At 63.8% G+C, this 451,461-nt stretch carries 430 protein-coding genes, 2 tRNA genes, 9 pseudogenes and 5 riboswitches (1 of these 446 only partly in view); of the genes and pseudogenes, 162 read left to right on the top strand and 279 right to left on the bottom strand.

The window, feature by feature from the left end:
• Positions 1-1,497: the 5' portion of an ABC transporter substrate-binding protein gene (locus tag ACVIW0_RS14585; RefSeq protein ID WP_461352966.1), read on the bottom strand. 123 nt of this gene lie to the left of the window's left edge; 1,497 of the gene's 1,620 nt are visible here — the first part of the coding sequence; the start codon lies at positions 1,495-1,497; the stop codon falls past the left edge of the window.
• 266 nt (positions 1,498-1,763) lie between these two features.
• On the opposite strand from ACVIW0_RS14585, the gene ACVIW0_RS14580 reads away from it, so the two are divergent.
• The 9 genes from ACVIW0_RS14580 (at position 1,764) to ACVIW0_RS14540 (ending at position 13,968) form a co-directional block, all read left to right on the top strand.
• Positions 1,764-2,894 (top strand): M20/M25/M40 family metallo-hydrolase, encoded by a 1,131-nt coding sequence (locus ACVIW0_RS14580; RefSeq protein ID WP_461352965.1) that lies wholly within the window; start codon positions 1,764-1,766, stop codon positions 2,892-2,894.
• 86 nt (positions 2,895-2,980) lie between these two features.
• Positions 2,981-3,087, top strand: a riboswitch (glycine riboswitch).
• Between the two features lie 3 nt (positions 3,088-3,090).
• Positions 3,091-3,206: riboswitch (glycine riboswitch) on the top strand.
• Positions 3,207-3,274: 68 nt separating this feature from the next.
• A complete protein-coding gene (locus tag ACVIW0_RS14575) occupies positions 3,275-4,636 on the top strand; it encodes a D-amino acid dehydrogenase (protein ID WP_461352964.1) in 1,362 nt (453 codons plus the stop codon).
• Between the two features lie 159 nt (positions 4,637-4,795).
• Complete coding sequence (locus tag ACVIW0_RS14570; protein WP_461352963.1) at positions 4,796-5,737, top strand: ABC transporter permease; 942 nt, start codon at positions 4,796-4,798, stop codon at positions 5,735-5,737.
• 3 nt (positions 5,738-5,740) lie between these two features.
• Positions 5,741-6,628 carry an ABC transporter permease gene (locus ACVIW0_RS14565; protein WP_461352962.1) on the top strand — a complete coding sequence of 296 codons (888 nt, stop codon included), beginning with the start codon at positions 5,741-5,743 and terminating at the stop codon, positions 6,626-6,628.
• A 155-nt stretch (positions 6,629-6,783) separates the two neighbouring features.
• Complete coding sequence (locus tag ACVIW0_RS14560; RefSeq protein WP_461352961.1) at positions 6,784-8,433, top strand: ABC transporter ATP-binding protein; 1,650 nt, start codon at positions 6,784-6,786, stop codon at positions 8,431-8,433.
• Positions 8,434-8,759: 326 nt separating this feature from the next.
• Positions 8,760-10,280: a M81 family metallopeptidase gene (locus tag ACVIW0_RS14555; protein ID WP_461357331.1), complete on the top strand. Its 1,521-nt coding sequence runs from the start codon at positions 8,760-8,762 to the stop codon at positions 10,278-10,280.
• A 5-nt stretch (positions 10,281-10,285) separates the two neighbouring features.
• On the top strand, positions 10,286-11,458 hold the full coding sequence (locus ACVIW0_RS14550) for a M20 aminoacylase family protein (RefSeq protein ID WP_461352960.1): 1,173 nt from the start codon (positions 10,286-10,288) through the stop codon (positions 11,456-11,458).
• Positions 11,451-12,869, top strand: a complete 1,419-nt coding sequence (locus tag ACVIW0_RS14545; protein ID WP_461352959.1) for an amidase — start codon at positions 11,451-11,453, stop codon at positions 12,867-12,869. The genes ACVIW0_RS14550 and ACVIW0_RS14545 overlap by 8 nt, the downstream gene beginning before the upstream one ends.
• Positions 12,870-13,077: 208 nt before the next feature.
• On the top strand, positions 13,078-13,968 hold the full coding sequence (locus ACVIW0_RS14540; protein ID WP_461352958.1) for a crotonase/enoyl-CoA hydratase family protein: 891 nt from the start codon (positions 13,078-13,080) through the stop codon (positions 13,966-13,968).
• A gap of 49 nt (positions 13,969-14,017) precedes the next feature.
• Here the strand turns inward: ACVIW0_RS14540 and ACVIW0_RS14535 are convergent, their stop codons facing one another.
• From ACVIW0_RS14535 to ACVIW0_RS14525, 3 genes are all read right to left on the bottom strand, one after another.
• Positions 14,018-14,989 (bottom strand): NADPH:quinone oxidoreductase family protein, encoded by a 972-nt coding sequence (locus ACVIW0_RS14535; RefSeq protein ID WP_461352957.1) that lies wholly within the window; start codon positions 14,987-14,989, stop codon positions 14,018-14,020.
• Positions 14,989-15,600 (bottom strand): DsbA family protein, encoded by a 612-nt coding sequence (locus ACVIW0_RS14530; RefSeq protein ID WP_461357330.1) that lies wholly within the window; start codon positions 15,598-15,600, stop codon positions 14,989-14,991. Before ACVIW0_RS14530 ends, ACVIW0_RS14535 begins: the two co-directional genes overlap by 1 nt.
• Positions 15,601-15,743: 143 nt before the next feature.
• On the bottom strand, positions 15,744-16,448 hold the full coding sequence (locus ACVIW0_RS14525) for a glutathione binding-like protein (RefSeq protein WP_461357329.1): 705 nt from the start codon (positions 16,446-16,448) through the stop codon (positions 15,744-15,746).
• Between the two features lie 99 nt (positions 16,449-16,547).
• On the opposite strand from ACVIW0_RS14525, the gene ACVIW0_RS14520 reads away from it, so the two are divergent.
• Positions 16,548-17,570 carry a methionine synthase gene (locus tag ACVIW0_RS14520; RefSeq protein WP_461352956.1) on the top strand — a complete coding sequence of 341 codons (1,023 nt, stop codon included), beginning with the start codon at positions 16,548-16,550 and terminating at the stop codon, positions 17,568-17,570.
• Positions 17,571-17,585: 15 nt separating this feature from the next.
• On the opposite strand, the gene ACVIW0_RS14515 is transcribed toward ACVIW0_RS14520, so the two are convergent.
• From ACVIW0_RS14515 to ACVIW0_RS14505, 3 genes are all read right to left on the bottom strand, one after another.
• Complete coding sequence (locus tag ACVIW0_RS14515) at positions 17,586-18,209, bottom strand: hypothetical protein (RefSeq protein ID WP_461352955.1); 624 nt, start codon at positions 18,207-18,209, stop codon at positions 17,586-17,588.
• 111 nt (positions 18,210-18,320) lie between these two features.
• Positions 18,321-18,848 carry a xanthine phosphoribosyltransferase gene (gpt, locus tag ACVIW0_RS14510; protein WP_461352954.1) on the bottom strand — a complete coding sequence of 176 codons (528 nt, stop codon included), beginning with the start codon at positions 18,846-18,848 and terminating at the stop codon, positions 18,321-18,323.
• Positions 18,849-18,853: 5 nt separating this feature from the next.
• The gene (locus ACVIW0_RS14505; protein WP_461352953.1) at positions 18,854-19,606 is read right to left on the bottom strand and encodes a competence/damage-inducible protein A; all 753 of its coding nucleotides are present in this window, start codon (positions 19,604-19,606) and stop codon (positions 18,854-18,856) included.
• A gap of 225 nt (positions 19,607-19,831) precedes the next feature.
• Here ACVIW0_RS14505 and ACVIW0_RS14500 point away from each other — a divergent pair, with 225 nt between their 5' ends.
• Positions 19,832-21,250 carry a circularly permuted type 2 ATP-grasp protein gene (locus ACVIW0_RS14500; RefSeq protein WP_461352952.1) on the top strand — a complete coding sequence of 473 codons (1,419 nt, stop codon included), beginning with the start codon at positions 19,832-19,834 and terminating at the stop codon, positions 21,248-21,250.
• 138 nt (positions 21,251-21,388) lie between these two features.
• Here ACVIW0_RS14500 and ACVIW0_RS14495 read toward each other — a convergent pair whose 3' ends face one another.
• Positions 21,389-22,471, bottom strand: coding sequence for an ISAs1 family transposase (locus ACVIW0_RS14495; protein ID WP_461352951.1), 1,083 nt, complete (start codon positions 22,469-22,471; stop codon positions 21,389-21,391).
• A 143-nt stretch (positions 22,472-22,614) separates the two neighbouring features.
• Here ACVIW0_RS14495 and ACVIW0_RS14490 point away from each other — a divergent pair, with 143 nt between their 5' ends.
• The 3 genes from ACVIW0_RS14490 (at position 22,615) to ACVIW0_RS14480 (ending at position 25,106) form a co-directional block, all read left to right on the top strand.
• Positions 22,615-23,562 (top strand): alpha-E domain-containing protein, encoded by a 948-nt coding sequence (locus tag ACVIW0_RS14490; RefSeq protein ID WP_461352950.1) that lies wholly within the window; start codon positions 22,615-22,617, stop codon positions 23,560-23,562.
• Between the two features lie 112 nt (positions 23,563-23,674).
• Positions 23,675-24,517, top strand: a complete 843-nt coding sequence (locus tag ACVIW0_RS14485; protein WP_461352949.1) for a transglutaminase family protein — start codon at positions 23,675-23,677, stop codon at positions 24,515-24,517.
• Between the two features lie 178 nt (positions 24,518-24,695).
• Positions 24,696-25,106 carry a carboxymuconolactone decarboxylase family protein gene (locus ACVIW0_RS14480; RefSeq protein WP_461352948.1) on the top strand — a complete coding sequence of 137 codons (411 nt, stop codon included), beginning with the start codon at positions 24,696-24,698 and terminating at the stop codon, positions 25,104-25,106.
• Positions 25,107-25,248: 142 nt separating this feature from the next.
• Here ACVIW0_RS14480 and ACVIW0_RS14475 read toward each other — a convergent pair whose 3' ends face one another.
• Positions 25,249-25,410 carry a hypothetical protein gene (locus ACVIW0_RS14475; protein WP_461352947.1) on the bottom strand — a complete coding sequence of 54 codons (162 nt, stop codon included), beginning with the start codon at positions 25,408-25,410 and terminating at the stop codon, positions 25,249-25,251.
• Positions 25,362-26,837 (bottom strand): ABC transporter substrate-binding protein, encoded by a 1,476-nt coding sequence (locus ACVIW0_RS14470; RefSeq protein WP_461352946.1) that lies wholly within the window; start codon positions 26,835-26,837, stop codon positions 25,362-25,364. Before ACVIW0_RS14470 ends, ACVIW0_RS14475 begins: the two co-directional genes overlap by 49 nt.
• A gap of 220 nt (positions 26,838-27,057) precedes the next feature.
• Here ACVIW0_RS14470 and ACVIW0_RS14465 point away from each other — a divergent pair, with 220 nt between their 5' ends.
• The 3 genes from ACVIW0_RS14465 to ACVIW0_RS14455 all read left to right on the top strand — a co-directional run bounded on the left by ACVIW0_RS14465 (position 27,058) and on the right by ACVIW0_RS14455 (position 29,269).
• Positions 27,058-27,510, top strand: coding sequence for a hypothetical protein (locus ACVIW0_RS14465; RefSeq protein ID WP_461352945.1), 453 nt, complete (start codon positions 27,058-27,060; stop codon positions 27,508-27,510).
• 221 nt (positions 27,511-27,731) lie between these two features.
• The gene (locus ACVIW0_RS14460) at positions 27,732-28,493 is read left to right on the top strand and encodes a peptidase (protein ID WP_461352944.1); all 762 of its coding nucleotides are present in this window, start codon (positions 27,732-27,734) and stop codon (positions 28,491-28,493) included.
• A 14-nt stretch (positions 28,494-28,507) separates the two neighbouring features.
• Positions 28,508-29,269 (top strand): SDR family oxidoreductase, encoded by a 762-nt coding sequence (locus ACVIW0_RS14455; RefSeq protein WP_461352943.1) that lies wholly within the window; start codon positions 28,508-28,510, stop codon positions 29,267-29,269.
• A gap of 316 nt (positions 29,270-29,585) precedes the next feature.
• Here the strand turns inward: ACVIW0_RS14455 and ACVIW0_RS14450 are convergent, their stop codons facing one another.
• Positions 29,586-30,809: an MFS transporter gene (locus ACVIW0_RS14450; RefSeq protein ID WP_461352942.1), complete on the bottom strand. Its 1,224-nt coding sequence runs from the start codon at positions 30,807-30,809 to the stop codon at positions 29,586-29,588.
• 116 nt (positions 30,810-30,925) lie between these two features.
• Between ACVIW0_RS14450 and ACVIW0_RS14445 the strand changes: the two genes are divergently transcribed.
• Complete coding sequence (locus ACVIW0_RS14445) at positions 30,926-32,176, top strand: NupC/NupG family nucleoside CNT transporter (protein ID WP_461352941.1); 1,251 nt, start codon at positions 30,926-30,928, stop codon at positions 32,174-32,176.
• A 127-nt stretch (positions 32,177-32,303) separates the two neighbouring features.
• On the opposite strand, the gene ACVIW0_RS14440 is transcribed toward ACVIW0_RS14445, so the two are convergent.
• The gene (locus ACVIW0_RS14440; RefSeq protein WP_461357328.1) at positions 32,304-33,434 is read right to left on the bottom strand and encodes an alpha/beta fold hydrolase; all 1,131 of its coding nucleotides are present in this window, start codon (positions 33,432-33,434) and stop codon (positions 32,304-32,306) included.
• A gap of 257 nt (positions 33,435-33,691) precedes the next feature.
• Here ACVIW0_RS14440 and ACVIW0_RS14435 point away from each other — a divergent pair, with 257 nt between their 5' ends.
• A complete protein-coding gene (locus ACVIW0_RS14435; RefSeq protein WP_461357327.1) occupies positions 33,692-34,258 on the top strand; it encodes a TetR/AcrR family transcriptional regulator in 567 nt (188 codons plus the stop codon).
• 201 nt (positions 34,259-34,459) lie between these two features.
• Here ACVIW0_RS14435 and ACVIW0_RS14430 read toward each other — a convergent pair whose 3' ends face one another.
• Together ACVIW0_RS14430 and ACVIW0_RS14425 are read right to left on the bottom strand one after the other, a co-directional pair.
• Complete coding sequence (locus tag ACVIW0_RS14430; protein ID WP_461352940.1) at positions 34,460-35,017, bottom strand: cupin domain-containing protein; 558 nt, start codon at positions 35,015-35,017, stop codon at positions 34,460-34,462.
• Positions 35,018-35,179: 162 nt separating this feature from the next.
• The gene (locus ACVIW0_RS14425) at positions 35,180-35,470 is read right to left on the bottom strand and encodes an usg protein (RefSeq protein ID WP_461352939.1); all 291 of its coding nucleotides are present in this window, start codon (positions 35,468-35,470) and stop codon (positions 35,180-35,182) included.
• A 382-nt stretch (positions 35,471-35,852) separates the two neighbouring features.
• Between ACVIW0_RS14425 and groES the strand changes: the two genes are divergently transcribed.
• From groES to ACVIW0_RS14410, 3 genes and pseudogenes are all read left to right on the top strand, one after another.
• Entirely contained in the window at positions 35,853-36,167 is a 315-nt protein-coding gene (gene groES, locus ACVIW0_RS14420) for a co-chaperone GroES (protein WP_461352938.1), read from the top strand.
• Positions 36,168-36,212: 45 nt separating this feature from the next.
• Positions 36,213-37,853, top strand: a complete 1,641-nt coding sequence (gene groL / locus ACVIW0_RS14415) for a chaperonin GroEL (RefSeq protein ID WP_461352937.1) — start codon at positions 36,213-36,215, stop codon at positions 37,851-37,853.
• A 176-nt stretch (positions 37,854-38,029) separates the two neighbouring features.
• Positions 38,030-38,328 (top strand): annotated as a pseudogene (locus ACVIW0_RS14410) (GIY-YIG nuclease family protein).
• 74 nt (positions 38,329-38,402) lie between these two features.
• Here ACVIW0_RS14410 and ACVIW0_RS14405 read toward each other — a convergent pair.
• From ACVIW0_RS14405 to ACVIW0_RS14390, 4 genes are all read right to left on the bottom strand, one after another.
• A complete protein-coding gene (locus ACVIW0_RS14405; RefSeq protein ID WP_461352936.1) occupies positions 38,403-39,554 on the bottom strand; it encodes a slipin family protein in 1,152 nt (383 codons plus the stop codon).
• A 337-nt stretch (positions 39,555-39,891) separates the two neighbouring features.
• Positions 39,892-39,958, bottom strand: a tRNA-Arg gene (locus ACVIW0_RS14400).
• Positions 39,959-39,961: 3 nt separating this feature from the next.
• A tRNA-Phe gene (locus ACVIW0_RS14395) sits at positions 39,962-40,033 on the bottom strand.
• Positions 40,034-40,351: 318 nt separating this feature from the next.
• On the bottom strand, positions 40,352-41,191 hold the full coding sequence (locus tag ACVIW0_RS14390) for a LysR family transcriptional regulator (RefSeq protein ID WP_461352935.1): 840 nt from the start codon (positions 41,189-41,191) through the stop codon (positions 40,352-40,354).
• A gap of 128 nt (positions 41,192-41,319) precedes the next feature.
• Here ACVIW0_RS14390 and ACVIW0_RS14385 point away from each other — a divergent pair, with 128 nt between their 5' ends.
• Both ACVIW0_RS14385 and ACVIW0_RS14380 read left to right on the top strand, forming a co-directional pair.
• Positions 41,320-41,913, top strand: a complete 594-nt coding sequence (locus tag ACVIW0_RS14385; protein WP_461352934.1) for a cysteine hydrolase family protein — start codon at positions 41,320-41,322, stop codon at positions 41,911-41,913.
• 11 nt (positions 41,914-41,924) lie between these two features.
• Positions 41,925-42,554 carry a glutathione binding-like protein gene (locus ACVIW0_RS14380; RefSeq protein ID WP_461352933.1) on the top strand — a complete coding sequence of 210 codons (630 nt, stop codon included), beginning with the start codon at positions 41,925-41,927 and terminating at the stop codon, positions 42,552-42,554.
• A gap of 22 nt (positions 42,555-42,576) precedes the next feature.
• On the opposite strand, the gene ACVIW0_RS14375 is transcribed toward ACVIW0_RS14380, so the two are convergent.
• The 7 genes from ACVIW0_RS14375 to ACVIW0_RS14345 form a co-directional block, all read right to left on the bottom strand.
• Positions 42,577-44,073, bottom strand: coding sequence for an AMP nucleosidase (locus tag ACVIW0_RS14375; protein ID WP_461352932.1), 1,497 nt, complete (start codon positions 44,071-44,073; stop codon positions 42,577-42,579).
• 119 nt (positions 44,074-44,192) lie between these two features.
• Positions 44,193-45,422 carry a DUF2778 domain-containing protein gene (locus ACVIW0_RS14370; protein WP_461352931.1) on the bottom strand — a complete coding sequence of 410 codons (1,230 nt, stop codon included), beginning with the start codon at positions 45,420-45,422 and terminating at the stop codon, positions 44,193-44,195.
• A 328-nt stretch (positions 45,423-45,750) separates the two neighbouring features.
• Positions 45,751-46,446 carry a DUF899 family protein gene (locus tag ACVIW0_RS14365; protein WP_461352930.1) on the bottom strand — a complete coding sequence of 232 codons (696 nt, stop codon included), beginning with the start codon at positions 46,444-46,446 and terminating at the stop codon, positions 45,751-45,753.
• 78 nt (positions 46,447-46,524) lie between these two features.
• Positions 46,525-48,027: a glycosyltransferase family 39 protein gene (locus ACVIW0_RS14360; RefSeq protein ID WP_461352929.1), complete on the bottom strand. Its 1,503-nt coding sequence runs from the start codon at positions 48,025-48,027 to the stop codon at positions 46,525-46,527.
• Between the two features lie 7 nt (positions 48,028-48,034).
• Complete coding sequence (locus ACVIW0_RS14355; protein WP_461352928.1) at positions 48,035-49,168, bottom strand: glycosyltransferase; 1,134 nt, start codon at positions 49,166-49,168, stop codon at positions 48,035-48,037.
• Positions 49,169-49,423: 255 nt separating this feature from the next.
• The gene (locus ACVIW0_RS14350) at positions 49,424-49,633 is read right to left on the bottom strand and encodes a hypothetical protein (RefSeq protein WP_461352927.1); all 210 of its coding nucleotides are present in this window, start codon (positions 49,631-49,633) and stop codon (positions 49,424-49,426) included.
• A gap of 67 nt (positions 49,634-49,700) precedes the next feature.
• The gene (locus tag ACVIW0_RS14345; protein ID WP_461352926.1) at positions 49,701-50,072 is read right to left on the bottom strand and encodes a hypothetical protein; all 372 of its coding nucleotides are present in this window, start codon (positions 50,070-50,072) and stop codon (positions 49,701-49,703) included.
• Between the two features lie 135 nt (positions 50,073-50,207).
• Between ACVIW0_RS14345 and ACVIW0_RS14340 the strand changes: the two genes are divergently transcribed.
• Together ACVIW0_RS14340 and ACVIW0_RS14335 are read left to right on the top strand one after the other, a co-directional pair.
• The gene (locus ACVIW0_RS14340) at positions 50,208-51,071 is read left to right on the top strand and encodes a DUF72 domain-containing protein (RefSeq protein ID WP_461352925.1); all 864 of its coding nucleotides are present in this window, start codon (positions 50,208-50,210) and stop codon (positions 51,069-51,071) included.
• A gap of 11 nt (positions 51,072-51,082) precedes the next feature.
• Positions 51,083-51,544, top strand: coding sequence for a DUF488 domain-containing protein (locus ACVIW0_RS14335; protein WP_461352924.1), 462 nt, complete (start codon positions 51,083-51,085; stop codon positions 51,542-51,544).
• Positions 51,545-51,625: 81 nt separating this feature from the next.
• On the opposite strand, the gene ACVIW0_RS14330 is transcribed toward ACVIW0_RS14335, so the two are convergent.
• From ACVIW0_RS14330 to ACVIW0_RS14225, 22 genes are all read right to left on the bottom strand, one after another.
• Positions 51,626-52,036, bottom strand: a complete 411-nt coding sequence (locus ACVIW0_RS14330) for a MarR family winged helix-turn-helix transcriptional regulator (RefSeq protein ID WP_461352923.1) — start codon at positions 52,034-52,036, stop codon at positions 51,626-51,628.
• Positions 52,037-52,168: 132 nt separating this feature from the next.
• Positions 52,169-52,882 carry an SDR family oxidoreductase gene (locus ACVIW0_RS14325; RefSeq protein WP_461352922.1) on the bottom strand — a complete coding sequence of 238 codons (714 nt, stop codon included), beginning with the start codon at positions 52,880-52,882 and terminating at the stop codon, positions 52,169-52,171.
• A gap of 65 nt (positions 52,883-52,947) precedes the next feature.
• Complete coding sequence (locus ACVIW0_RS14320; RefSeq protein ID WP_461352921.1) at positions 52,948-53,829, bottom strand: NmrA family NAD(P)-binding protein; 882 nt, start codon at positions 53,827-53,829, stop codon at positions 52,948-52,950.
• A 356-nt stretch (positions 53,830-54,185) separates the two neighbouring features.
• Positions 54,186-55,103 carry a PhzF family phenazine biosynthesis protein gene (locus ACVIW0_RS14315; protein ID WP_461352920.1) on the bottom strand — a complete coding sequence of 306 codons (918 nt, stop codon included), beginning with the start codon at positions 55,101-55,103 and terminating at the stop codon, positions 54,186-54,188.
• A 139-nt stretch (positions 55,104-55,242) separates the two neighbouring features.
• Complete coding sequence (locus tag ACVIW0_RS14310) at positions 55,243-56,142, bottom strand: amidohydrolase family protein (protein WP_461352919.1); 900 nt, start codon at positions 56,140-56,142, stop codon at positions 55,243-55,245.
• A 15-nt stretch (positions 56,143-56,157) separates the two neighbouring features.
• Entirely contained in the window at positions 56,158-57,402 is a 1,245-nt protein-coding gene (locus tag ACVIW0_RS14305; RefSeq protein WP_461352918.1) for an MFS transporter, read from the bottom strand.
• Positions 57,403-57,448: 46 nt separating this feature from the next.
• Entirely contained in the window at positions 57,449-58,177 is a 729-nt protein-coding gene (locus ACVIW0_RS14300) for a GntR family transcriptional regulator (RefSeq protein ID WP_461352917.1), read from the bottom strand.
• Positions 58,178-58,248: 71 nt separating this feature from the next.
• Complete coding sequence (locus ACVIW0_RS14295; RefSeq protein ID WP_461352916.1) at positions 58,249-59,562, bottom strand: adenylate/guanylate cyclase domain-containing protein; 1,314 nt, start codon at positions 59,560-59,562, stop codon at positions 58,249-58,251.
• Between the two features lie 109 nt (positions 59,563-59,671).
• A complete protein-coding gene (locus ACVIW0_RS14290; RefSeq protein WP_461352915.1) occupies positions 59,672-60,835 on the bottom strand; it encodes an ABC transporter permease in 1,164 nt (387 codons plus the stop codon).
• Between the two features lie 6 nt (positions 60,836-60,841).
• Positions 60,842-61,801, bottom strand: coding sequence for an ABC transporter ATP-binding protein (locus ACVIW0_RS14285; RefSeq protein ID WP_461352914.1), 960 nt, complete (start codon positions 61,799-61,801; stop codon positions 60,842-60,844).
• Positions 61,798-62,583 carry an HlyD family secretion protein gene (locus ACVIW0_RS14280; RefSeq protein WP_461352913.1) on the bottom strand — a complete coding sequence of 262 codons (786 nt, stop codon included), beginning with the start codon at positions 62,581-62,583 and terminating at the stop codon, positions 61,798-61,800. The genes ACVIW0_RS14285 and ACVIW0_RS14280 overlap by 4 nt, the downstream gene beginning before the upstream one ends.
• Positions 62,580-63,305 carry a TetR/AcrR family transcriptional regulator gene (locus ACVIW0_RS14275; protein ID WP_461352912.1) on the bottom strand — a complete coding sequence of 242 codons (726 nt, stop codon included), beginning with the start codon at positions 63,303-63,305 and terminating at the stop codon, positions 62,580-62,582. The genes ACVIW0_RS14280 and ACVIW0_RS14275 overlap by 4 nt, the downstream gene beginning before the upstream one ends.
• 336 nt (positions 63,306-63,641) lie before the next feature.
• Positions 63,642-64,052: a DUF2000 family protein gene (locus ACVIW0_RS14270; protein WP_461352911.1), complete on the bottom strand. Its 411-nt coding sequence runs from the start codon at positions 64,050-64,052 to the stop codon at positions 63,642-63,644.
• 203 nt (positions 64,053-64,255) lie between these two features.
• Complete coding sequence (locus tag ACVIW0_RS14265; RefSeq protein ID WP_461357326.1) at positions 64,256-64,624, bottom strand: DUF4189 domain-containing protein; 369 nt, start codon at positions 64,622-64,624, stop codon at positions 64,256-64,258.
• 261 nt (positions 64,625-64,885) lie between these two features.
• A complete protein-coding gene (locus tag ACVIW0_RS14260) occupies positions 64,886-66,490 on the bottom strand; it encodes an NTP transferase domain-containing protein (RefSeq protein WP_461352910.1) in 1,605 nt (534 codons plus the stop codon).
• Positions 66,487-67,188, bottom strand: a complete 702-nt coding sequence (locus tag ACVIW0_RS14255; protein ID WP_461352909.1) for an XdhC family protein — start codon at positions 67,186-67,188, stop codon at positions 66,487-66,489. The genes ACVIW0_RS14260 and ACVIW0_RS14255 overlap by 4 nt, the downstream gene beginning before the upstream one ends.
• A 2-nt stretch (positions 67,189-67,190) precedes the next feature.
• Complete coding sequence (locus tag ACVIW0_RS14250) at positions 67,191-67,514, bottom strand: XdhC family protein (protein WP_018272401.1); 324 nt, start codon at positions 67,512-67,514, stop codon at positions 67,191-67,193.
• 29 nt (positions 67,515-67,543) lie between these two features.
• A complete protein-coding gene (locus tag ACVIW0_RS14245) occupies positions 67,544-68,746 on the bottom strand; it encodes a vWA domain-containing protein (RefSeq protein WP_461352908.1) in 1,203 nt (400 codons plus the stop codon).
• Positions 68,747-68,856: 110 nt separating this feature from the next.
• Positions 68,857-69,765: an AAA family ATPase gene (locus ACVIW0_RS14240; protein ID WP_461352907.1), complete on the bottom strand. Its 909-nt coding sequence runs from the start codon at positions 69,763-69,765 to the stop codon at positions 68,857-68,859.
• 99 nt (positions 69,766-69,864) lie between these two features.
• Entirely contained in the window at positions 69,865-70,671 is an 807-nt protein-coding gene (locus ACVIW0_RS14235) for an FAD binding domain-containing protein (protein WP_461352906.1), read from the bottom strand.
• A 37-nt stretch (positions 70,672-70,708) separates the two neighbouring features.
• Positions 70,709-71,194 carry a (2Fe-2S)-binding protein gene (locus tag ACVIW0_RS14230; protein ID WP_461352905.1) on the bottom strand — a complete coding sequence of 162 codons (486 nt, stop codon included), beginning with the start codon at positions 71,192-71,194 and terminating at the stop codon, positions 70,709-70,711.
• Between the two features lie 168 nt (positions 71,195-71,362).
• Positions 71,363-71,809: an SRPBCC family protein gene (locus ACVIW0_RS14225; protein ID WP_106327163.1), complete on the bottom strand. Its 447-nt coding sequence runs from the start codon at positions 71,807-71,809 to the stop codon at positions 71,363-71,365.
• A 211-nt stretch (positions 71,810-72,020) separates the two neighbouring features.
• Here ACVIW0_RS14225 and ACVIW0_RS14220 point away from each other — a divergent pair, with 211 nt between their 5' ends.
• The 3 genes from ACVIW0_RS14220 (at position 72,021) to ACVIW0_RS14210 (ending at position 74,712) form a co-directional block, all read left to right on the top strand.
• Positions 72,021-73,391 carry a 3-carboxy-cis,cis-muconate cycloisomerase gene (locus tag ACVIW0_RS14220; protein WP_461352904.1) on the top strand — a complete coding sequence of 457 codons (1,371 nt, stop codon included), beginning with the start codon at positions 72,021-72,023 and terminating at the stop codon, positions 73,389-73,391.
• Between the two features lie 24 nt (positions 73,392-73,415).
• On the top strand, positions 73,416-74,198 hold the full coding sequence (gene pcaD / locus ACVIW0_RS14215) for a 3-oxoadipate enol-lactonase (protein ID WP_461352903.1): 783 nt from the start codon (positions 73,416-73,418) through the stop codon (positions 74,196-74,198).
• Positions 74,199-74,319: 121 nt separating this feature from the next.
• On the top strand, positions 74,320-74,712 hold the full coding sequence (locus ACVIW0_RS14210; protein WP_461352902.1) for a carboxymuconolactone decarboxylase family protein: 393 nt from the start codon (positions 74,320-74,322) through the stop codon (positions 74,710-74,712).
• Here ACVIW0_RS14210 and ACVIW0_RS14205 read toward each other — a convergent pair.
• Complete coding sequence (locus ACVIW0_RS14205) at positions 74,692-75,219, bottom strand: hypothetical protein (RefSeq protein ID WP_461352901.1); 528 nt, start codon at positions 75,217-75,219, stop codon at positions 74,692-74,694. The two genes, ACVIW0_RS14210 and ACVIW0_RS14205, sit on opposite strands and share 21 nt — an antisense overlap.
• Positions 75,220-75,468: 249 nt before the next feature.
• Positions 75,469-75,612, bottom strand: a complete 144-nt coding sequence (locus tag ACVIW0_RS14200) for a hypothetical protein (RefSeq protein WP_461352900.1) — start codon at positions 75,610-75,612, stop codon at positions 75,469-75,471.
• A 302-nt stretch (positions 75,613-75,914) separates the two neighbouring features.
• On the opposite strand from ACVIW0_RS14200, the gene ACVIW0_RS14195 reads away from it, so the two are divergent.
• The 9 genes from ACVIW0_RS14195 to ACVIW0_RS14155 all read left to right on the top strand — a co-directional run bounded on the left by ACVIW0_RS14195 (position 75,915) and on the right by ACVIW0_RS14155 (position 86,328).
• A complete protein-coding gene (locus ACVIW0_RS14195; RefSeq protein ID WP_461352899.1) occupies positions 75,915-76,832 on the top strand; it encodes an ABC transporter permease subunit in 918 nt (305 codons plus the stop codon).
• Positions 76,833-76,842: 10 nt separating this feature from the next.
• Positions 76,843-78,168: a high-affinity branched-chain amino acid ABC transporter permease LivM gene (gene livM, locus ACVIW0_RS14190; protein ID WP_461352898.1), complete on the top strand. Its 1,326-nt coding sequence runs from the start codon at positions 76,843-76,845 to the stop codon at positions 78,166-78,168.
• Complete coding sequence (locus ACVIW0_RS14185) at positions 78,165-78,998, top strand: ABC transporter ATP-binding protein (protein ID WP_461352897.1); 834 nt, start codon at positions 78,165-78,167, stop codon at positions 78,996-78,998. Before livM ends, ACVIW0_RS14185 begins: the two co-directional genes overlap by 4 nt.
• Positions 78,995-79,744: an ABC transporter ATP-binding protein gene (locus ACVIW0_RS14180; protein ID WP_461352896.1), complete on the top strand. Its 750-nt coding sequence runs from the start codon at positions 78,995-78,997 to the stop codon at positions 79,742-79,744. Before ACVIW0_RS14185 ends, ACVIW0_RS14180 begins: the two co-directional genes overlap by 4 nt.
• A gap of 170 nt (positions 79,745-79,914) precedes the next feature.
• Positions 79,915-81,033 (top strand): branched-chain amino acid ABC transporter substrate-binding protein, encoded by a 1,119-nt coding sequence (locus ACVIW0_RS14175; protein WP_461352895.1) that lies wholly within the window; start codon positions 79,915-79,917, stop codon positions 81,031-81,033.
• 314 nt (positions 81,034-81,347) lie between these two features.
• Positions 81,348-81,457, top strand: a riboswitch (glycine riboswitch).
• Positions 81,458-81,460: 3 nt separating this feature from the next.
• Positions 81,461-81,576, top strand: a riboswitch (glycine riboswitch).
• A gap of 65 nt (positions 81,577-81,641) precedes the next feature.
• A complete protein-coding gene (locus tag ACVIW0_RS14170; RefSeq protein WP_461352894.1) occupies positions 81,642-81,806 on the top strand; it encodes a hypothetical protein in 165 nt (54 codons plus the stop codon).
• On the top strand, positions 81,806-83,416 hold the full coding sequence (locus ACVIW0_RS14165; protein ID WP_461352893.1) for an ABC transporter substrate-binding protein: 1,611 nt from the start codon (positions 81,806-81,808) through the stop codon (positions 83,414-83,416). The genes ACVIW0_RS14170 and ACVIW0_RS14165 overlap by 1 nt, the downstream gene beginning before the upstream one ends.
• 163 nt (positions 83,417-83,579) lie before the next feature.
• Positions 83,580-85,139 (top strand): GMC family oxidoreductase, encoded by a 1,560-nt coding sequence (locus ACVIW0_RS14160; RefSeq protein WP_461352892.1) that lies wholly within the window; start codon positions 83,580-83,582, stop codon positions 85,137-85,139.
• 193 nt (positions 85,140-85,332) lie between these two features.
• Positions 85,333-86,328: a P1 family peptidase gene (locus ACVIW0_RS14155; protein WP_461352891.1), complete on the top strand. Its 996-nt coding sequence runs from the start codon at positions 85,333-85,335 to the stop codon at positions 86,326-86,328.
• 120 nt (positions 86,329-86,448) lie between these two features.
• On the opposite strand, the gene ACVIW0_RS14150 is transcribed toward ACVIW0_RS14155, so the two are convergent.
• On the bottom strand, positions 86,449-87,255 hold the full coding sequence (locus ACVIW0_RS14150; RefSeq protein ID WP_461352890.1) for an EF-hand domain-containing protein: 807 nt from the start codon (positions 87,253-87,255) through the stop codon (positions 86,449-86,451).
• A 252-nt stretch (positions 87,256-87,507) separates the two neighbouring features.
• Between ACVIW0_RS14150 and rpe the strand changes: the two genes are divergently transcribed.
• Positions 87,508-88,209: a ribulose-phosphate 3-epimerase gene (rpe, locus tag ACVIW0_RS14145; RefSeq protein ID WP_461352889.1), complete on the top strand. Its 702-nt coding sequence runs from the start codon at positions 87,508-87,510 to the stop codon at positions 88,207-88,209.
• Between the two features lie 13 nt (positions 88,210-88,222).
• Here rpe and ACVIW0_RS14140 read toward each other — a convergent pair whose 3' ends face one another.
• The 8 genes and pseudogenes from ACVIW0_RS14140 to ACVIW0_RS14105 all read right to left on the bottom strand — a co-directional run bounded on the left by ACVIW0_RS14140 (position 88,223) and on the right by ACVIW0_RS14105 (position 95,520).
• On the bottom strand, positions 88,223-89,680 hold the full coding sequence (locus ACVIW0_RS14140) for a serine/threonine protein kinase (RefSeq protein ID WP_461357325.1): 1,458 nt from the start codon (positions 89,678-89,680) through the stop codon (positions 88,223-88,225).
• Positions 89,681-89,700: 20 nt separating this feature from the next.
• Positions 89,701-90,441, bottom strand: coding sequence for a metallophosphoesterase family protein (locus ACVIW0_RS14135; RefSeq protein WP_461352888.1), 741 nt, complete (start codon positions 90,439-90,441; stop codon positions 89,701-89,703).
• Positions 90,442-90,874: 433 nt separating this feature from the next.
• A pseudogene (locus ACVIW0_RS14130) lies at positions 90,875-91,989 on the bottom strand (integrase core domain-containing protein); the annotation flags it as partial.
• Positions 91,990-92,161: 172 nt separating this feature from the next.
• A complete protein-coding gene (locus ACVIW0_RS14125) occupies positions 92,162-92,755 on the bottom strand; it encodes a TetR family transcriptional regulator (protein ID WP_461352887.1) in 594 nt (197 codons plus the stop codon).
• Positions 92,752-92,886 carry a hypothetical protein gene (locus ACVIW0_RS14120; protein ID WP_456753950.1) on the bottom strand — a complete coding sequence of 45 codons (135 nt, stop codon included), beginning with the start codon at positions 92,884-92,886 and terminating at the stop codon, positions 92,752-92,754. The genes ACVIW0_RS14125 and ACVIW0_RS14120 overlap by 4 nt, the downstream gene beginning before the upstream one ends.
• A 579-nt stretch (positions 92,887-93,465) precedes the next feature.
• A complete protein-coding gene (locus ACVIW0_RS14115) occupies positions 93,466-94,074 on the bottom strand; it encodes a hypothetical protein (RefSeq protein WP_461352886.1) in 609 nt (202 codons plus the stop codon).
• Positions 94,067-94,756, bottom strand: coding sequence for a hypothetical protein (locus ACVIW0_RS14110; protein WP_461352885.1), 690 nt, complete (start codon positions 94,754-94,756; stop codon positions 94,067-94,069). Before ACVIW0_RS14110 ends, ACVIW0_RS14115 begins: the two co-directional genes overlap by 8 nt.
• Positions 94,753-95,520 (bottom strand): MotA/TolQ/ExbB proton channel family protein, encoded by a 768-nt coding sequence (locus ACVIW0_RS14105; RefSeq protein WP_461352884.1) that lies wholly within the window; start codon positions 95,518-95,520, stop codon positions 94,753-94,755. Before ACVIW0_RS14105 ends, ACVIW0_RS14110 begins: the two co-directional genes overlap by 4 nt.
• A 212-nt stretch (positions 95,521-95,732) precedes the next feature.
• Here ACVIW0_RS14105 and ACVIW0_RS14100 point away from each other — a divergent pair, with 212 nt between their 5' ends.
• The 3 genes from ACVIW0_RS14100 to ACVIW0_RS14090 all read left to right on the top strand — a co-directional run bounded on the left by ACVIW0_RS14100 (position 95,733) and on the right by ACVIW0_RS14090 (position 99,129).
• On the top strand, positions 95,733-97,103 hold the full coding sequence (locus ACVIW0_RS14100) for a histidine kinase (RefSeq protein WP_461352883.1): 1,371 nt from the start codon (positions 95,733-95,735) through the stop codon (positions 97,101-97,103).
• Position 97,104: 1 nt separating this feature from the next.
• On the top strand, positions 97,105-97,773 hold the full coding sequence (locus ACVIW0_RS14095) for a response regulator (RefSeq protein ID WP_461352882.1): 669 nt from the start codon (positions 97,105-97,107) through the stop codon (positions 97,771-97,773).
• A 183-nt stretch (positions 97,774-97,956) separates the two neighbouring features.
• Positions 97,957-99,129: a M20 aminoacylase family protein gene (locus ACVIW0_RS14090; protein WP_461352881.1), complete on the top strand. Its 1,173-nt coding sequence runs from the start codon at positions 97,957-97,959 to the stop codon at positions 99,127-99,129.
• Here ACVIW0_RS14090 and ACVIW0_RS14085 read toward each other — a convergent pair.
• Entirely contained in the window at positions 99,126-99,689 is a 564-nt protein-coding gene (locus ACVIW0_RS14085) for a cytochrome b (RefSeq protein ID WP_461352880.1), read from the bottom strand. The two genes, ACVIW0_RS14090 and ACVIW0_RS14085, sit on opposite strands and share 4 nt — an antisense overlap.
• A gap of 181 nt (positions 99,690-99,870) precedes the next feature.
• On the opposite strand from ACVIW0_RS14085, the gene murI reads away from it, so the two are divergent.
• Together murI and ACVIW0_RS14075 are read left to right on the top strand one after the other, a co-directional pair.
• Positions 99,871-100,668: a glutamate racemase gene (murI, locus tag ACVIW0_RS14080; RefSeq protein WP_461352879.1), complete on the top strand. Its 798-nt coding sequence runs from the start codon at positions 99,871-99,873 to the stop codon at positions 100,666-100,668.
• 60 nt (positions 100,669-100,728) lie between these two features.
• Positions 100,729-101,505, top strand: a complete 777-nt coding sequence (locus ACVIW0_RS14075; protein ID WP_461352878.1) for an HpcH/HpaI aldolase family protein — start codon at positions 100,729-100,731, stop codon at positions 101,503-101,505.
• Between the two features lie 147 nt (positions 101,506-101,652).
• On the opposite strand, the gene ACVIW0_RS14070 is transcribed toward ACVIW0_RS14075, so the two are convergent.
• From ACVIW0_RS14070 to ACVIW0_RS13995, 16 genes are all read right to left on the bottom strand, one after another.
• Positions 101,653-102,678, bottom strand: coding sequence for a SphA family protein (locus ACVIW0_RS14070; protein WP_461352877.1), 1,026 nt, complete (start codon positions 102,676-102,678; stop codon positions 101,653-101,655).
• 86 nt (positions 102,679-102,764) lie between these two features.
• Positions 102,765-103,877 carry a transporter substrate-binding domain-containing protein gene (locus ACVIW0_RS14065; RefSeq protein WP_461352876.1) on the bottom strand — a complete coding sequence of 371 codons (1,113 nt, stop codon included), beginning with the start codon at positions 103,875-103,877 and terminating at the stop codon, positions 102,765-102,767.
• Between the two features lie 11 nt (positions 103,878-103,888).
• The gene (locus tag ACVIW0_RS14060; RefSeq protein WP_461352875.1) at positions 103,889-104,908 is read right to left on the bottom strand and encodes a DUF1254 domain-containing protein; all 1,020 of its coding nucleotides are present in this window, start codon (positions 104,906-104,908) and stop codon (positions 103,889-103,891) included.
• Positions 104,905-106,371, bottom strand: coding sequence for a DUF1254 domain-containing protein (locus tag ACVIW0_RS14055; RefSeq protein ID WP_461352874.1), 1,467 nt, complete (start codon positions 106,369-106,371; stop codon positions 104,905-104,907). Before ACVIW0_RS14055 ends, ACVIW0_RS14060 begins: the two co-directional genes overlap by 4 nt.
• Positions 106,372-106,412: 41 nt before the next feature.
• Positions 106,413-107,840, bottom strand: coding sequence for a DUF1254 domain-containing protein (locus ACVIW0_RS14050; protein ID WP_461352873.1), 1,428 nt, complete (start codon positions 107,838-107,840; stop codon positions 106,413-106,415).
• A 12-nt stretch (positions 107,841-107,852) separates the two neighbouring features.
• On the bottom strand, positions 107,853-108,794 hold the full coding sequence (locus ACVIW0_RS14045; protein ID WP_461352872.1) for an HlyD family secretion protein: 942 nt from the start codon (positions 108,792-108,794) through the stop codon (positions 107,853-107,855).
• Positions 108,794-109,036, bottom strand: coding sequence for a DUF3302 domain-containing protein (locus ACVIW0_RS14040; protein WP_050401988.1), 243 nt, complete (start codon positions 109,034-109,036; stop codon positions 108,794-108,796). Before ACVIW0_RS14040 ends, ACVIW0_RS14045 begins: the two co-directional genes overlap by 1 nt.
• Positions 109,033-110,016, bottom strand: coding sequence for an HAD family hydrolase (locus ACVIW0_RS14035; protein ID WP_461357324.1), 984 nt, complete (start codon positions 110,014-110,016; stop codon positions 109,033-109,035). Before ACVIW0_RS14035 ends, ACVIW0_RS14040 begins: the two co-directional genes overlap by 4 nt.
• A 68-nt stretch (positions 110,017-110,084) precedes the next feature.
• Positions 110,085-111,479, bottom strand: coding sequence for a BatD family protein (locus ACVIW0_RS14030; RefSeq protein ID WP_461352871.1), 1,395 nt, complete (start codon positions 111,477-111,479; stop codon positions 110,085-110,087).
• Positions 111,476-112,999, bottom strand: coding sequence for a vWA domain-containing protein (locus ACVIW0_RS14025; protein WP_461352870.1), 1,524 nt, complete (start codon positions 112,997-112,999; stop codon positions 111,476-111,478). Before ACVIW0_RS14025 ends, ACVIW0_RS14030 begins: the two co-directional genes overlap by 4 nt.
• Positions 112,992-113,990, bottom strand: a complete 999-nt coding sequence (locus ACVIW0_RS14020) for a vWA domain-containing protein (RefSeq protein ID WP_461352869.1) — start codon at positions 113,988-113,990, stop codon at positions 112,992-112,994. Before ACVIW0_RS14020 ends, ACVIW0_RS14025 begins: the two co-directional genes overlap by 8 nt.
• Positions 113,983-114,474 carry a DUF4381 domain-containing protein gene (locus ACVIW0_RS14015; protein ID WP_461352868.1) on the bottom strand — a complete coding sequence of 164 codons (492 nt, stop codon included), beginning with the start codon at positions 114,472-114,474 and terminating at the stop codon, positions 113,983-113,985. Before ACVIW0_RS14015 ends, ACVIW0_RS14020 begins: the two co-directional genes overlap by 8 nt.
• The gene (locus ACVIW0_RS14010) at positions 114,467-115,453 is read right to left on the bottom strand and encodes a DUF58 domain-containing protein (RefSeq protein WP_461352867.1); all 987 of its coding nucleotides are present in this window, start codon (positions 115,451-115,453) and stop codon (positions 114,467-114,469) included. Before ACVIW0_RS14010 ends, ACVIW0_RS14015 begins: the two co-directional genes overlap by 8 nt.
• 7 nt (positions 115,454-115,460) lie before the next feature.
• Positions 115,461-116,456, bottom strand: coding sequence for an AAA family ATPase (locus tag ACVIW0_RS14005; RefSeq protein WP_461352866.1), 996 nt, complete (start codon positions 116,454-116,456; stop codon positions 115,461-115,463).
• Between the two features lie 137 nt (positions 116,457-116,593).
• On the bottom strand, positions 116,594-118,252 hold the full coding sequence (locus ACVIW0_RS14000) for an arylsulfatase (RefSeq protein ID WP_461352865.1): 1,659 nt from the start codon (positions 118,250-118,252) through the stop codon (positions 116,594-116,596).
• On the bottom strand, positions 118,249-119,283 hold the full coding sequence (locus tag ACVIW0_RS13995; protein WP_461352864.1) for a formylglycine-generating enzyme family protein: 1,035 nt from the start codon (positions 119,281-119,283) through the stop codon (positions 118,249-118,251). The genes ACVIW0_RS14000 and ACVIW0_RS13995 overlap by 4 nt, the downstream gene beginning before the upstream one ends.
• 571 nt (positions 119,284-119,854) lie before the next feature.
• Here ACVIW0_RS13995 and ACVIW0_RS13990 point away from each other — a divergent pair.
• From ACVIW0_RS13990 to ACVIW0_RS13975, 4 genes are all read left to right on the top strand, one after another.
• Positions 119,855-120,265: a cupin domain-containing protein gene (locus tag ACVIW0_RS13990; protein ID WP_461352863.1), complete on the top strand. Its 411-nt coding sequence runs from the start codon at positions 119,855-119,857 to the stop codon at positions 120,263-120,265.
• Positions 120,262-120,429 carry a hypothetical protein gene (locus ACVIW0_RS13985; RefSeq protein WP_461352862.1) on the top strand — a complete coding sequence of 56 codons (168 nt, stop codon included), beginning with the start codon at positions 120,262-120,264 and terminating at the stop codon, positions 120,427-120,429. The genes ACVIW0_RS13990 and ACVIW0_RS13985 overlap by 4 nt, the downstream gene beginning before the upstream one ends.
• A gap of 210 nt (positions 120,430-120,639) precedes the next feature.
• Positions 120,640-121,257, top strand: a complete 618-nt coding sequence (rpsD, locus tag ACVIW0_RS13980; RefSeq protein ID WP_461352861.1) for a 30S ribosomal protein S4 — start codon at positions 120,640-120,642, stop codon at positions 121,255-121,257.
• A 92-nt stretch (positions 121,258-121,349) separates the two neighbouring features.
• Positions 121,350-122,417 carry a threonine aldolase family protein gene (locus ACVIW0_RS13975; protein WP_461352860.1) on the top strand — a complete coding sequence of 356 codons (1,068 nt, stop codon included), beginning with the start codon at positions 121,350-121,352 and terminating at the stop codon, positions 122,415-122,417.
• Positions 122,418-122,536: 119 nt separating this feature from the next.
• On the opposite strand, the gene ACVIW0_RS13970 is transcribed toward ACVIW0_RS13975, so the two are convergent.
• The 4 genes from ACVIW0_RS13970 to grxD all read right to left on the bottom strand — a co-directional run bounded on the left by ACVIW0_RS13970 (position 122,537) and on the right by grxD (position 126,104).
• Positions 122,537-123,832, bottom strand: a complete 1,296-nt coding sequence (locus ACVIW0_RS13970; protein WP_461352859.1) for a serine hydrolase domain-containing protein — start codon at positions 123,830-123,832, stop codon at positions 122,537-122,539.
• Positions 123,833-123,890: 58 nt separating this feature from the next.
• Positions 123,891-125,156 carry a serine hydrolase domain-containing protein gene (locus ACVIW0_RS13965; protein WP_461357323.1) on the bottom strand — a complete coding sequence of 422 codons (1,266 nt, stop codon included), beginning with the start codon at positions 125,154-125,156 and terminating at the stop codon, positions 123,891-123,893.
• Positions 125,157-125,223: 67 nt separating this feature from the next.
• On the bottom strand, positions 125,224-125,775 hold the full coding sequence (locus tag ACVIW0_RS13960; RefSeq protein ID WP_461357322.1) for an O-acetyl-ADP-ribose deacetylase: 552 nt from the start codon (positions 125,773-125,775) through the stop codon (positions 125,224-125,226).
• Positions 125,772-126,104, bottom strand: coding sequence for a Grx4 family monothiol glutaredoxin (grxD, locus tag ACVIW0_RS13955; RefSeq protein WP_016843475.1), 333 nt, complete (start codon positions 126,102-126,104; stop codon positions 125,772-125,774). Before grxD ends, ACVIW0_RS13960 begins: the two co-directional genes overlap by 4 nt.
• A 292-nt stretch (positions 126,105-126,396) precedes the next feature.
• Between grxD and egtB the strand changes: the two genes are divergently transcribed.
• The 3 genes from egtB to ACVIW0_RS13940 all read left to right on the top strand — a co-directional run bounded on the left by egtB (position 126,397) and on the right by ACVIW0_RS13940 (position 129,263).
• Entirely contained in the window at positions 126,397-127,650 is a 1,254-nt protein-coding gene (gene egtB / locus ACVIW0_RS13950) for an ergothioneine biosynthesis protein EgtB (protein WP_461352858.1), read from the top strand.
• 53 nt (positions 127,651-127,703) lie between these two features.
• Entirely contained in the window at positions 127,704-128,672 is a 969-nt protein-coding gene (gene egtD, locus ACVIW0_RS13945) for an L-histidine N(alpha)-methyltransferase (protein WP_461352857.1), read from the top strand.
• A 195-nt stretch (positions 128,673-128,867) separates the two neighbouring features.
• Positions 128,868-129,263 (top strand): DUF4345 domain-containing protein, encoded by a 396-nt coding sequence (locus ACVIW0_RS13940; RefSeq protein WP_461352856.1) that lies wholly within the window; start codon positions 128,868-128,870, stop codon positions 129,261-129,263.
• A 9-nt stretch (positions 129,264-129,272) separates the two neighbouring features.
• On the opposite strand, the gene ACVIW0_RS13935 is transcribed toward ACVIW0_RS13940, so the two are convergent.
• Positions 129,273-130,454 carry a low temperature requirement protein A gene (locus ACVIW0_RS13935; protein WP_461352855.1) on the bottom strand — a complete coding sequence of 394 codons (1,182 nt, stop codon included), beginning with the start codon at positions 130,452-130,454 and terminating at the stop codon, positions 129,273-129,275.
• Between the two features lie 33 nt (positions 130,455-130,487).
• Positions 130,488-130,724, bottom strand: coding sequence for a BolA family protein (locus tag ACVIW0_RS13930; protein WP_212015434.1), 237 nt, complete (start codon positions 130,722-130,724; stop codon positions 130,488-130,490).
• Between the two features lie 185 nt (positions 130,725-130,909).
• Here ACVIW0_RS13930 and ACVIW0_RS13925 point away from each other — a divergent pair, with 185 nt between their 5' ends.
• Positions 130,910-131,269 (top strand): DUF427 domain-containing protein, encoded by a 360-nt coding sequence (locus tag ACVIW0_RS13925; RefSeq protein WP_461352854.1) that lies wholly within the window; start codon positions 130,910-130,912, stop codon positions 131,267-131,269.
• A gap of 142 nt (positions 131,270-131,411) precedes the next feature.
• On the opposite strand, the gene ACVIW0_RS13920 is transcribed toward ACVIW0_RS13925, so the two are convergent.
• Positions 131,412-131,585, bottom strand: coding sequence for a DUF1328 domain-containing protein (locus ACVIW0_RS13920; protein WP_029083837.1), 174 nt, complete (start codon positions 131,583-131,585; stop codon positions 131,412-131,414).
• 187 nt (positions 131,586-131,772) lie between these two features.
• On the opposite strand from ACVIW0_RS13920, the gene ACVIW0_RS13915 reads away from it, so the two are divergent.
• Positions 131,773-132,957, top strand: coding sequence for an acyltransferase family protein (locus tag ACVIW0_RS13915; RefSeq protein ID WP_461352853.1), 1,185 nt, complete (start codon positions 131,773-131,775; stop codon positions 132,955-132,957).
• Positions 132,958-133,142: 185 nt separating this feature from the next.
• Positions 133,143-133,403 (top strand): GlsB/YeaQ/YmgE family stress response membrane protein, encoded by a 261-nt coding sequence (locus tag ACVIW0_RS13910; RefSeq protein ID WP_456733929.1) that lies wholly within the window; start codon positions 133,143-133,145, stop codon positions 133,401-133,403.
• A 100-nt stretch (positions 133,404-133,503) separates the two neighbouring features.
• On the opposite strand, the pseudogene purL reads toward ACVIW0_RS13910, so the two are convergent.
• Positions 133,504-135,736 (bottom strand): annotated as a pseudogene (gene purL, locus ACVIW0_RS13905) (phosphoribosylformylglycinamidine synthase subunit PurL).
• A 173-nt stretch (positions 135,737-135,909) separates the two neighbouring features.
• On the opposite strand from purL, the gene ACVIW0_RS13900 reads away from it, so the two are divergent.
• Entirely contained in the window at positions 135,910-136,389 is a 480-nt protein-coding gene (locus tag ACVIW0_RS13900; protein ID WP_461352852.1) for a PaaI family thioesterase, read from the top strand.
• Between the two features lie 671 nt (positions 136,390-137,060).
• Positions 137,061-138,071: a methyltransferase gene (locus tag ACVIW0_RS13895; RefSeq protein WP_461352851.1), complete on the top strand. Its 1,011-nt coding sequence runs from the start codon at positions 137,061-137,063 to the stop codon at positions 138,069-138,071.
• A 23-nt stretch (positions 138,072-138,094) separates the two neighbouring features.
• Here ACVIW0_RS13895 and pstS read toward each other — a convergent pair whose 3' ends face one another.
• Positions 138,095-139,147: a phosphate ABC transporter substrate-binding protein PstS gene (pstS, locus tag ACVIW0_RS13890; RefSeq protein ID WP_461352850.1), complete on the bottom strand. Its 1,053-nt coding sequence runs from the start codon at positions 139,145-139,147 to the stop codon at positions 138,095-138,097.
• Positions 139,148-139,257: 110 nt separating this feature from the next.
• The gene (locus ACVIW0_RS13885; protein WP_461352849.1) at positions 139,258-139,971 is read right to left on the bottom strand and encodes a glutathione S-transferase family protein; all 714 of its coding nucleotides are present in this window, start codon (positions 139,969-139,971) and stop codon (positions 139,258-139,260) included.
• A gap of 107 nt (positions 139,972-140,078) precedes the next feature.
• On the opposite strand from ACVIW0_RS13885, the gene ACVIW0_RS13880 reads away from it, so the two are divergent.
• Both ACVIW0_RS13880 and ACVIW0_RS13875 read left to right on the top strand, forming a co-directional pair.
• Positions 140,079-140,453, top strand: coding sequence for a winged helix-turn-helix transcriptional regulator (locus ACVIW0_RS13880; protein ID WP_461352848.1), 375 nt, complete (start codon positions 140,079-140,081; stop codon positions 140,451-140,453).
• 93 nt (positions 140,454-140,546) lie between these two features.
• Positions 140,547-141,524, top strand: a complete 978-nt coding sequence (locus ACVIW0_RS13875) for a DMT family transporter (RefSeq protein WP_461357321.1) — start codon at positions 140,547-140,549, stop codon at positions 141,522-141,524.
• Between the two features lie 119 nt (positions 141,525-141,643).
• On the opposite strand, the gene ACVIW0_RS13870 is transcribed toward ACVIW0_RS13875, so the two are convergent.
• From ACVIW0_RS13870 to purC, 7 genes are all read right to left on the bottom strand, one after another.
• A complete protein-coding gene (locus ACVIW0_RS13870) occupies positions 141,644-142,381 on the bottom strand; it encodes a tetratricopeptide repeat protein (RefSeq protein ID WP_461352847.1) in 738 nt (245 codons plus the stop codon).
• 217 nt (positions 142,382-142,598) lie between these two features.
• On the bottom strand, positions 142,599-144,203 hold the full coding sequence (locus ACVIW0_RS13865) for an ABC transporter substrate-binding protein (protein ID WP_461352846.1): 1,605 nt from the start codon (positions 144,201-144,203) through the stop codon (positions 142,599-142,601).
• 118 nt (positions 144,204-144,321) lie between these two features.
• Entirely contained in the window at positions 144,322-145,299 is a 978-nt protein-coding gene (locus tag ACVIW0_RS13860; protein ID WP_461352845.1) for a tripartite tricarboxylate transporter substrate-binding protein, read from the bottom strand.
• Positions 145,300-145,304: 5 nt separating this feature from the next.
• Positions 145,305-146,006 carry a phosphoribosylformylglycinamidine synthase subunit PurQ gene (purQ, locus tag ACVIW0_RS13855; protein WP_461352844.1) on the bottom strand — a complete coding sequence of 234 codons (702 nt, stop codon included), beginning with the start codon at positions 146,004-146,006 and terminating at the stop codon, positions 145,305-145,307.
• A 4-nt stretch (positions 146,007-146,010) separates the two neighbouring features.
• Positions 146,011-146,592: a hypothetical protein gene (locus tag ACVIW0_RS13850; protein WP_461352843.1), complete on the bottom strand. Its 582-nt coding sequence runs from the start codon at positions 146,590-146,592 to the stop codon at positions 146,011-146,013.
• A gap of 13 nt (positions 146,593-146,605) precedes the next feature.
• Positions 146,606-146,848 (bottom strand): phosphoribosylformylglycinamidine synthase subunit PurS, encoded by a 243-nt coding sequence (gene purS / locus ACVIW0_RS13845; protein ID WP_461352842.1) that lies wholly within the window; start codon positions 146,846-146,848, stop codon positions 146,606-146,608.
• 15 nt (positions 146,849-146,863) lie between these two features.
• Positions 146,864-147,631, bottom strand: a complete 768-nt coding sequence (gene purC / locus ACVIW0_RS13840; RefSeq protein WP_016843454.1) for a phosphoribosylaminoimidazolesuccinocarboxamide synthase — start codon at positions 147,629-147,631, stop codon at positions 146,864-146,866.
• Positions 147,632-147,977: 346 nt separating this feature from the next.
• Here purC and ACVIW0_RS13835 point away from each other — a divergent pair, with 346 nt between their 5' ends.
• On the top strand, positions 147,978-148,301 hold the full coding sequence (locus ACVIW0_RS13835) for a DUF1476 domain-containing protein (RefSeq protein WP_461352841.1): 324 nt from the start codon (positions 147,978-147,980) through the stop codon (positions 148,299-148,301).
• 46 nt (positions 148,302-148,347) lie between these two features.
• Here ACVIW0_RS13835 and ACVIW0_RS13830 read toward each other — a convergent pair whose 3' ends face one another.
• Positions 148,348-149,268, bottom strand: a complete 921-nt coding sequence (locus ACVIW0_RS13830; protein WP_461352840.1) for a LysR family transcriptional regulator — start codon at positions 149,266-149,268, stop codon at positions 148,348-148,350.
• A 112-nt stretch (positions 149,269-149,380) separates the two neighbouring features.
• Between ACVIW0_RS13830 and ACVIW0_RS13825 the strand changes: the two genes are divergently transcribed.
• Both ACVIW0_RS13825 and purB read left to right on the top strand, forming a co-directional pair.
• Positions 149,381-150,205: an isocitrate lyase/PEP mutase family protein gene (locus ACVIW0_RS13825; RefSeq protein ID WP_461352839.1), complete on the top strand. Its 825-nt coding sequence runs from the start codon at positions 149,381-149,383 to the stop codon at positions 150,203-150,205.
• A 208-nt stretch (positions 150,206-150,413) separates the two neighbouring features.
• Positions 150,414-151,844 carry an adenylosuccinate lyase gene (purB, locus tag ACVIW0_RS13820; RefSeq protein ID WP_461352838.1) on the top strand — a complete coding sequence of 477 codons (1,431 nt, stop codon included), beginning with the start codon at positions 150,414-150,416 and terminating at the stop codon, positions 151,842-151,844.
• 164 nt (positions 151,845-152,008) lie between these two features.
• On the opposite strand, the gene cynS is transcribed toward purB, so the two are convergent.
• The 7 genes from cynS to ACVIW0_RS13785 all read right to left on the bottom strand — a co-directional run bounded on the left by cynS (position 152,009) and on the right by ACVIW0_RS13785 (position 158,737).
• Positions 152,009-152,497, bottom strand: coding sequence for a cyanase (gene cynS, locus ACVIW0_RS13815; RefSeq protein WP_163160216.1), 489 nt, complete (start codon positions 152,495-152,497; stop codon positions 152,009-152,011).
• 20 nt (positions 152,498-152,517) lie between these two features.
• Positions 152,518-153,429, bottom strand: a complete 912-nt coding sequence (locus tag ACVIW0_RS13810; RefSeq protein ID WP_461352837.1) for an ABC transporter ATP-binding protein — start codon at positions 153,427-153,429, stop codon at positions 152,518-152,520.
• A 181-nt stretch (positions 153,430-153,610) separates the two neighbouring features.
• Positions 153,611-154,450, bottom strand: a complete 840-nt coding sequence (gene ntrB / locus ACVIW0_RS13805) for a nitrate ABC transporter permease (RefSeq protein ID WP_461352836.1) — start codon at positions 154,448-154,450, stop codon at positions 153,611-153,613.
• A gap of 160 nt (positions 154,451-154,610) precedes the next feature.
• Positions 154,611-155,996 (bottom strand): CmpA/NrtA family ABC transporter substrate-binding protein, encoded by a 1,386-nt coding sequence (locus ACVIW0_RS13800; RefSeq protein ID WP_461352835.1) that lies wholly within the window; start codon positions 155,994-155,996, stop codon positions 154,611-154,613.
• 105 nt (positions 155,997-156,101) lie between these two features.
• Positions 156,102-156,980, bottom strand: coding sequence for a sulfurtransferase (locus ACVIW0_RS13795; protein WP_461352834.1), 879 nt, complete (start codon positions 156,978-156,980; stop codon positions 156,102-156,104).
• 50 nt (positions 156,981-157,030) lie between these two features.
• Positions 157,031-158,158, bottom strand: a complete 1,128-nt coding sequence (locus ACVIW0_RS13790; protein WP_461352833.1) for an acyl-CoA dehydrogenase family protein — start codon at positions 158,156-158,158, stop codon at positions 157,031-157,033.
• A gap of 36 nt (positions 158,159-158,194) precedes the next feature.
• A complete protein-coding gene (locus ACVIW0_RS13785) occupies positions 158,195-158,737 on the bottom strand; it encodes an OsmC family protein (RefSeq protein WP_461352832.1) in 543 nt (180 codons plus the stop codon).
• Positions 158,738-159,004: 267 nt separating this feature from the next.
• Between ACVIW0_RS13785 and ACVIW0_RS13780 the strand changes: the two genes are divergently transcribed.
• The gene (locus ACVIW0_RS13780; protein ID WP_461352831.1) at positions 159,005-159,667 is read left to right on the top strand and encodes a TetR/AcrR family transcriptional regulator; all 663 of its coding nucleotides are present in this window, start codon (positions 159,005-159,007) and stop codon (positions 159,665-159,667) included.
• A 105-nt stretch (positions 159,668-159,772) separates the two neighbouring features.
• On the opposite strand, the gene ACVIW0_RS13775 is transcribed toward ACVIW0_RS13780, so the two are convergent.
• Together ACVIW0_RS13775 and ACVIW0_RS13770 are read right to left on the bottom strand one after the other, a co-directional pair.
• The gene (locus tag ACVIW0_RS13775) at positions 159,773-160,501 is read right to left on the bottom strand and encodes an SDR family oxidoreductase (RefSeq protein ID WP_461352830.1); all 729 of its coding nucleotides are present in this window, start codon (positions 160,499-160,501) and stop codon (positions 159,773-159,775) included.
• 86 nt (positions 160,502-160,587) lie between these two features.
• The gene (locus ACVIW0_RS13770) at positions 160,588-161,478 is read right to left on the bottom strand and encodes a LysR family transcriptional regulator (protein WP_461352829.1); all 891 of its coding nucleotides are present in this window, start codon (positions 161,476-161,478) and stop codon (positions 160,588-160,590) included.
• An 86-nt stretch (positions 161,479-161,564) separates the two neighbouring features.
• Here ACVIW0_RS13770 and ACVIW0_RS13765 point away from each other — a divergent pair, with 86 nt between their 5' ends.
• Positions 161,565-162,026, top strand: coding sequence for a PACE efflux transporter (locus ACVIW0_RS13765; RefSeq protein ID WP_461352828.1), 462 nt, complete (start codon positions 161,565-161,567; stop codon positions 162,024-162,026).
• A gap of 232 nt (positions 162,027-162,258) precedes the next feature.
• Here ACVIW0_RS13765 and ACVIW0_RS13760 read toward each other — a convergent pair whose 3' ends face one another.
• Entirely contained in the window at positions 162,259-163,458 is a 1,200-nt protein-coding gene (locus ACVIW0_RS13760; RefSeq protein ID WP_461352827.1) for a TrmJ/YjtD family RNA methyltransferase, read from the bottom strand.
• 329 nt (positions 163,459-163,787) lie between these two features.
• Between ACVIW0_RS13760 and ACVIW0_RS13755 the strand changes: the two genes are divergently transcribed.
• The 4 genes from ACVIW0_RS13755 (at position 163,788) to ACVIW0_RS13740 (ending at position 166,752) form a co-directional block, all read left to right on the top strand.
• Positions 163,788-164,027 carry a hypothetical protein gene (locus tag ACVIW0_RS13755; protein ID WP_461352826.1) on the top strand — a complete coding sequence of 80 codons (240 nt, stop codon included), beginning with the start codon at positions 163,788-163,790 and terminating at the stop codon, positions 164,025-164,027.
• Positions 164,028-164,047: 20 nt separating this feature from the next.
• Positions 164,048-164,866: a hypothetical protein gene (locus ACVIW0_RS13750; RefSeq protein ID WP_461352825.1), complete on the top strand. Its 819-nt coding sequence runs from the start codon at positions 164,048-164,050 to the stop codon at positions 164,864-164,866.
• A 126-nt stretch (positions 164,867-164,992) separates the two neighbouring features.
• Complete coding sequence (locus ACVIW0_RS13745) at positions 164,993-166,207, top strand: NADP-dependent isocitrate dehydrogenase (protein ID WP_024580887.1); 1,215 nt, start codon at positions 164,993-164,995, stop codon at positions 166,205-166,207.
• 29 nt (positions 166,208-166,236) lie between these two features.
• Positions 166,237-166,752 carry a DUF3455 domain-containing protein gene (locus tag ACVIW0_RS13740; protein WP_461352824.1) on the top strand — a complete coding sequence of 172 codons (516 nt, stop codon included), beginning with the start codon at positions 166,237-166,239 and terminating at the stop codon, positions 166,750-166,752.
• A gap of 311 nt (positions 166,753-167,063) precedes the next feature.
• Here ACVIW0_RS13740 and ACVIW0_RS13735 read toward each other — a convergent pair whose 3' ends face one another.
• On the bottom strand, positions 167,064-168,314 hold the full coding sequence (locus tag ACVIW0_RS13735) for a cyclic nucleotide-gated ion channel (RefSeq protein WP_461357320.1): 1,251 nt from the start codon (positions 168,312-168,314) through the stop codon (positions 167,064-167,066).
• 11 nt (positions 168,315-168,325) lie between these two features.
• A complete protein-coding gene (gene alaS, locus ACVIW0_RS13730; protein WP_461352823.1) occupies positions 168,326-171,013 on the bottom strand; it encodes an alanine--tRNA ligase in 2,688 nt (895 codons plus the stop codon).
• A 204-nt stretch (positions 171,014-171,217) separates the two neighbouring features.
• Positions 171,218-171,306, top strand: a riboswitch (glycine riboswitch).
• 142 nt (positions 171,307-171,448) lie between these two features.
• Between alaS and gcvT the strand changes: the two genes are divergently transcribed.
• From gcvT to ACVIW0_RS13710, 4 genes are all read left to right on the top strand, one after another.
• Positions 171,449-172,594 carry a glycine cleavage system aminomethyltransferase GcvT gene (gcvT, locus tag ACVIW0_RS13725; RefSeq protein ID WP_461352822.1) on the top strand — a complete coding sequence of 382 codons (1,146 nt, stop codon included), beginning with the start codon at positions 171,449-171,451 and terminating at the stop codon, positions 172,592-172,594.
• Positions 172,595-172,607: 13 nt separating this feature from the next.
• On the top strand, positions 172,608-172,973 hold the full coding sequence (gcvH, locus tag ACVIW0_RS13720; protein ID WP_461352821.1) for a glycine cleavage system protein GcvH: 366 nt from the start codon (positions 172,608-172,610) through the stop codon (positions 172,971-172,973).
• Positions 172,974-173,129: 156 nt separating this feature from the next.
• Positions 173,130-176,003, top strand: a complete 2,874-nt coding sequence (gene gcvP / locus ACVIW0_RS13715; RefSeq protein ID WP_461352820.1) for an aminomethyl-transferring glycine dehydrogenase — start codon at positions 173,130-173,132, stop codon at positions 176,001-176,003.
• A gap of 255 nt (positions 176,004-176,258) precedes the next feature.
• Positions 176,259-176,696 carry an acyl-CoA thioesterase gene (locus tag ACVIW0_RS13710; protein WP_461352819.1) on the top strand — a complete coding sequence of 146 codons (438 nt, stop codon included), beginning with the start codon at positions 176,259-176,261 and terminating at the stop codon, positions 176,694-176,696.
• Between the two features lie 118 nt (positions 176,697-176,814).
• Here ACVIW0_RS13710 and recA read toward each other — a convergent pair whose 3' ends face one another.
• Positions 176,815-177,903 carry a recombinase RecA gene (recA, locus tag ACVIW0_RS13705; protein ID WP_050629140.1) on the bottom strand — a complete coding sequence of 363 codons (1,089 nt, stop codon included), beginning with the start codon at positions 177,901-177,903 and terminating at the stop codon, positions 176,815-176,817.
• A 1,846-nt stretch (positions 177,904-179,749) separates the two neighbouring features.
• On the opposite strand from recA, the gene ACVIW0_RS13700 reads away from it, so the two are divergent.
• On the top strand, positions 179,750-179,956 hold the full coding sequence (locus ACVIW0_RS13700) for a hypothetical protein (RefSeq protein ID WP_461352818.1): 207 nt from the start codon (positions 179,750-179,752) through the stop codon (positions 179,954-179,956).
• Between the two features lie 57 nt (positions 179,957-180,013).
• Here ACVIW0_RS13700 and ACVIW0_RS13695 read toward each other — a convergent pair whose 3' ends face one another.
• Together ACVIW0_RS13695 and ACVIW0_RS13690 are read right to left on the bottom strand one after the other, a co-directional pair.
• Positions 180,014-180,244, bottom strand: coding sequence for a hypothetical protein (locus ACVIW0_RS13695; protein WP_461352817.1), 231 nt, complete (start codon positions 180,242-180,244; stop codon positions 180,014-180,016).
• A 99-nt stretch (positions 180,245-180,343) separates the two neighbouring features.
• Entirely contained in the window at positions 180,344-180,649 is a 306-nt protein-coding gene (locus tag ACVIW0_RS13690) for a hypothetical protein (protein ID WP_461352816.1), read from the bottom strand.
• A 113-nt stretch (positions 180,650-180,762) separates the two neighbouring features.
• Between ACVIW0_RS13690 and ACVIW0_RS13685 the strand changes: the two genes are divergently transcribed.
• From ACVIW0_RS13685 to ACVIW0_RS13675, 3 genes are read left to right on the top strand one after another with little or no spacing between them, the layout of a single operon-like run.
• Complete coding sequence (locus tag ACVIW0_RS13685; protein WP_461352815.1) at positions 180,763-181,095, top strand: hypothetical protein; 333 nt, start codon at positions 180,763-180,765, stop codon at positions 181,093-181,095.
• Positions 181,092-182,567 carry an amidase gene (locus ACVIW0_RS13680; protein WP_461352814.1) on the top strand — a complete coding sequence of 492 codons (1,476 nt, stop codon included), beginning with the start codon at positions 181,092-181,094 and terminating at the stop codon, positions 182,565-182,567. Before ACVIW0_RS13685 ends, ACVIW0_RS13680 begins: the two co-directional genes overlap by 4 nt.
• Positions 182,568-182,611: 44 nt before the next feature.
• On the top strand, positions 182,612-183,073 hold the full coding sequence (locus ACVIW0_RS13675) for a PaaI family thioesterase (protein ID WP_461352813.1): 462 nt from the start codon (positions 182,612-182,614) through the stop codon (positions 183,071-183,073).
• A 478-nt stretch (positions 183,074-183,551) separates the two neighbouring features.
• Here ACVIW0_RS13675 and ACVIW0_RS13670 read toward each other — a convergent pair whose 3' ends face one another.
• Together ACVIW0_RS13670 and ACVIW0_RS13665 are read right to left on the bottom strand one after the other, a co-directional pair.
• On the bottom strand, positions 183,552-184,034 hold the full coding sequence (locus tag ACVIW0_RS13670) for a cupin domain-containing protein (protein ID WP_461352812.1): 483 nt from the start codon (positions 184,032-184,034) through the stop codon (positions 183,552-183,554).
• 94 nt (positions 184,035-184,128) lie between these two features.
• Positions 184,129-185,073, bottom strand: a complete 945-nt coding sequence (locus ACVIW0_RS13665) for a cupin domain-containing protein (protein WP_461352811.1) — start codon at positions 185,071-185,073, stop codon at positions 184,129-184,131.
• Between ACVIW0_RS13665 and ACVIW0_RS13660 the strand changes: the two genes are divergently transcribed.
• The gene (locus ACVIW0_RS13660) at positions 185,017-185,142 is read left to right on the top strand and encodes a hypothetical protein (RefSeq protein ID WP_461357561.1); all 126 of its coding nucleotides are present in this window, start codon (positions 185,017-185,019) and stop codon (positions 185,140-185,142) included. The genes ACVIW0_RS13665 and ACVIW0_RS13660 overlap by 57 nt on opposite strands.
• Before the next feature lie 26 nt (positions 185,143-185,168).
• Here ACVIW0_RS13660 and ACVIW0_RS13655 read toward each other — a convergent pair whose 3' ends face one another.
• Entirely contained in the window at positions 185,169-185,357 is a 189-nt protein-coding gene (locus ACVIW0_RS13655; protein ID WP_461357560.1) for a hypothetical protein, read from the bottom strand.
• Here ACVIW0_RS13655 and ACVIW0_RS13650 point away from each other — a divergent pair.
• Together ACVIW0_RS13650 and ACVIW0_RS13645 are read left to right on the top strand one after the other, a co-directional pair.
• Positions 185,306-186,076 carry an alpha/beta fold hydrolase gene (locus tag ACVIW0_RS13650; RefSeq protein WP_461352810.1) on the top strand — a complete coding sequence of 257 codons (771 nt, stop codon included), beginning with the start codon at positions 185,306-185,308 and terminating at the stop codon, positions 186,074-186,076. The genes ACVIW0_RS13655 and ACVIW0_RS13650 overlap by 52 nt on opposite strands.
• A gap of 360 nt (positions 186,077-186,436) precedes the next feature.
• Entirely contained in the window at positions 186,437-186,964 is a 528-nt protein-coding gene (locus tag ACVIW0_RS13645) for a hypothetical protein (protein WP_461352809.1), read from the top strand.
• Positions 186,965-187,207: 243 nt separating this feature from the next.
• Here the strand turns inward: ACVIW0_RS13645 and ACVIW0_RS13640 are convergent, their stop codons facing one another.
• The 4 genes from ACVIW0_RS13640 to ACVIW0_RS13625 form a co-directional block, all read right to left on the bottom strand.
• Positions 187,208-187,462: a hypothetical protein gene (locus ACVIW0_RS13640; protein WP_461352808.1), complete on the bottom strand. Its 255-nt coding sequence runs from the start codon at positions 187,460-187,462 to the stop codon at positions 187,208-187,210.
• Positions 187,463-187,639: 177 nt separating this feature from the next.
• Entirely contained in the window at positions 187,640-188,284 is a 645-nt protein-coding gene (locus tag ACVIW0_RS13635; protein ID WP_461352807.1) for a histidine phosphatase family protein, read from the bottom strand.
• A gap of 64 nt (positions 188,285-188,348) precedes the next feature.
• The gene (locus ACVIW0_RS13630) at positions 188,349-188,966 is read right to left on the bottom strand and encodes a cytochrome b (protein WP_461352806.1); all 618 of its coding nucleotides are present in this window, start codon (positions 188,964-188,966) and stop codon (positions 188,349-188,351) included.
• A 482-nt stretch (positions 188,967-189,448) separates the two neighbouring features.
• The gene (locus ACVIW0_RS13625; RefSeq protein ID WP_461352805.1) at positions 189,449-190,456 is read right to left on the bottom strand and encodes a VOC family protein; all 1,008 of its coding nucleotides are present in this window, start codon (positions 190,454-190,456) and stop codon (positions 189,449-189,451) included.
• A gap of 755 nt (positions 190,457-191,211) precedes the next feature.
• Between ACVIW0_RS13625 and ACVIW0_RS13620 the strand changes: the two genes are divergently transcribed.
• Positions 191,212-191,748: an HdeA/HdeB family chaperone gene (locus ACVIW0_RS13620; RefSeq protein ID WP_461352804.1), complete on the top strand. Its 537-nt coding sequence runs from the start codon at positions 191,212-191,214 to the stop codon at positions 191,746-191,748.
• An 880-nt stretch (positions 191,749-192,628) separates the two neighbouring features.
• Here the strand turns inward: ACVIW0_RS13620 and ACVIW0_RS13615 are convergent.
• From ACVIW0_RS13615 to ACVIW0_RS13585, 7 genes are all read right to left on the bottom strand, one after another.
• Positions 192,629-193,459, bottom strand: a complete 831-nt coding sequence (locus ACVIW0_RS13615; RefSeq protein WP_461357319.1) for an LssY C-terminal domain-containing protein — start codon at positions 193,457-193,459, stop codon at positions 192,629-192,631.
• A gap of 155 nt (positions 193,460-193,614) precedes the next feature.
• A complete protein-coding gene (locus ACVIW0_RS13610; protein WP_461352803.1) occupies positions 193,615-193,995 on the bottom strand; it encodes a hypothetical protein in 381 nt (126 codons plus the stop codon).
• 314 nt (positions 193,996-194,309) lie between these two features.
• Positions 194,310-194,888, bottom strand: coding sequence for a hypothetical protein (locus ACVIW0_RS13605; protein WP_461352802.1), 579 nt, complete (start codon positions 194,886-194,888; stop codon positions 194,310-194,312).
• Between the two features lie 241 nt (positions 194,889-195,129).
• Positions 195,130-195,387: a hypothetical protein gene (locus ACVIW0_RS13600; RefSeq protein ID WP_461352801.1), complete on the bottom strand. Its 258-nt coding sequence runs from the start codon at positions 195,385-195,387 to the stop codon at positions 195,130-195,132.
• A 291-nt stretch (positions 195,388-195,678) separates the two neighbouring features.
• The gene (locus ACVIW0_RS13595; protein WP_461352800.1) at positions 195,679-197,700 is read right to left on the bottom strand and encodes a pyrroloquinoline quinone-dependent dehydrogenase; all 2,022 of its coding nucleotides are present in this window, start codon (positions 197,698-197,700) and stop codon (positions 195,679-195,681) included.
• 65 nt (positions 197,701-197,765) lie between these two features.
• Entirely contained in the window at positions 197,766-199,208 is a 1,443-nt protein-coding gene (locus tag ACVIW0_RS13590) for a caspase family protein (protein ID WP_461352799.1), read from the bottom strand.
• Positions 199,209-199,345: 137 nt separating this feature from the next.
• Positions 199,346-199,576: a hypothetical protein gene (locus tag ACVIW0_RS13585; protein ID WP_461352798.1), complete on the bottom strand. Its 231-nt coding sequence runs from the start codon at positions 199,574-199,576 to the stop codon at positions 199,346-199,348.
• A gap of 160 nt (positions 199,577-199,736) precedes the next feature.
• Between ACVIW0_RS13585 and ACVIW0_RS13580 the strand changes: the two genes are divergently transcribed.
• Complete coding sequence (locus ACVIW0_RS13580; protein WP_461352797.1) at positions 199,737-200,189, top strand: hypothetical protein; 453 nt, start codon at positions 199,737-199,739, stop codon at positions 200,187-200,189.
• A gap of 261 nt (positions 200,190-200,450) precedes the next feature.
• Entirely contained in the window at positions 200,451-201,629 is a 1,179-nt protein-coding gene (locus ACVIW0_RS13575) for a GNAT family N-acetyltransferase (RefSeq protein WP_461352796.1), read from the top strand.
• A 231-nt stretch (positions 201,630-201,860) separates the two neighbouring features.
• Here the strand turns inward: ACVIW0_RS13575 and ACVIW0_RS13570 are convergent, their stop codons facing one another.
• The 3 genes from ACVIW0_RS13570 to ACVIW0_RS13560 form a co-directional block, all read right to left on the bottom strand.
• Entirely contained in the window at positions 201,861-202,502 is a 642-nt protein-coding gene (locus ACVIW0_RS13570; protein WP_461352795.1) for an NIPSNAP family protein, read from the bottom strand.
• A gap of 84 nt (positions 202,503-202,586) precedes the next feature.
• Positions 202,587-203,252 (bottom strand): DsbA family oxidoreductase, encoded by a 666-nt coding sequence (locus ACVIW0_RS13565; RefSeq protein ID WP_461352794.1) that lies wholly within the window; start codon positions 203,250-203,252, stop codon positions 202,587-202,589.
• A 62-nt stretch (positions 203,253-203,314) separates the two neighbouring features.
• On the bottom strand, positions 203,315-204,139 hold the full coding sequence (locus ACVIW0_RS13560; RefSeq protein WP_461352793.1) for a helix-turn-helix domain-containing protein: 825 nt from the start codon (positions 204,137-204,139) through the stop codon (positions 203,315-203,317).
• A gap of 264 nt (positions 204,140-204,403) precedes the next feature.
• Here ACVIW0_RS13560 and ACVIW0_RS13555 point away from each other — a divergent pair.
• Positions 204,404-204,618 (top strand): annotated as a pseudogene (locus ACVIW0_RS13555) (tyrosine-type recombinase/integrase); the annotation flags it as partial.
• 220 nt (positions 204,619-204,838) lie between these two features.
• Here the strand turns inward: ACVIW0_RS13555 and ACVIW0_RS13550 are convergent.
• On the bottom strand, positions 204,839-206,050 hold the full coding sequence (locus ACVIW0_RS13550) for a CaiB/BaiF CoA transferase family protein (RefSeq protein ID WP_461352792.1): 1,212 nt from the start codon (positions 206,048-206,050) through the stop codon (positions 204,839-204,841).
• Positions 206,051-206,052: 2 nt separating this feature from the next.
• Positions 206,053-206,820, bottom strand: coding sequence for an enoyl-CoA hydratase/isomerase family protein (locus tag ACVIW0_RS13545; protein WP_461352791.1), 768 nt, complete (start codon positions 206,818-206,820; stop codon positions 206,053-206,055).
• 232 nt (positions 206,821-207,052) lie between these two features.
• Between ACVIW0_RS13545 and ACVIW0_RS13540 the strand changes: the two genes are divergently transcribed.
• The gene (locus ACVIW0_RS13540) at positions 207,053-208,129 is read left to right on the top strand and encodes an AraC family transcriptional regulator (RefSeq protein WP_461352790.1); all 1,077 of its coding nucleotides are present in this window, start codon (positions 207,053-207,055) and stop codon (positions 208,127-208,129) included.
• Positions 208,130-208,259: 130 nt separating this feature from the next.
• Here the strand turns inward: ACVIW0_RS13540 and fahA are convergent, their stop codons facing one another.
• From fahA to ACVIW0_RS13485, 11 genes are all read right to left on the bottom strand, one after another.
• Positions 208,260-209,615 carry a fumarylacetoacetase gene (gene fahA, locus ACVIW0_RS13535; RefSeq protein ID WP_461352789.1) on the bottom strand — a complete coding sequence of 452 codons (1,356 nt, stop codon included), beginning with the start codon at positions 209,613-209,615 and terminating at the stop codon, positions 208,260-208,262.
• A gap of 23 nt (positions 209,616-209,638) precedes the next feature.
• Positions 209,639-211,333 carry a cation/acetate symporter ActP gene (gene actP, locus ACVIW0_RS13530; protein ID WP_461352788.1) on the bottom strand — a complete coding sequence of 565 codons (1,695 nt, stop codon included), beginning with the start codon at positions 211,331-211,333 and terminating at the stop codon, positions 209,639-209,641.
• A complete protein-coding gene (locus ACVIW0_RS13525) occupies positions 211,330-211,647 on the bottom strand; it encodes a DUF485 domain-containing protein (protein ID WP_461352787.1) in 318 nt (105 codons plus the stop codon). Before ACVIW0_RS13525 ends, actP begins: the two co-directional genes overlap by 4 nt.
• Before the next feature lie 898 nt (positions 211,648-212,545).
• Complete coding sequence (locus ACVIW0_RS13520; protein WP_461352786.1) at positions 212,546-214,882, bottom strand: N,N-dimethylformamidase beta subunit family domain-containing protein; 2,337 nt, start codon at positions 214,880-214,882, stop codon at positions 212,546-212,548.
• A 59-nt stretch (positions 214,883-214,941) separates the two neighbouring features.
• Positions 214,942-215,307, bottom strand: coding sequence for a hypothetical protein (locus ACVIW0_RS13515; RefSeq protein WP_461352785.1), 366 nt, complete (start codon positions 215,305-215,307; stop codon positions 214,942-214,944).
• Positions 215,308-215,386: 79 nt separating this feature from the next.
• Positions 215,387-217,708 carry a N,N-dimethylformamidase beta subunit family domain-containing protein gene (locus tag ACVIW0_RS13510; RefSeq protein ID WP_461352784.1) on the bottom strand — a complete coding sequence of 774 codons (2,322 nt, stop codon included), beginning with the start codon at positions 217,706-217,708 and terminating at the stop codon, positions 215,387-215,389.
• A gap of 64 nt (positions 217,709-217,772) precedes the next feature.
• Entirely contained in the window at positions 217,773-219,422 is a 1,650-nt protein-coding gene (locus ACVIW0_RS13505) for a branched-chain amino acid ABC transporter permease (RefSeq protein WP_461352783.1), read from the bottom strand.
• 3 nt (positions 219,423-219,425) lie between these two features.
• Positions 219,426-220,307, bottom strand: coding sequence for a branched-chain amino acid ABC transporter permease (locus tag ACVIW0_RS13500; protein ID WP_461352782.1), 882 nt, complete (start codon positions 220,305-220,307; stop codon positions 219,426-219,428).
• A 3-nt stretch (positions 220,308-220,310) separates the two neighbouring features.
• Entirely contained in the window at positions 220,311-221,078 is a 768-nt protein-coding gene (locus tag ACVIW0_RS13495; RefSeq protein ID WP_461352781.1) for an ABC transporter ATP-binding protein, read from the bottom strand.
• Complete coding sequence (locus ACVIW0_RS13490) at positions 221,075-221,863, bottom strand: ABC transporter ATP-binding protein (RefSeq protein ID WP_461352780.1); 789 nt, start codon at positions 221,861-221,863, stop codon at positions 221,075-221,077. The genes ACVIW0_RS13495 and ACVIW0_RS13490 overlap by 4 nt, the downstream gene beginning before the upstream one ends.
• Positions 221,851-223,257: an ABC transporter substrate-binding protein gene (locus ACVIW0_RS13485; RefSeq protein ID WP_461352779.1), complete on the bottom strand. Its 1,407-nt coding sequence runs from the start codon at positions 223,255-223,257 to the stop codon at positions 221,851-221,853. Before ACVIW0_RS13485 ends, ACVIW0_RS13490 begins: the two co-directional genes overlap by 13 nt.
• Before the next feature lie 511 nt (positions 223,258-223,768).
• On the opposite strand from ACVIW0_RS13485, the gene ACVIW0_RS13480 reads away from it, so the two are divergent.
• Positions 223,769-224,806 carry a response regulator transcription factor gene (locus ACVIW0_RS13480; protein ID WP_461352778.1) on the top strand — a complete coding sequence of 346 codons (1,038 nt, stop codon included), beginning with the start codon at positions 223,769-223,771 and terminating at the stop codon, positions 224,804-224,806.
• Between the two features lie 15 nt (positions 224,807-224,821).
• Here ACVIW0_RS13480 and ACVIW0_RS13475 read toward each other — a convergent pair whose 3' ends face one another.
• The 14 genes from ACVIW0_RS13475 to ACVIW0_RS13410 all read right to left on the bottom strand — a co-directional run bounded on the left by ACVIW0_RS13475 (position 224,822) and on the right by ACVIW0_RS13410 (position 240,802).
• Positions 224,822-225,991 carry an MFS transporter gene (locus tag ACVIW0_RS13475; protein WP_461352777.1) on the bottom strand — a complete coding sequence of 390 codons (1,170 nt, stop codon included), beginning with the start codon at positions 225,989-225,991 and terminating at the stop codon, positions 224,822-224,824.
• 100 nt (positions 225,992-226,091) lie between these two features.
• Positions 226,092-228,050, bottom strand: a complete 1,959-nt coding sequence (locus ACVIW0_RS13470) for a primary-amine oxidase (RefSeq protein ID WP_461352776.1) — start codon at positions 228,048-228,050, stop codon at positions 226,092-226,094.
• A 767-nt stretch (positions 228,051-228,817) separates the two neighbouring features.
• Complete coding sequence (locus tag ACVIW0_RS13465; RefSeq protein ID WP_461352775.1) at positions 228,818-229,051, bottom strand: DUF2274 domain-containing protein; 234 nt, start codon at positions 229,049-229,051, stop codon at positions 228,818-228,820.
• Positions 229,052-229,053: 2 nt separating this feature from the next.
• On the bottom strand, positions 229,054-230,337 hold the full coding sequence (locus ACVIW0_RS13460; RefSeq protein WP_461352774.1) for a TraB/TrbI/VirB10 family type IV secretion system protein: 1,284 nt from the start codon (positions 230,335-230,337) through the stop codon (positions 229,054-229,056).
• Positions 230,334-231,359 (bottom strand): P-type conjugative transfer protein TrbG, encoded by a 1,026-nt coding sequence (trbG, locus tag ACVIW0_RS13455; protein ID WP_461352773.1) that lies wholly within the window; start codon positions 231,357-231,359, stop codon positions 230,334-230,336. Before trbG ends, ACVIW0_RS13460 begins: the two co-directional genes overlap by 4 nt.
• Positions 231,356-232,060 carry a conjugal transfer protein TrbF gene (gene trbF / locus ACVIW0_RS13450; protein ID WP_461352772.1) on the bottom strand — a complete coding sequence of 235 codons (705 nt, stop codon included), beginning with the start codon at positions 232,058-232,060 and terminating at the stop codon, positions 231,356-231,358. Before trbF ends, trbG begins: the two co-directional genes overlap by 4 nt.
• A 3-nt stretch (positions 232,061-232,063) precedes the next feature.
• Positions 232,064-233,227 carry a P-type conjugative transfer protein TrbL gene (trbL, locus tag ACVIW0_RS13445; protein ID WP_461352771.1) on the bottom strand — a complete coding sequence of 388 codons (1,164 nt, stop codon included), beginning with the start codon at positions 233,225-233,227 and terminating at the stop codon, positions 232,064-232,066.
• 11 nt (positions 233,228-233,238) lie between these two features.
• Entirely contained in the window at positions 233,239-233,991 is a 753-nt protein-coding gene (trbJ, locus tag ACVIW0_RS13440) for a P-type conjugative transfer protein TrbJ (RefSeq protein ID WP_461352770.1), read from the bottom strand.
• Positions 233,992-234,017: 26 nt separating this feature from the next.
• Complete coding sequence (gene trbE, locus ACVIW0_RS13435) at positions 234,018-236,594, bottom strand: conjugal transfer protein TrbE (RefSeq protein ID WP_461352769.1); 2,577 nt, start codon at positions 236,592-236,594, stop codon at positions 234,018-234,020.
• Positions 236,588-236,845 carry a VirB3 family type IV secretion system protein gene (locus ACVIW0_RS13430; protein WP_461352768.1) on the bottom strand — a complete coding sequence of 86 codons (258 nt, stop codon included), beginning with the start codon at positions 236,843-236,845 and terminating at the stop codon, positions 236,588-236,590. Before ACVIW0_RS13430 ends, trbE begins: the two co-directional genes overlap by 7 nt.
• A complete protein-coding gene (locus ACVIW0_RS13425) occupies positions 236,845-237,153 on the bottom strand; it encodes a TrbC/VirB2 family type IV secretion system protein (RefSeq protein WP_461357318.1) in 309 nt (102 codons plus the stop codon). Before ACVIW0_RS13425 ends, ACVIW0_RS13430 begins: the two co-directional genes overlap by 1 nt.
• 78 nt (positions 237,154-237,231) lie before the next feature.
• Positions 237,232-238,215, bottom strand: a complete 984-nt coding sequence (gene trbB / locus ACVIW0_RS13420; protein WP_461315196.1) for a P-type conjugative transfer ATPase TrbB — start codon at positions 238,213-238,215, stop codon at positions 237,232-237,234.
• On the bottom strand, positions 238,208-238,759 hold the full coding sequence (locus ACVIW0_RS13415) for a CopG family transcriptional regulator (RefSeq protein WP_461352767.1): 552 nt from the start codon (positions 238,757-238,759) through the stop codon (positions 238,208-238,210). Before ACVIW0_RS13415 ends, trbB begins: the two co-directional genes overlap by 8 nt.
• 12 nt (positions 238,760-238,771) lie before the next feature.
• Positions 238,772-240,802, bottom strand: coding sequence for a conjugal transfer protein TraG (locus ACVIW0_RS13410; protein ID WP_461357317.1), 2,031 nt, complete (start codon positions 240,800-240,802; stop codon positions 238,772-238,774).
• Positions 240,803-241,421: 619 nt separating this feature from the next.
• Here ACVIW0_RS13410 and ACVIW0_RS13405 point away from each other — a divergent pair.
• Positions 241,422-242,552 carry a Fic family protein gene (locus ACVIW0_RS13405; RefSeq protein ID WP_461352766.1) on the top strand — a complete coding sequence of 377 codons (1,131 nt, stop codon included), beginning with the start codon at positions 241,422-241,424 and terminating at the stop codon, positions 242,550-242,552.
• A gap of 202 nt (positions 242,553-242,754) precedes the next feature.
• Here the strand turns inward: ACVIW0_RS13405 and rlxS are convergent, their stop codons facing one another.
• The 3 genes from rlxS to ACVIW0_RS13390 all read right to left on the bottom strand — a co-directional run bounded on the left by rlxS (position 242,755) and on the right by ACVIW0_RS13390 (position 246,928).
• Positions 242,755-244,722, bottom strand: coding sequence for a relaxase/mobilization nuclease RlxS (gene rlxS, locus ACVIW0_RS13400; protein ID WP_461352765.1), 1,968 nt, complete (start codon positions 244,720-244,722; stop codon positions 242,755-242,757).
• A 656-nt stretch (positions 244,723-245,378) separates the two neighbouring features.
• Entirely contained in the window at positions 245,379-245,690 is a 312-nt protein-coding gene (locus tag ACVIW0_RS13395; protein ID WP_461352764.1) for a DUF736 domain-containing protein, read from the bottom strand.
• Between the two features lie 986 nt (positions 245,691-246,676).
• On the bottom strand, positions 246,677-246,928 hold the full coding sequence (locus ACVIW0_RS13390; protein ID WP_461352763.1) for a PilZ domain-containing protein: 252 nt from the start codon (positions 246,926-246,928) through the stop codon (positions 246,677-246,679).
• 356 nt (positions 246,929-247,284) lie between these two features.
• Between ACVIW0_RS13390 and ACVIW0_RS13385 the strand changes: the two genes are divergently transcribed.
• The gene (locus tag ACVIW0_RS13385) at positions 247,285-247,533 is read left to right on the top strand and encodes a hypothetical protein (protein ID WP_461352762.1); all 249 of its coding nucleotides are present in this window, start codon (positions 247,285-247,287) and stop codon (positions 247,531-247,533) included.
• 133 nt (positions 247,534-247,666) lie between these two features.
• Here ACVIW0_RS13385 and ACVIW0_RS13380 read toward each other — a convergent pair whose 3' ends face one another.
• From ACVIW0_RS13380 to ACVIW0_RS13310, 15 genes are all read right to left on the bottom strand, one after another.
• The gene (locus ACVIW0_RS13380; RefSeq protein WP_461352761.1) at positions 247,667-248,206 is read right to left on the bottom strand and encodes a S26 family signal peptidase; all 540 of its coding nucleotides are present in this window, start codon (positions 248,204-248,206) and stop codon (positions 247,667-247,669) included.
• Positions 248,196-248,414, bottom strand: a complete 219-nt coding sequence (locus tag ACVIW0_RS13375; protein WP_157113190.1) for a helix-turn-helix domain-containing protein — start codon at positions 248,412-248,414, stop codon at positions 248,196-248,198. The genes ACVIW0_RS13380 and ACVIW0_RS13375 overlap by 11 nt, the downstream gene beginning before the upstream one ends.
• Before the next feature lie 155 nt (positions 248,415-248,569).
• Positions 248,570-249,379 carry a DNA -binding domain-containing protein gene (locus ACVIW0_RS13370; protein WP_461357316.1) on the bottom strand — a complete coding sequence of 270 codons (810 nt, stop codon included), beginning with the start codon at positions 249,377-249,379 and terminating at the stop codon, positions 248,570-248,572.
• 211 nt (positions 249,380-249,590) lie between these two features.
• The gene (locus tag ACVIW0_RS13365) at positions 249,591-249,857 is read right to left on the bottom strand and encodes a hypothetical protein (protein ID WP_461352760.1); all 267 of its coding nucleotides are present in this window, start codon (positions 249,855-249,857) and stop codon (positions 249,591-249,593) included.
• Between the two features lie 179 nt (positions 249,858-250,036).
• Positions 250,037-250,621, bottom strand: coding sequence for a thermonuclease family protein (locus ACVIW0_RS13360; RefSeq protein WP_461352759.1), 585 nt, complete (start codon positions 250,619-250,621; stop codon positions 250,037-250,039).
• Between the two features lie 457 nt (positions 250,622-251,078).
• Complete coding sequence (locus ACVIW0_RS13355) at positions 251,079-252,089, bottom strand: ArdC family protein (protein ID WP_461352758.1); 1,011 nt, start codon at positions 252,087-252,089, stop codon at positions 251,079-251,081.
• Positions 252,090-252,394: 305 nt separating this feature from the next.
• Entirely contained in the window at positions 252,395-252,919 is a 525-nt protein-coding gene (locus ACVIW0_RS13350; RefSeq protein ID WP_461352757.1) for a hypothetical protein, read from the bottom strand.
• 79 nt (positions 252,920-252,998) lie between these two features.
• A complete protein-coding gene (locus tag ACVIW0_RS13345; RefSeq protein ID WP_461352756.1) occupies positions 252,999-253,628 on the bottom strand; it encodes an acyl-homoserine-lactone synthase in 630 nt (209 codons plus the stop codon).
• Positions 253,629-253,818: 190 nt separating this feature from the next.
• Positions 253,819-254,544, bottom strand: coding sequence for a helix-turn-helix transcriptional regulator (locus ACVIW0_RS13340; RefSeq protein ID WP_461352755.1), 726 nt, complete (start codon positions 254,542-254,544; stop codon positions 253,819-253,821).
• A 136-nt stretch (positions 254,545-254,680) separates the two neighbouring features.
• Positions 254,681-257,767, bottom strand: a complete 3,087-nt coding sequence (locus ACVIW0_RS13335) for an alpha-mannosidase (RefSeq protein ID WP_461352754.1) — start codon at positions 257,765-257,767, stop codon at positions 254,681-254,683.
• Between the two features lie 2 nt (positions 257,768-257,769).
• On the bottom strand, positions 257,770-259,020 hold the full coding sequence (locus ACVIW0_RS13330) for an AGE family epimerase/isomerase (RefSeq protein ID WP_461352753.1): 1,251 nt from the start codon (positions 259,018-259,020) through the stop codon (positions 257,770-257,772).
• Positions 259,021-259,167: 147 nt separating this feature from the next.
• Positions 259,168-260,043, bottom strand: coding sequence for an SDR family oxidoreductase (locus ACVIW0_RS13325; protein WP_461352752.1), 876 nt, complete (start codon positions 260,041-260,043; stop codon positions 259,168-259,170).
• Between the two features lie 51 nt (positions 260,044-260,094).
• Positions 260,095-261,333 (bottom strand): serine hydrolase domain-containing protein, encoded by a 1,239-nt coding sequence (locus tag ACVIW0_RS13320; protein WP_461352751.1) that lies wholly within the window; start codon positions 261,331-261,333, stop codon positions 260,095-260,097.
• Positions 261,302-262,921 (bottom strand): MFS transporter, encoded by a 1,620-nt coding sequence (locus tag ACVIW0_RS13315; RefSeq protein ID WP_461352750.1) that lies wholly within the window; start codon positions 262,919-262,921, stop codon positions 261,302-261,304. Before ACVIW0_RS13315 ends, ACVIW0_RS13320 begins: the two co-directional genes overlap by 32 nt.
• A 12-nt stretch (positions 262,922-262,933) precedes the next feature.
• Entirely contained in the window at positions 262,934-264,532 is a 1,599-nt protein-coding gene (locus ACVIW0_RS13310) for a carbohydrate porin (RefSeq protein WP_461352749.1), read from the bottom strand.
• Positions 264,533-264,821: 289 nt separating this feature from the next.
• Here ACVIW0_RS13310 and ACVIW0_RS13305 point away from each other — a divergent pair, with 289 nt between their 5' ends.
• The 3 genes from ACVIW0_RS13305 to ACVIW0_RS13295 all read left to right on the top strand — a co-directional run bounded on the left by ACVIW0_RS13305 (position 264,822) and on the right by ACVIW0_RS13295 (position 268,364).
• Positions 264,822-266,339 (top strand): AMP-binding protein, encoded by a 1,518-nt coding sequence (locus ACVIW0_RS13305; protein ID WP_461352748.1) that lies wholly within the window; start codon positions 264,822-264,824, stop codon positions 266,337-266,339.
• A complete protein-coding gene (locus tag ACVIW0_RS13300; protein ID WP_461352747.1) occupies positions 266,336-267,547 on the top strand; it encodes a TetR/AcrR family transcriptional regulator in 1,212 nt (403 codons plus the stop codon). The genes ACVIW0_RS13305 and ACVIW0_RS13300 overlap by 4 nt, the downstream gene beginning before the upstream one ends.
• Positions 267,548-268,157: 610 nt before the next feature.
• On the top strand, positions 268,158-268,364 hold the full coding sequence (locus tag ACVIW0_RS13295) for a hypothetical protein (RefSeq protein ID WP_461352746.1): 207 nt from the start codon (positions 268,158-268,160) through the stop codon (positions 268,362-268,364).
• Positions 268,365-268,436: 72 nt separating this feature from the next.
• Here the strand turns inward: ACVIW0_RS13295 and ACVIW0_RS13290 are convergent, their stop codons facing one another.
• Positions 268,437-269,912, bottom strand: a complete 1,476-nt coding sequence (locus tag ACVIW0_RS13290) for a recombinase family protein (RefSeq protein ID WP_461352745.1) — start codon at positions 269,910-269,912, stop codon at positions 268,437-268,439.
• 128 nt (positions 269,913-270,040) lie between these two features.
• On the opposite strand from ACVIW0_RS13290, the pseudogene ACVIW0_RS13285 reads away from it, so the two are divergent.
• The 5 genes and pseudogenes from ACVIW0_RS13285 to ACVIW0_RS13265 all read left to right on the top strand — a co-directional run bounded on the left by ACVIW0_RS13285 (position 270,041) and on the right by ACVIW0_RS13265 (position 273,874).
• A pseudogene (locus ACVIW0_RS13285) lies at positions 270,041-270,695 on the top strand (SOS response-associated peptidase).
• A gap of 731 nt (positions 270,696-271,426) precedes the next feature.
• The gene (locus ACVIW0_RS13280; RefSeq protein ID WP_461352744.1) at positions 271,427-271,576 is read left to right on the top strand and encodes a hypothetical protein; all 150 of its coding nucleotides are present in this window, start codon (positions 271,427-271,429) and stop codon (positions 271,574-271,576) included.
• A gap of 88 nt (positions 271,577-271,664) precedes the next feature.
• Complete coding sequence (locus ACVIW0_RS13275) at positions 271,665-271,859, top strand: hypothetical protein (protein ID WP_461352743.1); 195 nt, start codon at positions 271,665-271,667, stop codon at positions 271,857-271,859.
• 32 nt (positions 271,860-271,891) lie between these two features.
• Positions 271,892-272,152: a hypothetical protein gene (locus tag ACVIW0_RS13270; RefSeq protein ID WP_461352742.1), complete on the top strand. Its 261-nt coding sequence runs from the start codon at positions 271,892-271,894 to the stop codon at positions 272,150-272,152.
• A gap of 1,557 nt (positions 272,153-273,709) precedes the next feature.
• Entirely contained in the window at positions 273,710-273,874 is a 165-nt protein-coding gene (locus ACVIW0_RS13265; RefSeq protein ID WP_461352741.1) for a hypothetical protein, read from the top strand.
• Positions 273,875-274,322: 448 nt separating this feature from the next.
• On the opposite strand, the gene ACVIW0_RS13260 is transcribed toward ACVIW0_RS13265, so the two are convergent.
• Positions 274,323-274,553, bottom strand: a complete 231-nt coding sequence (locus ACVIW0_RS13260) for a DUF3606 domain-containing protein (protein WP_461352740.1) — start codon at positions 274,551-274,553, stop codon at positions 274,323-274,325.
• A gap of 248 nt (positions 274,554-274,801) precedes the next feature.
• Here ACVIW0_RS13260 and ACVIW0_RS13255 point away from each other — a divergent pair, with 248 nt between their 5' ends.
• Positions 274,802-274,936: a hypothetical protein gene (locus ACVIW0_RS13255; protein ID WP_461352739.1), complete on the top strand. Its 135-nt coding sequence runs from the start codon at positions 274,802-274,804 to the stop codon at positions 274,934-274,936.
• 603 nt (positions 274,937-275,539) lie between these two features.
• Here ACVIW0_RS13255 and ACVIW0_RS13250 read toward each other — a convergent pair.
• From ACVIW0_RS13250 to nagA, 5 genes are all read right to left on the bottom strand, one after another.
• Positions 275,540-276,184, bottom strand: coding sequence for a hypothetical protein (locus ACVIW0_RS13250; RefSeq protein WP_461352738.1), 645 nt, complete (start codon positions 276,182-276,184; stop codon positions 275,540-275,542).
• A gap of 817 nt (positions 276,185-277,001) precedes the next feature.
• Positions 277,002-277,205, bottom strand: coding sequence for a hypothetical protein (locus tag ACVIW0_RS13245; protein ID WP_229193883.1), 204 nt, complete (start codon positions 277,203-277,205; stop codon positions 277,002-277,004).
• A 209-nt stretch (positions 277,206-277,414) separates the two neighbouring features.
• Positions 277,415-277,663 (bottom strand): hypothetical protein, encoded by a 249-nt coding sequence (locus ACVIW0_RS13240; RefSeq protein WP_461352737.1) that lies wholly within the window; start codon positions 277,661-277,663, stop codon positions 277,415-277,417.
• A 541-nt stretch (positions 277,664-278,204) separates the two neighbouring features.
• On the bottom strand, positions 278,205-278,384 hold the full coding sequence (locus ACVIW0_RS13235; protein ID WP_229193884.1) for a hypothetical protein: 180 nt from the start codon (positions 278,382-278,384) through the stop codon (positions 278,205-278,207).
• Positions 278,385-278,634: 250 nt separating this feature from the next.
• A complete protein-coding gene (nagA, locus tag ACVIW0_RS13230) occupies positions 278,635-279,789 on the bottom strand; it encodes an N-acetylglucosamine-6-phosphate deacetylase (RefSeq protein ID WP_461352736.1) in 1,155 nt (384 codons plus the stop codon).
• 120 nt (positions 279,790-279,909) lie between these two features.
• On the opposite strand from nagA, the gene ACVIW0_RS13225 reads away from it, so the two are divergent.
• Genes ACVIW0_RS13225 through ACVIW0_RS13215 form a run of 3 tightly spaced genes read left to right on the top strand, consistent with a single transcriptional unit; the run spans position 279,910 to position 282,805 of the window.
• Positions 279,910-280,833, top strand: coding sequence for a glucosamine kinase nucleotide-binding domain-containing protein (locus ACVIW0_RS13225; protein WP_461352735.1), 924 nt, complete (start codon positions 279,910-279,912; stop codon positions 280,831-280,833).
• Positions 280,805-281,788, top strand: a complete 984-nt coding sequence (locus ACVIW0_RS13220; protein WP_229194049.1) for an N-acetylmuramic acid 6-phosphate etherase — start codon at positions 280,805-280,807, stop codon at positions 281,786-281,788. Before ACVIW0_RS13225 ends, ACVIW0_RS13220 begins: the two co-directional genes overlap by 29 nt.
• An 18-nt stretch (positions 281,789-281,806) precedes the next feature.
• Positions 281,807-282,805 (top strand): SIS domain-containing protein, encoded by a 999-nt coding sequence (locus tag ACVIW0_RS13215; protein WP_461352734.1) that lies wholly within the window; start codon positions 281,807-281,809, stop codon positions 282,803-282,805.
• Positions 282,806-283,019: 214 nt separating this feature from the next.
• Here the strand turns inward: ACVIW0_RS13215 and ACVIW0_RS13210 are convergent.
• The 7 genes and pseudogenes from ACVIW0_RS13210 to ACVIW0_RS13180 form a co-directional block, all read right to left on the bottom strand.
• A pseudogene (locus ACVIW0_RS13210) lies at positions 283,020-283,498 on the bottom strand (Crp/Fnr family transcriptional regulator).
• Positions 283,499-283,875: 377 nt separating this feature from the next.
• Complete coding sequence (locus ACVIW0_RS13205; RefSeq protein WP_461352733.1) at positions 283,876-284,139, bottom strand: hypothetical protein; 264 nt, start codon at positions 284,137-284,139, stop codon at positions 283,876-283,878.
• 81 nt (positions 284,140-284,220) lie between these two features.
• On the bottom strand, positions 284,221-284,691 hold the full coding sequence (locus tag ACVIW0_RS13200; protein WP_461352732.1) for a hypothetical protein: 471 nt from the start codon (positions 284,689-284,691) through the stop codon (positions 284,221-284,223).
• Between the two features lie 104 nt (positions 284,692-284,795).
• Positions 284,796-285,287 carry a hypothetical protein gene (locus ACVIW0_RS13195; RefSeq protein ID WP_461352731.1) on the bottom strand — a complete coding sequence of 164 codons (492 nt, stop codon included), beginning with the start codon at positions 285,285-285,287 and terminating at the stop codon, positions 284,796-284,798.
• Positions 285,288-286,273: 986 nt separating this feature from the next.
• On the bottom strand, positions 286,274-286,465 hold the full coding sequence (locus ACVIW0_RS13190) for a hypothetical protein (RefSeq protein ID WP_461352730.1): 192 nt from the start codon (positions 286,463-286,465) through the stop codon (positions 286,274-286,276).
• A 120-nt stretch (positions 286,466-286,585) separates the two neighbouring features.
• Complete coding sequence (locus ACVIW0_RS13185) at positions 286,586-286,888, bottom strand: hypothetical protein (RefSeq protein WP_461352729.1); 303 nt, start codon at positions 286,886-286,888, stop codon at positions 286,586-286,588.
• Positions 286,889-287,208: 320 nt separating this feature from the next.
• Positions 287,209-288,012, bottom strand: a complete 804-nt coding sequence (locus tag ACVIW0_RS13180) for a bestrophin-like domain (protein ID WP_461352728.1) — start codon at positions 288,010-288,012, stop codon at positions 287,209-287,211.
• A gap of 833 nt (positions 288,013-288,845) precedes the next feature.
• Between ACVIW0_RS13180 and ACVIW0_RS13175 the strand changes: the two genes are divergently transcribed.
• Entirely contained in the window at positions 288,846-289,523 is a 678-nt protein-coding gene (locus ACVIW0_RS13175) for a hypothetical protein (RefSeq protein ID WP_461352727.1), read from the top strand.
• Between the two features lie 225 nt (positions 289,524-289,748).
• Here ACVIW0_RS13175 and ACVIW0_RS13170 read toward each other — a convergent pair whose 3' ends face one another.
• Positions 289,749-290,465, bottom strand: a complete 717-nt coding sequence (locus tag ACVIW0_RS13170) for a GntR family transcriptional regulator (protein WP_461352726.1) — start codon at positions 290,463-290,465, stop codon at positions 289,749-289,751.
• 139 nt (positions 290,466-290,604) lie between these two features.
• Here ACVIW0_RS13170 and ACVIW0_RS13165 point away from each other — a divergent pair, with 139 nt between their 5' ends.
• From ACVIW0_RS13165 to ACVIW0_RS13135, 7 genes are read left to right on the top strand one after another with little or no spacing between them, the layout of a single operon-like run.
• A complete protein-coding gene (locus tag ACVIW0_RS13165) occupies positions 290,605-291,627 on the top strand; it encodes a TRAP transporter substrate-binding protein (protein WP_461352725.1) in 1,023 nt (340 codons plus the stop codon).
• A gap of 5 nt (positions 291,628-291,632) precedes the next feature.
• Positions 291,633-293,510, top strand: coding sequence for a TRAP transporter large permease (locus ACVIW0_RS13160; RefSeq protein ID WP_461352724.1), 1,878 nt, complete (start codon positions 291,633-291,635; stop codon positions 293,508-293,510).
• 33 nt (positions 293,511-293,543) lie between these two features.
• A complete protein-coding gene (locus tag ACVIW0_RS13155; RefSeq protein ID WP_461352723.1) occupies positions 293,544-295,097 on the top strand; it encodes a class I adenylate-forming enzyme family protein in 1,554 nt (517 codons plus the stop codon).
• Positions 295,098-295,141: 44 nt separating this feature from the next.
• A complete protein-coding gene (locus ACVIW0_RS13150) occupies positions 295,142-296,080 on the top strand; it encodes an AEC family transporter (RefSeq protein ID WP_461352722.1) in 939 nt (312 codons plus the stop codon).
• Between the two features lie 30 nt (positions 296,081-296,110).
• The gene (locus ACVIW0_RS13145; RefSeq protein ID WP_461352721.1) at positions 296,111-297,823 is read left to right on the top strand and encodes a thiamine pyrophosphate-binding protein; all 1,713 of its coding nucleotides are present in this window, start codon (positions 296,111-296,113) and stop codon (positions 297,821-297,823) included.
• A gap of 33 nt (positions 297,824-297,856) precedes the next feature.
• Positions 297,857-298,621: an SDR family NAD(P)-dependent oxidoreductase gene (locus ACVIW0_RS13140; protein ID WP_461352720.1), complete on the top strand. Its 765-nt coding sequence runs from the start codon at positions 297,857-297,859 to the stop codon at positions 298,619-298,621.
• Positions 298,622-298,628: 7 nt separating this feature from the next.
• A complete protein-coding gene (locus ACVIW0_RS13135) occupies positions 298,629-300,068 on the top strand; it encodes an alpha/beta fold hydrolase (protein ID WP_461352719.1) in 1,440 nt (479 codons plus the stop codon).
• Positions 300,069-300,172: 104 nt separating this feature from the next.
• Here the strand turns inward: ACVIW0_RS13135 and ACVIW0_RS13130 are convergent, their stop codons facing one another.
• From ACVIW0_RS13130 to ACVIW0_RS13065, 14 genes and pseudogenes are all read right to left on the bottom strand, one after another.
• Positions 300,173-300,745, bottom strand: a complete 573-nt coding sequence (locus ACVIW0_RS13130; RefSeq protein ID WP_461352718.1) for an adenylate kinase — start codon at positions 300,743-300,745, stop codon at positions 300,173-300,175.
• A 12-nt stretch (positions 300,746-300,757) separates the two neighbouring features.
• The gene (gene ppa / locus ACVIW0_RS13125) at positions 300,758-301,297 is read right to left on the bottom strand and encodes an inorganic diphosphatase (RefSeq protein ID WP_461352717.1); all 540 of its coding nucleotides are present in this window, start codon (positions 301,295-301,297) and stop codon (positions 300,758-300,760) included.
• 17 nt (positions 301,298-301,314) lie between these two features.
• Positions 301,315-303,284: pseudogene (gene acs / locus ACVIW0_RS13120) on the bottom strand (acetate--CoA ligase).
• A gap of 32 nt (positions 303,285-303,316) precedes the next feature.
• The gene (locus ACVIW0_RS13115; protein WP_461352716.1) at positions 303,317-304,288 is read right to left on the bottom strand and encodes an alpha/beta fold hydrolase; all 972 of its coding nucleotides are present in this window, start codon (positions 304,286-304,288) and stop codon (positions 303,317-303,319) included.
• Between the two features lie 11 nt (positions 304,289-304,299).
• Complete coding sequence (locus tag ACVIW0_RS13110) at positions 304,300-304,728, bottom strand: phasin family protein (RefSeq protein WP_461352715.1); 429 nt, start codon at positions 304,726-304,728, stop codon at positions 304,300-304,302.
• 15 nt (positions 304,729-304,743) lie between these two features.
• Complete coding sequence (locus ACVIW0_RS13105) at positions 304,744-306,696, bottom strand: acyl CoA:acetate/3-ketoacid CoA transferase (RefSeq protein WP_461352714.1); 1,953 nt, start codon at positions 306,694-306,696, stop codon at positions 304,744-304,746.
• A gap of 4 nt (positions 306,697-306,700) precedes the next feature.
• The gene (phaC, locus tag ACVIW0_RS13100; RefSeq protein ID WP_461357315.1) at positions 306,701-307,750 is read right to left on the bottom strand and encodes a class III poly(R)-hydroxyalkanoic acid synthase subunit PhaC; all 1,050 of its coding nucleotides are present in this window, start codon (positions 307,748-307,750) and stop codon (positions 306,701-306,703) included.
• Between the two features lie 35 nt (positions 307,751-307,785).
• The gene (locus tag ACVIW0_RS13095; RefSeq protein WP_461352713.1) at positions 307,786-308,436 is read right to left on the bottom strand and encodes a poly(R)-hydroxyalkanoic acid synthase subunit PhaE; all 651 of its coding nucleotides are present in this window, start codon (positions 308,434-308,436) and stop codon (positions 307,786-307,788) included.
• Complete coding sequence (locus ACVIW0_RS13090; RefSeq protein WP_461357314.1) at positions 308,429-309,619, bottom strand: iron-containing alcohol dehydrogenase; 1,191 nt, start codon at positions 309,617-309,619, stop codon at positions 308,429-308,431. The genes ACVIW0_RS13095 and ACVIW0_RS13090 overlap by 8 nt, the downstream gene beginning before the upstream one ends.
• Positions 309,620-309,716: 97 nt before the next feature.
• The gene (locus ACVIW0_RS13085) at positions 309,717-311,369 is read right to left on the bottom strand and encodes an acetolactate synthase large subunit (RefSeq protein ID WP_461352712.1); all 1,653 of its coding nucleotides are present in this window, start codon (positions 311,367-311,369) and stop codon (positions 309,717-309,719) included.
• Between the two features lie 25 nt (positions 311,370-311,394).
• Entirely contained in the window at positions 311,395-312,417 is a 1,023-nt protein-coding gene (locus ACVIW0_RS13080; protein WP_461352711.1) for an isocitrate/isopropylmalate dehydrogenase family protein, read from the bottom strand.
• Positions 312,418-312,449: 32 nt separating this feature from the next.
• A complete protein-coding gene (gene acnA / locus ACVIW0_RS13075; RefSeq protein ID WP_461352710.1) occupies positions 312,450-315,146 on the bottom strand; it encodes an aconitate hydratase AcnA in 2,697 nt (898 codons plus the stop codon).
• A 265-nt stretch (positions 315,147-315,411) separates the two neighbouring features.
• A complete protein-coding gene (locus tag ACVIW0_RS13070) occupies positions 315,412-316,806 on the bottom strand; it encodes a sensor histidine kinase (protein ID WP_461352709.1) in 1,395 nt (464 codons plus the stop codon).
• Positions 316,806-317,471, bottom strand: a complete 666-nt coding sequence (locus ACVIW0_RS13065; protein ID WP_461352708.1) for a response regulator — start codon at positions 317,469-317,471, stop codon at positions 316,806-316,808. The genes ACVIW0_RS13070 and ACVIW0_RS13065 overlap by 1 nt, the downstream gene beginning before the upstream one ends.
• Before the next feature lie 352 nt (positions 317,472-317,823).
• Between ACVIW0_RS13065 and tcuC the strand changes: the two genes are divergently transcribed.
• The 4 genes from tcuC (at position 317,824) to ACVIW0_RS13045 (ending at position 322,375) form a co-directional block, all read left to right on the top strand.
• Positions 317,824-319,128, top strand: coding sequence for a tricarballylate/proton symporter TcuC (gene tcuC, locus ACVIW0_RS13060; protein ID WP_461352707.1), 1,305 nt, complete (start codon positions 317,824-317,826; stop codon positions 319,126-319,128).
• Between the two features lie 14 nt (positions 319,129-319,142).
• Positions 319,143-319,958: a substrate-binding domain-containing protein gene (locus ACVIW0_RS13055; protein WP_461352706.1), complete on the top strand. Its 816-nt coding sequence runs from the start codon at positions 319,143-319,145 to the stop codon at positions 319,956-319,958.
• A 140-nt stretch (positions 319,959-320,098) separates the two neighbouring features.
• On the top strand, positions 320,099-321,187 hold the full coding sequence (locus ACVIW0_RS13050; RefSeq protein ID WP_461352705.1) for an ABC transporter substrate-binding protein: 1,089 nt from the start codon (positions 320,099-320,101) through the stop codon (positions 321,185-321,187).
• Positions 321,188-322,174: 987 nt separating this feature from the next.
• A complete protein-coding gene (locus tag ACVIW0_RS13045) occupies positions 322,175-322,375 on the top strand; it encodes a hypothetical protein (RefSeq protein WP_461352704.1) in 201 nt (66 codons plus the stop codon).
• A 15-nt stretch (positions 322,376-322,390) separates the two neighbouring features.
• Here ACVIW0_RS13045 and ACVIW0_RS13040 read toward each other — a convergent pair whose 3' ends face one another.
• A complete protein-coding gene (locus ACVIW0_RS13040; protein WP_461352703.1) occupies positions 322,391-323,764 on the bottom strand; it encodes a tyrosine-type recombinase/integrase in 1,374 nt (457 codons plus the stop codon).
• Between the two features lie 266 nt (positions 323,765-324,030).
• Between ACVIW0_RS13040 and ACVIW0_RS13035 the strand changes: the two genes are divergently transcribed.
• Positions 324,031-324,255, top strand: coding sequence for a hypothetical protein (locus tag ACVIW0_RS13035; RefSeq protein WP_461352702.1), 225 nt, complete (start codon positions 324,031-324,033; stop codon positions 324,253-324,255).
• A gap of 30 nt (positions 324,256-324,285) precedes the next feature.
• Positions 324,286-324,684, top strand: coding sequence for a hypothetical protein (locus ACVIW0_RS13030; RefSeq protein ID WP_461352701.1), 399 nt, complete (start codon positions 324,286-324,288; stop codon positions 324,682-324,684).
• 283 nt (positions 324,685-324,967) lie between these two features.
• Here ACVIW0_RS13030 and ACVIW0_RS13025 read toward each other — a convergent pair whose 3' ends face one another.
• Positions 324,968-325,660 carry an SET domain-containing protein gene (locus tag ACVIW0_RS13025; RefSeq protein ID WP_461352700.1) on the bottom strand — a complete coding sequence of 231 codons (693 nt, stop codon included), beginning with the start codon at positions 325,658-325,660 and terminating at the stop codon, positions 324,968-324,970.
• A gap of 165 nt (positions 325,661-325,825) precedes the next feature.
• Between ACVIW0_RS13025 and ACVIW0_RS13020 the strand changes: the two genes are divergently transcribed.
• Entirely contained in the window at positions 325,826-326,428 is a 603-nt protein-coding gene (locus ACVIW0_RS13020; protein WP_461352699.1) for a hypothetical protein, read from the top strand.
• A gap of 95 nt (positions 326,429-326,523) precedes the next feature.
• On the opposite strand, the gene ACVIW0_RS13015 is transcribed toward ACVIW0_RS13020, so the two are convergent.
• Positions 326,524-327,249: a TetR/AcrR family transcriptional regulator gene (locus ACVIW0_RS13015; protein ID WP_461352698.1), complete on the bottom strand. Its 726-nt coding sequence runs from the start codon at positions 327,247-327,249 to the stop codon at positions 326,524-326,526.
• A gap of 112 nt (positions 327,250-327,361) precedes the next feature.
• On the opposite strand from ACVIW0_RS13015, the gene ACVIW0_RS13010 reads away from it, so the two are divergent.
• The 4 genes from ACVIW0_RS13010 to ACVIW0_RS12995 all read left to right on the top strand — a co-directional run bounded on the left by ACVIW0_RS13010 (position 327,362) and on the right by ACVIW0_RS12995 (position 330,589).
• The gene (locus tag ACVIW0_RS13010; RefSeq protein WP_461352697.1) at positions 327,362-328,765 is read left to right on the top strand and encodes a carotenoid oxygenase family protein; all 1,404 of its coding nucleotides are present in this window, start codon (positions 327,362-327,364) and stop codon (positions 328,763-328,765) included.
• 259 nt (positions 328,766-329,024) lie between these two features.
• A complete protein-coding gene (locus ACVIW0_RS13005; protein WP_461352696.1) occupies positions 329,025-329,600 on the top strand; it encodes a hypothetical protein in 576 nt (191 codons plus the stop codon).
• Positions 329,601-329,657: 57 nt separating this feature from the next.
• Complete coding sequence (locus ACVIW0_RS13000; RefSeq protein WP_461352695.1) at positions 329,658-330,212, top strand: inner membrane-spanning protein YciB; 555 nt, start codon at positions 329,658-329,660, stop codon at positions 330,210-330,212.
• Positions 330,213-330,292: 80 nt separating this feature from the next.
• Positions 330,293-330,589: a hypothetical protein gene (locus tag ACVIW0_RS12995; protein WP_461352694.1), complete on the top strand. Its 297-nt coding sequence runs from the start codon at positions 330,293-330,295 to the stop codon at positions 330,587-330,589.
• Between the two features lie 33 nt (positions 330,590-330,622).
• On the opposite strand, the gene ACVIW0_RS12990 is transcribed toward ACVIW0_RS12995, so the two are convergent.
• The 3 genes from ACVIW0_RS12990 to ACVIW0_RS12980 all read right to left on the bottom strand — a co-directional run bounded on the left by ACVIW0_RS12990 (position 330,623) and on the right by ACVIW0_RS12980 (position 333,773).
• Positions 330,623-331,204 (bottom strand): hypothetical protein, encoded by a 582-nt coding sequence (locus ACVIW0_RS12990; RefSeq protein WP_461352693.1) that lies wholly within the window; start codon positions 331,202-331,204, stop codon positions 330,623-330,625.
• Between the two features lie 242 nt (positions 331,205-331,446).
• Positions 331,447-332,121 carry a DUF429 domain-containing protein gene (locus tag ACVIW0_RS12985; RefSeq protein ID WP_461352692.1) on the bottom strand — a complete coding sequence of 225 codons (675 nt, stop codon included), beginning with the start codon at positions 332,119-332,121 and terminating at the stop codon, positions 331,447-331,449.
• Positions 332,118-333,773, bottom strand: coding sequence for a fumarate hydratase (locus ACVIW0_RS12980; protein ID WP_461352691.1), 1,656 nt, complete (start codon positions 333,771-333,773; stop codon positions 332,118-332,120). The genes ACVIW0_RS12985 and ACVIW0_RS12980 overlap by 4 nt, the downstream gene beginning before the upstream one ends.
• A 243-nt stretch (positions 333,774-334,016) precedes the next feature.
• Between ACVIW0_RS12980 and ACVIW0_RS12975 the strand changes: the two genes are divergently transcribed.
• Together ACVIW0_RS12975 and ACVIW0_RS12970 are read left to right on the top strand one after the other, a co-directional pair.
• The gene (locus ACVIW0_RS12975) at positions 334,017-334,334 is read left to right on the top strand and encodes a Kazal-type serine protease inhibitor family protein (protein ID WP_461352690.1); all 318 of its coding nucleotides are present in this window, start codon (positions 334,017-334,019) and stop codon (positions 334,332-334,334) included.
• 72 nt (positions 334,335-334,406) lie between these two features.
• Positions 334,407-334,904: a hypothetical protein gene (locus tag ACVIW0_RS12970; protein ID WP_461352689.1), complete on the top strand. Its 498-nt coding sequence runs from the start codon at positions 334,407-334,409 to the stop codon at positions 334,902-334,904.
• On the opposite strand, the gene ACVIW0_RS12965 is transcribed toward ACVIW0_RS12970, so the two are convergent.
• Together ACVIW0_RS12965 and ACVIW0_RS12960 are read right to left on the bottom strand one after the other, a co-directional pair.
• Positions 334,905-335,345, bottom strand: coding sequence for an SRPBCC family protein (locus tag ACVIW0_RS12965; RefSeq protein WP_461352688.1), 441 nt, complete (start codon positions 335,343-335,345; stop codon positions 334,905-334,907).
• Positions 335,345-335,671 carry an ArsR/SmtB family transcription factor gene (locus ACVIW0_RS12960; protein WP_461348775.1) on the bottom strand — a complete coding sequence of 109 codons (327 nt, stop codon included), beginning with the start codon at positions 335,669-335,671 and terminating at the stop codon, positions 335,345-335,347. The genes ACVIW0_RS12965 and ACVIW0_RS12960 overlap by 1 nt, the downstream gene beginning before the upstream one ends.
• 154 nt (positions 335,672-335,825) lie before the next feature.
• Here ACVIW0_RS12960 and ACVIW0_RS12955 point away from each other — a divergent pair, with 154 nt between their 5' ends.
• Together ACVIW0_RS12955 and ACVIW0_RS12950 are read left to right on the top strand one after the other, a co-directional pair.
• Entirely contained in the window at positions 335,826-336,500 is a 675-nt protein-coding gene (locus tag ACVIW0_RS12955) for a methyltransferase family protein (RefSeq protein WP_461352687.1), read from the top strand.
• A 9-nt stretch (positions 336,501-336,509) separates the two neighbouring features.
• A complete protein-coding gene (locus tag ACVIW0_RS12950; RefSeq protein WP_461352686.1) occupies positions 336,510-336,869 on the top strand; it encodes a GFA family protein in 360 nt (119 codons plus the stop codon).
• 88 nt (positions 336,870-336,957) lie between these two features.
• Here ACVIW0_RS12950 and ACVIW0_RS12945 read toward each other — a convergent pair whose 3' ends face one another.
• Positions 336,958-337,665, bottom strand: coding sequence for a glutathione S-transferase (locus ACVIW0_RS12945; protein WP_461352685.1), 708 nt, complete (start codon positions 337,663-337,665; stop codon positions 336,958-336,960).
• A 153-nt stretch (positions 337,666-337,818) separates the two neighbouring features.
• On the opposite strand from ACVIW0_RS12945, the gene ACVIW0_RS12940 reads away from it, so the two are divergent.
• Entirely contained in the window at positions 337,819-338,238 is a 420-nt protein-coding gene (locus ACVIW0_RS12940) for a DUF3606 domain-containing protein (protein WP_461357313.1), read from the top strand.
• 204 nt (positions 338,239-338,442) lie between these two features.
• Here ACVIW0_RS12940 and ACVIW0_RS12935 read toward each other — a convergent pair whose 3' ends face one another.
• Both ACVIW0_RS12935 and ACVIW0_RS12930 read right to left on the bottom strand, forming a co-directional pair.
• A complete protein-coding gene (locus ACVIW0_RS12935) occupies positions 338,443-339,069 on the bottom strand; it encodes a lectin (protein WP_461357312.1) in 627 nt (208 codons plus the stop codon).
• Positions 339,070-339,265: 196 nt separating this feature from the next.
• Positions 339,266-340,225 (bottom strand): Tim44 domain-containing protein, encoded by a 960-nt coding sequence (locus ACVIW0_RS12930; RefSeq protein ID WP_461352684.1) that lies wholly within the window; start codon positions 340,223-340,225, stop codon positions 339,266-339,268.
• Between the two features lie 1,246 nt (positions 340,226-341,471).
• Between ACVIW0_RS12930 and ACVIW0_RS12925 the strand changes: the two genes are divergently transcribed.
• Positions 341,472-343,253, top strand: coding sequence for an adenylate/guanylate cyclase domain-containing protein (locus ACVIW0_RS12925; RefSeq protein WP_461352683.1), 1,782 nt, complete (start codon positions 341,472-341,474; stop codon positions 343,251-343,253).
• Between the two features lie 180 nt (positions 343,254-343,433).
• Here the strand turns inward: ACVIW0_RS12925 and ACVIW0_RS12920 are convergent, their stop codons facing one another.
• From ACVIW0_RS12920 to ACVIW0_RS12880, 9 genes are all read right to left on the bottom strand, one after another.
• Positions 343,434-344,744, bottom strand: a complete 1,311-nt coding sequence (locus ACVIW0_RS12920) for a serine hydrolase domain-containing protein (protein WP_461352682.1) — start codon at positions 344,742-344,744, stop codon at positions 343,434-343,436.
• Positions 344,745-344,899: 155 nt separating this feature from the next.
• Entirely contained in the window at positions 344,900-347,491 is a 2,592-nt protein-coding gene (cckA, locus tag ACVIW0_RS12915; protein WP_461357311.1) for a cell cycle histidine kinase CckA, read from the bottom strand.
• A gap of 142 nt (positions 347,492-347,633) precedes the next feature.
• On the bottom strand, positions 347,634-348,707 hold the full coding sequence (gene flhB / locus ACVIW0_RS12910) for a flagellar biosynthesis protein FlhB (protein ID WP_461352681.1): 1,074 nt from the start codon (positions 348,705-348,707) through the stop codon (positions 347,634-347,636).
• Between the two features lie 12 nt (positions 348,708-348,719).
• Positions 348,720-349,490, bottom strand: a complete 771-nt coding sequence (fliR, locus tag ACVIW0_RS12905) for a flagellar biosynthetic protein FliR (RefSeq protein WP_456753857.1) — start codon at positions 349,488-349,490, stop codon at positions 348,720-348,722.
• A gap of 18 nt (positions 349,491-349,508) precedes the next feature.
• Positions 349,509-349,772: a flagellar biosynthesis protein FliQ gene (gene fliQ, locus ACVIW0_RS12900; protein WP_461352680.1), complete on the bottom strand. Its 264-nt coding sequence runs from the start codon at positions 349,770-349,772 to the stop codon at positions 349,509-349,511.
• 129 nt (positions 349,773-349,901) lie between these two features.
• Positions 349,902-350,222, bottom strand: coding sequence for a flagellar hook-basal body complex protein FliE (gene fliE, locus ACVIW0_RS12895; RefSeq protein ID WP_050631837.1), 321 nt, complete (start codon positions 350,220-350,222; stop codon positions 349,902-349,904).
• Positions 350,223-350,248: 26 nt separating this feature from the next.
• On the bottom strand, positions 350,249-350,674 hold the full coding sequence (gene flgC, locus ACVIW0_RS12890; protein WP_461352679.1) for a flagellar basal body rod protein FlgC: 426 nt from the start codon (positions 350,672-350,674) through the stop codon (positions 350,249-350,251).
• Between the two features lie 24 nt (positions 350,675-350,698).
• Positions 350,699-351,109 (bottom strand): flagellar basal body rod protein FlgB, encoded by a 411-nt coding sequence (gene flgB / locus ACVIW0_RS12885; RefSeq protein ID WP_461352678.1) that lies wholly within the window; start codon positions 351,107-351,109, stop codon positions 350,699-350,701.
• 70 nt (positions 351,110-351,179) lie between these two features.
• Positions 351,180-351,461: a hypothetical protein gene (locus tag ACVIW0_RS12880; protein ID WP_461352677.1), complete on the bottom strand. Its 282-nt coding sequence runs from the start codon at positions 351,459-351,461 to the stop codon at positions 351,180-351,182.
• 19 nt (positions 351,462-351,480) lie between these two features.
• Between ACVIW0_RS12880 and ACVIW0_RS12875 the strand changes: the two genes are divergently transcribed.
• From ACVIW0_RS12875 to ACVIW0_RS12860, 4 genes are all read left to right on the top strand, one after another.
• A complete protein-coding gene (locus ACVIW0_RS12875; protein WP_461352676.1) occupies positions 351,481-352,419 on the top strand; it encodes a flagellar biosynthetic protein FliO in 939 nt (312 codons plus the stop codon).
• Positions 352,416-353,168 carry a flagellar type III secretion system pore protein FliP gene (gene fliP / locus ACVIW0_RS12870; protein WP_461352675.1) on the top strand — a complete coding sequence of 251 codons (753 nt, stop codon included), beginning with the start codon at positions 352,416-352,418 and terminating at the stop codon, positions 353,166-353,168. Before ACVIW0_RS12875 ends, fliP begins: the two co-directional genes overlap by 4 nt.
• Positions 353,169-353,255: 87 nt before the next feature.
• Positions 353,256-354,143, top strand: coding sequence for a hypothetical protein (locus tag ACVIW0_RS12865; RefSeq protein WP_461352674.1), 888 nt, complete (start codon positions 353,256-353,258; stop codon positions 354,141-354,143).
• Between the two features lie 53 nt (positions 354,144-354,196).
• On the top strand, positions 354,197-355,348 hold the full coding sequence (locus ACVIW0_RS12860; RefSeq protein WP_461352673.1) for an aminotransferase class V-fold PLP-dependent enzyme: 1,152 nt from the start codon (positions 354,197-354,199) through the stop codon (positions 355,346-355,348).
• Here the strand turns inward: ACVIW0_RS12860 and ACVIW0_RS12855 are convergent.
• The 4 genes from ACVIW0_RS12855 to ACVIW0_RS12840 form a co-directional block, all read right to left on the bottom strand.
• Positions 355,345-356,586 (bottom strand): YbfB/YjiJ family MFS transporter, encoded by a 1,242-nt coding sequence (locus ACVIW0_RS12855; RefSeq protein WP_461352672.1) that lies wholly within the window; start codon positions 356,584-356,586, stop codon positions 355,345-355,347. The genes ACVIW0_RS12860 and ACVIW0_RS12855 overlap by 4 nt on opposite strands.
• Positions 356,587-356,715: 129 nt before the next feature.
• Complete coding sequence (locus tag ACVIW0_RS12850; RefSeq protein WP_461352671.1) at positions 356,716-357,426, bottom strand: SDR family NAD(P)-dependent oxidoreductase; 711 nt, start codon at positions 357,424-357,426, stop codon at positions 356,716-356,718.
• Between the two features lie 87 nt (positions 357,427-357,513).
• Positions 357,514-358,473, bottom strand: a complete 960-nt coding sequence (locus ACVIW0_RS12845) for a LysR family transcriptional regulator (RefSeq protein WP_461352670.1) — start codon at positions 358,471-358,473, stop codon at positions 357,514-357,516.
• 47 nt (positions 358,474-358,520) lie between these two features.
• Entirely contained in the window at positions 358,521-358,757 is a 237-nt protein-coding gene (locus tag ACVIW0_RS12840; protein ID WP_461352669.1) for a hypothetical protein, read from the bottom strand.
• A 271-nt stretch (positions 358,758-359,028) separates the two neighbouring features.
• Between ACVIW0_RS12840 and ACVIW0_RS12835 the strand changes: the two genes are divergently transcribed.
• Complete coding sequence (locus ACVIW0_RS12835; protein ID WP_461352668.1) at positions 359,029-359,868, top strand: glyoxalase superfamily protein; 840 nt, start codon at positions 359,029-359,031, stop codon at positions 359,866-359,868.
• Between the two features lie 12 nt (positions 359,869-359,880).
• Here ACVIW0_RS12835 and ACVIW0_RS12830 read toward each other — a convergent pair whose 3' ends face one another.
• The 5 genes from ACVIW0_RS12830 to fliL all read right to left on the bottom strand — a co-directional run bounded on the left by ACVIW0_RS12830 (position 359,881) and on the right by fliL (position 366,937).
• A complete protein-coding gene (locus ACVIW0_RS12830) occupies positions 359,881-363,684 on the bottom strand; it encodes a tetratricopeptide repeat protein (RefSeq protein ID WP_461352667.1) in 3,804 nt (1,267 codons plus the stop codon).
• 270 nt (positions 363,685-363,954) lie between these two features.
• Positions 363,955-364,764, bottom strand: a complete 810-nt coding sequence (locus ACVIW0_RS12825; RefSeq protein ID WP_461352666.1) for a MotE family protein — start codon at positions 364,762-364,764, stop codon at positions 363,955-363,957.
• Positions 364,761-365,231, bottom strand: coding sequence for a DUF6468 domain-containing protein (locus ACVIW0_RS12820; RefSeq protein ID WP_461352665.1), 471 nt, complete (start codon positions 365,229-365,231; stop codon positions 364,761-364,763). The genes ACVIW0_RS12825 and ACVIW0_RS12820 overlap by 4 nt, the downstream gene beginning before the upstream one ends.
• On the bottom strand, positions 365,228-366,430 hold the full coding sequence (gene fliM / locus ACVIW0_RS12815) for a flagellar motor switch protein FliM (protein WP_456762076.1): 1,203 nt from the start codon (positions 366,428-366,430) through the stop codon (positions 365,228-365,230). Before fliM ends, ACVIW0_RS12820 begins: the two co-directional genes overlap by 4 nt.
• An 18-nt stretch (positions 366,431-366,448) precedes the next feature.
• Positions 366,449-366,937 carry a flagellar basal body-associated protein FliL gene (fliL, locus tag ACVIW0_RS12810; RefSeq protein WP_461352664.1) on the bottom strand — a complete coding sequence of 163 codons (489 nt, stop codon included), beginning with the start codon at positions 366,935-366,937 and terminating at the stop codon, positions 366,449-366,451.
• A 382-nt stretch (positions 366,938-367,319) separates the two neighbouring features.
• Between fliL and flgF the strand changes: the two genes are divergently transcribed.
• The 6 genes from flgF to ACVIW0_RS12780 all read left to right on the top strand — a co-directional run bounded on the left by flgF (position 367,320) and on the right by ACVIW0_RS12780 (position 371,978).
• Entirely contained in the window at positions 367,320-368,084 is a 765-nt protein-coding gene (gene flgF / locus ACVIW0_RS12805) for a flagellar basal-body rod protein FlgF (RefSeq protein WP_461352663.1), read from the top strand.
• Between the two features lie 16 nt (positions 368,085-368,100).
• Positions 368,101-368,889 (top strand): flagellar basal-body rod protein FlgG, encoded by a 789-nt coding sequence (gene flgG / locus ACVIW0_RS12800; RefSeq protein WP_076858776.1) that lies wholly within the window; start codon positions 368,101-368,103, stop codon positions 368,887-368,889.
• Positions 368,890-368,891: 2 nt separating this feature from the next.
• Positions 368,892-369,947, top strand: a complete 1,056-nt coding sequence (flgA, locus tag ACVIW0_RS12795) for a flagellar basal body P-ring formation chaperone FlgA (RefSeq protein WP_461352662.1) — start codon at positions 368,892-368,894, stop codon at positions 369,945-369,947.
• Positions 369,948-369,952: 5 nt separating this feature from the next.
• Positions 369,953-370,705: a flagellar basal body L-ring protein FlgH gene (gene flgH, locus ACVIW0_RS12790; RefSeq protein ID WP_461352661.1), complete on the top strand. Its 753-nt coding sequence runs from the start codon at positions 369,953-369,955 to the stop codon at positions 370,703-370,705.
• A 448-nt stretch (positions 370,706-371,153) separates the two neighbouring features.
• Positions 371,154-371,588, top strand: coding sequence for a hypothetical protein (locus tag ACVIW0_RS12785; protein WP_461352660.1), 435 nt, complete (start codon positions 371,154-371,156; stop codon positions 371,586-371,588).
• 96 nt (positions 371,589-371,684) lie between these two features.
• Positions 371,685-371,978, top strand: coding sequence for an antibiotic biosynthesis monooxygenase (locus ACVIW0_RS12780; protein ID WP_461352659.1), 294 nt, complete (start codon positions 371,685-371,687; stop codon positions 371,976-371,978).
• A 333-nt stretch (positions 371,979-372,311) separates the two neighbouring features.
• On the opposite strand, the gene ACVIW0_RS12775 is transcribed toward ACVIW0_RS12780, so the two are convergent.
• The 4 genes from ACVIW0_RS12775 to ACVIW0_RS12760 are packed head-to-tail and all read right to left on the bottom strand — an operon-like array spanning position 372,312 to position 373,841.
• A complete protein-coding gene (locus ACVIW0_RS12775) occupies positions 372,312-372,758 on the bottom strand; it encodes a DUF1801 domain-containing protein (RefSeq protein WP_461352658.1) in 447 nt (148 codons plus the stop codon).
• Between the two features lie 55 nt (positions 372,759-372,813).
• Positions 372,814-373,032 carry a hypothetical protein gene (locus ACVIW0_RS12770; RefSeq protein ID WP_461352657.1) on the bottom strand — a complete coding sequence of 73 codons (219 nt, stop codon included), beginning with the start codon at positions 373,030-373,032 and terminating at the stop codon, positions 372,814-372,816.
• Between the two features lie 57 nt (positions 373,033-373,089).
• Positions 373,090-373,521, bottom strand: a complete 432-nt coding sequence (locus ACVIW0_RS12765) for an SRPBCC family protein (RefSeq protein ID WP_461352656.1) — start codon at positions 373,519-373,521, stop codon at positions 373,090-373,092.
• Positions 373,518-373,841 carry an ArsR/SmtB family transcription factor gene (locus tag ACVIW0_RS12760; RefSeq protein ID WP_050403489.1) on the bottom strand — a complete coding sequence of 108 codons (324 nt, stop codon included), beginning with the start codon at positions 373,839-373,841 and terminating at the stop codon, positions 373,518-373,520. Before ACVIW0_RS12760 ends, ACVIW0_RS12765 begins: the two co-directional genes overlap by 4 nt.
• A gap of 962 nt (positions 373,842-374,803) precedes the next feature.
• Between ACVIW0_RS12760 and ACVIW0_RS12755 the strand changes: the two genes are divergently transcribed.
• Both ACVIW0_RS12755 and ACVIW0_RS12750 read left to right on the top strand, forming a co-directional pair.
• Positions 374,804-375,823, top strand: a complete 1,020-nt coding sequence (locus ACVIW0_RS12755; protein ID WP_461352655.1) for an IS30 family transposase — start codon at positions 374,804-374,806, stop codon at positions 375,821-375,823.
• Positions 375,824-375,917: 94 nt separating this feature from the next.
• Positions 375,918-376,670, top strand: coding sequence for a carbonic anhydrase (locus tag ACVIW0_RS12750; protein WP_461352654.1), 753 nt, complete (start codon positions 375,918-375,920; stop codon positions 376,668-376,670).
• 200 nt (positions 376,671-376,870) lie between these two features.
• On the opposite strand, the gene ACVIW0_RS12745 is transcribed toward ACVIW0_RS12750, so the two are convergent.
• Together ACVIW0_RS12745 and ACVIW0_RS12740 are read right to left on the bottom strand one after the other, a co-directional pair.
• Positions 376,871-377,656: a 2-keto-4-pentenoate hydratase gene (locus ACVIW0_RS12745; protein WP_461352653.1), complete on the bottom strand. Its 786-nt coding sequence runs from the start codon at positions 377,654-377,656 to the stop codon at positions 376,871-376,873.
• A gap of 108 nt (positions 377,657-377,764) precedes the next feature.
• Complete coding sequence (locus ACVIW0_RS12740; protein WP_461352652.1) at positions 377,765-378,793, bottom strand: SDR family oxidoreductase; 1,029 nt, start codon at positions 378,791-378,793, stop codon at positions 377,765-377,767.
• 95 nt (positions 378,794-378,888) lie between these two features.
• Here ACVIW0_RS12740 and ACVIW0_RS12735 point away from each other — a divergent pair, with 95 nt between their 5' ends.
• A complete protein-coding gene (locus tag ACVIW0_RS12735) occupies positions 378,889-379,317 on the top strand; it encodes a winged helix-turn-helix transcriptional regulator (RefSeq protein WP_461352651.1) in 429 nt (142 codons plus the stop codon).
• Between the two features lie 30 nt (positions 379,318-379,347).
• Here the strand turns inward: ACVIW0_RS12735 and ACVIW0_RS12730 are convergent, their stop codons facing one another.
• From ACVIW0_RS12730 to ACVIW0_RS12720, 3 genes are all read right to left on the bottom strand, one after another.
• The gene (locus tag ACVIW0_RS12730; protein ID WP_461352650.1) at positions 379,348-380,154 is read right to left on the bottom strand and encodes a phytanoyl-CoA dioxygenase family protein; all 807 of its coding nucleotides are present in this window, start codon (positions 380,152-380,154) and stop codon (positions 379,348-379,350) included.
• A gap of 252 nt (positions 380,155-380,406) precedes the next feature.
• Positions 380,407-380,772: an RNA polymerase-binding protein DksA gene (gene dksA, locus ACVIW0_RS12725; protein ID WP_461352649.1), complete on the bottom strand. Its 366-nt coding sequence runs from the start codon at positions 380,770-380,772 to the stop codon at positions 380,407-380,409.
• Between the two features lie 210 nt (positions 380,773-380,982).
• Positions 380,983-381,594 carry an NAD(P)-dependent oxidoreductase gene (locus tag ACVIW0_RS12720; protein ID WP_461352648.1) on the bottom strand — a complete coding sequence of 204 codons (612 nt, stop codon included), beginning with the start codon at positions 381,592-381,594 and terminating at the stop codon, positions 380,983-380,985.
• Between the two features lie 104 nt (positions 381,595-381,698).
• Between ACVIW0_RS12720 and ACVIW0_RS12715 the strand changes: the two genes are divergently transcribed.
• Complete coding sequence (locus ACVIW0_RS12715) at positions 381,699-382,085, top strand: winged helix-turn-helix transcriptional regulator (RefSeq protein WP_456753824.1); 387 nt, start codon at positions 381,699-381,701, stop codon at positions 382,083-382,085.
• Positions 382,086-382,144: 59 nt separating this feature from the next.
• Here the strand turns inward: ACVIW0_RS12715 and ACVIW0_RS12710 are convergent, their stop codons facing one another.
• Positions 382,145-382,558 (bottom strand): flagellar assembly protein FliX, encoded by a 414-nt coding sequence (locus ACVIW0_RS12710; RefSeq protein WP_461352647.1) that lies wholly within the window; start codon positions 382,556-382,558, stop codon positions 382,145-382,147.
• 267 nt (positions 382,559-382,825) lie between these two features.
• Here ACVIW0_RS12710 and ACVIW0_RS12705 point away from each other — a divergent pair, with 267 nt between their 5' ends.
• From ACVIW0_RS12705 to ACVIW0_RS12690, 4 genes are all read left to right on the top strand, one after another.
• Positions 382,826-383,950 carry a flagellar basal body P-ring protein FlgI gene (locus ACVIW0_RS12705; protein WP_461352646.1) on the top strand — a complete coding sequence of 375 codons (1,125 nt, stop codon included), beginning with the start codon at positions 382,826-382,828 and terminating at the stop codon, positions 383,948-383,950.
• A complete protein-coding gene (flgJ, locus tag ACVIW0_RS12700; RefSeq protein ID WP_212015612.1) occupies positions 383,950-384,306 on the top strand; it encodes a flagellar assembly peptidoglycan hydrolase FlgJ in 357 nt (118 codons plus the stop codon). Before ACVIW0_RS12705 ends, flgJ begins: the two co-directional genes overlap by 1 nt.
• 28 nt (positions 384,307-384,334) lie before the next feature.
• Complete coding sequence (locus tag ACVIW0_RS12695) at positions 384,335-384,832, top strand: hypothetical protein (protein WP_461352645.1); 498 nt, start codon at positions 384,335-384,337, stop codon at positions 384,830-384,832.
• Between the two features lie 163 nt (positions 384,833-384,995).
• Positions 384,996-385,382, top strand: a complete 387-nt coding sequence (locus ACVIW0_RS12690; RefSeq protein WP_461352644.1) for a hypothetical protein — start codon at positions 384,996-384,998, stop codon at positions 385,380-385,382.
• An 18-nt stretch (positions 385,383-385,400) separates the two neighbouring features.
• Here ACVIW0_RS12690 and ACVIW0_RS12685 read toward each other — a convergent pair whose 3' ends face one another.
• The 3 genes from ACVIW0_RS12685 to ACVIW0_RS12675 all read right to left on the bottom strand — a co-directional run bounded on the left by ACVIW0_RS12685 (position 385,401) and on the right by ACVIW0_RS12675 (position 387,592).
• Positions 385,401-385,769, bottom strand: coding sequence for a hypothetical protein (locus tag ACVIW0_RS12685; protein ID WP_461352643.1), 369 nt, complete (start codon positions 385,767-385,769; stop codon positions 385,401-385,403).
• Between the two features lie 27 nt (positions 385,770-385,796).
• Complete coding sequence (gene flaF, locus ACVIW0_RS12680; RefSeq protein ID WP_461352642.1) at positions 385,797-386,162, bottom strand: flagellar biosynthesis regulator FlaF; 366 nt, start codon at positions 386,160-386,162, stop codon at positions 385,797-385,799.
• A gap of 206 nt (positions 386,163-386,368) precedes the next feature.
• On the bottom strand, positions 386,369-387,592 hold the full coding sequence (locus tag ACVIW0_RS12675) for a flagellin N-terminal helical domain-containing protein (RefSeq protein ID WP_461352641.1): 1,224 nt from the start codon (positions 387,590-387,592) through the stop codon (positions 386,369-386,371).
• Here ACVIW0_RS12675 and ACVIW0_RS12670 point away from each other — a divergent pair.
• Positions 387,579-387,731, top strand: a complete 153-nt coding sequence (locus ACVIW0_RS12670; RefSeq protein ID WP_461352640.1) for a hypothetical protein — start codon at positions 387,579-387,581, stop codon at positions 387,729-387,731. The genes ACVIW0_RS12675 and ACVIW0_RS12670 overlap by 14 nt on opposite strands.
• Before the next feature lie 223 nt (positions 387,732-387,954).
• Positions 387,955-388,386 (top strand): flagellar biosynthesis repressor FlbT, encoded by a 432-nt coding sequence (flbT, locus tag ACVIW0_RS12665; RefSeq protein WP_461352639.1) that lies wholly within the window; start codon positions 387,955-387,957, stop codon positions 388,384-388,386.
• Between the two features lie 74 nt (positions 388,387-388,460).
• Here the strand turns inward: flbT and ACVIW0_RS12660 are convergent, their stop codons facing one another.
• From ACVIW0_RS12660 to ACVIW0_RS12640, 5 genes are all read right to left on the bottom strand, one after another.
• Complete coding sequence (locus ACVIW0_RS12660; RefSeq protein WP_461352638.1) at positions 388,461-390,341, bottom strand: flagellar protein; 1,881 nt, start codon at positions 390,339-390,341, stop codon at positions 388,461-388,463.
• 7 nt (positions 390,342-390,348) lie between these two features.
• A complete protein-coding gene (flgK, locus tag ACVIW0_RS12655; RefSeq protein WP_461352637.1) occupies positions 390,349-392,226 on the bottom strand; it encodes a flagellar hook-associated protein FlgK in 1,878 nt (625 codons plus the stop codon).
• 46 nt (positions 392,227-392,272) lie between these two features.
• A complete protein-coding gene (locus ACVIW0_RS12650; protein WP_461352636.1) occupies positions 392,273-394,081 on the bottom strand; it encodes a flagellar hook-basal body complex protein in 1,809 nt (602 codons plus the stop codon).
• Positions 394,082-394,303: 222 nt separating this feature from the next.
• Positions 394,304-394,819, bottom strand: coding sequence for a peptide-methionine (R)-S-oxide reductase MsrB (gene msrB, locus ACVIW0_RS12645; protein WP_461352635.1), 516 nt, complete (start codon positions 394,817-394,819; stop codon positions 394,304-394,306).
• Between the two features lie 87 nt (positions 394,820-394,906).
• Positions 394,907-396,403: an NAD(P)/FAD-dependent oxidoreductase gene (locus ACVIW0_RS12640; RefSeq protein ID WP_461352634.1), complete on the bottom strand. Its 1,497-nt coding sequence runs from the start codon at positions 396,401-396,403 to the stop codon at positions 394,907-394,909.
• A 96-nt stretch (positions 396,404-396,499) separates the two neighbouring features.
• Between ACVIW0_RS12640 and ACVIW0_RS12635 the strand changes: the two genes are divergently transcribed.
• Positions 396,500-397,042: a SixA phosphatase family protein gene (locus ACVIW0_RS12635; protein WP_461352633.1), complete on the top strand. Its 543-nt coding sequence runs from the start codon at positions 396,500-396,502 to the stop codon at positions 397,040-397,042.
• Between the two features lie 144 nt (positions 397,043-397,186).
• Positions 397,187-397,612 carry a universal stress protein gene (locus tag ACVIW0_RS12630; RefSeq protein WP_461352632.1) on the top strand — a complete coding sequence of 142 codons (426 nt, stop codon included), beginning with the start codon at positions 397,187-397,189 and terminating at the stop codon, positions 397,610-397,612.
• A gap of 125 nt (positions 397,613-397,737) precedes the next feature.
• Here the strand turns inward: ACVIW0_RS12630 and ACVIW0_RS12625 are convergent.
• From ACVIW0_RS12625 to ACVIW0_RS12555, 15 genes and pseudogenes are all read right to left on the bottom strand, one after another.
• Positions 397,738-398,243 (bottom strand): annotated as a pseudogene (locus tag ACVIW0_RS12625) (carboxymuconolactone decarboxylase family protein).
• 92 nt (positions 398,244-398,335) lie between these two features.
• A complete protein-coding gene (locus tag ACVIW0_RS12620; protein WP_461352631.1) occupies positions 398,336-399,247 on the bottom strand; it encodes an MBL fold metallo-hydrolase in 912 nt (303 codons plus the stop codon).
• A gap of 93 nt (positions 399,248-399,340) precedes the next feature.
• Positions 399,341-400,558, bottom strand: a complete 1,218-nt coding sequence (locus ACVIW0_RS12615) for an NAD(P)/FAD-dependent oxidoreductase (protein ID WP_461352630.1) — start codon at positions 400,556-400,558, stop codon at positions 399,341-399,343.
• Between the two features lie 112 nt (positions 400,559-400,670).
• Complete coding sequence (locus ACVIW0_RS12610; protein ID WP_461352629.1) at positions 400,671-400,976, bottom strand: hypothetical protein; 306 nt, start codon at positions 400,974-400,976, stop codon at positions 400,671-400,673.
• Between the two features lie 98 nt (positions 400,977-401,074).
• Positions 401,075-401,338, bottom strand: coding sequence for a hypothetical protein (locus tag ACVIW0_RS12605; RefSeq protein ID WP_461352628.1), 264 nt, complete (start codon positions 401,336-401,338; stop codon positions 401,075-401,077).
• Between the two features lie 209 nt (positions 401,339-401,547).
• Entirely contained in the window at positions 401,548-402,222 is a 675-nt protein-coding gene (locus ACVIW0_RS12600; protein WP_461352627.1) for an SDR family NAD(P)-dependent oxidoreductase, read from the bottom strand.
• A 58-nt stretch (positions 402,223-402,280) separates the two neighbouring features.
• The gene (locus tag ACVIW0_RS12595) at positions 402,281-403,162 is read right to left on the bottom strand and encodes a helix-turn-helix domain-containing protein (RefSeq protein ID WP_461357310.1); all 882 of its coding nucleotides are present in this window, start codon (positions 403,160-403,162) and stop codon (positions 402,281-402,283) included.
• Between the two features lie 519 nt (positions 403,163-403,681).
• Positions 403,682-404,191 carry a hypothetical protein gene (locus tag ACVIW0_RS12590; RefSeq protein WP_461357309.1) on the bottom strand — a complete coding sequence of 170 codons (510 nt, stop codon included), beginning with the start codon at positions 404,189-404,191 and terminating at the stop codon, positions 403,682-403,684.
• 447 nt (positions 404,192-404,638) lie between these two features.
• Positions 404,639-405,148, bottom strand: a complete 510-nt coding sequence (locus ACVIW0_RS12585; protein WP_461352626.1) for a hypothetical protein — start codon at positions 405,146-405,148, stop codon at positions 404,639-404,641.
• 17 nt (positions 405,149-405,165) lie between these two features.
• Complete coding sequence (locus ACVIW0_RS12580) at positions 405,166-405,486, bottom strand: hypothetical protein (protein ID WP_461352625.1); 321 nt, start codon at positions 405,484-405,486, stop codon at positions 405,166-405,168.
• Between the two features lie 71 nt (positions 405,487-405,557).
• On the bottom strand, positions 405,558-406,013 hold the full coding sequence (gene hspD / locus ACVIW0_RS12575; RefSeq protein WP_461352624.1) for a small heat shock protein HspD: 456 nt from the start codon (positions 406,011-406,013) through the stop codon (positions 405,558-405,560).
• A gap of 468 nt (positions 406,014-406,481) precedes the next feature.
• Entirely contained in the window at positions 406,482-406,967 is a 486-nt protein-coding gene (locus tag ACVIW0_RS12570) for an Hsp20/alpha crystallin family protein (RefSeq protein WP_461352623.1), read from the bottom strand.
• Positions 406,968-407,103: 136 nt separating this feature from the next.
• A complete protein-coding gene (locus ACVIW0_RS12565) occupies positions 407,104-407,334 on the bottom strand; it encodes a hypothetical protein (RefSeq protein ID WP_461352622.1) in 231 nt (76 codons plus the stop codon).
• A gap of 17 nt (positions 407,335-407,351) precedes the next feature.
• Positions 407,352-407,675: a hypothetical protein gene (locus ACVIW0_RS12560; protein WP_461352621.1), complete on the bottom strand. Its 324-nt coding sequence runs from the start codon at positions 407,673-407,675 to the stop codon at positions 407,352-407,354.
• Positions 407,676-408,194: 519 nt separating this feature from the next.
• Complete coding sequence (locus ACVIW0_RS12555; RefSeq protein WP_461352620.1) at positions 408,195-408,365, bottom strand: DUF1127 domain-containing protein; 171 nt, start codon at positions 408,363-408,365, stop codon at positions 408,195-408,197.
• 249 nt (positions 408,366-408,614) lie between these two features.
• Here ACVIW0_RS12555 and ACVIW0_RS12550 point away from each other — a divergent pair, with 249 nt between their 5' ends.
• A complete protein-coding gene (locus tag ACVIW0_RS12550; RefSeq protein ID WP_461352619.1) occupies positions 408,615-409,958 on the top strand; it encodes an aminotransferase-like domain-containing protein in 1,344 nt (447 codons plus the stop codon).
• A gap of 27 nt (positions 409,959-409,985) precedes the next feature.
• On the opposite strand, the gene ACVIW0_RS12545 is transcribed toward ACVIW0_RS12550, so the two are convergent.
• Positions 409,986-410,603: a hypothetical protein gene (locus ACVIW0_RS12545; protein WP_461352618.1), complete on the bottom strand. Its 618-nt coding sequence runs from the start codon at positions 410,601-410,603 to the stop codon at positions 409,986-409,988.
• A gap of 71 nt (positions 410,604-410,674) precedes the next feature.
• Between ACVIW0_RS12545 and ACVIW0_RS12540 the strand changes: the two genes are divergently transcribed.
• The gene (locus ACVIW0_RS12540) at positions 410,675-411,109 is read left to right on the top strand and encodes a hypothetical protein (RefSeq protein WP_461352617.1); all 435 of its coding nucleotides are present in this window, start codon (positions 410,675-410,677) and stop codon (positions 411,107-411,109) included.
• Positions 411,110-411,135: 26 nt separating this feature from the next.
• Here ACVIW0_RS12540 and ACVIW0_RS12535 read toward each other — a convergent pair whose 3' ends face one another.
• Both ACVIW0_RS12535 and ACVIW0_RS12530 read right to left on the bottom strand, forming a co-directional pair.
• A complete protein-coding gene (locus ACVIW0_RS12535; protein ID WP_461352616.1) occupies positions 411,136-413,142 on the bottom strand; it encodes a S9 family peptidase in 2,007 nt (668 codons plus the stop codon).
• 76 nt (positions 413,143-413,218) lie between these two features.
• Positions 413,219-414,604 carry an MFS transporter gene (locus ACVIW0_RS12530; protein ID WP_461357308.1) on the bottom strand — a complete coding sequence of 462 codons (1,386 nt, stop codon included), beginning with the start codon at positions 414,602-414,604 and terminating at the stop codon, positions 413,219-413,221.
• Between the two features lie 623 nt (positions 414,605-415,227).
• Between ACVIW0_RS12530 and ACVIW0_RS12525 the strand changes: the two genes are divergently transcribed.
• The 7 genes from ACVIW0_RS12525 (at position 415,228) to ACVIW0_RS12495 (ending at position 424,102) form a co-directional block, all read left to right on the top strand.
• Positions 415,228-416,304 (top strand): lysylphosphatidylglycerol synthase transmembrane domain-containing protein, encoded by a 1,077-nt coding sequence (locus ACVIW0_RS12525; protein ID WP_456753796.1) that lies wholly within the window; start codon positions 415,228-415,230, stop codon positions 416,302-416,304.
• Positions 416,305-416,407: 103 nt separating this feature from the next.
• Entirely contained in the window at positions 416,408-418,369 is a 1,962-nt protein-coding gene (locus tag ACVIW0_RS12520) for an SGNH/GDSL hydrolase family protein (RefSeq protein WP_461352615.1), read from the top strand.
• Positions 418,370-418,633: 264 nt separating this feature from the next.
• Positions 418,634-420,220, top strand: a complete 1,587-nt coding sequence (locus ACVIW0_RS12515; protein WP_461352614.1) for an ABC transporter substrate-binding protein — start codon at positions 418,634-418,636, stop codon at positions 420,218-420,220.
• Between the two features lie 59 nt (positions 420,221-420,279).
• Complete coding sequence (locus ACVIW0_RS12510; RefSeq protein ID WP_461352613.1) at positions 420,280-421,215, top strand: ABC transporter permease; 936 nt, start codon at positions 420,280-420,282, stop codon at positions 421,213-421,215.
• A gap of 67 nt (positions 421,216-421,282) precedes the next feature.
• Entirely contained in the window at positions 421,283-422,104 is an 822-nt protein-coding gene (locus tag ACVIW0_RS12505) for an ABC transporter permease (RefSeq protein WP_461352612.1), read from the top strand.
• Positions 422,101-423,081 (top strand): ABC transporter ATP-binding protein, encoded by a 981-nt coding sequence (locus ACVIW0_RS12500; protein ID WP_461352611.1) that lies wholly within the window; start codon positions 422,101-422,103, stop codon positions 423,079-423,081. Before ACVIW0_RS12505 ends, ACVIW0_RS12500 begins: the two co-directional genes overlap by 4 nt.
• Positions 423,074-424,102 carry an ABC transporter ATP-binding protein gene (locus ACVIW0_RS12495; protein ID WP_461352610.1) on the top strand — a complete coding sequence of 343 codons (1,029 nt, stop codon included), beginning with the start codon at positions 423,074-423,076 and terminating at the stop codon, positions 424,100-424,102. Before ACVIW0_RS12500 ends, ACVIW0_RS12495 begins: the two co-directional genes overlap by 8 nt.
• Positions 424,103-424,162: 60 nt before the next feature.
• On the opposite strand, the gene ACVIW0_RS12490 is transcribed toward ACVIW0_RS12495, so the two are convergent.
• Complete coding sequence (locus tag ACVIW0_RS12490) at positions 424,163-424,726, bottom strand: DUF2147 domain-containing protein (protein ID WP_461357307.1); 564 nt, start codon at positions 424,724-424,726, stop codon at positions 424,163-424,165.
• A gap of 127 nt (positions 424,727-424,853) precedes the next feature.
• Positions 424,854-425,882, bottom strand: coding sequence for an NAD(P)/FAD-dependent oxidoreductase (locus tag ACVIW0_RS12485; protein WP_461352609.1), 1,029 nt, complete (start codon positions 425,880-425,882; stop codon positions 424,854-424,856).
• 159 nt (positions 425,883-426,041) lie between these two features.
• Here ACVIW0_RS12485 and ACVIW0_RS12480 point away from each other — a divergent pair, with 159 nt between their 5' ends.
• Positions 426,042-426,503, top strand: a complete 462-nt coding sequence (locus ACVIW0_RS12480) for an acyl-CoA thioesterase (protein ID WP_461352608.1) — start codon at positions 426,042-426,044, stop codon at positions 426,501-426,503.
• Positions 426,504-426,509: 6 nt separating this feature from the next.
• On the opposite strand, the gene ACVIW0_RS12475 is transcribed toward ACVIW0_RS12480, so the two are convergent.
• Positions 426,510-426,830, bottom strand: coding sequence for a 2Fe-2S iron-sulfur cluster-binding protein (locus ACVIW0_RS12475; protein WP_029085343.1), 321 nt, complete (start codon positions 426,828-426,830; stop codon positions 426,510-426,512).
• Positions 426,831-426,981: 151 nt separating this feature from the next.
• A complete protein-coding gene (locus tag ACVIW0_RS12470; protein WP_461352607.1) occupies positions 426,982-427,359 on the bottom strand; it encodes an Hpt domain-containing protein in 378 nt (125 codons plus the stop codon).
• Positions 427,360-427,735: 376 nt separating this feature from the next.
• Here ACVIW0_RS12470 and ACVIW0_RS12465 point away from each other — a divergent pair, with 376 nt between their 5' ends.
• Positions 427,736-433,669: an apolipoprotein A-IV repeat region-like domain-containing protein gene (locus ACVIW0_RS12465; RefSeq protein WP_461352606.1), complete on the top strand. Its 5,934-nt coding sequence runs from the start codon at positions 427,736-427,738 to the stop codon at positions 433,667-433,669.
• 278 nt (positions 433,670-433,947) lie between these two features.
• On the opposite strand, the gene ACVIW0_RS12460 is transcribed toward ACVIW0_RS12465, so the two are convergent.
• The 3 genes from ACVIW0_RS12460 to ACVIW0_RS12450 all read right to left on the bottom strand — a co-directional run bounded on the left by ACVIW0_RS12460 (position 433,948) and on the right by ACVIW0_RS12450 (position 436,846).
• On the bottom strand, positions 433,948-434,820 hold the full coding sequence (locus tag ACVIW0_RS12460; RefSeq protein WP_461352605.1) for an MlaD family protein: 873 nt from the start codon (positions 434,818-434,820) through the stop codon (positions 433,948-433,950).
• Between the two features lie 119 nt (positions 434,821-434,939).
• The gene (locus ACVIW0_RS12455) at positions 434,940-435,710 is read right to left on the bottom strand and encodes an ABC transporter ATP-binding protein (RefSeq protein ID WP_461352604.1); all 771 of its coding nucleotides are present in this window, start codon (positions 435,708-435,710) and stop codon (positions 434,940-434,942) included.
• Positions 435,711-435,712: 2 nt separating this feature from the next.
• Positions 435,713-436,846, bottom strand: a complete 1,134-nt coding sequence (locus ACVIW0_RS12450) for an MlaE family ABC transporter permease (protein ID WP_461352603.1) — start codon at positions 436,844-436,846, stop codon at positions 435,713-435,715.
• 143 nt (positions 436,847-436,989) lie between these two features.
• Here ACVIW0_RS12450 and dgcA point away from each other — a divergent pair, with 143 nt between their 5' ends.
• A complete protein-coding gene (dgcA, locus tag ACVIW0_RS12445; protein WP_461352602.1) occupies positions 436,990-437,991 on the top strand; it encodes an N-acetyl-D-Glu racemase DgcA in 1,002 nt (333 codons plus the stop codon).
• On the opposite strand, the gene ACVIW0_RS12440 is transcribed toward dgcA, so the two are convergent.
• Positions 437,961-439,160 carry an MFS transporter gene (locus ACVIW0_RS12440; protein ID WP_461352601.1) on the bottom strand — a complete coding sequence of 400 codons (1,200 nt, stop codon included), beginning with the start codon at positions 439,158-439,160 and terminating at the stop codon, positions 437,961-437,963. The two genes, dgcA and ACVIW0_RS12440, sit on opposite strands and share 31 nt — an antisense overlap.
• 75 nt (positions 439,161-439,235) lie before the next feature.
• On the opposite strand from ACVIW0_RS12440, the gene ACVIW0_RS12435 reads away from it, so the two are divergent.
• Positions 439,236-440,522 carry a hypothetical protein gene (locus tag ACVIW0_RS12435; protein ID WP_461352600.1) on the top strand — a complete coding sequence of 429 codons (1,287 nt, stop codon included), beginning with the start codon at positions 439,236-439,238 and terminating at the stop codon, positions 440,520-440,522.
• Between the two features lie 111 nt (positions 440,523-440,633).
• Positions 440,634-442,177: pseudogene (locus tag ACVIW0_RS12430) on the top strand (caspase family protein).
• 68 nt (positions 442,178-442,245) lie between these two features.
• Here the strand turns inward: ACVIW0_RS12430 and ACVIW0_RS12425 are convergent.
• From ACVIW0_RS12425 to thiD, 4 genes are all read right to left on the bottom strand, one after another.
• Positions 442,246-443,235 carry a threonine/serine dehydratase gene (locus tag ACVIW0_RS12425; protein ID WP_461352599.1) on the bottom strand — a complete coding sequence of 330 codons (990 nt, stop codon included), beginning with the start codon at positions 443,233-443,235 and terminating at the stop codon, positions 442,246-442,248.
• A 157-nt stretch (positions 443,236-443,392) separates the two neighbouring features.
• Positions 443,393-444,484: a glycosyltransferase family 4 protein gene (locus ACVIW0_RS12420; RefSeq protein ID WP_461352598.1), complete on the bottom strand. Its 1,092-nt coding sequence runs from the start codon at positions 444,482-444,484 to the stop codon at positions 443,393-443,395.
• A complete protein-coding gene (locus ACVIW0_RS12415; protein WP_461352597.1) occupies positions 444,481-445,293 on the bottom strand; it encodes a UDP-2,3-diacylglucosamine diphosphatase in 813 nt (270 codons plus the stop codon). Before ACVIW0_RS12415 ends, ACVIW0_RS12420 begins: the two co-directional genes overlap by 4 nt.
• 308 nt (positions 445,294-445,601) lie before the next feature.
• Entirely contained in the window at positions 445,602-446,399 is a 798-nt protein-coding gene (gene thiD / locus ACVIW0_RS12410) for a bifunctional hydroxymethylpyrimidine kinase/phosphomethylpyrimidine kinase (protein ID WP_461352596.1), read from the bottom strand.
• A 203-nt stretch (positions 446,400-446,602) separates the two neighbouring features.
• Here thiD and ACVIW0_RS12405 point away from each other — a divergent pair, with 203 nt between their 5' ends.
• Entirely contained in the window at positions 446,603-446,848 is a 246-nt protein-coding gene (locus ACVIW0_RS12405) for an Lrp/AsnC ligand binding domain-containing protein (protein WP_461352595.1), read from the top strand.
• Between the two features lie 63 nt (positions 446,849-446,911).
• On the opposite strand, the gene ACVIW0_RS12400 is transcribed toward ACVIW0_RS12405, so the two are convergent.
• Positions 446,912-447,841: a c-type cytochrome gene (locus ACVIW0_RS12400; RefSeq protein WP_461352594.1), complete on the bottom strand. Its 930-nt coding sequence runs from the start codon at positions 447,839-447,841 to the stop codon at positions 446,912-446,914.
• A gap of 156 nt (positions 447,842-447,997) precedes the next feature.
• Between ACVIW0_RS12400 and ACVIW0_RS12395 the strand changes: the two genes are divergently transcribed.
• Entirely contained in the window at positions 447,998-448,420 is a 423-nt protein-coding gene (locus ACVIW0_RS12395) for a CHRD domain-containing protein (protein WP_461352593.1), read from the top strand.
• 90 nt (positions 448,421-448,510) lie between these two features.
• Here the strand turns inward: ACVIW0_RS12395 and ACVIW0_RS12390 are convergent, their stop codons facing one another.
• Entirely contained in the window at positions 448,511-448,957 is a 447-nt protein-coding gene (locus tag ACVIW0_RS12390; protein WP_461352592.1) for a c-type cytochrome, read from the bottom strand.
• Between the two features lie 103 nt (positions 448,958-449,060).
• Entirely contained in the window at positions 449,061-451,370 is a 2,310-nt protein-coding gene (locus ACVIW0_RS12385) for a xanthine dehydrogenase family protein molybdopterin-binding subunit (protein WP_461352591.1), read from the bottom strand.
• Positions 451,371-451,461 lie beyond the last annotated feature (91 nt).

The following is a 451,461-nucleotide window of genomic DNA, read 5'->3' as shown; positions in this document are numbered from 1 at the left end:
GTAGGCTTCCTTCTGGATCTCGGCCGCGATCTTCTTTTGCTCGTCGAGCGAAGACGCGCGAACGAAGGCATCCTTCAGCTTCTCGATCTTGGCGTCCTCGGCCCAACCGAACCAGCCGCCATTCTTGCCCTGCCCGCCGATCGAGAGATTGGCGATCGGGTTGGAGACGTCGGCGCTGACCCAGTTGGTGAAGAACATGTTCCAGCCGCCCTCCTTCGGCGGCTTCTGGCTGGCGCGGCGGGTCACGACAGTCTGCCAGTCGGTCGCCTGCAGGTCGACCTTGAAGCCGGCGTCGCGCAGCTGCTGGGCGACGACAATCGGCTGCGCCTTGAGCGTGGTGACGTCGCCGGGCGCCATGATGACGACGGGCGTGCCGTCATAGCCCGACTCGGCAAGCGCCTTCTTGGCCGCCGCCATGTCGCCCCCCTTCAACAACGTCTCTCCGCCGACCTCGGTCGCGAACGGCGTGTCGCAGATGAAAAAGGCGACGCAGGTCTTGTAATATTTGGGATTGCCGACCAGCGCGTCGAGCACCTGCTTCTGGTTGACCGCCAACAGTGCCGCCTGGCGAACCTTGATGTTGTCAAAGGGCGGGTAGAGGAAGTTCATGCGGCCCAGCGTCTGGAAGCCGGCCTTGTTCAGCGTATCGATCTTGATGTCCTTGTCGGCTTCCAGAACCGATAGCGTGTCAAGCGACGGGTTCTCCAGGAAATCGATATCGCCGGACTGCAGCGCATTCATCGCGGTCTGCGCGTCGGCCATCGTGACCCACTCGACGCGGTCGACCTTCACGACCTTGCCGCCCGCGGTCCAGCTCGCCGGCTCCTTGCGCGGCACGTAATCCTTGTTCTTGACGTAGACCGCCTTCACGCCCGGCTGGAATTCAGCCTGCACGAACTTGAACGGGCCCGAACCGATCTGCTCCGGAACCGGCTTGTCCGGCGGCGTTTCGGCCAGCCGCTTCGGCATCATGAACGCAACGCGCGACGACGGCTTGCCGATCGACTCCAGCACCAGGCCGTAGGGTTCCTTCAGCTTCAGCGTGATCGTCTTTGCGTCGGTGGCTTCGATGCTCGCCGTGAAGTCCATCAGCTTCTGGCCCATGCCGTCGACCTTGGCCCAACGCTTCAGCGAAGCGACGCAGTCTTCGGCCGTCACCGGCGCTCCATCGTGCCACTTCAGGCCGTCGCGCAGCGTGAAGGTGTAGGTCAGCTTGTCATCGGAGACCTTCCAGTCGGCCATCTGCGGCTGGATCTTGAAGTTGGCATCCGTCGCCAGCAGCGTGTCGTAGATCATGTAGCCGTGGTCGCGCGTGATATAGGCTGTGGTCAGAATCGGATCGATGACGCGCAGATCCGAATGCATCACCGCCGTGATGGTCTTGTCGGCGGCCATCGCCCGAGGCGCAAACGACAATTCCTGCGGCGCGAACGACAGCGCGAGCGCCGACAACGCAGCCGCGAGCGTGCGGTGCTTCCAACGCGAGATAGGGAACATGCAAATCTCTCCTGACGTGTAACTGGTCAAAGCCGGCTTATTCGTTATGCATGCGGTCCGTTATTTAGGCGAACTAACATGCTGTATGGCTTGTGAAATCGAGACTTGCACCAAGCGCCAAGCGCGTCAATCGGTTTCGATCCGGATCGGACGTACACAAACGAATGAGGCCGCGGGCCGGATTTTGGCTTTACAAAATCCTCGGCGGAGATTTTCGTGAGCGCCGCGCGACGCCGGCGCCGTCAGAACAACAAGAGAGAACAACGATGAACCCCGCCAATCTCCCCTTTGATTCCGAAGCGATGCTGCAGGGCCTGCGCAGCTGGGTGGAATGCGAGAGCCCGACCTGGGATGCTGCCGCGGTCGAGCGCATGCTCGATCTCGCCGCGCGCGAGATGGCGGTCATGGGTGCGACGATCGAACGCATCGCCGGACGCCAGGGATTTGCCGGCTGCGTCCGCGCCCGCTTTCCGCATCCGAAGCAAGGCCAGCCCGGCATCCTGATTGCCGGCCACCTCGACACCGTGCACCCGGTCGGCACCATCGAGAAGCTCACATGGCGCCGCGAAGGCAACAAATGCTTCGGGCCCGGCATCTTCGACATGAAGGGCGGCAACTATCTGTCGATCGAGGCGATCCGGCAATTGGCCCGCGCTTCCTTCACGACGCCGCTGCCGATCACCGTGCTGTTCACACCCGATGAAGAGGTCGGCACGCCGTCGACGCGCGACATCATCGAGGCGGAAGCCGCTCGCAACAAATATGTGCTGGTGCCGGAGCCCGGCCGGCCGAACAACGGCGTCGTCACCGGCCGCTACGCGATCGCGCGCTTCAATCTGGAAGCCATCGGCAAGCCGAGCCATGCCGGCGCGACGCTGTCCTCCGGCCGCTCCGCGATCCGCGAAATGGCCCGGCAAATCATTGCCATCGACGGCATGACCACCGAGGACTGCACCTTCTCGGTCGGCATCGTGCACGGCGGCCAGTGGGTCAATTGCGTCGCGACGACCTGCACCGGCGAAGCGCTCAGCATGGCCAAACGGCAGGCCGATCTCGATCGCGGCGTCGAACGCATGCTGGCGCTGTCCGGCACCGCCAACGACGTGACCTTCAAGGTGACGCGCGGCGTCACGCGCCCGGTGTGGGAGCCGGATGCAGGCACCATGGCTCTGTACGAAAAGGCGAAAGGCCTCGCGGCCGCGATGGGCCTCGATCTTCCGCACGGCAGCGCCGGCGGCGGGTCGGACGGCAACTTTACTGGTGCGATGGGCATCCCCACGCTCGATGGGCTCGGCGTTCGCGGCGCCGATGCACATACGCTCAACGAACATATCGAGGTCGACAGCCTGGCCGAGCGCGGCCGCCTGATGGCGGCGCTGCTGGCGACGCTGGACTGATTTGCACTGCACAACACGTTGGCACTGCCGGATCGAAATTTAGCCTTGTCCAATTTTAAGGCTTCGCCTACGGTCCGGCCGTCCAACGCGACGATGCGGGAGAGATCGAGGCGACAACATTCGTGTTGTCAGCTTCGGCGCCGACGGAGCAACCGCCCCGGAAACTCTCAGGCAAAAGGACCGTATCGTCAGGACGATCTGGAGAGAGACGGACATGGCCGCAGATCAAGGGCCGTGACGTCCACCGAAGGGGATAGTTCGCGTCCGGGCTGCGGCCCGATGCGGATCAAGCTCTCAGGTACCGTGACAGATGGGGCGCTGAAACAGCCGGTTTCACCGGCGGTTCGGCGACTCTAACCCACGGGAGCCTGAAGACCATCATGCCACATATCGCGATCATTGGCGCCGGCATCACCGGCGTGACGACGGCCTATGCCCTGCTCGAACGGGGCTACAAGGTGACTGTGCTCGACAGGCACCGCTACGCCGCGATGGAAACTTCGTTCGCCAATGGCGGACAGCTTTCCGCCAGCAACGCGGAGGTCTGGAATAGCGCCGCAACCATTCTCAAGGGGCTGCGCTGGATGCTCAGAAGCGACGCGCCGCTGCTGATGAACCCGAAGCCGAGCTGGCACAAATATTCCTGGATCGGCGAGTTCGTAGGCCACATTGCGCGCTATCGCAGCAACACCATCGAGACCACGCGGCTCGCCATCGAAGCGCGCAAGCATCTGTTCTCGATCGCCGAGCGCGAGAACATCGCCTTCGATCTCGAACGCCGCGGCATCCTGCACGTCTATCACGACAAGGCCGGCTTCGAGGCGGGCCTCAAGGTCAACACCTTGCTGCAGCAAGGCGGCCTAGACCGCCGGCCAGTGACGGCGGACGAGATCCGCAGCATCGAGCCCGCGCTGCAGACGGCCTGCTATGGCGGCTTCTTCACGCCGTCGGACGCGACCGGCGATATCCACAAATTCACGCGCGGCCTTGCCGACGCCTGTGCGCGGCGCGGCGCGAGCTTCATCCATGAGGCCGACGTCGATACGATCGCGCGCGACGACGACGGCTTCCGCATCGGCTGGAACGAAATCGCGTCGCACGATGCCGAGCCCGCGACGCGGCACGAGTTGCTGGCGGACGGCATCGTGATTTGCGCCGGCGTGGCAAGCCGACACTTCGCCGGTCTGCTCAACGACCGCGTCAACGTCTATCCGGTGAAGGGCTATTCGATCACGGTGCAGCTCGATGCGCCGCAAAGCCGGGACGCCGCGCCGACCGTCAGCCTGCTCGACGAAGCCGCCAAGATCGTCACCAGCCGGCTCGGCGCCGACCGCTTCCGCGTCGCCGGCACCGCCGAGTTCAACGGCTTCAACCGCGATATCAGGGCCGACCGCATCCAGCCGCTGGTGGATTGGGTGCGGCATCATTTCCCCGGGGTCGATACGTCGAAAGTCGTGCCATGGGCGGGCCTGCGCCCGATGATGCCGAACATGATGCCGGTGGTACGTGCGGGACGGATTCCCGGCGTGTTCTACAACACCGGCCACGGTCATCTCGGCTGGACGCTGTCGGCCGCAACCGCACAGATGGTCGCAGGTGCGATCGACGATTGGCGCGACCTCGATACCCCGCCGATGGCGCCGGCGTTCGGTGGCGGGCTCGACGGCCTAGATTCCAACGCGCGCAAGGCTGAAATCAATCCACCTTCCAGTGGACTGCTTCGAACGTCATCGGAGGAATAATCGCACCAACAGGACTGATTAGCTGCATCGCAAAAACCGCAGCGCCGATGGCACGGGACTTGCTCAACTTCTACCCCGTGTTGGCTACCATCTGTGCTACGGTCCGGTGTGCAACGGTCCCGCTGGGGACTTCATCGACCACAACCCAACGGATCCAATTTGCTCGGATATCTGCTTCGCCGCATCCTCGCCGCCATTCCCGTGATGGGCGTGGTGGCCCTGTTCGTGTTCCTGTTGCTGCGGCTGACGCCGGGTGATCCCGCCGCCATCCTCGCCGGCGACAATGCGACGCCGGAACAGCTCGAACGAATCCGGACCTCGCTCGGTCTCAACGAGCCGATCTACATCCAGTTCTACACCTGGGTCGCGAAGCTCCTGCATGGCGATCTCGGCGTCTCGCTGATCTCGAACAAGCCGATCCTCGAGATGATCGGCCCGCGCCTCGAGCCGTCGATCTCGGTCGCGCTCGCAACCATCGTCCTCTCGATCCTGGTGGCGGTGCCGCTCGGCGTGATCGCGGCGTGGAAGCACGGCACCTGGATCGACCGCGGCGTGATGGGGCTCTCGGTGCTCGGTTTCTCGGTGCCGGTGTTTGTGATCGGCTATGTGCTGATCCAGGTGTTCGCGATCGATCTGCGCTGGGTGCCGGTGCAGGGCTTCAAGAGCATCTCGGCCGGCTTCGGTCCGTTCTTCGAACGCATCATCCTGCCGACCTGCACTCTTTCCTTCATCTACGTCGCGCTGATCGCGCGCATGACGCGGGCCTCGATGCTCGACGTGCTGGGTGAGGATTACGTGCGCACCGCGCGCGCCAAGGGCATCGGCGAGGCCGGCGTGCTGCTGCGCCATGCGCTGCGCAACGCCGCGGTGCCGGTCATCACCGTGATCGGCTCCGGCTTCGCGCTGTTGATCTCGGGCGTCGTCGTCACCGAGAGCGTGTTCAACCTGCCCGGAATCGGCCGCCTCACGGTCGATGCGGTGCTGGCGCGCGACTATCCGGTGATCCAGGCCATGATCCTGTTGACGTCGGGCATCTATGTCGGCGTCAATCTCTTGATCGACGTTGCCTACACCCTGCTCGATCCTCGTATCCGGTACTGAGCAATGGCGATCGAAACCCTTCCCGAAGCCTCGATTCCCGTCACCCGGCCGTTCCGCGTCAAGTTCGGCTTCCTGACCTCGACGCCGATCATCGCGGTTGCGACGATCTGCCTCGCCCTCATCATCCTGATGGCGATCTTCGCGCCGCTCCTTGCGCCGCATGATCCGCTGCTGCTGACGCCGGCGCAGCGGCTGAAGCCGTCGAGCGCGCAATATTTGCTCGGCACCGACGCCTACGGACGCGACCTGTTGTCGCGCGTCATCTACGGCGCACGGATCTCGCTGGTGATCGGGCTCGGCGCCGCGGTCTTCTCGATCGTCGTCGGGCTCCTGATCGGCCTCGTCGCCGGCTTCTTCCGCTGGGTCGATGCGGTGATGATGCGCGTAATGGACGGCCTGATGGCGATCCCCGCCATCCTGCTCGCGATCGCCGTGGTGTCGCTGTCCGGCGCCAGCATCTGGACCGTGATGGTCGCGATCACCATCCCCGAGATCCCGCGTGTGGCGCGGCTGGTGCGCTCGGTGGTGCTGACCGCACGCGAGGAGCCCTATGTCGAGGCCGCGATCTCGCTCGGCTCCAGCCTGCCCAAGATCATGTGGCGACATCTGATGCCGAACACGATCGCGCCGCTGATCGTGCAAGGCACCTATGTCTGCGCGTCCGCGATCCTGACCGAGGCGATCCTGTCGTTCCTCGGCGCCGGCATTTCGCCGGAAACGCCGACCTGGGGCAACATCATGGCCGAGGGCCGCGCCTTCTTCCAGGTCAAGCCGTCGCTGATCTTCTGGCCGGGACTGCTGCTCTCGATCGCAATTCTCAGCATCAATCTGATCGGCGACGCCGCCCGAGACGCGCTCGATCCCCGCATGAAGCAGCGTGAGGGCAAGTGACGACTTCAATGCTTCTGAAGCCGTCATTCCGGGATGGTGCGCTAGCACCAGACCCGGAATCTCGAGATTCCGGGTCTGGTGCTAGCGCACCATCCCGGAATGACCCAAAACGAAATGCCCCGCTATCACTCCTTGCAACGCCGGTGGAACCATCAATGACCAACGTCGTCCTCGACATCAACAACCTCGTCGTCGGCCTCGGCCGCAAGGCGGATGCGCACCGCATCATTGATGACCTCTCGCTGCAAGTGCACGAGGGCGAGACGCTGTGCCTGGTCGGCGAAAGCGGCTCCGGCAAGTCGGTGACCTCGCTGACCACGATGGGCCTGCTGCAGAAGGGCACGCTGGTGCCGTTGGGCGGCAGCGTCAAGCTGGTCGGCGAGGAACTGCTCACCGCCACCGACCGGCGGCTGCGCCAGCTCCGCGCCACGCGGATGGCGATGATCTTCCAGGAGCCGATGACCGCGCTCAATCCGGTGGTGCCGGTCGGCCGCCAGATCGACGAGGTGCTGCGCGCCCATACCGATCTCGACGCCCGCAGCCGGCGCCAGAAGATCCTGGCGATGATGGAGCATGTACGGCTGCCGGACGTGCAGCGCATCTTCTCCTCCTACCCGCACCGCCTCTCCGGCGGTCAGCGCCAGCGGATCATGATCGCAATGGCGCTGGTGCTGGAACCAAAGCTCCTGATCGCCGACGAGCCGACCACGGCACTCGACGTCACCACCCAGAAGCAGATCCTGACCCTGATCCGCGACCTGCAGCGCGATCACGGCACCGCCGTCCTCTTCATCACCCACGACATGGGCGTGGTGGCCGAGATCGCCGACCGCGTCGCGGTGATGCGGCACGGAAGGCTGGTCGAGACCGGCCCGCTGCAGGACGTCCTGCGCAATCCCAAGATGGAGTACACCCGCAACCTCCTGTCCTCGGTGCCGAGCCTCGTACCGCGCGCGCCACGCCCCGAGACGAGAGAGCCGGTGGTGCTGGAAGCCAACGAGCTCAGCAAGGTCTACCGGGAGCGTTCGCTGTACGGCAAAGCCCGCGAGGTCGCCGCCGCCAGCAACGTCACGCTGACGCTGCGCAAGGGCCGCACCCTCGGCATCGTGGGCGAAAGCGGGTCCGGGAAATCCACGGTGGCGCGTTGCATCGTCCGCCTGATCGATCCGACCTCGGGCGGGGTGCGGCTTGCCGGCCGCGAGATCTCCGAGCTGTCGCGGCGGCTGTTGCAGCCGCATCGCCAGAAGATCCAGATCATCTTCCAGGACCCCTACCGCTCGCTCAATCCGCGCGTCACCGTCGGCGAGAGCATCGCGGAGGGCCCGATCAATTACGGCATGCCGCGCAAGGACGCACTGGCGCGGGCCCGCGAGCTGCTCGAGCTGGTCCATTTGCCGCCCGACGCCATCTCGCGCTACCCGCACCAGTTCTCCGGCGGCCAGCGCCAGCGCATCGCTATCGCACGCGCGCTGGCACTCGATCCCGACGTGCTGGTGGCGGACGAAGCGGTGTCTGCGCTCGACGTCTCGGTCCAGGCGCAGGTTCTGGAGCTGCTCGACGAAATCCAGCGGCGGCTGGGCATCGCGCTGCTGTTCATCACGCATGATTTGCGCGTCGCCGCCCAGATCTGCGACGACGTCGCCGTGATGCAGCGCGGCCGCGTCGTGGAACAGGGACCGGCAGCGGAGGTGCTGACCAATCCGCAGCAGGCCTATACCCGCGCGCTGCTCGATGCGGCGCCGGGCCGCGGCTGGGATTTTGCGAACTTCCGTCCGGTTTCGGAAGGCATCGTGGCAACGGCCTAGGTCTTTAATTGTCCCGTAGCCCGGATGGAGCGAAGCGAAATCCGGGGCGATCGATCTGGCGCGCAGGTCCCCGGATTGCGCTTCGCTCCATCCGGGCTACCGGGGCGCTCCGCTCGCAATGACGGACTGCGCTGAGGGCATGCAAATCCGGAGGTGCTCCGCGGCTTGCGCTTGGCGCGACGACACGCTTAACGTCGCGCACGAGAGCATGACCTTGAGGTGGGCACTGGTTTTCCCGAAAGATCACGCTCCAACCAACGAGATCAGATCGTGGTGCAAACCTTTCCAGTCGCACCATGTCGAAGAAACGTATCGAGACCAACTTGATGACCCGCATTGCCGTTGGCGGCTTCCTGCACGAGACCAACACCTTCGCACCGGCGAAGGCAACCTATGACGACTTCGTGCACGGCGGCGGCTGGCCGTCGATGACGCGCGGTGCCGAGGTGCTCAAGGTCATGCGCAACATCAATGCCGGCCTCGCCGGCTTTGTCGAGGCGGCGGAAGCCAATGGCTGGGAGCTGGTGCCGACGATTGCCACCGGCGCGACCCCGTCGGCGCATGTGACGAAGGACGCCTTCGAGCGGATCGTCAAGGACTTGGTCGACGGCATCGCCGCGGCCGGGCCGATCGATGGCGTCTATCTCGACCTGCACGGCGCCATGGTGACCGAGCATTATGATGACGGCGAAGGCGAAATCCTCGCCCGCGTGCGCAGGGCGATCGGCAAGGACGTTCCACTGGTCGCGAGCCTCGATCTGCATGCGAACGTCTCACCCGAGATGATCGAACATGCCGATGCGCTGATCGCCTACCGCACCTATCCGCACGTCGACATGGCCGACACCGGCCGCGCCTGCGCCAGGCATTTGGCCCTGTTGCTCAAATCCAGGCAACGTCTCGCAAAGGCGTTCCGGCAGCTGCCGTTCCTGATCGCGATCAGCTGGCAATGCACCAACGACCAGCCGGCCAAGGGCATCTATCAGAAGCTTGCGGCGCTCGAGAGCGACGCGGTTCCGACACTGTCGTTTGCGTTCGGCTTCCCGGCCGCCGATATCAGGGACTGCGGCCCGAGCGTCTTCGCCTATGGCCGGACCCAGGCCGATGCCGACGCTGCCGCCGACAGCATCGCCGCACTGGTCGAAAGCCACGACAACGATTTCGACGGCCCGATCCATACGCCCGACGAGGGCGTGCGGCTTGCGATGAAGCTCGCGGCATCGGCGTCGAAGCCGATCGTGATCGCCGACACCCAGGACAATCCCGGCGCCGGCGGCAATTCCGACACCACGGGCATGCTGCGTGCGCTGGTGCGCAACGGAGCAAGTGCCGCCACCGGCGTGATCTGCGACCCGCAATCGGCGCGCGCGGCGCACGCGGCCGGCGTCGGTGCGACGGTCACGCTCGATCTCGGCGGCAAGTCCGGTATTCCGGGCGATGCGCCTTACCGCGAGACCTTCCTCGTCGAGAAGCTCTCCGACGGCCGGTTCGTCGCGCCGGGGCCGTTTTACGGCGGCCGCGACATGGATATGGGACCCTCGGCCTGCCTGCGGATCGGTGACGTGCGCGTCGTGGTCGGCTCCTACAAGGCGCAGCTCGCCGACCAGGCGATGTACCGCTATGTCGGCATCGAGCCGACCGCGCAGAAGATCCTGGTCAACAAGAGCTCAGTGCATTTCCGCGCCGATTTCGAGCCGATCGCCGAAAAACTGCTGATCTGCGCCGCGCCCGGGCCGATGCCCGCCGATCCGGCCACGCTGCCGTGGAAACATTTGCGGCCGGGCATTCGTATCAAGCCCAACGGCCCGACTTTCACACCTACCTCCCCATCACGCACAAACGGATAGAGACCATGCCGACCATTGAGCGCATCGACAGTTTTGCCGACGAACTCACCGCCATCAGACGGGATCTGCATGCGCATCCCGAGATCGGCTTCGAGGAGGTGCGGACCTCAGGCATCGTCGCCGACAAGCTGACGAGCTGGGGCATCGAGGTGCATCGCGGCCTCGGCGGCACCGGCGTGGTCGGCGTGCTCAAGGGCAAGGGCAACGGCACCAAGAAGATCGGCCTGCGCGCCGACATGGACGCGCTGCCGATGGAGGAGAACACCAATCTGAAGTGGCGTTCGACCATTCCCGGCCGCTTCCATGGCTGCGGCCATGACGGCCACACCACGATGCTGCTCGGCTCGGCGCGCTATCTCGCCGAAACCCGCAATTTCGACGGCACCGTGCATTTCATCTTCCAGCCGGCCGAGGAAGGCCTCGGCGGCGCGCGCGCCATGATCAAGGACGGCCTGTTCAAGCAGTTCCCCTGCGACGAGGTCTATGGCCTGCACAACGCGCCCGACCTCAACCATGGCGAGATCGCGATCCTGCCGGGCCCGGCAATGGCCGCAGCCGACTTCTTCGACATCAGGATCCAGGGCTATGGCGCCCATGGCGCGATGCCGGAGCGCTCCAAGGACGCGGTGGTGATCGCCATGACGCTCGGACAGGCGCTGCAGTCGATCGTCAGCCGCAACGTCGATCCGCTGCAGGCAGCGGTGCTGTCGATCACCCAGATCCATTCCGGTTCGGCCTACAACGTCATCCCCGGGGACGCCTGGATGTGCGGCACGGTGCGCTGCTTCTCGGAGGAGATCCGCGCGCTGATCCGCAAGCGCATGCGCGAGATCGCCGCCGGCTTTGCCGCCGCGTATGGCGCCGAGATCTCGGTCGAGATCCGCGACGGCTTCAGCGTGCTGGTCAACCAGGAAGAGCAGTCCCGCGTGGTCGAGGACGTCGCGCGAACTGTGGTCGATCCGGCCAAGGTGATCACCCGCTCGACGCCCAAGATGGGCAGCGAGGATTTCGCAGACATGATGCAGGCCGTCCCCGGCGCGTATTTCTGGGTCGGCCACGATGGTTCAGTGCCCGTACACAATCCCGGTTACGTTCTCGACGACAAGATCCTGCCGATCGGCGCCAGCATGTTCGCCCGCATCATCGAGAAACGCATGCCGGTAGGCGCGCATGCATAAGCCGAAAGCGGACGCCATCACATCGCTGCACGATCTCTCCGCCGTCGACCTGCTCGCCGGCTATCGTGCCAAGCAGTTCTCGCCCTCCGAGGTGCTGGAGGAAATCATCTCCCAGGTCGCGACCTGGGAGCCGCACATCAAAGCACTGTATCTGTACGACCCGGACGGCGCGCGCAAGGTCGCCAAGGCCGCGACCGAGCGCTGGCAGCAGAGCGAGCCGACCGGCACGCTCGATGGCGTACCGGTCACCATCAAGGACAACGTCGCGACCAAGGGCCAGCCGACCCCGCTCGGCGCCGCCAGCGTCAAGCTCACGCCTGCGGAAAAGGATGCGCCGCCCGCGGCGCGGTTGCGCGAAGCCGGCTGCGTGATCTTCTCCAAGACCACGATGCCGGATTACGGCATGCTGTCGTCTGGCCTTTCCTCGTTCCATCCCCTCACCCGCAATCCCTGGGATGTCAGCAAGAACCCTGGCGGCTCAAGCTCGGGCGCGGGCGCGGCCGGTGCCGCCGGCTATGGTCCCTTGCATCTCGGCACCGATATCGGCGGCTCGGTGCGGCTGCCGGCCTCCTGGTGCGGCCTCGTCGCGCTGAAGCCGAGCCTTGGCCGCGTGCCGATCGATCCGCCCTATGTCGGCCGCGTCGCCGGCCCGATGACCCGCACCGTCGACGACGCCGCGCTGATGATGAGCGTGCTGTCGCGCCCTGATCGCCGCGACGGCATGAGCCTGCCGGCACTGGAAGTGAACTGGAAGGCGCTGGAAAAGTCGCCACGCAAGCTGCGCATCGGGCTGATGCTCGATGCCGGATCAGGCCAGAAGGTCGAGAAGGAAGTCCGCGAGGTCGTGGTCGAGGCGGCGAAGGCGTTCGAATCCGCCGGCGCCGTGATCACCGAGATCGGCGGCATCCTGACGCCCGAGATGCTCGACGGGCTCGACAATTTCTGGCGTGCGCGAACCTGGGACGAGCTGTCGAAACTGTCCGAGGCCGAGCGCGGCAAGACGCTGCCCTACATCCTCAACTGGGCCGAGGCCGGCGCAAAACTCTCCGGCGTCGATGTGGTGCGCGGCTTCAACCAGACGATGGCAATCCGCGCGGCCGCCGCAAAACTGTTCTGCGAGGTCGACTATGTGATCTCGCCGGTGTCGCCGGTGGTGAATTTCCCGGCGGAGTTCGCCGCACCGCTCAACGACCACGCAAAGCCGTTCGAGCACATCTGCTTTACCGTGCCGTGGAATATGTCGGAGAATCCGGCGCTGTCGATCAACGCGGGCTACGACAAGAAGGGCTTTCCGATCGGTGTCCAGATCATCGGCCGCCGCTTCGACGACATCGGCGTGCTCGGCATGGGCAAGGCGTTCGAAGGCCTGCGGGGCCCGCAGAGGCCGTGGCCGACGCCACCGAAGAAGTAAAATACCTCCACTCGACATTCCCCGGTGCGCAATTGCGCACCTGAGGATGACCCGAAGGGTCAGGCCCGGAATCCATTTGTCCGCGTAACCTGCGGATGAATGGATTCCGGGCTCGCGTTTCGCGCGCCCTCAGGTGCGCAATCGCGCACCGGGGAATGACGTGCTAGAAAAATCTAAGAAGATAACACACAGGAAGGGAATCATCCCCATGGCGTATGAGACGATCAAGTACGAGGTCGCCGAGCAGATCCTGACCATCACGCTGAACCGGCCCGACAAGCTCAACGCCTTCAACGCCACGATGCAGCAGGAGCTGATCGACGCGTTCGACAAGGCCGACAAGGATGACGACGTCAGAGCGATCATCGTGACCGGCGAAGGCCGCGGCTTCTGCGCCGGTGCCGATCTCTCCTCCGGCGCCAACACGTTCGACCGCGATGCACGGCGCGGCCCGGTCAAGCGCAATGCCGACGGCAGCGTCGACTACAGCGATCCGCAGGTCCGCGACGGCGGCGGCCAGGTGACGCTGCGCATCTTCAAGTGCCTGAAGCCTGTCATCGCCGCGGTGAACGGTCCGGCGGTCGGCATCGGCGTCACCATGCAGCTTGCGATGGACATCCGCATTGCCTCCGAAGCCGCGCGCTTCGGCTTCGTGTTCTCCCAGCGCGGCATCGTTCCGGAGGCCGCTTCGAGCTGGTTCCTGCCGCGCATCGTCGGCATCTCGCAGGCGCTGGAGTGGTGCTATTCCGGCCGCGTGTTCCCGGCGCAGGAAGCGCTCGCCGGCCGGCTGGTCAGCAAGGTGGTGCCGCCGGACGAGCTGCTGCCGACCGCGCGCGCGCTCGCCAGGGAATTCGCGGCCAAGACCGCGCCGGTGTCGGTGGCGCTGATCCGCCAGATGATGTGGCGCATGCTCGGCGCCGACGATCCGATGGAAGCGCACAAGGTCGACAGCCGCGGCATCTATGCCCGCGGCCGCTCCGAGGACGTCAAGGAAGGCGTGGTGTCGTTCCTGGAAAAGCGTCCGGCGCAATTCAAGAACAAGGTCTCGTCGGACATGCCCGACTATTTCCCGTGGTGGCAAGAGCGCGACTATAAGTGAGCGAAGTCGCAAAACGGCAGGGCGGATTACTAATCCGCCCTGCGCACCGCTACATGATCAAAGCCACCCGCCCGATCGCCTTGCGCTCGATCAAGAGCCGCATCGCCTTCGCGTAATCCTCCAGCGGCAGCCGGTGTGAGATATTCGGCCGCACCCGGCCCGCCTCGGCCCAATCGCTCAGCGCCTTGAACCTGACCTCGCCGAGCGCGGGGTCCTTGCGCACCGCCTCGCCGGCGCGGACGCCGAGCACGCTCGCACCCTTGATCATCAGCAGATTGGTGCGCGCGAGACCGATGCCGCCGGTGAAACCGACGACGAGAATCCGCGCGCCCCAGTTGATGCAACGCATCGAATTCTCGAACACCTCGCCGCCGACCGGATCGAACACGACGTCGGCGCCGCGGTCGTCGGTGAGACGCTTGACGGCGTCACGGAACGGCTCGGTCGCATAAAGCACGAGATGATCCGCACCTCGTTGTTTCGCGATCGCAAGCTTCTCCTCGGATGACGCCGCCGCGATCACCGTGGCGCCGAGCAGCTTGCCGATCTCGACCGCGGCAAGTCCGACGCCGCCGCCGGCGCCATGCACCAGCAAGACCTCGCCCGGCTTGATCTGCCCGCGGTCGATCAACGCATGATACGCGGTGCCGTGCGCGGCAAGGAAGGTCGCGCCTTCCGCATAGTCGAAGGTCGACGGCACCGGCACGAGCTGCGACGGCACCGCGACCGTTTCGTCGCAATAGGCGCCGAAGCGCATCTTGACGATCACCTTGTCGCCGACCGCGACACCGGATGCGCCATTGACCTCGACGACATCGCCGGCGGCTTCCGAGCCCGGGGTGAACGGCAGCGGCGGCTTGAGCTGGTACTCGCCGGCGGCCATCAGGATATCGGGGAAGTTGATTCCCGCGGCGCGGATCGCAACGCGGACCTGTCCCGGCTGCAACGGCACCGAGGCAAAATTCTCGAGCTGAAGACGCTCGGGCGGGCCGAGCTCACGGCAGACAACGGCTTTCGGCATCAGGCAGCCCGCGCCTTGAGACGGGCGAGCGCCTCGCGGATCAGCGGCAGGCGGTCATTGCCGAAATACATATCGGTCTTGTCGAGATAGATCGTCGGCGAGCCGAATCCACCGCGCGCCATCACCTCCTCCGTGTTGGCCTTAAGCTGGTCCTTGATCGCCTGATCGCTGATGCCGGCGAAGAACTGCGCCGGGTCGATCCCGAGCTTGGTGCAGATCTCGCTCAGCACAGCATCCTGCGAGATGTCCTTGTCATCGCCCCAATAGGCCTCGAACACCGCGCGCGCGAACGGCACCATCTTCTCGTTGCCGAGAAGGATGCAGCCGCGCATCGCCTTGACGCTGTTCACCGGAAACACAGTCGGCGGCATCTTGATCGCAAGCCCGGCCGAGCGCGCCCAGTCGGCAAGATCCTTCTTCATGTAGCGCGCCTTCAGCGGCACCGGCTTCTCGCGCTGCGCGTAGACCGACGGATTGACGGTGTTGAAGATGCCGCCGACCAGGATCGGCCGCCAGGTGATCGGAGTATCGAACTCCTTCGCCAGCGGCTGGATGTTGTGCCAGGCGAGGTAAGTCCACGGGCTGGAACAGTCGAAGAAGAATTCGATCATGGCGTTTCCCTTTGGTTTCATTTTTAATCTCGTCATTCCGGGGCGCGACGAAGTCGCGAGCCCGGAATCCACTTATCCACGGAATGTGTGGTCGAATGGATTCCGGGCTCGCGCCAAAAGGCGCGCCCCGGAATGACACTCAACTATTTCTTCTCGACCAACTCCTTCGCACGCTGGCCGAACATGTTCTTGCGGGATTCCTCGTCGACCGGCTCCTTGACGAATTTTCCGATCGCAAGCCCTGCCTGCACCTGCGGCCGGGCGCGGACGGTGGCGTACCAGCGCTTGATGTTCGGGAAATCGTCGAGGGTGAAGCCCTGCGCCTTGTGGGTCATGGTCCAGGGGAAGCAGGCGATGTCGGCGATCGAATAGTCGGGGCCTGCGATATAGGCGCCGGTCTTGCCGAGCTGGCGGTCGAGCACGCCATAGAGCCGCGCCGTCTCGTCGCGGTAGCGCTCGATCGCATAGGGAATCTTCTCGGCCGCATAGAGCGCGAAATGGCCGTGCTGGCCCAGCATCGGGCCGAGGCCGCCCATCTGCCACATCACCCATTGGATGACGTTCGACCGCGCACGCAGCTCCCTGGACAGGAAACGACCGGTCTTGTCGGCGAGATAGATCAGGATCGCGCCGGTCTCGAACACCGAGAACGGCCCGCCGCCGTCGGCCGGCTGATGGTCGACGATCGCGGGGATGCGGTTGTTCGGGCTGATCGCCAGGAATTCGGGCTGAAACTGCTCGCCGGCGCGGATGTTCACCGGGATCACCGTGTACGGCAGCCCCAGTTCCTCCAGCATGATCGAGATCTTCCAGCCGTTCGGCGTCGGCGCGTAGTGCAGGTCGATCATCGGCGTCCACTTCCCCATCACAAAGACTTTTGTTGTTCTGTACCTCCACCTTAGGACATGGCACACAGACGCTCAATCAGAACCCGTCGGGAGGCACCCATGCTTTTTCCAACCACGATCGCAGGCTCGCTGCCGAAGCCGGAATGGCTCGCCGAGCCGAACATGCTGTGGGCACCGTGGAAGTCGGAGGGCGCTGAGCTCGCCCGCGCCAAGCGCGACGCCACCGTGCTTGCGGTCAAGCTGCAGGAGGATGCCGGCATCGACATCGTCACCGAGGGCGAGCAGGCGCGCCAGCATTTCGTGCACGGCTTTCTGGAGCGGATCGAGGGCATCGATTTCGCCCACAAGGTCGAGATGGGCATCCGCAAGGACCGCTACAAAGCGATGGTGCCGCAAGTGGTCGCACCGCTGCAGCTCAAGGGCCGCGTCCATGTAAGCGAAGCGCGTACAGCGCGCGCCCACACCAGGAACAGGCTGAAGTTCACCCTGCCAGGTCCCATGACAATCATCGATACCATCGCCGACCAATATTACGGCGACCGGGTGAAAATGGCTTTCGCCTTTGCCGAGCTGTTGAACCAAGAGGCAAAAGCGTTGCAGGCTGACGGCGTCGACATGATCCAGTTCGACGAGCCTGCGTTCAACGTCTACATGGACGAGGTGCGCGACTGGGGCATCAAGGCGCTGGAGCGCGCCGCCGAGGGGCTGACCTGCGCCACCGCCGTGCACATCTGCTACGGCTACGGCATCAAGGCCAACACCGACTGGAAGCAGACGCTCGGCGGCGAGTGGCGGCAATATGAAGAGACGTTCCCGGTGATCGACAAGAGCACGATCCAGCAGGTCGCGATCGAATGCCGCAACTCGAAAGTGCCGATCGAACTGCTCGCCGCCCTTCCCGGCAAGATCGTGCAGGCCGGCGTGATCGACGTCGCCAGCGACGAGGTCGAGACGGCGGACGACGTCGTCAAGGTGATCGAGGCGGTCGCCAAGCACGTGCCGAAGGCCAACATCATCGCCACCACCAATTGCGGCATGGCGCCGATGCGGCGGGATATCGCCGAAGCCAAGCTGATTGCGCTCGGCGCGGGCGCGAAGCTGGCGCGGCAGCGGCTGGCGTAAGCACAGCGCCGGCGCTCAGGCAAGCGAAGCCGCCGCGCTCGGATGCAGCACCGGCCGATAGCCGGACTGAAATGCACGGACGGTCGACGGCGGCGTCAGCAGCATCGCCGCGCCTGCGACCTCTGCGCGCTCGTAACCGGCAAAGGACCAGCGCAGCGTGGTGCCGGCCGTAACGAGAAAGCTCTCGCCATCGGCCTGGGCCATCGTGCCATCGGGAAGCTCGGCGAGTGGCAGCGGCAGCGGGTGCAGCCGCTTCCTGCCGCGGTCGAGCCGCTCGGCATGCAGCACCGCATCCATCGCCTTGGCGCTGAGATCGCTGACGTCGTTGCCCTTCTCCCAGGCCGCGCGAAACCGGTTGGCGTCGTCGCGGCGGCAGTAGAAGCAGGGCCGGTGCCCAGCCGCGAACGCGGTGGCTTCATCGAGGAAGAACAGCTCGGTCCAGCTCTGCCGGCTCATTACCTTACGTCGCCGGCCCCTGAACGCGCAGACGCAGGTGAGCCAGGCCGGCGACGACCAACGTTTGTTCAGCAGCGTCCGCGTCGCGGGATTATGGATGATGCCGCGGTTGCCGGTGAAGGTGCCGCGATGCTCTGACGCGACGATGTCGCCTGTCGGAGTGACGCGGTTCTGTAGGGGCATGGCGCGTGTCCGATGTCCATCACCGTCATTCCGGGATGGTCCGAAGGACCAGACCCGGAATCTCGAGATTCCGGGTTCGATGCTTTGCATCGCCCCGGAATGACTCGCGTGTCACGCCGCCCCATCCCTGATCGGCGGCTGAAACGACAGCGCAGTATCCCACGGAAAGTAGATCCAGGTGTCCTGCGACACCTCGGTGATGTAGGTGTCAACCAGCGGCCGCCCCTTCGGCTTGGCGTAGACGGTGGCAAAATGCGCGTCGGGCAGCATCTCGCGCACCATCTTGCCGGTCTTGCCGGTGTCGACCAGGTCGTCGACGATCAGCAACCCCTTGCCGGTGCCGCTGCCGAGCTTGGCGGTCTGCTCCGAAATGCCCTTGAGCACCTTCAGGTCGCCCTGCTTGTCATGGTCATAGCTGGCGATGCAGACGGTATCGATCACCCGCAGGCCGAGCTCGCGCGCCACGATCGCGGCTGGCACCAGCCCGCCGCGGGTGATCGCGATCACCGCATGGAACGGGCCCACTTCGTTCAGACGCCAAGTCAGCGCCCGGCAGTCCCGGTGGAATTGATCCCACGAGACCGGGAAGGGCCTGCCGGCCCGGTCCTGCGCACTTGATTCAGAATTTCGCTCGACCATATCGTTCACCCCGCCGGCTTCTTCTGCGCGGCCTGCACTTGCTTCAGCATCTCCTTCACCGCGGCCATTGCAGTCGCGAGCTTCTCCGGATCGCGCGAGCGGACCACCAGATTGGTGTTCGGCTTCTGGTTCTCGTCCTGGAACGGATAGCTGCCGATGATGGTGTCGGGATTGGCCTCCGCGATCGCCCGCAGCGGGCCGCCGATATCGCCTTCCCGCGCGTCGGCGCGGACCGAATCCGACAGCATCCGCACGCCGGATTTCAGGGTCGGCGCCACGATATCCATCATCGCCTGCATGATGGAGGGGATGCCGGCCATCACGATGACATTGCCGAGCTTGAAGCCCGGCGCCAGGATAGTCGCGCTCTGGATCAGCTCGGCGCCATCGGGCACACGGGCCATCCGCAGCCGCGCCTCGTTGAGGTCCTGTTCGCTCCAGCGCTCCCTGAACCGCGCCACCACCTCGGGGTGATGGTGGATATCGACCCCGAACGCCTTCGCCACGCTGTCGGCGGTGATGTCGTCATGGGTCGGCCCGATGCCGCCGGTCGTGAACACGTAGGTGTACCTATGTCGCAGCGCATCAAGGGCGGAGACGATGTCGGCCTCGTCGTCGGCGACGATGCGGACCTCTTTCAGGTCGATGCCGATATTGGTCAGGTATTCGGCGATGAAGCCAATATTCTTGTCCTTGGTCCGGCCGGACAGGATCTCGTCTCCGATCACCAATATACCCGCCGTGACGATCTCGCTCATGGTCTCATTCCCTAACTTGATCCCCTGACATTGCCGATCCAATGCCTTGATGTCACGAGGTTTTGCCGCCGAATTAAGCAGACCTCAGCCAGTTTTTCGGGCAGGCCTTGCACCTCACCCTTAGCAAATGCCACACGCCAATGCATATCGCGCTGGCCCGCCCCTTGCTACCATCCCATCAAGTCATGCACTGTGTCACATGGCTTGGGAGGGCAGTCAGGATATATGGCAGTCGCGTTCGATGAGATGAATGGCCTTGGCGAGGACCTTCGCCCGGCCTACCAGGAGCTCTCCCGCTGGCTCAAAGAGACGCCGCCGGATGCGCTCGAATATCGACGCCAGGAAGCGGAGCTGCTGTTCCGCCGGATCGGCATCACTTTCGCGGTCTATGGCGATTCAGAGGCCCAGGAGCGGCTGATCCCGTTCGACGTCATCCCGCGCATCATCTCCGCGACCGAGTGGACGCTGCTGGAGAAGGGCCTGAAGCAGCGCGTGCTCGCGCTCAACATGTTCCTCAGGGACATCTATCACGGCCGCGACATCCTGCGCGCCAACGTCATCCCCGAAGACCTGATCTTCCAAAACCCGGTATTCCGACCGGAGATGAACGGGCAGGACGTGCCGCACGACATCTACGTTCATATCGCCGGCATCGACATCATCCGCACCGATCCGGACAATTTCATTGTGCTGGAGGACAATGCGCGCACGCCGTCGGGCGTGTCCTACATGCTGGAAAACCGCGAGATCATGATGCGGCTGTTTCCGGACCTGTTCGCGCGGCACCGCGTAGCTCCAGTCGAGCGCTATCCGGACGAGCTGTTGTCGGCGCTGCGCTCGGTGGCGCCGCACAGCGCCGCGGCCGAACCGACGGTCGCGCTGATGACGCCCGGCGTCTACAACTCGGCCTATTACGAGCACTCGTTCCTGGCCGACAAGCTCGGCATCGAACTGGTCGAGGGGCGCGACCTCATCGTCAAGAACGACGAGGTGTTCATGCGCACCACCGAGGGGCTGAAGCGGGTCGACGTGATCTACCGCCGCGTCGACGACGATTTCCTCGATCCCCTCACCTTCCGTCCGGACTCCGCGCTCGGCGTTCCCGGGCTGATGTCGGCCTATGCGGCCGGCAACATCACGCTCGCCAACGCGGTCGGCACTGGCATCGCCGACGACAAGGCGATCTACTCCTACATGCCCGACATCGTGAAGTTCTACCTCGGCGAGGAACCGATCCTGAAGAACGTGCAGACCTGGCGCTGCCGCGAGGCGCAGGATTTGTCCTACGTGCTCGACAACCTCGCCGACCTTGTCGTCAAGGAGGTGCATGGCTCGGGCGGCTACGGCATGCTGATTGGCCCTGCCGCCACCAAGGCCACCATCGAGGCGTTCCGCGACAAGCTGAAGCGCGAGCCGGAAGGTTTCATCGCCCAGCCGACGCTGGCGCTCTCGACCTGCCCGACCTGCACCGAGAAGGGCCTGGCACCGCGCCATGTCGACCTCCGCCCGTTCGTGCTGACCGGCTCCAGCCAGACCACCATCGTGCCCGGCGGCTTGACCCGCGTCGCCCTGAAGGAAGGCTCGCTGGTGGTCAATTCGAGCCAGGGCGGCGGCACCAAGGACACCTGGATACTGAGTGAGTGATTTTTGTCGCAGCATGACGCGCAAGGCCTCCTTCCCCCTGAAAGGGGGAAGGTCGGGATGGGGGTCGGCCACTTGCGCCGAGCGGAGAGAAGACCCCCACCCGGCGCTGCGCGCCGACCTCCCCCTTTCAGGGTAGGGCTATCGCATATGGCCGAGGGTCGAGAGAAGGAAGTCGTTGTTCCACCTGGCTTGGAGCATTTTGTGGCTGATGCGCGCGGGGCCGGGTGTTGCCTGCAGAGCATTGATGGCCAGCTTGCGGATAAGAGCAAGATTTTCCGCAGCGTGATCCTTGCGGCTGCGGCAGGCATCCTCGTCGAACAGAACGTCGAGGACCCAGTGCAGGTTGTTCTCGATGCTCCAATGAGCGCGCACGGCCTCGAGCAGCTTTTTGGCCGACAGCAGGCGCGATGCCAGGAAGTATCGGACCGTGTGTTTGACAGCCTTGCCAGAGTTGGCGCGCCAACTGTCGATGCGACCGACTGCGGCGATGGCGGGGAAGCCGTATTGTTTCGCCAACCGAGGCGCCGGCGCGACGAGGGCCTGTCGGCGCTCGACGCGGCCGTGGGCGGTGGCTCTTCGTTGACTCGCTCGCGCGGGCTTTCGGGCTGTGTCGACCAGCGTCTTGGCGGCCTTGAACAGCCGGCCACGATTGCTCTTGATGGCCAACACGTAGTGCCCCTTTCGGTCGCGGATGGCCTGCGCGGTGTCAGGCCGGCAATGCAAGGCATCGGCGGTGACAAGAGCCCCATCCAGATCGAGCAGGGCGAGGACTTCGAGAGCCCCGGCAACCTCGTTGCGGTTGGGAGCCTTTCTCTGAGCCAGCGCCATGCGAGTGCCTGCGGCCCAGACATTGACCATATGCAGCGGCGTGGCCTGCCGACCTCGTGTGTAGGCTCCGCGCAGCGCCTTGCCGTCAATGCTGACCACCCCTTTGACGCCGAAGCTCTTGCTGAACTTGCGCAAAACCGCTTCAAGCCCCTTCGGGTCCAGAGCACGGAAGACATTGCTGAACGTATCGTGGCTCGGGATGCCGTGCTCGAGCTTCAGGAAGCGCCGCAACAGCTCCTCGCGGCCTTGGCCAAAGAACTCGAACTCGGTGCAGGTCTTGGCGCCAGCCAGCGTCGCCGCCAAGGCGATGACGAGGATCTCCACCAGATCATGTCGGGTGTTGCTAGCGCGCGGGTCCTTGAGCGGTCGAAACAGGCGCTTGAGCTTGCGCATTCAGGGCTCCCTCGGGAATCGAGAGACACCCAAAGAATCCAGTTCCAATCGCTTGGCAACACCCCGCTAGCGCCATATGCGATTCCCCTACCTTTCAGGGGGAGGTGAACTCGAAATGAGTCGCGTTTTGTGAGGAATTCTGGATGCTGTCGCGCACCGCTGAAAACCTGTTCTGGCTGGCCCGTTACGTCGAACGCGCCGAATATCTCGCGCGCACGATCGACGCCACGCTGCGCGTCACCGCGCTGCCCGCGGCCTATGTCGGCAAGACCAATGAGTGGGATTCCGCGCTGCTCACCGCCGGCGTCGGTCCGAGCTTCTACGATCACTACCAGGAGGCCAACCAGCAGAACGTCGTCGAATATCTGTCCTTCTCGTCGGAGAACCCCTCCTCGATCAAGAACTGCATCGAGGCGGCGCGGCTGAACTCGCGCTCGGTGCGAACCGCGCTGACCTCGGAAATGTGGGACACCATCAACTCGGCGTGGATCGAGTTGCAGGCGGTCTGGAGCAAGGGCGGCACCGGCAGCCGCGAGGAGCTCGCAAAATTCCTGCGCTTCGTGCAGGAGACCTCGCTGCGCTTCGACGGCTCGGCCTACCGCACCATGCTGCGCAACGACGCCTACTGGTTCTCGCGACTCGGGGTGCATCTCGAGCGCGCCGACAACACCGCGCGGATTCTCGACGTGAAGTATCACGTGCTACTGCCCGAGGAGGAGCATGTCGGCGGCCCGCTGGACTACTACCAGTGGACCTCGATCCTGCGCTCGGTGTCGGCCACAACGGCCTATCACTGGGTCTATCGGGAAACCCTGAAGCCCTGGCTGATCGCCGACCTGTTGATCCTCAACGACACGCTGCCGCGCTCGCTCGCCAGCTGCTACAGCAATCTGGTGCGCAATCTGGACCAGATCGGCGTCGCCTATGGCCGCCAGGGCGCTTCCCAGCGCCACGCCCGCGGCATCAGGAACCGGCTCGAGCACAGCCACATGGACGACATCTTCCAGCACGGCGTGCACGAATTCATCCAGGAATTCATCGCCGATAACTCAAGGCTGGGTGAGATCATCACCAAGCAGTACCTGATCTAGAGTAAAAGTCGTGAAACCGGCATCGTCCGCGGGCACTGTCTTCGAGCTCTCCCGATGGGAGAGGTAAAATACCGTTGCCGCCAGCTCCGATCTGACCTACTGGAAACGCGACATGCGCCTGCGGATTGCCCATACCACCACCTATCGCTACGAGCCGGCGGCCTCGGGCGTGATCCAGATTCTGCGGATGACGCCGGGCAGCCATGACGGCCAGTATGTCGCGGATTGGCAGATCGACGTCTCGACCGATTCCCGGCTCGACACCCATGAGGACGCCTTCGGCAACGTCACCCACGTGCTGACGCACGGTTCGATCACCGACCTCACCATCCATTGCGAAGGCCTGGTCGAGACCCAGGACACCGGCGGCGTGCTAAAGGGCAGCGACGAGCGGTTTCCGCCGAGCCTGTTCCTGCGCGCCACGCCGCTGACCGACCTCGACCCGGCGATGACGGCCTTCGTGCGCGAGCTGCGCGCCGAAGCCGGCAACGACGTGCTCGGCTTCCTGCACGCGCTGATGTCGCAGATCTACGAGCACATGACCTTCGACGAGGACCCGACCAACAGCGCCACCTCGGCCTCCGAGGCGTTCACGCTGAAGCGCGGCGTCTGCCAGGACTACGCGCATATCCTGATCGCCTGCGCGCGCGCCGGCGGCGTTCCGGCGCGGTTCGTCTCCGGCCACTTCCTGCGCTCCGACGGCATGGTCAACCAGCAGGCCGGCCATGCCTGGGCGGAGGCCTTCGTGCCCGACCTCGGCTGGGTCGGCTTCGACGCCGCCAACGGCATCTGCACCACCGACGCCCATGCCCGCGTCGCGATCGGCCTCGACTATCTCGGCGCCGCTCCGGTCCGCGGCACCCGCTATGGCGGCGGCAACGAGACGCTGACGGTCGCGGTCAAGGTCGACCAGGCCGGACGTCCCGGGCAGTGGCAGAGCCAGACGCAGTCGTAGTCCGATCTTTCCCCGTCATTCCGGGGCTCGCATAGCGAGAGCCCGGAATCCATTGTGCCGCGGGTTGTGCGGAGAAATGGATTCCGGGCTCGCGCCAAGAGGCGCGCCCCGGAATGACGGCGGTGAATTGCAGCGTGGTATGATTGCTGCCGCTTCAACCGAACCATGGGGACACATCATGGCCACCGTAAGACTGCTTTCCGACGACGAACTCTCGCCCGACGCCCGCGCCGTCTTCGACGACATTCGTGCGGCGCGGAAGTCGGACTTCATCAACAATTTCTGGCGCGCGCTCGCGCATGATCCGAAGACCCTGCGGCGGACCTGGGAAAGCATTAAGGAGGTGATGGCGCCGGGCGCGCTCGACCCGAAGGTCAAGGAGATGCTGTACGTCGCCGTATCGATCGCCCATGGCTGCAGCTACTGCATCCATTCCCACACCGCGGCCGCCCGCGCCAAGGGCATGACCGAGGCCGAGTACCAGGAAATGCTCGCGATCGTCGGCATGGCGGTCGAGACCAACCGGCTGGTCACCGCCCTCGGCGTGCCGGTGGACGAGGCGTTCCTGGTCAATGCGGCGGATACCTAGGACACGCTCTGCCTGCCCCTCTTCCCGTCATTCCGGGGCTCGCGAAGCGAGAGCCCGGAATCCATTGTGCCACCCACTATGCGAAGAATGGATTCCGGGCTCGCGCCAAGAGGCGCGCCCCGGAATGACCGCCATATCGCGGTCACTTGTCCAGCCAGACATCCTCGAAGCGCAGATTGTTGTATTGGCTGTTGTCGTGTGGGTGAAAGTTCTTCACGTAAGGCTGCCAGCAATTGCCGGCCGATGAGTGCAGGATCACCGGCCGCGCGGCGTCGTCGACCAGCAGGCGCTCGATGTCGAACACGATGGTCCGCCGCTTGTCCTTCTCGACCTCGCGCGACTGTGCGGCCAGCAATTTATCGACATCGGCATTGCAATACTGGGTGTAGTTGCGCTCCGAGTTGCAGGAATAGTTCTCGACCAGATTGCCGTCGGGATCGTCGACGCTGACGCCGGTGACGTTGAGGCCGATCGTGTAGTCCTTGCGTTGCAGCCGCGCGTACCAGCGCGGCGTGTCCAGGATTCGAGCTCGGCGACGATGTAGATCTTCTTGAGCTGGTCGGCGAGGATCACGGCCGGATCGCGATAGGTCGGCAGATTGCGGGTCTGGATCTTGATCGACAGCGGCTTGGCGTCGCTGTAGCCGACCTTCTGCATGATCGCCTGCGCGTCCGCAAGGTTCTTCTCGGTATCCGGGCCGTAGCCCATCAGCGTCGACAGGATCTCCGGCGGCATGCCCCATTCGCCTTCGGGCCTGGCCTGCATCGCCCCGCCGAGCCGCCCGCTGCCCTCGAACAGAATGCTATTGAAGGCCTTGCGATCGAGAGCCAGCGACATCGCCTTGCGGATCTCGGGATTGTCGAACGGCGGATTGACGCGATGGACCAGCAGATTGATCTGCAGATTGGTCGACGTCATCTCGCAGATCGCGTTCGGCGCCCGCGCCTTGACGTCCTTCATCAGGGGGATGCTGACGTCGGACGGAAAGGTGATGTCATAGTCGCCGGTCGCGAACGCCAGCATGCGCGTGGCACGGCTGTCGATCGAGCGCACCGTGATCTCGTCGAGATACGGCCGGTCCTTCTTGAAGTAGTCGGGGTTGCGGACGAGACGGATCGAATCGCCGCGCCGGAACTCGACGAATTTGAACGGCCCGGTGCCGACCGGTTTGGTGCGCATGACCTGCTGCGGCACGTGGCAGGGATAGACCACCGAGAAGGCGCTGGCGAGCAATGCAAGCAGCCCGGGCTGCGGCTCGGTCAGTTCGAAGGTCGCTTCATCGTCTCCGTTAACGCTGACATCCTTGAGCTTCGAGTACCAGACCTTGCGCGGATTGCGCTTGAAGTCCTGAGTCTCGCTCTTGCCGATCAGCATCCGCCAAGTGCATTGGACGTCCTTGGCGGTGAACGGCTGGTCGTCATGCCACTTCACGCCGTGATGCAGCTTGAAGGTGAGCTTTGTGTTGCTCGAATCCCATGACCAGCTTTCGGCGAGGTCGGGGATCACGGTGTCGATGCTCTCGTGGACCCTGGCCGGATCGAACACCACAAGGTTGTTGAACACCGCCGCGAACGGCATCACCGAGGCGATGGTGGATTCCTCGAGCAGCGAGGTCGAGGGCGGATTGTCGTTGTGATAGAGCCGCAGCATACCGCCCTTCTTCTGCGCCAATGCCGGGCTCGCGGCCGCGATGCCCAACGCCATGACAAATGCAGACAATTTGAGCGACATTCTCGCCTCCCGGAATTTCTTGTTGTTGTCGGCTCCAAGCAGTCGAGCACAACGCCTTGCGCGCCGCAACGACAGCAATCTCCCCTGATTGCCGGATGCATTCAACGCAGGGCACACACCGACCGCCGCGCCCCCGTAATCGCACGGCCCCGGTCCGCGATGAACCTGCCCGGCGTCCGCCTCCACTAATGGATGGTCAACTCATGGCACGGCTCATCCGATGACTGGCTCTGTTGCACAATCCCGCCGGCTTGGAATGATCGGCAGCATCGTCGGCCTGCTGGCCCTGATCGCGGCGGTGCTGCCGCACTGGGCCCTGCCGTTGCTTGACCCGCCCCCGCCGATCGACCAGGTGGTCGTCGACACCGGGCACCGGATCAAGGATCGCCTGCTCGCCCACAGGAACGGCGTCGAGTACCAGGCGCCGCAGCGCGAGACATCGATCGGAGACCGCCTGCGCAGCGGATCCTCGCTGGCGGCGATCTCGCTCGGCCTGCTCGCGATCGCCCTCTCCGTGTTTGCGCTGATCTTCCGTGAGGAGAAGCTGCTTGCCGCCACGTCGGCCACGCTCGGCGTCGGTGCGATCGCGGTCGAGATTTCCATCGTCCTGATCGGCGTATTGGTCGTTATCGCGATCATCTATGCCGTGATGGATCACATCGACCTGTTCTGAGCCGACGCGCTCGCTGTCCCATTGGAAGCCCTGGCAGCACGGCGGACGCCCTTCGCCGCCGCACCTTGCGGCGACCGGCTCCCCAACCGAAAATTCCTTCGATTTCGACCTATTCTTCGCATCCCCCGTCACGGCCCGTCACGGGGAATTGGGGTTGGATGCATCCTCGAAATTGGCTACTAGTTTCCCGCCGATAAACTCGGATCGTTTGAGGGCTGGAAATGACCTATTGTTGCGGGATTCTGGTGCGCGACGGCCTCGTCATGATCGCCGATACCCGCACCAATGCCGGCCTCGACAACGTCTCGACCTTCCGCAAGCTGCACATCTTCGAAAAGCCCGGCGAACGCATCATGGCGATCGCCAGCGCCGGCAATCTGGCGATCAGCCAGTCGGTGCTGTCGACCCTGACCGAAGGCATGGAAAATCCGGACACCGGCGAACTCGAGACCCTGATGAACGCGCCGACCATGTTCCAGGCGGCGCAACGAATCGGCCGCGCCATCCGCTCGGTGCATGCCACCGAGGGCGACGCGCTGCGCTCGGAGGACATCTCCTTCGACGTCTCGTTCCTGTTCGGCGGTCAGATCCAGGGCTCGCGGATGCGCCTGTTCATGGTCTACACCGCGGGCAACTTCATCGAATGCACCACCGACACGCCCTACTTGCAGATCGGCGAGCACAAATACGGCAAGCCGGTGCTCGACCGCGCCATGCATTACGACGTCGAGCTCTACGAGGCGCTCAAGACGGGACTGATCTCGATGGATTCGACGATGCGGTCGAATCTGGGCGTCGGCCTGCCGATCGATGTGCTGGTGGTGCGCACTGACGCCTGCGTCGCCGACCTCAACCATCGCATCGAGGCCGGCGAGCCCTATTTCCACGATCTGCGCTCGCGCTGGTCGGCAGCGCTGCGCGCCGCGCACCAGAACATTCCACGCCCGCCCTACAAGAACGAAACCGAAGCAAAAACCAAGTAAGAGGAAACTCGGAGATGACTGAGGCAACCCGCAAGATCGCGCTCGTGACAGGCGCCGGCACCGGCGTCGGCCGCGCCGCGTCGCTCGCTCTGATGGACAAGGACTACACGGTGGTGCTGGTCGGGCGCCGCCTGGAGATGCTGGAGGAGACCGCCAAGCTCGGCCCCGCCGGCAAGAGCCTGTGCGTCACCGCCGACATGGCCAATCCGGCCGCGATCGCAGCCCTGTTCGACAAGGTGAAGGCGACCTACGGCCGGCTCGACGTGCTGTTCAACAATGCCGGCATGGGCGCGCCGCCGGTGCATTTCGAAGACCTGCCGCTCGAGCAGTGGCAGGCCGTGGTCAACACCAACCTCACCGCGCCGTTCCTGTGCACCCAGCATGCCTTCCGCATCATGAAGGACCAGACCCCGCGCGGCGGCCGCATCATCAACAACGGCTCGATCTCGGCGCATGCGCCGCGGCCGTTCTCGGCGGCCTACACCTCGACCAAGCACGCCATCACCGGCCTGACCAGGGCCTCCAACCTCGACGGCCGGATGTACGACATCGCGGTCGGCCAGATCGATATCGGCAACGCCGCGACCCCGATGACCGATCGCATGGTCAACGGTCCCGGCGTGCTGCAGCCGGACGGCACCACCAAGCAGGAGCCGCGCATGGACGCGAAGGCGGTCGGCGATGCCGTCGCCTACATGGCCGGCCTGCCGCTCGACGCCAACGTGCTGTTCATGACGGTGATGGCGACCAAGATGCCGTTCGTCGGCCGGGGCTAAGCCACCGCCACTCCGTCATTGCGAGCCAACGGGTCGCGCGTACGCACGCCCGATGACAGGCTCCGCGAAGCAATCCATCGATCCTCTCGGGGATAGATGGATTGCTTCGTCGCTTCGCGCCTCGCAATGACGGGTGGCGAGAGCTCTCCCCTACTCCACCTTCTCCACAGGCGCGCGGTCAAAACATGGAAAACAACCCCATGCAAAGGAGCCGGCGGCTGCCGGCGCCCGACAAGGCCCCTTGACACGTCGGGCAACTCAGCAGTATTTTTCCATTATTCCGAAATCGTGCGTCTGCTGGGCGAGGTAAGGCGCCCTACTCCAGCTTCTCGACATCCCGCAGCGTCGGGAACAGCTTCATCCAGAGCAGCGCCACTGCGACCGTCGCAACGCCGCCGAGCACCGCCGAGGGCACGGCGCCGAGCAAAGCGGCGGTGACGCCGCTCTCGAATTGACCGAGCTGGTTCGAGGCGTTGATGAACAGGAAATTGACCGCGCCGACGCGGCCGCGCATCTCGTCGGGGGTGGCGAGCTGCACCAGCGAGAAGCGGATCACGACGCTGATCGTGTCGGCAGCGCCGAGCACCGCGAGCGCCAGCGCCGACAGCCACATCCAGTGCGACAGCGCGAACACCACGGTGGCGACGCCGAACACGATTACCGCCTGGAACATGCGTAATCCGACGCGGCGGTTGATGGTGTGCCGCGCCAGCACCATCGTCATCAAGAGCGCGCCGACCGCGGGCGCGGCGCGCAGGATGCCGAGCCCGAGTGGGCCAGCCTGCAGGATGTCGCGGGCATAGATCGGCAGCAGCGCGGTGACGCCGCCGAACAGCACGGCGAACAGATCGAGCGAGATGGTGCCGAGGATCGCCGGATTGCTGCGCACGAAGCTGACGCCGGCAAACAGATCGTCCGACGATCCGCCGTTCTTCACCGGTGCCTGCTGCAAGCGGCCGATGCCGCTCGTGAGCAGCGCGCCGAACAGCCAGAACAGCATCATGATGCCGTAGGGCGCGCTCGGCATCAGCGCATAGGCGAAGCCGCCGAGCGCAGGGCCGGTGATGGTCGCGACCTGGGCTGCGCCGCTCGAGATCGCGGTCGCCCGCTGCAACGAGCCCTGCGGCGCGATCAAAGGCAGCAGCGCGGCGGTCGCCGGGCTCTCGAACGCGCCGGCGATGCCGAGCACGAAGGTTGCAACGAAGATCTGGATCTCGGAGATGGTGCCGGCAAATGTGCTTCCGGCGAGAAACAACGCGGTCAGCGCCTCCGCGACCTGGCAGGCCTGCACCACGCGCTTGCGCTCGAAGCGGTCGGCGGCGTGACCGGCGACGAACACCAGCAGCGCCGTCGGCAGGAACTGCACCAGGCCGACCATGCCGAGGTCGAACGCGCTGCCGGTCAGATCATAGATCTGCCAGCCGATCGCCACCGCGCCGATCTGGCTGGAGAAGCGTGACAGGCTGCGCGACGACAGGAAGAACAGGAAAGCTCTGTGGCCGAGCAGATCGCGGGCGCCGGCCGGCGTGGCGGAGGACATGGATGATTGCGTGGCCGAGCGCCTGCAACTTGTCAATGGCGGGAACGAGAACGCGCAACAGCATTGCGCTGCGCGAAGCCCCTGCCCATAATCGCGCGCGGGTTCTTGGGGGCGTGATGCTGCAGTTGCAATCGGCGTTCGGCGTAGTGGCGTTGCTCGTGATCGCCTGGGCGTTGAGCGAGAATCGCGGGATGGTATCGCTGCGGCAGGCGGCGATCGGGCTTCTCGTCACCATCGTCACCGCACTGGTGCTGATCAAGGTGCCGCTGGTGACGCAGGCGTTCGGCGCGATCAACGATGCGGTCGGCACCATTGCCGCGGCGACGCGCGCCGGCACCGCCTTCGTGTTCGGCTATGTCGGCGGCGGCCCGGCGCCGTTCGACCCCAAGGAGCCCGGCTCGGATTTCATCCTCGCCTTCCAGGCGCTGCCGATCGTGCTGGTCATGAGCGTGCTGACCACGCTGCTGTTCTATTGGCGGGTGCTGCCGCCGGTGGTGCGCGGCATGGCCTGGATCCTGGAGCGCACGCTCGGCGTCGGCGGCGCGGTCGGGCTCTCGACCGCGGCCAATATCTTCCTCGGCATGGTAGAAGCCCCGCTGTTCATCCGGCCCTATCTGGCGCAGCTCAGCCGCAGCGAATTGTTTCTGGTGATGACCGGCGGCATGGCCGGGATCGCCGGCACGGTGCTGGTGCTGTACGCCACGCTGCTGGCGCCGCTGATCCCCGATGCCGCCGCGCATTTCGTCATCGCCTCGGTGCTCGGCGCGCCGGCCGCCATCCTGGTCAGCCTGATCATGGTGCCGGAGACGACGGACAAGCGCACCGGCGGGTCGCTCGACGATCCCGATGTCCAGGTGTCCTCGACGATGGACGCGATCGTGAAAGGCACGGCCGCCGGGCTCGAGCTGCTGATGAACATCATCGCGATGCTGCTGGTGCTGGTCGCGCTGGTCTATCTCGCCAACAAGATCATCGGCCTGCTGCCGGAAATCGGCGGCGCGAAAATCTCGTTGCAGCGACTGCTCGGCTACGTGATGGCGCCGGTGTGCTGGCTGATGGGCCTGCCGTGGCCGCAGGCGATCACGGCGGGAAGCCTGATGGGCACCAAGACCGTGCTGAACGAGCTGATCGCCTATGTCGATCTGTCGAAGCTCGGCCCCGACGCGCTCGATCCGCGCTCGCGGCTGATCATGCTCTATGCGATGTGCGGCTTTGCGAACTTCGCGAGTCTCGGCATCATGATCGGCGGCCTCGGCATCATGGAGCCCGGACGGCGCGACGAGATCAATGCGCTCGGGCTGAAGTCGATCGTCTCGGGCACGCTGACGACCTGCCTGATGGGCGCGATCGTGGGGGCGATGACGTAGGCGGTAGCCCGGACGGAGCCAACGGGTCGCACGAACGCGCGCCCGATGACAGGCTCCGCGCAATCCGGGCCGTGCGAGTCGTGAGCGCGAGTCCCGGATTTCGCTGCGCTCCATCCGGGCTACGACACTAACGGCTGGCGTGATCCGCTCCACCCGCCTCCTTGATGAAGGCGAGCAGGCGCGCGCCGAGCCGATCCGGCTGCTCCTGCTGGATCCAGTGACCGGCGCCGTCGATCAGTTCGATGCCACCCATCCGCGTCGTCGCCTTGGTCTTCATCAGATCGAGCGCTCCCGGCGCCGCGTAGGTGCCCCAATCGCTCGTCCCGCCGATGAACAGCGACGGGACATCGATCGTCTTGCCCGAAAACAGGCGCAACTCAGCGTTCAGGTCAGGATCGGAAAAGACACGATAGGCCATCAGGGCGCCTTGAAACCCGGTGCGGCCGTACTCCTCGGCGTACACGCCAAGCTCCGGCTCGGTAAGCCATTTGCAGGCCGAGACCTCGGCAGCCGAAGGTTGGAATGGAGCGACGGTCCGGGACATCGTCTTGCCGAGATCCATCACATAATAGGTCGGCATCTGTGCAAGTTCAGTGGCGGTTGGCGCCTTCAACGGATGCGGCTTGTTTCCCGGCCAGTCAGCGCTCTTGACGTGGAAGAATGCACGAAGAAACGCGTGTAGACCTTGAGGCGGGTGCCACATGTCATCATTGGCCTGCCGCGTGCTCAGATATTGCTGATAATGCTGTCTCGGCGGATCGAGCGCCGCGAGCGCGGCCGCCAGCTTTTGATTTGCAGTGTTCGGTTGAACGGCCGATGGCGCGCTGTCCGCAATGTCGAACGGAAACGCCGGCGGACCGGGGAACGGTGCGCTCATCAGCACCACCGAGGGAAAGACGTCAGGTCGGGCGAGCGCACAATAGGCCGCCACGGGCGAGCCGAAGTCGTGCCCGACGAGCATTGCCGTACGCCGATATCCCAACGCCGAAACCAATCCGAGGGCGTCACGCGTCATGTTCAAGAGGCTGAACGGCCCGAGCGGGGCGTCACAGCCGTTCACCCAGCCGGTGGTGCGGCCGAAACCGCGCTGGTCGGGCGCCACGACGTGGTAGCCGGCATCAGCCAGAATCGGGATCAGGTGCCGCCAGCCGTAAGCCAAATCCGGAAAGCCGTGCAGGAGCAGCGCGAGCGGCCGGCCGGGGCTTTCGTAACCGGCCTCGAGAAGATGGACATCGAGGCCATTGACCCCATGGATCATGCGCGAGCGGACGCCCTTGGGAAGCGTTCCCTCGCCGTAGGTCGATTGGGTCAAGTCAGCTCCTCCTATGGGGTTTGCGCGGGCCGGTCGAAGCGAAGCCGCAACCAGGCCGGCCGCCCCCATCGCCAAAACGGCTCGTCGGGACGTTTCGTGGCTTGGGATTTGGTCGAACAGCATCGCGAGCCGCTTTCTATGGTGATCGCCATAGTATGGCGGTCACCATAGCGACGTCAAGCGAAACGGCTTATCTTCGCGGCATGCCACGTAAGACTGACGCCCGCGCGCGCGCGATTGCCACGGCCGAACGGCTGTTTCGCATCCAGGGCTACACCGCGACTGGATTGACCCAGATCATTGAAGAGAGCGGTGCGCCCAAGGGGTCGTTCTACTTCCACTTTCCGCGCGGCAAGGCGCAGCTCGCGGAAGAAGCCATCGATCATTACGTCGCGAGCAGAATGACCGTATTGCGGGACATCTCGGCGAACACGGCGGGCGATGCCCTGAAGTTTGTTCGTGAGATTTTCGGCACATTCGCTGCCGAAATGGTCGCCGCTGATTTCCAGTATGGATGTCTGATGCAAAATCTGGCGAATGAGCTGCCCGCGCTCGACCCTGAGCTGACCAAACGGGTGGCGCGCGGATTTGTCGATTCAACCGCGATCATCGCGGAGCATTTCAGGGGGTGCGGTTTCACTGCCGCGCGCGCATCCTCAACCGCAGCCGCATTGGTGGCCGCCCTCGAAGGCGCGCGAACCATCGCCCGCCTGGAACGCACGCCGGCAATCTTCGAGGCGCTGGCGGAGGTCAGTGTCGAGAGGCTGTGAGTGCCCCCGGGAGTGTCTCGCTGCGGGGACGAGTCCCCGGATTTCGCTGCGCTACATCCGGGCTACGAAGCGGACGTTGTTTGCTCCCCGTCATTCCGGGGCTCGCGCAGCGAGAGCCCGGAATCCATTGCGCCGCGGGTTATGCCGATGGATGGATTCCGGGCTCGCGCTGCGCGCGCCCCGGAATGACGACGGCGAGAGCTACGCCTTCAACTCCACCGTCTTGAACTCGGCCGGCAGGATCACTTCCAGCAGTTCGACGTCGTCGGAATAGTCCAGGATCATATGCTTGATGCGTGGCGGCTGGGTCCAGGCGCTGCCTTGTTGCATCAGCGTCTCGCCCTCGCCTTCCATGTAGGTCTTCACCCAGCCCTTGAGCACATAGACCATCTGGAAGTCGACATCGTGGAAGTGCAGCTTCGACACTTCATCCGGGTTGCACGGTCCCTGCAACCGGATGACATGCGCCTGCGCGAGGCCATGCGAGGCAGCAGCGATGCCGAGGTCGCGGTATTTGGCGTAGGCGCGCAAGCCGTCGGCCTTGAAATCTTCTTCGCGGTGATGGCTGATCGCGACGCGCTGCTTCGGTCGTGCCTTGCTCGCCGATTTCGGCGTGCTCTTCTTCGCCGCCGAGACGCGGCCGCCCTTGGACTTGATGGTCTTGCGCGCGGATGACTTTTTGGCGTCGGCGCCAAGCCCGGTCCATTTCTTCTTCACCGCGGTCTTGGCCGCGGATCTCGATGCCGTCTTCTTGGCCATTGTTCGCCTCCCGTCTTTTCTGACGACCGGAGGCTAACACAAGTCACGCAACGTAGGGTGGGCAAAGGCGCGTGAGCGCCATGCCACCATTCCAGGCGTGCTCGCGATGGTGGGCACGCTGTCGCTTTGCCCACCCTACAATCCCCAGCTACTGATCGATCTTCAGTGCAGCCGGAACACCCCGTCGACTGAGCGCAGTTCGGCCGGCTTGACCAGCTTGGAATGCGCCACCGTCACCGAGAACAGCGGGCCCTCGAGCTTCTGCTGCCAGAAAGAGAGGAAATCCTGCAGCGCCGGAAATTTCGGAAATAGGTCGTAGTTCTGCCAGACATAGGTCTGCAGCAACGAGGGGTGATCCGGCATCCGATAAAGGATTTGCGCCGTCGTCAGCCCATACCCCACCAACTGCTTCCGGAAATCGTCGGAAACAACCCCACCAACTCGCGAGACCATGCCAACCTCCTGTGACGGAGCGCATTCACATGGTGGCCGACCTTCCCCGCCGGACCACCGGCCATGGATGCGCTCACATGAGAGAAATGTGACGCACGCGACTAACCCATCTCAAGCCCAAATGTTTAATAGGTTGTTGAAATTTCTTGCGTTAGCAGCAACTTACCGCAACTGCTAATAGCAGCGGCACCGTTCGGGCCGGCATTAAGGATGCCGAAATGATCCTGGCAGCGACCATCTGCGAGTGCCAATTTTTCTGCTAGAGGCTCTTGCCCGCCGCCAAGGCTTGGCCTATGTCCTGCGCAGCCAGTCTGGCACTCGCTGGGCTGGACTGCTAACACTCCAAAAATCTACAGCATCTGCAAATGTTTAGGAGGACTGCATGAAATTCCGTCCGCTTCACGACCGCGTCGTGGTCAAGCGCATCGACGCCGAAGAGAAGACCGCTGGCGGCATCATCATTCCGGACAGTGCCAAGGAAAAGCCCTACCAGGGCGAAGTCGTCGCCGTTGGACCCGGTGGCCGCGACGAGACTGGCAAGCTGACCCCCATCGACGTCAAGGTCGGCGATCGCGTCCTGTTCGGCAAGTGGTCGGGCACCGAGGTCAAGATCGACGGCGAAGACCTGCTGATCATGAAGGAAAGCGACATCATGGGCGTGCTCGACGTCCCCGCTTCCAAGAAGAAGGCGGCCTAAGCGCCCCCCTCCCTCCCAGATCAAATCTCTCAAGGAAAAACTCAGATGGCAGCTAAAGAAGTCAAATTCTCCGTCGAGGCGCGCGACAAGATGCTGCGCGGCGTCGACGTTCTCGCCAACGCGGTGAAGGTCACGCTCGGTCCGAAGGGCCGCAACGTGGTGCTCGAGAAGTCGTTCGGCGCTCCCCGCATCACCAAGGACGGCGTCACCGTCGCCAAGGAGATCGAGCTCGAGGACAAGTTCGAGAACATGGGCGCCCAGATGGTGCGCGAAGTCGCCTCCAAGTCCGCTGACGCGGCCGGCGACGGCACCACCACGGCGACCGTGCTTGCCCAGGCGATCGTGAAGGAAGGCGCCAAGTCGGTCGCCGCCGGCATGAACCCGATGGACCTGAAGCGCGGTATCGACCTCGCGGTCGAAGCCGTCGTCGAGGACCTCCAGAAGAACTCCAAGAAGGTCACCTCGAACGAGGAGATCGCCCAGGTCGGCACCATCTCCGCCAACGGCGACGCCGAGATCGGCAAGTTCCTCGCCGACGCGATGAAGAAGGTCGGCAACGAGGGCGTGATCACGGTCGAGGAAGCCAAGTCGCTCGAGACCGAGCTCGACGTCGTCGAGGGCATGCAGTTCGACCGCGGCTACATCTCGCCCTACTTCGTCACCAACGCCGACAAGATGCGCGTCGAGATGGACGACGCCTACATCCTCATCAACGAGAAGAAGCTCTCCTCGCTGAACGAGCTGCTGCCGCTGCTCGAGGCCGTGGTGCAGACCGGCAAGCCGCTGGTCATCGTCGCTGAAGACGTCGAAGGCGAAGCGCTTGCCACCCTCGTCGTCAACCGCCTGCGTGGCGGCCTGAAGGTCGCGGCCGTCAAGGCTCCGGGCTTCGGCGATCGCCGCAAGGCCATGCTGCAGGACATCGCGATCCTGACCGGCGGCCAGGCCATCTCGGAAGACCTCGGCATCAAGCTCGAGAACGTCACGCTGCAGATGCTCGGTCGCGCCAAGAAGGTGATGATCGACAAGGAGAACACCACGATCGTCAACGGCGCCGGCAAGAAGGCCGACATCGACGCTCGCGTTGCCCAGATCAAGGCGCAGATCGAGGAGACCACCTCGGACTACGACCGTGAGAAGCTGCAGGAGCGTCTCGCCAAGCTCGCGGGCGGCGTCGCGGTGATCCGCGTCGGCGGCGCGACCGAAGTCGAGGTGAAGGAGCGCAAGGATCGCGTTGATGACGCGATGCATGCGACCCGTGCGGCTGTCGAGGAAGGCATCGTCCCGGGTGGCGGCGTCGCCCTGCTCCGTGCCTCCGAGCAGCTCAAGGGTCTGCGTACCAAGAACGACGACCAGAAGACCGGCGTCGAGATCGTGCGCAAGGCGCTGTCGGCTCCGGCTCGCCAGATCGCGATCAACGCCGGTGAAGACGGCTCCGTCATCGTCGGCAAGATCCTGGAGAACAAGGCCTACAATCACGGCTTCGACTCCCAGACCGGCGAATACGCCGACCTCGTCAAGAAGGGCATCATCGACCCGACCAAGGTCGTGCGTACCGCGATCCAGAACGCTGCCTCGGTTGCCGCGCTCCTGATCACCACGGAAGCGATGGTTGCCGAGCTGCCGAAGAAGAACGCCGGCGGCCCCGCGATGCCTCCGGGCGGCGGCATGGGCGGCATGGACTTCTAAGGTCCGGCCACTCAAGGCAAGTTGCGAAATGCGAAACCCCGGCAGCGATGCCGGGGTTTTTGTTTTTGAGGGGAGTAACAGTCCCTGTTGCCTTACCCCCGGAGCCGGGCAAAACTCCCTCGTCATTCCGGGGCGGCGCACAGCGCCGAGCCCGGAATCCATTCCCCAGCTTGCTCATGGCCTATTACGTCTATCTCCTCGCTAGCGATAAATACGGTACGCTCTATCTCGGCGTGACGAACGACGTCGTTCGTCGCATCCATGAGCATAAGAGCAAGGCAGTTGCCGGCTTCACGAAACGATACGCCGTCGACAAGCTCGTCTGGTTCGAAATCTATGATGATGCGCTGACGGCGATTGCGCGCGAGAAGGAGCTGAAGAGGTGGCGCGAGATTGGAAGATCAGATTGATTGAAGAGAAGAACCCGCAGTGGATCGATTTGTATCCTGAGATCGCCGCCGGACATATTGGATGAATGGATTCCGGGCTCGCGCTGCGCGCGCCCCGGAATGACGAGACCGAAGGGCCGCCCGTGGGCGGCCCTTCTTGTTACGCGCTCTCGGGCGCCTTGAGGCGGACCAGCTTGGTCAGCAGCGCATCGAGGCCGTGGCCATCGCCGGCATGCAGGTCGATGCGGCCGACCTTCTCGACCAGCCGCTCGAGCGACTCCAGCTCCTTGAGCCGCAGCAGCAGAGGATTCTCCTCCATCAGCTTGGCGGTGTTCAGGAGCGAACGCGTCGCCGCGGTCTCCTCCTGCCGGCGGATCAGGTTGGCCTTCGCCACCCGCTCCGCCTCCACCACCTTGTTGACCAGCTCGCGGATCTCGCCGGGCAGGATCACGTCCTTGACGCCGAGCTCGGTGACCTCGACGCCGGACTCCGCGACACGCCCGCGGACGTAGTCACGAAGCCCCTCGTCGAGCGCGGTCTTCGCAGACAGCACCTCGTCCAGCGTGCGGCCGGCCACCGCCTCGCGGATCGCGAACTGCACCAGGCGATACAGCCACGCATCCACGTCGGGCACCGTTGCCACGACCCGCTCGGGATCGACGATCCGGCGGAACGCGGTCAGCGTCACGCGCAGCGCGATGCGGTCCTTGGTCAGCATCTCCTGCGCCGTGATCTCGATCGCCTGGGGACGCAGGTCGAGGCGCTTGACCTCGATCTTGCGGCCCGCGATCCAGAACGCGTGCCGGCCGGGCGCGAGCCGCTCGACGAGCTTGCCCTCGACGTTGAGCAGACCGGCCTCGTGGTTCTCGACCACCGCCTCGGTGATGACGCCGGCCCGGTTGGGCTGGATCATCGCAAGATGACGTGCCGTGACCCTGATATCATCCGCCACGTCGATGCGCTCGACCTCGACCGACGTCGCGACCTTCCAGTACACGCGCGTCTGCCAGGGCGTCATCAGCTGAACCGGACGGCCGTCGAGGCTAACGATCGCGATCTCGTTCGCACGGGTCTCGATCGCCTCGAACAGCTCGTCGGCCAGATCGGGCCGCGCGGCCTTGATCACCGCATAGCGATCCGCGGGGAATTCGCTTCGCACGACGCCGAACAGCTCGGCCTTGAGCTCATGCAGGGGATCGAACAGGCGGTGACGTCCGGGACCGAGCACTTGCGTCAGCCGGCCGTCACGCGTCAGCAACGCGCGCTCGCCATCCTTCACCGTCAACTTGGTCGTCAAGATATGCCAGGTCATTGGCACGCCTCCAGTGTTGCGCTCAGGCCCATGGGCCGGAGAGCGGGTTTCAGTTTTGCAAAGGACGTGAGGACGCGAACGCGGCTTCCTGTCAGCCAAGCGGGCCGTGGCTTGAGCTTGCGCGATGATGGGCGCACGCGCGCGTTCGCGCGACTGACGTCGCGCGGCCGAGCGGAGCCACCCGGCATCGGCGCAAGCGGTATCCACCGCGGCGCAAAGCCGGTCTCACAGTGTCGATGTTCGGACGAAGAGCCTTGCGGCAGGACGGCCGGACTGCGACTGAAGCGCGCGTCCGGTCCCCTTCAGAGGTATCAGCTTTTCAGGCTGAACGGAGCGCTTGGAGCGGGAATTGAACCCGCGACATGATGATTCGTAGTCACCTGCTCTACCTAACTGAGCTATCCTTTGAGAGAAGATCGGATTCGAACCGGTACCTTCGGGGTTTCAGCCCCGACGCTCGCCCATGAGCTTCATTCTCGTATCTTCATTTCGGCGGAACACGACACCGCAGAGCGGCACGCGCCAGTCGGGATCTCAGCGAGCCCGAACCCATGGCCGAAGCGAAGGAGCGGGCTAATAGACGAAGCACGTCCGGGTTGCAAGAGGGCAGCGCGTGATTTTTTCGTGGCGAACAGCGGGTGGCGCGCCTCCGACCGCGCTCACCTCGTCATTCCGGGGCGTGCGAAGCACGAGCCCGGAATCCATTCTTCAGCGAAACGTGCGGCCCGATGGATTCCGGGCTCTCGCTTCGCGAGCCCCGGAATGACAAAGAGCGGATGGGCGACTCCGCCGCCACCTCACCCGCTGCGCGCGACGTCCTGAAAGCAGCCGCGCAGCCAGTCGATGGTGATGCGGGTCGCCGCGTCGCGCTTGAGATGGCTTTGCACCAGGAGCCAGACGTCGCGCCGCTTCGCCAGCAGCGTGGCGCGCAGCCGGCGATCGGTCCGCAGGTCGACACAACTATGCTCCGGCAGCACGCCAACCGCGTGATGCGACTGGATCAATTTGTGAATGATGCGGACATTGTCGGTGACGCAGCGCGCGCGAAGCCGCTTGGCGCGCAGGAACTGCATCTCCGGTATGGCGCCGAGCTCATCGGGATAGGCACACGTCACCGGCTCGCCCGCCGTCGCCGCGACAGGCTCGAAGAAATACAGCCTGACCTCGGCGAGCTTCGAGATCGCAAAGTCGCCCTTGTCGGGCTTGCGCAGCCGGATCGCGAGATCGGCTTCCCAGCGCGAGAATTTGACATTGTCGCTCGACGTCAGGAATTGCAGCGTCAGCCCGGGATTGGCGCGCAGCAGGGTGCTGGTGCGCGGCGCCAGCACTTCTTCGGCGATCGCGTTGGTGGAGGCGATGCGCAGCCGGCCGACCGGACCGGGCAGGCTTTCGCCGATGCGGCCGATCTCCTCGGCATGCGCGGCCATCGCCTGGATGTGCGCGAGCACCACGTCGCATTGCCGGGTCGGCCTGCGGACGCCGTCGGCCGCCTCGAACAGCCGCAGTCCGAGCGCGCGTTCGATCCGCGCCAGGCGGCGGCCGACCGTGGTCTCGTCGATCCGCAGCCGCGCGCTGGCGCCGGCATAGGTGCCCTCGTCCCTGACGGCCGCGATGATGCGGAGGTCGTCCCAGTTCATGGCGTCAGGCTACATCGCACGGGGCCTACCTGCAATAACGCAGCCACGGGCTGCAATATCCCTGCATAACGGCAGGCCGCTGCACGGCTATATTTTCGCAACACAGATCCGCTGGAGACCTCAGGACCATGACCACAGCCCAAACGCTGATGCAGCTCGCCGGCATCGACCTCACCCCGCCCCGCCTCGGCGATGCCTGCCTGGTGCTGATCGACATCCAGAACGAATATCTCGCCGGCCCCCTCGCTTTACCCGACGCCAATAACGCGATTGCGCGCGCCACCGCGTTGCTCAACCGCGCGCGGGAAAGCGGCGCCAGGATCATCCACATCGCGCACAAGGGGGCGCCGGGCAGCCTGTTCGATCGCAGCGCGGAGCGTGGCGCGATCGTCGCACCGCTTAAGCCGCGGCCCGGCGAGTCCGTGATCGAGAAGCAATTGCCGAACGCATTCGCCGGCACCGAGCTGAACGCGCAGCTTGTTGCGACCGGCCGCAAGGAGCTGGTGCTGGCCGGCTTCATGACCCATATGTGCGTCAGCTCGACCGCACGCGCCGCGCTCGATCTCGGCTTCCGCACCACCATCGACGCCGACAGCTGCGCCACCCGCGACCTGCCCGACGGCAAAGGCGGCACGATCGCCGCAAAGCTCATCCACGACGTGGCGCTCGCCGAACTGTCCGATCGCTTCGCGATCATCGCCCGCGGCAACGCCCTCGCCTGAGAGACATCGCCATGCTCCAGCTCTATTTCTCGCCGATGGCCTGCTCGCTGGCCAGCCGGATCGCGCTGATGGAAGCCGGAATCGAGGCGCGCTACCACCTCGTCCAGCTCTGGACCAAGAAGGTGGTGGAGGACGATGGCGACTTCAGCGCGGTCGCACCGAAGGGCGCGGTACCGGTGCTGGTGCTCGAGAACGGCGAGCGCCTGACCGAGAGCGCGGCGGTGCTGCAATACATTGCGGACCTCAAGCCCGAGCTCGGCCTGGCACCGCAACCGGGCGATCCGGACCGCTATCGGTTGCAGGAATGGCTGAGCTTCATCGGCACCGAGATCCACAAGGGCTTTCTGTTCCCGACCTTCTGGTACAAGGACGACGCATCGCTTGCCAAACCGCGCGCCAGGATCGGCCAGACCTTGTCGGTGCCGTCAGCGCATCTCGCGCAGCGCGAATTCCTGGTCGGCGACCGCTTCACGGTCGCCGACGCGCACCTCGCCTGGGCCCTGCTGTTGCTTCGCGCCGCCGGTGTCGACGTCGCGCAATGGCCGTCACTGGCAGCCTATCTCTCGCGCATCCAGGCGCGGCCGCAGGTCAAGGCCGCGGTTGGCACCGAGACGCAATTGTGGAAATCGCTCGCAGCGTGAACGAGGCGAGCGTCGTTCGACGCTATTGAAACGCAACCTCGGCGAAGCTGCGCAGCTTGCGCGAATGCAGGCGTTCGGACTCCTGCTGCTTCAATCGCTCCAGCGCCTTCAGGCCGATCTGGAGATGCTGGCCGACGCGCTGGCGATAGAACTCGCTCGCCATCCCCGCGAGCTTGATCTCGCCATGCAGCGGCTTGTCGGAGACACATAGTAGTGTGCCGTAGGGTACACGGAAGCGGTAGCCGTTGGCGGCGATCGCCGCCGATTCCATGTCTAGCGCGATCGAGCGCGACTGCGACATCCGCCGGATCACCTGCGGCCCGCTGATCTCCCAGTTGCGGTTGTCGACGCTGGCGACGGTGCCGGTGCGCATCAGCCGCTTGAGCTCGAAGCCCGTCAGCCCGGTCACCTCGCCGACCGCCTCCTCGAGCGCGACCTGCATCTCCGCGAGCGCCGGGATCGGCACCCACAGCGGCAGCTCGTGATCGAGCACGTGGTCCTCGCGCACATAGCCATGGGCCAGCACATAGTCGCCGAGCCGCTGCGTGTTGCGTAAGCCGGCGCAATGCCCGATCATCAGCCAGGCATGCGGCCGCAGCACCGCGACGTGATCGGTGATGTTGCGCGCATTGGACGGGCCGATCCCGATATTGATCAGGGTGATGCCGCGATAGCCGGGCTCGACCAGATGAAACGCCGGCATCTGCGGCACGCGCTCCGATGCGGCCCCGGTCGGGCCACCGCCTGCCAGCGCGTTGCGCGTGATCACATTGCCGGGTGCAACGAACGCCTCGAGGCCTGCCTCACCGGAGGCGAGACGCTGCAGGCTCGATTGCACGAAGGCATCGACATAGAACTGGTAGTTGGTGAAGATCACGAAATTCTGGAAGTGCTCGGGATCGGTGCCGGTGTAGTGATAGAGCCGGCGCAAGGAGTAATCGACCCGCGCCGCGCGGAACAGCGCCAACGGCTCAGGCGTCCCCGGCATCAATTCGAACGTGCCGTCGGCGATCGCATCGTCCATCGCCGCAAGATCCGGCGTATCGAAGACGTCGCGCAACGACCGCGTGAACGCCGAGCTGTCGGCGATGGTCAGCGCCGCCTCGATATTGATGTCGCGGCGATAGGCAAAATGGATCGGTATAGGCTCGCCGGACTCGCCGATCTCGACCGCCACGCCATGGTTCTTGATCAGGAGCCCGATCTGCTCGGTGAGATAGGTCCGGAAGATGTCCGGCCGGGTGATGCTGGTCTCGTGGATGCCCGGCCCCGCGACAAAGCCGTAGGCGAGTCGGGAATCGAGCCGCGCATGCGACGAGGTGGTGATGCGGACGAATGGGTAATGCGCGCGCACCCGTGTCGTGATCACGGCGCCGTTGACATAGGCTTCGAAGCGGTTGCGTAGGAAGCCGGTGTTGCGCTCGTAGATCTCTTCGAGACGGGCAACGGCGGCCGCAGCATCGGTGAACGCTTCGGTCGTGATCGGCGGTGGAGTTTCGATGGCGGACGTCGGAGACATGTTCGCTTTGCACCAGATCCGTTGCCGAGTCGGGACTCGCCCTGGATCAGTGCAGTATAGCGACAATGGCCTCCAGTTCCAGATCGGCGCCGGGAGGCCTGCGCATCGGCCGCCCTGCCTTACTGAATCCGCGCCAGCACCGCGAGGCGGCGGATGCCCTTGTTACGGTAGGCGTCGAGGAACGCGTAGTAATCCTTGAACGAGACGCAACCGTTGGAGTCACCGTTCGGGCCGAGCATGAAGGTATGTGCGAGCAGGCCGACGCGGTTGAAGATCTTGCCCTCGCCGCCGATCGGATTGAGGCGAAGCGCCGGCACGCCGTGGAACAGCGCCTCGCGCGGCTTCAGCTCGTAAATGTGTGGCGGCGTCACGCCGACCATCTTCAGATGCGAAGACCTGGGATCGTCGAGCCGGGAGCCGAGACCTGAATGTGCCTCGAGCCGGGTGCCGTCGGGCAGATACACGGTCCGGGCCGAGATGTCGTACACCGCGGTCTGGCGGTCATAGGGCGGCGAGCCGCCGAGCATCGGGTTCTGGTCCAGCGTCGAGGGGATGCTGCCGGTCACGTTGGCGTCGGCGGACGCGAAGGAGAGCAGTCCGCCGCTCGACTCGCGCTTGCCCCACAGCTTCTCGACCATGGTCTGCCGCTCGCTCGAGGCGATCGACATCACCGCGGCCTTGGCGCGCGCCGCCATGTCGCGAACGCCGCCGGATTTCGCGGCCTGCTTGGCTTCGGCCGGCTTCGCGTCAGCGCTCTTCTCAGCCCCCTTGGGCTGAACGTTGGCGGCGGGATCGTTGAGCGCCACCTGCAGATTGGTGGCGGCTTGCTTCTTCGCGGCCTCGACCGACTTCGGCGCCGGCAACGGCTTCGATGTCTCGGCGAGTTCGGCCGTGGCCACCGCCCTCGCCGCGCCAGCGGCCTGCGGTGCGGCGGCCTGCTTGATCGGGTCGATCTGCGATGCGGCATCAGCCACGACGCTGGACGCCACGCCCGCGGGCGAGGCGGCTGCAAACCGATCGTTAAACATGAGCGACGATGCCCGGGCGTCCGACTTCGCGATCTCGCTCTTCGCCGGCGCTGGCGTCAGGGACGCAAACACCTCGTTGAACGCGGGTGCCGGGCGGCTCGCGACCGCGACGGGCCGCTTCACCACCGGCGCATCGAACGACGCATTGCCGACCGACGGAAAGACGCTCGCCGCGAAAATGTTGGCGTAGACGGTCCAGGCGCAGCCAAGCACCAGCGCCGCGACGGCCGCGCTGCCAAAGAAGTGCTGCGGGAGAATTTTTCGGGAGGATTTCTTGCGGCTCGGCGCCCCAAGAACATACGCACTCGCACTCGTACCCATACGCCCGGCGCTCAAAACAGGTCCACCTTTGTCCCCACACTGGATCTGCCGAACGACATGTCGGCTCACCGTCGCGCAGGGGGCACAGACGGCCATTAAGGCGACTTTTAGTTAAATGCGACTTAACTGGATGCGATCCCCTGCAGCGCGGGAAGTGCCTGTGGCGTAGGGCTTTTTTAAGATGACATTGGACCGCCAAAACGGCTTTTTTGTCCCATGATGGGACATCGCGGCACGCGGCTCCGCCGCCGCATGCCGAGATAAATCCGAGGTAGAATTTCCTTGCCGATCGCCCCGTAATCGCACGGGGATCGAGCAAGAATCTGCTTCAGTAACTCAGCTTCGGATACCAGTCCGCGCCGCGTCCCTCGCGCGTGGTGTCGAGCAAGGTCCAGAGCGGATCCATGTCCGGCGCGCCGCGCGGGTCCTGGCCCGGATCCTTTGTGCCTGACCCCATCTCGCCGGACCAGAAATGACGGATCGTGCCGTCGTGGCGCGTGAAGACGTTATAGCCAGGCAGGTCGCTGTCATCCTTGTTGACATAGTCGCGCGTGTAGTCGCCCGATCCATCCGAATAGATCCTGTGCCGCGTCCAGCCGCGCGCCCGCTTCGCCTCGATCAATCGCGCGATCGGCGAGCGCGCCGTGAACACGAATGAGACGCGCTGCTCGATATCGGGCAGCTTCTCTTCCCATGTGCCCATGAACGATGTGCACATCGGGCACGGCTTCTCGCGCTGCGGGCCGAACATGTAGCTGTAGATGATCAGCGTCTGCTTGTTGCCGAACAGATCGGCGAGCGACGCCGCGCCGGACTCACCGGTGAACTCATAGCGCTTCGCCACCTCGCCGCCCGGCGGCAATGCGCGGCGCAGCGCGGCGACGCGCTCGATATGCCGGCGCAGCTCGATCTCCTCGACCAGCAGCGCCTGACGCGCACGGCGATACGCGTCGCTCTCGTTGGGGAAGCGCATGGTGTTGGTGCTGGCGAGCTCGGCGGCGGGCTTGAGGACGGAACTGGTCATGTTGGAACCTCGTGTGGTTGACGGGCTTCCTGGAAGACGACCGGGATCCGGACGATCCGACACTCGACGGCGACGATCTTATTGCAGTTCCGGCGGCGGCGAACGGTCAAACACCTCGCCCTTGGCACCTTCAAGCAGATCAAGCACGTAGGTCTCGACAACCAACGGCCCGCGCATGCGCTTGGCCTCGCCCACCGTCTCGACATGGACGAAATTGTCGCGCACCGAAGCCGGCATCGCCTGATCGACCTCATGCACATACAATAGCTTGCCCGACAGCTGCGCCGGGCTCGGCTCCGGCATGTTGATCCAGCGAATGCGCTGGCCCTGCTGGGCGACGCAGCTGCCCTTGGGCAGATAGAAGGCCAGCCAGCCGGTGGTGCCGTAGTCCGGCGCCAGCACGCAACTCGCGCCGGTCCGCACACGCGCCGCCTCGATCGCGCTGGCAAGTTCCTGCCAGCCGACACCGACGCTGCGCACGGTGGCGTCGCGGCGGTAGCCCGAGAGCAAGCCGGTGTTGGCCTGCACGATCAGCAGCACGAACAGCACGACGCCTGACGGCGCGGCCCAGCGCCGGCAGAAATCGATCGTGCGTTGCTCGCGCGGCGCCCATTGCACCTGGATCGCTGCGACCGCGGCCGCCACGGCAAAGGCCGGATAGACCGGCGCGAACCAGTTGGCCTCGACCCGCGCATGCAGCGCGTGCCAGGTGAAGTAGACCACGATGGTCCAGAACATCGTGTTGACCAGCACGCGCGCAGGCATCGCGCCGGCGCGGCGCCGTGAGAGCGCATAAAGGCCCATCACGCCCAGGATGAAGACGAGCGGCGTCGCGAACGCAAACTGAGTCGGGATCAGCTCGGCGATGTAGGTCGGCCGGAAATCCTCGATCCGGGCGCGGCCCATCTGCTTGATGAACGACACCCATTGGTGGTCGGCATTCCAGAGGATGACCGGCGCGAACAGGCCGGCGGCAACCAGGCCGCCGAGATAGAGCCAAGGCGAGAGCAACCAGCGCCGCAGCTTCGGCACCATCACCAGCCAGATCAGGATCGCCGGGCCGAAGAACAGCGCGGTGTATTTCGACAGCAGCGCCGCGCCGGCACTGGCGCCGACCGCAAGCCACCAGCCGCCGCGGCCGCTCTCCAGCACCTTGGCGAGCGCATACAGCAGGAAGCTCGCCGCGACCAGCAGCGGCGCATCCGGCGTCACGATCAGCGTTCCGACCGCGGCCATCAGCGTGACATTGAGCAGGATGGTCGCACGCGCGGCGACGCGCTGGCCGCCGAACAGGATCTCCGCCGCCCGGTAGATCGCCCAGCTCATCGGCAGCGCGAGCAGGATCGACACCAGCCGCACGCCGAACGGCGTGTCGCCCGCGATCATGGTGCCGAGCCGGATCACCACGGCGACCATCGGCGGATGGTCGTAATAGCCGCCGGCGAGCGACTTCGACCACATCCAGTAATAGGCTTCGTCGAAGGTCAGCGGCGTCCATGCGGCAGCGGCCAGCCGCAGCGCGACCAGCGCGCACACCGCAAGCGCGGTGTTCCGGGCCAGCCGCGCCTCGTTCGCGTTCATGCCACCGTCATCGCTTGCGCCAGACGAACAGCCCGGACATCGCGTAGTTCCAGACCACGCCCATCAGCGCGCCGGCGGCACCCGCAAGCCACCAGATCGGCTCCTGGTCGTAGACCGAGAACGCGACGCCGACATTGGCAAGCAAGCCGACGCTGCACACCAGGTAGAACAGCAAGAGGCCGCGCAGGATGCCAAAACCCTCCAGTCGCTGGTCGCGGTAGGTCAGGAAATTGTTGAGGATGAAGTTGCTGGTCATGGCGACGATCGCGCCGGCGGCCTGGGCCTCCGGGAACGGCGCCTTGAACAGCTCCAGCGCGATGAACAGCACCATCAGATGCACCAGCAGGCCGAACCCGCCGACCGCCGCGAACAGGATGAAGCGCAGCGAGATCAGGTCGTGGGTCAGCTTCGCCAGCACCAGGCCGAGGAAGTCGAGCGCGACCATGGAGTCGAGCTTGCTCTCGCCATGCTGGCGGGCACCGAAGGTGTAGGGAATTTCCACCGCGCGCAGCTTGCCCTGCGCGGTCGCCACCACGTCGAGCAGGATCTTGAAGCCCTGGGTCGAGAGCTGCGGCGCAAGCTGCTCGAAGCGGTCGCGGCGGATCATGAAGAAGCCGCTCATCGGATCGGCGATCTCGACCTTCAGCGTGCGGCGCGCGATCTCGGTCGCGAACGCGCTGGCGCCGGCGCGCTGCTTGTTGAAGCCGTCGGCCTTGTAGCCCTCGATGTAGCGGCTGCCGACCACGAGCTCGGCTTCGCCGCTCTGCAGCAACGCCACCATCCTCGGCAGCTGGGTCTCGTCATGTTGCAGATCGGCGTCCATGACCGCCGCATAGGGCGCGCTCGAGGCCAGGATGCCCTCGATGCAGGCGCCCGACAGGCCGCGCCGGCCGACCCGGCGGATGCAGCGCACGCGGGAATCCTTGCGCGCCAGCGCGCGCACCACGTCCCAAGTTCCGTCGGGCGAATTGTCGTCGACGAAGATGACTTCCCAGGGCACGTCCTTCAGGATCGCGTCAAGCCGGCGGTACAGCACCGTGACATTGTCGCGTTCGTTGAAGGTCGGGACGACCACCGAAAGCTGCGGCAGACTTGCTGCCTGCGCGGAGGTTTCGGGGCCCGGCTTGATGGCTTGATTCATGGCGCCAGCGTATAGCCGCAGCCTCTCCCGCTGCCAAGGCAGAGCGGCCCAAACGCGGTCCTGGAAGGCGGGAAAACGGGGCAAAATAACCCCGAAAATGCCAACGACCACGAACAAGGGGCGCGCGTACATCCGGCGCAGCCGACATTGTCGTGGTCGTCCCAGCGCCGGAGCCCTTAAAGCTGCAACGTCGCCGTTATGAGCAAGATAGGAAGCCCCTATGCGCTTTGCAAGGGGCGCGAGGGCGTCTTGGCGCTAGTTGTTCGGGACTTCCCGGATCACCGGGCCGCGTGGCGCCGCGGCCGCCGGCGCGGCCGAAGCGGCAGGAGCCGCCTGCGGCTGCGCCGCGGCAGGCGGGGCCGGGTTGCGGAGCTGGCTCGGCGACGGCCCATAGATGAACGCCGCCGCCAGCGCGATGGCCGCGACCACTGCACCCAACAAGCCTGCCGTCGATTGTGAGCGCATGCCGATCATCCCCTCGCCTGCGCGGATTGATATCAAAAATCGGCCGGCCGCAACAGGATTCGGGAACCTATTTCGCCGCGGCCTTGCGCCGGGTGAAGGCGGTGACGATGTCCTTCTGCGCCAGCTCGATCGCGCGGTTGGCGGTGGTCAGGTTGGCGTCGGCATCCTGTTTCGGAAATTGCAGCGACAGGAAGTCGATCAACGACACCCGGAAATTCTGCCGCTCCGAGGGACAGACATTGGCGATCAGCGACGAGAACTCCTGATCAGACATCGCCTTGTTGCTGTCGCGGGGATATTCGCGGGCGAGGCAATTCCAGTAAGCGTCGCGGCCGGTGATCGCGAGCTTGTGCGCATCGTCGACCTCATCGGCCATTGCAGCCGACGATATGGCAGCCGAGGACGTCATCAAGAGGGTGGCCGCAACCAGCATGCGCATTGTTGTTCTCCCGTTCTTCGGCATCCTAGCCAACACGGGCGACCACGATAAGCACCGCCGCGGATATCTGGCAAACTGGCCAATCACGATTATTTTGACTAGTCTCGCCCTTCCCTCCTCACGATGAGTGCAGTCGTGGCCAAAGCTCCCACCAAGGCGACCAAGACAGACACCAAGACTACAGACACCAAGACGACCAGGACGGACGCCGGCAACATCTATATCGGCGTCGGCGGCTGGACCTTCGAGCCGTGGCGCGGGGTGTTCTATCCGGAGAAGCTTGCGCAGGCGAAGGAGCTGTCCTACGCCGCCTCCAAGCTGACCTCGATCGAGATCAACGGCACCTATTACGGCTCGCAGAAGCCGGAGAGCTTCCGCAAATGGGCCAGCGAAGTGCCCGACGGATTCATCTTCTCGCTGAAGGGACCACGCTTCGCCACCAACCGCCGCGTGCTCGCCGAGGCCGGCGATTCGGTGAAGCGGTTCTATGATTCCGGCGTGCTGGAATTGAAGGACCGGCTCGGCCCGGTGCTCTGGCAGTTCGCGCCGACCAAGAAATTCGACGGCGCCGATTTCGGCAAGTTCCTCGAGCTCTTGCCGCGCAAGCTCGACGGCCGCGCACTGCGCCATGTGGTCGAGGTGCGCCACGACAGTTTCAAGGTACCCGAATTCATCGCGCTCATTCGTGAGCACGAGGTGCCGGTGGTGTTTGCCGAACACGGCAAATATCCGGCGATTGCCGACGTCGCCAGCGACTTCGTTTATGCCCGGCTGCAGAAGGGCAATGACGAATTGAAGACCTGCTATCCGCCGAAGCAGCTCGACGCCTGGGCCAAGCGGTTCCAGGCCTGGGCCGACGGCGGCGAGCCGGACGATCTGCCGAAGGTCGACAAATCAGCGCCGAAGAAGACGCCGCGCGACGTGTTCGCCTACGTGATCCACGAGGGCAAGGTGCGTGCGCCCGCCGGCGCGATGGAACTGATCGAACGGGTGAAGTGAAGGCTTTGGCGATGGCGAAGGCGAAAAAGCTGTTCACCATCGGCTACGAGCAGACGCCGTCGAAGGCCGTGCTCGACGAGCTCGAGCAAGCCGGCGTCAAGCTGCTGGTCGACGTCCGCGCCGTCGCCTCCTCGCGCCGTCCCGGCTTCTCCAAGACCCAGCTCGCCGCAGGCCTCGACGAGCGCGGCATCGGCTACGTCCATCTGCGCGGCCTCGGCACGCCGAAGAGCGGCCGCGAGGCGGCGCGCAGCGGACACTATGCGCTGCTGCACAAGATCTATTCGGCGCACCTCAAGACGGCGCAGGCCAGGGAAGAACTCGACGAGCTGTCGGCGCTGGTGAAGAAATCCGGCCCGGTCTGCATCCTCTGCTACGAGCGTGACCACGAACACTGCCACCGCCGCTGGATCGCCGAGATCATCGAGGAGCGCGACGGCGTCAAGATCGAGAACCTGGCCGCGCCGCAGGTTTAGGGCGTGTACTCGTGAAGGCGTAGACGCCGGCTTGTGACGGCCACGCATCGCGGCCGGGCGCTGGCGATCGGATCGCGGCGCTCAGTCCTCGGATGAGCCCGGCTTGATGTCGCCGACGACCATGTCGCGCATGGCCCGTCGCAACACGGCGACATTTTTCGCCCCGTTCAGCTGTTCGAACTCTCGCTGGGCACGTTGCCAATGCGGAGCGGCCTTGTCGTGAAGACGGCGGCCGGCATCGGTCAGCTCGATGAGGCGGCTCCGCCCGTCGGTGGGCGACGGCCGGATCCGAACGAGGCCGTCACGTTCCAGGAAACCGACCATCTTGCCCATGGCGGTCCGCTCGATGTCGAGCTGCTCGGCGAGCGCGTTGACGGCGGCGCTGCCGAGTTCGTTTAGCGCTGCAAGGGTGAGGAACTGCGTGATGCGCAGCCCAACCGGTTCGAGGTGGGCGTCATAGAACCGCGACATCTGCCGGTTGGCCTTCCTCATGGCGAAGCAGTTGCATTGATCGATTCCCAGAGGCCTGTTCACCGGCAACACTCCTTGTCGTTCTCGTTTTCTAGCGCCCGCGCCGTGAATATAGGCGCGACGCGGACGCGGCGATATTCTCAAAACCCTTTCTCAAAACCCTTGCGGCGGCGTGATGTAGCCGGGCTCCTCGGCCGCAAGCGTGCTCTTGAGCACCACCGTTCCCTTGTCGGCCATCACCTCGCTCTTGCCGGCGACGAGGGCGTCGTAGGTCTGGCGCACCACGTCCTCGGGGCTCGCCTTCGGGACGTCAATTCCGTTGGTCAGGTCGGTGTCCACGAACCCGACATGCAGGCCGAGAACCTGAACGCCGCGTTCGCGCAGATGAAAGCGGAGCTGGTTGGTGTAGCTCCAGGCCGCTGCCTTGGATGCGGCATAGGGCGCCAGAATCGGCCGTGGCAGCCACACGATGTCGGAGAGCACGTTGATGATGGCGGCGTTCGGCTTCGTCGACAAGACCGGTTCGAAGGCCTGCGTGACGCGCACGACGCCGTAATAGTTGGTGTCGAACATGCGGGCCGATTGCGCCGCGACGTCGGCCGACAGAGGCCCGTCGATCAGGGCGGCGATGCCGGCGTTGTTGACCAGTATCGTCGTATCGGCCGCCAACGCAGCGGCAGCTGCGATCGATGCCGGGTCGGTGACGTCGATCTTCACGGGGATGATGCCGGGCTCATTGAATCCATCGGTCTTGCGCATGCCCGCATAGACCTTAGCGGCTCCGCGGCTACGTGCCTCGCGCGCAAAGGCGAGACCCAGGCCGCGATTGGCACCAGTGATGAAGACGATTGCATTCTTGATGTCCATGACACTCTACCTTTCCAGATTTGGATGCCGGTACGGCTCATTCGCGCTGCTGGCCCGTTTTCAACTCAGGCGAACACGGCGCGGTTCTGCGCGATGAACTGGCGGACCGTGAGGGGCGGTGTTCCCGTGATCTTCTCGACAGCATCGTTGGTGCCCGAGAAGATGCCGTCGCGATAATTCTGGGCGACTTCGACCAGGTGCTGCACCAGGAACGGAGGAAACTTGTAGAGCTTTTCCATCTTCTCCTTGAACACCGCGAGCGACGTCGGCGCGTATTCGATCTTGCTGCCGAGCACCTCGCTCATCTCGGCGGCGATCTCGGCGTGGTTCATCTCCACCGGTCCGTGCAGCGGATAAATCTTGCCTTCGTGGCCTCTCGGCTTGGCTAGGAGGTGGGCGATGACACGGCCCTGGTCGTCGCTGGCGATCGGCGCGTGGCGGCCGTTCTCAAACGGAAATTCGATCTTCTTCTTTGCCCAGATCTCCTTGCCGAAATGCGGGTAGACCAGCCAATCGGCAAAGAACGTCGGGCGCAGATGCGTCGTCGCCACACCCGACCAGTCGAACACGCGCTCCGAAACCCAGTGGTCCTGCGCCGCATGACTTGCCGATTCCCGGCGTGCCGAAATCTGCGACATATTGACGATCGCGGTGACGCCGGCCTCCTTCGCGGCCTGTGCGAAATAGGCGGCCGCCCCGATGATTCCCGGCGCGATCGGATGGAGAAAATATGCGGACTGGATGCCTTCCATGGCCGCGCGAATGGCGTCGACGTCGGTGAAATCGCCGACGGCGATGTCGACTCCACGCTGCTTCCGAGCCGCGGCCCGCTCACCGTCGGAGCGCACGTAAGCGCGCACCGCCTTGCCCATCTTGAGCAGTTCGTCGATGGCAGCACCTCCGGTTCGTCCGGTCGCCCCGCTGACCAGAATAGTCGCTTCGCTCATGGCAACGCTCCCTTGATATCAGAGCATATGCTCCCATAAGAACCAAAATAGGTGCATATGCTCTTAAGTCAACGCGTTTATTTCCGTACCGGGCATGAGCCATTCACATCGCCGTGTGGTCGACAGGCGGGTGCCGGCATCAATGACGGCTCTGCCGGGAGAGCTGTCGGAGATCAGAGCAATGTCGTCGATTGGCTCGCGCGTTCGAGAAACGGGCTCCGCTCGGGGCCACCAAGGTCAAGAAAACGGCAGGCCGTCGACATGTCGGCGCATGGCCGTTCTCCGGCCTCGTGCAATGCCCGCGCCTTCACCGCTGTCGGGGGATAAGGGGAGTCGCGGACGATAAGGGACACGCCCTAGCTCTCCGCGCCCCGCAGGTTCAAGGTCCCCTGCATCATCTGCACGCAGCCGCCGCCGACATGCACTGCGGTGATGGCGCCGGTCTGCTTGCGCACCCGCGTCAGCAGCAGGCTCGGCCGGCCCATGTCGACGCCTTGTCCGATCCGCAGCCGCAACTCGCCATCGCGCGCGGGATCGATGTCGGCGAGCAGCGCCGCGCAAGCCGCGGTCGCGCTGCCGGTCGCGGGGTCTTCGGAGAGGCCGCTGGCGCCCGGATGGAACATGCGCGCCTGCAGGTCGAGCGGCTGCTCACTTGCCGGAATGTCACGGGTGTAGAAATAGACGACGTCGCGGCCGATCTCGGCGAGCACTCTGGCGAACGCCGCGGCATCGGGCCGCGCGCGCTTGACCGCCTCGCGCGAGGCGATCTCCACCACCAGGAATGGCAGGCCGACCGAGACCACCTGCGGCAGATGCCGATCGGTTGTCACGTCATCCGCCGACAGCGATAGGCACGCGGCGGCAGCGGCGGCGCTCACTTCGGTGGTTCGCTGCAGCGGCTGCGGCGCCGTCAACTCGGCACCGACAACCCTGCCGCCGTCCGACAGGATCTTGACCGGCACGAGGCCCGCCTTCTCCTCGAACCTCAGCTGCGCCGGCGGCTTCGCCGCCCGGCTCGCCAGCACGAAGGCGGTGCCGACATTGGGATGGCCGGCGAACGGAATTTCCGAGCGCACCGTGAAGATGCGCACCTGGGCGTCGTTGGCCTGGTCCTGCGGCGGCAGCACGAAGGTGGTCTCGGAATAGTTGAACTCGGTCGCGATCGCCTGCATCTCTTCAGCCGACAGGCCCTCGGCGTCCAGCACCACGGCGAGCGGGTTGCCGCCGAAGGCGCGGTCGGTGAAAACGTCGACAGTGATATAGCGCCGCTGCATCTTGCGTGTCCTTGTGCTCCGGTCGTCGCGACCGATGGCGTCATCGTAGCACGGCTGCGATGACGCCATTCAGAGCACTCGGTACAATCGCCCGCTCTCACGTTTCGGAAAACCGCTTCGCACTTTTCCGGATCATGCTCTAGAAGCGAAACAATTCACGCGGCGCCGCGAGCACGCCGGCGCGCTCATCGGCATCGGTGACGAGCTCGTCGAGGAATTTGCGGTTCTTCGCGTAGTTCTGCGTCGCCTCGAATTGCGTGTGCGGCCAATCGCTGCCCCACAACAGCCGATCGATGCCATAGGCCTTGCGCAGCAACGGATAGGCCTGCTTCGCGAACGCCTCGCCGGCCCCGCCGTTGCGGTACGGCGCCGAGATCTTGACCCAGATATTGCGCGTCGCGCCGAGCTTGAGCACCGACTGGAATCCGGGGTCGTCGATGCCGAGCTTCGGATCGGGTAAGGCGAAGTGATCGAACACGACCTTGACGCCCTGGTCGAGCAGCTTTGGCGCAAGCGCCGCAAGATCACTGGCGTTGCGCTGGATCTCGACCTGCCAGTCGAGCGTCCTGATCTCTCCCAGCAGCGCCGTCCACTCCGATGATGTCAGATCGGGTAGCGTCTGGCCGACCAGATTGAGCCGGATGCCGGCGACGCCGGCACGGTCGAGCTCACGAAGCTCTTCCGCCGGAACCGTGGGATCGACCACGGCGATGCCGCGCAGCCGGCCATTGGTCGCCTTGAGGCTTTCGACCAGATAGGAATTGTCGGTGCCGAGAAAACTCGGCTGCACCAGCACGCCGTTGGTGATGCCGTTCTGGTCGAGCTGCTGCAGATAGAGCGCGAGCGGCGCGTCGTAGTCGGGCGCATAGCGTCGGCCCGGTGCGAGCTTCAGCCCGCGATGGAAAACGTGGGCGTGGGTATCGATCGCCAATTTCGGCATCTCAGCCTTCACCCTGCTCGCCAATCCGCCCGCCGACAGCGCGGCAGCCATTCCCGCGGCAAACCGGCGCCGCGTCAACCGATGTTGGTCCGATGTCATGATCATTCCTCATCATCACGCGCGTGTGGCAGCGGCCTGCTCGAAAACCTTGCCGCGGGTTTCCGGCAGCATCAGCACGGCGAGCAGCACCAGCGAATAGGCGAACGCCGCGTCGATCCCGATCGCGGCGCCAAGGCCGATGTGATCGCTGAGATAGCCGACCAGGAAGGGAAACGCCGCGGAGACGATGCGGCCGAAATTGTAGCAGAAGCCGACGCCGGTGCCGCGGACGCCGGCCGGATAGAGCTCGCTGAACAGCGCCGCCATGCTGGCCGGAATGCCGGCCGAGAAGAAGCCGAGCGGAAAGCCGAGCACCAGCATCTGCGAGTTGGAGAGCGGCGCGAAGATGTAGACCAGCACGGTCACGACGCAGGCGGCGGCGAACAGCGTCACATTGGCGCGCCGTCCGATCCGGTCGCTGATGATGCCTGACACCACGCAGCCGCAGAAGAACGCGACGATGATCACGGCGAGATAGGCGCTGGAGCCGAGCACCGAGAGATGCCGCACTTCGCGCAGGTACGTCGGCAGGAATGTCGTCAGCGCCGCATAGCCGCCATGGGCGCCGATCCCGAACAGGCCGCCGATCAAGGTCGAGCGCAGCACGTCGCGGTGAAAGATTCCGGCGAGCGTGGCGAAAAATGGCGGCTCGGCCTCGCGCGGCGCGGTGCGCGGCGGCTCCTTCAATCCGCGGCGGATGTAGAGAATGAGCAGCGCCGGGATCAGGCCGACCGCGAACAGGACGCGCCAGGCGATATCGGCCGGCGCATAGGTGAAGACCAGCGCCGAGAGCAGCACCGCCGCGCCCCAGCCGACCGCCCACGCGCTCTGCACGGCACCAAGGGCCTTGCCGCGATGCTCGGCGCGGATGATCTCGGCCATCAGCACCGCGCCGCAGGCCCATTCGGCGCCGAAGCCGACACCTTGAATGGCCTTCAGCACCACGAGCTGGGTGTAGTTCATCGCGAAGGCCGAGGCGAAGGTCGCCAGTGCAAAGGTCGCGACCGTGATCTGCAGCGCCTTCACCCGCCCGAAGCGATCGCCGAGCGCGCCGCCGAGCCAGCCGCCGAATGCGCCGAAGAACAGCGTGACCGAGCCGAGCAGCCCGGCATCGGCCTTGCTGATGGCGAATGCGGTGATCAGCGCCGGAATGGCGAGGCTGAACATCTGGACGTCGAGCGCATCCAGCCCCCAGCCGCCAAAGCTTGCCCAGAAGGTGCGTCGCTCGAGCGGCGAGCATTCGCTGTACCAGTTTGCCATCGTTCCTCCCTGAAATGTCTTGTGTTGTTTTAATTGATCGCCGCGGTCATCTGATCTCGGCGTGGTAGCGGAAGCGATCCGCCGGCCCGCGCGAGCGGCGCCATTCGATCGGCCGCCGCTCGAGATCGAACGCAAGACGCTCGATCACGATCAGCGGCGCGTTGGCTTCGAGCCGCAGCAGGCGCGATTGCATCCCGGTCGCGATCTCGACGGTGAGGATTTCATCGGCCGAGACCACGACCTGGCCGCAGCGATCCTCGTAGAGCGGATACAGCAGGTCGCCGAACTCGGCGGTCGCGAGCGCGAGGATCGCCTCGAAGCGCGATCGCTGTAGCCAGATCTCCTCCGCGAGCAGCGGCACGTCGTCGATTAGCCGCAGACGCGACAGGCTGATGACGGGCTCGCCGACACCGATGCGCAGCGCTGACGCCACGGCGGTGGTCGCCGGCATCGCCTTGCGGCGCAGGATGCGGCTCTGCGGCACGCGGCGCTCGCCGCTCTCGGACTGGAAGCGGAAGAAGCGGAACAATGAGGAGTTGAACCGGGCGCGGCGCACGAAGGTGCCGCGGCCTTGCTGGCGCTCCAGCACGCCGTCGCTCACGAGCTGATCGATTGCCTTGCGCACGGTGCCGATCGCGACGCCGTAATGCGCACCGAGCTCGGCCTCGGAGGGAATCGGGTCCCCGGGATGCCATTCATTGCGATTGATGCGCGCCGCGAGATCGTCGCGGAGACGCTGGTAACGCGGCAGGCGGTCGTCGAGGGCAGTATTCATATAGTCATCTATATGAGTATAGGACTTCGCGTCAATCGCTACCTAAATACCTTAATCCATCGGACGGTGGCCTACCCCAATTGCCAGACCGGCACCGGGTGCTCGTAACCCCGCACCGGGATCTCGCCGCGCGAGACGGCGTCGGTGCAGTCGTCGCCGAGTGCCTCGCGCACCGCGGACGAGATCAGGAATTGCGAGCCGAGCTCCTTGTTGAGCGCCTCGAGCCGGGCGGCGAAGTTCACGGTGTCGCCGATCACGGTGTATTCCTTGCGCCGCGGCGAGCCGATATTGCCGGCGACGACCTCGCCGATATGGATGCCGATGCCGATCCGCAGCGGCCAGTTCGACGCCGCGTTGGTGCGCTCGTTGGCGGCCAGCATCTCGCGCGCGGCGGCAACCGCCTGATGCGCGGCGTCGCCGGTTTCGAACGGCGCGCCGAACAACGCCAGAAAGCCGTCGCCGAGAAACTTGTTCACGATGCCGCCATGGCGATCGAGGATGTCGACCAGCACGGCAAAGGCGCCATCGAGCCGATCCACCACCTCCTGCGGCGAGCGGGTGCGCGCGCCCGCGGTGAAGCTGCGGAAATCGACGAACATCACGGCGACGCGGCGGACGTCGCTCGCGGTCGAAGCGCCCTCCGTCATCAACCGCTCGACCACCTGTGGCGAGACGTGCTGACCGAACAGGTTGGTGATGCGGTCGCGCGCCGTGCCGGCGGCGATGCTGGCCTCGAACTGGCGGCGCAGCTGCATGCCGACCGCGCCGGCCAGCACGCCGCAGATCAGGATGATCGTGCTGCGCGCGGCGTGATAATAGATGCCGGGATCGCCATCGCCTGCACCGCTCGCATGGAAGAGCACCGCCATGTAGAACAGCTCTGCCGCCGCGACGAAGCCAGTGAAGGTCGAGAGCCAGAAATCGAGCCGCAGCGTCGACAGGATGATGAAGACGAAATAGATCAGCGGCGCCACGAAGCCGAGCGCCTCCTGCCGGCCCATGCTGTTCATGTGCAACGCCAGCACGACGGTCGGCAGCGACGTCTCCACCAGCACGCCGACATAGCGCCGGATCACCGGCAGGTCGCGCCCCTTGCGCATGTGCCAGCGGATCGCCCCGTGCACCCATGCTTCAAAGACGACGAGCGGCACGACGACGTAGAACACGTAGATGGGACTGAGATTGCCGTGCCAGACCCGGCTCACCGCCTCGGGCGCGAAGAAGAACACCAGCAAACTGATCGTGGCGAGCGTCGCGGCCGTGCCGATCAGCACCTTGATGCGGAGCAGCTCGGTCGTCATCACCTCGCGCATCAAGGCGTGGTGGAAATCGGCGGAGACGGTCGTGCCGCTCCCCGCTGCGTCGTTGTGCGAGAATTCAGTCATTCCCCTACCCCGGTCATTCCGGGGCGCGAAGCGAACCCGGAATCTCGAGATTCCGGGTTCGATGCTTCGCATCGCCCCGGAATGGCGATCGATGAGATCCATACTAGCCTCAATCGAGCGTGCGGCGGAAGCGCGTCACGGCAATCGTCATGGCGACCAGCATCAGGGCGACCAGCGCGATGGTGTCGTATTGCAGGTTTTGCATCGCCGCCCCCTTCAGCATGATGGCGCGGACGATACGCACGAAATGGGTCAGCGGCAGCCCCTCGCCGATATATTGCGCCCAGACCGGCATGCCGGCGAACGGAAACATGAATCCGGACAAAAGGATGCTCGGCAGGAAGAACATCATCGAGAGCTGCATCGCCTGCAGCTGGTTCTGCACGATGGTCGAGAACGTGTAGCCGATCGACAGATTGGTGGTGATGAACAGCGTGGTCAGCAGCGCCAGCAGCACGAGGCTGCCGAGCACCGGCACGCCGAACAGCAGGATGCCGATCGCGATGATCAGCGTGGCCTGGATGAAGCCGACCAGCACATAGGGGATGATCTTGCCGAACATCACCTCGACCGGCTTGATCGGCATCGACAGCAGGCTCTCCATGGTGCCGCGCTCGATCTCGCGCGTGACCGACAGCGCGGTGAAGATCAGCATGGTCATGGTCAGGATGGTCCCGACCAGGCCGGGCACGATGTTGAGGCGCGAGTCCGCCGCCGGATTATAGCGGGCATGGGCGCGGATCTCGAACGGCATGTCGGGAGGATCGCCGATATGCAGGTCGTGCGCCAGCGCGGTCTGCACCAGCGGCCCGAGCGTGCCGAGCGCAGTGCCGGAGGCCACCGGATCGGTCGCATCGGCCGCGACCAGTAGCGCCGGCCGGTCGCCGCGCCGCACCGCGCGCTCGAAGCCGCGCGGGATCTCGACGCCGAACAGCACCTTGCCGGATTGCAGGAGCTCGTCGAACGCCTCGACGGTGTGGACCTCGCGGACGAAATGGAAATAGGCGGTGTTCTCCATCGCCTTCAGGATCGAACGGCCGAGATCGGTGTCCTCCTGGGTCAGCACCGCGGTCGGCAAATTGCGCGGCGTGGTGTTGATGGCGTAGCCGAACAGCGTGAGCTGCATCACTGGCAGCATGATGATCATGGCGAAGGAGACGCGGTCGCGGCGGAGCTGGATGAATTCCTTGACCAGCATCGCATAGCTGCGCCGCCAGAAGCCGAATGCTGGCTCCCTCGCATCACCGTTCCGGATCGTGTCCGTTGCGCTCATTGGAAACTATCCCTGAAAGTTATCTTTGGAGCGCCCCATCAAGTCGATGAAGACATCTTCGAGCGACGGCTCGCTCGGCTGCCAGTGCCATTTCGAATGATCGCGATACGGCGCAATCGCAGCTTCCAGCGCCGCCTTGTCGCGGCCGGAGACGTGCAGGCTGGTGCCGAACGGCGCCACCATGTCGACGCCGGGCTTGTTCGTGAGCTCCGCCATCAGGCCGTTGAAATCCTCCCCCGTCACCGTCCAGGTCGACAGCGCGGAGTCTGCGATCACCTCATCCACCGTGCCGTGCGCCAACAGATGGCCGTAGGCGATATAGGCGATCTCGTGACAGCGCTCGGCCTCGTCCATGTAATGGGTCGAGACCAGCACCGTGAGGCCTTCGGCGGCGAGCGCGTGGATCTCGTTCCAGAAATCGCGCCGCGCCTTGGGATCGACGCCGGCGGTCGGCTCGTCCAGCAGCAGCAATTGCGGATTGGGCAGCGTGCAGGCGCCGAGCGCGAGCCGCTGCTTCCAGCCGCCGGAGAGATTGGCGGCGAGTTGCTCCTCGCGCCCCTTCAGCCCGATCCGCGCGATCATGTCGGCCGCCGCGCCGCGCGCATCCGGCATGCCATAGAGCCGCGCGACGAACTCGAGATTCTCGCGCACCGACAGATCCTGGTAGAGGCTGAAGCGCTGCGTCATGTAGCCGACCTTGCGCTTGATCTTGTCGGCATCGCGCCGGATGTCGTAGCCGAGGCAGGTGCCCTCGCCGCTATCGGGCGTCAGCAGGCCGCAGAGGATGCGGATGGTCGTGGTCTTGCCGCTGCCGTTGGGGCCGAGGAAGCCGTAGATCGAGCCGCGCTTGACCTGCATCGACAGGTCGTGGACCACCTCGCGTCCGCCAAACGATTTGGTCAGCCCCTGCACATCGATCGCGATGGACGATGTGTTGGGCTGGGTGCTGGTGGGGCCGCCGTTCATCTGCGCTCCGCCACCGGCGTCTTCGGATTGAGGTAGATGCTGATCGGCTGGCCGACCCGCAGCACATCGGGCCGGCTCGGCCGCGCCTGGATCAGGTAGACCAGCTTGTTGCGCTCATCGAGGCTGTAGATGACAGGCGGCGTGTACTCCGCGGTGGTGGCGATGAAATAGATCTTCGCGGTGAGATCGGCGGCGCAATTGTCGCAGGTCACCTTCACCTCGTCGCCGAGCGCGAGCTTCGGTAGCTCGGTTTCCGGCACGAAGAAGCGCAGCTTCATGTTGCCGGGCGGCATGATCGACAGCACCGGGCGCTGTGCCTGCACCATCTCGCCCTCGCGGAAATAGATCTGCTGGATCGAGCCTGCGATCGGCGCAAAGCCCTTGCGGCGGTCGAGCCGGGTCTGCGACGTGTTGACGCGCGCCTCCGCGACGCGCAGCGCCGAGACCGCGGAATCGAGATTGGCCTGGGTGCCGGCACCGGTGCCGCGCAGCGAGGCCGCACGGTCGTAGCTCTGCTGGGCGTTGGCCAAGGTCGCGTTGTTCTGGTTGAGATCGGCGCGCTGCAGATCGTCGTCGACCGTATAGAGCAGATCGCCGGGCTTGACCTCGTCGCCCTCGCGCACATTGAGCTTGATGACGCGGCCGGATTCATCCGGGCTGACGAAGATCATGTCGGCCTCGACCCAGCCCTGGAATCCGGGATCGCGCTTCTCCTTGCAGCCGGCGAGCGTCGCCGCCAGCGCGACGACGGCCACGAGCTTCATCATGCGCGACGCGGTCATGTCTTGCTCCGTTCGCCAAAGATCAGATCGAGATGCACGTTGAACATCGCGAGCCCGTCGAGCGGCGCGTGGCGGGCAAACAGGCTCTGCCAGATCACCGCGACGATCGCGGGCGCCACGACAAGCTGCGGGAAATCGCCGAGCTCGCGGTGCTTGATCTCGCCGCGCGTGATCGCGAGCTGGACCAGCGCCTTCATGCCGGTCAGGCCCTTCGACACGACCTCGCGGAAATAGAAATCGGCGATGGCCGGAAAGCGCGGTCCCTCCGAGACGATCAGGCGGATGATGTCGCCGCGCCGGGTCGAGACGACCTCGCGGATGAAGGTCTCGGCAAACCCCTCCACCGCGTCGCGCACCGGACCGCTGATGGTCGGCAGCGCCGTCATGCGGCTGATCAGCGGCACCAGCGCGGTGCGGATCAGCTCCTCGAACATCGTCTCCTTGTCCTTGAAGTAGAGGTAGAGCGTGCCCTTGGCGACGCCGGCCCGCTTGGCGACGTCGTCGAGCCGCGTCGCGGCAAAGCCGCGCGCGATGAACTCATCCATCGCCGCCTCGATGATCGCGGCACGCCGCTCCGCCGATTTCCCGGCGCGGTTCGCCGGCGGCTTCGGCTCAGCCAGCTCGGCCGAGGTCACCTTCGGAATCCCCGCCGCGGCGGCGCGGATGGTGGTCCGGCGTTTGGCGGGCTGGGTGCGGGTCGTTTTTATGCTGCGCTTTGTCATGATCACAATATGACTGACTGGTCAGTCATTGTCAATTCGATGGAGGGAAACGCATGGTGGCAGCGGATGTTCCTGTTGTGGGGCGGTTCCGGGAGGCGAGTATGCGACCGCGTTTGCAAGCTAAAGGCCGGGGTTTGCTGGTTATTTCCGTCGGACGGTCGGTCAGATAGCCGTCGGGAAAGCCGGGTGCAGATCGCCCCTATCGGTCCCCCTTCGTCATTCCGGGGCGCGCGTAGCGCGAGCCCGGAATCCATCGAGCCGCATCACTCCTAGAGGAATTGATTCCGGGCTCTCGCTTCGCGAGCCCCGGAATGACGACGGAGCGAGACGGCGTGCCTACATATGAAACTTCAGCCCATCGAGGATCTTGTCGACCACCTTGCGCTCAGCGCGAAAGGCGAGACCGACCAAATTGAGCTCGCTGCGTGCGACCGCCCTCACCGCCTCGCGGTTGGCGGCGTCATGCGTGGTCTTGAACATGTCCTCGGTGTAGAGCGCCGGTTTCACCTTGCGCGCCAGCGCACGCTCCAAGGCCCGCGACAGCTGCGCACGGTCGGCGCCGTAGATCAGGATCGGCTGGCCGATCAGGGAAAGATATCTCGTCCCCGAACCGTCCTCGTAATTCTCGCCGATGCATTCGGGAAAGGAAGCGGCGATGCCACCGGCCAGAAACGACGCCACGTTGAGCTTCTGCCAGACTTCCAGGTCGGTGCGGATCACGACCGCGATCTTGGTGTCGAACTGCATGTGGATGAGTGTAACGGCCGGGTGACGGCAAGCGCCAGTGCCGGCGAAGCATCCCTCATCTGCCCATCAACCGCTGATGTTCGTTTCCTACGGGAGGAAGCAGCGTAGCCTGCATGAGCGCAGCGATATGCCGGTACCGGTGTCCCGGATGTCGCTGCACTCATCCGGGCTACGCACCTTGATCGCCGGCACGCCGCCCGAGATCAGCCCTTGGCGTCGCAGGCCCAGGCGCGGATCACGCATTCCTTGCCGCCATAGTCGTAGCACTTCTTGGTCGCGGCATTGAGCGAGCTCGAGATCCGTGGCGTCACCGCATAGCCATGGGCGCCGCAGGGATTTTTCATGTCGACCGCGAGCGCGGCGCAGGCGCGCTTCATGGTGACGGTGGTGCAATCGCCCTTGCACTGCTTCAGTGCGGCGGCACGCGCTGCGCCTTCGGCCTGATAATCATAGGCCTGGCCATAGGCCCCGCATTTGCCGACCGCGAACGCGCCGGCCGCGTGCGCCTTGGGGACGAAGGTTTCCACGGACAAACGCGTGGCGCCGAGCAGCAACGTCAGGACAAGAATCATCAGCGCGCGGCGCTGCGCGGCGGCGGTTGAAATGATCAAAGCGGAATTCCCCCAAAGTCCGGCGCGGACTGTACGCGGGGGTCGTTTCCAGATGGTGAATGACGGGTTGATGGCGCGACTCCATCCACGCGTCGTCGCGGCGAAGGCCGGGACCCATAACCACTGATGGTGATGATTGCGCGAAGCTGTGGCCGCTAGCCCACCAACAACAACGATTGGTGGTAATGGGTCCCGGCCTTCGCCGGGACGACGTGGATAGAGCTACCCTCGCCGCGCGGCTTCGAGCGCCTGCGGCGTATCGATGTCGAGGAAGGCGCTGTCGCCTTCGACCGGGACTTCGGCGACCGCCTCGGCATGCTTGGCGATCAGATGACGTGCGCCGATGTCGCCGTCGAGCGTCATCAATTCCTTGAAGAAGCGCCGCGACCACAGCACGGGATTGCCGCGGCGGCCCTCGCTGACGGGGACCGCGATCAGATGGCCGCGGTCGGGCGCAAACGTGTCGATCAGGCGATCGATCAGCTTGGCATCGATCAGCGGCATGTCGCCGAGGCAGACGATCGCGCCGTCGGCGCTGTCGGACACCGCCGCGATGCCGGCCTTCACCGAGCTGGCGATGCCGCCGGCGAAGTCCGGGTTGCGGACGAATTTGACCTTGAGGCCATCAAGCGCCTGCTCGACCAGATCGGCCTGATGGCCGGTGACGATGATCACCTCGGAGGCCTTCGAGGCCAGCGCCTGCTCGGCGACGACGCGCGCGAGCTTCTTGCCGTCGAGCTCGGCGAGCAGCTTGTTCGGGCCGCCCATCCGGGTCGAACGGCCGGCGGCGAGCACGATCGCCGCGACATTGCGGTTGCCCTCCGTGTCCGGCGCGGCGCGCGGCTGCGGCCGCGTCACGATTTCCATCAGCAGGCCGCCGACGCCCATGCCGGTGAGATCCGACCGCGTCACCTTGATGCCGGCGAGCAGCCGCATCAGCACCCAGTCAAACCCGTTCTCGACCGGTGAACGCGCGCAGCCCGGCGCGCCCAACACCGGCACGCCGCCGGCGCTGCCGATCAACAGCAGATTGCCGGGATCGACGGGCATGCCGAAATGCTCGATCGCGCCGCCGATTTCGGTGATGGCGGCCGGAATGACGTCGCGGCGGTCGGCGATCGCCGACGCGCCGAACACGATGATGAGTTCGGCGCCCAGGCCCAGCACTTCCTTGATCGCGCCGGCAAGCACGGTCTCGTCATGCGGCACGCGGCGCTCGGCGATGATGGTCGCACCGGCCGGCGCCAGACGCTCGGCAGTGACGCGCAGCGTCTTGTCGATCACCTTGGGCGCCAGGCCCGGCAACAGGGTCGAGACCACGCCGACCTTCTTGATCACGTAAGGCGCGATCCGCAGCGTGTCCTTGCCTGCGACCGCAACGGCGGCATCGCGCAAGCGCCCCTCGACGCCGAACGGGATCAGCTTGACGGTCGCGATCATCTCGCCTTCGACCACCGGCTTGTAGGCTGCGAGGGTTGCAAAGGTGATGGCTTCGTCGACACCGTTGATGCGATCGACCGCGGCGCGGTCGACCACCAGCACGCCGGGGCGCGCCGCGAACAGATTGGCGCGGCCGGTGAAGGCGCGCTCGACATTGACGCCCTCGCCCGCCACCGCCTGCGCGATGCTGGCGGCCGCGACGTCTTCGGAGACGTCACCCTCCTCCAGGCGCACCACGACGACGTCCTTGACGCCGGCCCTGGTCAGCGCCTCGACCTCCTCAGGACCGATCGTGGTGCCCTTCTTGAGCACCAGGGCGCCCTGGCGGAGCGTATGCACGGTGACGCCGCCAATCGCGTCGGCCGGACTGGCGGGACCGAACTTCATGCCGCTTCTTCTTTTTCTTTGGGAGGCAGACGCAGCTGCGCGGTGATCTCGGCCATGATCGCGACCGCGATCTCCGACGGCGACACCGCGCCGATGTCGAGCCCGATCGGCGCGTGGATGCGCGCAATGTCGCTATCCCGCGCACCTAACGCGCGCAGCCGTTCGGCGCGTTTGGCATGGGTCTTCCGCGATCCCAGCGCGCCGATATAGAAGCAGTCGCGGTCGAAGGCGTGCAGCAGCGCCGGATCGTCGATCTTCGGATCGTGCGTCACCGCGACGAAGGCGGTGTAGTGGTCGACATTGAGCGGCGGCAGCGCGACGTCGGGCCATTCGGCGATCAGCGGCACGTCGGGGAAACGCTCGGGGCTCGCGAACGCCGTGCGCGGATCGACCACCGTGACGTCATAGTCGAGCGCGCGCGCCAGCGGCGCCAGCGCCTGGCTGATATGCACCGCGCCGATGATCACGAGCTTTGCCGTCGGTGCGTAGACGTTGAGGAACAGCTTCTTGCCCGCAACCTCGACATTGCCGCTCTTGCCCATCCGGAGCTGCTTTGCAAGTTCAGCGCGCAGCGGATCGGCGGCGATGTCCGCAGCCTTCACCAGGCGCTGCTCGCCATTGGCGGTGTCGGTGACGATGATGACCGGGCGGCGCGCGGCGCGTTCGGCGTTCAGCTCCCTGAGGACCTCGAGTTTCACGGCTAACCGACCTTCTCGACGAAGACGCGGATGGTGCCGCCGCAGGACAGGCCGACATTCCAGGCCGTCTCGTCGGCGACGCCGAATTCGAGCATCTTGGGTTGGCCGCTCGCGATCACGTCGAGCGCTTCGGTCACGACCGCGCCCTCGACGCAGCCGCCGGAGACCGAGCCCAGAAACGTGCCGTCGTCATTGATGACGAGGCTGGAGCCGGCCGGGCGCGGCGCCGAGCCCCAGGTCTCGACCACGGTGGCGAGCGCCACGCCATGGCCTTCCTTCTGCCAGGTCTCGGCGGCCTGAAGGATGTCTTCGTCGCGGTTGAGCATGGTGGCCTCCTGCTTACGGGTCAGGCTTCTCAGGCAACAGAACGGATCAGGCTGCGATGGTGCGCCGGCGGCGGGGATGACAGCGCCCCGATCAAGCCCTTGATGGACGTCAAGTTATGCACCGGGCGAAATTCGTCAACGTGGGGCAACATCATTTTAATGCCCTGCGCCTTGGCCTCGAAGCCGGAATAGCGCAACAGCGGGTTGAGCCAGATCAGGCGGCGGCAGGAGCGGTGCAAACGGTCCATCTCGAAGGCCAGTTTGGCATCCGCCTCCCGTTCTAGTCCATCGGATATAAGGAGGACAATGGCGCCCTGCCCGAGCACCCGGCGGGCCCAGAGCTGGTTGAAGCTGTGCAGCGAGGTCGCGATCCGGGTCCCGCCGGCCCAGTCCTCGACTGAGGACGAGCAGCTTGCCAGCGCCTCGTCAGGGTCACGCGCCCGTAACGCCCGCGTCACATTGGTCAGGCGGGTGCCGAACAGGAACACTGAGACCCGCTTGCGGTAGTCGGTGATGGCATGCAGGAAGTGCAGGAACAGGCGGGTGTACTCGCTCATCGAGCCGGAGATATCGAGCAGCGCCACGATCGGCGCCGGCTTCTCGATCCGGCCGAGCTTGCGGATATCGATGATCTCGCCGCCGGTGCGCAGCGAGTTGCGCACGGTGCGGCGCATGTCGAGCCGCAGACCGCGCGCGTCCGGCTGGTAGCGGCGGGTGACGAGCTCGGCCTGCGGCAGCCGCATCTTGGCGATCTCGCGCGTCACCTCGGCGATCTCGGCCGCCGTCATCTGCGCGAAATCCTTCTTCTGCAGGATCTCCTTGTCGGAGACCGAGAGCTTCAGCTCCTGCTCCTGGGCCTGCGGCCGCTCCTCGGTCTTCGCCGGCCGCGCCATCGCCTCCTGGACGCGGCGCGAGGCCGGCGGCGGCTTCTTCCTGGCGTGATCGGGCAGCGGCACCGAATCCAGCATGCTTTTCCACTCCTCGGCGGCGCGGAAGAACAGCATGAAGGCCTGGTGGAAGATCAGCGCATGCTCATGGCGCTTGACGAAGATCGCCTCCAGCGTGGCGTAGAAATCGAGACGGTTGCCGACCTCGATCAGTTGCAGCGCGTCGAGCGCATCGATCACCGAGCCCGGCCCGACCGGCAGCCCGGCCGCCCGCAGCGCGCGGGCAAAGCCGATCACGTTGTCGGCCATGTGGCCGGTCGGAGGCGCGAGGTGGTTGATCGCCATCGTTTGTACCCTGTCATTCCGGGGCACGCGAAGCGTGAACCCGGAATCTCGCGCAACAATTTCGAGATTCCGGGTTCGACGCTGGCGCGTCGCCCCGGAATGACGAAGAGCTACGTCTCGCTCGTCGCGTCCTTCAATGTCTTCTGCAACGCATCGCCCTGCATGCGCGCGATGTCGTCCTGATACTTGAGCAGCGCGCCCAGCGTGTCGCCGACCACCTGCGGCGTCAGCGAGCGGGCGTCGAGCTCGGACAGCGCGGTGGCCCAGTCGATGGTCTCGGCGACGCCCGGCGACTTGTAGAAATCCTGGTTGCGCAGCGCCTGCACGAAGCGGACGACCTGCTGCGACAGCTTTGCGGAGATGTTCGGCACCCGCGACTTGACGATCGCGAGCTCGCGCTCGGCCGTGGGATAATCCACCCAATGATAGAGGCAGCGCCGCTTCAGCGCGTCGTGGATTTCGCGAGTGCGGTTCGAGGTGATGATCACGATCGGCGGCGCCGGCGCCTTCACGGTGCCGAGCTCGGGAATCGTGACCTGGAAGTCACTGAGGATTTCCAACAGATACGCCTCAAACGCCTCGTCAGCGCGGTCGAGCTCGTCGATCAAAAGCAACGGCGGCCCCGCGACATCGGGCTCGAGCGCCTGCAACAGCGGCCGCTTGATCAGGAAGCGCTCGGCGAAGATGTCGCTGGCGAGCTGGTCGCGATCGGTGTCGCCGGAGGCTTCCGCCAGCCGGATCGCGATCATCTGCGCCGCGCTGCTCCACTCATAGACCGCCGAGGCGACGTCGAGGCCCTCATAGCATTGCAGGCGGATCAGCTTGCGCCCGAGCGCGGCGGACAGCACCTTTGCGATCTCGGTCTTGCCGACGCCGGCCTCGCCTTCGAGGAACAGCGGCCGGCCCATCCGCAGCGCGAGATAGGTCACGGTCGCGAGCGACCGTTCGGCAAGGTAGCCGCGCGACGTCAACAGCCGCTCGAGTGCATCGACGGAAGTGGGTAACGCCGATGCACTCATGGAACAGCCAGTCTTCGAACAGGGGTTAGCAACAGCACGCGTTAGATTTAGTCCTTGGGATCCAGTTCGGATCTAGTCCCTTGGATCTAGTCGTTGGATCTAGTCCTTGGCGTTGGCGGCTTCCACCGCCCTGCGCGTCAAAACGCCGATCAGATGCGCGCGGTATTCCGCACTGCCGTGCAGGTCGCTGTTCAGCCCTTCGGGGCCAACCGCGATGCCGTCGAGCACCTTGTGCGAGAAGCGCTTCTTCAGGGCCTCCTCGAACGCGGTGGCACGGAACACGCCGTCGGAGCCCGCACCGGTGACCGCGACGCGCACGTCGGACGGACGCCGGGCCACGAACACACCAACCAGCGCATAGCGCGAGGCCTGGTTGCGGAACTTCACATAAGCCGCCTTCTTCGGCAGCGGGAACATCACCTTGGTGATGATCTCGTCGGCCTCCAGCGCGGTCGAGAACAGGCCCTGGAAAAACTCCTCGGCCTTCAGGCGGCGCTTGTTGGTGACGATGGTCGCGCCCAGCGCCAGCACCGCGGCGGGATAGTCGGCGGTCGGATCGTTGTTGGCGAGCGAGCCGCCGATGGTGCCACGGTGACGCACGGCGGGATCGCCGATCAGGCCGGCAAGCTCGGCCAGCGCCGGGATCGCCTCGCCGACGATCGGCGAGTTCGCGACCTCGGCGTGCCTGGCGGTCGCGCCGATCACGAGCGAGCGGCCCTTCATCTCGATCGTGTCGAGCCCTTCGATGTGGGAGAGGTCGACCAGATGCGGCGGGCTCGCGAGCCGCTGCTTCATCACCGGCACCAGCGTGTGACCGCCGGCAATCAGCTTGGCGTCCTCATTCTTCACCAGCAGATTGGCGGCCTGCCGCACGGTGCCGGGACGATGATATTTGAATTCGTACATTGGAATGTCCTGATCGCTTGCCGCGACGAATTGCTGATTAGGCGAGGTCCGATTTCGCCATCGCCTTGGCGCCGGCGGCGATCGAAGCGACGATGTTCTGGTAGCCGGTACAGCGGCACAGATTGCCTTCCAGCTCCTCGCGGATCACCTCGTCGGAGAGATCGTGGCCCTTGCGATGCACCAGATCGACCGCGGTCATGATCATGCCCGGCGTGCAGAAGCCGCACTGCAGGCCGTGATGCTCGCGGAAGGCCTCCTGCATCGGATGCAGCGGCGCACCATCGGGCGCCAGCCCCTCGATGGTCTTGACCTCATGACCGTCGGCCATCACCGCAAGCGTCGTGCAGGACTTCACCGCCTTGCCATCCAAATGCACGACGCAAGCGCCGCACTGCGAGGTGTCGCAGCCGACATGGGTACCCGTCAGGCGCAGGTTTTCGCGCAGAAACTGGACCAGAAGGGTACGGGGGTCGACATTGGCGTTAACGGGATTGCCGTTCACGATCATTGAAATCTTGGCCATCAGCACTCTCTTATCTGCCCCACCGCATATCGGCGAAGCAGGCGGTTTAAAATCATTCCAGACGGCATAATATGGGCGCGCCCCGCGATGGGCAACCTTTGGAGCCACCCATCCAGGACATAGCGGAAGACTGGGGCCAGACCTCGATCATCCAGCCTGGAGACAAGGCTAACCCTGCACCGCCTTGGCGAAATTTGCAAAGAATTCGTCGGCCAGCTTCTTGGCGGCGCCGTTGATCAGGCGCTGGCCGAGCTGGGCTAGCTTGCCGCCGATCTGCGCCTCCACGTTGTAGCTCAGCAGCGTGCCGCCATCCTTGTCGGCGAGGCCCACGGTGGCGCCGCCCTTGGCGAAGCCGGCGACCCCGCCCTCGCCTTCGCCCGAGATCTTGTAGCCGTTCGGAGGGTCGAGATCGCTCAATGTGACCTTGCCCTTGAAGCGGGCCGAGACCGGGCCGACCTTCATTTTCGCGGTGGCGCGAAAGCCGCCCTCGTCGGTCTTCTCCAGCTCTTCGCAGCCGGGAATGCAGGCCTTCAACACGTCGGGATCGTTGAGCTTGTCCCACACAGCCTGGCGCGGCGCTGCAAGCTGGACTTCGCCGGTCATCGTCATGGCCATGGGGGGACCTCCTCGATCGCTAAAACCTTTTCCCCCAAGTAAAGCAGCCCGGGCGCAAAGGAAAGGGCACCTTCGGAGGATGAGCGATGCATATTCGCAACCGCAGCAAGCCAAGCCCGCCGTTCACGAATTCGCGCGATCCACATTGCCGAAAATGACGGCAGCGGCGGGGCATTGGCAGGAGCGCGCGACAGTGGTTAGGTCGCGCGCCATGAACACTACCGTCTCTCGCACCGCCCTTTCTCCCCTGCTTGCGCCGATGCTGTCGAGCGCCGCGATGCGCGCGGTGTGCGACGATCGCGCCACCCTGCAGAACATGCTGGATTTCGAGGCCACGCTCGCCCGCGCCGAGGCGGCCTGCGGCGTGATTCCCGTGGCCAGCACGGGACCGATCGCCGCCGCCTGCAAGGCCGAATCATTCGACCTTGTCGCACTGGCCGATGCCGCGACGCGATCGGGCAATCTGGCGATCCCGTTGGTGAAGGCGCTGACCGCTGATGTCGCCAAGACGGATGCGGAGGCGGCGCGCTATGTGCATTGGGGCGCGACCAGCCAGGACGTCATCGACACTGCGACGATGCTGAGCCTGCGCGCCGGCATCGATGTGCTGCTCGCCGACCTCGACCGTGCGGTTGCAGGCTTTGCTAAGCTGGCCCGCTCCCATCGCGACACCGCCATGGTGGCGCGGACCTGGCTGCAGCATGCGCTGCCGATGCCGTTGGGGCTGAAGCTCGCCGAATATGCCGCGGCCCTGCATCGCTCCCGCACGCGCTTGCTGCGCCTGCGCCGCGAGACGCTGGCCCTGCAGTTCGGCGGCGCCGCCGGCACGCTCGCCGCGCTGGGCGACAAGGGTCTCGCGGTTGCGGCAACGCTCGCAAAGGAGCTGGACCTGCCCCTGCCCGATGCGCCTTGGCACACCCACCGCGACCGCATCGCCGAGGCCGCCTCCGTGTTCGCGATCCTCGCCGGCAGCTGCGGCAAGATCGCGCGCGACGTCTCGCTGATGATGCAGACCGATGTCGGCGAGGCCTTCGAGCCCGCGGGCGCCGGCCGCGGCGGCTCCTCCACCATGCCGCACAAGCGCAACCCGGTCGCCGCCGCGAGCGCGCTGGGAGCTGCGACCATGGCGCCGAACCTCGCTGCGACGATCTTCGCCGCGCAGGTGCAGGACCATGAGCGCAGCGCCGGGCCGTGGCACGCGGAATGGCCGACCTTGCCGGGCCTGATGCTGGTGACCTCGGGCGCGCTTGCCGCCATCGTTGACCTCGCCGAAGGGCTCGAGGTCGATGCGGCGCGAATGCGCGTCAATCTCGATGCGACGTATGGATTGATCATGGCGGAAGCCGTCACCTTTGCGCTCGCCGACAAGATCGGCAAGAGCGACGCCCATCATTTGATCGAGGCCGCGAGCAAGAAGGCGGTCGCGGAGAAGAAGCATTTGCGCGAGGTGCTGGCGGCGGATGCCAAGGTCACCGCGCATCTCGATGCCAAGAGAATTGCTGAGCTATTCGAGCCGATGGCCTATCAGGGCGCCTCGCAGGCGCTGATCGACCGTTTGTTGGCTTCGCTTGATGACAAATAGCGGGATGACGAGAGGGACAAGACGATGCCGATGATCAACGCCGACGGATGCCTGCTCAACGTCCAGGTGGACGGCCGCGACGGCGGACCGACCTTGATGCTGTCGAACTCGCTCGGCTGCACCTTGCAGATGTGGGAGCCGCAGATGTCGGCGCTGACGCAGATGTTCCGCGTCATCCGCTACGACCGCCGCGGTCACGGCAAGTCCGGCGTGCCGGCCGGCCCCTACTCCATGGAGCGGTTCGGCAGCGACGTGCTCGCAATCCTCGACGACCTCAACATCGAGAAGGTACATTGGTGTGGCCTGTCGATGGGCGGCATGGTCGGGCAATGGTTAGGGGCCAACGCGCCCGAAAGATTTGGCAAGATCATCCTTGCCAACACCGCCTGCTATTATCCCGATCCGACCAACTGGCTGAACCGCATCAAGGCGGTGAAGCAAGGCGGCATCGCCGCGGTCGCCGATACCGTGATCGCGGGCTGGCTGACCGCCGACTTCCGCGAGCGCGAGCCCGAGACCACGGCACGCATGAAGGCAATGCTGACAGCCTCCCCCGTCGAGGGCTATCTCGCCTGCTGCGAGGCGCTCTCCACACTCGACCAGCGCGCGCTGCTGCCAAAAATCAAGAGCCCGACGCTGGTGATCGCAGGCAAGCAGGACATGGCGACCCCGGTGTCGGCGGGTGAAATGATCCGCAGCGGCATTCCCGGCGCCAGCATGACGCTGCTCGATGCCGCGCACATTTCCAATGTCGAGCAGTCGCACGCCTTCACCGAAGCCGTGGTCGGCTTCCTGACGCAACGTTAATGGCAAGAACTGCGTAGCCCGGATGGAGCGAAGCGAAATCCGGGAACGGTCTTAGCCGGGGGCGCTGAACCCAGGATTGCGCTGCGCTCCATCCGGGCTACGGTTTCGAGAGGAGACATCAATGGACGACAATCAGCGCCGCGACGACGGCATGACGCAGCGCCGCAAGGTGCTGGGCAATGAATGGGTCGACAAGTCGATCACAAACCGCAACGCGTTCAACACCGACTTCCAGGACCTGATCACGCGTTATGCGTGGGGCGACATCTGGACCAGGCCGCATTACGATCACCGCACCCGCCGCGTGCTCGTGATCGGCACCATGGTCGCGCTCGGCCAGTGGGACGAATTCCGCCTGCATGTGCGCGCAGCGCTCAGCGAAGGCGGCTTCACGCCCGACGACATCAAGGAGATCCTGCTGCAGCAGGCGATCTATTGCGGCGTGCCCGCCGCCAATCACGCCGTCAAGGAAGCCGGCACGATCATCGCCGAGCTAGGGCTGCTGAAGGGATAGCTCGCCGGACGAAGCATCCGTCTCGGTGGCGGGCGCCTCGACCGTTCGCTTCGGCGCGGTCTCGAACAGCATCACGATCGCGGTGCCGAGCAGCATCAGAAGCTCTGAGGCATGCATGCGCATCGCTTCGACCTCGCCGACCCTGGAGGCCATCATCATGCTGGCGAAGCTCAGCACGCTGCCGAGGCAGAGCGCGACCGCAAGCGCCTCGTCGGCGCCGCTGCTATTCTTGCGCAACGGCGAGAACGCCGCCATCGCGAGGAACACCACGAAGAACGCCACCACCGTGATCCGCGCCAGCGCCAGCAGCCATGCCAGCCGCACCGTCGCCATCTTGCCGAGGTGCAGATAGTCGCTAGCGTACAGCGCGATCGACACGCTCGGCCGCTCATAGAGGCCGTGGATCGGCGACACCATGATGCTGAAGGCGATGATGGTCCAGACCGGAATGAAATAGGCCGCCAGCAGCGCGCCGTTGAAGGAGCTGATCCGCCAGGTGTTCGACATTGCCGCTTCCCGTTTCTCTCCGGCGCCTTTCAGGTCGGCGGCGGTTCAGCCTGCGAGGTAACCTCGATCAATTGCCGGCGGCAATTTAAACCCTTTGTTTACCTTAATTGGGCTGGGGATTGTCCGCCGAGCGGCCGGCGCCGTGCCGAGACGGCGCAAAAAGAAAGGTCCCGCCTTGCGGCGAGACCCTTCTGGAACTGCTCTTGCTAACAACCCTCTTGCTAGCGTCTCATGCGCAATGTCACCGGGTTAGCGCTCCGGATCGGGGATCTGGCCCTGCCGGCCCGGATCCTGCTGCTGCTGGCCGGGCTTCTGCCCGCCACCCTGCTGCTGGCCTGGCTTCTGACCAGGCTGCTGGCCTTGCTGGCCCGGCTTCTGGTTCTGATTGCTCATGCGAATACTCCCTTTGCTTTCATCAAGCTGGGGACAACGCGCGCGTCGGGAGCCTGGTTGCCCGGGGAACACCGGTTCCGGCGTGATCATTGCAAGGCAACGGCGTGTCGACCCTGTGACATCGGAACCGCACCGGCCAAAGTAGTTATGTACAAGCCGTTTCTGCTGCTGCCACGCTGTTGCCGCCGCCGGGGTTCCGCTGTTAGAAAATGACACGACGCGACGGATCAGGCTGCCGGGGGCCCCTCGTCGCGTCACTCGGACGTAGCGTTTTCGAGCGAAGTGGGGACAAACGGCAGCGCATGGATTATTTCGCCCAGCAACTGATCAACGGCCTCGTGCTCGGCTCGATCTATGGCCTGATCGCCATCGGCTATACGATGGTCTACGGCATCGTCGGCATGATCAATTTCGCCCATGGCGACATCTTCATGATCGGCGGCTTCATCGCGCTGATCTCGTTCCTGGCGCTGGTGTCGCTCGGACTCACCGCGATTCCCGTGATCCTCTTGATCGTACTGCTGGTCTCGATGGCGATCACGGCGCTCTATGGCTGGACCATCGAGCGCATCGCCTATCGGCCGCTGCGCCATTCGTTCCGCCTGGCGCCGATGCTGTCGGCGATCGGCATGTCGTTCGTTCTGACCAATTTCTCGCAGGTGTCGCAGGGTGCGCGGGTCAAGCCGGTGCCGCCGATCATCACCGGCGGCTACACGCTGCATGAAGGCTCCCAGGGTTTTGCCGTGCAGCTCTCCAACATCCAGATCATGGTCGTGTTCGCCACCATCGTGGTGCTGGCGCTGTTCACCTGGCTGGTGTCGCGCACAAGGCTCGGCCGCGACATGCGCGCCTGCGAGCAGGACCAGACCATGGCTGCGCTGCTCGGGGTGGATGTCGACCGCACCATCTCGATGACCTTCGTGATCGGTGCCGCGCTCGCCGCGGTCGCCGGCATGATGTATCTGCTGTATTACGGCCTGGTCGATTTCTTCATGGGCTTCGTCGCCGGCATCAAGGCGTTCACCGCCGCAGTGCTCGGCGGCATCGGCTCGCTGCCGGGCGCCATGCTCGGCGGGCTTGCGATCGGCCTGATCGAGACGTTCTGGTCGGCCTATTTCTCGGTCGAGTACAAGGACGTCGCCGCGTTCTCGATCCTGATCGTGGTGCTGATCTTCATGCCGACCGGCCTGCTTGGCCGTCCCGAAGTCGAAAAAGTCTGACAGGCACTTCGTGAGCGCGACCTCAGCCCGCCCCTCGCACGCCGCGCAGCCCTCCGGCAGCGCCTTCATTCTCAAGAAAGCCCTGATCAGCGCCCTCGTCGCGCTGGTGCTGTTCTCGCTGATGATCGGCATCCGCACCGAGGCCGGACCGCAAGGCGGCCTGATCTACTGGACGCGGTTCGGCGATCTCGCCGCCCTTGTCGGCACCGTGTTCGGCGGCAGCATCATCGTCGAGCTGCTGCGGCAGTGGTGGGGCCCGGTCGACAAGGACCGCGTCGTGCCGAAACCGGTGCAGAGCGCGCTGTCGCTCGCCGGCCGCTGGCTGGCGCCGGCGCTCCTGGTGTTCACCTTCCTCGTGCCGGTCATCTTCTACAACCAGCGATACATTCTCGATTTGTCGATCCTGGTCCTGACCTATGTGATGCTGGGCTGGGGATTGAACGTCGTGGTCGGCCTCGCCGGCCTGCTCGACCTCGGCTATGTCGCGTTCTATGCGGTCGGCGCCTATTCCTACGCGCTGCTGGCGACCAATTTCGGATTGTCGTTCTGGGTCTGCCTGCCGCTCGCCGGCATCCTGGCGGCGTTCTGGGGCGTGCTGCTCGGCTTCCCGGTGCTGCGGCTGCGCGGCGATTATCTCGCGATCGTGACGCTCGCCTTCGGCGAGATCATCCGCCTCGTCATCATCAACTGGCAGAGCCTGACCGGCGGCCCCAACGGCGTCTCGGGGATTCCGCGCCCGACCCTGTTCGGCATTCCGCTGACACCGGGCGATGACGGGCTCGCCGCCAGGCTCGGCATCGAATTCTCGCCGACCCATCGGCTGGTGTTCCTGTTCTACCTGATCCTGGCGCTGGCGCTGCTCACCAACTGGGTGACGATCCGGCTGCGGCGGCTGCCGATCGGCCGCGCCTGGGAGGCGCTGCGCGAGGACGAGGTCGCCTGCCGCGCGCTCGGCATCAACACCACGACCACCAAGCTGACGGCGTTCGCGACCGGAGCGATGTTCGGCGGCTTCGCCGGCGCGTTCTTCGCCACACGGCAGGGCTTCATCAGCCCGGAATCCTTCACCTTCCAGGAATCGGCGCTGGTGCTGGCGATCGTCGTGCTCGGCGGCATGGGCTCGCAGCTCGGCGTGGCGCTGGCCGCGCTGACCATGATCGGCGGCTTCGAGCTGTTCCGCGGCCTCGACCAGTACCGCATGCTGGTATTCGGCATGGCGATGGTGCTGCTGATGATCTGGCGGCCGCGCGGGCTGATCGGCCACCGCGCGCCGACGGTGTATCTGGAACGCAACCAGGCGATCTCGTCCGACCTCGTCAAGGAGGGCCACGGATGAGCGGAGATCCCATCCTAACCGTCGACCGCCTGATGATGCGCTTCGGCGGCATCGTTGCGGTCAACGAGCTCTCCTTCACCGCGGAGCGGCGCAAGATCACCGCGCTGATCGGGCCGAACGGCGCCGGCAAGACCACGGTGTTCAACTGCATCACCGGCTTCTACCGGCCGAGTGGCGGCGCGATCCGCCTCAGCCATGATGACGGCCGCAGCATCCAGCTCGAGAGACTGAACGATTTCCGCATCTCCAAGCAGGCCAAGGTGGCGCGCACGTTCCAGAACATCCGGCTGTTTCCCGGCATGACCGCGCTGGAAAACCTGATGGTCGCCCAGCACAACGCGCTGATGCGCGCCTCGGGCCTGACCGTGTTGGGGCTGCTTGGTTTGCCGTCGTGGCGCGAGGCCGAGCAGCGCGCCATCGATCTGGCGCGGACCTGGCTCCAGCGCGTCAACCTGCTCGATCGCGCCGACGATGCCGCGGGCAATCTGCCCTATGGCGACCAGCGCAGGCTCGAGATCGCACGGGCGATGTGCACCGAGCCCGCCCTGCTCTGTCTCGACGAGCCGGCGGCCGGACTGAACGCGCGAGAGAGCGGCGGTCTCAACGAGCTCCTGCTGTCGATCCGCAACGAACAGGGCACCTCGATCCTCCTGATCGAGCACGACATGTCGGTGGTGATGGAGATATCCGATCACGTCGTGGTCATGGACTACGGCGTCAAGATCGCCGAAGGCACGCCGCAGACGGTGCGCGACGACCCCAAGGTGATCGCCGCCTATCTCGGCGCCGACGAGAAAGAGGCCATCGCCGTGATGGAGAGCGGCACGTGAGCGCGGCACAGGCCACCACACCCCTGCTCGCGGTGCGCGGCGTGCGTGCGGCGTATGGCAAGATCGAGGCGCTGAAGGGCGTCGATATCGAGATCAATGCCGGCGAGATCGTCGCCCTGATCGGCGCCAACGGCGCCGGCAAGTCGACGCTGATGATGACGATCTTCGGCCGGCCGCGCGCCCGCACCGGCACCATCGAATATGATGGCCACGACATCACCGGCGTGCCGACCCACGAGATCGCGCGGCTGCGCATCGCACAATCGCCCGAGGGCCGCCGGATCTTCCCGCGCATGAGCGTCGCGGAGAACCTGCAGATGGGTGCCGATGCGACCGAATGCACGGAATCCGAGCGCGAAGCCGGGCTGGAGCGCGTGTTCGCGCTGTTTCCGCGGCTGAAGGAGCGGATTGCGCAGCGCGGCGGCACGCTGTCCGGCGGCGAGCAACAGATGCTGGCGATCGGCCGTGCGCTGATGAGCCGGCCGCGCCTCTTGATGCTGGACGAGCCGTCTCTCGGGCTGGCGCCCCTGATCGCCCGCCAGATCTTCGACGCCATCCGCACGCTGAACCGGCAGGACGGCCTCACCGTCCTGATCGTCGAGCAGAACGCCAACCACGCGCTGAAGCTTGCCCATCGCGGCTATGTCATGGTCAACGGCCTGATCACGCTGACCGGAACCGGCAGCGAATTGCTGCAGCGCCCGGAAATCCGCGCCGCCTATCTGGAAGGCGGCCGCCACGGGTAGTCGTCTCGGCTGGCTGCACGTTCCGTGCCGCCGCCGTTAGCAGGATGTAGCGTCGATTTGCCTGAAAATTGCCGGTGACTTCGCTGCGAAATCGGCCGAGAATGCCGGTGGTTTAGGAGCCCGGCGTGCCGGGTCCTTCCGCAAGAGGCAACGACCACGAGGGACGTCTCATGAAATCACTGAAGCTGATCGGCCTGGCATTGGGCGCTTCGTTCGCATTGTCGGCGAGCGCGTTCGCGCAAGATATCACAATCGCAGTCGCGGGCCCGATGACGGGCTCCGAATCCGCTTTTGGCCGGCAGATGAAGAACGGCGCCGAGCAGGCGGTCGCCGACATCAACGCCGCCGGCGGCGTGCTCGGCAAAAAGCTCGCGCTGGAAGCCAACGACGACGCCTGCGATCCGAAGCAGGCGCGCTCGATCGCGGAAAAGATCGGCTCTTCGAAGATTCCGTTCGTGGCCGGCCATTTCTGCTCGTCGTCCTCGATCCCGGCCTCCGAGGCCTATGCCGACTCCAACGTGCTGCAGATCACCCCGGCCTCGACCAACCCGCTGTTCACCGAGCGCAAGCTATGGAACGTGGCGCGGGTCTGCGGCCGCGATGACCAGCAGGGCATCGTCGCCGCCGAGTACATCGCGAAGGCCTACAAGGGCAAGAACATCGCGATCCTGAACGACAAGACCACCTACGGCAAAGGCCTCGCCGACGAGACCAAGAAGGCGCTCAACAAGGCCGGCGTCACCGAGAAGGTCAACGAGTCCTACAACAAGGGCGACAAGGACTTTAACGCGATTGTCTCGCGCCTGAAGAAAGAGAGCATCGATCTCGTCTATGTCGGCGGCTACCACCAGGAAGCCGGCCTGATCCTGCGCCAGATGCGTGACCAGGGCCTGCAGGCGGTGCTGATGGCGGGCGACGCCATGAACGACAAGGAGTTCGCTTCGATCGCCGGCCCGGCCGCTGAAGGCACCTTGTTCACCTTCGGTCCCGACCCGCGCAACAAGCCGACCGCGAAGGCGATCGTCGAGAAGTTCAAGAGCAAGAACATCGACCCCGAGGGCTACACGCTCTACACCTACGCCGCTATGCAGGTATGGACCCAGGCCGTCGCCAAGGCCAAGACCACCGACGCCAAGAAGGTGATGGAGACCATCAAGGCCGGCGAGTGGGACACCGTGCTCGGCAAGATGGGCTTCGACGCCAAGGGCGACATCAAGGCGATCGACTACGTCGTCTACAAGTGGGACGCCAAGGGCAACTACGCCGAGATCAATCCGAAGGGCTCTTGAGCCCTTCGCGCCTGATCTGATCAGAGACAGCAAAACGCCCCGGTCCGCCGGGGCGTTTTTTCCGGACTGCTCGCCTAGATCATGATGCGTTTCCACGGAATCGCATCATGATCTCATCTCTTGTTAGAGCATGATCTTTTCGGAAAACCGGTATCCACTTTTCCGGATCATGCTCTAGCGAAATGCCCGAGATCTCCATCGACGGAGCGACGCGCCGCGCCGCGCGAGATCGATCGCATATGATCTGGGCAGGCTGCGATTGAAGTTTAATCTTGCCTGGCCTGGCAGCGCACAATAACGTTTTGACAGTCCAACGCGACGATGCGGGAGAGATCGAAGCGAAAACACGTACGCGGTTTTCGTGGTCGACGCCGACGGAGCAACCGCCCCGGAAACTCTCAGGCACAAGGACCGTGTCGTCAGGACGATCTGGAGAGAGACGTCGTGTCCACGATGCGCCGTCCACCGAAGGGGATATCCGTCACCACGCCATTGCATGAGCAAGGGCCGCGGCGGATCAAGCTCTCAGGTACCGGGACAGATGGGGCGCCTCCGCCAGCCGACGCCGGCGTCGGGGGCACTCTAGCTTCCGGGAGCTTCTTTCAAATATGCCCATCACCGTCCTCATCGGCGCCGGCCTCCCCGGCGCAACGACCATCCGCGCGACGTTCCGCGTCGCGACAAGAGGCAGCGCACAGCGGTGGATGGATTCCATTCAGCCGACCGGCTGTTCGCCAATCGAAATCCGCTCAGCGTTCACCCGAGGAAAATGATGTCAGTTGCACCGCGCGCCAGAACCACCCCGACGTCCTTGAACACCGCGTTCCGCGGACTGCTGGTAGCTACGGCGCTGCTGCTGCCGGGCCTGTCTCACGCCAAGACGATCCGCGCGGTGATGCATTCGGACCTGCGGGCGCTCGATCCGATCGTTTCGTCGGCCTACATCACACGTGACCACGGCTACATGGTCTACGACACGCTGGTGGCGATGGACTCGAGCTTCACGATCCGGCCCCAGATGGCGGACTGGAAGGTGTCCGACGACAAGCTGACTTACACCTTCACGCTGCGCGACGGCCTGAAGTGGCATGACGGGACGCCGGTGACCGCCGAAGACTGCATTGCGTCGTTGAAGCGTTGGGCCAGCGTCGACGGCATGGGCCAGAAACTGATGGACTTCACCGTCGGCCTGGAAGCCCCCGATGCCAGGACGATCGTGCTGAAACTCAGGGAGCCCTACGGCCTGGTGTTGGAATCGCTCGGCAAGCCATCGACGCTGGTGCCGTTCATGATGCCGAAGCGCCTTGCCGACACACCGTCGGACCGGCCGATCCCCGAGCAGATCGGCTCGGGTCCGTTCAAATTCGTCGCGGCGGAATTCCAGCCCGGCGTCAAGGCGGTCTATGAGAAGAACAAGGACTACGTGCCGCGCGGCGAGCCGCCAAGCTGGGCCTCGGGCGGCAAGGTGGTGAAGGTCGATCGCGTCGAATGGATCACGATGCCCGACGTTCAGACCGCGACCAGCGCGCTGCAGTCCGGCGACATCGATTTCCTGGAACGGCCGTCATTCGACATGCTGCCGATCCTGCAAGCCGACAAGGATTTGACGTCGCGCCCGCTGAGCAGCCTCGGCTTCCAGACCATCGGACGGATGAATTTCCTTTATCCGCCGTTCGACAACGTCAAGGTGCGCCGGGCCGCCATGATGGCGCTGAGTCAGAAGGAAATCCTCGACGCCATGGTCGGGGATCCCAAGCTCTACAAGATTTGCGGGGCCATGTTCGGCTGCGACACGCCGCTTGCCTCCGACGTCGGATCGGAGTCGCTCGTCAAGGGCGACGGCATGGCCGCCGCCAAGAAGCTGCTGGCCGAATCCGGTTACGACGGCACGCCGGTCGTGATGCTGGCGCCGACCGATGTGGTGACGCTGAAGACGCAGCCCATCGTCGCGGCACAGTTGCTGCGCCAGGCCGGCTTCCAGGTGACGATCCAGTCCATGGACTGGCAGACGACGAACATGGTGCTGGCAAGCCAGAAGCCGCCGAAGGACGGCGGCTGGAACATGTTCTTCACCAATTGGGGTATCGCCGACATCATGAATCCCGTCGTCAGTGCTCCCCTGAATAACAGGGGTCGCAAGGGCGGCTGGGTCGGCTGGCCGGACGACGCGCAGATCGAGAGCCTCCGCGATGCCTTCGCGCGCGCCGGCTCGCCGGACGCGCAGAAGAAGATCGCGGCCGAGATTCAAGCGCGCGCGCTCGACCAGGTGACCTACATTCCCCTGGGGCAGTACTTTGCGCCGAGCGTGTGGCACAAGGAGCTGACCGGCATGCTTGATGGCCCGGCCACGCCGCTGTTCTGGAACATCGACAAGCCCGAGTAATCTCAACCCACATGATCCTGACCGACGCGGGCGGCTGTCCGGAACAGGCCGACGCCCGCGCCGCGCGATGAAATGAGAAACACTGGAAATGTCCGGAAATGCGATCTGACGTCGCCGATCCGGACTTTCGGACGCAGCAAGATTGAAGCCAAGGTTGGAAGTCATGTCACCTGATACCACTTACGATGTGATCGTCGTCGGCGGCGGCTCGGCCGGCGCGGCCATTGCCGCCCGGTTATCCGAGGATCGGAAGCGGCGGGTGCTGCTGCTAGAAGCGGGCCTCGACTGGCGTGCGGATGAAGCACCCTGGGAAATCCGGACGCCCAATCCGATTCCGATCATTCACAAGCGCGAATTCCAGGAGAAATGGCAGTGGCCCGACCTCCTGACCCGCCGCATCGCAGGCCAGGAGCGGCGCTTCTACTGGCGCGGCAAGGGGCTCGGCGGCAGCTCGATGATGAACGGCCAGATCGCCATCCGCGGCGTCGCGGATGCCTTCGACGAATGGGCCGCGCTCGGCTGCCGCGGCTGGTCCGCGCGCGAGATCATGCCGCTGTTCTCGATGATCGAGGACGACGAGGAATTCGGCGACACCAGGGGACATGGCCGCGGCGGTCCGCTGCCGGTCTATCGCGCGCCGCTGGAAACGTGGGGGCCGATCGATCGCGGCCTGCGCGACGCAGCTCTCGCCAGCGGCTATCCGTGGTGCGCCGATCTCAACGGTCCGGATGGCGAAGGCGTCGCCTGCTATCCGATCAACAGCCGCAACAGCCGTCGTATCACCACCAACGAAGGCTATCTCGAGCCGGCGCGTGGCCGTGCCAATCTCGAGATTCGAGGCAAGGCGCTGGTCGACCGGGTCATCATCCGCGACGGTAAGGCAACCGGCGTCCGTGTCCATATCGACGGCCAGGGCACCGTCGAGATCGATGCGCGTGAGATCGTGTTGTGCGGCGGCGCCATCCACAGCCCCGCGATCCTGCTCCGATCGGGCATCGGCCCCGCGGACGAGTTGCAAGCCATGGGGATCGCGGTCGAGCGTGACCTGCCGGTCGGCCGCAATTTCTTCGACCATCCGCTGTTTCGCATGACGATCCAGCTGCGCGAGGAGCTGCGGCCTACCGATCCGGATACGCGTCACACCAATTGCTGCGTAACCTATTCATCCGGTCTCGCCGACGGCGGCAAGCGCGACATGATCATGATCGCCTTCAATCATCGCGGCATCGGAAATCCCGGCGCGATCGGCGCGGGACTGTTCAATGCCTATTCGCGGGGGCACCTGAAGTTGGCTTCGCCGGACCCGACGATCGATCCGGTCGTCGAGGAGAACATGCTGGCCGATCCGCGCGATATGCTGCGCATGCTGGATGCGGTGAAGCGGTTCGCGGTGCTGGCCACGCAGCCGGCACTGGCCGGCATCTCGGACTGGATCCGCCTCGGCGATACCGAGCTGACCTTGCCGGCCGCGGCGGCCCTGCCGACGGCCGAGCTCGAGGCGGTATTGCGACGCGAGACCGGCGACATCCAGCATGCAGCCGGCAGCTGCCGGATGACCGGCGTCAACGATCCCGCGGGCGTGGTCAATCCCGACGGTGCGGTGAAGGGCGTCAGTGGCCTGCGGGTCGCCGACGCCTCGATCATGCCGTCCGATTGCCGGGCCAATACGCACTTCACCACGGTCGTCATTGGCGAAGCCATCGCCCGGATGATGAGGTCATAGGCCGGGGCGTCAACGCGCCTCCAAAGCGCGATGAGATGGGTTGAATCGTCATCGCGCTTTGGATTCTTGTCTTGGCATGATCTTTTCGGAAAACCGCTTCGCACTTTTCCGGATCATGCTCTAGCCGGGCTCGCCGCAGCTGATATACCGGTTCGAGCAGCCAAGGCTCGGACCAGGCGGGACGGACTCAACCGTGAAAAACCTTCTCACCGATATTGCCGGCGTTGCCGTCGGCCATGCCGACGACGCGGTGATCGCCTCGGGCGTCACCGCCATCCTGTTCGAGCGGCCGGCGGTCGCCTCGATCGATGTTCGCGGCGGCGGTCCGGGCACCCGCGAGGACGCGCTGCTGTCGCCGCATAATGTCGTCGAGGCGATCGACGCCATCACGTTGTCCGGCGGCTCGGCGCTCGGGCTCGACGCCGCCGGCGGCGTCCAGGCCTGGCTGGCCGAGCGTGGCCGCGGCTTTCGCATCCGCGATGCGGTGATCCCGATCGTGCCCGGCGCGATCTGCTTCGACCTGCTCAACGGCGGCAACAAGGCGTGGGGACGCTTTCCGCCCTATCGCGATCTCGGCTATGCGGCGGCGAATGCGGCCTCCGATGACTTCGCGCTCGGCAGCGTCGGCGCCGGCATGGGCGCCACCACGGCCAATCTGAAGGGCGGCCTCGGCTCGGCGTCTGCTGTGACCGACGACGGCATCAAGGTCGCGGCGCTCGCCGTGGTCAACGCGGTCGGCAGCGTGACGGTCGGCAGCGGTCCGTGGTTCTGGGCGGCGCCGTTCGAGGTCGCCGGCGAGTTCGGCGGACGCGGCCTGCCGGCTGCGTTCACGCCTGACATGCTGAAGCCGCGGCTGAAGGGCGGTGCCGAGGCCACCGCCGCCGAGAACACCACGCTGGTCGTGCTCGTCACCGACGCGCAATTGACAAAACCGCAGGCGCGGCGGTTGGCGATGATCGCACAAACCGGCATGGCGCGCGCGATCTATCCGGTGCACGCGCCGCTCGATGGCGATGTGGTGTTTGCCGCCGCGACCGGCGCCAAGCCGGTCGATCCCCTGTTCGGGCTGACCAGGCTCGGCGCGATCGCGGCCAACACGGTGGCGCGCGCGATCGCGCGCGGCGTCCATTCAGCGACCGCGCTGCCCTTCCCCGGCGCACTGCCGAGCTGGCGGGATCGGTTCGGTTAGGCGAAGAGCTTGTACGATCGTCATTGCGAGCGAAACGAAGCAATCCATCGCACCGCTTGCCGAGACATGGATTGCTTCGTCGCTACGCTCCTCGCAATGACGAGTAGCAGCCGATACGCCTTAAGCGCTTAAGGAAACCGACGCCGAAGCCTGCGTCGAGATCGCCAGCGCCTGGCGCTGGATCAGTTGCTCGATGAAATTGTAGGACGAGGTCGCGCTGCCGCTGGACGACGAAGATGTGCCACTGGTGCTGGACGCCGAGGCCGGCGTTGTCATCGACACCTTGGAGCCGTCGGCATAGGTCGTCGTCGTGGTGGTCGAACCGTCGCTGTTGGTCACCGAGGTCGAGGTGGCGCCGTCCAGCGCCTGCATCAGGGGATCGCTCGAGCCGCTGCTGGAGCCGGATCCGTCGGTCGAGCCGCTCGCCATTTGATGATGATGGCCGCCGCCCTTGTGGCCCTGCAACGCCTGCGACATCTCGTCGAGGCTGACGGTGCCGTCGCCATTCTTGTCGAGCTTGGCGAACACGTCGTCGGCCCGCGCCGTGTTGGTACCGCCGGCGCCGAGTGCATTCTCGAATTCCGCCTGGGTGATCTGGCCGTTGCCGTCGGCGTCGATCCCTGAGAACAGGTCCTGCAACGCGGCCGACCGGCTGGCCGCCGTCGCGCTGTTTGAGACCGCGGTCTGCGACTGGCTTTGCGCGGAAATCAGCGCGCCCATCGTCAGCGGCGAAATCTGCGGCGTGCCAGAGCTCGATCCGGCGCTGCTGCTGCCCCCGGTCGACGTCGATGTCGTGGTCGAAAGATCGAACAGGCCGCTCGACTGGCTTGCCTGGCTGGAGCTGCCGGTCTGGGTCGTCGACTTCGACGACATCAGCGAGCTCAGGAGATCAATGGCCGACGACGCAGCGCCAATTGCAAATAACATGGCATACTCCAACAAGGCCGCGCCTGGCGGCTCAAACGCTTGTCGGTGGCGCAGCAAGGCGCGTGCCATGGCAAAAACCCAATGAAACCAGGCCTTGGCGCATCGCGACGGGTTCCGCGCACCCGGCAAGAGCTGCCGCCGGCGGCAGAATTTTCCGGCCCAGCCATCCGGTCCGCTCGCATTGCCCACCACGCCTGCGCATGTTAGGCGGGATCACCCGTCGCCCCCTGCTCGTCTTCCGGAACTGCTGACATGACTCAGTCATTCACCCCGCGTCCCCTCATTATCGCTCCGTCGATCCTGGCGTCGGATTTCTCAAAGCTCGGCGAGGAGGTCCGCGCCGTCGACCAGGCCGGCGCCGACTGGATCCATCTCGACGTGATGGACGGCCATTTTGTGCCGAACATTTCCTACGGCCCCGACGTCATCAAGGCGATGCGGCCGCACACCAAGAAGGTGTTCGACGCTCATCTGATGATCTCGCCCTGCGATCCCTATCTGGAGGCGTTCGCCAAGGCGGGCTGCGACCACATCACCGTGCATGCAGAGGCCGGCCCGCATCTGCATCGCTCGCTGCAGGCGATCCGGGCGCTCGGCAAGAAGGCCGGCGTCTCGCTCAATCCGGCAACGCCGGCGAGCGCGATCGAATATGTGCTCGACCTGATCGACCTCGTGCTTGTCATGTCGGTCAATCCCGGTTTCGGCGGCCAGGCCTTCATCCGCTCGGCGATCGGCAAAATCTCCGACGTCAGGGCGATGGTCGCGGGCCGGCCGATCGATGTCGAGGTCGACGGCGGGGTTGCGCCCGACGTCGCGGGCCAGCTCGCCGCCGCCGGCGCCAATGCCTTTGTCGCCGGATCTGCCGTGTTCAAGGGCGGCACGGTCGAGGCCTACAAGACCAACATCGCGGCGATTCGCCATGCGGCGGCCGAAGCGCGCGGCGAAGCGATCTGATGATCCGGCGTAGCTAAAAAACTGCGGGCGGCGTGGCCGCGGCGTTCGCCGCCCGGTCCGCCGCCTCGTCGCCCGCATCTGTCGCCGGCGTCAGCCGCGACGGCCGCACCACGGTCACCGTGCACGGCGCTTCGGCTGCGACCTTGGCGGACACGCTGCCGAGCAGCGCGCGCCGCAGCGAGTTCTGCCGCGCGCCGATGATGATGTGGTCGACCAGATTGACCGCGGCGAATTCCAGGATGGCGGCTGCGGGATCGATCGCCTCCAGCACATGTACGGTCAACCGGCCCTCCGCGAGCTTGAACGGCCGCGCCCAGTGCTGGAGCGCCACCAGGCGGTCGACATGCTTGTTCTGGCCCTGCTCGTCATGGCTGCGGTCGATCGCCAGCCGATTGAGCTTGAGCACGTTGACGCAGGCGAGCCGCGCCGATGGCGAGGTCGACAGCACCTGCTCGGCGGTGACGCGGATGGTCTCGTTCAGCGCCTCGGCGCCTTCGCCGATGTCAAGCGCGATCGCGACGATCGGGCTCGAGGCGAGCTGCACCGCGACGTTGGATCTCGGTTGCGGCGAGGCGGCGCCGAGATTGAAGCGACGGCGCCACACCGTCATGAGCGGATCGCGTTTCAGCCGCTGCGCCCGTGCCGTCAGCTTGACCTGCTCGGGATGGCTGAGATCGAACGCAAGCTGCGCCGCGGTCGGATAGCGCGCGACCGGATCGATTTCGAGACACCGCAGCACGATCTCCTGCAGCCACGGCGGATAGTCCGGCCTGAGCCCGCGCGGCGGAGTGGGATCGCGCCACAGCCGCCGGCGCATGCCGCGCAGGGTCTCGCTCTCGCCGAACGGGCGGACGCCGGTGGTGAAGAAGTACAAGAGCACGCCGAGCGAAAACAGATCGCTGCGCGGATCGTCGCGCACGCCGAGCAGGCGTTCCGGCGCCATATAGGGTGCGGTGCCGTAAGGCAGCCGAAACTCCTCCTGCAGGAGGTCGGGCAGATGCTGGTGGTGCGACAGGCCGTAATCGATCAGCACCGCCTCGCCGCGCTCGCGGAACATGACGCTGCTCGGCTTGATATCGTGATGGATGACGTTCTGCCGGTGCAGGCTGGCGAGCGCGGTCGCCACCTTGCCGCCGATCACCCTGACCTCCTCATACGGCAGCGGCAGGTCGTCGAGCCGCTTGTAGAGTGTTTGTCCGGGGATGCGCTCCATCACCACATAGGCCTGCCGCTCGAAGTCGCCGGTGCCGAAACAGGCCGGCACGTGCGGCCCTGACAGCCGCGGCAGGATCATCTGCTCCATCTCGAAGCTGACGATCGCGGCCGGGTCCTCGCCCTCCGAGGTCAGCGGCACCTTCATCAACAGCGGCATAGTGATGCCGGGATGGGTGACGGTCCATAGCGTCGCCATGCCGCCGCGGTGCACGCGCTCGCCGATGGTGAAGCCATCGAGCTCGGCGCCCGGTTGCATGGTCAGCGCCGCCACCGGCGTCACCTGCCGAGCGGCAGGCGGTCGGCCAGCCACAGCGGCAGGCCGCTGGCCTTGATCCGCGCCGCGGCGGTCGCGACGTCGTAGGGCACGCGGTGAAAGGTGATCTCGCGGCTCGCCGTGTCGAACATCGCAAACGACGCCGCCGGATCGCCGTCGCGCGGCTGGCCGACCGAGCCGAGCACCGCAAGCCAGCGCCGCCCCGGCAGCAATTGCACCGCGACACCCGAGGTCGGGACGAAGCTCGTCATCTTCGCGGTCGAGGACATCGAGTAGAGGCCGGGACGATGGATGTGGCCGCAGAAGGTGATCTGCTGTTCGGTCGCCATCATGCTGCGCGCGGCGTCCGCAGTGTCGCGGACGTAGCGCCATTTCACGGGGTCGGAGGCCTCCGAGTGCACGTAGAGCCGGTTGTCCTCCTGCCGCGACATCGGAAGCTCGGCGAGGAACTGCTTCTGCTCGCCGCTGAGCCGGCCGCGGGTCCAGTCGATGGCGGCCTGGGCATCGGTGTTCATGCTGTCACTGGGAACGCCGATCGCATTATCATGATTGCCGCGCACCGCGATCGCGCCGTTGGCGACCAGGTCCATCATGGTGTCGACGGCCCATTCGGGATCGGCGCCGTAGCCGACGATGTCGCCGAGGCAGATCAGCCGCTCAGCGCCGCGTGCCCGCGCAGCGTCGAGGCAGGCTGCAAAGGCCTGCCGGTTGGCATGAATATCGGCAAACAGTGCAAGCCGCATCGTGATCCGCGTAGGTGGAGTCCTGCCGGATATCAAGCACACGCAGCCCAGAGCTCGCAATCGGGCGGAGGCAGGCGCGAAGAAGCCATTTGGCGTGCGACCGCGCAATCTCTACCGTCGCAACTCGTTGCTTACCCCTCTCCCCACCCTCCCCCGCAAGGGGGGAGGGAGCCTGACCGGCGTGCTCACCTCACTGGCATGACAGATCGCGCCTCAGACCATCAACGGCGAATGTAAGGGAGGCACCAGCGGAATGAGCAACCGGCGACATAGGTAACAGGTCAGACCGACGACATAGGTAACACAATTCTCGTTTCGTTCAGGTCTGTTGTTGTTGGGGCTGTGGACCCTGAGGGCAACGCGCAGCGTTGTCCTCAAGTCCACAGCCTTTTGCTGTGCGTTTTGGTCTGCTGAGCTGGTCACCGCGATGCGCGATCGTGCCGAGCACAATCGGGCCATAGCTGACGGTCCAGCCGTCCCGCTCCTCGGCCAGGCCTACCGGCTCGCCGATCAGCGCTTCGCTGATGTAGATCGTGTTGCCCAGCCATTTGATCTCGCCGTTTTGGCGGACCGAGCGGATCTCCTGGTCATCAGCGTATTCCGGCTCGCGCAAGATGCCGTCGAAGCGGCGCGAGGAGGCCAGGTAACGGTCGGCCGGCGTGGCGTTGTCGAGCGATTGGTGCGGGCGCTCTTCGTTGTAGAGATGCTGGAAGCTGCGCAAGCGCTTGCGCTGCTCGCGCATGGTGGGAGCCGGCGGATTGGCAACGTCTTGCAGCAGGGTCAGGTGCATGCGCTCATGGCGACCGTTCTGCTGAGGTTTGCCCGGTGCAATGCGTTCCGGCGTCACGCCGGCCTTGATCAGCTTGACCGATAGCCGCGACAATCCTCCGGCGCCACGCGAGGCAAACGGCGAGCCGTTGTCCGAGCGCATGTGACGCGGCAACCCGAACTCGCGGAACGCCGCGTCCAGCACCGGCCAGACATGATCCGTGTCGGTGCGCGCCAGGGCCTGGCAGCGCAGCAGATAACGACTATAGGCATCGGTGATCGTCAGTGGCTCGCAGCGCATGCCGTCCCCGGTCAGGAACCAGCCCTTGAAGTCGATGCACCAGGTGTCGTTGGGCGCCTCGCAACTGGCAAAGGGCGCGCTCGAGGGCGGGCTGCGCCGGCGCAGCTTGCGTTTCACCGTCAGGCCTTCGCGGTCGAACAGCTCCCCGATCGTGCTTGCCGCCGGCCATGCCGTTCGAGGTGACTTCCGTTCGAGAAAGGCCAGCACCTTGATCGGCCCCCAGCTCGGATGCGACCGACGCACCTCAAGACAGCGTTCGGCGATCTTCTCCGCAATGCTCTGCGGATGATGCAGAGGAGCTCGCGAACGATCGAACAGCCCAGCCGCCCCTTCCTCCTCGAACCGTACCAGCCATTTATAGCCCACCGACGGCTCACCCCGAACCGCCGGCACACCGCCGCAAACGACTCCTCATGCTTTTGCGCCGCCACCACAAACCGCATCCGCTCATCCACAGCACAGGTCTCCATCCATCCCATCGGCAAGCTCCTCCTCGCCGATCAGTTGACCTGTTACCTATGTCGCCGGTCTATTCTGTTACCCATCTAGCCGGTTAGGACCGGAAGGGTTCCCTCCCCCTTGCGGGGTAGGGTTAGGGAGAGGGGTGCCGCTTGCTCCGCTGCGAGAGAGCACAAGAGCCGAGCTGTTGCTTTAGTGCTTGCAGGCCCGCACGCCCCGCAGCAGCAGGGCGATCAAGGCGTCGATCCGGGACGGGCATTCGGGCTTGGACCATTCCTCGGCATGCGCCGGGTGATGGTAGCGGACGGTCGCGTCGAACACGGCACGTGCCGTCGCCTTGACGTTGTCGATCTCGAATTCGCCCTGCGCGACGCCGTCGGACAGGATCTTTGCGATCAGATCGACCTGCTTGTCCTTGTAGGCTTCCACCACCTCGCGCGCGCCCTGCGCCAGCGCCAGGTAGGTCGCGAACATCTCGGGATCGTCGCAGACTTTCTTCTGTTTGATCGCGAAGGCGGTGCGCAGCCATTGCTCGAGCCGCTCCGGCGCCGGGCCGTCGCCGGCCGCGAGCTTGCACAGCGGCTCGTTGGCGCGGTCGAGCCAGCGTTTGGCGACTGCGTCGCGCAGCGAGGCCTTGCTGGGGAAATGGCGGTACACGCTGCCGTGGCTGACATCCAGCGCACGGGCCACGTCGACAACGGTGGCCTTGGTCAACCCGTAGCGTCTCAAGACATCCTCAGTTGCCTCGAGGATCCGCTCGGGTGTCAAAACCACCGCCTCGTTCATGCGCTTACCGTCTGATTATCGCTGTCCTGCCCGCGGGTGAACTTGGCAGCCTGGGCAGCCAAATGGCGGGCGACGCGAAGGTTGAGCCACTGTTGAATCTGGGCGGTCAATTGAAAGATTTCTATCGTCATGGAGGTAGTCCTTCGAGGTAATCAAATTGAAGTCCGGTTGCCCCGACCAAAATGCCGGAACAGCCGCTGGGCGCCCTCCTCCCATTGGGCTGCTGAGTATATACATCGTCACGCTGACAGATTTCAATATCTGTCAGACAAACTTTGCGAGATGACAGCTATGCGTCCGGGCAGGGCCGCCGATCCCTGCAGGCCGGTCGGGCCGAGATTCTCTCCGTTCGTCGTCCTGGCGAAAGCCAGGACCCATAACCACCGCAGCCAGTGATGACCGTGATCGCGGCCCCAGCGTCACGCAACAATCGCGATTTGGGGTGATGGGTCCTGGCTTTCGCCAGGACGAAGCTGAATGTGCTGATCTTGGCGGTCCACCGGGCCGGAACCGATGCCGGAATCGAAAGGGGCCGCCTCACGCAGCGGCCCCTTTGCCGGGAAAATGGCTTCGGGATAAAATCTAGCCCCGGTTATCCCCAGGATACACCGTTCAGGGGATTGAGGAATTCCGGATGATTACTGTCCATCCCGCTGACTGATTATTGGCAATCCCTATTTTTGTGCCACCTTTCTAGTCGGACGCGCGCCCTATCGCTGCTCGTCCTTGGGCGGCATCCGGGGCGGCGGCAGCGGCGTGAAGACTGATCCCTGCGCGCCGGCCGGCGGCGCCACGAACGTCCCCGTGGTGGAATCGCCGCCGGTAGTCTCCATGATCGTCTTCGGGGTGATGTACTCCCTGACGAAATCCGTGAGGGTCCCATCGCCGCCGCCGAAATCAGCCGCCCGCCCGCCCTGCGGATGCCCGGCCTTGATCTCGTTGTCGGCCGTGTGGGTCTGCTCCGCCATGGCATCGCTATAGGGAATGCGGAAGGCGCGCGGCACGGCGCTCGGTCGGTTGTCTTCATCAAGCTCTTCAACCCAGAGATAGATCGAGCCCAGATCGCCCTCCAGCGTATGCGGCTCCACGATCCGCGCCGACAGCAGCTTGAAGTTGGCCGGCAGCTTCTCCGCGGAGGCCCAGCCGAGCAGGCCGCGCATCCCGCCGAAGCTGACGAAATAGAACGCGCTGGTCACGACGATGACGACAGCCTTCAGCGACCAATGCAGCCGCGCATAGACCAGCACGATCAGGAGCAGCGCACCGATCACCGCGTACGCCACCGCAAGGGTGAGGATCACTGACTGGAGACTATTCACGGCGGAGCACCCTCACGCCGGATTTCGGAACGCCGGTGTTCGGATCGAGGTCGGCGCCGTTGCGCCAGCTGCTGCGGAAAGTTTCGAGCAGCGATTTCGGCCGCCGGTCGACGTTGACCACCTTGCCCTCGGCATCGAGACGAAACCGCACCGCGGTCTTCTCGTCGCCGGTGTGATCGACGGTCAGCTTGTCGTCGAAAATCACCTGCGCCGTCGGGTTGAGCTTCTGCACCTTGACGTTGGCCTGCACCGGCTCGCCGGTCGTGGCCTGGAAATGCGAGACGTTGACGGTGTATTCGCCGGCGACGATGCCGCGCAAGGTGACGATCTCCTCGCGGATCGGGGAAGCGATCTTCTTGCCGTTGACCACGATGAAGTCGTTAGCGCCGCCGCGATCGTCGCGGTCGAGCGTCAGGAAGCCGGCCTCGCGATGCCGGTACCAGGCGATGTTGCCCGCGGGGTCCTGCACGAACAGGTCGAGATCATCGGGATGGTTGTCCGGCCAGTCCATCGTGATGATGAACTCCGCCTTGGATTCGATCTTGCCCTCCTTGGAGTCCGGCGACACCGCAAGCAGCGCGAGGAAGAACAGGAAGGCGATCACCTGCAACGCCTTGAACAGCATGACACCAAGCGGATCGAAAGCTTCCTCGCGCGGATAGAGCCCGAACTCGTCCATCATGGCGTCGTACCAAGGCGACGTTCCAAAGCCGGCGTGACATGCGTCTCGGTCAGCACCACGGCATCGGAAAATACCCGCTGGGTCGCGGAGTCCAGCATGTAGTACTGGATCCGGACCAGGATCGATCCGATCAGCCCGGCCAGCGTGGTGTACATCGCGACCGCCATGCCGTCGCTCATCAGGCCCATCGAGGATTTCATCGCGACCTTGTCAGCGGCATCGAGCGACGCGATCGGCGCCAGCATGATGATGAAGCCGATGATGGTGCCGAGCAGGCCGAGTTTCATCAGCGTGTCGGAGACGAAGGCGCCGAAACCGTTGGACCCGCGCAGGCGGTCGGCCAGCGTCCGCAGCAGCAGGGTCTGGTCGATCCGCCCCTTGGCCTGCGCATCGGCCTTCTGCACCAGGCTCTTGATGTGATCGGTGACGAGGCCGCGCGGCAGGCCGCGCGCGTCAGATGCAAGAATCTTTGCGCCATCAGGCGCGGCGAGGATCGCGCGGCAGGACCGCGCCACCTCGCCTTCCCGCGCGATCGCCCGCGTCCGCCAGAAGCAATGGATGCAGGTGACGACGTAGAGCACCGCGATGACGCTGGAGATGTAAGTGCGGTCGGAGCTGACCATGAGTCGGATCAGCCCGTAGCGCCACAGCAGGAAGGCGGCAAACAGCGAAAGGCCGGTGAAGATCATCCAGAGCAGCAGGACGCTGCGCTCCGCCGGATCCGTGTCGGCCGACGCGGCCGCAGCTTCGACCTTGGCGTCCATGCTGCGTGAGCTCCCTGTGCCGACTGTTCCACGAGGCTCCACGCGGGCCTCATCCGCCGTTAGAGCAGAGCCGGCCGGCGCCGTCCAAAGACATCTGCCCAGATTTGGTCGGGCAAATTTCCCGACCTGCATAGCTTGGCATGCTTGCGATTGGCGGGGAATAGCGCTGCTGTTAGCATCGCGCTCTGGTTTGCCGGCCGTGGAGTGATCGCATGCGCCTCGTGCTTGAATTGGTCGCCCGCCTGCTGGTCATCGTCGCGCTGTGCCTTGGCGCAGCGACCGTCTGGGCCACGATCGATGCCTATCGCAGCGTCGATCGCGCCACCGAGGCGTCCGCCGAGCGGGTGTCACAATCGCTCGAGGCGCTGTACTGGCGCGAATTGCTGCTGCGCAGCAACCGGATGCGCGAGCAATTGCTGCCGACGCCGGACTGGCGCACCATCGAAACCATGGGCCTGATCGCGCCCGGGATCTGCGTGCAGTTCGAACCGGCCGGTGCCTTCGAGAAGCCGCTGTGCGGCCAGAGCAAGGGCATCGGCAAGACGCCGCCGCGCTGGTTCGCCGACATTGTCCAGATGGTGCTCGGCGATCACGGCACCGTCGAGCGGCCGATCAGCGCCCGCGCCGCGACGGCGGGAACCGTTCGCGCCGTCGCCGATCCGGCCGCCGCGATCGCGCTCGCCTGGCAGCACATCCTGGATAACATCCATGTCGCGCTGCTGATGGCGCTCGCGATCGCGCTGCTCGCCTCGCTTGCGATCGCGCATGCGCTGGCGCCCGCGCATTCGATCGTATCCGCGCTGCGGCGGATGGCCGACGGCGAGTACCGGGCCCAGCTGCCGCGCGTCCGCTCGATGGAGCTCGCGATGATCGGACGCGCCGTCGGCGATCTCGGCGACCGCCTCGCACAGGCCGAAGAGGAGCGCACGGTGCTGACGCGGCGGCTGCTGGAAATTCGCAGCGACGAACGCCGCGCGCTGGCGCGCGAGCTGCACGACGAGTTCGGCCAGAACCTCACCGCGATCCTCGCCTTCGCCAACACGATCGAGGCCAGCTCCGGCGACAAATACGCCGCCGGCACCGAAATTGCGCAGGACGCGCGGATGATCTCGCAGGCGACGCGCCGCATCATGGCATGCCTGCGCGATACGCTGAACCGGCTGCGCCATCCGCCGGCCGAGGAGCTCGGGCTGGAGGCCAGCCTGGTCGATCTGGTCGACAGCTGGCGGTCGCGCACGGCGCAGCCGATGATCCAGCTCGATCTGCAGGGCGATCTTGCCGACATCAGCGGCACGGTCGCCGCCACCGCCTACCGCGTCGCACAGGAGTGCCTGACCAACGCGCTGCGCCACAGTGCGGCGCGCGAGATCGTGCTGCGGATCGAGCGGCGCGCCGGAACCGAGAATGCGCTGCTGGTGCGCGTCGAGGACGATGGCGGCGGCGATGCCGCCAAGGTGGCGCAATCTGCGGGCTTCGGCCTCACCGGCGTCAGCGAGCGCGTCGCCGCGCTCGGCGGCTCGCTGTCGATCGCGCGTGCCAGCCGCGGCGTCAGCATCGCCGCCACGATCCCGCTTGCGGCCTGAGATGACGACCGCGACGACGACTGTGCTGAAGATTGCGGGCATCTCGATCCTGCTGGTGGACGATCATCCCGTCGTCCGCCAGGGCTATCGCCGCGTGCTCGAACACCAGGACGATTTCCGCGTCGTCGCCGAGGCCGACAACGCTGCCAATGCCTATCGCGCGTTCAAATCGCACCAGCCTGATGTGGTCGTGATGGACATCTCGATGCCGGGCGCGAGTGGGCTGGAGGCGATCCGCAACATCCGCGCGCGCGACCCCGACGCGCACATTCTGGTGTTCAGCATGCACAGCGAGGCGGCCCAGGTGAAGGCGGCGTTCGCCGCCGGTGCCTCCGGCTTCGTCACCAAGGGCAGCGAGCCGGCCGAGCTGATCGCGGCGATCCGCCAAGTGGCGCGCGGCGAGCACGCGATGAGCGACGACGTCGCGCGGGTGCTCGCGCTGGACAGCCTGGTGCCGACCCAATCGGCGCTCGACCAGCTCGGCGAGCGCGAGATCGAGATCCTCCGGCAGTTCGCGGCAGGCCACACCAAGGAGCAGATCGCCGCCAATCTCAACCTCAGCACCAAGACCGTGCAGAACTACCACTACCTGATCAAGGCCAAGACCGGGATGCGGACCGACGCCCAGCTGGTCCGCCTCGCCGTCGAATGCGGTCTGGCGAATTTGTAGGCCTGTAGCCCGGATGGAGCGAAGCGTAATCCGGGGACCGCGCATGAGGAACGATCCCGGATTGCGCTGCGCTCCATCCGGGCTAGGGATCTCCGATAGCGACCCGCCATTGCCCCGTGACAATATGGCGGGTTACGGTACGCTCATCCGCCCTCCAAAGCCGACAAGAAACGGACGCTCCCCATGCCCATCGTCAATCGCGTTGCCGCCCTCTCGGACGAAATGGCCGCCTGGCGCCATGACTTCCACGAGAATCCCGAACTGCTTTATGAGGTGCACCGCACCGCCGGCATCGTCGCCGAGAAGCTGCGCGAGTTCGGCTGTGACGAGGTGGTGACCGGGATCGGGCGCACCGGCGTGGTCGGCGTGATCCGCGGCCGCAAGTCGTCGTCAGGCAAGACCATCGGGCTGCGCGCCGACATGGACGCGCTGCCGATCGTGGAAGCCTCGGGCGTCGCCTACGCCTCGAAGGTCCCCGGCAAGATGCACGCCTGCGGCCATGACGGCCACACCGCGATGCTGCTGGGTGCTGCGAAATATCTCACCGAGACGCGCAATTTCGACGGCACTGCGGTCGTGATCTTCCAGCCCGCCGAGGAAGGCGGCGCCGGCGGCAAGGCGATGGTCGACGACGGGCTGATGACGCGTTGGGGCATTCAGGAGGTCTACGGCCTGCACAACATGCCCGGCCTGCCCGAGGGCTATTTCGCGACCACGCCGGGGCCGATGCTGGCCTCGTCGGACACGCTGAAGATCACCGTGCATGGCAAGGGCGGCCATGCCGGCGCCGCGCCGCACGAGGCGATCGACAGCGTCCTGATCGGCGCCCAGATCATCAATGCGTTGCAATCGATCGTGTCGCGCAATCTCGATCCGCTGAAATCGGCGGTGATCTCGATCACGATGTTCGAGGCCGGCAGCGCGTTCAACGTGATCCCGGAGACCGTGACGCTGGGCGGCACCGTGCGCACGCTGGATCCCGAGGTGCGCGACATGGTCGAGCGCCGGATCGGCGAGGTCGCCTCCAGCATCGCCAAGGCCTATGGCGGATCGGCCGAGACGGATTATGGACGCATGTATCCGGTGACGCTGAACCACGCGCGCGAGGCCCGCGTCGCCGCCGAGGTCGCCCGCGACGTGGTCGGCGCCGACCGCGTCAACGACAATCTGGTGCCGGTCATGGGCGCCGAGGACTTTGCCTTCATGCTGGAGGCGCGCCCCGGCGCGTTCGTGTTCCTCGGCATGGGCGACGGCCCGATGTGCCACCACCCGGCCTACAAGTTCAACGACAACATCCTCGGCCACGGCGCCTCCTACTGGGTGCGGCTGGTCGAGAAGCAGATGCCGGCGGGCTAAGCCGCGCGGTCGGCGGGGTTCGTCCCCACCATCCGCGCCGCCACCCGGTCGCGCCTCACGAAGTGGTGGAAGGCGACCGCGGCGAGGTGCAGCACGATCAGCGCCAGCAAGACATAGGCAAAGAAGATGTGACGCGCCTCAAAAGCGTCCGCCGCCGCCTTGTCGGGCGAGGTAATCTGGGGCACGTGGAACAGGCCGAAAAAGCTCGAATAGTCCTGGGCGCGCGATCCGGAGTGTGCCCAGCCTAGCATCGCCACCAGGATGGTGACGGCATAGAGCGCGCCGTGGCTGACGCGGGCGGCGATCCGCTGCCAGGCGGGCATCTCGGCCGGCAGGGCCGGCGTCGGGTTGACGCCGCGCCAGATCAGCCGCAGCACCGTCAGCAGCAGCACCAGATAGCCGATATCGGCGTGGATCGACCGGTAGAAGAACTTGTCCGCCCGCGCCGGGATGTGGTTCATCCACCAGCCATAGGCCAGCATGCCGATGATGGCGATGCCGAGCCCCCAGTGGAAGGCGCGGGCGAGCGAACCCCAGCTGACAGTGGTATTGCGGATCATGGTGGATTGGTCCCGGGCGGCCCCGTCTTGATTTCTCACGTCGCAGCAATGGCTTGCCGTGATACTTGCAGGTATCGGCCAAGGCCATGTGAAATTCCCGCCTTCACCGCCTTTTGTCGGCCCCAAAGACGGGGCAGGCAAAACAACTGAATGGTAACCCTGCTTCGGATAGACTTTCCGCGTGTCCACTCCCCCGACCATCCTCGTGTTCGATTCCGGCCTCGGCGGCCTCACCGTGCTGCGCGAGATCGTCCGCGCCCGGCCCGACGCGCACTATGTTTACGTCGCCGATGACGCCTTCTTCCCCTATGGCCACCACGGCGAGGACGAGATCATCGCCCGCGTGGTGCCGCTGGTCGGCGAGTTGATCGCAGCCCACGCGCCCGACCTCGTCGTGATCGCCTGCAACACTGCATCCACCCTGGTGATGTCGCATTTGCGCGACGCTTACCGCCTGCCCTTCGTCGGCACGGTGCCGGCGATCAAGCCGGCCTGCGCATCCTCGAAGACAAGGCGCGTCTCGGTGCTCGGCACCAGGGGCACCGTGAAACGGGAATATACCCGCAAGCTGATCTCGGATTTTGCGCAGGGCTGCGAGGTGACGCTGGTCGGCTCCGGCGAGCTCGCCTCGCTGGCGGAAGCAGCCCTTAGCGGCACCAGCGTGCGCGACGAGGATATCGCGGCCGAGCTCGCGCCCTGCTTCGTCGGCGACGGCCCGAATGATCCCGGTCGCACCGACACCGTCGTGCTGGCCTGCACGCATTATCCGCTGCTGCTGGAACGGCTGTCGCGGCTCGCGCCGTGGCCGGTCGACTGGATCGATCCGGCACCGGCGATCGCACGCCGCGTCGCCGATCTGCTCGGCCCGGCCGGCACGGAGAGCGATGAGACCGGCGCCGAGATGATCTTCACCTCGAAGCGTCCGCACGCGCTGACCGCGGCGCTGACACCGTTCTTCGGCGGTCGCGTCCCGGCCTGAAGCTTTTCGCCGTCACCATGTGCTGCTAGCTTCCCCTCGCCTCACCGAGGGAGCACTGCATTGACCACAGCACCGCTGACGCCGCTCAACCGCCTGCGCAAACAGTGGCGCGACAAGCGCCCAACCTTCGGCGCGATCGCGACCATTCCGAGCATCCAGACCGTGCAGATCATGGCGCAGTCGCTGGACTGGATCATCGTCGATCTCGAGCACGGCCCGATCGACCTCGGCACCGCGCATGCGATGATCGTGGCGACCTCTGGCACGCCCTGCGTGCCGATGGTGCGGATCGCGGCCAATGAACCGCACCTCGCCAAGGCGCCGATGGACATCGGCGCTCTCGGCATCAACTTCCCGATGATCCTCAACCACGGCGATGCCGAGAAGGCGGTGCGCAGCGTGCGCTACCCGCCGAACGGCGACCGGCTCTGGGGCCCGTTCCACGCGCCGTTCCGCTGGGGCGTCTCGATGAACGACTACATGGCGACCGCCGACGACGACATGGTCTGCATGATCACGATCGAACACGTCGATGCCGTGAACCGGATCGACGAGATCATGGCAACGCCCGGCATCGACCTCGCGGTGATCGGCCCCGGCGATCTCGCCACCTCGATCAACAAGCGCGGCTTGCCCGACGATCCCGAGGTGGTCGCTTTGATGCAGCGCGCCGAGCAAGGCATCATGAAGAGCGGCGTACCGATCGGCGGCGTCGCGCGCACCGCAGACCAGGCCAATGCGATGATCGATCGCGGCTACCTCGCGCTCGCGCTCGGCTTCGACTGGTCGCTGTTCCAGCGCGGCATCGCCGCCGCGTTCGCCGGGATCAGGCGGTAGAGCATGATCCGGAAAAATGGAAACCGGTTTGCCTAGCGACAAACGCCAAAGGCGTTTGCGCGGAGATCATGCTCAAACAAAGAGATGGGATCATGATGCGATTCCGTGGAAACGCATCATGATCTAGACGTCGATCGGCGTCGTGCCTCAATATTTCCGCACGATTGGCTTCGTCGGTGTGGTGGCCGGCGCGGCCGGCGAGAGCTGGAACGTCACCCAGGCGGTCCATCCCTCCGGCCGGTTCTCGGCGGCGAAGTCCTTGTAGCCTCTCAGATTGAGATAGCCCTGATAGCCCTCGGCCACCGGAAAGATGAACCCGACCTGCGGGCCGATACCCGCGACGCGTCCCTTGAAATCGCCGAGCTTGGCGCCGGCTCCGCTGTCGCCGGTGAGCTGCTGGAAATAGTAGCCGGCGACACCGACATGCACATTCTTGGCGACGAACTTCGAGAGCCCCCAGTCGACGTGAAAGTCGATGCCGTTCTGGTACTGAAGATCCTTGTTCATTCCATTGTAGGTGACGCCCGCCAGCACCGAGAACTCCTGGCCCGACGCCGGGTTGAGATAGGTGTAGGCGCCGCCGACATCGATCGCAGTAAATCCAAAGCTGAGATTGGCGAGACGCGTGCTGTCATAGGTCCCGCTCGGGATGTTGCCGAAGATGTAGAACATCTCGTTGTTGACGCCCTGATTCCATTTCAGGGTGCCCTGATAGAACACGTCGGAGACCGTCGTGCGATTGTCGGTCGCAACCCCCGAGATGCTGTTGCCGCGCGGCCCCGTCAGCGTCGCGTCGACGCCGACACCGATATTGCCGGGCGCGGCGAGGAAGGTGATAGCCGCCTGCCCGCCAAGCACCGACTGCGCCCAGGTGTAGGTGAATCCTTCCACCAGCACGTCGGCATGCGCATTGAGACCGTCGACGACGGATCCGGGCACGCGGTTGCCGATCACGAAGTTCTTTCCCGCGTTGGCGCTTTGGTCGAGGTGAATATAGATCGTCTCATAGGCCCAGCCGGGCATCGCGGGCGCCGCCGTCAGGCTGGCGAACGAGCCGGGCAGCCAGAAGCTCAATCCACCGGCGTCGGCCAATGCCGAGCGTGGCGTTGTCACCCATGCGATTGCGCACAATGGCGCGATCACCAACATCCTGCTGGTTCCGATAGTCCCCATAGCTACCTCCCGCTTGCTTGCCCAGCGCGTCCAGCGTCGGCTGAATTGATCTGCCTTGATCCGTTCGATCCGCTCCGATGCGAACCTCAATTTGTCTGCCCCAGATAGCGGAACAGCACATCCTTCCACCAATCCGATTGCCCGGCTTCCAGCAGCGCGATGTTGAGCCGCTTGCGCAAGATGCGGTCTTCCCGCAACGCGATGGCGTAGCTCTGCGGTTCGAAGGTCACATCGGTGAGCTCGGCCGACAGGCTGCCCTGCCGGATCATCCAGGCGAGGATCGGCCGATCATAGGCGAGCGCATCGATGCTGCCCTGCTGCAGCGCCCGAAAGCCTTCCGCGGCCGAGGCAACCCCATGGTGCTTGATGCGCATTCGCGACAGCGCGTCCTCGGTTGCCGTCCCCTGCACCACACCGACGCGGACCGCTGAGAGATCGCCGATCGAATTGACCGCGCCGTGCAGCCGCTTGGTCGTCAGCGCGGAGGTGATGCCGGCGGTGAACACCGCGATCGCGATGACCGATACGATCATCCATATGACCGCGACGATGCGCCCGGGCAGCGTGATCGGCGCTGCGCCGCCGACCACGCGCTGGGTCATGGTGTGGGTCGACCACAGCACGCCGGAGCTCAGGCCATGCGCGAGCCCGCGGCCGAACCCCTCGTTGGAATTGTGCTCGAACATCCAGATCAAGAGCCCGGCGAGGATGGCGAGGCCGAGCAGCGCCAGCGCCGCCTGCACGAAGCCAAAGGATGCGATCGAGCGGATCACCGGCATCCAGTTCGCAACATGGTCGGTCTGGACCGCTATGCCGGTCCCCGTCTGGAAATAGGGCAACGTAAAATCGACCTGTTTCTCCCGCGCCGGCGTCACCGTGATCGCCGCCACCGCGACGTCGAACTTTCCGGCCTGCCACCCATCGAGCAGCGTGCTGACGGACGACGCCTCGACGAATCGATATCGCAGCTTGAGCCGATCCGCGAGCTTGCGCCACAGCTCGATGCTGATGCCGCTCCATTCGCCGTCGCCATTCTTGATCGCAAACGGCGGGGCATCCTTGGTGCCGACCACGAGCTCGCGGATGGGCGATTCGTCCTGAGCGCCGGCCGGCGCCGCCGCAAGCACGATCGCGGCGAGCAGCAGCGCGGCGATTGCCAGCGCCGCTGCCTTTAGCGATGATCGAGGCCTGCGGATCACGTGCGCTCCCTTCACTTGACCGCCTGCGCCTCCGGGAATTTCCATTTGCCGCTCAGGATTTCAGCACGTGGCCGGTAAAGCCGGACCGTGTAGTTCCAACCCTTAGTGACTGGCAGGCAATTGGGAATGTTGCCGTCGCAGCCACCGAACTGAACCGCAATCGAGCCGTCGGGGCCCTTCCTGCCGGTGATGTCATTCAGCGTGTAGGCGTCGTAGGGATTCTTCTCGAAGTATCCCTTGGCGTTGTAGACGCTGATCGACCAGAACGCGTCGACGGGGACGTCGCGGACGGTCAGCTTGTAGACCGTCGCGCCGTCATTCTTGGCGGGCGTGACGCTGAGATAGGTGGCGTCCCTGTCGGGATTGCCGCCCCAGCCGGCGGCCGTGCCGATCAGATGCCTGACGGGATCGACCTGCCCCTTCGGGCCGAAGGCATGCGCGAAGCCGCCGGTATAATCGTTCAGCGCGAGAAGCGCGTCGCGAACAGCCTTCTGGCTGGCGGGGTCCCAGTTCGGAAGCTCGAGCTTACCGGTGCTCTTCTGATTGACCTTGATTGCGTCCTGCAGCGCGTGCACCTGCGCAATGTCTTTTGGATCGTTCGGATCTACCAGTGTGCGGATCCCGACCACCACGTAGCGCGTGCCGACGTTGTCGCGCGTCAGCGTGCGCTTGCCGGCGCCGTAATAGACCGCGGGGACGTAGTGATCCTCGCTGATCACCTGCAACGACATGAATCGCTTACCCGGGTCCGGCATCGTGATCGTCACCGGTCCCGCATCGAGGTCGAACACACCTGATGTATAGAGCGTGTCGCGGTTGAGCCGGATCACGGATTGATTGTCGATGCTGGCCGGCTCGCGGCGATGGTTGAGCTTCCCGAGGCCGACACCCTTGCTAAGGTTGCCGACATAGAGATCGGATTCCGCGCGGGCAAAATTGTCGACCGTGACGGGCACGGGCGATTGCGCGAGTGCCGTGCCTTGGCCCGCAAGCCAGAGCACAGCGACGACGAAGGAATTCCGCAGCATCATTTCGTGCTCCCGATCGTCGCAGCCTGCACCTCGGTGAAATCACCGGGCTTCCAGCTCTTGTCGAACGCCGCCTCTTCCGGCCCATAGATGCGGATGTAGGCAAACCAACCCTTGCCGGGTTGTGTCTTGATCCAGTGCGCCTCGTGTCCCGCGGGCGTATCCGGACCGAAATAGAGCAGTGCCGGTGCGCTGCCCTTGATGTCCTTCAGTTCGAACATCGAGCGGAGAGCGCCCTTGTCCTGGTCGGTTTGGACCTGCGAGCGGGTCGCGGTGTCGTAGACGGTAACCGACCAGAACAGTTTGCCCGGCACCGGCTGCGGCATGCTCAGCGTGTAGTTCTTGCCGCCGTCGAGGAACGCGCCGGTGTCGTCACGCACGCTCATCCAGTAGAGCGAACCGGCGCCCGCCGTACGGCGGAACATCGCCGGCGAGGTGACGATCGCCTGCGCGAACCAGCGATCGCGCGACTCGAGGTCCATGCCGGCCGCCGTCTCGAATTGCGCGCTGCCCGGCGTGAGGCCGACCCACTCCCACTTGCGATCCGGCCAGTTGATGCGATCGGGCCGTGCGCTGTCGAAAGCCGAAACCAGCATCTGGTCCCGTCCCGCCTTCGCCGCGCTTGTGAGGATGTCCGTCATCCGCGCATTCGGCGCGAACGGCTTGCCTTTCTCGATCCCGAGTTCGGACAGCAGGCCGTACATCGGCAGGAAGGACGGAACGACCGGCTCCTCGTCGACGATCCGCTTGAGCACCTGCCAGAACTGGATGTTGTCCTCCCAACGCAGCGAGGAGCTGTCCAGCTTCTCCTTGCTCGTATCGACGATTGCGAGATTGGCGTTGCTGCCGAGCGGATGGACCTTCAAGGCGCGCAACGCGTCCATCGCCTTGTTGATGTCGCCGCCGACCGGCAGCGCCCGCACCGCGAGCAGGTTCTTATAGGTTTTCGAACGTCCGACGTAGTAGCCCTCCGGGACCTTGCCCTTGTAGTCGGGAGGGAGCACGAGGTGCTTGCCCCCCTTGCCGGCATCGGGACCAGGCAGGCCGAGGTCTTGCACCCAGCCCTGGTTATGGTCATTGACCAGACCGATGTAAGCGCCGGGCGGCAGCTCGATGACGTAAGGCCCCTTGGACAGGTCGAGCGTGGCGGAACCATAGGGCGTATCGGAGTTCAGCGTGAAGCCGACCTGGCGAGGCCCGGTGGCGGCGATCCCCATCTTCTCGTCGTCCTTGATGCCGACCTCGCGATTGCCGTTGAAGATGCCTTCCACCGAAACGGTCGGATACCAGAACCGATAAGCCGTCATCGCGCGCTGGAAGTCGGCGTCATCGCGTGCGCGCTTGGTCGTATCCGGCGTCGGATAGCCGCGTTCGAACGCGTAGGCCAGCGCTTGCGTCTGCGCGGACGCCGGGATTGCCCAAGCGAACGCGACGGCGGCGGTGGTTAGCAAAAGACCGGCGTTCATCACACAACTCCCTGTTGTATCAATAAGCAATTCCCAGCGCTTCATTTCGTTGAACCGCCTGTTGTCGTGGCAACCCGCTCGACGTCGGGCAGCTTCCAGCTGTGGTCGAACAGCGGCTTCTCCGGGCCGTAGAGGCGGAACAGCAATTCGAACTTGCGGTTCGGATCGGTCGGCACCCAGTTGGCTTCCTTGCCCTGGGGCGCCTTCGGGCCGAAATAGACGTCGACCGAGCCGTCCGCGTTTGTCTCGATGCCGTCGCTGATGGACGCGCGGCTGGCGCGAGGCATGTTGCGCACCAGTGCGTGCGTCTCGCGGTCGTAGACGGTCGCCGACCAGTAGTGCTTGACCGGTGGGTTGGCTGGCACCGTGAGACGATAGGTGCCGCCGCCATCGAAGGCTTCGCCGTCCCTGGCCTTGCTGCTCATCAGGTAGTATTGAGCGGTTCCGATCCGCTTGATGCCGGTGAAGCCGAGCGTGTAAGTCACGCCGCGCGCGTCGATCGGATAGGCATCGGGGTCGGCGTAGCCGCCCTGCGCCGCCTTCACCATCTCGGGCATAGCCGCCGGAAACCAGCGGATGCCGGGATTGATGACCGGAAAGCCGTCATCATAGAACTGCGACAGCAGTGCGTGTGCCTCGCGCGCGGCGGCGTCGAGGATCGTCGTCCTCTTCTGATCAGGATTGAACGGCTTGCCCTTCTCGATGCCGATTGTCTTGAGCTGATCGATCATCGCCCGGTCGCGATCGAGCCATGGCTCGTTCTGCACCACGCGATCCAGATTGCGGTAGAAGCGCGCATCGTACGGGATCGTCGCGTCGAACAGGACGTCGTAGGCATCGGTGAAATTGGTTGGCGGCGGGCTGGCCGCCTGCACCAACGGATAGATCTTGACCTGCTTGCCGTAGGCGACCGATTTGGCGATGTCGGCCTCCTTGTGGCTGGCGAGGCTGGAGCGCAGCAGCGCAAAACCGCTGAGCGTGTCGGATTGCAGCGCGAAGGCGCCGGCCGGCACCTCGCCCTTGTATCCTGGCGGCAGGATCACGTATTTGCCGCCCTGCCCCTTGTCGGCGCCATCGGGACCGGCATCCTCCAGCGGCATCTGCCATGCGGTGACGATATTGCCGGCGATCGATCCGCCCTGCGCCGCCGGAATCTCGATCACGACGGGACCGTCCTTCAGGCTCCAGAACGACATGAAGTAGATCGAGTCCGGATTGGGCGTCAGCGTCTGGTTCTTCCAGTTCACCGGCTTCGACCAGTAGACGATCTCGTTCACCTTCGCCTTGGTGCTCGTCAGCATCGCCTGCAGCATCAGGTCGGTGTTGACCGCAGGCATCGCCCAGATCATGGCTTCGACGGCGCGGCGGTGGATGTTGCGCCCGGCAAGCTCGTCCGGCGAGGGCGTCTGTGCTTGCGCTGCCGTGGCCGCCAGCACCATGGCGAGAACTCCGAGGATTGTCTTTCTCATGCGCGCCTCCCCTCAAAACGGATTGACATAGTTGACGATCGCGAGCTGGCGCAGGATCACGCGGCGCACGACGTGGGTCGGCTTCATGTGGTCGGTGTAGATCGCGGCCGTGCCGGTCGAACCGGCCGGCAGCCGGCTGGCGAAGGCGGCATCGTCGAGCCTGACGCGCACGACGAACGGCACCGCCTCGATCGTCTTCGGCGCGACGGCCGTGCCCGAGGTCGTGATCTGGCCGGTCGCGACCGCCTGCAACACGCTTTCGACCTTCCCTGAATAAATCTGCCCGGGCGCGAACTTGAAGGTCGCCTCGACCTCCTGTCCCGGCGCGACGTAACGCGCGTCGATCTGGTTGATCTCGACGCCGATGATGGTGTTCGAGGTATCGATGAACGCCATCACCGGCGACAGCGGCAAGTTCGCTACCCGCGCGCCCTTGCGCAGCGCAAGGTTGGTGACGTAGCCGTCGGCCGGCGCGCGCACCGTCGTCTTGTCGCTGTTCCACTGCGCGGCCTCGAGCTGGCCGCTGAGCTGGTCGACCTCGGATTGCCGCTGCTCGACGTCGAAGCCGCGCCCCGCGTCGCGCTCGTAGAGCGTCGTCATCTGCGCAAGCCTGGTCTTCGACAGCTTGAGCTGCGCCGTGATCGCCTTGACCTGCGCATCGTAGGGCGTCGGGTCGATCTTGAAGAGGATGTCGCCGGCCTTCAGCGGTGCGTTGGCGATAACCGGCACCTCGGTGACTTCGCCCGCCACATCGGGCACGATCGACACCGCGTTGCGCACCACCAGCGCGGAGCCCTGCGGCGCGCCCCACCCCATCGGCACCAGCAGCCCGAACAGCAAGAGCACCAGCACGATGAAGGGCGACGCCTTCCAGAACAGGTTGAAGCGCACGACCTTGAAATGCACCAGCAGGAACAGCAGCACCAGATAGGTGTTGAAGATCGCGACACCCATCACGCGTCTCCCGCCCGGCGCGGCGCCGGCACGTCGACATAGGCCCAGACGAACGCGATCGGCCACAGCGCAAAGCCGCAGATCAGGGTGATCCAGCCGGCGACGGTCACGGCCTGCGCATAGGGATGATTGCGGGATTTCGCGATGTGCCCGGGCAGCCAGCCCGCGATGCAGAACACGCCGATCGCGCTGGCGACCAGAATGACGAGCACGATCCAGGCGAAGATATCGTAGCCGCTCATGGCTTCGCTCCCTTCGCGGCGCCGGACGTGGACAAAGGTGGAAAGACCTCCTTCCAGTCTTGCTTCATGTCGACCACGGTCCAGCCGCCCGCGCCAGACGCATCGAGCGCCTTGTCCAGCTTGCCGATCTTCGATTGCCGGTCGTAGGCGTATTCGCGAACGCTGTCGGTGTGGTGCACGATGCCGGCGAAGCGCGCGCCCGATCCCGCGGCGGTCCATTGCAGCATCTGCAGGTCGCCGTCCGAGTTGCCGAAGGCGAAGATCGGACGGCGGCCGATGAAGCGGTTGATCCCAACCGGCTTGCCGGGGCCGTCGTCGATGAATTCGACCTTGGCTTCTTTCATCAGCACGGGCTTGCCGTCGGCGCCGATCTGGAATTTCACCACGCCGGACGATCCGACCACCTGCTCCGGCGGAATGCTATAGACCCGCTCCATCCACGGCCGCATGAATTCGACGCCGCCGCCTGAGACGACGAAGGTCTTGAAGCCATTCGCCCTGAGATAAGCCAATAGCTCCAGCATCGGCTGGTAGACCAGGCTGTCATAGGGACGGTTGAAGCGCGGATGCTTTGCGGTCGCGAGCCAGTCACGCACGGAGGCCGCGAACGCGTCGGTGGTCATGCCGGCATGCGTCGCCGCGATAATCTGAAGCAGACCCTTCTCGCCGGTCGCAGCAAGCGCCTTGCTATCGCCTTCGAGAACCGCCTTGAACGGTTGCCGGGCCTTCCAGTCGGGGTGCTCCGGCGCCATCGCCCTGACCCGGTCGAGCGCGAAGGCGAGCTGGAAATAGAACGGCTGCTCGGTCCACAGCGTGCCGTCATTGTCGAAGGTGGCGATCCGCTCGGCCGGCGGCACGAAGTCCCGCCCGCCCGGCGTCGTGACACGCGCGACGAAATCGACGATCGCCGTCTTCGCCGCGCCGTCGTTCCAGGACGGCAGCGGGTCGGCCTGGCTCAACGCGCGCGACGGTGCGAGCATGCTGAACGGCAGGGCGATCAGCGCGATCAGAAGCGTTCGCTTCGAGACAGCCAGGCCTGCATCGTGGCTCATCGCGCAGGCCTCCTCTGCTGGTTGAGCGACACCACGCGATCATCAACGGGGTTGAGTCGTCCGGTCGCCCGATGCCTTGCAGCGCGCGCCGCTTCGCGCCGGATGCGGCGCCGGGCGCCGGCGACACGGCGCAGCAACTGCCCCGGTGACCAGCCTGCTGCGCCGGGGGACGCCGAAAACAGCGCGCGCTCAACCGCGCCAATCTCGTCATCGAGCGCAGCATCATGGGCGGCGGCTCTAAAGGCCTCGATCGTATGGCGCGGCGCGACCGGCTCGAAGCGTTGCAGCCAGTCGAGCAGCGCGAAGTAGACGGATTTGGCGTCGTCCTTGCGCGCGGCGCGCCGCAACGCCCCGAACGCGAACGCTTCCGATTGCAGATAGGCCTCGCGATGCCGGCGATGAATTGCCACGATCGCCCGCACCGTCGGCGGCATCAGCCAACCGAGCCCGGCCAGCGCCAGCAGCACCAGTGCAGTCGCCTGCCAGTGATCGGCGATCGCGTTGCGCAGTGTGCGCCATGACTCGCGGGCGCCGAACGTACCGTCTGGCGACGCGCCGCCCACCGCCTGATTCGCCTCGACATGCAACGTCACCGCATCGAGATGCGCCACGTCGATCCGTTGCGACCCGGTGTTCCACCAGCGCAGGTCGACCGGCGGCAGCACGTAGTCGCCGGCCTTCTCGAGCATGTAGACGCCGCTGTCGACCCGCGCCGATGACAAGATCTCGGGGCGCCCTTCGGTCTTGTCCTGAAGCGACGGCTGCGCGGGGTAGAGCTTGAGCCCCTCGAGCGCAGCGAAGGTCAGCGGCGGCAACAGCATCGCCGGGATGCCCTCGGCCTCGATGGTGACGGTTCGCGTCACGGCATCCCCGGCCTTGAGACGATCCGACGAGCGAGTGACGGTCTGAGTGATCGACAGGCTGCGTGCGGCCAGGAAGGGCTGCAGATCGGATGCTGCATCCGGGATGAAGGCTTGAAATGCGATCCGCGGCAGCGCAAGCGTCGCCTGGCGGGTCGCCGGCGGCTCGGCCGCGTATTTGACGGTGATGGTTTGGCCCGGGATCGCGTAGCTGCCCGGCTCCTGCGGATGAATCGCAAATTCGAACCGGACGCCGGCATAGGTGAGGCCGTCCCGTTCCTCGCTTTCGTTGGCGCTGCGCAACTGCCGGGTCACGGCGTTGCGGACCTGAAAATCCGGCAGCTCTGGCGGCGCCGTCATGTAGTTCGGCGCCAGCACCTCGATCCGCAGCATGGCGGCCTGCCCCACCACGACGCGCGGCGGATCGAGCGTAACCCGCAGGATCGGCTCCGGCGCGTTTTGCTGGGCGAGCGTGGCGCAGGGCGGCAGCAGGCCGAGCATCAGGGCCGCGATGGCGAGCGGATACCTCATGGCTTCGCTCCCGCGGGCTGCGTCGCATCCTGGATCGCAAACTTCAGCTTGAGGAAATCGGCCGGCGTCGTCTGCACCTGACGCATCCAGGCTTCCGCCGCGCCGGGCGTGGTCAAGTCTGCCGGTGTGACCTGGATCTTTTTGCCGCCCTTCTGGGTTGGGTCGACACGCATCTCGTCGGCCTTCTCGTCCGGCGGCGCACTGTCGTCCTGCTCCTGCTTCTTTCGCTTCTCCTCCTGCGCCTGAAGCGCAGCCAGTACGATGCCACGGTTGGTCGTCGCGGCGACATGACCGGGCGCGACCTTCAGGACTTCGTCATAGGCGGCGATTGCCTTCTCATAGGCGTGGTTCTGCGCCTGGGCGTTGCCCAGCGCGAAATGTCCCTCGAGCGTATCGACGCGCGCGAATTCCTGTGCGGCGGTGAGGAAGTCGAACGCACGATAGGCGGCGATGCCGCGCCACATTGGATCGGCGAAGCGCTTGGCCGCGGTCGCATAGTCGCCGCGATCGAAGGCGATCCGGCCCTGCTGGTCGGGCGTCAAGCACAGATCGGCAAGGCGGCGCGGCTCCTCCGCCCCTGCGGACGACAGGTGCGACAGGCAGACGAAGGCGACAACCCAGGCCACGGTCGTGCCGCGCCGGAACCAAAGCAGACTGAGCAGCGCAATCGGCAGCAGCAGCCAAAAGCCCTCGTCGCGCCATTGCGTGCCGAACTTGTCGCTTTGGGCGGCCTGATAGCGGGTTTCGATCCGGCGCTCGAGCGCCGCGATGTCGGTATCGTCGATGCTGACCCGGACCACGTCCGAACCGAGCGCGAACCTTCCGCCCTTGTGCTCCGGCGTGATGCTGAGCTCGACCAGGCCGTTCCGTCCGGCAACCTGCCGGACCGCGCCCGCCTCGCCACCGTCGTCGGCAGCGACGAGCAGGATCGTCCCGGGCACCGTCTCGGTCGCGAGCGCCTCCGCGGCGAGCGCGACGGCCGCGGACGCGTTGTCGCCGGCCGACGGCATCAGGCCGGGCGCGAGCGTTGCAAGGAACGGCTCGATCACCGCACGGTCGTCAGTCAGCGGCATCACTAGATGCGCGGTGCCCGCATAGGCGATCAGTCCGGTTCGCGCGCCGGCGCGTGCGGCGAGCAGGTCCCTGATCTTCTGCTTGGCGCGCTCGAGCCGCGTCGGGGCGACGTCGCTTTGGCTCATCGAATTGTCGAGCGACAGCGCGATCATCAGCGGCGCCTTGTCCTCGACGAAAGGTGGCAGCTCACGCCGCCAGGTCGGCCCCGACAACGCGACGATGCCGAGCGACAGCCCGGCAGCGACCAGATAGAGCGGACTGGCGCCACGTCCTGCCCCCGGCTGCACGATGAGATGGTTGAGCAGATGCGGCGCGATCACCCCGCCCCATTGCGCCTGCGGGCTCGCCCGCCAACGCACCCAGGCAAACACGGCACCGACCGGAATCAAGGCGAACAGCCATAGCGGCCGCAGCAGATGGAATGGGATCGCAGCCGCGTCATGCATGACCGAGCGCTCCTCTCCGTCCCAGCCCGCTTTGCAGCGACAGGCCGAGCCACAGCAGCAGCGACAGCGTCACCGCGGCGCCGAGCGGCCACTGGAACAGCGGCAGCTTCGGCCGCCACGACAGCGTATCGAGCCTGGCCGGCGCGAGACGGTCGATGTCCGCGTAGACCGCCTGCAATTGCGCGCCATCCTCGGCGCGGAAGAAATGGCCGCCCGTCGTCTCGGCAACCGACCGCAGCGCGCCGAGATCGACGCGATTCTCGCCGGTCGCTGCGGGATCGCCGACGCCGATCGTGTCGACCACGACGCCGTTCTGACGTGCGATGTCGGCGGCATGTTCCGGTGGGATGCGGCTTGCGGTATCGTTGCCGTCGGTGAGCAGGACCAAAAGCTTCTCCTGCGCCTTGCTGGTCTGGAAGGTCTTGATCGCAAGCCCGATGGTGTCGCCGATCGCGGTCTGCTGGCCGGCCATGCCGACCTCGGTCTGCGCCAGCAGCGCAGCCGCCGTCTCTAGGTCCTGCGTGAACGGCACTTGCACATAGGCCTTGGTGCCGAACAGGACGAGAGCGATGCGGTCGCCGTGCCGGCGCGCGATGAAATCCGTGATCACGCGCTTGACGCCGTCGAGCCGCGTCAACATCGGACCATCACTGCTGCGGAAGTCGCGCTGGTCCATCGAACCGGAAATGTCGACCGCGAGCATGAGATCGCGCGCCGAGACCTCGCGCGTGACGGGGGCTCCAACCCATTGCGGCCGCGCCAGCGCCGCGACGACGAGCGCCCAGATCAACGCAGCCGCCACCATCTGGATGCGCCGTCGCTGCAGCACGACGGCGCCGCGCTGCGGCGTCTGTCCGGTTGCTGCCGCAAGACGGTCGAAGAACGGGACCATCACGGAGGCCTGTCGCGCGCGATACGGCGGCAGCAGCCACCACACAAGGATCGGCAGCGGCAGGATCGCGAACATCCAGGGCCAGGCGAGCTCAAGCATGATGCCCCCTGATCCAGCGTCGCACGAGGTCCTGCAGCGACTTCAGTTCGCCGGCATCCGCCGTCATTCGCCCGTAAGGCGCGGCCGCGAGCAGCCGGCCCGCGCCTTGCGAGAATTCGTCGCCGCCATAGCTGCGGTCGAGGAACGCAAGCCAGCGCGCGCCGGCCAGCGGCGCGATGGTTTCGCGCGGAAAGGCATCGAGCGCGGTCCGCCGCACCAGCAGGGCAAGGCTCGCCGCCATTCCATCCTGTACGGCGCCGGGCATTTGCAGCAGCCGGTCGAGCTCCGCGAGCGCCATACGCCGATAACGGTTGGCGCGGAAATGCCGCAGCAGGCGCCACGCCGCGACAACGATGGCCGCCGCAACCAGCACGATCACGATCCGCGCAGCCCAGGTCGCGGGAAGCAGGCTCACCGGTGGGGGCAGCGGGATATCGATCAGGCCCGCCACGGGATCGGCGATGATGGGTTGGGTGTCAGCCAAGGGCCGCCTCCGCCTTGCTGTGACCATCACCGCGTCCGTGCCGGGCAGGCAACCCGCCGAGCAGGCGCCGGACTTGCGGCGCGGTTTCCTCTGCTGTGCTCAGCGGCAGCACCGGAATACCGAGCTCGCGCGTCCACGCGAAGACGTCCCGCAGCCGCTCCTGCGATGCCTGCGCGATATTCCTTCGAACGCTCTCGCGGCCGACTTCGAGCTGAATCTGCAGCTCGCCGTCGGTGACGGTCATCCGGCTCGAGGCCGGCAGATCGCTTTGCAGGTGATCGTGGACCAGCACAGCGACCACGTCATTGTGCCGGCTCATCGCCCCGATCATCTGGCGCGTCGCGGGATCTGCGCCGTCGAAATCGCTGATGACGATCACGGTGGCATCATGCATCGCGCGCCGCGCCGCGCGTTCGAGCGTCTGGTTGAGCATGCCCGGCGCCGTAACGATGCCGCGGCCGACGCCGAGCGCCTGGTTCTGCGCGACGATGGCGGACAATGTCCACAGCACCGTCGCGCGACTGCGCCGCGCTGCCATTTCGACGATATCCCTGTCGTTGAACACGATCGCGCCGATCCGGTCACCGACGCCGAGCACGCGCCAGGCAGCGATCGCGGCGGCCTCGGCCGCGGTCACCGACTTCATGGCGCGCCGGCTGCCGAAGAACATCGACAGGCGCTGATCGACCACGAGCAGCGCCTGTCGGTCGCGCTCCTCGTTGAAGACGCGCAGATGCGGCTTCTGCAGCCGCGCGGTCACCTTCCAGTCGATTTCTCTGACATCATCGCCAGGGCGGTAGTCCCTGATCTCCTCGAAGTTCAGCCCGCGGCCGCGCATGCGCGAGGCGAAGCGGCCCGACAGCAGACTATGCACCGGCTGGCGCGGCAGGAAAGAGACCTTGCGGCCGCGATATTCAAGCGCGATCAGATCGTCGAGATTGACATAGACACCGGGCGTTCTGGCTGACGTCTCGGTCATCATGGCCTCACGCAGCAGCGACAAGTTCAGTGATCTTGTCGATCACCTGGTCGGGGCTGATGCCCTGCGATACCGCCTCGTAACTCAGGATCAGCCGGTGCCGCAGGCAGTCGTGCACGACGGATCGCACGTGGTCGGGCGTGACGAAGTCCTGGCCGTCGAGCCACGCCCGCGCCCGCGCACAGCGATCGATCGCGAGGCTGCCGCGCGGGCTGGCGCCGATCTGGATCCATTTGCTGAGGGGGTCGCCGTAGCGGCCGGGAAACCGCGTCGCATAGATCAGGTCGACAATGTATTTCTCTGCAAGGTCGGAGACGAAGATGCGGTCGATCTCGCCGCGCGCATCGAGGATCGCCTGTTGCGGCACCGGCGGCGGCTCGGCGGCGCCGGCTGCCGGCTTCTGCGCATTCTCGGCGCGATTGAGCCTGATGATTTCCGCTTCCGTGGCCTCGTCGGGATAGCCGACCACGACATGCATTAGGAAGCGGTCGAGTTGCGCTTCGGGCAGCGGATAGGTGCCCTCCTGCTCGATCGGGTTCTCGGTCGCGAGCACCATGAACAGATCAGGCATCTTGTAAGTCTTGCCGGCGACGGTAACCTGACGTTCCTCCATCGCCTCCAGCAGCGCCGATTGCACCTTGGCCGGCGCGCGGTTGATCTCGTCCGCCAGCACGAGGTTGGCGAAGATCGGCCCCTTCTGAAACCGAAACTGGCCGCCCTTGTCGGTTTGCAGGTAGATCTCCGCGCCGGTCACGTCCGATGGCAAAAGGTCCGGCGTGAATTGCACGCGCGACAGGTCCGCCGCCAGGTTCTTCGCCAGCGTCTTGACCGCGCGCGTCTTGGCAAGTCCCGGCAGGCTTTCGATCAGGAGATTGCCATTGGCGAGCAACCCGATCAGCATACTCTCGACCAGGTGGTCCTGCCCGAGCACCGATTTGCCGATGCGCGCCTTGAGATCAAGCACGGCATTGCGGGCCGACGAAGCTGTTGTGTTCTCGTTCATCGGCGAAGACCGCAACGCAATGGGGCCGGAGCTGACCATCAGAATCCTGCTTGTGTCCGCACGGGAGGCGTTGCTAGTGCAGACGCCTCCCGGTCTCGTCGTGTCACGCCGCTCGCAACGGCGGCCGACCGGCCGCGTTACTTGCCGGCGCCCTTGGCGGCGTTGGCCTTGATCTTCGCCTCGACGTCGCGCGAGATCTGGTCGATCGAGAAGCTCGCCTGCTCCTGGCTCGGCGGATACTCGATGAAGGTTTGCAGGAAGACCGCGGCATGGGTCGTCAGCTGCGCCAGGATGAAGTCGTTCCTGGTCAGCCAATCGAAGTACTGATCGGAAACGATATCGGCCCGCTCGAACGGATCCATCCGGAGGTTGAAGAGCTTGGGAACGCGCAATGGAGTGAACGGCTCCTGCCAGACCGCGAAGCCACCTGGATGCTTCATTTCAACGAACACGGCCTTCCAATCGCCGAGGCGGTAAGAGACGAGGACGCCGTCGTCGTTGAAGTAGGCGAACCAGTCTCGTGCGCTCTTCGGCTGCTGCCCCGTGAGATAGGGCAGTTGGTTGAAGCCGTCGAGATGGACCTTGAAGGTCTTGCCGCCGATCGACGTGCCCTTGAGCAGCCGATCCTTGATGTCGGTATCGCCGACAGCGGCCATCAGGGTCGGAAACCAGTCGAGTCCCGAAAACATCTCGTTCGAAACTTCACCTGCCTTGATGCGGCCCGGCCAACGGATCATCGCCGGCACGCGGAACGCACCTTCGAAGTTGGAATCCTTTTCGTTGCGGAACGGCGAGGTGGCGGCATCCGGCCAGGTAAAGCGGTTCGGCCCATTGTCGGTCGTGTAGATGACGATGGTGTTCTCGGTGATGCCGAGGTCATCCAGAGCCTTGAGAATTTTGCCGACGTCGCCGTCGTGCTCGATCATGCCATCGGCGTAGTAATTGCCGGGCATGCCGCTTTGGCCGACCATCGACGGGCGCACATGCGTGAACAGGTGCATGCGCGTGAAATTCATCCAGCAGAAGAACGGCCGGTTCGCCTTGGCCTGGCGCTGGATGAAGTCGACGCAGGCATCCGACGTCTCGTCGTCGATCGTCTCCATCCGCTTTTTCGTCAGCGGTCCGGTGTCCTCGATCTTGCCGTCGGCGCTGCACTTCAGCACGCCGCGCGGGTGCTGGTTGAACAGCGGATCGTTTTTCGGAAAGGTCGGGTTCTCGGGTTCTTCCTCGGCGTTGAGATGATAGAGGTTGCCGAAGAACTCGTCGAAGCCGTGCTTGGTCGGCAGATACTCGTCGCGATCGCCGAGATGGTTCTTGCCGAACTGCCCGGTGGCATAGCCGAGCGGCTTCAGCGCCTGTGCGATGGTCACGTCGCGGTCCTGCAAGCCGACGGTCGCGCCGGGAACGCCGACCTTGGAAAGGCCGGTCCGCTTGCAGGCCTGGCCGGTGATGAAGGTGGATCGCCCGGCCGTACAGCTGTTCTCCCCGTAATAGTCGGTGAACATCATGCCTTCCTTGGCGATGCGGTCGATGTTCGGTGTCTTGTAGCCGACTACGCCGAACGAATAGCAACTCAGATTGGTCTGGCCGATGTCGTCGCCGAAGATCACGAGGATGTTCGGCTTCCGGTCGGACGATGTCGCTGCCGGGCTCGCCGCAGGTGCGGCCTTCTGCGCCTGCGCCAGAGCTTCCGAGGTCAGCGCCGCCGCTGCGACGATCGATGTGGTTCCGAGCAGCACATTCCTGCGGTTGATCACTTGGGCCGTTTCGACGGCCTTGTCGTTGTCGCTACTCATTCAACACTCCCTTTACTTTCAGACGGCGTTTGCGCTGGTTGAGATGGACTCGGCACGGTCGACCGCACCACGCAGCGAAAGCCGACATGGCTGGTCGAGGTGTCGACCGGCTCGGCATGGCGCGCGGCCGGGCGGTAGCGGCGGCAATAGTTCGGCGCGCAGAGATGCGAGCCGCCCTTCAGGACTTTGCGGGGAATCTTGATCGCGGGCTGGGCGGGGTCGTAGCTCGCCTCCTCGCGGCCGCCGCGCGGGTTCTGCGGGATGCAGCAGGGTTTCGCAGCGTCGGCCTCGTGCCGGGCGGACCACCAGTCGCTGGTCCACTCCCAGACATTGCCGATCATGTCGTGGACGCCATAACCGTTCGGCGGGAATGCGGTCACCGGCGAGGTTCGGTCAAAACCATCCTCGCAGAGATTCTGCAGCGGGAAATTGCCCTGCCAGATGTTGGCCATGTGCTTGCCGCCGGGCGTCAAGGCGTTGCCCCAGGCATATTCCTCGGCCTCGAGCCCGCCGCGCGCCGCGAACTCCCACTCCGCTTCGGTCGCAAGCTCCTTGCGGGCCCATTCGGCGTAGGCGAGCGCATCGGCGTAGGCGACGTGGACCACCGGATGACTGCCGAGTACGTTGATATTACTGCGCGGGCCGTAGGGGTGACGCCAATTCGCGCCCCGCAGGAAGGTCCACCATTGGCTCCAGTCGCGGAGGGTTGTGACCCGGCGCGGCGGAGAGAACACCAGCGAGCCGGCGTACAGCATATGCGGCAGCGCGCCCGGATATTGCGCCGGATCCGGCGGCCGCTCGGCGACCGTGACGTAACCGGTGTCGCGCACGAATTCGCGAAATTGGGCGTTGGTTACCGGCGTACGGTCGATCCAGAAGCCATCGACCGACGCCCGGTGCGACGGCGCCTCCTCGGGATAGTGATGATCGGAGCCCATGCGGAACGTGCCGCCGGGAATCCAGACCATCTCATCGGTCTCGACGCCGTCGTGCGGCTGTGGATCAGCTGAGGTGATCTCTGCGCGGACCATTCCAGTGCACCTGTCCGCGCACTACCGTGGGCGATGGTGGCCGAACATCTTGCTGGATTGCATTGTCGCGCGCCCTTCCATTTTTTGGTGCTGCTCGTTTCGGCAGCGTTTGATTACGTCAGGCCTTCTTCCCTATCCGCCCCGTCCCTATGCGCGCGCCTCTCTATGCGCAGCCGCTCCCGCGGCGCGCGATCCGTCCCATCGAACGTCGTCACGAGCTCTTTCACTTTGAGAGCAAACGATAGCGTAACACGTCCAGCGTGTAATGTGCAATTTGTGCCAATCGCAATCCCGGGGCGAGCAGCCTTAACGAAGATGTCGCAATTCAGGTCAATCCGATGCCGTGTTCATGATTGTCTTCGCAAAAAGCGAGCAAGATCCGCTCGTTTGCGAGTGCTTTCCGCGAGTTTGGATTGCGCATCAAATCAATCGAGGCACGATGTCGCAGGGCAGGCCCGAGCGCGATTGGATGAACGGACTAATCCCGATGTCGGAAGCCTACATCACACATCATGTGCTTTTCGCTGCGATTCCGCGCTGCTAGACTTCCGCCGGTCTGGGGAGGAAATGCATGTTCAGGAAATTGCTGCTTGGTCTCACCGTGATTGCCTTTGCCGGTACCGGCGCTGCCTTTGTCAGTGCTGGCGCTGCCTTGGCGCAACAAAGCGGCATCAAGCGAACGCCGCTGCAGAAGGTCGATTTCCCGGCGGGCTACAACACGGTCACGGCGATTGCCGAGATCCCGGCCGGGGGTGCGTCGGGACGCCACAGCCATCCTGGCGCCGAAACCGGCTATGTGCTCGAAGGCGAGCTCGAGCTGCTGATCGACGGCAAGCCGCCTTTGAAGCTCAAGGCGGGCGATTCCTACCAAATCCCGGAAGGGGCGGTGCACGACGCCAAGGCGTCCGGCGGCACGCCGCTCAAGGTGCTTGGGGTCTACGTGATCAAGGCCGGAGAGCCCCTGGCAAAACCAGCGCCGTGAGCCGGCTCGAGCAGGTGCTGGGCGTCGAAATCGCCGCGGAATTGGCCGCGATCTGGCCGCAAGCGGACGCCTGGCCCGTCCGCACGGCCGGAAACCGCCTCAAGGTGGCAAAACAGGCCGATTTTAGCGCCGATTCGCCCCAAAATGCCCCGTGTTTTGTTTGACAGGACCGGACTTTCTCCTTAAGACCACCCCTGCTCGCGGGCCGGTTTCGGCCCGCGAAGCGTTTCGCGACCCGTGGTTCTCCCCGAGCTTTCGAGGCGGACCTGTCGGTACAGGCCGTCTGGCCGGTACACAGGAGGGCGCGTCTCCTCAAACCCTGAACTGACAAAACGCCGGACGCTGGATGGCGACGGCTATACCAAGAGGACGCGATGACAAAGCGCAGTGAGGCGAAGTACAAGATCGATCGCCGCATGGGCCAGAATATCTGGGGCCGCCCGAAGAGCCCCGTGAACCGCAGGGAATACGGCCCCGGCCAGCACGGCCAGCGCCGCAAGGGCAAGCTCTCCGACTTCGGCGTGCAGCTCCGCGCCAAGCAGAAGCTCAAGGGCTACTACGCCAACATTTCCGAGCGCCAGTTCCACGGCATCTATGTCGAGGCGAGCCGCCTGAAGGGCGACACCGGCGAGAACCTGATCGGCCTCTTGGAGCGCCGTCTCGACACCGTGGTCTATCGCGCCAAGTTCGTCTCCACGATGTTCGCCGCGCGGCAGTTCATCAACCACGGCCACGTCAAGGTGAACGGCCGCAAGGTCAACATCGGCAGCTACAAGCTGAAGGTTGGCGACACCATCGAGGTCAAGGAATCCTCCAAGCAGCTGACGCCGGTGCTGGAAGCGACCCAGCTGCCCGAGCGCGACGTGCCCGACTTCCTCGAGGTCGATCACGCCAAGATGACCGCGAAGTTCACGCGCACCCCCGGCCTCTCGGATGTGCCGTTCCCGGTGCAGATGGAGCCGCACCTGATCGTCGAATTCTATTCGCGCTGATCACATCACGCATGCGAGTTCGGAAAGGCCCCGGTTTTGCCGGGGCCTTTTTATTTGGCTAAAGTCGCAGCAGATCGACCGAGAGAGACATCATGCATTACACCCCTGCCCGGCCCGATCCGAAGGCGCCCACGGTCCGCATCAATCTGCTGTCGGACACCCAGACCAAGCCGACGCCGGCGATGCGCGAGGCGATGGCCAGGGCTGAGGTCGGCGACGAGCAGGTCGGCGACGATCCGACCACCAATGAACTCTGCGCCCGCGTCGCCGATCTGCTCGGCAAGGAAGCCGCCGTCTTCATGCCGTCCGGCACGATGTGCAACGTTGCCGCGACGCTGGCCACTTGCCGCCCCGGCGACGAGATCCTGGCACACGCGACCGCGCATATCATCGCGCGCGAGGGCGGCGCGCATGCCGCGCTCGGCGGCTTCCAGATCACACAGCTACACGGCGACGACGGCCAGTTCACGCCGGAGACGTTCCGCGCCGCGCTGCATCCGCGCACCCGCTACCAGCCGCCGCAGGTGCTCGTCAGCGTCGAGCAGACCGCCAATATCGGCGGCGGCACGATCTGGAAGAAGGCCGCGCTCGACGAGGTCGTGCGCATCGCCAAGGCCCATGGGCTGATGACCCACATGGACGGCGCGCGGCTGCTGAACGCCACGGTTGCCGCCGGCATCTCGCCGCGCGACATGACGGCGGGCTGGGATTCGGCCTGGATCGATTTCTCCAAGGGCCTCGGCGCACCAATCGGCGGCGTCATCGCCGGCACTCGCGCGTTCATCGATGACGTCTGGCGCTGGAAGCAGCGGCTCGGCGGCTCGATGCGGCAGTCCGGCGTCTGTGCCGCCGCCTGCATCTACGCGCTCGATCATCATATCGAGCGCCTCGCCGACGATCACGCCAATGCCCGGGCACTGGCACGCGGACTGTCGCAGATCAACGGCATCGCGGTGCAGGCCCCCGAGACCAACCTCGTGTTCTTCAAGCCGGACGGCGCCGGCGTGTCAGGCGACAAGATGGTCGCCGAGCTGCGCAAGCGCGGCGTGACGCTGGCGATGATGGACGGCCGGATCAGGGCCTGCACGCATCTCGATGTGACCGCGGCGATGATCGATGAGATGATCGGCCACGTCAGGGATATCGTGCGCGCCGCGTAGCAACGTCGGCGGATTGTAGCTCGGATGCAACGAAGCGTAATCCGGGACGGCCCGATCCGGGAACACGACTTCCCCGGATTGCGCTTCGCTCCATCCGGGCTACGAAACTGCGAAGCTGGCTACCGCCCCATCGCCTGGTAGATCAGCGTCTTCAGCTCCTGCTGAATCCGGCCGCGCTGCGACGGCGTCTGCACCATGAAGATCCCGAACAGATCGTCGGAGGGGTCGATGAAGAAGAAGGTGCCGCCGACACCGTCCCAGCGATACTCGCCCAATGGCCAGTCCGTGTTCGCCGGCACCGAGGTGCGGACCGCGAAGCCGAGGCCGAAGCCGGAGTTCGGACCGGGATAGTAGTTCTTGTCGCGCACGATGCCGGTTTCCGGACCGATATGGTCCCGCGCCATCAGCGCGATGGTCTCCGGCTTCAGGTAGCGCCGCCCCTCGTAGCTGCCGCCGTTCAGCAGCATCTGCGAGAAGCGCGCGTAGTCGCCGATGGTGCCGACCATTCCGCCGCCGCCGGATTCCCGCCGCAGCGGCCGGCGCGGGTCGCTAACGTCAGCGACCGGACTGATGATGCGATCCGTCGGCATCGGCTCGGCGATCAGCGGCCATTTCGCGGGGTCGGCGACATAGAACGCGGTCTCGTTCATGCCAAGCGGGCCGAGCAGCCGCTCCTTCTCGGCCTGAAACAGGGATTTGCCCGTTATCACCTCGATGATGCGGCCGAGCACATCGGTGGAATGGCCGTAGTCCCATTGCGTGCCGGGTTGCTCGGCAAGCGGCAGCGAGCTGAGCCGCGCCACGAACTCGGCATTGTCGGGATCGTTATTGAACAGGCCGGCATCGGCGTAGGTCTTGTTCACGACACCGCCGCCATAATAGCCGTAGGGCAGGCCCGCGGTGTGACGCATCAGATCCTCGATGGTGAGGGGCCGCTTGAGCGGCTCCAGCGTCATCGCCGGCTTGCCTTCGTCGCCGCGCTTCTCGACGCCGACCTTCATGTCGGCGAAGGCCGGGATGTATTTCGAGACGGGATCGCCGAGGGCGAGCTTGCCTTCCTCCACCAGCATCATCGCGATCACAGTCGTGATCGGCTTCGACATCGAATAGAGGCGGAAGATGGTGTCCGCGCTCATCGACAATTCCGTTGCGACGTCGCGAACTCCGAAATTCTGGTAGTAGACCGGCTTGCCGTGCTGCTGCAGCAGCAGGATCGCGCCGGGAATCTTTCCGGTCGCGATCTCGTTCCTGACATAGTCGGAGACCTTGGCGAGGCCTTCCGCCGAGAAATTGTGCGCGGCCGGCCCCGCGGAGCCGGCCTTCGCAACCGTTGCAGACGCGAGCAGGAGTGCCGCGACGATCGCGCAGCACCCGCGTATGCAAGAATATGATCCGATCCAGCTGCCTCGGATCATATTCTTATCCTTTTGTTGTGACGCGTTTTCTTCACGCGAACCAGAATCCACAAACGCTTTAGTTCTCCAAAGCTTCATAGACGAGCTGCTTCAACGTCCGCTGGATGCGCTGGCGCTCGGTCGGCGTCTGCTCCAACAGGACGAAGAAGAAGTCCTGCTTGCGGTCGATGACATAATAGCAGCCGCTGGCGCCGTCCCATTTCAGCTCGCCGAGATCGCCGGGCGGCGGCGGCTTCGCCGTGCCCGGATCGGTGCGCACCGCGATGCCGAGTCCGAAGCCGAAGCCGTCGCCGGGGAAGTAGAAGAAGTCGCGCTCGACGCCGGAGCCCGGGCCGACACGGTCGGTGGTCAGCTCCTTGAACGTCTCGGGCTTCATGATGGTCTTGCCGTCGAGCGTGCCTCCATTGAGCAGCATCTGGGCGAAGCGCGAATAATCCGCCATGGTCGACACCATGCCGCCGCTGGCGGATTCCCACTTCTTGACCTTGGTCGGATCGTTGACCCGGCCGACCCGGAAATCGCTGTCGTTCGGCATCGGCTCGGCCAGCAGCTTCTGCTTCTCGGGATCGGTGACGAAGAAGCCGGTGTCTTTCATGCCGAGCGGGCCGAACAGCCTTTCCTGCTCGATGGTCGAGAGCTTCTCGCCGGTGGTAATCTCCATCACGCGCGCCAGGATGTCGGTGGAATGGCCGTATTGCCAGAGCGCGCCGGGCTGGTTGTGCAGCGGCAGCTTGGCGATCCGCTCGGCGAATTCCGCGAGGTCGAAATCGCCGCCGTAGATGTCGGCCGCCTTGTAGGCCTTGCGGACCAGGCTGTCGCCATAGAAGCCGTAGGTGATGCCGGACGTATGCGTCATCAGATCGAGGATCGTGATCGGCCGCTTCAGCGGCACCAGCTCGAGCGTCTTGGTGCCGTCCTCGGCCTTCTTCTCGACCCCGACCTTCATGTCGGCAAAGGACGGAATGTATTTCGAGACGGGATCGTCGAGCTTGTACTTGCCTTCCTCCAGCAGCTGCATCGACACCACGGCGGTGATCGACTTGGACATCGAGGCCAGGCGGAAGATGGTGTTGTCGGTGATCGGCGTCTTGCTGACCACGTCCTGCACGCCGAAGGCCTCGTGATAGACCGGCTTGCCGTGCTGCTGGATCAGGACGATGGCGCCCGGTATCTTTCCGGTCGCGACCTCATTCTTGAAGAACTCGCCGATCTTGGCGAGCTTTTCGGGGTTGAAGTGCGCCCCCGCCGGTATCTCATAGGTGCCCTCGGTGTGCGAGAACGCCGGCGCGGCGAGCACCACCGCGGCGATGGCTGCCGCGCACATCAAACGAAATGAATCCATTCGAACTATCCCCCTCCGGAAATCACGGAGAAGTGTAGCGGCGGTATCATCAGGCACAAGGGCTGCCAAAGCCGTCCAGGACCCCCTGATGAAGCTCGCCGCTCGGGGCCGAGAAGCAGCAGAAGATCACCTGCGTGACGCCGGGCGCCGCCGCCAGGGCATCGACCACGGCCTTGACCGCAATGCCGGCGGCGCGGTCCGGCGGGAAGTGATAGACGCCGGTCGAGATGGCGGGAAATGCAATGGAAGCGAGCTGGTTGGCGTGGCACAGCTCGATGCCGCGGCGATAGCAGGAGGCGAGCAGCGCATCCTCGTTCTGGGCGCCGCCATGCCAGATCGGGCCGACCGCATGGATCACATGCTTCGCCGGGAGCCGGTAACCCCTGGTGATCTTGGCATCGCCCGTCCTGCAGCCGTGCAGCGCGCGGCATTCGGCAAGCAACTCGGGGCCGGCGGCACGATGAATCGCGCCGTCGACCCCGCCGCCGCCGAGCAGCGATGAATTGGCCGCGTTGACGATGGCGTCAACGCGGAGCGTCGTGATGTCGGTAACGATGACGTCGAGCCGCGCCTGGCCGATCCGGCGCGCGGTCAAGGTCAGGCAGCCACGTCGACCGGGATGCCCTTGTCGGCAAACAGCTGCTGCAATTCACCGGCCTGGAACATCTCGCGGATGATGTCGCAACCGCCGACGAACTCGCCCTTCACATAGAGCTGCGGAATCGTCGGCCAGTTCGAATAGACCTTGATGCCGTTGCGCAGCTCGGCGGACTCGAGAACGTTGAGGCCTTTGTAGCCGACACCGATGTGGTCGAGGATCTGCACGACCTGACCGGAAAACCCGCACTGCGGGAATTGCGGCGTGCCCTTCATGAACAGCACGACGTCGTTCGACTTCACTTCGTTGTCGATGAATTGCTCGATGCTCATTTTCGCTTCCTTGCGTGGGCGGCGCTCTCAGGCCTTGACGGGCCGGCCCGCCCTTCTAACCCGTGACTGGCTATATATGTAGCTCAAACCATTGTGCATCCAAAGCAAAATGGCGGAAATCTGGCATGCGGTGGGGCCGGGCGGCGGTCCAAAAGGCGCCCAGATTATCTGACGGGCCCAATATCATCATGGGGGAGGCTTTTTTCCCGTAACGGAGCCCCTATCTAGGACGAACTGCCCGTCAGGAACCGGATTGCCGAAGCAACGTTCTCCCCTTGAATCGGAGACCCTCGTGACGAAACCAGCCTCTGCCGCGATCGCCCTTTCTGCGGCCTCCCCGTCACTTTCCTCCGAATCCGGGCCGCTCGCGGAGCGGCTGGTCGACGCCTATCGCGCGGTCCGCGACGAGACCGAGCGCCGGGTCGCGCCGCTGTCGGCGGAAGATCAGCTGATCCAGTCGATGCCGGATGCGAGTCCCGCCAAGTGGCACCGCGCCCATACGACCTGGTTCTTCGAGCAGTTTATGCTCGGCGAGCACGTCGATGGCTACACGCCGTACCACCCGGACTACGCCTATCTGTTCAATTCCTATTACGTCACCGCCGGCCCGCGGCATGCCCGCCATCAGCGCGGCCATCTGACCCGCCCGACATCAGACGAAGTCACCGCCTACCGCCGCCATGTCGACGCCGAGGTGGTGAAATTCTTCCAGACCGCCCCACCTGAAAAGCTGGAAGCGCTGGTGCCGCTGGTCGAGGTCGGCCTCAATCACGAGCAGCAGCATCAGGAATTGATCTACACCGACATCCTGCACGCGTTCGCGCAGAACCCGATCCCGCCGGCCTACGATCCGGCCTGGCGTTTCCCGGCGTCGCACCGCGGCGCGGACGAATGGGTCACGCTCAACGAAGGCATCCACACCGTCGGCCACGCCGACGACAGCTTCCATTTCGACAATGAGAAGCCCGCGCACCGCGCGCTGGTCGGTCCGGTCAAGCTCGCGAAAAACCTCGTCGCCAATGCCGACTGGCTCGCCTTCATGAAGGACGGCGGCTACTCCACCGCGACGCTGTGGCTGATGGATGGCTTCGCTACCGTCAGAAATGAGGGTTGGCAGGCGCCCGGCCATTGGCGCGAGATCGACGGCGAATGGAGGATCATGACGCTGGGTGGCCTGCAAGCAATAGATCCGCACGCCCCGGTTTGTCACGTCAGCTATTACGAGGCGGATGCCTTCGCCCGCTGGGCCGGCAAGCATCTGCCGACCGAGATGGAATGGGAGGTCGCAGCCCGCGCCGGACTGCTCAACGACGCCTACGGCATCGTCTGGCAATGGACCCGCAGCGCCTATTCGCCCTACCCGGGCTACCGCGCGATCGAAGGCGCGCTCGGTGAGTACAACGGCAAGTTCATGGTCAACCAGCTGGTGCTGCGCGGCTCGTCCCTGGCGACGCCGGCAGGTCATGGCCGTGTCACCTATCGCAACTTCTTCTACCCGCACCATCGCTGGCAATTCACGGGGTTACGCCTCGCCGACTACGCCTGATCTAATCCTGTCGACATCAAGTGCGCGCCGGTAAGCGCGTTCAGGAGAGTATCATGAATGTGCATGCCGCCGCTTTAGCCAAAGCGTATCCGTTCGACGAAGCGACCTCGGCGTTTGCCGGAGATGTGATCGGCGACCTCGCCCGTCACCCGAAACGGCTGTCGCCGAAATATTTCTACGACGCCACCGGCTCGGAGCTGTTCGAGCAGATCACGGTGCTGCCGGAATACTATCCGACGCGCACCGAGCTTGGCATCCTGCGCGACCGAGGCGACGAGATCGCCGCGATCATCCCGGACGGTGCGGCGCTGGTCGAGTTCGGCGCCGGCGCCACCACCAAGGTGCGCCTGTTGCTCGAGCATTGCGAATTCGCAGCCTATGTGCCCGTCGATATTTCCGGCGATTTCCTCAAAGCCCAGGCCGACGGCCTGCGCAAGGATTTCCCCGGTCTCGGCATCTATCCGGTCGCGGCCGACTTCACCACGCCGTTCGCGTTGCCGGATGCCGTCGCCGCGATGCCGAAGGTCGGCTTCTTCCCGGGCTCGACGCTCGGCAATTTCGAGCCGAGCGAGGCCCTGGCCTTCCTGCGCAGCGCACGCCAGATCCTCGGCCATGGCGCGCAGATGATCATCGGCGTCGATCTCGAGAAGGACGAGCGCGTGCTCTACGACGCCTATAACGATGCGGCCGGCGTCACCGCGCGCTTCAACCTCAATGTGCTGGTGCGCATCAACCGCGAGCTCGGCGGCAATTTCGACCTCTCGGGCTTTACCCACCGCTCGATCTACAACCGCGACCGCCACCGCATCGAGATGCATTTGATCAGCCGCAAGGCGCAGACCGTGCGGATCCTCGGCAACACCTTCGCGTTCCGTCCGGGCGAGAGCATCCACACCGAGAACAGCTATAAATACTCGCTCGAGCGCTTCACCGCGCTGGCCCGCAGCGCAGGCTGGACGGTGCGCAACAGCTGGACCGACGCCGACACGATGTTCTCGGTGCACGCGCTGGTCGCCGATTAATGCGCGTTGAAATTACGTTTAACTGAAGCGGCGGCGGTGCTTCACCTCTCCCTTTGGGAGAGGCCGGCGCGTAGCGCCGGGTGAGGGATTGCGGTCTCTCGTTAGTGGCGCCGCCCCTCACCCGATTTGCTGCGCAAATCGACCTCTCCCCATTGGGGAGAGGTGAACATCCCCACTCAAACCAGGAGCACGATCATGGGCCGGCGCGCGCTCCAGATTGCGACGGCGGCGCTGGCCCTGGTGCCGATCCTCACCGGCATCATCACCATGCTCGGCGTCAGCGACCCGCTCTATGCCTCCTCGGGCGTGCCGGCGCTGCCGGTGCTCGACGGCAATCTGCGCTTCTTCGGCGGGGTCTGGCTCGGTCTCGGCCTCGCTTTGCTCTGGCTGGTGCCGCGCATCGAAAGCGAGAGCGTGCTGTTCCGCGTGGTGTGGAGCGGCATCTTCCTCGGCGGCATCGGCCGGCTGCTGTCGATGGTGATGGTCGGCCTCCCGCCGCTGGCCTTCGTGGGCTTCACCGCGCTCGAAGTGATTGGCGCGCCGCTGTTCGTGTATTGGCAGCACCGCGTGGCCACGGCCGGACGCGGGTAGCGGCCGCCGCTACTCCTCTTCCCCCGTCGACCGCAGCGAGATCGACTCCCACGCCGCGACCACGATCATGATCGCGGTAGTGACGATCGAGAGCGTCAGCGGCGACATCGCGTGGGCAAAATATGCCGTGACCGCCAGCGCGACGATGCCGACGCCATGCGAGAGCTGCAGGAAATTGCGGATGACATATTTGAACAGGATGGTCCCGACCAGGAACAGCGCGGGGCCGCCGACCGAGCTCACGATCGTCTTGAGATCGGCATGGCCGGACGGATGCTTCAGCACCAACTCGTCGGCGACCGCGGTGAGGATGATGCCGCCGACGATCGGCATGTGCAGATAGGTGTAGGCAATCCGCGCCACGCGGCCGGATTCCTCGGACTTGGAGATCATCTCCGAGCCGGCCTCGGCGCCCTTGTGGAAATAGATCCACCACATCGCGATGCTGCCGACCAGCGCCGAGATGAAGGCTGCGACATTCTCCGGCGTCCAGGTCAGCTCGGCAAAGGTCGCACCGTCGACCACGATCGCCTCGCCGAGCGCAATGATGATGAAGCCGGCACAGCGCTCGGCCATATGGCCGCCCTCGACCGACCACGCCTCCATCGAGGAGAAGCCCAGCCCCGGGGTCCAGAACCGCAGCGCCGGCGCGACGTATTCGATTGCCAGCGCCGCGATCCAGAGCCACATCCGCGTCTCGTGCTCGGCAAGGCCGCCGAGCACCCACAGCACCGCCGAGCCGGACAGCCAGGTCAGGATGCGGATCGCGTTGTGGCGCACCGCCGTCCAGCGCCGCGGCGTCGCCAGCAGCCAGAACGCGGTGCGGCCGACCTGCATCGCGGCATAGGTCCCGGCAAACCACGGCCCGCGCCCCTCGAAGGCGGTCGGGATCGAGGTCGACAGCAATAGCCCGCCCAGCATCAGCACGAACAGCAGCAGGCGGACCGGCGTCAGCTCGGGATTGAGCCAGTTGGTGACCCAGGTGGTGTAGACCCACACCCACCACACCGCGAGGAACAGCAGCGTGACCTGCACCGCGCCCAGCGGGGTGAACTGGTGCAGCAGCGTGTGCGACAGCTGCGTGACGGCAAAGACGAAGACGAGGTCGAAGAACAGCTCGGCATTGGTGACGCGGCTGTGCTGGTTCGGCACGATGACGCGAAACATCGCGCCGCGCGGATTGTCTGCCATCGCTCGAGGCCCCCGCCTGCCGGCCTGGAGGGCCTAGCCGCCCGGCACCCCGGTCTGCAGCGCCAGCGCATGCAGCACGCCGCCCATCTGGCCCTTCAGCGATTGGTAGACGATCTGATGCTGCTGGACGCGGGACTTGCCGCGGAATGACTCGGATATGACAGTGGCCGCATAGTGGTCGCCGTCGCCGGCCAGATCGCGGATCGTCACCTCGGCATCGGGGATCGCTGCCTTGATCATCGATTCGATATCACGGGCGTCCATCGGCATCCCAGTCCACCTCCGTCAGGGTCGTTCGAATCATGGCTGGCCCGGCAGCCATGCAGGTAAAAACCTAGCGCCTGAGGTCTTCTAGGTCACCCTGCCGCACACTATATCCCCATTCCCAGCGATTTAAACCTGCATCAATCGGTCACAAGCCATCACGCCGAAATGACCAGAAGAGGCGCAGAATCATGAAGCTCCCCGGCCCCGACCATCCGATCACGATCACGCCCAATGCCAAGCGCGTCCGCGTCACCGCCGACGGCGTCGTGATCGCCGAGACCAGCCATGCGCTGACCCTGAAGGAAGCGAGCTATCCGGCCGTGCAATATATCCCCCGGCAGGATGCCAATATGGCGTTTTTGACCCGCACCGAGCGGACCACGCATTGCCCCTACAAGGGGGATGCCAGCTATTTCAGCATCAAGGCCAACGGCAAGACGCTGGACAATGCGATCTGGACCTATGAGGAGCCCTTCCCGGCGATGACCGAGATCGCCGGCCACCTCGCCTTCTATCCCGACAAGGTGAAGATCGAGGAAGTGGCGTAAGAGAACCAACTCCAGAGTCATTCCGGGGCCATGCGTTAGCATCGAACCCGGAATCTCGAGATTCCCCGGTTTGCAATTGCGCACCTGAGGTTCACGCTTCGCGTGCCCGGAATGACGGTTGCGGTCGGGACGACGACGTCCGCTACGCCCTGAAGATCGTGAGCCCGAGGATCAGGAGCACCAGGAAGATCACGACGAACACGTAGAACAGGAAGCGCGCGATGTCGGCGGAGGCGGCTGAGATGCCGGTGAAGCCGAGCAAGCCCGCGATGATCGAGACGACCAGGAAGATCAACGCCCATTTCAGCAGTGTCATTGCTTGCTCCACCAACCGCACGCGCGCTGTGCGCGTCCGCCGATAACGCCGGCTTCCGAGCCCGGTTCCAAAACGAAACAAACGCGCCGAGATGACCGACCTCGACACCACGGAAACGGGCCGATTGGGCCTTGCTGAATCGAGTTCCCGACTGCAACATCAGGCTGCAGACCCGGCTGGGGGCACCATGAAATCGATTGCTCACGCGGCTCCGGCCGTCGACGTCCAGGCAGCACCGAAGCTCCACAAGCGCAATGTCGCCCTCGACCGTGCACGCACCTTCCTGACGCTGGTCGTGCTGCTGCATCACGCCGTAATCCCCTACACCTATTTCGGGCACACCGACCCGACGTCGTGGATCGGCTTCGACTGCGTGGTGCTCGCCACCGACAGCTTCTTCATGGCGATGTTCTTCTTCCTGTCGGGGCTGTTCGTCTGGCCCGGGCTCGGCCACAAGCCGTGGCTGATCTTCCTGCGCGATCGCCTGCTGCGGCTCGGCCTGCCCTTCGTGGTCTGCGCTTTCACCGTGATCCCGATCGCCTATTACGCGATCGCGCTGCGCGCGACGCCGGATCTGACCTTCTCCGAGTTCTGGCGGAAGACCGTGACGGCCGGCCCGTGGCCGAGCGGCCCGATCTGGTTCGTCTATGTCCTGATGACCTTCGACCTCACGGCGAGCGTGCTGTACCGGGTGTCGTCGCGTCTGCTCGATCCGATCAACCGTCTGTCGATCAAGGGATTTGAACGTCCCTCGAAGTTCTGGCTGTTCCTGGTCGTGGTCAGCGCCGCCGTCTACCTTCCGATGCTGGTCGCCTATGGCCAGAACTACTGGTTCGAGTTCGGACCGTTTTCGGTGCAGGCGAGCCGCGTGCTGCTGTATGCCTGCTATTTCTTCGTCGGCGCGGGCGTGGGAGCGGCGAACTTCGAGAGCGGCGTGCTCGGCGCGCACGGACGGCTGACCGAGCGGCGCTGGTTCTGGACCGGCATCACGCTGATCCCTTATGCGATGATGTGGGTGATGATCTCGATCAAGCGCGGGATCATCGGTAACCCCGATCCGCTCCCCGCCTGGTATCTGGCGATCTACGGCAGCTTCTACGTGCTGTTCAGCGCCTCGATCCTGTTCGCGATCCTGGCCTACTTCCTGCAATCGAAAGGGCCGGGGCCGACGCTGCTCGACCGCATGCAGGGCGACGCCTACGGCATGTTCCTGGTGCACTATCCGATCGTGCTGTGGCTGCAATACTGGCTGTTCGACATGGAGCTGCCGGCGATCGCAAAGGCGGCGATCGCGTTCTTCGCCACCGTGGCGCTGAGCTGGGCCGTCACGACCGTGCTGCGCAAGCTGCCGGGCGCCAAATACGTGCTGTAGTTTCCCATCGCGGCGGCGCTCTCACGTTCTGCCGCGACAGGCAAATCGACGGCAGCGGCCCAAACGGCAAGGCTGAGAGCCCGAGCGCGGCCGACAAGTTGCGCACAACCTGCCATTGGTCACATGCCGCGGGGTGATTCTCGGCTATGCTGGCCGGACTGCATGACCTCAAGGAGCGTCCTCGGATGAACGACCCTCAAGTTGGATGGATCGCCGCCATCATCGTCGGCGGATTGGCCGGCTGGCTCGCCGAGATGTTCATGAAGTCCGGAACCGGCATCTTCATGAACATCATCCTCGGCATTGTCGGCGCGGCGCTGGCGAACTGGCTGTTGGGTCTGCTCGGCGTGTCGCTCGGCGGCGGATGGCTCAGCTATCTCATCGCCGGCTTCATCGGCGCCTGCATCATCATCTTTGCCTGGCGCGCGGTTCGCGGCGCGACCTGACGCGATCCGCAGGGCATCGCGGTTGAACAAAGGAAAATAGCGCGATGATCGGATCATCGCGCTATTGAGCTCGTTGCTTTGTGGCGCGGATCCTGCCGGATCAGGCGGCGGTGCCGCTCATGTAGTTCGGCAGCCAATGCTCGAAGGCGCGCGACAGGCTTTCGACCGCCACCGGCGCCTCGCCGGCGACCGCAATCGCATCGCCGCCGGTGGTGCCGATCCGAGCGCAGGGCACACCGGCGCCCTTCATCTTTGCCAGCACGAGGCCCGCGTCGGCCGCCGGCACGGTGACGATGTAGCGCGCCTGATCCTCGCCATACCAATAGGCATGCGGCACGATCGAGGACGGCGCGGCCAGGAGCTGCGCGCCGATACCGCTTGCGATCGCCATCTCGGCCAGCGCAATCAGGAGCCCGCCATCGGACACGTCATGCACCGCGGTCGCGGTGCCGGCGTGGATCATGCCGCGCACCACGTCGCCATTGCGCTTCTCGGCGGAGAGATCGACCGGCGGCGGAGCGCCCTCCTCGCGGCCGCAGACATCGCGCAGGTAGACCGACTGGCCGAGCCAGCCCTGGGTGTCGCCGACCAAAAGGATCGCCTCGCCCGCTGCCTTGAACGCCAGGGTCGCCGACTTGGTGAAGTCGTCGAGCACGCCGACGCCACCGATCGAGGGCGTCGGCAGGATGCCGCGGCCGTTGGTCTCGTTGTAGAGCGAGACGTTGCCGGACACGACCGGGAAGTCCAGCGCGATGCAGGCTTCCGCAATTCCTTTCAGGCAGCCGACGAACTGGCCCATGATCTCGGGCCGCTCCGGATTGCCGAAATTGAGATTGTCGGTGATCGCGAGCGGCCGGCCGCCGACCGCGGTGATGTTGCGCCAGGCTTCGGCCACCGCCTGCTTGCCGCCCTCGAACGGATCGGCCTCGCAATAGCGCGGCGTGACGTCGACGGTGAGCGCAAGCCCCTTCGGCCCGTCCTCGACGCGCACGACCGCGGCATCGCCGCCGGGACGCTGCATGGTATTGCCGAGGATGACGTGGTCGTACTGCTCCCAGACCCAGCGCTTCGAGCACAGTTCGGGCGTGCCGATCAGCTTCTCCAGCGCGTCGGCGATGCCGAGCGGCGGCTTGACGTCCTGGCCGCGGATCACGGGCAACGCGCTCGATGCGACATGCGGACGGTCATAGACCGGCGCCTCGTCGCCGAGCTCCTTGATCGGCAAATCGGCCATCACGTCGCCGCCATGCTTGACGACGAAGCGCTTGGTCGGCGTGGTGTAGCCGACGATCGCGAAAATCGAGCCCCCATTTGCGGAAGATCGCCTCGGCCTCTTGCTCCTTCTCGGGCTTGAGCACCATGAGCATGCGTTCCTGGCTCTCCGAGAGCATCATCTCGTAGGCGCTCATGCCGGTCTCGCGGGTCGGCACCGCGTCGAGATGGAGGTCGACGCCGAGATCGCCCTTGGCGCCCATCTCGACCGCCGAGCAGGTCAGGCCGGCAGCGCCCATGTCCTGGATCGCGACCACGCAATCGGCCGCCATGATCTCCAGGCAGGCTTCCAGCAACAGCTTCTCGGCAAAGGGATCGCCGACCTGCACGGTCGGCCGCTTCTCCTCGGAGGCGTCGTCGAATTCGGCCGAGGCCATCGAGGCGCCATGGATGCCGTCACGGCCGGTCTTGGAGCCGAGATAGACGATCGGCATGTTCACGCCGGAGGCCGCCGCGTAGAAGATCTTGTCGGCTCTCGCGAGGCCCACCGCCATCGCGTTGACCAGGATGTTGCCGTCATAGCGGGTGTGGAAGCGGACCTGGCCGCCGACCGTCGGCACGCCGAACGAATTGCCGTAGCCGCCGACGCCGGCAACTACGCCGGACACCAGGTGCCGGGTCTTGGGATGCTCCGGCGCGCCAAAACTCAGTGCATTCAGGCAGGCGATCGGACGCGCGCCCATGGTGAAGACGTCGCGCAGGATGCCGCCGACGCCGGTGGTCGCACCCTGATAGGGCTCGATGTAGCTCGGGTGGTTGTGGCTCTCCATCTTGAAGACCACGGCCTGGCCGTCGCCGATATCGATCACGCCGGCATTCTCGCCGGGGCCCTGGATGACCCAAGGGGCCTTAGTCGGCAGGCCGCGCAGATGGATCCGGGACGACTTGTATGAGCAATGCTCGTTCCACATCGCCGAGAAGATGCCGAGCTCGGTGAAGGTCGGAACCCGCCCGATCAGCTTCAGGATGCGCTCGTACTCGTCCGGCTTCAGCCCGTGGGCGGCGACGAGTTCGGGGGTGATCTTCGGTTCGTTCTTGGGCTCGTTTTTGGGCGCGGTCATGGGACCCTTAATAGGGAGATCGAACGGAGGCGAAAAGGCCTTTTACGGGGCATTTCCGGCCTGTCCAGAGCTTTGCGGCGGCTCGACGCGGCCCGGGATTTGCTACCCGGATTTGCACAATGGGGATGGATCGGATTTAAGGACCCGAACCCGCTAATTGAAGGCCAGATTTCGTGAACGAGCTCGCCAAAACCGCATTCAACCACCGCCCCGACCTGCATGTCGAAACCGAGGGCGAATTCGCCGGCTGGCGAACCTGGACCCGGGACAATTTCGAGAGCCATTCCGGCCCGTTTTACCACCGCATGGATGAGAACGGCCGCATCGCCTGCGCGTTCCGGGTCGCCAAGAAACACCTCAACGGCAGCAGCAACGTCCACGGCGGCTGCTTCATGACCTTCGCGGATTACTGCCTGTTCGCGCTCGCCGGCTCGGTGCTCCAGGGTCCCGGCGTCACGGTGTCGTTCGCCTCGGAATTCCTCGACGCGGCGCGCGAGGGCGACCTGATCGAATGCACCGGCGAGGTCACCCGCGCCGGCGGATCGCTGATCTTCGTGCGCGGCATGCTGACCTCGGCCGGGCGGCCGCTGTTCAGCTTCTCCGGCACCATCAAGCGGGTGAAGCGCAAGGCGCCGGCGGAGCCAACGGCGTAGAGTTCGAAACCCGCTTCGCATGAAATGCGCGAGGCCTGTGGACACGCGCCGTCATCCAGCCGTACATCGGCGCGGATTGAATCGAACACGCAGCTCTAAAAAGCGATGAGATTCGGTTGAATCGGCTTGGCGCGGTCTCGGTTCACCTCTCCCCGTTGGGGAGAGGTCGGATTGCGAAGCAATCCGGGTGAGGGCTCTTGCTCGCTCGATGGGCCTTAACCCCTCACCCGATTTGCTGCGCAAATCGACCTCTCCCAAGGGAGAGGTGAAGGTTCGATGCCGTTCCAGCTCAACCTAATCTCATCATGCGCTAGCGCATTGTCTTCTCGCGCGTTCTTCGCGTGAAGCGACGCAGCGCCGCTTGTGACGCGCAGCCGCGCTGTCGTTGCCTCGTCGCGCGAGGTGCTGAACGAGGTGCTGCGCTAAGTCTGGCACCGAAATTTCAGGCAGTACCACGATGGACGCCGGATCGGCGTCCATCGTTCATTTGATGTCCGCCAGTTCGACGCCGGTGGCGTTCACCTCGCCGATATGTCAAAATCAAACTTATTCGCCATTGTTTGAAATGACGCCGCGGCGCACCGCTGCGACCATCCCGGCGTTCAGGCCCGCAACAGGGCAACACGTTCACTCGGCTGAATCAGCCGCGACAACCAATTTGGGACCTAGTCATGAGCGAGCCAACACCCGAACATATCATGCAGATCGGCTTGGGCTTTTGGGCATCCAAAACGCTCCTGAGCGCCGTCGAGCTAGGCGTGTTCAGCGCCTTGGCCAACGGCCCGGCCGACCTGCCGACGCTTCAGACGAAGCTTGCGTTGCATCAACGATCGGCCCGCGACTTCCTCGATGCGCTGGTGGCGCTCAAATTGCTGGAGCGCGAGAATGGCATCTACCGCAACACGGCGGACACCGACCTGTATCTCGATCGAGGCAAGCCATCCTACATCGGCGGCGTTCTGGAGATGGCCAATGCCCGGCTCTATGGCTTCTGGGGATCGCTCACGGAGGCGCTGCGCAGCGGCGAATTGCAGAACGAAGGCAAGGGCGGAGGAGATAACCTCTTCGTAGCTCTTTACGCCGATCCGGGCCGGTTGCGGGGATTTCTGAGCGCGATGAGCGCCATCAGCGCGGGTGCGGCCCACGCCATTGCCGGCAAGTTCCGGTGGAGCGAGTACAAGACGTTCATGGATCTTGGTGCGGCTCAGGGCATGGTGCCTGCTACGCTCGCCCAGGCTCATCCGCACCTCACCGGCATCGGCTTCGACCTCCCCGTGGTCAAGCCGGTGTTCGAGGAATTCATCGCTCAGCGCGGGGTGAAGGACCGCGTGCAGTTTCGAGGAGGCAACTTCTTCGAGGACACTCTGCCGAATGTCGACGTCATCATCATGGGTCACATCCTTCACGACTGGGACCTTGCCGGCAAGAAGGCGCTGCTCGGCAAGGCTTTTGATGCTCTTCCGAAAGGCGGCGCGGTTATTGTTTATGATGCCGTCATCGACGACGATCGTCGCGAGAACGCGTTCGGGCTGCTGATGAGCTTGAACATGCTCATCGAAACCGCCGGTGGGTTTGACTACACAGGCAAGGACTGCCAAGCCTGGATGCGCGAGGCCGGATTCTCGACAACCCACGTCGAGCCGCTGGTCGGCCCGGATTCGATGGTGATCGGTTTCAAGTAGCCTCTCCGCAGACTGCCGTTCAGTCAGCGCTTTCCTGGCGCCGCGGCCGAGGCCGTCAGCGCCTCGAAATTGTGCTGCCAGTAACGCTCGATCTGCTCGACCAGCGTGGCCGGCAACGGCACATAGTTGAGCAATTGGGCCTGCGGCCTGCCGCTCTGCAGTGCCCAGCGCAGAAAGTCGAGCGCAGTTGCCGCCCCGTCGGGCGATTTCGACTGCCTGTGCATCAGCACGAACGTCGTCGCGGTGATTGGATAGGCGTCCTCGCCCGGCGCGTTGGTGAGCACCAGGTTGAAATCCTGCGCTGCCGTCCAGTCCGCGCTCGATGCGGCAGCCTGGAACGATGCGGCGTCCGGGGTGACGAAATTGCCGGCGCTGTTCTGCACCAGGCCGAAGGAAATCCGGTCGAGCCGCTGCAACGCATAGGCATATTCGAGATAACCGATCGAGCCGGGAATCAGGCCGACCAGCGAAGCGACGCCGTCGTTGCCCTTGCCGCCGAGCCCGACCGGCCGCTCCACCGACGTGCCCTCGCCGACGCTGGCCTTCCACTGCGCGCTGACCTTGGAGAGATAATTCGACCAGTTGAACGTCGTGCCCGAACCGTCGAGGCGGTGAACCACCGTGATCGCGGTGCGCGGCAGCTTCAAATCGGGATTGACGGCCCGAATGGCCGGATCGTTCCACAATCTGATCCTGCCGAGATAGATGTCGGCGAGCAGCTGTCCGGTGAACTGGATCTGTCCGGGCTTGACGCCCTCGATGTTGACGACCGGCACGACGCCGCCGATCACGATCGGGAATTGCACCATGCCAAGCTTGTCGAGCTCCTTCGAATCGAGCGGCATGTCGCTGGTGCCGAAATCGACCACGGCCTTCTTGATCAGGCCGACGCCGATGCTCGAGCCTACCGCCTGATAGCTGACGGTGTTGCCGGTCGTTGCCTTGTAGGCATCGATCCACTTCGCCATGACAGGCGATACGAAGGTTGAGCCCGCGCCCTTGGTCTCCGCAGCCAGACATTGCGTCGCGACGACCAGAGCAGTGAAAATGATCGGTAATCTGAAATGCTTTGTCATGGCCCGAGCCTAACAGCGCGGGCGGTAGCTGCGTGTGGGCCAGGTCACAAAACTGTAACATAGGCCGAAGCCCAAACGGCGGGCTCCGGTCTCCTGGCGGCCGGGAATCCTCACGCGCCCAGCGTGCCGAACCGATCGATCACCTCGGCAAGCGGAACGTGACCGGCGCAGGTGCCCGTCCCGGGGCTGCTCTCGCCCGTCTCCAGCGCCGTCGCGTAGATCACGGCCGGGTTCGCTTCCAGTCGGGCGCGCAACGCGGACAGTTTCGGCCAGCGATTGCGGTCGGCGACGGCGTGAAAATCGAGCCAGCGCGCGACACCGATCAGCAGCCCATCCGCCAATGTCGGGCGGTCGCCGAGCAGGAACGGCGTATCGCCGATCAATTCCTCCAGCCGGTCGTGGCGCTGCACGACATTGCCCTTTCCCCACTCCCGCAGCGCGGACTGCATCGCGGGATTCGGCGTCTGCATCTCCAGTGCCGCCCACAGCGGACTGAACGCGGCGGTGAAGCCGGTGTTCACGAACGCCATCAGCTGAAGCATCCGGTCGGACTGCGGAGACAGAGGGTCGAAGCTGATGCGGCGCTCGGTATCGCGAGCCGCGAGCCAGCTTGCGATCGCCATGTTCTCCGTCAGCACCCTGCCCTGGTCGGTGACGAAGGCCGGCGTCTCATGCCGCGGATTGATCCGGGCATAGGAGCGATCGCGCATTTCGCCGAGCATGTCGACGCGGCAAAGGCGATAGGGTCTGCGCAGCCATTCGAGCGCTGCAACGAGCCCCATGGAGCTTCCGAGCGGGAAGCCATAGATAAGGATAGGTTCCATGATGTGGTCTCCGGTGATGTCTGACGATCACGCTGCGCAGCGGAGCCGGACCCTATTCGTCACAACCGTGAAGTAAATTACGCACCTTTTTGTAACCACGAGCCGCCATGAAATCCCTCGTCTCCCGTTGCCCGATCGAAGAAGTCATGCAGATCCTGAGCGGCCGCTGGCCGACGCTTCTGATCTATTATCTAAAGCAGGGCACCAAGCGCTTCAGCGACCTGCGCCGGGACAACCCGACCATCTCGCACAAGATGCTCAGCCTCGAGCTTCGCAAGCTGGAGGACGCCGGCATCGTCGAGCGCATCGAGTTCGACGGCTATCCGCTGCGCGTCGAATACCAGCTCACACCGGCCGGCCACCGGCTCGTGCCGCTGATCGATGCCCTCGGCGACTGGTGGGAAGCGACATCGGGTGCTGGCGGACATTCGCGCTCCACAGATGCCGAACCGGCCGTGTCAAATACCGTATTGCGGGATTGAACGCGCGGCGGGCCGCAGAACTTGGCTCTGGCCTCCACAGAGGTCCCGAAGTATCAGTTTCGGTGCGCGTCAATGCGCAGGGGGCCAATCAAGCTGCCGAAGAGCACAGCCAAGGCGGGTAGCGTGACGGCTCCCGGGATCACACCCACAGCGACGAGATCGACGCCGGGCGTGCGCGGCTGGCGCGATTATGCGCTGCTTTTGGCGCTGGCCTGCTGCTGGAGCTCGACCTATCCGCTGACCAAGATCGGGCTCGGCTCGATCCCGCCGGTCACCTTCATCTCGGCGCGCTCGCTGGTCGCGGCCGCCTTCCTGCTCATCGTGTTGCGGCTGCGCGGCATCCGCATCCCGACCGACATCAAGGCCTGGAAGCTGTTCGCCTTCCAGCAGACCATCAACTCCACGATCCCGTTTTTGGTGATCACCTGGGCGCAGCTCTACGTGCCGGCGTCCAACACCGTGGTGCTGGCCTCGACCACGCCGATCTTTGCCTTCCTGATCACCTGGGCGATCACGCGGCATGAGCCGGCCTCGCTGCTCAAGCTGGTCGGTGCGATCCTCGGCCTCGCCGGCACGGTCGCGATCATCGGCCTCGATGCACTCTCGGGCTTCGGCAAGGAGATTGTCGCCGAGATCGCGATCCTGCTCGCCACCGTCTCGTTCGCCTGCGCCACGATCTTCGGGCTCAAATTGTCGGACTACGACCCGATGGTGGTCGCCGCCGGCTCGCTGCTGTTCGGCGGCACCGTACTGCTGCCGGTCGCGCTGATCGTCGACCATCCCTGGACGCTGCACCCGACGCCGCAGGCGCTGGTCGCCACCGTCGTGATGGGCATCTTCTCCAGCGCATTCGGCTTGATGCTGTTCTACATGTGCCTGACGCGGCTCGGCACACTCACCACCAATGCGCAAGGTTACTTGCGGATTCCGATCGGCGTCGCGCTGTCGGTGATCCTGCTCGGCGAAAACGTGCCGTCGAATCTGGTGCTCGGCCTTGTGCTGGTCATGGCCGGCGTCGCCGCGATGACGGTGCCCGCTGAAGCCATCAAGCGCTGGCTGCGAAGACTGTAGAAGCGGATAATTTGTACACAGCCTATCAACGTCATTGCGAGGAGCGACAGCGACGAAGCAATCCATATCTCCACTCTTCGCTGCGCTCGTAATGACGAGTCACATACATCTACCGCAGCTCAGGCCGACAATTGCTTCTCGGCGATCGCGAGCCACTCGGCCTGCGCGTCGCGCAGGTATTTCGGCGCGCGCCGCATCTGGATCAGCAGTTCGTTGAACACCATGCGCGCCTCGGCGGTGCGGCCGACCAGCTGCAGCAGCAGTCCGTAGCGCACCCGCGCCTCGGCGCCCGGAAAATACTGCGACACCGCCTGGTACTCTTCCAGCGCCTCGTCGAGCCGGCTGAGTTCGGCGAGCGAGCGGGCATAGAGCAGATGCCCCTCGGCGGACTCGAAATCCGGCCAGCGCTCGCGCAGGGCATCGAGCGTCGCCAGCGCCTCGGCCGGCTGCTTGCGGGCGAACTGGGCCTGCGCCTTGGCGAGCGCATAAGCCGGATCGTCGCCTTGCGGCAGCCCCAGCACATGGTCGTAATGGCCCTCGGCCTCCTCGAAGCGCCCGATAGTGTGGCATTCGGCGGCGAGCGCCACGCGGTTGGCGATCGTATCCGAGGTCGCGAGCCGGTCGGACAGTTCGCGATACCGCTTCTCCGGATCGAGCCGGTTGGCGACGCGTTTGCGTGCCTGCGCGGCACCCGGCCCGCCCCACCATTCCGGAACGAGTTCGACGACGATGTAGGCGAGCGCGCCGATCAGCGGCACCATCAGGATGATGAAGGCCCAGGGCTGCAGGCGCCCGGTGCGCGAGGCGTGATAGATCAGCGAGATGTCGAGCAGCAATATGACCAATGCTACAGGCATTAAGGATCCCAGCGAGCCGGACAGACCATCCAAAGTCGCCACCGTCATAACGCGCCCGGCACGCTGCGGCAATCCCCGGTTGTTACTCCGGCAGCGCTAGCGTGAAGAGATCGTGAAACGGCAGCGACTATCCCTGCATTGGTCGCGGACGAAACGGATCAGGTTCATGCTCTTTGCGCCATGGCGCGAGCATGCGGGCGACGACCGTTACCCCGGCCTATTGCATGCTGACCAGCGTGAGGTCGACGAACCACGACTGGGGCGACACAAAACCCTTCACCTTCGGACTCATCGCGCGGGGGTTCAGATCGTGGACGATATAGAGCCAGGGCGGGTCGTCGACGAGGCGCTCATGCGCCTTGCGATAGGCCGCCGAGATCACTTTCGGATCGGTCGCTTCCGAAATCGTCTTGAGTGCGGCTTCGAACTCGTCGTCCTTCCATTGCTCGAAATTGAAACCGTTCGGTGAAAAATTGGCAGCCAGGAAATAGCGCGCCATCACGCCGGCGTCCGACGAAGGCGAACTGATATTGAGCGCCATCGCGCCCCGCAAATTTGGACTGTCGGGCGTGGCCCGGGCCGCGGTCAAGAGCACCTGCCATTCGATCACGTCGAATTCCACATTGACCCCGCAGGCTTCCTTCAGGTTCTGCTGGAGGAATTCGTTCATCGGCAGCGGCAGCATCTGCCCCGAGCCTGAATTCGAGATCAGCACCTTGAACCCCAGGGGCTTTGCCGGCGTGTAACCGGCCTCGGCAAGCAGCGCCTTGCCTTTGGTCGGGTCGAATTTGTAGCGGTTGGCCGGTGCGCCGAAATCGGGATCGCTGACCTTGAGCCAGCCGACCGACGGCTCTGCGGTCCCGTTGAGCAGGGACACCAGCCCGTCCCGATCGATGCAGTAGTTCAGGGCCTGGCGAACCCTGACATCCTTGAATGGGCTGTTGGCGGCGCCGATGTTGTAGAACCACGGCCAGACATGCGGATAGGAACCGGTGGTAATGGTGAAGCCGGCGGATTTCAGGGAGTCGATGCCATCGGCCGGCGGCACTTCGATCCAGTCGACCTGGCCGGCGCGCAAGGCGGCCAACCGCGAATTGGCCTCGGGGATCGGCAGCAACATAACGTTGTCGACCTTCGCGATCTTGCTCGTGTCCCAATATTTGTCCCATCGCGCCAGGTCTGCCTCTTGCCGCGGCACAACCCTGGTGATGCGGAACGGCCCGGTGCCGGCAGCCGGCAACGTCGCGACCTTGGCCCAGTCGTGGCCGGCCTTCTCGAATGACGCGGGCGAGGTGAACAGAAGATAGACCGCCATATAGGGAAAATAGGATGCCGGCTTCGTCGTCGTGATCGCCACCGTTGCGTCATCGATCTTCCGGTAACTGCCCATCACCGGGACCCGCGCCCGCGACATCGCCGAGCTCGGTGGTTCAAATTGCGGGCTCTCGCTGTTGAAGTAGCGATCGAGATTCCAGATCACGGCATCGGCATTGAAATCGGTACCATCGTGGAATTTGACGCCCTGGCGCAGATGGAAAATCCAGGTCTTGTTGTCGGAAGGGTCCTGTTCCCATTTCTCCGCGAGTCCGGGACGCAACGTGGCCAATTGGTCGGTGCCGGTCAGATTCCACAGCACCAGCCCCTCAAAGATCGGATAGCCGAGAAAGCGCATGCCTTCGAAGCCGTTATTCGGCAGCCCGGTTGCCGTCGGGATATCGGACGCCGTCATGGCGATACGCAGCGTGGTCTCGGCCGTCGCCGAACGCGACGACAGCAGCGCGCACAGGAGCGCAATCGTGCAGTAAGCCTTGCGAATGAGCATGATGCATCTCCCGTGCTACGATCAGAAGACCACCAGCAAGTTTCAGGCCAATCTGGCGACGGAAGACCTTGGCCCCGCGACCACCTCGAGGCAGAGCCAACGCGGCGAGGACGACTTTCTACTTCTTGTCGTCTGCCAGCAGCGCGCGGTATTTCGCAACGTCGCGGGTCACCAGCTGCTGCAGCACCTCGGGTGCAAGCTCATCGGCATCGGGCGCGACCGTCGACAGATCGACGAAGCGCTTCTTCACCGCCTCGCTCGCGACTGCGCTGCGCGCCGCGGCATTCAACTTGGCGATAATTTCCGGAGGCGTGCCCTTCGGCGCGAACAGGCCGTTCCAGCCCTGCGCCTCGAACTCGGGCAATCCGGCTTCGGCCGAGGTCGACAGTTCCGGCAGCGAGGCGAGCCGCACCGTCGAGCCGACCACCACCGCTTTCACCAGCTTGTCGTCGATCGCCTGCGACACCGACGCCGCGGCATCGCAGACGCCGTCGATCTGGCTGCCGATCGCATCCGTCAGTGCAAGTGCCGCGCCGCGATAGCCGACCAGCTGCACGTCGATCCCGGCGGCATGCACGAAGCTCTTGCAGATCAGGTAATTCGAGGAGCCGACGCCGGCGTGGCCGAGATTGACCTTGCCCGGATTCTTTTTCGCGTAGTCGATGAATTCCTTGAGGTCCTTGGCCGGGAAATCCTTGCGCAGCGCGACGATGCCGAAGGTTTTGGCGACGACGGCGATCGGTGCGAACGAGTCAGGCGTGAACGCCAGTTTTGGGTAGATGGTGTAGGTCGCGGCATTGGTGCCGGCATTGCCGATCGCGATGGTGTAGCCGTCCGGCTCGGCGCGCGCCGCGCGGGTCAGCGCGGTCGAGCCGCCAGCGCCGCCGACATTCTCGATGATGATGGTCTGGCCGAGCGCCGCGCTCATCTGGTCGGCGACGGCGCGGGCAATCACGTCGGAGGTGCCGCCGGCCGTGAACGGCACGATCATCGTGATCGGGCGTTTTGGGAAGTCCGGCTTCGCGGAATCCTGGGCGTGAACTGCCGTCGCGAGAACTAGTGCCGCGGCCGCGGCAAGGCACCACCGCCCCAGCATTTCCGTTACGCCGCCTTCTCGAACTGCTGGACCAAGCCGGCAAACAGGCCGCGGCCGTCGGTGCAGCCCATGATCTCTTCGACGTGGTTTTCCGGATGCGGCATCATGCCGAGCACGTTGCCGCGCTCATTGACGATGCCGGCGATCGAATGCGCGGCGCCGTTGAAGTTCGAGGCCTCGTCGACCACGCCATCGGCGGAGCAGTAGCGGTACAGCACCCGCCCGTCGCCTTCGAGCCGCTTCAGCGTCTCCTCGTCGGCCTCGTAATTGCCCTCACCATGCGCCACCGGCACGCGGATCACCTGGCCGGCATTGTAGCCGCGGGTGAACGGCGTGTCGGAGCGCTCGACCTTCATGTGCACGTCGCGGCAGACGAATTTCAGCCCGGCGTTGCGCATCAGCACGCCCGGCAACAGCCCGGATTCGCAGAGGATCTGGAAGCCATTGCAGACGCCGAGCACGAGCCCGCCCTTGGCTGCGAAATCGCGCACCGCGTCCATCACCGGCGCGCGCGCCGCGATCGCGCCGCAGCGCAGGTAGTCGCCATAGGAGAAGCCGCCGGGCACCACCACGAGGTCGGTGCCTTTGGGCAATGAGGTCTCGGCGTGCCAGACCATCGCGGTCTCGTTGCCGGATGCGAGTTTCAGCGCGCGCGCCATGTCGCGCTCGCGGTTGATGCCGGGGAAAACGAGGACGGCTGATTTCATTGCGTCACCTGGTTTTGGGTGCCAGCGCGAGCTTAACTGCGGCGGCAAATCTTGCGTAATTGTCGTTGCTGGCCTTTTCGTCGTGCGCCGTACTGATCAGGCTGGCGGAGCCCTGTCCGCCAAACAGCAGGCCGTTGACCTGATACTCGCTTGCGCCGCTGGGCGTCACCGTGAGGCGCCGTGCCTTGTACATGCGCGGCACCGCGGTGCCCTTGTCGCCGTCAACACCAAGCAGCGTGATCCGCTGTCCGGGCGTCCGCTGTTCCAGCGCCTTGATGATCTGGTTCTGCCCGTCACGGAATTGATCGAGGGTCATCTGATTTCCGCCGGTGTACACCCGGTAGCTGACCTTCGAACCCGCTCCGCATTGCGCTTGCTCGCAACGGAACAGATGCGTGTCGGTGCGACGCTCGTAACGCCAGCCGCTGACTGCAAATGGCGGCCGCTGCGTGGTCCCCGACGGCGCCGGCGCAGGCGACTGAGCCGAAGCACCGCCGATCCCGGCAATCGTCAGCAAACCGCCCAACAACAATCGGGCGACCCTTCGGTCATTACCAGGAGAGAAGACGGGCGCGGCTGACATCATCTGGCTCGCCCCGCTAGCTCAGGACCTCGACCCGGTAGTTCTCGATAACGGTATTCGCCAGCAGCTTGTCGGCGGCGGCTCTCAGCGCCGCCTCCGCCTTGGCCTTGTCGGTCGCGGCGAGTTCGATGTCGAACACCTTGCCCTGGCGAACGCTGGCGACGCCGTCGACGCCGAGCGATTTCAGCGCGCCCTCGATCGCCTTTCCCTGCGGATCGAGGATGCCCGACTTCAATGTCACAGTCACACGTGCCTTCACGGTCGTCCCTTCAGTCTAGCTCTTCACCAGCACCGGGCCGCTGCCGGCCGGCCGCTCGTTTTCAATCAGGATGCCGAGCCGTTTTGCCACTTCAGTGTAAGCCTCGAGCAGGCCGCCGAGATCGCGGCGGAAGCGGTCCTTGTCGAGCTTCTCGTTCGACTTGATGTCCCACAGCCGGCAGGAGTCCGGCGAGATCTCGTCGGCGACGATGATCCGCATCATCTCGTTCTCGAACAGCCGGCCGCACTCCATCTTGAAGTCGACGAGGCGGATGCCGATGCCGAGGAAGAGGCCCGTCAGGAAGTCGTTGACGCGGATGGCGAGCGCCATGATGTCGTCGATCTCCTGCGGCGTCGCCCAGCCGAAGGCGGTGATGTGCTCTTCCGACACCATCGGGTCGTTGAGCTGGTCGTTCTTGTAATAGAACTCGATGATCGAGCGCGGCAGCTGGGTGCCCTCCTCGATCCCGAGCCGCTGCGACAGCGAGCCGGCGGCGACATTCCGCACCACCACCTCGAGCGGCACGATCTCGACCTCGCGAATCAGCTGCTCGCGCATGTTGAGGCGGCGGATGAAGTGGGTCGGCACCCCGATGTCGTTGAGGTGCTGAAACAGGTATTCCGAAATCCGGTTGTTGAGGACGCCCTTGCCCTCGATCACCTGGTGTTTCTTGGCATTGAACGCGGTCGCGTCGTCCTTGAAGTGCTGGATCAGGGTTCCCGGCTCGGGGCCTTCATAAAGTACCTTTGCCTTGCCCTCATAGATACGGCGTCGACGGCTCATTGGGATGTACCGTGTTTTGTTGAAATCCATGGATTTGGGTGCTCCGGATGACTTGGGTTACGACCCACGACGGAGCTGCCGCGGAGGCCTGGAACCCGAACAATCCACTGGAAACAGAACAAGAACCATGCCTGTTGGCAACCTAACCGATTGGGCCATCCAGCACAATCGATAGTGCCCGCTTCGGGGCACTTATACCGCCCTATCAAAAAGGGCCGATTCCGCCTGTTCTGCCTGCGGCTTAACGGCTCGTTGTCTTGCCGATTCCTCCCAACTATCTAGGCAGGCATCGGGGCTGCCGCAACGCGCGGATCAGCCGCCATTCAGAGGGATTGGAACTTCAGCCATGAACGAATTCAACAAGCGCGAGGAAGGTTTCGAGAAGAAGTTCGCCCTCGACGAGGAGCTGAAGTTCAAGGCTGAGGCGCGCCGCAACAAGCTGCTCGGCCTGTGGGCCGCCGAGAAGCTCGGCATCTCAGGCGATGCCGCCAATGCCTATGCCAAGGAGGTCGTGGCCGCCGACTTCGAGCAAGCCGGCGACAACGACGTCCTGCACAAGGTGCTGAAGGACCTCACCGCCAAGGACCAGGCCGTCACCGAGCGCGACATCCGCGCCAAGATGGACGAGCTGCTGGCCGTGGCCGTGACCCAGGTCAAGGCGGGAAGCTGAACCCGGCGAACGGGGCGTGGCGAATAGCGAATGGGGCATCCATTCGCTAGTCGCGATTGGCCCTTCGCCTCCTTGAAAACTCCTTGCGGACAATGTCGAGCAGGCGGCGTGACGCGGCGCTGAGGAAGCCGCCGTGCCGCGTCACCGCGACCACCTCGTGACTTGCGGTGAGATTGCCGACGCGGATCGTGGCAAGCGTCGCGGCGCGCAATTCCTCCGCTGCATTGCTTTGCGACAGCAGGGCGATCCCAAGCCCGGCCTCCACCAGCCGCTTCTGCGCCGTGAGGCTGTCGACCGGCGTCCAGGCGATCTCGCCGAGCCCGTGCGTCAGGAACAACGCGAACACGTGCGAGGCGGTGATCTCGCGGCGTCCCGGCACTTCGGGAAAGGCGATCCAGCGCTCATCCCTGAGATCGGCGAGCTTGCCGACCCTGCGTCCGGCCAGCGGATGGTCCGGCGCGCAGACCACCCCGAGCGGCTCGGCAAGCAGCGCCTCGCAATCGAGATCCTCTGACCGGTCGCGATCGTAGCGCAGCCCGATCGTCGCCTCGCCGCGCCGGATCAGATCGCTGACCTCGGCGCTGGTTGCCGTGCGCAATGTCAGCGCGACGTCCGGATACTGGCGGGCAAAGCGCTTCAGCACTTTCGACAGCCGCTCGCCGGCCAGCGTGCCGGTCACCGCCAGCGCCACCGGGCCGGAATTGTCGCGCGAGAGCGCCCGCACGGCATTCTCGGCGTCCTGCGCCGCCGCCACCGCGCGTTCGGCATAGGGCACCATCACCCGTCCGGCATCGCTCAGCCGCGTCTTGCCCGCGATCCGCTCGAACAGCGGAACGCCGAGCTCCTGCTCGAGTAGCGCGATGCGCCTTGAAATCGCCGGCTGCGAGCGATGCAGCGCCTTGGCGGCATTGGAGATCCCGCCGCGCCGGTGCACCACAAGGAACGTGTTGAGCGCGTCGCTGTCCATCTCTCGCTCCATGCAAAAAGCTGATGATTTCGAGAGAAATAACAAATTTGTCTGATGGCCGAAACCGCCCTATCGCTGGTCTCGGTCGCTTTTCCAACCATCAGGAGTTCACATGCGCACCCAGGCAGACAAGGCAGCACGGTTTCGCGAGCTGCATCAGCGGCCCGGCGCCTTCATCATTCCGAATCCGTGGGACGCCGGAACGGCAAAGCTGCTGGCGGCGATGGGGTTCGAGGCGCTCGCGACCACCAGCCTCGGGCTCGCCAACACGCTTGGGCAACCCGGCGTCAGCCTCGATGCCATCGTCGACAATTGCCGGGTGATCGCAGAGGCCACCGACCTGCCGGTCAACGCCGATCTGGAGAATTGCGGCGCCGACGATCCCAAGACTGCCGCAAAGGCGATCGCGCGGGCGGCCGAAGCCGGCGTGGTCGGCGGCTCGATCGAGGACTCGACCGGCAATCGCGAGCATCCGATCTACGAGTTCTCACTCGCGGTCGAGCGGGTGCAGGCCGCCGTCGAGGCGGCGCGGGCGCTGCCCTTCCCGTTCACGCTGACGGCGCGGGCGGAGAACTTCCTCTGGGGGCGCAAGGACCTCGACGACACCATCAAGCGGCTGCAGGCGTTCGAGGCCGTCGGCGCCGATGTGCTGTATTCGCCGGGCCTCTACGACCTCGGCACCATCAAGACCGTGGTCTCGGCGCTCAAGAAGCCGTTCAACCTCGTGATGGGCTTTGCCGATCCGACCTTGACGCTCGAGCAACTATCCGCCGCCGGCGTCAAGCGCGTCAGCGTTGGCGGCGCGATGGAGCGCCACGCCCTCGCCGCCTTCCTGCGCTGCGCCCGCGAGATGAAGGATCAGGGTGCGTTCAGCTTCGTCCGCGACATGGCGCCGGTGAAGGAGATGAGGGATATGTTTGCGGCCGGTCAGGCATGACCTGACCGCCGCGACGGGGAGCGCCGGCAACAAGCCCTGGCCTCCGAGCATGCCGGCGCCCGTCCCCGGATCGCCCGAGGCGGCGCCTTCGGGAATCTGGTATGGTGGGGTCAGCACCGCAAGTCCGGCCAAGGCGCTATCAGACCTGACGATTCATGACAGCTCGCAGCTTGCGGCCAGCCTCAGGCAATGCCAAGAGAGCGGGATCATGTCCCAAGATCACATTTCCAACGTCCTCGCCGATCGTTACGCCTCACCCGCCATGCGCGCCATCTGGAGTGGCGAAGGCAAGGTCCGCCTCGAACGCGACTACTGGATCGCCGTGCTGAAGGGGCAGCGCGATCTCGGCATTCCGGTTCCGGACGGCGTGATCGAAAGCTACGAGCGGGTCAAGGACCAGATCAACCTCAAGTCCATCATGCAGCGCGAGCGCATCACCCGCCACGACGTGAAAGCGCGCATCGAGGAGTTCTGCGAGCTGGCCGGTCACGAGCACCTGCACAAGGGCATGACCAGCCGCGACCTGACCGAGAACGTCGAGCAGCTCCAGGTCTACCGCGCGTTGCAGCTGGTCGAGACCAAGAGCATCGCCGCGCTCATTCGCTTCGCCAGGCGCGCGAAGCAATTGCGCGACATCCCGTTCACGGCACGCACCCACAACGTCGCCGCACAGGTCACGACGCTCGGCAAGCGCATCGCCATGTCCGGCGAGGAGATGCTGCTGGCGCATCAGAGCCTGGTCAACGTGCTGCAAACCTATCCGGCGCGCGGGCTGAAGGGCGCAGTCGGCACCCGTCTCGACCAGATCACGCTGTTCAATGGCGATGCCGGCAAGGCGCGGGCGCTCGAGCAGCGCATCCTCGTTCACCTCGGTCTGCCCAAGGCGCTTGATGCCGTCGGCCAGGTCTATCCGCGCAGCCTCGACTTCCGTGCGGTCAGCGTGCTCACCGAGCTCGCCAGCGGTCCCGGCAACTTCGCCAAGACCATCCGCCTGATGGCGGGCCACGAACTTGCCAGCGAAGGCTTTGCCAAGGGCCAAGTCGGCTCCTCGGCCATGCCGCACAAGATGAACAGCCGCTCCTGCGAGCGCATCAACGGCCTGCATGTGATCCTGAAGGGCTATCTCGCGATGGCCGCAGGGCTTGCCGGCGATCAGTGGAACGAAGGCGACGTCTCCTGCTCGGTGGTCCGCCGCGTGATGCTGCCCGATGCCTTCCTCGCCATGGACGGCTTGCTCGAGACGTTGCTGACCGTGCTCGACCAGATGGAAGTGTTCGAAGCCGTCGTCGAAACCGAGCTGAAGCGTTATCTGCCGTTCCTGCTGACCACCACTGTCATGATGGAAGCGGTGAAGAAGGGCGCCGGCCGCGAAGGCGCCCACGAGGCGATCAAGGAGCATGCGGTGGCCGCCATCGGTGACCTGCGCACCGGCAAGATCGTGCAGAACGACCTGCTGCAACGTCTCGCTGCCGACCCGCGTCTCGGCTTGAGCCAAGCCGAACTGCAGGCCGTGCTCGACCAGGGCCGCGCCAACTCCGGCGACGCCGCCGCCCAGGTCGATCATTTCGCCGAGCAGGTCGACGCGCTGGCCAAGGCCAAGCCGGATGCCGCGAGCTACACGCCGGGCACGATCCTCTGAGGTCTGCGCGCTTGAGACGTGCGGCGTAGGGTACTCCCGTCACTCCGGGATGGTCCGAAGGACCAGACCCGGAGTCTCGAGATTCCCCGATGCGCAATTGCGTATCTGCGATCGCCACTCCGCGTCGTCCGGAATGACGTTGCCATCGCGTCGCGACGCCAATGTCACTCTTCCTTGAAGCCGTATTCCGGCACGTTGCCGCTGGCGCCGTAATATTTGTACGGCAGGAATTTGCCGCTCATGGTGATCTTGACGCGGTCGCCCTTGGGGTTGGCGACGCGTTCCATCGCCATGTCGAAGTCGATCGCCGACATGATGCCGTCGCCGAACTCCTCCTCGATCAGCGCCTTCCAGGCCGGGCCGTTGACCATCACCATCTCGTAGAAGCGGTAGATCAGGGGATCGGTCGGCGGCATCGGCGTGCCGGTGCCGCGCATCGGCACCTCGTTGAGCATCGCGATCTCGGCCTTCGACAGCCCGAACAGCTCGCCGGCATTGGCTGCCTGCGGTTTTGTCAACTTCATCTGGCCGAGGATCGCGCCCACGATCAGGACCTCTGAATAGCCGCCGATCTTTTCGCAGATGTGCTTCCAGCTCCAGCCCTTCTCGCGCTTGATGTCGAGCAGCTTCTCGGTGAGGTCTTCGCGTTTCATGGGGTTTCCTCCTTTGGGCCTCAGCGCGCAACGCTCTGCGCGGGATTGGGTTCGACGACGCGCGGCGGCGAGACGATCACCGGGTCGCCAAGGCCGGGCCGCACCACAGGCACGTGGCGCGGATCGTGTCCGGTCGCCTCGGTCGCAAAGCTCTTGCTGCGGCTGACCAGGAAATCGACGATATGGTTGCGCAGCGCATAATAATAGGGATGGCGGTGCAGATCGATGCGGCCGCGCTCCTTCGGCAGCGGATTCTCGACGATCTCGGCCAGCACCGCGCCGGGGCCGTTGGTCATCAGGAAGATCTTGTCGGCGAGGAAGATCGCCTCGTCGACGTCATGGGTGATCATGAAGGTGGTCTGTCCGGTTTCCAGGCAGATGCGCCGCACCTCGTCCTGCAGCGTGCCGCGGGTCAGTGCATCGAGCGCCGAGAACGGCTCGTCCATCAGCATGATCTTCGGCGTGATCGACAGCGCCCGCGCGATGCCGACGCGCTGCTTCATGCCGCCCGACAATTCCGACGGATGCTTGTGCTCGGAGCCGGTGAGCCCGACCAGATCGATGAATTTCTGCGCGTGGGCTCTGACCCGGGGGCGGTCCCATCTGCGCCATTTCGAGCTGACGGCGTAGGCGACGTTGCCGAGCACGGTGCGCCACGGCAGCAGCGCGTGGCTCTGGAAGATCACGGCGCGGTCGAGGCTGGTGCCCTCGATGCCCTGCCCGTCGACGATCACGGTCCCCTCGCTCGGCTCGTCGAGCCCGGCGAGGATGTTCAGCACGGTAGTCTTGCCGCAGCCGGAATGGCCGATCACGCAGCCGAACTCGCCGCGCGCCATCGACAGCCAGAAATTCTCGAACACGGTGGTGATGCCGCCGCCGGCGCCGGGATAACGCCGCGCAATGCCCTCGATGGAGATGAACTTGTCCGTCATCGCCAGCTCCCTCCTCCCTCTCTCCCCGCTTGCGGGGAGAGAGTCGGGGTGAGGGGGATGCTCAGCAAGAATGGTGAGAGTTGGACTCGCGGAAAGTCCCCCTCACCCGATCGCTTCGCGATCGACCTCTCCCCGCAGGCGGGGCGAGGTGAAGTGGGAGCAATGCGGGTGTCGGTCATCGCTACTCCGGAAACGTCACCATGCGCGTGAAGCGCGCCAGCACCTGGTCGAGCAGCATGCCGACAAGGCCGATCAGGAGGATCGCGATGATCACATTGGTGATCGACAAATTGTTCCACTCGTTCCAGACGAAGTAGCCGATGCCGGTGCCGCCGACGAGCATCTCGGCGGCGACGATCACGAGCCAGGCAATCCCGATCGAGATCCGCATGCCGGTCAGGATCGTCGGCGCCGCCGCCGGCAGGATGACGGTGAAGGCGCGCCTGACGGTGCCGACCTCGAGCGTGCGCGCGACATTGATCCACTCCTTGCGAACGCTTGCGACGCCGAACGCGGTGTTGAGCAGCATCGGCCACACCGAGCAGATGAAGATGACGAAGATCGCCGAGATCGAGGAGTCCTTGATTGTGTAGAGCGCCAGCGGCATCCAGGCCAGTGGCGAGATCGGCTTCAACACCTGGATGAAGGGATCGAGCGCCTTGCTGATCAAAGGCGACATCCCGATCATGAAGCCGAGCGGGATCGCGACGACGACGGCGATAAGATAGCCGAGCCCGACCCGGCCGATCGAATAGGCGAGCTGGATGCCGAGCCCCTTGTCGTTCGGCCCGTTATCGTAGAACGGCCGCTTCAGGTGCTCCCACAATTTGGCGCCGACATCGAGCGGTCCGGGCATCGCCGACTTGCCCTGGGTCGCCGTCAGCCCCATCAGCTTGGCGTATTCCGGGCTCATGTTCGCAGCCGCACCGCTGCCGCGGGTCGCGAGATGCCAGGCGCCGAGGAAGGCGGCGAGCAGCGCGATGGAGACGATGGCGGCGCGGAGACGGAGGGAAAGCGTCACGTGGCGAGTTCCCCCAACACGTCGTCCCGGCGAAAGCCGGGACCCATACGCCGTGCCGGCGCGGTGAGGCACGCGGGGAGACGCTCTGCAACAGCACCAGCAGCGGTGGTTATGGGTCCCGGCCTTCGCCGGGACGACGCCGTGGAGAAAGCGCCTCTCCTCACGACGACTTCCTGATCTTGAAGCTTGCCAGATAATCATCGGGCTTGGCCGGATCGAAACTCTTGCCCATCACCGAGAACGATTTGTAGGCGGTCGGCGGCGGCGAAAGGCCCATCTCGGCCATCACCTTCTTGGTGTCGGTGGCGAGATAGACCTGCTCGGCAACCGCTTTGTAGTCGACGTCGCCCTTGATCTGGCCCCAGCGCTTCATCTGGGTCAGCATCCACACCGCAAAGGACTGCCAGGGGAACGGATCGAAATCGACGCGCTTCGGATCGGTCTTCACGCCACCGAGGCCGTCGGCATAGGTGCCGGTCAAGACCTGCTCCAGCACCGTCACCGGAGCGTTGATATAGTTCGCCGGCGCGATCGCTTCCGCAATCTGCTTGCGGTTCTCGGCCTTCGCTGCATAGCCGGTGGCATCGACGATCGCGCGGGTCAGCGCCGCGAAGGAATTCGGCGCCGTGGTGATGAACTCGCGGCTCGCGGCAAAGCTGCAACAGGGATGACCGTCCCAGATCTCCTTGGAGAGGATGTGCAGGAAGCCGACACCATCATAGATCGCGCGCTGGCAGATATTGTCGGGCGCGAGGAAGCCGTCGATATTGTCGGCGCGCAGATTGGCGACCATCTCGGGCGGCGGCACCGAGCGGAGTTGCACGTCGGTGTCCGGATCGAGCCCGTGCTCGGCGAGATAATAGCGCAGCAGATAATTGTGCATGGAATAGTCGAACGGAATGGCGAACTTCAGGCCCTTCCAGTCCTTCGGATCGCGCCGATCCTTGTGCTTCATCGCCAGCGTGATGCCCTGCCCGTTGATGTTCTCGATCGCGGGCACCGTGAACGGGATCGCGTTGGCGCCAAGGCCCAGCGAGATCGCGATCGGCATCGGCGCCAGCATGTGGGCGGCGTCGTATTCCTTGTTGATGGTCTTGTCGCGAATGACCGCCCAGCCGGCGGTCTTCACCACCTCGACGTTGAGGCCTTGCTTGGCGTAGAAGCCGAGCGGCGCCGCCATGATGATCGGGGTCGCGCAGGTGATCGGGATGAAGCCGATCTTGAGGTCCTTCTTTTCCGGCGGACCGGCATCGGCGAACGCCTCCGTCGCGGTCTTGATCGGGAAGACCTGCGACAGTGCGGCGAGCGCGGTCGCAGCGCCCACCGATTTCAGGAATGCGCGGCGCGCGGCATCTTGCGGAAACACCGCCCGCATCACCGCCGACGCGACGATGCCCTCGTAACGTTTCTCTTCGCTCAAAACGGGCTCGCAGCGCAGCGTGCCCGCGGCATGCTCATGCTCGGCCGCCGAGCGGTGCTGGCCGCAGGCGCAGCCGGATCGTGAAAGATCGCGGTCGGCGTCGAAGGGATCGTCTGACGTGGACATGCTGCGCCCCATTGTCGCACCGAACGCGGAGAGCTCCGCGATCCGGCTCATTGATCGGCGTCCGGCCGCGTTTTGCGCCGCCGGACGCCGACAAACATGCAGGTTCTATGCCGCCTTGCCTGTTACGACGGCAGATGTGGGCAGACCTTCATCGATCGGCAGCGACGGATCGCGCGACCACTCGTTCCAGGAGCCGAAATACATCCGCACGTCCTTCACGCCGGCGTTCTTCAGCGCCAGGAAAGTGTTCGAGGCGCGCGCCCCCTTGAAGCAATAGAGATAGACCGGCGTGGTCTGCGAGATGCCGACGGTGGCGCATTCGGCCAGGATCTCGTCCTTCGACTTGAAGCGCGGGCCTTCGCCGGTCGGCTTCATCATGCGGTACCATTCGAGCCAGACCGCGCCGGGAATGCGGCCCTTGCGCGGGCAGAAATCCTTGCCGTAGGGAGAGGAGCTTTCGCCGATCCACTCGTCGACATCGCGCACGTCGAGGATCGCAACGCCAGGCTTGCCGACCGCCGCCAGCATCGTCTTGGCGTCGATCATGATCTCGCCGGCCTCCGGCACGATCGCAAAGCCAGCCTTCGCCGGCACGGCAACGTCGGTGGTGACCGGCAGGTCCGCCGCCTTCCAGGCGTCGAAGCCGCCATGCAGCACCTTGACCTTGGGATAGCCGAGCATGGTCAGCAAAAAATAGCCGCGGCAGGACTGGCCGAAGCCGGAATTCATCGACTGCTCGTAGATCACGGCGGTCTCCTTGCCGGAGAGCCCGGCCGCGCCGAAGGCGTCGGCGAACTTGGTCTTCAGCTCGTGGATGCCTTCCGGGGTCGAGGTCGCAAGGAACGTGAAGATGTCGTGCACATTGACGGCACCTGGCAGATGGCCCGCCGCATAGGCGTCCGGATTCCGCGTGTCGATGATGACACACGGTTCTTTCTTGACGAGCTCGGCAAGTTCGCCGGCGGTGATCAGAACGTCCGTCATGGCAGCCTCTCCTGTTTGTGGTTGCAGTTATGGTGGTCCAGAACTCCCTGTCAGCCATCCGCCAGCATCTTGCGCAGCTGCTTGGTGGCGGGCGTGACGATGGCGACGAAATAGGCCTCGCGCAGCCGGCGCTGGGCGCGGTGGCTCATCAGATAGCCGCGCGCGCCGCAATGGAGCATGGCGGCATGCGCGACCGCGACGCTGGCGTCGCCGATGCGCAGCCGCAGCGCGACGACGCGGCGCCAATAGCTGTCATCGGCATTGTAGGGATCGTGCGCCAGGGTCATCGCCTCCTTCTCGAACTCGGCATAGAGCTCGCGGAATTGCAGCGGCTGCTGCGGCAGATAGCGGTTGACATGGCCGAGCGGCGCATGGACCTCGTCCATGATGTTGATGCAGTCCTTCATCAGGCCGAGGCCCATGCCGACTTGCAGCAGGATGAAGCCGGCCCGGATCTTCTTGACGAACGGCGCGGCGGGTTCGGCCAGGATCAATTCGTCCGGCACGAAGGCATCGCGGAACTGGACGCTGTAGGTGCCGGTGCCGTCCATCGCCAGGAACGGCTTGCACGGCGTCAGCGTGATCGCGGGATCGGCGCAGTCGGCGAGGAACATGACTGTCTGCCCCTGCTCGCTCGTGCCGTCGACATCCTCGCGCTCGAAGATCGTGCCGAAGTAATGGTCGGGCCCGAGGTTGGAAACCCAGGGCAGCGCGCCGCGCACGATGTAGCCGCCGTCGACCTTGCGGCCCTTCAGCTTCAGCCGCTCGATGCCGAAGAAGCTCTTCATCGGGTTGGAGAGCCCGGTGCCGCCGAGCCTGCGCCCGCTGGAGAAGCAGTCGCCGAACCGGGTGGCGAGCTTCATGTTGGTGGAGTTCGCGACGTACCAGACCAGCGTGTTCTGGCACCAAGCCATGAAGGCGGTGGCGCCGCAGACCTCGCCGATCGCGGCCATCGACTGGATGGCGCAGCGCAGGTCGGCGGGGCCCTCCTGCGGCACGTGGCTGTTCCACGCGCCGACCTCGCCGAGCCGGCGCAGGAATTCGGCAGGATAGACCGCGCCGTCGTCGATCGCGGGTGCGAGCGGCGCCAGCTCCTGGCGGGCGAGGCGCGCGACCTCGTCCGCAATCGTCGGTGCGGGATCTTGAGCTGCGACCCGCGATAAAGCCAGTGAACCCATGGATGGTCTCCGCACCTTGAATTGCCGGTCCGAGCCTTACGCGCTGACCTCGAGATTGACGGGGCGGGTGAAGGTGTTGGCGACCGGCGACCACTTCTTCACATGCGCCACCAGCGCATCGATCTCGCTCCGCGCGACGCCCTCGCATTCCATGTCGACCTTGACGCGCACATCAGTGAAGCCGACCGGCTTCTCGCTGACGTCGCCGGTGCCCCACACCGCCGTGATGTTGAGGTCGCCCTCGAGCTCCAGCTCGAGCTTGTTGACGATCCAGCCGCGATGCACGGCGTTGGCGTGCAGGCCGACCGCGAGGCAGGAGCCGAGCGCGGCGAGCGAGGCCTCGGAGGGATTGGGCGCGGTATCGTCGCCGAGCAGGCCCGGCGGCTCGTCGACGATGTAGGGCGCGAGGTTGCGGATGTAGTTGGCGTGGCGGAACTTGCCCTCGGCCACCGTCTTGCACTTCAAGGTCTTGATCACCTTCGGATTGGCCTTGCCGTTGGCAATGAGCTGCTCGAGCCCGCCTTTGTCGATCGGCGCGAGGCAGCCGGTCAGAGCGGTTTTTTGAGCGACAGCGGTCATCAGTTTTCTCCCTGGGAGCGATGGAAATGGTCAGGATACCGAACGGTCTGTTTCCTGCACGAAGCGTGCCAGTCCCCTGCCAAATCAAAAGCTGAAATCGTAGAGGCGCTTAAGCCGGCGTGCCCGCGGATTGATCAGCGCCGGCCTGCTCAATCGCCAAGCAGATGCTGCGCGGCAGCGATTATTTTCAGCGCATGGCTGCGCACATGACCGCCCCCGTGAAGATGCGGCTTGATGATTTTGCCGCGCTCCGATTTACTGCCGCGCATGGCCAAATCGCTCACCAAGAAAAAAGCCGCCGCGGTGTTCGCCGCCGGCGACGATGAATCCGCACGCGGGCGCCTGCTCAGCGCGGCGACGCATCTGTTCTGCAAGAACGGCATCAACGCCACCGGCATCGATGCGATCATCGACGAGGCCGGAACCGCGAAGACCACGCTCTACAAATTGTTCGGCTCGAAAACCAATCTGGTGCATGCTGTGCTGGAGAGCGAAGGCAAGCAGTGGCGCGAATGGTTCATCGGCGCGATCGAGGCCGGCGGCGGCGATCCGCAGACCAAGCTGTCGCGGATCTTCCCCGCCTTGAAGACATGGTTCGCCGAGGAGCGTTTCTACGGCTGCCCCTTCATCAACGCGGTCGCCGAGCACGACAAGGACGCCAAGCAGTTCCGCAACATCGCGCTGAAACACAAGAAGGTGGTGCTGGCGCATATCGAGAAGCTGGCCGGCGAGATGGGCGCGGCGGAGCCCGCCGTGCTGGCGCATCAGCTGGCGCTCTTGATCGACGGCGCGATCGTCGCCGCCATGGTGTCGTGTGATCCCGGCGTCGCCGACACCGCGGGCCTCGCCGCGAGCAATCTGTTCGCGCCGGCCAAGGTAAAGAAGCCGAAGCGCACCGGCAGCACGGCGGAAGAGCTGGTCGCAGTGTGACGATCCGCTGAGCCACCCGATCGCGTAGCCCGGATGGGCGGAGCGACCTCCGGGGCACCCGGCTCCCGCATGTCGCTGAGTTCATGCGGGCCACCGCCGAGACGCCTACAAATCGAAATTCGTCGGCAGCATCACGACGTCGCGGATGGTCATGCCGCGCGGCCGGGTCAGCATGAACATCACGACCTCGGCGACGTCGCTCGCCTCGAGCAGGCTGCCCGCCGCCTTGGCCTCCGCGAGCTTCTGCGCCGGCCAGTCGGCGAGCAGCGCGCTGATCACGGGCCCCGGCGAGATCGAGCCGACGCGGATGCCGTGCTTGAACACCTGGCGCCGCACCGTCTGCACGAAGCAGTTGATCGCCCATTTCGACGACGCATAGACCGGCTCCCACGGCGTCGGGAAATGCGCGGCGAGCGAGCTCGTCACGATGATGTCGCCCGCGCCGCGTGCGATCATGTGCGGCAGCACGTCGTGCACGTTCTTCATCACGACATTGACGTTGAGGTTCAGCATCCGGTCGATCGCGCCGGTCTCGGCATCCACGAGATCGCCGCCGACATAGATGCCGGCGTTGGCGTGCAGGATATCGAGCTGGCCGGCCTTCTCCAGCACCTGCGGCAGCAGCGTCGCGCAGGCCGTGGGGTCAAGCAGGTCGATCACCAGCGGGATCACCGCGCCGCCATGCTTGCCGGCGAGGGCTTGCAGCGCGGCCGCGTCGCGGTCGACCATCACCACGCGGGCGCCGGCCGCCAGCATCACCTCGCTGCTCGCAAGCCCGATGCCCGATGCCGCACCGGTCACCGCCGCGACCTTGCCTTCCAATTGCTTCGCCATCGTCTCCACCCTGGCAGTTCGTACTGCGCGTATGGCAACACATCGCAGCCGCGATGTCAGCTCACCACGCGCTGAGCAGGCGACCGTCACATGCGCAGCATCGGCGGTCGCGTGGCGAAGCGGCGACGCAGCCATTTTGCCGCCGGTCCCGCCGGCCGCTGCTTGTGCCAGACCACTTCGAGCGCGACCGGATGCGCGCCCTCGTCGAATTCCAGTTCGGGAATGGCCAGGTCTGAGGCGACCGGCGAGCTCGCCATGATGTGGGCCGGGATCAGCGCCCAGCCGACGCCCTGCTTGAGGATCTGCAGGATCACCCAATGGCTCTCGACCCACCACACCTCGGCTGCGACCCGCAGCCGGTGCCGCTCGGTGCCTTCGTTGCGCACCGTGACCATGATCTGGCGATGCCGCTTCAGCTCCTCCGAATCCACCCGGCCATGCGCCAGCGGGTGGTTCTTGCCGCAGACGAGCTGCAGCGGCACCCAGCCGATGGTCTTGAAGCCGAGCTCGGGCGGCAGCTGCTCCTGCCGCCACATCACGCCGACATCGGCCTTGCCGTCGAGCACCAGGCGGCTGACGTCCTCCAAGATCGGAAACAACAGCTCCAGCTCGACATGGGGAAAACGCCCGGCGAATTCCGCGAACAGCTCGCCGACCGCGCTCTCCGGATAGAGCTCGTCGATCGCCACCACCAGGCGTTTCTCGACATGCGCCTCGAAACTAGAGGCAACGCCGATCAGATGCTCGCGGCGATCGAGGATCAGTTTTGCTTCCGGCAACAGCCGCGCGCCGGCTTCGGTCAGCACCGGGTTGCGACCGGCCCGGTCGAACAGCGCGATGCCGAGGTCGGTTTCCAGATTGGCGACATGGGTGCTGACCGCCGATTGCGCTTTCTTCAGGAGCCGCGCCGCACCGGAGAACGAGCCCTGCTCGGCCGCCGCCACGAAGGATTCGAGCTGCTCCATGGAAACGGCCATCTATCTCTTTTCCAGATATTACCTAACTTTCTACTGGCACAATATCAGATAGAAACCCGGTCACAACAACAAGAAAGGGTTTTGTTATGTCCATGCGTTCCTTCTCCGACCGGGTCAGGCACGCAGTCCTGTTCGAGCTGATCGGTATCGCCATTTTCACGCCGGCCGCCGCCTGGCTGTTCAATCAGCCGGTCGCCCATATGGGCGTCATCGGCGTCGTGTCGGCGACGGTGGCGACGGTCTGGAACTTGCTGTTCAATCTCGGCTTCGACCGCGCGCTGGTCCGCTTCACCGGCCGCGTCGCCAAGACGATGCCGATCCGTGTGGCACACGCGATGCTGTTCGAGGCCGGGCTGATCGTGCTGCTGATCCCGTTCGTCGCCCGGTATCTCGGCGTCTCGCTGTGGGCCGCGCTGATGATGGATATCTCGATCGTCGCGTTCTATCTGGTCTACGCGTTCGTCTTCAACATCGCCTACGATCGGGTGTTTCCGCTGCCCTGGCCTGCTGCGCCGGCGCGCGCGACAGGCAAGGCGCTGGCGGCCTGATCAGTCGCGCTGCTCACTGCGGCCGGCAAGGCTGCTCCACTGAGTGCGATCAGTGGAGCAGCCCGACGGCGCCGATCACGACAAGCCGAGCGAAGGTGCGTCCCTGTCTACATCTGTCATCGCCCGGCTCGACCGGGCGATCCAGTACGCCGCGGCTTCTCGATTCAAGCGCTGTCGTTTCTGGGATACTGGATCACCCGCTTTCGCGGGTGATGACACCGAACAAGACGCTTCACCGCCCCTGCCGCAGCGCCGCCTCCAGCCGCGCCAGCTCGGCGTCGAGATCGCGCTCGACGTCGGCGACTTGCATGTCGATCACCCGGTAGTCGCGCGCCTCGAGCCAGGCGCGGCGCTTGGCGCGGTCGGTGCCGATGGCCTCGCTCTCGTTCGGATTGACGAGCTCGATCGCGGTCCGGTGCACGAAGGAGACGAAGTCGGGGATGTGGCGGCCGACCGGGGTCTGACGCTTGAACTGGCCGGCGAAGCGGCGGTCCCGGGTCAACGCCTGCCAGAGGATCCGCTCGGCGTCGGTCGGGTTGCGGCGGAGCAGCCGGGCGAGGCCGCGCACCGTGCTGGAATTGTCGGCAGTCGCACCGCCGCCGCCCTGCTCGGCGAGCAGCGCGCGGAGCCGTGTCGCCTGGGCGCCGTCGAGCACGCCACCCTTGGCCGGGCCCTTGCGGCCCTCGGCGATCGCCATCACCACGCCGTGCAACGTGTGCATGTCCTGCTTGGTCGGATCCATCCGGGTGAAGATGTTGCGCAGGTTGACCAGCATGGTGTCGCGCTTCTCCGCTGGCCGCAGGAACTCGACCTTGTCGAGCTCGGCGACGAGGTTGTCGAAGAACGCCTGCATCTGGTGCTGGGAGGCCGGCTCGGACCGCTCCGGCATCGCGAACGGCAGCGCCCCCGCGGTCGAGAGCTTGAACCACTCATAGCCCATCAACAGCACCGCCTGCGCCAGATTGAGCGAGGCGAAGCCCGGATTGACCGGATAGGTGATGATGCGGTTGGCGAGCGCGACCTCCTCGTTGGTCAGGCCGGCACGCTCCCGCCCGAACAGGATGCCGGCGCCGCCGCCGGACGCGACGTGGCTGACGATCTCGCGGGCCGCGCCCTCCGGTCCGACCACCGGCTTGGCCTGGTCGTGGGCGCGGGCGGTGGTGGCGAACACCAGCGTGAGGTCGGCGATCGCCTGCTCGACGGTGTCGAACAGCTCGACAGAGCCGATGATGTGGTCGGCGCCGGCGGCGGCGCGCTGGGCGGCGATGTTCGGCCAGCCGTCGCGCGGATTGACGATGCGCATCCGGCTCAGCGCGAAGTTACCCATCGCGCGCGCGGCCATGCCGATGTTCTCGCCAAGCTGCGGCTCGACCAGGATGACGACGGGACCGGCAAGGTCGTGCCCTGCCTTGGTCTTGTCGGTGCCGGACATCTCACTTCACTTTCTGATTCAACATCTGAAGATTTTGAATCAGCTTCCGAAGCGGCTAATTCAAAGTCTCATGCAGGGGCCCAGAACCCGCATCGACCAGCTTTGCACCGGTTTTGCGCGGGACCATTTTCTCCAGGGAGATAACAGGGTTAGCGGCGTTTGCGAATCCTCAATCGGAATCGCAATCGCAGTGGACAAAGCCCGCGGCTTGCGCGCGCTTCGCCTTCGGATAGGCTATCAACCACAACCAAAGCGAAGCTGTAAAGGCACGCTTGAGACGCCGGTTGAACGGCGAGGCACTTGGATTGAAGCACTTTGGGGGGACGACGATGCGTGGCAGATGGACGCTGGCCATTGTGGGCCTGGTCTTGATCGTGGCGGGCGGCCTGCTCGCCCATTTCACGCAAACCGCCGGCGGCATCCGGATCGAGGATGTCAGGTTCAAGGGCGCCAAGGGCAACACCGTGAGCGCCCTGCTCTACGTCCCGGCGAATGCGACGCCGCAGATCCCGGCGCCCGGCATCCTCGCCGTCCACGGCTACATCAATTCGCGTGAGACCCAGGACTGATCGGGACGTTCGACGGGCTCTTGGAAGCACCGGCGTTCTCCCGCCTGCGGCTGCCGGCGGTTGCCGACGGCAGGATGCCGCCGCATCAGGCGGCAAGCGGCCGGCGCTGGACAGCGACGTTCATCCTGTCGGCGTTCATCCCGGCGCTGACCTACTACCCGGCCTTTGCGCTGGGCGGCACCTTCGTCACCCCGAGCGCGTTCCTGCCGCAGGGCATCACCAACCAGATCCTGGTCTGGGCCATCATCAACGGCCTGATCACGCTGGCCTTGATGCGGTTCGCGCCGAAGCGCGCCAGCCGGGCCGGCCTCGTCGGTCAATCCATCGTGATCGCGCTGGCGTCGGTCGCGGTGGGCTACGTTGCGCTCTGGCTTGCCGACCTCGCCTTCAAGATCGACTTCCGGTTCTGGATCGTCGCACTCAAGTTGATGAGCGCGAAGCAATTCCTCATCTTCCTGATCTATCTGATTCCGTTCACGGCGTTTTTCGTCGTGGCGCTGCACGTGCTGCACCGGAATTTCTCGACCATGGATGCGCCGCGCGGGGCGCTGTACCTCACCAACATCCTGGCGCTGACGTTCGGTTTCATCGTGTTGCTGGTGCTGCAATACGGCACGCTGTGGCTGACCGGAAAGCTGTTCAACCCGATCCCCGACCCCAGTTTCGTCCCGCTCTCGAGCATCGTCGCGATCCAGTTCGTGCCGCTCTTGGCGATCATCGCCGTGATCGCGACGTTCACCTGGCGGCGGACCGGATCGAGCCTGCCGGGGGCCCTGATCGCGGGCCTGTTCGTGACCTGGTACATCGTCGCGGGGACGGCCACGCAGGCGGCATTTTAGGCTAAAAGATGGGCGCAAAGTGCATACCCCCTCCGCTTCCGCCCGCCCCCGGGCGGTGCTATAGCGCAGGCGTATTCCACAATCCCGCGGTCAAAAGCGCGCTGTTCCCAAGAGGGCCTCTCCGTCATGGCAAAAATCAAGGTATCCAATCCCGTCGTCGAGCTCGATGGCGACGAGATGACCCGGATCATCTGGCAGTACATCAAGGACAAGCTGATCAACCCGTTCCTGGATGTCGAACTGCTGTATTTCGATCTGGGCATGGAATACCGCGATGAGACCAACGACCAGGTGACCATCGACGCGGCGGAGGCCATCAAGAAGGTCGGCGTCGGCGTCAAATGCGCCACCATCACCCCCGACGAGGCCCGGGTGAAGGAGTTCGGCCTGAAGCAGATGTGGAAGTCGCCGAACGGCACCATCCGCAACATCCTCGGCGGCGTGATCTTCCGCGAGCCGATCATCTGCAAGAACGTGCCGCGTCTGGTTCCCGGCTGGACCAAGCCGATCATCATCGGCCGCCACGCCTATGGCGACCAGTACCGCGCCACCGACATCAAATTCCCCGGCAAGGGCACGCTGTCGCTGAAGTTCGTCGGCGAGGACGGCACCGTGATCGAGCGCGAAGTGTTCAAGGCGCCCGGCGCCGGCGTCGCGATGGAGATGTACAATCTCGACGACTCCATCATCGATTTCGCCCGCGCCTCGCTGAACTACGGCCTGCTGCGCAACTATCCGGTCTATCTCTCGACCAAGAACACCATCCTCAAGGTCTATGACGGCCGCTTCAAGGACATCTTCCAGGACGTCTACGACCGCGAGTTCAAGAAGGAATTCGAGGCCAAGGGCCTGACCTACGAGCACCGCCTGATCGACGACATGGTGGCCTCGGCGCTGAAATGGTCCGGCGGCTATGTCTGGGCCTGTAAGAACTATGACGGCGACGTGCAGTCCGACACCGTGGCCCAGGGCTACGGCTCGCTCGGCCTGATGACCTCGGTGCTGCTCACCCCGGACGGCAAGACGGTGGAAGCCGAAGCCGCCCATGGCACCGTGACCCGCCACTACCGCGAGCACCAGAAGGGCAAGGAGACCTCGACCAACTCGATCGCGTCGATCTTCGCCTGGACCCGTGGCCTCGCCCATCGTGCCAAGCTCGACAACAATCCGGAACTGGCGAAGTTCGCCACCACCCTGGAGAAGGTCTGCGTCTCGACCGTCGAGGAAGGCTACATGACGAAGGACCTCGCGCTCCTGGTCGGCGCCGACCAGCGCTGGCTCTCGACCACCGGATTCCTCGACAAGGTGTCCGACAATCTCGTGAAGGCCATGGCGGGCTGAGGCCGCCATCTGGGAAGACAGGTGCGAGCATGACCGTGGCCCTTGTCAGAGCCGTCGCGCTCGCATCGTTCTCGCTCATCGGGTCGGCGGCATTCGCTGCCGATCCCTCGCCCCCCTTGCCCGACGCCATCGCTGCGCCCGGCGAGTCCCCGGTTCTGTCGGTCCATGCCGAGGGCGTCCAGGTCTACGAGTGCAAGCCGGTCACCGACGGCAAGCTCGCCTGGTCGTTCCGCGAGCCGGTCGCGACCTTGATCGCCGGCGGCCGCACCGTCGGCCGGCACTATGCCGGCCCGAATTGGGAGCATGTCGACGGCAGCGCCGTGACCGCCCGCACCGCCGGCAGCGCACCTGGCGCGACGGCTGCAGACATCCCCTGGCTGAAGCTCGAGGTGATCGCCCACCGCGGCAATGGCCTGCTGACGAGCGTCGCCATCGTGCAGCGGATCAACACCTCGGGCGGCGAGCTCAGCGGCGCCTGCGACAAGGCCGGCGCGCTGAAGAGCGCGGCATACTCGGCGGATTACGTGTTCCTGCGGAGAGACTAGATCATGATGCGTTTCCACGGAATCGCATCATGATCTCATCTCTTTGTTTGAGCATGATCTTTTCGGAAAACCGGTTTCCACTTTTCCGGATCATGCTCTAGCGCGTGATGGGATTAGGTTGAGTGGGATCGGCAGCGGAAGTTCACCTCTCCCTTGGGAGAGGTCGGCGCGTAGCGCCGGGTGAGGGATTACGGTCTCTCGTTAGAACTGCGGCCCCCTCACCCGATTTGCTGCGCAAATCGACCTCTCCCCGTCGGGGAGAGGTGAACCGCGTCCGTGGCCAAACCGAATCAATCTAATTTCATCGCGCTCTAATCCCGGATGCCGCCGTCGGTCTCGTGCGGCGCCTGCGCAATCTCCGCGGCGGCAAGGTCGCCGCCGGCGGTGAGCGGATCGGCAAGCCGGGCTTCCGCGGTTTCCCGGACATGGGCGGCGAGCGCCGGCATGCGCTCGATCAGGGCGTGGAAGTCCTGCGCGTCGAGCAGCAAGAGCTTGGTCTTGCGCGTCGCCGTCACCGTGCCGGAGCGATTGGTCCTGCGAAGCAGCGCGATCTCGCCGAAGAACGTGCCGTCGGCAAGCCGGACCCGCTGGCTCGGCAGGTCGATCTCGACCTCGCCGGCCGTGATGAAATACATCGATGAGGCCGCATCGCCGCGCCGCACCAGCACCTCGCCCGCCTCGATGGTCTGCGACCGCAACAGCCGCATGATGTCGGCGATATCAGCAGCGTTGAGGTGCGAGAACAGCGGCACCCGCGCCAGCATGCCCCAGGTCACGACGAAGTCGCGACGCCGGACCTCGTCGGCGAACGCGGTCGAGATGATCGCGACCGGCAGCGCGATCATCGCAAAGCCGACCACGATCGCAACCACGGTGACGATGCGCCCGAGCGGCGTCACCGGAACGACGTCGCCGTAACCGACGGTGCCGAGCGTCACGATTGCCCACCACATCGCCTGCGGCATGGTGCCGAACTTGTCCGGCTGCGCCTTGTGCTCGATGGCATAGAGCAGCGAGGCGAACAGCAGCACCGCGCCGGTCAGGATCACGACGCAGCCGAACAGCGTGCGCCGCTCGGCATGCAGCGCCGCCAGCAGCGAGCGCATCGCGGTCGAGTAGCGCACCAGCTTGAGGAACGGCAGCATGCCGAACAGCACCAGCGCGGTCTTGTCACCGATCGCGAGCGCGACCGCCGACGGCAGGAAGGCGAGCAGGTCGATCACGCCGAGCGCCGAGAAGGCGTATTCGAGCCGCGCCTGCAGCGGCGTCACGTCACGCAGGGAATGGCCGACCACGCTCCAGAGCCGCGCGGCATATTCCAGCGCGAAGGCGGCCACCGCCGCGATCTCGATCGTCGTCAGCAGCGAGCCCAACTGCGCGTCGATCTCGGGCACCGAGGCCAGGATCGCCGCCAGCACATCGACCGCGATGATGGCGACGATGATCCCGGCAAACCGCGAGCCGCCCGAATGCGGCAGGTCATCGCGTTCCAGCAGCTCGTAGAGGCGATCGCGCAGCCCGGCGTCGCTGATCGTGGGCTTGAGCGGAGCCGTCGCCACGATCAGCCTCTCCGTCAGGCGCTAGCCGATGCCTGTTGAGTCATGGCTTGCTCGATCGCCGACAGCGCGGCATCGGCCTTGGCGCCGTCGGGACCGCCGGCCTGCGCCATGTCGGGCCGGCCGCCGCCGCCCTTGCCGCCGAGCACCTCGGAGCCCTTGCGGACCAGCTCGACCGCGTTGAAGCGCGAGGTCAGGTCGGCGGTGACGCCGACCACGATGCCGGCCTTGCCGTCCTCGGTGACGCCGACGATCGCGACCACGCCGGAGCCGATCTGCTTCTTGCCGTCGTCGACCAGGCTCTTCAGATCCTTGGTCTCGACGCCCTCGACCGCGCGCGCCAGCAGCTTGACGTTGCCGACCTCGCGAACGCCGGAGCCGGCACCGTTCGACGCCCGGCCGCCGCCCATCGCGAGCTTCTTCCTGGCATCCGACAGATCGCGCTCGAGCTTCTTGCGCTCTTCCATCAGGGCCGTGATGCGCGCCGGGACGTCCTCGATCGAGGTGCGCAGCTCGGCCGCCGCGCTCTTCGCCAGCGCCATCGTGTCGTTGGCGTGCTTGCGCGCGTGACGTCCGGTCAGCGCCTCGATGCGGCGCACGCCGGAGGCGACCGCGCTCTCGCTGGTCACCGAGATCAGGCCGATGTCGCCGGTGCGGCGGACATGGGTGCCGCCGCAGAGCTCGACCGACCAGCCGAGCGCATTCTGGCCGTGCTCGCGGGCGCTCTTGCCCATCGAGACGACGCGAACCTCGTCGCCGTATTTCTCGCCGAACAGCGCGCGCGCACCGGCCTCGCGGGCGTCGTCGACGGCCATCACACGGGTCGTCACCTCGTCATTCTCGAGCACGACCTCGTTGGCGATGTCCTCGACCCGGGCGAGTTCTTCCGGCGTGATCGGCTTCGGGTGCACGAAATCGAAGCGCAGCCGATCGGGCGCAACCAGCGAGCCGCGCTGCGCGATGTGATCGCCGAGCACCTGGCGCAGCGCCTCATGCAACAGATGGGTCGCCGAGTGGTTCGCGCGGATCGCCGAGCGGCGCGCGTGGTCGACCTCGAGCTGCAGCGCGGTGCCGGCCTTCAGCGTGCCCTGCTCCACAGTGCCGACATGCACGAACAGATCGCCGGCCTTCTTCTGCATGTCGGTGACGCGGAACCTGACACCTTCGCCGGTGAGCACGCCGATATCGCCGACCTGACCGCCGGACTCGGCATAGAACGGGGTCTGGTTCAGCACGATCGCGCCGCTCTCGCCGGCCTTGAGGCTATCGACCTCGGCGCCGTCCTTGACCAGCGCCGTCACCACGCCTTCCGCGCTCTCGGTCTCATAACCGAGGAATTCGGTTGCGCCGAGCTTCTCGCGCAGCGGGAACCAGATCGCTTCGCTCGCCGCCTCGCCCGAGCCCGCCCAGGAGGCGCGCGCCTTGACGCGCTGCCGTTCCATCGCGTCGGTGAACGCGGCCTGGTCGACGCTGATGCCGCGTGACTTCAGCGCGTCCTGGGTCAGGTCGAGCGGGAAGCCATAGGTATCGTACAGCGTGAAGGCGGTATCGCCGTCGAACATGTCGCCCTTCTTGAGGCCGGCGCTCTTCTCGTCGAGCAGCGACAGCCCCCGCACCAGCGTCTTGCGGAAGCGGGTCTCTTCGAGCTGCAGCGTCTCCTCGATCAGCTTCTCCGCGCGCACCAGGTCCGGATAGGCCTGGCCCATTTCGCGGACCAGCGCCCAGACCAGGCGATGCATCAGCGGCTCGCTCGCGCCCAGGAGCTGCGCGTGGCGCATCGCGCGGCGCATGATCCGGCGCAGTACATAGCCGCGGCCCTCGTTCGACGGCAGCACGCCGTCGGCGATCAGGAACGCCGACGAGCGCAGATGGTCGGCGATCACCCGGTAGGACGCGACGTTCTGCGCGCTCGGACCGTGGCCGAGCGCCGACGAGGCGGCGTCGATCAGATGGCGGAACAGATCGGTCTCGAACACGCTCTCGACGCCCTGCAGGATGCAGGCCATGCGCTCCAGACCCATGCCGGTGTCGATCGAGGGACGCGGCAGCGCCACGCGCTCCTCCTTCGTCACCTGCTCGTACTGCATGAACACCAGGTTCCAGAATTCGAGGAAGCGATCGCCGTCCTCCTCCGGCGTGCCCGGGGGACCGCCCCAGATGTGCTCGCCGCGGTCGATGAAGATCTCGGAGCACGGACCGCACGGGCCGGTATCGCCCATCGCCCAGAAATTGTCCGAGGTCGGGATGCGGATGATCCGGTCGTCCGAGAAGCCCGCGATCTTCTTCCAGTAGCCGGCCGCCTCGTCGTCGGTGTGGTAGACGGTAACGAGCAGCTTGTCCTTCTTCAGCCCGAAATCCCTGGTGATCAGATTCCAGGCGAGCTCGATCGCGCGCTCCTTGAAGTAGTCGCCGAACGAGAAGTTGCCGAGCATCTCGAAGAAAGTGAGATGGCGCGCGGTGTAGCCGACATTGTCGAGGTCGTTATGCTTGCCGCCGGCGCGCACGCATTTCTGCGCCGTGGTGGCGCGCTGATAGGCCCGCTTCTCGATCCCGGTGAAGACGTTCTTGAACTGCACCATGCCGGCATTGTTGAACATCAAGGTCGGGTCGTTGCGCGGCACCAGCGGCGACGAGGCCACGATCTCGTGGCCATTCGCCTTGAAGTAGTTCAAAAAGGTCGACCTGATATCGTTGACGCTGCTCATGTTCATCCAATCGGAAAAAGGGGCCGGCCAGCCGCAAAAGGGCGTCATTTTCCGGCCGAACGCTTTTAGACATTGCCAGCTGCGCTGTCCAGAAACTGTGCAGCCGGATCATGGGCTTGCCGCAACAGCACAAAGCCCGTTGATAGTTGTCCGGGTGCGTTGACAGTCTTGGCGGCGCCGTGTTTTCTACCTACCTGTTAGCTACCCGTCACGTCGGGAGAGACCGGCCTTACCGCCGGCGCCGAAGGAGCAACCGCCCCGGAAACTCTCAGGCAAAAGGACCGCGTGACGTCTGACATCTGGAAAGAGGCGCTGGGGTTCTCCCCGATTGCGTCCGCCGACGGGATAATACTCTCAGGCACAGCGACAGATGGGGCTTTCTGCAGGTTTCTCAAGGGGAAATAGGTCCCCGGCGGGAACCGCGAGGGCCCTGTGATGCGTGCGCACGAAACTTCCCCGCTGAAACAGACCCCGCTGCACGCACTGCATCTGGCGCGCGGCGCCAAGATGGTGCCGTTCGCCGGCTATGACATGCCGGTGCAGTACACGGCTGGCGTCCTGAAGGAACACCTGCACACCCGCAAGGACGCCGGCCTGTTCGACGTGTCCCACATGGGACAGCTCGTGCTGAAGGCCAAATCCGGCAAGGTCGCTGATGCGGCGCTCGCGCTGGAAAAACTGGTGCCGCAGGACATCGTCGGCATCGCGCCGGGACGGCAGCGCTACGCGCAATTCACCAACAATGATGGCGGCCTGCTCGACGATTTGATGGTGGCGAATTTCGGCGATCATCTGTTCCTGGTGGTTAACGCCGCCTGCAAGGAAGCGGACGAGGCGCATCTGCGCGCCAACCTTTCTGACGCTTGCGCGATCGTGTCGCTGGCCGACCGCGCGCTGATCGCGCTGCAGGGGCCGAAGGCGGAAGCGGCGCTGGCAGAGCTTTGCCCAGATGTCAGTTCGATGAAATTCATGGACGCCGGCCCGCGCCGCGTCGCCGACACCGACTGCTTCGTCTCGCGCTCCGGCTACACCGGCGAGGATGGTTTTGAGATCTCGGTGCCCGCGGACAAGGCGGAAGCCCTGGTCACGGCGCTGCTCGACAATCCCGACGTGCTGCCGATCGGGCTCGGCGCGCGCGACAGCCTGCGGCTTGAGGCCGGGCTCTGCCTCTACGGCCACGATATCGAGACCACCACGACGCCGGTCGAAGGCGCGCTGGAATGGTCGGTGCAGAAGGTCCGCCGCAGCGGCGGCGCCCGCGCCGGCGGCTTTCCCGGTGCCGACAGGATTCTCGCGCAATTCGCTGATGGCGCCTCCCGTCGCCGCGTTGGCCTGCGGCCCGATGGCCGTGCGCCGGTGCGCGAAGGCGCAGCGCTGTTTGCCGATGCCAACTCCGCCGAGCCAATCGGCAAGGTGACCTCGGGCGGCTTCGGACCGAGCCTCAATGCGCCGGTCGCGATGGGCTATCTGCCCACTGCCCTTTCCGCGGTCGGCACCACCGTTTTCGCCGAAGTGCGCGGCCAGCGGCTGCCGCTGAAGGTCGCCGCCATGCCCTTCGTCCCCAATACCTACAAACGCTGAAGGATCGATCCCCATGACGACGCTGTACACGTCCGACCACGAATGGCTCCGCATCGAGGGCGATGTCGCCACGATCGGGATCACCGATTATGCGCAGTCGCAGCTCGGCGACGTCGTGTTCGTCGAACTACCCAAGATCGGCCGCAGCCTGAAGAAGGCCGAGGCCGCCGCCGTCGTCGAATCCGTCAAGGCCGCCTCCGACGTTTACGCGCCGATCACCGGCGAGGTGGTCGAGGTCAACGAGGCGCTCACGGCCGATCCCGCGCTGGTCAATTCGGATGCCGGCGGCAAGGCCTGGTTCTTCAAGATGAAGATATCAGACAAGGGCGAACTCGGCGGCCTGATGGATGAAGCCGCCTACGCCGCGCACACCGCCTGAGAGAATGAAGCAGATTGCGACCACACACTCACTGTCATCGCTCGGCCTGACCGGGCGATCCAGTACGCCGCGGCCCTTCAGCTTAACCACTGATATCCCGGCGTACTGGATACACCGCTTTCGCGGGGTATGACGGCTGACAACGAGGACCCCGTCATGAACGCGCCCTTCAAGCCGATCAACGAAGCCGCCACCGATTTCGTTCGCCGCCACATCGGACCGTCACCGCGCGACGTCAACGCGATGCTGGAGACGGTCGGCGCCGCGAGCCTGCAGGCGCTGATGAACGAGACGCTGCCGGCCTCGATCCGCCAGAAAGCGCCGCTCGATCTCGGCCGCGCGCTGAGCGAGACCGAGGCGCTTTCGCATATGAGCGAGCTCGCCGCGCAGAACCAGGTGTTCACCTCGCTGATCGGCCAGGGCTATTCCGGCACCATCCTGCCCGCGGTGATCCAGCGCAACATCCTGGAGAACCCGGCCTGGTACACCGCCTACACGCCGTATCAGCCGGAGATCAGCCAGGGCCGGTTGGAAGCGCTGTTCAACTTCCAGACCATGATCTGCGACCTCACCGGGCTCGACGTCGCCAACGCCTCGCTGCTCGACGAAGCGACCGCCGCGGCCGAAGCCATGGCGCTCGCCGAACGCCACTCGCAGGTGAAAGCAAAGGTGTTCTTCGTCGACAAGGAGGTGCATCCGCAGACGCTTGCCGTGATGCGCACGCGCGCAGCACCCTTGGGCTGGGCGCTGCTGGTCGGCGATCCCCTCACCGAGCTCGACAAGGCCGACGTGCTCGGCGCGCTGTTGCAATATCCGGGCACCACGGGCGCGGTGCGTGACCTCCGGCCTGCGATCGCGTCGCTGCGCGCCAAGGGCGCGCTGGCGGTCGTCGCCGCCGACCTGCTGTCGCTGACGCTGCTGACCTCGCCCGGCGAGCTCGGCGCCGACATCGCGATCGGCTCGGCGCAGCGGTTCGGCGTGCCGATGGGCTATGGCGGACCGCACGCCGCCTACATGGCGGTGCGCGACACGCTGAAGCGCTCGCTGCCCGGCCGCATCGTCGGCCTTTCGGTGGATTCGCGCGGGCTACCCGCCTACCGCCTCGCGCTGCAAACCCGCGAGCAGCATATCCGCCGCGAGAAGGCGACCTCCAACATCTGCACCGCGCAGGTGCTGCTGGCCGTGATCGCCTCGATGTACGCCGTCTATCACGGCCCCGAGGGCCTCACCCATATCGCGCGCGGCGTGCATCGCCGCGCCACCGTGCTCGCCGCAGGCCTGCGCAAGCTCGGCTTCACGCCGACCAGCGAGGCGTTCTTCGATACCGTGACGGTCGAGGTCGGCGCGAAGCTGATCGAGATCGTCTCCCGCGCGCAGGCGGAGCGGATCAACCTGCGCATCGGCGCAACGACACTCGGCATCGCGCTCGACGAGACCACGACGCCGGAGACCGTCGAGGCGGTGTGGCGCGTGTTCGGCGGCAAGCTCAGCTTTGCCGAGATCGAGGCGGCCGCACGCGAGGCGCTGCCAAAGGAGCTGCGGCGCACCAGCGCCTTCCTCACCCACCCGGTGTTCAACACGCACCGCTCGGAGACCGAGCTCTTGCGCTACATGCGCAAGCTCAGCGATCGCGACCTCGCGCTCGACCGCGCGATGATCCCGCTCGGCTCCTGCACCATGAAGCTCAACGCCACCACCGAGATGATCCCGCTGACCTGGCCTGCGTTCGGCAATCTGCATCCGTTTGCGCCCGCGGATCAGGCCAAGGGCTATCATGCGCTGTTCACGCGGCTCGAGCAGTGGCTGTGCGACATCACCGGCTATGACGCGGTGTCGCTGCAGCCGAACTCCGGCGCACAGGGCGAATATGCCGGGCTGCTCGCGATCCGGGGCTATCATCTCGCGCGCGGCGAGCCGCACCGCAAGGTGTGCCTGATCCCCTCCTCCGCGCACGGCACCAATCCGGCCTCGGCCGCGATGGTCGGCATGGAGGTCGTGGTGGTGGCGTGCGACGCGCGCGGCGACGTCGACGTCAAGGATCTCCGCGCCAAGGCGGAGAAGCATTCGGCCAACCTCGCCGCCGTGATGATCACCTATCCGTCGACCCACGGCGTGTTCGAGGAGCACATCAGCGAGATCTGCGACATCGTGCACGCGCATGGCGGCCAGGTCTATCTCGACGGCGCCAACATGAATGCGCAGGTCGGGCTGTCGCGGCCCGGCGATTACGGCGCCGATGTCAGCCATCTCAACCTGCACAAGACCTTCTGCATCCCGCATGGCGGCGGCGGCCCCGGCATGGGCCCGATCGGCGTCAAGGCGCATCTTGCGCCCTATCTGCCGGGTCACCCCGCGACCGACGGCGCGACGGCGCATGCCATCGGCCCGGTGTCGGCCGCGCCGTTCGGCTCGGCGTCGATCCTGACCATCTCCTACATCTACATCCTGATGATGGGCGGCGAAGGCCTCACGCGCGCCACCGAGGTGGCGATCCTGAACGCGAACTACATCGCCGCACGGCTGCAGCCGCACTTCCCGGTGCTGTACCGCAACGAGCGCGGCCGTGTCGCGCATGAGTGCATCGTCGACCCGCGCGGGCTGAAGACGAGCAGCGGCGTCACCGTCGACGACATTGCCAAGCGGCTGATCGACTACGGCTTCCACGCGCCGACCATGAGCTTCCCGGTGGCGGGCACGCTGATGATCGAGCCGACCGAATCGGAATCCAAGTTTGAGATCGACCGCTTCTGCGACGCCATGATCGCGATCCGCAGCGAAATTGCGGAGGTCGAGCAAGGCCGCTGGGCCATCGAAGCCTCGCCGCTGCGCCACGCGCCGCACACCGTCCACGACATCGCCGACGATGCCTGGGACCGGGCCTACACCCGCACTGAGGGCTGCTTCCCCGCCGGCGTGTCGCGGTCAGACAAATACTGGAGCCCGGTCGGGCGCGTCGACAACGTCTACGGCGATCGCAACCTGGTGTGCTCGTGCCCGCCGGTCGAGGATTACGCGCAGGCGGCGGAATAGCGCTGTTGTAGGATGGGTAGAGCGCAGCGAAACCCATCATCTCGCCGCGCGGACAAATTGATGGGTTTCGCTGAGTTTATCATCGGGCCGCGCCTACGGCTGCTTCACTTGGTGTCATTCCGGGGCTCGCGAAGCGAGAACCCGGAATCTTGATCGACGACATCTGGATTCCCCGATGCGCCATTGCGCATCTGCGGTTCGCGACTTCGTCGCGCCCCGGAACGACGGACCGGCCCGCCTGCGGCAGGAGGAAACATGCGCGAGGACTTCTGGTTTCATTTCCCGTTTCGCGTCCGCTATTCGGAGGTCGACGCGCAGGCCGTGGTGTTCAACGCCCACTACCTGACCTATTTCGACACCGCGATCACCGAGTATTTCCGAGCACTCGGCTACGACTATCTCGGCGAGGTGGCGCGAACCGGCATCGACTTCCACACCGTGAAATCGATCGTCGAGTACAAGGCCCCGATCCGCTTCGACGAGGACATCGAGGTCTGCGTCCGCGTCGCCAGGATCGGCCGCTCCTCGATCAACCTTGCGCTCGCGATCTTCGCCAAGGGCTCGGAGGATCTGCGCGCCACCGGCGAGATCATCTGGGTGGCCACCGACCAGAAGACCCATCAGTCGGTCGCGGTGACGGACGACTTGCGGGCGCTGATCGCGAGCCGGGAAAAGGCGCTGGCATCGGGGTAAGCGCGCCACGACCCGCAGCATCACATAACCGGCGCACCAAAACCAATCGGGCGCCGAAGACGTCGGCAACTCAACGTCCTCAGCGCCCGCTTGCAGCGAAGTCTTGAAACTAGCCGGCCTACTCCTCCGTCGGCTCCTCGCCGTCGGCGTCGCGCTCGGGCGTGCCGGCGAGGATCTGCTCGGAGATCAGGCCGGAATTCTGCCGGATCGCGGCTTCGATCTTGGTGGTGATATCGGGGTTGGCGCGCAGGAATGCCTTGGAATTCTCGCGTCCCTGGCCGAGCCGCTGGCTGTCATAGGAGAACCAGGCACCGGACTTCTCGACGAGGCCGGCCTTGACGCCGAGGTCGAGGATCTCGCCCATCTTGGAGACGCCCTCGCCGTACATGATGTCGAACTCGACCTGCTTGAAGGGCGGCGCCAGCTTGTTCTTCACCACCTTGACGCGGGTGGTGTTGCCGACCACCTCGTCGCGCTCCTTAATCGCGCCGATGCGGCGGATGTCGAGGCGGACCGAGGCATAGAACTTCAGCGCATTGCCGCCGGTGGTGGTTTCGGGCGAGCCGTACATCACGCCGATCTTCATGCGGATCTGGTTGATGAAGATCACCATCGTGTTGGACTTGTTGATCGAGGCGGTCAGCTTGCGCAGCGCCTGACTCATCAGGCGGGCCTGCAGGCCGGGCAGCGCGTCGCCCATCTCGCCCTCGAGCTCGGCCTTCGGCACCAGCGCCGCGACCGAATCGACCACCAGCACGTCGACCGCACCGGAGCGCACCAGGGTGTCGCAGATTTCCAGCGCCTGCTCGCCGGTGTCCGGCTGCGAAATCAGGAGCTCGTCGATGTTGACGCCGAGCTTGCGCGCATAGACCGGATCGAGCGCATGTTCGGCATCGATGAAGGCGCAGATGCCGCCCTTCTTCTGGCCTTCCGCCACCGTGTGCAGCGCCAGCGTGGTCTTGCCCGAAGATTCCGGCCCGTAGATCTCGACGATGCGCCCCTTCGGCAGGCCGCCGACGCCGAGCGCGATATCGAGGCCGAGCGACCCTGACGACACCGTCTCGACATCCATCGAGCGGTCGTTCTTGCCGAGCTTCATCACCGAGCCCTTGCCGAACTGACGCTCGATCTGGGAGAGCGCGGCTGAGAGGGCCTTGGACTTGTCCATGGAGGATCCTTCGACGATACGCAGTGCAGTGGCGGACATTTGGGATGTGCTCCTTATGGCGGGGATTCGCTAGCGGGACAAACGGGCGATGAGGTCGAATGGTGAGGTCGAACGGAATGCCTTGTTGATGGGAAACCTCGTACCACGTTTGTTCTATGTTCGCAATATGTTCTTTCGGACAGGTAGGTGCTGGCCTGTTTCCGACGCTAGTGGCCTAGTTTGAAAATCTCAGTGGCCTGAATTGGTTGGCGCGGAGACCCGGCTGTTCTCAGTAGGACTACCGAGGCTATGCACCATCTTGGGCATAATGGTTTTCTATGGAGAACAAAACTCGTTCCCTACGTGGTTCTCCGTAGGGCGGGATGCCGGTTGGCGGCCTTATCCATGCATCGGCCCCAAAGAAACGGCCCCAGCGAGCGGCATCGCTGAGGCCGCGTCGTCACCACGTCGGAGGAATGTTCAGCCGATCAACAGAGCGCCGACGCCTACGATGAGCGCTACGAACGATATCGCCGCCAGCGCTATGAAGCTGTACTCGACGCCATTGGTGTGATGATCGTATCCACTGTACATGGCCCCACTCTGCGCCCGGGTCGCAGTACCCGCATTCACATATGCGAAGGGGTCGCAATCGAAGAACGGCCCCACCACGTTGGGAGCCTAAAATGGCCGATGCTGGGGCCGGTCGCCTATCCGGGGCTAGAAGGGATGGGCAACGCAAGGGTGATTGCTGAGTGAGGTTCCAACATTAACATGGGTTAGCATTGCCGCTTTTTCCCCATCCCGTAATCGCACGGACATGCCTCCAAAAATTGCACCGTGTTACGACCGAACTTGGGTCGGCTATCTCACTCAGCACGGGACGCCCGGCCCAAGCTCGCCGCCGGCCGTCTCGAAAGGGACGGTCGGCGCGGGTGGATGCTGAGCGTCCCAATTCGTTCTCGCGACCGTCCTACGTGGTTCCCGATAAGAGAAGGCCCGGGGTGCTCAACGCAGCGTTGCGTTCCATGCATTTATCCGGGCTCTGCCCGGCGGCCTAGGAACAAGTGTTCACTTTGTAACTTAAGCCCCTACTGCAACGAGGCAGATGGGCAGGATCGTGGACCGCAAACTTGACCGGCTGAAAGCCCATTCACTTACGGCAGTGGGACTGAGCACCTGCGTGCTCGTCGCAAGCCTTGCCATGCTCATATTCAGGTAAGGCCGCTTTCAGTGGCCGGCCTATTCTCATTTAGCGCACGATTAATTTCCTAGCAGTGGCACAAACTGCACTTGGCTGGTGGTCATGCTGAGTTATGCTCAATCCCACGCAGAGGTTGTGTCATGAGCGGTGACCTACTTTATAGGGCAGGCATTGTGGTGTTGGGACTCTACCCCATTGCTATCGCTGCGCTTGCACTATTCATGTGAGATCCAGGCCGCCTCAGTTGGCGGCCCCCGCACACCGGGTCGCAGCGCCCCATTGGGCTGCTGCCCCGGCAGCGACCCGTAGTTCTCCGGGCAAGAACAAAGTTCCGGATGGCATACCACGCAGGCATGTCCGAGAAATAGATGCACTATCAAAAGGTTATGCGCGCCCCGGCCACGCGCTGGCACAATCTGCATACTACCTTGGTATCCCTCCTGACGCCCAAAAAAACTACGTAGCCTTCGCGGAAGACTCAGCTCGCGCCAGTGTTCGTAACATTGGCCTGCCCGGCAATGCAGCCGGGGCGCTGCGCAGCGGCGATGCCGTCCAGCCGACGGATCGGTCCGCCCCGCAGGGTCTGCGACGCCGCCCGGACGGGCATTTCATCCCATATTAACGTTTGACGATTGTTGGACAATAATACAACTTGCGGTTTTACATATCGATGATTGCCTTTGATTCGCGGGATTGTTCCAGATGATTCACAGGGGCATCGAATTCACCATCACCCAGCTCGTGGCCGGGGTCTGGACATGGCGCTTCCAGATCGGGGATCGGGTCTTCACGGGCAAGACCGAGGCGAAACTCGACCTGCTGGCGATCCGCCGGGTGCAGCTGCGGATCGACCGCGAGCTGAACAACCTCGGGCGCGACCAGAGCCGCGGCCGCAGCGACGGGGAGTGAGGCGCAATCTGTCGGGCGAGCTGACGTCGTGCTGGTCCGCGTCGCCCCGGCAATGCGTCAGTCCGCACTGGCCAGCCGGCGCATCGTGAACTCGATGTCGCCGCCGGGCAGCTCGCGCCAGCTCTCGACGGCGCTCATATAGGCCGCCTTCGGGTAGCGCTTGAGAAAGTCACGCGCCCGCAGGCGGGCCTGATCGCGTGGCAGGCTGAAGGTCTCGCGCACAAAGCCGTCATCCGGCTTGCGCCGCGCGGCCATCCGGCTGGCGAGATCGCGCGGACGAAACACCATTGCCGCAACTCCGAACCAACTGACGACGCCCCCAATATAGGCGCGGTGCCGGGAGAATCCGAGTCTGCAGCAGACCGTCGAGGCCGCCCCGAGCGGTGCTTACTGGCTGCGCTGCGTGGTAGGGCCTGGCTGCGCGGAGCTTCCGGTCTTGGTCTTCGGCTTGGCGGGGGGATGGGCCGCCGCCTTCGGCGCGTCGCTGCGCACCACGCCCCAGGGATCGGACGATCCCTTGGCGTCGGGAATCTTGCTGAGCGAATCCTTATAGGCCCGCTGATTGACCGCGTCCTGGTCCTTTTCCTCCTGGGTCTTGCTCTTGACCTCGGGCATCAAATTGATGTTCGGCATCTGCGCATAGGCCGGCGCCGACAGCAGCACCGCAACCGCGACTGCGCACAAAACTCTCATGAGAACGCTCCTTGCATTTTCGTCCGCGGTATATCACCGCCGCAAAGCTGCCGCCAAGCATGTCTGACCAAGCATGTCTGGCCAAGCTGTCGCTGCCCTAGAGGTTGTCCGACTTGCAGGATTTCGGTGACTGCATCCAGTCATCCCAGACCGGACCGCAACGCGTGCAACCACTGAGCGCCAATCCGATCGCGATCACGCCGCCGAGCAACACCAACCTGCGGACCATGCACGCCCCCACACCGCTGACGAAGGACGATTGGGCGCCGAAACTGGGGCATTTTCATGCCGGGCACGGCGTTTGCAACGCAGCGCAAGCGCGTCGGAACGCAGCGCCTCGGAACGCAGCAAGAGCGCGCCGCAGCGCCGCGGCCGCGCGACGGTTTGACCGGGCGGCCGCGCAAATTACACTGCGCAACAAAGCAGAAAAGGAATCGACGACATGACTTTGGCGATGAGCTGGGACGAATGGACGCGGCATGACGGAACGGCGCTCGCCGAGCGCGTCCGGCGTGGCGAGCTGACGCCGCGGGAGCTGGCGTCGCAGGCCGCCGCCGCGGTCGCCAAGGTCGATCCCGCGCTCTCCGGCGTGGTCGAGCTGTTCGACGACGTGATCGCCGATCCCGCGCGCGACGGCGCCGATCTCGACGGCCCGTTCGCCGGCCTGCCCTTCCTGATGAAGGATCTCGGCCCGACCATGAAGGGGCGGCTGCAGGAGATGGGCTCGCTGATGATGCGCGGCAACCGCGCCGCAGCCGACACCTTCCTGACCACCAAGCTGCGCAAGGCCGGCCTCAATCTGATCGGGCGGACCACGACGCCGGAGTTCGGGGTCTGCAGCTCGGCCGAGAACCCCGCGGTCTATGTCACGCGCAATCCCTGGAACACCGACTACACCACCTGCGGCTCGTCGGCCGGCAGCGCGGCGATGGTCGCCGCCGGCGCGGTGCCGATCGGGCACGCCACCGACGGCGGCGGCTCGATCCGGATTCCGGCCGGCGTCAACGGCAATATCGGCCTGAAAGTGTCGCGCGGCGTGTTCTCGCTCGCGCCGCATCTGTCCGATCTCACCGGCCTGGTCTCGATCCAGGGCTGCCAGTCGCGCACCGTGCGCGACACCGCGGCCTTCGTCGACGCCTGCCGCGGCCCCGCGCCCGGCGAGTTCATGCCGTTCTGGACGCCGGCCGAGCCCTATACGGCGCTGGTTGCGCGCGATCCCGGCCGGCTGAAAATCGCGCTGTCGCACACATGGGGCGACTATCGCGCGACGCCGCATATCGCAGCCGAGCTCGAGCGGGTCGGACGCTTCCTCGAAGGCCTCGGCCATCAAGTCGACTACGCACTGCCGGCGATCGACTACACGCAAGCCTTCGCGGCGCAGACCAGCTGCTACATCAGCAATTTCGCCGTCGTGATCGGCAACATGCTCGCCGCGCGCGGATTGGCGCGGCCGCCGGCGGAGCTGATCGAGCCGATCAACATCCGGATCTGGGAGCACGGCCGCGACTTCAGCTTCGCCGATCGCGCGCGCATGCAGGCGGTGTTCAACACCACCGCGCGCGGCTTCGGCGCCTTCTTCGAGGATTGGGACATCATCCTGACTCCGGTCACGGCGCTGCCGACACCCAAGGTCGGCACCACGGAATATCTCACCATCAGCGACAATCCGTCGGTGCTGGACTGGTTCGGCAATCTCTGGCGCAATTTCGCCTTCACGCCGCTGGCCAATCTCTGCGGCATCCCGGCGATCTCGCTCCCGCTCGCGACCAACGAGCACGGCCTGCCGCTCGGCATCCAGGCGATCGGCAAGCAGGCCGATGACGGGCTGTTGTTGCAGCTCGCCGCCCAGATCGAACGCGCGATCGACGGCAAATGGAATGACGGCAAGCGGCCGGGCGTGCATGTCGCGGCCGACTAGGTCATAGATAACAGCAAGACCATCAGGGCAGGAAACGAGACATCATGCAGCAGGCCAATGAATTCGGGATCGACGACGCCAAGCGCGTGCTCGGCGACGTCTTTGCGCCATGGGTGCAGGACCTCAATCTGTCGGTCGAGCAATTCGACATCGCAGCCCCCGCCGGCGGCGATCCCGACTGGCAGCCCGGCGCCATCCTGCGCATGCCGTTTTCCGAGCGGCTGTGCCGCAATGGCGGCATCGTCTGCGGCCAGGCGCTGATGGCGTTCGCCGACACCGCGATGGTGCTGGCCAATCTCGCCGCCAACAAGGGCTATCGGCCGATGACGACGGTCGACCAGACCACGCATTTCATGCGCGCGGTGACCGCCTCCGACGTGCTGGCCGACGCTCGCGTGGTCCGGCTCGGCCGCACCATGAGCTTCGGCCGCGTCACGCTACTCTCCGCCGCCGACAACAAGCCGGTGGCGATGGTGTCGAGCGCATTCGCGATGCTGCCGGGATAGGACTCTCGCACCATAGCCGGTTTATCTCCGCATCCAGACCCGTCATCCTGAGAGAGTGTGAATGTATTCAGCCTCGTCCTGGCCGAGTGCGCGGTTGCGCACGGAGCCAGGACCCATTACCCCAACCGCTTGCTGTCGTGCGACGCTGGGGCCACTATCGCACTCTCAATCGAACTCGGTGGCTATGGGTCCTGGCTTTCGCCAGGACGACGGCGTGGGGAGGCCGCTACGAATTTTTCAGACCCGTCATCCTGAGGAGCGCGCTCTCGCGCGCGTCTCGAAGGATGAATCGGCCCGGCTGGTAGCCGCCGATCCTTCGATCTCTCGCTCCACGAGGAGCCTGTGTAGCAAGTTTACTTGCCGATTAAATTACGGTGACAGTCCACTCAATTGGTCGCTCCGCTTCAAGCCCGGCCGAATAATTGAGTGCAGTGTCACCGTAATGCCGTAATGCGACGTCGACGATGTCTTCTGGAAATCACTTATGCTTTCGTGGATCGTCTTCGGGGTTAAGGTAGTCGATGCCGGTCGGGCCAATCCCGGTGATCTCAAAGATCACTTCTTCATCCCTTGTTTCGGCGAATTGCCAGACCTTGGGCGGTACATGCGAGAACGTGCCCGGCGGGAAGCTGAGAAGCTTTGCCCCATCGACCTTGTCACCAAGCGCGGAATAGTATGTCCCCGATATGATCACGCGCACGCGCTCATCCGGATGAGAATGCACCGGCATCTTGGAGTGGGCCGGTATTTTCAGGCGGACTGTGTACAGGCCGGGCTTGCCCGGATTGCCGTGAAGCACCGTCGACTGGGTCCCCGCCGGCATAGAGGGAATAGGCCCCCACTTGATGTCGGTAGAGGCTACGCGGTCGTATTCCAGCGAACTATCGCCCGCCAGCGCCGCACAAAGTCCGCACACGGAGAGTATGGCCGTCAAACTGATTTTGGTCATCAAAGCGGGCATTTTGCGCTCCATTGAGCTCTTACAGACCGGCAACCGCCAGAATATAGCGGCCACTTCGAGTTGTAATCACCTCCATGGGCGACCGCTGCCGAGGTCAATCGGAAACCTGCAATTCCGAGCCGTCCAACGGCGCGCGGCCCCCGTCAGCGCGCCGAGCGGCCCGGTAACGGCCTGGCGACTCTCCATGATGCCGGTGAAACAGCTTCGAGAACGCCGCCGCGGTCGCGTAGCCGACCCGGCTTGCAATCCGCGCGATGGACTCATCGCTGGTTTCGAGCAGGAAGGCCGCTTCCGCCATCCGGCGTTCGATCACATAACGCTGCATCGATTGGCCGACGAGCTTGCTGAAGCGAGCCGAAAACGCCGAGCGGCCGAGCCCGACGCGACGGCCAAGATCACTCAGGGTCCAGGGCTGCTCCGGGCTTTCGTGAATCAGCTTGAGCGCCGGTCCGATATGGGGGTCGGAAATGGCTCCGAGCCAGCCGCCTTGTCCGGGACTGAGAGACGAGATCCAGCTTCGGAGCACCTCGACAAACAGCACCTCCGTCAGTCGTGACAGCGCGACGCGCTGGCCGGGACGCTCGATCGCAAACTCGCTGACCATGCGACGCAGGATCGCTTCGAGCCAACCACTGTCCGTCGTCGGCTTCAGCAGCAGTACTGGCGGCAGCAGCTCCAGCACGCTGCCGAATAGTGGCCGCGATACCGTGAAATTGCCGCAGATCATGGTCGCGTGCGGCTTGACACGACCGCCGTGACGAATGACGCCGAATCGCGACGACGCTCGATCGATATCGATGATGCGCAAGGGCTTCGCCTTGCGATCCGAATAAAACACATGGGGCGCGCCGCGTGTAATCACGACAAGATCGCCTTCGGTCATCTGGATTTCCTGCCCCTGCTCGAGCGCGAGGGTCGCCGCTCCGCGGCTGACATAGTGAAACAGCGCGTATGGGCGCGCCGGCAGCTCAAGATGCCAGGGATGGCCGAGCTCGAAGTGAAACAGCAACGTCCCTCCGAGACGAACGCGATCGAGCACTTGAGCGAGGATATCCATTCTATCGAGATTAACTGGGTGGACGATCCGACACAACACTCGGACGATTGATCCCTATCGTCCGGAATGGCTGCGGATTAGGTCATGTCGTGGCGGGCCGACATCACGTGCGGCAACCATTTCGCCGACGGCAGATGGAAGAACCGCGACCTCACCGGAAACGCCTGTTCATTCCTCCGGACTGCGCCGTCCGACATGCCTACAGGAACAATCGATGCGAAATATCCTTCTTTCAGCCGCCACTGTGCTTCTGGCCGGATCGACATTGGTCGGCTCCGCCAATTCGGCCGAACTGCCGAAGGGAGCAGCCCACAACATCGTGCTCGTACACGGGGCTTTCGTGGACCAGACGAGCTGGCAGCCCGTCGCCGATATCCTCACCAAGAAAGGCTATCACGTCACGCTCGTGGAAAATCCGCTCACTTCGCTCGCCGCCGACGTCGATGCCACCAAGCAGGCGCTCGCGAAGCAGGACGGCAGAACCGTGCTGGTCGGTCACTCCTGGGGCGGCGTGGTGATCACGCAAGCGGGCAACGATCCCAAGGTTTCGGCGCTGGTGTATGTGTCCGCCTTCGCGCCTGACGTAGGCGAATCCCTTGCGTCGCTGGCAAAGGCAGGCCCCCCGACCGAAGGCGGCAATGCGATCCATCCTGACGCGAAGGGTGATCTGTACATCGACCCCAAAGTGTTTCCATCGGCCGTCGCGGCGGACCTTCCTCCGGAAATCGCTGCGCACCTCGCCAACTCGCAGCTCCCGTTGAACCACGTTGCGTTTGAAGCCCCGGTCACCATTGCGGCCTGGCACGACAAGCCGACGTTCTATGTCATCAGCACGAAGGACAAGGTCCTCGCGCCGGAAGCCCAGAAGTCGTTCTCAGCCCGGATCAAGGCTCAGACGACGGAAGTCGCCGGCAGCCACGCCTCGCTCGTCGTCCATGCGAAGCAAGTCGCCGAGGCCATCGAAAAGGCCGCGCTCGCGAAGTGACGGCGCCGCTCCCGGCGCTTCCGCGTCGGGAGCGCATAAGCTCACTCCGGGCGGCTCAGACCCGCCAGGTCTTCGCCATACCGACCCCATTCGATTCTGACGCTGAACATCCAGAGGATGACATGAATCAACAATCAACCTGGACTCGCGAGCCAGGACGCCGCCACGCTCGAAACGGACAACTGCCGCAACTCGTCAGATAGCTCTCCATCTTGTCATAAGAGACGTGTACGGCGCGAGTGTGCATGCTGAGCGTCCTGCTGACGCCTCCGGTCGATCGAAATGAATAACTCACATCAACCAACGCGCGAGAAGTGCGTCATCATGATGCGGAACAGACATCCAAAACGGCAATCCTCCATGGACAAGACACTTGTCTCCACCCTCACGGCCTTCACTCTTTCCATGGGAGCTGCTGCGTCCGCTCCCGCCGTCAGGAACGATCCGCTGGATGCTGCAACCATCGATGCGATCAAATCAAAGTTCGGCAAGTTGATGGAGCTGGCCAACCATCACGATTTCAAGGCGCTGCACGGGATGTTCTGGCAATCGCCCTCGGCCCTGTTGGTGGCCAAGAGCGCGATCCAGTCCGAGGGAAACTGGGCCGGCTTTTGGGGCAACGAGGCGATTGATCAAAAGCTGCATGACATCGGCACCTCGGGTCCGGTCGTGCTTGAGCCGGATTATTCGAAGCTCCGGGTCGTCGGCCTGACGCGCGACGTTGCCGAGTCATATGTGCCAATGAACATCACGGTCTCCTATGCGGGACAGGATGGAACAGCCAGGCCATTCCTCATGATCATCAATTGGCTTCGCGTCGGGACGGACTGGAAGGTCGCGTCCGAAATCATTCTGCCCGTGCCGCCCGCACCCGCCGCGAAAGGCTAAGGGCGCAGCTTGCACTGTTCGGCGCCGAGACCTCGCGTTCATCACGATTGAACGCAGGGTCTGGGATTGTCTTCATGCCGGGGAGATGCAGCGAATGGCGACAGGCCGATTCAACCTGAATCCATCGCGCTTTCGCCTTACCGCGTCACAATCGTCGCTTCCTTCAGGTCATGTCAGGTTGCGGGTTGAGAACTCCTGGTTCTGATTTGTGACGATGCCGCGCTAATGAGAACAGGGTGTGTACTAAAAATCCCAGTGTATGCGTGCGGGGCTAGCGAGGTCCGTGTCGCCCTCAAAAGCCGACATCGGCGATGCTGCGGTGAATGTCCGCGCTGGGCCATTTCCGGACTCATGCAGCGCAGCATAGACCGTGCACCATTCGATCATCTCGTCCGCGACGGCAAGCAGCGGAAGCGGAACGGTGAGATCAAACGCCTTTGCAGCTTTAGATGATAGCCGACAAAACGGCTTTGGTAACAACCGTTCTATCTCGGTCACTTAGCGCGCTCGTTGCGTTTCATTGCCGGCTTCGTTACCGTTACCGGAAATGGCGCTGACATTGCGCAAGGACATTCGCGGCGGTTAACAAGGTTGCAACGACCGACCGCCTGGAACAGCGGTCGCGCAAGCAAGCAGCTCGTTATGGATGACTGCGAACCGCCCGATGGATCGAAGTCATTTGGATGCCATCGCCGCAATGCGCGGCCACTCGTCCATTTGCACACGAGCTACAAGTCTATAGCCACCGTCAACCGGTCGAAAGATCGAGGTCTCGCCTTCCTTAACGTCAAACCAGTCCCTTCCAAGCGCTGCGACAATGTTCGGTTGGTGAGTGATCAGAACCGTGTTGGTATGATCTTTCGGCGATACAGCCAACATCTTCCGAAAAGCATCGGCGCGGCGATTATTTTCATTCGGAGACACGATCAATCCACCCTCGGTGAGATCGATCGTCTTCTCAATGCCCGTGAATCCAGCGAGAACCGCCGTCTCGTAAGCACGGTTATATTTGCTTGTGTAGACCTTGCCGATCGGGACGGCGGATTGACGAAGTGCTTCACCGAACGCCTTGGCCAACGCTTTTCCTTTGTCGTTCAAATTGCGTTGAGCTGCGATGTTGTCGAAGTTGAGCGGATCGGTATCCGCCTGGTCAGCAAAGGTCGCGCCGTGGCGCACGACAAGTACCAAGCCACCTGCCCGCAGGCCTTGCGCAACATCCTTGTCGTCCGCTTGAGCTTGTGGGGTAGCCAGGACCATGGTCGCGAAGATACCCAAAAATGCCATTGCAGCGGCAATTGCGGGTCTTAAGATGAGAGACATCGCTTGTACTCCTTGATGGATGATTTTGATTCACCCGACTCAAAAGACCCGCCGAAATTCGATTTTATTCCGCCGGGTCGGACTTCAAGCGCGGCCCAGTTCCCATCGGCAGCATGCGCTGCATGACATCGTCACCTAAAACGAGGCGATGAAACAGCGCAGCGCCTGCATGCAGGCCGATTAGCACCATGAGTGCTGTCGCGCCGATGTCGTGCGCCTGTGCAAAAACACCGCGCAGAGCGGGATCAGGTTCGACAAGTGTCGGAACCTGCCAGAAGAGCAAGTTAAAGGGCTGACCTAGGAGAATAGTTCGGGCTATCCCCGTGAGAGGCATCGCTAAAAGCAGGATGTAGAGGCCGTATTCATTGGCCTTGGCGGCGACCCGCTGGAAATTCGGCATACTGGAAGGGAAAGGCGGGAGATAGGCAAAATATCGACGCCAGATCAGCCGCACAACCACTTCGAGCCAAATTAAGAGCCCCGAGGATCGGTGCACGGACAAAAGTAACCCTGCGAGAATATCGTGATGGCTCATCAACTCACGTCCCCAAATGGTGGTGAATTGGACGACGATCAGAAACACCGTTAACCAGTGCAACACGATGCTCGTTCGATCGAAACGATCCATCGAACTCGAAACGCTCGATGCAACATGATTGACCGGATCTGGCGCGCTTTCCATTTGGACGACTCCAATTCGTCTTCTAGTCAGACTGAAGGGTTCAGGCTGACGAGCAAAGACGACCGGAGTCCCATTGCCTTTATTCCTCCGTCCTGATGGCAATCACCACAACGGCAACGGGCTAATTCCGTCGGTAGACAATTGGTGTTGGGACCGTGATCACACCGAGCAGACTACGCTAAAAGCGTCAGCAGCTGCGGCAAATGCCCTCGCGAGGTGGTCAACCCTCACGTCTCCCTGATCAAGGGGTAGTTGATGACCAGTCCCGACAACATCGGTGGACGTTGGTTGGTGATGACAGCTTTACCGGTCCCTTGGGTCAAAGGCGCCGTTTCGACTGATGCCGGGCGCTTCCGGTTTGCCCCCGGCACCGGACAGCTCGCTGCGACGCGCCAACGGAAGCGCTGGGCCAATAGCCGCGGCGGCGCATGGAAACCTCCGGAAGATGACTTGATGCGATCGCCCCGTCCGTCGCTCCGGTGTCATTGCCGGCCCTGCTCAGTCATTGCATCCCACCAGGCGCAGACCCCTTTGACGGGCGTGTAATTTCCTTCCATGACCTGGACCGGCGCCCGCCTTTGTCGGTTCTGTGAATCGTGTCGCAACTCAACCGGCGGGTCTTCGGCGCCGACGGCCCTGAACAATCCATCATGTCCCCAGAAGCTCGCGAGCGTGTCCACCTCGTGGGGCTGCCAAGTGGCGTCGTCGACCTCGCGTCCACCCCAGCCATATTCGATGAAAAACTCTGATGGCGTGCGCATGTAAAACGACGTCATGAAATCATTGCTGTGGCGGCCAAGCGTGGCGACAATCTTCTCGCGATCCATCAGAGCCAGGTCGTAGCCCTGACCGACGTCGTCGAGCGAATACAGTTCGACCATGAGATGGTTGAGGACATTCACCGGCGCCTGGACGAGGGCAATGCTGTGGTGCCTTGGATTGACGTGGAGAAAATAAGCCTTGAGCGGCGCGAGCGAGTAATCGCTGATGCGAAAGCCGAGCAGGTCGCGGTAAAAAGCCAGCGCAGCGTCGATGTCCTGCACCATGATTAGAACGTGTCCCATCCCGAGCGGACCGGCGCGAAATCCTGAAATCAGGCGGCTGGGACGAAACGGCGTATCGGCGATGGCCGCGCCATGGAACGCCTCCAGACGATTGCCGGACGGATCGCGGAACGAAATCAACCCGGATACAAAACGCTGGTCCGCAAGCGAAGCCGGCTCGCGCCGCACAGCAACGTCGGCCCGCTCCAACCTTGCAGCAAGAGCCTCCAGCGCGCCGGCGTTCGCGACCTCCCAGCCGAAATAGTTCGTGCCATCGGGCAATTGGCCGTCGAGCACAAGGCGCTGCGTTCGGTCATCCATGCGGAAGGCTCGCGTGCCGCCGCCGCGGTCGACGGCCTCCATGCCGAGGCCCTTGGTTGCCAATCCGGTCCAGTCGTCCAGCTTCGCCGTTCCGACTCCGAGATATCCGAATGCCTGGATTTCCATGATGCGCCCCGCTTTATCACCCACTTACGTGGCAACTGCTCCAAGCTCACTGGCAGCCGTCCGCGCGCCGACACACAGAGTTGTCTGCGCGCGGCGCGAAAGGTTCATTTCGGCTCCGTTCAGCCCGAGAGTCCGCTGGCGGTCGAAAGCTGACGTCGGCGGCCTGCCGATCCAGGTCCGCTCACGGCCCAAAAGCGGATGTTGCAGCCCCCCTGAGCAAGGGTCGGCTGAGGCCAACACCGGAAGTGACGATCGACACCGCCCGCCGAGGCTCGCCGTTCGCCGTAAGGGGCCAGAATGAGACATGGGCGATCATTCGACCACCTCGGCAGTTCTGCCGGGCACGGTACGGCGAATCCCCGCGCTTTTGGCCGCTTTGTATCGATGACCAATCCCGTGTTGATCGTTTGCTTGACAGCGGATCAGCTGTCCTCGCTCCGGGAAGGATTTTGACAGTATAAGCGTCCAGAAGCCGCCAATGGTCAGCGCTAGAGCTCGCCCGCTTAGCGGATGGCGATCAGGATTTGCGGAGAATGTCGAAACTGATCCGGCCCTGCCATATCGCGGGATGCCTCGTCTAAGGCGTGAACCGATCCTGAGCCGGCGCGGGACGCGGGTCCGGCTTGTTGATCCAGATCAAGATTCCAGATCGCCTATTCAAAGACAATTCATTGTTAGCTCGTTTTGTAGCGCATGAGTTTGATCACAGCGCCATTGGTCCGTTCAGCTAATCCATAAGGGGGAACGTCATCACAATGAGGTTCAGGTCGAAGATTTTGACGTTAGCAGTCGCGATTCTCCCGGCGCTTGCCGCTTCAGCCCCTGCCGCAACGGTGGACATGCGCAGCATCACGTGTGGCGATTACCTTGCGATGCCGGCTGCATCCGCGAACAAATTCTCCGCGTGGATGACCGGCTGGTTCAGCTATCAAACTAACAAGACCTATGTCGATTTTGACATCCATCGCGCCAATGTCGCAAGCGTAAGAACCTGGTGCCAAGGCCATGGGACAGCGAGTGTTATGTCAGCCTTGGAAAATCCGGTCGTCGTAAAGGGGATCGCCGATCCGTCGACAGATTTCAACAAGATCACGTGCGGCAAATGGTTAGCGTACCGCCCGGACGATCGCGAGTTCGTCACCTATTTTATGAGTGGTTATTACAACGCCAACGCAAGCAATTCGATCTTGGATTACGATCGCCTGCAGAAAAATCTGACTGCTGTCTCTACCTATTGCAGCAAGAACAAATCCCGCACTCTGCCGACAGCCATACAGGCTAAAGCCACCTGAGCGCGAGCAATCTCCCACATCTTGCCGAATGCGTGCCGCTCCTTGCTTTCGGCCATTGCCGAATGAAAAGGGCCACAACGAAATGGGGAGCCATTTTCTGCGGTAGAGGTCGGCTCTGGGTCACTCGCGTCGTTCTTGGCCCGCTTCTCCCAGAGGCGAAATAGCGAAAATCCCCCCGACCGCCGCTTGGGGCCAAACTCAGACAAAAGGTTCAAAGGCGGTCTGCTCACTGGCCCGGTTGAGCAGGTGGGCTGGGCCAATCCGATCGCAGATTGTTCGGGTTATTTCGATCGAATAAATCCTGCCTAATAAGGCCGCTCGGGCGAGGATCAATTGCGGAATCAATTTTGCGAAGCTCATGGCTTCGTGTGACTACGACCCCGGCTCTTACGATGCAATTAGCAGGATAACCAGCGTATTGGCAGTAAACTAAGGCACTCCCCGTTCCAGTGCTTCCAACTAAGAACACAATTATCAGCGACGCCGACAACGCGATTGATCGCCGCATTTTTACCTCCCGTGGCCAACCCGTGCAGCCGCGTGGGTAGAATTTTTGTCACTGGATCGCAAATCGGTCCGGCCGATTACCAGAAGTTTGATCTAGATCAATAAAGCTGACCGTTTTCGGCGTGGGGCGAAGTCTGCTCAGCGTGAAAGGCTGCCCCGGCAGCCACCATGCTCTTGGTCGGATCACGTCTCGGAAGCGGACATCGCCGCGTTCTGAGCTGAGGTCAGCCACGGGCCAACAACAGCCATGGATGTCGATAGCGGAATCATCGCGGGGAGAATGCGGCCCACCACGGTTATTTTCTTGAAACCGCGAAACCGGGCTCGCGTAGCTGGACAGTTTGAGGGATAGCAGAAAACCCTGGCTTTAGCGTCAATCTTCGTTTCCAACCAGAATCGCCAACGAGATCTCACCATCGGCAATGTAGTGATTGACGCGTTCGGCGAGAAGATTTTCCCCGGCCTGATAGACTTTCACCGCTCCGATGGTTCGAATCCTCTTCAACTCACCGATAATATGATCGCGCTCTGCATTCGTATCCGAATCTGTGGCGTGGGTGATTTGAAATGAAAGACGAGTGAGGGATAGGCCGGTGTCCCTGGTTCCAGCCCCTATCCAAAGAACGCATTCGTTTTCCGGCGGGCGTTCGGTGTTTAGCCAGAAACCTGCTGTTCCCCAGGTTGCCTGGGCACGCGTTTGACTCAAGGCCCAGAACCTTACGTGATGGCGCTTCCGAGGGCTGTTATCGATCGCCTTTTGAAAACCGATGTCTTGGCCCCGCCCGAAAAGATAGAGGGTGCTGAACGGGGCGGTGGGGTATGGAGTGTTGAGCACAAAGGCTCGAACCATGCCCCATGAACTGGCTAGACTAAGCCGATCTGCCTCCGACCAGCCGAGCGCTGCGAAGGCCCCGCGAAGCTGCTGGAGCGTACCGACGAGCACGACGTTCACGGGATCTCCAGGCAGTCCGTCGCCCGTAATCGTGTAACTCGGCACACGTTTGCTTTGCAGAATCTTCAAGCCCATCCGAATCGCACGTGGCAGGACGAGATATGCGGCGATTCCGTAGGTGGCACCGACTGCCAGGATCCAAGGTAGCCTGCGGTCCGCAGTTTCAAAAACAACAAAGACAATCAACCAAACACAGAAGATTCCCAATCCAAAGATCAGGAAGCGCTGCACAAGAAGCTTAAGCAATCTCATCTTGCACGGCCTCGTTGAAATCCCGTCGGTCCGACAGCTGAGGATTTGGCGGGTCTTCGACGCCAGTGGTTCGGCTCCGTCAATAAGATTGCGGATACAGGCTGTCAGCGCCGAACTTGGCTCGCACCGCCAATCAGGAATGCGGATTGAATCGATCAGGTCACGCAACGGCCAGGCTGCAGGAGCCTTGCTACTTCCGTGAGCGTGCTGACCATGGGCTCGCAGGCGACTGTCGGCTTACGGCTCTGATTCCACAGCGGCGTCTTGGTGATACGGGCTTGCGCAGACGGAACACGGATCAGGACCGATGTATCGGCTTGATCGTTCAAGCGCACAGAAACCGTTTTCGTCTGGACTGCGAACGGTTTGGGGGCAGCAAGGTGATCTGACTTGCCGGCTCGGTTGACGATCTGACCTGGCTGCTCAGAGCCCGCCTGCCAGCGGTCGCCGAGGTCGTGACCTGAAGCGAATTGCACGGCACCGATCGTCAATGCAGTCGCGAGAGCCACTAAAAAAGCCTTGCGAATCTGTGACATGCCCTTGTTCCCCGCCCCACGGCGATCGTTGTTCTTTTTGCAGTTGACCTTTTCCCATCGCGTCCAAGGCTATTTCTAACCGCCCGATTGTTTCACCATGCCTTCGTGAAGGCCGGAAAATGGTTTCATCCCGGCAGACTTTGTTTCGTCGCCCCTCGAACTCTACTCGGCGGCGGGTATTCCAGAGGAAGCGGCGACCGTTGGCTGAGGGACGCATGGGGTCAAAAGCGGATGTCCGGCGCGCCCGGCGGACACGTCAGCTAAGGGGCCAAGCCGTGTGAAGAATCGCGCAGTTTGGGCGCTGATTTGGTCGCTCAGAAGGGCGAACTCACGCCCGCATCGCCTCCAGCAATCCGCTCGAAGCAATTCCGCCTGTCACTGCAACTTCTTAAGTTCCTCACCCAATGAATTAGTGAGGAACTGAAGTTACAGCGATTACCATCAATATAGCCCCGCCGTCCTTTGGCGTACCAGCGTTCACCGTCCAGAAGGATCGAATGGACGCGCCGCCCCGATCCATCGAGGAACCAAAATCCCCAACGCAAATCGCCTGAATCGTTCTCCCGCTTTGGCCTCAATGCCGTAACGCTCACCAAGAGCTGGGGCATGTCTTCCTTAGCTATTCTTATTGAGTATCTCTCGGCTGTAAGCTCCTCCATCATCTGGGGTGAGATCGACCTAAAAGTAATCATGTCCTCTGGAATGCTAAGCACATCGATGCGATTGACCGTACCATCCCGGATTTCATGCAAGATCGCATCAATCGCCTCATTAGCGGAATGCACGTCGCAAGCAGTAACCGGGCATATGAATCCACAAAATGCCGCGACAAATCCGACCCCGAAACCACGTACTAACGCCATTTTCGTCACCCCGATCAGGGCCGAATCCAATGTGTAGCCGGTGTTGGGACGCGAGCCAGCTTTCCGCAATCTTGGCATGAGCGCGTTAGCTCTCCCAAGCTTTGCGCAGCGGAGGTCTCACCGCGCGATCTATAATCTGAATGTTCTTCAAGCTCTGCTCCCGGAATCGACGACCACATATTCTCTAGTATCGATCTATCGAAGTCCGTAATGGGGCTGAAGCGGACGTTTGTGATTTGAAGCAGGCCGCCAACCGATCGCGCAACCCTGCTCATTTGATGAGGAGTTCCCGTGCGTCTTTCGCCGCTCTATCCAGCCGCATGCGGAGCTTCCCTTGGCCTAGTTCTTCACGGTATTGACTACGAGAGAAAATGCGGAGTTCTTTGACGGTCATCGCCCCGGCAGCGCGCGGAATCTCAAACGTAACAACCGATCGGTCATCGATGAGCACGGTGTATATGTCTTCGTATTGCTCTCGAATGTGACTTAGCAGGTGAAAGACCGTACCGCGTTCGCCATTGGCCGCCATGAGGCCTATCAAATCGGCGTCTCGACTACTTTCATGCGGCTGCAAGATGCGAGACTTGTATTTGTCGTGGAGCCGGTGCGGTGACATCCGTCCATCCCTTCGCACCCTTTCACGGGAAACATCGCGCTTGAGCGGAGCGAGGCGACGCCTGCACCATTTCGGAATAATGGAAAAATACCCCTGAGTTGCCCGACATGTCAAGTTGCTTTTCGGACGGCGGCAGCCGCCGGCTCCTTTGCATGGGGTTGTTTTCGCTGTTTTGGCGGCGCGCGCCCCGCGGCGGGGCAGTGCCTAGGCGGATCGCGAGCGGCGACTCCGCCGCCAGCGCCACAACAAGGCAACGAGGACGCCGAGCACGAGACCGGCGGCCACAGCCTTCGCAACAAATCGCCCGCCGGGACGATCGATCAGGCGCGTCCACAGCGACACCCCCTCGCCCTGCCGCGGCAGACGAAACGCCACCACGCTGTCGCCGATCGATGTGCCCGCCTCGGAATGGCCGCCGGCGCCGATCACGACGTACTGTTCGCCCTTCCAGAGATAGGTCATCGGATTGGCGACGCCCGGCACCGGAAGCCGGCCGAGCCACAATTGGCGTCCCGATTTGACATCGAACGCGCGCAAGTACGCATCCATCGCCCCGGTGAACAGCACGCCGCCCGCGGTGATCGCGACGCCATTGACCAGCGGCGTGCCGGTGTCGAGCGCGATGCCGAGCGGCGCGACATCCTCGCTGGTGCCGACCGACGCATGCCAGAGGATCTTGCCGGCCTTCAGGTCGACCGCCACGGTCTCGCCCCATGGCGGCTTGTTGCAAGGCGTCCCGACCGGCGTCATCGCCAACGCCCGCGACATCGCGAACGGCGCGCCCTCCTGCTGGCCGAAATCATGGCCGGGCGGCGGATTGAAGCCCTTGGCCTGGTCGCGCGGAATCAGCGTGACGACATGCGCGGCATGGCTGACATTGGCGAACAGGATCTGGTTCACCGGATCGAACGCCGCGCTGCCCCAGTTCACGCCGCCGCCGGTCATCGGATAGACGATCGTGCCTTGCGTCGACGGCGGCGTGTAAAGCCCCTCGTTGCGGGATTGCGCGAGCAGTCTGTCGCACGCTGCGCTGCCGACGCCCGGCAGCAGGCCTGCGACATCGTCGGCCGTCATGCGCTGCGTCAGCAGCGGCGGCACATGGGTCGGGAACGGCTGCGTCGGCGACAGCTGTTCACCTTCGGCACCGTTCTGCGGCACCGCGCGCTCCTCGACCGGCCACACCGGCTTGCCGGTGTCGCGGTCGAGCACAAACACGAAGCCCTGCTTGGTTGGCTGGATCACGACATCGCGCATGCCGTTGCCGGTGTCGATCCGCGCCAGCGTCGGCTGCGCCGGCAGGTCGTAATCCCAGACGTCGTGATGCACGGTCTGGAACGCCCACACCAATTCGCCGGTCTCGATCCGCAGCGCGACGACGGAATTGGCGTGCTCGTCATTGCCGGGACGCTTGCCGCCCCAGAAATCCGGACTGGGTGACGTCGTCGGCAGGAACACCAGGCCCCGCTCCTCGTCCACCGACATCGGCGCCCAGACGTTGCTGTGACCGGCCTCCACCCCGTGATGCACGAGCGGATCGAAAGTCCAGCGCGGCTGGCCGCTCCGCGCATCGAAGGCGCGCACCGCGCCGAGCGGCGCATCGACCCGCCGGTTGTCGCCGATCGCCGAGCCGACCACGACCACGCCGCGCCCGGTCACCGGCGCCGAGGTGATCTGAAATTCGCCCGGCCATTCCAGCTTCATCCCGGCGTCGATCTTGATCTCGCCGTCATTGCCGAAATCGGCGCAGGGCCTGCCGGTTTTGGCATCGAGCGCGATCAGGCGCGTGTCATTGGTGCCGGTGAAGATGCGTGACTTGCAGGCCGCGCCTTCAGCCGCACGCTCATCGGTCCAGTGCGCGACGCCGCGGCAGACGAAGCGGTTGGCCGGCCGCTGCTTCATGCTGATCTGCGGATCGAACCGCCATTTTGGCGCGCCGGTGCCGGGATCGAGCGCGATCACCTCGTTGAACGGCGTGCAGAGGATCAGGCTGTCCTCGACGAACAGCGGCGTCACCTCGAACTTGGTGCGCTTCACGACCTCGGGCGGGCGCGCCGCGAGATCGCCGGTGCGGAATTCCCAGCCACGCACCAGCGTGGCGACATTGTCTGTCGTGATCTGCGTCAATGGCGAAAAGCGTGTGCCGCCGCGGTCGCCGCCCCAATACTCCCAGGCGAGCGCCGGCTGCACCCACAGCAGCGCGGCCAGCAGGCCAAACAGGGATCGCATTGCGTCCTCCCGCGAGATGCGGACGGCGCATCTGATGCGGGGAAAGCGTTTACGCGATCGGCGCGTCAGTATCCACCCCTGCGATAGCCGCCGCCGTCGTTGCCGCGATAGCCACCACCGCCGATGCCGATGCCAATGCCGATTCCAACAGGCGGTCCGACAGGCTCATAGACCACGGCCGGCGGCGGACGGCGGACCACCACGACGTCGTCCTCGACCACGACGCGCGGCGGCCGCTTGCCGGCTCGCCGCGGCGGATCGGGCTCGGCACGTTTCTCGACACGCTGCTTTGCCGGCGCGATAGCGGCCTTCTGCTGCGGCGGTGGCGCCGCGTTGCAGGGACAGGTCGGCACCGCCAGCGCGACATTGGTCGCGGGCACGCTGACCGCCGCGGCCGGCGTCAGCTCGGGATGGTAGCGCAGCCGCTCGATCATCTTGCGCGCGGTGGCCGTCAGGTCGCTGTCAGGATATTGCACGAGGAAGCTGCGATAGGCCGCCGCCGTATTAGCGATGATGGCGTTGTTCCACGCTACCATGCGGCGATGCCGGTCGAGCCAGTCGCGCGCCTGCAGGCCGCGCGGCGTGCCGGCGAAGATCGCGGCAAAAGCCTCGTAGGATTCATCGGTGCCGTCGATCACGATCAATGCGTTCGCGACCTCGATCGGCTTGCCCTGCAAATCGCGCTTCCATTCGTCGACGGTGCGCTTGGCCGGCGTCGGCGTGGCCGCGGGCGCAGCCGCAGTTCCCGCGATGAAGCGGAAGTCGTCGGTCAGCGACGAGGAGTCCCAGGGTGTCTGGCGGCCGTCGGTCGCCTTGTTCACCGCAAGCCGAACCCGCTTGAAGGTGTCCTCGATCGCAAGCCCAGGCTCCTTCGCGGTCGCCAGCAACGCGGTCGTATAGGGACTGTTGGCGCCGCTGCCATCCTCGGCTTCCGCCCCCGGCGAGGTCGAGAACGACACGAAGGTGCCGGGCGCGCCGATCCTGGCATCGACGATGGCGAGCCCGTGCCCCGCGGTCTTGCCGAGCTCCGGGAACGGATTGTTGCGGCAGGCATCGAGCAACACGATGCGCATCCGGCTCGGCACCGAGGTCAGCGTGTTCAGGATGTCGTTGAGGCGAACCGCCTGGATCGGGATGTCGGCCTCGCGCTTCGGATCGACGTCGACCGGCACCAGGTAATTCTCGCCATCGATTTGCAGGCCGTGCCCGGCGTAGAACACCAGCGCCACGGTGTCGGCGCCCTTCGCCGCCACCTCGCCGGCGAAGTCGCTGATCCGGGCGCGCATCTCGTCCTGGGACAGATCCGATGCCGTCGTCACGGCAAATCCGGCATCGGTCAGCATCTGGGTCATCGCCTTAGCATCGTTGGCCGGATTGGGCAGCGCGGCCACCGACTTGTAGGCCGACTGCCCGATCACCAGCGCCAGCCGGTTTTCCGCCGATGCCGGCGCGGCGCCGAACAGGATCGCAACCGGAACGAGCAGGCTGAGGAGCGAACGGCGCAACATGGCGGCCTCCGATGTTGACATCGGAGATGGGTCTGACGCCATCAAGCGAAGGTTCATGTCGTGCCAATCTGCAGCTACCGACACGGCTTCTGATGGAATTGTGGAAGCCGCCCGCTGCGTCCGGCGCTTTCGGCTGACTATTTCGGCTTCTTGGCCGGATCGGCGGCCGGCTTGGTGACGCCCCAGGGATCGTATTTTTCCTTGGGCTCGGGGATCCGATCGAGCGCGGCCTTGTAGGCCTTCTCGTCGACCTTGGGCTTCTGCTCCACCTTCCTGTCGTCGCCCCCGCCGCCGCCTCGCCGGCCCTGGGCCAGGGTCGGCGTCGCGATCAGCGCCAGAACGACGGCAGCAACGGTGAAGCTTCTCATGTCCATCTCTCTCCCCCGCAGCCGTGGAAACATCCTGCAATACCTCTACCCCGACGATAACGTGTCGCTCGACATTTGTTGATCGACAAAGCGTCGCGTAACGCGAATACAGCGCCACCAGGGGGGCGCAATCTTGGCAGCGGTACATTAAATTCGCGGGATGGGACAGGGACCAGTAAAACTGGCGGCGCTGCTGGCCGGCGCCGCCTTGATTTTGAGTGGCTGCGGGCTTGCGGACAGCCACGCGGTGTGGCCGGAAGCCTTGCGGGTCAAGGCCACCGAACCAGCGCCGCTCGAGACGCCTCCGGATGTCAAGCGGCTGGTCGCCGGCAAATTGGACTCGGTGTTCACCGCCGGCTCACAGCCGACCCATGTGCGCGTCTCCACCCCGCTGCACGATCCGCGCGGCACCGGCTGGACCGCCTGCGTGCGCGCCGAGCTGACGTCTGTCATCGGCAAGCCGCTTGGGACGCAAACCTATCGCGTCTTCATCAATGAAGGCGCGATCTTCGATCGCCGCCAGGTCGAGGCCGACGACAATTGCGTGACCGAGACCTATGAGCCGGTCGAAAGCACCGTTGCGGCGGACACGCAACGCAGCACCAAACCTTAGCCTGGGACGTCAATATGCGCCGGCGGTGACGCCACCAATGAGCGGCAGCCGTTGCGGGCGGCGCGCTGTTCGCGCAGCTGATGGCTGGTCGGTCACCGCACAAGTGCGATCGTGCCGTCCGCCATATGCTGAACGGTGCGTTAACAAGACCGCTCAAATTGCCCGGTGGCCTCAACGGCATTTTCCATCTCTTTGGCTTAAGCGTTGCCCCTGACGAACGCCGGCTGAGCTGCCGTGCGGACGCGCCGGGGAAACAGGGACGTGGCCGATATAGCTGACCAGGCAATGATCCGCCGTGCATCGCGCAAGGATGCCGCGCGCGATCGCGCGTTGCCGCCGCTGTCAGGCGCGCCGGTCGGTGCATGGCATGCGCTTGCCGAGCGCGCGATCGAGGCCAATGGCTACTACCAGGCGGATTGGGAATTGGCGGTCGATGCCTCGGCGCGCGGCCGCACCGGCGCGTTGCTGCTCAGCGCCACCGGCGATGCCGGACAGTTGATCGGGCTGTTGCCGGTCATTCCGATGCGGCGGGTCTACCACGTTCCATTGCCCGCGCTGGTCGGCGCCGAACCCTACGGCACGCTGTGCACGCCGCTGCTCGACCGCGACGCTGCCGAAGAGGCGGCCGTCAAGATGCTGCAGCAGGCCCGCGATGCGGGCGCGCACGCGCTGATCCTGCGCACAATGTCGCTCGAAGGCCCGGCGATGGCGGCGATCCGCGCGGTGCTCGCGCGCGACGGTTTGGCGCCGCGCGTGCTGAGCGCCTGGCAGCGCGCACAGCTCGATGCGACGCGCGATGCCGACGAATTGCTGCGCGACGCGCTCGGGCCCAAGAAGCTGAAGGAGCTGCGCCGCCAGCGCCATCGCCTGGCCGACCACGGCGCGGTTCGCTTCGACGTCGCCCGCACGCCGCGCGCAATTGCCGCGGCGCTCGAGACCTTCCTTGCCCTCGAAGCCGGCGGCTGGAAGGGCCAGCGCGGCACGGCGCTCGGCCAGCATGCCGGCGACGCCACCTTCATCCGCCGCGCGACGTCGGCGATGGCCGAGACCGGCGGCTGCGAGATCGTCACGCTGCATGCCGGCAGCACCGCGGTCGCAGCCGGCATCGTGGTGCGCCACCAGGATCGCGCGTTCTTTTTCAAGATCGGCATCGACGAGCGCTTCGCGAAGCATTCGCCCGGCACGCAGCTGACGCTGGAGCTGACACGCCACCTCTGCGCCGATCCCGCGATCAGTTCAGCGGATTCCACCGCGGCGCCCGGCCACCCCATGATCGACCCGCTCTGGCGCGGGCGGTTTGCGATCGGCGACGTACTGCTGCCGCTGCGGCGCCGCGATCCGCTGGTCACCGCCATCCATGCCGCGCTGACCCTGAACAGGTTCGGCTATGAAACGGCGCGCAGCGCCGTCCGCTTGATCCGCAGCCGGCGGGCGGCCTGATCCAGCGCGGCCAGCGCTTTACTCTTTCCTAGCCCATACAGGCACAGCAAGAAACAATTGGATGTCGCCGTCAGTTTGGTGTCAGCCGGCCTCACTAGCGTTGCGGTGCGCTGTTTCTCAGGCAGCGCATGCCCTTGGCTGGAAAGCCTCATCCGATGGAAACATCGGTTGAGGCTTTCTGCTGGCGTTCTCGAGCTCGCCGCGGCCTGCGGCAGCGCGACCGTCGTCCCCTTACTGCAATGGCGAGTGCGGCGCCGGCAGCATGATGGTCGAGTGCATCTCCTCCAGCAGCTGCGTGCCCTTGCTCAGGAATTCCAGCCAGGCCGGATCCTTCATCGCGCCACCACGCGCCGCGGCACGGGCGTTGAGATCGGGATAGGCCCAGATGTGGCAAACCTCGTTGGGCTGTCCTGAATCGGTGTGCCAGAGGCCGACGATCTTGGAGTATTTCTCGCGCTCCGGCATCACGCCGGTGATCAGGTCGAGCCATTGCTTGACGCCGCCGAGCGGCTTGGCGCGATAGTTGCGGAATTCGTAGATGTTGCCCTTGTTGGTGGCCGGTGCCACCGGCGGAATGATCGCATTGAGCAGCCGGACCTCCTGGCGCACCAAGAGCGGACGGATCGCCGGAATGTACTCGCCGGTCCAACGCGGATTTTTGGAAAGCTCTGCGCGCAGCCGGGTCCGCTCATTGAGATCGGCGTAGCTCCACATGTGCATGACCTGATTGAGCGGACCGATCTCGGTGATCCAGTAGCCCTCCAGCTTGCCGAAATTGTCGCCGCGGATGTCGCGCGAGATCGTGCTCGCGGCCTTCACCATCTCGCCGACGGTGCCCGGACGGACCGTGTAGGTGCGCAGCTCATAGATCATGGGTGTCTCCCTGATTGTTTGGATTGATGGCGTGGACACATGAAAAAGCCCGGCGCGAGCCGGGCTTTCGATGGGGATAGCGGACTATTCCGCCGCCTGCGCGTTGATCTCGGCCGAGACCTGGCGGATGGCGCGGGCGAGCTGCTCGGCCGGCTGGGCGCCGGACACCGCGTATTTCTGCGCGAATACGAAGGTCGGCACGCCGGAAATGCCCTTCTCGGCGGCCTCCTGGGCCTGCGACGAGACCAGGGCGACATCCTCGTCGGTGGCCAGGCGCTCGCGCACGTCGTCGGCGTTGAGCCCGACATCGGCCGCTGCCTGCACCAACACATTGGTGTCGGTGAGATCGCCGCCGTCGCGGAAATACAGCTCCATCAGCCGCTGCTTCATCTCGGCCGCCTTGCCCTTGGCCTCGGCCCAGTGGATCAGGCGGTGGCAGTCGATCGTGTTGGGCTGGCGCTTGACGAGGTCGGGATGGTAGGTCAGCCCCTCCTCGCTGGCGGCGGCGACCACGCGGCCGGCGATGCCCTTGTAGGCCTCGACCGAGCCGAATTTCGCGGTGAGGTATTCGTCGCGGCTGATACCCTCGCGCGGCACCCAGTTGTTGAGGAAGAACGGCCGCCAGTGCACCTCGACCGGCACGTCGGGCACCAGCTTGAGCGCATCCTCGATGCGATGCTTGCCGATGTAGCACCAGGGGCAGACGACGTCGGAGACGATGTCGAGGCGAAGCGGCTTCAGATCGCTCATGGCGGGGTTCCCGGCAAAATTGGAACCCCAAAGGTAGGCCGATAGCGCCCCAAGACAAGCCGCTATTTCAGACTGGCTGCCATCTGCCGCATCCGCTCGGCGGTGAGCTCGTCGGCCGGAAAGAAGGTCTCCAGCGCCAGTTCCTGCAAAGTGATGTCGACCGGCGTGCCGAACACCATGGTGGTCGAGATGAAGCTCAGGATCGCCCCGTTGAGGCGGAGCTTGAACGGAAGCGCGACGTTGTTGTCGGTCGTGATCGGCGCGGAGCGCGCCGGGATCGGATAGGACTTCAGGTCCTGATAGAGCTTGAGCAGCTCCGGATCAGCCGTCGCCTCGCATTGCCGATGCAGCCGCTCCAGAAGATGCGCGGCCCATTCCGCCAGGTTGACGGTACGCGGCGCGAGGCCTTCGGGGTGGAAAGCCAGCCGCAGGATGTTGAAGGGTTGGCCGAGCAACCGTTGCGGCACGCCCTCGAGCAACGGCGCCACCATGCGATTAGCGGAGACCAGATTCCAGTGCCGGTCATAGGCCAGCGCCGGATTGGGCTCGTGCGCCTTCAGCACCAGGTTGATCGCCTCGCGCGCCGATTTGAGCGCCGGATCGTCCAGCGGGCGTTGCGGGAAAGCGGGCGCGAAGCCCGCGGCGACCAGCAGCACGTTGCGTTCGCGTAGGGGCACGTCGAGGCGCTCCGCCAGTTTGAGGACCATGTCGCGCGACGGCGCCGAGCGGCCGGTCTCGACGAAGCTCAGATGCCGCGCCGAGATCTCGGCATCGACGGCGAGGTCGAGCTGGCTGAGATGGCGGCGCTGCCGCCATTCGCGCAGGTGCTCGCCGATCAGGACGGGTTTTGCGGGCTCGGCCCGCGCCATGGATGCATGTGCGTTCATGCTGCAAAACCTAGCATGCGCAATTCGCCCGTTCCATTACGCCTGAGGTAATGGAAATTGGTACCTAGCGCCTTGAGATCACTGGATTTATTTTTCAGCGGTTGGCCAAATACCAACAAAAATGCCAACACTTCGAAGCCAGTCGGCGACACCAAATAATTCTCGGCAGGCCGACTGGACGTCGACCAACAAGGCTGGCGACGGGTCCGCAAACTAGCCCAAACTCGCCGGCTCTGGCCGACTAAGCGCGGCGTTCACGCGAGCGACGAGTTGAAGATCCACGACCTGCGACATGAAGGCACCAGCCGTCTGTTTGAGACGGGGCTGTCGATCGAAAAAGTCGCTTTGGTCACCGGTCACAAGGATTGGCGGACGCTGCGCCGGTATACCAAACTAAAGCCCGAAGAGCTTCACAAACGATAAACAGCGCCGCACCGACTCTGGAGGAATTCATCGCGACACTAGCAGCTTCCAAGTAAACCATCGCAAGCCTCTCGATTACCTGCGAGCGCGGGGCATCGAACGTTAGAACCTGCGGTGAGAGGGTTCGGAAAACAGTTTGCCGCCTGCATCGTGAGCCGCGCCCCTAAATTTCCGCTGCGGAATATGCTGAGAGGTCGTCACGGATCGCCCGATGCCGTCGGATTTTTCCTCCGTTCAATCGAACCCTTCTTTTAACCACGCCCGGACGCACTCTGTCTATCGTCGGCTGAGCAGGACGTTGCGCTCCTTCAGATCCTTGATCCTCTCGGGCTCAAAGTCGAGCTGGCCAAGGATGTCTTCGTTGTGCTCGCCCTGATAGGCCGGCAAGCCTGGCAATGGCAGTTCCGAGCGGCTAAAGATCCAGGGATTGCCTGGCATTCGGACCAGTCCACCGGCGCGGTCATCGACCTCGACCACGGCATTCCACTCCTTGGCCCAGTCGGTCTCCACGAACTCGTTGACGGTGCGCAAGCGCCCGACTGCGAGGCCGGCTTCGCTAACCTGTGCCTGCAACTGTTCGAGGTTCTCGAATGTCGTGATCCAGGCGCGGATTTCAGCGAGCAGCGGCGCGATGTTCTTCCGACGAAGGTTAGCGGTGGCGTAGCGCGGATCAGCCAGCAGATCGCCTCGCCGCATCATCGCGCAGTAGCGCGTGAACATCGGTGAATAGATTGGGCTGGCAGCGATCGTCAGGCGGGTGCCATCGGACATCTCGAAGATGTGCGACTCATTAGCTGACAGCGCGATCGGCTCGCCTTCGGTGTCGATGCCCGACATCATCGCGCCAGCGCGCTCATTGACCGACAGCATCGTCGCGGCCATCGACACGTCGACGTGCTGTCCCTCGCCGGTGCGGTCGCGATGCTGGAGCGCGGCGAGCACGGCGATCACGCCGTGCAGCCCGGTATAGACGTCGGCATGGCTGCAGGAATCGCCGCGCGGCTCCGACAACGCCGCGCCGAAATGGTCCTGCACGATCGAGGTCAGGCCGGACTCGGCCTGCACCGTAGGCGCAAAGGCCGGCCGATTGCGCCAGGAGGTCGACTGCCCATAGCCGCTCAGCGAGACATAGATGATGTCCGGATTGAAGGCACGGACGTCGTCGTAGCTGAATCCGAACCGCGCCAAGGTGCCGGGACGGAAATTCTCGACGACGACGTCGGCATCCTTACACAAGCGAGCGACGATCTCGCGCCCCTCCGCGTAGTTCAGGTCGACGCTGAGGTTTCGCTTGCCGGCATTCTGCTGCACGAAATAGAGGCCCATGCCGCCGACATAGGGCAGTCCGGCGCGGGCGATGTCGCCGGACGGCGGTTCGATCTTGGTGACGTCGGCGCCGAGATCTCGCAACGTCTTGGTGCAGTGAGGACCTGCCAGCACACGGGTGAAGTCGACCACCCGCAGTCCTTGAAGAGGCGAAGCCGACATCGTCAGTCTCCCTCGAAGACGGCCGTAGCCGGACCCGACGCGAAGAAGGCATCGGCGCCGCGCTGGCGATCCCTGGTCTTCCAGATCATGTTGTTGATCTCGACCTGGCGCGCGTCTGCGGCCGCGACACCGCCGCGCGCCTGCAGGTTCGCCTGCATCTTGACGCCCTCGATGACCTTGGTCGGGCCGGCGGCAAGCTGCCGAGCCATGGTCATCGATGATGCGCCCAATTCCGCTTCCGGTACGACGAGGTTGACGATGCCCCAGCGTTCGAACGCCTCTGGCGTGTGACGGCGGCCCAACATCGCGATCTCCTTGGCCCGCGCGATGCCGGCGCGCTGCGCGATGCGTTGGGTGCCGCCGAGCAGCGGCAACAGTCCGACCGCGACCTCGACCTGGCCGAGGAACGCGGTGTTCGCCGCGATGATCATATCGCAGGTCAAGGCGAGTTCGAGCCCGCCGCCGAGCACGCCGCCATTGACGGCAGCAACCGTCGGGACTGGCACATCCTCGAGACTGCGCCAGACTTTTTCGAGGCCGGCCTGATCCGTATGCAGCTTGGTGCCTGTTCCCCACGACGCCATCTCTGCGCCGGCGCAGAAGTGCCGCATCGCACTGCGCAGCAGGATGGCGCGGCAGCCGGCCGCGACCACCGCGTGGTAGGCGCGGATCACATCATTGATGAGCTGGTCATCGAGCAAATTGTGCGGCGGCTTCGCCAGCGTCACCACGCCAACCTTGCCGTCCATCCCATGAAGCACTGTCGCCATCGGGTTCCCTCCGCTCAAAGTCGGCCAGCCGCGCTTCGACGCGGCGGGCGAACGTCTCCTCAATGCGGGCGGTTCTGCACGGGGCCCGCTGTTCCGATGTTTTGAATGTCGTTCGTCATAACAAGCGTGACAACGTCAACCTCTGCCAATTATGATGTCGAAAATTGCCAAACGGCCGAAAGAGCCGTTCGTCGGCCTGTCAATCTGTGCCAGCCGGACGGGGAGGAATGTCATGAAGCCGATCAAGGTCGTGATGCCGATCTCGAGCGATCCCGATGCGCCGACGCAGAGCCTGCTGGGCCTAGGCGCGCTGGCCGCCGAGCTCGCGGCGCAGGGCGTATCGGTTCGCGAGCTGTTTGCGCGGACCGGTCTCGACGCTTCCCAGCTCGAGGATCCGCATGCCCGGATCTCGCACCGCCAGCGGCTGGCGATATACCGCAACGCGATGCGGCTGGCAAAGCGATCCGACATCGGGCTGCTCGCGGGAGCCCGGCAACGCATCAGCGATTATGGGATCTACGGCTATGCGCTGGTGTCGAGCCGCACATTCGGCGAAGCGCTGATGTTTTCGCTCGATCACATCACGATGGCGGGGCCAGCGGTGCGGCAGATCAGCTTCCGGATCGAGCACGGAACGACCGCGATCCTGCGCAGCGATGGGCTCGACCCGCTGGGCGAGTTGCTGCCGTTCGCTGCGGAGTTCTGGCGCAGCTCGATGACCGCGGTGTTCAGCCGCATCCTCGAATCGCCGTTCCCGAGCAAGCGGATGATCTTTCCGTTCGCCGCCCCCGCGCACTGGCGCAACTACGAGCGGATGTTCAACTGCCCGATCGACTTCGGTGCCGATCGGATGGAATGGCATTTCGACGCCAAGGTGCTCAATCTGCCCTGCCCCAACGCCAACCCGATCACCGCGAAGATCTGCCACCAGCTCTGCGACGTCGTCATGACCGAGCGGCCCGGCGAATCCGAGCTGGTCAGGCGGATCAGGGCCGCTTGTCTCAACAGTCCAAACCGATTTGCCGGCGCGCCGGAGATCGCAGCGCAGCTCGGCCTGTCGTTGCGAACCTTCCACCGCAGGCTGGCCGAAGACGGCCAGTCGTTCCAGTCGATCGTCGACGGGATGCGGCGGTCGATCGCGACGGAGCTGCTCGAAAACACCCATCTGGCAATCGACCAGGTCGCCGAGCGTGTCGGGTTTGCCGATGCCACCAGCTTTCGCAAGGCGTTCAAGAAATGGACAAACCGCTCGCCGTCGGACTTCCGTCACCCTACAGGGCCGCGAGCAGCAGCATCGCCAGACGCGTGACAAGGAGCAGCGACAGCCCAACCGCCGAGGTCACGAGCTGTCCAAAGCGGAAATCGTCCGGGTCGACCGCTCCCGTTTGAAGGTGTACGTAGATCAGCAGCGATTGACACTCCATATCAGCCTCCGGCTGTCAGGCGTGGTTGCTTCCGGAAATGACGGCATCGGCTGGGCCGATTCGGCCGACACATGAGCCGAACCCGATACTCGCAAAACCTTCCCGGCTGCAGCGGCCGCGGAAAGTCACCTCGTCGCCGTCCTCGAGGAATCCGCGGCGCTCGCCGTTCGGAAGCACGGCCGGCCTCGCTCCTGCGGCGGTGAACTCGAGCATGCTCGAGAGCTGGGCCGTGCTTGGACCTGAGATGGTGCCGGTACCGATCAGGTCACCCGGCTGCAGATTGCAGCCGTTGATGCTGTGGTGCGCGACCATCTGCGCTGGCGTCCAGTACAGATATCTTGCGTTGGATGAGAGGATCGCCGCGGCGGGCTGGTTCACGGCACGCATCTGTGTGGTCGACAGCATGACTTCGAGATGAATATCGAGTCCGCCGTGCGATTGATCGGCCGTGTCGAACAGATAATCCAGCGGGCGCGGATCGCCGTCCGGCCGCGCCAGCGCTGCGACACGGAACGGCGCCAGAGCGTCGGATGTGACGACCCAAGGCGACACCGAGGTGGCAAAGCTCTTGCTGAGGAACGGACCGAGTGGAAACATCTCCCAGCGCTGGATGTCGCGCGCTGACCAGTCGTTCAGCAGCGAATAGCCTACAATCTGCTGCCCCGCTTCGGCGAGCGGAACGGGACTGCCGAGGCTGTTGCCGGAAGCAAGGTAGAAACCCATCTCGAGCTCGAAATCCAACCGTTCGCATGGGCCGAAGCTCGGCGCACCGCCCACTACCGTTGGCGGACGCTGCCCGAACGGCCGCCGCACGATCCCACGGCCGACCTGCACGGACGAGGCGCGGCCGTGATAGGCGATGGGAACCCATTTGTAGTTGGCGGGAAGCGGGTTCTCCGGCGTCAGCAGCGCACCTGCCGCCTGTGCGTGATAGATGCCGGCATAGAAGTCCGTGTAGTTCGAGACGCGTGTGGGCAGATGCAGCGTTGCGTCGGCAAGCGGCGTCAGCAGTTCGGACGCATGGCGCCTAGTTTCATTGGCCGCGCTGCCCTGGCCAAGCACATCGACGACACGGCGGCGCAGCTCGCGCATCGCCACGGGTCCGAGCGCGAACAGCTCATTGAGCGTGCTCCGCCCGAGGGCTTGGCGGATCGGTACCGCGAGGCGCTCGTCCGAACCGAGCGCTCGGTTCAGATCGAAGACTGAATCCCCAATTGCGGCGCCGGTCCGCGGCCGAGGATCGGCCGCGGTGCTGAAGACACCGAGTGGCAAATTCTGGATCGGAAAGTCGGTTCCGTCGCGGTTTGCCGCCTCGACAAAGCTGCGCCGTGCCGGGTCGTGGGTCTCGTCGAGTTCATACGTGTTGGCCATGCTGCCTTCCAGGCGCCCCGATGTCACGAGGCCGCCGCGGCGAGCGCCGGGCGGCCGCTGGCCAAAGCCGTTCCGATCTCGGATTGGATGAACTGCGCCGCGAACGCTTCGCGTTCGCGCGCCGCGCGTTCGCTGCGGTCCGTTACCGAGAACAGCCAGACGAACAGGAAGGCGAGCGGCATCGAGACCAGCGCAGGATTGTCGTACGGGAACAGCGCGGTCGGAAAACCGACGACGGCGACCCAGACCGTCTTGCTGAGCGCGACCAGCACGACCGATGCGACCAGCCCGGCGAGGCCACCGGCGACGGCACCGCGCGTGGTGGTGCCACGCCAGAACATCGCCATGGCCAGCACCGGAAAATTGCAGCTCGCGGCCACCGACAACGCAAGTCCTGCCATGAACGCCACGTTCTGGTTCTCGAAGGCATAGGCCAGCAGAACCGCAACGATGCCGATGGCGACAGCCGATATCTTCGAGACCAACAGCTCGCGCGCTTCCGATGCTTTGCCGCCGGATAGCACTTGGCCGTAAATGTCATGGCTGACGGCGGATGCGCCGGCGAGCGTTAAGCCGGCGACGACGGCAAGAATGGTCGCAAATGCCACCGCCGAGATGAACCCGAGTAGCAGCGGGCCGCCCATCGCATGGGCGAGATGGATCGACGCCATGTTCGGCCCGCCGACCAAGTCGGCAATCTTGTTGAACTGCCCGGACGCCGCGACATTGAAGTAGCTCGGATCGGTCATCAGGATCGCCGCGGCGGCAAAGCCCAGAACCGGAATGATCCAACAGAAATACGCCACGCAGACAGTGGCATAGAACACCGATTTGCGGGCCGCCGCGGCATCCCTCACTGTGAAGAACCGCATCAAAATGTGCGGTAGCCCGGCGGTGCCGAACACCAAAGCGAGGCCGAGCGAGATGGCGGAAAGCGGCTCGGCAAATAGTCCGCCGGGCACGAGAATGGCGGTCCCCTTGGGATGCACGTGGCTTGCGGCCTCGAGCAGCTGGCCAAGACTGAAGTCGAAATGCCACATCGCGGCCAGCGCGAGCAGCGTTCCACCGCACAGCAGCAGCACAGCCTTGGTGATTTGGACCCAAGTTGTGGCCTGCATGCCGCCGACGATCACATAGAGAATCATCAGCACGCCGACGCCAAGCACGGCGAAGATGTAGTTGATGCCGAACAAGAGCTGGATCACCTTGCCGGCGCCGATCAGCTGCGCGATCAGATAGAACAAGACGACGACGAGACTTCCGGTCGCAGCAACGAGGCGAACCGGCGTTCGCTGCAAGCGAAATGCGGCGGCGTCCGCAAATGTGAAGCTGCCCAGATTGCGCATCCGCTCCGACATCAGGAACAGCACGATCGGCCACCCCGTGAGAAAACCGAGTGCGTAAATGAAGCCGTCAAAGCCGTTGGCATAGACTAGCGCGGAGATGCCGAGGAAAGCCGCCGCCGACAGGAAGTCCCCAGCGGTCGCCAGGCCGTTCTGAACCGGCGTGATCGCATGTCCGGCCGTGTAAAAGCCAGCCTTTGATCGGGTGCTGCCGGCCGAGCGCCAGGTGATGACAAGCGTCGCGGAGACGATCATGAGGAACATCCCGATCGCGATCCAGTCGGGCCCGCGCGCCCCCACTGTAGTCACTCCCTGGGCCACCGCGGCGAATGGAAAGGCCACGCAAAGCGCTGTCAGCAGCGATCTGGCGATCATCGGCCGAGCTCCCGCTTGACGCTGCGGGCGAGTTCGTCGAAGTGCGTGTTCGAGCGCTGAACATAGAAGCCGGTGGAGGCGATGATCACCACAACCATGAGAAGCGCGAGTGCAAAGCCGAGCGGCATCGCGCTGCCAGCGAAACTCGCGCCCAGCGCGGCTTTCGCGGTCGAGATCAGCGCGATGAAGCCGAAGAACATGACTAGCGTCAGGATGGACAGACCCCATCGCAATCTCGCGCGTCCCGAAACGAGCTCCTTGAACGTGCGATTGGCAAGGATTTGTAGCGTGCGATCGGGCGACAGCTGCGGCATCCCATTCCTCCCTCGGAGACATTTGGTGACCGTCGCGCCCATCCGCGTGCGTTGCTCCGCAGAAACTCAGGGCTTGAGGCGTCTCCTCTCCTAGGCTTCGAGCATCAGGATCCGACTGGATCCGGCAAGGTGATATCCTGCCAAACTCCGGGTGATTTCATGCCACGCCGGGTGGGCTACGATTTTTGCGCCATCGCCTCTCTTGTCATTCCGCGGACGATCCACGCCGAAAAGTTGTAGGACGGGTTCAGCACCGCGCGCAGAAATTAGCGCTTCCGAGATAAGCTTGTCTTCGACAATTCTGTAATCAGCCGGCGTCACCGCTTGTTGAGTCTCAACGCGAGCTCATTTCCTTTAGAACAACTTTGGATCTGGCGGACTCTGGCGATATGACGAATGCTATCGCCGTTAAGAGATTCGACCGATCTCCACCAATCCTCGAATGCATGCACTGGGGTTCGCTCAATTGACGACGCGATGCCGCGGGATGGGAGCGCGTCGTCAAGCCGATCTGCCCTTCGTGAGCAGGGGAAGATTTGCGAATTACGTTCGATGCCGAGCGTTTCGGCCGGATGCATAGTTCTTCGCCTACCGTGCTGCTTCGCGGCTGCGGGGAGTCACTACGCCATGAAGACCGAGCATGTCCGACACTCAGCGGAAATATCGTAACTTTGTTAACGCAACATACTTTCTATGACCTCTTAGCTACATCGAAGGATCCATCACCTGTCCTTTGCCGCAGCTTGAACATCCTGATACGGCTTCATTACGAGATCTTTCGATACACTCACCCACAACGGCCAGGCCGGCCGCACAGTGAGCCTCGGCTGCCCGCCTCTTTGGCGGTGTAAAATCCTCAAGATCGACGATCAATGCATTGCATGAGATTAAGGGCAACTTAAGCGACGTTTTCGATGCTTTCTGCATCCGAATCGAGCTTGTTCAATGAGCCCGGCAGGGGACCCGGCCTGACAAACGCGTTTACCACGTTGCTCAGGAGCTGCGAGATGTTGTTCTCGAACCCGTTGATAGGAAGGGCACTTCCGAACGCGATGGATCCGGTTGCAAACACCGCACCGTTATTCGGCGCCTCGAAGTACACCATATCGGCCCGCAGGATGTAGTTGTGCGTTCCGCTGAATCCCTGGTGGGCGTGGGCTCCCTCCTCGTCGTGGGCGATGTAGTTGTCTGGGTGCCCCCCCGAGGAAGCGATGATCTTGGTGTTGGGCGGCGTGCCGAACCCCAGCTTGTAGCAGTCGATCTCAATGCCCGCCGCTCCGCCGTTGCCTAGGCCGAAATCACCGATGGTCTCGCCTTCGATCCCCTCGGTGATCCAAGCGAGCGCAGGATCATAGCTGTCGGGCATCCGCCGGTAAGGCTGGCTATGGGCGAAGCCCTCGCCGGCAAATGTATTGCCGACCAGCTTCTGCCCCCAGCGCTGAAAGCCGGTCCAAATTCCACCCATCTGGCCTGTGGTGGCGAGGTAGTATTCACCCGGCCGCGCCGCCCAGGCGATCCAGTGTCCACCTGTCTTGCGGCACTCCATGATCCACGGTTCGTCATCCCGAAACGCCACATTGCAGCAGAAACTGTTCGCTCCCATGCAGATAAAGCGCCCACCCCCGGCGATGTAATCCTCGTGCGCGTCGAGCATGCGCTCGGAATGATATTCCGGATGCGTGGAATTCAGAATGCATGCGTAGGGCGCCATCGCTGCGACACCCTCCAGATGTATATCTTCGTCGGTCAGTACGTCGTAGTCGTACCCCTTATGCTCCAGCCATGCCAGGATCGACAGGTCAGCCGGAAAATTCCACGGCAAGTCGAATGCGGCGATCCGGTATTTCGGCCGCATGTTCACCATCGGGCGACGGTAGCTCGTGTAGCAGACGCCAGCGCCATCCGCATGCGTGTCGTAGCAGCCCGCACCGAATTCCGGATTTTCGTAGATTTCGATGTCAACCTCGGAGATCGTCGGCGGCTGGCCGGCCATTGGTTGCACGATCTGGCCGTCTGTCGCGAAGCGCTCATTAGCATAGGCCAGATAGGTTGCCGTGGAAAACAACAGAGCAATTGGCGCCGTTGGAACGCGAGACCGGACGAAGAAAACGATGTACTCCTCCGCGAGGCCCTTGCCGTCACCGCCACGGACCCTCATCGCGTAGGCGCCGCTGCGCAGCGTTTCGGGCAGCTCGAGCGTCTTTGTGACTTTCCAGTTGCTGTCGATCATCGCGTCGGCATGGAACTCAATGCCGCCATATTGATGCGGGGCGAGCCGGAAGCAGTCGTTGCGGCCGTTCCAGTTGTAGCCGGTCTGCGCACGTACCGGCCTGTTGTAGCCTTTCGCATTGAGCCGGTTTGGTCCGATGTCGACTACGACATCGCCGATCCCACGATCGGTATACCCCTTCGCGGTGTCCCAATATGCGACCATGCCGTCCGATGGGGGTTGCCCGTCCGAGCGGATCGCGTCGAGCTCCTCGCGACCCAAAGGGCGATCGAACACGCCGCAGCGATCGATTTTGCCGCAGTAGAGCTGCGACACGAAATGTCCGCGCAAGGCGTGCCAGTCGCGCGACCCTGCCACGAGGAACGGCGTATCGGGCAGGTTGTTCTGCCTGAACCGAAGCATCTCCGACACATGCGAGCGATATTCGACCGGCGCGACTTTACTGAGCAGGCTGTTGTAGCGGTTCACGACGCCTTCCTGGTACAGCGTGGCGCGGCCGCTTCGTGCATCGAAAGTGGCCGCGACGAAATACCAGGCCTGCTTCTGCAGAGGCAGCTCAGCCTGGAGATAGTCGATCTCGTTTCCGCAGCCGACCCAGAACTCCAGCCTGCCGCTTGGATTGATGCCAAGGCCGTAGCCGTGATTCCTGTCATTGTCCCAGCGGCCCAGCAAGCATTGCCGGTGCCCTACGTCGGGCCATGTCGGCCAGATGAATGCGCAGAGGGTGAGGCTGCCGTCGAGCGCGAGCTTGCGATCGGGGTCGGCCACCTCGAGGAAGGCACCGACTTGCGTGAACTGCTTCTCGACCAGCCAGGTGCCGTTGGCGACGCAGTCAATTTCTTCCTCGACGAATCCCGGACCATGCGGATGCTCGTCGCCATGGATCAGGCGCACGAGATGGGCTTGAGCGGTCGACGTGCCGTCGGCACTGACATGAAATTGTATGGTGTCGCCCGGCTTCACCGAGATCTTGTCTGCGTAGCCGAATATCTTGATCTGCGCCATGGTGCGAAGTTTCCCATCGAGAAGCCGGACAAGGTGCCCTGCCCGGCCGAAGTGTTGCTCTAGGTTTCGATAAGGTCGCGAATGCAGCGCAGGAACAGGCCGTGACAGGCATCGTTCGCCGATGTGTAAATGGCATCATCGACCACACGCGGGGGAACTCCCCGACGTCCCGAGAACCTGACGACCTGATACCGCTGGAACGGCTCGATCACCCTGACCGCATATCTTTGCTCGAGCGGGCGTTGACGGAAATAGATCAACAGTCGCTCGAGCCGTTCGCTGTGCTGTCCCAAAGACGACCGCCGGTGCTCCTCGATGACCTCGGGGCTCACGAGCGTTCGCAGAAACTCGCGGCGGAAGCCGTCGAAGCGATCCCGGACGATGATGTCGCGGTCCTCGGACCTGTCGTATTCGAGAGGCAGCATCCTCAGCTCTCCAACTGCAAAGGTTCGACGTGTACCGCGGCCGCGCCGCGTACCGACGCGATCTTCTGTGACGTATCCATCAGGCCCACTGCTTTTCCTCATTGACCCAGGCGAACCCGGGCAGCCTGCCGGCTCCGGCAAATGCCTCCACGACATTCGCCAGCACGCGGGATACGCTGTTCCTGAAATTGTTGATCGGCAGCGATTGCGCGAATGCGACCGAGCCACATGCAAACACGGCGCCGCCATGGGGGGCCGTGAAGTAGGTCATGTCGGCATGAACCCGCCAGTCATACGACCCATAGAGCCCAAGGTAGGAATAGAGGACGAGCTGCTGGTTCACGATATAGCTGTCCGTGTGGCCCCCTGATGAGGCGATGATCCTGGTGTGCGGCGGCGTACCCAGAGCGCGGTCATAATAGTCGAGCGCCAGCCCTGCCCCGCCGTTATTGGCAAGACCGGCGTCACCGATGATCTCGCCATCGATACCTTTGGTAATCCAGGACACGGTGCGGTGATAGCTGTCCGGCATTTTCCGGTATGGTTCGCTTCGTCCACCGCCCGAGCTGCTCAGGCCCACGCCAACCAGCTTCTGGGTCGATCGTCCGAGCACCTTCCAGGGACCACCACGCATCCCGTCCGTTGCCATGTAGTGCTCACCGTAGCGGGACACCCACGGCTTGTACCCATCATCGCGACGCCGACACTCCATGATCCACGGTTCGCCGTCGCGAATGCCAGCCGTGGCGTTGAACCCGTTGCCGCCTGCATAGATGTAACGACCGCCGCAGGCGATATAATCCTCTGTCGCATCCAGCATTCGCTCGGTGTAGTACTCCGGCCGCGAGCCGCTGATAACGCAGGCGTACGGCGACAACGCCTCCGCCGCATCGCGATGCAGGTCCTCGTCGGTCAGGACGTCGTACTCGAAGCCGCTCTGCTCCAGCCATGCGATGATGGATAGGTCCGCAGCCAATCCCGAAGCCACATCGAGGCTCGGCATCCTGTATCTCGGCCGCATGTTCATGATCGGACGATGATAGGAGCTGTAGCACACGCCACTGCCATCGGCGTGCATGTCGTATGTCGACAGCCCGAAATCGCCTCGCATATACATCTCGATGTCGATATCGGACAGCACAGCCGGCTGTCCCGTCAAAGCTTCACGTTCTGGGTGGTCGAAGCTCAAGCGCTCGTTCGCAACGGCAAGGTAGGTCAGCGTCGGAAACAGGAATGCAATACGCGCCCGCGGCCTTTCCGGCCGCACGAAGAAAACGACATGCTCTTCGCTCACGCTCTTTCCCCAGCCAGATCGCAGCCTCATGGCATAACAACCACTCTTGAGGCCGCGCGGCACGGCAATGATCTTGGTCGCCTTCCAATTGCAGTCCGTCAGCGCGTCGGCATGAAACTCGATTCCCCCGAACTCGTGCGGAGCCAGGCGGAAACAATCGGTGAAGCCGTCCCAGTTCCAGCCGGTCTGGCCGCGGATGGGCCGATTGTATCCTCTGGCATTCAGCTTGTGCCGACCGACGTCGACCACGAGATCACCGATGCCGCGGTCGGTGTATCCCGCGCTCGTATCCCAGTATGCGACCAGGCTGTCCATCGCAGGAACGAGCCCGCTCCTGATCGTGTCGAGCTCGGCCGGCAGCAAAACCTGATCAAATGCACCGCACCGGTCGATCTTGCCCCAATAGAGTTCCGCAACGCAGACCCGCTTCTCCGCGTCGCGTCTACGCGAACCTGCCATCAGAAACGGAGTTGAGTCCAGGCTACCGGGCTTGCTCCGGAAGACCGCAGATTTGCGGGATTCGTAGTCCACAAGCGCGACCTTGCCTAACAGGCCGTTGTACCTGTTGCCGACACCAACCTGGTGTAAGGTCGCACGCCGTGTCTCGGCGTCGAAGGTCACGGCCACGAAATACCACATCTGCACCTGCAGCGGCACGTTGGCGGTCAGGCGCTCGATCTCTTCGCCGCGTCCGATCCAAAACTGCAGATGGCCCTTCTCGTCGATGCCGATCCCGTAGCCCTGCTTTCGATCGCCATCCCATCGGCCGATAATCGTTTGCCGCTTTCCGGATGCGGGCCAAGTCGGGTGGATGAAGGCGAACAGGGTGAAGCTGTTTGCGAATGCCAGCCGGCCCTCGGGATCATCGACCTCGAGGAACGAGCCTACCTGGGTGGATTGCGGCTCGACCCGCCACCTGCCGTTTGCGATGCACGCCACCTCCTCCTCGACGAAGCCTGGCCCTGCCGGGTTCTGGTCGCCATGGATCAGGCGAACCAGTTGCGCCTCAGCCGTATCCGTCCCCTCGGCGCTGACATGAAACTGTATGGTCTCGCCCGGCTTGACCGAGATCCTGTCCGTGTAGCCAAAAAGTCTGACCGGTGTCACCACCAACTCCTTCGTTTATGAGCCCAACGTCCGCCGCACAGGTCGGACACGCTTCATCCGTGGATCAGGATTCCAGCAAATCCTGAACGCGTCGCATGAAGACACCATGGCAGGCTTCATCCGGCGTTGCGTAGATCCTGTCCTCGACCACACGCGGCGCCACGCCCCGATGTCCGGATAGAGCGACGATGCGATAGCCTTCGAAGCGTTCCACGGCCATGATGGCGTACTTCTCCACCTGCGGACGGGTGCGGAAGTAGATCAGTAACCGTTCGAGCGCCTCACTGTGCTGCCCGTTGAGGGAGTGGCGATGCTCCTCGATGATCTCCGGTGACACCAGCGTCTTGAGATGGTCGCGGGTCATCTTGTCGTGGCGCCGCTGGTAGATGACGCTCTTGTCCTCGGCCTCGGTCGCCTCCTCGGGCAGCATCTCGCCGCCCTTCTCGGCTCGTGTCGATCGCCGCTCGCTCTTCTTCTTGTCGCGCCAGGCACGGAACTGCGCCTTGATGCCGAACAGCCCGTTACGCAGGTAGAGCACGACCAGGAGCATGATGAGCCCGATGGTCATGAAGCGAGCCGGTCCCCACGTATTCAGCACCTGGTCGAAGAACACGACGACGAGGGTGCCGACCACCGCACCTTCGGCACGTCCAACGCCGCCGATCACCAACATGGCGAGCCCGAGCAGCACAGTATCGAAGTTGAAGATCGAGAACGCCACCCCGCCGAAATTCGAGGTGTAGAATCCGCCGATGAAGCCCAGCGCCGCCGACGAGATGAGGAACACCCAGACGCGCGCCTGGCGAAAGTTGACCCCCGTAGCCTCGGCGAAGGCCTCGCGCTTTTCGGGCGCCATGCGAAGGATTCGTCCAAGCCGGCGGCCGTTGACGAACCGGTAGAGCAGCAGAGCCAGCAGCATCAGGCCGAAGCAGGCGTAATACGCCAGGAGCAGCTGACCCAACTGCGACCAGTCTTCCGGGATATAGGTCGTGGCGCCGTAAAGTCCGCCATTCGCGGACCCGAACTCCTTGGACGTCACGAAGTAGACCCGGCAGAGCTCGTTGAGGCCGAGAGTGAGAAGCGCATAATAGAATCCGTCGAGCCGCGTGGCCGGCAGCGCAATGATCCCGCCGAAGACGAGCCCCACCAGCGCGCCGATCGGCGGCAACAACCACCATGGCAATGCGAACTTGACGGCAAGCAATGCCGCGACGAACGCGGCCGTCCCGACGACGGCATAGGTCGCGAGCGAAAAGACGCCCGCAGTGCCCATGATGAGCATCCAGCACAGACTGATGGCGGAATAGATGCCGAACGTCGCTCCCGCCGTCAGCAGCGTGTTCTGCAGATCGCCGGGCGTGAACAGGGGAGCAATCGCCAGCGCAAGAAGCCCCAACATCCACCAGATGGGCCGCTTGTCGACGATCGTCTTCTCGGCGCGCAAGGTCTTGGGGTTGTATTCGCCGCGCAGGCGAAGCACACGGCGGCGTGTCGGCCAGTAGCGAAGACGATTCCACATCATTGCGCCGTGGCCCGGCCATTTGTAGTAGTAGCGCAGACGGCCGACGGGATTCAGCTTGGTCGTCGATCGACGAGTTCTTTCCCAGACCTCCTGGTGGCTGTGGAACGGAATGGTCGGGAGCTCTTCGACGTCGCGCTTGCCGCCCCAGACGAAGAGGGGATTGCGCCATTTGTGATCGCCAGCAATGGACATGACTCAGGCCTCCCTAGCCTTGTCGAGCAGCCCGGCGATGCCGCGCGGACGAACCAAGAGGATGACGATGATCACGACGAACTGGGTGATGAGAACGTAGCGTCCGCCGATCGATATCCCCGTCAGCGCCTCGTTGAGGCCGAGCACGATCGCGGCGATGACCGCGCCGCGCACGCTGCCGAGCCCGCCGCAGAGCGCGATGCTGACGCCCTTGATCATCGGCATCAGTCCGCCGAACGGCGAGATGTAGTAGGTCTGCGAGAGCAGGACGGCCGCGAGGCCCGCCAATCCGCCCGTGATGCCCATGACATAGAACGAGGTTCGCCGAACGCCGATGCCGACGATAGATGCCGCATGCGGATTCATCATCATGGCACGGATTTCGAGGCCACGGCGGCTCGACTGCATCCACCTCAGAACGACCGCCAATATCAGGACGGATGTCACCACGTTCCCGACCTTGTCCGCTGTAAAGACCACGCCCGGCAAGGACACCGACCAGTTGCCGAAGATATCCGGCAGGCTCTTCGATCGCGGTCCGAACCACCAGAGCAGGAATTGCGTGCCGACCAGATTGATCGCGAGCGTCGCGATCAGACCTCGAATGGTGAAGTTCGGCTTGTCGTGGATCGGTATGAACCCGACCGCACAGATGACCACTCCCCCGAGCGCGCCTGCGAGGATACCCGCGGCCAACACAGCAGGCCCCGATGTGGAGACATGCTGGGCAAACAGCCAGGCGCCATAGCCAGCGAATGCGAATATGAAACCGTAGGCTAGGTTGAGGAGGCCGAGGCTCGACCACGTGATCGAAATTCCGATCGCAAGCGTGCCGTAGATGCACGCAAGGACGATGGTGTTGCTGACGATGAACCAGATATCCACGTTTTACGCCTTTCGATAAACGTTCAACGCGAGGGCCGCCGAGGCCTCACCCTTGAGCTTGCCGACATGCATGCCGATGACGCGATCGACCCGTCCCTCGAGCAGTGCAACGTTCTGCTCTGCAATGATCATCGCGGCATTCCCGAGCTTGACGGCCATCAGTGCGTTGATCACGCTCTTGCCGATCTTTGGGGCCAGCCCGAGCGATGGCTCGTCGACGAGGAAGAGGGATGCATCCGTCATCAGGCCGCGGCCGATCGAGACCATGCGCCGTTCGCCGCCCGACAGGCGCCCCACGGGTATGCCCATGAGCTTCCGCAGCGGTGGAAATATCTCCAGGATGCGGAGCTTGCGCGCGGCACGATCGCGCCAGGCGGCCGCGGTGTAGGCCCCGGAATCGAGATGCTCCTCGACGGTCAGGCCATGGAAGATCTCGTCACCCTGCGGAATCAACGCCAATCCCGCGCGCACGATCTCGTGGGTGTAGCGCCCCGGCCCCTGGCTTCGCGTCCGGCCGACCTCCCTGCCGTTCAGCTTGATTGAGCCGCGCTGCCAGCCGGTAAGTCCGGCGATTGCGTAGAACAGGGTCGACTTGCCGTGGCCGTTCAGCCCGACGATGCCGATCCGCTCCCCACACTGAACGACGAGGTCGAGATCGTGGATGACGCGAACCGGCCCATAGCCGGCGGACAGTCCCTTGACGTTCAGGACCTCGCGCTGCGGCTGACGCGCCGGAGCGCCCGGCAAATGGTTGCTCACCGAGATATTCATGCGTCGGCCTCTTCGCTGAAATCCTCGAAGTAGGCGGCGTGGACCTTCGGATCGGCCATGACGTCGTCCATCAGCCCCTCGGAGATCACCTCCCCGGCGTCCATCACCAGAATGCGGTCGGCGATGGTCCCGAGGAGCTCGATGCGGTGCTCGACGATGAGGATCGCGATGTTCATTTCCTTGGCGAGGATCCGCAGCAGAGTATCGATCTCGTCGACCTCCGAATTGATCAGGCCGGCCGCCGGCTCATCCAGCAGCAGCAACGAGGGCCGGCGCATCAACAGGCAGGCCAGCAGCAACTTGCGCCGGTTGAAGGTCTCGAGCTGCGTCGCCGGCATATCGTCACTGATCTTCAGACCGACGAGATCGGCCCCATATTCAGCATCGAACCTGGTGAGAAACGGACGATGAGCCTGACGCGCCGCCTTGAACGTCTCGCCGACGGTCAGCTCCTCAGGGACGACTGGCGTCTGGAACGTGCGGCCGATCCCCAGGCGCGAGCGGGAATACAGCGGCAAGCCCGTAACATTCTCGCCCTTGAACCACACCGAGCCGCTCTTTGGCTGCATACGGCCAGACAGGATTTCGAACAGACTGGTCTTGCCCGCTCCGTTCGGTCCGATGATGCCGAGCACTTCCCCGGCCTCGACATGCAGGTTGATATCGCGGAGGATCTCGCGACCGCCGAGATCGAGCGAGATGCCGCTGCAGGAGAACAGGACGGGCTTTCCGCCCTGTTCAGCCGCACCGTTTCGGGAGATTTGCCTGAGCATCAGCTCCACCACGGCGCAGAGATCAGCTTCGTTTCCGAGACCGGACCGGGATAGACGATCTTGTGCTCGCCACCCTGGATCTGGACATAGAGCTGCGCGACGCCGGACTCGAGCTTGCGCGCCTGCAATTCGTCGCCGCCATTGTCCGGGAAATGGAGCGCTTCCTGATATGGGTTGCCCATATCAACGTAGCCGCAGACGCCGCGCTGCGGGTTGGCCCGGATCCAGTCGCAGACCTCCCTAAACTTCCGGGGATCGCCAACCGCTTCCCAGGCCTTCTTGAGGTAGTGGGTCTGATCGTAGGCAATGCCGGTATAGGCGAGCCCCGCAATGCCGGGGAAACGCTTCTTGTACTTCTGCCTGTAGGCGAGCCCCCTCTCGTCACCATAGATGCCCATGGTGGTGCCCCAGACGAAGCCGTTCGCCGCCGACCCGGCAAGCTCGAGGAATTCCGGCTGCGAGGGTCCATACTGGAGATAGACGAGCGAATCGCGCACCGGACTTGCCACGAACTGCTTGCAGAACGCGGCGTATTCAGCGGCCACCCAATGGTCCACCATGATCGCGGCGGCATCGACCTCCTTCATCTCGCGAATGACCGGTGCCCAGTCCTGCACGGGATACTGGATATCGGTGATGCGGGCGACCTCGAACTTGCCGCGCCGCTTGATCGCTTCCTGGGCCGCACGCGATATCGTTTGGCAGTAACCGATCTGTTCCTGAATGATATGAACCTTGCGGTTCTTCGGCTTCCAGACGCCCCCCTGCTCCTGGTCTTCCAGCCAGAGAGCATAGCTCCATCCGTAGTTCACCTCGGACGGACAGAACTGGAAGATGTGGCTGTATTTATCCGGCTGTTCCTTGACGGCAGAGGTGCCGGCGCGTTGCGCGTTGCCGTTGATGTACGGACATTTGTACTTCACCGTCGCGTCCATCGCCGGCAGCGGGACGAGCGTAAACGCAAAGGAGATCGCGTCGACCTTAGCATCAACGCAGGCGGCCAGCGCCTGCTTGGAGGATTCCGGCGAGAGAACGTTCATGTCCGTTGTGAACAGCTTCAGCGGCCTGCCGAGGATGCCGCCTGCGGCATTGATCTCCTCCATCGCGAGCGTCGTCCCGTTCAGAAAGTCCTGATGATCCGCGACACCCGCTGCAGCCGTCTGGCAGTAGGGAACGCCGAGAACGATCGGCTGCGCGGCAAGCGCCGTCCGGCCAACAAACGGTGCGGCCATGGCGGCGCCGATGCCCGCGGTCACTGAACGCCTGGTGAGTTTGGAAACCATCCGAGCAACCTCTCCTGCAATCGCGCGCGGGTCCTCGGCATCGCGACCGAGACCGAGCCGGATTTCTGTTAGGGCTAAGACGATGCTCTCGGGCACCGTCGGGTGATTAGCGGCCTCGATCACTGACAAGGTTTCGGCCGAACCGCATGGATCAGAGCCTGGGTTTTCTGCCGATTTTCAGCAATACGTCAGCTGACCGATTTTGAAGCCTGATCTGGACGGCCCCGATGTAATCCAGACCGACGCTGCGGGTGCTAACAGGGCGCAGGGTGACGACTTGGGCAGCAAGCCACGCCCAGATTTTCATCAGCCGATGGCGCTGAGGTCCTCTTGGGTCAGAATTGCTGGCCCTGAACGAGGTGAAGTGTGACACTCTTTTGACTAAAGGGGTGACCGCCTCTAACATGCAATTGCAGCTTTCAGCTCGGCGTCTCGGCTCGATCCCGGCCGATCGAGATCAGCAGAGCGAATGGCCACTGTCGTGATGTGGCAGCTCGCATTGTTTGGCGCGGTCCTTGCTCCGCTGAGGATGCGGAGCACACCGCAAGCCGCCGGTCTAACGGATCGTTAGCGGCCAAGAAGAAGATTCGATCACGAACGGTTGGCAAGATCTTTCACGAGCTGGAGGCTCACAGTGAAATCGGCAGCGATCGACCATATGATGTCGGCTACGGTGCGGCTCGATACACCGGCGGCAGCCCTGAATGATCAGATCATCGATCAAGCAACGCAGGTGACGCGCCTGTTGCGCGAGTTCGTGAGGAGCGAGGCGATCGCCCTGGTCGCAATGGATCCGATCTCCCGAACCCATCGCACTCTGGCCGCCGACGGATACACGGACAGAACGATGTCATACGTGCTCGACGGATTCCCTAACTCCTGCCCCGCCTACGTCATCGCGCGCGAGAAGGACACGCACTCGATGCGCTGGCGAGACTACAAGCGTGACTGGAATCTCAGTCTGCCGGATACATTCACCGCTCAAGAATACCTGATGCCGGATGGCTTCAGGGAAGGCTCGACGATGTGCCTGCGTGTCGCCGATGGCCGCTACATTGGAGCCATCCACATGAGCTGGTCCAAGGAGGCGCACGCCAAGGACGAGCACCGCGAGATGACCGAGCGCTTCCGCCCGATTCTGCTGAACATCTGCGATCAGCTCAGGACACCACAGCTGTTGGCCGATGAGCTGGCGCCGGGCGCCTATGCCATCGCGGTCTCCCCGAACGGGTTTGCATTTCACCTGCCCAACCGTAGTCCGGGACCGTATCTCGGCGAGGGCGGAGAGCTTCGCCGGCTCGTGCTGGAGAAGGCGAAGTCCCCCAGCGCTCAACGCTTCGTCTGGCCGGACGAGGCCGGCCGCTGTCACCAGGTCACGATTACACCCTGCCGCGGAAACATCCTCCTGATCACGGAGCAATGCATTCGCTGGCCGTATAATCTCTCGCACCGAGAGATTCAGATCCTGCATCTCGTGACCAGTGGCGCTTCAAATCCCAACATCGCCGAGCAACTCTTCGTGTCGCCCCGCACGATCTCCACGCACATCGAGCATATCCTCGCAAAGATGAACTGCGACTCGCGCACGCGCCTGGCGGCGCTTGCGGTTTCCGAAGGACTGCTGTTGGCGGAGTCCCCTTCCCGACGGTCGCGGAACTTCGCTGGCCATTGATCGGCCGCAACTGTTTCAGCCGGATGGCGCGCCTTGCGCGGGCGCATCCTTCAGAAGCACCACGAGACCCGCGGCGATGAGGCAGGCAAGGCCGACGCCGATGAATCCGACCGCATAGGCTGCGAGGTCGATGGCGCCGATCCCGGCAGAGGCGATAGCGCCTCCTGCCAGGTGCATCACCGTCATCCAGCCCATCGCTCTGCCGACGCGGCGCGTGCCTAGATTTCCGGACATCAGCCGGACCAGCGCGGGGTACGTCAGTGCTGCATCAAGCCCATACAGCGCGCCGAACCGGGCCAATTCGACGACGCTGAAGCCGGTGAACGGAAGCCACAACAAGAGGAGCGCGCGGATGACGAAGTAGAGCGCTACAAGCGCTCGCGCGGGACAACGGTCCGCGAGATACCCGCTCACCACACTCCCTATCGCGCCGCCGAGCACGACCATCACCATGATATCGGCACTCGATGCGAGGCCGAAACCCGCGCCCATGCAGAGCATACCGAGCTGGCCATCGATCAGGCCGGATGTCGACCCGCCGCAGATGCAGAAGATCGTGGCAAGGACCCAGAACTGCCAGGTCTTGTCTTTTGGGCGCGATGACCCGTGCCGGTTGGACTTGGGCTCTCGCGTGGAGGCTCCTCGCCGGGATTGAGGGACAAGGGCAACGGCGAAGCCCGTGGCGAGCACGCCGACGGCAGCGGCCTGGAACACGAAGCACCAACCAAGCGCGTTGGCCGCGCGCGATGCCAGCAGCAGTGCCGCCGCCGATCCCAGCGGCTGCATCGACGCCAGGAGCCCGAAGCGTGTCCCGCAATGCGCCGCGCCGTCACGGCTGCCAACCACCGCGCCCAGAAGGGAGGCGCTCAAAGAGCCACTGAAGCCGACGCCCAGCCCCCAGGCCACAGTGAGATGCCATGGCGACGCCGCGTGCGTCGTCGATGCAAGCGATAGCGCAAGGAGAGCCAGACTGGCGACCAACGGCGCGCGAATGCCCCAGCGTTCGAGGCTGTACGCCGCGAGCGGCGATGCGCACGCGGAAGCTACGATGCCGAGCGTGATCGGCAAGGACACATCGGAGGGCTGCAAGCCCAGATCCTGCTGGACGGTGACGGCCAGCAACGCAGGGAGCACGCGTGCGGCCGAGCCTGCAAAGATCGCGAAAGCGACGATCGCAGAGGCCATCGACCTGGAGCACGTTGTCCTTGCAGCGGAGGAGGAACGACCGGCCCACGATGCCGGTCGGACGAGCGGGAACGCGACGGATCCGTTGGCGAGCCGCGCCCTACTCGGCGGCCTGCGCATGATAGCTCGCGGCGTTCCTGTCGGGCGCGAGATCGATGCCAGGATTGCGATCGAAGAAGCCGCTGGGCATCAGCTTGAAGCCGGTGAAGATGCACGGTTGAACGGGAAAGTCCTCAGGGCGGACCTGATGGTGCAGACCGAAGACGTGCCAGAGCACGATATCGGTGTTCTCGATATTCCGGTTCTTCCTGACGAAATCGGATACACCTCCCGTCCCATCCGAGTGGTTCATGTGTTCGCCAGCCGGATATCGCTCTTCGGGATCGAAGGCCGTCACCCAGAGCTGGTTCTTGATGAAGGTCGACCGTCTGCCCGACGGCGACTCCGGATGGATGAATGGTGTCACGGGATGACTGGCCTCGAGCTTGTACCCTGTCGGCGCGCCAACCCAGTTCTTGCGATTGGGGTTGATAATCTTCCAGGCCCGATGCGTCGCCGGGTTCACTTGGCGGCACCCGCCAAGCTCGGTCTTCAGAACCGTTTCCTCCTCGTAGAAACCGTTGCCATAGGCATTGTCCGGTCCCCATGGATCGGCCTTCGTGTTGAGCTCGACGACACTGTTGTCGTCACCGTCGATATTCATGTCGAGGCGCGCGCAGAAAATGTGCTGGTGAATGTGACCGACGACGCCGGGGGCTACCTCCCTGCCGTATTTGCCGGGGTGGCCCGGGTGGCACGCGGCCGTATTGATGATACCAGTCGCCTTGAGCTCGAACTGGATCGATCCGTCTGTATGGAAGTACCAGAACAGCCCATATTCGTAGTTGGCGACCGTCGCAATGCAGGAGATCACCAGCCTCCGGGCACGCCGCGACTCAACATTGTTAGAGCGGAAGTCCCAATGCTTCCACAGAAGGCCGGCATCCTCCTCATGGATGCAGATCGCGTTTTCGATGGTGACGACGTTGCCGTCCATCGTTGCGAGATGTGCATCGAGATAGGCGATGGCGCCGAGGCAATCGCAGCCGAGCTTCAGCGAGTTGGCGAGCTTACCTATGCCGTACTCGCCGATGTCGAAGACGTTCTTCCGGAAGTGTCCCTTGTCTGTGGTGCCGTACGGGACGACCATTTCCACCAACGATGCGCGGTGCGCGATCGGCCGCCCGTCGTAGCTGATATCATGCAGTGTTAAGCCCTCGCGCGAATTGAAACCGACGAGCACCGACCAGCGATCCCATTCCAGCCGATGTCCGTCGAGCCTGAACGAAACGCCCTCGGGCTGTATGATATTGAGCGGCCTGTAGGGGGCGCGCGGGTTCTTGATGAACTCCGCCTCGTAATTCACCTCTGCCTGGGGAATCGGGATGATCTCATGGTCGTCGACGCGGATGATCTCGTAGGTCTTGATGTCGACGACCGCGTTTAGGCCGCCGATCGGGTGCGCATAAAGGTTGTCGTTCTCTCGAAGACGCAGCCAGGCAAAGACGTGCGCGAGATATCGCCCCTCTTCGCCCGGAATGTCGAAATTGCCGGCCGACCACGGATCGATGCAGACGAGCGACATGTCCTCGATGCCGCGCTTCTTGCAGGCGGCAATGAACTCGGGAGCCGCGCGGACGGCGTCTTCGATGGCCGTGAACTGCTCGAGTTGGATCATCGGCTTGGCCGATGGAAAATATCTGGAGGTGAGGATTTTCTGCTCGGTCAGGGAAACAGTTAGCCGCCAGATCCCGTCCTGTCTGACCTGAAACAGATTGACCCGTGCAGTTCTGTCGATCGGATCTCCGGAGCTGTACCTACGAACAGCTGCCTTTTCCGGCTCTAGAAGCTCGATCGTCTCAAAGAGAAAGTCGGCACCGTATTGTGGATCCTTGCGGACGATCTCGACGATGCCGTGAATCTCGGCAGCGGTCAGGGGATCAAGAGGATGCTTCACGCTATCCTGCGATCGGATATCCGACGAGCAGGTGCAGGACGATGGAGCAGCGACCGTATCCATTCTTTATCTCCTTTGGTTGCCGACGGACCGGGCGGAGCGCAATCCGGAGATCGCAGATCCGCCTCGTCAGCAACGTCAAGCCACGTCAGCACCACAGCTGGATGCAACCTGCCTGCTCGCTTGCCGAGCGAAGGACGGCGTGCCGTTCGCGACTAGCCGTTCGCGGAGCTTCCACTGCGCGTAGTTATCCGACAATACGTCAGTTGACCGATTCTGCAGGTTCTGCCGTGCTGCTGACCGCATGGACCGGCAACTTGCCGTCAGGAGGCCATGTAAGCGCCGGACTCCTCCGGAGGTCGTGATTCCGTGAGCGAAGAGCAAAACCGTTTGGTGTAGGCCTGGATAAATTTCCGGCCAAATTTCGTACCTTTGACGCCGCTGAGCTTCCTCGCGCGTAGCGCTGCGTCTCTTCCGATCGCCTCAGCACGGTCTATGAAGCCGCAGCTTCAGCCGTCGATCGAAGTTCCGGCCCAAGTGATCGAACGCGCGGTTCTCGAGAATAGTTCCGTAGAAATCACTTTGTTGGACGACGGACAGATTGCCTCCGCTGCCATGAGACCGGCATCTGATTGGCTTTCGGCAAGGACGAGCGGCTCATTGACCACCTAGTGGACGCGTTCGTAGCCAGCCATAACCCCCATAAGGAAGAGGCGAAAGGAAGCGGAGCTGAGAACATTGCTCGGTCGCCTTTCACAAATCCGTCGAAGCGGTTGAGCGCACGACCCGGCTTCTCGGAGGTAAGGCCAAATAGGACGCAGAATTGCTACCTAGGATGCAGTGCTCAGGGGTTGGCCGTGTCTTTTCTTGCTGCCTCTCTTAAAATCTGCGTCACTGTCAAGAAATGCTTCAAGCATGAACGGTATCAGCTCAGCTACTTCCTCCTTGTTGCCGTAGGTCTCAGCGTAGAAAACAGCATACTCGCGCAGCCGCTTCGCCAAGCCAGGCGCAAGCACAACCATCATCTTCACCGGGGTCCGATCAGGCAGCTTCGCAAGCTTCATCCTCACCTGTCCTTCGCCGCGGTGTGAATGTCCTGGTACGGCTTCAGCACGAGATCCTTCGAAACAATCACCCGCAGCGGCCACCCCGGCCGCACCGTGATCGTCGGCTGCACGTCTAGCTCCCGTTCCACTAGGCGCTGTCCCGCCCGATTAGTCGTTTGCTGCGTGCTCTCCCGCAATGCTTTCACGAGATCGCTCTCGTCATTGCCAATCGAAAGCTGTGTCCCGACCCCAATCAAGGTTGCCAGCGCCGCGCCCTTGAGCAACTGCCAGGTGTGGAAGTCCACCTCGTCCTCGAGGCCGGCGTAGCCTGCGACATCTGTCGCCGGAAGGTTCTCGATCACGATCGAATTTCCGTTCGGCAAGATCAGTCGCGACCAGACGACAAGCGCCCTCATCTGCCCAAAGGCAACAACGCTATCGTATTTCCCCATGATCCTGGTCCCCTGCGGGATCAAGAGGTGCTCACCAGTCACCGTATCGTAGACGTTCTCAGTGACTTGGCCGATGGTCGCCCCGGGCAAGTCCGAATTCAGCCCCGTAACAAGGCTCGCCGGAATGATCGACCCAGCCATCACGGCATAAGTAGACGGTGCCGGTTTGAGGGCATGAAGATTGGTAGTCTCCGTATCGGCTTTCGCTGCCGCGAAGGCGAGCTTTCGTGCCTGCGAGGAGGGAACGATTTCGCTGGATCGGTCAACCATTGCCTGCGCCGCCTTGGCGAGTTCCGCAGCCGATGGCCCGCTGTCGGGGGTTGATGGCCGAAATGCAGATCGCGAAGCAACCGGCGCATCGGTCGTGCTCGTGCTGGCCTGCTTGCGCTTCTCCTGCTTTTCCGACAGACGAAAGAACAAGCCCGACTCCTTTGCCTGTTGGGCGACGCGAGTTTGCCGGATGCGTTCAGCCCGTTCAGCGTCTTCCTCCGGGTTGGTCCGGAAGCCCGTATCCGACGCCACACCCGCCTTCTTCTCATTCTCCGCAAAGGCCCGGCCGATGTCCCCCGGCGACGGTGGTCCAAGCCGCGGCGTCGAAGGCGGTAACTCCTCATAGGATTTTGGCAGCTTGCTCAACCCTTCGGCGGTCTGCTTGCGGTCGGTATTGTAAAGCTCTGTCCGCACCGGCTGCTTGAAGGGGTGCGGTCGGAGCGCAATGAGCGTCGCGCCAGCAATGAACAGCGCGGCGGTCGCGCAGCCGACCATGAGGGCGCGCCGGTTGAGACGCCGAACCGGCCGTGGACGCGCTCGCAGTTGCAGCGGCTCTGGATCCTGATCCAATCCCGTCGTCATGAGGCGCTCCCGCTGCTGAAGGCCTGCGACACTGGTCGGGCGTCGATACGAATGATCCGGACGACGCGCTGTGGATTTTCGCCAAGACGGAGCTCCGCAGCACCGAACATCCGATCGACGATGTAGTAGGAACCACGAACCCGGTAATTGACGAGGTTTGGGCGCCCATCGGCGCCGGCAACGAACAAGGGCGGCGCCTCCCCTTGTGAGAGACCGGATGGCATCTGGATATAGACCTTGCGACCATCGTCAAACGCACGCACCGGCCGCCACGGCGGATCGTCTCCTTCAATGCGATAACGAAAGTTCAGGCTGTCGAGCCGCACGCCGCGGTCGGCGATACGCTCCTCGCTCTCCTGGGCAGCGACGTTTTGCTTGTGGAGGGCAACAAGCGTATCCGTCGGATAAGTCCAGGAAATCGACGCCATGTAGGTCTGCTTGGTCGAGACGAGCTCGAGGTGATAGGCCCGTCGGTCGGTCAGGACCACGAGGTTGGTCTGAATATCCGGCAATGTCGGCTTGACCAGGATGTGCACGCGCCGGGAATTCCCCTGCCCGCTCGAGGTATCGCCAACCACCCAGCGAACCGTATCTCCGGTCGAGACGTCGACCAGTTCCTCGCCCGGCTGAAGCCCGATGGTCGAGACCTTTTCTGGGCTTGCATAGAGCCGGTAGAGCGCACCTTCCGTCCACGGATAGACCTGGATGGCGTTGATGTATCCGGCACGCGTCGGCTCCATTCTCGCCGCCTTGTTGGCCTTGGCGATCGCCTGCTCCGGCGGTAGCTTTTCTTCCTTGCCGCCCTTAGGCGGAACGGGTTTCAACTGGCCCGGCAGCGGCAGAACCTTTGGCGTTTCGACGACTTGTACCGGCGCCGGCGGATCGGTCTCTGGAACGGCCTTCTCAAAGGACATTTCATCATACGGCGCTTCGAGGTTGAGCTTGGTGGCGCATCCGGCAAGCGCAAGCGACAAGGCAAGGACGCTGGCCGACGCGAGCCTGGTGAGAGCGGCAGAGTTCATTTGGCGTCTCCAATGAGGTCGCGCGACCAGTTGAGGGAATGAACGTAGAGGCCGAGCGGATTCTTCCGTAGCGTGTCCGCATCTGCGGGCGGCTTGAGGACCGTGGTAACGAGACCCGTGAAGCGTTCGGTCTTTGCGACCGCGCCGTTCTCGTAGGCGTTTTCCTTCCAGCGGATCTCGAAGCTGTCGCCGGACGCGCGCACCACGGATGTGACTTCGGCGGTCACCGTCTTCGACCCGATCTTTGTGAACGGATCGGTTTCCCGCGCGTAGTCGTTCAACGCCTGCGCGCCGCGGTCGGTGACGAAGTCGTAGGCATGCAGCCAGTTGGCCCGGACGATGACCGGATCGATCGACAGCGACCGTACGTTCTCGATGAACCGCGCAAGGAAATGCGCGATCTGCGCGTCTGATGGCTGGTAGGCTTCGAGTGCCGGTCCAACGGCGCGGACTTCACCGAGCCGATCGACCTCGACCACGTAGGGCACGACACCCGAGCGCGCGATCTGCGTAAAGATCGTCACACCAAGGACACTGGACAGCCCGATGGCTGCCAGCGCCGCCAGCCGCCAGTTGCTTGCCTGGACACGGGCGGAGCCGAGCCGCTCGTCCCAGACCTGAGCTGCCTTCTGATAGGGAGTGACGGGCTTTGGCGTCTCGCCATAGCGGACCGACACGCGCTGAAAGGGGTGAGATGCCATGGCTTACTCCTCCGCCAGTTTTGGACCCGACGAATGACCGCCCTTGTCACCTTCCTTCAGGGTATGAGCGGCCACCTGTGCCGCTTCTCTCGCATGTCCGCGCCCCGGCGAGCCGGTCGCTTGACTTGCGCCTGGGGCGGCCGCACTGCTCGTTTTGCCGCCCGCGCTTGCACCCGCGGCCTGCCCCACCGATAAGGCGCCGCCCGACGTGCCAGCAGCCGAGGACGCACCCGCGAGTGATGCTGCAGAGCGGACGGCGGCCATTGAACCGCCCGCCGCAGCGCGCAGGCCACCCATGGCCACCGCTCCGCCGCCGATCACGACGGCCGCTGCGCCCGCCACCGATCCGGCGGCGGCTCCAGCGCCAAGCTGAGGCGCCCCGGAAACCAGTCCTGCTGCGATCCCCGGACCAAAGATGCCGAGGCCGAACAGCGAGAGCGCCGCAAGCAGCAGGCTCATGGCCGACGCAATGTCGATCGGCCGCGTCAACGTTCCCGCAAGCTGACCGAAGATGGTGGAGCCGATGCCGATGATGATCGCGAGCACCATCACCTTCACGCCCGACGCGACGACGTTACCGAGCGTCTTCTCGGCTAAGAACGCAGTCTTCCCCCACAAGGCGAACGGCACCAGGATGAAGCTTGCCAGCGTCGTCAGCTTGAACTCAATCAGCGTGACGAAGAGCTGCACCGAGAGGATGAAGAACGCGAGCACGATCAGGATCCAGCAGAACAGCAGGATCAGGATCGTCGGCAGGTTGGTCAGGACGTCGAAGCCCGAGAATTGGCCGGTCTCCTCCAGCAGAGGATGGGCCGCTGTGAACCCGGCAGCGGCGACAAAGCCCGGCCGCGCCAAGTCGGCAGCGCTTAAGCTGCCGCCGGAGGCCTTAAGCCCGATGCCGGAGAACGACGCAAAGACGATATCCGCGAGGCTCTTGAAGTTGGCGATGATAAACGCAAACGCGCCGACATAGAGCACCTTCTTCGCCAACGTGACGAGGATATGGTCATCACCGCGCATGCTCCAGGCCAGCCCCGCAAGCGTCACGTCGATGCCGATCAGGGTCGCACTGAGGAACGAGACTTCACCGGACAGAAGACCAAACCCAGAATCGATGTAGCGCGAGAAGGTCTCGGTAAAGCGGTCGATCACGGAAAGATCAGCCATGGTGCCCTCGCCTACTTGCCGCCAGCATAGGCATGGCCGTCGCCGATGAAGCGGATGAACCGTTCCTTCGCGGCAGCCGCCGATGCCTGCTGCTCGGCGGCTCGCAAGGTGTCGGCGCGCGCTTGCGTTGCCATCAATGCCTGGGCCTGCAGCGACTGCTTGATCTGCAAGGCGAGAAGTTCATTGCCCGACTGCTGCGCCTGCAGGGAGCCGACTGCAGCAGACGACCTGGCCATCAGCGTTCGCAGCGTCTGCCCATCCTGGTCGAGCGTACTGACGATGGCCGATTGAACGGTGAGCGACTGCTTCAGCCCGTCGTAGCTATTGTCCCAACGCATTGTGGCGTCCTGCACCATCTTGTCGGACGAGACGGCGGCCGCGTACTGGCGGGGATAGAGCCGCTGGAAGTCCTGCTGCGTCGCCTGAACATCGAAGGAGATGTTCTTTGCCTGGTTGATCAGGCCGTTCATCTGATTGATCGTCGATGTCAGCTGACCCACGACGCTCGTGGGCAGGCTTGCGAGATGCTTGGCCTGATTGAGCAGCGACTGCGCCTGGTTTTCGAGGCTCCTGACCTGATTGTTGATCTGCTCGAGCGCGCGCGCGGCGGTCAGGAGATTCTGGCCGTAGTTCGAAGGATCGAACACGATATCGAACGCCCCGAGCCGTCGCGACCCGTTCACGGCGATGACAAACGATAGTATTGTTGTTACGATAATTCTTGAGGTTGTACCCGTGAACACGCGGCCGATACTTTCGAGCATGGAAGACTCCAGGGATCAAGTTGAGGTCAGGCCCTGTGGGCCTGTTCGAAGCTGCTGATCAGGTTGGCGGCCCAGTGCAGACCGCGTTCGGCGAGGTAACGCTCGGCGAAATGGTGAGGCCCGGTGCGGGCCAGGACCGCATCAATGGCGCGCTGATCCTCCGGCGAGGACGCTCCCACAAGCGCGAGCGCGACCGGACCAAGGCCGAGCTCAAACAGGCGGTTGCCGGCACGCGACTGCAGATAGTAGTCGCGCTTGGGAAAAGCTTCTCCGATCAGGCGCACCTGCGTGTCGTTCAGGCCGAAGCGCCGATAGGTCTCGATCTGGGTCGGCTCAAGGGCACGGGGGTTGGGCAGGAAAATCCTGGTCAAACAGGATTCGATGATCGCGGGCGCAATCTCGCTGTCGGCGATGTCGGCGAGCGACTGCGTGGCAAAGATCACTGCCACGTTCTTCTTGCGCAGCGTCTTCAGCCATTCGCGAATCCGGTTCGCAAACAGCGGGTCGTCGAGAAACACCCAGGCTTCATCCAGCACCAGCAATGTCGGTCGGCCATCAAAGCGGCCTTCGAGGGTGTGAAAGAGATAGGTCAGTACCGGCGCCACCAGGCCCGGCAATGCCATCAGTTCCTCCATCTCGAAGGTCAGCACGTCCGCCCCCGAAAGCCGGTCCGCGTCTGCATCGAGGAAACGACCGTAAGGTCCCTCGAGCGTGTAAGGCTGCAGCGCCTGCCGCAACGCGTCGCGGGCAAGCAGCGCCACAAGCCCGGTCATGGTCCGCTGCGGGACGGGCGCCGAACCGAGGCTCTTGAGCGCCGACCAGAGCGTCTCCTTGACATCCGGCGTCACGGTGACGCGCTCATGAGCTAGCACGCCGCAAAGCCAGTCGAGCGCCCAGAGCCTTGCCCCCTCCTCCGCGACATCCTTGAGCGGCTGAAACGCGATGCCGCCCCTGGCACCCAGCTCATACCAGGCCCCCGACAACGCAAGCGTGGTGGCACGTGCGGACCTGCCCTTGTCAAAGGTAATCAGTTGTGCATTCGGATAGCGTCGGAACTGCAGCGCGAGCATCGACAACAAAACGGACTTGCCCGCCCCTGTCGGACCCACAACGATGGTATGCCCGACGTCGCCAGCGTAGAGCGACAGCCGGAACGGGGTCGCGCCCTTGGTTTTCGCAACCAGAAGCGGCGGTCCATCAAGGTGCTCGCAGCGCTCCGGTCCGGCCCATACCGCCGACAATGGGCACATGTGGGCCAAGTTCAGCGTGTGAACGATGGGCTGGCGGATGTTGGCATAGGCTTGCCCAGGCAGCCCGCCGAGCCAAGCCTCCACCGCATTGACGCTCTCGCGGATGGCTGTGAACCCGCGGCTGTTGATCACCCGCTCGACCGCGCGGATCTTCTCGTCCGCCTGATGGGAGTCCTCGTCACTGACGGTGACTGTCGTCGTGATGTAGCCGAAGGCAACCAGGTCGTCACCGAGCTCGGAGAGCGCCGCGTCCGCATCAACTGCCTTGTTGCTGGCGTCGGTGTCGAGCAGCGCCGCCTGCTCGTTGAACATCACTTCCTTCAGGATCGCGGCAAGCGACTTTCGCTTGGCAAACCATTGCCGGCGGTAACGCGACAGCGTGGCGTTCGCCTGGGTGCGCTCGAGCGGAATGAAGCGGGTTGCCCAGCGATAGGCGACGCCGAGCCGGTTCAGTTCATCAAGCAGGCCCGGAAAGGTGACGTGCGGAAACCCCAGCACAGTCAGCGCGCGAAGATGGCTGCGCCCGATCGCAGGCGACAATCCGCCGGTCAGCGGCTCGTCGCTCAGGAAGCAGTCGAGATAGACCGGAATCTCGGGAACGCCGACCGGATGGCGCTTGGTCGAGATACAGCCATGAAGATAGGTGAGCGTCTCCGCATCGTTGAGCGGCCAGATTTCCGGCAGGACCGACGAGAGCAGATCGATCGCGCGGTCGGTTTCCTGGACGAAGCGCTCGAGATGGTCCCGGTAGCCCTGCTCGCTTCTCTCGGGATGCCCGCCCTCGATCTCCGCGTCGCGGATGTCGATTTTCGCCAGATTCTCGGCTTGATCGACCTCCGCGATCGATTGATGTCGCCGACCTCGCCTTGCTGTTCGTTTCCTGCTCCTCGGACGCTCCAGGAACAAGCCCTCGAAGCGCGAGACCCTCTCCGGCGGCGGCAAGTACATTAAGGTCAGATGCAGCACACTTTCAAAGTGCTGCCCGCCGGGGCGTGACGGATCCTCCCACGTCGCCCCGGCGGCGCCTGCGAACGCAGCACGGCGCTCCTCATCAACCAGCCAGGATACCGAATCCGGAAACTCCGATCGCGGATATTCGCCAGCCGGGATGCGCGTCGCATCAAAGAAGAGCGCCCAGCCCGAGCCGAAACGCTTCAGAACGTTGTTGACCCGTGACGCGACGCTCATCAGTTCGGCCTCGGTCGCGCTGTCGAGGTCCGGTCCGCGGTAGCGGATCGTCCGCTGGAAGCTGCCATCCTTGTTGAGGATGACGCCTGGAGCGACCAGGCATACCCATGGCAGCCAATCAGCCAGCCGATACGCGTTGCTGCGAAATTCTCTCAGGTTCAGCATGCGAGCCGCCCCTTGTGCTTAGTGTGCCGGATGGCGACCTCGACAAAGGCTGGATCGCGCTTGGCGAGCCAAACGGCCATGCTGTGTCCGACGACCCAGAGCACGAGGCCGGCCAACCAAAGCCGCAAGCCGAGCGCCAGCACGGCGGACAGGGTCCCGATCAGGATGGCCGCGGCGCGTGGCGCCCCGCCAATCAGGATGGGTTCAGTCAATGAGCGGTGGAGCACGAGTTCGAAACCTTCCGCGCGCATCAGATCAGTGCTCCACCACCGAACGAGAAGAACGAGAGAAAGAAGGAACTCGCAGCAAAGGCGATCGAGAGGCCGAACACGACCTGGACCATCTTGCGGAATCCGCCGGACGTGTCGCCGAAGGCCAGCGAGATGCCTGTCACGGTGATGATGATGACCGCGACGATCTTGGCGACGGGCCCTTGGACGGATTCCAGCACGCGCTCGAGTGGCGCTTCCCACGGCATGCCTGAACCGGCGGCATGTGCCGCCGAGACGCTGAGAAGCACACATGCCGAGGCCGCGCTAAGCTCGACCAGGGGAAACATGCGGATCGAACGATAGCGGCAAAGATGCGCACGCATCTTGAGATGCAGTCGAATGGACATATTGCGGGCTCCTTGGGATCAGGGACGGTGGAGGACGTTTGGAAATCCGGGCGGGGTCTCAAGCAGGTAGTCGCCTGCCGGATTGAGGCCCCTGAGCTCGACGACAGTCTCGATGCGCCGTGCGGGACCCCGCCCCTTGATGAAGACGATGAGGTCGATCGCCTCGGCGATGAGCCGACGCGGCACGGTTGCGACCGCTTCCTGGATCAGTTGTTCGATCCGGTAGAGCGCAGCGCGGGCAGAGTTGGCATGAACCGTGGCAATTCCACCGGGGTGACCGGTATTCCAGGCCTTCAGCATGTCGAGCGCCTCGGCGCCCCTGACTTCGCCGACGATGATTCGATCGGGACGCAAGCGAAGCGTCGAGCGGACAAGATCAGCCAGGCTCGCCACGCCCGCCTTGGTCCGGAGCGTCACGGCATCCTTTGCACCGCAGCGCAGCTCGCGGGTGTCCTCGATAATGACCACCCGCTCCTCAAGGCCGGCGATTTCCGCAAGAAGCGCGTTGGCGAGCGTCGTCTTGCCCGAGCCGGTGCCGCCGGCGATCAGAATGCTGCGCGCCTCGATGACTGCGGTGGTCAGCACCTTTGCCATCAGCGGCGAGGCAATCTGAGCCCTGACGTAGTCGGAAAGGCGGAATGTGGTCGTTGCCGGCTTGCGGATCGAAAAGCATGGCGCCAGCGAAACCGGTGGCAAGATGCCCTCAAAGCGTTCGCCGGTTTCGGGGAGCTCCGCCGAGATGATCGGAGACGAACCGCTCGCTTCCGCGCGCACGTGGCTCGCAACCAGCCGAATGATCCGCTCCGACTCCTGCGGCGTCAGGACAACGCCGGTGTCGGCGCGACCCGTGCCGTGGCGGTCAAGCCAGAGCTTTCCATCGGGATTGACCATGACCTCGACCACGTCAGCTTCCTCGAGGGCGAGCGCGATTGCGGGGCCCATCGCGGTCCGCAACATGCTGCGACGGCGTTCACGGGTCTCTGGCGAGAGGAGATCAGACATTGCCGACCTCCTCTCGCCCTGCCGGAGAATGCTCCGGCGGCTCGCCCGTGGCGCTCGGCGCACGGGATCCGATATCGCGAGCTTGGGCTCCGCCCGGAGGGGCTTCCTCCTCCAGGTTGCGCATGAAGAGATCCGGCTTCGCGGCGCTGACCCGATCCATGACGTCGGCAACAAGCCGGCCGCCCGCAGCCACGCGTTTGCCGACCTGCGCGACAAACATCTCGAACCGCTCGCGTCCGAGCGCCCGCGCGGCGTCCTGATCGCTCGAAGGCAGCGGCGGCGTGATCGTCAGGTAGTAGCGGATGAAGAGCGCAATGGTTTCCGCCAGGACGCCGAGATCGCGGTCGGCCCGTTCCATCTGCCGGCTCATCCGGTCGAACCTCCGGATCAGCGCCGCATCGCCACTGGTGTCCCGCTCAGGGTTGAGAAAGCGATCCAGCGCGGCATTCACGATCGCCGATTTGTTGGATCCCGGGCGCTTGGCGGCGAGCTCAAGCCGCTGCGCGACGCTTTCGGAAACATACGCTGACAGTTTCGGTTTCATTGCCAGAACTCTTCAGAAGGAAGGGAGGAGATCGTCGTCATCGCGGGTGACCGCATGTGCGCGGCGGACGGCGCTCGATGTATTTGCCGCCGCTTGCTGCATCTGGCTGCGGTCGGCGGCAACGTCAGACTCATCGTCGAGCAATCGCTCTTCGATGGTGCGAACGTCGCTAGGAGGCAGTGCGGCCTCATCGAGCAGCGGCAATTGCTGCTTGAGACCGCCCTCCTCGCCGCCGGTCTGCATGAGCTCGCGGTACGGCAAGGTCGCGAGGCGCAGGTCGACGGAGCGCACCTCACCGCCCCAATCGTCGGGACGGGCAGCCGGCCGGTCGGCGTACGCGTCGCCCGCCAGAGATGGCGGCTTGCGCAGACGACTGACGAAGTTTGCGTCCTGGTAGTGGCGCAGCTTCATTGCCCGGACCGGTGCAAGTCCCGAAACAAGGACGATGGCCTGATCCTGCGGCAGCTGCATCACTTCGCCGGGCGTCAGCAAGGGACGCGCGGTCTCCTGACGGCTGACCATGACATGGCCAAGCCAGGGAGCCAGTCGATGGCCCGCATAGTTGCGCTGTGCACGCAATTCGGTCGCAGTGCCGAGCGCATCCGAGATGCGCTTTGCGGTCCGCTCGTCATTGGCGGCAAAGGCGATGCGGACGTGGCAATTGTCCAGGATCGCATTGTTCTCGCCATAGGCCTTTGCGATCTGGTTGAGCGACTGCGCGATCAGGTAGGCGCGGATGCCATAGCCCGCCATGAAGGCAAGCGCACTTTCAAAGAAGTCGAGCCGGCCGAGCGCGGGAAACTCATCCAGCATCATCAGGAGCTGGCGATGCCTGCCGTCACGTTCCTTAGGTTTCAGCACCTCGGTCAACCGGCGGCCGATCTGGTTGAGGATCAGCCTGATCAGCGGCTTGGTACGGCTGATGTCGGACGGTGGAACGACGAGATAAAGCGTGACCGGCTTGTCGGCACTCACGAGATCGGCGATACGCCAGTCGCAGCTTCCGGTGTTTCGGCTGACGACGGGGTCGCGGTATAGGCCAAGAAAACTCACGGCGGTCGACAGCACGCCGGAACGCTCGTTTTCAGACTTGTTGAGAAGCTCTCGTGCCGTCGCGGCCACGACGGGGTGTACCTTCGGCTCGGCATCGGTACCGAGATGATTGGTTGCCAGCATGATCCTGAGCGTCTTCTCAAAGGACTGCGCCGGATCCGCCAGAATCTCGGTGACCCTAGTGAGCGTCTTTTTTTCTTCCGCATAGAGAACGTGAAGAATGACACCAACCAGAAGCGAATGACTGGTCTTTTCCCAATGGGTTCGGCGTTCAAGCGCGCCTTCGGGGTCGACTAGGATGTCAGCGATATTCTGGACGTCGCGAACTTCGGCGGCGCCTTTGCGCACCTCGAGCAGCGGATTGTAGCAGGCGCTTCTTGCGTCGGTGGGATTAAACAACAGGCAATGGGAAAACGTCGACCGCCAACCGGAGGTCAGCTCCCAGTTTTCGCCTTTGATGTCGTGCACCACGGCCGATGACGTCCATGAGAGCAATGTGGGCAGCACCAGTCCGACGCCCTTGCCCGACCGCGTCGGGGCAAAACACATGACGTGCTCCGGCCCATCGTGACGCAGGTAGTTGTTCTCGAGGCGCCCTAGAAACACGCCCTTGGGGGTGAGCAGGCCGGCAGTTTTGATTTCCTTCGCCGTTGCCCACCGCGCTGATCCGTAGGTCGTCACCAGTTGGCTTTGGCGCGCACGCCACACCGAGTTGACGATCGCAAACAGCGCGCCTGCGATGCCGCCGGCGGCGGCGATGGCTCCGCCCTCCTCAAAAATCTCGGGTGCATAGACTTCGTACGCGTACCACCATTCGAACAATCGCCAGGGCAGATAGACGCGATAGCCGACGATCAGGAACCATGGCGCGCCAAGTCGCTCCTGAAATCCGAGCGCCGCCGCCGTCCATTGGGTTGCTCCCCATGTTGATGCGATGACGATGCCGAAGACGATCGTGATCTGGCCGAGGTAGATTTTTGCCGGAAACATTTTCTGCCCCACTCAACTCTCGCGAACGAGCGCGGCGAGATAAAAAGCGGGAGTCCGTCGCACACTCAACCTAAATAAAAATCGCTTGCGACAACGAGATCCGTATCGATCAAGCCCATCAATGCGAGATCGTCGATGCGACAATCTCGGCGTGGTTGAGGAAGCGGCTCAATAGACTGTGAACGCCGTGATCAAGTTGGACCAATCATCCAGCTTGCGTTGATTTGCTCATGCACTGGCGCGCGCGGGGAGTGAGAGGATGAATCGATCGCGTTGCTCGAGCGCAGATGTTCGACCGCGCATCGACCGATGTGTCCGCAAAAGGGCGGCGTTATACTCACTTTGCGAAACGAGGATAAGCGCACGAACGAGCTCGCGCGCAGCCATCGCCATCGGCGGACGTCTGGCGAAGGTAGCGCCAACGTCATCTGCCGTGAATTGGGGTGGCTTCGAATGGAGCGCGAGGGCGGAGCGGCGGGCGAGTTGCCAACGGACCCGCCTCAAGATTGGCCGTCTGGTCGCATGCGGAGATTAGCCTCCCTATTCTCCGCACGATATGCGGTGAATAACCTTGCAAATGCGGGGAAAGTCGCCATATTCTCCGCAAGGAGCGCGGAGAATGGCGGACTATATCCACCAACTACCTGATTGGCCTCACTTTTCCTGGGATAGCGACACCTTGGCGAAACAGCTTGCAGCCGTCCGCCTGCGCCAGGGCCAGCTCATCGGCCGGATGCAGGCTTTGGGCTTTCCCCAGCAGGAGGAGGCCGTGCTCACGACCCTGACCGAGGAAGTCCTCAAGTCCAGCGAGATCGAGGGAGAAAAACTCGACAAGGACGCGGTGCGCTCTTCGCTCGCGCGTCGCCTCGGCATGGATGCGGGTGCCCTACCGTCAGCGGATCGCAACGTCGAGGGCGTGGTCGAGATGATGCTCGACGCTACTCAGAAGTTCAAAGCAGAGCTCACAGCAGAGAGACTTTTCGGCTGGCACTCCTCGCTGTTTCCGACCGGACGCAGCAACATGAAGAAGATCGCCGTGGGCGCCTGGCGCGACGCCTCGGCAGGACCGATGCAGGTCGTCTCCGGCGACTACGGACGTGAGCGCGTGCACTACGAAGCACCGACCGCCGAAAAGCTTGACGCTGAAATGACCGCGTTCCTTGACTGGTACAACACCGAAGAGAAAATCGATCCGATCATCAAGGCCGCAATCGCGCATCTCTGGTTCGTGACCATCCATCCCTTCCAGGACGGCAACGGGCGCATCGCGCGTGCCATCGCCGACATGTCGCTTGCCCGCTCTGAAGGAATTCCGCAGCGCTTCTACAGCATGTCCGCCCAGATCCGCGCGGAACGGAAGACCTACTACGATTTGCTGGAGACCACCCAGAAGGGTGATCTCAACGTCACACCGTGGCTTGATTGGTTCCTGGGCTGTCTCGACCGCGCCTTCAGTGGGGCGGAGACCATTCTCGCAGCCGTGCTCGACAAGGCGGACTTCTGGAAGCGGCATGCCCCAGCCCAGATCAACGACCGGCAGCGTGATATGCTGAACCGCCTGCTGGACGGCTTCGAGGGCAAACTGACATCGAGCAAATGGGCAACGATCGAGAAGTGCTCGCCCGATACTGCCTTGCGCGATATCCAGGGCCTCGTCGATCAGGGCATCCTCGCCAAGGACGAGGGCGGAGGCCGAAGCACGAGTTACTCCCTCGTCTCATCTGAACGCCGTGGCGAGCGAACGCGGTGATCAAATACTGGCTCAGGCGCGGGTAGCAAAGTGAACGGCCCGTACCGCACGACAACAGCCGCTCCGAACGCACTGGCTGGTTATACTATTTTCGCAAGAATAGTATAACCGGTAACGATCGCAGCACCTTGCATTCAACTCGGAAGATTTCACGCAAGCGGCTTCGCAGGTAGCTGAACCGTCCGGCGAACTCCATCGCCCTTCAGCGTCCGATCCCGCGCTTGATCCCGATCGACCAGGAGATACCCTCGCCGCCGACAATTCCGGTGACCAATTGCCCACGCGCCCTCTCCAGCACCGGCCGCCACGGCACCAGCACGAAATCATGGGATCGCTCGATCAGCGCAAACCTTCCACTGTTCAGTGTCAAGCTACGCCGGTAGATGCCACTGATCGTGTCACCGGCCTTGGCACCGACATGTGCAAGGCCAGTGCGCGCGGATATGTCGGCCGCGGTCCGCGCTAGTTCGCGCGCTTCGAGGGTCTCGAGCATGTTCCGCGCAAAGCGCATCCGGCCACCGTCCTCCCGCGCCAGCCCCTGCTCGATCAGCCATTGCCGCCTTGCTCGCAACGCGGTCTCGACATCCGCGCCAAAGCCGCTCGACGCGAGCTCATCGGGCGCCTTCCCAACGAGCTTGCGATCGAGCCAGGTTGCACCCAGCGCCTGCGGCAAATCTTCAAGCCTTTGCCATGACAGCACGGCGACCCGCGCTGGATTGCGTGATTGCTGGAGTTTCTCGTATCGGAGAGCGCGGTCCAGATAGTCCCGACCCACACTCCAACTGCCGTCGGCAAGACGGGTTACGATCCCTTCGCGCCGCATTGCCTCTAGACGACGGACGTGAGATCCGACAAATCCGCCCGATGCTTGGGGATCGAACTCCCGATGCAGACGGTCGCTGTAGATGCCGCCATGGCGGGCAGCGATTTCTGCGATCGTCCGGTCAATTGTGCGCGGTTCGGCGGCACGCGATCTGAGTTCCAGGATGGCGTTGCGCACCGGCGGCTCGTCGTTGGCACCGAGAGCACCAATCTCGGCATAGTGCGTTCGCCCGTCCACCCCATCAAGCACGACATAGCGCCGCTCCGTCAGTTCATCGGCGAATCCTTCGCCGACAACCCGTCCGACCAGGCGATTGCCACCGCGTTCCGGATCGAAGATCGCATAGTCCCCGGCGGCTTTCGAAACTCCTGCCGCAGCAAGCTCACGATGCATGGTCTTAATGATGTCGCCGCGTTCCCCCATGCGTCGCAGCTTCGGCTCAAGCTCAGCGTCGATCCGCCAGCGCCCCGGCTCGCTCTCTTCTGCGAGCCCCATCCGCTCCAAGGTTCGCAGCCGTCCAATCCGTGCCGTCTGCCAGGCAGGTTCGCGCCCGGATAACGCCCCCGACTCCAGAAGCCCGTCCCGAGCGTCGCGCAGAATGGCCCGGTCGAGCCGCGTGAACCGCTCGGCCGCGACTTCTTGCTGGAGCTTGCGCGCGACCTCGATTTCCGTTTCGGGGCCGAGCTCCCGGGTGATGAGCTCGGCTGCGCGCGATCGGAAACCATGGGCGATATAGTCACGCGCGATGACGAGGTCATTTCCTTCGTCGTCCTTGCCACGCGCGACGACGTGCGTATGAGGATGGCCTGTGTTGAAATGATCCGCCGCGACCCAGTCGAGCCTGGTACCGAGATCCTGCTCCATCTGATGCATCAGATCGCGGACGAACGGCCTCAGGTCCGACAGTTCGGCGCTATCCTCTGGCGCCACGATAAAGCGGAACTGGTGGCGGTCGCCGGCGCTGCGTTCCGTGAATGCCTTGCCATCGGCGCGGTCGTTGCCCGCATCGTAGAGTTCGCCTGGTTCGCCAGCGCGCGTGACGCCATCGCGCTGGACGTAGCGAAGGTGCGCCCGCAACGCACCGGGGTCACCGGCCTTGATGCGAACGATCCGGGCTTTGATCACGACGCGGCGCTGGCCCGGGTTTCGACCACGGCCCGCCAGTACCGCACCTTGCGCGTGGCCGCGGCCGATGCGGCCACCGGTGAACGACGAAGCCCGTTGCGCGACGGCGCCGGCCTTAGCCGCCTCCTGACGGATGCGCCGAAGATAGCTGGTCGCCTTCCTGGCTCTGCGGTTGCCAATCCGTCCGAGCTTTACTTCGAATTCGTCGTCGATTTCTCGCATGGTCCGCATCCGACGGTTGGAGAAGACGCGGATATGTGGAGCCGACGAACGATCGCCAAGACGCAGACGCAATTGCCCAAGCTCGCCATTGCGTTGGGTCGAGCTTGGTGAAGGCGAATGCTCAGGGAGCGCCAAATCTTGGATGTGCAGACAACGGCTTGAGCGCTTCGTAGCGCCAGTGCTTTTATCTTGCATTCCTATTCGGTCGTCTCGTGCGCTTCATCTCACCCATTCTCGCTGCCTCTTTCTGCTGTGACAAGGCTCTTGAGTCGACGCCGTGACGCGTCATCCGCGAGGAGAATTCCGGTACGCCGTGTACTCTTGCGCGCTCATCGGCGGCACAAACTCGCGCAGCAAGGCAGCGCGGTCGCCGTCGCGGCACATCTTTCCATCGGATGGACGGAGCCACATCACAGGCACTATCGCGTGGTCAAGTCGCCCATCGCGCCGAGACCGACAATCGGCTCTTGAAACGACGGGGATACTCCTGAAAATCAGCGCAGAACGGCGCGCAGAGATCCGCCCGATTGATGGTATGTTGGCCGGCGGCGACGGCTTGATCAGAGTGTAGGATACCGCTCCGGTCCTTTCCAAAGCGGCGCAAGATGCGCAAAATGCCCCGCCTCTGGGGAGGGGGGGCCCATGATCTGTCAGGATCACTCGCCGCTGCGGCGGGACCAGATCAGGCTGAAACCATCCTCGCCGTCGACCTTCACCAGCGAGGCGTAGATCGGGGCGGGGAAGCTCGGATCGTCGAGCTTGACCCAGAGATATTCGCGATCGCTGTCGCGGACGGTCTTCTTCCAGGCGGCGCCGAACTCGGTCGCGCCGGCGAAGATCCGGTAGTCGGGAGCCTTGTCGTTGTCCTTCTCGGACGCTGCGAACTTGGCCTTGATGTTGAGCGTCAGCGTCTTGATCGAGCCGGTGTAGCCGTTCTCTGATGCGGTGAAAGTGCCGATGGTCGCCATGATAATCTCCGTCTGTTTTGCTCGGGCCGCGTCCATCGCAGCCTCGATGGCGATCCCTTGCCCGGGGAGCGATCGGCCCGCAGCCTTTTGGGGCCCGCAGCGCCAGCGGAGGACGGCGACAAGCCTGCTTTTTTGTCTTCCCGCGAGGAATGCCGCCACTTCGCGGCAGGGGAAAAAAGCAGGCGTGAGCCGTTCCGGGAGGGCGTCGAGGCGCTTGCCGTCCCCCGGGCTTGATCAGCCCAATCGTGACTGGGCTGGACGCGGCCCGAGCAAACGGACGGAGCTGGCTGTGGCAACCACCTCCGAGCAGCGCCAGAAGCTGGCTGGGTCGGCGAAGGACAAGCCAATGCCCGCAGGTCAATCACGGCGAGACGCAGCCGCACAGCACAAAAGAACCTGGCCGCATTTTTCGCGAGAATGAACCGGGCAATACCCCCGGAATTTCCGTCACAGTGCGCTCTTTACAGCGCGGCGGCATGACAGGATCGAAGCGGCCGGTCTGGTTGGCTTGCCCGGCAAAGCAAGGCGCGACACTCTCCCGGAACTGCGGCGCTTGGCGTTGATCGCGCGGATCGCTCGCCTGACCGGAGGAAGGGTTTGTGTTGCGCCTCGCCACTTGGTGCATCCATGAGATCGGCTACCCGCTGTCAGGCGCACATTCGGTTCTTGGAGCCTATCGGAGCCGCTCACGTGGCTCCCTGGTTTGCTGCCCTGCGCCTTGCTTCGGATCGCGATCGGCGCCATCTGGCTGAATCACAACGCGCCGCTCGTAGTGATCAGCGAGTTGCAGCAGACGTCTCCTGATGAAGGGATCTGCCTGTTCGGCGAGCGCCCGCACGGTCCGCGCTCTCTCTTTGCAAAAGTCGTCGTCCATGGCGTCCCACTGAATTCACAGCAGGATAGGCCGGCTCGGCTGGGCCCGCGTTTGACCTAAATCATATTGCCATGGCTTTTCCCCGCAATTCGCAGGCATCTGGCAATAGTCGTCACACAATGAACACGACGCCAACCCAGTCGCCTTCGCGCCAAACGACGCTGCACGTGTAAGTCTTGCTGGGCGGAACGATAAGCGTGAATTGGTCGGGAAGAGAGGATGGCGGTTCGTCTGCCTTGAGCGCTGCGCCATGCGCGGTGATATCGCGCACGAAGCAGCACAATGACAAGTCACCAAACCTGATCAGCGCATTGTCGAGCGATGGATTGCGGACAGACCTTCGTCTGTCAGGAAGAACAATCATGTCGTGCCCTCAATAATCAATGCAAAATAACACCGTTGCCGTACGAGATACGTTGCGTGTCCACTAACGACGGAACTCGACGCGCGGCATCATGCCGTGCGCCGATTGGATCGACCTTTCCCGCGACGGCGCCGCGGCCCGTTGCGGCGATGCCCGCGCGGAAGATCAGATGATTTCGCCGTATTTCTTGCGGCGGGCTCGCTCGTTGGCGGAGCGTCGACCGGGCGAAGCGGCGACCTTCGAACAGCGACCGCCGTTTGAAGTGCGGCGAGGAATTGCCGTCCCTCTTCCGTGATCTCCCAACCTTCTGCATCGCGAACCACAAATTTGGCTGAGAAGATGTTCAGGTCAGGCGCATGTTCGGCCAATCGCTTCATGCGATCAGTCCAGTCTTTACCGCTGTTCATCAGTATTTCGACCGCGTGCCGAACTTCGGCGACGGAGGCCCGCCCAGTGGGCTGGCCATCCAGCCTTTTAGGACGGTCAGCTGGAAAGACAACTTCCACGTCTCCGGTCAGGCTGGATGGGAAGTGTCGACCAGAGAGGTTAATCTCCGATCAAGGATTGCTTATCAAATGACTAATGAGCGCTTGGATCAGGCATAGCCCATGGGTGTCGGCCATTGCGCGAGATTGGTCCAAACAGGACCGGCAAATCGAGTAGCGAGGCGCCGGTTTTCACCTCGCCGCTCGATCAGCTCGGTCAGCGATTGCGATAGCATCGACTTCGACCCGCAGCTCAAAAGTCCGGCTTCCAGGTCCAGAGCGGGCGAGCGACGCCGAGAATATCGCAGCGCAGGACCGGCCCGAAATACCTCGAATCGAACGAGAGAGGATGCGGCTGCAGCAGAAAATACTCCCCCTCGACAAGCCGCATGCAGCCCTCCCAGGACGGCAACGGCCGGCCTGCGTGGTCCTTCTCCTGCACCTCGGCCGCGACCTTGCCACCTATCGAAATCGCATCCATCGGTTGCCTGGAGCGGCAGACCTCCTCGCCCGCGACCGCGGCCACCCGCTTGAGCAGCGGCACCGCCGGTGGCGCGATCTCGTGCGCGACGATCAGAAGCTCGATCGGAGGCGGCGGCCTCAGCACCGCAAGCTCCCCCCTTGCCGGCAGGCGCTGCTCGAGCACATAGAAGCCGAGCGGCGCGCTGCCGGAAGCATTGTAGATCACAAGCGGCACGCGATCGGCAAAGGCAACGGACAGCGTGACGATGCCGCCGCACATGGTCGCGAGGATCGCGGCCCTCCTGAAGCGACGGCGTGGATCAATCCGCATCGGACGTCGACCTCCGCTTGCTGGCTTGCGAGAATTCCACGAGGTCCTCGATGTGATAGCGGACGTAGCGGCCGTGCTTTCGATATACCGGCCCGCGTCCTTGCACCCGCATTTTCTCCAGCGTGTTCTTGGTGAGCCTGAGCCAGGCGGCCGCTTCCGTCGTATTCAGGAACGGCTTGTCAGGCTGCTTGTCTTCCATTTTCGTCATGTTTGTCCGGTACTCCCTCGCGCAGAGCCCGCAAGACACGGGATGCGAGGAGCAGCGTCGTCAGATCGCGCTGGAATCCGAGTGGCGAAGATCAGTCGGCGCGGTTTGCCACCCCGCGCGGGCAGGTCTCGTCCAGCGAGAGGCAGGCCGGCCGCTCAGCCGAGCAGATCGCGGTACCCGCCCTTCATCAGCTCGGTGCCCTTGGCGACCAGCCGCCGGGTCCGGTCTTTCAGAAACTGGCTTGGCCCCTGCCAGTCCTCGGCGACCATCTTCGCGCCGAAGATCGTGGTTGCGATCTGCCGATAGGTCTTGCCGTTCAGGCTTTCGTCGAGCGCAAGCAGCGCTTGGCGAAGCCGCTCGTCGCCGCCAAACACTGAGGTCTCAGGCGGCGCCGTCCCGCTCACCATGAAGCGCTGCAATCGCTTCAAGAGCTCCGTCTGGTCCGCAAGATCGGACAGCCTTTCGAGCTCGAAGGCTGGTCGGAACCGGCGGGTCAAAACCCGGAGATCGTGGAGCTGGACCGCGACGTGGACGCCTCTGCCCTTCAGCACCACGAGCACCCGACCGTCAGCGTCGATCACCGCGTGGCGCTCGACCCTGAAATCGGCGAGCAAGTTCGGTGGCTCCTTGTCGCCCTCGCGCGGTGGCAGCGCCCTCAGCCGCACTACGCGTTTCAATGCGCGCGCATGCCAGAACACCGGCGCATCGCGCGCGGCGAGCACTGGGTCCGCGAACGCCAGAAGCCCCCATTTTTCGGCAAGCGGGAACCGGCGCGGTAGCTGCAGTAGCCGCGTGCCATCCATAAGCGTGAGGCACGGCGGATGACGCGGGACGGAGCGACGCCAGTCCGCGGCGTAGTCGGCGTTACGGCGCAGGAACTCCCATGCCCAGTCGGCGGCGTCGAAGCGGACCTGACCGGGAGCCGCTTCGCCGCCGTCGCGCCGAGCTCGCCTGTGCTGCCACATGTTCAAGAGGGCCACCACGCCTTGAGGTTGTGCTTATGATCGTTTCGGCCGATTGGGGCAAGAGCACGGCTCCTCAACCTCACTCACCGAACGCGGGGCACGACCGCATAGCCAGAAGCCTGCCGACGAGCCGGCAACCCTATCTCCGGAGAGGGCGCAGCAGCCGCGCAGCAAGCGCAGGACGCGAAGATCGCTGATTGGCGCTCGACGCTCAGGGCACCGCGTTAAGCCGACGTGGTATCAATCTTGCTAGTTTCAGATTAGCTTGGCGGTGCGCGCGCAGATTCACGGCGTTCGCATATTCGTCAAGCCAACCAAACCACGAGGACGACATGGCCAAGAAAGCGAAGAAGGCGGCGAAGGCGACCAAGAAGGTCGCCAAGAAAACCAAGAAGATGAAGAAGTAGCGCGCGTTTTTTCGCGCCCAGGCCGCCGCGGCATCGCCGGTCGCACCGATTAGGACGATGACGTAACCCATCGCAAGATGGCCTTCCGAAAGCCGCGGCGACGATCAGGCCGGCCCCATGTGCACACGGCTCAAGCAGCCACTGGATTGATGCACATGGGTCCGGTTTCTTGTGAACCGGCTGTTCGGATCCTTTCTGCAACGGGTGTCGTTTCGCACCGTCCCGCCGCCCCGCCCCTGAAAGCCGCGCCCTATCGCTGCCCGCCCTTCGGCCTCTCGGAGCAGCCATTAGGCCGGCCTCCGGCGCCGACGCATTGACGGTAGCGCCACGGCTCGACAAATTCTCCGTTCCAAATGCCGCTTCGCTTGCTTCGCGCTTCGGCTTCGGCTGACGCGTAATCACCTTTGCTGTAGCGCGGCCAGTCGATCGCAAGCCCGCCGCGCACCAGCCAGTCGGCCAGATCGACCTTCCCGGCGCTGCAGACTGCCACGGACCGCCCGTAGCGGTCGAGATCGACCTCCACGCAGGCCACCGTCTGCCGGCCGATGAACGCGCCCAGCGCGTTCGCGGCCAACTGGCCACAGCGATAGTGCCCGCCATGCGGATCGCGGCAGAGCTGGTCGTGCTCCGGCGCGTCGATCCCGTAGAGACGCACGCGCGTGCCATGGATTTCAATGGTATCACCGTCGATCACGCTCGCTTGCCCGGCGATGTTGCCGGCGCTGGCCTGACTGGCCGGTATCGCGGCGATCACGAGCTGTGCGAATGCGCGGCCTGCAAGCCGCCGCCATCCCGGGATCCGGTCCGACCGCGCAACGCCCGATACTTGCGACATGCTCTCGCGACATCCTCCCGTTTACCGGTCCATATGTCCGGCCGACGGACTATGGCGTCCCGACCGTCAACGAGGAAACGACCCGCGCCAGCATCACGAGCGTCGCGGTCAACGTCGCCCCTCCGACCACGCATTGCGCAAGGCACCGCTTCATTATGGCACCGCCGTCAACAAAGATGCTGAATGCATTTGGCATGGGGCAGCTCCGTCCAGTTTCTTCGGAGGATCGAGCCGGATTCATAGTCTGAGTCGCTGTGCCGGTGCCTCAAGCTTATTTCCCGGGCGTTAGGGTTTGATTCACGACTCGGGGACTCCCGAAAAGCGGTTGCGGCGGACGTTTCTGGGGCGAATCGGTGCACCAAATCGATTCGGCCGTTCGGCCGCTCCCAGCGTCATGAGCATGAGGCGGCCGCTCCTGCACAGCGTCACCGCCGCCTCTGCTCTTTCCTTCCCCGCGTCAACCGGGCCATCGCAGATGGTCGTCCGCGCCGCCGGTGATCATATCCGACACATCGACAGCTGCCGCCGAGACATCGAGGCCCTGCGGGCGGAAAGCCAGTAGGAAGTCCGCAGCCTTTGAAGCCCTGCTTGCGGCGTGGAAGATCGCGCGGTTGTCGCCGCGCAAAACATCGATCCAGTTGCCGATATAATCGGCATGCCGGACCGTCGGAAAAATGGAGAGCGTCGCGCAGACGAATGCCGCCGTCATCTCGGCGACCAGTTCCTCGCTGGCGTAGGGCCTCGATCCGAAATTGCCGGTCTGGTCGCGCTTCAACCGGCTGGCGTGACCGGTCCAATGCCCGAGCTCATGGAACAAGGTCCGGTAGTAGTTGATCTGGTCGAAGAAGACCGGCTGCGGCGGCAGCTGGATGTAATCCCGGTCGCGCTCGTAATAGGCCTCGGCTCCGCCATGGCGGATGTCCGCGAGCGTCGCACGGGCAAGCGCCTCGGCCTCCGACACGATCTCCCGCTCGGGCAGAGCCGATGCCTGGTCGTGACAACGGTCCGGCAGGCCGTCGCATTGGGCGATGTTGAACACCGTATAGCGCCGCAGAAACGCGACCGCTTGCGGCTCGACCGCCTCGCTTGGCGCGGAAGACGGATCAAATTGCGACTTCGTCCGGCGCTCCTTGGGCACGAACCTGTCAGCATAGCAGATGCCGACGCCATGTTCGCCCTTGCGAACCGTTCCGCCGAGCGTGATGGCCTGCCGGAAGGTCAGCCATTTCTGCGAGGGATAGCCTTGGTCGAACAGCCTGCCCCAAAGGATCAGGACGTTGATTCCGGAATAGGTCCGGCCGGTCGCCACGTTGCGCGGCAGGCCGATGGCGGATTGCTCCACGCCGCTTCCCCAGGGCTGCACCCACGGCACGATGCCCTGCTCGAGTTCGGCAATGATCCGGTCGGTGACTTCGTCATAAAGCGTCGCGCGCGGCCTCTCCGCGCGCAGGCCTTGCTTCTTTGACATGCTTCTCGTCCTTGCTTTCTTCCCCCGCGCAGGTCCCCGAAGGTGGGGTGGGCGGCGAAAAGCGACCGGACAGCCCCGAACGCAGAGGCACGCCGCACCGGAACGGCCGGAGCGGCAGCGGAGGACCGCGCTGAAAGACAAGATTGCAAGGAAGAATGGATCGAAGCGCGGTTGCGGCTGGCCGGTTCGGGGCTATACGGGAGCGCCGCCCATCCCGCCTATGGGGATAGCAAACAAAAGAGCGCCGGCCGCTTGAGGCCGGCTCAGCGCCGCCCTGCGAAATGCGCGACCGTCCTCATCACGGGTCAGCCCAAGAATTGTCTAACCATTTGCCTGAGACCCCGGTCGCCGATCTGAACCGACCACTCCAGCACGGTTTGGCGGAGGGTCGTTGGTATGACGCCGTGAAGGACAAGCCGCTTGATAACCAGGGCCTCGTCGCCCTCGCACCGCTGGCACGACAGATCGAGCAGCAATCGCACATCGTAGCCAAGCCACGCCCCCTGCAGTGCGAGCATCAAGATGTCCTCGTCGATCCGGCCCCCGCCCAAGAGAACGCAGCAGCCCTGTGAGGCTTCCATATCGGCGATGAATTCAGTGTCCGTCCAAAGATCGAGCGGGTCACTCGAAAGACGGCTGATCGATGGGTCCAGGGCAGTCGAGCCGAGGTCTCCAATAGCGAAGGCCCGGATAGCGAACCACGCATGGCAGGCAGCAAGAAGCCTGAGGCTTTCTCTCGCTTTTCGCGCCCGCGCACAGACTTCACCTGCTGAAAAGACCCAGGCAGGATTCACAAGAACAACCCTGCTCGTTCGAGAATCTGCCAGCATGCCCGAAACCAATCGACTTTAGACAATTCCTTACCGTGATCCGCCGAGCCATCATGCTCCGCCTGCGAAAGACGCCAACTCAGGCTTGTTCCATGGAAATGCCAAGGACGGGCGACGAGATATGGGCCTGCCGGCATAATGTGGAGAACGCGCTGTCATTGCCGTGCAGGTACCCGGCCAATGCCATCGTTCTGCCGAACGGCTGCGGTGGTGCGATGCGTTGCAGAGGCCATCCCGCCCGACGAAGAATTCGCTCCATCCGGACGTCGGTAACGGTAACGATCGAGCAGGACTCAGTGCGTCGCAGATACTCGATCATGGCAGCAAACAGCATGAAAGTCGCACGGCTTAATCCTCCGGACGTCGAATCCGCGAGTTTTTGCGTATCAACACAAAAACGGGAGCTTTCGAGGATCCGACGATCGCGCGGCATCGGTGCGCCTGCAAGCAACGAGGCGAATACTTCGCCAAGCATCGTAGGGCCGGTGGTCGGCAACAGACGCACACAACCCAGCACTTCCTTCCGATCGGACAAGACGGCCAGATAGGATGGACTGAGCGTATCGAAGATGTCGAGCTCCATGCCGTCACTGACAGATACGTCCCATTCGAGCCGATCGTGGAATATCCGCCGCCTGAGCTGATACATCCGCGTTAGCAGATCAACGTTCTCTCCAAACTGATGACTCTCGATTGCGACGGCGTACATGCATAGTCTCCCGACCCACGGCGGAGACCACACAATCAGAGCGTGTTATTCGCTTCACCTGTTGAATCTGACAGGATGCAAACGTCGGGAAGAATGATCTAGTCACATCAAACTACGTACGAAGCCCGATGAACTCAACTTAGAGTCATTCTTACACGATCCAGCGCAGCGCCGGCTTCTTCTCGGCGAATCATGAGAGCAGACCCCGCCGAACCGCCTCGGCGACACATTGCGCAATGGACGAGGCGCCAAGCTTGGCCCGTGCGTTCTCAAGATGGAACGATACGGTTCGCGGCGAAATGCCAACGAGCACGGCGATATCGCTCATGGTCTTCCCTTGAGCGCTCCAGGTCAGACATTGTCGTTCGCGTTGCGTCAAGATGTCTGGATTTGAACGCTCCGGATGTCCGCGTCTCCGCGCCGACAAGTGCGCATGAAAATAGAACGCAATGAGCTGAATGATCTCTAGCAGGTCCTGTCCCGGATGCTCGATCGAAGGTGACCTCTCATCCATGGCGAGCGTGAAGGCTACGGTCCGGCCATACCCGCCCCTGATGGGAACCGTGAGTCCCGTCTTGATACCGAAAGTCCTGGCTTCATCGAAGAAATGGCGCTCTGGCTGGCTGGCTGTCCGATCCGGAGCGGCGCTCCCCCAGTCGAACAGCTTGTTTTCGCGGGATGCGCGGCGGATCACTGGATCCAGCCGTTGATAGTCATGTTCGGCATATCGCCGCGTCCAGCTCCTTGGATAGGACGAGATGATGGCAGGCTTGCCGCTCGCAACATCGAGGTAGGCGAACCAGCGAAAGCCCAGCTGCTCGGTTACCCGCGTTGCAACCCTTTCAAAGCCGCTTGCGTCCTCAGCCGTGTGAATGGCATCGGCGAACTCTTCGAGCAGACGTTCAGGTGCCTTCATGAGCCGGCAGCCCGTTTCCCGATGCGAGCCTCAATATCGAGTGCTTTCTTGACTCGCCTCGCAGGTCGCGATTGTCGCGCGACGACGATACGCGTGGCTCGATCATCGCGCTCGCGAGCGAGCATGGAGTGTCATTCTATCCGTCCCGCATGGCAGCTTGGAACACCCGGAGTGTTGCGATCTGGAACGGGCGCAGAGACAGGTAGCAGGTCCGGCTGCCGGCCGGGATGGCCTCAAGTCGATCTTCAAGAATGTTGCTCGTCCACACCGATGCAACATCGACGCCAAAATCGAGCATCGCACGAGCCTCAACGCCCGAGCTTTCGTAGAGCCGCACCACCCAGCCGCACCCGTCCTCGGCCGGCTTGATCGTATCGACGATCACATTGGGCGGAGACGCCTGCATGAACGACTGTTGTAACGGCTCCTGCGGCCGCCCCTTGATCCAAAGCACCGGACGCGCAAAACGCAGGGCTCTCCCGACCGTATCGGCGGTACGCCAATCGCCTTCGTGGGGATAGATCGCATAGCGCATGCGATGCTGCCCGATGTCGGCCTTCGGATCGGGGGAAGTGGCGCCGCGCAGCAACGTGAGCGCGAGCTGATTTCCGAACGTCGAATAGCCGTGCTTGCAGTCGCTGAACAGCGACACGCCGAAATCCGGTTCCGAGATATCCGACCAGCGATGGCCGGGGACCTCGTACCTGGCGGCGTCCGCATCCGTATTGGCGTGGGTCGGCCTCTCGGTGGCGCCGAACATGGTTTCATAGGTCGCACGCGATGCGCGGCAGGCGACGGGAAACATCACCTTCAGAAGCGTTCGCCGCTCCTGCCAATTGACGGTGGTTTCAAACTCGAGGTGATGAGCACCGGCATCCAATCGGATCACCTGTGTGAGCCAGCTCGCTTTTCCGAGCGCTCGCTCGAACCGCACCTCACTCCTTAGGCCAGCATCCGACAAGACGCTAAAACTTACCTCGCCGGTCAGTTCCCGAGCGGTCTCCAGAGCAAACGGATCGATGTCCCATGCCTCGAAGTCGAGCGGCCTGTCATCAAGCAACAGAAACCGTGCACCGGGCGATGCCAGGGTTTCGCGGCCCGTCGGCAAGTAGACCAGCGATGGAACAAGGCCGGTGCGGTCGATGCGCGCCTTGAGCTGCGAATTCGTCAGCACGAACCCGGCCGGATCGGCCGACAACGTGACGCACTCCTCCGTCGCGGCGGCCTCGCCGGCCGCGAACGGCGCGGCGACCACATAGCGCAGTGCGCCTTCGGGATCGGGCGTGACCTCGGCGCGCGAGCTGCCGAGACTGTTGACCGGAGTCCAGCCGGCACCGTTGGAGTCGCAGAAGGCGGCCAGCAGTGCCTGGATGCGGCATTTGGCCTGTTCCTCGACCGTAGCGAGGTCGGCCTCTGCCCTCTCATAGACCTCGCGAATGCTGCTTCCTGGAATGATGTCGTGAAACTGATTGACCAGCAGCGTGCGCCACAATCCTTCGATGTCCGCTGCCGACGGTGCCGGCAGCTCCCAGACATGCGCAATCGTAGCCACGAATTCGAGGGCCTGAAGGCTGGCCTCGCATGCGCGGTTGAGACGCTTGATCTCTCCCTGTGTCGTGTAGGTACCGCGATGATATTCAAGATAGAGCTCTCCCTCGATCGTGGCCAGATCTTCAGCTGATGTCGCCAGGCGATCGAAAAACTCGTCTACGGTACGGATCTGGATCCTTGGCACACCTTGCAAATCTTTCGCGCGCTGCAGCGTCTCGAGCATCGTCTCGTCGGGCCCGCCGCCGCCGTCGCCATAGCCAAACAGATAGAGTGCGTCGCCCGACCGGTCGGCGTCCTTGTAATTCGCTGCGTGATAGCGCAGCTCCGCGACCTGCGCTGAGCCATTGTAAGTGTCCGCAGGTGGAAAATGGGTCAGCACCGTGGTGCCGTCGATGCCGCGCCAGTTGAAACTGTGATGCGGCGGCGAGGTGAACTTGTTCCAGGACAGCTTCTGCGTCAGGAATCGAGACATGCCCGCCAGCTGCATAAGCTGCGGCAGCTGGCTGTCATAGCCGAACACGTCGGGATTCCAGAACACGTTGCAACGTTTGCCAAAGGTCCGCTCGAAGTAGCGCTGGCCATAAAGGAACTGGCGGCAGATCGACTCGCCCCAGGGCAGGTTACAGTCCGGCTCCGCCCAACTGCCGCCGACAGGAATCCATTGTCCAGCCTGGACTTTGGCGCGGATTCGCGCGAACAGGCCGGGATCGTTCTGTTCTATGATGGCGTATTGATAGGCCTGTGAACACGCGAACTTGAAATCAGGATAGCGATCCATCAGCGCAATCGCCGTCGAGAAGCTGCGCTGGGCCTTGCGCCGGGTTTCGTCCAATGGCCACAGCCAGGCCGTATCGAGGTGAGCATGGCCGATCGCCGACAGTTCATGGGCTACGCTGCCGTTGCGCGCAGCAAGCAAGTCGCCTAGCACCGCTTGCGCCCGCGGCCATGTCGCTCGATCGTCGGGATCGGCGAGGTTGCATACCCGGTTGAGGTCGTGGAGCAACCTGCCGGCCCATGTTCTATCCAGGGCCGGTTGCACAACCTCGCCGACGCCTCCGTACGATCTCGACTTGGTCGACGGATCACGATCGGCCTCGAGCTGGCGAAGGACATCAAAATCGAAATAGAATGCCGAGGCTTCTGGATCGAAGCGGCGCAGCTCGCACGCCGCCAGCGCATACGCTTGCGGTTCGCTGCCAAAGGCGCCGAACAGGCCATTGCAGGCAATCTCGACATAGAAGGTGAAGCGCTCTCCGCCACGTGCCGAGCCGAACAGCGTCGCAGTGTGGCGGCCGGGATTAAGACCTTGCGACGAGAGGCCATCCAGCCAAAGCAAGGCTTCCGAGCGGCTATCCCAATAGAGGTCTACTCTCGCACCGGCCCAGTTCTCCGGCACTTCGGCCGCAACGCGGACCCAATAGGTCGCCCAAAGCGGCCCGAGTCTCTGGCCCGGGGAAACCGGCCGATAGTCGAGCTTCAGTGCCTCTTGTGGATCGATGCGTTCCGTCGGACCGGCGAGATCGAGGGAAACCGCCGGCACACGATCGGAGTGAACCCTGCGCAGCAATCTCTGCGCAAAGCGTTCCAATCGGCCGCGCGTGTACCTTGGGTAGCGCCCGCGTGCCCGGGCGACCACCGGGTCTTCCGTGGGCCTGTCCATCCTGTCGATCATTCCTAACCCGTACCGAAGCCGGCAGCGTCGCCGGGACCACATTCGATCACCGCGATACCCGAAGATCTCGGTGCCGGCGCCGCCGCGTGCCGCTGGATCGCCTGATCAAGAGTATCTATCGCGCATACCAGATGGTAAAGTGAGCTCGCTGTGGCTGCTTCGGAGAATTCCCCGTTCGCAGACATCCGGTCCCACCATAGCCCCTTGATGGGCGTCTGCAGAAATCGCTCGAGACTTCCGCCCGCTTCGGCGGCCACGGCCCACCGTGCGTCTCCCTCGCGCTCCGCGCGTGCGACGGCCGCTTTCAGCCGTTCGGTTTGAGGCCAGAGGCGGGATGTGTCTTCAAGTACCGTGAAGTCGTCAAGAATTGTGTCGACGACGACCGATCCAGGGCGCGCCACGCCGTGCTCTTCACCGATTTTCTGTAGTTGATCGACAACCGGATAGACGGCGTCATTCCCAGTCAAACTGGCCCACCTGGTCAGAAGCCAAGACCATTCGAACTGATGTCCGGGCTCGACGATGCGACCGGCGATACCGGCCTGAGGTGACCAATCAGCGTTGAAGCATTCGTAGATCGCCCCTCCAGCTCCGATGAAGCGTGCGAGCGCCAAGTCGACGATCTCCTGCGCCAACTGATGCCAGGCCCCGCTAGCGTCAAGCTCGATCCAGGCCAGGCATGCCTCGAGAAAGTGCATGTGCGGGTTCGAATATCGTAGCGATGACGGGCGGTCGCTCTCTGCAAAACCGCCGGCGGGATGCCGACATGTTCCTATCAGGCAATCGCGCACCGAATGTGCAAGGCGCTCGGCTCGCCGCCTGGAATGCGGGGCCACAGCGGCACCGGCAAGCATGGCGAACGCTTGATCATAGAGGGTCGCTCCATCCGACAGAATCATACCGTCATGTGAGAGCAGACATCGAAAGAGCCCGTCCGGACGCGCAAAATCGACCAAGTATCTGTCGACGCCGCGCAGCACCTGCTTGACGTCTATTCGGGCGCCTAGCCGATGGGCCGTGAGTAGCGCGTAAATTTGGCGTGCCGGCACTCTGGCTCTCCGGGCTGCCACCACCGGATGGCCGCCTTGGGAAATGGCTTCACAGAAGCTGCCGGCAGCATCGAGGCCGACACTCGACCACAACGGAATAGCGTCCTCCAACAGCCAGGCTCTCAGCCTTTGATGCACATGTCGGGCCGCGGCGAAGCCCGCCCCCGGATCCCCCAACCGCGTCGAAGATGACTGACCTTCCATCTATCTGACACCTATCGTGTAGTAGACGCATGATGCTGGCATGCGACCGCGAGAACCTGGTTCGATTCCGAGCTCCTTGTGTCGGGTCCAGCGAGGAGACCAGAATATCTGGATGTCACTTCCCGAACACACGCGGGCTCCGCCGGCCTAGGATCCATCGACTTGCAGACGGCCGAGCCCCTTCGCGCGCTCGGGCTCATCGCGCGAGAAGTTGACCGCATCCGCGGAGCTGTCACCGAGGCTGACGCCACCATCGCAATTGAGAATGGCGCCCGTAATGTAGCTTGCCAGGTCAGACGCCAAAAACAGTGCAAGATTCGCAACATCGTCCTTGGAGCCGTAGTCGCGCAACGGGATGCGCGCCTTCGCCTGTGCTTCGAGGTCAGTCGTAGGCGCAAGCCGCGCCATGCCGACGGTATCCGCTATTGGCCCAGGCGAGATCGCATTCACTCGCACCCCAGCGGGACCCCACTCCATCGCGAGGCATTTCGTCAGCATATTGACCCCGGCCTTCGCGGCGCAGGCATGAGCTTGGAACATGCTCGGGGTCTCGCCCTGCGGCGCCGTAATCGAGATCAGGGAGGCACCGGGCCTACGCAGATATGGAAATGCCGCCTTCAGTACGTTGAAGGTACCGATCAGGTCGATATCGACAACCGTCCTGAAGGCATTGGCCGACATGCCCATCGCCGGAGCAAGGAAGTTTCCGGCCGCTCCGGATACCACGATATCGATGTTTCCGAAGCGCTTTACCGTCTGCGCTAGGGCAGCATCAACCGGGCCATAGTCCCGGACGTCGGCGACGAGCCCGATAGCCTCGTGTCCATCAGCCAGGAGAGTTCCGGCGGCCTCCGATATCCGGTCCTGGCTGCGACTGACGACAGCGATCCTCGCGCCAGCATTTGCCAGAGCGTGACCGATAGCGAGATTGATTCCGCCAGATGCACCGGCGATGAATGCGACCTTGCCTTTAAGGGAGCTCGCCTTGTCGCTGAGAAGCATTGCTGTTTGACCCACGTGCATGTTGGCACTTCCATGTTCGAGTAGATTGCAAAGGAGCGAAAGGGACGAATTTTACTTCTTCCACACGCCTGTGAGATTCGATCGATAGCCGAGAGCTCGATAGGTCGCGTCCACGAGCGACTGCCCGCGGCTGTTGAGCAGAAGTCCGGTGCCCAACAGGTTCATCGTATATCCAAAGCTCAGGCGCGCCCGCGGATCTGCAAAACCCAACGACCCGCCCGCTCCGGCGTGACCGAACGCGGCGCTGGATAGCACGCAGCTCTGATCCGTACTCGGCAGGGCGCGGTTATCGATTGACTTCATGAAGCCGAAACTGAACCGCGTCGGCATCAGGAGCGTTGCATCTTCCTTCGTTGCCACCGCTACTTTACGCAAACGTGCAATCGCGTGCGGCGCCAGCAACCGCTTGCTTGCAACCAACGCGTAGAGACCGGCGAGACCACGGGCATTTGTCACACCGTTGACCGCGGGAATCTCGGCTGCGCGTCCTTCTCGGCTCCTGAAGTCAAAGCCACCGGTATTGGCAAGGAATAGATGCGCCGGCGAGTCTGGCTGCTGAAGCGCCGCGAGCATGAACCGCGACGTCGGGGTCGTCTCGTCGTATTGCGGCTGATAAAGCTCCGCCACAAGGTCCTCGAGATCGACCGGTAGTCCGATCCAGAAATCCAGCCCATTTGGGATGGCCAGCTCTTCCCGAAAGAATTTCCCAAGGCCTCGTCCGGTGATCCGCCGCACGATCTCGCCGATAATCCATCCGAACGTAAATGCGTGATATCCGCACCGCGACCCCGGCGACCAGAATGGCTCCGCACGCGCAATGAGATCGGTCATATACGCAACATCGTAGAAGCCGCCCGGCTTGACCGCCTCTCGCAGGTGCGGCAAGCCCGCTGTGTGGTTGAGCACCATGGCGACAGTTGTTTTCTCTTTGCCGGCCTGCGCGAATTCCGGCCAATACCGGGCAACGGGTGCATTGAGGTCGAGCAGCCCGCGTTCGACTAGCAGATGGGCACAGAGTGCCGTTGCCCCCTTCGTCGCCGAAAACACCAGAGAGATGGTATCTCGTGTCCAGCGCCCACCGTTGGCACGTGCCTGCCCACCCCAGAGGTCGACCACCTTGCGGCCCTCGTGCAACACGCAAACGCTTGCCCCGAGTTCGCCACGCTCCGCAAAGTTGGCGCAGAACGCTTGCATGACCGGCTCAAAGTCGCGATCGTAGCGGCCTTCGATCTGGCTGCCACCGATTCTCTTGAGAACATCAATAACGCGCATCTGCTTCTCGATTCCCATGACTTGATTGGTGCGAATCCGGGCTTGCGGCCACGAATCCGCGCGACGCAAGGCGCGCCAAGTTCGCTTCATGCGCCGAGCGCGTGATGGGGAACACAGCGATCAAGCCGATCGAGAGCAGGTACAACATCGCCTGGATCGGAAGCGCGGCAAGCGCCAAATTTCTCAGGACTTCCTCACTAACCTGACCGGGCACTGCCCCTTCCGGAAAATGCACGAAGGTAAGGATCATGCCTGACGTAAAGAGGCCGACGCCTGACACGCATTTCTGCGCGAATGTGTTTGCCGAGAAGAACAGTCCTTCGGAACGCCGCCCGGTTGACAGCTCGCTTTCCTCGCTGACATCCGCAAGCATGGATGCCGTGAGGATTGATGAGCTCACGATCAATGTTAGAGAGATCGTGATCGTGACCAGGAGGATCGGCAGCAGCAGTGGAGATCCATTGGCGGGGAAGCGGTCCGACAGTCGCAGCACGAATGGGCAATAGTAGAAGACGATCGACAGCAGCCAAAGCGCGATGGCCGACCGTTTCTTACCGAAACGCCGCGACAGCCTTGGCGCGGCGACTGCACCAAGGATCGACGCTGCGAGCACGCCCAGCATCAAGAGCGACAGCTGATCTGAGTTGAAGCCCCAGAAGTAGGTGTTGAAATAGGTGCTCAGCGTGATCTGGATTCCGGCCGCCATGGCACTGCATACGCCGGCGGCCAGCAGGACCAGAAACGCTCGATTGGAGAAGCTCCCGGCCATCTCTCTCAAGGCAGTGACGAGGCTGCCCGCCTTTCGTCCAGGCTGCTGAAGCCAGGGAATCTGTCGTTGCGTACCGGCTGCAGACGCGACGATCGCAACGCACATGATGACGCTCGCGACAACTCCGTAGTTTGCATATCCGTCCGGGTTGAGCTGGCCGACAGGATGAGCGCTGTCCGGGCGCAGAAAGACGATGAAGGCAACGAATGCCATGCTGACACCGCCGAACCAGGCAAAAAACGTCCGGTAGCTGAGGAGGCTTGTTCGGACGTCATAGTCGTCCGAGAGCTCGGCGGCCAAGGCGGAACTTGGTATCTCGTAGAGCGCCAGAAAGCTGCGCACGATGATAATGGTCACGAGCAAGTAAGTCGCGAGCGCCGCGTGGCTCCAATTCGACGGTGCATTCCATAAGAGAAGATAGGTTAGTCCGGCCGGCACTGCAGCGACATACATGAATGGATGGCGTCTCCCCCAGGCGGAGCGCCACCTGTCGGAAACGTGACCTATGATCGGATCGATGAATGCATCGACCAGCAAGGCAACCATCGCGATGGTTCCGACCAATTGTGCGGAAAGGCCCATCACCTCGTTGTAGTAGAGCAGCAGGAGAACGTTGAAGCCGTTGTCCTTGATGCCGAATGCGAGGGAGCCAACACCGTAGAGTAACCGCGTGACCGGATTGATCGGCGGCCTATTCGCGATCATCGGTGAAGAAGCAGACCTGTCAAAATTCACTCTGAGATTCATGTTGGACACCTCTTTGGGCGCACGGTCGGGCTCGTAAGCCCGCACCATGTCTTTGCCAGTTGATCCGACGGCCTCGACCGCCAGGAGCACGCGCCGCGCGGCTCAGAACGCGGTCGTCAAGCTCGCCATGAAGTTGAGCGAATTCTTCAGCCGGGGCGTCGCGCTCGGATGTACGTTGTAGCTGGTACCCAGCATGAGATAGACGCCCGGATTCAGCCGAAACGAGTTGCTGACCGTTACCGATGCATAATCACCGAAAGGCCTGATCCCGGTGAGTGCAGCCTGAAAATCGAGAGCTGATTTGCTCAGCGTGGTGTAGCCAAAGATTAGAGCCGTCTGATCCATCGGGCGCCCGGGAATGATCCCCATACCATAGACACGCCCCTCGTAGTAGTTCTGGTACATGTTCTTGTTGGGATCGGACGTCATGTAGAACCCGCCCACGTAGTAGCCTTGATAGGCTTCATAAGGCGCGGACGAGATCTGGGAGACTTGGACGTCCGCCGCAGCGTAGAATCCCCAGTTCGTGTCGGTCTTGCGCCCGGCGGAAAAGTCGAAATAGGGCGACGTATTGTATAGGCCGCCGGCGCGAACCCAGACGGATCCCTGCGTGGGCGACGAAAACGTCTTGTAGCCAAACTCATCGATGAACAGAGCTTTGGCATCTGGACTGGAGAGCCCAAGGCCGATGGGATTGGCCTGCTGCTCGACGTCAGCGCCGTCCGGCGAGATACTCCGCTGCACGCCCGCCTTGTTGTAAAAATTGTTCGGCAAGTTGATCATGAGGTTGGCGCCGGGCGCTGGCACCCCCTGTCGCGAGAGGCCGAGCTCGTACGGGACGAGGGCTTGGGGCCCAGTCGCCATGCTGGCGGCGACAAGCAGGCCAAGGTAATTCTGCGCGTTGTAAAACACGCCAGCCTGAAGCTGTACGGTATCGTCCATCAACGACTGGAAGTAGTACAGGTTCGCGAACTTTGCTCCTGAAGGGCCGAGTGGCTCCCAGGTTGTTCCGGTCAACATGGCTCCGACGGAGATCTGACCGCCCGTCAGCCCGACCCGGCCAAGATCGTAGCTGAGTGTCACCTCCGAAAACGAATAGGTCGTTGGTATCTGCCCTTGATAGGTCTGCGGCTTGGGTGGAGCGTTGTTCAGCATATTGGCGGTGAACGTGTTCGTGCTGTAGGCGACATAGCCGATGCCATATTCGGCCAGTGCGGTTCGAAGCCCATTGGGATCCTGAAAGATCGACTCCGCTGCGGGCGGAACCGTTGTGATCCAGCCCTTCATCGACAGCTTGTCGAAAGCCGCAAACTTGATCATCTTCGCGACCTCCGGAGATACTGCACCGTTAGCAGTCGGCGGTGACGCCGCGCTTGGACCTGCAGACCAGGCGCGCGACACTGTTGCGGCCGCAGAAGGGGCCGACTGCACCGAAGGCGCAGCGGCCGCTGCGGCCGGCCGCGGCTTCTTGCGATCAGTTGGTTGTTGCGCAGGAGCCTGCGCTACCTTCGCCTTTCCGGCGCCATCTTCCGTCTCGGCCCGTGCTGGTGCAGCAACGAAGAGCGCCACCGAAGCACACGCAGCAATCCCAGTGTGAACCGACATTATCGACCGCGCGGTTGCGCGATCGGCCGGGCAGCGCTCCTGCCCTTCGCCAAGCTCACGCCGGCTGCCGACGCGATTTCCCTCAAGCCTCATCATCGTGGAACCTCCCCATGCATACTTTTATGTTTGAGTATGTTATTTTTGTTCTGGGTATCCTCTACAGCCTTAATCAACGCCCCGTCAAGCATTCATGTCAGATAGAAGTCACAATCAATAATCTGGTATAATTTCTGGTGATTTGGCAAAACCAAGCAGGCATCGCGAGTGCCCGTCGCGGCGACGCATTAGAACCGCACGAAGCAACTGATCTAAATTTTTGTTTTGGGTTTGTTATTTACAGATTATGGTCAGGGCATCCATAGCGACAAAACAGGCAGACCACGCAATGATCGAAACACCCCACGCAGTCTCAATCGGCACGAAAATCACCAATCTTGCCTGGGATTCGCCGTCGGCGGACTGTGTAACCTTTGAGGGGCTCACGTTGTCGCGGCAGGAGCTGCACCTCTCGTCAAACCGGATGGCTCATGCACTCGCAGCAAGAGGCGTCGGCCTGGGGGACTTCGTCAGCATCGCCTTGCCCAACGGGCTCGACTTCATGGTCGCGTCGTGTGCGGTGCTCAAGCTCGGAGCCATTCCGCAACCGGTCTCCGGAAAGCTGCCGGAGAAGGAGCTTGAAGCAATCCTGTCCCTTGCATGCCCTCGCGTGGTGATCCGCGCCGCGGTCGTACGACCATGCGACGTGACGCCGGCGATGCTGCTGGAGGAGTCCATTGATGACACGGATCTGCCCGATCGGATCTCCCCCGCATTGAAGGCTCCGACCTCCGGCGGATCCACCGGGCGGCCGAAGCTGATTGTATCTGGTCGAGCAGGCGTCGTCCTGCCGGATGAGGGAGATTTCTACGGTATCACGCAGAGTGATATCGCCGTGATGCCGGCGCCGCTCCACCACAATGCCCCGTTCTCGCTGGCACTCACCGCAATTCTTGCGGGTGCTCACCTGGTACTGATGCGCAAGTTCGATCCGGAGGAGCTTCTGCGCATTGTAACGCGTCGCCAGGCTACCTGGCTCTATCTCGTGCCCACCATGATGCATCGGATCTGGCAGCTGCCCCAGGAGGTTCGGGACAGCAACGACATGTCTTCGCTCCGCAACGTCTGGCACATGGCCGCGCCCTGCCCGCCGCGGCTGAAGGAAGCCTGGATCGGATGGATCGGCGCGGACAAACTATGGGAACTATACGGTGGGACAGAAAGCCAGGCGGTAACGGTCATTGGGGGCCACGACTGGCTGCAGCATCGCGGGTCGGTCGGCCGCCCAGCCATGGGCGAGATCGCGGTTCTTGATGAGCATGGACGACTGCTAGCGCCAGGAACGATCGGCACCGTTTACCTCAAAATGCCCAGCAGCGGGTCGCCGACATATCGCTACATCGGTGCCACGGCCGAGCGGATCGGAGAGTGGGAGACGCTGGGCGATCTCGGTTGGATGGACGAGGAAGGCTATCTCTACCTGACGGACCGGCGCACCGACATGATCCTGGTCGGAGGGGCGAACGTCTTCCCTGCCGAGGTCGAAGCTGCGCTGGAGGAACATCCGCTTGTCGCCTCGAGCGCGGTGATTGGGCTTCCTGACGAGGATCTTGGCCATCGCGTTCATGCCGTTGTTCAAGCGCCTCCTACAATCGACCTGGACGGGCTCAACCGCCATCTGGCAGAACGTCTTGTCAGCTACAAGCGCCCGCGAACAATAGAGATTGTCAGCTATCCGTTGCGGGACGATGCCGGTAAGGTACGGCGATTCCAATTGCGGGCCGATCGTATGCCAGGATCGGCCACCAGCGAGGCGGCGAGCGTGTCAGACGAAGAGCAAATGACTCTTGGGGGCAGATTGACGTGATCGCGCCTTCTGCTGCGAATCAGTCCAAGCCGAAGCGCTTCCGCCGGCGTGAGGCGGTACTTGGCGTCGCTATCCAATTGATCAATGATGTCGGCTTGAGGGGAATGACCTTCGTCGAAGTCGCAAACAAGCTCGGCATCGTTGCTACCGGCATTGCTTATTATTTCCGCCGCAAGGAGCAGTTGGCGAGCGCGTGCTATATTTCCTCGCTGGAGCGTATCCAAGGCTTCATCGATTCGGCAGACGGGGCGACGGTCGAAGGTCGACTCAAGTCCTTCCTGTCCAACTATTGCCGGTACCTTGAGGAGGTGACAGCCGGGCGTGCGCTTGCGATCGTGCGCTTCGACGAGGTTCGTGTCCTGGCGGACCCTGCTGTGGATCATGCCATCGCTCAGACGTTCGGCAAGTTTCGTAAATTGCTTCGTAGTTCCCCGGACCGACATAGCCGCGTTTCCAACGCCCAGGCGCACCTGCTCTTCTCCTGGATCTTCTGGATGCCGGCGTTGCTCGAACGACATTCAGAGGATGAATACGACGCAATAGCCGGCATCGTGCTCAGAATTTGGCTGGGCGGTGTTTCGGTCCAACCGTTGATCGGCGCTCGGCTTCGCGCTTTGAGGTATCAATCTCCCCGGAGGGACGATCGAGCCGAAGATTTCCTGAAAGCTGCAACCAAGGTACTCAATGAGCAAGGCTATGCAGGTGCATCCGTCGAGCGCATATCGGCCGCGCTGAACGTTACAAAGGGTTCTTTTTATCACCATAATGAGGCGAAGGACGACCTTGTCGTGTCGTGCTTCGAGCGCTCCCTGGCGCTCGTGCAGACAGCGAAGCACGATGCAGCCGGACTCACCGCCCCCGGGGCGGAGAAACTCTGGGCGTTAGCCGTCCATTTGATCGAACACCAGCTGCTTGGAGAAGCGCCGCTGCTCTCGATGTCTGCCTTAATGACGCTCCCCAAGCATATCCGTGCCGACCTGCTGCATAAATCCGACCGCATCATCAATGGGTTTGTTCTATTGTTCACGGAGGGTATGCAGGATGGCTCGATTAGAACCACATCGCCCGTCGTGGCCGCATGGATGTTTTCATCGATGATCAACGCTGCGGTCGATCTGCGAGCGTGGATCCCTGACCTGACGGTCGACAACGTGGCCGATCTATTCGTGCGGCCGTTCTTTGAAGGTTACACCAAATCCTCCGAATAGTCGGACGCACTCCATCTCCCGGCTCGGCCAAGTTGTCAGGTGCAATCGGGATCGATGCCGCATCAAATATCGTTTATCGATCTGCCGCGTCGGGCTAACGGTCTAGGGTCTATTCGTAAATTCGTTACCATCCCACGCGACGGCATGCTGCACCGGTAGTCATCTCTGTCTGCGTAGAAGCATCTTACGTTACAAACCTCTATGGGCTTCCCGATGAACTTCCTGGCGCTACGTGAACGTCATCCGGGTCGACAATCTTAAAATCGCTCGGGCTAAAGCTGGCAACAACGTCTTTCGTGTTCGCCGTTTCGGGGCCACTGGGCACACCCGCCGTCTTCAATGCCGCCTCTGCCTTGTGGAAGCACGACAAGCGGTCCTTGTCGTCGTTCGAGGCTGTGCAGCCGACCACTTGCATCACGGCTTGGCCTGCCAGTACCATTTTCAAACGGAATCTTCATCAGGGATCATCCTTAGTTCGAAAGTGTCCTTGAAAATATTACAAGCTGCGCAAGGCCACTCCAATTTCCGAAAATACGAAATTTCTCTTGCGCCGTCGGGCAAATCAGTGGTTCAATAAATACACGCGAAGTGCTCCCTTGGGAGCTTTTAAATGCCTCACCAGCCATCGGAACTTGTCGCCATCGCGAAGCTAAATGGCGATTTTCGAAGGAACTACGGGAAACTACTTGGAGCCTTTCTGTATCTGCGATCGATTAGTGCGGTGCGTGGCCGTTCTTGGTTCTGCACCGGCCTGCTGTCGGCCATCGTTTCGGCGTTGCTGGGCAAGAACGTCTTTTCTTGGCTACGCGTCTGGTGATCGCCCGAATAAGCGCATCTTCGGTCTTGAAACGCGCTATCCCACGACGCTCACGTCTGCTCTCTGCGAATCTTATGGTCTGTCCGATCCTGCCATCAGTGGGCACCAACACATAGTCAAGCACGGACGTGTTGGATTGCGATAACCTGATGGCAGCAATCCAGCCCGCAGGAAGATGCACCTCTCGCTCAATCGACCAGCGTTCTGAATAGTGTTCGTGGGGCCTCGATGGTATCCAACGCGCTGTTCGAACCGAGATGCTCTCGGAGTCCACAACGCGCAGACAGTTGGTCCAGCCCCCCGGGACGGTTCGACGTCCAGCCTTGGCGATCGCAGAAGCAATCTTCGAGCGAGCTTGCTTCTCGCTTCTGCCCATAACGCACGAGTGTCTAAGTATCCGTAATTTCGCTTGGGGGTGTAGCCGACCAGGCGATAGAGGTTTCTCACAGAGCCGAAGTGAGCGCGGACGGTGGCCATACAAGGCAGGCCGATAGTTCTGTCGATCAACCTAGGGCTCAATCGACCTTCCTTGTGCAGGACCTTCCGAAATCTTTTCAGCATCTCGTCTTCGGTGAGATCAACGCGGCGTTCCTCGATGATCTTGCCAACTTTCCGGAAGGTGTCGCGGTCGATGATCGGCTCAATGCAGCCCTCGGCTCTTATCCACTCCTCAGGTGGATTCTTCGTGAGACCACGTCGCAGCTTGTTGGATCGCTGGTTAAAGATAAGGTTGCCAATATAGCGCTCGTTCTTCAAAATCCTGGTAACGGACGAACAACTCCAAGGCCCGCCCTTACTTGCTGGGATATTTTTGTTGTTCAGCTCCCACGCGATCGACGTTTCAGATTTGACTTCCAAGAATCGTTGAAAAATCCACCTCACAATGGCGACTTGCTCGGGTGGTCCCGGTCGCACCCGAATGTGGTCCGTAATGAGATACTTTAAATCACCTTTCTTGAGCATGCCTTTCGACCGCTGATTTTCGTCGACCAACTCGCGCGCCAGCCCATAGCTTGGGAGGCCTCCGGGCATGTAGCCGAGGCGCGCAAACCGACACTGCCCGGCAAAAATTTTTGCTGAGAGTTCGCGGCTATACTCAGCAGCCATCACCCTCTTGATGTTTTTTACAATGCTGGAGAGCATGCTACCGTCGTTATCGAACTGCTCGGCACAGTATGCGACCCTAATGCCGGCCTGCTTGCAAACGAACTCGTAGTGTGCGCTTTCGTCGGTATCTTGAAATCGCCCCCATCGACTCACGTCGTAAACTAAGATGTGTCCGAAATCCGCTGTCCCAGACTGCACGTCTTCTATCAGCTTGATGAGGCCGGACCTGTTCTTCAACCGGAGACCGCTCTCGCCTTCATCACGATAGGTTTGGACTATCATCAAGTTGTGGGCGTGCGCATATGTGGCGATTACGGCAGCCTGGTTCTGAATCGAGTATTGCTGCCGTTCGGTGGACATCCGAACATATTGAGCAGCGCGCAGCGCTCTGTTGCGCTCCGCCAAACTCGTGCCCTTGCGTACGACAAGCGAGTTGGCCATGGCCCGGCATCCGGATTGGGGCCCCAAAAGTATAGCGCCGAACGTCCGAACGAGAAAGTGACGGCGTGAAGCCAGCGCGGCCGACAAATTGCTCGACGACAAGGTCAGAAAGCCTCATCTTTGAAGGGATGTGCAATCTCTATAGCATCACGACCAACCAAGCGGCGATCGCGGGCCTATTCCGGCTGGTCAACCGTTACGCCGGCAACCTAGCCCCAATGCCGGGCGTCTTCCCCGACTACCCGGCGCCCGTCATTCGCAATTCCGGCGACGAGCGCGAGATGGTACTAATGCGATGGGGCATGCCGCCCCCACCGCGCACTGGCGGCCCGCCGGTCACCAACATCCGCAATACGTCATCGCCGCATTGGCGGGGCTGGCTCAAGCCCGAGAACCGATGCCTCGTGCCGTTCAACAGCTTCGCCGAGTACGCGCCGGAGCCAAACCCGAAGATCAAGAAGAAGGATGTCGTTTGGTTCGCCCTCGGCGACGACGGCGTTCGCCGGCATCTGGACCGAGTTCAAGGGTGACCGCGGGACGAAGTCCAAGCCGATCCCCGGGCCTCACAACGTTTATGGCTTCCTGACGACTACTCCGAATGCCGTCGTCGAGCCCATCCACTCCAAGGCTATGCCAGTGATCCTGACGACCGAGGAAGAACGCGACGTCTGGATGCGGGCGCCGTGGGATGAAGCGAAGGCGCTGCAGCGGCCATTGGCCGACGATATGCTGAAGATCGTCGCCCGCGGCGAAGCGAAGGAAGATATCTTGGTAGAGACGTAGGATGCCGGCCGCAACCGAAGCCGCAGGGTTACCCCTCCCTAGGTAAGAAACGCTTGCACGCTAACGCAGTTCTCTCCTCGTCAGGATTTTGCACTTCAATCCTGGGGCTAGAGCCAATGTTGCCCGCGTGTATTTTAAGCGGGCAGCATTGTGCCCTGGTCGTGTCCGATCGAGACCTCACGAGCAATTTTGCAGAAGTGCGCAGAGGACCGGGCCTAGCTTCGACAAAAGGACCAATCCCGCAATGCTGGGAAAGACTATGAAGATGACGAAAAGGGTCGCGAGTACCCACACCAACGGTTTGATGGTGGGGTTAGGTTGAAGGCGGACAAGTGGCGGCGGACCGCCGGTCACAGTCGCCCCTGTGCCGCCGCACACCGCGCACTGAATCTTTCCTGTGCCAAAACAGGTGCCGCAAAGTTCGATACCGTCGCCGCCCCGTTTCGGAACCCAGCCATGACTGCAATGCGCCCCCGGACACGGCGCCTTTCCTGATCCTCCACACTGGAAGCACATCGCCATAGCGCACTCCTAGGTAGAACCATTCGGAGGGACACTAGGCGGGGCGAACGTCAGCGCTTATGAAGTGGCTCACAAGAGGCCCTCGTAGAAAACAAAGCGCACCTACGTGACGGACTGCGTTCCAACGTAGCACAATTGAAACGATCGGCGAAATCCGCCGGTAATATTTAACTACTAGCCTCTCCGCATTGATTTGGGGAGAATTTCAGATGGTTGCTCTTTCGAAGCCCGTAACGGATCTCCGGGCAACGCACCGGCCGATGTCGAGCCTTGCGCTGGTCAATCTATTCAGCCTTTTCGGTTTGGTGCTGTCGATCGCCCTTGCGCGATACGGGATCGACATCGGCGCCGGCCTGTAACGAACATCGCATGGCGCTATGCTGCAGCGGGACGATTGCCCGTAGCTTCCCGGTATTGGCGGCGCCTAGCGATTGCTAGGTCCAGCGCATGCCTAATTCTTACAGCCACAGGGGCGTCACGTTCAGCGTGAAACGCCAATACGACGATCAATTCGAGATCATCATTGAATTGGATGAAGAGGTGCTGCATAGCACCGTGCGCACGAGGCTGCCCGAGCTCGCAAAGCGGCGCGCTGAAATGCTCATCAACCGCAAACTGAAAGATAGCCTCAAGCTGGTATGAGCGCTGGACAGCAAGTTGACGGAAATTCCACAATGCAGATGAAGGGCGACCGCCCCTACTCCGACCCCGAAGCCGCCCGCAGGATCATGGAGCACGCCCGCGCGATCGAGCCGATCCAGGACGGCAGGATCTATATCGAGAAGATCAACTATCCGATGCTCTACCAGGACAAGGCGACGCCGACCGAGTATTGGACTGGCCTTCAGCACGCGATCGGCCAAGGCTGGCTCGAGTACCACGAGAGCGGGACGTTCGTGAGGATGCTCCAGCCGGGGAAAGACCTGTTCGCCTAATCCCTTCGAGTTCTTGACGGCGCGCCCAAAGAAGCTTGGGATACCTTCTGCCCGGCTCCTCCAAGGCCGGGTGCCCTACCGCAAGGCGAGGCCTCGAGGTGCCCATAGGGGGCCTCGCCGATGCTATCCGGATCCTAGAAATGGCCCAGCCGAGCCGTTCGCCCGCCGCCGGAGTTCTCCGCGGGTGAACGGAGTTCCATTCGCATTCAGAGCACGCTAAAATTGGCCTACACGCCACAAACCGAAGGGCGGGAGGCATCAATGCAGGACATGCGCGCGGCGCTGGAGAGACTTCGCGTTGAAGTGCGAGCTGATTAGCAGGCTGGCGACCAACGCGATCAAGAAAGAGCTGTTCGCCAAACTGGCCGCACATCACCGGCTATTGGCCGATGAGGTCGAGCGCACCATGAATGGTCCTAGATCCAAAGATTGAGGAACCTCCGGCTTACACCGAACTTACATTCCCGTTCCGCGCAGGAACCTAGCTGGGAGGGGAATGCATGGGTCAGGTACGCCGTCGCGTCAGGCAAACCAATTCGCTTGAAGAGCGCCTTATCGAGCGAGCGAAAGAGCTACGCGATCAGGCCGCGACGCTAGCCCCAGGCATCGAGAAGGAAGCGCTGTTGAAGCTGGCGCGGCAAGCTGAGGCTGGCGTAGGCATGACCGTATGGCTGCGTGATCCTAGACTACAGTCTACGACATGAACCGATCCGCAGCGCCCAGTCGCGCGCTAAGGATGGCGGCTGGAGTGTCTGTTTTGCTCACCCTGCTGCTCTTGGGTTTGTTCTTTGTCGCGTTTTGCCCGAACGCCGCCTCGGTTGAGCGAATGCGGTATCGGGGAGCAAAGGAAACGGCCCCAGCGAGGAGGCTGCTGGAGCCGTTCCTATTCCTATGCTTTGCCGAACAGCCGATGCAATAATTTGGCGTCTCTCTGGGCCCCAGTAAATCGATCTTAATGAAAAGCCCTGCCCAGTTCTGTCAGGATCGAATCGCCTACCGGGTCTGGAAATCACATATGTGAATCAGTTTCGGATTTTCCAATATAATAGTCGCAGACGCTTCATTCTTCTTCGGCCATTCGCTTTCTGATGGCTCCCAGTCTTCCCACGACCGATGCCTCAGTGCGCCCGAGCTTCTGGGCGATCTCGCGCCGTGTCATCCCGGTCTCACGTATCAGCCGCAATAGCCTCTGCTCCTCCTCCGAGGACCATGAGCCCGTAGGCATTAGGGACTCTCCAAAGTTGTTTCGTGCTGAAATGCCAAGGGACATTGCATTGTCGAGATCACGCTGTCTGTCCGGGACTTCCCGGTGCTCGCGACTCGCATACCGGTGTTGGAACACCTGCCTTCCAGTCATGCCGATCACCAGAAACCCACTCGAAATCCCGCCCGAGGTGGCGCGACAATTCGCCGCTAACATGCGGCAGTTCCATGTCGAGTACGATGCCCTCAAGCGAGATGAGATTGCCGCTACCACCAGGCACATCTTGTTGCAGCACATGCCGAAGGGGCAAAGCTGCGGCTTACGGATGTCATCAAACTGTTTGAGCTAATGCGATGAGTGTGTGGATTTATACCGATACCAGCAAGATGGTTGGCGACCCGGATCACCTCAAGGTCTTCGCTACGATCGAGGATGCAGAAGCGTGGTTCGAAAAGAATGATCCAGAAGGCGTCGCTTTTGAGTATCCCCTCATAGAAAAAGAACCCGACGCGGGTTAGGCGCCGGGTAGTTCATTCAGCACGCGAAGGACTATCGGAAATTGGCGACCGATCGGGCCCGGTGCTACGCCCGCCAGCCCTCCGTCTGCGGTTCTGATTAGGAGGATGCCGGGCGGCCCGACGCAGGTGCATCTAGCGATTGCGAGGATCGTTCTTATTGAGCAAGATCCTCACTCGTTTCCGCTCTTCGGTCATTGTCGGGAGGCGTACACCAAGGTCGCGCGCACGATCGCGAATGGCGTTAAGCGGTCGCTTCAGCGCTACAGCGATGCGGTTTGCACTCGCTCGGGCAGCTATCATCGCTTTCAGCCTTTCGATTTCTTCAGATGTCCATGGTCGATGACGCATTTGCTTTCGCTAATTTCTCCACCCGGAATGATCCACAAGGCGGCTTCATGACGGGGAACGAAAGACCAGCGCCATCGGCCGACTTCCTCGCGCGCATAGGTTAACGTGACCTCGACCGCGTCGTGCCTAGAGACTTTTTCATTGCTGATCCGAGACGCTTCTCAACTCGATTCCGGCTATTGCCGACCTTCTTGACCGCCTTCTTCACAGAGGCGGCTGACTTCCCCGTCTTTTTCGCCTCATAGCCCACCTCGTAGTCCTGCCCACCAGCGATGCGTGCCCTATCCTGCTTGCGACCCCGCACCGTCTGCTTCTTCGCCTTCTTCGCCATTCTGGCCTCCCTGTAGTGAAGGCCAACGCAGGTTAGGATCGCCAGTTCCAACTGAGGACCTCGATCGGCGGAACGATCGCGACCGGGCCAATTTGAATCAGATCATTGTTTATGGAGTTGCGTTGTGGCGTTTCAGCGGAGGAAGCCCGAGGCGAACGGAGCGAAGGCGCTCTTCCCCGGCTTCATTGCGCCCGCGTGGACGCCCGATGCGAGGTCGGTTCCTCGTTCGGCAAGGTGGCAAGGGCTGGATGGTCTACGACAACGAACTCAAAGGGCCGGCCCAAATAGAGAAAAATGGGGCGTTCGCCGAGAGGCTGAAAAAAGAGCAAGCCGAGGTTCTGGCGGAGCGGCTGGCGACCCGCAAACCGAACCAATTCTCTTGAAGAGCGCCTTATCGAGCGAGCCAAGGAGCTACGCGATCAGGCCGCAGCGCTAGCGGCAAGGACAAAGCCAGTATGACGAAGGGATACAGTCTCACGAAGGGGAAACACTTTGATAATCCGGCTAAGCGAGCGCGAGCCAGGTTGCACCAGATGTCGGCCGGACTGAGATAGGCGAAACGAGCTCCAGACAGAGAAGCCGAGCAAGAAGCCAGATACGGTCGCTCGGGAGCGGGCAAAAGCCGCCGCCGAACAGCGGAAGGCCTTCCGGATCATCGTGGAACCTTAGCCGGGTGCTGTCCTCGCCCGTAAAAGAAGAAACCGGTCAATATGTCGAGGACCTCATAAGAAATGATTAAGGTGTCCCGCTTACTTTACCGCTCGATCCTGACCTCGCCCGTCCGGATCACCTGTTTGATATTTGGCCCCGTCACGTCAGCGTGACGGGGCTTTCCATTTTGTCGGCTTGGGCTAGTTTGAGTCAGCTACAGACAAATGACGGCCATTCCAGCAAACTATAGGAAGCTTCGGCGCCTGTGTTCGGAGCGGCGTTTGGATCGCCTGCCCCGTGGGCCGATTGACGAACGCAACCGGAGCGGCGACCTGCTACTTGCAGCCGCGGCAAATCGTGAGCTTGCCCTTTAGTTTGTCATCTTCCCTGGGATCGACCGATTGCTGCCCAGGGACACGATCCGCTTCTTGACCGCGCTTGGACTGCTTTGCCGCGCGCGACCTGACGGGTCGCGTCGTCCGGCTTGACGCGTCATTGTCGTCGACGATGCCGACGCTAAAGCCATCGTAATCGGCGGCCGGCTTGGCCAACGGCGGCAGCCTGTCGATCACCGGTGCTGGCGAAACATCGTCGGGCGCCGACGGCGTGTCCTTGACAGTGGCAGATGGGGCGGATGCCAGTGGCGGCACATCTTTAGCGGCTCGGGCTGGAACCGAGCCCTTGGCGGTCTCCGCCGGCGGCGGAACGTCATCCATCGCCGGTGACGACCCAACATTGCTCTTTGCCGATGACGTCGGATGTTTGCCCGCCGCTCGCGGTGGCGACACGCTCGGTGCGGCCATCGGCGGCCAAACGCTGTTGGTGGGGGCGGCGGCCGGAGGTGCCACCCCCTGTTCACTCAACGGCGGCGGCGGAGCAAGCGAAAGCGGCTGGGCCAGCGACGTCTGACATCTCGCGCTGTCGTGGAAAAAAACACCAGCGGCCAACAAGCCAAGGGCAAACAGCGCAGCGTTTTTCATTGGCGTTCCGCAAATCGCTTTAACTGAAAGGAATGAATCGCGTGACTTGGCCACGCTTCGGCAAAAATATCCATGCCTGAGATGGCGGTTAAAATTGACTGAAATGGGGTGTCACCGGCGGAAACGAGCGCACTTCGGTCCGCTTGTGATCTTTTGGCAAGCCTCGTTATCAGCCCCTTGGGGTCGCTCGGAAGTCCATGCGGGCCGATCGGATGTCCCTGTGGCTTCGCAGCCGTGACGATCAACGCTTGCGGTGCGGAGCGCACTGATCTCCGGCGCAGACATCGTCAAACCTTCGTATAGTTCCCTTCATCTATTTTCATAGCCTCGGCTTACGCTGGTACAATTGAGCGACCGCTGGGGATTCTTATGCTTGCGGCGATCGTGGCCCGCAACTGCGAGGGTGCGCCTCCTCCCCGCGCCTTTCGAACAGCGAACGCCCCTAAAGCGCGGTGAGATTGGGATCAATCATCGTCGCGCTTTAGCTTCTTGCCTGAGCATGATTTCCGCGAAAAACTAGAGGTCGAAATTCGTGGGCAGCATGACAACGTCGCGAATGGTCATGCCGCGGTGGTCGAACAACTCTGTGACTTTCGCTCAGCCGCAGTTTCGTGCCGGCCGGGCCAGTGATCGAGAAGCATGCGGCGCATTCGGACAGCTATCTCGGCGAGGCGGATGCATCGCGCTCAGCATGATAGGCCTGCATATCCGCCCCGAACCGACGGGCTTCTCTTGGCGGGATTTCGATCGACTTGCGCTTCATCTTCTGAAGGCAGGCCCGTACGCCGCGGATTGCGAATCAGCCGGAGGCGCACCGTTAGGTGGGGCAACCAGCATATTTTCCGGCGCTCCCCATCAGACCACAGGCGGGCGCAGTGATGGCGCCCGACTTCAGCCCGTCGTAGACCGCATTGCCGATAACACCGGCGAGAACGCCCAATCCAAACGCGACCAAAGCCGGGTTGCCACCTGAGACCTGCTCCAGGTGATCGAGGGACAATTCGTGGTTGATGCTCGGCATGTTGAATCTCCTTTGCTTTAAGTGACGGGGCATCCATCACTAGGGATCATGCAACAAGCCGAGCCGCTGATCTGTGACTGGGATCACGCGCCGGTAGGTCGTTCGACCTTGAGCTGGGCGCGTCCCGCCCCCGCCAGGACAAAGCATTTTGAGGCGGCCCCGGCGGCACAGTTTCCTTGGGAAATTAATCGGGCACGGTTGGCCCGGGGTCATTCGAGCGGCAGAGAAAGCACCGAAGACTTATTGCCCTGCTCGCAACCTGTTCGTCCCTTGGGCGGCAGAGTCGGAACCGAGGCAACCGCGGCCAACTCAGTCTGACTCATGAATCGGGCCAGATTAGCGTCCGATGACCACTCCACGTAACGAACGGCCAAAATGGCAACCGCCAATACGATGAGCATGCCGACAACTGAAATAGTGGCTGTTCGCGACCAGCTTTCGCCGCTGATTAATGGCATCGCGAATTCCTCCGACGCCGAAGTTGTTACCCCTTAGAGCAGTTCGTCAGTTTCAAATGTGAACGACCTTACATTTCACGCGCACTTGATGATGAGGCAGAAGTAGCGGCCTGTGGTAGGCTCTGTCCTTCGAACGTGGAGGGTGAAATGCGCGGCACTTCCGCCGCATCGACACTCCGGGCGATCTGGAGATTTGGATCGCAAGCAGCGATGATTATTCGTTCGCTATCAGAAACGAGAGCCGAGGTGGACCTCGCTTGCATGGAGAGCCGTTGTTTTTTGCGTCATATCGCCCCGACTTTCTGAATATTACCTGCGGCTCAAGGGTCCGGATCACCCTTCAGCAAGTTCGCTGACGCCGAGCGGGCCTGTCCTTGGTCGCCTCATCATCAAGGGATAACTACCGTTGTCCGCGCAAGGCGGGGCGAAGTCGTGGCGCGAAATGCGCCGCAGGGAGCATGACTCCCAGCGGCGTTTTCCGTGGGCAGCGAGCACCGAGGCCGGATTTGGACACTGAACTCATCGATGCAGGGTCACTGCCTTAGCCGGGTGGAAGGTAGCCGCCCGGCTTTAGCTCCTTCACCATCGCGAGATTCTTGTCGATAGCCGCCAGCAGCTTGTCGAACGCATTTGCAGGAACACTGACCGGGCTGGACGGCTTACCTCCCGAAACTGCTCCCAGCTCGTCGGCTGACAGTTCATGAATGCTCGTCATCTTCATCTGCTTTCCTCCTGTTGCCGGCGGCTGCATTGCCACCTGGTGCAGGATGGATACGAACTCCAAGCGACGGTTGCTGTGACGTGCGTCACACGCGTGAAAAATCGACGCCGACAACTGGCGCTCATTTTGGGCAGCACCTCTACCGAACCAATGATCGAGCCTCGCTTGCCACAAGCCGTGCAGGTAAACCGCGGCTCGAGATCGGACAGACGCATCTCGTCAGGCTCCGCATCTAACCTCGGTGAGGTGGTCACGCTCGCTCCGCTATCGAGCCGACACCGCCTATCCATGTGTCGATGACCTCAAAGTTCGGATTAAAGGCGACAAGATCAGCGCGGTATCCGCGCGCGATCCGTCCAAGCTCGGACTCAAGACCCAGAAATGTCGCGGGTGTCCGGGAAGCCAGGATAAGGGCGTCGATAAGGGAGATACCGACGAGCACAACGGCGTTGCGCACCGCCTCGATCATGGTGAGGTGAGCGCCAGCGAGCGTGCCATCCGGGCCGGTCAGGCGATTTTCGTGCAATGTAATTGGCCTTCCTTGCAGCAAGAATTGCCGATCGTCCGTACCCACCAATGGCATGGCATCGGTGACCAGCATCAATCGATCGCGTCCCTTGCAGCGGAAGGCAACACGCAAACCAGCGCGATCAACGTGAATGCCGTCGCAGATGATTCCTGCAAACAGCCGGTCATCTTCAAGCGCAACGCCCACCAAGCCCGGCTCCCGGGCGTTCAACTGCGACATGGCGTTGAACAGATGGGTCACCCCCGAGATACCACGATCGACCGCTGGCCGGATTTCGGCCGCGGCGGCGTCGCTGTGGCCGGCAGAGATACGCAATCCGGCACCGATCAATGCGTCTATCATGGACGCGGGAACGCATTCCGGGGCCAGGGTCACAATGGAGCGGCCGCGGCCCCCGAAACTCGTGATGGCGGCGAGCTCGCGCTGATCCGGCACGCGTATCTCGGCTTCCGGATGAATGCCCTTGCGAGATCTGTTGAGAGCCGGACCTTCCAGATGAAAGCCGAGTACGCCAGGAATTGCGAGGCACGCCTGAGCTACTAGCGCCAATTGCTCAATGACCTCGCTTCGATCGGTGATGAGGGTTGGCAAGCAGCCCGTGGTCCCCGCCTTGCGGTGCGCCGCCACGATACGTCGAATGCCGGCTTCCGTTGGCTGGTCGTTGAGAAGAACACCCCCGCCTCCGTTCACCTGAATGTCGATGAATCCAGGTGCAAGAATGGCGTCTGCGGGAAGGTGGATTGAAGCGCGCGCTTTCTCGCCGAAGGTAACGCTTTCAATCCGCCCCTGCGAGATCCTGACCAACCCCGGCCCGCGCATGTCGGCACCATCAAAGATGTGCTGTGCGGCAATCGAGAGAAAGACGGCTTGGCCCATCAGTGCTGATCCAAGAATGACAGTCACGGACTCGTGAAGCGCGCCCGCTACCCCACGGGCCCTTATATGTACAGGACCGGCGTCGGAGGACCCGGAGCTAAATACTCGCGTTAACGTTCCATGGGAACAAAAGGTGCCACGTATCTCGGTATTGATGGCGGTGGAACCCGCTGCCGCGCCCGGATCGAGGACGAAAACGGCAGGCTACTCGGCGAAGCAAGTTCGGGACCTGCCACGACGCGGATTGGCATCGAGAGGGCCTGGCGGTCGATCATGGACGCCACCGAATTGGCGGCCGCACAGTCCGGACTGACGCATGAGGATTTCGCGCGGATGCACACCGGAATTGGGCTTGCCGGGATTGGTCGCCGGGGCGCAGAAGCGGCGCTCAACAAGATCGCCCATCCCTTTGCGTCCGCTGTCTTCATCAGCGACGGCCTCGCGGCCTGTCTCGGCGCCCATAGCGGCGCGGACGGAGCCATCGTGGTGACGGGCACAGGCTCGGTGGGTGTCGGCCTGATCGACGGGCACGAAATCCGTCTCGCCGGTTACGGCTTCCCCGTGTCGGACGAAGGTAGCGGTGCCGACATCGGCCTGCAGGTTGTTCGACTAGCGCTGCGGGCTGCGGATCACCGCGGCGAGCTGACCTCATTGCTTTCAGAGGTGCTGGAAGCATTTGATCATGATCCCTATCAGGCCGTGCCCTGGTCTGAAGAAGCCAAAGCCACGGACTACGCTGCGTTCGCGCCGATCGTGGTACGGCACGCCAACCTGGGCGATCCGGTCGGCCGCCGCATTGTCGAACGTGCGGCCGATGCCATTGGCGATCTACTTGATCTGTTCCTGGCGAGAGGAATTGACCGGGTCGCGCTGGTGGGCGGGCTCGCGGATGCCATTGTGCCCTGGCTAACGCCTGATCTACGCGCCCGCCTGAGACGTCCTGACGGCGACGCAGTGGCCGGTGCGTTACTTATGGCGCGAGGGCGGCTGGACCTCTCCAAGAGAGAAACTGACTATGAACAGGCTTCAAAGTTCCGCGTTTGATGGCGCTTGGATCAACAATACGGCCACGGAAGAAGTCGATCTCCGATTTGCCGACCTTGATGCATGGCCGCTGGCGTCAGCGATGGAAGCGATGTGGGAGGGCCAGCTTGCGGCAGTCTCCGCGATCGGCCATGCCCTTCCCGTGATCACTGCGGCGGCTGAAGCGGCCAAGATGGCGTTGGGCGATCGCGGTCGCATTGTATACGTCGGTGCCGGCACCTCAGGCCGGGTGGCGGTCCAAGACGGCGCCGAGCTGACGCCGACCTTCGCCTGGCCCAGCGAGCGCGTCCGCTTCGTCGTCGCCGGCGGTGACAGCGCATTCGTCACCAGCATCGAAGGCGCAGAGGACGACGTCGGTGATGCGGTCGCGCAAATCAATGCCGCGCGGCTGACGCCGCACGACGTGGTGATCGCCGTTGCTGCCAGCGGCACCACACCATTCACGGTGGCGGCGCTGCAGCAGGCAGGCTCTTTCGGCGCAGAGACGATCGGTATCGCCAATAACCCGGGCACCACCCTGCTGGCATCGGCAAAGTTTCCGATCTTGATCGAGACCGGCCGCGAGCTGATCGCCGGCTCCACGCGGATGAAGGCGGGTACCGCTCAGAAGGTTGTGCTCAACCTGATCTCCTCAGGGATCATGCTGCGTCTTGGCCGGGTGTATCGCGGCATGATGGTGAACATGCCGCCGACAAATGCCAAGCTGAAGCGGCGCGCCGAGGCTATGGTGGCGCAAATCGCGCACTGTGATCCGGCGCACGCGGCACACTCGCTTGAGCAGGCCGAGGGAGACATCAAGACGGCAGTCCTTCTGGCGTTGGGTGTCGATAGGGCCGATGCGGAGACCGTTCTGAAGAAGTGTGACGGCAACCTTCGGCGTGTGTTTGTCGAGCTTGCCAAGACTCGTGACCGGTACCAAGCGAGCGGCGGAGCGCAGGCGAGGCGGAGCGATTGAGCCGTGCCGACATCCGCGATGGCGAGCGAAATCGGGGAAAGCGCGGATGTTGTCGCCAACCTTGTTCGCAGCCGCCCCACGACGCGCAACATCGCACAGCGGCTTCGGACTGGCTCCATCCCCCTGTGCGTCGTGTGTGGCCGGGGAAGCTCTGGGCATGCCGGGGTTTTCCTAAGATACCTCGTCGAGACGCGACTTCGCCTTCCCGTTTCAGCCAGCGCTCCGTCGGTAATCACGGCATTTCGCACGCCCCTGATGCTGCGTGATGCGCTGTTCATTGTGATCTCACAATCGGGGCGCAGCCCGGATCTTGTCGCAGCGACCAGGTCAGCGCGCGCCTCAGGCGCCCGGACCATCGCCATCGTCAATGCGACGTCGTCACCAGTGGCTGACGAAGCCGAGTTCGTCATTCCGATCGAAGCCGGCCAGGAGCACTCCGTAGCGGCGACGAAGACCGTGATCGGCTCGATGGCCGCCAGCGTGGGACTTGTTGCCGAACTGGCGGAGGATCGTGTGCTGCGGTCGGCCCTCGACAGGCTGCCTGAGCGGCTGCACCGCGCGATGGCGCTCGACTGGTCCGAGATTGCCGATGATCTCGCGAAGGCTTCAGCTGTTTTTGTGGCGGCCCGGGGCTTGGCCCTGGGCTCGGCGAGGGAGACCGCGCTCAAACTTTCGGAAATCCTGCGCCTGCCCTCCATCGGTCTGAGCGCCGCCGAGCTGCAGCATGGGCCACGTGCCGCGTTATCGTCGGGCACGCCGGTCATCATGATGCGCCTCATGGATGAAACGGCGGCCATGGTTGACGCATTGGCAGAAGAATTGCGTGAACAAAAGATCGAGCTGCATCTCTGCGGCGGACCGCGTGGCTCGCTGGCCTGGCTTACTGAGGATGACCTCGCCACCGATCCGATCACCATGCTCGTGCCGGCCTATCGGATGATCGAGCAGACGGCACGTGCCTTTGGATTTGACCCGGATCGCCCCCCTCGCCTGCGCAAGGTTACCGAGACGTTTTGACAGCTGACTGATCAGTGGCCGACAGCCGAAGGCTGAAGCACTGCCGCACCAGACTTGCACCAGAAACGACCTCGCCCGTGTGCAGCAAACGCGATAAGAAACAAACGAAAAACCACAAAACGTGCGCTTCGCGGACCTTGCAAGCTACTGCGATTGGAAGCAACGATGTCAGGACTCTTGGGTCCGTTCTTCCGAACGGCTCTCAGACTGTAAGCTATTGCTCTGCCTGATGCACCAGCAGCTCGGCAATCCGATCATCAGCGCGGCGGAGCCTGCGACAAAGTTCGCGGCTGATATTCTGCATCACTAGGACGTACCCGTGGATGTCTGCTTTGCAATACATGTAGAGGTTTCGAGCCGTGAGCTCATACAGGACAGTTGCGCTTTGCGCGGCGACGGAGGCGGATCGATTTTGCATTTCGATGAGCGTCATTTCGCCAAAAAATCACCGGGCGCAAGACTCGCCATCCGAATCGAGCGTCCCGAATGCCCAAGCCTGCTCACGACGAGCTCGCCGGAGTGAACGACGAACATTGAACGCCCCGGCTCTCCTTCCGCCACAATCGTCGCGCCTACCTCGAAGTGGCGCTCGACGAGCATTGGGATCAACAGATCAAGGCTTGTATCTGACAGCCCTCCGAAGAAAGGCGTGCCGAGCAGGAAAGCTTTCAATTCGGGAGAGCTGACAGCCATCGCGCCACTATACTGCCACTACGTTGTCCTGCCTCAGTCGCTTACCTTGTTAGATCCTTCCGCAGTCTGATCCGACTCTTCTCCAAGCCAGACCGAGATAGCGATTGACGGGACCACCTGCCGGGGCGTGTGTGGATTGAGGGTCCCCGCAGTCACGACCAATCCTTGATCGAGTTTCTCTTTCGCGAACAGCTTGGCCTCGGTCTCCGTCTCAAATGTCCTGGTCAGCCGAGGATGTCGTGGCTTTGGCAACATCCCTCGACGTTGCTGCACCTCAAACGTCACGTACCACGTGTGCCTCATCGAACGCTCTGAATGCAACGGGTCACAAAGCTTCCTTGCCGGGAAATGCTCTGCTCGTGACCCGCATGACGGCATTAACGGCGCGCTCCAACGCGATTGACACCGCCGTTTGCGTTACCACCAGCGTTATGACGGACCGCCGCGCGCGCCACCGGACGCGGCCGAAGCACGACGCCAGCCCGCGCCACGCAACCTGCCGGATAACCGACATACGTGCAGTAAACCACGGCGTTGGCCGGTGCCGAACTGACCGCGACACAGGCGATCCCCAACATAAGGCTCGCCGCAACGCCCGCAACTGTCACTGACTTGGTCGAAAGAATGTTGGTCCGACGCATGGTGATCCTCCATCTGCGTAGTCATAAAAATCAAGAGGGGAGGCTAAGCGGCACACCACCCCTCTTGGCGTTACGGCAACTTTACTGACAGACGTACATGTGGCCGTCAGCCCATTTGGTCATCGTACCCGGTTCGCAGCCGATGCCGTTGGCTGCTTTATATTCCGTCCATCCGGCATAGCCGTAATACGGGCTGATCCCGTGGTAGGCTCGTGCCGGATAGTATGGTTGACCGAAGTGGGGATCGGTCTGGGCAGCGTATGAGTTGGTCCAATTGTTCGTGCCCCAGCCCGCCGTTGTAGCGGCTGCCGTGGCGACTGCTGCCGTGGCAGCGACGCCCGCGCCAACCCCGTATCCGTAGACGGCGCGCCGGGTGTGGCGACGCGCAACGCCTGCCGCGCTCATTGGCGTCAATGGTCGGCCGATGCGCGCCTGAGCGGTTTCGACTGAGACCGAAATGCCGCCTTGCTCGGTCCAAGCGATGGAGAACAGTACCGCGCAGGCGAAAGTCGAACTTGCAATTGCAGTATTCCGGCCAATTCTTTGCGTCATGTTCAATCTCCAGCGTTGAATACTTCAATGTCTCCTTCCCAAACAGTCCGATAGATGGACGCTGCGATTGATTTGCCGCCTATCGCGACCGCGATTGATCTATGTCAAAGGTCGAGTGTTCCCAAATGGGGAAAGTAGCTGCCGACCACCCATGCCTCGAAGCGGTTTAGCTGGCGATAGGCGTTCGGCGCTGCTCTGATCCATGCATCAGCAACGTGCAATGGCGGATGGAGCGATCCATGCCAGTGGCGCGATACTTCCTGTACGTCGGCGGAGCGTTGCTCGGGCTGCTGTTCTTCTTGGATGCTTTCCTCCCGGACTCCCCCGAGGCCAAGCGGCCGGACGGTGTCCGACCAGCTATCCGCATACAATCGATGGAAAAGCTGCCTGACCTGGTTGTGTTCGATACCGCCCAAGCAATCACGGTAGATGAACACATCGCAGGTGATGATCCTCCTACGACCCCTGTCGAGGCTGTCCAAGCGCGAGCTGAAAATCGAAAGGTCTTTGCCCAGATCGTCCAGCAGGTAGTCGAGCGCGGAAAGGCAGCGCCGCCAAGACAGAGGGAAGTCAAGCCACAGCGCAAGTACGCACATGCAAGGAGACACGCACCGTCGCGTTACGCATACTTCATTGATCGACGTCCGCGATATGCGTGGTTCGATAGGCTTGACTGGTGAACACGCGACATGCCGCTGCCGTGAAGAGAGAGACCGACACCCAACACAACGAGCCGCCGCTAAGCGCGCGTACGCTGGCGGGACCGTCGAAGGATCGCGGATATGTGAGTGCAACCGTCCAATGACATAGATCAAGCAACGGACGGGCAAAGCGAGTAAACTTCTCATTATGGGGCAAGCAAGCAAGGAGGCGGTCATGATCTCTCGACGCAAGCTTCTTTCTTCTTTGGGCTTGGCGAGCGCAATAGCGGCGCTCCCGACCGTGCTGATGGTCTCTGATGCGGAGGCGCAGACGGCTGGCATGGAAAGGCGTCAAGATCGACGCGAGGGCCGGCGCGAGCGCCGCGAGGGTCGCCGTGAAGCGCGCGAAGTGCGGCGTGAGGGTCGCCGTGAAGCGCGCCAAATACGGCGCGGAGTTACGCCGGGGACAGGCGTCACGACGGGGACAGCCAAGTAGAGCTTGGCTACAGCGTCTAGGGATTCGATAGGATCATCATCTCCGCTCGTCGTCCCGATGCAGCGCTTGCATTAGCTCGCGTGCATGAAGGGAAAATCCGACGCGCTCCCCACGGTGGTCCGTGTCCTCTGCGGCTCTTTGGCAAGGCCGGGACCGCGCGACCGCACTTGCCGAGGTCATCCGGTGCGAGAAAATCCGTGGTTGCAGTTACAGGAGGCGGTGCGTCCTACTCGGTGTCCGCTATGCCCCGATAGCGACCAGAATTCCGCATCGCCGCGAAATGACGCGATAGGCCAGAAGCGGAAGTCAGCGTACGGCTGAATGAAAGAGGCCGCCTCAGTTGGCGGCCTTTGTGTAGAGCGGCCCCAGCAACATTGGGGGGCCTGTGGATGGTGAGTTGCTGGGGCCATCTACCGGCCCGTCCCGCGTTAAAAACGGGCCAGGTTCAGAAAAGCAACGCAGCGCCTGTGACGATGACTGGAAGTAGCCCGAGAAGAACGAGCGCGGCGTCATAAAGCACTTCCGATGTCTCGGAGAGCGCCGCAGCGGCGCGACGCCAGCCAATGATGATGGAAACGCGCAAGCTGCGCTGATCTGGGCCACCATTCGAAGCAGAATCCAGAAGACGATATGTCATTGGAAACTCCTGCCTAGATAGACTTATCTTAGGCAGGGAACTTTTCCCGCGCAAAGTGCAATTTGTGCCACAACTACCTGATCCCGTATTTCTACGGCTATAGGTCAAGGAGCTACCGCCTTAGTTTGAATTTCGGTGCTGTTTGCTAGATTCATGCTTCGGCGCCATAGGCTCATGTTGGATGCCGCAGCGCTTCACTTGGTAGTCATCCCAAGCGATGCCGACCCCCTTTTTCTTTGCGGGGTGGTTGTATTCCGCTTTGTACTGCGCTCGGCACTCTTCCATGGTCGTGGCATTGGCGGACGAGGCGAACAAGCTGAGCGCGGCAACGATAATTAGACACCGACCCATGGAAATCTCCCCCATCTTGCCAAGCCCGGAAACGCTGGAACTACTTCCGTGCCATCCGTTGATCTGTGTCAAGGAACTCCGTTCACGCACGGAGAACTAGGCCGTGGACTTAGAACGAATCGCGGATGATCGGAAACTATGTGCCCAGAACGCGGAATATGCCCCTCGGTAATCCTACTGAGAACAGCGGACGCCGCTTGGTTGATGCGGGGTTAAGTCCAAAACTAGGCCACTCGAATTTTCAAAGCAGGCCACTAGAGATGAGGCCAGACCGGCACCTGCATAGGAATAAACGGTGACGCCGGTACGTATTGAGAACCGCGCGGGCGGGTCCCCTCGGGGTCAGGACCAGACATCCCGCCCCTACCCGGCCTCGCGTCTGTTCCAGCCAATCACTCTCGTGCCGTTGTCAGTGGCTTCGAATTAGAAAACTTGGCCATGCTTGAATCAACATCGGACATTGGCGCTTGGTCGATCATGATGAGGCCAGCGGCAGGGCGATCCAAGTCCAGGATCACGTAGACGAGTCCGCACAACAGCAAGCCGGTTAAATAGATCGGCATGCGGGCACGCTGCACGTCAACTCCGCCTGCGTAACCGGCGATGCCGGTGCTAACAACAGTCATCACGACCAGCGCAAGGAGCACGACGTTGGGGATTCGGTTGCGCAGATGCGCCAGGCGCCTGCCTTGACTGTCAATTATTTCATTGAGCGACTGCATGAACAAGCTGAGCGGTATCAATACTTTCTCTTTCGCTGCTAAGGCTTCCGCATGCAACCAAAGCGCCTCATGGATTTCGTTAGAGCGAGCAATTACTGTGGGAAGGTCGATTAACGACCGACCTGTATTAGCACCTTCCACACGGATGCGCGCGTATTCCCGCAGCAACTTCAAGCTTTCAGTTCGATGCGGCTCGGGGAGAAGGCGGGAGCGGAGCGCCGTCGTTCCGATCGCATTCGCTTCATTGACGACGGCTTCACGTCTCGCTTCAAATCGCGTTAGCGCCATAAAGAAGGTGAAACCGATTATCAGCGCGAGCAGCCCGATTAGAGATTGCTCCAGCGCAAAAATATTCGATCCGCCGCGACCTTTAATGCGCGTGCCAATCCGCCAGCCGATTTCAATCGCTACGACAACGAGAGCCAATAAACCGACGAACAGTGACAAAAGGGAAAATTGATAAAGATCCAGCATTGTCTTTACCGAAAGACATGTTCGGCTCGTTCAAGGCGCCCCTGCCTAGCCGGAAGCCATCCAAAGAATTGCAACCCAAACGACCAGAAGCGCGACGGTAATCCCGACGACCTTCAAACCCGCGTGATCTCTCGTCGGTATGGGAGCCTTAGTCATGTTCACGCGCCGCAGCTTTCGCAGGCGATTTGCGAGTTTGGCACTCTCGAACTCACCAAATCGTCTTCCCGCGAACTCTAGGGTTTGGCGAATGGAACCACAGTTCCGTTGATCTAGATCAACTGACTCGGGGGATACCGTTCGGTGACGCCCCTCAGCGCCGCTAGGGCCTAGGAGGCTCGTACAGACGGCTGTAGGGGCACGCCCCGTTGCACCACGGCCGTAGACCCACCAGCGGAGCCCGCATCGGCCACATAGCCGATACAGCACACACAAAAAGCACAAATGAACAAAGAGAAACACAATGGCGAGATTGCCACGAGGAAAGACTAAACACCCGCCCTCTCATTCAGAGGCCATGAAGGCCAAATGGAAAGACCCCGAATTCCGGGCAAAAATGGCTGAGCGGGACAGCAGGACGGAAGAGCTTCGCAAAGCGGACCCTGCGCGCTTTACCCGTACAGGTATCCCAAACGGGATGAAGCGGGATGAGGCAGATAGAATGTGGTCTGTCGCTGAGGGACAGGCCGACAAGATAATCCAGACCCTGAAGGCCGATGGGCTGCTTCCGGAGACAGCAACTGCAACCACAGCAGCAGCTCAGTCTAGCATCCCTGTCCCAGACACAGATGAGGGGACGGCTGAGGTTGTGCTCAGGGGAGGCTTTCAAGCTCGCCTTGGGGCCAACAGGCAAGAGGGCAAAGCTTCAGGCCCTAGACATCATTCTCAAATACACCCCCCTGAAGGAGGATGCTGACGACATACGGAAGACCATTAACAGCTTGGCAGGGCGTGAAGTGGCTGTGGTGCATCATTCCGGGAGCTACGCGACGCCTGAGCAGCTACACGAGAGTGATGTGGTGGTTATTACCCACACAGCATTCATCAACGCCAAGCGGGAAACTAAGGGCCGTGATTGGAAAGCTTGGGACCGCTTGGTATCTTGGCGTGGTGGAGACAGGCTCCTCACTGTTATCGATGAGGCGCTGGCCAACGTGGTCGATGAAAGCAGCGCAACCACCGAGAACCTGGGCTTTGTCATCAACCTCATTCCACCGGCATTGCGCTCAGCATTCCCACAGCAGGTGAGCGTTCTCGAACAGGTGCATGGCGTACTCGCTGCCTACGCCGATCCTGATGACCATGACAGCCCCATGGCTCTGATCTGGGGAGAAGGCGGCGCGCCGGTTGGCGTAGACTTCACACCCTTCATCTTGGCTATGAGTGCCCTGCTCTACGATCAAATTGTGTATGCCCGGAGCAACACCAAGGATCGGGCTCGCCTAGCCGAACGTGTAGCTGAAACCATCACGACGGTGCAGACGTGTCTTGAGCAGTTCGCCTATTGGGCATAGCGCGTCCAATACCGTGAGAGATCAGGAAGTCACTTTTGGTCCTTGATGGCTTGAGTTTGCGATCATGGAGGCGTTGGGTACGACTGCTGCGTTCGATCGAATTGCTGCGAGGCGAACTCAAGTAACCTGGACGGCACTGCAACCTAGTAACGGCCACCTGTCAGCTCTCATCTTCGCCTTCCGGACCGAACAAGCACATTTGGTCCGACGCATCTCTGGTGCCCGTCAAGTCTTTCGTATGCGTCGCGTTGGACGTTGGCGCATTTCTTTCTCCGAGGCTTCTTGCTGAGCCTCGAGTCGCTGCACGAAAATCTTGGCCGCACGTGAAATGTGGTCGCGGCTCAGCGTCTCTGCGCGCGCGCCGTCGCCGGCGATGATGGCGTCGAGGATAGCGACATGTTCGTTGAGAATGGACTGGGGCATCTGTTCGTCATCGCGCAGGACCTCGCCCATCACGCGGCGCAGATAGGGCCAGTGCGGCGCCGTCGTCTCACCGATCAGGGGATTGCCGGCGAGTTCATTGACGAAGGCATGAAACCGCATGTCGGCTTCGATCTGCTCGTTGAGTGATCCGCTTTTGACTGCCTCACGCCCGAGCTCGAGATAGGCCGGGCCTTCTTGTTTTGCGCGCTCCGCGCCGCGTTGGGCAGCAAGGTGAGCCGCCAAGCCGTCGAGCATGGCCCTGACTTCATAGAGATTTCGGACAAATTCGACGTCGAGCGGCGCGACGATCAGCCCTCGTCCGACGGCCTCTTTGACCATTCCGCGGTCGCGCAGGAGCAGCAGGGCCTGCTGGACAGGCTGCCGCGACACCCCATAGGCGCGGGCCAACTCGTCCTGGATCAGGCGTGAGTTTGCCGGCAGTTCGCCGTCAACAATCTCGGAAATGATAGCATTTACAACCTGTTCGACCAAGGTCGGTGGGGTTTGGACTTGAGACATGCGAACTCCGGAGGGGCAGCCCGCGAATCTTTAGCACCGCCATGCTCAAAAATCTATTGCATCGAATTCGAATTCAGAATACGAATTCAGTATTCGAATACAGAGCCGCGGCACCGCGGTCTTCACATGGGAGGATGCAATGCTCACGGTTAGCCGTCGCTCGCTGTTGAAATCCGCTGCCGGAGCCGCCGCGGCAGGAACCCTGTTCAAAAGCCCCGCAGTTTTGGCGCAGACTGCCCCGCTCAAGCTGAAGTTCGGCAACGACCTGCCCGTCACCCACTCGGTCAACGTACGGCTGAAGGAAGCGATCGACGCGATCACGGCCGAAACCAAGGGACAGGTCACGATCAACCTGTTCCCGAATAACCAGCTCGGCAGCGATACCGACATGATGACGCAGCTGCGCTCCGGAGCGCTCGAATTGGCGACCATGCCCGGCACCGTGATGTCGACCCTGATCCCGACTGCCTCGCTGACCGGCGTTGGCTTCGCCTTCACCAATTACGACAAGGTGTGGGCCGCGATGGACGGCGAGGTTGGCAAATTCATCCGAGGCAATATCGAAAAGACGGGTCTCGTCCCGTTCGAGGCGGTTTGGGACAACGGCTTCCGCCAGATCACAAGCAGCACGCGTCCGATCAAAACGCCCGAAGACCTCGCGAACTTCAAGATCCGCGTTCCCGTCGTGCCCCTTTGGGTCTCGATGTTCTCCGCGTTGGGCGCCGCCCCCGTCAGCATCCCGCTGAATGAGGCCTACTCCGCATTGCAGACCAAGATAGCGGATGGCCAAGAGAACCCGCTTGCGCTGATCGAGTCTGCAAAGTTCTACGAAGTCCAAAAATTCTGCTCGTTGACCAATCACGCCTGGGACGGCTTCTGGCTGATCTCGAGCGGCAGGGTCTGGAAAACGATACCGAAGGATGTTCAGGAGGTCCTGCAGAAACACTTCAATGCCGCTGCCAAGGAGCAGCGTGATGATATCGTCAAGGCCAACACGGAATATCAGAAGCTGCTGGAGTCGAAGGGCCTGACCTTCAACGTTACGCAAGCCGATGCCTTTCAGGCAGCGCTGGCCAAGACGTCCTTCTACAAGGACGCCAAAGCCAAGTTCGGCAACGAGGCCTGGTCATTGCTGCAGAAGTATGCCGGCAACATCGGGTGATCGCCATGCACCTGGCAGAAGACATCGATACGACGGCGCGACTTCCCGCTGCGAACTCCACAGGCAGCCTGCGAACAATCGAACGCGGTTTGGCCTCGATTGTCGGAATCGTCGCGGCGACCCTCGTCGTCGCAGAAATCGTCGTGCTCTTTGCCGGAGTCTCCTCCCGCTATCTGCTTCACAAACCGCTGATCTGGACTGACGAACTCGCCGGCATTCTGTTCCTCTGGCTCGCCATGCTCGGCGCCGTGCTCGCATTTCAGCGGGCCGAGCATATGAGAATGACGGCGGTCATCGGCATGTTGAGGCCGAGCGCGAGAGCGTTTCTGGACGTGCTGGCGATTGCCGCGCCCCTCGCCTTCCTGCTGCTCGTGATTCATCCTGCTTACGAATTTGCGTCCGACGAGCTGTTCGTGACGACGGCCGCCCTCGACATCTCCAATCTATGGCGTGCCGCCGCCCTTCCCATCGGTCTCGGTCTGATGATCCTGTTCGCCTTCCTGCGCCTCGCGTCGGTCGGCGACTGGAAACTGACCGGCAGTGCCGTCGCTCTCATCTTGGCTGTAGGCGGCGTATTCTACTTCCTCAGCCCGGTCCTGATTCCGCTCGGCAACATCAACCTGCTGATCTTCTTCGTCGGCCTTGTCGTCATCATGGTATTTGCTGCTGTGCCGATCGCATTCGCATTCGGCCTTGCGACCTTCGCCTATATCACCTTGACGACCTCGACGCCGGCTACTGTCGTCGTGGGACGCATGGACGAAGGCATGAGCCACCTGATCCTATTGTCGGTGCCGCTCTTTGTCTTTCTCGGTCTGCTGATCGAAATGACCGGAATGGCTCGCGCTATGGTCGGCTTCCTTGCAAGCCTGCTGGGCCATGTTCGCGGTGGTCTGCAATATGTGCTGGTTGCGGCCATGTACCTCGTGTCCGGCATATCGGGCGCAAAGGCCGCGGACATGGCGGCCGTCGCCCCGGTGCTGTTCCCGGAAATGATCAAACGCGGCGCAAAGCCCGGCGATCTGGTCGCCCTTCTCTCGGCAACCGGAGCACAGACCGAAACCATTCCGCCGAGCCTCGTGCTCATCACGATCGGATCGGTGACCGGCGTCTCGATCGCGGCGCTTTTCACCGGTGGCTTGCTGCCGGGGCTAGTCCTCGCGGCCATGCTGTGCGCCGTGGTCTGGCGGCGCTATCGCATTGATGACCTCTCCCACGTCAAGAAGGCTGCCGCGAGCGAGATCGGAAAGGCGCTGCTGATTGCACTGCCTGCGATCGCGTTACCTTTCGTGATCCGCGCGGCGGTGGTCGGTGGTGTTGCCACCGCAACCGAAGTCTCCACGATCGGCATCGTCTATTCGGCGCTCACCGGGCTTTTGATCTATCGCAGGTTCGACTGGAACCGCCTCTACCCGATGCTGATCGAGACTGCGGCACTGTCGGGCGCGATCCTGCTCATCATCGGCGCTGCAACTGGCATGGCCTGGGCCCTCACCCAATCCGGCTTCTCCGCGTCGCTCGCGACGATGATGACCGGCCTGCCGGGCGGAGCACCGACGTTCCTTGCAGTCACCATTGTCGCCTTTGTCATCCTCGGCAGCGTGCTGGAAGGTATCCCCGCCATTGTGCTTTTCGGACCCTTGCTGTTCCCGATCGCCAAGCAGGTCGGCGTGCACGAGGTTCACTACGCGATGGTGGTCATTCTCGCGATGGGCATCGGCCTGTTCGCCCCGCCCTTCGGCGTTGGCTACTATGCCGCCTGCGCTATCAGCCGGATCCATCCCGACGAAGGCATCAAGCCCATGCTCGGATACATCCTGGCACTGCTGATCGGTACCATCGTGATCGCGGCCGTGCCCTGGTTCTCCATCGGACTTTTGTGAACACGCATTGACCCACGCCCTGCGGAGCAGAACATGAAAGACCTTCTGAACTTCGGACAGATGCTGTCGGTCCACGCGCGAGTCACCCCCAACCGCGTTGGCGCGCGCGATCTCGAACGCTCCATGACCTTCTCGCAGTGGAACGAGCGGTCGTGCCGGCTGGCAAACGCCCTGCTCGGTCTGGGCCTTGCCAAAGGCGATCGGGTCGCCATTCTCGCCTATAATTGCGTTGAATGGTGCGAGATCTTCGCTGCGACAGCAAAGGCCGGCCTCGTCGCGCTGCCGATCAATTTCCGCCTGATCGGCAAGGAGGTGCAGTTCATCGTCGACAATGCGGAAGCCTCCGCCATCATCGTCCAGGACGAGTTGGTCGGCCTCGTCGAGGAGATCCGCAAGGATTTGCCGATCAAGCAGGATCGCTTCATTCACTTCGGCACCCAGCCGTGCCCGGCCGGCTACCGTCCATACGAAGACTTTCTTGCAGCCGGCAGCGGCCGTGAGCCTTCGCAGATCGTGGCGCTCTCGGATCCCTGGACGCTGATGTACACGTCAGGCACGACCGGCAACCCGAAGGGCGTGGTGCGCAGCCACCGCAGCGCGGTTCTCTTGTCGATGGTTACCGAAATCGAGCTCGGGCTGCACCGAAATGACGGCGCCCTGCTCGTCATGCCGATGTGTCACGCCAATTCGTTGAATTTCTTCGGCGCGTTCGGCTATTGCGGCGGCGTGAACTCGATCTATTCGCGCAAGAGCTTCGATCCCGAGCATGCCGCTAGGACGTTGGCCGAAGGCGGCTCGACCTTCACCTCGCTGGTGCCGACGCACTACATCATGATGTTGGGCCTGCCCCGGGCGGTGCGCAGCAAATACAACTACGACGCAGTGACCAAGCTGATGATCTCATCGGCTCCCGCCCGCCCCGAGACCAAGCGGGAAGTCATGGAGATGTTTTCCAACTCGGGCCTGTTCGAGCTCTATGGCGCGACCGAAACGGGCTGGGTGACCATGCTTCATCCCCACGAGCAGTTCACCAAACTGGGATCGGTCGGCCGCGAATGCGTCGGCGCCGCTCCCATCCGGATTCTCGACGAAGCCGGCAATGAGGTGCCCGACGGTCAGGCCGGCGAGCTTTATTCGTGCAACGCTCACACGTTCGACAGCTACTGGCGCCTGCCCGAGAAGACCAAGGAGGCGTTCCGCGGTGACTATTGCTCGGTCGGCGACATGGCTCGCCGCGATGAGGATGGCTACATCCACCTCTCGGATCGCAAGAGCAATATGATCATCTCTGGCGGCGAGAACATCTATCCGTCCGAGGTCGAGGCTCTGGTTGGCGCGCATCCCCTCGTCAAGGACGTCGCGGTGGTCGGCTTGCCCGACGCAAAGTGGGGCGAGCGTGTTCACGCGGTCATTGTCCTTCATGACGGCGCGACGTTGAAGGAGGCTGACCTGATGGAATGGTCGAAGGAACGACTCGCCGGCTACAAGCGGCCGCGATCCTACTCTTTCATCGCGGAAAGCGAGATGCCGCGCAACGCGACCGGCAAGGTCTTGCATCGCGAGTTGAAGAAGAAATTCAGCAGCTGACATGAATGTCGGGATGAGCCATCGCGCATTAAGATCAGCGTTAAATGCACGCCGTCTTGAATTCCGCACTGCCGATCTTCGCGCTGATCCTGACAGGGTTTGCCTGCGGCTATTTCGGCCTGTTCGATCGGGTGGCGACCGACAACCTCAACCGCTTCGCGGTCTACCTTGCGCTTCCCTCGCTCATGTTTGTGGCGATGTCGAAGATCACGCTGGATCAGGTGAGCCAGCTTGGCTTCGTCGGGGCCTTTTGTGGCGGATTCGCCGTAAGCTTCGCCGTCGCCTTCGTCGTCAGCCGCTTCCGCGGCCGGCGCGTTGCCAGTGCCAGTATCGAGGGCCTGGACGCCGGCTACAGCAATGTCGGCTTCATGGGCATTCCTATGTGCCTGCTGGTGTTCGGACCGGAGAGTGCGCCCGCGTCGATCATCGCGACACTCTTTACAGCCTGCGTCCTGTTCTTATTCGCGGTGATTGTCGTCGAGATCGACCTGCAGAAGGGCGGCAGCTTCTGGTCGACCGGAGCACGGGTGATCGTCTCCGTGTTGCGCAGCCCTCTTCTGATCGCACCAGTGGCAGGCCTCGCGGTCGGTCTGAGCGGGCTCAAATTGCCCGCCCCTGTAGAAAGTTTCACGAGCCTGCTCGGCGGTGCAGCGTCGCCGGCCGCTCTGGTCTGCATAGGGCTCTTTCTGGCGCAGGAGCGCGTGGTCACCGACGATGCGATGTCGATCGCCATCCTGGTCGTGCTGAAGCTAATCCTGCAGCCCGCCGTCACGGCGTTCCTTGCATTCTACGTTTTCTCGATGCCGCCATTGTGGTCGCATTCGGCGGTCATCCTGAGTGCGCTACCCATCGGATCCGGACCGTTTACGATTGCAAAGCTCTACGGCCTCGAGGCCGGCGTGACGTCGGGCGCCATCCTTGCCTCGCACGTCTTTGCCGTCCTGACCGTATCGCTGCTGGTCGGATGGTTAGCCCAGATTTGAGGAAATGATCACCCAAGAGGGAGTTTTCAGATGAAAGTCCTGCCCGATAGTGCTGCCGACCTGATTGCACGCCTCCTGAAGCGCCGCGGCATTACGCGCGTGTTCGCGCTCTGCGGCGGGCACATCATGCCGATCTGGATGCGGCTCGATGCGGAAGGCATCCGTATCATCGACGTGCGCGACGAGCGTGCCGCTGTGCACATGGCTCAGGCCCATGCGGAACTGACCGGCGAACTCGGCGTGGCGCTGGTCACCGCCGGCCCCGGCATGACCAATGCCATCACCGGCATCGCCAACGCGCATGTTTCGCGAGCCTCGGTGCTGGTGCTCTCCGGCGGCAATCCCCGCCCCCAGGAGAACCGGGGCGGCCTTCAGGATATGGATCACACGCAACTGGTGCGCTCCATCACGCGCTACGCACGTACGGTCCGCGAACCGTCGCTGGTGCTTCAAGAGCTGGATGAGGCGATCTCGCGCGCCTTTGGCGAAGGCGGCGAGCCCGGTCCCTCCTACATCGATTTTCCCACCGACACATTGCGCGGTATCGTGCCGAAAGCGCTGCAATTGGAGGAGCATCTCGCGCCAAAGCCGCGTGCGGTCACGCGGCCAGACCCGGATCAGGTGTCCAAGGCGGTCGATGTGCTCTGGTCAGCTCGCCGCGTGCTGGTGATTTCCGGCCGAGGCGCTCGCGGCGCGGGATCTGAGCTGATTTCGCTGCTGGATCGCCTTGGCGCCGTATACCTCGACACCGGCGAGAGCCGCGGCCTGGTGCCGGACAGCCATGCGTCTGTCGTCGGCGCGATGCGCGGCGCGGTGATGAGCGACGCCGACGTTGTACTGACGATCGGTCGCCGGCTCGATTTCCAGCTCGCCTATGGATCGCCTTCCGTATTCCAGGACGCAAAGTTCGTCCGCGTCGGCGATACGCCGTCGGAAATGCGCGACAATCGTCGTGGCGCGGTTGAGATTCTGGCTTCTCCGGCCGAGACGCTCCGCGCGATGGTGGAACGTGCCGGCAATCGAGAGTCCAAGGTCGATCGCCTGTGGGCGGCGAAATTGCGCGCCGGACATGAACAACGCGCCAGGAAGCTGCAGGAAACCATGGCAACCGCGCCCAATGGCTCCGACGGCAAGCTGCACCCGAACAAGGTGCTGTCGGCGCTGCAAAGGGCGATCGGCAATGACGCCGTCGTCATCACCGATGGCGGCGATTTCCTTGCCTTCGCCCGTGTCGGCCTCAACGCTCCGCTGATGCTTGATCCCGGCCCCTTCGGCTGCATCGGGATCGGCGTGCCCTACGGCATTGCCGCCAGCCTCGCATTCCCCGACAAGCCGGTCGTGGTCGCGACCGGCGACGGTGCTTTCGGCTTCAATGCCGTCGAGGTCGACACCGCCGTCCGTCATAAGGCACCCGTCCTGATCGTCGTCGCCAATAATGGCGCCTGGCAGATCGAGGTTCATGACCAGACCGTCACCCACGGCAAGGTGGTCGGGACCCGATTACAGGTGGCGGATTATGCCGGCATGGCACGGTCGTTCGGCATGCATGCCGAGCGCGTTGAGACCGAAGAACAGCTTGGACCGGCAATCGAGCGCGCACTGGCCAATCGTCCCGCCCTCCTCGACATGGTCGTGACGCCCGACGCGATTTCCTCCGACGGCAAGACAGGCCTTGCCTGGGTGCCGGATCTGCAACCGCTCGCGGCTTGGGATGAGGCCGAGCGCAAATGGCGCGCGTCCTGACTTCATTGCCTCGCCAAGACCAATCTTTGGGAGATGCCAGTGTTTGAAGTTCGCGATCGGCACGTCCTGGTGACCGGCGGCTCGAGCGGGTTTGGCCGTCATTTTGCAGGCTTCCTGGCCGGCAATGGTGCGAAGGTCACGCTGGCGGCCCGGCGCGTCGACGCTTTGGCATCGGTGGTAGCCGACATCGATGCATCGGGCGGCAAGGCACAGGGAGTCACGCTCGACGTCAGGCTGGCCGCCAAGGTCGACGAGGCGATGAAGCAGGCCGAAGCGGCCTTTGGTCCCATTCATGCCGTCGTCAATAATGCCGGCGTCACTGCCACCAAGCCTGCGCTCGAGCAGGATGAGGGCAACTGGGACAGCGTTATCGATACCAATCTCAAGGGTGTCTGGCTGGTCGCGCAAGCGGCAGCGCGACGGATGGTTGCCAACAAAGTCAACGGCTCGATCGTCAATATCGCGTCCATTCTCGGGCTGCGTGTCGCCGGCGCGGTCGCGCCGTATGCTGTCTCAAAGGCCGGTGTGATCCAGATGACCAAGGCACTCGCGCTCGAATGGGCGCGCTACCGCATCCGGGTCAATGCGCTCGCACCGGGCTATTTCGCGACCGAGCTCAACGACGATTTCTTCGAGAGCGATTACGGTAAGGCGTTGATCAAGCGCGTTCCGCAGCGCCGTCTCGGTAAGATCGACGAGCTCGATGGACCGTTGCTGCTACTGATTTCGGACGCGGGCTCGTTCATGACGGGTAGCGTCGTCGCGGTCGATGGCGGTCATCTCGTGTCCGGGCTGTAGAAGCGAGATGACGATGCAAATCGCTGGGGTCAACGGGATCGATATCGCGTACGAGGTTCGAGGGTGCGGGCCGCCACTCGTTCTCGTGATGGGCTATCGTTTGAGCTCCGCGGCTTGGCCCACCGCTTTTGTCGACAGGCTTGCGCGCGAGTTCACGGTTCTCACGCTCGACAATCGCGGCACCGGGCAGAGCGACAAGCCGGTTCACGGCTATGCGCTTGCCAACATGGCTCGCGACATCCATGACCTCCTCGACGTGCTTGATCTCGAGCGTGTCCATCTGCTGGGCTATTCGATGGGCGGCGCGATTGCCCAGGAGTTCACGCGCCAGTTCCCGGAGCGCGTGACGAGCCTCATTCTCTGCGCGACCATGTGCGGGGGCGTTGAGGCCACCTACGCGAATGCACGAGTCGTCCGGGTCATGCGCGATCTTGATGGCCTGTCTCCAGAGCAGGTCGCGCGACAAATCTGGAAAGTCACTTACGCGCCTGCATATTTGGCGCAAAATCAAGGTGCCGCGGCAGCCCAGATGCGACGCGAGATCGCGCTACCCACGCCCCTGCACGCGGCCGACCTGCAATTTCAAGCCTTCGCGGAGTTCGACGGATCGAAGGCGCTCAACGACATTCGCTGCCCTGCTCTCGTCCTAACCGGCGATCTGGACGAGCTGATTCCGCCCCAGAACTCGCGCTTGATTGCCAAGCGCATTCCCAACGCGAGGCTGATTGTCCTTTCTGACGGCGGGCACCGCGTGCTCTGGGAAAGGACGGAAGAATGCATGCATCACATCGTCACGTTTCTCGCTTCCGTCGACCAAGAACAAGCGATCGCACCGGTTGCCCAGCACCTTGCACGCGCGGATCGGTCAACGTCGAACCCGTTTGCATCCGTGTTCGACATGTTCACGACGTGGCCACTTCTCCTGATGTCAGCCTCATCCAAATCTCTGACTTGCGTCCGACGGTCGATCATGGCGGGAAGCCTGTCCCGTTACGGTGACGGCAAGCCGGTCATCCTGGCGACGCCGCAGTTCGGCAGCGACGTCATGTTTCTCCCGCTGTCAGCTTGGCTCCGGGCCATTGGCTATCGTCCGGTGATCACGCGTCTCACAATCAACCTTTCCGGCTCGGCGCGTCAGGAAGTGCACTCAAAAGCCATTTGCGACGTCGTGGAGCGGGTGGGAAGAAAAGCGGTGCTGATCACACATTACGTCGGCATGGCTAAGGCGCTGCAAACCGCAGAATCGCACGACAAATGGATTTCCGACGTGATCGTTCTGGATGCGGCAAACCGATCAACGTCGAACGAACCGCGCACGCATTTTATTTCGACGAGTTGGTACATGTTAGATAGCATTCTCGAACTGTCCCGGATATTGCGCGGCATCGGCATCGAATTGATAGGACACCCCGGTGCGGGGGTGGCTCCGAACGATGCCGAAGTTTAGGGAAAGGCACCAACCATACGAGTGCAGCGGAGATGCCTCGATGGATTGGCCCGCCTGCGGGGTGGGCACGGCCTGTTCTGCTGGGTGTAAATTAGATAAGCTGCTCAGCCAAGCGCTTTGAGAAGCGCTGCCGTGACATGGTCGACTGGCAAAGAGGCATCTACCGTTCTTAACAAGCCCTTGGCACCATAGTAGTCGGTCAGGGGCTTGGTTTGATTGGCATAGGCCAACAGTCGAGCGCCGAGCGCCTCCTCATTGTCGTCGGCCCGTACGGCTTCTCCATTGGCGTGGGCTTGCATCGCGCGCCCGAGTATTCGGTCCAGCAATTGGTGCTCGTCAACCCTGAGCTCGAGCACGCAGTGCAGCTCGTGACCATTGAGGATCGCGTCGAGGCTCTCTGCCTGGGCCACCGTGCGAGGAAACCCATCCAAAATGAAGCCTTTCTCGGCATCGGGCTGTGCGACGCGCTCTGCGATCAACTCGAGCACGAGCCGATCTGGCACGAGGTCGCCCCGCTCCATGATCTCTTTAGCGTGTCGACCGACTGCTGTTCCCGCAGAGACTGCCCCGCGCAGCATATCGCCGGTCGAAAACTGCGGAATCCCGAGGATCTGCGAAAGCTTGAGCGCCTGCGTCCCCTTGCCCGCGCCAGGAGGTCCCAATAGGACAAGCCTCATTTCAGTCCTCCCTCAGCGCGATTTTCGGATCGCGGCGCGCGAAATGGCCGTCTCAATCATTTTCCGGGCTTCGTCTGCATCTCCCCAACCTGCAAGTCGCACCCACTTGCCAGGCTCGAGATCCTTATAATGAAGGAAGAAGTGCTCGATCTGCTTCCAGGTGATCTCGGGCAAATCAGTATACGTCTGCACATGTGGGTAGCGCTGGGTGAGACGGTCCGACGGCACCGCGATGATCTTCTCATCGCCGCCGCCATCATCTTCCATTCTCAAGACTCCGACAGGGCGCACGTTGATCACGGCTTCTGGAACGGTCGGACGGGTATTGGCGACCAGTACATCGATCGGATCACCGCCTTCGGACAGCGTGCGCGGCACGAAGCCGTAATTGCCGGAATAACGGGTCGGCGTGTAGAGGAATCGGTCGACCACGAGCGCGCCGGAACTCTTGTCGAGTTCATTCTTGATCGGCTCTCCCCCGAGAGGCACCTCAACGACGACGTTGACGTCCTCCGGCGGCGCATGGCCAATTGCGATCGCATCGATGTTCATCTATCCGCCCTCACCGCTTACGCGCTTTTCTTGTTCTGCCGGTTCTGCACGAGGTCGTCGACCACGGCGGGATCGGCCAGGGTCGAGGTGTCGCCGAGGCTCGACGGCTCGTCCTCGGCGATCTTGCGCAGGATCCGGCGCATGATCTTGCCGGAGCGGGTCTTGGGCAGGCCGGGCGCGAATTGAATGAGATCCGGCGAGGCGATCGGGCCGATGTCCTTGCGGACCCAGGCGACCAGCTCCTTGCACAAGGCCTCGGTCGGCTCGGTGCCCTTCATCAGCGTGACATAGGCGTAGATGCCCTGGCCCTTGATGTCGTGGGGATAGCCGACCACGGCGGCTTCCGACACCGCCGCATGTGCGACCAGCGAGCTCTCGACCTCCGCGGTGCCCATGCGGTGACCGGACACGTTGATGACGTCGTCGACGCGGCCGGTGATCCAGTAATAGCCGTCGGCGTCGCGCCGGCAGCCGTCGCCGGTGAAATACTTGCCCTTGTAGGTCGAGAAGTAGGTCTGCTCGAACCGGGCGTGGTCGCCATAGACGGTGCGCATCTGGCCCGGCCACGACTTGGCAATGCAGAGATTGCCCTCGGTCGCGCCGTCCAGCGTCTTGCCTTCGGCGTCGACGATCTCAGGCACCACGCCGAAGAACGGCCGCGTCGCGGATCCCGGCTTCAGCTTGGTTGCGCCGGGCAGCGGCGTGATCAGGATGCCGCCGGTCTCGGTCTGCCACCAGGTGTCGACGATCGGGCAGCGCTCCTCGCCGACCACGCGGTGATACCACTCCCAGGCTTCGGGGTTGATCGGCTCGCCGACCGAGCCGAGCAGCCGCAGCGACTTGCGCGAGGTCTTCGTCACCGGCTCGTCGCCGCCCTGCATCAGCGCGCGGATCGCGGTCGGCGCGCGGTGTAGAAGATGTTGACCTTGTGCTTGTCGACCACGTTCCAGAAGCGCGAATTGTCGGGGTAGTTCGGCACGCCCTCGAACATCAGCGTGGTCGCGCCGTTACAGAGCGGCCCATAGAGGATGTAGCTGTGGCCGGTGACCCAGCCGACGTCGGCGGTGCACCAGTAGATGTCGCCGTCGTGATAGTCGAACACGTATTGATGCGTCATCGAGGCGAACACGAGATAGCCGGCCGAGGTGTGCAGCACGCCCTTCGGGGTGCCGGTCGAGCCTGAGGTGTAGAGGATGAACAGCGGATCTTCCGCGTTCATCGGCTCGCACGGGCATTCCGATGTCACCATCTCGGCGGCCTCGTGGTACCAGAGGTCGCGCGTCGGGTTCATCTCGACCTTGCCGCCGGTGCGCTTCACCACCACGACCCAGTCGACGCCGCCGGTTTTGGCAATGGCCGCATCGACGTTGGCCTTCAGCGGCACCTTCTTGCCGCCGCGCAGGCCTTCATCTGATGTGATCACCACCTTGGAGTCGCAGTCCTTGATGCGCTGGGCGAGGCTGTCCGGCGAGAAGCCGCCGAACACCACCGAGTGGATGGCGCCGATCCGCGCGCAGGCCAGCATGGCGTAGGCCGCTTCCGGAATCATCGGCAGGTAAATCGTGACGCGGTCGCCCTTGCCGACGTTCCGCGTGCGCAGGATGTTGGCCATCTTGCAGACTTCGTCGTGCAGCTCGCGGTAGGTGATGTGCCTGGATTCGGAAGGATCGTCGCCCTCCCAGATGATCGCGGTCTGGTTGCCGCGCTTGTCCAGATGGCGGTCGATGCAATTCCAGGCGACGTTCAGCTCGCCGTCCTCGAACCATTTGATCGAGATGTTGCCGGGCGCGAAGCAGACGTTCTCGATCCTGGTCGGCGCGTGCATCCAGTCGATGCGCTTGGCCTGCGCTGCCCAGAATGCGTTCGGGTCCGAGACCGAGCGCGCGTACATCTCCTTGTACTTGGCCTGGCCGACCCAGGCGCGCTTGGCCCATTCCGCGGGGACGTCGTAAATCTTCTCGGAAGTCTCTCTGGCCAATTCATCCATCGCATCCCCTCCTACGCGGTCCGCAGGCTCTATCACGCCCGCAGAAACTGGGTGACCACATCAATTTGCTCGCGGGCCATCAGCGGCGGCACATGGCCACAATCATCGAACTGAAAAACACCGGCCAGCCGATTGCGCTTCCGCATCTCGGCCGCGAGATCGAATGAGAGCAAATCGGAGTCAGCACCGCGGAGCACAAGCACCGGGACCTTGATCGCCTCCCAATAGGCCCAGAGATTGAGCGGCTGAAACCACGGGAGCCTGAAACCCTTCGCAATCTTCGGATCGCATAACAGCACGTATCCCTGTCGGTCATCGTCCCAACGAACACTGTACCTGGTGAGATGACGCCAATGCTCGTCAAGCAAATCACCATAAGGTGCCAGCACTGATCGAAAGTAAGCTTCGGCATCCTCAATGGTCGTAAACAACACGGGCATCTTGCCGATATACTGACCGATACGCTGCAGCCCAGTCGATGATACGAACGGGCCGATGTCGTTGATGACGAGCTTGCGGACGATGCTACCGGGAAAGCCGGTCATGATCAGGCCGATCAACCCGCCGAGCGAGGTTCCGACCCAGTCAATCTCGGTGACGCCAAGACGCGCAATCAGCGCGTTCATATCGGCGCAATATTGAGGGAGCGCATAATGATCTGGATCGCCGATCCAACCGCTGCGGCCACGACCCGCTAGATCGGGGCAGATCACCCGCCTTCCGGCGGCCACCAATTGCTCCGCCAGATGGTCAAAATCCCGTCCCTGCCGTGTGAGCCCGTGCACGCAAACGACTGGCCTGTCGTCCTCGAGAGGCCCCCAATCCGTATAGGCCAATGGGTGAAAGCCGGAGGGCGAGAGCCCGAGCACGACGCCCTCCCGATCCGGCTGCCCGGATTTCGGCGACCCACCCGCCGTGTCCCGTATTAGCCTGCCAGCCGCTTCAAACATATCGCCCTGCAACCTGATCAGCAGGTCCGTGCTCTCCAAGAGAGCACGGACCATGCCGTTCTCGCCTACTTCTTGCCTTCGCTCGGGAGAAACGACGTTCGCATCTTTTCGAAGTCCTCCGTCATCCGCTGCTTCACCATGTTGAAGACCTCAGTGTTCGATTTGACCGTCATTTCGGCAAGCTCACGTGCGTTCGCGATAGCCGTTTCGAATGCCTTGCGGGCGAATTCGCCCTGCTGCTCGCTCGACAACTTCATGTCCCGAATTGCCGTGCGCACCTGCTCGCTCGTGACGCGCAAGATATCCAGTTGGCGGTGAGAGATCGCGGCCGCGCCCTCTGCCGTCAACTGCGCGGCCTTCGACATCGCCTCGATGTTCTTGCGCTGGCTTTCGATCAAGGCGTCGATATTCACGCCTGGTACCTTGAGGTTTTCCGTGAGCTTCGCAAACTGCTCCTTCATGGCTTTCGTCGCGGCTTCGATCTCCTGGCTCATGATCATTCTCCTCGATTAGGTGCTGGCTTCCTCCTTGCGTAACCCGCGCGCGAAGGCTTGCGCTTCGGCCCGGGTTTCGAAGATGTGGGGAGCGACGTGCCGCTCGGCGAGACCCTCGCCCAGCTTGAGACGCATGAATGCGCTGGTCGTGTAACGCGATGCCGAGCTGTAATAGCGCTGCTCGAGATAGGCGATCATCGAGAAATAGGCGTCGCTGACTGCCGGATCCAAATGGAAGCCGTCATAGTTTGCGACGAGCGCCACCGGCTTTCCGACGGCACGACAGGCACGTTCGACCTCGCGGCGGACCAGGTCCACATCCTCGACCGTCCTGACGTCAAAACCCTCGAAATTGACGAACAACGTGTTGCGCTCGGCATCGTAACCAATCCGGTCGGCCATGTTTCGGCCCAGCAGCAGGTGATCCAGTCCCATCGGCCCGTCGCGGAAGATGCGGAGGTCCATCGGCCTAACGTTTCGGATCAGCGGCTCGAATTCCATGTGCGCCAGGACGTCACGATCGACGTCGACTCCGGGCGCTAGTTCAATCAGCTCCATGCCGGCGGGCGTCCGCTGCAAGACGCAGCGCTCGGTGACATAGAAAACTGGCTGTCCGCTTGCGACCGCATGCTCGCCGCTGAACGTGATCTGCTCGACAGCAGAAACGAACTTCCTGGTTGTGCCTTCGCGCAGGATGTGCAGCGCGCCATCCTCAACCGCTACTTTCAATCCGCCGCTGGTGAACGTGCCCGCAAAGACCAGCTTCTTCGAGCTCTGCGAGATATTGATGAACCCGCCGGCGCCGGCCAGCCGTGAACCAAAACGGCTGACATTGACGTTTCCGGCGCTGTCCGCCTGCGCCATGCCGAGGCAAGCAAGATCAAGCCCGCCGCCGTCGTAGAAATCGAACTGCTGGTTCTGGTGGATCACTGCATCCGGATTCAGCGCGGTGCCGAAATTCAATCCGCCCTGCGGCATGCCACCGATGATGCCAGGCTCGGCCGTGAGCGTCAGGAACTTCAGCATGTGCTCTTCCGCCGCGACCGCGGCAACGCCCTCTGGCATGCCGATACCGAGATTGACGACGCCGCCCGGCGGCAGTTCGAAGGCGCAGCGCCGCGCGATGATCTTGCGGTCATCGAGCTCCAGCGGCTTGACGCGGTCCATCGGCACCCGCTGGCGTCCGGAGAAGGCGTGGCTGTAGCTCGCGCCATAGGTCTGGACGTGATTGGTAGGATCGGCCACTACGACGCAATCGACGAGAATGCCTGGAATCTGCACCTCACGGGGGTTCAGCGAGTTGCTCGCCGCGATGCGCTCAACCTGCACGATGACGAAGCCGCGCGAATTCTTCGCCGCCATCGCCATTGCTAGATTGTCCAGCGTAAGCGCTTCGCGCTCCATCGTGATGTTGCCGGCGGGATCGGCAGTCGTGCCGCGCAACAAGGCAACGTTGATCGGAAACGACTTATAGCGCAGCCAATCCTCGTCGTTAATCCGCATCAGCTCGACGAGATCTTCAGTGGTGCTCTCGTTGAGCTTGCCGCCCTGCAAGCGGGGATCGACGAAAGTCTTGAGGCCAACCTTCGAGATCACGCCGGGGCCGCGCGCGGCGATGTTGCGATAGAGATGAGAAATGCAGCCGAGCGGCAGGTTATAGGCCTCGATCCGGTTGGCGAGCGCGAGCTCGCCGAGCTTGGGCACCAGCGCCCAATGCCCGCCGACCACCCGCTTCAAGAGACCGTCATGGGCGAGCCGATTGAGGCCGCGGTCGCCGGCATCGCCCGGAGCTGCCGCGAACATCAGGTTCAGGTCTGCGGGGTGACGGGTCTCGCGATAGCGCTTCTCCAGCGCGATCAGGAGCTCGTCGGGCGTGCCGATGCCGACGAAACCGGACGTGCAGATAGTATCGCGATCCCTGATGATGGCGACCGCCTCGTCGGCCGAAACGATCTTGTCCTTGTTCATCGCGCTAGTCCCTGGCGGAGAGCCACTCCGAAATGCCCTTGCTAAGCGAGCCCTGCGATTTGCTCGAAACGAACAGCCCGACATGACCGCCAGGCAGCTCGATCTCCGAATAGTCTTTGGTGCCGACATGCGCGCCGAGCGCCCGCGAACAGGTTGGCGGGATGATGTGGTCGTTCAGCGCGAAGACGTTGAGGACTGGCGCGGTGAGGTTCGACAGATCGACGCGCCGCCCCGACAGCTCGAATTCGCCTTTCACGAGCTTGTTGTCCTGATAAAGATCCTTCAGCCACTGCTTGGCTGCTTCGCCCGGATGAGCGGGCCGGTCGGCAAGCCATTTCTCCATGCGCAGGAAATTCATCAGCTTGGCTTCGTCGTCAATGACATCGATCAGATCGATATTGTACTTGGTCAGCGAACGCATCGGCGTCATCAGCGAAAACACCGAACTCATGAACTCGCCGGGAAGCCCGCCATAGATATCGACCAGGCGGTCGATATCGGCGCGATCGAGACTGCGCGTCCAGACGTTCAGAAAGCCGTGATGGGTGTCGGGATCGTCACGATCGGCATGGAAGTCGATCGGCGTGATCGTCAGCACTAGGCCCTTGACCTTGTCCGGATGCAGCGCGGCATAGCAGGTGGTGAACACGCCGCCCTCGCAGATGCCGAGCAGTGTGATCTTGTCGTGACCGGTCTCGCGGCAGATGCGCTCGACGGCGGCATGGATGTAGTCGTCGACATAATCGTCGATCGTCAGCCAGCGCTCGCTGCGGTTCGGCTGCCCCCAATCGACCAGCCAGAGATCGAGCCCCTGCCGCAACAGGCTGCGAACCAGCGAACGATCCTCCTGAAGGTCCGCCATGGTGTAGCGGCCGATCAGACCGTAGGCGAGCAGGACCGGCGTCTTCACCTTCTGCTCCGTCAAGGGCGTGTAGCGAAACAGCTCGACCTTATCGCGGCGCATGACCAGCCTCTTCGGAGTTGCGCCGACGTCGACATCCTCGTCCCTGATGGTCGACAGCAGCTTGCCGGCCTTGAGCAGCTTGTCGCTCATCTCAGCAAAGCCATCGCCCTTCGGCGTCTGAGGGCTCATTGCGTGCCTCCGCCGATCCGTCGCTCCAGCGCGCGAACCTCACGCCGCAAGTCGGTGATCTGGCGGGTCAGATCGTCGAAATCCCGCTGCGTCGGCATTCCCAGCACGGCGGCGATCGTGTCCGCTATCTCAGATTGCCGAGCTCTGAACTCGGTCGCGGCCTGTAAGAGTTGCTTTTGCGCGACCAGGAACTCCTCGGAGCGCTGGTGGGCGATCAGCTCTTCATTGGCGAGATCGTTCCAGGCACCAAGCTGCTCGCGCCAGCCGGCACTCTCGCCAATTTGCGGCATCTTCATCTTGTATTGCTGCGCCGTGCGCATCCAAGGCTTTGAGGCGACGAGCTGATAGGCGGCAAGCTTGCTTTGCAACTCGCCCCAGGCGGCCGTCATGTTCGCTAGCTTGCGATCGAAATCGAGGACATCGGCGAGGCGCGGTCCCTTGGCCATGCGTTCGATCGCCTCGGCGAGGTCGTTGCCGGGGCCGACACCGAACCCGCTCTCGGCTGCGCGCTTCATGATGAAGGGCAGCATCGAGCTCGACCAGTTTTCGCTGACGCCGACGGCGCTGTTTGCCATCACGCGCCAGGACTCCATCCACTGCGCGGCGAGCGGCCCGAACGGATTTGCGCCGGAACTCTCCTCAGCCATGGGAGGCCTGCACATAACGATTGCTGCCGTCACCGAAGGCCGCGCTGTAGATCGCGTAGGCATCGTCCAACGTCAGCTCGCGCGGATTGTTGACGAGAAGGCGCGTCTGTTTCATCGCGTCTTCCGCAAGCTTCCTGAGATCGTCGCGGCCGATCCCGACCGAAGCAAGCGAGGCCGGCACCTGGCAGTCGCGGCCGATCGACGTCATTTCGTCGATGAAGGCTCGCGCCTTCTCAGGCACGCTGCCGCGGACGCCCGGCTTCACTATCTCGGCGAGCTCCGCATAGAGCGGCTCGGCCGCGGCCAGGTTGAACTCGAGCACATGGCGCAGCACCAGAGCATTCGACAGACCGTGCGGCACATGGAAGATCGCCCCGATCGGATAAGCGAGCGCATGAACAGCCGCGACCGGCGCATTGGCGAAGGCCATGCCGGCGAGCATCGAACCAAGCAGCATCTCCGAACGAGATTCGAGATCCTTCCCATTCTCGCAGACGCGCCGGACATTGGCCGACAATAGCGCCAGCGCCTGGCGCGCGAGCTGGTCGGACATCGGGTTCTTCTTGACCTTGCTGGTATAGGCTTCGATCGCATGCACCATGGCATCGATACCGGTCGCCGCAGTCACTGGCGCCGGCAGACCGACCGTCAGCTCGGGATCGAGGATGGCCCAGTCCGGGATCAGGACCGGCGAGACGACCCCTTTCTTTTCCGTGGTCGGCGTCGTGACGATCGCTATCGGCGTCACCTCGGAGCCGGTCCCGGCCGTCGTTGGTACCAGTAGCAGCGGCAGGCGCTTTCCTTTTGCAAGGCCCACGCCGTAGATCTCGTCGAGACGGTCGGGCGTCTTCGCGAGATAGGCCACGAGCTTTGCGGTGTCGAGTGCACTGCCGCCGCCGATCGAGAGCACCAGCTCGATCTGGCCAGCCCGACACGCATCCGCGGCCGCCTCCACGATATGGGACGGCGGGTCGGCGACCACCTCATCGAATATGCTGAGCTCGATGCCGGCTGCCGACAGCGAGGCCTCCGCGTCCCTGGTTAGCCCCGCGCCACGCACGCCCTTGTCGGTCACCAGCATCACGCGCTGGGCGCCGTAACTCGCCACCAGCTCGTTGATCTTCCGCGAAGCACCGGGCTCGAACATGATGTTCGACGGCGACTGAAAGGTGAATTTCCCGATCATGTCATGCTCCTTCTTGTCTCGCGCACGCATGTAGTGTGCGATCGGATCAGCTACGCTGAGCGCAACACCAACCGCGCTACAGCGGCTCGCCGCATCACCTCGGTTCGCTACCGAGCTTGCGATTGCGCAGCTCGTCGACGAGGACCTTCGTGTTCTCTGAATAGTCGATTGCGATATCGACGAGATGCACGCCACCGCCCTTGAATGCCGCTTCCAGCGTCGGCAACAGCCCATCGATGGACGTGACACGAGAGCCTTTGGCGCCGTAGGACTCGGCATAGCGGACGAAGTCCGGGTTGCCGAAGGTGAGGCCAAAATCCGGGAAGTCATCCACTGCCTGCTTCCAGCGGATCATGCCGTAGGCGCCATCATTGAGGATCAGCACCACGAGATTCAGCTTGAGGCGGACAGCCGTCTCCAGCTCCTGGCTGTTCATCATGAAGCCACCGTCGCCGCAGATCGCCATGACGCGGCGGTCCGGATAGAGCATCGCCGCCATCATCGCTGACGGCAGCCCAGCGCCCATCGTGGCCAGCGCGTTGTCGAGCAACAGCGTATTGGCGACATAGGTTCGATAATTGCGGGCGAACCAGATCTTGTACATGCCGTTGTCGAGCGCGACGATGCCGTTCTCCGGGATCACCTTTCGAACGTCATGCACCAGCCGCTGCGGCGTCACCGGCCAGCGGCTCTCGGTGGCGCGATCGGCGATGCGGCCGAGAATGCCATCGCGCAGCGGCAGCAGCGCCTTGGCATTGTGCAGCTTGCCTTCGAGCCGATCGGCCAGCAGCTCCAGGCTCGGACCGACGTCGCCGACCACTTCTGCATCCGGGAAGTAAACCTGCTCCACTGTCGCCGGCGTGTAGCTGACATGGATCACCTGCGGCCCCGTCGGCCCCATGATGAAGGGCGGCTTCTCCACGGTGTCGTGACCGATCGCGATGATCAGATTGGCCTGGTCGATCGCCTCGTGCACATAGTCGCGCTCCGACAGCGCGGCCGTGCCCATGTAAAGGCTGGTTCCGCCGGGCACGGTGCCCTTGCCCATCTGCGTCGTGAAGAAAGGAATGCCGGTTCGACGCACGAAGCCCGCGATGCCGAATGTCGACCGCGGGCGGCTCGCCGCAGCAGCCAGCATGATCAGCGGCTTCTTCGCTGCCAGGATCATCTCGGCGGCACGGTCAAGCGCGGCGCGATGCGCGACCGGAATCTCGATCGGATGGATCGGTACCATCGACACCGGCTCGACCTCGTCGCCGGCGATATCCTCGGGCAGTTCCAGCAAAACCGGACCCGGCCGCTCCTCCATCGCGACGCGGAAGGCATCGCGCACCAGCGTCGGAATGCTGGCGGCGCTGACGATCTGCCGGGACAGTTTGGTCAGCGGTTTCATCGACGCGATGACGTCGACGATCTGGAAGCGCGCCTGGCGGCTGCTCATGATCGCCTTCTGGCCGGTGATCAGCACCATCGGCATCGCGCCGAGATGCGCATAGGCCGCGCCGGTCGAGAAGTTCAGCGCGCCCGGACCAAGCGTCGAGATACACACGCCGGGCCGGCCGGTGAGCCGGCCGTGCGTCGCCGCCATAAATGCCGCGGCCTGTTCGTGGCGGGTCAGCACCAATTGGATCTTCGAATTGCGCAGGGACTCGACGACGTCGAGATTTTCCTCGCCCGGCACGCCAAAGACCCGGTCGACGCCCTCATGTTCCAATGCCGCGACCAATAGGTCAGAGCCCTTCACCATGTCCTTCTCCTTCATGTCTGTGGCGTCAGGCCAGGCGCTTGATCACGGCGCCGGCGAAATCAGCCGTCGAGACTTTGCCGCCGAGATCGGCTGTCCGCACATTGTCGACCTGCAAGGTCTGGTCGATTGCGGTTCGCAGCCTGGTCGCGAGATCGTCCCGCTCGACATGCTTGAGCATGAGCCCGGCGGCGAGCAGCAGCGCCAGCGGATTGGCGACGCCCTTGCCGGCGATGTCAGGGGCCGACCCGTGTACCGCCTCGAAGATTGCAGCCTTCTCGCCGATATTGGCGCCTGGCGCCATGCCGAGACCACCAACTAGACCGGACATCTGATCGGACAGGATGTCACCGAACAGATTGGTCGTGACGATGACGTCGAACTGCCACGGGTTCATCACGAGCTGCATGGCATAGGCATCAACGATGCGGTCGTCCATCGCAATCCGCCCTTCATACTCTTTGGCGATTTCGCGGCCGGCCTGGAGGAATAAGCCGGTCAGGGCCTTCAGCACGTTGGCTTTGTGAACCACGGTCACCTTCTTGCGGCCGTGTGCGAGTGCATATTCGAACGCGAAGCGGACGATGCGTCGCGCTTCCGCATGGGTGTTGACGCCCGACGAGATCGCGACCGCGTGTGGATCGTCGCCCACCTGGATGAAGTGCTCGAATGCGACGTAGAGACCCTCGATGTTTTCACGGATGAGGACGAGGTCAATGTCCTCATAGCGACCGCCGGGAATCATCGTCTTGACCGGACGCAGGTTGGCGTAGAGACCGAACTCTTCCCGCAAGCGCACGTTCACGGAGCGGAAACCGCCACCGACCGGCGTCGTCAGCGGCCCTTTCAGAGCGAGCTTGGTGCGGCGGATGCTGTCGATCAGCGCGCCGGGCAACGGATCGCCGGCGCTCTGGATTCCGGCTAAGCCGCCCTGTTGGAGGTCCCATTCGAAAGGCGCGCCGAGCGCATCAAGGATGCGGGTCACGGCGGCCGTGATCTCGGGCCCGATCCCGTCACCGGGTATCAAGGTTGCCGGAATTTGTCCTGACATGTTTATTCCCCCGTGTCGGTCGTAACTGAGGATCACGCCGCAAGCTGGCGCAGCACGTAAGGCAGGATGCCGCCATGCTTGTAGTAGTTGAGCTCGTCGAGCGTATCGATGCGGCAGGTGAGCGGGACCTGCTTCACCGTTCCGTCTGCCATCATGATGTCGACGGTGACGCGCTGGCCGGGCGCGATCTCAGCGACGCCTTTGATTGAGACCTGCTCAGCGCCAGTCAGGCCGAGGCTCTTCCAGGAGGTACCCTCGTCGAAGACGAAAGGCAGGATGCCCATGCCGACCAGATTGGAGCGGTGAATGCGCTCAAAGCTCTGTGCGATGACGGCGCGCACGCCGAGCAGCTTGGTGCCCTTGGCGGCCCAGTCGCGCGAAGAGCCGTTGCCGTATTCGATACCGGCGAACACGACCAGAGGCACATTATCGCGTTGGTAGCGCAACGCCGCGTCGAAGATCGGCAGCCGCTCGCCGGATGGCTGATGTACTGCCCAGCCGCCTTCGGGCGTGAGGCCGCCCTCGCCCTTCACCGCAAAATTCTTGATGCGGATGTTGGCGAAGGTGCCGCGAACCATCACCTCGTGATTGCCGCGCCGCGTGCCGTACTGATTGAAATCCTCTTGGCGGACCTGCATGCCACGCAGGAATGCCCCGGCCGGCGACGAGGCCTTGATCGAGCCGGCCGGCGAGATGTGGTCGGTCGTGATCTTGTCGCCGAACAGCCCGAGAATGCGCGCGCCCATAATATCTCCGGTCGGCGCCGGCTTCATCGTGATGCCCTGGAAATAGGGCGGGTTTTGCACGTAGGTCGAAGACATGTTCCAGCGATAGGTCAGAGCCGCCGTGACCTCGACCGCCTTCCAGTTCGCGTCGCCCTCGAAGACCTCGGCATACTTGCTCTCGAATAGCCGGCGCGTGACGTTGTCTCGGATGAACTGCTGGATCTCGGCGTTCGAGGGCCAGATGTCTTTCAGGTAGACAGGCACGCCAGCCGCCCCGACACCCAGCGGCTCGTTGACCAGATCGACCTGAAGCGAACCGGCCAGCGCGTAGGCGACGACGAGAGGCGGCGAGGCCAGATAGTTTGCCTGCACGTCGGGCGAGACGCGGCCTTCGAAATTGCGGTTGCCGGACAAGACCGCCGCACCGATCACACCGTTGTCATTGATCGATTTCGAGATCTCCTTCGGCAGCGGACCGGAATTGCCGATGCAGGTGGTGCAGCCGAAGCCGACGAGGTAGAACCCCAGCGCATCGAGGTCTCTTTGCAGACCCGATTTTTCGAGATACTCCGCCACGACCTGCGAGCCGGGGGCGAGCGAGGTTTTGACCCATGGCTTGGCCGTGAGCCCCTTGCGCACCGCATTGCGCGCCAAAAGGCCGGCGCCGATCAGCACCGAGGGGTTCGAGGTGTTGGTGCAGGAGGTGATCGCGGCAATCACGACATGGCCGTGGCCAAGCTTGTATTCCTTGCCCTCGACTGCGAACTGCTTCGCAGCCTGGTCTTGCTTGCCATATTCGCTTTCCAGTGCGGTGAGGAAGTTGGTCTTGGCAACGGAAAGCCCGAGACGCCCCTCGGGCCGTTTCGGCCCGGCGAGCGACGGCACGACCTCGTCGAGATTGAGCTCCAGCGTAGCGGTGAAGATGGGATCGGGCATGCCCGATGTCCGGAAAAGCCCCTGCGCCTTGGCATAGGCCTCAACCAGCGCGATGCGATCGCCGGCGCGCCCAGAAAGAGTGAGATAATTCAACGTCTCTTGATCGACCGGGAAGAAGCCGCAGGTCGCGCCGTATTCGGGCGCCATGTTGGAAATGGTCGCACGGTCAGCAAGTGTCATGTGGTCAAGGCCGGGGCCGTAGAACTCGACGAACTTGCCGATCACGCCCTTCTTGCGCAGCATCTGCGTGACGGTAAGAACCAGATCGGTCGCCAGCACGCCCTCGCGGAGCCTGCCGACGAGTTTGAACCCGATCACTTCCGGCACCAGCATGGACAGAGGCTGGCCGAGCATCGCAGCCTCCGCCTCGATGCCGCCGACGCCCCAGCCGAGTACAGCCAAACCATTGGCCATAGTGGTGTGGCTGTCGGTGCCAACCAGCGTGTCGGGATACGCAAAGGTCTTGCCGTCGCGCTCCGTCGTCCAGACCGTCTGGGCCAAATATTCGAGATTGACCTGGTGGCAAATGCCGGTGCCTGGTGGCACCACGCGGAAGTTAGTGAACGCCCCCTGCCCCCATTTCAGAAAGTTGTAGCGCTCGCCATTCTGCTCGTACTCCCTGGCAACGTTATCGTGCAGAGCCCGCGGATTGCCGAAATGGTCGACCACGACAGAATGGTCGATCACGAGATCGACCGGAACCAACGGATTAATTTTCGCCGGATCGCCGCCGAGTTTCTGCATGCCGTCTCGCATCGCCGCGAGGTCGACCAGGGCGGGCACACCGGTGAAATCCTGCATGAGCACACGGGCCGGACGAAAGCCGATCTCCGTTGCCGCCGATCCGCGCTCGTCGGTCCACTTCGCCAGAGCTTCGATGTTGGCGCGCGTCACCGACTGGCCGTCCTCGGAACGCAGCAGGTTCTCGAGCAGAACCTTCAGAGAGAAAGGCAACCGTGAGATACCTGCAAGGCCGTTCTTTTCGGCCTCGAGCAGCGAAAAATAGCTATAAGGCCGTCCAGCGACCTCGAGAATGCGCTGACATCGAAAGCTGTCTAACGTCGTCATGCTCACCTCCCGTCATCCGTCCGCCCGCCCAGTTCACAAGACCCGGGGGGACGCTACCTAAGGAGGGAGGGATGTCCTTGAATGCGCTGACCGTTCTGAGCGGGATCAGCCATGACGTCCTCCCATTTTTTAATGCGTGATGGCTGCGCTGCCCGCTTGGGGACAGCATCAACTCAGCGCTGTTGGGAGCAGGATAGAGGCGGTTACCTGTCAACAACCTGTCGCGGCCGCCAAGGCAACGAGATTTGGCGTTGCTCTCGCAATGTCATGCGAGGCGGAATCTCATCGTGACCCGAAGGCCACGAAGGCGTTTACCCTGGCCGAGTTCGATCGAGCCGCCCATCCGGTCGAGCAACACGCGCACGATCGAAAGTCCCAGACCGCTTCCGTCCGGCGCATCCTGACGGGCGATCCGGTAGAATCGCTCGAACACCTTCTGCCGCTCCGCCGGTGGGATTCCGGGGCCGTCGTCTTCGATGTCCACCACGCCGGTGTCGCCGTTCTTGGACAGTCTCGCGATCACCATCCCGCCGGCTGGCCCATACCGGATCGCGTTGTCGATCACATTGGCCAAGATTTCATCGACCAGAAGCTCGTTGGCTTCGACGGACATCTCTTCCGGCTCTACCTCGAGCTGCAGCTCGATGTTGCGGGCTGCTGCAGCTTGCGCCCGCAGAGCGAGGACGTGCGTCGCCTTCGCTACGAGCGAAATCCTCTCCGCTGGAGATCTGACCAATGCGTCCTCGTCGGCTCGGGCAAGCGTCAGCAATTGCGAAATCATCCGATCCAGACGGACGACCTGGGCGTCCACCTCCATGACCATCTCGGTCATTTCGCTCGAGCCGGCCAGGCGGCGCTTGAGGAGATCCAGATGCGTTCTCAGCGCCGCGAGGGGCGTTCGCATCTGGTGCGACGCATCGGCGGTAAACTGGCGTAAGATCTGGGTCGCGAAATTGACGCGGTCGAGCAATTCGTTGATCGCCTGCGCGGGCGCAAGCGCCTCCTTCGGCACCGTGTGCAGATCGAGCGGCTCGAAGTCTTTTGAGCCGCTCATTCCGCGGCGATCGATCTGCCGCTTCAATTGGGCAAGCGGCCCGAGCCCGCGTTCGACTGCGATCCATGTGAGCAAAGCGATGACCGCGAGGAGCACTGTCTCGGCCACGGCAAGCTCGCGGATCATTTCGCGCCAGAGCTGGTCTCGTGCGTGTTTAGTCTCTGCCACAGCAACCGAGACAGGTTTAGCGATCCCATAGACATGTCGTGATACGGCAGCTATTCGGACGGCATTGCCGTGATAGCCATCATCCCAGAACATCGGCTGTTCCGGCTCAAGTGCGGCGCGCTTGGGCGTAGGCAGGTCGTCGTATCCGGTGACCGTCTCGCCATCCACGCTCACCTTGTAAAAAATACTATCGTCAGACTGCGTCTCGAGCATACCCAGTGCCACTCGCGGCAGATCGACAGTAACCTCGCCGTCCTCGACGGCCAGACGCTCGGCGATCGCCAGCAGCGAGCCTTTCAGCAACCGGTCATGCGTGACTTCCACCACATGGGAGATGACGAGGCTGCCGCCTACCGCCACAGCAATTGCAAGGCATGAAACAGGAACCAGAAGGCCGAGAAGAAACCGGGTTTTGAGCGACGGTTGACGACTCGCCATCAGTGCCCTTCCAGGAGATATCCGAGCCCTCGCATCGTGCGGATTGCAGGTCCATCAGGTCCGAGCTTCTGGCGAAGACGGGCGATATAAAGTTCCAGCACATTCGGGCCAACCGGTTCGTCAAAGCCAAACACCTCCGCGATGAGGCGATCTTTCGGTACCAGCTTGCCGTGGTGAAGTATCAATATCTTCAGAACCGCCATCTCCCGGCGGCGCAAGTCGAGCGGCTTGTCACCGAGGGTCGCACGCCCCATCGCTGGGTCGATCACGAGGGATCCGCACTTCAAAAGCGGATCGGTGCGACCTTGACCGCGTCTGACCAGCGCTCGAACGCGCGCTTCGAGTTCTGACAGATCGAACGGCTTGCGAACGTAATCGTCCGCTCCGAGATCCAGTCCCTTTACCTTGTCTGCGGTGGCATCGCGTGCCGTCAAGATCATGACCGGCACCTTCGAGCCGCTGGCGCGGACCTGACGCAGAACCTCAAAACCCGAGCTATTGGGCAAGCCGAGATCGAGGACCACAAGACTGTAAGGTTCGGAGATGGCGATTGAAGCCGCCCCCGCGCCGTCCGGTTCGTGATCGACCGCAAAGCCCATTGACTTGAGCGAGGCCGAAAGACCTCGGACAAGTGCCATATCGTCTTCAACGATCAGGATTCTCACGGCGCCTCCCCGCCATTGAATTCTCGGCTCCGGCGCTTGTTGTTTGATTTGCACCTTACCGGACCTCTACCACAGAGAAGTCGCGATGGCATCTGCATCTTTGCGGACACATGCGATTATTCGGTAAATCCGTATGAGCCATGCCCTGCGCATTCCTGACGCGCCACGACGCCTGCCCGTGACAGGTTGACGACAGCTCAGCTGTCTACGATGTCTCCATTGCTTTCGCCGCAGCTCTGGACAATTGCGCCCTTTGACTGGGCCGGTCAGACGGTCCCGACCAAGCGCGATCGATGTCGCAAACACAAGAACCCTGAATCGGGTCAAACAACGCGAACCACGGGAGGATAACATGACGACATCCGAGCAATCGAAGATCGGAATGGTGCTGCGCGTCACCAGCGGCAACTTCCTGGAGATGTTCGACTTCTTTCTTTCCGGGGTATTCGCCTCCTACATCGCCAAGGCATTCTTTCCGCTCGAAAGCCAGTACGCATCCCTGCTCTTGACGTTTGTCGCTTTCGGAGCCGGCTTCTTGATGCGTCCGCTGGGGGCCATATTCCTAGGGGCCTACGTCGACCGGATCGGCCGTCGCAAGGGCTTGATCGTGACGCTCTCGATCATGGCTTGCGGAACCGTGCTGATCGCATTCGTCCCAAGCTACGCGACCATCGGCATCGCGGCTCCCCTTCTCGTGCTGATCGGAAGGCTGTTGCAAGGTTTCTCGGCGGGAGTCGAGCTGGGCGGTGTTTCCGTCTATCTCTCCGAAATGGCGACCCCGGGCCACAAAGGGTTCTATGCCAGTTGGCAATCAGCAAGCCAGCAGGTCGCGATCATTGTGTCCGCCGCATTTGGCTTCGCGCTCAACGCCTGGCTTTCTCCGCAGCAGGTCGACGACTGGGGATGGCGAATTCCGTTCTTCGTTGGCTGCATGATCGTGCCGTTCGTATTTTTTATTCGCCGTTCCCTCCAGGAGACGGACGAGTTTCTCGCACGCAAGCATCATCCGACCGTAGGTCAGATTTACCGCTCGATTCTTGCCAATTGGGCTATCGTCCTGTGCGGCATGATGATGGTCATAATGACGACGGTCTCTTTCTACCTCATCACCGTCTATACGCCCACGTTCGGAAAGTCCGTCTTGAAACTCTCCGCGACCGACAGTCTGTTGGTCACAGCCTGCGTCGGCGTTTCGAACTTCTTCTGGTTGCCGATCATGGGAGCATGGTCGGACAGAATCGGCCGGCGGCCTATTCTTGTTGCCTTCTCGTTGCTGGGTCTCGTGACAGCTTACCCTGCTCTTTCGTGGCTGGCAGCGGAGCCAACATTCGGCAAGATGCTTCTGGTCTTGCTTTGGTTGTCCTTCATCTATGCGAGCTACAACGGCGCGATGATCGTCGCACTCACGGAGGTCATGCCTGTCGGCGTGCGTACATCAGGCTTCTCGCTTGCGTACAGTTTGGCCACGACGTTTGGGGGCTTTACGGCCGCCATCTGTACCTGGCTGATTGCGGCCACCGGTGACAACGCCGCCCCCGGCTGGTGGATGAGCGCCGCGGCGGTATGTGGTCTCGTCGGGACTCTATTGGTATATCGAACGCAGGCGGTTGCGACGGCATCCGAAGTGTCCGCCAGCTTGAACACTGTCGGGACCTGACGAGGAGACCGGCAATGAATGGACAACCCAAGCTTGGCCCGACGCGTCCAATTCGTCGGACTTGGCTTTTTGCGGTAGCAGTCCTAATTGCGGTACTCTGCATACCAAAGGCTGAAGCGGCGGAAATCCGGGTTATGATTTCAGGCGGCCTCAGCGCTGCCTACAAGGAGCTCATACCGCAATTCGAAAAGACGACCGGCAACACAGTCGTCACAGCGTACGGGCCTTCGATGGGAACTACCGAGAATGCAATCCCCATCCGCCTGGCCCGCGGCGAACCTGCCGACGTGCTGATCATGGTGGGTGATGCGCTCGGTGTTATGATCTCCAAGGGATTTGCCGATGCTGGCAGCCGGGTGGACCTGGTGCGCTCCCCGATTGGCATGGTCGTTCGCGCGGGCGCTGCGAAGCCCGATATCTCTACCCCGGAGGCCCTCAAGGCAGCTCTCCTTGCTGCGAAGTCAGTTGCATATTCCGACAGTGCGAGCGGTGTCTATGTCGGGAAAGAACTCTTCAAAAAGCTCGGCATCGCCTCGGAGATGGAAGGCAAGGCCAGAATGATCCCGGCAGATCCTGTCGCCGGCGTCGTCGCACACGGTGAAGCCGAACTCGGCTTTCAGCAAATCAGCGAGTTGCTGCCAATCCCCGGCGCCGAGCTCGTCGGACCACTGCCGCCGGAGCTCCAGAAGATCACAATCTTCTCGGCTGCCCTCACCAAAGACGGCAAGGCGCGCGAGCAGGGCGAGGCGCTCATCAACTTCCTTGCTTCGCCGGCAGCCGCCCCTTTACTCGTGAAATCCGGCATGGAGCCAATCGCAGCTACCCGATAACAATGTCGGGGCTACCGCAAGAGCCCGGCCTTTTCTTCGGACCGCGGCCGCATCTATACTATCTGCTTTGGAGGTCGGCTGGCGGACTTGTTCGATGAACGCCCCGTCCGGTCGACGTCCGGCGGATCGAGGCCGGTCGGATGCTGAGGAGTGGGTTCCATTTCGTAGCTGTAACCGTGCTGTGCGCCCTCGCCACGATATCGGCGAGCAGCCAGGAGAATCAGGTCCGATCCGACCCGCTCGACCGGGACCGGCTATGGGTCGGCTCCGGCTCGAAGGGCGGGGTGCGCATCATCTCGACATCGGATACCGTCGAGGTGAAGGGTCTGCTCGGTGAGTGGCATCGCCTGCACCCGGATATCCGCGTCGATTACATCCATCAGAGCTCCCTCGATATTTACGAAGACGTCGTCAAATGCCGGGAGCAAGGTCAATGCGCCGACATCGCGTGGAGCTCGGCCATGGACTTGCAGGTCAAGCTCGTGAACGACGGCTATGCGCAACCATTCACGCCGACGGACTCCGATCGGATCCCCGATTGGGCGATCTGGAGGAAGCAGGCCTTCGGGATCACCGCCGAGCCGATCTCTCTCGTCTACAACAAGCGGCTGGTCCCACCAGAGGATGTTCCGCGCACACGAGCCGATCTGTTGAAGCTGTTGACCGCGAAGCGCAACATCTATCAGGGCAAAGTCGCATCATACGATGCCGAGCTGAGCGGCACGGGATTTCTCTTCTTCAGTAACGACGTTCAGATCACGCCGAACACATGGAGCCTGATCCGCGGCCTCGGACAGGCCGGCGTTCGGCTCTACACCTTCAGCCATACGATCCTCGATCGCGTCGCGAGCGGAGAACATCTGCTGGCGTACAACCTGATCGCGTCATACGCGCTTGAACGCGCGAAGGAGGACCCATCGATCGGTGTGACTCTGTTCACCGATTATACCGCGTTAATTACGCGGATCGCGATTATCACAAAAACCGCGCCGCATCCGGCAGAGGCCGCACTCTTCATGGACTTCCTGCTTTCCCGGAACGGCCAGGAGCAACTGGCAGCGCGCTCGTTCGGGACCGTACGCACCGATCTCCCAACCGGCCTGCGCGCAACCGTAAACGTTGACACGCTCCGCCCCATCCGCGTCGGACCAGATCTCCTAGCGAACCTTGATCAATCCAAGCGGAAGGCCTTTTTCCGCGAATGGCGCCGTGCGCTGGATGGTAGATGACGTCGCTCGTGCCAGAGCCCGCTGATGATTCCTTCCGCTGCACCACGAGCGCGGAGCGTGCCGACCCCGCTCAGTCTCCCGTTCGCTTCCGCAAACTTAGAATTTGCCAGTAACCGAACACGAAGGCTGAGAGCAGCTTAGCTTACCTAAAGCGCCTGCCCTTCTGTACGATCGAGCGCGCTACGATACTTCATCAGTGAATACGCAATGGATCTCGGACCTCTGCTGAGATAAGCCAACGTCACTACGTCGGTCAGAATTCCCAATGCGAAGCAAGCGAGAACAGGTCGACTAAACTACTCTAAACTGCGCGATGCCGGCCGGCTGCGCTACTCCCACTCAATCGCGCACAGGCGGTTTACTTATTACCTCGTAGACGGGGCGGTTGATGCGTTTCGCACCGTTGACGATGCAGCCGGTGCTCGATGTTCGAAGAACAAATAACCGCGGCCGTTGGTGGCGTGGCCTTGCCGGTTTGAGTTCTGTCGATACGCTTCAGATGGCAACCACCCTGATCGCACAGATGTCCGATTTGCGCGCTCCATTAGCACTCGCCGGCCTCCTACCCTCGAAGATGCTGTTCCTTCTCATGTGCCATAAGCCTGCTCACGTTGGCTGTGACGAGATTTTTCTTGACCTTCCGGTGCACACGTCGTGCACACGTCGCCTTCTAACGATCTGAACAACCTAAGCTCTCGGTCCAATCCATCACCGGACAAGCTCGAGTAATCAACGCCAACTAGCGGTCTGATGCGTCCTAAACAAACGGATCATGACAAAGGATGTTGTGGAGGCCAGACACTGGAAATTGATCTCTAGGTTCTTCTCCGATCTCACTGGCTCACGAAAGCTTTCTGCTCTCTCGGCAGTCCCACAATACTCGAAGCCATCCTTGCTTTCCCTCGACCGTCGTGCGGAAGACATGATTGATTGCGTTGGCGTAAAGCCTTTGGCAGGACAAGCGCGCAGGCGCGATCGACGGCGACAATGGACGAGCCCCGGCGCAAACGAAATCTGATTCCGCTGAAGAAGGCCTTAGAGCGCGGCGGTTTCGGCCGAACCAAGGCCTACGAACTAATCAAGAAGGGGAAAATCATAGCCTACAAAATGGAGGGCCAGACCATGGTCGATGCCGATTCCATCGATGACTATCATATGACACTGCCTCGCATCGAGCCGAGGCCCTAGCGAAAGACCTTCTAGTTAGCGGTTCACGAACCCTTCAGCGGGCGCGGACTTTCTTGGATCAGCAAAGCTATCGATGCGATCGGCCCAATGCTGCATCAGCTTGGTGCGTGAACCGATCAGCGCCAACGGCCCGTGGCGTTTATAGGTCGCCTTAACTGAATTGCTGTCGAGGTGTGCCAATTGCAACTCGATGGTGTCGCCGTCCCATACCTTGGTTTCCTCGATCTCCTCATGGTGGCAAAGGGTCGAGAAAGTCGTGCGGAAACCATGTGCGCAATGCTCGGCCTTGGTATCAATGCCGAGGGCGCGCAGTCGCTGACATAGTGTTCTGCTCGACAACGGCGCGTCTTCGGCGCAAGCGAACACGTAGCGCCGATTGCCTGTGATCTGTTGCACGCGTCGCAGGATCGCGAGCGTCTGCCGCGACAGCGGCACGACGTGGTCCCATCCGGTTTTCATCTTCGCCGCGGGGATGGTCCAGCGTTTGGCATCCCAGTCGACTTCGGCCCATTCCATGGCGTTGATCATGCCGGGACGGGGGACCGTCAGTGCGTCGATCCGGAGGGCGTCACCGACCACATCGCCAAATCTGGCCTTCTCCCATGGCGGCATGATCAGGCTAAACAGGCGAACGACATCCTTCGGCTCAGTGACGCCCGGGCGCGGCGTCGAGACGTTCACGCTGAGCTGCTTCTTGCAGGCTCGGAACGGATTGTAGCCGTCGCCTTCGAGGTCCGCATAATCGCAGACTTGCTCGCCGATACTGTGAACCCGGTCACGGGTCTCCAACCTCCCATCGGCCTGCATCGTCCGAAAGAACGCAAGCACGTCGGGGCGTTTGATGTCCGGCCGGTAGAAGTTGCCGAAACGATCCTTGAGGTAGCCAGACCATCTTTCAAGCAGCGCGACGGTTTGCGCACTGCGCACTGTGACAAGCCTGCCCCGCTTGATCTTCTCGGTTTTCTTCTCCGCAAGCCATTCATCGATCCACACGCCGAAAGGACGTTCAGCCGCCTGGCGATGCCGCTCGAATTGCTTCTCGATTGAGGGATCAACTGGCCTGTCCTCGGTTAGCAGAGCCTTTGCAGCGTCACGTTTCTGGCGCGCCGCGGCGAGCGAGACGGTGCCGTCGTTGCCGTTGCCGTAAGGCCCGATGGAGTAGGTCTTTTGCCTGCCGTGAAAACGATAGGCCATTCGCCAAAGCTTGGAACCCGCTCTGCCCGTTCCGTTCGGATCCGGCGTGATCAAGAGATAGAGCCCGCCGCCGGTTGCGTCAGAAATCTTGGTCGCTCGCCACGCCCCGTTCTCAAACTTCGGCTTCGCCGCGCGACAGTCGACGTCAGTTCTGATCTGCCTGGGATTGGCGTCCTCACCTTTGTCGCGTGCCATCTCCTCCGGGTTCCTTTCGTTCGGAATATCGAAATTTTACCGAGAACGTTTGTTCTCCCGATACCAACAAAAATACCAACAAATCGGGCGGCTGGAGGCGGATGAGAACAAACAGTGACGGACACCGATGTACGCAGAAGCACCTGTTTTTCAAGGGGTTTTACTCGCCGCACGAACGACATCGAACACCTTCGAACAGGTCAATTTTTTACGCCTGAGGTAATCGAATTCGCGCGCAGGCCGGCTCATCTTCCACGGCACAGGAGATGACCATGCTGATGCTGTCCCTTGTCCGCGCCTTCGCCGTCCTAATCCCTTGGCTGGTCCATCTGGCCACATGGCTCCTCGCGCGCTCGCTCAACATGCCGCAGCCGATTGTGCACGATACCGGCGTGTTCGTGTTCGCGCAGGTCTATGCGGTCGAGATGAGGGTCGGCAAGGCGCTGTGTCCGCTCCGCCTGTGGCGTCAGCTGCAGGCCTTGTTCCGCTGAAAACCCACCCCAACCAGAGGAGACCCTGCCATGATCCATTCGTCCCAATTGCTGCGCCGCGCTTTGCTCGCCGATGCCGTGTTCAGCGGCGTATCCGCCATCGCGATGGTGCTGGATGCCGCCGCGCTGGCATCGCTGCTCGGCCTGCCGGAGGCGCTGCTGCGCGAGACCGGGCTGTTCCTGATCGCCTACACCGCGCTGGTCGGCTGGCTCGGATCGCGAACCTCGCTGCCGAAGGGACCCGTGATCCTCGTGGTCGCCGGCAATGCGGCCTGGACGCTGGCCAGCATCGCACTGCTGCTCTCGGGCGCGGTGTCGCCGAACCTGCTGGGGACGATCGTGATCCTCGCCCAGGCGATCGCCACCGGCGTGTTCGCCGAGCTGCAATATGTCGGGTTGCGGAGGAGCGAGGGTGTGGTGACGGTATAACGGCGGCGACCGTCATTGCGAGCGAAGTAATCCATGTCTCCACAAGCGGAGGGATGGATTGCCTAACACTGTCATTCCGGGGCGCGCCCTTGGCGCGAACCCGGAATCCATTGTGCTACAGAGATTGTGGCCCGATGGATTCCGGGCTCTCGCTGAGCCTGTCAACGGGCCGCGCTTTGCGCGGACCCGTTCGCGAGCCCCGGAATGACGAGAGGAGGTTGCGCCTCCCGCGCGCCATCCGGCGCGCGTGTCATGACCGTCGTCGAACAGGATCGGTCGTGACTCAGGCCTGCAGCACGCGCGCGGTAGCGCGCTTTGACGGCGCCACCCGCTTGCCGGTCGTGGCCGTCAGGCTATGGCCGTTGAGGTGCTTGCCGTTCAGGGCCTTGCCATTCAGCGTCTTGCCGTTGCCGCCCTTGCCATTGGCTTTGGCAGCCTTCGTCGCCTTGGCCTTCCGCTGCTTGGCGCGCTTCTCCGCGAGCTTTTCGGCCTCGCGCCTGGCCTTCCGCTCGGCCTTCTCCTTCAGCCGCGCGCGCTCCGCCCTCGCCTCCGCGCGCTTCTTCTTGCGCTTCTTCTCGCAGGCGTCGCACTTGCAGCCGATCGGCTTCAGATAGGCTTTGAAATAGTCGGTTCCGTAATCGTAGTTGATCTCGTCGCCCGGCTCGATGTCCTTGATGGCGCGGATGAACACCTTGCGCTTGCGCGGGCGAACGTCCGATTCCGCGTTCGGCCTGCAGGCATGATTGATGTAGCGGGCGATGTTCTCGCGGATCGAGCCGTCGATGGTCCAGCGGTTGGTGAGCTCGAACAGATATTTGTTCTCGATCGCGTCCTCATCCTTCTTCTTCGAGTCGAGCAACGGCCCGAAATAGCGGATGATTTTGGTGCCTTTCTTGATCGGCTTGGTGGCGAAAAGGCCGAGGCCGGTACGGGAACGGCCGACGCGATAGGGCTTGTGCGATAATGATGCGGGCATGACGATCGAGGCTACGGCACGCTGGAGTGCACGCGACAGAAGTTGCGAAGCCGCCCTTCTAGGACGATTCCGCGCGCCTGTCAGGTGTTTCCCGCGTGTCTATTGAACCTTCCCCAGATTGCATATGTCAGACACAAAGTAACGTCCGGATCGCAGGTTTTCCCAATGAAATACCTTGCTTTTGCAACAGTCGCTATGGCGGCGACCAGCACAAATCCTGGTCAGGCTGGCGCCGAGACGATCAGCAGCAGCTACACCTCGACCGCGCCGAGGGCCTGCCGCATGATCGGCAAGCCCAATCAAGAGGACGGCAGCACCACGCGGGTCTGCCCGGGAAAATCCGGTCTTGTGGTGCTGATCAGCGAGGGTGATCTGCGCGAAGTGGTGTCGGTCGGCCGAAACCGCGAGGCGGCAGCCAGGGAACCGGCGGCGCAGGCCTGGTTCGGCCCGTTCAGCTCGACCGGCGATACCGTCGAATGGCGTGCCGCCGGCCGCAAGCCGTTTGCGATCATCCAGCGCTGGCAGATCGCCGACAACAGCGAGCAGGACAAGCGCGGCGGCCCGGTGTCGCGGGCGATGCTCGCGGTGACGCGGCTGCCACCGGGCGATGTCTGTCACGTCGCCTATGTCGATGTCGCGGCCAACCTCAACGCCAACGAGCTGGCGCGGCAGGCCGCCGACGATTTCGCCCGCGATTTCAAATGCGGCACGGATCAGGTCAAGACGATCGGCCAGGGCGGCCGCACCACGTCGCTGACGAAACGCTAAAGCGCGATGAGATTACGCTGAATCGTCATCGCGCCTTAGCTCTTTGTTTGAGCATGATCTTTTCGGAAAAACGCTTCGCACTTTTCCGGATCATGCTAGTGCCGCGCCGAGCGGCCCGCGGACAATCGCAGCATCGCGGTCAACAGCGCTTCCACGGATGTGCCTTCGGGCGCCCGATTCAGAATCGTCTTGAGGCGCCCATCGAGCAGCAGCATGGTGAAGCCATGCACCAGCGACCAGGCCGACGCGATCGCGGCCGCCTGGTCCAGCGTAAGCTGTTCCTTGGAAATCTGCTCATGGCGGCTGGCGCCGACGCCGCGGGTCAGTCCTGCGAATGACGCCTCCGATGCCTCGTGCAGCGACGGCCGCGAATGATCGAGCCGCTCGCTGCGGAACATCAGCCCATACATGCCGGGATGTGCCTGCGCATAGGCGACATACGCCTTGGCGCTCGCCACGCCCTTTTCGGGCGGTGTCGCCGCCGAAGCGTCGGCCGCCGCCATCGCCTGGCCGAATTGCCGGAAACCGATCGCCGCGAGTTCGCTGAGCAAGCCGGTAAGATCGCCGAAATGATGCGTGGGTGCCGCGTGCGACACGCCGGCCTCGCGCGCCACCGCGCGCAATGTCAGCCCCGCCAGTCCGTCACGCTCGAGCACGCGCTCGGCGGCTTTCAATAGCGCCTCGTGCAAGTCGCCATGATGATACGGCGTGTCAGTGGCGCGGCGCCGTGGCGCCGGACGGTTGGTGGCCACACGCCCAACCCGGCGCGCCGGAGCCCGCGCCGGGCGAGTTGCCTTGTTTTCCTTGGATAATCTTGCCATGCGGCACTTATAGGTCGCAATTTTTACACTGTAAAGATTTTGCTTGACGATCGGTCACGTCCTCCCTACTGATATCTTTACGATGTAAAGATCATACTGCAGGGAGATCGGAATGCTTGACCAGGTCACATCCACCACGGCGCGGACCAATCTGGCGCCGATCCCGTTCGAAGCCGATGCGCCATTCCCAAAGATCTCGGGCGAATTGCCGCGCGAGCTAAACGGCACGCTCTACCGCAACGGTCCCAATCCGCAGTTCGACGTACCGGGCGCGCACTGGTTCGTCGGCGACGGCATGCTGCACGCCTTCCATCTCGAGAACGGCCGCGCCAGCTACCGCAATCGCTGGGTCCGTACCGCGAAATGGCAGGCCGAGCACGATGCCGGCCGCGCGCTGTTCGGCGGCTTCGGCCGCAAGCTGCCGGACGCTCCCGCCGACATCACGGCCGATGGCTGCGTCGCCAACACCAACATCATCTACCACGGCGGCAAGCTGCTCGCGCTGGTCGAGAGCCATCTGCCGACCGAGATCGAGCCCGGCACGCTCAATCGCCTGGGCTATTGCGACTATAATGGCGCGATCGCAGGCCCGTTCACCGCGCATCCCAAGATCGACCCGGTCACCGGCGAGCTGGTGTTCTTCGGCTACAACGCCGCGGGTCCGCTGACGCCGGCGCTGTCGTTCGGCGCGGTCAGCTCGTCCGGCGTGGTGAGCCGGTTCGAGCGCTTCGAGGCACCCTATGCCAGCATGGTGCACGACTTCATCGTCACCGAGAACCACGTGTTGTTTCCGATCCTGCCGATTACCGGCAGCATGCAGCGCGCGATGAAGGGACAGGCACCCTACGCCTGGGAGCCGGAGAAAGGCGCCTATGTCGGCGTGATGAAGCGGAGCGGTTCGTCAAGGGACATCGTCTGGTTCCGCGCTGAGACCTGCTACGTCTTCCATGTCATGAACGCGTGGGAAGACGGCAACCGCATCATCGCCGACGTGATGCAGTTCGAGGAAGCGCCGCTGTTCAACCATCCCGACGGCTCGCCGACTGACCCGAAGAAGAACCGCGCGCGCTATTGCCGCTGGACCTTCGACCTCTCAGGGAATACCGACCGCTTCACGCAAACCTGTCTCGACGACCTCACAGGCGAATTCCCCCGCGTCGACGACCGCCGCGCAGGCTTTGCCAGCAATCACGGCTGGTACGCCTGTGCCAACCCCGATCTGCCGATGTTCGGCGCGCTGTCGGGCATCGTGCATGTCGACGGCCGTGGCAGGCGGCGTGGCCACTATCTCCTGCCCGCCGGCGACACCATCTCCGAGCCGGTGTTCGTCGAGCGCAGCGCGGACGCCGCGGAAGGCGACGGCTGGCTGCTCGCGGTGGTCTGGCGCGCTCGCGAAAACCGCAGCGACCTCGCCGTCTTCAACGCGCAGGATGTCGAGGCGGGTCCGACCGCGCTGGTCCATCTCGGCCACCGCGTGCCGGATGGATTCCACGGCAATTGGGTCGGGGCGCGGTAGCCGCCGCGTACATTCCCGTCACTGTCATGCCCAGCCTCGTGCCGGGCATCCACGTCTTTGTCACCGCTTGCGGAAAGACGTGTGGCCGGGACAAGCCCGGCCATGTCGACGCGTCACTCACCACACTTTAGGGCATTGAAATCTCTGAATTTCCTCTGATCACATCACGATTTTGACACTGTAAAGATTTCGCTTGACGCTCGCTTTGCCCGCCACTAGGCTATCTTTACGATGTAAAGATTGGCCTTCGAGGCTTACCATGACGATCTTCCTGATCCTCGCTCCCTACGGCGCTTTCGCCACGCTGATGCTGGTGACCTCGGCCACGGTGAGCCTGCTCTGTGCCGCCCTGATCTGCCTTGCCGTCATCGCATTCGACATCGCGCGCGGCCGCAGCATCAAGATCCTCGGCGTCGGCTCGGTGGTCGTGTTCACCGCGGTCGGCCTCTATCTTACTTTCGTCGATGCGACGCCGAGTGGCATCGCTGTGAAGATTGCGGTTGATGCCGGCATGCTGCTGGTGACGCTCGTCCCGATGCTGATCGGCCATCCCTTCACGCGGCAATATGCGCTCGAGCAGGTCGATGCCGAGATCGCGAAGCAGCCTGGCTTCCTGCATGCCAACTACCTGATCACCGGCGCCTGGGCCGCCGCGACGCTGTTGATGCTGATCGGTAACATTGCGGTGCTCTATGTGCCCGCCCTGCCGCTGTGGACCGGCCTCTTGATCGCTTTCGCGGCACGCAACGCCGCGGTCTACTTCACACGCTGGTATCCGCAATATCGTATGGCCAAGAACGGCGTGCAGCCGGCTGGCGCGCTGCCGTCGCACTGACCGCTAAAGTCACAACATCACAACAATCACCAAACCGGGGAAACGGAAACCACCACGATGAAGAGCGTGTTTGCCAGGCTCGCGAGCGACTTCCTCTCCACCATCGTCTTCCTGGTGGTCTATCTCGCCACCGACAACGTGCTGATCGCCACCGGCGTTGCGATCGCCGGTGCGATTGCGCAAGTGGTCCATGCGCGCGTCAAGGGACAGGCGCTCGGCTACATGACCTGGGCGAGCCTTGGGCTCGTCATCGTGCTGGGCGGCGCGACGCTCGTCACCAACGATCCGCGCTTCGTGCTGGCGAAGCCCGCGATCGGCCACATCGCGATCGGCGCGATCATGCTGAAGCGCGGCTGGATGCTGCGCTACTTGCCGCCGATCGTGACCGAGACGATTCCGGAATATGCCACCCTCGCGGGCTATGCCTGGGCCGGGCTGATGTTCATCCTCGCCGCCGGCACCATCGCGGTCGCAGCGACCGGCGACATGAAGCTGTGGGCGTTCTACGTGTCGGTGGTGCTGCTCGGCGCGAAGATCGCGGCCTTCGCGATCCAGTATGTCGCGTTCCGCGTCCTAGTCGGAAGCCGGCTGCGCGCCACCGCCCGCGCCTGATCGCCGCTAGCGGCGAACTAGGCGCGCGCGGCAAGATGGGCTATACCGCCGTCCACGCTGTTAGCTGGAGGGAAACATCGATGGCGGTGGACGGAAACTGGAATCTGACGATGACGACGCCAATGGGCGAGCGCAAGGCGACACTGTCGCTGGCAAGCTCCGGCGGCACGCTCACCGGCACGCAGGGCGCCGACGGCAACTCCACCGAAATCTTCGACGGCACCGTGAACGGCGACGACGTCGCCTGGAAGGTCTCCATCACCAACCCGATGCCGCTGACGCTCGAATTCACCGGCAAGGTCGCCGGCGACGGCATCTCCGGCGAGATGGGCATCGGCCCGATGGGCAGCTTCCCCTTCACCGGCTCGCGGGCGTAACGCCGGCCGACCAAGTCGACCGGCGTCCCGCACTCAGCGGCGCACGCCGGCCGGTTCGTTGCGATAGGTCCTTTGCCCGGAGCTGCGCTCAAGCTCCGCCGCTGCCGCAGCGGCCTGATCCGCCGACTTCTGGATGTTGCCGATGTTCGCGACCGCGGCGGCAGCCATCGCGGCATGAATCCGCGACATCTCGAACTGCCGGTGCTGCAGTGTGGACGAGACGCGCTCCTGCATTGCGGCGAGATACAAGTCCCGGGTCTTGGGGTTATCCTCGAGGTTCTTGGCGTAGTTCTCGGTGCGCCCCTGCGCGCCCTCCAGCTTCAGCTTGACGCGCGTGGAGTCCTTGTCCTCCGCCGAGAGCTGGGCGGTGTAGCGGAACAGTTCCTCGCCCTTCCTGCGGATGATCCAGACCACTTCCGAGTCGCCATTGCTGCGGACCCCGACGTCCAGCGCCGCGCTCCCGAACACAAGGGGCGGCAGCTCGGCCTTGGCGAGCTCCTGGCGCGCCTGCGCGATCGGCACGCGATAGACCATGCCGTCGCCGGGCGACAGGGTGAAGTACAAATAGACCACAACGCAGGCCACGAGAAAAACACCGAAAGAAAAAGGCTTCATCGTCAATCTCCATCCATTTCGATTGGTCGCAGACGCGGAGCCATGTCATCCACGCCCGCACCTCTGGATGAGCGCGGAGGGTCGAGGACAAACCTTAAGGGTCCTTGGCCGAAATCGGTTGCTTTGTCCGACGAGCACAACCCGGCGCGCGCCAAAACGCCGCAGTCGCCGCGTGGTGGTTAATGCAACCGATACAGGCTGAGGCAGCCGACAGCGCCGCGCGTGACGCGCGTCACACCGGACTAAAACCAGATCAACATCGGCAGCCCGTGTGCATCCAATGGCGGCGCGCCTTCCGGAACGCCGCCGCAGGGCTCACGCGCGGCGAACGCCGCCGCACAGGCGTCGAGTATGTCGTCGCGCTTTGCGCCGGTGCCGATCCGCGTCTCGGCGAGCCAGCGATCAATCTCGCGAAAGCCCGCTCGCTTGAGCAGCCTGCGGCGGAGGGCATCGCCCTCCTCCGACTTCTTGCGGGGCAACGGCGTGCCGCCATTCAATCGCAGGAACACCAGCTCGGGATGCACCTCGCGGATGTCGCGCGTAGTGTTCGCACGAACGAACGCGTCGACCTCCATGATCTTGTTGCCGAGGTGCCAGAGCTGGCGCGAGACGCGGGTCTGGCCGCGGCGCCGCGCTTCCTCATTGGCCTTGTCGGGATCGCGAAACTCCTGCCACAGCCAGCGCCGCGCACCGCTGAAGACGCGCGAGGCGTGCGGCCGCAGGCGCTCGCGGGCGAGACGGTCGCAGCCGCGCTCGCCGTCATCGGTCATGCCGATCGGAATATCGATCCCGGCGCGGTCGAACCGACACGAAAGCGCGTCCGCAATTGCGCTGTGAAAGGAGATCCTGCGCTGGTCGCCGTCGATGGTGACGGCGACCCAACCTTTGGAGAATCCGTCGAGGCCTAAGACCCTCAACCCAGATTCAATTCCTTGAAGAAGTCGTTGCCCTTGTCATCGATGATGATGAAGGCCGGGAAATCGACCACTTCGATGCGCCAGATCGCTTCCATGCCGAGCTCGGGATACTCGACCACCTCGACCTTCTTGATGCAGTGCTCGGCGAGGTTCGCCGCGGCACCGCCGATCGAGCCGAGATAGAAGCCGCCGTGCTTCTTGCAGGCCTCGCGCACCGCGACCGCGCGGTTGCCCTTGGCGACCATCACCATCGAGCCGCCGGCGGCCTGGAATTGGTCGACGAAGGAATCCATGCGGCCGGCGGTGGTCGGGCCGAACGCGCCGGAGGCATAGCCCTCGGGCGTCTTGGCGGGGCCGGCGTAGTAGACCGGGTGGTTCTTGAAATAATCCGGCAGCGGCTCGCCCTTCTCCAGCCGCTCGCGCAGCTTGGCGTGGGCGGAGTCGCGTGCCACGATCATGGTGCCGGTCATCGAGACCCGGGTCTTGATCGGATATTGCGACAGCGTCGCGAGAATCTCCTTCATCGGCTTGTTGAGGTCGATCTTGACCACCTCGCCGCCGAGCGACTGCTCGACCGCCGGCAGATACTGCGCCGGGTTGTGCTCGAGCTCCTCGAGATAGACGCCGTCCCTGGTGATCTTGCCGAGCACCTGGCGGTCCGCCGAGCAGGACACGCCGAGCCCGATCGGCAGCGAAGCGCCGTGGCGCGGCATCCGGATCACGCGCACGTCGTGGCAGAAATACTTGCCGCCGAACTGCGCGCCGACACCGAGCGACTGCGTCATCTTGAGGATTTCCTGCTCCATCTCGAGATCGCGGAACGCGTTGCCGTCCGCCGAGCCGTGGGTCGGCAGCGCGTCGAGGTAGCGCGCCGAGGCGAGCTTCACGGTCTTCATGCAGAGCTCGGCCGAGGTGCCGCCGATCACGATCGCAAGGTGATAGGGCGGGCACGCCGCGGTGCCGAGCGTCAGCACCTTCTCCTTCAGGAATGCCAGCAGCCGGTCCCTGGTGAGCACCGAGGGCGTTGCCTGGAACAGGAAGCTCTTGTTGGCGCTTCCGCCGCCCTTGGCCATGAACATGAACTTGTAGGCGTCATCACCCTCGGCGTAGATTTCGCACTGCGCCGGCATGTTGTTGGCGGTGTTCTTCTCCTCATACATCGACAACGGCGCAACCTGCGAGTAGCGCAGGTTGCGGCGCAGATAGGCGTCGCGCGCGCCTTCGGACAGCGCGGCCTCGTCCTCGCCGTCGGTGATGACGTTGCAGCCCTTCTTGCCCATGATGATCGCGGTGCCGGTGTCCTGGCACATCGGCAGCACGCCGCCGGCCGCGATGTTGGCGTTCTTCAGGAAATCGAAGGCAACGAACTTGTCGTTGTCGCTGGCTTCCTTGTCCTCGAGGATCGAGCGCAGCTGCTTCAGGTGACCCGGCCGCAGATAGTGGTTGATCTCGCCGAACGCCGCCTCGGACAGCGCCCGCAGCGCCTCCCGCGACACCACCAGCATGTCCTTGCCCAAGACCTTCTCGACCCGGACGCCCTCGCTCGTCACCTTCTTGTAGGGCGTGGTGTCGGCACCCAGCGGGAATAAGGGCGTGTGCTTGTAGGGCGGAACGGGCTTCTGCTGGTCGGGGAAGGCGGAGGGGGCGTTCATGAGCTGCTCTTTCGGCTTGCAGGCCGGGTTCGAAAGGCCGGTCCGGCCGCGGGGCCGCCGGCGATGTAGAGCCGTTCTAAGCCTTTTTCGGACAAAGGAAAGGGAAGCCGGCTGCCTTCCAGCCATGCACAGGACCGGCAATCCATATGCTAGGTTTCATGCCACGGTCATCTCGCCTTGCCACAACGCGCAGCACACCGCCAACCGGCCAAGGAACGCCACGGAAGCCACCAGGAGGCCTTCATGAAGACAGCGCTTGTCATCCGGCTTGCGGCGCTGGCCTTGCTGATCGCGCTCCCGGGCGGCGCCGATGCCGCCCGCCTCGGCAGGGCGTGCGGCGGCATCACCGGCCTGCAATGCAGCAGCCGCGGCCAGTTTTGCCAGTTCAAACCCGGCAGCTGCGGGCGCGCCGACCAGTCCGGCAGCTGCGCGTTCCGGCCGACGATGTGCAACAAGATCTTCAAGCCGGTGTGCGGCTGTGACGGCAAGACCTATGGCAATGATTGCGAGCGCCGCGCCGCCGGCGCCTCCAAGGCGCAGGACGGCAAGTGCCCGTCCTGACGGGGCCGTATTGACGCGCTGCGCGGGAGCCTGCATGTAGCTTCGCGTATTTTCATACCGCGGGGGTATTTCGTGACAGCACCGTTGCGCCGACGCTCTTTCAGCATCCGCTCCACCCTGCCGGCCGCGCTGATCGCGCTGATCGCGCTGGCGAGCGCCTTCGCCGCCGCGCCCGCGCATGCCGATCCCTGCGAGGATATCGCAAAGCAGCTCGCCGGCCAGATCGACGGGCTGAAGGTCAATTTCAGCGCCGCCAACATCACATACCTCACACATCCGGCGGCGAAGGAATTGTCGCTCGGCTGCCGCGGCAAGGATTATTCGATCGAGCTCTATGCCAAGACCGATCGCAAGATGAAGCCGGAGTTCTTCAATCTGGTCGGCTCCGCCACCGCGCTGACCTTCACCGTGCCGAAGGACGACGCCACCACCGGCACCTCGCGCTGCCTGAAGCGGATGGGCATCCTGCGCGGCAACACCATTAACATGCGCTATCGCCGCCTCAATCTCGAATGCACGCGCACGAGGACCGACGCCTCGATCACGGTCCGTCGCGGCAACAACGAGTGATCAGCCCTCGCCGGTGGTCCGCGCGATGGCGTCGGGCACCCTGCCCCATCCCGGGCTCATCATATCGAAGGCGAAGCGGTTGCCCGGCAGCACGAAGCCGTCATGCACCATCCGCAGGTGGGTGCCGCCCTCGACCGGCGTCAGCGTCCAGGTGACGACCGTATCGAGCTTCGAGCCGTAGTCCGGATTGGTGTCGGCGCCGCCCTTCCAGGAGTAGCGCAGCAGGCGCGGCGGATCGCAATCCAGCACCTCGCAATGCACGACGCCGTCCCAGTCGCCCATCGGCTTGGTGTGAAAATTGAAGCGGTGGCCGACGGCGGCAACGAAATCGTTCGGCATCAGCCATTTCGCGATCCGGTCGCTGGTCGTCAGCGTCCGCCAGATCCTGTCGGCGGCATAGGGCAGCACCTTCTCGACCGTGATCGCGTGCGTCTCGCTCATCACTCACTCTCCTTCAACAATTTCTCCAGATTGGCGAAGCGCTCGGCCCAGAACGTCTCGTAGTGGCCGAGCCAGTCGATCAGCGGGCTGAGTCCCTTCGGCGCGACGCGGTAGTGGATGTGCCGCCCCTCGCGCCGCTCGGCGACGAGCCCGGCGTCGCGCAACGCGCGCAGATGTTGCGACACCGCCGGCTGCGACACCTTGGAGCCCTGCACCAGCCCGGTCGCGGCGATCTCGCCTTCCCGGATGATCCGCTCGAACACCGCGCGCCGCGTCGGGTCCGCGAGGGTCTTGAGCACATTGGTCAGCTGCATGGCTGCGGTCATGACGATATATAAGCAATTACTTATACGATTGTCAATGGAGATACCATGCAGCGCGGCGCAGGAACGCCTCGCCCGCTCCGAAAGTTGATGATCGCGGCCGCATGCCTGCCGGGAAAAGGGTGCGATAATCACGACCGGAATCACGGAGCCGCCCATGATCGCAAAGCTCCTCGTGCAAAATACCTTCTTCGTCCTCGCCATGGCCGCGCTGCTGTTTGCCTTCGCCGGCACGCTGCACTGGCCCGGTGCGTGGGCCTATCTGATCGCCTCGGCGCTGATCGGCCCGGCCTGCGGGCTGTGGCTTGCCAAGGTCGATCCCGGCCTGCTGGCCGAGCGCATGCGGCTCACCGCGCGCGAGGGCCAGCCCACTGAGGACAAGCGCTTCATGCTGGTGTTCCTGGTCATTGCGGTGCTGTGGTTCGTCGCGATGGGGCTCGATCGCCGTTTTGGCGGCGCCAATGCCGGCGTCGCGCTGATCGTGCTCGGCCTTGTGCTGTATCTGCTCTCGACCGTGCTGATCCTGTGGGTGTTCCGCACCAATTCGTTCGCGGCACCGGTCGTGAAGGTGCAGACCGAGCGCGACCATCACGTGATCTCGACCGGGCCCTACGCGCTGGTCCGCCATCCCATGTATGCAAGCGTGATGCTGTTCTTCATCGGCGTGCCGCTCACGCTCGGCTCCTGGTGGGGCCTGGCCTTCGCGCCGGTGTTCTTCGCGATGTTCGCGTTCCGCACCCGGATCGAGGAGCGCACGCTGGTGGCGGGATTGTCAGGCTATGCCGATTATGCTGCACGGGTGCGCTACCGCCTCGTGCCCGGACTGTGGTGAGGAACGGTCATGGCAGAGAGCAAGACCTACACCGGCGGCTGCCACTGCGGTCAGGTCCGCTTCGAATGCACCACCGACATGGCCATGGTCACTGCCTGCAACTGCTCGATCTGCACCAAGAAGGGCCTGCATTTAGTATTCCTGCCGCCGTCGAGCTTCCAGCTCCGCGCCGGCGCCGAGAACCTGAAGGAATATCTCTTCAACCGCCACGCGATCCGCCACCAGCTCTGCGTCGATTGCGGCGTCGACGTGTTCGCGCTTGGCAAAAAGCCCGACGGCAGCGACATCGTGGCGCTGAATGTCAGCTGCATCGATGGCATCGACCTGTCGAAGATCAAGATGACGCCGGTGGACGGGCGGAGCCGGTGACTTTTCACACCGTCATTCCGGGGCGCGAAGCGAACCCGGAATCTCGAGATTCCGGGTTCACGCTTCGCGTGCCCCGGAATGACGGAGCTTACAAATCCAGCGCCTTGTAGCGCCGGAAAATCCCCTCCTCGTTGAACGGAATCCGCCGCGCGCTCGCCAGATAGGCCTTGATGTTCGGCCGCTCGGCGACGCGATCGCGGAGCGCGACCAGGCGCGGAACCTTCTTCTCGAAGCCAGCCATCCGCTTCGGAAATGCGTAGCGCAGGCCTTCCACGATCTGGAACAGCGACAGGTCGACATAGGTCAGCCTGCGGCCGGTGACGAACGCGCCGCCATTCGCCGCGACCAGATCCTCGAAATAGCCGAGATATTTCGGCACCCGCGATTTCCAGAATTCCTCCGAGCGCTTCTTCGCCGGCGCCTTCTGGTCCTCGTAATACAGCGACGGTCCGAGCGGATGATGAGTGTCGTGGATCTCCAGCACGAAGTCCGCGATCGTCAGCTGCAACTGATGCACCCAGAGCTTTCCGCCTTCAGCCTTCGGTGCGAGGCCGTGGCGCGCGCCGAGATAAAGCAGGATATTGGCGGTCTGCCCGATAACGAGTTGGCCTGCCTTGAGGAACGGCGGCGCGAACGGCGGTGTGCCCTTGTGCGCGTCCATCATCTTCATCATGGCGCCGGTGCCGCCCTTGGCCCGCGCGACATCGGTATAATCCGCGCCGACATCCTCGAGCGCGAGGCGGACATATTCGCCGCGCCCCTGGATCATCGGCCAGTAGTAAAGCTGATAGTGCATGCACTTATCTCCAAAAACTTCACCGCATCGCTTCGCGCGAGGTCGATCGTAACCATGCCATCGTCGGATCGTCCACTTCACGCAGTCCGTCTGTGCGAACCGCGCGGCGACTGCTAAGGTTCCAACGTGGAATCTTCGATGAAGGGTCGTCTGATGGCCGACAACAAGAAGAAGCGGGGCGCACAGGATCGCGCCCTGATCGCGTTGAGCGCGTCCTACGAAGTTGCGTACTGGTCCAAGAAGTTCAAGGTCACGCCGGCCAAGCTGAAGGCCGCCGTCAAGAAGGTCGGGCATTCCGCCAGGAAGGTGGAAGCTCATTTCAAGGAGCAGCGCCACAAGGCCGCCGACCGCGCGCTGATCGCAATCAGCCAGCCCTACGAGGTCCGTTACTGGTCGAAGAAGTTCAAGGTGACCCCTGCCCGGCTGAAGGCGGCGGTCGCCGAGGTCGGACATTCCTCGAAGAAGGTCGGGGCCTATTTCGCGGCGAAGAAGAAAACCGCGAAGAAAAAGAAGGCGGCCAAGAAAACTGTAAAGAAAACCGCAAAGAAGACCGCCAAGCGCAAGAAGAGCTGAGTTATTCCATCATTGCGAGCCAACGGGTCGCGCGAACGCGCGCCCGATGACAGGCTCCGCGAAGCAATCCATCGTGCGGCATACGCGGACAGATGGATTGCTTCGTCGCTTCAGCGCAAAATTGCTCTCTGCAATTTTGTCGCGAGCTCCTCGCAATGACGGGCATACACTCGCAGATGTTCTGACTGCACCCGTACCGCCGCCTCAATTCGCCGCGAAGCAGTACAGCAGGCCGTCGCCGCCGGTGCTCTTCAGATCGGCCTGCGAGCAGCCGCCGTCCGGGCCGCGCGAGGGATGCGAGGTGTTCCAGGATTTTGACGGCTCGTCGTCACGCAGACCCTTGCGGTCAAAATGCCCCACCATGGCGGCGCCCTGCGTGCTGCTCGTCCAGTTCTTGCAGGTGCGGTCCTCACCGGCCGCAAACGCCGTCCCGTCGGCCTGCGAACCCGTCAGCACGTCGTGACGGTTCGGCGTGTCGCCGGCACCGTTGATGACCTCGCCCTTCTCGGACAGCGCGGTCTGCTTGGTGAGATTGTTGCCGGCGCTGTGCAGATCGGCGATGTCCTTGGCGATCACGACGCCCTTCACATTCTTCCACGGTCCCTTGCCGATCCGGTCGCGCGCGTCCACCGCGGGCTTGCCGTCGGCCGCCTGGGTCGAGAGATAGGCGCGCCACGTCTTCGGCGCGCCGAAGCCCGCGGCCTGCGCCAGGCTCTGGCAATGATTGTCGGCACCGGCGAGGCCGCCGAGATTGCCGCCATTGCCGATGCCGCTGCTGGTGACGAAGAAGCCGGTGTCGGCGGTCTGCGCCGAAGCCGGCGACGCGGCCATCACCACGAACGCAAGGCAGGCAGGTACCGCGATATGCGCAAACTTCATCTCATCCTCCCGGTGGTTGTTATGATCCGCTGACATCAACCCGCTCGCCCTGCCGATATTCCGGCGTCACGACGCGAATGAATGCACAAAAGCAAAAGCGCCGCGGTCGATGCCGCGGCGCCTTGTATCTGTCATCTCAGATGATCGATCAGTTGGTCTGCTGGATCGCCGAGAGTTCCCAATTGCCGCCGCGCTGGCGCACGAACGTCCAGACCTCGGTGACCTCCTCGGGCTGCCCGCCGCTGATCTGGCGGCCGGTGCCGCGCTCGAGCATGGTATCGACCAGCGAATAGCGCATCGCGACCGTCGCATATTCGCTGTCGCCTTCACGCCAGGCTTCCGCCAGATCACCCTGCAAGAGCTTCACATTGGACGTCTTGTTGGTGACGTTGCGCGCCTTGTTGTCCTCGAGATCCCTCGAGAAGTACGACACCATCTCCGGCGTCGCGAGCGTGTGCAGCTTCGCGATATCCTCGTTCGACCACGCAGCCTGGATCTCGCCGAGCAGCCGCTCGAACGTCTCGTAGTCGGCGGGCGCGATCTCGACCGGCGCGTTCGATCCGCCGCCGAGGCCGAAGCCGAAGCCCGAGCGGGCGTTGGCCTGCGGGCCGGGGCCGACGTCGGGTCCGCCCGCGTAAGCGGCGGCCGGCTGATTTCGGCGCTGCCACCACGACATCGCAAGCCGGACCACGAGCACGATCAGCCCGATCTGCAGCAAGAGGCCGAGCATCGACGACAGGCCGCCGAGCCCCGAGAACAGGCCGCCGCCGAACAGCATGCCGAACAGGCCGGCGCCAAGGAAGCCCGCGGCCAGGCCACCGAGCAGGCCACGGCCCATTCCGCCGCGGCCGAACAGGCCGCCGGAATTCGCCGCCGCCGGCGCGCCCATGCCCGGGCTGCCGGGCTGGCTGAAGGTCCGGTTCAGCGGCGCAACCGAGCCCGGCGCGGTGTTGGTCGGGGGCGGCGCGGAGAACGTCCGCGAGCCGCGCGAGCCGCCGCCGCCAACGCGGGCGTCGGCCGCCGAAACGGTCATCATCACGGGCAGCGCCAGCGCCATCGCGACGGCAATCGCCCGAACAATTCCACGCGTGCGTTGCGAGAAATTCATGTTGGTTTCCTCAAAGGATCCCCGGCATGGGGAAACGCCCCTAAGATGGGCAGGGCCTGATAAAAGTGAAGCGGGAAACGGGAACCGCGGCTGCGGCCCTCGGTCGCGGCGATGTGACACTATGGTCCTTGTGAATGCGACAGCGCGTCCTAGCGCGGGACGAGGTTTCGGTTCAACCGTAGCCGCGCCAGAATTCGCCTCGCACCTGCGAGAAGTGAAAGCGCACGCGCCTCGACGCATAGCTAGGCGCGTACTCATAAATTGGCCATAGCGGCTTTACCTCGAGAACTGACATCGCCGAGTGACGACGGCATGTCGGTATTGGGCCATAACCGGGCTCTGGCATCGCAAGAAAAATAACGGGCCAAACCCAACTTCCGCGCCCAGAGTGGCAGCTATTACCTGCAGCCCCGGCAAATCGTGAGCTTGCCCTTTAGTTCGTCGTCGTCCCCGGGATGGACCGTTTGTTGCCTCGAGACATGATCGGCGGCTTGATCGAGCTTGGGCTGCTTTGCCTCCCGCGACCTGACGGGTCGTGTCGTCCGGTTTGGTGTGTCATCGTCGATGCCGACGCTAAAGCCATCGTAATCGGGGGCCGGCCTGGCAGACGGCGCCGGCCGGTCGATCGCTTGTGCCGGCGAAGCGCGGTCGGACCGCGACGGCGTGTGTTCGACAGTCGCAGATCGTGAGGCGGCGCGTGGTGGCACATCTTTAGCGGCTCGGGGCGGCACCGAACCCTTGGCGGTTGCCGTCGGCGGCCGTGCGTCGATTGCGTCCGGAGATGCGGCCTCTTCATTCGACGGCGGCGGCGCCAGCGAAAGCGGAGGGAAAGGCGACGTCTGACCTCTCGCACTGTCGTGTGACCAAATTGCCGCCGCAAGCAGACCAACGGCAAACAGCTTTGCGCTTTTCATTTTTCTGTCCTGCAAATTACTAAAAAAATGATCGCGTGACCTTCCAGGGCCATGCGTTGACGAAAATGCCAAATCTGACATGACGATCAAAATTGACGGAAGTGGGGAGCCACAGGCAGATAAACCATTGCTGTCGGGATTTGACGAACCGGCGGATCGTCCACAATGGGTCAAAGGCTACCGCGGGACCCAGCATGGCAATGGGCGGGTCTTTCCTTGGGAGCGGACCTTGCCGCGCTCTGGGCTGAGGTCAGTCACGGGCCAATAGCGGATGGGCAATCCTTGCAACTTGTTGTAGTAGTTGGATTGCGACTGTGATGCAGGAGCGGTCAATGCGGGTCGAGCGCAGGTTGACGGCGATATTGGCCGCTGACGTGGCGGGTTATTCGCGGCTCATGCACAATGACGAGGAGGCTACGCACGCCAAGCTCATGGGGCTCCTCGCTGACGGCGTCGAGCCCGCAGTTGCCGAACACGGTGGGCGCATCGTGAAGAACACCGGCGACGGGTTCTTGGTGGAGTTTTCAAGCGCAGTCGAAGCGGTTCGGGCTGCGATGAAGTTCCAAGCCCGGGTTCACGAACTTACGACCGGCGACCCGGAAGACAGACGCATCGCTTTTCGCGTGGGCGTCAACATTGGTGATGTGCTCGTTGAACCTCACGACATCTTTGGCGATGGCGTCAATATCGCGGCACGGCTTGAGGGCATTGCTGTGCCCGGCGGGATCTGCATCTCCTCTGCTGTTTACGAGCAAGTCCAAGGCAAGGTTGGAGGTAAGATCGCTGATCTGGGCGAGCAGAACCTAAAAAACATCGACCGTCCGGTTCGAGCCTATGCCGTGATGTGGGACGAACCCAACCCAACGACAGGGTCTCAGCGCACGGGATCGAGCGCACTTTCACCGCCTCGTCTTTCCATCGTTGTTCTGCCCTTCGCCAACCTCGGCGGCGATCCCGAACAAGATTATTTCGTCGACGGTGTAATCGAGAACTTAACAACGGACTTGTCGCGCATCGGTGGGCTGTTCGTAATCGCCCGAAACAGCGCGTTCTCATACAAGGGCAAGGCAATCGACGTACAGCAAGTCGGCCGCGAGTTGAACGTCCGGTATGTGCTTGAAGGTTCCATGCAGCGCAGCGGCAAGCGGCTTCGAGTGAACGTGCAGCTCATCGATGCCAAAAGCCGCAAGCATCTTTGGGCCGAGCGCTTCGAAAAGCCCGTCGCCGATCTTTTCGATATGCAGGACGAAATCGTATCGAGGCTTGCCCACTCCTTAGGTACCCAGCTCGTTGTAGTAGAGGCACGACAAGCGGAGCGGTCGCTGCATCCCGACGCATTAGACCTGTTCTTTCAAGGTACTGCCTGCTTCTACAACGGTCCGACCCTCGATGACTTGACTAGGGCGCGCGGCTTTTTTGAACGTGCTTTGGCGATCGATCCCCGAGGTATCGGAGCGATTTGGGGATTGATCGGCATGGCAAACGTCGATCTGACAGTGGGAGCCGACCTGTTAACGGACGAACGAGCCGCGCTCCTTTCGGCGGCCGAAGCGAACGCGATCAAAGCACTTTCGCTAGCCCCGAACGTTCCTGGGGGCCGCCTGATCCTGGGTCTCGTCTACATTGTAACAAACCGCGCCAAGCAAGGCATTATCGAATGCGAGCAGGCATTAGCAGTTGATCGCAATTTGGCTTATGCGCACGGCGCTATTGGTTTGGCCAAACTCTACATGGGGCGTCCTACCGAAACTGAGGGCCATGTACTCGAGGCGCTCCGTCTGTCCCCTCGCGATCGCGGTGCCAACCGGTTGATGCGGTTTATGGGCGTGGCAAAGCTACACGTCGGCGCGGATGCCGAAGCCGTCAGTTGGCTGCGACGAAGCATTGAGGCCAACCGCACTCATCCTCTCGCGCATTTTTCGCTCGCCGCTGCCTTGGGCTTGCTCGGCGCGTTCGATGAGGCGCGAACTTGTGCAAAAGCAGGATTGGCGCTCAACCCAGGCTTTACGATCCGCCGCTTGCGCGCCGCCAAAATAAGCGACAATCCTATTTATCTCTCGGGGCAAGAGCGCCTCTGTGAGGGCATGCGCATAGCCGGGGTGCCGGAGGTGTGATGTCGGAGATAGGCCAGAAGCAGACCTGGCAGCTATTTAGCTTTTTACGCAAAGCCCAGCGTCCATTCGTTCCCGCCGCACTCGAGCTTGTAGTCGACCCGCAGAACCGCGAAGCTCGTAAAAAAGGTGCACAGTCGATCTCTGTTCCCGCTGTCCCACAAGAGGAGAAGGAAGGTGGCGTCAACCGAACTGCGCGACCACGGCCGACCACAGACGCCAGATTTCGGGGGACTTTTCATCGACGGCGGTCTGCACCATGACAAGCTTCGAGGGCGGATCAACGAGGATGCGTTGACCAAGGTGCCCTAACAGCGCGAATTGTCGTCTGCTGCCGGGAAACAGGTAGATCTGATAGCCGTACCCGAACCCTCCCTCGGCCTTTGCCAGATACGGCTCGGAGGCGCGCACGGTGGTCGCATCAATCATCCACTGTGTAGGTATGATCTGTTTGTTCTCCCACGCTCCGTCGTGGGCCAGCAGACGGGCGAGCCGCGCGTAGTCGCGCAGTACCGCATTGAAGAACCCGTGCGCTACCTCATAGCCTTCCGCATCAATGAGCCATTTGGCATCGGCTTCAGTGCCAATCGGCTGCCAGACTTTTTCCTGAAGATAGGCGCACATTGATTGACCGGTTGCGTAACGCAGCACGAGACCAAGCACATCCGTCTCGATGCTGGCGTAATGGAATCGCGTCCCCGGCGGCGCGATCCGTTGGTTGAATTGTGCGATGCTGGCAACGGTGCCTTTTTGGGAAAACCAGTGCTTGCGCACCATGTCGCCCCACAGGCGATCGAGATCGTCTCCGCTGCCTTTCGCTTCGTCGTTCTCTTCACCGAACTTCACGCCAGACGACATGTGCAGCAGCGCGCGGATCGGCGTTGCACCGTATTCCGTGCCTTTCAAGTCGGGAACATAGGTCTCGGCAGCATCGTCGATCGACTTGATCGCGCCTTCCGCGGTCGCGATCCCTATCAGCATGCCGGTAATGGATTTTGCCATCGACTGCGATATCAGACGGTCTCGATCGGTGCGGCCGTATTGATAGTGCTCGACCAGAATCCGATTGTCCTTGGCGATCAACAGGCCCGTCACCGGATTGCGCGCCAGATAATCCACAAGCGAAGTGCGGTTTCCCTTGTATTGGTAGCTGACATCCGCGGGCGTTCGCTTGAAAGGCCAGGCCGTGGCCGCGCGATCGACTTGACGAGTCGGGAATATCTCATCGTAATGACTGAATGCGCCGACGCGGTATTTTGGCGCCGGATTGCCGGGCTGGTAGATCCGCCAGCCGTCCTTGATCGGGTAGTTCTCGGCCTTCCCGTAAAGTTCGGCGTCCGGGCCATCAGCGAAAAATGACGGATCACCACCGATTTCGGCAGCCCAACTCCATTTCGCCGATGCGACAACGCAAGTTGCCGTAACTCCGGTCAGGACAGGGCGTCGCGAGAGTGCTTTCCCGGCGCCGCTATTGGACTTTGAAGGACTCGTCATCGCTCACACCCTCCCTATCCCGCCGCCGAGCGTACGCGATTTCGCGCCGAGCGACCAAGCATTCGATGTCTGCAATGGGGTCAAAAGCCGCCGATGACGACCGAGCCGGCAACTTGCGCTCTATGGCTGGAAGCCGACGTTTATGAGTACACGCTCTAATTCGCCGTCATGGTTTCCTTCACCGCGGCGACCAGCTGGGTCAGCGTGAACGGTTTTGGCAGGAAGGCGAACTGCTGGTTCTCCGGCAGGCTCTTCTCGAAGGCGTCCTCGGCATAGCCAGAGACGAAGATGATCTTCAGCTCCGGATTGCGACCGCGCATTTCCTTCAGCAGCGTCGGGCCGTCCATCTCCGGCATCACGACGTCGGACACCACGAGGTCGACCGCGCCGTTCTTCTCCTCGAACGCTTCCAGCGCCTCGACGCCGTTGGCCGCCTCGATCACACTGTAGCCGCGCGAACGCAGGCCGCGCGCATTGAGCGAGCGCAGGCCGTCCTCGTCCTCGACCAGCAGGATGGTGCCCTGCCCGGTGAGATCGGGCTTCGGCTTGGCGGCCTCGGCAGCGGAGATTTCCTTTGCCGCGCCGTTGCCGGCCTGCACCTCGGGTGCGACCTCCTGCGCGATCTCCCGTTCCTGGCGATGCCGCGGCAGGTAGATGCGGAACGTGGTGCCGCCGCCCGGCACGGAATCGACATAGACGAAGCCGCCGGTCTGCTTGACGATGCCGTACACCGTCGACAGGCCGAGCCCGGTGCCCTTGCCGACCTCCTTGGTCGAGAAGAACGGCTCGAAGATCTTGTCGATGATCTCGTGTGGAATGCCGGTGCCGGTGTCCGCAATCTCGATCTTCACATAGTCGGCCGCCGGCATGCCCTTGTTGGCGAGCTGGGCGGCTTCCTCGGTCGGCACATTGGCGGTGCGGATGATCAGCTTGCCGCCGTCAGGCATCGCGTCGCGCGCGTTGACCGCGAGATTGACCACGACCTGCTCGAACTGCGAGACGTCGACCTTCACCGGCCACAGGTCGCGGCCATGCACCAGGTCGAGCTTGACCTTCTCGCCGATCAGCCGGCGCAGCAGCATGGTGAGGTCGCTCAATGCATCGCCGAGATCCAGCACCTGCGGCCGCAGCGTCTGGCGGCGCGAGAACGCCAGCAGCTGCCGCACCAGCGTCGCGGCGCGGGTGGCGTTCTGCTTGATCTGCATGATGTCCTGGAACGACGGGTCGGTCGGCTTGTGCGCGTTCAGCAGGAAGTCGTTGGCCATCATGATGGCCGAGAGCACGTTGTTGAAGTCGTGCGCGATGCCGCCGGCGAGCTGGCCGACCATCTCCATCTTCTGCGACTGGTTGATCTGGTTCTCCAGCGCGCGCCGCTCGGTGATCTCGAGCATGTAGACGATCGCGGTCTCGGCGTCGCGCTCGTCCTTCTCGATGGTCGTGACGAAGAACTGGGCGAAGCGCTCCTTGGGCCCGTCGAGCATCACCTCGACCGGCGCGATATCGCCCTGCCCCTCGGCGGCCTGGTTGATCGCGGCGATCAGGAGGCCACGGTCGCGCGGATTGACCGCGCGGAAGATCGACTTGGCGGCGCCGCCGTCGCCATTGAGGCCCTGCGCCAGCTTGGCGTAGCGCGCATTGGCGCTGACCACGTTGCCGCCACGGTCGACGGTCGCGATCGCCATCGGCGTATGGTCGAAGAAGCGCATGAAGCGCACCTCGGCGGCGCGCTCCGGATCGGAACGCTCGTCGCGGGCGCGGCTGATCACCAGCGTGCGCGAGGCGCCTGGGGCGCCGTCGGCGCCGAAAGCGAGCTTGTGATAGAGTCGCACCGGCACGGTCTTGCCGCCGCGCATCCGCAGGTCGATGTCGAACACCTCGGTCTTGACCTCGCCCGGCACCGCCGCGATCGAGGTCAGCAAGGCCGCACCGTCGCCCGAGACGATGTCGGTCAGCTTCAGGCCGCCCGAACCGATCTCGGCCAGGTCGTAGTCCAGCCAGTTGGCGAGCGTGGCGTTGACATAGGCGATCTCGCCGGCCGGATTGACCGAGAAGAAGCCGCACGGCGCATGGTCGAGATATTCGATCGCGTGCCGCAGCTCCTGGAACACGTCTTCCTGGCGCTCGCGGTCGCGGGTGATGTCGGCGATCGACCACACCGCATATTTCGCGTCGCGCTTGCCCTCGCCGAGCGGACGGACCCTGAGCCGCAGCCAGCGGCCCTGTCCACCACCCTGCCCGGCCTCATGGCCGGCGATGCGGACCTCCTCCTGCTGCCGCTTGCCCTCGCGTGCCGCCTTCAGGAGGCGGAACACCGCCTCGGAGACATCGGGGTTGCCGATGAAGACGCGTTCGACGGGACGGACATCCTGCGGCCCGGCCGCGCCGGTCAGCGTCAGATAGGCGGCGTTGGAATAGACCACATGGCCGCGGGAGTCGGTGACGACGAGGCCTTCCTGGGCCTGGTCGGCGATCCGCGCCATCACCGGATCATCGGCGGTGCGGTCGGAGAAGCGGATGATGCCGGCAGCCAGCGCGAACAGGTTGAACAGGCCGACGGTGGCGAGCAGCGCCAGCACGGCGAGGATATAGGGCTGCGCCTGGGTGCGGCCGATGGTCATCAGCCAGACCGCCACGGCGACGATGCCGATGGCGATCAGGACCACCAGCAGGATGCTGCCGCTGCGCCGCGCCGGCCCGTGGGCCACGAACGGCTCGGCCGCAGGAGGATCGTTGCTATCGGCGGTCATCTGGAGAGACATGGCTCGTCTGCATCACGAAGGCGACCGGCCGGCCACCTCGCACCTGAGTGCCTGAATCGGACCCGAAAACGCAAGTCCATCAGGCGGCAATTTCGCAAGTTACGCGCATTTCAAGCGGTTTTCCGCCCTATTACTTGCGCTGGCCGGACAGGCCGCGCCTCAGCCGCATCACGTAGCCGATGATTTCGGCAACTGCATGATAGTGCTCGACCGGGATTTCCTTGTCGATGTCGACGGTGGCATAGAGCGCCCGGGCCAGCGGCACGTTCTCCACGATCGGAATATCGTGCGCCTCGGCGATTTCCCTGATCTTGAACGCGAGGACGTCGACGCCCTTGGCGACGCAGATCGGCGCCGACATGCTGCGGTCGTAGGCCAGCGCCACCGAATAGTGGGTCGGGTTGGTGATGATCACCGAGGCCTTCGGAACCTGGGCCATCATGCGCTTCCTGGCGCGCTGGACCCGCAACTGCTTGATCCTGCCCTTGACGTGCGGGTCGCCTTCCGACTGCTTGAACTCCTCCTTCATCTCCTGCAGCGACATCTTGTGACGCTCGTACCAGGTCCGGTACTGGAAGAAGTAGTCGGCGATCGCAACTGCGGCGAGCATCGCAACCACCGCCGCCATCAGGTGCACGGTCATGCCGGTGATGGCGGGCAAAAGCTCGGCCGGGTCGAGCCGCAGGAACGATTCCATCCGCATCCGATCGGGCCACAGCACCATGACCATCACGGCGCCGAGCGCGATCAGCTTGAACAGGCCCTTCAGGAAGTTCGCCACCGCCTGCTTGCCGAACAGCCGCTTGAAGCCGGCCGCCGGCGAGATCTTGGAGAATTTCGGCTTCAGCTGCTCGCCCGACCACACCAGCTGATGCTGGATCATGTTGCCGGCGATCGCGGCCAGCGCCAGCATCAGGAACGGCACGCCGATCGCGGCAACCACGGCGTAGCCAAGCGTCTGGGTCAGCTGGAGCAGGCCGGCACCGTCGGTGCGGATCATCCACGAATTGGCGATCAGATTGCGCAGCGGCATCAAGATGCCGCCGCCGATCGAGCCGGCGAAGGTCGACAGCACCAGCGTGGCGCCGGCGATCATGAACCAGGTGTTGACCTCCTGGCTCTTGACGACGTCGCCTTTCTCGAGGGCTTCGTCGAGACGTTTTTGCGTAGGGTCTTCTGTTTTGTCTTCGGTATCGTCGGCCATCGCCTCTCCTGATCAATTCATGGGAGCGAGCTGGCGCATGACGCCGTTGAAGTAGTCGAAATAGGTGCTCATCATCGCCGCGAGCACGGCGGCGAAGATCAGGAAGCCGACCATGATCGAGAGCGGCACGCCGACGAAATAGACCTGCATCTGCGGCATCAGCCGCGCCAGCACGCCGAGCCCGATGTTGAAGACGAGGCCGAACACCAGGAAAGGCGCCGACAGCTGCAGGCCGATCTTGAAGGCGGCGGAGAAGGCCGAGGTCGCGAGCGCGGCGACGTCGCCGGTCGGCATGATCTCGCCGGGCGAGAAGATGCGGTAGCTCTCGCTCAGCGCCGCAATGACGAGGTAATGGCTGTCGGTGGCAAACAGCAGCGTCAGGCCGAGGATGGTCAGGAAGTTGCCGACGATCTGGCCCTGCTGGCCCTGGGTCGGATCGACGGCGGTGACGAAGCCGAGGCCGAGCTGCTGGGCGATCACCGAGCCCGCGACGTTGAGCGCCGACAGCGTCACCCGTGCGGTGGCGCCGAGCACGATACCGATGATCAGCTCATGCACCATCAGGACTCCGAGCGCGGAGATCGAGGTCAGGTCGACATGGTAGGCGTTGCGATGCAGCGGCAGGATGATCAGCGTCAGCAGCAGCGCGATCGACAGCTTGACCCGCGCCGGGATGTTGCTCTCGCCGAAGCCGGGCAGCAGCATCACCATCGCGCCCACGCGCGCAAAGACCAGCACGAAGATTGCGGCCAGCGCCGGCAGCAGGGAGACATCGATGCGCATGACCGCGGCATTAGTGCATCAACCGCCGATGATTCGCGACGAAATCCGCATCATGTGGCTTGAGAGCGAGTCCGCCATGAACGGCAGGGCCAGCAGCAATGTGACGAAGATCGCCAGGATCTTCGGCACGAAGACCAGCGTCTGTTCCTGGATCTGGGTCAGCGCCTGGAACAGCGACACCACGACGCCGACCACCAGGCCGACCACCATCAAGGGCGACGACACCACCACGAGGGTCCAGATCGCATCGCGCGCCACGTCGAGAGTTTCAGGGCCAGTCATTGCTGTTCTCGCTTGCCGGTTGTTCAGTCATTCCGGGGCGCGAAGCGAACCCGGAATCTCGAGATTCCCCGGTGCGCAATTGCGCACCTGTGGTCTGGTCCTTCGGACCATCCCGGAATGACGCCGTCGTCAGATCGGCATCTTCATGATGTCTTCGTAAGCCTGGATCACGCGATCGCGGACCGAGACCAGCGTCGACACCGCAACGTCGGTGTCGGCGACCGCCGTCACCACGTCCATCACGTTGGCCTTGCCGGAAGCCATCGCCATGGTCTGGGCGTCGGATTTCTTGCCGGCCTCCAGCACGCTGCCGACGGAGTCCTTCAGCAGCGCGCTGAACGACGGGCCGGCGACGGCCTGCCCGCCCAGCCCGGCCTTCTCGGCGCCGCCGCGCTCCATCATCCTGGCGAGGCTGGCATAGGCGTTGGCGGCGACTGTCGGTGTAGCCATGAGTTACGTTTCCTGTTCTTGCTGCGTCAGGACTTGAGGATATCGAGCGTGCGCTGGATCATCCGCCGCGTCGCGCTGATGATGTTGAGGTTCGCCTCGTAGGAGCGCTGAGCGTCGCGCATGTCGGTCATTTCGACCATCGCATTGACGTTCGGATATTTGACGTTGCCGGACGGATCCGCTGCCGGATTGCCCGGCTCGTGCTTGACGCGGAATGACGATTGGTCGGGGCGAATCCGGCCGAGCGTCACGACCTGGGCGTCGAGCGTGCGATCGAGCGCCGAGGAGAAAGTCGGCACCTTGCGGCGGTAGGGATCGCCGCCCGCGGTCTGTGCGGTCGAATCGGCGTTGGCGATATTTTCCGAGATCACCCGCATCCGCCCCGCCTGCGCACGCAGGCCCGAGGTCGCGATGCTCATCGAGCGGGCGAAATCGCTTGTTCCATCTGCCATGGGATCCTCCCGCCGTTAAGTGGCCTAGCCCTTGCCGATCGCGGTCTTCAGCAGATGCAAGCTCTTGCTGTAGAGCGAGGTGGCGGCGGCGAAGTCCATCTGGTTGGCCGACACTTTCAGCATCTGCTCCTCGAGATTGACCGCGTTGCCGGCGGGGCGGGTCTGGAACCCGCTCTTGCCGCGATCATTGTCGAAGCTGTCCGGCGCGCCGGACGCCGCCATGTGGGTGGCGCTGGTCTGCATCATCGGCAGCGTCCCGATGCCGGCGCCGACGGTCGCCCCGCCCTTGTCGAATTTCGGCTCGACCAGGTCGCGCGGCCGGAAGTTCGGCGTGTCGGAATTGGAAATGTTCTCGGCGAGCACCCGCTGGCGCTCCTGATGCCACTGCATCTTGGTGCGCAACGCCGACAGGATCGGGAGATCGTTCATGGCCATCGCGGCGGCTCCGTTAACCTCTTGGACGCCATGGGCCGTCCGAGGTAGGCAGAATTTGCCCGGTGTATGGTTAACGGGTGGTTAAAATATCTGATGGAGCCGTGGAGAACGCCGCAACTGCGCTCTGCGAGCGCATTTTCGCCACGAATGCTGCGTTAACCAGCACAAACCAAGACAGCGTGGGGCGCTGAGAAGTCGTTTTGGGACAAGCGATTCTTGGTTTATTAATAGAATAGTCGGCTGCAAGCCGCTGGGAATTAAGAAATAAGGCGAATCTCGGGCGCGATTCGCTGGCGCAAACCACAAACTTATCAATCCGCGCTCGTTGATGGCGGAAGCTGAGGAAGGCCACGATGGCCGGGGACTCCAATATGCAGGTCATTACATTCGTGTTGGCATTCGTTGTCGTGCTGGCGCTGATCGGCGTCACCGCATGGCTCGTCCGCCGCTTCGCCGGAAACCGCCTCGGCGCCAATGCCAACCGTGGGCGCATGCCGCGCCTGGCGGTGATCGATGCCGCCGCCGTCGACGGCCGCCGCCGCCTGGTGCTGGTCCGCCGCGACAATATCGAGCACCTGCTGATGATCGGCGGCCCGACCGACATCGTCGTCGAGCCGAACATCGTGCGCGCCATGCCCGGCCGCGATCAGATGTCGAGCCGCCCCGCCGTTGCGCCCGAGGCTGCGCTGCCGCGCGCGGCGCCGCTGCCCGATGCCGCCTGGAACGAGAGCGAAGCCGCCCGCTCCGAGACGTTCGAACTTCCCGAGCCGGAGCCGGCGCCGCGTCCGGCGCGCCCCTCCTTTGCCGACGAGCTGCGCCGGCCCCCGCCGCCGCTCGCCGAGCGTCGCAGCGATCCACTGGCGGGCTTCACGCCCGAGCGCGGCGAGCCGCGGCCCGATCCGATGCCGCCGCGGCTGCCGCCGCGCTCCGAGCCTGCCATCCCACGGCCGCCGCGCGCCGCCGAGCCGCCGAAGGCGCCGCCGCTGCGCGCGCCCGAGCGTGCCGTGACGCCGCCGCCGCCGCCTCCCCCGGCTCCGCCGCCGATCGCAACCCAGACGCCTCCGCCCCCGCCGCCGGCATCGAACGCCGATGCCAATCTCGCCGAGATGGCGCAGCGGCTCGAGGCGGCGCTGCGCCGCCCGACCGGCGCCGGCGAGACCGTCGCGCCGCCGGTTGCGCCCGAGGCGCCGCCGGCCCGTGCCCCGCGCGCCGAGCCGTCCACCCCGCCCGCAGGCGGACAGAAGAGCGGCTTCGAGAATCTCGAGGACGAGATGGCCTCGCTGCTCGGCCGACCGAAGAATCCTTCGTGAGATCGGGGACAGTCCCGCGTAGAGTTTTTTTCATCGCTGTCCTGATCGCCGCCGGATCCTTCGCTGGTCCGGCGATGGCGCAGGACGTCAGCATCAACCTCGGCGGCGGCAATGGCGGCGTGACCGAGCGCGCGATCCAGCTGATTGCGCTGCTCACGGTGCTGTCGATCGCGCCGTCGATCCTGGTCATGATGACGTCGTTCACGCGCATCGTGGTGGTTCTGTCGCTGCTGCGCACCGCGCTCGGCACCGCCACCGCGCCGCCGAACTCGGTGATGATCGCGCTGGCGATGTTCCTCACCGCCTTCGTGATGGGCCCGGTGCTGCAGAAATCCTACGACGACGGCATCAAGCCGCTGGTCACCAACCAGATCGGCGTCGAGGAAGCGTTGCAGCGCGCCTCGGTGCCGCTGCGCGGCTTCATGCAGAAGAACGTCCGCGAGAAGGACCTGAAGCTGTTCATGGACCTCTCCGGCGAGCCGCCGCCGGCGACGCCCGAGGAGATGTCGCTGCGCATCCTGGTGCCGGCCTTCATGATCTCCGAATTGAAGCGCGCCTTCGAAATAGGATTTCTCCTATTCCTGCCGTTCCTGATCATCGACCTCGTGGTCGCCTCGGTCCTGATGTCGATGGGCATGATGATGCTGCCGCCGGTAGTGGTCTCGCTGCCGTTCAAGCTGATCTTCTTCGTGCTGGTCGACGGCTGGGCGCTGGTCGCCGGCAGCCTGGTGCAGAGTTACGGGGGGTAGCGCCCTGCAAAACATTCATAGGCTCTCAGCTGGATCGGCTGCGCCGTTGCACTATCATGTGCGGCGTCGCATCCAGGGAGCCGTGCCGTGCAGCAGCCGTTCGACCGCGCCGCAGAAGATCTCGGCAACGCCATCCATCTCGAGCATGTCAATGTCCAGGTGCCCGACCAGCGCCTCGCCACGCTGTTCTATGTCGCCGGCGTCGGGCTGACCCGCGATCCCTATCTGATGGTCTCCGACAGCAACATGTGGGTCAATGCCGGCCGCAGCCAGTTTCACCTGCCGAGCGGCCGGCCGCAGGTGCTGCGCGGCCACACCGGCATCGTGATCGCCGGACGGCAGGCCCTGCTCGCGCGGCTTGCCGCAGTCGCGCCGAAGCTCGAAGGCACTGCGTTCAGCTATCGTGAGCACAACGATCACGTCGAGGCCATTTGCCCCTGGGGCAATCGCCTGCGCTGCTACGAACCCGACGCGACGCGGTTCGGCCGCATCGCGCTCGGCATGCCCTATGTCGAATTCGCCGTGCCGCGCGGCACCGCCGAGGCCATCAGCCGGTTCTATCCCGAAATCATGGGCATCCCGGCCAGCGTTGCGAATGACGACGGCATGGTGGCGCGGGCAAAGGTCGGCAAGGATCAGTATCTGCAATTCCGCGAGAGCGACGAAGCGCAGGGCGATTTCGACGGCCATCACGTCCAGATCTACATCACGGATTTCTCGGGCCCCTACAACCGGCTGCGTGAGCGCAACCTGATCTCGCGCGAGGACAACCAGTATCAGTACCGCTTCTGCGACATCGTCGATCCCGCCAATGGTCGGCATCTGTTCACCGTCGAGCACGAGGTGCGCAGCGCCACCCATCCGATGTATCTGAGGCCGCTGGTCAACCGCAATCCGGCGCAAACCAACCGCACTTTCGCCAATGGTTACGACCAGGCGCCATGGGCGATGGGGCCCGACCAGTATGACGGATGAGCCGCGCGCTCGTCCGCATCACGACATCATCTGTAATCCAGTCACGAGACCACATGCTTCCCTCCCAGCGCCATCTGTTCGAGATCCCACGCGAGGTCTGCTACCTGAACTCGGCGTCCTACAGCCCGCTGCCGCTGAAGACGCTCGACGCCGGCCGCGCCGCGGTCGGACGCAAGGGCCAGCCCTGGACGATCGATTCCGGTTTCGCCGCCCGCCAGCATGAGCGTGCCCGCGCTGCGGCGGCACGCTTGATCAATGCCGATGCAAATGACATCGCTCTGATCCCGGCGATCAGCTACGGCACAGCGACGGTGGCGAAGGCGCTGACCATTCCGCGCGGCACGCGCGTCGTCGTGCTGGAGAACGATCACTCCTCGCCGGTGCTGGAATGGCACGCCCGCGCCGAGGCGCAGGGTTTTGGCGTCGACACCGTGCGCCAGCCCGCCGACGGCGACTGGACGTCGGCGGTATTGGCAACGATCGAGCGATCAGGTGCGCCGCCGGTCGGCCTCGCCTCGATCTCGTCGGTGCACTGGTCGGACGGCGGCATGATCGACGTCGACAGGGTGCAGGCGGCGCTGCGGCGGCACGGCGCAATATTCGTCATCGATGCGACCCAGAGCGCCGGCGTCGTGGCGATGGATGTGACGAAGCTCGATCCCGACGCCGTGATCTTCCCGACCTACAAATGGCTGATCGGCCCTTACGGCCGCGCCTTTCTCTACGTTGCAAAGCGTCACCAGAACGGTATGCCGCTAGAGCAGACCTCGGCCGGCCGCCGTGACGTCAATTCCGAGAACCCGGTCTATTTCGGCGACCTCAGCTATGTCGACAACGCCCGCCGCTACGACATGGGCGAGCGCGATCATTTCATCACGCTGGAGATGGCCTCGATCGGCATGGAGATGATGGCAGAATGGGGTGCGGCCGCGGTCAGCGCACGACTTGCCATGCTGAACGGGCGGATCGCCAATGGCGTGCGTGATCTCAAGCTCAACATGCTGGCACCGAGCCTGCGCGCGCCTCATATCCTGAGTCTCGGCATGGCCGGCGGCGTCCCGAAGGAATTGATCGCGCGGCTCGCCGCCGAGAACATCCACGTCGCGCTGCGGCTCGGCCGGATGCGGATCTCGCCGCACGTCTTCAACGACGAAGCGGATGTCGACCGCCTCGTCGCTGTGTTGACCAATACGTTACGCGGCTAGCCCAGCTTGCGCCCGAGCGCGACGACGCTGACCAGCTCGATCGCCAGCGCTGCGGCCACCGCGGCCGCGCCGATCACGAACAGCAGCGTATAGTTGCCTCCGCTCTGCGCGAACAGGTAAGAGAGGCCGTAGGCGCCTGCCGCCTGGAACAGCGCGAATGTCGTGGTGCCCTGCGCCCAGGCGGAGCGCTGGCTCGCCGCCGAATGCGGGATCAGCTCGTGGATGCGGCCGATCACCAGCGGCACGATGCCGGGTGTGAAGCCGCCGACGATCAAGCTCGACACGATCAGCGCGACAGGCGACGTGGTCACGGCGGGCATCGCGACCGCGACGGCCTCGATCAGGAACGCCACGCGCAACGCCGCAGCGAAGCCGGCGCGATCGGCGAGATGTCCGGTCAGGAGCGGCCCGACCACGGCGCCGAGGCCGTACAGCACCCAGTAATAGGATCCCGCCGCGATCCCATGCCCGAGCCCGCGGGCGACGAAATCGACCAGGAACACCATGTGCGGCACCAGCGCCAGCGCGTTGAGGCCGTATTCCACACACAACACGATTACGAGCGGCGCGCGCGTGCCATGCGGTGCAACGTGCGGCTCGGCTGCGCCATGCGCAGAGGGCACATCCGCCGGCCATGCCTTCCAGCTGATCAGGGTCAGCAGCGCCGACAGCACGCCGAGGCCGACCCAGGCCTGCTTGACACCCTGCTGCAGCAGCAGCGGCACCAGCGTGCCTGACGCCGCGACGCCGAGACCAACGCCGGCGAAGATCACGCCGCCGATCAGCCCGCGCTTGTTCGGCGCAGTGTGCGGAAGGATCGCGGTCGCCGCCAACACCATGATCACGCCGCCGCTGATGCCGGCGAGGAAGCGGAGGCCGAAGAACCAGATGAAGGAGATCGGCACCGCGCAGGCAAAGCAGGTGATCGCGGCGAGCCCCATCATGCCGCGCAGCGCCCATACCGAGCCGATCCGCGCACCGAGGTCGCGAGCGATCAGCGCACCGGCGAGATAGCCGGCCAGGTTAGCGGCGCCGAGATAGACCGCTTCCGCCGGCGTGAACCACTTTGCAGCGATCAGCGCCGGAATCAACGGCGTATAGGCAAATCGCGCGAGCCCGAGCCCGACCAGCGAGGCAGACAGACCCGCGGCGGCGGACAGCCACAGCGGCCTGCCTGCATCGCGATGCGGCCCGGCGTGATGACGCCTGCGATGATCGGCATTGACTGACATGGACATCGCAGTAGGCCCTCCGGCCATTCGTGAAAAATGATTAGTTGCGATCGCAGCAATCGTTCGCAGCGATCACTGCATCTCTCCCGATTGGGAGAGATGCTCGTTTCGCTTGGGTCGAGGCCATCGCGCTCGTCAGTGCCCCGCGCTCTGGCCACCGTCGACATGCAGGATCTCGCCGGTGACGAAGCCCGCGCCTTCCAGGAACAGCACCGCGTCGACGACGTCCTTCATCTCGCCCATGCGGCCGACCGGGTGCAGCTTGGCGAGGAAATCGTGGGTCTCCGGCGCGTGCATCGGCGTCTTGATCACGCCGGGCGCCACCGCGTTCACGCGGATGCCCTTGGCCGCATATTCGATCGCCAGCGACTTGGTCGCCGCATTCAAGCCGCCCTTGGTGAGCGAGGCCAGCACCGAAGGGACATTGCTGTTGGCGTGATCGACCAGGCTGGTCGTGATCTGCACGATGTGCCCGGAGCCCTGCTTCACCATCTCCTTCGCGACTCGGCGGGTGATGTAGAAGAAGCCGTTGAGGTTGGTCGCCAGGATCGAGGCGTAATCCTGATCCGCGTAGTCGGTGAACGGCTTGGCGATGAAGATGCCGGCATTGTTGACCAGCGTGTCGATGCGGCCGAAGCGTCCAAGCGCCTGCTTGACGATGCGGTCGGCAACCTCGGGATCGCCGATGTCGCCTGCCACCGCCAGAACATCCGGATCCGACGACGGCTTGATGCTGCGGGAGTTGGCGACGACGCGATAGTTGCGGTCGCGATAGCCCTTGACGATGGCCTCACCGAGGCCCTGCGACGCGCCGGTGACGATTGCGACCTTCTGCTCTGCACCCATGATGTCTCTCCATCTGCTGCTGAAGCGACCCAGCGCCGCTTCGATGGAGAGCAAACTAGATACCTCCGCTTTTCGTGCGAATGCCCGCTATTCGGCAGACACTCTTCCGCGGCGCGAACGACTGGCCCGGCTGGCCTCGCGGGACAGCCGCTCGAAATAGCGTTTCAGCCGCGGCGTCGCGAAATCGACGAAGGCGCGCACCTTCGGCACATCGAAGCGCCCCTGCGGCGCCAGGAGATGCACCGGCAGCGGCGGGGGCTCGTCGCCGGCGAGCAGGATCTGCAACCGCCCGTCGCGGATCTCCTCGGCGATGTGATACGAGAACAGCCGGGTGATGCCGTGCCCTTCGCTGGCCGAGGCGACCGCGGCCCGCACCGTGTTGACGACCAGCCGCGGCGCAAACTGCACCGCGCGCGCGACCCTGGACTTCGTTGCCGGCGGAAAGCTCCAGGAGTCGAGCCCGAAATGCGTCATCGCGATGATCCGGTGTTTCGCGAGGTCGCCGGGCTCGCCGATCACCGGATGCTGCGCGAGATAACCAGGCGATGCCGCGAGCACGCGGCGTACCTCGCCAAGCTTGATTGCGATGAAATTGGAATCGGCGAGATGGGCGATGCGCAGCGCGACGTCGATCCCCTCGTCGATCAGATTGACGGTACGATCGAGCATCACGAGCCGCACCGACACCGCCGGATAGTCCGTCATGAAGGCATCGAGCACCGGCCGCAGCACGTCCTCGCCGACCACGATCGGCGCGGTGATGGTCAGCGTGCCGCGCGGCGCCGACCGCTCGCCGCCGGCCGAGATGTCGGCCTCCTCGAGCTCGCTGAGGATACGGCGGCATGCCGCCGCGTAGCGCTGCCCGGCATCGCTCAGCTTCAGCGACCGCGTGGTGCGATGGAGCAGCTCGGCGCCGACATGATGCTCAAGGAACGCGATCGCCCGGCTGACCGCAGCCGGTGAGCGCCGCAGTTTCCGCCCCGCACCGGCAAGGCTCCCTTCGTCGACCGCCGCGACGAAAACCTTCATGGCGTCGATGCGGTCCATCGTTGCTCCTCAGCGCACCTCAATCCCCGCCGCGACGCGACAGGACCCTAGCCCTTCACGTCATACTGCTTGCTGAGGTGGTCGCCGATCTGCACCAGCATCGCGACGCATTCGGGATAGCCGGGCCTTGCCGCCGTGGCCTCGCTGGCGCTGGCGCGGAATTCCCAGCTATCGCCGTCGCGCAGGACGGAGATGTCGATGCCGTCAGGACAATCGGCATGGGCCTTCAACTCCGCGCGCGCCATCGCGATCAGTTCGGCTTCGGTCTTGATCGGCTTGCTCATATGACGACGTCCTCCCGGGCTGGCATTTTGCTGCCATGGTTGCCGATTTGGCAGTGGGATGTCGAGAGGACGAACGCGATCACGGCCTCTTGCAATTGACAAATCGCACCGCTCCGGCGAACATTTGGCCGGGTCGATACCACCCGCCGCTTGCACCCCGCCCGGGGACGGTGAACGTATCAAGCCAGTTTCAGGCTTCCTTTGCCCGCACGAACGGGTCAGCAACGCAAGCCCTTGACATTTTTCCGTTCGTCGATGCAGAGGACCATCCATGCGCGATTTTCGTGATGCCAAAACCATGGCGCAGACGCTGCGCGAAGCGCTGGCCGCCAAATCGATCCCCCTCACCCACAGCGACAGCCTGGAGCTGATCGCGAAACTGTTCGGCCAGCGTGACTGGAACACGCTGGCGGCACGGATCCAGGCCGCCGGCGGAGTTTCCGACGTGCCGGCTCCCACGCCGCGATCACCACCGGAGGCCGTGCGGCAAGAGATCGCAGTCGAGACAGCAGTGCTCGACGGCTACGCCGGATTTTATCAACTCAACGAGCAGTCGATCCTTACCGTGAGCCGTGAGGATCAGCATCTCGTGATGCAACTGACCGGACAGCCCTCCGTGCCGTTCTTTGCGGAAAGCCAAACCGATTTCTTCGCCAGGCTTGTCGACGCACGGGTCAGCTTCGTCGCCGGGCCGGACCGACGAGCGACATCGCTGCTCTTGCATCAGAACGGCAGGGATATGCGGATGACGCGCGTCGATCCTGCAAAGGCGAAGAACGTGACCGATCGAATTGCCGAGAGAATGAAAAGCCAGACGGCGGCGCCCGGGACCGAGGTCGCGCTGCGCCGGCTCATCGACGGAATCGTATCGGGAAATCCGGACTACGAGGCCATGAGTCCCGGGCTCGCAGCCGCGACGCGTGAGCAACTGCCCAACTTGCAGCTAGGACTGGGCGATCTCGGCGCGATCGAGACCACGCGCTTTCTCGGCGTCGGTGCCCAAGGCGAAGATGTCTACAGCGTGCGGCACGAGAACGGAGCATCGCATTGGCGCATTGCGCTCGATCCGAACGGAATTATTTCGACCGCGTGGGTATCACCCGGACCGTAGGCTCTGACGCCGTTACTGCGCCGCGCTTGCGCGGCGCTCACCCCTGATGGCCGGCAGCGCGCTCACCGGCGCGGCCTGCGGCGTGTCGGGCACCGATCCGGTCGTGACCGGATCGGGCAGCGGCGCACGGGCGGTGGCGTCGGGAAAGCGGGTCTTCATCTCGCGGATGAAGCCGTCGAGCGTGTCGACGCTGGCGGCCATCCGCGCGATCTGGGCGAATTCGGCGCTCGAGGTCGCGACCGGCTTGCTGGCCGCGTCGAACGCCAGTCGGTCGGCATCGCCGGACATCAGCGGTGCATATTTCTCGCGGAACCGGGACAGCCCGATGGCGTCCTCGGCGAGCGCATAGCCGACCACGGCGCGGATGACGTCGGCCTTCTCGCTGGCGTTGAGCGGGGTGAAGTCGCGCCAGCGGTCGCCGTAATAGAGCTCGATCTGCTCGGAGGCCTCGCGCCAGTGCCGCGACGCCCAGTAGATGTCCGAACGAAGCCGGATCGCCTCACGTCCGGTGATGTTGGAGATGATGTCGAGCGCGAGGTCGTGGCGGCCGACGTCGCTCTGCGCGCGCGCCTCGAGCAGCAGCCGCTGCTGGCGCAGTTCGCCCGAGAGGTCCGCGATCCGGGTCGAGCGCAGCGCGCCGATGGCGCGGTCTGGCTTGCGGTTCATCAGATAGACCATCGCCAGCCGCGCGGCGACCTGCGCGCGCGCCGCACCTTCGAGCCGCTTGTCGACCTGGTATTGCAGCAGGTCGGCAGCCTGGTCGAGCAGATCGACACCGACAAGGCGGTCGGCGAGCCGGCGGATCATCTCATCGCCGCGGCGGCCGATCGGCGTCAGCTCCCGATATTCGTAGAAGGTGCCGAGCGCGTCGATCGGCGCCATCTCGTCGCCCTTCGGCCCGAGATAGAGCTGCACGAACAGCGCGGAAGCCGCATCCTGCGCCTGGCGCGATTCCGGCGCGTTCGGTTGCAGCCGGGTCGCCGCACGCGTCACCGCGAAGGCGTCGGCATAGCGCGCGCTCTCGACGTAGATCTTCGACAGCTCATAGAGCGTCTTCAGCTCGATGTTGTCGCCACGCCATATCATTGACAGCAGCTCGAGCTCCTTCAGCACATCGTCGCGGCCGATCTCGCCGCGCTTCTGCTTGAGCAGCGTCTCAAGCAGCTTGCCTTCGGCGGCGGCCTGGCGGTCGGCCGAATTGGCGGCGAAGCGGTAGGCGTCGAGCGCGTCCTTCTCCTGCCCGAGCGCCTCGGCGAGCCGGCCGCGCAGCACGGCCGCCGCAGGCTTGAGCGCATCGGGAACGCCGACCACATCGAGATCGCTCTTGCGCCGCGCGGCGCCGGCATAGTCCTTGACCTCGAGCGAGGCCTTCATCGAGTCCATGGTGACGATGCGCTGCAGGTCGGGCGGCAACGTCGCGACCGCGAATTCGGCGTTCTTGAATTTCTCGCGCGCCTCGGGCCATTTGCCCTCGCGGGCGAAGGCGAGCCCTTTCCACAATTGAGAATCATAACCGTTGCCGATCACGGGATTGGCGAGATCCTTGATCCCGCGCTCCGGATGCCCGATCAGGATGCTGGCGACCGCGTGCACCATCACCACGGACGCCGTCTCGCTCCCGCGCTTGCTCTCGGACAGGATCAGATTGGTGACACCATGGGCCTCCTGGTACATGCCGCGCGCCATGTAGAATTCGGCGAGATCGAGCCGCGCGAGCGGCAGCTGCTCGGCATTGGCGGTCGACATCGCGCCAATCAGGCCGTCGAGCTGCTTGACGAAATTCTCCGACTGGTTCTTGCGCCACTCGTCCGGATCGAACAGCGGCTTCACCGCCGCGGTGGCGCGCTCGGCGGCGACGTCGGCCGACGACAGCGTCAGGCCGCCGGGGCGGCCCAGCATCACCTTGTCGACGCCGACCTCGGCCTTGACGTCGTCCGCGTTCGGATGAACCACGACACCGTGGATCGATTCCAGCAGCGACAGCTCGACGAAGTCCTGCCGCTTGATGATGCCGCGGGTCGGCGGCGGCGCGGTCACGACCCAGAGCGTATCGCCGGCATCGGGATCGACCAGCCTGTGCAGCAGGCCGGGATTGGCGAGCGGCACGCTGACATTGGCGAGCGAGGGCTCCGAGATGTTGCGCACCACCGTGAGCGGCAACGGCGGCTTCTGCACCCGGTCGGCAAAGGTCAGCGTCCAGCTCACGCCGCGCGAGCGGTCGTCGCTTTCCAACGACGGCATCTGCGGCCGGTTGAGGCGGAAGCGCACCGCCTGGCCCTTGTCGAGCGCAATCCGGCTGACATCGGAGATCAGCGCGCCGCCCTTGGCGCGGATCGGATCGACATCGATCGCATCAGCCGTGTCGAACACCATCCACACCGTGTCGGCGCGGCGGAACAACGCCGCCGGCGTCGCACCCGGGAATGAGAATGTCACCCGCAGCCCGTCGCTGTCGCGCTGAGCGTCGACCGCAGGAGCGGCGCTGGCGCGAGCCGCCGCAGGTGACGGCACAGCATCAGGCTTCGGCGCTTCCATCACTGGCGCGGCTGCGACACTGGGCGCAGGCTTCGGCGCTTCGCTCGCGGTCGGCTTGGTCTGCTGCTCCGCAGCGCCGGCGCTGCCCTCGCGCGGTGCGGCCGGCGCGGCCGAATTCTCGACCTCGGCCGCCGGGGCCGCCGCGATCTTCGGCAGCTCGGCATTGGGCAGCTCGGATCGCGGCGCGTCGGTTTTGGCGGGCGCTGCGGCGGGTTGCTCGGGGGTCGCCTGCTCTGATTTGGCCTGCTCGGGCTTGGCCTGCTCGGGCTTGGCCGGCTCGGATTTGGCCGGCTCCGTTTTGGCTTGCTCGGGCTTGATCTCGATCCTGGCCTGCTGCGCGATGCTTTCCGATGTGACCGGCGCGATCCCGGCCGTGCCCTTCTTGCCGCGCGGTGTCGGCAGCGAGCTCAGCGAAGGCTTTGCCGCCTGCTGTTGCTCGCTCTGCTGGAAGGCGACATCGACGATGTAGTTCTTCTCGTCGCGGAACGAATGCACGTCGACGTCGCCGATCAGCGTCACATCGACTGCCGAGGTATCGGTATCGGCGCGCGAGCTGATCGATGCGACGTTCGGCGGCGCGGCGACCTTGGCATCGGCAAGATCGAAGCTCAGCACCGAATTGAAGGACAGCGTCAGCTTCTGCTCGTTCAGCACCGAGGAGACGCTGACCCCGTCGGGAACCTCGAACACGAAGCGGACGAAGGTCGGCTGCACCAGCGCGCGGACCCGGATCGGCGGCTTCTTCCTGGCGGCGTCGGCCGCGCGCTGGATGCGCAGCAACCGCTCCGCGGCACGGGCGCGTTCGGCTAGCTCGCGGATCACCTCCTGCGGCAGCGACGGCGGCGGGCCGGTCCAGCTGTCGGGCAGGAAGTCGACGAAGATGCGTTCGCCGGCGGTCATGGTGTTGACGGTGACGCGGCGCGCCAGCGACAGGCGGATCGCCGAACCATCCGGATCGCGGCGGGCGGCGCCGACATAGTCAGGCACTGCATCCTGCAATGCATCGACGGGGATATCGACGGGACGCTTGAAACGGATCACGATGATCGAGCCGGCGGTCGTGACCTCCGGTTCGACATCCTCCTTGAGCTTCAGCACCAGGCGGGCATAGCCGTTGGCGGCAGAGAATGCCGCCTCGCCCGGCACCGGGTCTTCGGCCCGCGCCGAACTCGGATAGGTCAGCGCAACGAGGGCAAGGCCGGCGGCGAGCAGACACAGATGCGCGGTCCGCGCCCAGGCGCGGCCTAGCAACCCTGTTCCAGCGGCAGCCGTTCGCGCCATCTCGAAACGTCTTCTCGGGACTCAAGCCATGTCAGCGCGAAGCGCCCTCGCCCACGCGTCCCGATCTTGGATCGGGCGGCGTTAAGGAGCTGTTAACGACAACGGATTGCGAACACGCCGGTTACGTGATCTTTTGCGGGTCCGTCATTCCGGGGCGCGCCTCTTGGCGCGAGCCCGGAATCCATTGGCCCACAGGCTCCCTGGATGGATGGATTCCGGGTTCTCGCTCCGCGAGCCCCGGAATGACGATCATGAAGGGCCAACGCCTCCTCAATTCGTCTTCGGCGCGAGCATCTTGCCTTCGATCTTGGGAAGATCGTCCGATGAGGCCGACTTGTCGCCGCCGGCGCGGCGGGCGAGTTCGACGGTGAGGCGTTCGGCGGCCTCGGGCTGCATCAGGCCCAGGATGTCGGACATCTTGCGCGGCTGGATTTGGGAGGCGATCTGGTAAAGCACGCCCATTTCCAGACGATCGAACACCTTGGCGGCGTCCTTCGGCTTCATGTTCTCATACATGGTGACGATGCCCTTGAAGCGCGCCGCCTCGGCTTCCGCCTTGGCCGCCGCATCGGCATTGGCCTTGGCATCGTTGGCCTTGACCTCCTCGACTTTGGCCTCGATGCGCTTCTCGGCCGCCTTCAACAGGCCTTCGCGGATATCGACCTCGCGCGCGCGTTGCTCGAGCTCCTGACGGCGCGCCTGCAGCCGTTCCAGGATGGCGCGCTCGGATGCCGACACTTGCGGCGGCGCATCCAGATTGACCGCCACGCCGTCGGGCTTGGCCGGCTCCGCCGCCGGGGCGGCCGGCTTCGGTGCCTCGTCCTTCTTGGCGTCCTTGTGCTCGACCGACCCCGTGATGTCGCCGGGGTCGGCCTTCGACCTGCTGTCAACAACCGCCTTGCTCGCGCCGGGGAAGTTGAAATTCTGCTGCGCCCAAGAGCGGCCGGCGGGGCCAGCGGGCGCATCCTCGGCAAAGACGTAGCCGCCATCGAGCACGAGGCCTGCGACCTTCAGCACCATCAGGCCGAAGATCGCGACCAGCACCACGGGAATCACTCTGATGTCACGAAGCACCTTCATGCAGCGAGGCCGCCGGCCCTCCTGCGCTCGGTGAAGGCTTCAGCCGCCGCGGCCACGGCGCGCGCGGCTGAAACCCCGGGCGCCGGCGCGGCAGGTGCAGCGACGGCCGCTGCCGGCGCGCGCGCGGCGGGCTCAGCCGGCCGCGCGGCCATCGCGATCTTGGACAGCCGGCGCACCACGCCATCGCCTTCCGCGAGCTGGTTCTTCAACTGCGCCGACATCTGCGTCGCCGCGTCGAGCTGGTTGCCGAGATTCTCGTTGACGTCGCGCACCGCGTGCTTCAAGCCGCCGATCGCCCGCTCGGCGATCTCGGTCGCGGTGATCAGTTCGGCGATCGTCGCCTTCAGCGAATGCTCGTCCGCCTTCAGCCGCTGCAGCCGCTTGTTGAGCAGCCAGCAATAGCCGATGGTGAGCATCAGCAGCACGGCCACCAGACTCTCGATCGCTAGTCCAAGCACATGACTCATGGTGCCTCCATCATCTTGGTCCGCTCGTCCGCCTTCTCGAACATCGCGAAGGTGGTTTGGGGTTTACGCAAATTCTTGGTGACGCGGATCGCGACCCGGTCGCCGACGCGGCCCATGCGGCCTTCCGTCAGGGTGACGTTGCCGCAACGGACCGAAACCAGCGCATCGGAGCGGATGTCCAGCGGCAGCGTGTCGCCGACCTTGAGCTTCATCAGCTCCTTCAGCGGGATGTCGGCCTCGTACAGCACCGCGTCGACCGCGATCTCGGCCTGCGCCACTTCGGTCGCGAAATGGCCTTCCCAGATCGGATCGCGGCCGAACTTTTCGCCCATGAACATCTGCAACAGCACGTTGCGGATCGGTTCGATGGTGGCGTAGGGCAGCAGCAACTCGATATTGCCGCCGCGGTCTTCCATGTCGATGCGCAGCCGCACCAGGATCGCGGCATTGGCCGGGCGAGAGATCGCGGCAAACCGCGGATTGGTCTCGAGCCGGTCGATGGTGAAGGTCACCGGCGACAGCGGCCGGAACGCCTGCTCTGCGTCCGACAGCACCACCTCGACCAGCCGCTTCACGAGGTTGGTCTCGATCGTGGTGTAGGGCCGGCCCTCGATCTTGAGCTGGGTCTGGCCGCGGCGGCCGCCGAGCAGCACGTCGATCATCGAATAGATCAGGTTGGAGTCGACCATGGCGAGGCCGAAATTCTCCCACTCCTCCGCCTTGAACACCGAGAGCACCGCCGGCAGCGGGATCGAGTTCATGTAGTCGCCGAACCGCACCGAGGTGATGCGGTCGAGCGAGACCTCGACGTTGTCGGACGTGAAATTGCGCAACGATGTCGTCATCAGCCGCACCAGGCGGTCGAACACGATTTCGAGCATCGGCAGACGCTCGTAGGACACCATCGCGGAATCGATGATGGCGCGGATGCCGGAATGGTCGTCGAGGCTGACATCGCCGACCGTGAAGCCGAGCAGATTGTCGATCTCCTCCTGCGACAGCACCCGCTCGCCATTGGTGTTCTTGCCGCCGAAGTCGCGGCTGCCGTCCTCGACCATGGCGGCCCATTGCAGCGCCATGTTCTCGGTGAGCTCGTTCTTGGCCGCTTCCGCCGCGGCCGCCGCTGGATCCTCGGAATCGAGCGAGGCTTCCCATTGGGCCGCAATGGCGTCCTGGTCCATCTGGTCGTTGCCGGCCATGGCTTTACATCCACCCCGTCACTGGATCACGACTTCCTTGAACAGCACCGCGTTGACCTGGTTGGGCGCCAGCGCGAGATTGACGCGCTTGGTCAGTTCCTCCTTGAGGCGGAACAGGCCGGCCGAGCCGTTGAGATCGCTCGGGCGCAGCTCGCGCATATAGGTCTGGAACAGGTCGGTGACGCGCGGCAGCGCCGGCTTGATCGCCTCGACCTGCTTCTCTTCCTTGACCTCGAGCACCAGCTTCAGCTTGAGATATTGCACGCGCTCGCCGGGCGCGCCGACCAGATTGACCAGCATGTCGGGGATGTCGACGAAGCTCGGCGGCTTCGGCGGCGGCGCTTCGGCGTGCTGCTCCTCGCCGTGGCCGCGCATGAAGAAGAACCAGCCAGCCGCGCCCGCGCCGAGCACGACGAGGAAGCCTGCGACGGCAATGATCAGCTTGAGCTTGCCCTTTTTCGGGGCGGCTGCGCCCTCGCCGCTATCCGTCTTTTCCTCGTCCGCCATCGTCCGTCCGCTTCGTCCCAGAGGATGCGAACGCGATTTGCCCCAGCTTTGGCCTGAAGACGCGATACAAATGCCGCCGGCGCGCACGCGCCCCACTGCCGTCAACGCTAGGGTCATAATGGTTAATGGAAGCTTAGGATTTACCATCCACTAGGAAAAAACTGCCGGGCAAACATGGTCAACAAGACCTTTCTGCCGCCCGGCGCGGGTCCCGGACAAACACTTAAGCCATTCAAATATCTGATTATTCCAAGTTGGCACGGCTTTCGCTGAGAGGAAGCGTGTAGCTAGCGGGTTTGGGAGAACCCAATGGTTACCGACGGTCCGGCGTGAAGGTTTGGGAGAACCTGCATCCGGATCACCTCACAGGGGAGAACCACCGATGCAGAATACGCTTCTGGTCGGACTATCGAAGCAGATGGTGCTGGAACGGCAGATGGATGTCGTCTCCAACAACATCGCGAACATGAACACCAACGGCTACAAGGCCGACCGCTCGCTGTTTGAGGAGTATCTGTCCTCGAACGCGCATGAGGACAATTTCGCGTCCTCCGACCGCCGCGTCTCGTTCGTGCAGGACCGCGCCACTTTCCACGACTTCTCGCAGGGCCCGACCGAAGAGACCAAGAATCCGCTCGACGTCGCGATCGACGGCAACGCCTTCCTGGTCGTGCAGACGCCGGGCGGCGAGCGCTACACCCGCGAAGGCAATCTGCAGATCAACAATCGGGGCCAGCTGATCACCGCGTCGGGCTACCAGGTGCTCGGCACTTCCGGCCCGATCACCTTCCAGCAGACCGATCACGACGTCAACATCGCCCCCGACGGCAATATCAGCGTGCTCGAGGGCACGTCCCGCCTCGATTCGATCCGCGGCAAGCTACGCCTGGTCTCGTTCGCGCAGGCCCAGCGCCTGCTCAAGGAGGGCTCCAACCTCTACGCGCCGGGCGAAGGCACTCAGCCGCTGCCGGACACCAAGTCCCAGATCCGCCAGGGCTTCATCGAGAAGTCGAACGTCAATTCCGTCGTCGAGATGAGCCGCATGATCGAGATCACGCGGACCTACACCCAAATCGCCTCGCTGTTGCAGCAGCAGAGCGACCTGCACAAATCGGCGATCGACAAGCTCGCCGACGTGCCGAACTGATCCGGGGGACTGACCGATGCGCGCACTTTATACAGCAGCGACCGGAATGGCGGCACAGGAACTCTCGGTTCAGGTGATCTCCAACAACATCGCGAACCTGCGCACCACCGGCTACAAGAAGCAGCGCGCCGCGTTCCAGGACCTGATCTACGATCACGTGCGCCGGGTCGGCGCGCAGGCCTCCGACCAGAACACCATCATGCCGATGGGCATCGACCTCGGCGGCGGCGTCAAGACCGTCGGCACGCCGCGCATGATGACCCAGGGCACGCTGTCGCCGACCGGCAACGATCTCGACATCGCGATCCGCGGCGAAGGCTTCTTCAAGATCCTGATGCCGGACGGCACCTTCACCTACACCCGCGACGGCTCGTTCCAGATGGACAACCAGGGCCGCATCGTCAACGCGCAGGGCAATCTGCTGCAGCCGACGATCACGATCCCGCAGAACGCCTCCGGCCTCACCATCAACGCGCAGGGCCAGGTCTCGGTGACGCTGCCGGGCCAGACCGCGTCGACCAATATCGGCACCATCGGCCTGACCCGCTTCATCAACAAGGCCGGGCTGATGCCGATCGGCGACAATCTGTTCCAGGAAACGCCGGCCTCCGGCCAGCCGCAGGACGGCACCGCCAACACCGACGGCTATGGCGACATGCAGCAGAGCAACCTCGAACAGGCCAATGTCGAGGTGGTCTCGGAAATCTCCGACCTGATCGCCGCGCAGCGCGCCTACGAGATGAACTCGAAGGTGGTCTCGGCCGCCGACCAGATGATGCAGTCGACCTCCAACCTGTTCCGCTGAGGATGATCGCGATGATCGCCCGCTCGTTCCTGCTCGCAGCCGCGCTCCTCGCGCTCACCGTGGCACCATCGGCCGCGCAAAGCCGCGGCGAGACCATCGCGGTGCCGACGCTGCGCGCCAGCATCACGGTCGCGGACGACATCGTGCGGGTCGGCGACCTCATCGACAATGCCGGCAGCGCCGGCAGCATCGCGATCTACCGCGCCCCCGACCTCGGCACCACGGGCACGCTGCCGGTCGCGCAGGTGCTCAACGTGCTGCGCACCCACCAGGTGATCGGCGTCGACACCCGCGAGCTGAAGGAGATCACGGTCACCCGGCTCGCGCGTACCATCGACAGCAAGGAGATCGAGCAGCAGGTGTCGCGCGCGCTGGAGGGCCGCCACGGCCTCGGCAGGGCCGGCAACATCGCGTTGACCTTCGACCGCGATCCCGGCGACATCCGTCTCGAGGCCACTAATACCGGCACCATGCAGCCGGTCGCCGTGCGCTACGACGCGCGCTCGACGCGCTTCGACGTGACCTTCGAGATCGGCAACGATGCCGGCGCGGCTTCCTACAAGATGCGCCTCACCGGCACGGCGATCGAGACCATCGAGGCCGCCGTGCTGACGCGCAATGTCGAGCGCGGCGACGTGCTGAAGGCCTCCGACGTGATGATCGAGCGGCGTCCGAAGGCCGACATCGGCAACGACGCGGCGACGCGCGACGGCACCATCGGCATGCAGATGCGCCGCCAGCTCCGCGCTGGCCAGGCGCTGCGCACAGCCGACATGACGAAACCCGATCTCGTCACCCGCGACCAGAACGTCATGCTGATCTACCGCACCGCCGGCATCTATCTCACGATCCGCGGCAAGGCGATGGATGGCGGCGCCGAGGGTGACGTCGTCAGCGTGATGAATTTGCAGTCCAAGCGTGCCGTCTCAGGTGTCGTCACCGGCCGCGGCGAGGTCTCGATCTCGGTCGCGACTCCGCGCGCCGCGCCTGACGCCGACGCCGTCTCGTCCACGTCCGCTCCCGTCAAGCTGAGTTCAGTCGCACCAAACGCCGAGTAAAGTTCATGTCCCAGTACCGTATCAACCGCCTCGTCCTGACCGGTGCGCTGTTCGCACTCGGAACGATCGCCAGCGGTTGCTCGTCGATCGACCGCCTCTCCCAGATCGGTGAAAAGCCGAAGCTGACGGAGATCGAGAACCCGACCACGCAGCCCGGCTACAAGCCCGTGCAGATGCCGATGCCGAAGCCCGAGGTCGCCTCCTACAGCCCGAACTCGCTGTGGCGCAGCGGCTCGCGCGCCTTCTTCAAGGACCAGCGCGCCGCGCGCGTCGGCGACATCCTGACCATCACGGTGAACATCACCGACAAGGCCGCGATCGCCAACGAAACCCAGCGCAGCCGCACCAATTCGGAAGACTCCGGGATCACCAATTTCCTGGGCTCGCAGACCATCACCCAGGCGAACAAGATCCTGCCGGGCCGCATCCTGACCGCCGACTCCACCGCCTCCAGCGACGGCAAGGGCTCGGTGAACCGCCAGGAAGCGCTGCAGACCAACGTCGCCGCCGTCGTCACCCAGTTGCTGCCGAACGGCAATCTGGTGGTCGAGGGCAAGCAGGAGATCCGCGTCAACTACGAAATCCGCGAGCTGATCGTGGCCGGCATCGTGCGTCCGGAGGACATCCAGAGCGACAACACCATCGACTCCTCAAAGATCGCCCAGGCCCGCATCGCCTATGGCGGCCGCGGCCAGATCACCGACGTCCAACAGCCGCGCTACGGTCAACAGGTCCTCGACGTGCTGCTGCCGTTCTAATGGCATGATCCCGAAAAGTGGAAACCGGTTTTCGGAAGCGGATCATGCCTAATTAAGACTTTCCGAGCTCCCACATCTCGTCGCGAACCTAGGCGCGGCGCGGTGTACCAACACGGCCCTCGTCAGCTCCCCTGACGGGGGCCGTGGCTTTTGAAGCATGATCCGGAAAGTGTGAAGCGGTTTTCCCTCGCGACAAGCGCGGCACGCGTTTGCGCGGAGATCATGCTCAAACGAGGAGCAGCGCGATGACGGTTCAACCCAGTCGCATCGCGCTTGTGGCCGGTCGAATGCACCGACGCAGAAGTCGCGCACCAGCCCGATACCTCTCGTCGCAAGTCGCGCGATCGCTTTCTCGGTTCGTTAACCTTTGCAGCAACCCGCAGTAGAAGTCCCGCCGCTTGCAACGTAGCTAGGGGACAACGCAGGGTTTTCTATTTGTATGACAGTCATGCAAAGAGACGGACAATATGCGGCGTGGTTCCGGACGCCGCACGGCGAAGGCACCGGAATAGTCCGGCTGGCAAACGGCAAGATCAGCGGCGGCGACGCCATGTTCATCTATGGCGGCAGCTATCAGCTCGATCAGGACCGCTTCACGGCGGTGCTGACGACGCACCGATATGCCGACGGCCCGTTCACAACCGTGTTCGGATGCGATGAGGTCGAGGCGCAGCTGACCGGCACCTTCAACGGCAACCGGGCGGTGTGCTCCGGCACCGCCAAAGAGGCCCCGGGCGTGCTGTTCGAAGCCACCTTGTTTCTGCAACAGCACGAGCCGGAGCCCGCCCCGGGGCCGAGGACCACGACGACGCGCGCGGACGTCGCGCGGCTGCCCAAGCTCACCGACCGCCGCACGCCGATCGTGACCCGGCGCTTCGGCTGATGTAGCCGCAATCCCGATGGCATCTCCGCCCGGTCGGGCGTACGATCGCGCATGCGCGAAGCGCAGCACGATCAATGCAGCCGGAAGGAGGAACGCATGTACGCCGCCATCCGTCACGCCAAGGCGAAGGCCGGTAGCGCCGAGGAGCTCGCGCGCCGGATCAAGGAAGGCGCAATTCCGATCATCAGCGACGTCGAAGGCTTCATGGCCTATTACGTCGTCTATGCCGGCGACGATACCGTCACCGCGATCAGCGTCTTCAACAACCATGCCGGCGCCGAAGAAGCCAATCGCCGCGCGCTGGCCTGGATCGACGACAATCTCGGCCCATTGCTGATCGGGCAAGCGACCGCGGTTGCGGGTCCGGTGATCGTGCACACGAAAGCATAACGGGCCGCAACCGGGGTTGCGGGTCCAGTGATCGTGCACACGAAAGCATAACGGGCCGCAACCGGGGTTGCGGGTCCAGTGATCGTGCACACGAAAGCATAACGGGCCGCAACCGGGGTTGCGGGTCCGGTGATCGTGCACACGAAAGCATAACGGGCCGCAACCGGGGTTGCGGGTCCGGTGATCGTGCACACGAAAGCATAACGGGCCGCAACCGCTGTGGCAGGTCCGGTGATCGTGCACACCAAGGCGTGACGGGGCTATGCGCCCGCCTTGAGCTTGCAGCCCGCATGAGCGCAGCGACATGCGGGGCCTGAAGCATACCGGTGCCGCTCACGCTTTCTTCTTGGCGGCCGCGCGACTTCCGGCGGCCGGCTTCTTCGCTGATGTCTTCGCCGGCTTCTTCCCAGACTTCCTGGATTTGGCCTGGTTGAGCTCGATCGCGGCGCGGACCAGGGCCTTCAGCGCGGGGGCGTTGATTGCGTCGCCCTCGAACAGATCGATCGCGCGCCGCACGTTGCCCTCGAAACCGGTGTTGAAGAGCTTGTCGGGATCCGGCAGTTGCGCGCCATACATGAACGTCAGCTTCACCTTGCCCTTGTGGGCGTTGCCGACCGCGATGATGCCGTCGCGCGACCACACCGGGCTGCCCATCCATTTCCACTCCTCGACGATTTCAGGGTCGGCGGCGAGGATGCTCTTGCGCAGGCTCGCCAGCGTCTTGCCGCGCCAGTCGGCGAGATCCTCGATCATCCGGTCGATCCGTTCCGATGCCGTCATGTCTACCTCGCGATCCCTGCCTGTGCCATGCAATCATATTCGGGATGTCCGGGCATCACGCTTGTGAGCCCGAGGTCGATCGCCGCCGCGGCGCGAGATAGGGCAACACGAACAGGTACAGGCCGCTCAGCAGCATGAAGATCAGCGGGAACAGGGCCAACAGGCCGATCCAGACTGCCTGCTGCTGCAAGGCCATGGCGCCGATGTTGATGATGACGGCGACCGTGAAGGCAATTGATAGCCAACGGTGCAATTGCCTGATCCAGTTATTCATGTGACCTCCCGTGGTGTGTATGCGATCGTCATTGCGGGGCGAGATCGATCACCGACCTCACTCCGGCCGCGCCATCAGCTGATCGAGCTTCTCGAGGAACTGCTTCCACCCGGCATGGGCGCCGCCATAGGCCTGCTTCTGATGCGGCTGGAAGCCGGACTGCTCGACGCGCAGATGGGTGCCCGTCGCCGTCGGCGTCAGCGTGAACACCACCACGCTCTCGAGATGATAGGCGGCATCCTCATGCGCGAAATTCCAGGTGTAGGACAGCGTCCGGTGCGGCTCGACCGCGAGCACCTTGCAGTCCAGCACCCCGCCCCACTCGCCGCGCAGATTGAAGCTGTGCCCGACCTCCGGCTTGAAGTCGTTCTTCATCAGCCACTCCTCCATCAGATGCGGTTGCGTCAGCGCGCGCCAGAGCTTTTCCGGCGGATGGGGAAATTCGCGCTCGACGATCGCGGCGCGCGTTTCACGGCTGGTGTTGGTCATTGGTCCATCCTTTTGAGGAGATCTTCGAGGTGGTCGAACCGGTTCTGCCAGAAGCCCGCCATCTGGCTGGTCCAGTCGATCAGCGGCGCCAGCGCGCCGAGTTGCGCGCTGTAATGCGTCTGCCGCCCTTCATGGCGATCGCGCACCAGCCCGGCCTGCTTCAGCACGCCGAGATGTTTCGACACCGCCGGCTGCGAGATTTTGGCCCGCGCCGTCAGCGCGCCGACGGTCTGCTCGCCCTCGCGGCACAGGCGCTCGAAGATCGCCCGGCGGGTCGGGTCTGCGAGCGTTCGAAACAGCACGTCGTGAGCATCCGGCATTGATCAATAACCCATCGGTTATGGATTCGTATAACCAGCCAGCTATGGATGAGTCAATGGGGGACTTTCACCGGCCCCGGCGTGGATGAAAATCGGCTAAGCAACATGACGACCACCACCTTCCATAACCCACAGGTTATTCGCCGGGACCGTTGTGCCCGACGGGCAACTCAGCAAATCCTGTCAATCCTCAGCGGCTAAAATATTTCGCTTTATCCGAAGAGCAACTCAGTGTATGAATTTCCCCGTCTCGCCCGATCGAGGGGCGCTTCGCGGTCGTCACGAACGCGGGTCGAGATGCGGTGGACGCCGATTGCGTAGTCGACGAATGCGCATGAGGCGGACGGCGAAGTCGTGCAGGCCTGACGCCCTAGCGGTAGGTGTCTTTTCGGATTGCGCAGATGCGCGTCGCGAAGACGGTGACAACAAAGCCCAGTCTCGCCGGGGAGAGCACGTATAAGCCGTAACCCATCGCGCAGGGAAAGCCGGGTTGTTTCCGGTTACACCTGTGGTCCTACCCCCGAGCTTTCTACCCTTTTGCTCGGGGCCCATGGGTGCGATCGGCACCCGGCTTTCCCTGCGCCCTCTGTTCAAGAGAGGGCGGAAGCGACAAGCAAAGCTCGGACAAATCATGTCGCGAGAATGCGAAGCTATATCCCCACCACTACTGTCATCGCCCGGCTCGACCGGGCGATCCAGTACGCCGCGGCTTCTCGGCTCAAGCACCGCCGTCTCTGGAATACTGGATCACCCGGTCAAGCCGGGTGATGACACCGAAAGTGTGGCAATTGAATCGAGACTGATCCTCACCGTCGTCCCGGCGAAGGCCGGGACCCATTACCCCAAAAGCGAATTGTTGCGCGACGCCGGGGCCACAGCTTGTTTTCAACGACACAACCCTATGGTTATGGGTCCCCTGAGTTCACAAACGAAGTGCAACACTTCCGACTGGAGGTGTTGCGATGGGCCGGACTTACAAGCAGCTGTCACTGGACGAGCGATGCGAGATTGCCAGACTTTCGGCCAATGGGGCCTCGATCCGGCAAATCGCTGCAGCTTTGGATCGCCCGCCATCAACGATCTCTCGGGAGATGAACCGTAATCATGGCGTTCAGGCCGGCTACAAGGCCGACTATGCCCAGCAACGGATGCGAGCGCGGCGCTGGACGGGCGGACGCCTCGAACGGGAGCCCGTCCTGCGCCGCGCGGTGTTGGATGGCCTTCGCCGTGGCTGGTCGCCCGAACAGGTCGCCGGCCGGCTGGCCATCGAGCATGGACGCAAGGTGATCTCCTACGAGAGCATCTACCGCTTCATCTATGCCCAGATCAGACGCACCACGGACGGCAGCTGGCGGCACTATCTGCCACGCGCCAAGAGCAAGCGCGGCCGCCGTGGCAAGCGGGGCGGAAGTCCCGCAAGCTTCATCGAAGGCCGTGTTTCCTTGGATAAACGGCCCGTCGAGGTCGCCGATCGCAACACTCCCGGCCATTGGGAGGCCGATCTGATGATGTTCTCCAAATACCGTCAGCAGATCCTGGCCGTGCACGAGCGCACCTCCCGCCTGCTGCTCGGCGTCCGCCTCCCAAGCAAGCTCGCTTCCGGTGTCGCAAGCTATCTCGTGCGTCTGTTCAAGGCGCTGCCAGAGCAGATGCGCCAGACCGTCACCTTCGACAACGGTACCGAGTTCGCATCTCACCTTTCCTTGCAAAGCCTCTTGATGAAGACCTTCTTCTGCGATCCGCACGCCCCCTGGCAGAAAGGTGGCATCGAGAACGCCATCGGTCGCATGCGACGCTTCATCCCGCGCAAAACCGATCTCGACAAGCTCCCAACCCGACGCCTCAGCAAGTTCATCGCCGCATACAACAACACCCCGCGCAAATGCCTTGACTTCAGGACCCCAGCGGAGACCTTTGCTGCTCAAGTGTTGCATTTCGAGTGTGAATCCACCTCCCGGCCTTCGCCGGGACGACAGCGATGAATGCGGCACCAGCGCGAATGGACCTCGTTGCGACGGCGCCGCGCTTGACCTACACATATCGCGCGGACGCGGTCCTTGTTCACGGAGAACCTTGATGTGCCAGCTCTGCGACGTCGTTCCTCCCAGCCTAACCTCCCGGCGTCGCTTCCTCGCCGCCGCGGCCTGCACCGCCGCCAGTTTTGCCTTGGCGCCGCCTGCGACCGCCAAAGAGACAAAACCGCCGCCGAAGCCGCAGAACGTGGTGTCGCCCGACACGGCGCTCGACCGGCTGCTGAAGGGCAATCTGCGCTACGTCGAAGGCGTGTCGCGCCGGCACGATTTCAAGCACGAGCGCGAAGCGCTGGCCGGCGGACAGAATCCGTTCGCGGGCATCCTGAGTTGCGCGGACTCCCGCATCGCACCGGAATATGCCTTCGACACCGGCCGCGGCGACCTGTTCGTCTGCCGCGTCGCCGGCAATTTCGCCAGCGACGAGACGATCGCGAGCCTGGAATATGCGCAGTCCGTGCTCGGCGTGCCGCTGTTCATGGTGCTCGGCCATGACAGCTGCGGCGCGGTCGACGCCGCGATCAAGTCGCTGAAGGACAACACCACCCTGCCCGGTCATCTGCCCTCGCTGGTCACTGCGATCGCGCCGGCCGTGAAGGCGACCGAAGGCGGCCCGGGCGACCGCCTCACCAACGCCATCCGGCAGAACGTGATCGACAATGTCGCGAAGCTCAAATCGGCGACGCCGATTCTCAGCGCCGCGGTCGATCAGGGCAAGCTTATGATCGTCGGCGGGGTCTACCGGCTGGTCGACGGCAAGGTCGAACTCGTCGCGGACGCCAGGCGGCCGGCGATTTGAACCTCGGCGCGGCCCGCGGCCACTGAAGCCAAGTGACATCGCGTGAGCGACATGGAGAAGGCGGATGTGGCGCCGAATGTTGTGAACGCTGCTCGTCGTTCCAGTGGCGCGCAACAATCAGCATTTGTCGTTATGGGTCCCTGCTTTCGCAGGGACGACCACCTTATGTGGAAATGGACTCGTAAATCTAACGCCACGCCTCACGTGAACGTCGCTTCCACCTTGCCGAGGCCGTCGAGCTCCATCACGACCGCATCGCCCGCCTTCAGCCAGATCGTCTTGACCAGGCTGCCGGTCATCACGATCTGGCCGGCATGCAGGCCGCGGCCCTCGGTGGCGAGATGATTGGCGAGCCAGGCGAGCGCGTTATGCGGATGGCCGAGCACGTCGGCGCCGCTGCCGCGCCCTTCCTCCTTGCCGTTGACGATCGCGCGGCCGGTGACCGCGCGCAGATCGGGCACGGTGATGCGTGGCACGGCTTCGCCGAGCACGCAGCCGGCCGCGAAGAAGTCGTCGGCGATCAATGTGGGCGCGCCCAGCGTCTCCCATTTGACGTAGCGGTCGTCGACGATCTCGATCGCGGGATGATAGGCCTCGATCGCCTCCGCCACCCATTCGGCGGTGAACGGCGCTTCGCTCGGCGCCAGGTTGCGCGCCAGCCGCACCGCGATTTCGCACTCGACGCCGACCTGGACGAAGTCGGCCGCCGCCAGCCGCACGCCGCTGTCATGCACCACTTTCTCGAATATGCCGCCGCCGCAGGGATGCGGGATGTTGATGTACTCCTGCATCACCGCGCTGGTGCAGCCGATCTTGTAGCCGACCAGGCTGCCGACCTGCGGCTGCAACAGATCGTGCAGCGCGTACTGCACCTGATAGCCTTCGGCCTCATCAAGCGGCACGACCTCCTTCGGAAGCGCCTTGAGCGGCGTGCGGTTGCGGCGCGCGTTGGCGATCGCCTTTGCGGCCGCGAGGACCCGATCCATCTGCGCAGCCTCCCTGATGTTCTCGCCGGCGCGGTGGCGCCAGCGTCTGCTTGCGGCAATTCAGCACTCGCCGACGCGTCTGGCAAGCACGCTGGACGGGAGCGCCCGTCAGGCCTTGACCAGGCCCAGCCTGATCAGGCTCTCGGCGGTGGCGACCAGCATCTCCTCATTGCCGCGCGGCCGCCAGCCGAGCAGGCCTTGCGCCTTGGCGCTGGTCGAGCGGCGCACCTTGCCGAGCAGCGGCAGCGCGGCGCGGGCCAACGGGTTGCGCCGCGCGGCCAGCCGCATCATCCAGTCCGGCGCTTGGAACCACGGCACCCGTCGCGCCTTGCCGCCGAGTTTCTTGCGCAGCACCCGCGCCACCTGCAGCACCGACATGGTCTCGCCGGCGACCGCGAGGAACCGCTCGCCCTTGGCCTTGGGCGATGTCATGGCGCGCAGATGCAGGTCGGCGACGTCGCGCACGTCGACCAGGCCGAAATGGATCCGCGGCGCCGCCGGCATCGCGCCGTCGAGCAGCGCCTTGATGATGCCGATCGACTCCGAAAAATCGGCACCGAGCGCCGGGCCGAATACGGCGGTCGGATTGACCACCGCAAGCTCGAGGCCACCTCCTTCGCGGGCAATGAAATCCCAGGCGGCGCGCTCGGCCAGCGTCTTGGATTTCGGATAGGCCTGCACGTCGGGGCCATCCAGATTGGACCACACGGTCTCATCGAACGGCTTGGCTTGCGGCGGATGGCCATAGCCGATCGCAGCGAACGACGATGTGATGACGACGCGTTTGACGCCGGCATCGCGCGCCGCGCGCAGCACCCGCAGCGTACCTTCCCGTGCCGGCACGATCAGCTCGTTCTCGTCCTCCGGCACGTGAGCGCCGAGCGGCGATGCGACATGCAGCACGTAATCGCACCCTGCGGCCGCCTCGCGCCAGCCGTCATCGCGCAGCAGGTCGGCGGTGACGAAGCCGACCCGGTCGGCCGTCAGCGCGCCCCCCTCGCGCAGCATCGCGATCACGTCCTTGCTGCGATCCGGATTGCGCACCGTGGTTCGCACCGCATGCCCGTCGGCGAGCAGTTGCAGGATGGTATGCGCGCCGATGAAGCCCGAACCGCCCGTCACCAAAACCGTGCTCATGTCCTCGCCCTCTCAATGGTTCGGCGGGACCGGACAATGCGCCGCCCACCCTGCACAGCCCGCATCTGGTCACTATCTGACGTCGGACAAGTAGAATGAAATTCGAGACCGGTATGGAAAACAAGACCAGCGAACTGTGTGACGGCGGTGAATGCGAGAGCTGTCCGACCGACCCCAGCCTGCTGATCGAGTTCAAGCACGCGATCCACGCGCTCGGGGGCAAATGGAAGCTCGAGATACTGTTCACGCTGATGCATGGCGGCGTGCGGTTCGGCGCGCTGCGCCGCGCGCTGGTGCCGATCACCCAGCATATGCTGACCGCGCAGCTGCGCGAGCTCGAGCGCGACGGCCTAGTGGCGCGCAAGGTGCTCGCCGAGAAGCCGCTACAGGTTGCATACGAGCTGACGGATTCGGCCTGGAGCCTGACACCGGCGTTCCGCGAATTGCTGGTGTGGTCGAAGGCCTACGGCCCGCGCCGTCAGCCGGAGGCAAACGAGACGGCACTCGAGGCCGGACTGGCCTGAATGTCGTCTCGCCTTCGGAACGGTATGCGGTCAAGCCATGCCGAGCGCCCGCCGGATCGCGATCTCGACCGGCGAGTAGGCGCCATCGTCACGCGTGAGCCGATATGGCTCGCCGGGGCTGAGCGCGGGCTGCGCCATGAAGCGCGGCCGCTTGCCCCGATGAATCTGCGCGGCGTGCACCAGGAATGGATGGCACAGATAGACGGTGCCCGCCTCCCCCGTCGCCAGTGCGAGCTCGCAATCGGCGCCCATCTGCGCGAGGTTCATGCGCGCGCGTCCCGCCTCGCCCGCCGGCGCGAGGTAGCGCGCCATCGGAACATGCGAGCCGACCCTGATCCGGGTCGGCGCATCGTCCTCGCCGACATCGGAGAACAGGAACAACATCAACAGCGCGCGGCCGCGCGAGTTGACGTTGACCCTCCAAGCGGAGAAATCGCTCCGCTCGTTCGGATCGCAATCGTCGCCAGGAAAGCTGACGTCGACATGCCAGCCGGCATCGCCGGGATCATCCGGATGCGGAAACCGCACCGGGAAGGTCCCGATGTCGTGCCGCGGAGACCAGCGGCCGGGACCGGCGATCTGGTCGAAGGCGCGATGCAGCACCGGCGTATTGATCGCCAGCCGGAACGGTTCCTCGCCATAGCCGGGCAGCCGCACCACCGGGCGCGTCCAGGTCGCAGCATCGTGCTCGCTGCCCGGCAGGTCGCGCCACATGATGGCGCGGCCGGCTTCGGCGCGTTCGCGGGGAAAGGCGTTGTCGATCCTGACAAAGCCCTGTTCGATGAATTGCTCGATTTGCGCGCCGCTCAGCGCGCGCGCGTCGTCTCGATCGGTCATGATTGCCTCTCAAACTGTCGCCAGCCATCGATGGTCCGCACTGCGCGGAACCTGGCCGGTCCGTTCGGTTCACTGGAATCCCGCGAGCCTAACAGGGGGATGATCGGCGCTTCCCCGTGGAAGCGTGTTTCCTTGCGGAAACCGGATCAGCCCAGGAAGAAAACCGAGGCGATGTTGAGAATGCGTGTCATCATGGCGGCGCGAACCTACAACCGGTGCGCGCCGGAAGCAATCGGTGGTGGTCACCCGCCACTATTCGTCGCGATAGACCTTTTCGCGCTTCTCGTGGCGTTCCTGCGCCTCGACCGACAGCGTTGCGATCGGGCGGGCTTCGAGCCGCTTCAGCGAGATCGGGTCACCGGTCTCTTCGCAATAGCCGTAGGTGTTGTCTTCGATGCGCTGGAGCGCCGCGTCGATCTTGGAGATCAGCTTGCGCTGACGATCCCGGGCACGGAGTTCGATCGCGCGGTCGGTTTCCGAGGAAGCTCGGTCCGCGAGGTCGGGGTGATTGACATTCTCTTCCTGCAACGTCTGCAGCGTGAGCTTCGATTCGCGGAGGATCTCGTCCTTCCAGGCCAGCAGCTTGGCGCGGAAATATTCGCGCTGCCGCTCATTCATGAAAGGCTCTTTTTCAGTCGGCCGGTAGTTCTTCAGCTTTTCCAAAGGCAGCCATGTCCCTGTCTGACGGAGGGAACAAAACCCCTCCGCGCGGCGCCTTATATAGCCACGTCATGTGACAGACAATATCTGCCACCGCGAAAGGAGGGGTGCCCCCAAGGCCTTGCACAGGCAAACTTATCCGCCCTGCCCGGGGGCCGCCCCACCCCCTCAATAGCCGACCGTAAAGCGCTGCCGGATATGGGCCGGCCGCTCGATTTCGTCGGCGAGTGCGACTGCGAAATCCTCGAACGAGATCGAGCTTTTCCCGTCGGCCGCGGTGAGAAGCTGATCGGTGCCGAGGCGGAACTTGCCGGTCCGCTCGCCCGCCACGAACAGCGCCGAGGGCGACAAAAAGGTCCAGTTCAGCTGCTTTTCCTGGCGCAGCAGGTCGAGGAATTCGGCCCCTTTGGTCGCTTCGGCCTTGTACTGGGCCGGGAAGTTCGGGGTGGTCACCAGGCGGACGCCGGGCGCCACCTCGAGGCTGCCGGCACCGCCGACCACGAGATAGCGCCCGACCCCGGACACCTTGGCCGCCCCGATCAGCTTGACCGGGTCAGAGACCGAGAAGTGGACGGAACTGATCGCGGCATCATGGCCGGCCCACAGCGCCGCCAGTCCCGCCTGGTCGTTCACGTCGCCCTTCTTGGCCGTGACGTTCGGCAGCGCCGCGATCTTCTCCGGGTTGCGGGCGATGGCGGTGACGGCATGGCCGCGGCGGGCGAGTTCCGCGGTGAGGCGCGAGCCGGCCTGGCCGGACGCGCCGGCGATGGCGATCTTCATCTCAAGTCTCCGATTGATGGTTTCCAATGGTGACTAGATAGCGAAATGCATGTAGGTGTGAAGAAGGCACTCTTGTCTCACCTGATTACGCCGGAGTAACCCCGATGAAAGCCGCCAGCCTGAAGCCGGACGCCTATGCCGCCAATTGCCCGACGCGCCAGATCCTCGACCGGGTCGGCGACAAATGGGCGGTGCTGATCCTGCTGCTGCTGCGCAGCGAGCCGATGCGCTTCAACCAGCTTCGCCGCGCCATCGAGGGCATCTCGCAGAAGATGCTGTCACAGGTGCTGAAAAGCCTGGAGCGCGACGGGCTGCTGCGCCGCCGCGCGATCGCAACCGTTCCGGTCACCGTGGAGTATTCGATCACGCCGCTCGGGCTGACGCTCGCCGAAGCGGTCGATCCGCTACGGGATTGGGCCGAGCAGAATCTGAAGGAGGTGCTGGCCGCGCAACGCCGCTACGACACGCAGCGCAAGGCGCTGGCGGCCTGAAGGCACTGGCGGCCTGAGGCGCTCGGGGCTTGAGAGGAGTCGAGTTGATCGAGAGGAACCTAGTATTGCCCGGCCTTGGCGAGCTCGACTTCGACGCGCAGCTCGATCTCGCTCAGCACGGCATCGAGGCCGGGATCGCCGGAGGATTCCTTCAGGCTCGCGGCGGCATCGCGCAGCCGGTTCACGGTCGAGGAATCGCAATTGCCGGACAGCAGTCCGAGCTTGAGCGCGTCGAGCACGTCGAGTGCGCCCTTGCCGCGGGCCACCGAGCGCCTGCGGCGTTCGGTCGGGTCCTCGACACCTTGCAGCGCAAGCAGAGCATCGAGGCTGGCCGCGGCCTTCGGCGCGGTGGTGGATCGGACCTCTTCCTGGGCGGTGGTCGCATCCGGCAGCGCGAAGCCGCTTCCCGAAGTGCGCCGCGTCGAGCTGGTCGACGTGCCAAGCGTGGTGCCGTTCGGTCCGTAGATGCGCATCTGGATGATCCCGCAGGCCTGAATGGGCCGAGCATCGCCGTTTTATGGTTAACGACACGTAAACGACCCGGCAATTTCTGCAGCCCACACGGCAGTTTCGCGCCGCCTGGCCAACCCAAGCCAAATGGCGGCCCAACAATTTCGATAAATATATCAATACATTGCCCCGACGGAACGATGTGGCACGCAGCTCGCATGGTTAATGGCGGATCGCCGTCATGGGAGTGTCGCGCGATCCGCGCGTTGAAGTTCGAGGGGAGCATCGGGATGCCCGGCATCCGCATCGCAAATCTGGTCGGAGTGGTCTGCGCCGCGTTGCTGGCGCTGGCGGCCTCCGTCATGCCGGCGGCCGCGACGTCGCGGATCAAGGATCTCGCCAATATCGAGGGCGTGCGCCAGAACCAGTTGATCGGCTACGGCCTCGTGGTCGGTCTCAACGGCACCGGCGATACGCTCAACAACATCCCCTTCACCAAGCAATCGCTGCAAGCGATGCTCGAGCGCATGGGCGTCAATATTCGCGGCGCCACCATCCGCACCGGCAACGTCGCCGCCGTGATGGTCACCGGCAATCTGCCGGCGTTCGGCACCCAGGGCACGCGGATGGACGTCACCGTCTCCGCGCTCGGCGACGCCAAGAACCTGCAGGGCGGCACCCTGCTCGTCACCCCCCTGCTCGGCGCCGACGGCAATGTCTACGCGGTGGCACAGGGATCGGTTGCGGTCGCCGGCTTCGCGGCCGAAGGCGCCGCCGCCAGCGTGGTGCGCGGCGTGCCGACGGTCGGCCGGATCGCCAACGGCGCCATCATCGAGCGCGAGATCGAGTTCGCGCTCAATCGCCTGCCGAATGTGCGGCTCGCGCTGCGCAACGCCGACTTCACCACCGCGAAGCGGATCGCGGCCGCCGTCAACGACTATCTCGGCGTCAAAACTGCGGAGCCGATCGATCCATCCACCGTGCAGCTCTCGGTCCCGCCGGAGTTCAAGGGCAACGTCGTTGCCTTCCTGACCGAGATCGAGCAGTTGCAGGTCGATCCGGACCTCACCGCCAAGATTGTGATCGACGAGCGCTCCGGCATCATCGTGATGGGCCGCGACGTGCGCGTCGCCACCGTCGCGGTGGCCCAGGGCAACCTCACCGTCACGATCTCGGAAGCCCCGCAGGTCAGCCAGCCCAATCCGCTGTCGCGCGGCCGGACGGTCGTGACACCGCGCAGCAGCGTCGGCGTCAGCGAGGACGGCAAGAAATTCGCGCTCGTCAGAAACGGCGTCTCGCTGCAGCAGCTCGTCGACGGCCTCAACGGTCTCGGCATCGGACCGCGCGACCTGATCAGCATCCTGCAGGCGATCAAGGCCGCCGGCGCCATCGAAGCCGACATCGAGGTGATGTGATGGCGAGCCTGATCAACAGCACCACCGGCAGCATGCCGAACAAGGCCTTGATGCCAATGTTCAACGGCCGCCCCGATCCGGTGCTGCAGGACGCGATGAAGAAGGTGACGCCGCAGCAAATCACCAAGGCAAAAGCGACCGCGACCGATTTCGAATCGATGTTCCTGAACTCGATGTTCTCGCAGATGACCACCGGCCTGAAGGGCGAAGGCCCCTACGGCGACACGGTCGGCACCGGTCCGTGGCGCTCGATGCTGACAGACGAATATTCGAAGAACTTCGCCAAGTCCGGCGGCGTCGGCATTTCCAACGAAGTGTTCCGCTCGCTGATCCTGCAGCAGGCGGGCAAAAGCTAATTCCAAGAGCCATTCAAGGAGCAGCGCCATGAACCAGCGTCCACAGCACCGGCCAGCCTCCGCCCCCGCCGCGCGGCCCGCAACGTCGACGCCGCCCGACGTCGCGCGGCTCGCCAACGAGCTGACCGAGGTGATGACCGGGCTGCTCGCCGTCGTCGAGCAGGAAACCGAATTCGTCCGCGCCGGCAAGATCCGCGAGGGCATGCGGCTCGAGGCGCAGAAGTCGGAGCTGTCGCGGCGCTACATGCTGGCGGTCGAACACCTGAAATCGATGCAGAAGATGCTGGCGCAGACCGATCCCGAATTGCTGGCGACGCTGCGGCGGCATCACGAGACGTTCCGTGCCATGCTGCAGGTCAATCTGACCGTGCTCGCGACCGCGCATGCGGTCTCCGAAGGCATCGTGCGCGGCGTCAATGCCGAGGTGCAGCGCCGCAACATCCCGAACACCTACACCGCGAATGGCCAGCGCGCAGCGCCGGGCCCGCGCAACATGACGCCGATCGCGATCAGCCGCACGCTCTGAGGCGCGAGACGCCGACAATTTAGCTCAATTCGGCGCGGCGGCGGCAGCGCGCCGTTCAGCGTATTTTCTAACGCCCTATTGAGAGGTTCCCCGTAGAGTTGCGGATCGTGAGGGGTTGGGATTTGACTCAAGCAAACGAGTGCCTGTGCACTACGAGGCTGCCATGAGTACGGATTTCAACATCAAGCCGGTGGGGGCACCGGTCGCAGCGCCGATGATCACTCCCGTGAGCGATACGGCGCAGAAGGCGGTGAAGACCGAATTGCCCGCGAGCCAGAGCGTCACCGCTCCGGAGCCGAGCGTGCGCGTCACGATCGACCCCAATGCCGTCAATGCATCGCTCTCGAACCAGGCGCCGTCGGTCACCGACCAGGTCATCATCGACCGCGACGCGCGCGCTGTGGTCTACCAGGTGGTCGACAATCGCACCAACCTGGTGGTGAGGCAGTTTCCGGAAGAAGCCGTGTTGCGCCGCCGCGCCTATTTCCACATGCTCGATCTCAGCAAGGACGCGCCGGCGCGGGCGCGTGCGACCGACCGACGCGCCTAGGCGCCGGCGAACCTATTCTCAGGTCTTCTGCGTGGCGTAAGCCTTGTCGAGATAGGTCGATCCGGTCGCGGGATCGGTGACGACATTGGCGATCAGCGCCGTTCCGTCCTTCACCAGCGCAAACTTGGTATCGCCGAACCGGAACGAGCCGTCCTTGATCAGGACGTCCTGATACTTGCTGACACCGTCGCTCTGGTAGTGGACCTTGGCGCGGAAGCCATTGACGTTCGACACTGTGAGATTGAACGACTTGTTGTTGGCGTATTTTCCGGTCCAGCTGCCTTCGTAGCGCTTCGGGTCGACAGCCACATAGGGCGTCTTGGACGGCGCCGCGGTCAGTACCGCGGCCTTGTAATTGGCCGACAGGATGCTCATCAGATCGGCCATGCCTGGCGCTCCGTCCCGAACCGTCGATCAGCTGCGGCCCGAAAGACCGGCGGCCAGATTGCAGTTGATATCGATCAGCGACTTGAGCTTCGCCGGATCCGGATCGAGCTGGATGTCGAAGGTCTGCTTCATGACGAACACGCCGATGTTCGCGATGTTCTGACGCACCTCGAGCGGCTGCGGATTGTCGTCGCCCTGCGCGGCGCTGAGGAAGATCGACCACAGACGGCGGTTGAAGAGCAGCGCGTGATCGAGCGCCTTGTCGGGACCGTTCCAGTTGGCCTGGACTTCCTGCAGCTGGCGGGCCGCCTTCAGGAGCGCCTGCGCCTCGATTTCACGTGGGGACGCCGTCGTCGTGGACGTACGGGCGTAGGCCTGGGCTGCATTCGACATTAATGACCTCGATGGGGTGCGGTTTTCTCGAGCCGCGGAGACGCAATTCTAGCGCCCGATATTTATGCATCTGGCGCCTTTAAATATGGTTAGCAGGCCTTGCGAAATACGGCGTTCCGGCGACATGGACAGCGACCGTAATATCCCGGAGACAAACAAAAACGGCGGGGTTTCCCCCGCCGCTGCTGGACTGCTTGTCGTCACGCTTAGCGGAGCAGCTGCAGCACACTCTGCTGCGACTGGTTGGCGAGCGCGAGCGCGGAGACTGCGATCGACTGGCGGGTCGACAGCGCCTGGCTGTTGGCCGCTTCCTCGTTGGTATCGGCCAGCGTCAGATTGGACGAACCGGTCTGCAACACGTTGATCAGGTTCTTGGAGAAATCCTGACGAATCTGCACGATCGACAGGTTCGAACCCAGCGTCGAGGCTTCGCTGCGCAGCGAGGAGCTCGCCGAGCTCAACGACGTCAGCACCTTGTTGGCCGAGACGTTGTCGAGGAAGTCAGTGCCCGCTGTCAGCGTATTCAGGCCAAGGCCGGCGGCGTTGAAGGTGACGCCGCTGATGTTGAGCGTCGACTTGCCGGTCTCGTTGAAGGTCAGCTTCAGGCTGTCGCCGCTCAACAGGTTGACGCCGTTGAAGGAGGAATCCTGCGCGGTCGTCGTGATCTGCTGGATTACCGCGTTGTACTGGCTGACCAGGTTGGCGCGGGTGGTTTGCGAGGTCGGATCGGCGACCGCGGCGTTGACGGTGCCGACGGTAGCGGTGGCGGCGGTGATGTCGACGCCCTCGCCGGTCGGCGCGGTGCCGGAGCTGGTGATGGTCTGGCTCGCCGCATCGTTGGTCGAGGTGAAGGTCAGCGTGTCAGCCGTCGAAGACAGCGAGGCCGTGACCGCAACGCCGTTCGATGCCAGCACGCTGTTCAGCTGGTCGAGCGTCTTGACGGTGGCGGTGCCGCTGCCGGTCGAGAACGACGAACCGATCGTCACCGCCAGGCTGCCGCTCGCGGTCTTGAAGGTCAGCACGGCGCCGCCGAGCTTGCCGGCGTTGAGATCGCTCGCGACCGTGGTGCCGGTGCCGGCACCGGTGCCGGTGACGTCGACATTGGCCTTGGTCGAATAGCCGGTCGGGCTCTGCAGCACCTGGTTGGCGATCGACTTCGCGGTGTCGACCAGCTTCTGCAGCGAGGTGATGCCGGTGTTGGCAGCCTGCAGCACCTGCACGCCGTTGCCGATGCTGTCGAGCAGATTGTTGATGTCGCTGGCGCGGTTGTCGAGCGACTGCGCGGTGAAGAAGTTGGTCGGGTTGTCGAGGGCCGTGTTGACCTTCTTGCCGGTGGCAAGGCGGTTCTGCGTGGTGGAGAGCAGGTCGGCGGTGGACTGGAGGGAGAGGAGGTTCTGACGAACGGAGGAGGAGAGAATGATACCGGACATTTTCATACCTTTCTGGTGTGAAACTGAGGAAAAAGCCGCGCTGTCCTTTCTGACCGGGCGGACGGCCGATCCTGCGTTGGAGCCCGCGAAGGAAACAGAAATCTCCGGCACGGCATTTGAGTCAAATGCCGAAGAATAAAATTGTCCCCATTGAGCGAGGTTCGCCGCGAAAACGACTGATGCGATTGCCGATTTCGGCCGCATGCCGATCCCTGCGCCCGCCCCTTGTTCACCAAGCATTAACCATCATGGGAAAGGATCGCCGTCGCATCGGCCCCGGTCCGCGACGGCGGCTGCTAAGCCGTGCCGAACATGTTCCGCTAGCTGCGACATCGCGCGACTGCCGGCAAAGGAGAACGGTCATGGCCCTGAAGGTCGAACTCAAGCCGAACGAGCGCATCATCGTCGGCAATTGCGTGATCACCAACACCGACCAGCGCGCCCGCCTGCTGATCGATGGCGACCGCATCCCGATCCTGCGTGAGAAGGATATCTTGACGCCCGAGACTGCGGACACCCCGGCGAAGCTGATCTATCTCGCCGTACAGCTAATGTATCTGTCGCCCGACCCGATGGCGCACCACCCGACCTATTTCAGCCTGGTGCGCGACATCATCACCGCGATGCCGAGCGCCTGGCCGTTCATCGAAAGCGTCAACAACTTCATCCTCAACGGCGACCTCTATCACGCGCTGAAAGAATCCAAGAAGCTGATCGCGCACGAGGAGAAGCTGCTGGAATCCGTGCGCGGCCAGCAGCAGGCCAGTCAGGACGACACCCGCAAGAGTGCGTAAACAGTCCCCTCCCCGGAAACGAAAAGGCCTCCGCGAGGAGGCCTTTTTGCTGGCTGGAGATGGACGGCGCGTGATCAGCCGATCGGCAGATATTTCAACAGCGTGGTCTGATACAGCATCGACGTGGTCTGGTACGACGCCTGCAGACTGGTCTGCAGCGCCAGGATCTTGGTCGCGACCTCGTCCTGATTGACGCCCTCGACCGAGTCCAGCATCGTCTCCGCCATGCCCTTGAGCTGGGTCTGGCGATCGGTGGCGGCCTTGGTGGCGGTCTGCGCACCGGCGAACTCGGCCTGCACGTCCTGGATCTGCTGCTGGCCGTTCTGCGGCGCCAGGTTGGCGTTGACGCGCTCAGCCAGCGCCGTCACCTGCGCGCTCGCATTCGGATTGCCGGCATTGGTGGTGACCGCGGCATACACCGCGACGTTCTGCAGCAGATAGCGGAACGCCTGCTCGTTGGCGCGTGCGCCATATTGCACGGTGATCGATTGATCGACTTGCGCGACCGCGGTGCCGCGCGCCGATCCCGGGCCGTTCTCGCCGGTGTACCAGTAGACGGTGTTGCCGGGCGTACCCGCGATCAGGCTGGTGGCGGTGTCGAACGGCGGTCCCCCGACCCTCAGCGGCGCCGGGGCCGCGGTGGTGTTGTTGGCGATGCCGAGCGCGCCGAGGGCCGCGGTATTCGAACTCGAGATCGAGAGGCTCTCGCCGTCGGCGCCGTGCAGGGTGATCACGCCATTGCTGATGGTCGACGGGTTCTTGGTGCCGCTGATCTGGTCGATCTTCGCCATCAGCGTCTGCACGCTGTCGGTGATGTTGACCTGGTTGCCGGTGGCGCCCGAAGCCACGAAGGTGATCGGGGTGCCGTTCACGGTGATGGTGTCGCCGGCCACAAAACTCGTCGACAGCGAGTCGGTGCCTGCGGCACCCGAAAGCGCCGTGGCGCCCGAGATCGGCGCCGGCGGCGTGTTCTGGTTGTTGACGGCGGCGCCCGAAACGGTCGCGACCGGATTGAAGAAGTTGTTGGACGCCGCCACCGCGGAGGCTGCGACCAGCGACGTGTCGCTCAACGTCTTGATCGAGGACGTCAGCGTCGACTGCAGGTTGGCCGTCGTCGCCGCGGTGTCGGCGCCGATCAGGAACGAGCCGGCCGGCGGCGGGTTCGTCGTCGTCGCCGTCAGCTCGATCGCATCCGTGGTGCCGTCGGGCAGCGTGAAGTTGAACTTGATCTGGTCGCCATCCTTCGGATTGACGGCGCCGAGATCGACCGAGGTGGATTTCGGCGTGCCGGTCGGCTGCGTCACGGTGGCGCCGGTCAATGACGATTGCACCGACAGGAGCTTCAGGCCGAACGGCGAGCCATCCTCGGCAACGCTGGTCACCGTCGTGGTCGCCGGCGGCGACGAGACGCTCAGGCGCCCCATCATGTTGGCGCCCTGATCGGCCTGCTTGCGCTCATTGATGAGCTGCGTGAGGCCGGCCTGGGTCGCCGTGCCCTTCAGCATCGTGTCGGCAGGGACCGTGGCCGGCGTATCCATCGCGCGGCCGGAGAACAAATACCGGTCGCCGGACTGGCTGTTCAGCATCGCGACCGCGTTGGCGAAGGCGGCCTGCGCGGTGATCTGGCCCGAGGTTTGGCCATTGTTGTTAAGCGTCAGCGTCGCCGTCGTCGCCGCGTTTTTCACCTGGGTGCCGACATCGGACAGCCCCTGTAAACTGAGGTTGGCGACATTCAGACGCGTGTTGAGATTGGTGGCAGTGTCGGAGAATGCGTTGATGCTGCTGATCTGGGCGCGCAGGCTGAGCGCAAAACCGCGATCAAGCCCCTGCCCCGCATAGGCCGTCGAGACCTTGCCGGTCGCGAGCTGCGTCGTCAGGTCGTTGAGCTGACTGCGCAGGTTGAGGATCGTAGTGCCGATATAGGATGTTCTGCCGCTTACGCCGTCGATCGACATGTTACCCTCACGTGAGCTGCAGCAGCGCGTCGTACATCTGCTTGATCGACGACATCACGCGCGCATTGGCCGAATAGGCGTTCTGCAGCGAGAGCAGATGCGCCATCTCCTCGTCCATGTTGACGCCGGAGGTCGAGTCCATCTTGGACTGCAGCGTATTCAGCACGACATCCTGACCGTCAGCCAATTGCTTGGCGGCCGTCGCCGATTCGCCCTGCTGGCTGATGAACTGCTTGGCAAAGTTCAGCAGCGTGCCGGTGAACGGCGCGCCCGACGTGCCGAGGCCGGTCTGCGGCGAATAGCTGTACGATGCATTCGACAGCTGGTTCAGGATGAGGTTGGCGCGCGTGGTGTCGCCCGCCGGGGTCTGCGGATTGGTCGAGTACACGACCATGCGCGAGGGATCGCCGACCAGCGCGGTGTTGACGCTGATGCGCGCGGCAAGGCCGGTCGACTGGGTGCCGTTCGCGGTGATCGCGCCGGTATAGAGCCCGCCATTGTCGGTGAACAGCGGAAGCTGCGGATCGCCCGACGTCAGCGATGTGACCGTTGTCGTGACCGAGGCCGCGGTCACGTCGGCCTTGTTGGCGGCGCCGTCGTCGAGCACGCGCAGGGTCGAGCCGGACGGATTGGAGAATTGCAGGCCGGTTCCGCCGAGCGCGCCGTTGAGCTGTGCCAGCACCGAGCTCATGCCGCCGGAGAAATCGACGCCCAGCACCTCGTCGTTCGGATCGACGGTCGCGGCATTGCTGAGCGGCAGCACGCTCGGATCGTTGACGCGGATGATCGACAGATTGTGCGTCAGCCCGGTGGTGTTGTCCTTGTAGGAGACATGGATGGTGTTGCCGTTCTGCAGCCCTGAAAGATCGAGGTCGAAGCCGGACTGCGCCCCCGCCGTTGCCGCCGTCCCCGCGGTGGTCTTGTCCGACAATGCGCTCGACATCGCGGCGGCGAACTGGTCGATCTGCGTCTGGGCCTGCGCCAGCGTGTTGTCGCGCAGCTCGAGATAGGCCGCGATCTTGCCGGAGCGGATCGAGTTGGTCGACACCATGTCGTAGGTGCCGCCATGCGGGAACGTGATGGTGATGGTGCCGACGGTGCTCTTGGTCGGGTCGGTGTTGTACAGCGTGTTGGGCGTCATCGTGCCCTGGGCATTGAAGCTGAGCGTCGCCGCCTCGGTGCCGACCAGCTGAACGCCGGAATTGGTGAACACGGACACCTGGTTCTGGCCGTTGGTGACGGTGCGGATGTCCATCAGCTGCGAAAGCTGCGTGACGTAGCGATCGCGCTGATCGAGCAACGCCGCGGTCGACGCGTCGGTCGTGCCGCTATTGGCCGCCAGCTGGACATTGAGGCGCGCGATCTGCTGCATCGCATTGTTTGCGGTGTTGATGGAGTCGCTGATGCCGGCCTCGGCATTGGCGCGCAGCGTCTGGATGCCCTGCGAGGTCGCGTTGAGCTGCTGCGCCATCGATTGCGCGGCGTTGACGACGCCGATGCGCGCCGACTGCGAGTCCGGGCTGGTCGACAGCCCCTGCAGCGCGGTCAGGAATTTGTTGTAGGCGTCCTCGATGGTGCCGGTGGTGTCGGGATTGCCGTACACGCCCTGCAAGTTGGCCAGGAATTGCGAGCGGACGTCGGCATAGGCGGCGCCCGACGTCTCGGTGCGAAGCTGGGTCTGCAGGAATTCGTCGAGCTGGCGGTTGACGCCGGTGATCAGGACGCTCGAGCCGAACTGGCCGGTGGTCCCGGTGGTCTGGTTCAGCGTCTTCCTGACGTAGCCGGGCGTCTCCGCGTTGGCGACGTTCGACGACACGAGCGAGAGCGAGGCCTGCGTGGCGCGCAGGCCGGACATCGCGGTGGAAAGGGCTTGGCTCAAACCCATGCTGTGTACTCGCCTTTACTGCTTCACGCGTGCATCAATGATGCGATCAGCGCACCACGTTCAGGAGATCCTGCACCATCGAATTGGTCGTCGTGATCACCTTGGTGTTGGCCGAATAGGCCTGCTGGGTCACGATCAGCTTGGTGAACTCGTCGGCAATGTCGGTGTTCGAGCTCTCGAGCGACGAGCCGACGATGGTGCCGGCCTTGCCGAACAACGCCGCGCCGGATTCGTCGGTCGCCTCGAACGCACCGCCGTCGATGCGCTTGAGGAAGTTGGTGCCGTTGAAGGTCGCCACCGAGATTTCGGCGAGGTCGATGTTGCGGCCGTTGGTGTAGTTGCCGACGATGCGGCCGTTGGTCGAGACGCTGACCGATTGCAGCTGACCGGCGGGGAAGCCGTCCTGCTGAATCTGGTTGACCTGGACGTTGCCGTTGGCGTCGGCGAACTGGGTCACGCCGCCGGAGCCGAAATTGATCACGGGGCTGCCGAGCGACACGCCGTTGACGACGGCGTTGTTGAGCGCGACCGAGGAGATCGCCGGCGACATCTGGCCGTTCGAGGCGAAGGTGAAGTTGACGTTGACGTTCTGCCAGGCGACCTGCGTGCCGGTTGCATTGGGATTGACCTGGTAGAACAGGTTCCAGGTATCGGTATGTCCAGAGCCCAGTGACGAGCTGTCGGTCTTGGCCCAGCGGAATTGCAGATTCACCGGCGCACCCGACACGTCGTAGGCGGTAACGGCGCCGCCCGACACGGATTCGTTCAGGAAGGTCGAGTTGTCGTTGCCGACGACCTGGCCAGTGCCGACCGTGCCGCCGCCGCCGCGGGTCGCAACCGCCGAGCCGGTGAAGCCGAGCGCCGAGAAGGCGGTCGAGTTCGAGCTCGTCACGTTGAGGTCCGCCGAGGTGCCGGAGTGCAGGGTGATGGCACCGTTGGTCGCGATCGTCGACGGTGTTGCGGTGCCGGTGATGGAGTCGATCTTGGAAAGCAGCGTCCCGATGCTGTCGGTGATGTTGAGCTGGTTGCCCGTAGCGCCCGAGGCCACGAAGGTCAGCACGGTGCCGTTGACCGTGATGGTGTCGCCGGCGACGAAGTTGGAGGAGATCGAGTCGCTGCCGGCGGTACCGTTCAGCTTGGTGGCGGCGGTATTGGCCACCGACGGCGTCGCCTTGTTGTTTTGTGCCGTGCCGGTGACGGAGGAATCGGTATACGGCGCGGCCGGCGTGCCCAGCACCAACGGGTTATTCCCGGCACTGAACGCGCCCGGCCGGATCAGCTCCGAGCCGGGAACCGACGTGTCGTGCGAGGTGGTCAGCGGATAGGATGCGAGGTTGGCGCGATAGTCGATCTTGGTGGTCTGCTGCGCCGGCAGGAAGTCGTTCTTGAAGCGCAACACCTGCGGCGAGGAGCCGGAGGGGTTGCCAGTGGTCGGGTCGATCGGCACGCCCTCGAGGTAATAGCCGGCGCCGTTGACCAGATAGCCGTCCTTGTTGAGCTGGAAGTCGCCGCGGCGGGTATAGCGGTCGACGCCGTCGAACACCGGCGAGCCGTCGGTGAAGCTGCCGGGCTTCTGCACCGCGAAGAAGCCGTTGCCGTTGATCGCCATGAAGGTCGCGACCGACGCCGACTGCACATCGCCCTGCACCGAGTTGGTCGAGCGCGACTGCGCCGTGACACCGCCGGCGAGCTGCGCGGTCAGCGCGGTCTGCGGGACGAGATCGAGAAAGGAGGTATCGATGCGCTTAAAGGCCGTGGTCTGCGAGTTGGCTATGTTGCCGGAGATGTTCTCGAGTGCGTACGACCCTGCGCGCAAGCCACCGACCGCGGTCGTCAGTGCGCCGAAGATACCCATGACATGTTCTCCAATTCTAATCCCGGCGGCTGGCAATCAGCAGGTGGCCGCATCGGCGGAGCACGTCGCAAGGGTCGTGCCAGGAAACGAATCGTAACAAAATCATGCGCTTGAAAAAAAAGCCCCGGCCGTTTAACCGGGGCACAATTGCCGGGCCGGCAACAATTGCCGGGAGGGCGCGCGGTCCTGACAGCGCCCCTTGGCTCAAAATCGAGGTGCTCGTCAGGTCGCCGACGGCGCGGCCGGATGAAACACCAGCGCAAAGCCGTCCATGCAGTAGCGCAGTCCGGTCGGCTTCGGGCCGTCGTCGAACACATGGCCGAGATGGCCACCGCAACGGCGGCAATGCACCTCGGTGCGTACCATGCCGAAGGTGCGGTCGGACGTGGTGCCGACCGCATTGTCCAGCGGCTTCCAGAAGCTCGGCCAGCCGGTGCCGCTCTCATATTTAGTCTCGGACGAGAACAACGGCAGGTCGCAGCCGGCACAGGCGAAGGTGCCCTTGCGGTGTTCCTTGAGCAGCGGGCTCGATCCCGGCCGCTCGGTGCCCTGGTTGCGCAGGATCTCGTATTGCTGCGGGGTGAGTTGCGCACGCCATTCGGCGTCGGTCTTCTCGATCTCGAATTTCTCGGCGGCGTTCTTCTCGGAAGCCTTGGCCGGCGAGGTGCGCAGCCAGCGGAAGGCGGCGAAGCCGAGCAGGCTGGCGACGGAAGCAAGCAGGATGCGGCGATCGATCATCAATCATCTCCGATGCGGGCGGCCAAGTCAGGCGGCCAAGTCAGGCCGAAGGGGCTCGCCAACAAATACGAACCCCGCTGCTGGACGTTACATCCGCCCGTCGGTGATCCGCTCACTTTCTTGCGAGGCGCGAGGATACCGCGGCTCAGCGTCCTCGGCCGGCCGGGGCACAGGCGGGGCCGGCGGCCGCATGGCGGCCCCCGGCGGGCGACGGGGCGCCGGTCCCCGGGTTCCGGCCTTCAGATTGGCCTCGGCGAGCCGCGCTTCGCGGGCCTGCTCCCTGGCGCGAGCGCCCTCGCGGTAGCGCGCCAGAACGCCCGCCGCGGAGGAAGCGCCCCTCGCCCACAGGCTGACGAAATGACCGGCGACGCGGCCGGTGGCGCCGCCGGCCCAGACCAGCTCGAACGGCGAAAACAGCCGCCAGCGGTCGTCGCCCCACAGGATGCTGCGTGCGATCAACTGCCCCGCGAGCGCCGAGGTGCTGAGCCCCTGCCGGCCGAAGCCGCTCGCCACCCACAGGCCCCGGCGCAACTGCCCGATCTGCGGCATGCCATGCACGGTGACGCCGACCGCGCCGCCGAACACATCGGCGACCGGAACCTTGCCGAGCTGCGGAAATACCGTGGCGATGCGGCGCTGCACCGCCGCGCCGAGCCGCTGCGGCCGCGCGTTCCAGGTGGTTTCGGGACTGGCCCACAACAGGCGGTCGCCGTCGACGACGCGGAAATGGTCGATGCCGTCGCTGTCGAGGACCGAGCCGGAAAAGGCGATGGTCTCGGCCAGCCGCTCACCGAGCGGCTCGGTCAATGCCGCGTAGCGCCACACCGGCAGCAGCGTATCGGACAAGCGCTTCAGCGGCGAACCGAGATGGACATTGCCGGCGAGGACAATGTGGTTGGCGCGCAGCCGCGCCGTCGGCGTCACGATGCGTTTGCGGATGCCCGAGAAATCGATGCTGACGACCGGCGTCTCCTCGAAGATCCGCACGCCTGCCCGCACGGCCAGCGCGGCGAGCCCGTGCACATATTTGCGGCCGTCGATCTGCAACGCCTTCGGGTAATAGATGCCGTGGAAGTAACGGCCGGTCCTGAGCACGCTGCGCACGCGATCGACCTGCCAGCCTTCGACCTCGGTCGCAAAATCCTCGCCCAGCATCTGCAGGCGGCTGATCAGCGCCTCGCCGACATCGACATTGGAGACTTCCAGCGCGCCGTCGCTCGCCTTGATGCCGGGGATCAGATCCTCGGTGGCGGTGGCGCGGACATAGTCGGCGCCCTCCTTCGACAGCGCCCACAATTCGCGGGCATCGTCGAGGCCGACACGCTCGATCACATCCGATATCGGCAGCCCGTAGCCGGGCATCACGGTTCCGAGATGGTGACCGGAGGCATTCCAGCCGATCTGGCGGCCCTCGAGCACGGCGACGCTGGCACCGAGCCGCGCCGCCTCGCGGGCCACGGTCAGGCCGGCCAGCCCCGCCCCGACCACGCAAATGTCGACGTCGAGGTCGAACGCCAGGCGGTCGCGGAACGCCGAAGCCGCCTCGTCGGGGCCGTCCGCCGCACTTGTGGAAGTCTCGCTCATGGCGTTTTCTTACGAACCGCCGCGGCGCTTGTCACCTTGTCCAGGGCATGAGCCTGTAGAATTAGTTCGACCAGACCGAATCGAGAATGGAAGTTCATGCGCCGTTTGCTGCTGCTGCGTCACGCCAAGACCGAAACCGACGCGCCGTCGGGGCAGGACCAGGACCGCCGCCTCGACGAGCGCGGCCACCGCGATGCGGCGGAGATCGGCGGCTGGATCGCCCGCCATCCGCCCCTGCCCAATCTGGCACTGGTGTCGCCGGCGGTCCGCGCCACGCAGACCTGGGAGATCGTGCGCGAGGCGTTGAAGGGCGCGGGACCTGCGCCGAAAGTCGAATTCGTGCCGGACCTCTACGGCGCCGATCCGGGGCAACTGCTGACCGCGATCCGGATGGCGTCCGTTACCGATCCGAAGCGGCTGCTGCTGATCGGCCATAACCCCGGGATGCACGAGCTCGCCTTGACGCTGACCGGCAGCGGCGACGAGGCCGCCAAGCGCGCGCTCGCCGACAATCTTCCGACCTCGGGGCTTGCCGTGTTCGAGTTCGCGATCGACGACTGGAACGAGGTCTCGTTCCGGCGCGGCAAGCTCGTGCTGTTCGTCAGTCCGAAACTGTTGAAGCAGGCCTCGCGCAACTGACGCGAGCGGACACCGCGGTTGCGCCATGCTATATTGAGCTCCGCGCGACAGGGGGACCGGTTCGCGTCGACACAACGAAGAAGAAGGCGCGCGTCCCGCACAGGGACCAAACGGCTCCAGACCAATCGCGGACAGGAGGCGCAGATGTACAAGTCCATTCTCGTGCCGATCGACCTCGCCGATACCGATCTGGCGAAGCCGGCGATCGCAACCGCTGCAACATTGTCGCAAACCTGGGACGGGGCGGTGCGTCTGCTCAACGTGTTGCCGATGACGCCGGTGATGCTCGCCGAATATGTGCCGGCGGATTTCGACAGCCAGCAGCGTGAAACATCGGAAGAAGCGCTCGCCATCGTCGCGCGGGAATCCGGCATCGCGCCCGGGCGCATCTCCGGCGTGGTCCGCCAGGGCGGCATCTATCACGAGATCCTCGAAGAAGCCGCATCGATGAAGGCCGACCTGATCGTGATGACCTCGCACCGGCCGGCGATGCGCACCTACTTCCTCGGCTCGAATGCCGGGCACGTGGTGCGCTATGCCAAATGCTCGGTGCTGGTTGTGCGGCACTAAGGGGGATGGGCCATGGGGCCGCCGCTAGCGGCTCTGCCCAAATATCGAAGAACAACCCCATGCAAAGGAGCCGGTCGCGACGGGCTTCGATCAGGCGGCTTGACACGTCGGGCAACTCAGGGATATTATTCTAATATTCCGAAATCGCGCACCCTTCGCCCCACACATACGCAGGCGGGAGAGGAAATGCGCCTAGCGCTGTTGTGGGCTGTGCTTGAAGACGCGAGCGGCGTCGTGCGGAAACTAATCGCCATCCGATTGTAGGCATTCGTCAGGCCAATCGCGATTGTCAGGTCAGCGAGCTGCTTCTCGTTGAAAACAGCCGAAGCCGCTTCAAATGCCTCGTCCGAAACACCTCGGTCTCCAAGGCGAGTCACGGCCTCTGCCCAGGACTGCCGCCCTCGCGCCAGGCAGCTACGAGAACGAGGTGTTCGACAGATAGTCCGGCCTTGAGAAAGTCCTGCGAATGAAAGTCGATGCAGAAGGCACATCCGTTGATCTGGGACACGCGGAGACACGCTAGGTTGACAAGCTGTGCGGGCAGTCCCGACTGATAAACGTATGCGTGTACGGCGCCGAGCGCCTTCGCTCCAGCCGGCGAGGCTGCGTTGTAATCCATCCGCTGCGACATTGTCGAATTCCTTCAGTTAGCCTGTTTCTGTTGCCGTTTATGCCGGCGCCTTCTTCAGGAACGAAGGCGCCGGTTGGTTTAAGAGCAAGCTGTCAATAGTCCCAGTTGACCGGCATACAGCGAAACACGTCGCCGTCGACCTTCACATGACAGATGGACGGAAACGACAGGTGGGTGGCCAGCAGCATCTCGCCGCTCTCCGCCATCTCCCGCAACAGACGGACCCGGACGCGGGCCGCCTCCATGGGGTCGTGTTCGAAACCATTGTGCAGATCGGGGTGGTCGAATCCGACCTGGAACACGGCATCGCCGGCGAACGTCAGCCGCTCTCCGCCGGAGTTGAGCCGGACCACACAGTGGCCGGGGGTGTGGCCACCGGTGCGCTGGGCGACTACGCCGGGCGCGATTTGGACCCGGTCCTCGAATGTCCGCAGATAACTGCGGTATTCGCGCAGGAACTCCTGCGCAGTCGATTCAAGCACCTCCGGGAAACCCTCCGGCATGGAGACAAGGGAGAAATCGGGCTTCGCCCAGAACTTGGCCTCGGCCGCGGCCACGTGGATCCGCAGGTCCGGACGAAGCTGCTCCTTTACCCCATCGACGAGCAGCCCGCCGACGTGGTCCATGTGCAAGTGGGTCAGCACCACGTCGGTGAGGTCCGCAAGATCGATGCCGGCGGCCTCCAGTCGATGGGTCAACTGTCCGGCCTTAGGCAGGTTCGAGTTCACTCCCGCCCCGGAGTCGATCAGGATGGTTCGGCCGCCGCTCCGCACCACGACCACGTTCAGCGGCCAATCGAGCATTTCCGGCGGCAGCATCAGCTGGTCGATCACGGACTGCCGGGCTGCCGGGTCGGCGGTAGCGACCAACACATCGGTTGGCAGATGCAGCACTCCGTCGCTGATCACCAGCACGTCAATCTCGCCGACCTTCACCGCGTACCGCGACGGAACCAACTCGTCGTGCCTCGGTCTGAAGGGTTGTGGGGTGTGGTCCAAGCTCATGTTTGTCTCCTGTTTCACTTGTTGAGGATTCCTGGACAGTTCTCGGTCGAGCGGCCTGCGCTTTGCGAAGTGCGGCCCGTTCCGCGTGAAGGCTTAGAGGAAGCCGGTCACATCGGTCACACGCTCGGGATCGGCAGAGGCCAGCGCAGCGGCGCGCTGAGCCTTGGGCGGATAGATCCAGACGGTGTTGATCTCCTGCTTGGTCTTCTTGGCGACGTCGCCGACCATCGCCACCTTGCGTTCCCAGCCGGTCGTGAACAGCGCGCCGGCTTCGCCGAGGTCGAGGCAAGTGACGTAACCCTTCTGGTGGTAATGTTTGGTCGGAACGCCCAGCAGCTCGGCGGCGGCGTTGTTGCCTGCGAAGGCGCCCATTCGCGTGGCGTGCTGGCACGACATCAGCGCATAGTTGCCGTCATTGTCGCAGGCAGCGCGTGCGGCGTCGCCGGTGGCGAAGACGCCGTCCACTCCCGGTACGCGCAGATCGCGATCAACCAGCAGCCGGCCGAAATTATCGCGTTCGGAGGGAATCTGCTGGGTCAAGGGCGCGGCGCGAATGCCGGCGGCCCAGACCACGGTCTCGGTTTCGATGTGTTCCCCGCTGCAGAGCGTGATGCCGGATTCATCGAGCGAGGCGACGCCGGCGCCGGGCCGGGTCTCGACGCCGAGCTTGCGCAGCGCGTCTTCGATGACGGCGCGGGCGCCTTCGCCCATGTCGGGGGCGATAGCCTTGTTGCGGTCGACGATGATGACGCGCGGCGTCGCCTTCTTGCCGAAGATCTCGCGCAGCCGCCCCGGCATTTCGGTTGCCACCTCGATGCCGGTGAAGCCGCCGCCGGCGACGACGACGGTGTCGCGGCCGTTCACGGCAGGTCGGTCGGGGAGGCCGTGCAGATGCTTGTCGAGCACTATCGCGTCCTCGAGCGAGTCGACGGCAAAGCCATGCTCGGCGAGGCCCGGAATATTCGGACGGAACAGTTTGCTGCCGGTGGCCACGACCAGGCGGTCGTAAGACAGCGCCTTCCGCGTTCCCTTGCCTGTTGCGATTTGCACCGTCCGGGACTTGGTGTCGATCGTTTCGGCGCTGCCTTGCACGTAGTTGACGTCAACGGCGTTGAGGACATCGAGCAGAGGCGCTGTCAAGGTCTCCGGCTTCGGCTCGTAAAGCCGCGGTCGGACGACGAGCATCGGCTCCGGCGCAACCAGCGCGATCTCGAGCTCTTCTGGCGAGACGCCCTGGACATCGCGCAGGCGTGCGGCGGAGAGCGCGGCATACATGCCGGCGAAGCCGGCGCCGATGATGACTAGTCTCATGTGTTTTCTCCTTGGTTTGGGCTTCCAAAAGTCCGCGCGCTACCACCGCCGCCCTTCATCAAGGGTGGCGATCGACGACGACGCGAAGGCGTGAAACGAAGGCGTCAGCTCGCTAGGGCGCGAGGCACTCTGGCGGTGAGCGCGTTGACATCGATGACTTCAACGACGGGCCTTGTCGAAGAACAATCGGCTGAGCCGAACCCAGGCCCCAGTCCTGGTAGGGGAGCGAAGCGCGATCCCTGGTCATGATGGAGATCGCCGGAAAGGTCCTCTGCACGGACTGCACCGGGATTTCCACCTCCTCGCCCGCTGCGGAGGTAAAGCGGACGGCCAGCGAAAGTCCGTATACGATTGCAGTAGCAAGGCCGCGTCGTCGCGATGTGATTGCAAGCCGGTTGACGAAGGTTTTCCAGATCATCGTCGATCTCCGTCGCCGTTGGTGGGCACTGTGATCGTCTAGCCGATCGCACGTACGACCTCCCCAGAGGGATTGCCGTACCTGTCGAGCGATTGCTGCTAATGAATTCTTTTGCGCCGGTCGCTCGGCACGGGGTCAAAACCCAGCCAGGGCTGATGCTTGGCGCGCCATTTCGGGCCAGGGCCACGCATGTAGTGCAGCTCGGGCCGGTAGCTGTCGCGCACGTCCATAACCAGGTTGTAAACGACGCCGGCGAAGTCGGAGATTATTTCAACCGTCTTGCTGGTAAGATCAGACATTGCGGACCAGCGCGAGAAATTTGGTGCGATTGCACGGGAACCGACGATGCTCTTGCGGATCATCTTTTTCTCCATCCGGTTGGATGTGGGCACCGTGATGATCTACCGGATCGGAGCTGCAGCTGCGCCAGAGCGATTGCCGTACCTGTAGAGCGATTGCTGCCAACTCATGCACCTGCGGCAATCGCTCGCGGCTGGCCAATCACCTTCCGAACGCGGCGGGCGAGGAATGACCAAGCGCGGCCGCGATCGAGACGATCGAAACGCCGGCGTCACGCAGCATGTTCGTGTGACGAGGGGGCGTAGCTCGTTTCGACGGTCCAGGAGTCCTTGGGCTGGCTATACAGACGCCAGAAGTGCTCGGCCACCGCTGAGGCCTCCTTCGATTCTGGAGATACTAGGGTGCAGACGGTCACGGTCGCGACGTGAATCCCCTTTTCCCGGAATGCTTCGAAAAGTCCGTAAGCCAAGGCGCGAACGCCGGCCTTGCCTATGCTGATCGAGAGAAAGTCCGGGCTCGGAGCGAGTGCGAAACCACCTCCGGTCAACAGGATCGCGCCGGACTTCTGCTCTTCCATCTTCGGTGCGACCGCCTGCGCCGCTACGAGCGCTCCCCCGATGTTCACGGCGAGATCATCGTTGAAGCTGTCCCGAGGCTGTTCAGAAAGGGTCGCCTTGCGCGGGGAGGCGGCGTTGTAGTGCAAGACGTCGATTGAGCCGTGCTGTTTCTGAACGTCAGTGACCAGCGCTGCGATGCCCTTCGGATCGCTCGCGTCCACTTCGCGAGCGTCTGCCTTGTACCCTTTTTTTATCAATCTTTCGGCCAGCTCTCGCGTCCTGGCGATGCTCCGGGCGGCCAAAACCACCTGGAAACCTTCTCTCGCAAAGCGTTCGGCGGTCGCAAAACCCATCCCCGGGCCCGCTCCGATGCTGAGAAATGTCTTCATCTCCTGTCTCCTTTCGACGCCGCACTTGAAATGGGTGAGACCACGGTTACCGAAATCCTCACCGCATGCGTTTCCGCCAATCGCTGGGGGTCTCGCCGGTCAGCTTCCTGAACGCCGCAGCGAAGGCGCTCTGGGAGGAATAGCCGAGCGCAGCTGCGACCGAGACGACCGACACATCAGTGTCGCGCAGCATGCTCATGGCCTGCTCGAGCCGGTGCTGGCGCAGCCATGCGTGTGGCGAGAGCCCGGTGCTGTCCTTGAAGGCGCGGCAGAAGTGGAAGCGCGAAAGGCCTGCATCCGCGGCCAACGCGGCTAGCGATACGTCTGTATCGCTGTCGGAACGCAGACGCTCGATGGCGCGACCCAGCACCTTGGGCGACAGCCCGCCCATGACCGGCCGGAACGTTACCGACGCGCCGGCATGAGCTGCGAGCAGCCGCGTGGCTAGAAGGTCGGTCAATTGGTGCCTGAACAGCGTGTCCAGCGCCTCGCTGCCTTCCAGTGCGTCCGCCGCACTCAGCAGCAATCGGGCTGTAACGGGGTCGGGATGGGCAGTTCGCTCCACAAGGTCGGTGGGATCGCCTGCTCCGGCTTCGCGGGCTACGCGGTCCAGCGTTGTCTGCGGAAGGTAGAGATGAAGCACGCTCAATGGGTGATAGATATCCCATCGTGAGGATGAGCCCGCCGGAATGATCGTCACGGTCCCGGGACGCGTCATTCCGTTCGCATACGTTTTCCCGTCGCGGCGCTCGAACCGCACTGGCTCGGCGGGGAAAGCCATGATGACGTGATCGACCATGGGCTTGACGACGTCATGCAGGGGATCATGCCTCCAGAAGGTGATCACGCCGTTGGATGGGTCTGAAGCCGTGCGCAGCGGTGCCGTCTTGAGCACGCGCATCATTTCCTCGTCGGCCTGAGGACGTTCGCCGACCGACATATCTCGCTGCTGTGCCTGGAATGCGTCTTGCTGGTTCTGCGAGATGTCTCGCAGGAGTGATTTGCTCATGGACCTGTTCTCGCCGTTGAGAGGGCCTAGTTCGAGCGCTCGGGCGTTCTTAGCGCCTTACGGGTCTGGAGTCTCTCCTAAAGTGACCGCGCCTTGTCCGCTCCGGCTAGAAGCGTTCATTCTCGAAGGCGTGGGCCCAGTCCCTGATCCCGGACGGCATGCTGGCGTCGCTCGTTTGAATTCCCGGGGAGCAAGCGCGGCGGCGGGTGATGGTCAGCGAGCGCGCATGGCCCGAATATTTGCCTTTCACCACCGCAAAGCGTCGAAGACGTGGGCGGCAAAAATTCCGATGCTGAGAGCGAAAAGGACTGCTGTAATAGTTTCAAACATGTGACCTCATACGCGGGTCCAAGCAAGACGCTTGGCTGCGGAGTCAGAGTGGGTGGTCGCGGAAGTGTTAGCGTGGTTTGAACTCCATGATCTCCGGTTTCGTCTCGGAGAAGACGAAACCTAAGTTGAGGGTGTTGGCCGGTACCGCCCGATCACGCCGACGATCACGACGGCGAAGAATACCAGCACGACGCCCTGAACGATGACGAACGGCGGCTCGGCCGGCGGCACGCTTGGCGCCAGCGCATGCAACTTCGGTACTTTCAGGAAGGACTGGATCACCAGCACGAATACGTTGAGATAAAGCGCGACCGACGCGGTCAGTGCATAGATCCAGCGCCACGAGCCGGTGAGTTTGATGCCGTAAAGTGCGAAACAGGCGATCGGCAGCAGAACCAGCAAGAGAATGCCGATCATGTGAGACGGCAAGAACCTTTCGAACAGCAGCGGCGGGATCAGAAACCCCGAAGCGCTGGTCAGGATAGTGAACACAAGGAACGTTGCAGTGAGTCCGGGCATCTGCTTCGAGCCGAGCATCCCGAACATCACGACTACGCCCGCCACGATTGCGATCAGGGTGACGATCACATGGACCGTCACCAACATCGTCAAGCTCAAACCCGGCATCATGACGCGCTCCCGAAGAAAAGGACGCCGTCCCTGGCAGTAGAAGAAGTCAAACATCTGTTGCGCACCGCTATCGTCTCCGTGTCGTTGGCATGGACACGACGACATCTAGCGAACCGCGTGTGCCGGTGCCCCCGAGCGATTGAGCTAGTTGTAGAGAGATTGCGGCCGACGTGTGCACCGCCGCCGTTCGGTCCAATTCCGCCGCGCCGCCCGGCGGCGGAACGGTTGCCGTTTCTGTCGAGCGATTGCTACTAACGCATACGCCTGCGCCGATCGCTCGGGTTCTCGCCAGTCAGCTTCCCGAACGCGGCAGCGAGAACGGCACGTCAGCAATGGGAGTCAGGATCGGAAACTTGCGGATTTGGCGAGATAGTGCGTTAGACCGCTAGCGATGGATGGCTGCGGTTGAGAGACGGTTTGATACATTTTGCCCCTCCCAAGAGCTACCTACACGTCAACGGAAAGACCGTTCGGACCATCGCGCTCCTGGTGACGGCCAGATCTCTTGCCCCGATCGGCGGCAGGCTCGTGTTGCGGCTCCACAAGATGCAAGGCATCAAGGATATCGTCGAAGCTGACGGCATTATCCTGGACGGGCTGGCTTGCTCCCGGGACCCCGCAAGCGTTTGCGGCCCAGGATGACAGGATTGCCCGCTTCTCGTACCGCGTCAGATCGCAGTCGTCGACGACGTCCATGGGATGAGCGAATGCGCCGGCCGGGTTCAGCAGCGCAGCCATTTCAAGCGTTGTCGTTCGTCCCTCGATCCTCGGCAGCAGCGCGGAGAGGCGTTCGGGGAACGTCTCTCGCAGAAGTCTTGTCGCGGAAGCCTGCTCTTCGCTCAATCGGCGCTCGATATAGGAGCGTTCAAGATCCGAAAGACGCGTTGCCAGCAGCCTGCGATAGCGGTCGACATTCCTTTGATGCGCGCGCAGCCGTTGCAGGTTCGCTTCGAGCATGGTCCGACCTCCCGGCCTCAGGCAGCGATGGCACGTTCGGTAGAGCGCAATCGGCAGGGCTTGCCTCCGGGAGAATTCCGGGGACCGCCATCGAGCTCGCACAGCGCTTCGAGGATCTCGTCGATCGAAACCGGCTTCTTCAGTCCGGCAGGCGAACGCATCGAGGGGCAAGACGCGATTGCAGAGGCATCCGACGCCCAGGACGCCAGAATTGCCCTCTTCTCGGCGGTTGTCAGGACGGGGTGATACACAACGTCCTTCGGGTGCTCGAAGACCGTGCCGGGATGAAGCAGCGCGTTGAAGTCGAAAACATTGTCGTCGGCGGTCGTCGGCCGCATGGTATCCTCCTTTTCATTGACGATGGTTGCAGCCGCGCGACGCCTCGCGCGGCCGCCAACCTGAGTCCTGACTAGGCTGCCTTGGTTTCCAGCTTCTGGACGTTGTCGGCCGGCACGCCGTTGATCGCGATCCGGCGCGGCTTCATGGCTTCCGGGATTTCCCGGACCAGCTCGATCTTGAGCAGGCCGTTGTCGAACGCGGCGCTCTTGACCTGAACATAGTCCGCCAGATTGAACTGGCGCTTGAAGTTGCGGGTCGAGATTCCGCGATACAGGAAGTCCCGCTCGGCCTTGTCGGACTTGCTGCCTTCGATCGTGACCACGTTCTGCTCGGCCGTGATCGTGATATCGCTGGGCGCAAACCCGGCAACCGCCAGCGAAATCTGATAGCGGTCCTCCGCCAGCCGTTCGATGTTGTAGGGGGGATAGTTGTCCTCGCCGGCCCGCTGGGCCATTTCCGCGAGATCAAACAGGCGGTCGAAGCCGACGGTCGAGCGCCACAAGGGAGAGAAGTCGTAAGTGCGCATAGCCAAATCCTCCTAAGAGCAAGATGGATACGAGCGGCACCGGACACGACCGGTGCCCGTCTCACTGCCCGGGCCCATGCGGCGCCCGGGACGCCACCGTCCGGTGGCGACAAAAGAATTAGCAAAGTCGTTTTTGGTTTCAAGAAGGGCGTAGAAAATTTTCTGAAGACCGTTGGCGGTGGCCCGGCGCCGCCGGTTCTCGTTAACAAAGGCTGAAAACTTTCCGCCGGGGCCCGGCTGCACCGGTGAGGATTGCAGCCCCGTGCACCGCCCACGGCGACGCCCGTTCACCATGGACGCCAGCAACAATGCGAGCGGCGCCTTCAGCGCCGCCCGAACGATTTGGCCTGGAGCACGATCGGGAAAGGTGTGGAGCGGATTTCCCTCGCGACAAAGGCGGAACGCGTTTGCGCGGAGATCAGCTCGAGGCAAAAGCGCGAAGACGATTCAACCCAATCTCGTCGCACTTTAATGGGCGTTGATCGCGATGCGCTTGACGCCTTCTCGCGGCTTGTCGGATTTCGGCAAGGAGATCGTCAGGACGCCGTTCTTGAACGATGCCTCCGCCTTGTCCTCGTGTACGCCCTCGAGCGGGATCTGCCGCTCGAAAGAGCCGTAATAGCGCTCGGTGAAGTACTTCCCCTCGCCGTTGCGTTCGGCCTTCTTCTCGCCGCGGATGGTCAGGACGCCGTTGGCAATTTCGACCTGGACGTCCTTCTCGGTCATGCCGGGCAGCTCCGCCGAGATGGTCAGGTTCTTGTCGCCATCGTTCAGCTCGAGCCTTGGCCAGCCGAAGCGGCCCTCCATGAGCGGGCTGGTGCCGCCGAAGCCGCGAAACACATCGTCAAACAGACGATTCATCTCCCGATGCAACGTCATGAACGGATCGTAGGTATCGCGCACGGGCGCAAGCTCCTGGTTCTTTGTCCAGGGAATGAGATCACGAATAGCCATGTTTCTTCTCCTCTCGGTACGGGTTTGTTCTCCTGTTAATACGGGGCGGTGCGGGCGCCTTACGCCCACGCCCGGCGTCCCGATGCTGTGACTGCGGTCAGGATCTGCGGTTCTTTCAAGCGCCTCCTTTGATTTCTTAAGCTGCTTTGATCTCGTGCGTGCCTGCAAGGCGTTGCATCTGTTGCTCGGCTGCCGCGGCCAGGCGGAGCAACCTCTGCCGGTGATCACCCGGCAAGTCATCCTGCGCCAGCAGCTTTTGGCAGTGCGACACGACGCGACGCTCGCTTTCGACGAGAAAGGCGCGCACGGTCTCCGGAAGCGGCCGCCCGTCCTGCGATGCGGGCGGCCAGGATGCAGGCTTGGACATTTCCGGCCTCGTCGGCTTCAGCTGACGCGGGGCAGGTTCCGCTCGTCATCCCAGGGAAGGCGGAACATGCCCGGGTGGGTGCTGTCCGGCAGCAGCAGGGTGTCGACCTTGAACAGCGGTGCGCCCGGCTTCCAATCCATCCAGCGCATCGAATCGAGATAGCGGACGGGTGGGAGCGGCAGTACATGGCCGGCCCGATCGGACGTCACTTTCGGCGTGCTGTCCATGGCGATGGCGCCGGTCGGCGACAACATCGCCAATGCGAAGATGCCGGCAATTAATCTCCGGCTACGGCTGAAGGTCTCCCGGGCAGCGGAGACGGGTTTTCGATTCCTGGTCATCTCATCCTCCTGTCAGTACGAAGCTGATCCATCCGATCGTCAGAAAGCTGAGGACGAACATGAGCCAATGCAGTACAGCCGTCCCGCTTTTGCGCGATCGAGTTTGCATGCGTCTGCTCATCTTGGGTCTCCAGGTATGTCTCTCCTTTCTCCTTCGAGCGTGAGCCCGCCATCGTTGCGGATGGCCTGATCAGAAGTGCTGCGCCGGCACCGCTGTCGCGGGCTCCGACTTCCCCGGCCTCGGCGACCAGCGTCCAGAACCGGCTTGGCGGCAAGCCACTTAGGAATCGAAAAAATGCCGTTCAAGGGCGCGCGCAATTTTTTTGCGACTGACGAGCCCGAACACGGCAGTTCGGAGCGGCACGTGTTCGGCTAAAGCGCGATGAGATTGCGTTGAATCGTGATCGCGCTTTAGCCTTCTGTTTGAGCATGATCTCCACGCGAACGCGTTCCGCGTTTGTCGCGAGGGAAAACCGCCGCTTCGTTTTCCGGATCATGCGCGAGCGCCGCAGCAGCGTCTCAACGCATCCGCACCAGTTCCAGATCGAGATCGCCGGTGACGGCGGTCTCGATCTGGCAGCGCGAGATTCCGATGTCGCGCAGCGTCCGGTCATCGAGCTGGCGCAGCGTCTTGATCGCCTCGCGGCGCATCCAATGGCCCACGAGCGCATCGCCCGTCAGTCGGAGCAATCGGAGCAATCCACCCGAGATACTGGGCCGCCCGGGCGCAGCGGCGGTTGAGGATATCGTCGTCATCGTCTCTCTCCTGCGATGCCCAGACGGCAAAGCTACGCCGTTGACGCAAATGCCATTTCGGCACCCCGCGCCGTTGCCACCTTGGATTGCTTGCGCGCTCCTCGGTACAATCATGGGCTTGTTCTCCCTTAAATGATCCGGTACATTGCTCGGAGCAAGCAAAACATTGCTCTCGGTGCAATAATGTCCCGGTTCGAATATCTGAAGCTGGCGGATGCGGTGGCCGCCGAGATCGCCAGCGGCGCGCTGAAGGCCGGCGACCGCCTGCCGCCGCAACGTCATTTCGCCTATGACCGCAACATCGCGGTCTCGACCGCGAGCCGGGTCTACACCGAGCTGTTGCGGCGCGGGCTGGTGGTCGGCGAAGTCGGCCGCGGCACCTTCGTGTCCGGCGAAGCGCGCCGCGGCAACGTGGCCCCGCCCGAGCCGCGTGGCGCCCGCATCGATCTCGAATTCAATTATCCGCTGCTGCCGCATCAGGCGACGATGATTGCCAAGAGCCTCGAAGGGCTCGAGCGGCCGGAAGTGCTCGAAGGCGCGTTGCGGCCGGCCACCAGTTTCGGCACCCGGGCGGCGCGGACGATCTCCGCCGAATTCCTCGCACGCAAAGGCTGGTCGCCGAATCCGGATCAGATCGTGTTCACCGCCAACGGCCGGCAATGCATCGCGGCCGCGCTAGCCGCCGTGGTGCCGCCCGGCGGACGCTGCGGCGTCGAGGCACTGACCTATCCCTTCGTGAAGGGCATCGCCGCGCGGCTCGGCGTCTCGCTGGTGCCGCTTGCGATGGACGAGCACGGCGTCCGCCCCGACGCGGTGCAGAAGGCGCATCGCGAGGCGCATCTGTCCGCGATCTACGTCCAGCCCACGATCCAGAACCCGCTCAGCATCACGATGCCGGCCGAGCGGCGCGCCGAGCTGTTGCGCGTGGTGGAGAAGCTCGGCCTCGTCGTGATCGAGGACGGCGTCTACGGCTTCCTCGACGACGAGGTGCCGCTGGCGTCGCTGGCGCCGGACAGCTGCATCCTGCTCGACAGCCTGTCGAAGAAGGTCGCGCCCGGCCTCGCGCTCGGCTTCATCGTCTCGCCGCCGCGGCTGCGCGAGAGCGTCATGGCCGCGGTGCGCTCGGGCGGCTGGACCGCGTCGGGCTACGCCTTCGCAGCCAGCCAGCGGCTGATGGCCGACGGCACCGCCGCCGAATTGTCACGGCTGAAGCGGATCGACGCCGGCCGCCGCCAGCAGATCGCGGCGAAGCATCTGGCCGATTTCGAGATCCAGACCAACCCGAAGTCCTATCATCTCTGGCTGACCTTGCCGCCGCATTGGCGCTCGCAGACCCTGGTCGCGGCGGCAGCGCGCCGCGACATCGCGCTGACGCCGTCGACCACCTTCGCCGCCACGCCGGGCCACGCGCCCAATGCGGTGCGGCTCGCGCTTGCCGCGCCGCCGATGGAGCAGCTCGACCTCGGCCTGCGCACGCTTGCCAGCATGCTGAGCGCGACAGAAGAGGATTTCGATTCGACGGAGTGAACACCACTGTGTCGCACTTCATTGCAATCAATCGCGGTCGACCTTCGGCAGCAGCGCATCGGGCAATTGATCGAAACTGTAGCGCCGCGGGCGGTTGCGGGTGACGAAGCCGCCGACCTGCCAGGTGAAAAGCGCGGCAAAGCCGACCAGAAACAGCGCGCCCATCCAGTTCGCGGTCCATAGCGCCATCAGCAGCAAGCCGAGCATTGCCACCGCAAGGCAGGCCAGCAGCGCCAGCGCGGCGGTGTATGTCTTCGGCCCGAGCCCTCCGACCAGCCTGGGCGTGCTGCCGGCCGCCTGCATCCTGCGATGCAGCGCGACGATGAAGTCGCGGTAGAGACGGCCCTGCGGCGCGACCAGCGTCGCGGTCTGCCAGGTGGTCGAGAGGATCGCGATCCGGCCGCCTTTGGCGTTGTCGATGTCGGCGCGAAACCGTTGCTGCTGCATCGAGACCGGACGAAAGGACAATTTCACCACGGAGATGTCGGCGTAGTCCCAGACGCCGGACCGGCCGGCGATCCGCCACACCAGCCCGTCCTCGGTCAGCTCGAACTGGTGCGCCGAGCCGACCAGCGAGGCCTTGTACGCATAGCGCACCGCTGTGCCCTCGCCCGCCTCCGACCGGTCCTGCAACGTTGCTGGCAATCCGCCATTCCACCTGTTCAGACACACCCGCGCGCTTGCATCGGATGTCACGCCTATCCTACAAGCGTGCCATGCCCGAGACGACCTATTTTCCGCGTTACCTCATCCTCGGCGGCGCGATGATATCCGGCGTGCTGCTGGCGCTTGCCGTGCATATGCTCGGCGCACGCTACGGGCTCGATCTCGGCGGCCTGTGGCGCTCCGATAGCCGCGAATTCATGCCGGCCGGCGCGGCGATCGCCTGGTGGCTGATCGCATCAGTCGGATTTTCGGGCGGCTACTTCACCGCCAACCTGATGCACAGCGCGGTCGCCGGCCAGATCCCGCAGCGGATGCGGCAGTTCCTCATCGTCGTCGGCGTGCTGATGCTGGCCGGCGCCGGCCAGGCCGCCTCGGCCCCGAGCACGGTCTCGACCATTTCCGCCGTGGTCGCCGGCCTTGCGGCGCTGTGCCTCGGCGCCGTGATGGCGTTCTGCGGTGCCTATTTCGCCCTGCGCAAGAGCTAGAACGCTTTCGAGCTGCGCAATTCGTCTCAGCCGCGTAGCCCGGGCACCAGTTCGGCGCCGGTCTCGATCTTGAGCGACGAGCCCGCGAAATCATTGCCGATCGGCTGACAACGACCGCCAAGGTGCTTGGCGAGGAACGCTTCGGTGACGCCATAGAAGGCGAGCCGATTTTCCGGCCGCACAAAGCCGTGCCCCTCGTCGGCGAAAGTGACGTAGGTCACCGGCACGCCACGCTGCTTGAGCGCATTGACCATCTGCTCGGACTCCGCAGCCACGACCCTCACGTCGCGCATGCCCTGCGCGATCAGGATCGGCCTGGTGGCGCGATCGATGTGGGTCAGCGGCGAACGTTCGACCAGGAACGCGCGGCCGGCCTCGGTGTCGGGATCGCCGAGCCGGTTCTTCCAGACGCTGATCCACGGGCCCCAGTAGGGCGGGATCGTCGCCATGAAGGTGACCAGATTGGAGATGCCGAACAGGTCGACGATGCAGGCGAAGACGTCGGGCGTCTTGGTCGCGGCCATCAGCGCTGAATAGCCGCCATAGCTGCCGCCGAAGAAGCCGACGCGCTTCGGATCGGCGATGCCTTGCGCGATCGCCCAATCGACCGCGTCGATCAAATCGTCATGCATCTTGCCGCCCCATTCGTGGTCGGCCGCGGTGACGAAGGCTTTGCCGAAGCCGGTCGAACCGCGATAGTTGACGGCGAGCACCGCATAGCCGCGGCTGGCGAGCCATTGATGGACCGGGCTGAAGCCCCAGCTGTCGCGGTAGTATGGACCGCCATGGATCAACAGCACCAGCGGCACGCGGCCGGCTTCGGCCTCGACCGGCCGGGTCAGGTAGCAGTTGAGGCGCAGGCCATCGCGCGCGGTGATCACAACCGGCTCGAGCTTGCGCAGCGCAAGACCGTCGAGCACGCGGCGCTGCGTGAACAGCTTGTGCACCTCACGGGTCTTGCGGTCGAGCAGCGCGTATTCGCCGCTCTCGGTATCGCGCTCGTAGTAGACGCTGCCGAGCCGCAGATCGTCGCTGTTGCTGACGAAGGTGATGTCGCCACCGCCGTGCCGCGTCAGATCGGCGAGATCCTGGCTGACGCCCGGGTCGATGGCGTGCCAGCGGACCCGGTCGGTCACCGCCAATGCCGCGATCGGCCGGCGGTGCTCGTCGAAGATCGCGCGCACGATGTCGGCGTCTTCGTCGGCGGCGAGCAGCGTGGTCTGGCGCGTCGTCATGTCGAGCGCGAAGAACGCCGCCTTGTCGCGGCCTCGCGAGTCGATCAGGTACATCGTGTTGCCGTCCTCGCTGAAATCGAGGATGCGCGTCGTGTCGGTATCGGCAATCGGCACCGTCGCGAACGGCGTCCAGCTGCCGTCCGGACGACGCTCGAACACTTCAGCAGAGCCATCGGCGGTCAGCCGCGTGGCGATGCGCAACTGGAATGCGCTGTCGGTAACCAGGCCGGCATAGTCCGGATTCTCGTAAACGAGCGCGCTTGCGCCGGTCACGATGTTGACGCGGTACAGATCGAAGTATCGCTTGTCGCGCTGGTTGTGCTGCAGCAGCATCTCGTCGGGAAACTTGCGATCGGATTCCTGCACGAACGACTTGACGCCGGCCTCGGGCGTCAGCGGCACGATCTTGCCGTCCGTGATGTCGACGCTGGCGGCGCGCCAGTTCTCGTCGCCGTCGCGCTCGCGAAAGAACACCAGATGGCGATTGGTATGGGCCCAGCGATAGCTGTTCGAGATGTTGCGGTCGGTGACGCGGGTGACGGGCCGCGCGGCCTTGAGGTCGGACAGCGGCGCGATCCAGAGATTGTTCACGCCGTCGCGCGGCGCAACCCAGGCCAGCTGCGTCCCGTCGGGACTGAGGCGGACGTTAATGTAATCGGGATTGTCGAAGAATACCCTGCGCGCGATCAGGCCGGGTGCTTCTGCGCGAGCCGAACCGGTCAGGTTGGCAAATGGCAGCGCGACACCGAGCATGGCGGCGCGGCGCAGCAACAGACGACGGTCGATTGGCGCAGGCATCTGATCGGCCCCTCGGCGATAGCCTCGACGGTGCAAGGTTAAATGCCGCGCCGCGACCGCGCAACGAGGGCCTGGCTCATTGCCGCGCTTGTGATGATGCGCCGATCCAGATCAGAGCGGCAGCGGCAAGCAACACGCCGGTGGAGATCACGAGTGCCGCATGCAGGCCGGCGATGAAGGCCGCGGACCGCCCGACCAGGGAGCCGAACAACGCGACGCCGAGCACGCTGCCGGTCTGCCGGGTCGCATTCAGCACCCCGGCCGCGATGCCGGCATGCTGGGGCTCGGCACTGCCGAGCAATGTCGATGTCAGGGGCGGCACCAGCAGGCCAAGGCCGCCGCTGATCGCGACGAGTTGCAGGCAGATCGCGGGATAAGTCGTGCCCGGACCGATGAACAGCAGTGCCAGACATCCGGCGGCCGAGAGCGCGGCGCCGAGCGCGATCGCCGCCGGCGCGCCGATCCGCTCCGCGACATGCGGCGCGATCAGGTTGGCGGGCAGCACCGCGCCGAGCATCGGCACGAACGCCAGACCGGTCGCAAACGCCGACAGCCCGTTGACCTGCTGGAAGTAGAGGCTGAGCACGAAGATCAGTCCATAGAACGCCACGTTGACGAGGAGGCCGACGATCGACGTCAGCGCGAACATCCGATGGCTGAACAGCGCGAGCGGCAGCATCGGCTGCGGCGCGCGCGCCTCTTGCCAGATGAACAGCACGGACAAAATCGCGGCGAGCACGAAGCCTGCGACCACGAACCGGCTATCCCAGCCGAGCGCGCCGCCTTCGATGAGCGCGCCGGCCAAGGTGCCGAGCGCGGCGATCGCCGCGAGCTGACCCGGCAAATCGAGCCGGTGCTGCTGATGGCGGGTGGTTTCGCCGGCAAAACGCCAGGCCAGCCACAGACCGGCCAGGCCGATCGGCAGATTGACCAGGAAGATCGCACGCCAGCCGACCAGCGTGATCAGTCCGCCGCCGACGAACGGGCCCGCCGTCAGCGCAAGGCTTGCGCCTGCGGCCCAGACGCCGACCGCGCGTCCGCGCGCCTTGTCGTCCGCATAGGCGTGGCGCAGCAGCGCCAGCGAGTTCGGCACCAGGATGGCCGCGGCCAGCCCCTGCACGCAGCGGGCCGCGATCAGCGTCACCGCATCGGGCGCGACCGCGCAGGCGACCGATGCCGCGGTGAAGATCGCAAAGCCCGCCATGAAGACGCGCTTGGCGCCGATCCGGTCACCGAGCGCGCCCGCGGTCAGGATGAAGGCGGCAAAGGCGATGGTGTAGGCGCTCACCACCCATTGCAGCTCGGCGACGCCGCCACCGAGCGAGCCGCCGATGGCATTGAGCGCCGTGTTGACGATGGTGACGTCAAGCTGCACGACGCCGTAACCGAGGCTCATCGCGGCGAGCGTCAATGTCGCCGCAAGCCCGGTCGATTGTGGATCGGGCGCGCGCTGGTCCGGCATGCGCCGGAGGTTCGGGGATGCCTGTTGCATGCTCTTGTCCTCGCTCTGGGCGACCAATGCGAGAGATAGGCTTTCGTTTCGACAAAACACTTCGCCAACGGTCGAAGTGTGTCATGATCGACGCTGGCTGGGCCGTCGCCACCTTGCGCGGCGTTTTGCCTCAATAGGCCTACGGACCAGCTCCGGCGCGCCGCGTCCCGGCCCGCGCTCCACAGCCGGATCATGCGCATGCGCGGATCGACTTCACACTTTGGTAAACGCCAGCGCGGGCGCCGATGTCCCCATGCCGATGCATATCATCTATTCGCTGTGCGCCCGCTGCCGGCGACGGTGCCGAGACGACCACAAAATCGGCAAAAATGCCGATGAAACGGCTGGGAACGATGGAACACGCGGTCGTTCCGTCACAGCGGATCGCATGCCTGCGACTCACATTCCGTAGAGCGAGAACATATGTAGCCAGTATGACAATGACGCTGGACGAGGGTCGAAGCTTGGCTTGTCAAGGGCTGCACAACGCACCGGTTTTGCCTTATGGGTCATCGCGTACGGTGCGTTTGCCCGTCACCCGTCGCCGTCCGTGACCGGGTCCCATTGAAATCGCCGCCCCGCCGGGAGGATGAATGCTTCGGCTGCTGACCACGCTTGGGCGTGGTTTCAAGGAAAAGATCGGCTGGAAACGGCTCGGGATCGCCGCGAGTGTATTGATCATCGCGCTGGCGATCATGTCGCTCGTCCACACCCTGAAGGGCGTCGATACCGGTGTCATCCTCACCGCGCTGACCGACATCGCGCCGCACCGGATCGCGCTGGCGGCGCTCTGCGTGGTCGGGGCGTTCTGCACGCTGACCTTCTATGACTTCTTCGCGTTGCGCACGATCGGCAAGACCCACGTCCCCTACCGCATCGCAGCGCTGTCGAGCTTCACCAGCTACACGATCGGTCACAATATCGGCGCCACCGTCTTCACCGGCGGCGCGATCCGCTTCCGGATCTATTCCGATTACGGCCTCTCCGCGATCGACGTCGCCAAGATCTGCTTTCTGTCCGGCCTGACCTTCTGGCTCGGCAATCTGTTCGTGCTCGGCTTCGGCATGGCCTGGCACCCGGCGGCGGCGTCGGCGATGGATCTGCTGCCGCCGGCGATGAACCGGCTGATCGCGCTCGGCTGCCTTGCCGGCATCGGCGCCTATTTCGTCTGGCTGCTGACCGGCGAGAAGCGCCGTGAGCTCGGCCAGAACGGCTGGAAGGTGGTGTTGCCGTCAGCCAAGCTGACGCTGCTGCAGATCATGATCGGCGTGGTCGATCTCGGCTTCTGTGCGCTTGCGATGTACCTGTTGATGCCGACCGAGCCGCATATCGACTTCGTCTCGCTGGCGGTCGTGTTCATCCTGGCGACGCTGCTCGGCTTCGCCAGCCACGCCCCCGGCTCGATCGGCGTGTTCGATGCGGCGATGCTGGTGGCGCTGCCGGAGTTCAGCAAGGAACAATTGCTGGCGACGCTGGTCGTGTTCCGCATCCTCTATTTCCTGATCCCGTTCGGGATTTCGATCTCGATCATGGGCATGCGCGAGCTCTGGCTCAACGTGGTGCAGCCCTGGCAGGAACGAAAGCGATTGAGCCAGGCCTGCACGGCCTCGGCGACCGTGCGGCAACCGATCGAAAGCCGGCAGCAGCGGATCAGGCAGCTGAAACGGTAACAGGCAACGCTTCGGCGCCTCGCCCAGGTCATTCGATCCCGGATTTTCGATCCCCGCAGCCGCTTCTCTTATTTTTGCCGTACCACTCGCGTCAAACCGCGCCATGATTGGCTTTTTGGTTCGATTTTCGTTTCGTGTGACGGTCTCTAGCGTGCTGCTCGGCAGCGCGCTGGCGGCGGTATTCACCTCGGCCGCCGCGGCGCAGGACGACAGCCAGCTGCAGATCTCCTGGGAGGTGCGCAACCGCTTCCGCCTGTTCCGCGAGGAACGCGACTTCCGCCTGCACGTCGAAAGCGGGCTCGGTCGCAGCGTGCTGGCCTCGGAACAGGCACTGGAACTGCAGAGTGACGGCCGCGGCTGGGCTCGCAATACGGTCAACCGGCTCTGCATCGACCTGCAAGGCCGCGTCGTCGAGCCCTGCAACCGCGACAACGTCAAGGAAAGCTATCTGACGCCGATCGATCATCCGATCACCGTGCAGCTCACCGGCCCGGTTCCAGTCGGCGCCACCTGCGCCTGGTCGTTCGACGACGGCGACGGGCCGCAATCCCAGACCTTCGACTGCGCCGAGCCGGTCAATCTGCGGGTCCGCTACGGCCGCACCACGGTCGCGACCGTCGACGTCGCGAGCGGCGCGGCAGCCAACCAGCGCGTCACGACCCAGATCGCGGTGCGTGATCTCTTGATCGCCGGCCTCGGCGACAGCATCGCATCCGGCGAGGGCAATCCCGACCGCGCCATCGCGCTCTCCGACGAAGGGTTCTGCTTTCGCTCCTATCTTGGCGGCGCGCAATATTACCGGCCGAGCCGCGCCGGCTACAAAGGCGGCCGTGCCTGCGAGGCGCCGGATACCCTGACCAGCTGGCAGCGCCAGAGCGCACTGTGGCTCAACTCGGCCTGTCACCGCTCGCTGTACAGCTACCAGACCCGCACCGCGCTTGCGCTCGCCGTGCAATATCCGCACATCGCCGTGACCTATCTGCCGCTGGCCTGCACCGGCGCCAGCATCGCCGACGGCCTGCTCGGCTCGCAGCAGGCCCGCGAATGCCTCCCCACCAAGACTGCCAACACCTGCTCGGGTACCGTCAACGGCCAGATCGCGGAGCTGCGCACCGCGCTCGCCGCCGCCAAGCGCCGGCAGCCGGATCGCACGCTCGACCTCGTGCTGCTGTCGATCGGCGCCAACGACATCTACTTCTCCGGCCTCGTCGCCAACGTGATCGTCGACACCCCGACCGAACGCACGCTGTTCAGCCAAGGCGGCTCGCTGGCCAGCGTCGACGATGCCCGCTCGGCACTGGCGCGCGACCTGCCGGCCGGCTTTGCCAAGCTGCGCGAGGCGCTGAAGCCGCTGGTCGGCGGCGACCTCTCGCACGTGATCTACACCGCCTACGCCAATCCGGCGCTGGCCAATGGCGGCACGCCGTGCCCCGGCGGCCGCGCCGGTTTCGAGATCCATCCTGCGTTCAACGCCGATCCGCGGCGGCTCACGGACGTCTCGGGCTTCGTGCAGAACGAGTTCCTGCCGCAGATCAAGGCGCTCGCGCAGTGCCAGTCCGGCATCATCTGCCGCAATCCGCGCGCCGACCGCATGACCTTCGTCGATGCGCATCAGGATGCGTTCGCAAGCCACGGTTTCTGCGCGCGCGCCTCGAGCGATCCGGAGTTCGACCGCGACTGCTTCGCCGCCAATGGCGACAGTTTCGAATCCGACATCGTCGCCGCGGCCAATCAGCCGCTGAAATGCGGCCGCGGCGCCGGCGAGTACCGCGCCTATCTGCCGCGCGCGCGCTGGATCCGCGACGCCAATGACAGCTACTTCGCCGCGATGACCTACCCGCAGGGCCTGCCGGCCTCGATGCAGCCGACCGACATCCACGATGCGACATGGGGCGTCCTGTCGGCGGTGTATGGCGGCGCGGTGCACCCGACCGCCGAAGGCCATGCGGCGATGGCGGATGCCGCGGTGCCGGCCGCCGCCACCGTCCTGCAATTGAACACGGCGGTGCCCGAAGTGATTTCCGAGCCGGTCGCCCCGCTGTCGATCGCGCCGCAGCAGCGCTGAAGCGGCGATCCGCCGCCCCGAATTTCATTCAATCGCAACTACTTAATTACCGCGCATTTGCGGACCAGGGCATGTGGCTGATTCAACTGCAGCGCGCGTTCTGCCGTTGCAACTCTGGATACGCGTCCTCGCCTGCGCTTTTCATTCGCGTCGAGTGTTCCACATCTATAGGACCCGATCACCATCACCAACGAACGTGCGCCTTGCGCTCGATGTGCTGCGAGTGGTCAACTCGCTGATCGATACTCCAGTTGGGGAAGCGTGATGTTCAGGCAGATTGCGATCGTGGCCGGCTTGGCACTGGCCCTATCGGGCGCGGCGGAGGCCCAGACGCCGCGCAAGGGCGGCACGATTCGAATGACGGCGCCTTACGGCTCAAGCTTCACCAGCATGGACATCCACACCACACCGCGCGCCCAGGACGAAATCTACGCCAAGGCCCTGCACCGCTCGCTCTACATCTGGGACTCGACCGAGAGCAAGCCGGTTCTGGAACTGGCCAAGGAGGTCACCGTCTCGGGCGGCGGCCTCGTCCATACCTTCAAGCTGCGCGACGACGCCTATTTCCACAACGGCCGCAAGATGACGGCCGACGACGTCATCTGGTCCTACAATCGCATCATGGACGGCACCAAGGCCTATCCCGGCGCGCGCTTCGTCCGCGTCATCGAGGGGGCCGCCGAGGTCGAGAAGGGCCAGGCCAAGGAAATCTCGGGCCTGAAGAAGATCGACGACTTCACCCTGGAAATGAAGCTGACCGAGAAGGTCGATCCGGCATTCTATTTCTTCACAGCATTGACCTCCATCTATCCGGCCGACGAGGCTGCAAAGGAGAGCTTCATCCAGAAGCCGATCGGTCTTGGTCCGTTCAAATTCGTCGAGCACGTGCCGGGCTCGCGCATCGTGCTGGACCGCTGGGACCGGTTCTACAAGACCGGCAAGCCCTATGCCGACAGGATCGTGATCTCGCTGATGGGTGAAGCCGCCGCGCGCGATGTCGCCTTCCGGAACAAGGAGATCGACACCTCGGTGCTGGGGCCCGCGCAATATGTCGCCTATCAGGCCGATCCCGACCTCAAGGGCACCATCGTCGAGGTCGCCGAGGTCTTTACGCGCTCCATGGGGATGAATCCGACCTTCAAGCCGTTCTCCGACAAGCGGGTCCGGCAGGCCATCAATTACGCGATCGATGCCGACCTGATCATCAACAAGCTGGTCAAGGGCAAGGCCTATCGCGCCACCAGCTGGCTGCCACTGACCTCGCCCGCCTACGACAAGAGCATGAAGCCCTACCCCTACGACCCGGCGAAGGCGAAGCAACTGCTTGCGGACGCCGGCTATCCCAACGGCTTTGAATTCGAATGGACCACCAGCCAGAATGAAAGCTGGGGCTTGCCGATCGTCGAAGCCGCCATCCCGATGCTGGACAAGGTCGGCATCAAGGTGAAGGTCAAGCAGGTCGAGACCGCGGTGCTGGCGGAGGTCATTCGCAAAGGCGACTTCCAGGCCTTCATCTATTCCCAGGCGACCGGCCCGGATCCGCAGGCGGCGCTGAAATGCTTCCACTCGGCGACGCCGCAATCGGCCTGCAACTACACGACCTTCAAGAATGCCGACTTCGACAAATTGATCGATGACGCCGGCCAGACCGACGACGCCGCAAAGCGCACCCAGCTGCTGCAAAAGGCCAATGCGCTGCTCTACGAGGAAGCGCCGATCTGGTTCTTCAACTACAACAAGGCGGTGATGGCGGTGCAGCCCTGGCTCAAGGGCATCCAGCTGGACGCGACGGAACTGACCCATCAGAACGTCGAAGACCTCTGGGTCGACGACACCTCGCCGGCGAAGTGACAGTGCCATTGCTCTGCTTCCATCGCGAACAACGACGGAGGAAGTGAGGAAAACGTCCCATGCTGTCCTTCGCGATCCGCCGAGTCCTGCAGACCATTCCGACCGTGCTGGCCGTCGTGCTGCTGATCTTCGTGCTGTTCAGCATCGTGCCGGGCAGCATCGCGTCGAGCATGGGCGACGACGGCCGCGGTCCGACTGACCCGCAAGTCGTGGAACGCATGAAGAAGCAGCTCGGCCTCAACGATCCTGTCTACGTCCGTTTCAGCTCCTACATCGCCAGGCTCACGACGGGTGATTTCGGGACCTCGTTCCGGACCCGTGAGCCGGTCACTACCATGATCGCGAAACGGATGTGGCCGACGCTGCAATTGATCTTCGCAGCGCTGGTGTTCGCCATCGTGGTCGGTGTCCCGCTCGGCTTCGTCGCCGCGCTGCGGCCCGGCAGCATCGTCGACACGGGCTCGATGGTGCTGGCGGTGTCCGGCCTCTCGATGGCCAAGTTCTGGCTCGGGTTGCTGCTGATGTATCTGTTTGCGCTGAAGCTCGGCTGGCTGCCGAGTTTCGGCTATGGCGACGGCGGGCTGAAATACCTGCTGCTGCCCGCGGTGACCCTCGGCGTCTCGCCGATGGCGCTGCTGGCACGGACGACGCGGGCCGCGGTGCTCGAGATCATGACCGCCGATTTCGTCCGGACCGCGCGCTCGAAGGGCATGAGCGAAACCCGGGTCGTGACATGGCACGTGATGCGCAATGCCCTCGTCATCATTCTCACGGTGATCGGCCTGCAATTCGGCGTCGTGATGGGCCAAGCGGTCGTGGTCGAGAAACTGTTCTCCTGGCCCGGCGTCGGCTCGCTGCTGGTCGACAGCGTCCTGCAGCGCGACATTCCCGCCGTGCAAGGCACCATTCTCGTCGTGGTGCTGTTCTTTCTCACGGTCAATACCTTGATCGACCTGCTCTACGGCGTGATCGATCCCAGGATCAGATACGCATGAGCGGCAGTCAGCTTCATCACGCTTGCGCACGATTGGCGATGCGTCTCGTCACGGCGGAGCGGCGGCGATGAAGCTTGGCACCAGCACGATCATCGGCGGGGTGCTGTTCGCGCTTGCGATCTTCGTCGGCCTGTTCGCGCCCTGGCTGGCGCACACCGATCCGGTGATGGGCGCCAACCTGATGAATGCGGAGGAGCCTCCGAGCTGGGTCTGGTGGTTCGGCACCGATGCACAGGGGCGCGATATCTATTCCCGCGTCGTGCACGGCGCACGGATCTCGCTGACGGTCGGCATCGTCTCGCAGCTCGTCAACAGCGTGATCGGCGTGACGTTGGGCCTCACCGCCGGCTATTGGGGCGGCTGGTGGGACGATGTCGTCAACGGGCTGACCAATCTGATGCTCGCGATCCCCTCGCTGATCTTCGCACTCGCCATCATGGCGGTGCTTGGACCCGGCCTGACCAGCCTCCTGATCGCGCTCGGCCTGACCAACTGGTCGTTCTCGTGCCGGATCGCACGGGCGTCGGCCCTGTCGCTCAAGAGCCAGGGCTATGTGCAGGCGGCAAAAGTGCTGGGCTACGGCGATCTGCGCATCATGATCACGCAGCTGCTGCCCAACATGCTCGGCCCCATCATCGTCATCAGCACGCTGGGCATGGGCGGCGCGATATTGGCGGAAGCCGCGCTTTCGTTCCTCGGCCTCGGCATCCGCCCGCCCTATCCGAGCTGGGGCAGCATGCTGTCGGAGGCCCGCGACCAGATCACCACGGCACCGTGGCTCTCGGTTTTCCCTGGCCTTGCCATCTTCCTGACGGTGCTCGGCCTCAATCTGCTCGGCGACGGCCTGCGTGATATCCTCGATCCACAGTCGCGGAGCCGGCGCACATGACGGCCCCTGCTTTGATCGAAGTCGAAAACCTGCGCATCGACCTCGACGACGGGGCGCGCCGGATCGCGGCGGTCGAGGGCGTTTCATTCCGCATCGATCGCGGCGAGACGTTCGGCCTCGTCGGCGAATCCGGCTGCGGCAAGAGCATCTCGGCGCTCGCTCTGATCGGCCTGTTGCGCCGGCCGCTTTCGATCGGCGCCGGCGCCATCCGCTTCGACGGCCGCGAGATCCAGGGCCTTCCGGCGGCCGAACAACGCGCGCTGCGCGGCAATCGCATCGCCATGATCTTCCAGGAGCCGATGACGGCGCTCAATCCGGTCTCGCCGATCGGCCGGCAGATCGCGGAGATGTTCGTGCTGCATCAAGGCAAGAGCTGGCGTGAAGCCGACCGGCTCGCCGTCGAGGCGCTGGCGAGCGTCCGCGTCCCGGCGCCCGAGCGCAGGGTGAGGGATTACCCGCACCAGCTTTCGGGCGGCATGCGTCAACGCGTGATGATCGCCATCGCGCTCGCCTGCGGGCCCGATCTTCTGATCGCCGACGAGCCGACCACTGCGCTTGATGTGACCGTGCAGGCGGAGATCATCGAGCTGATGCGGAATTTGTGCGCGGAGCGCGGCACCGCGATCCTGATGATCAGCCACGATCTCGGCCTGGTCGCCAATGTCTGCCGCCGCGTCGCGGTGATGTATGCCGGCCGCATTGTCGAGGAGCGCGGCTCGGACGCGCTGTTCCGCGCATCCGCCCATCCCTACACCAAAGGCCTGGTCGACTCGCTTCCGCGGCTCGGCACGCGCGCAGCACTCGGCCGGAGCAAGCTCAAGGAGATCGCGGGCGTCGTGCCTGCGATCGCGGATTTCCCGGCTGGTTGTCGGTTCAATCCACGCTGCACGCAGGCAACCGAGATCTGCCGGATCACCGCGCCGGAGGCGACGCGGCTTGGAGACGGCGGGCTCGTCAGGTGCCATCACCATGCATGACGCTGCGCCAGGCTCCGCCGACGACGTCATCCTCCGCGTCGAGGATCTCGCGGTCCATTATCCGATCGGCGGCGGCCTGCGGGGCGGCGGGCGGCGGCTGTTGCGTGCGGTCGACGGTGTCGATCTCGAGCTGAAGCGCGGCGAATGCCTCGGTCTGGTCGGCGAATCCGGCTGCGGCAAGTCGACCGTCGCGCTGTCGATCCTTGGCCTGCAGACGCCGACGCGCGGCCGCATCGTGCTCGACGGTCAGGTCGTCACCATCAGGCCGTCGGTCGATCGCATGGCGTTGGCCCGCATCGTCCAGATCGTGTTTCAGGATCCCTACGCCTCGCTCAATCCGCGCCAGAGCGTTCGTCGCACGCTCGAGGCGCCGCTGCGGCTGCACGGCGTGACGGCCAAAAGCGAAATCGACGGACGCATCGAGGCGATGCTGAGGCATGTCGGCCTGCGACCCGAGCAAGCCGGCCGCTACCCGCACGAATTCTCCGGCGGCCAGCGCCAGCGCATCGGCATCGCCCGCGCGCTGATCCTCAATCCCAGGATCGTCATCTGCGACGAGCCGGTATCGGCGCTCGATGTCTCGATCCGGGCCCAGATTATCAATCTGTTGCTGGAGTTGAAGGAAACGCTCGGCCTCTCCTACATTATGATCAGCCATGACCTCGGTGTCGTCGAGCACATGAGCGACCGGGTTGCCGTGATGTATCTCGGCCGCATCGTGGAGAGCGGCGACTGGCGCGAAATCTTCGAACGGCCGGCACACCCCTATACGCAAACCCTGATCTCGGCGATTCCCGATCCGCTGCGCCGCGCGCCGCTTGCGACCACGAGGGGCGAGCCGCCCAGTCCGCTGAATCCGCCGGACGGATGCGCGTTCAATCCGCGCTGTCGTCATGCCGAGGCGATGTGCCGTCGCGCGCCCGCGCCATCGCTTGAAACGCGTCCCGATGGACACGCCGTCCGCTGCTGGCGGGCTGACGAGATCGTGGCGCCCGATGCAGCCTTCAATGGCTCGACCTGAAATCGTCCACGCGGCAAACCTGCGCGCGTCGAGCACAACGAACAATATCGAGTGCGGGAATTAGCGCTTCTTCAGCGGCTGGGGCGGCGGCTGTTTCATCGCGGCGGCCTGCGCCGGCAGATATTTCGCGACGATTGCGGGATCGAGCTGCGCCATCGCGGTGTCCGGCAGCCGGGTCCAGACCTCGTCCTTGCCGAACAGCGAGATGCCGAGATAGCCGCGCATGGTCAGCGTCTGCCCATCGGCGCTCAGCGTCATCTTGGCCTTGTAGATCTTGCCGTTGCGCGGATCGAGCACGTTGCCGCCCTCATAGGCGAGCCCGTTGCGCTTCATGTCGCGGATCAGCGGAATGCCGAGCCACGGCATATCCTTGCGATCGTCGGTGCATTTCGAGCACACCGGATTGGGCGGATCGTCGGGCGATGCGAACATCTTCGCGATCATACCCTCGTACACGCCATTGCGCTCGACCACCAGGAACCAGCCCTCCGGCTTGCCGTCCTCGATCTTCTGCCAGAGGCCGGCTGCCGACAGCTCGGCCGCCGAGGTGGCAAGCGGAGCCGCCAGCGCAAAGGCCGTGGCGATCGCAAGGATCAGCCAAAGTCTGGACAGCGTGTTCCGCATCATCATCACCTGATCAATCGACGAACTCGAATAGCCGCAGACTACGGCCATTTCGCGGAGGGTTCCAGTACTCGCCCCGCGCAGGAACTGACCCATGCCCCTGGCATTGGTCGCTGTCGCAGCGGAATCAGTTCACTCCAAGCTTCTTCTGCAAACTTGATGACGAGGTTGTGTACTGGAACACCAGCCGCTTGTCCGGATAGACGTAGCGGTGCGCCTTCTGCGCCATCAGCGCGCCTTCGTGGAAGCCAGAGAGAATGAGCTTCAGCTTGCCCGGATAGGTGTTGATGTCGCCGATCGCGAAGATGCCTGACACGTTGGTCTCGAACGCCGCGGTGTCGACCGGCACCAGATTGTTCTCCAGCGCCACGCCCCAGTTCGCGACCGGGCCGAGCTTCATGGTGAGCCCGAAGAACGGCAGCATCGTATCGCAGGTAATCGTCGACACCGCATTGTCGTTGCCCTTCAGCGCGGCGCCCGAGAGCTGACCGTTGGCGCCTTCGAGCCCGGTGACCTGCCCGATCCTGAGATCCATCTTCCCGTCGGCGACCAGCGCGCGCATCTGCTCGACGCTGTGCGGCGCCGCGCGGAAATCGTCGCGCCGGTGTAAGAGCGTGATGCGCTTGGCGATCGGATGCAGGTTGAGCGTCCAGTCGAGCGCCGAGTCGCCGCCACCGACGATCAGGATGTTCTTGTCGCGGAAGTGCTCCATCTTGCGCACGGCATAGAACACCGAGGTGCCTTCATAGGCCTCGATGCCGGGCACCGGCGGCCGCTTCGGCTGGAACGAGCCGCCGCCGGCCGAGATCACCACCACCTTGGCTTCGAAATCCTTGCCGGCATCGGTCTTCACGCGGAACAAGGGATCGCCGATCTTCTCGATGCTCTCCACCATCTCATTGAGATGGAAGGTCGGGCCGAACGGCTTGATCTGCTCCAGCAGCTGGTCGGTGAGGCCCTGGCCGGTGACGAAGGGAATGCCGGGAATATCGTAGATCGGCTTCTCCGGATAAAGCTCGGCGCACTGCCCGCCGATCTTGTCGAGGATGTCGACCAGATGCACCTTCATGTCGAGCAGGCCCAGTTCGAACACGGCGAACAGCCCGCAGGGGCCCGCGCCAATAATCAGCACATCGGTCTTGATCGCTTCGCTCATGTCCGCTTCTTTTCAGTTGAGATCGACTGTTCTCGCCTGTCCAGCCACGCATCGGCCGGATCGGGACATGCATAATAGGGACAGCGGCTGGCGCGGCAACCCCTTGCCGAGCCTGCGCAACTCGGCTGTATGGATGGGAAACCGACGGAGATCCCCCTCGTGAATGCCCCTGTCCGTGCTGACGATGCGCCGCGCCTGGAAGACTTCCCCTATCGTCTGTCCGACAATGTGCGCTTTGCCGATCTCGACCCCAACGGGCACGTCAACAACGCGGTCTATGCAAGCTATTTCGAAACCGGCCGCGTCACGCTGGTGAAGGATCCGACCATGGGGCTGATGCCCGCTGGGCTCGGCTGGATCATGGTCCGCCTCGACATCCACTTCCGCGCCGAGTTGCATTGGCCGGGGCGGATCGAGCTCGGGCTCGGCCTGGTCAAGTTCGGACGGACATCGACCACCTTCGATCAGGTGGTGTTTTCGGAAGGGCGCTGCGTGGCGTCGGCAAAGGCGATCACGGTGATGATCGATGAGGCGACGCGCAGGCCGACACCGCTGCCGGCGGAGGTCAAGGAGAACTTCCGCCGCTGGGTCCGTCGCGGCGTGAATCCGGACGGCGAGTAAGGGAGTTCAGGCCTGCCGCTCGGGCGTCGACACGACCAGTCCGTCGAGATCGTCGGTGACCTTGATCTGGCAGGACAGCCGCGAATTCGGACGCACGTCGAAGCCGAAATCCAGCATGTCCTCTTCCATCGGCGACGGCGCGCCGACCTTCTCGCGCCACGCTTCATCGACATAGACATGGCAGGTCGCGCAGGCGCAGGCGCCGCCGCATTCGGCTTCGATGCCGGGAATGGCGTTGCGGATCGCGCCTTCCATCACCGTCGCGCCGTTCTCGATATCAATGGAGCGTTTCTCGCCGGAATGGTCGATAAAGTGGATTTTGGCCATGATTGCTCGTGCTGCCGGAATGCGCCGGACGATGAATGGAAAGGTCCCGGCAGTCGTATAACGGGTCGGTCCGCGCAGCGCTAGCGCGGAGACCGAAAAGCTGCCACCCCGGCCCGCACGCCTGCTGGCGGCTGGTGCAGATCGCTGGAGCCTAGGATTGGCCCAGAATCAGCTCGATCGCGGTACGCGCCTCGGCAATCGCGGCCCCGAGCGCGGCCAGCGGCTGGGCCGGATCGGAACCAGCCGTCAGCGCCGTTTCGAGCCGGGCGGCGGCCTCGGCGACGCCAAAGGCGCCGATCGCCCGCGCCGATCCCTTCAAGGTGTGGGCGCGGGTCGCAGCCTCCGCCGGCAGCGCGGCCAGCTCCCCGAGGAGCCGAGCCGACTGGGTCGAGAACATCGCCAGCACCTCCCGCTCGAGCTCCGGGTCGCCCAGCGTCATACGCTGGAGGTGCGCGACGTCGATCGGGCCGTCGCCGGGGGCGAGCGGCGGCGATTGCGTCCATTCAACCCGTTCGAGATGAAGCGGCATGCGCTGTCCCTGTCTCCGCCCGGCCCTGGCCGGCGGTTCGTTGGACCAGCCAATCACGAAACTGGTTAACGGATTGTTGTCGGGATGATCGGCAAAACCGCCCGATTCTGGACAACTTTCGGACACAATCGGCGCCGTGGGGCGGGAATTTTGAGTACCCATAAGGCCTTATGGCGCAAAGCTGTTAACGATGATTAAGAAAGTATTAATCGCAAGCATTTCATTCGCATCACTCTCCCCATAGGATGTTTGCGGATGTAGCGGACAAGCCGCCGAGGGGGCGCTTGCGCTCCGCTTGTGGGCACCGGCTTCGAGCTTGCGTGGGGACGATCGCAGGCTCGCCGACGCGTAAATAGTGAGAGGGCTCAGACTGAACATGGCGAACACTCCCAAGAAGGTCAAAGATCCCACCGAAGTCGCGCTTTCTGCCATCCAGGAAGCCCTCAACATCAGCGAACAGGGCGCGGAGAATCGCAGCCCCCACAATGAAGGCGCCACGCCGCCCAGCCTGCAGCCGTCAGCTCCTGATTTTTCCGCGACATCGTTCGATCAGCGTCCGAATACCGAACGTTCGGCGTTGGAGGAACCGCGCGCGCCGCGCCGCGCCGCCAATGACGATCGCGAGAGCATCGGCCAGATGTTGCAGACGCTGCAGGGAGGCCGCGCCCGCAACGCCTTCACGCTGTTCTTCGTCTGCTCCGGCGCCTGGCTGCTCGGCGGCGTCATCCTCACCATCGCGTTCTGGCCGGCGCTGCAGGCCTCGATGGCCCAGGGCACCGGTGTGCTCGTGCTCGCCGGTCTCGCCGCGCTGTTCGCCGTTCCGATCCTGCTGTTCTACTATCTCGCCAGCCTCGCCTCGCACGGCCAGCGCATGCAGATGATCGCGCAATCGATGGCGCAGGTCGCGATGCGCTTCTCCGAGCCGGAGAACGCCGCCGCGGATTCCATGGTGACGGTCGGCCAGGCGATCCGCCGCGAGGTCGCGGCGATGGGCGACGGCGTCGAGCGCGCGATCGCGCGCGCCGGCGAACTCGAGACCCTGGTTGCCAACGAGGTCGCTGCGCTGGAACGCGCCTATTCAGACAATGAGGTGCGCATCCGCGCGCTGCTGCAGGACATCGCCCATCAGCGCGACAATCTGGTCGGCCAGGCCGAGCAGGTGCGCAGTGCGATCTCCGGCGTGCAGATCGATCTGCGCCACGACATCGCGCTGATCTCGGACGCGATCGCCTCGCGCGTCGACGAGGTTGCCAAGAGCATCACCGGCGCGCTGGAAGAGCGCGGCCAGCACATCACGACCGCGCTGAGCCATGCCGGCGACAACATGATCCTCGCGCTCGGCGAGCGCGGCGGCGACCTGCTCGACCGCCTCGAGGAAGCCAGTGCCGAGACCACGCGCGCGGTGCTCGATGCATCGGAGCGGCTCACCACCAGCCTCAACTTCAAGACCGGCCACGTCCATGACGAGTTCGTCGATCTGGCCGATCGCGTCCACGAGATGCTGAACGAGCGCATCGACCGCATCACCGGCGAGTTCGAGCAGCGCTCGTCTGCGATCGTCGACGGCATCTCCGACCGCACCGAAGAAGTGCACGACTCCCTGAAGAACTCCGCGGACTCGCTGCTGCTGGAGCTCGAGCTGCGCAGCAACGACCTCGTCAGCAAGATCGACGACGCCGGCAACCGCCTCGCCGGCCAGATCATGACATCAGGCGACAAGGCGAGCGAGGCGCTCGACGTCACCGTCAATTCGCTGGTCGCCAAGGTGGTGGGCCAGACCGAGACCGCGCACGATTCGCTGTCGCTGCAGATGAGCGCGTTCGACGACCTGGTGAAGAACCACGGCAGCGAGCTCGCCGAGAGATTCGCCCGCGACTCCGGCACGCTCGGCGCGCTGATCACCCGCCACATCTCCGAATTCGACCGCACGGTGAAGACCTTCGGCGGCGACATCGTCGAGCGCATGGGCCAGCGGACCCAGGACATCGCCGACAGCCTGAAGACCTATGTCGACACCTTCGACCATCGCGTCAGCAGCAATAGCGGCGAGATCACCGCCTCGCTCGACCAGCGCCTGCTGCAGTTCGAGACCACGCTCGGCAGCCGCGTCAGCAATCTCGACGCCTCGCTGACCGAGAAGCTGTCGTCGTTCGACAGTTCGCTCGCCAGCAGGATCGGCTCGTTCGACGGCCGCCTGCAGTCGCTGGATGAGGCGATCGACGGCCGCATGAAGACGCTCGAGGTCACCTTCGAGAGCCGCGCCAAATCGGTCACCGACACCATCGACGGCCATCTCGGCACGCTCGCGACCCAGCTGACCGAAGGCGCCACCCAGGCGATCCACTCGATCGACTCGCGCCTCGGCCTGCTCACCACGACCCTGACCGAGGGCACCGCGCAGGCGATCGCCGCGGTCGACCACCGCATCAACGGCGTCACCGAGACCATCGACGGCCACAGCACCCGCCTGGTCGACACCATCAACGGCCACAGCACCCGCCTCGCCGACACCATCAATGGTCACAACACCCGCCTCGTCGAGACCATCAGTGGTCACAGCTCGAACCTGACCGACACCATCTCGGCGCGCTTCGCCGACATCCAGCAGGGCATCGAGAGCCGCGTTGGCGTCATCGCGGGCGACATAGATACCCGCGTCGCGCAGTTCGAGGACCTGCTGGGCTCGCGCGTCGAGGCCGTCGCCGGCCGCATCGAGAGCAGCGGCCGCCAGGCCAGCGAGGACCTGATGTCCCGCGCCGAGCTGCTGTCGTCGAGCATCAAGTCCCATGTCGAGGACGCCGAGCGTTCGCTGACCAATCTCGTGGTCAACACCAGCGAGACCATCCAGACCGGCGCGCGCACCGCGCAGCAGGCGCTGCTCACCGTGTCCGCCGACGTCGGCAACCAGCTCAAGCTGAGCTCGGCCGAGGTCGAGGGCGTGCTGACCGCCGTCGGCACCTCCGCCGCCAACGCGATCCTCACCAGTGCCCGCGACGCCCAGGTGTCGCTGGTCTCCGCCTCCGGCGACGTCGCCTCGCAGATCAAGGCGCTGTCGGAGGATGTCGAGCGCACGCTGCAGGCCGCCGGCAGCGCCACCGCAGCCTCCGTGCTGTCCGGCGCCCGCGACGCGCAGACCACGCTGGTCTCTGCCTCGGTCGAAGCCGCAAGCCAGGTCAAGTCGCTCGCTGCCGATGTCGAGCAGTCGCTGTCGATGTCCGGCTCTGCCGCCGCCGAAGCGATCATGACCGGTGCGCGCGAGGCCCAGACCACGCTGATCGCGACGTCGACCGACGTGACCGGTCAGGTCAAGTCGCTCGCCAGCGACGTCGAGCGCTCGCTGTCGATGGCCGGCACCGCGACCGCGGAAGCCATTGTCGCCTCCGCCCGCGAGGCCCAGAGCACGCTGGCCGGCGCCTCCACCGAAGCCGCCAACCTGGTCCGCACGCTCGCGGCCGACGTGCAGCACTCGCTGTCGACCGCCGGCACCGCGACCGCCGAAGCCGTGGTCGCCTCCGCCCGCGAGGCCCAGAACACGCTCGCCGGAGCGTCGACCGACGCCACCGATCTGGTCCGCACGCTGTCGGCCGACATCGAGCGCACGCTGTCGATGGCCGGCTCCGCCACCGCGGAGGCCGTCGTCGCCGCGGCCCGCGAGGCCCAGAGCACGCTGGCCGGCGCCTCCACCGAGGCCACCGATCTGGTCCGCAACCTCGCCGCCGACATGGAACGCTCGCTGTCGATGGCCGGCTCCGCGACCGCGGAATCGATCACTGCTAGCGCACGTGAAGCCCAGAGCACATTGGTCAATGCCTCGACCGACGCGGCAAGCAAGGTGTCGGAACTCGCCTCCGACATCCAGCGCGCGCTGTCGATGGCCGGCTCCGGCACCGTCGAGGTGCTGACCGCCGGTGCCCGCGAGGCGCAGAACACCCTCGTCACCGCATCGACCGAGGCCGCCAACCACGTCAAGTCGCTGGCAGCCGATGTCGAGCGCACCCTGACCTCGGTCGGCACCAACACCGCCCAGTCGATCCTCGGCAGCGCCCGCGATGCCCAGACTTCGTTCGTGGCAACGTCCAGCGAGGCCGCAGCCCAGATGCGCGCGATCTCCGTCGAGATCGAGCGCTCGCTGACCACGACCAGCGCGGAGACTGCGCAGACCATCCTGAGCAGCGCCCGCGAGGCCCAGAGCTCGTTTGCGGCAACCTCCGCCGATGCCGCCGCCCAGATCCGCACGCTCTCGACCGACATCGAGCGCGCGCTGGGTTCGGTCACGGCCAAGACCACCGACAACATCCAGACCTCGGCGCAGAACGCCCAGGCCGCATTGATCACCATGTCCAACGAGGTCTCGACCAAGGTCAAGACGACCTCCGCCGACATCGAGCGCTCGGTGCTGTCGGCGACCAGCGCCTTCGGCTCGGCGATGACCGGCAAGACCGACGAGATTGTCACCTATGTGCAGCAGCAGGCCGAGCGTCTGTCACAGATGGTCGACGGCCGCCGCGGCTCGCTGGTCGAGGCGCTGACCGCCAAGACCACGCAGCTATCGGCCGATATGGATCGCGCCACCGCCGACGCGCTGAAGGCGATCGAAACCCGCGGCCTCGCCTTCTCGCAGTCGATGGCGGCGCATGGCGGCGATGTCGCGCGCAACATCACCTCGGCCGGCGATCAGGCGACCGGCGCGGTGGCGAAGTCGCTCAAGGAGCTCGAGCAGGCCTCGCGCGCGGCGATCGACCAGTCGCGCCAGGTCTCGATCTCGGCCGTCACCGAGATGCAGGAGACCAGCAAGATCCTGCGCACCGACACGGTCGCGCTGTTCGAGCGGCTGCGCGAGGGCAACATCCTGCTGCAGGAAGTGTTGACCGGCGCCCACGACAACCTCAACTCGCTGGAGCGTGCGCTGGTGACCCGCGTGGCCGACTTCGTGTCCGCCATGAACGACGTCACCTCGCGCAACGGCGTGGCGACCCAGACGCTGGAAGACCAGCTGACGATGTTCAACAGCAAGACCAGCAAGGCGCTGGAGGATCTCGGCGCGCTGTCGAGCCAGTTCGAGACCCACGGCAAGGCGCTGATCGAGGCGGCTGCGGTGGTCGAACAGGCCAACCGCTCCACGACGGCCTCCGTCAGCGAGCGCAAGGAGGCCCTGGAAGCGCTGGTGACGACCATCGACCTGCGCACCACCGATCTCGACCAGCGGCTGTCGCGCTTCACCGGGCTGCTCGATGAATCGCTCGGCGCGGCCGAGGAGCGCGCCCGCGACATCGCGCGCGTGGTGGCGGAGACCGCCGGCGCCGGCTCGGCTGCGATCAGCCGGCAGTTCGAGGCGGTGCGCCAGGCGGCCGAGAACGAACGTCAGCAGACCGTCGACGCGATGAACGAGCTCTACCAGCAGAGCAACGCCGAGACCGATGCGATGTTCAGGGAATCGACGGAGAAGTTCTCCGCGATGGTCACGGCGATGAAGCAGATGGCGAGCGAGATGCACAGCGAGCTCGAGGCCACCCGCAACGAGCTGCGCCGCGGCGTGCTCGAGATGCCGCAGGAAGCCGCCGAGAACACCGCGCAGATGCGCAAGGTGATCGTCGACCAGATCGAGGCGCTCGCCGAGCTGAACCGCATCGTCGCCCATCACGGCCGCGGGCTCGACGTGGTCTCGACCAACCGCGCCAGCGTCCGCCACGAGGAGCCGATGATAGCTGCCGCCGGCGGCCGCACCGACGTGCGGATGCGGGACGACGCGCGGATGCGCGACAATGGCAACAGCGCCTCGACGCTGCCGCCGCCCGATCTCGGCATGGCGAGCTCGCGCCGCACCGAGGCTCCGTCGGTCAGCCCGGCGGGTCCCAACAACGGCGACGGCTGGCTGTCCGACCTGCTCAACCGCAGCGATGCGCCGCCGCCTGCCCCGCAGGGCCGCGACGCGCTGCAGCGGCCGCGTCAACAGCCGCCGCAGCAGCCGGCCGCCAATCCGCTGGAGTCGCTGTCGCTCGACATCGGCCGGCTGATGGACCGCACGCTGGCGGCCGAGATGTGGGATCGCTACCAGCGCGGCGAGAACAAGGCGTTCAGCAAGCGCCTGTACACGCCGGCCGGCCAGAAGGCCTTCGACGAGGTGGCCCGCAAGTATCGCGCCGATCGCGGCTTCAAGCAGACGGTCGACCGCTACATCGCGGAGTTCGAGCGCCTGCTCGACGAAGTCGCCCGCGACGGCCGCGGCCAGCAGGAGCTGGCCGGTCACCTGACCTCGGAGACCGGGCTGGTCTACACCTTGCTCGCGCACGCCGCGGGACGGCTGGGGTGAGCTGGCGAACAGCGAATAGCAAGTAATGAGTAGCGAATGGAAACGGAGGCCGCAGGGCCTCCGTTTTTGTTTGGGCTTGGTATTGGATCAACCAGTCGTAGCCCGCAGGGAGCGCAGCGAAATCCGGGGCAGCGCGGCGGCGGAGTTGATCCCGGATTACGCTGCGCTCCATCCGGGCTACGAGTTGCTTCGCTCGCAATGACGAGTCTGGCGGCGAAGGAAGGCTACTCGCTACTCGCTACTCGCTACTCGCTACTCGCTACTCACCATTCGCCTGCTTACTGCCGCCGCCGCGGCCCTGCCGGTGCTGCGGCCGGAGCCGGTGCGGGCTCCGGGGCGGCGTTGTTGCTGCCGCCGAAGATCACCCGGCTCGGGTTGCGGTCGAAATTGTTCACGGCGCGGCTGATGTCGGACAGCGTGCGACGACCGTCGTTGATCAGGAGATTGGAGCGCTTGTCGAGATCCTCGGCGAGCTCGCGGATCGACTTCACCATCAGGTTCAGCTCGCTGCCATTGTTGCCGCCGGCGATCGCGTTGAGGCCCAGCATCAGATTGTCGGCCTTGCCCATCACGCCGTCGACCTTGAGCATGACGTTGTCGATCTTCTCCGAATTGCGCGCCAAGGCCTGGGTGAAGACCTCGAGATTCTTCAGCGAGTTCTTCACCGACTGCTGATTGTCGGCGACGATGCGGTTGACGTTCTGTAGGGTGGCGCGGATCGCCTCGGTGACGTCCTGCAGCGCGTTGGGGTCGGCGGTCAGGACCGGGATGCCGTCCTCATCCAGCGGCACCGGCGGGGCGGCCTCCTCGCCGCCCTTCAGCGAGATCGCGGCTACGCCGGTGAGGCCCTGGAATTCGAGCCCGACCAGGGTGTCCTTGCGCAGCGGTGCGGTGTTCTCGATCATCGCCAGCGCGATCACGCGGCGCGGATTGTCGAGCTTGACCGAGACGACTTCCCCTATCCTGATACCGTTGAAATTGACATTGCCGCCATTGCGCAGGCCCGACGCCGGCCCCTCAAACACCACCCGCAACGGGCTGCGCTGCTTGGTGGTGTGCAGGCTCTGGAACCACAGCACGAAGCCGAACGCCGCGGCGATCACCGCCAGCGTGAAAGCCCCGATCAAGACGTAGTTCGCCCGCGTTTCCATCAATTGCTCGCGTTAATCACTGTTGGGCCCTCGCGCAGCCGGCCTGCGTTCGAGCCCGTCGAATTCTTGTTGGCGCATGATCTCGTCGGAAAACCGGTTTCCAGTTTCGGGATCATGGGCTAGGCCACAACGGCACGGGCGCGTTTGCCGTTGAAATATTGCTGCAGCCACGGATGCTGCGACGCCTTCATGTCGGCGATGGATCCTGCAGCAATGATCTTACCGTTCCCTAAAACGGCGATACGGTCGCACGCGGTGTAAAGACTGTCGAGATCGTGGGTTACCATGAAAACGGTCAGCCCCAAAGTGCGCTGCAAGGTGCGCACCAGCTCGTCGAAATCGCCGGCGCCGATCGGATCGAGGCCCGATGTCGGCTCGTCGAGAAATACCAGCTCCGGATCGAGCGCGAGCGCGCGCGCCAGCGCGACGCGCTTGATCATACCGCCGGACAGTTCGGACGGATAGCGATCGGCGACTTCGGGCTTGAGGCCGACCATCACCAGCTTCGCCACCATGATCTCGTCGAGCAGTCGCTGCGAGACCCGCAGATATTCGCGCGCCGGAAACTGGATGTTCTGGCGCACTGTGAGCGAGGAGAACAGCGCGCCCTGCTGAAACAGGATGCCCCAGCGCCGCTCGACGGCGCGGCGCTGCGACGAGCTCGCGGCATCGAGATCGACGCCGAACACCTCGATGCGGCCGGAGACTTTCGGCACCAGGCCGATGATGGTGCGCGTCAGCACCGATTTGCCGGCGCCCGAGGGGCCGACGAAGCCGAGGATCTCGCCGCGCTTGACATCGAGGTTGAGGCCGTCGAGCACGCGCGTCTTGCCGAATTGCACGGTGATATCGCGGACCCGGATGATGGCGTCGATATCCGCTTCCGCCATGGTCACATCCCGATCGAGGCGAAGAAGATCGCGAACACGCCGTCCATCACGATCACGAAGAAGATCCCTTTCACCACCGACGCGGTGGTGTGCTGTCCGAGCGATTCCGCCGAGCCCTGCACCGCCAGCCCTTCGACGCAGGCGACGATGCCGATCACCGCCGCCATGACAGGCGCCTTGACCATGCCGACGATGAAATGGTCGATCGATATGGCATCACGAAGGCGGAGCAGGAAGGCTTCCGGATCGACCCCGCCATAGAGCCAGGCGATGAGACCACCGCCATAGAGCGCGGCCATCGCGCCGAGAAAGGCCAGGATCGGCAGCGCCAGAACCAAGGCCAGCATGCGCGGCAGGATCAGGACCTCGATCGGATCGAAGCCCATGGTGCGCAGCGCGTCGATCTCCTCGCGCATCTTCATCGAGCCGAGCTCGGCGGTATAGGCCGAGCCGGAGCGGCCCGCGACCATGATCGCGACCAAGAGCACGCCGATCTCGCGCAGCACCAGCACGCCCAGCATGTCGACCACGAAGATGTCGGCGCCGAACCTGCGGAAGTGGAAGATGCCCTGCTGCGAGATAATGCAGCCGATCAGGAAGGTGATCAGCACCACGATCGGCACCGCGCGCCAGCACACCTGCTCGAGATGATGCACTGTCGACGTCAGGCGGAAGCTGCGCGGATGGATCAGCACGTTGCCGGCCGCAGCGATCACCGCGCCGAGCATGTCGACCAGGCCGATGATGGTGCCGCCGATGCCGGCCACCGTGCGCCCGATCTGCTCGAGCATGCCGGTGATCGACAGCGGATCGCTGGCGACCCTCGGCGCGGGGCCGACGCGGCGGACCTCGTCGACGAGGCTGGAATAATTCGCCGACAGGCCCGCGATCTCGGCTTCCGCGCTGGCATCGCTGAGGCTGCGGCGCAGCCGCTCGATCAGCCAGGCGCCGAAGGTGTCGAGGCTCGCGACCTGCGACACGTCGATGAAGATGTGGGGACGGCTGCCGCGCAGCTTCTCGGCGTCGGACACGATCCGCTCGAGCGCGGGGGCAAAGCGGGCGGTCCAGTTGCCCGCCGCACATAGCGCCAGTCCTTCGCCTTGGGCTATCCGCTCCAGTGTCGGGTCGCCGCTCACCTTTTGCTTACCCCTCGAGCCGGTTGGCCGCCGCTCACGCAGATCTCCGGCGGCTTGCCGGATCGGCTTGTCGAATCTGCCACTAACCAGCCATAGTTGGATGCGGCTCGCAAGCTACGGTTCAGGAAATAGTAGACTTTAAAATGACTTCCACCCCACCCGGAGCGATTTCCCTAAGCGCGCGGATCGAGCGCTGGCCGATCGCGGGGACCTTCACAATCAGCCGCGGCGCCAAGACCGAAGCAGTGGTCGTGGTGGCCGAGCTGAGCCAAGGTGGCCTCATCGGCCGCGGCGAATGCGTACCCTACCCGCGCTACGGCGAAGCGCCCGAGGCGACCTTGCAGGCGATCCAGGCGATGCGTGAGCCGCTTGCCGGCGGCATGGACCGGATCGCCTTGCAGGCCCGCATGCCCGCTGGCGCCGCCCGCAACGCGCTGGACTGCGCGCTGGCGGACCTCGAGGCCAAACGCGCCGGTCAGCGGATCTGGAACCTACTGGGGCGGCCGGCGCCGGAACCACGTACCACTGCCTATACGATCTCGCTCAGCACACCCGAGGCGATGGCGGAAGCCACCGCCAAGGCCGCGCATCGCGCCCTGCTCAAGATCAAGCTTGGCGGCGATGGCGACGGCGCGCGGATCGCCGCCGTGCGCAAGGCTGCGCCGACATCTGAGTTGATCGTCGACGCCAACGAAGCCTGGACTGACGACAACCTCGCCGCCAATCTCGCAGCCTGCGCCGATGCCGGCGTCACGCTGATCGAGCAGCCGCTGCCGGCGGGCAAGGATGAGGCATTGGCGCGGATCAAGCGCCCGGTTGCGGTGTGCGCCGACGAGAGCGTGCATGACCGCGCGTCTCTTGCGGGCCTGCGCGGTCGCTACGATGCGGTCAACATCAAGCTCGACAAGACCGGCGGGCTGACCGAAGCGCTCGCGATGGCGGACGCCGCCCGCGCACTCGGCTTTGAGATCATGATCGGCTGCATGGTCGCGACCTCGCTTGCGATGGCGCCGGCGATGCTGATCGCACAAGCCGCGCGCTTCGTCGATCTCGACGGCCCGCTGCTGCTGGCCAGCGACCGCGACAACGGCCTGCGCTACGAGGGCAGCCTGGTCTATCCGCCGGACGCCGCGCTCTGGGGATGATGGGATAGTTTCCCGCGCGCCAACCACATCACGAGCCCGCCCGCGGCCGCCATCGCAGCCATCATATCGTAGACGCCGAGCCCGATGCGCGCATAGACCAACCCGCTGACGATCGCCGTCGTGCTCGCGACGATGCCGGCGCAAGCGGTGAGATAACCCTGCGCGCGCGCCATCACGTGCACCGGCACGTGCTGCACCATCAGGCCCATGATGCCGACCTGGGTCAGTCCGAAGCTTAGGCCGTGTCCGAGCTGGACCACGGCAAGCACCGCAAGCGGCGGCTCCTGCGCGGTGATCGCCCAGCGCGCCACGGCGCTGGCGGCCGCGATCATCACCAGCACCGCCGACGGCAGCGTGAAGCGCGGCGAGGCCGCAAACAGCACGATCTCGGCGAGCACGCCGAGCACCCAGAGCGCCGCGATGGTCAGGCCGCTGAAACCGGCCTGCTGCCAGGCGATCGACGCGAAGATGTAATAGGCGCCGTGGCTGCCCTGGATCAGCGCCGAGGACACGATGATCGCGAGGAAGGTCGGATTGCGCAGCAGTTTTGGCGCGCCAGCGGCCGGCGCGTGGCTGGCCACCGGACGCCCCAGCGGCCGCAGCGTCAACCCAACCAGCGCGCCGAGCAGGGTCACGGCCGTGATGATCCAGATCAGATCGACCTCGGCGACATAGCGCAGCAGGAACCCGCTGATCAGCGCGCAGACCGCGAAGGCCGCCGAGCCCCACAGCCGCAGCGGTCCGTAGCTGAGGCCGAACTGCCTAACGCCGCGCAGCGCATAGGCGTCGGTCAGCGGCACCATCGGCGTCCAGACGCAGCAGGTCAGCGCGTAGATCGCGAGCAGCACGAACGGCTGGTGCTGGGTGCCGATCACGGCAAAGCCGAACGCCGTGGCAAATCCGGTGGCGATGATCGCGCCGCGCAGCATCTGGCGCCGCTCCGCCGTGGCGGTGACCAGCGGCAGCACGGTGAAGCGCGTCACCGGCGGCACAGCCGTGATGATGCCGATCCAGGTGGCGTCGATGCCGATCGCCTTCAGCCACACCGTGAAAAACGGCAGGTGAACCCCGGTCATCCCGAACAGCGTGGCATAGAATGCCGCGAGGCTGCGCGCGAATCGCCGCGAGGCAACCTTTGCTGCAATGGGGATTTGTGATTCGGAAGACATCAATTCAATTGCGATTCGCGCGATATCGTGGTGATCGTTAACCCAACGCGCGGTGATTTGCGCGGAGAGATTGTGATGGCCGAAGAAGCATTCGCCCTGTCGCCGATATCCGCCCGCGCGGCCCTGCCGAGCGAGGAGGACTACGCTGCAATCAGCGCAGCCTTCATGGAGACCTCGCGGGGCCGCTGGTTCCTCGGCGAATACGCCAAGCGCAACCGCAATGCCGACACGCGCATGGTGCTCGATGCGGTGGCGCGAATCGAGGAAAGCCTCAGCGCGCAGCGGCAGGCCGCTGCAGCGGCGATCAGGGACGAGCAGCTGGCCCAAACGCTGGCCGCCCTGCGTGGCGCAATCGAGGCCGCCCAGGCCTCCGCCATGTCAGCGCTCGACGGCATCAGCTTCGAACAAAACCTCGCGCCGGTGCGCAAAGGCGTACGGGTGATTCGCGAAATCTCCTGGCGGCTGCGCGAGATCGGCAATGACGGCCGGATCTGCGACATCATCGATTCGCAGGCCAGCGCGATCGAGGCCGGCGCCGCCGAGGTCTCGATGAGCGACGCCAAGGCCGTGCTGGAGACCGCCTTCGCGGCGCTGGCCCGACGCCTCAGCGAGTTCGATCCGGACAAGGCGACGCCCGCGGCCGAGCCCGTTGTGGCCGAGGCACCGGTTACGGAGCCGCCCGCGGCTGCTCCCACGCCGCCGCCCGTCGCCGAAAGCGTTGCCGCCGAGAGCGCGGCCCCTGGTGCTGCGATGTCGGCGACGCCGTCAGCGGCGCCCCAAGAGGCCGTTGCAACGCCGCCCGCCGAGCCGGCCCCAGCCGCCGCGCCGCAGCCGAGCGAAGCCTGGATCAAGGCCGAAGCCGCACTGGCCGAGGCCGAAGCCGCAGAGCTTGCCCGCGTCACCGACGAGGCCGCCGCCGACGCCCAGGACGAAGCGGTGCTCGACCTGATCGCGATGGAGATGGGCGCGCCGGATCCGATCGATGAAGACGCGATCGCAGAGGAGATGCGCGCCGCCGAGGAGATGCGCATCGCGGAGGCGATGGCGGCCGAGCCCGAAATGGTGGCACCCGCCATTCAGCCGGAGCCTGCACCGGCGCCCGAGCCCAAGGTTGAGATCAAGGTTGAGATCAAGGCCGAGCCCGCACCGGTCGCGGTCGCAGCGGTTGTCGAAGCGCCGGCCCCCGTGCCGCCGCCTCTTCCGCCCGCCATCGAGGCTGCCGCCGCGCCGGCAGCGGAAGTCTCGCTCGGCTCGACCATCATCGCCAGCGGCCTTTTGAAGAGGCCGAGCGTCGCAGCCAACGACCCGCTCGCGCCGATCCGCCGCATGAGTCAGGCCGAGAAGATCGCGTTCTTTTCGTAGGGCGAACGAACTGCGCACTTCCGCAGCGTGACCCAGCCCACGTACCACAGCCGCATCTACGCCTAGCCTCCCACGACCGGTCCCGCACCGGGATCAGCCTGGGAGCGCGCCATGGTCCGCCTGACATCCATGATGATATCGGCCGCATTGCTCGGCCTGTTCAGCCTTGCTGCGCCCCGCCCAGGATTTGCCGAGACCGGCAACATCACCGTCGGCAATGCAACGCAGGCGCCGGCCCACTCTATCGATCAAGCCGGGCCATCGGCGATGCCAGCTGCGGCGACGCCCGCTGTGTTGCGCGGCGCCGAGCAGCGCGTCGCGCTGGTGATCGGCAACGCCAACTATCAGAACGCACCCAAGCTCGCCAATCCCGGCAACGACGCGCGTCGATGGCCGAGCTGTTGAACGCGGCCGGCTTCGAGGTGATCTCCGCAACCGACCTCAGGCAGCGCGACATGGTCAAGGTGTTGCAGGACTTTTCCGACAAGGTTGCCACGCGCGGTCCCAACACGGTCGCGATGATCTATTACGCCGGCCATGGCGTGCAGCTTGGCGGCGAGAACTATCTGATTCCGGTCGACGCCAGGATCGCGACGCCGTCCGACCTCGACGGCAACGCGGTGCGCCTCGTCGACGTGATGGGCACGCTCGAGAATATCCCGAGCCGGATGCGCATCGTCGTGCTCGACGCCTGCCGCAACAATCCCTTCCCTGACGTCAACGATGCCGGCCGCGGCCTTGCCGTCGTCGACGCGCCGAGCGGCTCGATCGTCGGCTATTCGACCGCGCCCGGCATGGAAGCCCAGGCCGGCAGCAACGGCCACAGCCCCTACACCAACGCGTTCCTGCGCCTGGCGCGCGAGCCCAATCTGCCGATCGAGCAGCTGTTCAAGCGCGTTCGCCTCGAAGTCAACTCGACGACCGACGGCCGGCAGACGCCGTGGGAGAGTTCGTCGCTGACCTCCGATTTCACTTTCTTCGGTGACACCGCGACGGCGGCGGCCCGTGCGCCGGCGAATGGCCCGGTCGTGCAGATGGCGTCGAACCTGCCGAACCGCTCGGTGCGCCAGGCCTATGACTTCGTGCTGTCGGAAGGCCGGCCGGACTATTATGAGGAATTCATCCGGCTCTATCCGCGCGATCCGCTGTGCGACCGCATTCGCTTCCTGCTGACCAACTGGCTGCAGGTCGCGGCTTGGCACAAGGCGGTGCTCGCCAACACGCCGTTCGCCTACAAGACCTTTCACGACAATTTCGCCGGCAGCGCTTATGCGCAGCAGGCCCTGAAGCTACAGATGCAGCCGAAAGCGATGCCGCTGATGCAGTTCACGCGGCTATCAAATCGTCAGGCGTTCCGGCCGATCGATGCGGGCGCGCAAGGCGCGATCGGCAAGATCGTGACCATGCCCGCGCCCGGCGCGAAGCCGGTCGGCATGCCGGGCTCGATCGGCAAGAGCAAGGTCGCGAACCTTCCAGCGGCGAACAACTCGTCAAACCCGATCCTGAAAGGCAACGGCCATCTCCGCACCGAGCGGCAGAGCATGCCAGTCAACTGGATGAGATCGGGCGGCAGCCATACGGCCTTCCATTCCGGCTCATCGGGTTCGCACTTCAGCGCAATGGGCGGCGGCCACGGTGGCGGCTTCAGACACTGATCCGTCGCTCAACGAAACGGGGCAGAGCGATCATCGCCCTGCCCCGCTTCTTTTTTAAAATGCTGGTCTCAGGCGACGAGCTTCGCGAACAAATCGGCGTCGACATTGCCGCCCGAGAGCACGATGACGACGTTCTTGCCTTTGGCATCGATCCGTCCCGCCAGCAGCGCGGCGAGACCGATCGCGCCGCCAGGCTCGACCACGAGCTTCAGCTCGCGATAGGCAAACGCGACGGCAGCACCGACTTCATCGTCGGAGGCGCTGACGCCGTTTGCCAGCAGCTTGCTGTTGATGGCGAAGGTGAGCTCACCCGGCATCATCGCCATCAGCGCATCGCAGATGGTGCGCGGCGCGACCGCATGCGCTTCGCGATGGCCAACCTTGAGCGACAAGGCATGATCGTCATAGCCCGCGGGCTCGGCGACGATCACCTGGGCCTGCGGATACTTCACCTTCACCGCGGTGGCGACACCGGCGATCAGGCCGCCGCCGGAAGCCGGCGCCACGACGATGTCAGGCACGAGCCCGAGCGCTGCCATATCCTCGGCGATCTCGCGGCCGGCGGTGCCCTGCCCCGCGATCACCAGGGGATCGTCATAGGGCGGCACCAACGTCGCGCCGCGCTTGCTGGCGATGCCGCTCGCGATCGCCGCACGGTCGTCGCGGTCGCGATCGTACAGCACGACCTCGGCGCCGTAGGACTTGGTCCGTTCGCGTTTGGTGAGCGGCGAGTCCGCCGGCATCACGATGGTCGCCTGCATGTTGAGGATCTTCGCCGCCGCAGCGACGCCCTGGGCATGGTTGCCTGAGGAGAACGCGACGACGCCGCCGCTCCGCTTGTCCTGCGGGATCGAGGCGAGCTTGTTGAAGGCGCCACGGAACTTGAACGATCCGGTCCGCTGCAACATCTCGGGCTTAAGGAAGACCTGGCTGCCGACGCGTTCGTTGAGAACGGGGAAGGTCAGGAGCGGCGTGCGCACCGCGAACGGCGCGACCACCCTTGCGGCGGCATCGATGTCCGCGGCAGCGACGGGTGGATTTAAAGTGGTGTCCGTCATCGCCAATTTGTATCGCGACGGCAGGCAGCCCGGCAAGACGCTTTAGCGTGACTTGTCTCGAGCATGATCCGGAAAAGTGCGAAGCGGTTTTCCGGAAAGATCATGCTCAAACAAGGAGCTAGAGCGCGATGACAATTTAGCCCAGTTTCATCGCGCTCTAGCGTGGGGTCGGATGAGGGGCCGGCAAGGCCGCGAAATGGTGCTCTTCGGCGCCGAATTCCAACGCCTCCCCCTCGCCGTCCGGCGGCGCGGGGCGGACATTCAAGCAGCGATCGATGAACACCCGGGCGGATGCCTGCCAGGTGTGGAGCGCGGCAAAATCGACGCAGGCCTGGCGCGGAATGCTGAGTGCCTCGAGGCAGGCATGGTGCAGATCCTCGTCGAGCACGCCGACCGGCGCCGCGCCGATCACGTCGCGGGGACCGGTGACCGGAAAAGCGGCAACCGGCAGGCCGCTCGCCAGTGCCTCGAGCAGCACCAGACCGAACGTGTCGGTGCGGCTCGGGAAAACGAACACATCGGCCGCAGCATAGATCTCAGCCAATTCTTCCCCATGGCGCGCGCCGAGGAACACGGCTTCCGGATATTTCCGCTCCAGCGCCGCGCGCGCCGGGCCGTCGCCGACCACGACCTTGGTGCCGGGCAAATCGAGATCGAGGAATGCCTCGAGGTTCTTCTCAACCGCCACCCGGCCGACGCTGAGATAGACCGGCTGCGGCAGGCAGAGATCGACATCGCGCGGATGGAACAGTCCGGTATCGACGCCGCGCGACCACAGCACCACGTTGCGGAAGCCGCGCTGGCGCAGCTCGGCCGCCAGCGCCGGGGTCGCCGCCATCACCGCCCGGCTCGGCCCGTGGAACCAGCGCAGCGCGCGCCACACCCAAGCCTCCGGGACCGGCGTCCGTGCCGAGACATATTCGGGGAAACGGGTGTGGAAGCTCGTCGTGAACGGCAGGCCGTGCTTGCGGCAATAGCGGCGCACCGACAGCCCGATCGGGCCCTCGGTCGCGATATGAATGCTGTCGGGCTTGGCCGCCTCGATCAGGCTCGCGACCTTGGCCTGGTACGGCAGCGCCAGCCGCAGATCGCGATAGCTCGGCATCGCAAAGGTGCGGAACTCGTCCGGCGTCAGGAAGCTCACCTCGACGCCGAGCGATTTCGCCGCCTGCGCCATCATGGTCAGCGTGCGGACAACCCCGTTGACCTGGGGATGCCACGCATCGGTCGCGACCAGGATATGCGTCATGCAGCGCGTGCCGTCACTCGCGGAACGGGCGCGATCCGGCGCACCGGATCGGTCCAGGTGATGATCTCGAAATGGCCGTCCTCGTGCTCGGCGAGCGCGGTGCAGCTCTCCACCCAGTCGCCGCAATTCATGTAGTGGATGCCGTGCTCGTCATGAATCGTCGCGTAGTGGATGTGGCCGCAGATCACGCCGTCGCAGCCGTGACGCCGCGCCTCGCCGGCCAGCGTCGCCTCGAACGCGCCGATATAGTTCACCGCCTTCTTCACCTTCAGCTTGGCCCATTGCGACAGCGACCAATAGGGCACGCCGAGCATCTTGCGGAAGAAGTTGACGAAGCGGTTCATCTGAATCGCGAAGTCATAGGCCTTGTCGCCGAGATGGGCGAGCCAACGCGCGTTCTGCACCACGAGGTCGAAGATGTCGCCGTGGATCACCAGGTAGCGCTTGCCGTCGGCGCCGGTGTGAACGGTGTTCTCCACCACATCGATGCCGCCGAAATGCGTGCCGTAATATTTGCGCAGGAACTCGTCGTGGTTCCCCGGGACGTAGATCACCTTGGCGCCCTTGCGCGCCTTACGCAGCATCTTTTGCACGAAATCGTTGTGGGTCTGCGGCCAGTACCAGTTCGACTTCAGCGCCCAGCCGTCGACGATATCACCAACGAGGTAGATCGTGTCGGCGTCGTGAGAGCGGAGGAAGTCCAGCAGACGGTCGGCTTGCGACCCGCGGGCTCCGAGATGGACATCGGAGATAAACAAAGTGCGAAAGCGCCGCTCGGGACTTTCTTCACTCAAGGAGTCGCTTCCCATGCCTGTGCACCTAACAGATTCCTGTGACAAGGCGATGACGATTCCCGCGACCCATGGCCCCACAAACAGTTAGCGAGAATCAGCAGTACGCCCCTCCAATGCGGATAACAGCGGCGTGCGACAATCTGGCGACATCGGCGGCCGCAGCTGTGTGGAACGAGTGTTGTGTTGCCTGCATATCGCGGCGGAGCAAACGTACAACGTGCGTAGCCCGGATGGAGCGCAGCGCAATCCGGGGCCTTGCGTCCGCGGATGAATTGGCCCCGGATTACGCTACGCTCCATCCGGGCTACGCGGCTACGAGCGCTTCAGTAATACTTGTGAAAATGATGCACCGGCCCATGGCCGTGGCCGACGGCAAAACGATCCGCGGCGGCGATCGCGTCCGTGATCCAGGCCTTGGCATTGCGCACGGCAGTCTCCATCGCCTCGCCCTTCGCGAGTCCTGCCGCGATAGCCGACGACAGCGAGCAACCGGTGCCATGCGTGTTTGCCGTCGCGATGCGCGGCGCCGACAGCATGATGCTGCGCTCGGCGTCGATCAGGTAGTCGATGCTATCAGCGCCGTGTCCGTGGCCACCTTTGACCAGCACCGCGCGGCATCCCATCGCCAGCAGCCGCTTGCCCTGCCGCTCGACGTCCGCCTCACTTGAGGCAACCGGCTCGCGCAACAGCGCCGCCGCTTCAGGCAGGTTCGGCGTGATCAGCGAGGCCAGCGGAAACAGCATGGTCTTCAGCGCATCGACCGCCTCGGCAGCCAGCAGCCGGTCGCCTGATGTCGCGACCATCACCGGATCGAGCACGATGTGGCGCGGCGCCCAGCGCGTCAGCGCATCGGCAATCGCAGCGACGGTCTCGGCTTGCGCCACCATGCCGATCTTGACCGCGCCGACATCGAGGTCGGAGAACACGGCATCGAGTTGGGCGGTGACGAACGCAGCCGGCACCGGATGGATGCCACTGACCCCGGTGGTGTTCTGCGCGGTCAGCGCCGTGATCGCGGAGGCGCCATAGACCCCGAGCGCCGCGAAGCTCTTGAGGTCGGCCTGGATGCCCGCCCCGCCGGAGGAATCCGAGCCGGCAATGGTGAGCGCGATCGGCGTCATCTTGCGCCACCGGCGGTCGAGACGAATAAGATCGTGACGATTGAGACCATAGCCAGTCCTAGCCCGGCCGCCCGCCGGCAGCAAGTTCGCCTGAGTTTACCGCGCGTTGGCCTTGAGTTGCCGTTGCCTTGCCCGTTCTTGTCCCCTTGCCTTGGCGGCCGGTTTTTGGCCTATAGTCGGCCAAATCTCCGGAGACGACTTTGATGGTTCCCTTCTTCGTCCAGATCAAATGCAAGCTCGGCCAGTCCTACACCGTCGCCAACGCGCTGGCGGAAGCCGAGATTGCGTCCGAGATCTATTCCACCGCGGGCAATTACGACCTCCTGGTCAAGTTCTATGTCGACAACGACACCGACATCGGCCATTTCATCAACGAGAAGGTTCAGGTGATCCCGGGCATCCAGGACACCCTCACCATCATCACCTTCAAGGCGTTCGGCGCGAAGTAGAGCATGATCCGGAAAAGTGCGAAGCGTTTTCCGAGGAGACCACGCTCAAACAAGAACCCGCGGCTAGGACTTCTTCTCGGGCTTCGTCGGCTTCGGCGGCCCCTCGACCGGCGGCAGCGACTTGATGTACTCGGCGATCGCGTCGCGATCGCTTGATGAGAGCTGCGAGGTGTTGCGGATCACGCGCACCATCGATCCGCCGGCGCTGTCGCCGTCCGGCGTCTGCCCGCTCTCAAGGAAATAGGCGACATCCTTTGCGCTCCAGTCCGCGATCCCCCTCGGCGTGATGTTGGGCACCCAGCCTTCGCCTTCCGGATTCGGGCCGCCGGCGAAGCGCTGCGCGGTGATGATGCCGCCGAGAAAATTCCGCGGGCTGTGACATTCGGCGCAATGGCCGAAGCTGTTGACCAGATAGGCGCCGCGATACCACTGCGCCGAGCGGCTTGCGTCCGCGATGAACGGCTTGTCGTCCATGAACAGGAATTTCCAGACCCCGACATTGCGCCTGATGTTGAAGGGGAACGGCAAATCATGCTCGCGCACCTTGCCGGCAACCGGCGGCAGGGTCTTCAAATAGGCGAACAGATCGCGCACGTCATTGACCCTGGCGTGCTGATACGACGTGTAAGGAAACGCGGGGAAATAGTGCGTCCCCGACGGCGAGGTCCCCTTCATGACCGCGGTGACGAAATCGGCCTCGCTCCAGCGGCCGATGCCGTCGTTCGGATCCGGCGAGATGTTCGGCGCGTAGAAGGTGCCGAACGGCGACGGGATCGCGAGCCCGCCACCGAGCTTGGTGCGGTCGTCCTGCTTCGGCACGGCGTGGCAGGAGGAACATCCTCCCGCATTGAACGTTGTGAGGCCGTTGGCCAGGTTGGGCTGGTAGGCCGGCAGTGCGCTCGCAGCAACGGTCGCGGGGATCGTCAGCCACCAGAACACACCGAGGCCGATGATGCCGGCCAGGCCGGCCAGGAGCAGAACTCGTCGCAACATTCATTGATCCATCATTGGTCGCGTCAGCGTATCAACGAGTATGGTGACAACCCGTCGTACAAGCACTCATCAAATTTGCCGCTGCCCACGATCGTTTTGGGAATAAATCGGCAGAGCCGCTGTTGAAGAAACTGTGATGTCAAAGGGGAGAGAACCATGCCAAACAAGACCTTGCTTGCCACGCTGACACTCGGTGCTGCTATTGCGCTTGCCGGCCCGGCCTTTGCCGAGAAGCTGACCGCCAAACTGGACGGCAAGTCCGAAGTGCCTGCCACCAGCAGCGCCGGCACCGGCACCGCCGATATCGACTACGACGCCGCCAGCAAGAAACTCAGCTGGAAGCTGACCTATTCCGGCCTGTCGGGCCCGGCCACTGCCGCGCATTTCCACGGCCCCGCCGAGGCCGGCAAGAATGCCGGCGTCGCGGTCGCGATTCCGAACGCGACGTCGAGCCCGGTCGAAGGCAGCGCCACGCTGACCGACGCGCAGGCCGCCGATCTGCTCGCAGGCAAGTACTATGTCAACGTCCACACGGCGGCCAACCCGGGCGGCGAGATCCGCGGCCAGGTGACGAAGTAATCGTTCGCGACGCAACGCCAACAAGAAACGGCCGACACAAGAAAGGGCGGACGCCCTAAAGCGTCCGCCCTTTTCGTTGATGAATGGCGATCAGCCCTTCTTGACGCGATAGGTCTCGTGGCAGCCGCCGCACTGCTTGCCGATCACGCCCAGCTCGGCCTTCAGCGTATCGACGTCCTTGATCTTGCCCTTGGCATCGGTGACGACCTTGGCGAAGCTCGCGGACTGCTGCGCGAAGCCCGCCTTGTCCTCCCAGATTTTCGGCGAGGGGGCGTAATCGCCTTCCAGCTTGACGCCTTTCATGCTCTCGGGGAACAGCGTCGGAAGCTGCTTGGCGGTATCCTCGAACTGGGCCAGCGCGGCATTGACGGTCGCCTGGTCGTAAGGCTTTTCGCCCTTGATGATCGCTGACAGCGCACCCGCATTCTTGCCATTGTCCTTCATCATGGCCTGGGTCTTCTTGGCTTGATCCTGCTGTGCAACGACTGCACCGGCACCGAACGCCAGCATCGCGACAATGACGACAATCCGCTTCATCGGCAAAACCCCTCAATTCCGCTCTGTCCCGGTCCGCGATCTGCGGCCGGCCTGGTTTGCAAAACACCGCAGGCGGAATCTTCATTCCACCTGCGACAATTTATCAGAGATTATGGCGGCGCTGCGCCTCGCGGATCGCGATCCAGACCCGCTCCGGGGTGGCCGGCATGTCGATGTGGTCGATGCCGTATTCGCGATGCAGGCCCTCGATGATCGCGTTGACGACCGCCGGGCACGAGCCGATCGCGCCGGCCTCGCCCGCACCCTTCACGCCGAGCGGGTTGGTGGTGCACGGCACGTTGTGGGTCTCGAAGACGAAGGACGGCCCGTCGGAAGCGCGCGGCATCGCATAATCCATAAAGGTGCCGGTGACGAGCTGGCCGTCGGTCGGGCTGTACACCGCCTGCTCCATTAGCGCCTGCCCGATGCCCTGCATCGCGCCGCCATGAACCTGGCCCGCGAGCATCAGCGGATTGAGCGTGACGCCGAAATCGTCGACGATGACGTAGCTGACGATCTTGATGATGCCGGTGGCGGGATCTATCTCGACTTCGGCGAGATGCGTGCCGTTCGGATAGGTGCCGTCGGCGCTGGCGAAGGTCGCGCTCGCATTCATCTTCGACGTATCGCCGCCGGGCCGCTTGGCGAGATCGGCGAAGCTGATCGAGCGGTCAGTGCCGGCGATGCGGATGCGGCCATCTGATATCTCGAGGTCGCCGGTGCCGGCTTCCAGCGCCTGCGCCGCAAGCTCCTTCAGCTTGTTGCCGAGCTCATGCGTCGCCCGCTGCACGCTGACGCCGCCGGACGGGATCGAGGCCGAACCGCCGGTGCCGAGCCCGGTTGCGATCTTGTCGGTGTCGCCCTGCAGCACATGGACCCGCTCGGGCGGCACGCCGAACTGCTCGGCGACGATCTGGGCATAGGCGGTCTGGTGGCCCTGCCCGCTCGACTGCGTGCCGATCAGGATCGAGATGTCGCCGTTGGGATCGAGCGCCACATTGGCGGTCTCCTCGCCCATGGTACCACAGACCTCGACATAGCTCGCCATGCCGATGCCCCGCACCAGGCCGTCCTTCTTGGCGGCCTTGGCGCGCTTTGGAAATTCCTTCCAGTTGGCGATCTCCATCGCGCGCTTCATATGCGCGACAAAATCGCCGGAGTCGTAGACCTTGCCGGTCGCGGTCGTGTAGGGCAGCGCCTTCGGCGGGATGAAGTTCTTCCGCCGGATCGCATCCGGCGTCATGCCGAGTTTTCGCGCGGATGCATCCACAAGTCGCTCGATCACATAAGCGGCTTCGGGGCGGCCGGCGCCACGATAGGCATCGACCGGCACCGTGTTGGTGAACACGGTGCGAACCCGGCAATGGAAGGCCTGGATGTCATAGAGGCCCGGCAGCATGCCGGCGCCGCCATGCGGGATATAGGGCGCAAAGGTGGAGAGATAGGCGCCCATATCGCCCATCAGGTCGACATCCATGCCGAGGAACTTGCCGTCCTCGGCGAGCGCCATCTTCGCCGTGGTGAGGTTGTCGCGGCCCTGCGCATCGCCCATGAAATGGTCGGAGCGCTCGGCGGTCCATTTGACGCTCTTCTTGAGCTTGCGCGCCGCGACCGAGATCAGCGCATATTCGCGATAGGGAAACAGCTTGGTGCCGAAGCCGCCACCGACATCCGGGCAGATCACCCGCATGTTCTCCTTCGGCATCTTCAGGACCATGTCGCAGAGGATCTCGCGCAGGCGGTGGCTGCCCTGGCTGCCGATCGTCAGCGTCAGATGGTCCTTCTTGGCGTCGTATTCGGCGACCGCCGCACGCGTCTCCATGAAATTGGTGATGACGCGCGGATTGACGATGGTGATCTCGGCCACCGCATGCGCCTTGGCGAACGCGGCTTCGGCGGCGCCCTTGTCGCCGATCGAGACGTCGAATAGCACATTGCCGGGCTTGTCCGGCCAGACCTGCGGTGCATCCTTCTTCACCGCGTTGGCGACGCCAGCCACCGCCGGCAGCGGCGTCCACTTGACGTCGATCGCCTCGATCGCATCGCGAGCATGATCGACGGTGTCGGCGACCACGAAGGCGATGGCGTCGCCGACATGGCGCACCTCATCCTTGGCGAGGATCGGATAAGGCGGCGCGACGAACGGATCGGTTTCGAGATTGAACAGGCACGGCAGCCCGCCGAGCTCGGCGACATCAGCCGCGGTCAGGATCAGCGCCACGCCGGGCATGCCGCGGGCCTTGCCGACATCGATGGTATAGGTCGCGTGCGCATGCGGCGAGCGCAGCACCAGCGCGTGCAATGCGGGAGACGGTGCGACGTCGTCGGTATAGCGGCCCTTGCCGCGAATCAGCGCGTCGTCCTCCTTGCGCCGCACACTTTGTCCGACGCCGAATTTGATGGGAGCTGCCATCGTCTCTCCAATTGCCTTGGTTGTTTGCATGCATATTGGCGTGGTTGCCCGCGAAGCGCAAACCGCTTTCCGCCGCACGCGGCGCTATCCC

It is taken from the genome of Bradyrhizobium sp. USDA 4454, from assembly GCF_054822705.1.
This window is presented reverse-complemented; position numbering and strand designations above follow the sequence as displayed.

Bases quoted from the DNA above. Each gene is read 5' to 3' on its own strand.
- ACVIW0_RS14010 (WP_461352867.1), bottom strand. From the start codon at position 115,453: ATGACCGAGACGTCAGCCAGAACGCCCGGTGTCTATGTCAATCTCGAC.
- ACVIW0_RS14325 (WP_461352922.1), bottom strand. From the start codon at position 52,882: ATGGACATCAAGAATGCAATCGTCTTCATCACTGGTGCCAATCGCGGC.
- ACVIW0_RS13990 (WP_461352863.1), top strand. From the start codon at position 119,855: ATGTTCAGGAAATTGCTGCTTGGTCTCACCGTGATTGCCTTTGCCGGT.
- ACVIW0_RS12630 (WP_461352632.1), top strand. From the start codon at position 397,187: ATGTACAAGTCCATTCTCGTGCCGATCGACCTCGCCGATACCGATCTG.
- ACVIW0_RS13970 (WP_461352859.1), bottom strand. From the start codon at position 123,832: ATGATCCGAGGCAGCTGGATCGGATCATATTCTTGCATACGCGGGTGC.
- ACVIW0_RS14360 (WP_461352929.1), bottom strand. From the start codon at position 48,027: ATGAACGCGAACGAGGCGCGGCTGGCCCGGAACACCGCGCTTGCGGTG.
- ACVIW0_RS13930 (WP_212015434.1), bottom strand. From the start codon at position 130,724: ATGCCGATGGACGCCCGTGATATCGAATCGATGATCAAGGCAGCGATC.
- ACVIW0_RS13380 (WP_461352761.1), bottom strand. From the start codon at position 248,206: ATGCGGATTGATCCACGCCGTCGCTTCAGGAGGGCCGCGATCCTCGCG.
- ACVIW0_RS13160 (WP_461352724.1), top strand. From the start codon at position 291,633: ATGCACCTGGCAGAAGACATCGATACGACGGCGCGACTTCCCGCTGCG.
- ACVIW0_RS12570 (WP_461352623.1), bottom strand. From the start codon at position 406,967: ATGGCTATTCGTGATCTCATTCCCTGGACAAAGAACCAGGAGCTTGCG.
- ACVIW0_RS12935 (WP_461357312.1), bottom strand. From the start codon at position 339,069: ATGGCCGCGTCGCCGGCTTCGGCGCAGACCGCCGACACCGGCTTCTTC.
- ACVIW0_RS12420 (WP_461352598.1), bottom strand. From the start codon at position 444,484: ATGACGCATATCCTGGTCGCGACCGATGCGTGGCATCCCCAGGTCAAC.
- ACVIW0_RS12860 (WP_461352673.1), top strand. From the start codon at position 354,197: ATGCTTCCCTCCCAGCGCCATCTGTTCGAGATCCCACGCGAGGTCTGC.
- ACVIW0_RS13375 (WP_157113190.1), bottom strand. From the start codon at position 248,414: ATGACGAAAATGGAAGACAAGCAGCCTGACAAGCCGTTCCTGAATACG.
- ACVIW0_RS13205 (WP_461352733.1), bottom strand. From the start codon at position 284,139: ATGCGTCGGACCAACATTCTTTCGACCAAGTCAGTGACAGTTGCGGGC.
- ACVIW0_RS12585 (WP_461352626.1), bottom strand. From the start codon at position 405,148: ATGCTCGAAGCGAACCTGCAACGGCTGCGCGCGCATCAAAGGAATGTC.
- ACVIW0_RS14100 (WP_461352883.1), top strand. From the start codon at position 95,733: ATGCGCCTCGTGCTTGAATTGGTCGCCCGCCTGCTGGTCATCGTCGCG.
- ACVIW0_RS12485 (WP_461352609.1), bottom strand. From the start codon at position 425,882: ATGAGCGAAGCGATCAAGACCGATGTGCTGATTATTGGCGCGGGCCCC.
- ACVIW0_RS13505 (WP_461352783.1), bottom strand. From the start codon at position 219,422: ATGTCCATTGCTGGCGATCACAAATGGCGCAATCCCCTCTTCGTCTGG.
- fliE (WP_050631837.1), bottom strand. From the start codon at position 350,222: ATGGCTACACCGACAGTCGCCGCCAACGCCTATGCCAGCCTCGCCAGG.
- ACVIW0_RS13200 (WP_461352732.1), bottom strand. From the start codon at position 284,691: ATGACGCAAAGAATTGGCCGGAATACTGCAATTGCAAGTTCGACTTTC.
- flhB (WP_461352681.1), bottom strand. From the start codon at position 348,707: ATGGCCGACGATACCGAAGACAAAACAGAAGACCCTACGCAAAAACGT.
- ACVIW0_RS12505 (WP_461352612.1), top strand. From the start codon at position 421,283: ATGAAGCTTGGCACCAGCACGATCATCGGCGGGGTGCTGTTCGCGCTT.
- ACVIW0_RS13305 (WP_461352748.1), top strand. From the start codon at position 264,822: ATGATCGAAACACCCCACGCAGTCTCAATCGGCACGAAAATCACCAAT.
- ACVIW0_RS14385 (WP_461352934.1), top strand. From the start codon at position 41,320: ATGACCACAGCCCAAACGCTGATGCAGCTCGCCGGCATCGACCTCACC.
- ACVIW0_RS12920 (WP_461352682.1), bottom strand. From the start codon at position 344,744: ATGACGAGTCCTTCAAAGTCCAATAGCGGCGCCGGGAAAGCACTCTCG.
- ACVIW0_RS12615 (WP_461352630.1), bottom strand. From the start codon at position 400,558: ATGAGACTAGTCATCATCGGCGCCGGCTTCGCCGGCATGTATGCCGCG.
- ACVIW0_RS14560 (WP_461352961.1), top strand. From the start codon at position 6,784: ATGACCAACGTCGTCCTCGACATCAACAACCTCGTCGTCGGCCTCGGC.
- ACVIW0_RS12855 (WP_461352672.1), bottom strand. From the start codon at position 356,586: ATGTCCATGTCAGTCAATGCCGATCATCGCAGGCGTCATCACGCCGGG.
- gcvH (WP_461352821.1), top strand. From the start codon at position 172,608: ATGACGACGCTGTACACGTCCGACCACGAATGGCTCCGCATCGAGGGC.
- fliR (WP_456753857.1), bottom strand. From the start codon at position 349,490: ATGCGCATCGATGTCTCCCTGCTGCCGGCGCTGGCCGCAATCTTCGTG.
- ACVIW0_RS13220 (WP_229194049.1), top strand. From the start codon at position 280,805: ATGAACAGGCTTCAAAGTTCCGCGTTTGATGGCGCTTGGATCAACAAT.
- ACVIW0_RS14320 (WP_461352921.1), bottom strand. From the start codon at position 53,829: ATGAGCGAAGCGACTATTCTGGTCAGCGGGGCGACCGGACGAACCGGA.
- ACVIW0_RS14525 (WP_461357329.1), bottom strand. From the start codon at position 16,448: ATGATCGACCTGCACTACGCGCCGACGCCGAACGGCTGGAAGATCTCG.
- fliQ (WP_461352680.1), bottom strand. From the start codon at position 349,772: ATGACTGGCCCTGAAACTCTCGACGTGGCGCGCGATGCGATCTGGACC.
- ACVIW0_RS12600 (WP_461352627.1), bottom strand. From the start codon at position 402,222: ATGAAGACATTTCTCAGCATCGGAGCGGGCCCGGGGATGGGTTTTGCG.
- ACVIW0_RS13030 (WP_461352701.1), top strand. From the start codon at position 324,286: ATGATCCATTCGTCCCAATTGCTGCGCCGCGCTTTGCTCGCCGATGCC.
- trbE (WP_461352769.1), bottom strand. From the start codon at position 236,594: ATGCTGAACCTGAGAGAATTTCGCAGCAACGCGTATCGGCTGGCTGAT.
- ACVIW0_RS13115 (WP_461352716.1), bottom strand. From the start codon at position 304,288: ATGGTCCGTGCTCTCTTGGAGAGCACGGACCTGCTGATCAGGTTGCAG.
- ACVIW0_RS13395 (WP_461352764.1), bottom strand. From the start codon at position 245,690: ATGGCGACCATCGGCACTTTCACCGCATCAGAGAACGGCTACACCGGC.
- ACVIW0_RS14245 (WP_461352908.1), bottom strand. From the start codon at position 68,746: ATGGCGATCAACCACCTCGCGCCTCCGACCGGCCACATGGCCGACAAC.
- gpt (WP_461352954.1), bottom strand. From the start codon at position 18,848: ATGGTCGAGCGAAATTCTGAATCAAGTGCGCAGGACCGGGCCGGCAGG.
- ACVIW0_RS13495 (WP_461352781.1), bottom strand. From the start codon at position 221,078: ATGAATATCTCGGTGAGCAACCATTTGCCGGGCGCTCCGGCGCGTCAG.
- ACVIW0_RS13085 (WP_461352712.1), bottom strand. From the start codon at position 311,369: ATGGTGAAGGGCTCTGACCTATTGGTCGCGGCATTGGAACATGAGGGC.
- ACVIW0_RS14050 (WP_461352873.1), bottom strand. From the start codon at position 107,840: ATGAGAAAGACAATCCTCGGAGTTCTCGCCATGGTGCTGGCGGCCACG.
- ACVIW0_RS13795 (WP_461352834.1), bottom strand. From the start codon at position 156,980: ATGACGGACGTTCTGATCACCGCCGGCGAACTTGCCGAGCTCGTCAAG.
- ppa (WP_461352717.1), bottom strand. From the start codon at position 301,297: ATGAACATCGATGCGATCGCAATTGGCCATGCGCCGCCGGAGGACGTC.
- ACVIW0_RS12565 (WP_461352622.1), bottom strand. From the start codon at position 407,334: ATGTCCAAGCCTGCATCCTGGCCGCCCGCATCGCAGGACGGGCGGCCG.
- ACVIW0_RS13870 (WP_461352847.1), bottom strand. From the start codon at position 142,381: ATGCCTGTAGCATTGGTCATATTGCTGCTCGACATCTCGCTGATCTAT.
- ACVIW0_RS13040 (WP_461352703.1), bottom strand. From the start codon at position 323,764: ATGGCACGCGACAAAGGTGAGGACGCCAATCCCAGGCAGATCAGAACT.
- ACVIW0_RS14440 (WP_461357328.1), bottom strand. From the start codon at position 33,434: ATGATCCATGGGGTCAATGGCCTCGATGTCCATCTTCTCGAGGCCGGT.
- ACVIW0_RS13150 (WP_461352722.1), top strand. From the start codon at position 295,142: ATGCACGCCGTCTTGAATTCCGCACTGCCGATCTTCGCGCTGATCCTG.
- ACVIW0_RS12390 (WP_461352592.1), bottom strand. From the start codon at position 448,957: ATGAAGCGGATTGTCGTCATTGTCGCGATGCTGGCGTTCGGTGCCGGT.
- ACVIW0_RS14295 (WP_461352916.1), bottom strand. From the start codon at position 59,562: ATGACTGAATTCTCGCACAACGACGCAGCGGGGAGCGGCACGACCGTC.
- ACVIW0_RS12940 (WP_461357313.1), top strand. From the start codon at position 337,819: ATGGCCGACAACAAGAAGAAGCGGGGCGCACAGGATCGCGCCCTGATC.
- ACVIW0_RS12835 (WP_461352668.1), top strand. From the start codon at position 359,029: ATGCGCGATTTTCGTGATGCCAAAACCATGGCGCAGACGCTGCGCGAA.
- ACVIW0_RS13010 (WP_461352697.1), top strand. From the start codon at position 327,362: ATGCTTGACCAGGTCACATCCACCACGGCGCGGACCAATCTGGCGCCG.
- ACVIW0_RS14425 (WP_461352939.1), bottom strand. From the start codon at position 35,470: ATGGTCTCGCGAGTTGGTGGGGTTGTTTCCGACGATTTCCGGAAGCAG.
- rpe (WP_461352889.1), top strand. From the start codon at position 87,508: ATGACTCAGTCATTCACCCCGCGTCCCCTCATTATCGCTCCGTCGATC.
- ACVIW0_RS14020 (WP_461352869.1), bottom strand. From the start codon at position 113,990: ATGCTTGAGCTCGCCTGGCCCTGGATGTTCGCGATCCTGCCGCTGCCG.
- ACVIW0_RS12590 (WP_461357309.1), bottom strand. From the start codon at position 404,191: ATGATGCCGGGTTTGAGCTTGACGATGTTGGTGACGGTCCATGTGATC.
- ACVIW0_RS14350 (WP_461352927.1), bottom strand. From the start codon at position 49,633: ATGCGCTCACAATCGACGGCAGGCTTGTTGGGTGCAGTGGTCGCGGCC.
- gcvP (WP_461352820.1), top strand. From the start codon at position 173,130: ATGAACGCGCCCTTCAAGCCGATCAACGAAGCCGCCACCGATTTCGTT.
- acnA (WP_461352710.1), bottom strand. From the start codon at position 315,146: ATGACGACGTTAGACAGCTTTCGATGTCAGCGCATTCTCGAGGTCGCT.
- ACVIW0_RS14070 (WP_461352877.1), bottom strand. From the start codon at position 102,678: ATGGGGACTATCGGAACCAGCAGGATGTTGGTGATCGCGCCATTGTGC.
- ACVIW0_RS13800 (WP_461352835.1), bottom strand. From the start codon at position 155,996: ATGTCCACGTCAGACGATCCCTTCGACGCCGACCGCGATCTTTCACGA.
- ACVIW0_RS14555 (WP_461357331.1), top strand. From the start codon at position 8,760: ATGACCCGCATTGCCGTTGGCGGCTTCCTGCACGAGACCAACACCTTC.
- ACVIW0_RS12785 (WP_461352660.1), top strand. From the start codon at position 371,154: ATGCAAAGAGACGGACAATATGCGGCGTGGTTCCGGACGCCGCACGGC.
- ACVIW0_RS12735 (WP_461352651.1), top strand. From the start codon at position 378,889: ATGAAATTCGAGACCGGTATGGAAAACAAGACCAGCGAACTGTGTGAC.
- ACVIW0_RS13915 (WP_461352853.1), top strand. From the start codon at position 131,773: ATGAAATCGATTGCTCACGCGGCTCCGGCCGTCGACGTCCAGGCAGCA.
- flgB (WP_461352678.1), bottom strand. From the start codon at position 351,109: ATGGCCATGAACGATCTCCCGATCCTGTCGGCGTTGCGCACCAAGATG.
- ACVIW0_RS14185 (WP_461352897.1), top strand. From the start codon at position 78,165: ATGAGCGGAGATCCCATCCTAACCGTCGACCGCCTGATGATGCGCTTC.
- ACVIW0_RS12830 (WP_461352667.1), bottom strand. From the start codon at position 363,684: ATGGCGCGAACGGCTGCCGCTGGAACAGGGTTGCTAGGCCGCGCCTGG.
- ACVIW0_RS14160 (WP_461352892.1), top strand. From the start codon at position 83,580: ATGTCACCTGATACCACTTACGATGTGATCGTCGTCGGCGGCGGCTCG.
- ACVIW0_RS14205 (WP_461352901.1), bottom strand. From the start codon at position 75,219: ATGTCGAACACCTGGCGGATCAGCTCCTTCAACGGCGCGCTGCTGGCG.
- ACVIW0_RS14345 (WP_461352926.1), bottom strand. From the start codon at position 50,072: ATGCGCATGCTGGTTGCGGCCACCCTCTTGATGACGTCCTCGGCTGCC.
- ACVIW0_RS13405 (WP_461352766.1), top strand. From the start codon at position 241,422: ATGGCGGACTATATCCACCAACTACCTGATTGGCCTCACTTTTCCTGG.
- ACVIW0_RS14495 (WP_461352951.1), bottom strand. From the start codon at position 22,471: ATGCGCAAGCTCAAGCGCCTGTTTCGACCGCTCAAGGACCCGCGCGCT.
- ACVIW0_RS12765 (WP_461352656.1), bottom strand. From the start codon at position 373,521: ATGACCAACACCAGCCGTGAAACGCGCGCCGCGATCGTCGAGCGCGAA.
- ACVIW0_RS12775 (WP_461352658.1), bottom strand. From the start codon at position 372,758: ATGACGGCATCGGAACGGATCGACCGGATGATCGAGGATCTCGCCGAC.
- ACVIW0_RS14125 (WP_461352887.1), bottom strand. From the start codon at position 92,755: ATGAACGAGGCGGTGGTTTTGACACCCGAGCGGATCCTCGAGGCAACT.
- ACVIW0_RS14040 (WP_050401988.1), bottom strand. From the start codon at position 109,036: ATGAGCGGCTACGATATCTTCGCCTGGATCGTGCTCGTCATTCTGGTC.
- ACVIW0_RS12595 (WP_461357310.1), bottom strand. From the start codon at position 403,162: ATGTCGGTCGGCGAACGTCCTCAGGCCGACGAGGAAATGATGCGCGTG.
- ACVIW0_RS13860 (WP_461352845.1), bottom strand. From the start codon at position 145,299: ATGCTGGGGCGGTGGTGCCTTGCCGCGGCCGCGGCACTAGTTCTCGCG.
- ACVIW0_RS14310 (WP_461352919.1), bottom strand. From the start codon at position 56,142: ATGACATCGGACCAACATCGGTTGACGCGGCGCCGGTTTGCCGCGGGA.
- ACVIW0_RS12675 (WP_461352641.1), bottom strand. From the start codon at position 387,592: ATGTCCGGTATCATTCTCTCCTCCTCCGTTCGTCAGAACCTCCTCTCC.
- ACVIW0_RS12650 (WP_461352636.1), bottom strand. From the start codon at position 394,081: ATGGGTATCTTCGGCGCACTGACGACCGCGGTCGGTGGCTTGCGCGCA.
- ACVIW0_RS14515 (WP_461352955.1), bottom strand. From the start codon at position 18,209: ATGCCCCTACAGAACCGCGTCACTCCGACAGGCGACATCGTCGCGTCA.
- ACVIW0_RS13760 (WP_461352827.1), bottom strand. From the start codon at position 163,458: ATGTCCGGCACCGACAAGACCAAGGCAGGGCACGACCTTGCCGGTCCC.
- gcvT (WP_461352822.1), top strand. From the start codon at position 171,449: ATGCGTGCGCACGAAACTTCCCCGCTGAAACAGACCCCGCTGCACGCA.
- ACVIW0_RS13590 (WP_461352799.1), bottom strand. From the start codon at position 199,208: ATGTTGCGCCGTTCGCTCCTCAGCCTGCTCGTTCCGGTTGCGATCCTG.
- flgA (WP_461352662.1), top strand. From the start codon at position 368,892: ATGATCGCGATGATCGCCCGCTCGTTCCTGCTCGCAGCCGCGCTCCTC.
- ACVIW0_RS12435 (WP_461352600.1), top strand. From the start codon at position 439,236: ATGGCCGAAGAAGCATTCGCCCTGTCGCCGATATCCGCCCGCGCGGCC.
- ACVIW0_RS13670 (WP_461352812.1), bottom strand. From the start codon at position 184,034: ATGCCCGCTTTGATGACCAAAATCAGTTTGACGGCCATACTCTCCGTG.
- flgK (WP_461352637.1), bottom strand. From the start codon at position 392,226: ATGGGTTTGAGCCAAGCCCTTTCCACCGCGATGTCCGGCCTGCGCGCC.
- ACVIW0_RS13195 (WP_461352731.1), bottom strand. From the start codon at position 285,287: ATGTGCGTACTTGCGCTGTGGCTTGACTTCCCTCTGTCTTGGCGGCGC.
- recA (WP_050629140.1), bottom strand. From the start codon at position 177,903: ATGTCCGCCACTGCACTGCGTATCGTCGAAGGATCCTCCATGGACAAG.
- dgcA (WP_461352602.1), top strand. From the start codon at position 436,990: ATGACTTCCACCCCACCCGGAGCGATTTCCCTAAGCGCGCGGATCGAG.
- fliM (WP_456762076.1), bottom strand. From the start codon at position 366,430: ATGGCCGGCAACGACCAGATGGACCAGGACGCCATTGCGGCCCAATGG.
- ACVIW0_RS13790 (WP_461352833.1), bottom strand. From the start codon at position 158,158: ATGGGTTCACTGGCTTTATCGCGGGTCGCAGCTCAAGATCCCGCACCG.
- ACVIW0_RS14220 (WP_461352904.1), top strand. From the start codon at position 72,021: ATGAACACTACCGTCTCTCGCACCGCCCTTTCTCCCCTGCTTGCGCCG.
- groES (WP_461352938.1), top strand. From the start codon at position 35,853: ATGAAATTCCGTCCGCTTCACGACCGCGTCGTGGTCAAGCGCATCGAC.
- ACVIW0_RS13470 (WP_461352776.1), bottom strand. From the start codon at position 228,050: ATGGATACGGTCGCTGCTCCATCGTCCTGCACCTGCTCGTCGGATATC.
- ACVIW0_RS12965 (WP_461352688.1), bottom strand. From the start codon at position 335,345: ATGAGCGAGACGCACGCGATCACGGTCGAGAAGGTGCTGCCCTATGCC.
- ACVIW0_RS13920 (WP_029083837.1), bottom strand. From the start codon at position 131,585: ATGACACTGCTGAAATGGGCGTTGATCTTCCTGGTCGTCTCGATCATC.
- purC (WP_016843454.1), bottom strand. From the start codon at position 147,631: ATGAGCCGTCGACGCCGTATCTATGAGGGCAAGGCAAAGGTACTTTAT.
- ACVIW0_RS12955 (WP_461352687.1), top strand. From the start codon at position 335,826: ATGATCGCAAAGCTCCTCGTGCAAAATACCTTCTTCGTCCTCGCCATG.
- flgH (WP_461352661.1), top strand. From the start codon at position 369,953: ATGTCCCAGTACCGTATCAACCGCCTCGTCCTGACCGGTGCGCTGTTC.
- ACVIW0_RS13850 (WP_461352843.1), bottom strand. From the start codon at position 146,592: ATGATGTCAGCCGCGCCCGTCTTCTCTCCTGGTAATGACCGAAGGGTC.
- ACVIW0_RS13540 (WP_461352790.1), top strand. From the start codon at position 207,053: ATGAAGCCGATCAAGGTCGTGATGCCGATCTCGAGCGATCCCGATGCG.
- ACVIW0_RS13350 (WP_461352757.1), bottom strand. From the start codon at position 252,919: ATGCTGGCAGATTCTCGAACGAGCAGGGTTGTTCTTGTGAATCCTGCC.
- ACVIW0_RS12760 (WP_050403489.1), bottom strand. From the start codon at position 373,841: ATGCCGGATGCTCACGACGTGCTGTTTCGAACGCTCGCAGACCCGACC.
- ACVIW0_RS13520 (WP_461352786.1), bottom strand. From the start codon at position 214,882: ATGGCGCAGATCAAGATATTCGGCTACGCAGACAAGATCTCGGTGAAG.
- ACVIW0_RS13320 (WP_461352751.1), bottom strand. From the start codon at position 261,333: ATGGGAATCGAGAAGCAGATGCGCGTTATTGATGTTCTCAAGAGAATC.
- ACVIW0_RS12510 (WP_461352613.1), top strand. From the start codon at position 420,280: ATGCTGTCCTTCGCGATCCGCCGAGTCCTGCAGACCATTCCGACCGTG.
- ACVIW0_RS14455 (WP_461352943.1), top strand. From the start codon at position 28,508: ATGACTGAGGCAACCCGCAAGATCGCGCTCGTGACAGGCGCCGGCACC.
- ACVIW0_RS14580 (WP_461352965.1), top strand. From the start codon at position 1,764: ATGAACCCCGCCAATCTCCCCTTTGATTCCGAAGCGATGCTGCAGGGC.
- ACVIW0_RS13105 (WP_461352714.1), bottom strand. From the start codon at position 306,696: ATGAACAAGGACAAGATCGTTTCGGCCGACGAGGCGGTCGCCATCATC.
- ACVIW0_RS13775 (WP_461352830.1), bottom strand. From the start codon at position 160,501: ATGGCGAAGCAATTGGAAGGCAAGGTCGCGGCGGTGACCGGTGCGGCA.
- ACVIW0_RS13910 (WP_456733929.1), top strand. From the start codon at position 133,143: ATGAACGACCCTCAAGTTGGATGGATCGCCGCCATCATCGTCGGCGGA.
- ACVIW0_RS13025 (WP_461352700.1), bottom strand. From the start codon at position 325,660: ATGCCCGCATCATTATCGCACAAGCCCTATCGCGTCGGCCGTTCCCGT.
- grxD (WP_016843475.1), bottom strand. From the start codon at position 126,104: ATGAGCATCGAGCAATTCATCGACAACGAAGTGAAGTCGAACGACGTC.
- ACVIW0_RS13465 (WP_461352775.1), bottom strand. From the start codon at position 229,051: ATGAAGCTTGCGAAGCTGCCTGATCGGACCCCGGTGAAGATGATGGTT.
- ACVIW0_RS12620 (WP_461352631.1), bottom strand. From the start codon at position 399,247: ATGAGCTTGGACCACACCCCACAACCCTTCAGACCGAGGCACGACGAG.
- ACVIW0_RS13280 (WP_461352744.1), top strand. From the start codon at position 271,427: ATGGTTGCTCTTTCGAAGCCCGTAACGGATCTCCGGGCAACGCACCGG.
- ACVIW0_RS12415 (WP_461352597.1), bottom strand. From the start codon at position 445,293: ATGGGAAGCGACTCCTTGAGTGAAGAAAGTCCCGAGCGGCGCTTTCGC.
- ACVIW0_RS13580 (WP_461352797.1), top strand. From the start codon at position 199,737: ATGGGACAGGGACCAGTAAAACTGGCGGCGCTGCTGGCCGGCGCCGCC.
- ACVIW0_RS12385 (WP_461352591.1), bottom strand. From the start codon at position 451,370: ATGGCAGCTCCCATCAAATTCGGCGTCGGACAAAGTGTGCGGCGCAAG.
- ACVIW0_RS14355 (WP_461352928.1), bottom strand. From the start codon at position 49,168: ATGAATCAAGCCATCAAGCCGGGCCCCGAAACCTCCGCGCAGGCAGCA.
- ACVIW0_RS12400 (WP_461352594.1), bottom strand. From the start codon at position 447,841: ATGTTGCGACGAGTTCTGCTCCTGGCCGGCCTGGCCGGCATCATCGGC.
- ACVIW0_RS12730 (WP_461352650.1), bottom strand. From the start codon at position 380,154: ATGACCGATCGAGACGACGCGCGCGCGCTGAGCGGCGCGCAAATCGAG.
- ACVIW0_RS13430 (WP_461352768.1), bottom strand. From the start codon at position 236,845: ATGCGCGCGGAAGGTTTCGAACTCGTGCTCCACCGCTCATTGACTGAA.
- ACVIW0_RS13055 (WP_461352706.1), top strand. From the start codon at position 319,143: ATGAATGGACAACCCAAGCTTGGCCCGACGCGTCCAATTCGTCGGACT.
- ACVIW0_RS13925 (WP_461352854.1), top strand. From the start codon at position 130,910: ATGAAGCTCCCCGGCCCCGACCATCCGATCACGATCACGCCCAATGCC.
- ACVIW0_RS14530 (WP_461357330.1), bottom strand. From the start codon at position 15,600: ATGATCGAATTCTTCTTCGACTGTTCCAGCCCGTGGACTTACCTCGCC.
- ACVIW0_RS14405 (WP_461352936.1), bottom strand. From the start codon at position 39,554: ATGACCTGGCATATCTTGACGACCAAGTTGACGGTGAAGGATGGCGAG.
- ACVIW0_RS14545 (WP_461352959.1), top strand. From the start codon at position 11,451: ATGCATAAGCCGAAAGCGGACGCCATCACATCGCTGCACGATCTCTCC.
- ACVIW0_RS13940 (WP_461352856.1), top strand. From the start codon at position 128,868: ATGGGCCGGCGCGCGCTCCAGATTGCGACGGCGGCGCTGGCCCTGGTG.
- ACVIW0_RS14060 (WP_461352875.1), bottom strand. From the start codon at position 104,908: ATGATGCTGCGGAATTCCTTCGTCGTCGCTGTGCTCTGGCTTGCGGGC.
- thiD (WP_461352596.1), bottom strand. From the start codon at position 446,399: ATGACGCCGATCGCGCTCACCATTGCCGGCTCGGATTCCTCCGGCGGG.
- ACVIW0_RS13255 (WP_461352739.1), top strand. From the start codon at position 274,802: ATGGTCTACGACAACGAACTCAAAGGGCCGGCCCAAATAGAGAAAAAT.
- ACVIW0_RS12470 (WP_461352607.1), bottom strand. From the start codon at position 427,359: ATGCCGCTTCATCTCGAACGGGTTGAATGGACGCAATCGCCGCCGCTC.
- ACVIW0_RS12695 (WP_461352645.1), top strand. From the start codon at position 384,335: ATGAACCAGCGTCCACAGCACCGGCCAGCCTCCGCCCCCGCCGCGCGG.
- ACVIW0_RS12640 (WP_461352634.1), bottom strand. From the start codon at position 396,403: ATGAGCGAGACTTCCACAAGTGCGGCGGACGGCCCCGACGAGGCGGCT.
- ACVIW0_RS14460 (WP_461352944.1), top strand. From the start codon at position 27,732: ATGACCTATTGTTGCGGGATTCTGGTGCGCGACGGCCTCGTCATGATC.
- ACVIW0_RS13245 (WP_229193883.1), bottom strand. From the start codon at position 277,205: ATGCCGAGCATCAACCACGAATTGTCCCTCGATCACCTGGAGCAGGTC.
- ACVIW0_RS14565 (WP_461352962.1), top strand. From the start codon at position 5,741: ATGGCGATCGAAACCCTTCCCGAAGCCTCGATTCCCGTCACCCGGCCG.
- trbJ (WP_461352770.1), bottom strand. From the start codon at position 233,991: ATGCTCGAAAGTATCGGCCGCGTGTTCACGGGTACAACCTCAAGAATT.
- ACVIW0_RS13410 (WP_461357317.1), bottom strand. From the start codon at position 240,802: ATGTTTCCGGCAAAAATCTACCTCGGCCAGATCACGATCGTCTTCGGC.
- ACVIW0_RS12745 (WP_461352653.1), bottom strand. From the start codon at position 377,656: ATGGATCGGGTCCTCGCGGCCGCAAAGGCGATCGCCAACGCGCGCCGC.
- ACVIW0_RS12605 (WP_461352628.1), bottom strand. From the start codon at position 401,338: ATGATCCGCAAGAGCATCGTCGGTTCCCGTGCAATCGCACCAAATTTC.
- ACVIW0_RS13135 (WP_461352719.1), top strand. From the start codon at position 298,629: ATGACGATGCAAATCGCTGGGGTCAACGGGATCGATATCGCGTACGAG.
- ACVIW0_RS14435 (WP_461357327.1), top strand. From the start codon at position 33,692: ATGCCACGTAAGACTGACGCCCGCGCGCGCGCGATTGCCACGGCCGAA.
- ACVIW0_RS13620 (WP_461352804.1), top strand. From the start codon at position 191,212: ATGAGGTTCAGGTCGAAGATTTTGACGTTAGCAGTCGCGATTCTCCCG.
- ACVIW0_RS13700 (WP_461352818.1), top strand. From the start codon at position 179,750: ATGATTCACAGGGGCATCGAATTCACCATCACCCAGCTCGTGGCCGGG.
- ACVIW0_RS13335 (WP_461352754.1), bottom strand. From the start codon at position 257,767: ATGATCGACAGGATGGACAGGCCCACGGAAGACCCGGTGGTCGCCCGG.
- hspD (WP_461352624.1), bottom strand. From the start codon at position 406,013: ATGCGCACTTACGACTTCTCTCCCTTGTGGCGCTCGACCGTCGGCTTC.
- ACVIW0_RS14135 (WP_461352888.1), bottom strand. From the start codon at position 90,441: ATGCGGCTTGCACTGTTTGCCGATATTCATGCCAACCGGCAGGCCTTT.
- ACVIW0_RS12840 (WP_461352669.1), bottom strand. From the start codon at position 358,757: ATGAGCAAGCCGATCAAGACCGAAGCCGAACTGATCGCGATGGCGCGC.
- trbF (WP_461352772.1), bottom strand. From the start codon at position 232,060: ATGGCATCTCACCCCTTTCAGCGCGTGTCGGTCCGCTATGGCGAGACG.
- ACVIW0_RS13235 (WP_229193884.1), bottom strand. From the start codon at position 278,384: ATGAAGATGACGAGCATTCATGAACTGTCAGCCGACGAGCTGGGAGCA.
- ACVIW0_RS14175 (WP_461352895.1), top strand. From the start codon at position 79,915: ATGAAATCACTGAAGCTGATCGGCCTGGCATTGGGCGCTTCGTTCGCA.
- ACVIW0_RS13290 (WP_461352745.1), bottom strand. From the start codon at position 269,912: ATGGCCAACTCGCTTGTCGTACGCAAGGGCACGAGTTTGGCGGAGCGC.
- ACVIW0_RS14450 (WP_461352942.1), bottom strand. From the start codon at position 30,809: ATGTCCTCCGCCACGCCGGCCGGCGCCCGCGATCTGCTCGGCCACAGA.
- fliL (WP_461352664.1), bottom strand. From the start codon at position 366,937: ATGGCGGACGAGGAAAAGACGGATAGCGGCGAGGGCGCAGCCGCCCCG.
- ACVIW0_RS13545 (WP_461352791.1), bottom strand. From the start codon at position 206,820: ATGGCGACAGTGCTTCATGGGATGGACGGCAAGGTTGGCGTGGTGACG.
- rpsD (WP_461352861.1), top strand. From the start codon at position 120,640: ATGACAAAGCGCAGTGAGGCGAAGTACAAGATCGATCGCCGCATGGGC.
- ACVIW0_RS14000 (WP_461352865.1), bottom strand. From the start codon at position 118,252: ATGAGTAGCGACAACGACAAGGCCGTCGAAACGGCCCAAGTGATCAAC.
- ACVIW0_RS13340 (WP_461352755.1), bottom strand. From the start codon at position 254,544: ATGAAGGCACCTGAACGTCTGCTCGAAGAGTTCGCCGATGCCATTCAC.
- ACVIW0_RS12715 (WP_456753824.1), top strand. From the start codon at position 381,699: ATGAAAGCCGCCAGCCTGAAGCCGGACGCCTATGCCGCCAATTGCCCG.
- ACVIW0_RS14260 (WP_461352910.1), bottom strand. From the start codon at position 66,490: ATGAAGTTCGGTCCCGCCAGTCCGGCCGACGCGATTGGCGGCGTCACC.
- ACVIW0_RS14285 (WP_461352914.1), bottom strand. From the start codon at position 61,801: ATGAACGGCGGCCCCACCAGCACCCAGCCCAACACATCGTCCATCGCG.
- ACVIW0_RS12465 (WP_461352606.1), top strand. From the start codon at position 427,736: ATGGCGAACACTCCCAAGAAGGTCAAAGATCCCACCGAAGTCGCGCTT.
- ACVIW0_RS14005 (WP_461352866.1), bottom strand. From the start codon at position 116,456: ATGAACGAGAACACAACAGCTTCGTCGGCCCGCAATGCCGTGCTTGAT.
- ACVIW0_RS13740 (WP_461352824.1), top strand. From the start codon at position 166,237: ATGACCGTGGCCCTTGTCAGAGCCGTCGCGCTCGCATCGTTCTCGCTC.
- ACVIW0_RS12750 (WP_461352654.1), top strand. From the start codon at position 375,918: ATGTGCCAGCTCTGCGACGTCGTTCCTCCCAGCCTAACCTCCCGGCGT.
- ACVIW0_RS13360 (WP_461352759.1), bottom strand. From the start codon at position 250,621: ATGTCGCAAGTATCGGGCGTTGCGCGGTCGGACCGGATCCCGGGATGG.
- ACVIW0_RS12820 (WP_461352665.1), bottom strand. From the start codon at position 365,231: ATGAGTCATGTGCTTGGACTAGCGATCGAGAGTCTGGTGGCCGTGCTG.
- ACVIW0_RS12825 (WP_461352666.1), bottom strand. From the start codon at position 364,764: ATGAAGGTGCTTCGTGACATCAGAGTGATTCCCGTGGTGCTGGTCGCG.
- ACVIW0_RS14335 (WP_461352924.1), top strand. From the start codon at position 51,083: ATGGCGAAGGCGAAAAAGCTGTTCACCATCGGCTACGAGCAGACGCCG.
- ACVIW0_RS12960 (WP_461348775.1), bottom strand. From the start codon at position 335,671: ATGACCGCAGCCATGCAGCTGACCAATGTGCTCAAGACCCTCGCGGAC.
- ACVIW0_RS13625 (WP_461352805.1), bottom strand. From the start codon at position 190,456: ATGGAAATCCAGGCATTCGGATATCTCGGAGTCGGAACGGCGAAGCTG.
- pstS (WP_461352850.1), bottom strand. From the start codon at position 139,147: ATGACAAAGCATTTCAGATTACCGATCATTTTCACTGCTCTGGTCGTC.
- ACVIW0_RS14380 (WP_461352933.1), top strand. From the start codon at position 41,925: ATGCTCCAGCTCTATTTCTCGCCGATGGCCTGCTCGCTGGCCAGCCGG.
- ACVIW0_RS14165 (WP_461352893.1), top strand. From the start codon at position 81,806: ATGTCAGTTGCACCGCGCGCCAGAACCACCCCGACGTCCTTGAACACC.
- ACVIW0_RS12975 (WP_461352690.1), top strand. From the start codon at position 334,017: ATGAAGACAGCGCTTGTCATCCGGCTTGCGGCGCTGGCCTTGCTGATC.
- ACVIW0_RS13635 (WP_461352807.1), bottom strand. From the start codon at position 188,284: ATGTCTCTCATCTTAAGACCCGCAATTGCCGCTGCAATGGCATTTTTG.
- ACVIW0_RS12660 (WP_461352638.1), bottom strand. From the start codon at position 390,341: ATGTCGATCGACGGCGTAAGCGGCAGAACATCCTATATCGGCACTACG.
- ACVIW0_RS12500 (WP_461352611.1), top strand. From the start codon at position 422,101: ATGACGGCCCCTGCTTTGATCGAAGTCGAAAACCTGCGCATCGACCTC.
- ACVIW0_RS14305 (WP_461352918.1), bottom strand. From the start codon at position 57,402: ATGGCAAACTGGTACAGCGAATGCTCGCCGCTCGAGCGACGCACCTTC.
- ACVIW0_RS14300 (WP_461352917.1), bottom strand. From the start codon at position 58,177: ATGAATACTGCCCTCGACGACCGCCTGCCGCGTTACCAGCGTCTCCGC.
- trbB (WP_461315196.1), bottom strand. From the start codon at position 238,215: ATGTCTGATCTCCTCTCGCCAGAGACCCGTGAACGCCGTCGCAGCATG.
- groL (WP_461352937.1), top strand. From the start codon at position 36,213: ATGGCAGCTAAAGAAGTCAAATTCTCCGTCGAGGCGCGCGACAAGATG.
- ACVIW0_RS13170 (WP_461352726.1), bottom strand. From the start codon at position 290,465: ATGTCTCAAGTCCAAACCCCACCGACCTTGGTCGAACAGGTTGTAAAT.
- purQ (WP_461352844.1), bottom strand. From the start codon at position 146,006: ATGAAATCAGCCGTCCTCGTTTTCCCCGGCATCAACCGCGAGCGCGAC.
- ACVIW0_RS13355 (WP_461352758.1), bottom strand. From the start codon at position 252,089: ATGTCAAAGAAGCAAGGCCTGCGCGCGGAGAGGCCGCGCGCGACGCTT.
- ACVIW0_RS12670 (WP_461352640.1), top strand. From the start codon at position 387,579: ATGATACCGGACATTTTCATACCTTTCTGGTGTGAAACTGAGGAAAAA.
- ACVIW0_RS13830 (WP_461352840.1), bottom strand. From the start codon at position 149,268: ATGGACAGCGACGCGCTCAACACGTTCCTTGTGGTGCACCGGCGCGGC.
- ACVIW0_RS13655 (WP_461357560.1), bottom strand. From the start codon at position 185,357: ATGTCGATCCGGCCAGAAGCACAGTGGCGGCTGAAAGAAGGATATTTC.
- ACVIW0_RS13475 (WP_461352777.1), bottom strand. From the start codon at position 225,991: ATGGCCTCTGCGATCGTCGCTTTCGCGATCTTTGCAGGCTCGGCCGCA.
- ACVIW0_RS12945 (WP_461352685.1), bottom strand. From the start codon at position 337,665: ATGCACTATCAGCTTTACTACTGGCCGATGATCCAGGGGCGCGGCGAA.
- ACVIW0_RS13585 (WP_461352798.1), bottom strand. From the start codon at position 199,576: ATGAGAAGCTTCACCGTTGCTGCCGTCGTTCTGGCGCTGATCGCGACG.
- ACVIW0_RS12560 (WP_461352621.1), bottom strand. From the start codon at position 407,675: ATGACCAGGAATCGAAAACCCGTCTCCGCTGCCCGGGAGACCTTCAGC.
- ACVIW0_RS12770 (WP_461352657.1), bottom strand. From the start codon at position 373,032: ATGAATAACTGGATCAGGCAATTGCACCGTTGGCTATCAATTGCCTTC.
- ACVIW0_RS14250 (WP_018272401.1), bottom strand. From the start codon at position 67,514: ATGCTCAACCGCGACGAAGACATCCTTCAGGCCGCCGAGACCTGGCAG.
- ACVIW0_RS12455 (WP_461352604.1), bottom strand. From the start codon at position 435,710: ATGGCGGAAGCGGATATCGACGCCATCATCCGGGTCCGCGATATCACC.
- ACVIW0_RS13810 (WP_461352837.1), bottom strand. From the start codon at position 153,429: ATGACGGACAAGTTCATCTCCATCGAGGGCATTGCGCGGCGTTATCCC.
- ACVIW0_RS12930 (WP_461352684.1), bottom strand. From the start codon at position 340,225: ATGAATTTCTCGCAACGCACGCGTGGAATTGTTCGGGCGATTGCCGTC.
- ACVIW0_RS13515 (WP_461352785.1), bottom strand. From the start codon at position 215,307: ATGCTGCCTCTCGAATACGACAGGTCCGAGGACCGCGACATCATCGTC.
- ACVIW0_RS12755 (WP_461352655.1), top strand. From the start codon at position 374,804: ATGGGCCGGACTTACAAGCAGCTGTCACTGGACGAGCGATGCGAGATT.
- ACVIW0_RS12530 (WP_461357308.1), bottom strand. From the start codon at position 414,604: ATGCCGGACCAGCGCGCGCCCGATCCACAATCGACCGGGCTTGCGGCG.
- ACVIW0_RS14370 (WP_461352931.1), bottom strand. From the start codon at position 45,422: ATGGGTACGAGTGCGAGTGCGTATGTTCTTGGGGCGCCGAGCCGCAAG.
- ACVIW0_RS13610 (WP_461352803.1), bottom strand. From the start codon at position 193,995: ATGTCACAGATTCGCAAGGCTTTTTTAGTGGCTCTCGCGACTGCATTG.
- ACVIW0_RS14485 (WP_461352949.1), top strand. From the start codon at position 23,675: ATGCGCCTGCGGATTGCCCATACCACCACCTATCGCTACGAGCCGGCG.
- ACVIW0_RS13645 (WP_461352809.1), top strand. From the start codon at position 186,437: ATGGACAAGACACTTGTCTCCACCCTCACGGCCTTCACTCTTTCCATG.
- ACVIW0_RS13000 (WP_461352695.1), top strand. From the start codon at position 329,658: ATGAAGAGCGTGTTTGCCAGGCTCGCGAGCGACTTCCTCTCCACCATC.
- ACVIW0_RS13330 (WP_461352753.1), bottom strand. From the start codon at position 259,020: ATGGAAGGTCAGTCATCTTCGACGCGGTTGGGGGATCCGGGGGCGGGC.
- ACVIW0_RS13755 (WP_461352826.1), top strand. From the start codon at position 163,788: ATGCGTGGCAGATGGACGCTGGCCATTGTGGGCCTGGTCTTGATCGTG.
- ACVIW0_RS13600 (WP_461352801.1), bottom strand. From the start codon at position 195,387: ATGGCGGCCAATGGCGAACGCGGTACGGTCTTTCACCTGCTAAGTCAC.
- ACVIW0_RS13550 (WP_461352792.1), bottom strand. From the start codon at position 206,050: ATGTCGGCTTCGCCTCTTCAAGGACTGCGGGTGGTCGACTTCACCCGT.
- ACVIW0_RS12440 (WP_461352601.1), bottom strand. From the start codon at position 439,160: ATGTCTTCCGAATCACAAATCCCCATTGCAGCAAAGGTTGCCTCGCGG.
- ACVIW0_RS13460 (WP_461352774.1), bottom strand. From the start codon at position 230,337: ATGACGACGGGATTGGATCAGGATCCAGAGCCGCTGCAACTGCGAGCG.
- ACVIW0_RS12580 (WP_461352625.1), bottom strand. From the start codon at position 405,486: ATGCGGCCGACGACCGCCGACGACAATGTTTTCGACTTCAACGCGCTG.
- flgJ (WP_212015612.1), top strand. From the start codon at position 383,950: ATGGCGAGCCTGATCAACAGCACCACCGGCAGCATGCCGAACAAGGCC.
- ACVIW0_RS13070 (WP_461352709.1), bottom strand. From the start codon at position 316,806: ATGGCGAGTCGTCAACCGTCGCTCAAAACCCGGTTTCTTCTCGGCCTT.
- ACVIW0_RS13415 (WP_461352767.1), bottom strand. From the start codon at position 238,759: ATGAAACCGAAACTGTCAGCGTATGTTTCCGAAAGCGTCGCGCAGCGG.
- ACVIW0_RS14330 (WP_461352923.1), bottom strand. From the start codon at position 52,036: ATGAGGAAGGCCAACCGGCAGATGTCGCGGTTCTATGACGCCCACCTC.
- ACVIW0_RS12490 (WP_461357307.1), bottom strand. From the start codon at position 424,726: ATGCGGAACACGCTGTCCAGACTTTGGCTGATCCTTGCGATCGCCACG.
- ACVIW0_RS14390 (WP_461352935.1), bottom strand. From the start codon at position 41,191: ATGAACTGGGACGACCTCCGCATCATCGCGGCCGTCAGGGACGAGGGC.
- ACVIW0_RS14240 (WP_461352907.1), bottom strand. From the start codon at position 69,765: ATGAGTGCATCGGCGTTACCCACTTCCGTCGATGCACTCGAGCGGCTG.
- ACVIW0_RS12685 (WP_461352643.1), bottom strand. From the start codon at position 385,769: ATGGCCGATCTGATGAGCATCCTGTCGGCCAATTACAAGGCCGCGGTA.
- ACVIW0_RS13165 (WP_461352725.1), top strand. From the start codon at position 290,605: ATGCTCACGGTTAGCCGTCGCTCGCTGTTGAAATCCGCTGCCGGAGCC.
- ACVIW0_RS12520 (WP_461352615.1), top strand. From the start codon at position 416,408: ATGATTGGCTTTTTGGTTCGATTTTCGTTTCGTGTGACGGTCTCTAGC.
- ACVIW0_RS13345 (WP_461352756.1), bottom strand. From the start codon at position 253,628: ATGTACGCCGTCGCAATCGAGAGTCATCAGTTTGGAGAGAACGTTGAT.
- ACVIW0_RS14055 (WP_461352874.1), bottom strand. From the start codon at position 106,371: ATGAACGCCGGTCTTTTGCTAACCACCGCCGCCGTCGCGTTCGCTTGG.
- flgG (WP_076858776.1), top strand. From the start codon at position 368,101: ATGCGCGCACTTTATACAGCAGCGACCGGAATGGCGGCACAGGAACTC.
- ACVIW0_RS12780 (WP_461352659.1), top strand. From the start codon at position 371,685: ATGTACGCCGCCATCCGTCACGCCAAGGCGAAGGCCGGTAGCGCCGAG.
- ACVIW0_RS14575 (WP_461352964.1), top strand. From the start codon at position 3,275: ATGCCACATATCGCGATCATTGGCGCCGGCATCACCGGCGTGACGACG.
- trbL (WP_461352771.1), bottom strand. From the start codon at position 233,227: ATGGCTGATCTTTCCGTGATCGACCGCTTTACCGAGACCTTCTCGCGC.
- ACVIW0_RS12845 (WP_461352670.1), bottom strand. From the start codon at position 358,473: ATGGACCGCATCGACGCCATGAAGGTTTTCGTCGCGGCGGTCGACGAA.
- cynS (WP_163160216.1), bottom strand. From the start codon at position 152,497: ATGAAACGCGAAGACCTCACCGAGAAGCTGCTCGACATCAAGCGCGAG.
- ACVIW0_RS12395 (WP_461352593.1), top strand. From the start codon at position 447,998: ATGCCAAACAAGACCTTGCTTGCCACGCTGACACTCGGTGCTGCTATT.
- ACVIW0_RS13250 (WP_461352738.1), bottom strand. From the start codon at position 276,184: ATGAAAAACGCTGCGCTGTTTGCCCTTGGCTTGTTGGCCGCTGGTGTT.
- ACVIW0_RS14535 (WP_461352957.1), bottom strand. From the start codon at position 14,989: ATGCCGAAAGCCGTTGTCTGCCGTGAGCTCGGCCCGCCCGAGCGTCTT.
- trbG (WP_461352773.1), bottom strand. From the start codon at position 231,359: ATGAACTCTGCCGCTCTCACCAGGCTCGCGTCGGCCAGCGTCCTTGCC.
- ACVIW0_RS14520 (WP_461352956.1), top strand. From the start codon at position 16,548: ATGCTTTTTCCAACCACGATCGCAGGCTCGCTGCCGAAGCCGGAATGG.
- ACVIW0_RS14095 (WP_461352882.1), top strand. From the start codon at position 97,105: ATGACGACCGCGACGACGACTGTGCTGAAGATTGCGGGCATCTCGATC.
- ACVIW0_RS13080 (WP_461352711.1), bottom strand. From the start codon at position 312,417: ATGTCAGGACAAATTCCGGCAACCTTGATACCCGGTGACGGGATCGGG.
- flbT (WP_461352639.1), top strand. From the start codon at position 387,955: ATGGCCCTGAAGGTCGAACTCAAGCCGAACGAGCGCATCATCGTCGGC.
- ACVIW0_RS13770 (WP_461352829.1), bottom strand. From the start codon at position 161,478: ATGGCCGTTTCCATGGAGCAGCTCGAATCCTTCGTGGCGGCGGCCGAG.
- ACVIW0_RS14105 (WP_461352884.1), bottom strand. From the start codon at position 95,520: ATGGACGCCAAGGTCGAAGCTGCGGCCGCGTCGGCCGACACGGATCCG.
- ACVIW0_RS14375 (WP_461352932.1), bottom strand. From the start codon at position 44,073: ATGTCTCCGACGTCCGCCATCGAAACTCCACCGCCGATCACGACCGAA.
- ACVIW0_RS14230 (WP_461352905.1), bottom strand. From the start codon at position 71,194: ATGGCCAAGATTTCAATGATCGTGAACGGCAATCCCGTTAACGCCAAT.
- ACVIW0_RS13215 (WP_461352734.1), top strand. From the start codon at position 281,807: ATGGCGAGCGAAATCGGGGAAAGCGCGGATGTTGTCGCCAACCTTGTT.
- ACVIW0_RS14225 (WP_106327163.1), bottom strand. From the start codon at position 71,809: ATGGCCATGACGATGACCGGCGAAGTCCAGCTTGCAGCGCCGCGCCAG.
- ACVIW0_RS13825 (WP_461352839.1), top strand. From the start codon at position 149,381: ATGCGCACCCAGGCAGACAAGGCAGCACGGTTTCGCGAGCTGCATCAG.
- ACVIW0_RS14270 (WP_461352911.1), bottom strand. From the start codon at position 64,052: ATGCAGTTCGACACCAAGATCGCGGTCGTGATCCGCACCGACCTGGAA.
- ACVIW0_RS14210 (WP_461352902.1), top strand. From the start codon at position 74,320: ATGGACGACAATCAGCGCCGCGACGACGGCATGACGCAGCGCCGCAAG.
- ACVIW0_RS12635 (WP_461352633.1), top strand. From the start codon at position 396,500: ATGCGCCGTTTGCTGCTGCTGCGTCACGCCAAGACCGAAACCGACGCG.
- ACVIW0_RS12720 (WP_461352648.1), bottom strand. From the start codon at position 381,594: ATGAAGATCGCCATCGCCGGCGCGTCCGGCCAGGCCGGCTCGCGCCTC.
- ACVIW0_RS14235 (WP_461352906.1), bottom strand. From the start codon at position 70,671: ATGTACGAATTCAAATATCATCGTCCCGGCACCGTGCGGCAGGCCGCC.
- ACVIW0_RS13765 (WP_461352828.1), top strand. From the start codon at position 161,565: ATGTCCATGCGTTCCTTCTCCGACCGGGTCAGGCACGCAGTCCTGTTC.
- ACVIW0_RS13275 (WP_461352743.1), top strand. From the start codon at position 271,665: ATGCCTAATTCTTACAGCCACAGGGGCGTCACGTTCAGCGTGAAACGC.
- ACVIW0_RS14090 (WP_461352881.1), top strand. From the start codon at position 97,957: ATGCCCATCGTCAATCGCGTTGCCGCCCTCTCGGACGAAATGGCCGCC.
- ACVIW0_RS13425 (WP_461357318.1), bottom strand. From the start codon at position 237,153: ATGTTTCCCCTGGTCGAGCTTAGCGCGGCCTCGGCATGTGTGCTTCTC.
- ACVIW0_RS14500 (WP_461352952.1), top strand. From the start codon at position 19,832: ATGGCAGTCGCGTTCGATGAGATGAATGGCCTTGGCGAGGACCTTCGC.
- ACVIW0_RS12515 (WP_461352614.1), top strand. From the start codon at position 418,634: ATGTTCAGGCAGATTGCGATCGTGGCCGGCTTGGCACTGGCCCTATCG.
- ACVIW0_RS13525 (WP_461352787.1), bottom strand. From the start codon at position 211,647: ATGCCGCAGCTGTCGCCCGATCGCACGCTACAAATCCTTGCCAATCGC.
- ACVIW0_RS12405 (WP_461352595.1), top strand. From the start codon at position 446,603: ATGGTTCCCTTCTTCGTCCAGATCAAATGCAAGCTCGGCCAGTCCTAC.
- ACVIW0_RS13630 (WP_461352806.1), bottom strand. From the start codon at position 188,966: ATGGAAAGCGCGCCAGATCCGGTCAATCATGTTGCATCGAGCGTTTCG.
- ACVIW0_RS13020 (WP_461352699.1), top strand. From the start codon at position 325,826: ATGAAATACCTTGCTTTTGCAACAGTCGCTATGGCGGCGACCAGCACA.
- ACVIW0_RS14140 (WP_461357325.1), bottom strand. From the start codon at position 89,680: ATGCAACCGGGCGCCGAGCTCGATGGCTTCACCATCGGCGAGCGCGTG.
- ACVIW0_RS14170 (WP_461352894.1), top strand. From the start codon at position 81,642: ATGCCCATCACCGTCCTCATCGGCGCCGGCCTCCCCGGCGCAACGACC.
- rlxS (WP_461352765.1), bottom strand. From the start codon at position 244,722: ATGCGAGAAATCGACGACGAATTCGAAGTAAAGCTCGGACGGATTGGC.
- ACVIW0_RS13390 (WP_461352763.1), bottom strand. From the start codon at position 246,928: ATGATTGTTCTTCCTGACAGACGAAGGTCTGTCCGCAATCCATCGCTC.
- ACVIW0_RS13595 (WP_461352800.1), bottom strand. From the start codon at position 197,700: ATGCGATCCCTGTTTGGCCTGCTGGCCGCGCTGCTGTGGGTGCAGCCG.
- ACVIW0_RS13155 (WP_461352723.1), top strand. From the start codon at position 293,544: ATGAAAGACCTTCTGAACTTCGGACAGATGCTGTCGGTCCACGCGCGA.
- ACVIW0_RS12710 (WP_461352647.1), bottom strand. From the start codon at position 382,558: ATGCGCATCTACGGACCGAACGGCACCACGCTTGGCACGTCGACCAGC.
- ACVIW0_RS12550 (WP_461352619.1), top strand. From the start codon at position 408,615: ATGTCCCGGTTCGAATATCTGAAGCTGGCGGATGCGGTGGCCGCCGAG.
- tcuC (WP_461352707.1), top strand. From the start codon at position 317,824: ATGACGACATCCGAGCAATCGAAGATCGGAATGGTGCTGCGCGTCACC.
- ACVIW0_RS12460 (WP_461352605.1), bottom strand. From the start codon at position 434,820: ATGGAAACGCGGGCGAACTACGTCTTGATCGGGGCTTTCACGCTGGCG.
- phaC (WP_461357315.1), bottom strand. From the start codon at position 307,750: ATGAGCGACAAGCTGCTCAAGGCCGGCAAGCTGCTGTCGACCATCAGG.
- ACVIW0_RS14085 (WP_461352880.1), bottom strand. From the start codon at position 99,689: ATGATCCGCAATACCACTGTCAGCTGGGGTTCGCTCGCCCGCGCCTTC.
- actP (WP_461352788.1), bottom strand. From the start codon at position 211,333: ATGATCGCCAGATCGCTGCTGACAGCGCTTTGCGTGGCCTTTCCATTC.
- ACVIW0_RS12525 (WP_456753796.1), top strand. From the start codon at position 415,228: ATGCTTCGGCTGCTGACCACGCTTGGGCGTGGTTTCAAGGAAAAGATC.
- flaF (WP_461352642.1), bottom strand. From the start codon at position 386,162: ATGTCGAATGCAGCCCAGGCCTACGCCCGTACGTCCACGACGACGGCG.
- ACVIW0_RS13310 (WP_461352749.1), bottom strand. From the start codon at position 264,532: ATGATGAGGCTTGAGGGAAATCGCGTCGGCAGCCGGCGTGAGCTTGGC.
- ACVIW0_RS14470 (WP_461352946.1), bottom strand. From the start codon at position 26,837: ATGTCGCTCAAATTGTCTGCATTTGTCATGGCGTTGGGCATCGCGGCC.
- ACVIW0_RS13005 (WP_461352696.1), top strand. From the start codon at position 329,025: ATGACGATCTTCCTGATCCTCGCTCCCTACGGCGCTTTCGCCACGCTG.
- ACVIW0_RS13295 (WP_461352746.1), top strand. From the start codon at position 268,158: ATGCCTCACCAGCCATCGGAACTTGTCGCCATCGCGAAGCTAAATGGC.
- ACVIW0_RS13145 (WP_461352721.1), top strand. From the start codon at position 296,111: ATGAAAGTCCTGCCCGATAGTGCTGCCGACCTGATTGCACGCCTCCTG.
- ACVIW0_RS12705 (WP_461352646.1), top strand. From the start codon at position 382,826: ATGCCCGGCATCCGCATCGCAAATCTGGTCGGAGTGGTCTGCGCCGCG.
- flgC (WP_461352679.1), bottom strand. From the start codon at position 350,674: ATGGCAGATGGAACAAGCGATTTCGCCCGCTCGATGAGCATCGCGACC.
- ACVIW0_RS13660 (WP_461357561.1), top strand. From the start codon at position 185,017: ATGGCCGAGCTCGAAGTGAAACAGCAACGTCCCTCCGAGACGAACGCG.
- ACVIW0_RS13965 (WP_461357323.1), bottom strand. From the start codon at position 125,156: ATGTGCGCGGCAGCCATCGCCGCGGTGGTGCTCGCCGCGCCGGCGTTC.
- ACVIW0_RS13835 (WP_461352841.1), top strand. From the start codon at position 147,978: ATGAACGAATTCAACAAGCGCGAGGAAGGTTTCGAGAAGAAGTTCGCC.
- ACVIW0_RS13710 (WP_461352819.1), top strand. From the start codon at position 176,259: ATGCGCGAGGACTTCTGGTTTCATTTCCCGTTTCGCGTCCGCTATTCG.
- ACVIW0_RS13680 (WP_461352814.1), top strand. From the start codon at position 181,092: ATGACTTTGGCGATGAGCTGGGACGAATGGACGCGGCATGACGGAACG.
- ACVIW0_RS12690 (WP_461352644.1), top strand. From the start codon at position 384,996: ATGAGTACGGATTTCAACATCAAGCCGGTGGGGGCACCGGTCGCAGCG.
- ACVIW0_RS13050 (WP_461352705.1), top strand. From the start codon at position 320,099: ATGCTGAGGAGTGGGTTCCATTTCGTAGCTGTAACCGTGCTGTGCGCC.
- ACVIW0_RS13180 (WP_461352728.1), bottom strand. From the start codon at position 288,012: ATGCTGGATCTTTATCAATTTTCCCTTTTGTCACTGTTCGTCGGTTTA.
- ACVIW0_RS13045 (WP_461352704.1), top strand. From the start codon at position 322,175: ATGGACGAGCCCCGGCGCAAACGAAATCTGATTCCGCTGAAGAAGGCC.
- ACVIW0_RS13260 (WP_461352740.1), bottom strand. From the start codon at position 274,553: ATGGCGAAGAAGGCGAAGAAGCAGACGGTGCGGGGTCGCAAGCAGGAT.
- ACVIW0_RS13130 (WP_461352718.1), bottom strand. From the start codon at position 300,745: ATGAGGCTTGTCCTATTGGGACCTCCTGGCGCGGGCAAGGGGACGCAG.
- ACVIW0_RS13695 (WP_461352817.1), bottom strand. From the start codon at position 180,244: ATGGTGTTTCGTCCGCGCGATCTCGCCAGCCGGATGGCCGCGCGGCGC.
- ACVIW0_RS12495 (WP_461352610.1), top strand. From the start codon at position 423,074: ATGCATGACGCTGCGCCAGGCTCCGCCGACGACGTCATCCTCCGCGTC.
- ACVIW0_RS12740 (WP_461352652.1), bottom strand. From the start codon at position 378,793: ATGAGCACGGTTTTGGTGACGGGCGGTTCGGGCTTCATCGGCGCGCAT.
- ACVIW0_RS13370 (WP_461357316.1), bottom strand. From the start codon at position 249,379: ATGTGGCAGCACAGGCGAGCTCGGCGCGACGGCGGCGAAGCGGCTCCC.
- ACVIW0_RS13565 (WP_461352794.1), bottom strand. From the start codon at position 203,252: ATGAGCGATCTGAAGCCGCTTCGCCTCGACATCGTCTCCGACGTCGTC.
- ACVIW0_RS13570 (WP_461352795.1), bottom strand. From the start codon at position 202,502: ATGATCTATGAGCTGCGCACCTACACGGTCCGTCCGGGCACCGTCGGC.
- ACVIW0_RS14290 (WP_461352915.1), bottom strand. From the start codon at position 60,835: ATGAGCGCAACGGACACGATCCGGAACGGTGATGCGAGGGAGCCAGCA.
- ACVIW0_RS13225 (WP_461352735.1), top strand. From the start codon at position 279,910: ATGGGAACAAAAGGTGCCACGTATCTCGGTATTGATGGCGGTGGAACC.
- ACVIW0_RS13895 (WP_461352851.1), top strand. From the start codon at position 137,061: ATGAGCGAGCCAACACCCGAACATATCATGCAGATCGGCTTGGGCTTT.
- ACVIW0_RS13110 (WP_461352715.1), bottom strand. From the start codon at position 304,728: ATGAGCCAGGAGATCGAAGCCGCGACGAAAGCCATGAAGGAGCAGTTT.
- ACVIW0_RS13270 (WP_461352742.1), top strand. From the start codon at position 271,892: ATGCAGATGAAGGGCGACCGCCCCTACTCCGACCCCGAAGCCGCCCGC.
- ACVIW0_RS13975 (WP_461352860.1), top strand. From the start codon at position 121,350: ATGCATTACACCCCTGCCCGGCCCGATCCGAAGGCGCCCACGGTCCGC.
- flgF (WP_461352663.1), top strand. From the start codon at position 367,320: ATGCAGAATACGCTTCTGGTCGGACTATCGAAGCAGATGGTGCTGGAA.
- ACVIW0_RS14505 (WP_461352953.1), bottom strand. From the start codon at position 19,606: ATGAGCGAGATCGTCACGGCGGGTATATTGGTGATCGGAGACGAGATC.
- ACVIW0_RS12980 (WP_461352691.1), bottom strand. From the start codon at position 333,773: ATGAACGCCCCCTCCGCCTTCCCCGACCAGCAGAAGCCCGTTCCGCCC.
- ACVIW0_RS13885 (WP_461352849.1), bottom strand. From the start codon at position 139,971: ATGGAACCTATCCTTATCTATGGCTTCCCGCTCGGAAGCTCCATGGGG.
- ACVIW0_RS14265 (WP_461357326.1), bottom strand. From the start codon at position 64,624: ATGATTCTTGTCCTGACGTTGCTGCTCGGCGCCACGCGTTTGTCCGTG.
- ACVIW0_RS13140 (WP_461352720.1), top strand. From the start codon at position 297,857: ATGCCAGTGTTTGAAGTTCGCGATCGGCACGTCCTGGTGACCGGCGGC.
- ACVIW0_RS12995 (WP_461352694.1), top strand. From the start codon at position 330,293: ATGGCGGTGGACGGAAACTGGAATCTGACGATGACGACGCCAATGGGC.
- ACVIW0_RS14315 (WP_461352920.1), bottom strand. From the start codon at position 55,103: ATGCAGCGGCGCTATATCACTGTCGACGTTTTCACCGACCGCGCCTTC.
- msrB (WP_461352635.1), bottom strand. From the start codon at position 394,819: ATGATCGATCGCCGCATCCTGCTTGCTTCCGTCGCCAGCCTGCTCGGC.
- ACVIW0_RS13560 (WP_461352793.1), bottom strand. From the start codon at position 204,139: ATGAACGCACATGCATCCATGGCGCGGGCCGAGCCCGCAAAACCCGTC.
- ACVIW0_RS12990 (WP_461352693.1), bottom strand. From the start codon at position 331,204: ATGAAGCCTTTTTCTTTCGGTGTTTTTCTCGTGGCCTGCGTTGTGGTC.
- ACVIW0_RS12535 (WP_461352616.1), bottom strand. From the start codon at position 413,142: ATGCCTGCGCCAATCGACCGTCGTCTGTTGCTGCGCCGCGCCGCCATG.
- ACVIW0_RS13935 (WP_461352855.1), bottom strand. From the start codon at position 130,454: ATGGCAGACAATCCGCGCGGCGCGATGTTTCGCGTCATCGTGCCGAAC.
- alaS (WP_461352823.1), bottom strand. From the start codon at position 171,013: ATGAGCAGCGTCAACGATATCAGGTCGACCTTTTTGAACTACTTCAAG.
- ACVIW0_RS14025 (WP_461352870.1), bottom strand. From the start codon at position 112,999: ATGCATGACGCGGCTGCGATCCCATTCCATCTGCTGCGGCCGCTATGG.
- ACVIW0_RS14280 (WP_461352913.1), bottom strand. From the start codon at position 62,583: ATGACCGCGTCGCGCATGATGAAGCTCGTGGCCGTCGTCGCGCTGGCG.
- ACVIW0_RS14490 (WP_461352950.1), top strand. From the start codon at position 22,615: ATGCTGTCGCGCACCGCTGAAAACCTGTTCTGGCTGGCCCGTTACGTC.
- ACVIW0_RS13995 (WP_461352864.1), bottom strand. From the start codon at position 119,283: ATGGTCCGCGCAGAGATCACCTCAGCTGATCCACAGCCGCACGACGGC.
- ACVIW0_RS13365 (WP_461352760.1), bottom strand. From the start codon at position 249,857: ATGGGTTACGTCATCGTCCTAATCGGTGCGACCGGCGATGCCGCGGCG.
- ACVIW0_RS12610 (WP_461352629.1), bottom strand. From the start codon at position 400,976: ATGATCTGGAAAACCTTCGTCAACCGGCTTGCAATCACATCGCGACGA.
- ACVIW0_RS12925 (WP_461352683.1), top strand. From the start codon at position 341,472: ATGCGGGTCGAGCGCAGGTTGACGGCGATATTGGCCGCTGACGTGGCG.
- ACVIW0_RS14150 (WP_461352890.1), bottom strand. From the start codon at position 87,255: ATGTTATTTGCAATTGGCGCTGCGTCGTCGGCCATTGATCTCCTGAGC.
- purB (WP_461352838.1), top strand. From the start codon at position 150,414: ATGTCCCAAGATCACATTTCCAACGTCCTCGCCGATCGTTACGCCTCA.
- ACVIW0_RS13240 (WP_461352737.1), bottom strand. From the start codon at position 277,663: ATGCCATTAATCAGCGGCGAAAGCTGGTCGCGAACAGCCACTATTTCA.
- nagA (WP_461352736.1), bottom strand. From the start codon at position 279,789: ATGGGCCAAGCCGTCTTTCTCTCGATTGCCGCACAGCACATCTTTGAT.
- ACVIW0_RS12950 (WP_461352686.1), top strand. From the start codon at position 336,510: ATGGCAGAGAGCAAGACCTACACCGGCGGCTGCCACTGCGGTCAGGTC.
- ACVIW0_RS13865 (WP_461352846.1), bottom strand. From the start codon at position 144,203: ATGCTCATTCGCAAGGCTTACTGCACGATTGCGCTCCTGTGCGCGCTG.
- ACVIW0_RS13035 (WP_461352702.1), top strand. From the start codon at position 324,031: ATGACCATGCTGATGCTGTCCCTTGTCCGCGCCTTCGCCGTCCTAATC.
- ACVIW0_RS14200 (WP_461352900.1), bottom strand. From the start codon at position 75,612: ATGAGCAATCAGAACCAGAAGCCGGGCCAGCAAGGCCAGCAGCCTGGT.
- ACVIW0_RS14480 (WP_461352948.1), top strand. From the start codon at position 24,696: ATGGCCACCGTAAGACTGCTTTCCGACGACGAACTCTCGCCCGACGCC.
- ACVIW0_RS14365 (WP_461352930.1), bottom strand. From the start codon at position 46,446: ATGACCAGTTCCGTCCTCAAGCCCGCCGCCGAGCTCGCCAGCACCAAC.
- ACVIW0_RS13615 (WP_461357319.1), bottom strand. From the start codon at position 193,459: ATGAGATTGCTTAAGCTTCTTGTGCAGCGCTTCCTGATCTTTGGATTG.
- ACVIW0_RS13095 (WP_461352713.1), bottom strand. From the start codon at position 308,436: ATGGCTGAGGAGAGTTCCGGCGCAAATCCGTTCGGGCCGCTCGCCGCG.
- ACVIW0_RS13650 (WP_461352810.1), top strand. From the start codon at position 185,306: ATGCGAAATATCCTTCTTTCAGCCGCCACTGTGCTTCTGGCCGGATCG.
- ACVIW0_RS13780 (WP_461352831.1), top strand. From the start codon at position 159,005: ATGGCCAAATCGCTCACCAAGAAAAAAGCCGCCGCGGTGTTCGCCGCC.
- fahA (WP_461352789.1), bottom strand. From the start codon at position 209,615: ATGGCCAACACGTATGAACTCGACGAGACCCACGACCCGGCACGGCGC.
- ACVIW0_RS14275 (WP_461352912.1), bottom strand. From the start codon at position 63,305: ATGACAAAGCGCAGCATAAAAACGACCCGCACCCAGCCCGCCAAACGC.
- ACVIW0_RS13785 (WP_461352832.1), bottom strand. From the start codon at position 158,737: ATGACCGCTGTCGCTCAAAAAACCGCTCTGACCGGCTGCCTCGCGCCG.
- egtD (WP_461352857.1), top strand. From the start codon at position 127,704: ATGAATGTGCATGCCGCCGCTTTAGCCAAAGCGTATCCGTTCGACGAA.
- dksA (WP_461352649.1), bottom strand. From the start codon at position 380,772: ATGAATGAGCGGCAGCGCGAATATTTCCGCGCCAAGCTGCTGGCCTGG.
- ACVIW0_RS12875 (WP_461352676.1), top strand. From the start codon at position 351,481: ATGCAGGTCATTACATTCGTGTTGGCATTCGTTGTCGTGCTGGCGCTG.
- ACVIW0_RS14540 (WP_461352958.1), top strand. From the start codon at position 13,078: ATGGCGTATGAGACGATCAAGTACGAGGTCGCCGAGCAGATCCTGACC.
- ACVIW0_RS14465 (WP_461352945.1), top strand. From the start codon at position 27,058: ATGACTGGCTCTGTTGCACAATCCCGCCGGCTTGGAATGATCGGCAGC.
- ACVIW0_RS13190 (WP_461352730.1), bottom strand. From the start codon at position 286,465: ATGACATATCGTCTTCTGGATTCTGCTTCGAATGGTGGCCCAGATCAG.
- ACVIW0_RS14550 (WP_461352960.1), top strand. From the start codon at position 10,286: ATGCCGACCATTGAGCGCATCGACAGTTTTGCCGACGAACTCACCGCC.
- ACVIW0_RS14120 (WP_456753950.1), bottom strand. From the start codon at position 92,886: ATGACGATAGAAATCTTTCAATTGACCGCCCAGATTCAACAGTGGCTC.
- ACVIW0_RS12850 (WP_461352671.1), bottom strand. From the start codon at position 357,426: ATGGGTGCAGAGCAGAAGGTCGCAATCGTCACCGGCGCGTCGCAGGGC.
- ACVIW0_RS12475 (WP_029085343.1), bottom strand. From the start codon at position 426,830: ATGGCCAAAATCCACTTTATCGACCATTCCGGCGAGAAACGCTCCATT.
- ACVIW0_RS13745 (WP_024580887.1), top strand. From the start codon at position 164,993: ATGGCAAAAATCAAGGTATCCAATCCCGTCGTCGAGCTCGATGGCGAC.
- ACVIW0_RS14045 (WP_461352872.1), bottom strand. From the start codon at position 108,794: ATGGGTGTCGCGATCTTCAACACCTATCTGGTGCTGCTGTTCCTGCTG.
- pcaD (WP_461352903.1), top strand. From the start codon at position 73,416: ATGCCGATGATCAACGCCGACGGATGCCTGCTCAACGTCCAGGTGGAC.
- ACVIW0_RS13675 (WP_461352813.1), top strand. From the start codon at position 182,612: ATGCAGCAGGCCAATGAATTCGGGATCGACGACGCCAAGCGCGTGCTC.
- ACVIW0_RS14035 (WP_461357324.1), bottom strand. From the start codon at position 110,016: ATGCTCGCACCGTCGCGCGCGTTGAGCCAGGCCGACCCGCTGCCGTCC.
- ACVIW0_RS14430 (WP_461352940.1), bottom strand. From the start codon at position 35,017: ATGGCCAAGAAGACGGCATCGAGATCCGCGGCCAAGACCGCGGTGAAG.
- ACVIW0_RS12540 (WP_461352617.1), top strand. From the start codon at position 410,675: ATGCCCGAGACGACCTATTTTCCGCGTTACCTCATCCTCGGCGGCGCG.
- ACVIW0_RS12425 (WP_461352599.1), bottom strand. From the start codon at position 443,235: ATGACGGACACCACTTTAAATCCACCCGTCGCTGCCGCGGACATCGAT.
- ACVIW0_RS13690 (WP_461352816.1), bottom strand. From the start codon at position 180,649: ATGAGAGTTTTGTGCGCAGTCGCGGTTGCGGTGCTGCTGTCGGCGCCG.
- ACVIW0_RS14445 (WP_461352941.1), top strand. From the start codon at position 30,926: ATGCTGCAGTTGCAATCGGCGTTCGGCGTAGTGGCGTTGCTCGTGATC.
- ACVIW0_RS13265 (WP_461352741.1), top strand. From the start codon at position 273,710: ATGAGTGTGTGGATTTATACCGATACCAGCAAGATGGTTGGCGACCCG.
- ACVIW0_RS14195 (WP_461352899.1), top strand. From the start codon at position 75,915: ATGGATTATTTCGCCCAGCAACTGATCAACGGCCTCGTGCTCGGCTCG.
- cckA (WP_461357311.1), bottom strand. From the start codon at position 347,491: ATGACCGCCGATAGCAACGATCCTCCTGCGGCCGAGCCGTTCGTGGCC.
- ACVIW0_RS13880 (WP_461352848.1), top strand. From the start codon at position 140,079: ATGAAATCCCTCGTCTCCCGTTGCCCGATCGAAGAAGTCATGCAGATC.
- ACVIW0_RS14110 (WP_461352885.1), bottom strand. From the start codon at position 94,756: ATGATGGACGAGTTCGGGCTCTATCCGCGCGAGGAAGCTTTCGATCCG.
- ACVIW0_RS13385 (WP_461352762.1), top strand. From the start codon at position 247,285: ATGTTCGGCCAATCGCTTCATGCGATCAGTCCAGTCTTTACCGCTGTT.
- ACVIW0_RS14030 (WP_461352871.1), bottom strand. From the start codon at position 111,479: ATGAGGTATCCGCTCGCCATCGCGGCCCTGATGCTCGGCCTGCTGCCG.
- ACVIW0_RS13325 (WP_461352752.1), bottom strand. From the start codon at position 260,043: ATGCACGTGGGTCAAACAGCAATGCTTCTCAGCGACAAGGCGAGCTCC.
- ACVIW0_RS13015 (WP_461352698.1), bottom strand. From the start codon at position 327,249: ATGGCAAGATTATCCAAGGAAAACAAGGCAACTCGCCCGGCGCGGGCT.